Below are 461,373 nucleotides of genomic sequence, written 5' to 3'. Positions count from 1 at the left end.
GCTGAAACGCCTGTTAAAGCTTCAATTTTCGCTTTTCTGCTGGCATCTATTTTATCTTTATGTAAAACAGCTAATGTCGGAGCAATCACCAAGGAAACAATCGACATCAGTTTAATCAGGATATTCATTGAAGGTCCCGAAGTATCTTTGAACGGATCTCCTACCGTATCTCCCGTTACGGAAGCTTTATGTGGTTCAGAACCTTTATAGTAAGTCTGTCCGTTAATATCCACTCCTTTTTCAAAAGATTTCTTTGCATTGTCCCAAGCTCCGCCTGCATTATTCTGGAACATTCCCATTAAAACTCCGCTTACCGTTGCTCCGGCAAGAAAACCTCCCAAAACCTCCGGTCCGAAAATAAACCCGATCAGCAAAGGTGAAACAATAGCAATCGCTCCGGGAAGCATCATCTTTCTGATGGATGCATCAGTTGAAATGGCTACACATTTTTCATATTCCGGCTGTGCTTTTCCTTCTAAAATTCCCGGAATCTCGCGAAACTGCCTTCTAACTTCTTCTACCATTGCCATTGCAGCCTGTCCAACCGCAGTGATTGCCAATGATGAAAAGATAAAAGGTATCATTCCGCCGACAAATAATCCGGCAAGAACATCGGCTCTGTATATATCAATTCCGTCAATTCCTGCAATCCCAACAAAAGCCGCGAATAAAGCTAAAGCCGTTAAAGCAGCAGAAGCGATTGCAAAACCTTTTCCTGTGGCTGCCGTTGTATTGCCTACTGCATCAAGGATATCCGTTCTCTCACGAACTTCTTTGGGAAGCTCACTCATTTCGGCAATTCCTCCTGCGTTATCTGCAATCGGTCCGAAAGCGTCAATAGCCAGCTGCATGGCCGTTGTTGCCATCATCCCAGCTGCTGCGATGGCTACACCATATAATCCTGCGCAAAGATATGATCCGTAAATTCCGCCTGCCAAAACAATAATAGGAAGCAACGTAGATTCCATTCCCACAGAAAGGCCTCCGATAATATTGGTGGCATGACCTGTTGAAGATTGTCTAACGATGCTCGAAACCGGTCTCTTTCCCATTGCCGTGTAATATTCTGTAATGATACTCATTAAAGTACCTACAACCAATCCTACCATAATTGCCCCAAAAACACCCATTTTAGAGAATTCATGTCCTCGGAGAACCATTTTGTCGGGCAAGATATAATTTACCAAAAAATAAGCAGCTACCGCCGTAATCACAATACTTCCCCAGTTTCCCAGATTTAAAGCATTCTGCACACTTGAGGTGGAAGATCCTTCGTTATCATTAATTCGGACAAACAGGGTTCCTATTATTGAAAAAATAATTCCTGTTCCTGCTATAAGCATTGGAAGAAGTATCGGGGCAAAGCCACCGAAAGAATCCTGAGAAATGGTTTCTCTTCCCAAAACCATAGTTGCCAGTACCGTTGCTACATAAGAACCAAACAAGTCAGCTCCCATTCCTGCAACGTCACCTACGTTATCTCCTACATTATCTGCAATGGTTGCGGGATTTCGGGGATCGTCCTCCGGAATTCCGGCTTCAACTTTTCCTACTAAATCGGCTCCCACATCTGCTGCTTTTGTGTAGATTCCTCCTCCTACTCTTGCAAAAAGGGCTATAGATTCAGCTCCCAGAGAAAATCCTGTAAGAATTTCAATCGTTCTTTCCATTTCATGAGAATCCACAGTTGCATGAGGTGCAAAAATCTGTTTAATAATTAAAAACAATGCTCCCAATCCTAAAACCGCTAATCCAGCGACTCCCATTCCCATTACGGAACCTCCAGTAAAAGAAACTTTTAAAGCCTTTGAAAGAGATGTTTTCGCAGCCTGTGCAGTTCTTACATTGGATTTTGTGGCGATTTTCATTCCGATAAAACCTGCCGATGCGGAAAATATAGCTCCCACTACAAAGGCAATCCCGATACTCCAGTGGGAGTTGGCATTACTCATCCCCATCACCGCTAAAAGAATCGCTACCACAACTACGAAATAGGTTAAAATCCTGTACTCGGCTTTTAGAAAAGCCATCGCACCGTCAGCAATATGTCCGCTGATAATTTTCATTTTTTCATTTCCGGCATCCTGCTTACTTACCCAGTTACTTTGGATGAAAGTATACAGTAAGGCAATGACACCAAAAATTGGTACTAACACAAATAGATCCATAGTTTAATATTTTTTTGGTAATAGATTATTAAATATAACGAATAATTTCTATGGATTATGTTAAAATATATATAACTATTTCAAAATTAGCAGTTAAACGATTAAACAAATTGAATTTATTATGTTTAAATTTTGAATAAGCTGTTATGTAAATTGAGTTATTAATTTTTTAATGCAATCTGCGGAAAATTAAAGGCATTTCATTCAGTCAATGATGACAAATATATTTGATAGATAAAATTAAAAGGACTTTTGAGGGATTTTTATCATGCATAAATGTTACAGATGAAAACCTCATAGGTTTGGTTTGTATGATATTAAAAGTAATAATGATTAGCCCTGATTGAAACGACATCCTTTTTTGTTGCGGGCGGAGCGAAGCGGAGCCCGTAACAAAAAAGATACAGTGAAAAGCAGGAAACAGCTCCTAAAAAATTAAAAACTGATAATATTTTCTGTTTTTTATTGTTGTCGAAGGGTGTGATTTCTGAACTTTCAATAAAAATAGAAAACGATAAAGGAAAAGGATAAACAAAACCGTCTATCCTTTACTTTTACCTGAAATATGAGAACTTTATCCTCCGTATTTGTTTGAATAATCGTCCTGAGAAGCTTTGATTACCTTTTTGGCATGTTCTGCCCCGTAAACTTCCTGAATTCTGCATTTTGCAGGCTCATCCGGTAAGTTCTTGTAAGTAAGGAAGTAGTGCATTAATCGTTTCACTTCTGCTTCCGGTAATTCTGAAATATCTCTGAAATGTCCAAATGCGTGATCGCCGATCATTACGGCAACAATTTTATCATCTGCTTCTCCTCCGTCGATCATTTTGAAACCTCCGATTGGAATAGCTTCCATTAACAAACCTCCTGCGTGAATGTTATGAGAGCTTAAAACACAGATATCAAGTGGATCGTGATCTCCCATCGTAACGTCTGTAGCACCTCTTTCAACCGCTAAGTTCATTACTGCAGTGTCACAATATGTTCTTGGAACAAAACCATATAATGCCGGGATAATATTTGAGAATTTCTGAGGCCGGTCTACCTTTAAAAATCCTGTTTCTTTATCTACTTCGTATTTAATAGTGTCTGAAGGAACGATCTCCACGAAAACATTGACAACATTTGGCGCATCTTCTCCTGCAGAAATTCCGTGCCATGGATGTGCTTTAAAATTTGGAATCATTATTTAAAATTTATTTTTTTAGTTAAGCTATTATTAAAATTTCTTTTCTTAAATCTTCAATGGTCATAGAAATATAATCTTCTCCTTCCATATAATTCATCAGAAAAATGGTTTTGAACTCATCAAGGCTTGCATTACCGTTGATTCCTTCGTAAGTTCTGTGAAGAAGTTCTATAACTGCGTTTTTTGACTCGACAATATTTTTCCACGAATTTTTAGTGATGTATAATTGCTGGGAAGCGTTGTAATCGAATTCTTCATTGATCGCCTTTTCGGTAAGAAAAATAAATTCATGGACTGCAAGACCTTTATCAAACCTCTGGATAAGATTGGACGGTTTTAATCTTTCCATAAATAGCGTCATTCTTTCGTAAGACTGGGTTTTATTTTCGGAATTCGACTTTACAGAAAGTAATCTGATTTCCTGCTCTTTAAGTTTAATATAAGTAAATACAAACTGTCTCAGCAAAACCAGAAAAGGTATTGCAATAATCAATGCGAAAGCATAGGGTAAATATCCTGAAAAACTTGTCATAATTTGAGGTAGCAAAATTAGTAATTATTTGGCTATTTTTCTATAGTATCAGCTAATATTTGTTTTTTCGAATTTTGATACGCAATTAACGACAATATTATAATTAAATAAAACCCAACCATCATTCTGTTTACTAATGTTGGGAACATAATAAAACGCAATGAAACAGTAAGATAAACAGCAACATACAAACCTAAAAAAATTAAACTTTTTCTGTTTTTACTAATGATTAATCTATAATCTAAAATAATAATGATAAAAATTAGCAGTAACGGGAAGTAAGATGTATTCCATTCAAACAGTATTTTTCCTTTCACACAGTTTAAATATTCACGAAAATTAAATACATCGGGATTTGAAATCGGATAAAGCTGAACTTTTGTAAACTGGTTCATAAACAAAACAGACCACGGGATCTGGTTAAAATATTGTATGATTGCGAAAGTTAATGTAAAATAGCCAACTGAAAATAAAATTTCTTTTGATTGAAATTTAAAATCCTTTCTGAAAAAGTATACTAGTAAAGATAGAAATGTATAAAAAATAAAATATTCAGGCCTTGTAAGAATACATAAAATTCCAAATATTGAAGAAACAAAAAGGTTTCTTTTCATTAATGCAAAATAAAAACTAAGTAATAAAAGTAATGTAGAAAAGCCATCCGGAGTAGCATGTCTTGAGGTATCTAACAGAGGTTTGAATAATGAGATCAAAATGGTTAAAATAAAAGCCAGATAATTATTTCTAAGTATTTTTATTAAAAAAATAAAAATCAGGATTACGATTAAGACATAGGAAATAATAGTAATAAGAAAAGTAGATGTTGAAGCAGAAAATCCAAACTTAAAAAAGACTGAGTTTATTAAATTGTAAAACGGTTTTACTGTAAATAACTGAAGTTCTTCCTCATACATTTTAGGATTTTCAGATAAATTCTTATAATAACTGTTATCTCCGATCGCTTCCTCTTTCCTTTCCACATTTACCTTACCTACATCCGGATCTTTTTCTTTAAGTTCACTATAAACTTTTTTATGGATCTCTTCAATTTTCATATCCGGGAAATTAGCTTTATATACTAATCCCATGTAAGCTTCAATATCTGAATTGTAATATTGATGCGTATAGAGATAATATGTCATTAAACATAAATAAAGTGATAGTAGAAATTTAATGATTTTATTATTTTTAATTAACATTTTTAATTAACATTTTTAATATTGTTTGGTAATTTAATTTTTATAGATTTACAAAGCTATAACAAAATAAAAAATAATCTTTTAATCATGAAAAAAACAATTATCTTAATTGCCCTTGCAATTAATGCAATCTCTACAGCTCAATCTTGGAACTTAAATGGCAACTCTGGAACTGCACCCGCAACAAACTACATTGGAACTTCTGATAATCAGGATTTAGTATTAAAAACTAACAATATTGAAAGATTAAGAATTAATTCTACTGGTCAAATTGGTATTGGTACTGCTCCAAATTCTAATTTAGCAATTAATTTGCGTGGTAGTACAGAATATATCTCAGAATCTACTGGAGATGCTTTTCATTTTTTCAGTGAAGCTCAAAATATAGTAAAAGACGGTGATATTATGTGGCTATCACATAAGTATTTTCAAAATAATGATGTTGGACTTTTAACCCTTTCGTCTCCTTCAAGTCCTACCGATTGGTCTAAACCTAAATTTTCTGTAAGAGCAAATGGAAGAGTTTTGATTGGGGTTGATTGGAATAATATGGCACTTGCTTCCTGTACAGATTGCAATGATTACAAGTTATTTGTAAAAGGTGGAATTAGAACCGAAAAAGTAAAAGTGGATGTAGCCTCATCAAATGGTTGGGCAGATTATGTTTTTGAGAAAGAATATAAACTAATGCCATTAACAGAGCTTGAAAAATTTATTTCAGAAAACAAACATCTACCTGAAGTACCAACAACAAATGAAGCTATAGAAAAAGGTATTGAATTAAAAGAAATGAATATTCTTCTACTAAAGAAGGTTGAAGAACTTACACTTCATGTAATTGATCTAAATAAAAAAATTGAGGAAATTCAAAATTCAAAAAAATGAGAAGAACAAGCTTCGCTTTGGGATTTTTATTTTTAAATATACTATGCTTTTCTCAACAGAGTAAATCTTTGTATTATATTGAATTTAAAAATTCTTCTAATAAACCGCAGACTGTCAAGCAAAATGACAAGTCTAAAACATTATCATTCAATAATCAGAATATTGAAGTTATAAAGTACGAAGAAGCATTCTGGAATTTTTCTTCTCAAAAGCTGAAAAATACTTCATTGATTGAATTTAGAAATGAAAAAGAGTATAATGATTTTGCATTTTCAAACAAAAGCGATATTGTAAAATCTGAAAAAATAGATACTCGTGATGAAGATATTTTGTTACAAAATGTCAACAACAATTCTTTTCTTTTAAATAATATCAAGCCAGCTTCGGTACCTTATCTATTTACTTATACGCCAAATGATTATTATCTATTTCCTCAAGATATAGCACATACACATCTGGATTTAATAAATGCTAGAGAAGCATGGGATTATTCTAAAGGTGACGGAGTGACTGTAGGAATTTCAGATACCAGTTTTCGTTTGACTCATGCAGAGTTTGAAAATAAAATATCAACTTTGCCTGGACAAACTGTTTCTTCTACTGATTTACATGGAAATGTAGTTGCTGGATTGGCAGGATCTAAAACAGATAATAATTTCGGCAGTTCATCAATTGGCTTTAATAATAAACTATTAGTAACAGATCACTATAGTTGGGGTAGTTGGGGTTATCTGAAGCAAATGTCTGATAATGGTGCAAGAATAATAAATATGAGCTGGCTGTCAACCTGTAGTTTTACACAAACAGAACAGGATGCTGTGAATGAAATATATAATAATGGAACAGTTTTGGTCGCAGCAGCTGGAAATTCATCTTGTGGAAATACTTACGCACAGGTATTTCCTGCATCATATCAAAACGTAATTGCAGTAAGTGGAGTTGGTCATTATAATGATATTGGAGCTTCTGTAACTACAAATGTTAAGGATGTTCATTATAGTAATTATCCAATTTTGGAAAATAAATTACAGAATAATGAAGATGTGGATATTGTAGCTCCAGCTTATGATATAGAAGGGTTGCCATATAGTGGTTGTGATACTTGCCTTGGAAGAGTTTGGATAGGAACTTCTTTAGCCTCTCCAATTATTTCTGGGACACTTTCATTATTATTTTCTTCTAATAATTGTCTATCACCGATTGAAGCAGAAACTATTCTAAAACTTACTGCAGCCAATATAGATCAGATTCCTCAAAATCAAATATTTACAGGACTTTTAGGAGCCGGGAGAGTTGATGCCGGAAAAGCTAATAAAATGGCTTGGCAAATGAATTCGTCAAATGGTGGAGAAGTTTTGATTGAAAATAAAAAATTTAACAGATGGAACTTTGAACTTACAAATTCTCCCGAATCTATAAGAATTCAAAATGAAAGTTTTACACAAAATGCCAATGTTAAATTTAAAGCCAAGAAAAGCATTATTTTAGATACAAATACAGTTCTAGAGCCAGGAAATGGAAAAAGTCATTATTTTTACATAGAAAATCAAAATACTTGTTTTAATTTTAATCCTAACCAAAATAAATCTTTGGATACCGGAAAAATAGCTAAAAACAGCTCTTCAAAAATAGTTGAAATTAAGAATGAAGATATTACGCTCTATCCAATTCCCGCTATAGACAATCTATTTATTAAAACAACTAAAGAATTAAAAAATAGTACAATTAAAATATTTGATGTAAGTAACAGATTAGTGCTTGAAAACAAAATCTCTATCATAAACACTGCATCAGTAGATATTTCAAACTTATTAAAAGGTACTTATTTTATTGAGATTACTAATGAGAATTCTAAGTTAAAATATTTCAAAAAATTCGTTAAGGAATAAAAATATAATTTTATAAACAGAAAGATCGCTTCTTGAATTTGAAGCGATTTTTTTACTGCCTGAAAAAACTCTTTATAACTTGCTTTTTTGAGTTAAAGATAACAGGATAGCTCTTCAATTCCGGACGAAAACCTCTGAAAAACTCTTCAATAGCGGGAATATCACTTCCTTCAAAATCAAAGATTTTAGTCTGTATATTCTCACGAATTACATCGTCTATAATAAATGAAGAACCTGATAATTTAACATGATCTTTATCATTAAAAGTACCCAGCAAAGCAATCGTTTTATCGTCACTATAGACGGCTATAAGATTGATAATCGCAGTACCATAAAAAAAAGCTTTTAACTTTAAATAACCTGCTTTTTCAAGGTCTGTAAAAATCTGCAGAAAGCTATTTTTATCCTTTTCATCTTTCGCACCAATCAGATTTTTTGAAATAAATTCCCAAGCATTAAATATAGAAACCTCTCTTACTTCAGATTTTTGTAAAATATCATCATCAAGCCTTAATTTTCTCTTTCTCTTAGGAGAATATTTCTGTCTTACAATTTCATAATTATCCGGATAAATAAGGAAATTTTTTCTCCTTTTTAATAATTTACTAAAGGTATTTTTATCATTAAAACCATAATACCAGATATTATATTTTTTTTCTAAAAAACTTAAAAAAAGATCGTTAATTTTAACATCATCGATATTCGAAAAAATACCTAATTGCTGACAAAGTTTAGGATTAATTACAATTTTAAATCCTATTTTTTTTACAAAAGGAACAGGCATTACTGCTTCATAGTCATTATAAACAAGCAATTCCCACTGCTTTCCAGAAGTAATATCCAAAAAATCCTTGCTAGCGGAATATTTCCATTGTGCAGAATTCTCAAGACACTTAGAATATTTCTCAAAATCTATTTCATTATATTTCAATCTTTTAATCATAATAATCCTTCGTCTGAAAAACTGAAATACGAATTCTGGGTAATAATCAAATGATCCAGGAGCTGAATATTCAATGTTTTTCCCGCTTCTGTTATTTTTTTGGTAATATCAATATCTTCCCTGCTTGGCTTTAAGTTTCCCGAAGGATGATTGTGCGCAATGATAATCCCTGTTGAAAAATGGTCTAATGCCGTTTTAAACAACACGCGTATATCCACAATCGATTGATTAATTCCTCCTTGCGTAAGCTGGGCAAGATGAATGACTCTGTTGCTCTGATTCAGAAAAATTGCCCAAAATGCCTCTGTCCGAAGATCCGACAAATGATTTCTGAAAATCTGATATGCTCCATCACTTCCTGAAATCACAGGTTTTTCAGGAATTTCCTGACTCGCTCTTCTTCTCCCGATTTCCAAAGCAGTGATAATAGATATAGCTTTTACCTCTCCCACTCCTTTAAATTTCATTAGATCTTTTAAAGACAGAAGACTTAACTGATGCCAGTTGTTATTAACAGAGGCTAAAATTTTTCTCGCCAGTTCTATCGCTGTTTCGTCCCTGCTTCCGCTTCCCATGATGATGGCAAGCAGTTCAGAATCAGAAAGCGAACTTTTACCTTTCCGTAAAAATTTTTCTCTTGGTCTGTCGTCTTCAGCAAGGAGTTTAATGCGCATTTTTTTAGTTTAAAATAAAATTAGTAAAAAGCATATAAAATAATCGTTTCCTTTGAACCGTCAATAAACTTAGAAGTTTCGTTGAATGCATTTTTAGAAAGCATAGGACATCCAAAACTTAAACAGGCAGAATTTACAGATTCTTTGTCGGGAATACAGTAATAAGAGTGCAACACAATGGCTCTCGCTCTAGCATTGCTGTTCGTTTTATCCAGACCATCCAGTCGATAGGCTTTTCCGAATTTTCCGGAATAACTTTCCTTTATTTCGTATTTTCCCAACGACGACTGGTGCGAACCATCTGCATTACTGAACTTCAAAGCAGAGGAATTTTTAACAACAGATCCGTCGCCGTGAGCAACAATTGCTTTCTGCAGGATTTTATTGTTCTTCAGATCGTAAACGAAATAACGGTACTTTCCTGAATGAATTTTAAAATTGATAAAAACAGCAAGGTTCTGATTATAATTTTTTCCTTTAATAAAATTCTTTAGTTCTAAAATTCTGGATTTTGGCAATATTTCGGTATTACTTGAAGCCTGAGAATCAAATTTGGTACATGAAATAAGGAAAAGAAATAAAAAAATAAAGGGTTTCATCATTTGCGGAAGTTTTATTCGATAATCATTCCGTCTTTCATTACCAGTTTCCGGTCAGTAATTTCTGCCAGATTCGGATTATGGGTTACAATCACAAAAGTCTGGTTATATTTATCTCTCAGATCAAAAAACAACCTGTGAAGATCATCTGCATTTTTCGAATCTAAATTTCCCGTTGGTTCATCTGCAAAAATGATTTTCGGCGAGTTGATTAAAGCTCTTGCCACCGCTACTCTTTGCGCTTCACCACCTGAAAGCTGATTGGGCTTATGATGCAATCGCTGTTCAATCTTTAAGTCTTCAAACAGAGCATATGCTTTTTCAATTGCTTCTTTTTCACTGGCTCCTGCTATTTTTGTCGGTAATAAAACGTTTTCTAAAGCTGTAAACTCCGGCAATAATTGATGGAACTGAAATACAAAGCCAATATTCTGGTTTCTGAATTTAGAAAGCTGCTTATCATTCATATTGATGAAAGATTCTCCGGCAATTTCAATTTCCGTATCAAACTTATTGGAAGTCGTTGGCTGATCCAGTGTTCCCAGAATCTGCAAAAGTGTAGATTTTCCGGCTCCGGATTCTCCCACAATTGAAACCACCTCTCCTGTTTTGATGTGAATATCAACTCCTTTCAGTACTTCTAAATTCCCATAAAATTTATGGATATTCCTTGCTTTAATCATGATTCAAAAATAGTGAATTGATTTAAATCTGAAAAGCAATAAAAATATAATTTACAACGACTATCCATTTTCCAGTCGATATTTTTTCTCAATTTTATTGGCAAGCCAGCTCACATAAAATAGCTGAAAACTGTGATAGATCATTACCGGAAGCAAAAACAGCACTTTCTGATCTTCAGGAATCCCTAAAACCATTACAAAAAGGCTTCCGTGAACAAGAGATTTCTTTGATCCGCAGAAGGTAGCTGTGATGGTATCTTCTCTTTTAAAATGAAGCCTTCCAGAAATTAATTTTAAAATTCCGTATACCGAGAAAAATAAAGTGATAACACTGACAGCAATAATCAGGAATACAGAAGATGGAACTGAGGCAAATACATTTTGTGAAAACGCTTCCGAGAAACTTTCGTAGACGATGAGTAAAATGATCATTTTATCAAATTCCGCAATAATTTTTGCATACTTTGTCACCAAGTTTTTCAATAACGGGTTTAAAATCAGTCCTAAAATGATCGGCAGTAAAACTTTAAGCAACAATTGTTGGATAATTTCTGAGTTATTAATATTTTCCTGATCGGGTTGTATAAAAAAGCTCATCAGTAAAGGAGTCATGACAATTCCGATGATTCCTGAAATGGAGGCGTTGAAAATAGCCGAAGTTACATTTCCTTTTGCAATAGAAACCATTACAACCGAAGAAGAGACTGTTGAAGGCAGACTTGCCAGGAAAAATATGGAAAGCCACGTCACAAAAAATTCGGTATCTTTTACAAAGCCATAAAACAAAAATGCAAGCAGCGGAAAAATAATAAATGTTCCCGCCTGAACCAAAAGATGAAGTTTCCAGTTGGAAATATCTTTGATAATTTCTTTGATATTCAGCTTTAATCCATACAGAAGAAAGATTGCAGCAATTCCCCAATCGATAAACGCAGATAAATTAAAATACTGATTGTATTCACTTTTGAATGGAATCAGCTTGCCTGCTGCAACCATTACAATCAGCAATAAAAGAAAAATATTTTGTTTGTCTAATTTTAGTGTAATTAACTTCATTTTTAAAAACCAGCAAGGATCATTCTAAAATTTATTTAAACAGATTAAAATCACCTTAAAATTAAAAAAGGTTTACCGAATTTGTTCCGGTAAACCTTTTTAAGTTGTATATCTAAACAGAAAATTACAGTAACAATGTTAAAGGACTTTCCAGATATGTTTTTAAAGTCTGTAAGAACTGTGCTCCTGTAGCACCGTCTACGACTCTGTGATCGCAAGCCAATGAAAGCTTCATGATGTTTCCAACTACGATTTGTCCGTTTTTCACAACAGGTTTCTCGATGATGGCTCCTACTGAAAGGATCGCAGCATTTGGCTGATTGATGATGCTTGTAAATGTTTCGATTCCGAACATTCCCAGGTTTGAAATAGAGAAGGTAGAACCTTCCATTTCATTAGCTTTAAGACCTTTGTTTTTCGCTCTTGAAGCCATATCTTTTACCGCAGCAGAAATCTGCGTGTAATTCATCTGGTCTGTATTCTTAAGAACAGGAACTACCAATCCGTCCGGAATTGCAACTGCTACCCCAATGTTGATGTTTCCTCTGTGGATGATCTTATCTCCCGCCCAGCTTGAATTTACCTGTGGATGTTTTCTTAAAGCAACTGCAGTCGCCTTAATAATCATATCGTTGAAAGAAATTTTAGTATCTGGTAAAGAATTGATCTCTTTTCTTGCTTCGATCGCTTTATCCATGTTGATTTCAACCATCAGATAATAGTGAGGCGCAGAGAATTTACTTTCAGAAAGACGTTTTGCAATTACGTTTCTTACCTGTGAATTTGGAGTTTCAGTATCTTCACCCTGTACGAAACTTAATGCAACCTGAGCCGCCGCAGGACTTGCAGATGGAGCTGAAGCCGCTGGTTTAGCCGAAGGCTGATAATTTTCAATATCTTTTTTAACGATTCTTCCGTTTTCTCCGGAACCCTGAATACTGTTGATATCAACTCCTTTATCCTGAGCCATTTTCTTCGCTAAAGGAGAAATGGCAACTCTGTCTGTAGAGGAATGATCCGCAGCCGGAGCCGATTTTTCTTCTGCTTTAGCCTCAGTTTTTTGTTCAGCTGGTTTTTCTGATGATGAAGCAGCCGCTTTTGGAGCACCAACTCCTGAAACATCTGTTCCTTCAGGTCCGATAATTGCCAAAACGGAATCTACCGGAGCAGCACCTCCTTCTTCAACACCCTGCTTCAACAATACTCCGTTGAACTCAGATTCGAAATCCTGAACGGCTTTATCTGTCTCGATTTCAGCAAGAAGATCACCTTCTTTTACGGTATCGCCAACATTTTTGTGCCATTTCGCAACTTTACCTTCCGTCATTGTGTCCGAAAGTCTTGGCATGGTAATTACTTCCACACCTGCAGGAATTTCCGCAGAAGTTTGTTCCACACTGGTAGAACTGTTTTCAGTTTTAGATTCTTCTTCTGTTTTTTTCTCTTCAGAACCGCCCTGAGCCGGAGCAGCTGCACCGCCTGTAAGTCCTGAAATATCTTCTCCTTCATTACCGATAATTGCCAGAACAGAATCTACCGCTGCTGCATTACCTTCTTCCACTCCGATATATAAAAGAGTTCCTTCCATTTCAGATTCAAAATCCTGAACCGCTTTATCTGTTTCAATTTCAGCTAAGATATCGCCTTCCTTTACTTTATCACCTACTTTTTTATGCCATTTTGCCACTTTTCCTTCCGTCATTGTATCGGAAAGACGTGGCATTGTAATTACTTCTGCCATAATTTTTTATAATTTGAAAATTTGGGATTTTATGAATTTGAAAATTAAAAAAGATATGGTAATAAATCATTTTCAAATTTTCAAACTTTCAAACCGATTTATTATCTTTTAGTTTTCTAATTTGTCTAAGAACGGATAGTCTTCCTGAGCATATACATACTCGTAGATCTTCTCTGCATCAGGATAAGGAGAATTTTCCATAAATTCTATGCACTCTTCCACGAAATCTCTGGATTTGTTATCCATCGCTTCCAATTCCTCTTCTGTTGCCCAGCTGTTAGCCAAAATTCTCTGCTTAATCAACTCGATAGGATCATCATTTTTGTGAAGCGCAACTTCATCTTTAGATCTGTATGGTTCTGCATCAGACATAGAGTGTCCTCTGTAACGGTATGTTCTTGCTTCAATAAAAGTAGGTCCGTCTCCTCTTCTTGCTCTTTCAATTGCTTCATAAGCCGCTTCAGCCACTTTTTCAGGGTCCATTGCATCTACTGCAAGGCAAGGCATTTCGTAACCTAATCCTAATTTATAAATATCTTCGTGGTTTGCTGTTCTTTTAACAGAAGTTCCCATCGCATACTGATTATTTTCTACAACGAAAATTACCGGAAGCTTCCAGTTCATCGCCATGTTAAACGTTTCATGTAATGAACCCTGTCTAGCCGCTCCATCTCCGAAGAAACAGATATTCACCGCTTTTCTGTCGAAGTATTTGTCTGCAAAAGCAATACCTGCTCCCAAAGGAATCTGACCACCTACAATACCGTGACCACCGTAAAATCTGTGCTCTTTGCTGAAAATGTGCATAGATCCGCCCATTCCTCCGGAAGTACCTGTAGCTTTACCACAAAGTTCCGCCATGATTCTTTTAGGATCCACTCCCATAGCCATTGGATGGATATGGCATCTGTAAGCAGTGATCATACTATCTTTAGTTAAATCCATTGCATGCGTAAAACCTGCAGGGATTGCTTCCTGACCGTTATACAAATGTAAAAAACCTCTGATTTTTTGTTTTAGATAAAGAGAACGGCATTTGTCTTCAAACCTTCTCCACATTGTCATATCTTCATACCACTTCAGGTATACCTCTTTAGAAAATTCTTTCATGTGTTGAGCTCTTGCTTATTTATTATGAAATAGTTGAGCAAAATTATAAAAAAAACTTCATTTTTATTGTATACATACCAATTGTTTTTTTGCTTATAGTATTATATTTACATCATCAAACGTTAACATGGAAGAAAAACAGCCTTCATTATTACATAAAATATCAAGAGTTATTTCAGATTTTTTTAATCCTCTGTTGTCTTTATTTATATTTTTCGTCTACATGAGTTTTCTGAAATACACTCTTAAAGAATCCATTCTATCATTCCTTCCTATATTAATAATAGTTATTGCTCCCGTCATTATCTGGCTGATCTGGAATGTAAAAACGGGCAGATATACCAATATGGATGTTTCCAACAGAGTTCAGAGGAAAACCTTATACATTTTTATTGGAATTTGTGTGGTTTCCTATATAGCTTATCATTATTTCAGAAACGGGCAGATCGATTTTGTTATGCTTTTTATTCTGATATTGCTTTTCGCACTGCAGATCAGCAACTATTTCATAAAAAGCTCGATGCATACAGCATTTAATATATTTGTAGCCGCTTTATTTTTTGCACTGAATACCACAATGGGAATCATTTGGTTAGGCATTGCAACACTCGTAGGAATTACACGAATTATCCTGAAAAGACACACTCCAAAAGAGGTGTTTATGGGAGCCGGAATTGCTTTTATAGTATCTTTTCTTTACCTTTATTGCCATATTCAGTTTCAACAATAAGAATTTATATGAAAATCAATCATCTTACATCTGCGGAAGAAAATTTAATGAAGCTGTTCTGGAAGCTGGAATCATTTTATTTAAAGGATATTATGGAACAGCATCCTGAACCTAAACCCCATCAGAACACCGTTTCCACTTACCTTAAAATATTAGTTGAAAAAGGATACCTTTCTACAGAGAAAGAAGGAAGAATCTTTAAATATACCGCAATTGTACCATTGGAAGAATACCGCAAATTTTTATTGAGAGAACTTTCGCATAATTTTTTTGATAATTCGGGCAGGGAGATTTTAAATCTTTTGCTTCACGAAAATTTAATTTCTCAGGAAACTTTAAAAGAGTTCAATCCTTCGGCTGAGACCAAACCTTTAAAAGTAAAAGAAGAGTTTGAATATGCCAATGAAATTTTAAATCCTAAAAAGGACAAAAAGAAAGGCAAGGAAAAAGACAAAGAGAAGAAAAAGAAAAAAAAGAAGGAAAAAGAATAATTCCTTTAAAAAAGATCATAAAAAAAGCGGTTCCCTAAAGAACCGCTATATTTTTTACCAACGTTTTCCACCGCCGTTTCCGCCACGATCTCCTCCGCCGTAGCCACCGCCACCGCTTCTGTTACCGCCGCCGTAGCCACCGCCACCTCTGTTGTTACCTCCGTAACCTCCGCCTCTGTTACCTCCACCGTTGTTGCTGAAAGTTCTTCTTGGCTTCTCTTCTCTTGGCTTAGCTTCTGAAACATTAAGAGTTTTTCCGTTGAAATCCTTCTGATTAAGAGCGTCAATAGCTTGTTGTCCTTCTGCGTCCTCCATTTCGATAAATCCGAAACCTCTGGAACGACCAGTTTCTTTATCTGTAATAATTTTTACAGAAGAAACTTCTCCAAATTCTGAAAATAAATCCTGCAACTCATAATCTTTAGTTGCGTAGTTGATGTTTGAAACAAAAATGTTCATCTTGATTAATAAAATTAAAATAAGTTAAAAATGATTTGGTTTATAAAAGAAAAACAACATAAAGAATGAACAAATATTGATTCCAGATATAATACGGGTGCAAGATACGATTATTAATTTCATATCAAAGCTTTTTTTGAAATTATTTTAATAAAATTTTCAATCAAAATATTATTTCGTTAAAAAGTATTAATTCATCATGAAATATTTATGAATAATCATTAAAGAGAACAACATTAATAAAATTATTGTAAATTGTGATGTATCCATTATGGATAAAGTAAAATTCCTGTTGCCTGAAAACAGCCATTTTTAACCGACAAAATGAATATGAAACAGCATACAACCAATTACAAGAACACCTTCATTGAAGTTGCAGAAGACAGCCTGATTTCTGAAGCAAAAATCCCTCCTGAGAAAAAAGAAAAAACAATGGCTAATCTTCAGTACGAAATAATACTGAAGAATCCTTATAAATACACGTCGGATGATATTATTTTTGAATGCTATTCCATTAAAAATGACATTACAGAGCGTGAAAAACCCGCAGAAAGACAAAACTTTTTCACCAAAGGTCGGCCTTGTCTCAGATGTTCCCCGTTAGCCAAAACCTATGGTTTCGGTATCCATCACAATAACGAAGGAAAAGTCGCAGTCTATCCTTTAGAAAGTGAATATTATCAAAAATTTTTAAAAGATGATACTGTTACAAAAGTGAAAGCGATGCGTTCCAAAAGAAAATAATTGAGAATATAAATATCTTTCTTCGGAATCCTGAATGCAAATCTTTTGAAAAAGCCGGTTTTAAAAGCTAAATTTGTGCAGTAAAATTTCAGATATGAACTACCACACAAGAAAATGGGTAAAACCCGAAGACCTTAATCCCAATCAGTCTCTTTTCGGAGGAAGATTGTTGCAGTGGATCGATGAAGAAGCTGCATTATATGCTGTTATTCAGCTCGAAAACAAAAAAGTAGTTACCAAATTCATCTCAGAAATCAACTTTGTAAGTTCTGCCAAACAAGGCGACATTATCGAAATCGGCATCGAAGTTTCTGCGTTTGGTTCCACATCTCTTACTTTAAGATGCGATGTCCGAAATAAAATGACGCATCAGACGATTATCACGGTAGATAAAATCGTTATGGTAAATCTCGACGAAAACGGAAATCCTGCCCCGCACGGAAAAACAAAAGTGGAATTTGTGAAAGACAGATTGAACAACCAGAACTCCTTATGAAGATTTTCATAAAAAATATGGTCTGCGGAAGATGTATTTCTGCTGTAGAATCGATTTTTACAGAGATGAATATCTCTTTGAAATCCATTGCACTCGGAGAAGCGGAAACACAAAAGGATATTTCCGGCGATGATCTGGAGAAACTTGAGGAACTTCTTCAGAAAACAGGTTTTGAAAGAATTAAAGACTCTGCCCATCAGTTAATTGAGAAAATTAAAAATTTAATTATCGTAAAAATCAGCGAACTGGATATTGATGAAAATTTCCTTTTGTCTGAATTTTTGATCTCCAAACTGCATAAAGATTACAGCGTCCTTTCCAAAACTTTTTCTCACAACGAAAACATCACGCTAGAACAGTTTTTCATTCTTCAAAAAATCGAAAAAGTGAAGGAACTTCTTCTCTATAACGAATTTACGCTGACCGAAATTTCCGGAAAACTGGGGTATAAAAGTGTTCAGCATTTATCTTCCCAGTTCCGGAACAGTACAGGCTTCACTCCTACTGAGTTCAAAAAATTAAAAGTCCATAATAGAAAACCGTTAGACCAGATTTAAGTTGGAGGCTTTGAGAATTAGAGAGTTTTTTGGGGTTTAAAATCATGTGGATTCTCACTTCTACACTAGAACTCTAATACACTCTAACCCAAGCAACAGAATTCTGTAAACATTATCCTTAAATTTATAACAGGCTTCCGATTGCTTTTTGGAAATTTGTATCATAAATCAGAAGGATCATGCAAAAACAATATACAATTCTCGGAATGACCTGTTCCGGATGCCAGAAAAAAATTTCTGACAAGCTGAACAGTTTAGAAAAAATAAAAGCTGATATTAATCTCGAAAATAATACAGCAACCATTACTTCCGACAAAGAATTTGAAATCAATACTTTAAATAAAGCACTCGAAGAAATCGGCAACTACAAACTGGAAGATCCGGACAATCCTGAAAAAGCGTTCATTAAACCACAAGAAAGAGTTTCTCCGTCTTCGGTTTACTATTGCCCAATGGAATGTGAAGGTGATAAAGTTTATTTTCAGCAGGGTAAAAGATGTCCTGTCTGCAATATGTATCTGGTTCCTATTGAGGAAAAGCACGCAAAAGATCCGAATTTTAAACCTGCTTATTCCCAAACAAATCTACCTGAAAATTTCAAAGACAATATCGGAAAATACTACTGTCCGATGTTCTGCGAAAGCGATAAAATTTATCCTGAAAAGGGAGACTGCCCTGTCTGCAACATGCATCTCGAAGAAATTACAGAAGACTTGGTAAAGAATTCAGCCGCTCATTCGCACCATCATGTCCACGATCATTCCCATCATCACGAAGCACCGGAAGTAACCGATGCAATGGCAGGAAAATACTATTGTCCGATGTATTGTGAAGGCGATAAAGTCTACGACAGCAATGTTGGATGTCCCGTTTGCGGAATGGATCTCGTAAAATATCCTGAGAAAAAAGCGGCAAAATACACCTGTCCGATGCATCCTGAAATCATTCGTAACGAACCGGGAGACTGCCCGATCTGCGGAATGGATCTCGTAAGAATGCCCGACAAAAATGAGGAAGAAGATGAAACCTACAATATATTAAAAAAGAAATTCATCATTTCACTGGCTTTTACCATTCCTGTTTTCATTCTTTCGATGGGCGGAATGTTTTTTGATTTTCCTTTTTCTCATGAAGCTCAAGGGATTTTTGAGTTGATTTTAACGCTTCCCGTTTTGTTCTATTCAGGATGGTTTTTGATGAAACGAGGCTGGATTTCGTTTAAAACATGGAACTTAAATATGTTTAGTTTAATTGTTTTAGGCGTCTTTGCAGCATTTATTTTCAGCATTGTCGCCTTGGTTTTCCCTGATATCATTCCGCATGAAATTCGTGGCAGCCATCACGAAACTCCATTATATTTCGAAGCGGTCTGTGTTATTTTAACGCTGGTTATTTTAGGACAGTTGATGGAAGCTGCAGCGCACAAAAAAACAGGAAATGCCATCCGGGAACTGATGAACTTGTCTCCCGATGAAGCCAATCTTATCGTTAACGGAGAAGAGAAAAAAGTACTGCTTTCACAGGTTAAAATCGGAGATTTATTAAAAGTAAAACCCGGTGAGAAAATTCCGGTAGACGGAAAAATAACGGAAGGAAGTTCTGTAGTTGATGAAAGTATGATTACCGGAGAGCCGATTCCTGTTGAGAAAAATGTCCATGATAAAGTTTCTTCCGGAACCATCAACGGAAATCATGTTTTTATTATGAAGGCGGAAAAAGTCGGCGACGAAACCCTGCTTTCCCAAATTATCAAGATGGTTAACGAAGCGAGCCGAAGTAAAGCCCCGATTCAGAAACTCACGGATAAAGTTTCTAAGATATTTGTTCCGACGGTCATTTTCATTGCGGTTTTAACGTTTGTTTTATGGCAGTTTTTCGGTCCGGAAGGTCAGAAAACTCTGTTTGCTTTTGTGAATGCGGTTGCTGTTTTAATTGTAGCCTGTCCGTGCGCATTAGGCTTGGCAACACCAATGTCTCTGATGGTAGGAATTGGAAAAGGCGCAAAAAACGGTATTTTAATTAAAAATGCAGAGGCTCTTGAACAGATGAATAAGGTAAATGTGCTGATTACCGATAAAACAGGAACTTTAACTGAAGGAAAACCATCCGTAGAACATATTGAAACAATCAACAATGATCAAAATTCAATTCTGAAATTAGCCTATTCATTAAATCAGAATTCGGAACACCCGCTTTCAAATGCCGTGATTAAAAAGGCAAAAGCTGAAAGTATAACTCCTGAAAAAGTAGATAATTTCGAAAATATTTCAGGAAAAGGAATCAAAGGAAACATCAACGGAAAAACGGTTTTCCTTGGAAACGAAAGTCTTTTAATCTCACATCAGGTTTCTCTTCCTCAAAATATAAAACAAAAGGCGGAAGAAATTCAGTCAAAAGCGCACACCATTTCTTATGTTGCTCAGGAAAACGAAGTTTTAGGATTCATCAGTTTTACCGATAAAATTAAAGAAAGCTCTAAAAAAGCAGTTCAGCAGTTATTAAATGAAGGAATTGACATTATTATGATGACCGGAGACAATGAAAATACCGCAAAAGCCGTTGCGGAAGAATTGGGTATCCGACATTTTAAAGCAAACTGTCTTCCTGGAGATAAATTAAATGAAGTAAAAAAACTTCAGAAACAAGGAAAAATTGTCGCGATGACCGGCGACGGAATCAACGACTCTCCCGCTTTAGCTCAGGCAAACATCGGAATTGCGATGGGAACAGGAACTGATGTTGCCATAGAAAGTGCAGAAATTACTTTGCTTAAAGGTGATATTTTAGGCGTTGCAAAAGCAAAACTGTTAAGTGAAAAATTACTGAAAAATATTAAAGAGAATCTGTTTTTCGCTTTTATATACAATGTTTTGGGCGTTCCCGTTGCGGCAGGATTATTGTATCCGTTTTTTGGAATCCTGTTATCTCCGATGATTGCAGCCGCGGCGATGAGTTTTAGTTCTCTTTCAGTTATTCTGAACTCTCTGCGACTGAATTCGGTGGATTTGGATATTGAATAAATTTTTCCCGCAGATTTGGAGACTAAAATCACTGATTATCAACAAAAAAGATCACAATAACTTTTAAAAATCCTTGATTTTTATTCTTTTGAGAGTTTTAAAAATTTTGATAATCGCTGTATGAATGTCTTTTGCACCTTTTGCGGTTAATTCTGAATTTGTTTAAAACAGGCTTATTAATAAACGTAAATAATAACAGTAAAATTATCTCCCAAATCTGCGAAAGCAAAAAGTAACAATATGAAAAAAGAAAATTTATATATCGGCTGTTCCGGATTTTACAATAACGACTGGAAAGGATCATTGTATCCGGAAGATTCGAAAAGCAAAGACTTTCTAATCCTTTATTCAAAGGAGTTTAACTGTGTGGAAATTAATTCTACTTTTTACAGAAAACCTACTGCAAAAACGTTGTTGAAATGGTATGACGAAACGCCCGGTGATTTTAAGTTTTTTATTAAAATTCCGAAAACCATTTCCCATGAAAAGCGACTGAAAGACTGTAAAGAAGAAATTGCGGAATTCTGTCATCATATTGAATCTCATCTGAAGGAAAAACTGTCCGGATTTCTGTATCAGTTTCCTCCATCTTTTAAAAATACTCAGGAAAATATTGATTTAATTCTTAACAATCTTCATTTCAATTATCTGAATGTCATCGAATTTCGTCACGAATCTTGGTGGAATGAAGAAGTTTTTAAAATTTTGAAGCAAAACAAGGTCATTTTTTCAGGTGTCAGTTTCCCCGGAAATTTGCCGGAAGATGTTATCATCAATAATCCTGAAATTTTATATTATCGGCTTCACGGAAAACCTGTGCTTTACAAATCCGAATACAGCAATGAATTTATTGAAAATTTAGCTGAAAAAATTAGAAATTCACAACATAAACCTTTTATCTTTTTCAATAATACATGGGGAAATGCTGCTATTAAAAATTCACTGTATTTAAAGAAAATTCTGGACTAAAAGTATTTTATTAAAATAAACTTAAAAAGTCAAAAATAAGTGAAATTTGGCGTAATTTTTGTTAAGAATTATTTGGAAAAATTAACAATTTTTAACAACAAAATTCCATTAAATTTTATGACAAAAACTTTTGCGGAAAAGTCTAGAAACAAGACTTTTCTCGGGATGTTTGCATTGGTGAGTGCAACTTCAATCTTATTCAACAGCTGTAATCAAAAAAAAGACAAGAAAGAATCTGAAAAACTGATTCCGAAAAACCATCCCGTCGCAAAAATTGTCCCCAAACTTGATGATGAAAATGTTCCCACAGATAAAAGAGTAATTTATCTGACCTTTGATGACGGTCCCAATCACGGAACCGAAAATCTCCTTAAAATTTTACACAAAAGAAATATCTGCGCCACTGCATTTCTTGTAGGCAAACACGCTTACGGAAGCAAAAAGCAACAGGAAGATCTGGAACTGCTAAGAAAAGATCATTTAATAGAACTTGCGAATCACAGTTTCACGCACGCGCACAACAAATACACCGATTTTTATAAAAATCCGGCGGGTGTTGTTGAAGATTTTAATGCGGCAAAAGACAGTCTGAAACTGTATGATAAAATTGCGAGAACTCCGGGAAGAAACATCTGGAGACTGAATAACATTACCGTGACCGATCTGAAAAGTTCAACGAAAGCCGCAGATAAGCTAAAACAGGCAGGTTACAAAGTAATCGGTTGGGATCTTGAGTGGAAGCCGACCAATAAAATGGCATTAAAGGGAAAACATGAAGAAATGCTGAAAAAAGTAGACAGTATTTTCTTTAATGACCTTGAAAAAACTTCAAGACATCTGGTTTTTCTTACGCATGACCAATATTTAACCGATGCAGATTCCATAAATGAGCTCGATCTTTTTATTGAAAAGCTCCAGAAAAGCAACCGTTTTGTTTTCAGAAAAATCTCAGAATATCCGAAGATTAATGAGGTTTTGAATTAAATTTAATCATCCTGGTCCGATAAACATTGAAACACAATTATAAGGTCGCTCCTCCGGAGCTTCCATTCTAAGAATAACTATTTTCTATGAACAGGTTGCTCCTAATGGAGCTGCATTTAATCCCATCGGGATTTACTGTTAGTAGAAAAAAGACACCATCAAAAAAAAGCTCCAGAGGAGCGAACTGTCGATTTGTGCGATAAACATTGAGATCATAAATTTGTTTATACGTTTTATCGGACAATATTGAAATTTAATATATTGTATGTCTGTCATTCTGATCGAAACGAAGTGGAGTGAAGAATCTTTAACAATAAAACTTAGATTCTTCCTTCGTCAGAATGACAGACATTCTATTTTAGACTCAAAAAAATCTCAAGTCTAAAAATTTCAATATTCATTAGCTTTTCCTCTTTAAAATTCGGAAATTTGCCATTATGAGTATTCAGGAAAATTACAATCATATTAAAAGCCAGCTTCCTTCTGATGTACAGTTGGTTGCGGTTTCAAAAACACATCCTGTTTCGGCGATTCAGGAAGTTTATGATTTGGGACAGAGAGTTTTTGGTGAAAATAAAGTGCAGGAAGTCACAGAAAAGTACCCTCTCCTTCCCAAAGATATTCAGTGGCATCTGATCGGGCATCTTCAGACAAATAAAGTAAAATATATTGCTGAATTTGTAGATACGATTCAAAGTGTAGATTCTGAAAAGCTGATCCGTGAGATCAATAAAGAAGCGGTAAAACACAACCGGATTATTAAAGTATTGCTTCAGGTGAAAATTGCAGAGGAAGAAAGTAAATTTGGACTCGATATCAATGAGTCCAAAGATTTGTTTGAACAATACCTAAAAGGAGAATTTCAGAATGTTGAAATTACCGGATTGATGGGAATGGCAACTTTCACGGACGATAAAGATCAGGTAAAAAAGGAATTTTTAAACCTGAAAAGTCTTTTTGATGAATTAAATCAATTAAAAAAGCTCGAAACATTATCAATGGGAATGAGTGACGATTTTCCGATCGCCATTGAATGTGGTGCCAATTCCGTAAGAGTGGGATCTGCGATTTTCGGGAGAAGAGATTATTCTCAATAAATATTTTAAAGCCATATACTCTAGAGGAACTATTTTAAAATAATCCTAATTAAATAATAAACTAAACCATGACAGACAAACAAAAAGAAAAACTCGAGAGAATTTTTGAAATTATAAAAGACGAACTCGAACCAGAAACAGAATATTATAGTTATCAGACTTACAGATCCAGACAATCATTCTATAAAATTACAGACGGAAGAACAGATGATCAGGTTCCAAAGGTTATTCACTGGAAAAATGAAGAAGAAAATTTAGAGGGAACCGACCTGAATATTTTAGATGTACTTTATGACAGTGACGAAGATCCGCAATACAGCGAAATCAATTTCTTCACACTTTCCAAAGATAAGGGTTTTACAAAACAGCCTGTTGATGCCCAACTGATCGTTGAAATTATGCGACTTGAACTTTTCAGTCACATTAAGCCCGGTTCAGGAAGGCTTGAGGAAAGTTTTATCAAGATTATTCCTGACCCCCAATCTGATAGACTGAACTTGGACATTTTCACTAAAATATATGATTCAGATGGCGAAATCAGGGAATATGAATATGCTCAAGTTGATAAATTTGTTGACTGTCTGTATCACGAGGCTGATAAAAAGCTAAAAATGATCTATACCTCCGCTTCCGAAACGGCTGTCGATATACAAACAATTCCTGAAATTCAGGGATTGACAAAATTATATGCGCCAGTTGAAGATTTATCTCTAAATTCTTCAGATATTCAAAGAATTTACGAGTTTTTAGAATCTTGGAGTGATTCCAAAATAGCTAAAGCTCTTGAGGTAATCAATGAAAATCCTGATGTAAAAGCAGATATTGAAAAACGTTATCTCAATCTTATCAAATTACGTGCAGGAGATAATGCAGGTCTGGAATCTTTTGCAAAAGCAGGTCTTACGCGAAAAGAATTTAATCTGCTAAATGGAAAACAAATTGATAAAAATTTCATTTCGTTATCTTATTTCAGTAAAGAGGAATGTAAGCTTATCGTTGATTTTATTGGTAGTCTTGTGCTGAATTACCTTAACATTAATCAATTTAAAAATAAGGCAGAATCTGCCGAAACAGAATCAGATCTAGTAGAAATATATTCGACAGCAGCTGACATGGTGAAAAAAGGCATTCTTGAAGAAGCTAAAAAAAATCCAGACGGATGGTTCAGTAAGCTTAGTGTAAAATTCGCCAATCTTAAAGTGGAAGATGTAATGTTTGAAAAAACGGATTTTAGCATTCCTGATTCGGATCAGCTAAAAGCATTTATATTTTACCTTGGAATTAATAACCGAAGAGAAGTTTACTTTGACGTTTTTCAGTCTTACTGTAAAGAACTTAGCGAGTTTTTTTGGTTCCTTCCTTCTGTACCCAAATCTTCCTGGGGAGATACGGAACTTGCACTGCCCAAATACACCTTAAAATTTCAGCGCACTGTAATTTATAAACTTGGAGACGGTAAACGCTGGAGAAACAAAAGTTTTCCTGAAAAATCATCAAAATAAACTTTTATACAATAAAGATATGAGCAAAGCACAAAAATGGGCAGAATCTTATTTCCAACGTTTAGAAAAAATTATTGAAGAATTAAAAGAGCATTCATTAATCAATCACCTTAATTATTTTCAATTTACAGGTGTATCCGATGAGGAGCTTATAAAAATAGAATCGCAAATCACAGAACTTCTAAGATTAAATGCGGAAGATTATGGAAAAACCGCACCTTCATCCTTTGAATTTGATGAATATATGAAAGCCTTTTACAGAATCAGTAACGGACTACACATTTCCTGGGACTCTCATATTCTGGAATCATCATTAACCACTAATGAAATACTTGTATCTGCACCAAAAGAGAAATTGGCTGTTGCTAAAGATGAATTATTACAGGCAGAAGGCTTCTTATCTTTACTTTCTTTAAATTCTTTAGTCTCTTATAATGACGTAAATATTTATGGTGATCCGACAGATTCACGTTTCGGACAGGAAATAAGAAACAAAGGTGGTCATTTTACTTATCTGGACTTTTATTATTTTTATAATGATACTTGTATCATTCTTAATGATAAGGATGATTCGGGTTTATTATATCATGGAGATGATTACAGTGCCCATTATAATCCCAATAACGTATCCGATTTTGTGATTTATATGGAGTATCTTTTGGTAGCGCGCTTTTCAGTCTTTTTGCGTCATACGGCTTTTCTCGACATTAATATCATTAAAGAAATGCGTACTAATCATTATGAAAATCTTATTAACAAGATTCATTCTGAAAATAAATACACAAGCATTGATAACATTTTGAAATATCATATGCTTAATGAACAAATGCTTGAGAGCTATGGAGATCTAAATTATTTACAATCAAAACCAAATGAAATTTATGAGAAAATTGAAGATCTTTTGGGAATAGTATTGGAAGACGAATTGTAATTGCAAAATAATAAGTAACAAAAAATCAAAAATAAAATGTCTTTTAAATGATGGGTTTAAATAATTTTCTATCTTTCAAAGTCAAAAACATATTCTAGACGATTAGGTATAGTTTTTGCTAATAATTCAATCAAAAAAATCTAAATTTGCAACTATGCAAAAAATCCTTATTGTAGAAGACGAAAAAGCAATCTCAGGAGTACTCCACAGTATTCTTTCTGACGAACTAACCGACTATGAATTTGTAATCGCCGAAGACGGACTTGAAGGCTATAAACAGGTAGAAAAAGAAGATTTCGCACTGGTGATTTCCGATATCAAAATGCCTAAACTTTCAGGTACTGAACTTTTAAAGCAAAGTTTAGCGCTGAAACCGGAATCCACTTTTATTATGATTTCCGGACATGCGGATATCGATTCTGCGGTTTCATGCCTTAGAGACGGTGCTTACGATTTCATTTCTAAGCCAATCGACATCAACAGACTGATTACGAGCGTAAAAAATGCTTTAGTTAAAGAAACACTGAAAAAAGAAAATAAAAATCTTCAGACAGAAAATAAAACGCTAAAGAAAAAGGTAAATAAAAAATACCAGATGATCGGTGAATCGGCAGGCTTGAAGAAAATCCAGGATATGATCGAAAAGGTTGCTGTTTCTGATGCAAGGGTTTTAATTACAGGACCAAACGGAGCCGGAAAAGAGCTGGTTGCACATGCAATTCATAATCAAAGTGACAGAGCAAGAGGTCCGATGGTAGAAGTTAACTGTGCGGCGATTCCTTCTGAACTGATTGAATCTGAATTATTTGGTCACGTAAAAGGATCTTTTACAGGGGCTATTAAGGATAAGCAGGGGAAATTTGAGCAGGCAAACGGAGGAACAATATTCTTAGATGAGATCGGAGATATGAGCTTAATTGCTCAGGCAAAAGTGTTGAGAGCATTACAGGAAAGCAAAGTTTCGCCTGTAGGAAGCGATAAGGAGATTAAGGTGGATGTAAGAGTTCTTGCTGCAACCAATAAAAATATGCAGAAGGAAATCGAGGCGGGAAGATTTAGGGAAGATCTTTACCACAGACTTTCTGTGATTGAAATCTACGTTCCGCCATTGGATGAAAGAAAAGAAGACATCAGATTACTGGTTGAGCATTTCTCCGGAATGATTGCTGATGAACATGGTACTGCTGTAAAAAAATTCGATGATAATGCGATTGAAGCTTTAAAAGCGCTTTCATGGACCGGAAATATCAGAGAATTGAGAAACGTTGTGGAAAGATTGATTATTTTAGGAGGAAACACGGTTTCTGCCGAAGACGTTGCAAGTTTTGTAAGGAAATAATGTAATGATTATTTTAAATAAATTATGAAAATTGCAGTATCATTTGTTACTGCAATTTTTTTTGAATAAAAACTATATGAATTATAAACAATTATGAACTTTTTGAATAAAAACTATACGAAAGAATGCCTCACGCTGGCTCTTCCTGTGATGTTGACGCAGGTTGGACAGGTTTCGGTGAATCTTTTTGATAATATTATTGTAGGAAATCTTCTGGGAGCCGATGCTCTGGCTTCAGTTTCATTGGGAAATGCTGTGTTTTTCTCAATGTTTGTATTGGCTTTGGGATTTTCTTTTGCGATTCCGCCTTTGGTTTCGGAAGCGCATTCGAAGCATGACCACAAAACGATCAATTCCGTTTTCAGTCATGGTTTTGTCATAAATATGACGGTGGGAATTTTGCTAATGGGGATTTTACTTTTGGGAATGCCCTTGCTTTACAAATCCGGACAGCCTGAGAAGATCATTCCGGATACGGTTGATTTTTTAACGATTATGGCAATCAGCATTGTTCCTTTTATGGCTTTTCAGACGTTAAGAGAAGTTTCGGAAGGGCTTTCTTACACGATTGGAGTTACTAAAGCGACTATTATTGCCAATGTCATTAATATTGTTTTAAACTATGTCTTCATTAAAGGGCTTTGGATTTTTCCTGAAATGGGGGTAAAAGGTTCTGCCCTCGCAAGTTTAATTGCGAGAATTTTCATGGTGGTTTTCCTGTATTTTGTGCTCTCCAATGAGAATAAAACGAAACAGTACATCAAAGATTTTTCGTTAAAAGTTGAAGTTTTTTCAAAGAAAATGTTTGAAAAGATGATAAGACTCGGTTTTCCGACGGCTTTACAAATGTTTTTTGAAGTGACTGCTTTTGCGGGAGCCGCTTTTATCTGCGGTCTGATTTCGGCGCACGATATTGCTTCTCATCAGATTGCTTTAAGTATGGCTTCTTTTACTTTTAATTTATGTATTGGATTCAGTGTGGCTTCAACGGTTATGATCGGGAGAAAACTGGGAGAACAGAATTTCGTTGAATTAAGAAAGGTAGGAATCAACAATCTGAAAATTGCCTTTATCTTCATGTGCATCTGCGGAATTGTTTTTGTTCTCGGACGCAACATTCTTCCGACATTTTTCACCAAAAAAGAGGAAGTTGAAGTGATTGCTTTAGCATCTAAATTAATGATAATTGCCGCATTATTCCAGCTTTCGGATGGAATTCAGGTGACAGCTTTGGGAATGCTGAGAGGATTGCAGGATGTTAAAATTCCTTCTATCTATACATTTATTGCGTATTGGGTTATCACAATTCCTTTAGGATATTTCCTTTGTGTAACAATGAAAATGGGTGCTTTCGGAATGTGGATCGCTTTAGGTTTGGGATTAACGGTTTCCGCTGTAATGCTGGTCAAACGGTTTTTGAATATGTCTGCAAAAAGAATTAAGCAGAATTTGTAACAGGAAAGCGATCTTTTGGGATCGCTTTTTTATTTTTTTCTACGCCTTAATTTATCGCATAATTGGGGTCAAGATGTAAAGATTGCAAATCAAAATCGGCTTCAACGAAAGTTTAGTATAAGTTTTGGCTAAAGCCAATTTTCTTTCTTACGGATTAAAATGGTCTAAAGCCCATTCCTATTGATATTTTTGCGGTTCTTATATTAAAATCATTTTATTTTAAATCTCTTATAAGCTTAATCAACTCATTAAAGCGGTTAGTTTGTCATTCCGTAGGAATCTCAGTTTATTTTTTAGAAATTGTTTAAAAATTATTGTCTAGATTCCTACGGAATGACAAAGAGTGAAGTCATGTATTTAGTTGTATTCTGTAACGATTCTAGCCCCGATTGAACGATATGTTTGAGCTCTTTTGAGTTTTCGGCGGCAGCGAAGCTGCCGCCAAAACTCAAAAAGCGAGTAGTGAAAGCGGGAAACAGCTTCTAAAAAATTAAGCATTTTTGCTTCGAATGAAAGCTATCCTACTCTTTTTCCCAAAATCACCAAAGTTCTTTCAACGCCATCCAAAACTGCTACATCCGGAAAAACGCCCCAATCTTCAAAACCAAAGTGTCGGAATAATTTCAGGCTGGGTTCATTATGTAAAAAGATGAATCCCAATAGTGTTTTTACTTCAAATTTTGGTGCGTTATCAATGCAGTATTGCAGTACTTTTTTTCCGTAGCCTTTTCCGCGCGAGCTTTCATCCATGTAAATGCTGAGTTCCACCGTTCCGTTGTACGCAGGTCTTCCGTAGAATGATGAAAAACTAACCCAGCCTAAGACTTCGTTCTGTTCATTTTCAATGATCCAGAGTGGTCTTTTTTCAGGATTGTGGTCATGAAACCATTCGATTCTGCTCTCTACAGAAATATTTTCCGTATCGGCGGTCACCATTCTCGAAGGAATGGTTGAGTTGTAAATTTCTACAATTTTGGGCAAATCTTTCAGTTCAGCATTTCTGAATCTCAGTTCTTCCATTGATTTCAGCATATTTCTGCAAAGATAAAAGAAGCGTTTAAATCTGTTGAATTTATTCTTCAGAATTATTCTCCTGAAGCTCTTCCAAAGCTCGGTTCAGGCTTTCTACGGTAGTTCCGAGATAAGTTGCCATATCTTCTTTTGAAATTTCCATTTCTCTGGATTTTACTTCCAACAGTTGTGAAAGTGTATGTTCTGTCTTGTGAAGCTGCTGATAAGAAGCGCGGCTTGAAGTATTGAAAATGCGCTCTGCAAAAACATCCAACAATAAATTATTGAGGGTAAGGTCTTTTTTGATCAATGCCTGAAAATAAGGAATCGACATCGAATAAACGGTAACTTCCGTAATCGCTTCAATGCTGCAGATACAGGGAACGTTTTTGATGACTTCGATTTCACCGATGATCTCTCCTTTTCCCATAAATTCCACAATATATTCTTTCCCGTTTTCTTCCACAAAATAGCATTTGGTAATGCCGCTTTTAACGAGCATGATCTTTGTGGAGATCTGATTTTGAACTAATATTTTATCGCCTTTTTCAAAAGATTCTAAAACAATATTCCCTTTATGTTCTTCACTTCTGTACAATCCTTCAAGGTAGTCTAAAAATGTCTGATTGGTTCGTAACATATCTTTTTCGGAATCAATGTCCCTTGTTTTTTATTTTTTACTGAATTTTGCGGGCTGAAAATTACAAAAACTAAAGTAAACAGAATATGAATAATTTTTGAAAAAAGTATATTATTTAGAACAGAAATCAATATATCGTTTAATCATTTCGGAATGGTACTTTTCTTCAAAATACATCAATTTCTGATAGTAAGGACGCTTAATTTCTGAATAAAAATTATTTTCAGCCAACAGTTCAACCAAAGCTTCTGATGATGAAGGATTATTGAGAATCTCTTGTTCAAATCTTACCAATAAGGAAATCAATCTCCGTTTCTGTCCAAAGTGCTTTATTTTCCGGAAATACCATTTTATCAGGCTTTTCATCGGCTTTTATGACACTGTCGTTTCTTTCTTGCCTCCATCTGGTACGATCGATTTCAATTTTTTCTCTAAAAGTCAGTCTGTATAATTCATCTGCAAGAAAAGAATAGCTCCGAAGTACAAAGCTGGGATAAACAATAAACTAATTAATGTTTTCCTAGTTTGATAATTCTAATATTCTATCCGCTATTTAAGTCCGAATCTACAAAACCTGAGATACTTTTTGATATATTCTGAAGAATATTTTTTATCAAAATAGGCAATCTTTCCATAATAAGGAACTTTCTTATTTTCATGTAGATAACGAAAACAAATTAATTCAATCAACTTTTTAGAAGCATCATGATTATTTAAAGTGGTTTGTTCTAATCTATATGCTAATGAATCGACATCTTTTTTAGTCCAGATTGTTTTTGTATTTAACATATCAACTAAACCTAAATATTCAGGGCTATTTTGCTTTCCGCTAGTAATCATACTATCTTTCCATTTTTTCTCCCATTGCATTGCATCTATTGTTTGTTTTTCGGAAATTACATTTATATACAATTCATAATCTAATCTAGAAACACCACCTACGCAACCTTTCAAAGTTTGTACAGAATCCTTACTTTTAAGATAATATTCAAATATTTTTTCGATAGATTTAGATTTTCGGTTGAAAAGAATATTTGCGGCATAATATTTAGCTACAGGATTTCCATTGAAAGCAATATATTCCACTTCTTTATCGTTTGCAATTTCATCCAGTTTCTTATGAAGTTTATACAATTCACTTTCAGTTCCTTCCATTCCTGTATGAGAAGACTCGGCTTTTTCACCCTTTGATATTTGCTGATAAAGATTTTTTACTTCTGGCGATAATTGTGCAAAATGTAAAATCGGGAAAATTATTAATAAGATTATTAGCTTCATTTATTTATAGTTTTAAGTTTATGACTAGTCCTGAAAAAGGTTAACTAGTTTTATATCACAAATATACTTAAATCAGAGTAGGAATTTTCCTATTCTGATTTTGTTTTTTATAGGTTTTTAATTTCACATTATTTTTCATGTGTACTTGGTTTGGAATATTATAATGTAAAGAAAAATGCGGTCTTAAATTGTTATAGCAATAAATTGCTTGTTCAAGCTGTTGGGAAAGATTTTTAAAATTTTCAAAAGTATCAATCAATCCAAATTCATGTTTCAGAATACCATTCACTCTCTCTGCTATAGCATTTTCATAAGGATCCGAATTTTCGGTCATACTGATAAGCATATCACTTTTCTTGAGTGTTTCAGTATATTCTTTACTGCAATACTGCAACCCTCTGTCTGAATGATGAATGAGTGAATGCTTGTACAGTCGATTCTGTATGGCTTGCTTTAATGCTTTCAACGTAGAGTTGGTCTGTAAATTATCACTCAATTCGTATCCTACAATTTTCTTAGAATAGGCATCGGTAATCAGATGAAGATAATAATTCTTCTCTTTGGTCTTGAGATAAGTAATATCTGCAACCCAAACTTTCTCCGAACATTTCAATTCTTTTCCTTTGATAATATTGGGATATTTTTTCATCCAATGTCTGGAATTGGTTGTTTTAAAATAGCTGTGCCTTCTGGGAATTAAAAGATAATTTGATCTCAAAATGCTAAACAACTGATCCCTTCCTACATGAATTTCTTCCTTTTCAAAATCATTCTTAAGTAAAACATAAAGTTTTCTAGTACCTATTTTAGGCATCTTTTTACGAATTGATACAATAAATTCTATAACTCTTGTTTCATGATCTGTAGAAACAGGCTGTTTTTGTCTCTTGTAATAAGCTTGCTTACTGTAGCCAAACAATCGGCAGATATTCTCTGTTGAAAGAGTCGTATTTACCTTTATTTCCTGGATTGATTGGAACCAGACTTTTTTACAATCTCAACCTTAAGCTCACGCTCTGCAATTTCTATAAATTTCCTGAACACTTTGAGTTCTTCTTCCTTTTTGGCCAATGCTGCTTCAAGCTCTTTAATCTTCTGTTTCTGTGGATCTTTCATGGGTCTGCCTTTACTTAATTGTTTTTCATAAGTAAAGTTACCATATTTCATTAACCATCTGGGAATGCAGGAATTACCCCTGATATTATAGCGGGTTTGTAATTGTGATTTTGTATATAATCCCCGCTCATATTCGGAGACAACTTGTCTTTTAAATGCTTCACTGTATTCTTGAACAGGGGCGGATACTTTTTTTAATCTCATTAGGATGACTGGTTTTTTGGTATTTAGTAGTCAACCTTTTTCAGGACAAGACAGAAAAAGAAAAACCCGTCCAAAATTGAACGAGTTTTTATGTAAATTATTATTTTTTCAAACATTTCTCCAGAAACTGATCCTGTTCCCAAAGCAAATGAAGAATATTCTCTTTCGCTGCATATCCGTGAGCTTCTTTAGGCAGAAGAACCATTTTTACAGGGGCTCCGAGATTTTTAAGCGCCTGAAAATATCTTTCCGTCTGTAAAGTGAACGTTCCGGGATTGTTGTCTGCATCTCCATGAACCAATAAAAGCGGCGTTTTCATCTTATCTGCATTCATGAAAGGTGACATGGTGTTATAGATTTCCGGAACATCCCAGTAATTTCTCTGTTCGCTCTGAAAACCAAAAGGCGTCAAAGTTCTGTTATACGCTCCACTTCTTGCAATTCCGCATGCGAAAAGCTTGGAATGGGTTAAAAGATTTGCCGTCATAAAAGCGCCGTAAGAATGTCCTCCAACTGCTACTTTCGTTCTGTCGATATAGCCTAATTGATCTACCGCATTAATTGCTGCTTCTGCATTGGCTACCAATTGAGGAATAAATGTATCATTCGGTTCTGTTTTTCCTTCTCCGATGATCGGGAATGCAGCATCATCCAAAACAGCATATCCTTTCGTTGTCCAATACACGAAAGAACCATAGTAAGGGAAAGTGAAATCGTTTGGATTCTGCGTATTCTGTCCTGCCGTGTTTTTATCTTTATATTCTGTAGGATAAGCCCAGATCAACAATGGTAATTTTTCAGTTTTTGCCTTTCTGTCGTAATTGGCAGGAAGATAAAGTGTTCCGGTAAGTGTAACGCCGTCGTTTCTTTTATACGTAATTACTTCTTTGTATACATCTTTAATGCTTTCAAAAGGATTCGCGAAATTGGTTACCGCTTCTGTCTTACTGGATTTAATGCTCTTTTTAAAATAGTTCGGGTACTGACTGGAAGACTGCTGAATCGTAAGAACTTCTCCTTTGGCAGGATTTAAAATATCAATAATTTCTTCCTTGGAATTTTTAAGATTGGAAGTATACAGTCTTTTCTTTTTCATGGTTTTCACATCCATCTCATCAATGAAAGGATGCTGTCCGTCTTTTGTAAATCCGGCTCCGATGAGGTAAGACTTTCCTCCTTTCATGTCTACAACGTATCTTCCGTACTGGTTTTTTGTGGTATTGAAATTTCCGGGATCGCTGTACACATCCTGATAATTTCTGTCATCAATCACTTTAGATTCTCCGTTATTTAAATCAACCAGAAAAGATTTTGTATTTCTTGTATCGTACCACCCTTCGGAAACAATGGCGTAATGATCATTCGTCCAGCTTACATCAGAATATCTCTGCTTTGTTTTAAAGAAAGATTTCGGAGCATTGCTGAAAGGTGCTTCCCATGTAAAAATTTCATCTCTGAATTCGGCATTTTTATATTGATCTCCTCCGTCCAGAGCTTCTGCATATACCAAAGTTGCAGGCATATCGCTTCTCCATCCCATATCTCTTTTTCCGGTTCTTACGGAAGAGAATCCTTTTGGCATGATTTCGTTCAGAGGTGTCTCGTTTACAACTTTCACCACATTTCCGTTCATATCATACACCGTGGTTGTCATCGGAAATCTGCTTAGAGGGACAATGTAAGAAAACGGTTTTTTAATGGTAGTTGCCATCAGATAATTTCCGTCCGGCGAAAAGCTTAATCCGGAATACATATCCTGATCTTTTACTTTCTTTAAAGTTCCATTCAGATCAACATTATAAATTTCTGAAGCGGTTAAAACCTCAAAATTCTTTTCGTCCTGCGGATTTTTCAGAAGATCCTGATACGTTCTGTTCTGCGAAACTTTTCCGTCTGCCGTAGAAACAATGGGACCAGTCGGAAGATCTTTACTTGAATCGATTAAAGCAGGTCTGTTTTGCGGAAGGGTTTTAATTAATAAATTCTGAGAATCTTTGTACCAGATATAAGGACTTCCCAAATTTGCATTTAAATTGTCTGAAGTTATTTTTTTTGCGGTAGCGGTTTCAAGGTCTACAATCCAAAGTTCTACTCCTTTATTGGTAGTATTCGTAAAAGCCAGTTTTTTTTCGTCGGGAGAAAATGAAGTATTGGCGATTTTTGGATTGGAAGGTAAATTTTTAACCTGAACTTCCGTTTTATCGTTCATTTTTCTCACTTTCAGGTTATTCGCATACGTTGCCGAACTTGAAATATTGGTTACCGGATTTATTCTTAATCCTCCAAGTTTCATTTCCTGCTGACTTAAATCTTCCAGTGTTTTGTACGTAGGGCGATACGTGAAAACAATCCAGTCTTTTTTACTGTTCATTAAAACACTTGGCGGTCTTTCATAATCAGCCAGTTTCAGGATTTCCGGAGACGGCTTTTGGTAGGTAATATTTTCCTGCGCTTCATAGAAATTGAGGAACGCAAGAAGGCATATGGTCAGTTTTATCTTCATAATAATTTCAATTTCCACGAAATTAATGAAAATTAGAGAATATGCAAGGATATATTAAAACACCTTTACGTGATTTAACAAAATAATATTATCTTTAGTATTCATCAAATTCAGAATCATTATGAAAAATCTAAGAAAATTAAAGCGAAGAGAACTTCGCACCATGAATGGCGGAAATGCGCCGCAATGTCCTTCAGGATACAAACCCTGCATGAAAATCGATGAAACGAGTGAACTTCCGAAATGGAGCTGCATTCCGTCCAACCTTCCCTGCAACCCTTAGAAAAACAAAAAAGAGCGGTTGAAAACAACTGCTCTTTTTAATTTATATTGTAAAAATCATTACCAATCATTGGTTCTTTTCCTTTTCTCAATCATGTAATCGACTGAAAATTTTCCGACTCCGAAAACCATCAGTAAGAGATAGACGGAAAGATAAATGAGACTCATTTCCCGCTTTTCAAAAGGATCTGCTCCATGAACAACGAAACCCGCAATAATCATGGTAAACATCAGAAATCCTAATGAAATTCTTGAAAATAATCCTAAAATAAGGAGAATTGAACAGGCAAATTCTGCGAAAACCGTTAAACCTAAAGTGATCTGCGATCCTAATCCTAAAAAATCAAAAAAATCTGACTTACCTTCTAAAAGCATCTGAAGCTTCGGAAAACCGTGAGAGAGCATGGCAAAACCAATGAAAACCCGCACGATAAGCAATGCAACATCTTTTAAAACAGAATCTGAATTTGTTGTGTTCGAATAGTTCATTAAAAGCAATTTACATTTAAAGATAGTGAAAATTCTTCTAATAGAACGGCTTTTAGGTGGTTTTTAGTCTATCTGTACCCAAAATTTTTCAAATCTCTGTCGTTTTTTCTCCAGTCTTTTTTTACTTTAACAAAGAGATTAAGGTGAATTTTTTTATTGAAGAATTTTTCGAGATCCAGTCTGGATTCTGTTCCGACTTTTTTAATTGCTTCTCCTTTATGTCCGATGATAATTCCTTTCTGGGTATCTCTTTCCACATAAATTATAGAATCGATGAAAATAATTCCTTCCTTTTCTTTGAACTGTTCCGTAACCACTTCCACAGAATACGGAATTTCTTTTTCGTAATTCAAAAGGATTTTCTCACGGATTGCTTCATTTACAAAGAATCTTTCGGGCTTATCTGTATACTGATCTTTATCGTAATAAGGCGGATTTTCCGGTAGTAAAGATTTAAGCTTTGGTAAAATAATTTCTGTATTAAAAGCATTTAATGCAGAAATAGGCAGAATCTCCGCTTTCGGGATTCTCTCATGCCATGTTTCTACCAGTTTTTCCAGACCTTCCTGATTGGTCTGGTCTACTTTATTCAGCAAAAGCAAAACAGGCACAGGAATTTTGTTCAGCTTATCAATCAGAAATTCCGAAGGTTCAGCTTTGTCGGTAACATCTACAATGAAAAGGAAAACATCGGCATCCTGCAAAGAATCCTTTACAAAATCCATCATTTTTTCCTGTAAACCGTATTTCGGATCCAGAACTCCGGGAGTGTCTGAAAATACGATCTGTAAGTCTTCTTCATTATAAATTCCGAAAATTCTGTGGCGTGTTGTCTGAGCCTTCTGGGTTACAATCGCCAGTTTCTCCCCCATCAGTTGGTTCAACAAGGTAGATTTTCCGGCATTGGGCTTTCCAACTATATTTACAAATCCTGCTTTGTGCATAAAAATTATATTAGGATTTGCAAAGTTACTAAACTTAATCGGTCTTTGGAATTAATTGGAAACTTTTACCGACAAAAAAAGACTTTTCCGGTCTGAAAAAGTCTTTGGTTTTTATTAGAATTTTGATTCTTTAAATTTTTGAAATTCGAAGTAACTGTAATCCGGACACGCCCCTGATTTTGAAGTGATGAATGCTCCTAAAGCAATTCCTTCCTTAATAATTTCTTCAGGCTCCTGATTCTGAATTCTTTTGGAAATAAAACCGGCAAGAAAAGAATCGCCGCTTCCCACTGTATCTGCAATGGTGATGGGAACGGCAGAAAAACTATAATTTTGATCTCCCACAAAATAACCCGCGCCTTTGCTTCCTTTGGTTAAAATAATTTCATTGACTTTAAATTTTGTCTGAATAAATACAACACTTTCTTCTTCGCTTGTATATTCTTCACCCATAAATTCAAGGATCTGCTTCATTTCCGCTTTGTTCATCTTTACAATATCGGCTTTATTCAACAATATTTTAATGAATTCAAAATCGATGAAAGGCGGTCTGAAATTTACATCAAAAATTTTCAGCTTTGCCAATTCAAGCAGTTGAAGCAAGGTTTCTCTGGTCTTTTCATTTCTGGCAGATAGACTTCCGAAGACAAAAGCTTCCGCATTGGCAACCAAATCTTGGTGTTCCGGAAGAAAATCTATAAAATCCCATGCTACATTTTCAACGATTTCGTAGCTCGCTTCATTATGTTCATCAATTTTAGCGATCACCGTACTCGTAGGATGAACTTCATCTACCTGAATAAAATCTGTGGTAATTCCCCAACTTTTAATTTTATCGGTTAATTTTTCTCCCAGTTCATCCTTGCCAATTTTACTCAGCATTTTTACATCGATGCCCATTTTATGAACATTATATGCCACATTGAAAGGTGCGCCTCCTGCTCTTGAACCTTCAGGAAAAATATCCCACAAAACTTCACCGAAACATACAATATAAGGTCTTTTTTCTGTCATCATTACCTCTTCTGTCATTATTCTTTTTATCTATTTTACCGAACTTCTTTCCATAAATTTAGCATGGAAAGTTACTCTTTTTCCGTTAGTTGTATAATTATTAATCTGGTTATCAAGAAGCTCCACAGATTCTTTAGCCATATCGTATAAAGGCTGCTGCACAAACGAAACTTCCGTCGGGAAAAGATAATAGGCTTCTGTTTCGTCGAACGCTACCAATGAAACCTGTTCGGGAACATTAATGTTATGATCGATTAAATATCTGAGTCCTGCAGTTCCCAGTTTGTTACTTGAAAAATAGATGGCTGTTTTTTTGGAAAGATCCAGATTTTCCTGCATTTTCTGATGCACTTCTTCCGTAATATTGTGAATTCCGATTAAAATTCTTTTCGCAGAAATATCCGACTTTGCAATTCTCTGGTCAAAACCATCCTGTCTGTCCAGCAGATGCGGAAGTTCCGTATCGTAACCCACATAAATGATTTCGTCAAAGTCTTTTTTCACCAAATGATCGCAGATCTGTTCTGAAATTTCTGAATTATTAATCATTACGCCTGGAAGACTCACATTTTTAAGATAACGGTCGATGGTTACGATCGGGTATTCTTCAAGAATAAGTTTATTGATGGCTTCATCCGAATCTACAACCGGCGCGATGATCATTCCGTCCACCTGCTGTTCTGAGAAAAGTTCGGTCAGTTTTTTAAATTTTTCAGGATTTTCATCGCAGCTTCCGATCAGAAGTGTATACCCCAATTTCATGGCTTCATCTTCAATATTTCTTGCAATGTTGGAATAAAAGTCATTCGAAATATCCGCAACAATCAGTCCGATCAGCTTGGTCTTATTCATTTTCAGACTTTTTGCAATTTTGTTCGGTGTATAATTGATGCTTTTTGCGACATCCAGAATTCTGGTTTTGGTCGCTTCACTAATTCTGCTTCCTTCTTTTTTATTGAGGACATAGGAAACCGTAGCTACAGAAACTTCAGCAATTCTCGCAATGTCTTTAATAGAAGCTCTTTTCATAATCTCTGACTTTTGTGCAAAAATATTTCATAAAAAATATAAAAAACAATAGACAAATTTTTTGGTCGTTTTGAAAATAATTGTAGATTGGCAATTTTTCGAAACCGAAATAAAACAAAATTCAATACATTAAAAATCAATCAGTTAAAATTAATTTCAAATTTAAATTATTGGTATATTAATTCAATATTAATCAACAAAGACTTTCCGACTACTGTTTTGGTTAAACGTTTTACCTTCTAAATTTAATTAATTTTTAATTTAATTCAAAACAGAGGAGAATAATTTTCTTGTTTTCTGTTGCTAAAACCAATATTTTAGACAAATTATCCAAGACTTATGGAAATTGACCAGATTCTCGACCGCATTTACTTACTTCCCGAAATCTCAAAAATAAAACTGAAACAATACATTACTGAAGTTTCTTATCCTAAGAATTTCTGTCTGATGGAAGCTGAAAAGGTAATTCCTTACATCTATTTATTGAAAAAAGGAATTGTTCGTGCGTATGCATCTACAGAAGACAGAGACATCACATTCTGGTTCGGAATTGAAGGCGAACCTGTGGTTTCCATGAAAAGTTATGTGGAAAACAATCCCGGATACGAAAATATTGAACTGCTGGAAAACTGCGAATTCTACAAACTGGAAACAGAACATCTTAAAAAATTATTCAACGAGGATATTCATATAGCGAATTGGGGAAGAAAATTTGCGGAAAGAGAACTTGTAAAAACCGAGAAGCTCATTATCTCAAGACAGTATAAAACGGCTCTTGAAAGATATAAAGATTTGGTAAAAAACAAACCTGACCTAATCAGAAGGGTTCAGCTTGGGCATATTGCTTCTTACTTAGGGATTTCACAAGTGAGCTTAAGTAGAATAAGAGCGGAGATTAAGCTATAGTGTTTTAGGGTTGGAGTGTTTGAGAATTTTAGCGTTTGAGAGTGTGAGGGTTGTAGGGTTGTAGAGTTTGGATAGATGAGATCTAATCTTTACAGTAGATTTTTTAACAATTGTAAAATTTTATTCTTACCAAATTACGGAACTTTGCAATTGTAAATGACAAAAAAATGAATTGGATCATCTTGATTATTGCAGGACTATTTGAAGTTGCTTTCGCTTCATGTCTGGGAAAAGTAAAGGAAACAAGCGGAACTACAATGTATTTTTGGTTTGCAGGTTTTCTGATCTCTTTAACAATAAGCATGCTTTTACTGATTAAAGCCACCCAAACCTTACCTATCGGAACCGCTTATGCAGTCTGGACAGGAATTGGAGCAGTAGGAACTGTTTTAATGGGAATTTTTTTCTTTAAAGATCCTGTAAGTTTCTGGAGAATTTTCTTTATTGTTACTTTAATCGGATCTGTGGTTGGACTGAAAGCTGTTTCCGCACATTAAAGATAAAATCATACTTAATAATCTTGTTAAATGCTTTATAGCAAAGCCGTTTTCATAATTTGGAAGCGGCTTTTTAATAAAGAAATGCTATCTTTGAGAAAATTTAAACCATGAAAAAAACTTTACTTCTTTTGTGTTGCGGCGGTCTTTTATGGGCTCAAAATACATCTCAACTGTTCAATACAAACTGGTATATTTCCCAAATGATTATAGGAGGACAGACCATTGTTACTCCTACGATGGATCAGTCGCTTCAGCCTTCTACATTTTCAAATTCATCGGGAAGCAACGTTTTTACCTCCAAATATTTTAATGTTTCCGGAATACCGCTTACCTTTTCTACGATAGATGATTCATTTACAAAAAACGGTTCTTCGGGATGTACGTTGGCTGATTACTGGGGAAATAATATGACGGCTGTACAAGGATATGATCAAAAAAACTGCGATTTTTACGTTAATCCGGCAACTGGTCAGGTTTATAATTATCAGGTTGTTCCTAATGGTTCGGGAAAGACTCTCATCATTACGAATCCTTCTAATGGAAATAAAATTTATTATAACAGTTTCATTTTATCAACGAAAGAGAATAATCTTAAAACTACTATTTCTTTTCAAAATCCTGTAAAGGATAATTTAATTGTAATAAATCTGGAAAATGATCTTCCTGTAAAGGTTTTCAATATGCTGGGACAAATGATGTATGAAGGTAAAACGTCTGACAAAAAAGTTAAAATTGACACTCAAAATTTTGAAAAAGGACAATATATTTTAATGATTGAAGGGCAAAAGCCTTTGAAATTTATCAAAGAATAATTTACTTAAATTTAAGAAAAAACAAAAACGTCTTCGTAACGAAGACGTTTCTTATTTTTTGTATACTATAGGCAGAATTTCATTTTCTCTAAGCCCGTATTTTTTTATTTCCTCTTGGGTGAACTGTTTAGAATAGAAATTAATATCCGTTTCAAAGCCTGCTTTTTTCAGTCGGTCAAAATAATCCATTCCGTACCAGCGAACGTGATCATACTGCCCGAAATGTTTCTGACGTTCTTTCGGATCTTTTATCGTAAAATCTTCATACGTTTTTTCCAAAGAATTTTTCATCGGAACCTGAAGAATTCCCCAACCTCCCGGTCTTAAAACACGGTACAGTTCACTCATCGCTTTGGCATCATCTTCAATGTGTTCCAGAACGTGGTTGCAAAAAACAATATCAAAACTTTCATTCTCAAAAGGCAAATCGAGAATGTCTGCTTTTACATCTACAATCGGCGAAAAAAGATCGGCAGAAATGTAGTTTAAGTTTTTCATTCTCTTAAATTTTCTCAGGAATTCCTGTTCCGGAGCGATGTGCAGAACTTTGTAATTTTTAATGAAAAAATCGGTTTCATTTTGCAGATACAGCCACATCTGTCGGTGTCTTTCCAGACTTAAAGTTCCGGGAGATAATGCGTTTTCGCGCTGACTTCCGTATCCGTAAGGAAGAAATTTCCGGTAAGATCTTCCGTCAATAGGATCAAAAAACGTATCGCCTTTAAAGAACTGATAGATAAGAGGTCGTGCCCAAATGCTCATTTTAATAAGCATCGGACGCGGAATTTTATTCAGTAAAAGTTTAGTTACTTTTTTCATTAAAAATCCAATTGGAACGCTTTTTCTTCATCGCTTACGATTCCTAAAGCGTCATAAATATACTGGAATGTTGAAAGCAACACCGGTTTTCCGTTAATTACCGCAACATCGTGTTCGAAGTGCGCAGAAGGCTGATTGTCTAACGTTGTCACCGTCCATCCATCATTATGAAATTTCACTTTTTCAGTTCCCAGATTAATCATCGGTTCAATTGCAATCGTTAATCCGTCTTTAATTACTTTTCCGCTGCCTTGTCTTCCATAATTCGGAACCTGCGGATCTTCGTGCATTTGTCTTCCGACACCATGACCAACAAGTTCTCTTACAACACCATATCCTTCTTTTTCGCAGTGCGCCTGAATAGCGTGAGAAATGTCTCCGATTCTTTTTCCTCGTACACACTGCTCAATTCCTTTATAAAGAGATTCTTTAGCTATTTTCAAAAGTTTTTTGGTTTCAGGTTTTACTTCCCCAATTTCAAAAGTATAAGCATGATCGCCCACAAAACCGTTCAGAACAGCACCACAGTCTACAGAAAGTACGTCTCCTTCTTTAATTTCTTCTTTGCTTGGAAAACCGTGAACCACCTGTTCATTTGGAGAAATACATAAAGAGTACGGAAAACCTCCATAACCTAAAAATGCAGGTTCAGCACCGTGATCCTTTATGAAATCATGCGCTAACTTATCCAAATATAAAGTGGTAATCCCGGGTTTGATTTCTTTTGCCAACATTCCTAATGCTCTTGAAACCAGACGGGCACTTTCTTTCATAAGACGTAGTTCGTCTATTGTTTTTAATTGAATCATTGTTTTAATTTACCAATGTATTAGTATATCCAATGTAACAATATCAATAATTGGTAAATTGCTACACCGTTAAATCGTTACATTTTAATTATTCTACCAGAATAATCCTTTTTTCTTTTCTTTTTTTAATTTTGAATAGGCTAAAACCTCTTTTCCTTCTACACGGAATTCTATTCTTTCCTGAATAATATTATAAATTTCGCCCCATCCCGGAAATCCTCCCAGATTTCTGTCGTCTATGAACCAGTCTGCATCTAATTTTCTGGATTGTGTTTCGGGATCGAAAACTTCTCCTTCAAAACTTGAATTGACTGCATAAAACTCAACGCCGTTTTCTTTGCAGAATTCTACTGCCTCATCCAGTGTTTTTCCGTGTCTGTATGTCCACAGAATTAATCTGAAACCTTCCGCCTGAAGTCTTTTAAGTGTTTCGAAAGCAAAAATTTTCGCCTTGCCGATTCCCGGATATGCATCGTCCACAATGGTTCCATCGAAATCAACAGCAATTTTTTTATTATTCATCATTATATTTAAGATTTAGAATTGCAAAGATACAAAATAAAAAGAGTGCCAAAAATACTTAGCACTCTTACTTTATAATTTATCCAATTATAGAACTAACTTTTTACCCAATTGAACTGAAACTGAAGATCCGGCGTTGAAATTCTGTCTGTAATTTTCTGCAGCCTTGCAGGAAGTTTCATTAAATATTCCTGTGCTTTTTCAGCTTTTTCGTTTAGACCTTTTACGTGTTCAATCTTCCATTCATCCAGAAGGTCTTTCAGAATATTGATGTAATCCTGTCCTGTATATACCATGCATCTCTGTGCAGCATCCGAAAAATGTCCCCAAAGTTCTCCTGCTTTTTGTCCGGACTGTCTCATCATGTGAGCAGGCATTACGATTTTCTTACGCATCATATCTTCAAAAGCAAGAATCATTTCCGAAGGATCAATTTCTAAAATTTTTGCTACGAAATGTTTGTATGCTTTCGCGTGTCTCGCTTCATCTGCAGCAATTACACCGCACATTTTAGCCAATTTTCCGTTTCCGGACTGTTTTGCTAACGTTCCTACTCTTCTGTGGGAAATATTGGTTGCTGTTTCCTGAAAACTCGTGTATACGAAGTTTCTGTAAGGATCCATACTTGTTCCCAAATCGAAACCGTCATTAATAAGATATTGAGTGGTAACCTCAACTTCTCTCATGTTTACTCTTCCGCACAAATAAAGATATTTGCTTAAAAGATCTCCGTGTCTGTTTTCTTCTGCAGTCCAGGCTCTCACCCAGTTTGCCCATCCGATTTCATTCTGCTCCTGATCTACTCCTTCTACTCCCATTAACCAGGATTCGTAAGAAGGCAAAGCTTCTTCTGTGATGCAGTCACCAATCAGGGTTACGAAAAGATCATAAGGCATTTCACGTGCAAAAGTCTGAATTTCGTCTAAATCATGTTTAAAATCTTCGCTCGAGGGATCCGGAAGATAATCAGAGGGTTGCCAGATTTTTTCAATTGGCGTTAAAAATTTATTCAGAAAAGAACCTACTTCCTTTTCCAAAATTCCCATTACTTCTTTCCTTACAAGCTTTTGATACATTTTTAGAATTTAGATTAAATTACAAATTTAAAGTTTTATTTATTATTTAGGACATAATATTTTGTTAATTATTTCTGATATTAATCATAAAAAATGCCGCTATATAAATAATAACGGCAATTTATCTTTAATATTTTTAAAACTTAAATAATATTTAAGAAACAAATGTTTTCTGATATTTTAATGAAACCTCCAGTATTTATTCTAGTTCACTAAAATATCTCCAGTCATTACTTCAGGAATTTCTACTCCCATTACTTTCAGGATTGTAGGGGCAACATCGCCTAGTTTTCCCGGTTTAAGATTCCATGTATGGTCTTTATCCATCACAATAAAAGGAACCAGATTGGTAGAATGCTGCGTATTTGGCGTTCCGTCCGGATTAATCATCACATCAGAATTTCCGTGGTCTGCTAAAATGAATACCGCATAACCATGCTCGTAAGCTGTGGTTGCTACTTTTTCAATGCATTTATCTACCGTTTCAGCTGCTTTTACCGCTGCTGAAAAAACTCCGGTGTGTCCTACCATATCTGTATTTGCAAAATTCAGACAGATAAAATCTGCAGTTTCATTTTCCAGCTCGGGAACGATCGCATTGGTGATGTCGTATGCTGACATTTCAGGTTTTAAATCGTAGGTAGGAACATCTTTAGGGCTTGGACAAAGTAGTCTTTTTTCTCCTGTAAATTCGGCTTCTCTTCCTCCTGAAAAGAAAAATGTAACGTGAGGATATTTTTCTGTTTCTGCGATTCGGATCTGTGTTTTATGGTTTCTTTCTAAAATTTCACCCATCGTTTCGTGTAACACTTCTTCGTCGAAAACTACATGAACGTTCTGGAAAGTTTTGTCATAATTCGTTAAAGTCACATAATAAAGCGGCAGTTTTCTCATGAAAAACTCCGGGAAATCTTTCTGAGAAAGTACTTCCGTAATTTCGCGACCTCTGTCTGTACGGAAATTGAAGCAGATGACCACATCATTATCAACAATTTTAGCAACAGGAACCACATTTCCTGTCTGTGTGGAATCGATCATGATAATCGGCTTGATAAATTCATCCGTTACACTATTATCATAAGATTTCTGAATTGAAGCCAAAGCATCTGTAGATTGTTCTCCCACTCCTTCTACCATCGCATCATAAGCCAGTTTTACGCGCTCCCATCTTTTATCACGATCCATTGCGTAATATCTTCCGACCACGGTTGCCAGTTTTCCCACTGTTTTTTCCATGTGGCCCTGAAGTTCTTCGATAAATCCTTTTCCTGAAAGCGGATCGCAGTCGCGTCCGTCTGTAAAGGCATGAACGAAAACATTTTCATTCAGTCCGAATTCGTGGGCTGCCGTTAAAAGACCTTTTAAATGGTTGATATGTGAATGTACTCCCCCGTTGGAAACCAAACCGATGAAATGTACTTTTTTATTTTCTTTTTTAGCATAATCAAAAGCATCCTGAATCACTTTCTGCTGTCCTAAAGAACCGTTTTCAACTGCCATGTTCAGCTTTACCAGATTTTGGTAAACCACTCTTCCCGCTCCTAAATTCATGTGCCCAACTTCGGAATTTCCCATCTGTCCTGCAGGAAGTCCAACTGCCAAACCACTCGCTTCGAGTGTTGTATGCGGAAAATTTTTAAGGCAGTTATCAATAAAAGGTGTGTTTGCTTTATCTATGGCTGAAACATCAGGATTCATTCCCAGTCCCCATCCGTCAAGGATCGCTAATATTGCTTTTTTCGACATTTTGTATAAACTTTTGTATTACAAATTTATTTATTTTGAAATGAATGAAAGAATGGACGAACTTAAATTTTGTTTAAAATTTGTTTTTAGTATAAACGTATTTTAATTTTGGTTAATTGCAATGGCGCGAAGGATTTTTAAATAGACTGTTATGCTTTAAGATCCAGGGATTTTATCTTTGATAAAATTTTACACTGTAAAATCTGTTGAAAATCTTTGATTTTCCTGCGCTTTAGAGCACATATGAAAAATCCGTTTTGCTTTTGCGTTTAACTAACAAAAAAAGTAAATATTTTTTTAATTTTGCTGTATGGATTTAAGAGATCAACTGAAAAACCTTTTTCCTGATCATGAAGAACAGGATTTTGAGATGCCTGAAGAACAGTTCAAGCAAAAAGAACCTTTGGTGTGCAAATTTGAAAAAAAAGGAAGAAACGGAAAGCCTGTAACGATTGTAGAAGGTTGGGAAGGAAGTGAGGAAGACCTGAAAAAAATCTCAAAAAAGATAAAAACTACACTGGGAATCGGCGGTTCTGAAAAGGATGGAACGATCATCATTCAGGGAGATAATCGTGATAAAATTATGAATATCCTTAAAGAAATGGGTTATAAAACCAAGAGAGTTGGCGGATAGTTTTTAAATTCTTCAAACGCTATGAGCGCGAAAGTTTTTTAATCTTATCTGAAAATATTTTCGTTCGCAACGGCGTTTCACTCAGCAAATGATAGCAGAGGCATTGCAAATTTTGCATTAGAATAATTTTTATTTTTTAAAAATGAATCTGTGTTTGCGGCATCATTATTTTTAGCTTTTCAATGGTTGCTTTTTCCATTGGGTTTCCCGTTAATATTAATGTTTTAAGATTTTTCAGTTGAGGAATGTTAATTAAATAAATTTTATGTTAAGTCGGAACTTATAGTAACAAAAAAGCCATATAAAATATATGACTTTTGATTGTATTCAATTGGGTTAGGTTTTTAAGACAGGCTGTACCATTTTTTGAACAGGCTGTCGTAATCTTTCTGGTCAGATTTTGTCTTAATCAACGCAGCAAGCTGTGACATCTGTGTTTCCGCATCGGCTTTTCGCTTGTTGTAAATTAAAAAGTCGCAGTAGTTCCACATATTGGTATAGTATGGTTTTATACTGATGCTTTTCTGATAATTTGCTTCCGCTGCTGCAATATCCTTATTCATTAAATGACATGATGCTAACTGATCGTACAGAAAAGCTTCATCCTGCTGATCCCAACTTTGGGTGAGTGCCTCATTATAAACATCAATCGCGTTCTGATACTCTCCCTTCATTAAAAATTTCCCGCCGCGGTTGATAAATTCATTGGTTCTGTTACTGATATCCGGTCCGGAATTATCATCACTATAAACAACGCCAATTTCACCCGACATTGCCGCTTTTTTTAAAAACTCCGCCAGTTTTTCATCAGATTCTGTATTTTCGAAGAAATCATTGATTGGTTTCAGCAGATACTCCTCAATCTGAATCGTTCCCGTAGCTTCATTCAGTCGCTTGTACAATTTAGCGGTTAATTTATCGGCTTTAACGTTCATTCCGTTTAAAATTTCTGTTAAAAGATCTAAAACAGCTAACACATGGGTTCTGTATTCTAGGGTTACTTTATCTCCGAATGGAAGAACAAAAGCTTCTCTTAATTCTTTCAGAGCGGCATTGTAATCTCCATCAGCATACAGTTTTCTGGCATTGATTAATTTTCCGGGAGCGTTTTTTAAACTTTTTCGGCTGGAAATTACCGTGTAAATAAAAAGTACAGCAAGAATCGCTGCAAAAATGATAACGTACTTCATAAATTTAAGTTTTTAAGGTAAATAGTTTATTAATCGTATTATTTTTAGCCTGAATAATCTGCTCTGCTATACAGATATTGATAAGACTAATTTTTATACTTTTTTTATTAACGGCGCAATATAATCATTTTAATAAAACTTTATCTATAAATTTAATCAATGTGGTACTTAAACTGTTGGATATTTAATTTGTCATTATCTATTTTCTGCTTGTATCCGTAAGAGAATTAAAAATGCAATAATCTGTTTAATCTCTGTTTGGGTTAAATTCAGCCTATCCGAAGCCAGCGTCTGATTTTTCACTTGTAAGCCAAGACCTTCTCCTCCCCCTTCGTTGTAAAAATCCATAACTTCTTCCAGAGTATTGAAAGCACCGTTGTGAAAATAAGGTTTTGTTAGAACCGCATTTCTTACCGTTACTGTTTTGAAAGAATTTTCGTAGATCCATGAATTTTCCTTTTTTACAGGACTGTTGATTCTTCCCTGATCTTCTGTCGAATGTTTTAAAATCTGTATTTTTTGCGAGATAATTAATTCCTTCCTTTAAAATGGCATCGGCTTTCTGAATATTATAATTTTAAAGTAAGGATCATCATGAAGATATTTTTGCATCCCTGAAAAAGCATGAGCAGAAAAAGGATCGCAGCAAAGGGATAAAATCTCATGAAATTTTTTGCGCAAATCTATTAACAGCGCACAATTCGGACGTTACCACAATTTTAAATCTGAATTAAATAATGTTTACATGTCAGTTCGGGTATTTTTTATTAATTTTAAACCCCGAAATCAAATTCATTACTAAAAGTCAATTTCCAATATTGACATTCTAAAAATAATGATGAGGATCTTGGGAGAGAATTTTTAAAGATTGGCGAAAATCAATCACAATTTTCAATTATTAAAACTATAAAAAACAAATTATGCTGAATAAACTTGCTGCTTCAGAACTTGTTCTGAACGAAGACGGAAGTGTTTATCACCTGAACCTTTTACCGGAAGATATTGCCGAGAAAATTATTCTTGTAGGCGATCCGGATCGTGTTGCAAAGGTTTCAAAATATTTTGACAAAGTAGAAGTTAAAAAGAATAAAAGAGAATTTTATACGCATACAGGAACGCTGAGAGGCGAAAGAATCACCGTAATGTCTACCGGAATCGGAACAGAAAATATTGACATTGTGATGAATGAGCTTGATGCGTTGGTAAATATCGATCTTAAAAATAAAGAATTTAAAACGGAACATTCTGCTTTACAGTTATTCAGAATGGGAACCTGCGGAAGTGTAAATCCAGAGGTTCAGGTAGACAATATGCTGGTTACACAAAATGTTGTAGGATTGGACGGTCTGATGCATTTTTATCAGGATTATGCGTTTGAAAATGAATTTTCCAGAAACTTTACAGAAAAGTTTCCTTACCCGAAAATCAAACCAATGCTTTATTTTGCAGACTGGGCAGAAGAATTGGGTGAATTATACAAAGACGCAAAATATCATGGCAATACCGCTACATTCCCCGGCTTCTATGCTCCACAGGGAAGACAATTACGTCTGAAAGCTGTTGATGATAAATTTCTAGAAACTCTGAACGATCTGGGTGTAACAAATTTCGAAATGGAAACATCCGCGATTTACGCATTGTCTAAACTTTTAGGTCATAAAGCTATTACTGTAAATAACGTGATTGCCAACAGAAGACGTGGAGAATTCTCCGCAGATCATCATGCTTCTGAGAAAAATCTTATCGAATGGGTATTGGAAAGAATCATTAAATAACGAAGTAAATGGCTCTGCTATTATAAATTTCAAAATTGATAAAAGTAAAAGGATCTCGTTTAGGAGATCCTTTCTTTATAACCATTAAAGAAAACTTCTGAAGATTTTTTCAATCTGTACGAAGTGACGCATTTTATTATTTAATTCTGTTAAAATTCATTGATCGTGACGTAGAAATGTGAAGAATACAAGCTTTCTGCGTTTCCTGAAATATTGGTAAGATTAATTGTAATAGAAGAAGTTGATGTCATTCTCGGATTAGAAATAGAAAACGATGCGTTTCCTGCAAAATCAGAAGCCGGAGTTACTACAATTGTTGCTCTTGTTGAGCTTGGCAGCATCGCTGGCGGAATTGCAAAATCCATTGTAGTAGATTTTCCTGAAGGGAGATTATTAATTGAAACACTTGGCCAGACTTCAAAACTGATCTGGTTTTTGTTTACCGTTCCTTTACTTCCAAGCTTATATTGCCCGTTAACGTCTAATCTTGCTGTAGTATTCGGTGTACTTGTTCCTATTCCTACGTTTGCGCTGGTGTTTCCGATAGATATAGCGTTATACTGACTTGTTGTAGTGTTGTAACCAATGGCTGTGGAATTTTGTCCTGTTGCAGAGGCTCCGGAACCTATTGCGGTGGAATTCTGTCCGTTTGTTACGGTATTGTATCCAACTGCAGTTTCGCTGTTGGAATTTGTTTTCGCATTGTAACCTAATGCTACTGATTGAAATCCTGCCGCGAATGAATTGTTTCCCAATGCGGATGATTCGTTAGCTGTTGTTTTGGAATTATATCCAATTGCCGTAGACTGAAATCCGTCTGCTAAAGAATTATTCCCGATTGCGGTAGATTCGTTTTTATTGGTTTTGGCATTATAGCCGATTGCATTTGATTTGAATGCTGCTGCTGTTGCTTTGTTTCCTACTGCCAAACCGTCATTTGCCCCTACAGAAGCTTCATTTCCGATAGAAACTCCCTGATAAGCAGAACTTGAAGTTCCGATTGAAATACCATTCTGTCCGGCGTTTGCCATTGGTCCTAAACTTACGGAATTGTCTACACCCAGCCTTCCCATTTTTACAGAATTTACTTTAAAAACAAGGTCATCGTAGGTGTTGGTTCCTAAAGCAAGATTGGTATTTGATCCTCCATTGTTTCCGCTGTTGGTTGCGGTATCATTCCAGCCGTCTCCTCCTCCGGGAATAATTGGATTGATTTGGCTTCCTGCAATAGAAAGCATATTCCATTTTGCATTATTCCAATAGAAAAAGCCAGTCTCCACTAATCCGGCCTGTCCGTTATTCCATACAATAAGTCCATCAGCGGGAGAAACAATTGTGGTATTATCCGTATCGGAATTTAAGGCAACACTTGGAAAAAGTACACCTTTGTTATTAGAATTAATTTCCAACATGGCAGAAGGCTTTGGTGAAGGGGTTCCTATCCCAACCTGAGCCTGTGAAAAATTGAAGCTTAGAAAAAATAAGCCTGTAAATAAGATTTTAAATTTCGAATGTCTCTGCATTTCTAGTTTTTGTTAAATAGCTATCAGTTTGATACCACAAATATAATAATTTTTAATAAAAAGCAAATATTTTTGACAATTCAGCAACTTAACACTAAATAGTGAATAATCACTACAAAAAGTGTCTTTTAATCACAGTTTATTGAAGATTAATATAGAATTTATTCTATAGAAAAAACCCTTTAAATAGTAGACAAATGAGGAATTCGATTTTTTTTGAATAGTAATTTATTTAAATATTTATCAAAAAAAAACATGTAATAATGAATAAAACACAATTTATCACTACGCATTGAAGACAAGCTTACCTAAACTTCGATGAATAAAAGGATTTATAGTATTCTTCAATGATTTCAGTTTATTATAATAGAAAATATAAATACATTTTATTTATAAAGCTAATGATGATGATTTTAGTTAAATATTAAAAAATTAATCTACATAAAAAATTATGAATATATAATATGCATTAAGTATTGCTAAGTTTTTATTTATAGTATCATATTAATGACTTAAAGAACTTCATCTGAAAAATGATCATATCGTATTTTCTGCACAAATTAAAGGTTAACAACAATAGCTTTTATATCAATTAAAGTTTATGAAAATTTTAACAATCAGAAAAAATTTTAGGAATGGTTCTTGTTTAATCATAATCACACAAACAAAATATCACATTATGAACAATTCGGAATACAACAAAGCAGAAAACGCAGTAGATAATACAAAAAACTCTTTAAAAGATGCTGCAGATAATGCAAAATGGAAAGTAGAGGAATTGGCAGACAGAGCCAAAGATTATATTAATGAAAAAAGAAACAATGATGAAGAAGCGAGACATGAAGACTGGCTGGACAGAGTAAAAAAAAATTTTGCTGATGCATGGGATGATGTTAAAGATAAAGCCAATGATGCATGGGAAAAAACAAAAGATGCAGCAGAAGATGTAAAAGCAGAATGGAACAAGAAAACGAATTAAAAATTTCAGTCACATAAATATTTTCAAGAAAAACGGAGTCTTTTTACAGAAGGCTCCGTTTTTTATTATGTACTAAACACAAATATTGCTACATTTGTATAATAATAAACATTAAAAAATTATGTCATACGGTTTACTTAAAGGCAAAAAGGGAATTATTTTTGGAGCCCTTAATGAACAATCGATCGCATGGAAAGTTGCAGAAAGATGTCATGAAGAAGGTGCTGAATTTATTTTGTCTAACGCTCCTATTGCTTTGAGAATGGGAGAACTTAACGGTTTAGCAGAGAAAACAGGATCTGAAGTAATTGGTGCAGATGCTACTTCTATTGAGGATCTTGAAAAACTTTTTGATGCTGCTGTTGCCAAATTCGGTAAAATCGATTTCATCCTTCACTCTATCGGAATGTCCATCAACGTGAGAAAAGGAAAACATTATACAGAAATGAACTACGACTGGTTAGAGAAAGGCTGGGATATCTCTGCTGTTTCTTTCCACAAAGTAATGAGAGTGGCATGGGAAAAAGACTGTATGAATGAATGGGGAAGTATTTTGGCGCTTACTTATATTGCAGCTCAGAGAACATTCCCGGATTATAATGATATGTCTGACAACAAAGCTTATCTTGAAAGCATTGCAAGAACTTTCGGAAACTATTGGGGTGAAAGAAAAGTTCGTGTAAATACAGTTTCTCAGTCTCCTACAATGACAACTGCCGGAAGCGGTGTGAAAGGTTTCGGAGGTTTCCTTGGATATGCAGAAGATATGTCTCCGCTAGGAAACGCAACAGCTCTTGAGTGCGCAGATTACTGTGTAACTTTATTCTCTGATCTTACGAAAAAAGTAACGATGCAGAATCTTTTCCATGACGGAGGTTTCAGCAGTTCAGGGGTTACTCAGAGAGTGATCAGTAAATATGATGCTGAGTAATCTAAAATTATTTAATCAATATATCAAGCCGGAGCAAAATTGTTTCGGCTTTTTTATTGATTTTGTAAAAGAAAATTTCATAATTTCAAAACACATTGATTCAATTTAAAAATGAAAAAAACATTTTTATTATTTATAGCTTTTGCTTTATTTTCTTCATGCAAAAAGACTAATGAGAATAAACCTCAGACATTAAAAAAATTATTGAATGTAAAAGCCTTGGACAAAGACAAGGATTTTGTAATCTTTATTCATCCAACATCTCACTACTTAGATAGTTTAAAGAAAACGTATAAAAATGAGGATGATTTCTATACAATTGCTGATGATGCCAATTATTATACTGCAGAAGCCGGCGAATATATTTCAAAAAATAATATTGATAGAGTTGATGCAGAGATTGATAAGATAATTAAAATCGGAAAAATAAATATTAATCTATCTCAATACAAACCATGGTCTCTCTTATTATATGCTAAAGGAAAAGTTAAAAATGTTTATCCTATAGATATTGAAGATGAACTTCCTAAATTTTATGGAATTAAAAATAAAATCACCGAAGAAAAGTGTAATATTGAAAAAGCGTTAGATCTTATCAATAATTTACCAGAAGTTAAAAATCAGTCAAAATTCGTAGATTCTATTTCATCAAATAAGAAACATCTTTCTTTTATAACAGATAGTCTTGAGCTCAATAAACAACCATATTATATAATCAAAACAGGATTTAACGGGAAGCTTCATTGGGAAACTTATACTATTTTTTACATCAATAAAAATAACTGCAAGGAAATTTTAGTTGATGAAACAGTTTCCGGGGATATAATTTCATTAGAAAAATGGAGAAAAAGTAATCCTAATCAATTTTAATCGTATTAAACACCATATTATGGATGAAACAATTGAAAAATTAGATCAATATCTGCAAGTCTTAAGACCTGAATTTTATTCTCAATTGAATAATCCTCTCACGGATAAACAGATAGAATTACTATAAATTGGAAATTCCAACAGATTTGCGAATACTTTACAAATGGAAAAACGGACAAAATATGAATTGTTATGATTCTTTTGTAAACAATTCCATGTTTATTCCTTTAAATCAGGCTCTTTTTGATGCATCCGAATTAAATATGATGATTGGAACCGATTTCGAAATTGAAAACTGGTGGAATAAAAACTGGATTCCTATTTTTCAAAATGGCGGAGGAGACAGCATTTGTTATGATGTAAAAGGAATTTTTACCGGACAGAAAAATCAATTAATTGAATTCTGGCATGCCGATAATGACAGGAATATCATTTCCGGCAGTTTAGAATCTTTTCTCACTAAATTAATCGATTTTGATGAAACTAAAGATAACATTGATTTTGATGAATTTTTTAGAATCAGAAACATTGACGGATATCCAAAAAGATTTATTGTTGAATAATATATAAAACAAAATCGGCGGCATCGAAGATGCCGCCGATTCTAAATAATAAAAATATAATATGAAGTCTATAAAATTACAGTCTGTATAGAATGTGCAGGAGCAGATAATTTTGCAGCCATACCTTCGATCCAGAGATGTGTATCCATATCGTTATCCGTATCATTCATGATAACCGTTACCAACTGTCCATTTTCATTGATGAAAGTGGTTGAGGTTAATGCAGCTCTGTTTGACGAAGTTCCGATTCTGACCGCTTTTGGTTTAATGAATTTCGAAACGTGCCCTACATAATAATATTCATAGGTATAATGAAGCTCTCCGGTTTTGGTATCTGCAATGATCGGCGCAAAACAGAAATTTCCGACATGGTTTGGTCCGCCTGTTTCGTCAAGAAGAACATTCCAGTCTGTCCATAAAGCCGTTCCTTTATTGAAATCGTTGATCATGTTTCTTCCGTATAATTCGCCTAAACTCACTTCATAAATTTTAGACATATCAAACTGTTCTTTGCAGCCTTCTGTAAAAGCTAAAAACTTATCCGGAAAAGCTCTTTGAGTTTCAGATAAATTATCAAAAAGCTGGGTTTTGTTATTCCATGTTTCGTACCAGTGATAGCCGATTCCTGATGCGTATTTTGAAGTTTCAGGATCGCTTAACGTTGTTGTAGCTCTCTGGTAAATCAAATCACGGTTATGATCCCAAATCATCACTTTTTTATCCTTGAAACCATTTTTCCAAAGAGTCGGACCTAAATTATTTTTAAGAAACTCCCCTTCTTCTTCCGCAGAATAAATACACGATTCCCACGTCTGCGTTGCCATCGGTTCATTCTGAATTGTCAGTCCCCAGACATTGATTCCTCTTTTTTCGTATTCTTTAATGAATTTAATATAATAATCTGCCCATGTTTGGTAAAATGCATTTTCCAGCCTCCCTCCTTTCAGCATACTTTTGTTTGACTTCATCCAAGACGGCGGACTCCACGGTGAAAAATAAAAGGTAAAATCTTTTCCGATTGACTTTTGCGCTTCTTTAATCATCGGAATCTTATACTTTTCATCATGCGAAACAGTAAAGGATTTTAACGAATTATCGTTTTCCAGAACATAGGTGTAAGAATCGCTTGAGAAATCACAGGAATTCATATTGGTACGCACAACAGTGTATCCCAAACCATTTTTTCCGTAATAGGCTTCAATAATTTCTTTCTGCTTCTCTTTCGGAAGTTTATAAAAAGTCTCCGCGGAAGCATCCGTAATGGCGCCACCAATTCCTATTAATTTCTGATATTTAAAGTCCGGATCTACAAAAATACAGGCATCCGTTTCCTTAGGCTGACCAAATTTTTCGAATTTTACTGTGCCTTTATCCACCATTTTTTCGTTGGTTTTGGAATTGGTAAGGAAAACTTTTGCCGTTTTACCTGCATTTTTCTTCCAGTAGCTTTGCGCGTTGGCATTGAAAGTCAAACCGACAACCAAGCAACTTACAATTAATCTCTTCATTATTATCTTTTCTTATTTTTTATATTAAACCACCCCGTCTAAATTTTCTTTGAAAATTTATCCACCCTCCAAAGGAGGGAAATTTGGGGTCCTATATTTTATTTATTCTGATAAACTCTTACGTAATCAATCTCATATTTCTGAGGAAAAATGGTATCATCAATTCCTTCTTTTCCGCCCCAAAAACCTCCGACAGCAAGATTCAGTATGATGAAATATGGCTGATCAAAAGGCCATGCTTCATAGGTTTTTTCTTTGTTTTCATAGGTGAAAAATTTTTGATCATCAATATAAACATCAATTTTCTCCGGCGTCCAGTCTGCTTTGTATACATGAAACTTCTCACTCGCATCTTTCACAATCAAAGTATCCGTTTTTTGAGTTCCTATGATATGGTTATACTTTTTGGTATGAACTGAAGCATGAATGTATCCCTGATTAAATCCTACATGTTCCATGATATCCAATTCTCCGTCATCGGGCCACTTTTTCATGTTTTCGCTCATCATCCAGATAGCAGGCCATGTTCCGCGACCTTTAGGAAGTCTAGCACGAACTTCAACGGTTCCGTACTGAAAGGAAAATTTACCTCTTGTCAGTAATCTTGCAGAAGTGTATTTATTCTTTTCCCAGTTTTCTTTTTTAGCTTCAATTACTAAATTTCCGTTTTCCACTCTTGCATTTTCCGGACGGTTTTTTGTATAAAACTGAGCTTCATTATTGCCATAACCGTCGCCGCCGACATCATAATTCCATTTTGCAGAATCTGGCAACCCTTTATAATTAAATTCATCGCTCCAGATTAAATTTCTGTTGGAATCTGGTTTGTTTGAAGCACAATGTACTGTTGAAAAAACGAGAGTTCCTCCGATAATGAAATGGAAAATATGTTGAAGTTTTATTTTCAAAGTTTAATGTTTTAGGTTTATATTTTAACGCAAAGATTTATTAATTACAAAATGTTCAGTGAGCAAAGATTGCGACCAATCATTGATGAAGCATTATGATAAACGTTAGCTTCATCAAATCAGCTTTGCTGATTCTTCTTTGCCTCCTTAAAATCAATAATTCGTTTTCTTAATCTTTGCGTTAAAAATTCTAGATTAAGATTCAATTATTATTTAATTTATTCTCAACACTTGTCATTCTGAGGAACGAGGAATCTATTTTAAATGTTGGTCATTTAGATTCTTCACTCGGCTTCTGAACTGCATTCGTAGACTTTCTGTCTATGTTCCGAATAACAACAATATGTTTAAAAGTTAATTTAATTATTTTCAAAGTTTGTCATACTGGAAGCATCTCTAAAGTATTATGTAGATTCTTTCTGAATGACAAATGTTGTGTTTAACTGATACCCTTCTAAAAACTGTTCAGCCTTCACCGCCAAAAGCGGGTTTTATCCCGCTCTTAGTAAGTAAAAAAGTAATATTATTTTAACCAATTAATTCTTTTTGTCTGAACATTTTTAGAATCGGTTCCGATCATAATATCGAATTCTCCGCCTTCCCAGTCGTAATTAAGCTGTTCGTCGTAAAATTTCAGATTTTCAGGAGTTAAGCTGAAACTAATGGTTTTTGTTTCTCCTTTTTTAATGAATACTTTCTGGAAACCTTTCAGTTCCTTTACTGGTCTTACCACTTTTCCGAACAAATCTCTGATGTACAACTGCACCACTTCTTCCCCATCGTAATTTCCACTGTTGGTAACATTAACACTGATGTTTAATGTCTGATTTCCTTTAAGATTATTTGAGCTTAAATTCATATCAGAATATTTAAACTGAGTATAACTTAAACCATAGCCAAACGGAAATTTCGGATCATTATCCAGATCAATGTATGCGGAAACGTAGTTTCTGTCGGTATTGTTTTTTGCAGGTCTTCCGGTGTTGTAATGATTATAATAAACCGGAATTTGTCCCTCCGTTCTAGGGAACGTCATCGGAAGTTTTCCGCCCGGATTTACCGTTCCGAAAAGAACATCGGCAATAGAATTTCCGGCTTCCGTTCCCAGCCACCAAGTATACATGATTGCCGGAATATTGTCTGCTGCCCAATCAAAGACAAGAGGCCTTCCCGCGTTGATCATCAAAACAATCGGCTTTCCTGTTTTAGCAATTTCTTTCAGAAGATCTTCCTGAACGCCGGAAAAATGGATGTTGCTTCTGCTTTTTGCTTCACCGCTCATCGCATGACCTTCTCCTAAAGTCATGATTACGACATCTGCTTTTTTTGCTGTTTCCACCGCTTCAGCAAACATGGATCTATCCTGATCGTCAACATTTGCTCCTTTTGCATAAAGTAATGTTGAATTTTTATCTAATTGATTTTTAATTCCGTCAAACTGCGTTACAATTCTTTGGTTGTCATCTTTAAAAGCCACCGACCAAAATCCGTGATTGGCAGAAGTTTCTTTTCCGAAAGGTCCAATTAAAGCAACCGTTTTTACAGATCTTGAAAGAGGTAAAATGTTTTTCTCATTTTTAAGCAAAACAATGCTTTTCGAGCCAAATTCTCTTCCGAATTTTCTGTTTTCCTGATTGTTGGTCTGTTCCTGCTGTCTTTTTTCACTGCTGAAACGGTAAGGATCGTCAAACAATCCCATTTCGAATTTTTTAACCAAAATTCTTTTTGCGGCATCATCAATAAGCTTCGGATCTATTTTTCCTTCTTTAACCAGATTGGGAAGTTCTGCCATATAAGCGCGACTTTCCATATCCATGTCGCTTCCTGCATTTATTGCTTTTTCCGCAGCCTCTTTATTGTCTTTTGCGTAACCGTGAGGAACCATTTCGCCAATACTTCCCCAGTCTGAAACCACAAAACCTTTATAATTCCACTTCCCTTTTAATAAATCTCTTAAAATGTATTTGTTTGCCGTCGCCGGAATTCCGTTGATGTCATTAAAAGAGTTCATGAAAGTCGCCACTCCTGCTTCAGCCGCTGCTTTGAAAGGAGGAAGGTAGGTTTCGTTCAATTGTCTTAAACTCATATCAACAGAGTTGTAATCTCTTCCGCCTACCGCTGCTCCGTACGCTGCGAAATGTTTTGCACAAGCCATAATCGCATCCAGATTTCCAAGACCTTTTCCCTGAAAACCACGAATTCTGGCAAGACCGATCTGGGTTCCCAAATAAGTATCTTCTCCAGAACCTTCCATTACTCTTCCCCATCTCGGATCTCTCGCAATATCAACCATCGGTGCAAATGTCCAATGAATTCCGTAAGCTGAAGCTTCTGTTGCTGCGATTCTTTCGGACTTTTCGATTAACTTCAAATCCCAGCTCGCTGCCTGACCTAAATTCACGGGAAATGTTGTTCGGTATCCGTGAATGACATCCTGTCCGAATAATAAAGGAATTCTCAATCTCGATTTTAAAGCTAATTCCTGAAATTTTCTGGTTTCTTCTGCTCCTGCCACATTAAGCATTGAGCCTACTTTTCCCTGTTTTATTTCATTTAGAACACTTGCAGAATTGGAATTTTGCGGACCTGTTGCATATTCAAATCCTGAATACTGAACAAGCTGTCCTACTTTTTCTTCTAACGTCATTTTCGACAAAAGTTCTGAAACTTTCTGATCAATTGTCTTTTGTGCGAATACATTGATTCCAAATGCTGTAACTGTCAATAAGAAATAAACTCTCTTCATTTTAATCTAATTTTAATTATCTGTCCTTTTGTATGATTTTAACCTGAAGTTCATGATAAATTTTTACTTAACAAAGAACAAAAAGTTTTTAATGATTAGCAATTTTCGACAGAAATATTTGTCTTAAAAAATATAAGTTGCTGTTGAAATTCCCGGCATACTTACCGAAGCTGTTTTCTGATTATATTTTATGTTAAATGCCTTATCTGATGAATTGCTGTTCTGCACAATTAAGACTGTCTTTCCTGCCGGAGTTTTAAAAGCTACCGTGGAAAGGTTATCTGACTGTGTAGAAGCAATTCTCTGAGAGTTTGCCGGAACAAATTTTGAAGCGTGCGCAATAATGTAGTATGCTACATTTTTTTCGTAGCCTGCACTTCCGTTTATCGTAATTGCTCCTTTACATTGGGTACATCCTCCCGGAGTGTGAGGTCCGAATGAAGCATCATTGGCTACATTCCATTCCAAAGCATTTTTGCTCCAGTTTCTCATGGAACCTATGATAACGTTTTTCATGTGCCAGTCCAGATCTCCTGAAAAAGCACCGGTAGAACTCGTCCACTGTTCTGTAAAATAGACGTTTTTATTGGGGAATAGATTATGTACTGTTCCCAAAGCTGAAATATCTCCTGCATACAAATGGAAAGCCGATCCGTCTACATAAGGATTTGCCGCTGTATCATTTAAAACAGCTAAAGGATATGTCGGATTGTCGCAATTGTGATCATAAGCAATGATCTTTGTATTAATATTTGCAGTCTGAAAAGCAGGACCTAAATTATTTTTAATAAAAGCTGCCTGATCTCCTGCCGACATATACATGCTTGGATTATTTCCCGGATGTAAAGGTTCGTTTTGTGGTGTGATGGCATCAATTTTAATTCCTTGTGCCTGCATTGCCTGAATATATTTTACAAAATACTGAGCATAAACCCCATAATATTCTGGTTTCAGACTTCCTCCCATCGTATTTCCGTTGTCTTTCATCCAAACGGGTGGCGACCATGGTGTTGCTAAAATTTTGATATTCGGATTAATGATCAGAATATCTTTTAGCATCTGGATCAAAGCCTGATCTTTGGTTAAGCTGAATTGAGCCAATGTAGGATCAGTCTGTCCGGTCGGCATATCGTCATACGAAAAAACTTCGCTGTTGAGATCCGAAGCACCAATACTGATTCTTAAATAACTTACTCCAATTCCGGAAGCACTGAACAGATCATTTAACAATTCCTGCTTTTTTGTCGCACTCAGCTGATTGATTACCTGTACGCTTCCTCCTGTAAGTGTATATCCGAATCCATCTATTGTCTGAAACGTTTGTGAGCCATCTACTTCAATGGTAGTTCCGGCTGCTGAAGCTCCTGAAAAATAAGAGGTTCCCTGCTGTTGTAGTTTCACTGTCTGATCTCCTTTCGTTAACCACACCTGTACCGGATCTCCGGAAGTATTTCCTCCGTTACCGCTGTTTCCGGAATTATCTGTATTATTGGATAAATCCGAAGAGGTACTGCTGCAGTTTAAAAAAGAAAGAAGCGCTACACCGCAAAGTGCAGCACTTCTAAGTACGAAACTATATGAATATTGTGATTTCATATCAATTTAATTGTGTGAAGATTATTGAGTTCTACGGAATTCAACTTTATCAATACTAAGGCTATTTACAGTGCCTCCTCCACATTTAATTTCCAAATAAACGGTTCCTGTTGTTGTAGCTGTATAAATTCCGCCATTCTTCGATCCGTTGCATCCGACAGACGAAACTTTTCCTTTGAATTTGCTTGTTCCACAACCATCCCAAGTGTTGATGTTTCTGTAAACTGTTCCCCCTACATCCTGTCCCGTCACCGGAGCCGTATTTAGAACATAAACCTCGAACCATGTATTCACTAAAGGTGTATCAGAGGAAGCTACCATATCGATGGAATATTTCTGTCCTGCCACAACATTTACAGCCTGATAAATACCCTGCTGACTGCTTCCACTTGCAACAATGGTGGCTTTACCGTTAGCAAAAACCCATTGAGCCCCTGAAGCGCTGATTTTGTGAACAGACCATTTTGCAACTTCATCAGGTGTATCGAATCTTCCTCCCTGAATCATATTTCCGGAAATCGGATCTGAAGTAGGGACAACAATTGTTTCACTGGCAGTTCCTCCGACAACTCCACCAATACCTACCGCCTGATGCTGAATCACATAAGTTCCCGCATCCGGAAGGAAAAGATTCTGTTCACCTTTGCCATTATTATAGCCGTCATCATCTATATTCCAGCTTGAATTAATATAATTATTGTAATTTCTTTTCAGTAAATAGTGATTCTCCGATGTTTTGGTTACTTTAAAAGAAGCGTCTAAAGCTCCCTGAGAAATACCATTTCCATCACCATCAACACTATCTGGCGTACAGTTTGCCAAGAAAAAAACTGATGATGCCAATAAAATACTTTTATTTATATATTTAGTTATCATGTTTTTAATTGTATTTAATTAATATCCAGGATTTTGTTTCAAAATAGTTCCTGTAAGCTCTGTAAGAGGTATAGGCATGATTTCGTTTTTACCTGCAACAAAACCTTTGGAAGCCAATTTTGTAGAAGCTTCTCCCCATCTTACAAGATCAAAAAACCGATGTCCTTCTCCTGCTAATTCCCTTCTCCTTTCATCTTTAATAGCCTGTAAACTCACTGGTACCGGAGCTAACCCAACTCTTGCTCTTACAGCATCCAGTAAAGCCTGAGCTCTTGAACCTGTACCGTTAAGTGCTTCTGCTTCCATTAGATAGGTATCTGCAAGTCTTATTAGAATATAATTCTGTCTGTAATTTAATTCTGAAGCACCCGGTAGATTTGTAACTTTATCTTTTGTAGGCATAAACTTATTAAAGAAATATCCTGTATCCATATATGCAGGAGAATAATCAGCTTTACTCTGTTGCTTCAGCAAGTTCATATTCAGTATTGTAGCATCTCTTCTAGGATCTGTCTGCATAAAGTTGTAAAGATCTGTTGTTATGACATTGAATGCCCATCCAGAAACAATATCAGGAGCATCCGCCGACTTTTTGTTATAAGATCTCGGTGCTGTCATAATGCAAATAGAGTTTCCTTCATCTTTTCCCTGCCCCCAAAAACTCCAATCTGAATTTGCTTTATTGGTATGCATTACTTCGATGATGGATTCTGTACTGAATTTATAAGGATCATTAGCTTCAGTTATCGGCGCAGACTTAAATAGATCCGCATAATTCGCTACTAATTTATATCCGTACTGGCTGGTTCCGCCTGGTGTTCCGTTAACATCAGCAAACTGTGCTGCTGCTTCATTTTTTTTATTTTCGTAAAGATAAACCTTACCCAATAATGCTTTTGCAGCACCTTGAGTTAAACGTCCTTTCTGATCTCCTGAAACCGTCATTGGCAGATTTGGAATTGCTTCAAGCAAATCTGTTTCTATTTGAGCATAAACGGCAGACGGAGCTACCTGCGGAACATTGAAAAGATCATCTGATGCTGTAAATGGTTTTAGAATTAAAGGTATATTTCTGAAAATACGTACCAGATCAAAATAGTATAACGCACGAAGAGCTTTTGCTTCTGCAATAAATCTGCTCTTTGTAGTCTCATTCATTACTGCATTCGGAGCTCTCAGAATCAGTGTATTTGCTCTTGCAATTCCCTGATAGTAATCACTCCAATAACTTGCAGGCATTGTATTCGGATTAATCTGAAAATTTGATGCCCCCTGAATTCCGGCTCCGTCTGTTGCACTCCCTCCTCCTGCGTAAAAATCATCAGAAGCTGCGTTATAGAAAGTTACCAGATTTTCAAAACCTCCTGCATATTTGCGCAAAGGATCATACGTACCTACAAGGGCGAAAAAACATTCCTGCTCATTTCTGAAAAAGTTTTCAGATAAAAATGTACCCGGATTTGTCTTTTCTTCAAGATCAGCATCCGTACAAGATATATTCATTGCAGACAAACTTAAAAGTAAAGAAGCCGCAACAGTTATTTTTAAGAATTTATTTTTCATTATATTTTTTTTAGAAAGTTACATTAGCACCAAACATAAATGTTCTTGCCTGCGGATAAAATGCTCTGTCAATTCCGAAAGAATCTCCTGCTGCGATCTCTGGATCATACCCTGTATATTTTGTAAAAGTGAAAAGATTTTCACCTGTTACATAAAGTCTTAGTTTACTAACTCCAAATTTTTGAGTTAAATCTGTAGGCAAGGTATATCCCACCTGTACAAGCTTAATACGGAAGTAATCTCCTTTCTGTAGATACCAGTTAGACATTCTTGAATAGTTTTTGTTAGGATCATCTCTTGTAACTCTTGGATTTACGTTTGTAGATCCTTCACCTGTCCATCTGTCTAAAATTTTTGTCTGATAATTGGCATCCAGCATATCAAGTCTTCTTAGTCCCTGAAATATTTTATGTCCTGCAGCTCCCTGTCCAAATACCATTAAATCCCAATTTTTATAGCTAAGATTCAATGTAGCTCCAAAATTAAATTTAGGTATTGAGCTTCCTAAATACACCTTATCATTATCATCAATTACCCCGTCTCCATTAGCATCCTGCCAGATAAAATCTCCCGGTTTTGCATTCGCCTGAAGCATTTGTCCGTTTGAATTTACATAGGAGTTAATCTGCGCCTGATTTTGAAATACTCCCAAGGTTTGGAAACCGTAGAAAGATTTATAAGGTTTACCTACAATTGTTCTTTGTACAGGACCCATCGATTGGAAGCCGCTTTCGTCTAGATATTTAGTTCCTGCTTCTAATGTAAGAACTTCATTTTCATTATATGCAAAGTTTGTATTTAATGAAAATGTAAAATCATTCCAGTTTTTCTTATATCCTAGTTCTACTTCCACTCCTCTGTTTTCCATGTCACCAACATTTGCTATATATGATCCTGAAACACCTACGTAACCGGGTATATGAATTGGACGTAATATATCAACTGTCTTTTTCTTATAAAAATCTACGGATAAATTAAAGTTATTAAATATTTTAAAATCAGCAGCAACGTTTACTTGTCTTGTGGTTTCCCACTTCAAGTTTTCATTTGCTAATCCTCCAGGAGCATATCCTGTCAATACTGTATTATTTCCATTAGTATAATTAAATCCTGATACTAAGAAGCTTGAAAACATAAATGGCGGAATTCCATCATTTCCTAAAGTACCAAACCCTCCACGAAACTTCAAGCTGTTAATAACATTATTCTGAGGCCAAAAACTTTCATTATTAACATTCCATCCTAAAGAGAAAGACGGGAAAAGACCCCAATGATGATTACCACCAAAAAGTGAAGAGCCATCATAACGTAATGTCCCCGTTAACAAATATCTATTATCATAATCATAAATAAGACGTCCAAAATAAGAAGCTTTATTCCATTCTACATTGTCCCATGCATTTGAAGTTCTGTTTTCTGAAGGTAAAGCAAAGTTAAATGAAGCGTCCTGATAGCTGCTTATTGGAAGATTTGTATGGGTAATTGTCTGCCCGTTTCCAATATTATAATCATAATATCCCGTTCCCAATAAAACATTAATATTATGCTTTCCGAATTTATTTTGATAGTTTAATGTGTTTTCTAAACTCCATTCAAATTTATTCTGTGAAGTGCGACTTAAGCTGTTATTTACCAGATTACTGTAAGTAGGACTCAAATAGAATAACGGAGTAAAACTCTGGCTTCCCCAATAAGCTTTTTTACCGTTTAAAGATGATTTAAATGTGAAATGATCTAAAAATCTAACTTCAGCATAAACATTTGCAATAAAATCGTCTGACCAATTAAAGTTTCCAAGTTGAGTGTATCTGAAAGCTTTCGGGTTAGACATCTCCTGATTTACATAGGGTGAAATTCCGTAAGGATTACCGTTTTCATCTCTTACAATGTACGGATTTGTATACATCGCCGGATCTACCATAGAAAAATTATTAACAACAACAGGAGTAATAGGATCAAGATTTACTGCTGAACTTAAAGGCCCGCCGAACTCACCATTAGAGTTAATCCCCTGGCTTTTCTGATGTGTATATCCAAATGTCTGTCCTAAAGTAAGCCAGTCTGTAACTTTATGACTAGAATTAATTCTGGCTGTTAATCTTTTGTAGTAAGATATATCACTCATTACAATACCAGACTGATCATAATATCCAAAAGATCCGTAGAATAAAGACTTATCGTTTCCTCCCTGAACACTTACCTCATGATTTTGTCTCTCGCCTGTACTGAAAATCTGATCCTGCCAGTCTGTCCCTTTTCCAAATGCCGAAGGATTCTGAAATCTGACCTGTTTTCCGTCATTGGCAAAACCTTCATTAATAATTGTAGCATATTGTGTAGCGTCCAGAAGATCTAATTTTCTTGCAGCGTTACTTATACCGTAGAAACCATTATAAGTAAGATTCAGTCTTCCTCTTTTACCTTTTTTAGTAGAAACCAGAATTACCCCTCTTGCAGCAGAAACTCCGTAAATTGCAGAAGAAGCTCCATCTTTCAATACTTCAATACTTTCAATGTCGGACTGGTTTAGCCATCCGATTCCGTCGACAACAATCCCGTCGACAACCCAAAGCGGATCATTATTAGAGGAATAACTGGTAACCCCTCTTACTCTAATTGTTGCACTGGATCCCGGTTGACCGGAGTTAGAAATTACATTTACCCCTGCTGCTCTTCCTTGTAGAACCTGCTCCGGTTTTCCGGCTGGGATTGCCTCAATGTCGCTTGCTTTGATACTCGAGATGGCTCCCGTAACGTTACTCTTCTTCTGAGTACCATAACCAATCATGACTACTTCCTCAATTTTCTGTTCTTTTGGAAGGGTGTCGTTCTTTGTGTTTTGGGCACTGAAATTTGCAGTGAAATACAGCACCGCAACCATGCCTAAACTTCTAGATATTCTTACATTCATATACAGTTAGTTTTTTAATTCTCAAATTGAGACAATAAAAATATATTTTTTTTTAATTATTTAACATTTTATTAATAACTATTTTAATATTTCCTGTATTTTTGGGCATTTGAAGGCATAAATTTTTCTTCAGAAACAGTAAAAATTTCAAAAAAACAGATAAAATCAATCCCCAAAATGACGACCAAGCTCTCGAAAATATCGCTTCCGCTTAAACTGACTTTTCTAATTTTCTCTATGGTGCTAAACTGCATGGGCATTGTAATTCTTCAGCTTTCGGAGGCAAAAATTACTTATGATAAGCTTGGTTTTTTAGAGTCTTTTAAAGATCTTCCGATTGCCTTTATTTCACTTTTTGCCGTTAATTTCATCAGCAAAACCGGAACAAAAAAATCCCTGATTTCAGCTTTAACAATTGTTGGGATATGTTCTCTTATTTTGCCTTTCGTGGAAGTATTCTGGTTTTATAAATTATGGTTTGCCATTATCGGAGCTTGTTTTGCGATCGGGAAAATCTGTGTATTCGGAATTATCCGGAACAATATTTCAGACGAAAAATCTTTAGCAAAAACCATGAACAGCGTAGAAGCATCTTTCATGATCGGTGTTTTCGTGGTGAATATAGGTTTTGGATGGATTATTTCAAGCCGGTTTTCAGAATTCTGGAAATTCGGATTTCTATCAATCTCTGTATTATCGGCAATAACAATTTTTTTATTTTCAAAACTTCCTGTTTCGGAACCTGAAAAAATGAAGAGTGAAAATATTTTCAAAGAAGTTGCAGAAATCATCAACCCTTTAATTATTATATTTTTAGCGGTAATTTTTTCTATTGTTTTTTTAGAACAGAGTTTTAATTCCTGGCTGCCGTCTTTTTACAAAAATCATTTAAAAGTAAATTCTTTTTTTGCACTTCAGGCTTCATCGTTTTTAGCCCTTTTCTCTTATGCAGGAAGAACGATTACAGCAAATGTAATCCAGAGATTTTCACTTTCCAAATATTATATTTTGTGTATAGCATCTATTGCTACAGTTCTTTTAATCATCATCGGAATCCAGTTTTCCGGTTGGGACGATTCTAAAATTCTGCTGTTTCTTTTTCCTGTTATAGGATTGTTTTTATCTCCGCTTTACCCGGTAATCAATTCTAAAATGATCGCTACAATAGATAAGTCCAAGGCTAACCTATTCACCTCACTAATTGTTATTTTTTCTTCGTTGGGAAGCTCTGTAAGTTCGATCATCATGTCGGTTTTATTCGAAAATCAGCTCCTAAACTACTACTCCGTTTATATTTTATCTGCTGTTATTCTGCTGTTTACAATTAGTTTAATTTATTTTAGATTTGCAGATACAAAATTTAGAAAATAATTTTATTTTTACTCCCATGAAAATCAAGAACGAAAAGAGTAAGGAAACCCTTCAGGAACTTATTGATACAAAAGACTTTGTAGCACACGTGTCTGTAGACTGCACCATATTTGGTTTTCATAACAACATCCTGAAAGTTTTACTCTTAAAATACCACGATCTGGATTTGTGGTCTCTTCCCGGAGGTTTTGTTTTTAATGATGAAGATCTTCGCGAAGCGGCGGAACGTGTTCTGTATGAAAGAACGCATCTCCAGAATATCTTCCTGAAACAGTTTCATACTTTTGGAAGAATCGACAGGACAGAAAATAATGTTCACCAGATTTTACTTAAAAACAAAGGCGTTGAAGTGCCTAAAGATCACTGGATCTTCCAGCGTTTCATTACGGTAGGATACTGCAGTTTGATTGATTTTTCGATGGCAAATACCTTTCCGGATGCCTTCAACGAAAGCTGCGAATGGTTTGAGGTAGATAAACTGCCCAAAATGGCATTTGACCACGACAGAATTATCGAAACCGGACTGGAATATCTGAGAATGAACATCAATACCGAAGTAGCGGCGAGTAATCTTCTTCCCGAAAAATTCACCATGAAAGATCTGCAATGTCTGTATGAAACAATTTTGGGCGAAAAATTCAGAAGAAATAACTTTCAGCGTAAAATTTTAAGTCTTAATATTTTAGACCGACTGGAAAAACTGTATGACGGTTCTGCCAATAAAGCTCCGTATTTGTACAAGTTTAAAACCAGAATCTACAATCCGACAAATCAGTACCCTATTTCCAACGAAGAGGAAAATTAATTTTTGATGTTTTGTATTTAAAATTCATTTTAAATATCTAAAAATCAGCAGATAAAAGTCATTTAAAAAAAATTTCTCTGAAATAGTGAAAAGTCTTATTTTTAGGAAAATTAAAATATAATGTCATATTATTCCCTTACGAGCATTCCCGATTATTATGGGATCGATGCTTTACTTACTGAAGAACATAAACTTATCCGACAGTCTGTAAGAGACTGGGTAGAAAGTTTTGTGATGCCGCAGATTGATCATGCTGCCCAAAACCACACCGACATCCCGAATTTAATGAAGGAATTGGGACAAATCGGAGCTTTAGGACCTTATATTCCGGTTGAATACGGCGGTTCCGGACTGGATCAGATTTCTTACGGTCTGATTATGCAGGAGCTTGAAAGAGGTGATTCTGCAGTACGTTCTGCTGCCTCTGTGCAGAGTTCTCTGGTAATGTTCCCTATTAATGAATTTGGTTCGGAAGAACAGAAAAGAAAATACTTACCCAAACTAGCTGCCGGAGAAATGATCGGTTCTTTCGGTTTAACGGAGCCAAACCACGGTTCTGATCCGGGTTCTATGGAAACGCATTTTAAAGACATGGGAGATCATTATCTTCTGAATGGGGCTAAAATGTGGATCACCAACTCTCCTCTTTGCGATATTGCCGTAGTCTGGGCGAAAAATGAAGAAGGAAAAGTTCAGGGACTGATTGTTGAAAGAGGAATGGAAGGTTTTACAACACCTGAAACTCACAATAAATGGAGCTTAAGAGCTTCAAAAACAGGAGAACTGGTTTTTAATGATGTAAAAGTTCCGAAAGAAAATCTTCTTCCCGGAGTAACAGGACTAAAAGGACCTTTATCTTGTTTAAATTCAGCAAGATATGGTATTTCATGGGGTGTTATCGGAGCGGCTATTGATTGCTACTGTACTGCGGTTCAGTATTCTAAAGAAAGAAAACAGTTTGGAAAACCTATCGGATCTTATCAGTTGCAGCAGAAAAAATTAGCTGAATTTTTAACTGAAATCACTAAAGCTCAACTACTTTGCCTACAGCTAGGAAATCTTAAAAACGATCATAAAGCAACTCCTGCGCAAATTTCCATGGCTAAAAGAAATAATGTAAAAATGGCGATTGATATTGCCAGAGAATCCCGCCAGATTCTTGGAGGTATGGGAATTATGGGTGAATTCCCGATGATGCGCCACGCAGCCAACCTTGAATCTGTAATTACTTATGAAGGAACGCACGACGTTCATTTATTGATTACAGGTCTTGATATTACAGGAATTAACGCCTTCTAAGAGAGAAAATTTTGTAATAAATAATACACAGTCTGATCAGTTTCTGGTCAGACTTTTTTCTTTTTAAAAAAAATTGATATTCGCTGAATAATTATTGATATGATAAAATTACCGCTGTTTTATTTTAAAATTTTAATTTAAACATCAATAAAAATTGACAATAATGAAAAAATCAATTACTCTTTTTCTGGGACTTACAGCTTCCTTTTATTTTGCACAACAAGCCGGAGACGTTTTCAGTGTTGAACAAAAACTGGATCTTACGCCACAGGCGGTGGCAGGCTTTATTTCAAACAATCTTGGTGAACAGAATTCTCCTGATTTTATAAATTATCTCAACAGTTTTAATGTAGGTTTAAAAGCCTATAAAATAACGTATTATACAAAAAATGAGAAAAATAATCTTGTAAAAGCAACGGGACTTCTGATGTACCCGAAAGCGAATTACAAGCTTTCTACTGTAGTTTCGGATCACGGAACTACCGACAGCCGCCAAAATGTACCTTCTAATCTTAAAGGGGTTCTGTATGCAGGATTTGTAGTGGAGCTTTCTTATGTTCTCAACGGCTATATTTTAATGGCTCCCGATTATGTAGGGATGGGAAGCGGAGACGGAGTTCATCCGTATGTACACTATCCTACCGAAGCTTCTGCGACCATTGATTTTGTAACGGCAGCCAACAAAGTTCTTGCCCAGCAAAATGTGAAACGCTACGACGAGTATTTTTTAACAGGTTATTCGCAGGGCGCTCATGCAGCAATGTCCACATTAAAGAAATTGAGCATTTCGAATCCCAACAATCTGAATTTCAAATATGCTTATATGGGAGACGGACCGTATGATTTTTCGGGCGTTACTTTACAGAAAGGGGTTCTGGAAAAAGATGTTTACCCTTTTACTTCTTTTATCGCCAATGTTGTTAATACCTGTAATAAAACAGGTTACCAAATGTACAACAGCAGTATTTCGGAAGTAATCTCTTCAGAATATCTGGATCGCTACAATTATCATGTTGTTCAGGATAACGGAGGTTTGCTTTGGGGACCTTTGGTATGGAGAACACTTTTTACCAATAATTTTGTAAATGATGTCACGAATAATCAGAATAACAAATTGAGACAATGCCTGAAATCAAACGATGTGTACGACTGGTATAACAAAACACCTATGACTTTAGGACATTCTACGGTTGACCTTGCCATTCATCCGGAAAATACTTCTAAAACCATTGACGTTCAGAGAGGTTACTATTCGTGGTGGGATCTGAATAAATATAAACTTGAGGCATTTTACTGGGGACCTTTAGGACATATCGGAGGAATAGTACCTTTTATTCTGGCTTCCAATGCTAAATTTAATACTTTAAGAAGCGGCGGGCTTTTAAATGAATGGGCGATGCTGACTTCTAAACAGTCTCAAAATAGTCAATCCGGGATCAGTTCCATTTATAAATCACAGATAAAACCAGATCTTCAGAATATGGAACTTCTTGAAATCACAGATTTCAACAAAGAGAAAGCTGAACGAAAAGCTGTGAGCAACAATAATTTAGCATCCTTACAAGATGGAGTCTATTTATTAAAAGTCTCTGAAAACAATTCGGAAAAACTCATTCCGTACATTAAAAATAGTCCGGAAATGGTAGAAGAAAAGGATATTGTAAAATCTGAGATCAATAATATTCTGAATTTAAAAATCAATCAGGAAGAACTTTTAGCAGTCAATATTTTTGATGACAATAAAAATCTTATCAAGTCGGTTTCTCAGGAACAGTATATTAAAGATGGCGGGATCAATCTCAATACTATTGATTCTCAAAATCTTACTTTTGAAATTACCACCCGTTTCTATAATTTACAGTTTAAAAAACAAATCAGTGAACTGAAAACGGAGGATACTGTTTCGGTTATTGCTCAAAATAATCAGATTATTGTAAAAGCTAAAAGCGGTATTAAAAACATCAGTATTTACAGTATTTCAGGAGATTTGATCCAGAATCAGGAAGTAAACAGTTCTCAATTCGAATCAAATACCATCAAAACGGGAGTTTATGTGGTTCAGGTAATTCAGAATGACGGAAAAACCTTCAATAAAAAAGTGAAATTATAGTAATTTTCTTCATACAATCCTTCAAAGAGTGCATCCGTTTCAGATGCACTCTTTTTATACAGAATAAGGTTTTATGTTTTCGATGAATGCAAGATCCGGATTCAGAATTTCTTCAATCAGGCTTTTAATGGATTTCATGGCATCATCAATATCTCCTTTTTCAAATTGCAGAGAAACCACGCCTTTTTTAGCTTCCGCAAAACTCCAGATTCCCGTCTCAATCGGAAGTCCCCAAAACTCGGGAAGATTCTGCACAACATACTGATAAATACATAACTGCAAAGCCTGTTTTCGGTCGCTGTTACGGAAATATTCGTCTACATTGGATTCATCAATTTTTACGATAAGATTTTTAATTTTTGCCGTTTTATAATCGATAATTCTCAACGTTCCGTTCAGTCGGTCGATTCTGTCGATGAAACCGAAGAAGGAAACTTTGTCTTTTTCATCAAGATAAAAATCTACATTTTCAAAACGTTTTTCAATGTCTAAAATTTCCAGTACATTTCCGCTTTTTACCAGCTCAAGATCATGATTTAAAATATTTTCAATGACTTTTTTAGCAATGGCTTTATGAATGAAATTCATACCTTTTTCATAAAACTCAGGCTGATGTTTCAGCTTTTCAATAGCCACTTCGATGTATTGATCTATTGCTTTAACTGATTCTTTTAAATCGTTTTCTTTTAATATCTTACCTTTTAATACTTCATAAATTTCTTGAAGGGTATAATGCACCAGATTACCGTAATTTTTTACCGACAGTTCTTCTTCAATTTCATCACTTTCCGAGGTCTTTAAAATCTTGGAAAGGTAAAAATCAATCGGATTGTACAGATAACTTGTAAGGTGGGATGCAGAAACTTTTTCCTTCCATTTTTCAAGCCGCTGAAGAACAATTTCAGTTTTTGAAATTTCGATCGGCTGTGTAATAATCGGCTCAGAAGAATTTTCAATAATCAGATGTTCGATATTGTGAGAACTTTCCATTTCGATCTGGGTGATGAAACGGCTTTTTTCTCCCGTATTCACTCCCGAACTTAAAGCATTAAAGAGCAAATGAACATTTTTGGAATCCTGAATCAACCGGTAAAAATGATAGGCATAAATACTGTCATTTTCCAAAAAAGTATGAAGATCAAAAAATCTTCTGATATCAAAAGGAATATACGTATTCTGTGAATTTCCGAGCGGTAATTTCCCTTCGTTTACAGAAAGCATAATCACGTTTTCGAAATTCAGGAGACGGGTTTCCAGAAGTCCCATAATCTGCAAACCTCTCAAAGGTTCCCCTTGAAAATCAATACTTTCTGAATTAATATGCTGATTAATCAGAATTTCCAGCGTTTCCATTTTAATTTCAAACTGGTAAGGAGACAACTGGTTTTTGATAATTCTGAAAGCATTTTCGAAATGGGAAACGTTTTCATACTGAATATCATCAATTTCCAGCCATTTGATCTGCTTGCAGAATTCAATTAAAGAATCTAAATAAACAGTTGTAGAATCCGCTTTCTTCAGTAAATTATAGTACGAAAGTTCATGCAACAATTCATGAAAAAGCTTTTTGGAAATGTAAACGATATTGCGTTCTTCAATTTTCGCTTTAAAATTATTGATTACCAATTCATCTTCGGCAGATTTCGGCAGCTCTTCCAGAATCGGGAAAATATCGCGGTAATAATACGACGATTTGTTTTTCTCAAGTTGTTTCTGAAGATAGAAAAGCTGTTTTACGGCATTCGAAAAGGAAAGGTTTTTCAGAGGAAAACCCATCGTTATATTCAGATTGGGAACGCCGTGCATTACATCCAGACTTGCAGGAAGCAGGTTTTCATCCAGCAAAACGACCGCAGTATCGGAGTATGTCTTATTTTCTATTTCTTTGAAGATTTCCGGTAAAATTTTCGTCTGGGTAATATTTCCCGAAACTTCATAAACTTTTATGTTTTTAGGCTGATTAAAATCGTCTTCAATCCATTGAAAAAGGCGGTGATCATCAAATTCTTTCCACGTTTTATGGTTTCTTAAAAACTTTCCGGCTTCCTGTCTTTCATCATCAAAATAATAATGATCTGCTTGAAAAAAACACTGTCCTTTATCCCATTGCAGAAGACTTCTTACGAGCTTTTCTTCCGCCGGAGTAAAGGCATTGAAGCCGCAGAATACGAATTTTTCACTGGTATTTTCGGCAAATTCATCAATTTTTGCTTTTGCCGTTTCGTTGATCATCCCGGAAGTTGCCCAGTTTTTCTCCTTCAGTTTTTTCTTGAGAACGGGAAGAAAGACATTCATGTTTTTCCAGAAATTAAGGAATTTTTTTCGCGGTCCTTCATCGTCTTCTCCCAAATCCTGTGCCCATTCTTTAATCCGCTCTTCATCAAACATATACTGTAAAACGGCTTCATCGCTTTCTGAGAATTTCAGGATATCGTCCCAGTCTTTCTGCAACGTGGGAAACCATTTCAGAAATTCTGCAAAATCGTCATTGGGAATCAGGTTCAGACTTTTATAAACATCAAAAGCGAAAAGCCAGAGTGCAATTCCCTGAATCTGCTGTTTGTCGGCAATTTTATCAATCAGTTCCTCAATCGTAAAAAAATTCGGCAGAAATCCGGAGTAATTATTTTCCTCAAGAATTCGTCTGATGAAAACAATGGGACGTTTTCCGGGCAGAACGATGTTAAATTCAGATAAATCGGAATTCTGGGTTAATAATTCACTGATGATTTTATTGAGGAATTTCAAGAGGTTTTATAGTTTTTATAATTTTCCAGTTGTTCCGCAATAATACGGTTGTATTCTGCCTGTTTTTCCTCTACCATTCCGTTCCTTGTTTCGCCGTCATAAGTTTTCTGAAAATCCTGATATTCTTTAAGGATCGTATTGTAAATGGTTTTAAAATACCTGTCGAAATCGGCTCCGTTTTTAATCTTTTCCGAAACTTCTTTTCTGAGTTTTCGGGCAAAAACTTCAGCAACATCAAAATGTTTCTGCTCATGAAGCAGCACATAATCATTGATTCTTTTAACGTCTTTCCACGATTGGTATTCGTTAAAAATCGTCTGAATAGTGATTTTTACCGGAGCTTTCGGATTTGAAGATTTTACGTAGGAATACGTCCAACCACAGTTGGTATACGCCACGACATTGTCTCCACGCTGATTGTTAACTTGGCTTTTAAAATTGCTCCAATTCAATTTTTTTCCCTCTTCCCACTTAATTTTCTGACCGAATACAATATTGGAAATCAGAAAACAAGCTGTAAAAACTCCTTTCATTTATTTTTATTGAACTACTATCGTTTTGGTGATCCAGTTGTTTCCGCCATTCCAGAATTTAAAAGTATATTTCCCAATCTGTTGCGGACTGAAATTGATCTGATTGGCAGAAGTGTACGTTTTTTCCGTACACGGTCCGTTCGTAATATATTTGTATGCCGTAACAGTTCGGGTTAAATTATCATTATGAATATAATCATACCCATAAAAACCCTGACAATGAGACGGATAAGTAGAATAAGTTTTAATACTCTGAACCGAAAAAACATCCATCGTATCATTAACAATCCTTACACTGTCAATTTTAATTTTGTCAACAGATTCTATGGTATTATAGTCATCGTCATTGTTACAAGATGTAAAAAATAATCCTAAAACTAATGCAGAAAACCCAAAATGGAGAAACTTTTTCATAGTTACAAAATTTAGATTATTATTAAAAATATCAGAATTTATTCCTTAATAATGTAAAATTAAGAATTAAAATTACCTTTAGAAAGATACACTACTTTTTTTGTATCATAAAATTCTTCGTCAAAATAACTTTTCAGGCTGAAAATTTCACATTTCAGTCCGGCAAGCTCTTCAGCAAGATCCCCTCCTTTCAGATACAGAACGCCATTATGCTTTGTATTAAACTGTTCTTTCTCGAATTTACCTTTCAGCCATCTTAAAAATTCAGGCATCTGTGTTACGGCACGGCTTACTACAAAATGGAATTTTTCCTTTAATTTTTCAGCTCTTCCGTGGATTGCGGTTACGTTTTTTAATCCGACTCCTTCTGCAACAGCATTTACCACCGTTATTTTCTTTCCGATAGAATCAATTAAAGTAAACTGGGTTTCGGGAAACAAAATCGCCAGAGGAATTCCGGGAAAACCACCGCCAGTTCCGATGTCCAAAACTTTTGTTCCGGGAGCAAATTCCATCACTTTTGCAATTCCCAAAGAATGTAAAATATGCTTTTCGTACAGAGATTCCATATCTTTTCTTGAGATCACATTGATTTTTTCGTTCCATTCGTGGTATAAAACTTCCAGTTTATTGAACTGATCGATCTGTGTCTCTGTAAGATCCGGAAAGTATTTTAGTAGTAACGTTGTAGACATGTAAATTATTATAAAAAGCAAAAATAAGTTTTTTATCAGCTTTATTCAAATTATCAAAACCAAGATTTATCTTTCTCAAATTTCTTTACTCTTCTTTTTCGATATAATTGTTGGTTCTTTTCTGTAATTTTGAAATTTTCTCATCCGGTTTTCCGGGATTGATGGATGACTGATTGATTCTTATTTCTACACAGATTCTGTTCATGAAGGAGCAAAACTATTTTTACTTTAAACTTTAAACAATTAGTTGAATAAGTAATAAAACGCTAACGCAGACAAAAAAGCTGACTCCGGCTGTATTTTAATTTCTGAAGAAATACTTTTTATTATATTTGTTAAAATAGAAATAATTACATGGAGAAACTTTCAGATAGAGTACAGAGACTTGGTTACTCACAAACTTTTGTTATGTCGAATAAGGCTAGAGAAATGAAAGCCAGCGGAATAGATGTTATAAGCCTTACTTTAGGGGAACCCGATTTTGATGTTCCGGACAATATCAAACAGGCTGCTTTCGATGCCATTAACCAAAATTACAGTCACTACTCTCCTGTTCCCGGATTTTTAGAACTTCGTGAAGCGATTGCTCACAAATTAAAACGAGATAATAATTTAGCATATAAACCAACGCAGATCTGCGTTTCCAACGGTGCAAAACAGGCGATTTTAAACGTTCTGGCTGCTCTTCTTAACGATGGAGATGAAGTAATTCTTCCGAATCCGTATTGGGTAAGCTATGATGAAATGGTAAAAATGATGGGCGGAGTTTCCGTGATGCTTCCGACTTCGTATGTAACAGATTTTAAAATTACAGCAGAACAGCTTGAAGAAGCCATTACAGATAAAACGAAGGCTGTCCTGTTCAGCTCACCGTGCAACCCTTCAGGCGGATATTACACGTATGATGAACTGAAATCTCTGGCAAAAGTGATTGCCAAATATCCTCACGTAACGGTAATTTCAGACGAAATCTACGAATTCATCAACTACGAAACGAAAACAACTTCGATTGCTCAGTTTCCAGAGGTTTACGAACAGACTGCCGTTATTAACGGAATGTCTAAAGCGTTCGCGATGACAGGATGGAGAATCGGATATTCTGCGTGTCCGGAATGGCTGGCTAAAGCGTGTGAAAAAATCCAGGGACAAATGACGAGCGGAGCAAATACCATGGCTCAGAGAGCGTCTATCACCGCTTTACAGACCGATCCTTCGGAGTATAAATATATGATTGATGCTTTCAAAAAAAGAAGGGATCTTGTTTATGATTTAATTAAAGAAATCCCAGGTTTTAAAGTAGTTTTGCCTAAAGCTGCGTTTTATTTCTTCCCTGATGTATCGCATTACATCGGAAAAACGCTAGACGGAACAGAAATTAAAGATTCTGATGATTTTGCGATGTTCCTTCTTGAAAATGCTCATGTAGGATGCGTTGGCGGAGTTTCTTTCGGAAGTCCTGAATGCATCAGATTTTCTTATGCGGCTTCGGAGGAAGATCTAAAAGAAGCCATGAGAAGAATTAAAGATTTACTGGATAAATTTAACTAATAGTGATTTAAATATTTTTTAAATAATAATCAAACATATTCCAACATCAATTAACATGAATTTTTTAAAAAGAATCACCATTGTAACCAGTATTGCAGCAGCAAGTTACTGCGGATACGCTTACGGACAGGATTTCCAGTGGAAAGAAGCACAGTCGAATGGCTACACCTATAAATATGTAACCAACGACCCTACTTCAGCAAGATATTATACGCTGAAAAACGGATTAACCGTTATTCTGAGCCCAACGAAAAAAGACCCAAGAATCCAGACTTTTATTGCAACGAAAGCAGGAAGCAAAACGGATCCGGCAGATCATACCGGTTTAGCGCATTATCTGGAGCATATGCTTTTCAAAGGAACAGATCAATTCGGATCAAAAGACTGGGCAAAAGAAAAGCCGCTTCTTGACCAGATTGATGCTCTTTACGAGAAATATAATTCGACAACGGACGAAGCAAAGAGAAAGGAAATTTATAAAGAAATCGATAAAGTTTCGGGAGAAGCAGCAAAATATGCTATTGCGAACGAATACGACAAAATGATGTCGGGAATGGGCGCAGACGGAACCAACGCTTTTACTTCGTACGAACAGACAGTTTACACAGAAGATATTCCTGCGAATGTAACGGATAAATTTTTAGCATTACAGGCAGAACGTTTCAGACAGCCGATTTTAAGACTTTTCCATACAGAGTTAGAAGCGGTTTATGAAGAAAAAAACAGAGGTCTGGATAATGACGGAAGAAAGGTTCTGGAATCTATGTTTGCCGCAATGTTCCCGAATAACAATTACGGAAAGCAAACGACCATCGGAACGATTGAACACCTGAAAAATCCTTCTTTAAAGGCGATCAGGGAATATTACAACAATTATTACGTTCCGAATAATATGGGGATCATTATGTCGGGAGATTTTAATCCGGATGAAATGATTGCCAAGATCGACAAAGCTTTTTCTTACATGAAAAACAAACCGGTTCCGGCTTACAATCCGGGGCAGGAAAGTCCGATTATGGCTCCGATTACCCGGGAAGTTTACGGCCCAAATCCTGAAAACATCATGATTGGATTCCGTTTTCCGGGTGCTACGACAAAGGATGCTAGAATGCTGAATTTTATCGGAAGTATGCTTACCAACGGACAGGCGGGATTAATTGATCTTGATCTTGTTAAAAAGCAGAAATTACTGAGCGCTTATGCTTTTCCGTACGTTCTGAAAGATTATTCAGCGCTTTTGTTACAGGGTAATCCTACAGAAGGACAGTCTTTGGATGATGTGAAGAATTTACTGCTTCAGGAAATCGACAAGCTAAGAAAAGGAGAATTTTCCGATGACCTGATCCAGTCGATCGTGAATAATGAGAAGAAAAATGTGATCCAGAAGTATGAAAAATACACTTCCAGAGCGGAATCCTTGATGGATGAATTCACTTCCGAAGTCGACCATAAAACCCAGCTTCAGTATATTGAAGAAATTTCTAAACTGACGAAAAAAGATATTATGGATTTCGCATCTAAATATCTTAAAGACAACAATTACATTGCGGTTTACAAAAGAAAAGGAGAAGACAAAAATATCGTAAAAGTAGACAAACCTACAATTACTCCGGTTTCCGTAAACAGAGAAGACCAGTCGCCGTTCCTGAAAAAGATCGATGAAATGCCTGAAGCTCCGATTTCTCCGGTATGGCTGAATTTTGAAAAAGATATTGCCAAAAGCAAAGTAAAATCGGTGGATGTACTTTCTGTAAAAAATACAGATAATGATCTTTTCAGATTATACTATTATTTCGATGCCGGAAAATGGAATAACAAAATTCTTCCTTTGGCAGCGGAATATCTGCAATATTTAGGGACAAAAAATAAATCTTCGGAAGACATAAGTAAGGAATTTTACAAACTGGCTTCAAGCTTCAATGTAAGCGCAGGAAATGAAGAAACCTACGTTACACTGGAAGGTCTGAATGAAAATTTCGATAAAACTGCGGCTCTGTTCGAAGATTTAATTAAAAACTGTGTGGCAGATCAGAAAGCTTTGGATTCTTACAAAGTAAGACTGAAAAAATCAAGAGCCAATGCGAAACAGAATAAAGGTTCTATCATGAGCGGATTGAGAAGCTATGCACAGTATGGTCCGCAAAATCCATTCAATAATGTATTGAGCGATGCCGAACTGGATGCCTTAAAAGCAGAAGATTTAGTGAATGTATTGCATGATTTATTTAACTTTAAGCATAAAATCCTTCATTGCGGTCCGAAATCAGCCAACGAAGTTGCTTCTTCTTTAACGCAGATCCATAAAGTTCCGGTTTCGCTGAAAGAGATGCCGAAGTCTAAAACATTTACCCAGATTCCTACGGATAAAAATAAAGTATTGTTTGCCCATTACGATATGGTACAGGCAGAAATTTTCTGGGTAAGAAACAGTGATCCTTACAATGTAAGCATTACTCCGACTGTAAATTTGTTCAATAACTATTTCGGCGGCGGAATGGGTTCTGTGGTTTTCCAGACGATCAGGGAATCTAAAGCTTTGGCTTATTCTACCTACTCTTACTTCGCGCTTCCGGGCAAAAAAGAGGATAAAGATATGATTATGGCTTATGTGGGAACTCAGGCAGATAAATTCAATGAATCTACCACAGCCATGAATGAGCTTCTGACAACACTTCCGAAATCTGATCAGTTATTTGAAACTGCAAAAAGCGGACTGAAGAAAACCATTGCCTCCGAAAGAATTACACAGGACGGAATTATCTTTACGTATCTGAGAGCCCAAAAGCTTGGAAATAATACAGATATCAGAAAAAATACTTACGAGCAGGCTCCAAACCTGACATTTGCAGACATCAATAGTTTCCACGATAAGGAAATGAAAGGTAAAAGCTACACCTACTGTCTCGTTGCTTCGCAGGATAAAGTAAGTGAAGCTGATATGCAGAAACTTGGTGAAGTGAAGAAACTGAATTTGACTGAGATTTTTGGTTATTAATAATGAAAAAGCCCTGAAATTCAGGGCTTTTTTATTGATAATCAATCCTGCGATTCAGTTCTATGGGGTTATTATTTTCCTTTATTTGCTTTTTAAGCTGTTTTGTCATCTTATTAAGATCGGTTGGGATAAGATTTCCTTTTTCATCTCCGGACTGTATTTTTATGTTTCTGGCTTTCAGTTCTGCAAAAGGATCTGCATAATAATCGGATTGAATTTTCTGAAAATCTCCCCAACTTATCGTCGTTCCTTTCTTTGAGAAAAACAGATTATCCTTTTCCAGTTTTTTAATCTTTATTAAATTAAAACTATAGTTTTCCTGATCGTCCGAAATGTTGACAATAATTCCGGGAAGACCATTAAAAATATACGGACCTTCAGGAATAGGAATACTTTGCGTAAACCATGCGATCCAGCTTCTTCCGCCGTACTCTACCGTTGCTTTCTGGCATTCAAAATCCTCTATTTTCTTTTTGTCGGATAAGATTTTCCAGTTCAGATTTTCATCTATATTTATGAAATATTTGTCATTAAAAAAGCTCATGAAAATAACCTTTTGAACATTTGCTGTCTCAAGATTTTTTACAACATAAATCTGAGAATTAAAAACCGGACTTCTGCCTAAACCAAGTCCCTTTCTTTGGATCATGGAATCGGAAACTCTTTCGCGCTCACAACGAAAAGCAGATTCCTTTTCAAAAACATCCAAGTAATAAGTTTCGGTAGTAAGGTCGGGTTTATTGGGATTAGGCTTAAATTTAAGATCATAAACAAAGGTCATTTTTTGAGACAGCATCATTGCTGAAAGTATGCATCCCAAAATAAGGAATACTTTTTTCATGAATAATTTTAAAATCATGGTATTTAAATTTACAGCTAAATTAAGATTTATTAAAATTTCATCTATCAGGAAATATGGCTAAATCATAAAAAACATCCTATTCAAAGGCTTTTTTATTTCTATCAGATCAAAAATAATTATAGATTTTATTTATCGAAATCAAATTGTTCGATAGACGAAATATTTCTATATTTGCACCAGAAAATTTAAAATAAAAAACAGGAAAATTATGTCTTTAGTAGGAAAAAAATTCCCGAATGTAACAGTAGATGCAATGTCTGAAATGGGTGATGATCTTAGAATCAACATCTTCCAGGAAGCTACAGAAAACCAACAAAAAGTTCTTTTATTCTGGTACCCGAAAGATTTTACTTTTGTTTGCCCGACTGAACTTCATGCTTTTCAGGAAGCTTTACCAGAATTTGAAAAAAGAAACACTAAAGTAATCGGTGCTTCTTGCGATACCAACGAAGTACACTTCGCATGGTTAAATGTTTCAAAAGACAATGGTGGTATTGAAGGCGTTACTTACCCGCTTTTAGCTGATACTCACAGACAGTTGGCGAATATTCTAGGAATTGTAGATCAGGATTTCGAATACAATGACGAAGGTGAAGAAGTTTTCACAGGTTCTAATGTTACTTACAGAGCAACTTACCTTATCGACGAGACCGGAAAAATTTTCCACGAGTCTGTAAACGATATGCCTCTTGGCAGAAACGTAAAAGAATATTTAAGATTAATCGATGCTTATACGCACGTACAGAAGCACGGTGAAGTTTGCCCTGCAAACTGGGAAGAAGGAAAAGAAGCAATGAAAGCAGACAGAACTTCTACGGCAGAGTATTTAGCGAAAAACTAAGATAATGTGCTAATTTGAGAATGAGATAATTTGAAAATTGATCACATTGATTATTTAAGAATTATCTCATTTTCTATTTTAAACATTTTCAATTAATAAATTGTCAAATTAAAATTATGTATACAGAATTAACAGAAGATACGCTTCAGAATATTGTAAGCGAAAATGAAAAGGTTGTAGTACAATATGGTGCAACATGGTGCGGAAACTGCAGAATCATGAAGCCAAAATTCAAAAAACTGGCATCAGAGAACGAAAATATTCCTTTTCTTTATGTAGATGCAGAAAAATTACCGGAAAGCAGAAAATTGGCAACAGTGGATAATCTTCCGACTTTTGCAATCTTCAGAAATGGTGAGTTGGTGAATCAGGTACAGTCTAATCAGGCAGAAAGTTTAATTAATTTATTCAACGAATTGTAATCATGAAGTTACCGATCATCAGACAGTTTTATCAGAACCAGACTCCTGAAAATCTTGAAAAAACGTTAGAAGTTTTAGAAAGCTTTACAGAATTCAGAGGAACTACCGAAGAAGATATGAACGTTGCAGGAGAATTAATTACGAATATCTGTGGAGCTCTGGAAGTTCACGCCAACGTACAAAACGGAATGAGCGAGAAAGATGCTTTAAATTCTTTTGCTCAGAAGGTTTTAGGATCGATTGACAGATAGTTTTTTTTAAACACGAATTTCACAAATATTCTTTCACGAATAAGCACTAATATTTTTAAAAATTGTGTCATTTGCGATAAAATTAGTGCCATTTGCGTTTTTTATTTAAACACGAAATTCACAAATATTCTTTCACGAATAAACAAGAATGTTTTTAAAACTGTGTCATTAGTGCTCAAATTAGTGCCATTTGTGTTTTAGTTCAAACACGAATTTCACAAATATTCTTTCACGAATAAGCACGAATAAGCACAAATATTTTTAAAAACTGTGTCATTAGTGCTCAAATTAGTGCCATCTGTGTTTTAATTTAGACACGAATACCTTTTAAAAATTGTGTCATTTGTGTTTAGATCAAACCAAAAATAAAATCCCGATGAAAAGACATCAGGATTTTTTGGGTTTATAAAATTTCTCTTATTGAATTAGCTTCTTCTGCTCATTAAAATTCTCAAAATATACCAGAACAAAAGCATAATGGATGCAAAAAGCTGTAAAGAAGCTCCAACATACTGATCTGTCGTGTAAGAATATTTCAGTTTGCTTGTCTGGTACAAAATCGTTGCAGAAGCCAGAATTACCATTCCTACCGAAAACCAAAGACCTAGGTTGAATCCGAAAATCATTCCGCCAACAATTAATCCCAGAGAAATAAATCCTCCGATTACAATAATATTTCTAAGGAAAGAAAAATCTCTTTTTGAAGTAAATGCTACAAAAGAGATCCCTGCAAACATCGCGATGGTTAACATTGCTGCCTGATAAATGATCGATCCTCCAACATTCACTACTGCAATGTAGATCATCGGCATAAAAATTAATGCTTCAAGCAAAATATAAAATCCCAGTCCCATATACTGAACCGATCTGCTTTGCGAAAGAGACCATTTATTCGCTAATACAGAAGCCAGCCAAAATACTCCGATAATTAATAACCAGGTAAATTTTCCCTGAAACATTAATCCGATAACTTCCGGCGGAACGGTTTTTAACAATACGGTTTCCACTCCAATAAAAGCAAGAATCGCCAAAGCAACGTGCAAATACGTTTTTTTATAAAATTCTGCCTTTTCCACTTCTTTGGCATGCGCCACTAAAACATCTGTCATCATAGTTTTTATTTTTTAATATGTTATTCTAATCTTTTCATAGGCTTTATTCCTATAATTTTTCCGCTATCCTCAAAAAGAACGGTGATCATTTCTTTGGGTGAAGAAACTTCTTCTTTATATTTAAACTGAACCATCGGATATTGGCTTCCGTCATTTACCAACTGAAATCCCGTCATAAAAACATCAATCTGTTTATCTAAATGAATATTTTCAGCTAACTTTTTAAGCATATCATCCGTTGTGGAACTGGCAATTTTTTCTGAAAGCAAATCTTTTGCTCCGGCAAAATCAGAAGTTTTAAGCTTTTCAATAAATTTTAGAAATTCAATAGTATATAAACTTATCTTCTCTTTTGCTAACGCATTTCCATCATCTTCTTTTCGCTCATTTTTTACATACACTCTAATCTTACGAGTGGGAGAAGTGGTAACCATTCCGTTTTTTTCATAATATTCAGATAAAATGATATCGGAATTGATGTTTAGAGCACTATTAACATTCCATTCATCGCTTCTTTCAAGTCCGTCGTCAGAATTAATTAATTCCAGTTTCTTTAAATCGCCTTTCTGTGTACTTTTGCCATATTTTTCAGAAATTTCCTTCATAAGCTCTTCATATTTCTTTATCATGGCTTTATTAAAGCTCACAGGTTTCTTCACATTTTCGCCTTTATCAAAATTGTAAACATCCCATTCATAAAGAATTTCCGCGATAACAGAATCGGTTTTATAGGCTTTATAAAATACCCGAAGATTTGGGATTTCCTTTTCTTTCCTTTCAAAAATAACAGGCTGAAGAACGGGCTCGAAAGAAATGTACTCTTCATCTGTCTTAACAACTTTGCTTCCTAACTTATTTTCAAACTGAATAAAATCATTCAGTTTTTTCCCTTGAATATCAGTCTGAATTATATTTTGAGAATAACAAAACTGACTGATCAGGAGAATACCTAACATTTTAATTATCATCGTGTTTTATCAAAAAAATCCCTGAATTACTTCACAATCTTATACGGTTTAATTCCCATAATCTTTCCGTCTGTTTCAAAAACTGCCGTAATCACCTCTTTCGGTTCAACGGCTTTATCATCAGAATATTTATACTGAATCATTGGCAGGCTGCTTCCGTCAATTAAGGGTTTATAACTGGCTTTGATAATCTGAAAAGTTTTATCAGTTTTAATATCTGCGGCAAGCTTCTGGTAAACAACATCTGTTACCATCTTTTTAGCTTTTTCAGATAAAAGTTCATCCATGGCTTTGCGGTCAGCAATTTTCAGGGCTGCGATAAATTTCAGAAATTTTCCGTTGTAGAGTTCAATTTCCTCTTTGCTAAGGCTTAAAGAGGGTTTTACATCGGGAGTCACATTTGTGTTCGTGTTCTTTTTTGTTTCCGGTTTCACATTTTTCGTCTTTTGTGAAAGAAAAAACGGCGCCGACAAAACGGAAAGAACTAAAAGTATTTTTTTCATTATGCTTAAACTGTTTCAATAAACAATAAACGGAATACACGATTCCGTATTGCTTATCACTTATAAATTACCTACTGTAATCCGGCATTACTCCTAAGATTTTACCGTCATTTTCGAAAACCACAGTAACCAGATCTCTTGGAGGAGAAAGCGTATCATCTTTATATTTATACTGAATTGTCGGATAAGTTTCGTTATCCAATAGTTTCTGGTAGCCGGATTTATACACTTCAAATGTACGTTCAAAGCTGATTCCTCCCGATAATTTCTGAATGACATTATCTGAAACAATACTTTTCACTTTATCTGAAATCAGAGTATTGACGGCTTCTTTATCCGATCTTTTTAATGCATCCACAAATTTCAGAAAATACGGATGATAAAAGTCGATTTTATCTTTACTCAATTCCGAACTAAGTTCTATTTTCTTGCTTTCAACAACTTTAATTTTGCTTTCCTGCGAAAAACCCGCCTGAAAAGCCAAAGCCGCAACAATCAGAAGTATTTTTTTCATAATAAAATGATTTGCTGACAGCAAGATACAAAGAATTATATTACGGATAAAAATTTCATCGTATCTACATTATCCGCATACGTATTCAACCCCGGATTTTGGGCTTCTCCCAATTTAATGGAATCCAAACCAAGCTCCTCTTTCGCCACCACACACTGAATGTTTTCTTCGTTTTCCAAAATAAAACTTTTCACCTCATCCAAAGAAGAATATCTGCTGAAATTGATAACAGAAAGCGGACTGAATAATTTTTCATCTTCCTTCAGCATTACAAAATTATTATCCCAGAATTTATCCTGATTTAAAAGATAAACCGCCCTGTTGTAATCGTAATTATTGGCATATTTATTATGATTGATGATCTCCTGAAAATCCAGAAAACTTTCAAATAATCTGTCGAGAACAAAATCCTGAGGAATAAAAAGCCGGGTTACATTTCTACATCCCAAACCGAAATAACGGAAAATATCTTCCGCCAGAAGTTTAAGCTCCTCTTCCGTTTCATCCCCTTTTAAAACAGCAATGGAAGTTCTGTTTTTTCTGATGATATTCAGGTGGTTTTTAAAATAATACTCAAGATATCTTGCCGTATTGTTGCTTCCCGTTGCAATTACCGCATCAAAATTTTCCAGTCTTTCTACAAATTCAAACGATACATTTCCTTCCGAAAATTCATTCCATTTCTTTAATAAAAACGGAATCATGTATTTATCTTTTGAAGAAAGCTTGATCACCGGAATATGATTGCTCAGCACCACAGAAATTACATCGTGAAAACCGACCAGAGGAATATTTCCGGCAAGAATAAGCCCTACTCTTTTCGTGGTCTTTGAAATCTGATATTCTTTCAGCCAGTCGGCAATATTTCCTTCCGTAAGAAGATCCGTCCACTGTTTCAAAGCAAACTTCTGGTTTTCAATGGTAAACCACGGATTTTCAATTTCAGATCGTTTTAACAACAATTCAAAGTCAGAATCGTTGTCATTATAATCCTCCTGATTTTTATTTAAAAAGTCTTTTATATATTGGCTTAGTCTCGTAAGTCCTAAAACTTGATTTTCGGTATTCATAATTGCTTTAAAATTGGGGAATATTTTGTAATTTTGTGCAAATTTAAAAAAAATTAGCGATGGCTATTAAAATAACTGATGAATGCATTAACTGCGGAGCCTGTGAACCGGAATGTCCAAACAATGCAATTTATGAAGGAGCAGTAGACTGGAAAGCTTCAGAAGGTACAGAGTTAAAAGGTACCGTAACATTACCATCAGGTCTTACAGTGGATGCAGATGCACCGCAGGAACCTGTAAGTGATGATGTTTATTTCATTGTAACAGATAAATGTACGGAATGTAAAGGATTCCATGAGGAGCCACAGTGTGCAGCCGTTTGTCCGGTAGACTGCTGTGTTCCGGATGAAGATCATGTAGAATCTGAAGAAGCACTGCTTAATAAGAAAGCATTCTTACACGGAGAATAAAAAACTGCCGTCTCATCAATCATGAGGCGGTTTTTTATATACAAAAATTCAAAAGAACCCAATAAGAAACTATAAATGAATCTGTAAGAAGAAATTTTTACAGGAAATCCCAAAAAATAATAATATGAGCAAAAAGCACAACTTTAGCGCAGGACCATGTATTTTACCACAGGAAGTTTTCGAAAAATCTGCACAGGCAATTTTAGATTTCAACGGAATCGGACTTTCTCTTCTTGAAATTTCACACAGAAGCAAAGATTTTGTAGCGGTAATGGATGAAGCACGCGCTATCGTAAAAAGATTGATGAATTTAGGAGATGATTACGAAGTTTTATATTTAGGAGGCGGTGCAAGTCTGCAGTTTGCCATGGTTCCTTACAACCTGATGAAAGTAGGCGGAAAAGCAGCTTATCTGGATACCGGAACATGGGCGGCAGGAGCTATTAAAGAAGCTAAAAAAGTAGGAACAGTAGACGTTGTAGGCTCTTCAAAAGAAGAAAACTACTCTTTCATTCCGAAAGATTACACCGTAGGTTCAGAATATGATTATTTCCACTGCACTTCCAATAATACGATCTACGGAACTCAGATGAAGTCTTTCCCTGAAGTAGATACTTTAATGGTTTGCGACATGAGTTCTGATATTTTCTCAAGACAATTAGATTTTTCAAAATTTGATTTGATCTATGCCGGAGCTCAGAAAAATATGGGACCTGCAGGAGTAACTTTGGTGGTCATTAAAAAAGAAATTTTAGGAAAAACAGGAAGAGAAAATATGTTCTCTATTCTGGATTATGCTCAGCATATTTCTAAAGAATCCATGTACAACACACCGCCGGTTTTCCCTGTTTATGCTTCTCTGTTAACGTTACAGCATCTGGAAAACAATGGTGGAATTGCCGCAGCAGAAGCCAGAAACGAAGCAAAAGCTAAATTGTTATACGATGAGATCGACAGCAATCCTTTATTTGAAACATTCTGCGTAAAAGAAGACCGTTCTTTAATGAATGTATCTTTCAAAATTACAGACGAAAGCAAAAAAGAAGAATTTGATGCGGCATGGAAAGCTGCGGGAATCAGCGGACTGAACGGACACAGAAGTCTGGGAGGTTACAGAGCAAGTTTGTACAATGCTTTACCGATTGAAAGCGTACAGGTTTTAGTAGATGTTATGAAATCCATAAAATAATATAAATTATTAAATTTCAAACACTTAACAAATATTTAATGTTATTTTAAATTTTCTTAATTTGCGAGACTGTTTAAATTTTGAACCATTAAATATTTAAGTCAAAATAAAACCATGAAAGTTTTAGCCAACGACGGAATTTCGAAAGCAGGAGAACAGGCACTTAAAAATGCCGGAATAGAAGTTCTGGACAACAGAGTTGCACAGGATCACGTCATTAATTTCATCAACGAGAATAACGTGGATGTTCTTTTGGTAAGAAGCGCTACCAAAGTAAGACAGGATCTCATTGATGCCTGTCCTAGTCTTAAAATTATCGGAAGAGGCGGAATCGGGATGGATAATATCGACGTGGAATACGCTATTGATAAAGGAATCTACATCATCAATACGCCGACTGCATCCTCAAAATCGGTTGCAGAATTGGTGTTTGCACATTTCTTTTCTTTAGCAAGATTTCTCCATGAATCCAACAGGTTAATGCCTTTGGAAGGAGAAACCCACTTCAACGCCATGAAAAAATCCTTCTCGAAAGCATATGAACTTTCAGGAAAAACATTGGGAGTTATCGGCTTTGGAAGTATCGGGCAGGAAGTTGTAAAAATGGGAATCTCTCTGGGAATGAAAGTAAAAGTGCTTACCAGAAAACCTAAAACAAAAGTCCTTTCGCTGGAATTTTTCGACGGACAATCTGTTAATTTCGAAATTACTTCCACCAATGATATGGATGAATTCTTAAAAGATACAGACTTCATCAGTCTCAATACGCCGAAAACAAACGAATATATCATAGACACGCCACAATTTGAAAAAATGAAAGACGGAGTCTACATTGTAAATACTGCAAGAGGAGGTGTGATGAATGAAGTTTCCCTGATAGACTTCATCGAATCCGGAAAAGTTGCCGGAGCTGCACTGGATGTTTTTGAAAAAGAACCCACTCCGGAAGTGCTTTTGCTGATGAATCCTTCGCTTTCCCTTTCTCCGCATGTAGGCGGAAATACTGTGGATGCACAGGAAAAAATCGGGCTTGAGCTTGCAGAACAGATTATTAAGATTAAAGAAACTATAAACTAAAATATGCCTATTTTTAAACCTTTTCGTGGAATAAGACCTCATAAAGACTATGAGAGCACCTTCCCTACTCATCCTCTGGACAATTTTACGCAGGAAGAGATCGCGGAAAAAGCTCAGGTGGAAGACACTTACATTAACATGATAAAGCCTTATGTTGTAAGTAAATCCAAAGATATCGACAGGAATTTAAGGAAAATCCGGTCGACTTTTGAAGAATTGATGGAAGAGAAAAAACTCGTTCAGGACAATTCTGCCTACTATCTTTATGAACAGATTTATCCCAACAAACAGGTTTTCAGAGGGCTTCTCGGTTTAGCGAGCATCGAAGATTTCTGGAACGGAAAAATAAAGAGACACGAAAGCACCATTCCCCAGAAAAAGGAAAAACTGGCTCATTATCTTGAAAAAGTAAATCTTCAGGCAGAACCTGTACTCCTTACCTATCCGGCGAATTCGAAGATCGAACTGCTGATGAACCATGAGGAGAAAAACGTTCCGATCTTCAATCATGTGGATACCAAAGGAATCCGTCATAAAATCTGGAGAATCGATAACCGTTTAAAACTGCAGCAGTTTAAGGAAGTGATCGATCAGATCGATTCTTTTTACATAGCAGACGGACACCACAGAATCGGTTCTACTGCGCTGAACGCCAAACATCAGAAAGAAAAAAACAAAAGACATAACGGGACGGAACATTACAATTTCGTGTACAGCTTTATCGTTTCCAACCAGTCGATTAAAATCCACGATTACAACAGAATCTTAACCGATCTTAACGGTCTTTCGAACGAAGAATTTTTAAAGGAGCTGGAAAAATATTTCCTGATCCACGAAAAAGGAGAAACGGCATATTTTCCTTCACAGAAATTCCACATTTCGATGTATATGGACGGTAAATTTTATTCGCTTCACGTAAAGCACGACCTCCGTTCTCAGGAAATGTCTCTGGATAATCTGGATCATCATCTTTTAGACAAATACATCTTTAAAGATATTTTAAAAATTGAAGATCCGGACAGCTCGGAGAAAATTTCTTACGTAAAAGGAACATCAAGCATTGAAGGAATCAACCAGCTTAAAGAAAAAGTAGACAACGGAGAAGGAAAAGCAGGATTCGGGATCTACCCTGTAAGTTTCAATGATATGATTAAAATTTCAGACCTGAAACTCAGCATGCCTCCGAAATGCACTTTTATTGAACCTAAATTGGTTACCGCACTATTAATGTACGATATGAAACCTTAAAAATTACTATTTTTTCCCTACTTTTATCTGCGGAAAAGAAAAGGTAAATAAAAAATGAAAAAAATATTCATTATCATTCCACTCTTTTTGGGTGGATTTTTATTTTCTCAAAAAAAACCTCTTAAAAGACCGGTTAAGAAAACTGCTGTCGGCGAAAAATTCAATTATAATGATGAATTTAAAAAGATTTCCGACGAAATCATGACCAACGGAACGGCGTATGAAAATCTGGGACAGCTTACCAAAGGAATCGGACCGCGTTTCAGCGCAACGCCGGGTTACATGAGAGCCGTAGACTGGGCAGAAAAAAAGCTTAAAGAAATCGGGATCGATATGATCTGGAAAATGGAAGCCAAAGCTCCGGTCTGGATCAGAGGAAAAGAATCTTTACAGATAAAAACCGCTAACGGAGACTGGAAGAACATCAGAATGCTTTCTTTCGGAAATTCTGAAGGAACGGGCGGAAAAGATCTTACCGGTGAAATTGTACTCATCAATTCTACCTCAGAGCTTAACGCCATGTCTGTCGGACAGCTCAAAGATAAAATCGTTTTTGTGAATCTTCCGATGGATCCTAAGATCATCAATACCAGCGATTCTTATTTAATCACAGCAAAATCCAAACTTATTTCTGCTTCCGTCATTGCTAAAACCGGAGCGAAAGCATTAATTATAAGATCATTAACCACGGCTTCAGACGATACGCCACACGCAAAAATGGTGTATTACGAACCGGATGATAAAATAAGAATTCCCGCTTTATCCATCGGAGTAAAATCTGCCGATGAACTGGAAAAATTATTAAAAAGCCAGAAAGTTACCGCTAAACTGAATATGACTGCCCAATCCAAAGGCGACACCACGAATCCGAATATTATTGCTGAAATTCAGGGTAAAAAAGATTCTAAGGTAATTGTTTTGGGTGCGCAGCTCGACTCATGGGATTTCGGAGAAGGAGCAATTGATGACGGAACCGGAGTTGCACAGTGTATTGAAGTTTTAAGAACATTCAAAGCTTTAGGTCTTGAAAATAATCATACGATACGCGTTGTTTTCTATGCAAACAGTGAAAATGGCGGACAGGGGCGCGAAATGTATGCAGCGTACGTGAAGAAGAAAGATGAAAAGCACATTTTTGCACTGGGAACTGATGCAGGAGGCTATTCTCCGAGAGGATTTTCTCTGGATATGTCTCCGCAGAGAAGAAAACAGATTTTCGAATGGAAAAATTATTTCCTTCCTTACGGCGTTTACGATTTTGACCAGACAGAAGCCATTCAGGATATTTCTCCTTTAAAGAAAATGGATATTCCTTTGGCTGAGCTTGTGGTAGACACCCAAAGATATTTCGATTATCATCATTCCGAACAGGATACCTTTGATAAAGTGAACAAAAGAGAGCTTCTTCTCGGTGCGGTGGCAATGACGCAAATGATTTTTATGATTGATAAAAACTGGTAAATGAAAAAGATATTAGGAACAACTTTAACGCTTCTGGGCTTGGCGGTTTTTGGTCAGGCAAAAGAAGACTCCATACAGTTTGCAAAAATTTCTACGGAAATATTAAACAAAGGAAAAGCATACAACGAGCTGAGAGAATTAACCAAAAATATCGGTCATCGTCTCAGCGGTTCAGCATCCTACGAAAAGGCCGTAACATGGGCAGAACAAAAACTTCGTGATGCAGGAGCCGACAAAGTCTGGCTACAGGAAGTAATGGTTCCGGTGTGGGTTCGCGGAAAAGAATCTTTACACATTAAAACCTCCAACGGAAAATGGAAAAGCTTAAAAATGCTTTCTCTGGGAAATTCTGAAGGAACAGGCGGAAAAGATATTTCAGGAGAAATTATCATGGTAAGATCCATGGAAGAATATGATAAACTTTCGCCGGAGCAGGTGAAGGATAAAATTGTGTTCTTCAATTATCCTTTCAGCCAGACGTATATAGAAACTTTCAGAGGATATGGTGATGCCGCAAAATACAGATCTACCGCTGCATCATTAACAGCTAAAAAAGGTGGAAAATTTGCGATCATCCGTTCTCTTTCCTCTGCTTTTGATGATGTTCCGCATACAGGTTCCATGCGTTATCAGGATGATAAAAAAATTCCTGCTGTTGCGGTCGGAAGCACGACAGCAGATGAACTGGCAGAACTTTTAAAATCACAGAAAATTACCGCCAAACTCAACTCCAACTGCGGAATGAAAGGCGAAAAACTCTCCCACTCCGTGATCGGAGAAATTACCGGAAAGAAAGATAAAAGCGTAATCGTTGTCGGCGGACATCTGGATTCGTGGGACGTGGGTGAAGGCGCCCATGACGACGGTTCCGGAATTGTGCAGAGCATTGAAGTTCTGAGGACTTTTAAAAATTTAGGCATTCAGAATAATCACACCATCCGTGTGGTTTGTTTTGCCAATGAAGAAAACGGCGTAAAAGGTGGCGTTATGTACGGTAAAACCGTGAAAGAAAACAATGAAAAGCATCTTTTTGCCATAGAAACGGATGCCGGAGGATTTACCCCGAGAGGAATTTCCCTTGATATGGATAACGAAAAAAGAAAGCAGATCCAGAGTTGGGCAGACCTGTTTTTACCTTACGGAGTTTATGATTTTAAAAATACCTATTCCGGGACAGATCTTTATCCGCTTCACGATTTAGGAATTCCGACAGCGGAACTGGTTCCCGATTCTCAGCGGTATTTCGACATTCATCACACAGAAGAAGATACTTTTGAAAAAGTAAACCGAAGGGAACTTCTGCTCGGTGCGAGTACTCTGACGCAAATTATTTATATGATTGATAAGAACTGGTAAAATATCATACACAACCGCTCTTTAAAGGGCGGTTTTTTTGTTTCAAATTTTGAAGAAGAGACTCTTCGACAGGCTCAGAGTGACACCGCGAATGCTAACTGTGTTTTTTAAACAATGAAAGATTGTTTTTAGTAAAACCTTTAACGCTACATTGTCATCCTGAAAGAATTTCAACAATACATTAAAAACTTTGTTCAGATTCTTTCAGCATGACATACTGTAAACAAATCATCCTCCAATTGTTCTAAAAGTTATTTTATTTTTGGTTTCTCGCAGATTGTGAAGATTACGCAGATTTTTTTCAATTTAAAATTGTTTGTACTTTCTAAAATGTCTTTACAGCTTTTTGTCATCCTGTAAGGATCTAAACAATGATTTAAAATAACAGAGATCAATAAATAAAACATTCAGAAACGAGCTCTTCGACAGGCTCAGAGTGACAACGCGAATACTAACTGTGTTATTTAAACAATGAAAAATTGTTTTTAGTAAAACCTTTAACGCTACATTGTCATCCTGAAAGAATTTCAACGATACATTAAAAACTTTGTTTAGATGCTTTCAGCATAACATACTGTAAACAAATCATCCTCCAATTGTTCTAAAAGTTATTTTTTTTGGTTTCTCGCAGATTATGCAGATTACGCAGATTTTTTCAATGTAAAATTGTTTGTACTTTCTAAAATGTCTTTACAGCTTTTTGTCATCCTGTAAGGATCTAACCAAATTATAAAAATTATTCAGCGATGAACAAATCCTACGAAAAAGAGACTCTTCGACAAGCTCAGAGTGACACCGCGAATGTTTAATGCGATATTTAAAACAATGAAAAATTGCTTCGTTATTTTCTTTGGTAACATCATTAACACAATTATGTCATTCTGATTGAAATTTTGCGAAGCATTATGGAAAGAAGAATCTTTCTAAAAGGATCTCCCGCAGATTGTGCAGATTATGCAGATTTTTTTCAATTTAAAATTGTTTGTACTTTCTAAAATGCCTTTACATCACTTTGTCATCCTGAAAATGATTTAAAATAACAGAGATCAATAAATAAAACATTCAGAAACGAGCTCTTCGACAAGCTCAGAGTGACAACGCGAATACTAACTGTATTATTTAAACAATGAAAGATTGTTTTTAACAAAACCTTTAACGCTACATTGTCATCCTGAAAGAATTTCAACAATACATTAAAAACTTTGTTGAGATGCTTTCAGCATGACATACTGTAAATAAATCACCCTCCAATTGTTCTAAAAGTTATTTTATTGTTTGGTTTCTCGCTGATTGCGCAGATTTTTAACTTAATCATCTGCTAAATTTGCAAAATCTGCGGGAGATAATAATCATTCATGTAGCTTGTCATCCTGAAAAGATCTGACCAAATTATAACGATTGTTCAGCGATGAACAAAACCTTAGGAAAAAGAGACTCTTCGGCAGGCTCAGAGTGACATCTCCAATACTAACTGCAATACTTATACAATGAATAATTGTTAAATATTTTTCATCCATTGAAGCACTTTAAAATAAATTTTATTCGGTGTCTCAACTCTCAAAAAATTATCCTACTTTTAGCCCCTAAAATAATAAACATGAAGAAACTCATTTTTGCATTCTGCATGATCCTTGTATGCAGCAGCCAGATCGTAATGGCACAATCTAAAGCCAAAACAAAAGTACAGACTACGAATTCCAAGGAATCCATCTTAAAAGCAATGTATAAAGACATTTCTGAAAGCATGGTAAAAGAAGGAACTCCCAAAGAAAAGGCTGAGAAATTTGCAGACTGTCTTACTAAAGATCTTGGTGCAAAATTAACTACTGACGAGCTTAAAATGCTTGACAAGCTGAATACGATGAAAGACAAAAAAGAAAAGGAAGAACTTGCGAAAAAAGCAGAAAAAATGGGGATCAGAAAGAAAATGGAAACCGTGGGTGTTAACTGTGGATCGATCCTGAAATAGTGACAATTCCCAACAATCCATAAGATTCTTATTCACTAAAAAAACAGACGGTACATTCATTTTTACCGTCTGTTTTTATATTTCTTTAAGCTAATTTCTACACAACCTCATTCGTGTCAGCTTTATATTTTTTGTTGAACAATCCTGCCTGTTCCAGCTTTTTCAGATGGGCTTTCAGTCCGTTGATTCTTGTCGGATAGTGGGTATTTCCTATTGTACAAAGATTCTGGAATGCTTTTTCGTGACTGTCGGTATCCAGCGCATAACTGATCCTGTCATACGTTCCTCTTCCCTGATGCAGAATATCGCAGATCATAAAGCATACTTTTGCAGGATAACCGTTCAGATTAAGCCTTTTGCTGTACTTTTTCATGTTTTCTTTGTACAGACTGATCGACTGTTCCACCTGTACTCTTCTGTGATTCGGGTCGTTGGTCGCCCAATGGATAAATCTTGCCGAACAGATAAGTTCCTGCTGTTCCACTTCATTAGTGGTAGGATTCAGATATTCCATCAGCTTTTGGGAGCTGCTGTCATTCTCGAGTTGTGAGGTCGCTCCTGTATCATTTTTATAATAGATTCTGTCATCGATCAGGCGAAGTCTCGGGAAATAGTCTGAAGCGTTTTCCAAAGCCAGCAACTTCCTGAAAAATCTTACAAAATCTCCGTTCGGAACGTGTGCTGCAAACTGCATAAAACCGAACGTAAAGTAGGCTCTGTCATAGGTATTGAGACAGAGAAAAGAGCCCTGACTTTCCACTTTCGCGGTAGCCTCGATAAAGTATGCCCAAAAACCAAATTCGTTCACATAATCGGCGGCATTGTATACCAGATTATTAGAAACCGAAACATTGTAAAGTCCGAATCTTTCCTCATACTTCGTTTTGTATGCCACAAAAAACTCCGGTTCTGTAAGACCGGTCAGCTTTGCATAATATGCTGTTTTTCCTGTGGAAGTAACTGCGGAACGGATTTTAAAATCGTAAGCCATAGTTAAAAGTTTTAAATTTAGTGTACTGCTAAGGTAAGATTTCCCTTTTATTTACGGAATAGCTATTTTGGGTAGTTTAATGTTTTGTAAAATTCAGAAGGATTTCAGTTGGTATTCGCAGTGTCACTCTGAACCTTCCGAAGAGTCTTTTATTCTGAATGCTTTATTTATTGATCTCTGTTCTTTTAAGTCATTATTTAGATCCTTTCATGATGACAAGCTGGATGATTATTATCTCCCGCAGATTATGCAAATTTAGCAGATGATTAAGTAGAAAAAATCCGCAAGATCTACACAATCTGCGAGAAACCAAAAAATAAAATAACTTTCAGAACAATTGGAGGGTGATTTATTTACAGTATGTCATGCTGAAAGCATCTGAACAAAGTTTTTAATGTATCGTTGAGATTATTTCAGGATGACAAAAATACTCTAAAGACATTGAGAGAGTACAAACAATTTTACATTGAAAAAAAATCTGCGTAATCTGCACAATCTGCGGGAGATGATTCAAAAAGATTCTTCTTTCCATAATGCTTCGCAAAATTTCAATCAGAATGACAAGCGACCGTTAAAGATTTTGGCAGATAAAAAGAATTGTAAACAATTATTAATTGTTTTGTCTTTCGTTTAGTATTCGCGGTGTCACTCTGAGCCTGTCGAAGAGTCTTTTATAAAAAATCAGACTGTGTTTATCTGGAATTCTTCTTCAGAATGAAAGAAAACCATTCATTACTATTCTAAATCACCATTTATCTCCCTGATTAAATCTTCCATTTCACCTCTGAAATCATCCTCAAAAACCAACGGTCTGTTGTCTGACTGAATCATATTTTTTATTCTTTCGCAGATATCTATGAGTTTTCCGATTAAAGAATTCTCTTCGGGTGATGAGATTTTTCCCATTTTCAAAATGTTGGAGAAATAATACTGTACTCCGTCGAGAACAATACGACGCTCTTTAGGATATCTCGTCTGGTAAAGCGCGCTTTCAAACAATTGTTGCAGGATTTTATAGGAATTCGGTGACAGCTTTCTTTGATATTCTAAAATTCTTTCTTCTTCGTAACCTTCCGAAAGGCGGATCGCACGCTCTGCAATTTTATAAACGATGCGGTAGTTTTCGATTCCTTTTTTTCTTTCTACGAACAGAATTCTTTCGGTATCGAAAGAGGGAATTTCCAGAAAATACAGTTCTGCATACACCTCTCCCATGAGTGCATTCATGATTTTCACAAAACTGCCGAGACTTCTATGGCTCGAACTGCTTCCGCAAGGTTCGAGATGGTTTTTTTCTAACATGGTTTTTAGATTGAGCGGAAATTGGGGAGTGAGTTTTTCATGGACTTATTTTAACCGAAAATAAGGTTTTTTTGGGGAAATGAGAACTTACTTTCAAGGACGATTTATATAGTTAATATTAAAGCTTAACGACAAACCCGCATCTGAAGTCTCTTTGTATAATTCATTCATTTTCATTATAAATATTAAAGACCGAAAGTCAGAAACCTTATTTATATTAGTCACTCTCTCAATTAATCCCCAAATATTAATTGTTGTAACATTTAAATCTATTCCGTTATTTTGGATTTTAGATTCATTATTCTTTAGAAGTTTAATTATGTTTGTCGCTTGATCAATTGCATAATTTAATTCCTTCGGTCCACCCTTTTTCACAAAAAATAAAGTTTCATCTTTATACAAATCCATATTTTCAACAGTATACCTTCTAGCTATTGTAACCATTGATGTGTGTAAATTCAAATATCCATCACTAACTCTATCATCATTAAACGTATCCTCAATAATTCTAGTAGGATAATCAAAATTAGGAAAATGATTAAAGTGAATTTTATCAACTTTTTCATTTAGTAAATTAACATAGGATTGATTAAATTTATACCATTTACCATCAATTAAAGTTTCTCTATCATCAGTAACATATTGTAAGATTGATTTTAATGATTTAGTTAAATTTCTCCCTTCATCTCTAATAAATTTTACTTGAATACGATTTAGTTTATCAACTATATCTATGTTATTTAATTCTAGAAACTCTCTTAAATCTTCCATAAAAAGTTCCATAAAATTTTCACTTTCAATATTAGTTCCTTTTAATTTAAAAACAAAAACAGCATTACTTGTAAAAATAAAATCAACACCGGATAAATCAAATTCATCATTTCCGACATTTGAATCATGGTCTCTTATACCTTCAGCAATTAAAATATCTAACCTATCAATTTCACTTTGATCTTTTATAGGTTCTGCCTTTGGAAAATTTGCGATTGGATCTTCAGAAAGTTTAGATTCAATCCTTTCTATTAAAACTGGAAGTTGTTGAATTGGAATATCCATACTTAATTGTACTGAGTGTCCAAAGCTAGCTGTATTACCCCATAAGTTTTGATCTATTGTTTTAGCTTTTACAAAATGTAAAGATTCTCCACTATCATAATCTAAACTTGTATTTTCTGAAAAAGAGACTATAGATTTACTTCTTTTAGATTTGTAGAATTTTGAATTTTTTAGTTTCAAATTATTAATGTCAATTATTCTTTCAGCTAGATTTATTCCAAATTCCAAATCTGAAAATTCTTTCAAATAAAAGTGTGTTTTTCCTAAACTTACTACATAACATAATTCATCATTATAAATAATCAAACAACCAAAATATATTTTATTTTGAGGAATCTCATTTTCATCAAAAAAATCAGAATAGTATTCTGTCCACCAAATATCTATTAATTCAGGATCGCTTGATAAGAAAAAATCTAATTGGAAATTTCTTATATATCTAGAGCTAATTTGATGTAATCCAACTGAATTAAATTTCTGGATTAAATCTTCTTGGTTTACTTTTGGAATTTTATAAATATTAAATTTTGACATATTTCTATAATTATATTCTGTTAAATTATAAAGATATAATTTGAATCCCTTACGAAAAACCGTATTTTCCCTGAATTTTCAACAAAAAAACCACCCTTTCGGATGGTTTTCAATAAATAAAATCAAAAAGTTTAAATTTTATCCAAAATCTTCTTCGGCAGCACTTTTACCAACTGAGGTTTGTATTCATTTTCCAGGATCACAAACTTCCAGTATTTTTTGTCCTTGGAAACGGCACACGCTTTCATATTGGCGTTAATGACGTAAGAATTTTCCTTCGCAGCATACTGTACATTGTTTTTGCCGTATTTCTGAATCAGCATCGCATGAATCTTCTTCTTCATGTCTTCATTCAGGGAACCGACATTGCATTTCAGCTTGAGTAAATAATTGACGATGGAGAAATATTCTTTTTCAATCTGTTCCGGCTTTGCAATATTCCCAAACTTAAAATCCTGAATTTCAATCTTCATAAAAGGATTGTTGTAGGTAATGTTCAGAATCTGCGTCATCTGATCTTTCGGAATCACCATGAAAAATTTGGGATAAATACAATTCACCGACTGATCGATTTTCTTTGTTTTAATCGTATTCACAAAATACGACAACGATTGTTTAATGGCTGCATCTTCCGGATTTGCCTTCGTTTGAGCAAAAGATATCAACGACAGGAACATGAACAGAAACAGGAATGATTTGGTTTTCATAATTTTAAATAGACAGTTGTTACGATTTTTAAAGAAGACGATTACTTCTTCTTTCCTTAAATCTGTCGCAGAAGTCCGACGAATCGTTACAAACAAACGGCAACGAAAAAAGCCATCCTTTCGGACGGCTTTCAGAATATTGTAAGATTCAGATTATTTTACTTTTACAAGCTCAACATCGAAGATCAACCATGCGTTTGGCGGAATCACTCCTCCTGCTCCTCTTTCTCCGTAGCCCATTGCCGGCGGAATCAGTAAAGTAGCCGTTTCACCTTCTTTTAACAAAAGGATTCCTTCGTCCCAACCTTTGATTACTCTTCCCATCCCGATAGGAATTTCAATCGGCTCATTTCTCTTGAAAGAAGAATCGAATTCCGATCCGTCTACCAGTTTTCCTGCATAGTGTACAGAAACGTTGTCCCCTGCTTTCGGAGCTTTTCCTTCTGTTGTTTTCGTAATTTTATAGTAAAGACCGGATTCTGTTTTCTGCATTCCTGCTTTCAGATATTCAACCATTTTCTCCTGATTGGCTTTAAATTCAGCTTCTTTTTTAGCTTTTTCAGCCTCTTCTTTTGCTAAAAACGCTTTGTTGTTTTCTGCAATTTTAGCTTTTCCTTCCGTGAAGGTTTTTGCTGCATCGTAGTTCTTGTACTCGTCTCCTTTGCTGAAAACAGAAACTTTTTCCAAAACGATGTCAGTTTTAGGTTTATCCTGCGCTCCTTTTTCTACATTTGCAATCGCATCGATTACATCCTCACCTTTCACCACTTTCCCGAAAATCGTGTGTCTTCCGTCTAACCAAGGTGTAGCCACTTCCGTGATGAAGAACTGGGAACCATTGGTATTCGGTCCCGAATTTGCCATAGAAAGCACTCCTTTTCCGGTATGCTTAAGATCGTTTCTTTCGTCCTCGAATTTATATCCCGGATCTCCCATTCCTGTTCCCTGAGGATCTCCCCCCTGAATCATGAAATCTTTAATCACTCTGTGGAAAATCGTTCCGTCATAATAAGGAACGCCTTTCGCTTTCGCTTTGTTATCGATTTTTCCTTCTGCAAGACCAATAAAATTAGCCACAGTTACCGGTGCTTTTTTATCCTCGAATTTTACGATCAAATTACCTTTTGTCGTCTGAAGATTCGCATAAAGTCCGTCATTAAGACCTTCGTAAGTTTCTTTGTCTACGTTCATTTTTTTATAAATTGGTGTACAACTCATCAGCGAAACACTTGCCGCCGCCAGAATTATATTCTTGTTAAACAATTTCATGGATTATAATGCTTTTAATTTTATGATTAATGGGATGTCGTTATCTATTTTCTTCTCATCTCCGTACGTTCCATACGCCAGTGCAGACGGAACCAGAAGCGTAACTTCCTCACCGTCGTGTATTAAACGCAAAGCATCTTCTACCGCCTTCAGTTCATCAAAATGACCGAATTTGGCATCTCTTCTTGTGATTGGCTGATCGTAGATTTTCGTCTGATCAAAGTCGTACAGATCGTAAGAATAAGAAATCAGCGTATTGTCCTGCCTTCTCTGCCTTTGGTCAAAACCTTCCGTATTCGTCCAGTAATTAAGCTGTGTAGGATAAAACTTTACCGGCTGATTGCCAATCCATTCCTGAATATGGTATCTTTCCTGTGTATTCAGGTTTTTCATCCTGTTTTTGGAAACATCCAGATCGTTCTTGCTGAGAACGCCGCCAACGGGAGGATGAGTCTGCGCATTTTTGCTGCAGCTCAGTACACCCAGTATCGATATGAAGAGTATTTTTTTCATAAACTTTTGCGAAAATACACATTTCGGGAATCAATTACAAAACTTCAGGAACTTATTGAATTAAAAGTTGTGACAATTCCCCTGTCTTCCTGAGTGTGAAACAGTCGAAGGATTATGATGTAAATTTCCACTGCTTTTGAAAGTTTTTTTATTTTTCAGGAGCTTTATCGCGCTTTCCGCACTCGCTATTTTTTAGTTTACGGCGCGGCTTCGCCGCGCCGTAAACTAAAAAAATGAGCTCAGACAATTGCTCCAATCCCGGCTAGGATTGCAGACGTTTCTTACAATACCCGAAACAAGTACAGCTTGTTATTTTATTCAAATCTTTAACGAGTCATGTCATTCTGATTGAAATTTTGCAAAGCAATATGGAATGAAGAATCTTTTGAATAATCTCCCGCAGATTTTGCAGATTACGCAGATTTTTTCAATGTAAAATTGTTTATTCTTTTCTCCATGTAATTAAAGCATTTTTGTCCTCTTGAGAGGATTTCAACGATACATTGAGATCTTTCCTTAGATGCTTTCAGCATGACAAACATACTGTAAATAATTTACCAGATTGTGCTGATTTTTTTCAACGTAGAATTGTTTATACTTTCTCAATCCATTGACAGCACTTTTGTCATCCTGAAAAGGATTTCAACCATACATTGAAAACTTTCTTTAGATGCTTTCAGCATGACAAACATACTGTAAATAATTTAACAGATTGTGCTGATTTTTCTACTTAATCATCTGCGAAATTTGCAAAATCTGCGAGAGATAATAATCATACAGCTTGTCATCCTGAAAGGATCTAAACACAGGACTTTTAAAAACAAAAATCTATAAATAAATGGCTCGAAAAAAGCTCTTCGACAGGCTCAGAGTGACACTACGAATACTAAACGAAAGACAAAACAATGAATAATTGTTAACAATTCTTTTATCTCCCAAAATCTTTAACAATCCCATGTCATTCTGATTGAAATTTTGCGAAGCATTATAGAATGAAGAATCTTTTGCTTTATCTCTCGCAGATTATGCAGATTTTTTTTCAATGTAAAATTGTTTATTCTTTCTCAAATCCATTGACAGCATTTTTGTCATCCTGAAAATGATTTCAACAATACATTGTAAACTTTGTTTAGATGCTTTCAGCATGACAAACATGCTGTAAATAATTTAACAGATTACGCGGATTTTTCTGCTTAATCATCTGCTAAATTTGCAAAATCTGCGAGAGATAATAATCATCATGCAGCTTGTCATCCTGAAAGGATCTAAACACAGGACTTTTAAAGAACAAAAATCTATAAATAAATGGCTCGAAAAAAAGCTCTTCGACAGGCTCAGAGTGACACCGCGAATACTAAACGAAAAACAAAACAATGAATAATTGTCAACAATTCTTTTTATCTCCCAAAATCTTTAACAATCCCATGTCATTCTGATTGAAATTTTGCGAAGCAATATGGAATGAAGAATCTTTTGAATAATCTCCCGCAGATTTTGCAGATTAAGCAGATTTTTTCAATGTAAAATTGTTTATTCTTTCTCAAATCCATTGACAGCATTTTTGTCCTCTTGAGAGGATTTCAACGATACATTGAGATCTTTCCTTAGATGCTTTCAGCATGACAAACATACTGTAAATAATTTAGCAGATTACGCGGATTTTTTTCAACGTAGAATTGTTTATCCTTTCTCAAATCCATTGACAGCATTTTTGTCATCCAAGGCTTTCAACAATACATTGTAAACTTTGCTTAGATGCTTTCAGCATGACAAACATACTGTAAATAATTTAACAGATTGTGCTCATTTTTCTGCTTAATCATCTGCTAAATTTGCAAAATCTGCGAGAGATGATAATCATCATGCAGCTTGGCATCCTGAAAGGATCTAAGCAAAGAATAATATATGAATTTTAAAAACAGCGATAAATAATACATTCGGAATAAAAAACTCTGTGGAGTTTTATCTGTGTAGAAATCATATTTAGGCTTACGTTCGGCGTTCCGTAGGAACGCTATCTTTTAGAAAATAATTAATTGAGAATTATAGATATCAATCCTATGGATTGATAGACTTATTCTTACTTCTACACAGATTCTGCTCCTAAAGGAGCAACGATCTTCACTTCAAACTACTTAACTGATAAAAATTTAAAACAAAAAGCCGGAAAAAATTTCCGGCTTTTCAATATCTAACATTTAAAAAATTAAACTGTTTCCAATACGTGATCCACTAAAACTCTCCATCCGAAAGGATCATCTGAAAGGTTCGTCTGTAGATTAACAAGATCGTTTTTCAAAGTAACGGCGAAGCTTTCTTCGTCTGATAATCTTGGCAATTCAAGCTTTTCTCCTTTGTAACCTAAAGCCTGGAAAACGGTAGTAACCACTGCTGTTCCTACTCCCCAAACTTCTTTCAAAGTTCCGTTTTTCTGAGCTTCTATAACGTCCAGAACTTTAATAGGTTCTACTTTTACTTCAATTCCTCTCTTTTTAGCCAATTGGATGAAGCTGTCTCTCGTAACTCCGTCAAGGATTTTTTCAGAAGTCGGAGGTGTATAAATCGTATCATTGATTCTTACGAAAACGTTCATCGTTCCGCTTTCTTCGAAATATTCGTGAGTAGCGTCATCAGTCCAGATAATCTGCTCATATCCTTCTTCAATTGCCAACTGAGTCGGGTAGAAAGAAGCCGCATAGTTTCCGGCAGCTTTAGCAGAACCTACTCCACCGCTTGCCGCTCTTGAATAATGGTCTGAAATTTTTACAGAAACAGGTTCTGTATAATACATCTTTGCAGGAGTTGCAACGATGGCGAACATATATTTATTGGCAACTCTCGCCTTCAATGCTTCTTCTGTAGCGAAAATTAATGGTCTGATGTACAAAGACATCCCTTCTCCGGAAGGAATCCATTCTCTGTCGATATCTACCAATGCTTTAAGTCCGTCCAAAAACATTTCTTCCGTTATTTCCGGCATGGCAAGACGTTTTGCCGATTTATTGATACGTTCAAAATTCTTTTCGGGCCTGAAAAGGAAAACCTGTCCGTCTTTGTCTTTGTAGGCTTTCATACCTTCAAAACAAGCCTGTCCGTAATTTACACCCATCATAGCCGGTGTAAACGCTAAAGGACCATAAGGAACCAATTTTACATCACCCCATTTTCCGTTTTCGTACTCACAGATGATCATATGATCGATAAAAGTATTTCCGAATGAAAAATTGTTTGGGTCGAATGTAGAAATTCGGGAGTTTTCAGTTTTTTGAATTATCATTTCTAAAATTTTTTATGAGGTTCTACAAATTTAACATAATTTTCTAAATATAAAAATTTTAGAGTAAATTTGTAAAAAAATAGCTTGAAAAGAGAAATTAAGACCACAAACGACGGCAGCAAAACATTGTTTATCAATGATTTAAATGAAAACTATCATTCACACCATGGTGCATTACAGGAAGCCGAACACGTGTTTATCAAAAACGGATTAAATTTGATAAATGATTACGAAATTAATATTTTAGAACTCGGTTTTGGAACAGGTTTGAATGTTTTGGTAACAATTAATGAATATTTAAAAACTGACAAAAATCATATCATCAACTATTTTACCCTTGAGAAATACCCCATAAATGAATCGGAAATTAACGATTTAGCCTATTTTGAGCTTTTCGATAACCCCGAATTCAAAAATATTTATCAAAAAATTCATCTGGCAGAATGGGAAAAGTCAGAAGAAATCATTAATGGTTTCAACTTAAAAAAGATAGAATGTGATTTTTTTGATCTGAAGAATATCGATTTACCCGCAATAAATCTGGTATATTACGACTGTTTCGGCGCAAGAGTACAGCCCGATCTCTGGGAAAAGCCCCTTTTTGAAATGGTTTCGGATAAAATGGCTGTTAACGGATTATTAACAACCTACTCTTCGAAAGGAAGTGTAAGAAGAATTCTTCAGGAACTGAACTTTAATGTTGAGAAAAAACAGGGACCTCCGGGAAAAAGAGAGATGATTAATGCGGTGAAGTTGTAAGGAAGGGAGATGGGAGATGGAAGCTTGAGGCTGGAAGATGGAGGTTTTATTACTTGATGTTTTATAGTCTTTAAAGTTTTGAATGTATACCTTATTATATATTGAAGTTTTTTTAATTTCATTCTAAAAGTTTGTCATTCCAGAGGAATCTAAATATCTCATTCGACAAAAGACTGGAAAAATTTGCTTCCTAATAGTTTTGAGTATGTAAATCTAAGGTTAAAAAAAATTAAAATCAGTCGTAAACTTCCAGATCATGTCTTCGGGCGTCCGACAAATTTTCCCTAAATTAGCTTTAACAAATTATTATATATGATAGATAAGATCAACATTAGAGTTTACGCCTGTGCGGTAAAAGATAAAAAAGTCCTTACTTTATTTGAAGAATACGCAGGTGAACCTTTAATGAAATTTCCGGGTGGCGGACTGGAGTTTGGAGAAGGATTAATAGATTGTCTGCATCGAGAATTCGATGAAGAGCTGAATGTAAAAATAGAAGTTGTGGAACATTTTTATACGCAGGAAGATTTTCTGGTTTCGCGTTTCAGAGAAAATGAACAGCTTCTTACTATATATTATATTGTAAACATTATTGACGAAGGCGATTTCCTGATTCTTGATCCCTGCATTGAAAAAACAGAATGGATTGAGATCGACAGACCGGACAATCCGTTTCCGTTGCCCATCGACAAAATTGTTTTTGATAAATTAAAAGAAAAATTCCTGTAAGATCGTTACAGGAATTTTTTATGATTGATATTATTTGTAGACTTTAAAGCTGCTCGCTCCGGAATAAGGCTGAAGATAACCTGAATTCCAATTAGATTGAAGCAGGGATTCCAGATATTCGTCGGTTCTGTTTTTGTGCGGATCATAAGGATCTTTAAGATCAATATCTGCCATTTTTCCTTTTACATTCCACCAGAATGCGCTCCATCCTCCTCTTAGTTCTTTAATGATTTCATAGACATTTTTTCCGGTTGCTCTGTTCATCAGTTTGGCAAAAACCTGTCCTTCTGTTGTCGTAAGATCTCTGAGCTGTTTTTCATACTGATCGGCAAGAATGTTCTGTCGGTCTCTTATGTATTTTCGTTTTGCCTTACTGTCCATATTCGTCATTTCCCCCTGAATATCTCTGTATTGCTGTAAAGCAGTTAAAAATAACGGATATACTCTGTAAAGCTTTTTATTTAAGAAGTAATAATAGTTCCGATCCAGCTGATTATTGAATTTCGGCTTATTCAGCAAAACCAGCTCATCCATTACCACCACGGTTTCCCCGTTGATTTCATAGATCCTAGCTTTCTGCCTTTCGTCATAGAAATATTTATTGCCGAATTCGTCTGTTTTCAAAAGTTCTGCAGGGTACTGACTTAAAGGTTTCGCAATGATGGAATCCTTCTGAGCCGAAATACTGACTCCAAAAAAGAAGAGAAAAAGACAAATAATCTTACTAAAATTCATTATTTTTACGCGTATTAGAACAAAAATTGAACGCAAAAATCATTCCTTTTTATGAAATTTGAAAAGAAATCTTTAAAATTTTTAGAGAAATATTTAAACACTTCATCTCCAACAGGATACGAACATGAGGGACAGAAAGTATGGATGGACTACATTAAACCTTATGTAGACAAAATTGAAGTGGATCATTACGGAACCTGCTACGGAATCATTAATCCTGAAGCAGAATTTAAAGTAGTGATTGAAGCGCATGCAGATGAAATTTCTTGGTATGTAAATTATATTACAGACGACGGATTGATCTACGTGATCCGAAACGGAGGTTCTGATCAGACAATCGCTCCGTCCAAAGTGGTTCATATTCACGGTGAAAACGGAATTGTAAAAGGCGTTTTCGGATGGCCTGCAATCCACACCAGAGCCAACCAGAACGAACCGACTCCAAAAATTGAAAATATCTTCATCGATTGCGGGGCAACGTCCAAAAAGGAAGTGGAAGAAATGGGAATTTATGTAGGATGCATGATTACCTATCCCGATGAATTCTTCGAAATGAATGACCGCTATTTCGTTTGCAGAGCTTTAGACAACAGAATCGGTGGTTTTATGATTGCTGAAGTGGCAAGACTTTTAAAGGAAAATAAAAAAACAATTCCGTTCGGATTATACATTACCAATTCCGTTCAGGAAGAAGTAGGTTTGTATGGAGCGGATATGATTGCAGATACCATTAAACCCAACATTGCCATCGTTACAGATGTTACGCATGATACCACCACTCCGATGATCGAAAAGAAAAAAGAAGGTGACCAGAAATGCGGAGACGGACCGGTGGTTTTCTTCGCACCAAGCATTCATCACACCATCAGAGAACTGATTATCGACACCGCAAAAACAAAGAAAATTCCTTTCCAGAGAGCAGCAGCGAGCCGCGCGACGGGAACAGACACCGATGCTTTCGCGCATTCTAACGGCGGCGTTCCGAGTGCATTAATTTCTTTACCTTTGCGTTATATGCATACCACAGTGGAAATGGTTTCCAAAGAAGACGTAGGAAATGTGATCCAACTCATCTACGAAACACTTCTGAGAATTCAGCCGGAAATGAAACTGAAGTATCATTAACAGAAGTAAAAAGAGACAAGTTAAAAGTAAAAAGTAAAAATGAAAACGAAGCTTATTGCTCCATCCCTATTATCCGCAGACTTCGGGAATCTGCAAAGAGACATTGAAATGCTGAATAATTCTCAGGCAGACTGGTTTCACGTAGACGTAATGGACGGAAGATTTGTTCCGAATATTTCGTTCGGATTTCCGGTAATGAAAACCGTTCAGCAGCACGCTAAAAAATTTGTAGATGTGCATCTGATGATTGTAGAGCCTGAAAAATATGTAGAAGAATTCATCAATCACGGAGCAGATCTCGTATCGGTGCATTACGAAGCGTGTACTCACCTTCACAGAACGATTCATCATATTCAGAGTCTGGGTGCAAAAGCCGGTGTTGTTTTAAATCCTTCCACTCCGGTTCTTATGCTGGAAGATATTATTGCAGACGTAGATCTTGTTTTGCTGATGAGTGTAAATCCGGGATTCGGTGGACAGAAATTCATCGAAAATACGTACAAGAAGATTGCTGAAACAAAAGACCTGATCTTAAGCAACAATTCGACAGCATTAATTGAAATTGACGGTGGTGTAAATATCGACAACGCCTCTAAACTTTTCGAAGCCGGAGCCGATGTTCTGGTTGCAGGAAACGCAGTTTTCTCAGCAGAAAATCCGGAAAGAACCATCGAATTACTGAAAATTTAATTTCATTTCAATACAAACAAAAAGGCAACTCCGTTGAGTTGCCTTTCTTCTTAATGAAAATCTGAGCCTTTAATGGTTATTAGTTTTGAAGAGTTTAATGCTTAAATTTTCCTTCTCTAATGCTGATGTAAAGATGGCAATAAATGAGGATAAAAACATCCGTAAAAACACGGAATTTTAATCTCGGTATTTTTACTTAACCCCGAAGAACAGGAAGGTTTAAATCATTCAATAATAAATACTGGAGCTCTATAAAGTTCTTTTTAAGTATTTTTAGATCATAAAAAGAAAAAACGTGAAAGGGAAATTAATCGGCATATTGTCTTTAGGTCTGGTTTTATCTTCAGGAAAATACCCTGCACAGAATCAGCCACAGGAAAATCAAAAAATGGAATGGTTTCAGGATGCCAAACTCGGAATTTTTATTCACTGGGGAATTTACTCTGTGAATGGAATTCCGGAATCATGGGCTTTTTTCAATAATTACATCAGCCATGAAAATTACATGAAACAGCTCAATGGTTTTTCAGCTGCAAAATACAAACCCGATGAATGGGTAAAACTGATTAAAAATTCCGGAGCAAAATATGCCGTGATTACCACAAAACATCATGATGGTGTTGCGCTTTGGGATTCAAAAGCTGAAAAATCGACTACTATTTCTAAAAATTCCTTAGCCAAAAAAGACGTACTTTCTCCATTTATCTCTGCATTAAAAAATTCAGGCCTGAAAACCGGGCTTTACTATTCCCTTCCCGACTGGAGCCATCCTTATTACGACATCAATACCCGGACAAAAAAGCGTTACGAAATTAAAAATGATCCGAAACGCTGGGAAAATTTTGTCACCTATTATCAGAATCAATTAAATGAACTTTCTTCACAGTTTAAACCTGATCTTCTGTGGTTCGACGGAGATTGGGAACACTCATCAGAAGAATGGCGCGCTCCGAAAACTCTGGAAAATCTGAAAAAATTCAATCCGGACATTATCGTTAATTCCAGACTGAAAAATCATGGTGACTACGAAACTCCGGAACAGGGAATTCCTGTGGTAAAACCTCAAAGCAATTACTGGGAACTTTGCTACACCATGAATGATTCATGGGGATTTCAGCCTTTCGACAATCATTATAAAACTCCGAATATGATTGTAAGAACTTTGGCGGATGTGATTAATATGGGTGGAAATCTACTGTTGGATATTAGTCCGAAAGAAGACGGAACCATTCCGGAACAGCAGGTTGAAATTCTAAAGAACTTGGCAAGATGGACAACAAAAAATTCCGAAGCCATTTACGGAACAACACGAGGTTTGCCATTCGACAATTATAAAGGAAAATCTGCATTTTCTAAAGACCGGAAAAAAATATTTCTCTATCTTGAAGAAGCCAAAGACTTTGTAAAAATATATGGTTTAATGACCAATACTATTTCTGCCAGAATTCTTGGGGACGATAAAGCGAAGATTGATATTAAAAGTAACGGTAATGGAGATTTCACTTTCAATTTTTCCCATGTAAAATTTGATCAGGACGTCACCGTTGTTGAAATATCGATTGACGAACCTATGATCAGAGTACAAAATGATAAGCCCAATTTATCTCTTCCTGAATCTTTAGAAAATAAAAACACAAAAACGGCAGTCTATGAAATTGCAGAACAGCTTCATTCGGGAAACAACATCTTCAAAAATTCAGGTTTAACAGAGGACGGAATGGAAATGAAACTTCCCAAAATCGGCAAAACCAATCCCGAAATTCTAAATTGGATCAGCAAACACGCAGAAGCACTTTATGAAACCGAAAAAGGGCTTCCAGAAGGTCATTTTTCAGGAAATTCCGTACTTTCCAAAGACAGACAAACCCTTTATCTTTTTGTTGAAGGAATTCCGACCGGACCGATTGCTTTAAAAGGCATTAAAAACGAAATAGCACGAATCCGTATTGTGGGTGAAGGAACTTTATTAAGCCATGAAATATTCAATAAACTTTACTGGAGTGAGGTTCCGGGAATTATTTATATTGACGTACCCAAAGAAAAACTGGATAGAAATCTAACTGTTATTGCAGTTCTTCTTGATAAACCGCTCGAATTATACCGTGAAAAAGTTGGCGCAATTGAAAGTAATCTGTAAAAAACAAAATCCGAAGAAAGTTTCTCCGGATTTTTTATTTTGAAATGATTTTTCTTAGAAAATTTCTCTTCCTGAAAAATGGAATTTTGCTTCGATAAGAGCGTTTTCGTCAGAGTCAGAACCGTGAACAGCGTTTTCTCCGATGCTTCTTGCAAACATTTTTCTGATTGTTCCTTCTGCAGCTTCAGCAGGATTAGTAGAACCGATTAATGTTCTGAAATCTTCTACAGCATTATCTTTCTCAAGAACAGCAGCTACAATTGGTCCAGAGCTCATGAAATCTACCAATTCTCCGTAGAATGGTCTTTCAGCGTGAACTTCATAGAATTTTTTTGCATCTGCAACAGTAAGTTGAGTCAATTTCATTGCTTTAATTTTGAAACCACCTTCTGCGATCTTTCCTAATATAGCACCGATATGTCCGTCTGCAACTGCATCTGGCTTAATCATAGTGAATGTAATGTTAGACATAAATGTATATTTTTTTAATGGCGCAAAAATACAAAAAATTCTTTTGATTTTAATTTTAAAATATTTTTAACATAAAAATAACATTTGTTAAGGTTTTATGAACGAAACTTTGGCACAGTAATTGTTGATTCTATTATGATTCTCATGTTTAATTTGAGTTTTCATGGTTATTAGTTTTTACCCAGCTTCGGCTGGGTTTTTTATTGCCCGTGATTCCCCAAAAACTAAGCCTAACTTCCGGTTTCTAAAAGAATTAAACGTTTATTTAAATTTTAAATTCCAAATATTAAACTTTGTTCATCCAGAATTTGGAATTTAATGCAGGGTTAAAATAGTTGGAAACTTATTCTGTGAGTAAAAAATTTTTGCATACGAGAAATTGAAATTCATTATTAAAACTCCTGCTCATCCTTCATTAATCATAATGCTTAATTTTACGTATAGGTTCGCAAAGGTTCAGCAAAGATGACACGGCTGCTTTGTCATTCTGACACAGCCTGAAGGGATTCAAACGAAGTTCAAAGAATCTAAATTTTTTTTAATGATGATAAGCCACGGACAACCATTTTAAAACTAAGTTTGTTTAAACTAGTTTTAAATTTAACTGCAAAAGAGACAAAGGACTTTACTGGATTTATTTAAAGTATTTCAAAAGTCTGCAAAGAGAAAAAATCTTTGATTTTTTTAACTTATGTGCCCTTTCTTTCCATTTAAATAGTAAGCTTAAACAACTTAAGTGTTAAAATCTTTGCGGTAAAAAAGTTTAGACAAGTTACTTTAATAATGGAGAAATTTCCGGAAAATAGAAATTATTTTTGAGAAGCTTCTTCCGCCTCTTCCATTAATTTAATATAGGTAGAATATCTTGAATGCTGAATTTCTCCGGTTTTCAGCCCATCGATTACCGCACATTTCGGTTCGTTGATATGAAGACAGTTGTGGTATTTGCATTCTTCTCTTTTTTTGAAAATTTCAGGAAAATAATGCTGAACCTCTTCTTTTTCGATGTCGATCATGGCAAATTCACGAACTCCGGGAGTATCAATTACGTTTCCGCCAAAATCCCAGAAATGCATCTGCGCAAAGGTGGTCGTATGTTTTCCTTTTAAATGCGTATCGGAAATTTCAGAAGTTTTCAGGTTAAGTCCCGGTTGCAAAGCATTCACCAGAGTAGACTTTCCACAGCCTGAATGTCCGAAAAAAACTGACGTTTTGTCTTTCAGCAATTCCTGCAGCTTTTCCAGATTTAATTTTGAATAGGAAGAAATTTCCAGAGCATCGTAGCTGATTTCATTGTAAAGAAACTCAATATCCTTTACAATTTCGATTTCTTCTTCATGCAGAACATCAATTTTATTGAATAAAATCAGCGGAGTAATATTGTAGGCTTCGCAACACGCCAGAAAACGGTCTAGAAATCCAAGGGAAGTTTCAGGATGTTTTAAAGTGAAAATAAAGCAGGCAAGATCGATATTTGAAGCGATAATGTGTGCTTCTTTTGAAAGGTTTACAGATTTTCGGATGAGATAGTTCCTCCGGGGCTCGATCTTTGTAATCCATGCGATATCATCTTGTTCCAGTTGAAATTCTACAAAATCTCCAACAGCAAGCGGATTGGTAAGTCTTGTTTTAATCAATTTAAATTTTCCGCGAATTCTTGCTTCGAAGATTTTCCCGGTTTCCATTTCCAAAACCTGATACCAGCTTCCTGTAGATTTAATGATTTTTCCTTTCATACTGTAAGATGCTGCAAATATAGGAAATTTAGTTTGAGTGTTTTAAAGTTTTAGAGCCGGAGAGCTTTTATAAAAGTCATCCAATTACTTTTTCACTCTCCAACTCTAATACTCTCCAACTCTAATACTCTCCCACTCTAAAACTCTCTGACTCTAAAACCAAATTACCTGTTAATCATAATACTGTTCTGAACCTCGATAGACTCTTCGTGGATCGCTTTGAATACTTTTTCTATGAATTCTTTCGTCATTCCGGTCTCAACAGCCTTCTGAGTAGCGTATTCCGTAATTTCTTTCCAACGTTCCGGCTGGAAAATCGCGATATCGTTTTCTTTTTTAAGCTTTCCGATCTTTTCAGAAATTTTCATTCTCTGCGCAAGCATTTCAATCAGTTGAAAATCTATATCAGAAATTAACGTTCTGTGTCTTCCCATTTCTCCTTCAAATCCTGCCAATCCTGAATTTCTCACCTTTAAGTTTCCGATTAGTTCTGCAAGAACTTCCGGTGTAATCTGCTGAGCTGCATCACTCCAAGCTTCATCCGGATTGCTGTGTGTTTCTATAATGGCTCCCTGGTAACCTACGTTTAAAGCTTCCTGCGTAATATCTGCCAAACCTGTTCTGTTTCCGCAGATGTGTGAAGGATCGATCAGCATCGGAATATTGGGGAACTGACTTTTAAAATCCAGAGCAATCTGCCAGTTCGGATTGTTTCTGTATTTTGTTTTCTGGTACGTAGAAAATCCTCTGTGAATAACTCCTAAATTGGTGATTCCCTGACCTAAAAGTCTTTCCAAAGCTCCGATCCACAAAGCAAGATCCGGATTTACAGGGTTTTTTACCAACACGGTTTTGTCTGTTCCTCTCAATGCCTGTGCAATTTCCTGAACGGTAAAAGGATTTACCGTAGAACGCGCCCCGATCCAAAGAATGTCTACATCTGCTTCCAAAGCAGCAAAAACGTGGTGTGCATTGGCAACTTCTGTCGCTGTTTTGAAACCGTATTCTTCCTTCACTTTTTTCAGCCAGTTAAGACCAATTACTCCTACTCCTTCAAATCCGTTCGGTTTTGTACGCGGCTTCCAGATTCCTGCACGGAAAACAGGAACATTGGCATTGGTTTCCCTGATTCTTTTTGCAATTTCCAGCATCTGTGCTTCACTTTCCGCACTGCACGGTCCTGCAATCATCATTGGCTGCTGGAATTCATTAATCCACTCGTTTTTTAAGTCTTTTAAATTCATATTTTTAATTTTACTATTATCATTATTGTTCATATTCAAACACAAAAAAGTATCATAAAATTACTTTATAATTCTTTCTAAAAAAAGCCGTTAAATTTTGTTTAAGGAATCAGGAAATAAGAAGAAATCTATAATCCTGTAGATTTTTTTGAAAGAAATTTATACTAGCAGTACCAATAATAAAATCGATAATACGTTCTGAAATTTCTAAAATACGGAAAAGAAAAGCCAAACTGCCCGCTAAAGAATTCAGCAGGAGCAAATACAGATTGATATGACTTTATTAATTTTTCCAAAATAAACTATCTATTTCTAGATTTTCGGTTTATATTTTAACTGAAAAACTGATGTCCTGTTTTTCAATTGCCTGACAAATATATAAATTTTATTTAAAAAAGAGTTTTAAGTACCATATTTTTTTTCAGATAAACATTACGATACTTTTATTGAGCATTATTTTGCAGAAAGCAGGCATTGAAATATAATATTGATTATCCGTTATCAATCATAATGCTTGATTTTAACGCTAAGCACGCAAAGATTTTTTATAAACAAACTGTTTTTAAGGTTCGCAGAGGCGTTAAAACTTAACTGAGATTGCAGATGTTTTTATTCTGACAAATTACGGACAATCAGAAATATAATTATGTTAAATCAAATTTCATCAGATCATCCAGATCCTTCAAAAGTGGATTTAGTTTAACAAATTTCTCGAATTTTTTTCTTGGAGTCATCACTTCTACTTTCAGGTTTTCGGCATCTCTTTTATAGACAACCTGAATAGAATGGTTATGAACTTTCGTTTTAAAATGATTAAAAAATTCACGGCTTACTTTATCAAACTCAGCTTTTGCAGAATCGGAAGGAAATAAAACGGTAATTTCATTTTCTCCGGATTTTATCATTTTGAAAGATTTAATGGCATTGAAAATAATGGCATCTTTTTTCTGGAGCTGCTTGAGCTGTAAATTCCATTCTGCCTGAAGATCTGTTTCGGTAAAATGATTTTGGGGAAGCTGTTCTGTTTTGGTTACAACTTTTTCTTCTACAACAGTTGTTTCTTCTTTGTTTAAAAAAGAACTGATGCTGAACCCTGAAGAAATTCCGGGTCTGGATAAAGGTTTTGAGGTTTTTTTGATCTCCGCGGCAACGGGAACTTCCGGATTTTCAGAAGACTGCTCCTGTTTAGGTTTCTGTTCCTGAGTTTCCGTAGGTTTTACGGGCATTTTGACTTCCTGCTTCTCACTGAGAAACGGAGCCAGAATTATAAACTTTTTTTTTTAGCAACGTCTGAATTAGCCGTCAAAGAAGCCAATTGCATTAATGCAATTTCTACTGTAAGTCTTGGATTTTTAGAATTCTTATAATTGATGTCTGCATGATTGCAAATTTCAATAGCATCAATAAGCTGTTGCGGATTCCATTTCTGAGCCTGTTCTACAAACTTTATTTTGGTCTGTTCTCCTACTTCTATCAGATCAATGGTTGAAGCATTTTGAGCCATCATCAGGTCTCTGAAATGACTTCCCAAACCTGCAATGAAAATATGAGGATCAAATCCTTTTTTCACAATTTCGTTAAATGCGGAAAGAACTTCGGGAATTTTATTTTGTTTGGCTAAATCTACAATTTTTAAGTACTGATCGTAGTCCAGAATATTTAAAACTTCTGCAGCTTTTGCCAAAGTAATATTCTTCTGGGAAAAAGTAGAGAGCCTGTCGAAGATGGAAAGTGCATCTCTTAAAGCTCCGTCTGCTTTCTGGGCAATAAGATACAACGCATCATCTTCATATTGAATATTCTCTTTCTGAGCGATATTTCTAAGATGTCCCTGAATGTCTTCAATTACGATTCTTTTAAAATCATAGATCTGACAGCGGGATAAGATCGTAGGAATAATTTTATGCTTTTCGGTAGTTGCTAAGATGAAAATAGCATGAGCAGGCGGTTCCTCAAGTGTTTTAAGGAAAGCGTTGAAGGCTGCAGAAGACAGCATATGAACCTCATCGATAATATACACTTTGTATTTACCAACCTGAGGCGCAAAACGTACCTGATCGATCAATTCTCTGATATCATCCACAGAGTTGTTCGATGCGGCATCCAGCTCATAAATGTTATAGGCAAAACCGTCCTCCGAAACTGATCCGTCCTTTTCATTGATCTTCCTTGCCAGAATTCTGGCACAGGTTGTTTTCCCTACTCCTCTCGGACCACAGAACAGTAATGCCTGAGCCAATTGATTTTCTTCAATAGCGTGTTCTAAAGTATCCGTAATATGAGACTGCCCAACAACAGTATCAAACTGCTGCGGGCGATATTTTCGTGCAGATACGATAAAATTTTCCATTGGCCAAAAATAAGAAATATTGTTCTAATTTAAAAATGAAAATCTTTTAAATTGTTTATAAAATACCCATTTTAGGACAACAGTAAATTTTTCTCATATTTATCTTTCCTCGTAAGCAAAATCGATGATCTCCGTGATTGCTTTTTCGATTTCTTTTCTGCCTTCGTCACTTTTTAAGTCTATTCCGCAGAATACACTTGCATTGTGTGCCGTGTAAAGATTAAGATAATAGGCTCCGGAAACCAGAAGTGCTGCGATGGCACGATATCTTACCGCTTTATCCTTAAAATGCGGATCTACGATGTTCGTGAAAAGCATTTCTCCCATTTCTTCTCTTTCATCTGCTACTTTTTTCAGGATCGGCTTACTTTCAGATAATCCCCAAAGAATAATTTTCTGAAGTTCCTTATTTTTCTTGATATGCTCAAACTGATTAAGGATGGCAACTTTAGAAAGTTCTTTTCCTCCATCAGAAAAATCCACATGAATATTATCCTGGTTCATTTTGCTCCAGTAATCCTGAGATCTGATATATTCATCAATAAGTTTTTCGGTACTTCCGAAATATTCGTAAATCAATTTTTTATCAAATCCTGCCACTGCTGCTATTTTACTCACCTTCAAACCTGAATACCCTTTGGTTCTCAGAATTTTACCAACAGCAGCAAGCAATTTTTGCTTTGTTTTTTCTTTGTCCCTTATAGGACCTTGTACAACTTTTCTTGGCATTTGTTATCTATTTTTTTGCAATATGCAACTTTTTATTGATATCCTCAAAGGCATTGAGGGTTTTATCAAGATGTTCTTTATCATGTGTTGCCGTTACACTCATCCTGATACGGGCATCTTTTCTGGCTACAGCAGGGTAAATAATAGGATTTGTATACACTCCGTGTTCAAGAAGCATTCTTCCTACATCGCCTGTAATGTGCGGATCTCCTATTTTTACGGGAACAACCGCGGAACAGGTTGTCCCTGTATCCAATCCCAAATCATTAAGTCCTTTTTTGAAGTAATTGATATTTTCCCATAGTTTTTCTCTCCAGTGGGGCTCTTCATCAATAAGCTCTATGGCTTTTACAATTCCTGTAGCTGTGGAAGGAGGCGTTGTAGCCGAAAATATCTGCTGTCTGGACTGGAATCTTATGAAATTCGTAAGACTTTTGTTGGCAATAACATACCCTCCGAGATTACCAAATGTTTTACTGAAAGTTCCTGTTATAATATCTATTTTATCCAGCAGACCGGTATCTTCAATCGTACCTCTTCCTGTTTTTCCTAAAATACCTACCCCGTGAACATCATCAACCATAAGGTAAGCGTTATATTTTTTTACTAAGTTATAAATTTCTTCAATAGGTGCAGTGTCTCCATCCTGAGAATATACACCGTCTATTACCACAAGCTTTGTACGAAATTGTTTTTCCGATGTTTTTAAAATCTGTTCCAGAGCCTCCAGATTATTATGCGGAAATGTTTTTCTGTTGGTAAGAATACATCCTTCGTATACACTTGCATGAACTGCCATATCTACAATCGCAATGTCTTCTTTCTGCAACAGGATTTGTAAAGTTGCACTGTTTGTCGTGTATCCTGTTGTAAAAATTACGGCTTCGTCCTGAGAACGTCCAAAAAAGGAAGCAATTTTAGCCTCCAAATCGTTGTGGTAAGAGTAATACCCTCCGATAAGCGGTGTTGCAGCCGTACCGGTTCCGTATTTTTCCACTCCTTCTATAGCCGCCTGCTTTACTTTAGGGTGTTGTGTAAACCCTAAGTAATCACTTGTAACGAAGCTTACAAACTCTCTGGTTACGTTGTGAGTTCCTACATTCATTACAGAACTGCAACCTGTATTATTCTGCAATCTGTAGTGATGACGCCCGTTTGATTTCATGTATTCCAGAAAGTCATAGTAAATGTCTGCACGCTCCATCATATCGAAGCCCGGAATATTTTCGAAATCCTTAAAAGTCGCTGTTGAAAAGTTAATATCCATCCTTAATTTTGTTAGCTGTTTAATGTTAAAACAAATATAGTATTATTTTAAAAAAAAATAAATTAATTTCCTACAAAAATTTATTATGTATAAAATATTTTTATTAAATAATCTTAAAAAAATTTAATATTCATAAAATAAATTAAATATTAACAAAAAAATAATAAAATAAAAAATTATATAACCGCTTAGGAATTAAGCAATTAACATCTTGGGTGTTTAACGATGATTTGGTGTTGATGATTTACAATTTTTCCGGCTTAATATCATTGAAAATCAGAAATATAAAAAAGTACAAAATCCTTTATGCGGAATTCCACTCATGCCTTTCTTAACATTATCCTTTAGAATGTACTGTCCGTAATCATTAAGCTAAATCGTTATTCTATTTGGGTAAAAACTGTTACTAAAAAAATATCATTCATTAAAAGCAATTTCACCTCCAATGGAATTATAACAAATATAAATATTTTATTTAAGAAAATTTAAGATTTAAAAAATATTATTTTAACAGATAATACAAGAAATCAGCAACAATAATTCAGTTATCCTTTATTAATCGTAATATCCGAAGCTTTTAAGTCTTTATTGCTATGAATTTAATTGTGTATAAATACCTAATTAAGCACGAAGCTACATTTTTATTCAAATGTTTTTAAATGATAACAGTCAATAATAAACTCTGTTAAATATTACATCTGTCGAATATCTTATTACAAATTTTCAATACATTTAATCAGATTATAAAAATTGGTTGGATATTTGAAGTATAAGATTAACAGCCAAACATAATTTTTCACCAATTCACTTAAAGTAATTATTATGATTATTCAGTACTCTTTTCTTACAGACTACATCATACGGATGATGAGAAAATCATTTACAATACCCGTCAATTAATTTCCAGTTATCATTTTAACGTGTTATTAACTATTGTAAACTTAAGCTTTTACCATTATGATTTTTGAAGAGAACCATTCTGTATTACAGGATAATCATAACCTTTCGTATGTAAAAAATGTAATCAATTTTCACGGAGACAAATCTTTCATTCTTAACTCTTTACAGAAAATAAAGAATAATACAATCTGTAAAATTAAGAGAAAAACCATTAATAAACTGATTAAACAATATACTCGTCATCTTAATCAGTATATTGAGAATGAAGATATTAACTCCAAACCTGAGAATTATGAACTTTCGCCTGTTTATGCACGACAGTCGTATGAAAAAGTGATAAAAGAAGATGAATATCTTCAGAAAGTATTAACCTTTCTAATGAATCAGTGAAAGTCTTTCTTCCTCCAGATCGATCTTTACAAGATGTCTGCGGATAAGATCTTCGTCAAAATGCTGTTTTTTGTCATAGTTTTGCTCAATCAGCCACGCTCTTTGCGTATTCAGAATATCCAGATAAGCACCTTTAATTTCGGAAGATAGTTTGATATCAGATTCTTTTTCGACTTTACCTTTCCACTTTTCATGTATCTGTTGTAAAAACATACTTTTTTGCAACAGTTCACCATGATTTTGTCTAAGATGCTCTAAAGTCATTTTTGCCATTTCACGACGGATTAATTCTTCAGCCTCATCTTCAGGAAGATGATCGTTATATGAAGGAATTTCCATCTTTCTGATAAGGTAAGGAAGTGTAAGTCCCTGAACTAAAAGTGTCGTTAAAATTACAATAAAAGTGATGAATAAAATTAAGTTTCGCTGAGGAAAATCCGGTCCGTTATGATACAGTTTTACTGGAATTGAAAGCGCAGCAGCTAAAGACACTACTCCCCTCATTCCTGTCCAACCCAAGAGAATCGGAGCTTTAAATCCCGGACTTCGGTTATCGGCAACCGTGATGAAGTTTCTTGCAATTAAAGTGACCACTACCGCTCCGTAAGCCGACAGAATTCTTACCACGATCAAAACCGCAGTTACAAGCAATCCGTATCCTACCGCAGCGTAAATACTTACTTCTCCCAAACCTGAAGTAATTTCCGGAAGATCCAGACCAATGAGGATAAAAACCAAACCATTAAGTACAAAAGACAGACTTTCCCAGACATTCAGTCCGCGCAAACGTGATGAAGTACTGAGAAAATTATGACGGTTATTGGAAAGCAGCAATCCGCCGCTTACGACGGCCAAAACTCCTGAACTGTGCGCTTCTTCTGCGGCGATATACATTAAATAGGGCGCAACAATGGTGAGAATGGTATCCATATTGGCATCTGTAGGAAGAAGTTTATGCCCTTTCATGAAAAGCCATCCAATGATTAACCCGATTCCGATTCCGCCAATCAGCATCCATGAAAAGCTGAAAACTGCATCCTGCCAGATAAACTGTCCGGTTGCAACGGCAATCATCGCAAAACGGAAAATAATTAAGGAGGATGCGTCATTCAGCAGACTTTCTCCTTCCAGAATAGAAGACAGCCTTTTCTGAACTTTTACAAATTTAAGAATCGCTCCTGCGCTTACTGCATCGGGCGGCGAAACAATTCCCCCCAAAAGAAATCCTAAAGCAAGAGAAAATCCCGGAATAAAATGATTGGCAACAAAGGCTACTGTAGTTGCCGTAAGAAACACAACAACGAAGGCAAAACTTCCTATAATTCTACGCCATTTCCAGAGTTCCTTCCAGGAAATTGCCCATGCCGCTTCATAAAGCAACGGAGGAAGAAAGATAATAAAAATAAGCTCCGGATCTATTCTGATGATGGGAACATTGGGAATAAAACTGATTAAAAGTCCCGCTATAACCAGCAGAACAGGATAAGCAACCCTAATCTTATTAGCAATCATGATAATAAAGACAATGGCTAGAATCAGTGAGAGATAAAAAGGAAAGTTTTCAATCATTTTAAATTTTTTCAGAATTAAAGATACATATTATAGTGAAAAACTGCCGGAAAAATTTAACCGGAAAATGTTGAGTTAATTTAAAAATTCAATTAAAAATCAATTAAAAAAGACATTTTAAAGATTTAAAAAATTTCATCAAATTAGCAGATCAAAATAACTCCATAATTTTTTTGCTTGATTTTTTAAGCACATCATGAATATTCCAAGGAAAGCAGACAGGAAAAGCAGACGGTTCTACTACATCAAACTGTGTATATTTTTATCGGGACTTTCGGTATTTGCGCAGCTTTATCTTTTTCAGCCGTTATTGCCAATGGTCGCAGAGCATTTCCACACAACAGTTGGCGACAGTTCTTTGCTGGTTTCTTCTTCTACGATCGGAATGGCTTTAGGACTTTTCTTTTTTGCGTTCCGTGCAGACAGTTTTTCACGAAAGAAACTGATGGTTTTTTCTTTAATAGCATCGGCAGTTTTAACCATCATTTCAACATGGATTCCGAGTTTAATGCTGCTCATCATCATTGGAATGGTAAAAGGTTTTGTCATTTCAGGAGTTTCTTCTGTGGCTCTGGCTTATCTTACGGAGGAGGTTGAAATTTCTGTGGTGGCTTTGGCAATCAGTATGTATCTCAGCGGCAATACAATTGGAGGAATGAGCGGAAGGATTTTAGCAACTCTTCTTGCCGGAGAATTCGGTTGGAGAAATGCTGTTTTGGTGATCGGTCTTCAAAGTCTGGTGTTGGGACTTATTTTCTGGAAACTTTTTCCGGATTCAAAATTTTTCAAACCTCAGAAAACAGATTATCATCTGAAAATAAAGCAGATGAAAAGACTGATCCGTGATTCTTATATTCTCCGACTGTATTTTATCGCTGCTTTGCTGATGGGAACTTTTGTAAGCATTTATAATTATATGACATTCCGATTGGAATCTGATCCGTTTTCTTTGAGCCATGTTTTTATTGCTTTTATTTTTCTGATGTACACTTTCGGTGTTTTGGGAACTATGATAACCAGCAGATTATCCGTAAAATTTGAAAAGAAATACATTCTGAAAGGTGCAATTTTCTTTTTGTTAACCGGACTTATTCTTCTTCTTTCAGAAAATATCTATGTTGTAGTATTTGGACTAGGTTTATTTACGTTATGCTTTTTTGCTGCTCATACCATGGCAAGTCAGATGACAGCGTTGCATGCAAAAGAAGGAAAATCTTCAGCAACTTCCATTTACTGGCTTTTTTATTATTTCGGATCCAGTTTTTTAGGAAGCGGAACAGGATATCTGCTCCACTCTACTTCATGGAATGTTTTTATTGCTACATTAATTTTGGTGATTATCATCGCATTTGCATTAACTATTGAATATAAGTCATTGAAAACTGAATAATTACATTTTTTTGATTTAACATAAATACCACATAAGTACCACAAATTTAACTTTCACAAATATTGTTTAAATCTTTTTAAATAATATAAAGTATTATATATCAACAATTTAAACAAAAATCACCATTTATAATTAACAATAGTTTAATTTATATTCAAAACATAAGGCATAGTATTTGCAAAACTACTTATACAAGGGCATTCACTAACCTTGGAATAATAACATAAACACCCACAAAATATTATGAACGTTGCAGATTTAAAAATTAAAAATCTAGTGGAATATAAAAATCAGATTTATAAGATTACTGAAATATTCCAGAATGATGAAAAAGATTATTTTGTACAGATTGAAAATGATTTCCATAGCTTTTCTGCTCCGGCAAAATCAATCAAGCCTATTCAGATTACCGAAGAGTGGCTGGAAAAATTCGGGTTTTCTAGAACATACAGCTCAGAACAGCGCATTCGTTACGAGAGACCTGAAACTTTCATAAAATATGATTTTGATCTTGATTCCAGAAAGATTGTTGAAGGTCTGAAAATCTACGGAAATTCTATTAAATGCAAGTACATCCATGAATTTCAGAATATTTTTTCTTGTCTTTTCGGTAAAGAACCCACTTCCATAAGTTATGGACTGATGCACACCGAATCTTAATAATATATACTTTCATTAAAAAACCACAACTCTCGGGTTGTGGTTTTGTTTTTATTCCTCTTCCAGTACTTCTTCCAAAGCTACAGGATCTGCTTCTTCCTGATATTGCTCCCACTCTTTCTCAAGTTGTTTATTGGTCTTCATTTCCTCTTCAAGCTTCAGTGTTTCACGATATTGTTTTGCTTCTGCGGTAAGAGTCCATTTACAGATAATTCCGGTATCTTCCAGATAATTTTTAATATCGTTAATTCCAAGTCTGAAAAATTCTTTCCGCGGATTGATTTTATTAAGCTGATTTTTTAAAAACTTTTTGTGAAGCTGTCTTTCCAAAGCCGGAGCATCATCAGAATAAATCATGGCGTGAACATCAAATTCAAATGGCACACTTGCATCGCCAAGTTCACGAACACGATCCAGCGGTTCCAGACGTCTTGTCATCCCGATCTTATAAACATCCTCTCCAAATGATCCTACATTTGAAATAATATAAACATTTCCGGAACGCGTTTGCTGTGCCATCGAAATTGCTCTTTGATTTTTTTCTTCCGCAACCATTAATTTACCCTGAAGTTCTTCGAGTTTCTGCTGGAAAATAAGTCTCTGCTCTTCATTGGCTTTGGCAACCTGCGATTCGGCTTTTTCAATCAGTCTTTTCAACGTTAATTCTTCTTTTTCGGCATCTTTTATGGCTTTTTCGTACTCTCTTCTTGCTTTTTCTTCCTCCCGCATCTGTTCCCTGATCTGTCTTTGCTCTTCCTGTTCCTGCCATTTCAGCTCCTGAGCAATAACTGCCCATTTCAGTTCTTCAAGACGGGCTTCGTGGTATTCTACCGAAATTCTGGCTTTTCTGAACGCTTCTCCGTTAAAATTAACCAACTGAAAAGCATCATCAATTTTCTGTTTAAGAATTCCGTAATTGTCTTTTTTTACTGAATTTAAAATGGTTTCAACTTTTCCGTTGTAAGCATCGATTACAAAGTCTATGGCGATATTTCTTCTGAATTCATCCATATATTCGCAGATTCCGGCTTGTCGGCTTGTGATCATTAATTTGTTATTCTGTCGAAGCTTTTTAAGATTTTCTCCGGCTTCTTTGTGGCTGAATTCTTCAGCAAGATCATCCAGCAAAGTATAAGATGGCACAATGTATTCGTTTCCGTAACCTTGTATCACATTTTTCATTGCTTTTATTCTGTCGGCAATTTCATTGGCTTCGCGCAAACTTCTGTAAGCATCTCCTCCGATGGCAAGTGCTTTGTCTTCAGCAGTATCAATAATTCTTTTGGATTCTCTTACTGCATTTTCATACAATAATTCAACTTCTCTGGTTCTTTTTTCAACAAGTTCCTTCGCCATTCTTCTCGATTCTTTCGCCTGAAGCTGCGCGTTATCCAGCTCCGCCTGTGCTCTTTCTTTTAATTTTAAACTGTCTCTTTCCGCTCTTTTCAGAAGATATTCGCATTCTACCTGAACATTAATGATGTCCTGATATTTACTTAAAGCATCATTTTGAGTTTTCAATTGAATATTATTTTCGTCCACCGAACGTTTCTCGATTTGCAGATTAGAAAAATCGGCTCTTAATCTCTGGATTTTGTCCTGTAAAGATCTTTTGTCTGAATTGAGGTTTGAAATCTCGGCTCTGAGCTGATTGATTTCCTTGTTGAGATTTGCAATCTGAGCTTCTTTCTCCGAAACCTGTTTTTTATTTTTACCTGATTTACTGAATGCAACAATCAGCAGAACCGATAAAATAATAATGAGTAAAATTTCCATATAATTAAAGTTTTTATTTGATGATTAGATTGAACAATAATACGCTTTTCGAACATCTGTTGATTATGGTTTCCCACAAGTTCATAAAAAAATTCGGCTTCAAATCGAAGATTTGAAGCCGAACACACCATCTAAAAAAAATATTATGCCTCTGCATATTCCCATACTCCGGAAACGGAAAGCAATTCCAGCCCCGGTTGTTTTTCGCCATAACTGAAAATTACGATGTATTTTGCAGCGCAGGATTCGCAGTCTGTCCCAAAATACAACGTTGGTAAATTATGAACTGTAAATTCACCGGCATGAAGCATATTCTTTTGCGTCTCTTTTACCATTGAATTTTTAAGCAATTCGTCAACAGATAGAATTTTATTTTCATGATAAAGTTGAAAAATCGGAAAACCAGATTCGTAAGGAGTAATTTTTACCAGATTTTCATGACTGCATTTACAACAGATGAATTTCAGCTCCGCAGACGAACTGATTTCATCATTAATAAACGAATCTTTCAGAATAATTGCCTTATTTAAAACCTGTATTTTCTTTGTTATTGCGTACATTTTCAATTAAATTTATTGAATCACCATTCCAACCGCCGAAGGATAATTTCCGCTCGGACTTCTTTTTATCGTTACTTTAATATAACCTTCCTGCGCAAGTTTATTCCATGTTTTTGTATATCCGGTAGAAGGGTCCAGAGGAATTTTCCACATCGTCTGTTTCCCTTTTCCAACCTGCCCGAACCACGGAATAATGTCTGCCGTTTGTCCCTTGAAAGGTAGCAAATTATTCAAAACTTCTATTTCATAATAAAAATCATAGGCATTTTCCGGTTTGTTAAGGGCGCGTTGAGCAAAAGTATAAACGTAGCCATTGATGATCGGGCTTGTAAAATTTCCACCCAAAGTCGGCGCTCCGGTTCCGCTGTATGTTCCGATTGCCCCGCTGTAGCGGTCATATTTTTGTCCGGCGGTAAAATCTGTATTATCCACAATATTATAACCTCCGTTTGCAGGCGGCCATCCTCCGTTAAAGTTATTCGCTTTAAAAACAGATTCCAGTTCGCCCCATTTTCCCTGCTTGTATAAATCGTAAATCTGATTTCTTAAGGTTTGATTTACTGTATTCGAAGGATCATAAGTTGAAGCGAGCTCATCGGCATTTTTATAAAATACCGTGGTTACTTCACTGGGCGCATTTTCATCTTCTATGGTGGAAGAACTGCACGCTACAGAAAACAGTACAACCGACAGAAACGAAATGTAATTGAGTAGTTTTTTCATGTTGATGAATTTCAATAATTATTAATTTAAAAAATGTTAAAGCAAAAACAGCCTCACAGATCGTTATGAGGCCGCCATTACTAATTTAATTTCATATCCCAACCTCTTACATCCTTTTTTTCCAAAACACTGAATCGCTCCAGCGTTGTTCTTTCTGATAAAAAAATGTTTTCGTCGTGAGATAATTATGATATATTGTATTAATGTTCTCCTGATAGTTAATAAAAGTATTTTCGTGTCCTGAGTCTGCATCAATAATCGCTTTTGCAGCATGACAGGCGGAACTTATGGCAAAACCGATCCCCATGGATGAAATAGGATCAAATGAAGCGACTGCATCTCCCACCGCCAGAAAATTTTTGCTTGAACGGATGTCTGCAATCTGAGAAAATGCATTTTTCACCCAGGGTTTTCCTTCGGAAGCCGCTTTTGATATTTTATGCTGAATGTGTTTTGTTTTTGATAATAACCTAATCCAGTTTTCGGTATTTTCAAGCTTTTTTTCTTTAATAATCTGTGCGTCCGAAAAGAAAGTTAAAGTCATCTTATGATTCGGCAGAGAAGCACAATACCACCAGCCATCTTCAATAGATTCTATCATGATGTTCTGCTTAATGGTCTGAGATTCATCAAAATAAAAAAATCTTCCGATCGCGGCAAGTTCGTCATACCGTTTTGACTGAACTCCGATTTTCCGGCATACACTTCCCATTCTTCCGGTTGCATCAATCAGATAATCTGCTTTTATCGTGAAGTTTCCTTTGGTTTCATGTTTTACATTTACCGTCCAGTGATTGTTTTCATCCTGATCAAAAGACAGGCATTTCGTTCTCGGAAAAATAATCCCTCCTTTTTCTGATACATTTTCCAGAAGCAGATAATCGAATTCTTCCCGATTAAGCTGAAAGCTCTCGGTTTCTGTATTGAAAATAGAATCGCGAACCATCAGTCTTTCGCTTCCCCAAGCTGCGGTACTGCTGTGTCCCCTGATAAAATTATTCTGATCCAGAGCTGTTTTTTCAATTCCCATATAACTGAGAAGATCAAAAATACTTGAGTTCACCTGTTCACCGATTTTTACAGATTCCAGACCGGTTTCTTCTACGATAACTACTTTCAGGTCAGAATATTTAAGCAGACTTAAAGCGGCAGAAGTCCCTGCTGGACCTCCACCGACAATTAATACACTAGTTTCTAACAAGTTTTGCATTTTATCTTCTGTTTCGCGTTCCGGAACGAGGTAACGGCATACGGTCTGCTGCAACAGCAATCTCTTTAAATCCTACCTCTTCCAGATGTTCCATCATCATTCTTCCTTTTTCACTTCTTTCGGTAACCACCTGCGTTTTCTTTTCGATGTAGAAAACCGGAATTGTGGTTTCATCATCCTCTTCGTTTCCGCTGATCTCACTTACAGGAACATTTTCATATGTAAATATTTCGTTATTTCTTTCAGTTTCCACAAAGAATGGGAAACCTGCGCTGTGAGAATTTTTATCCCTGATAAATCCTAGCGCGTACCAGTACTGAACCATCTGCGTAAAACTGTTAATTCCGCGTGCGTAGTTCATCTGCTGTCCTGCCGGAACATTGGTAGCCGACTGACCTTCAGCGGTAAATTCACCTACCAAAACATCCCATGGGCTTTGAGGCGGCCACCAGTAAGAATAATACGTTGGAGGAAGCGGTGCAGGTGGAGAACCCGCTTTATTCACAGACGGATCTGTAAAGTTGATTAGCTGAATCGTACACTGGAAGAAATCCGCCTGCCAAGGACAAGCCATTCTTTTGGTAAGATCTCCCGGTTCGCAGCCTCCGCCTTCACATTCGTCACGAGACGGCGTTAAACCTTGTGCTGCATATTGCTGTTCGTTTCCGTACTGTAAAATTCTGTATGGATTTGCATAAATAATAGGATTCTGCAGATTCCAGGTTACTTCAATTCCCGGACACATCGGAAGTCCTACACAATTTCCTACACTTGCTGCATCCATAGCATTTACAGGATATTCTTCGTAATTCGGATCGCTTACAAAATTTCCGTCTGCCCACTGCTGCATCAGGAAAAGCTGTGTTTCATCCAGTGCCATGAATTTCATGATATTAATATTGCTCACCGAGTTGCTTCCTGAATTTAAAGGCATCATCGGGAAAATATCGGTTCCGTTTTCTTTCAGAAGCTGTTCCTGTGGTAAATAAGGCGGAACCGGCGGCTGAGCATCATTTTGTCTGAAGTATGAAAAATAATTCTGTCTGTTCTGGCGGTTGGCTTCAGAATTGTCTGTAAAATCAAAAATATTGCTGGTAAAAGCCATCATCGACTGTACATTCGCAACCCATTGGTATTTACTGATTCTGTTGATAATCGGTAAAATATCTCTCTGAAAATTTGCCTGAAAATCTGGATTATAATTTCCGTTGCTGTACATCTCAGGAACCAGATTGAAATTTCTTACCCCGACATCAAACATCGTGTCGCTTAAATTTGAAATATTCACAATTTCCGGAGCGAAATCCGGTGATCCGATAATCACCCACGCTGTAAGTGAAACCGAAGGCGTTCCGTCATTAAAATTTACCGTACAGTAAACCGGTCCGTCCGAAATATCGTCATGCCATGTACTGGAACCTCCATAACTTGTTAGGGGCAGATCTCCGCCCGCATGACCAAAACCTCCCAAAACAACCAGCCTTCCTGAATTATCTGTAAGAAGATCTCCCAACGTAACCACCGGAACTCCGTATGAAACTTCCTGTGGAGGATATTGTGCAGGATAGCCCGAAGGAACATTATCTTTATCAAATCCTATCGAACTCTGTTTTCCGGAAATGGTTCTTGGTCCCGGATCTACGATTAAAGTTTGTCTGTCATTCTGTGGCACATCGGGATTTCTGAAAGGAATTTTCTGATTCTGATAGCTGTTTTCCTGACCGTACAAAAGATTTCCCTGCAACTCACTGTACTGATACCACGCTGCTTTTTTGTTTGCTAAATGCACTGTCCATTCAATAGAAGCTACATTCGGAGTGTCTAAAGTGATTTCTTCTCCTGTGTCTGAAAGGATTTTAAACGGTTGTCCCTGTCTTTTAATAAGACCTGCAGCATCTTTAAAGGATGTAATAGGACCTAAGGAATTTCCGTTGTTGTCGGCATCAAAAGGCAGACCACCGATGGTGTCCGGAGACAGACAAATTGCAGTTGTGCTATTCCCTAATCGGGCAACACCTACTGATGGATGAATTGATAGATTCATGGTTTAATTATTTAGTTTTCCCTACTCTGTTATTGGCTTTTCGGTTCCGCCTTTTATAAATGGTTGTTCAGTTTTGTTTAAAATATCACTCCTAAAACGAGCAATTATTTCGATGATAAATTTAAAATATTTTTCTCATATATTGGTGAAATTATTATAAATAAATTGAAAACTTTAAATTAACAACAATCATAAACACTTTAATGTTATTAATTAAACGTTTAATAAACAAAAAAAACCTTCAGAGATAAAATATGAAGGCTTAAATTATTACAAATGAAAGTTTTAATTAATGTTTAAATAATCTTTAATTACTTTCAGAACTCCAAAATGATCATTAGAACCAGCTTCAAAGCTTGCCGCTTTTTTTACCAGAGGATGTGCATTCTGCATCGCATAAGAGTACTTTGAATTTTCAAGCATCTGAATATCATTCATATAATCTCCAAATGCCATGGTTTCCTGCGGAGTAATATTTAAAGTTTTCTGTAATTTTTCCAGCGCTACCCCTTTATTAATATTCCTGTTCATGATATCTAGCCAATACTGACCGGAAACCACCACTTCAAGATTATAATTTTCAAATTCTTTCAGCACAGGATAAACGTTTAATTCCGAACCGCCGGAATGATGCACCGCAACCTTAAAAATACTGTCGTCTATTTCCTGTGTAAGATCTTCCTTTCTTTCATTATCTGTATAAAACTGGGAAACATAATCTATAAAATCCTGATTATCGGTTTCAAAATATGCTTTTTTCTTGCCGGACAATACAGCTGTCGCGCCGGGAATCGTCCTGATTGCTGTGATAATTTCCTTAATATATTTTGGATCAAGCTGATCTGCAAAAAGCTCTTCATTTTTGTAAATGACATACCCTCCGTTTTCAGCGATGAAAGCCATTTCATTTTCTATCTCACCAAAATATTTGGTGATTCCAAACATCTGTCTTCCGCTTGCAGGAACAAATAAAATATTTCTCTTTTTCAGTTCTTCATATATTTTCGGAAATTCCGGACTTACTTCATGGGAAGAATTCAGGAACGTTCCGTCCATATCCGTTACAATCATTTTAATATCTTTCATAAAATATTTTATGTAATTCTAATTTATTTTACAAAGATATTGCTATTGTTTTAATTCGGAGGATCTCAATTTTAATAAATAGTTAAGAGAAAATGATATTAATAAAATATGACGGATAAAAACGACTATTTTAAAACAATTATCAAAACAAAACATTTACTTTTGAAAGATTCTAAATAAATAATATTTATTCTAATCAATGTGAAAAATATATAACTTTATAGACGGAAATTAGATAACCCAATTTACCCGATAAATAAAATTATCTAAGAATAAAAACTAAAACTTTAACCATAATTCAACGAGATGATTATCAACAAAATCCTCAACGTCGACGATTACTACTACGACGTGTTCATGGCGATTTCAGAATCCCTCACCGGATTTTCCGTGAACGAGCTGCAATCTACAGGTTCAGCCGAGATTTATTACAAGTACATTCTCAACCAGATTGAAACTGCTACTTTTATTGAATTTTTGAATATTTCTAAAAATGTTCTGGAAAATTCTGTAAGTCAGGATCAGCTGAAAAATGCGATCACCGCAGAAATTATTGCCAATCCTGCGACTCAGGAAATTGCTCAGAGCGTAATAACGCTTTGGTATATGGGAACCTGGGAAGGCGCATACGTGAATGACAGATCTTATAAAGAAGGTCTCGTATGGACGGTAATGCATGCGCATCCGCCGGGTGCAAAACAGCCGGGCTTTAAATCTTGGGAAACAAAACCTGTAAACAGCAACTCATGAATCAGACAGAAAAACCTCAGCAAAAAAAGGATGTAATCATCGTAGGAACAGGAATCGCCGGTTCTTTGATTGCCAAACTTTTAACAGATCATGTTTTTGATACCGATGCAAAAAAAATGATCCACCGTTCTGAAACGGACGACTCAAAAACGTATAAAGAGCTATCAATTTTAATGTATGAAGCGGGGCTTGAAGCCGGGATAGAACTCGATTCTGCCACTTCAATGGTTACTTACAACGATTATATCCGTAAGTTTTACATAGAAGAAGCCAAAGTTCCGAATTCACCGTATCCGAATCTGAAACAGGCTCCTTCTCCGAATGTTCTGGATATAGAGCCGATTGTTCCGCCGTTTCCCGATAAAAAAGGTTATCTGGTACAGTTTGGTCCGATGCCTTTTGCAAGTGATGCCATTCGTGTAGGAGGCGGAACCACACTTCACTGGCTCGGAACTACCCCAAGAATGCTTCCGAACGATTTCAGACTGAAGGAACAATATGGCAGAGCCATGGATTGGCCGATTGATTATGAGACGTTAAAGCCTTATTATGAAATGGCGGAATTTGAGATCGGTGTTTCCGGAAACGTTGCTGCGCAGGAATATCCTATTAAGGAAAGCATGGAAGAATATTACGGTAAAAATTATGTTTTTCCGATGGAAGAAATTCCGCAGAGTTATATGGATCATCAGATTATTAACGGATTGGCAGGAACTTCGGTTCAGCTTAACTTTGAAGAATATCCGATAATGCTTGTTCCGTCTCCGCAGGGAAGAAATTCTACCCCGAATATTGCTTACGGAACATCCAAAATAGTGAAAGCTGAAGCTTCTGAATCCGGATATACTTTAACTTTAAAGAATATTGAAAACGAAGAATACAAAGCTTTAGGAGCCGTATGGAATCCTTATATGGGAGAGCGTTGTGAAGGAAATGCATCCTGCGTTCCGATCTGTCCGGTTCAGGCCAAATACAACGCTCTGAAAACACTGAAAAAAGCTTTATATAAAGTTAATAAAAACCAGAATTTTCAGAGAAATCATAATATTCAGGTTCAGGCACAAAGTGTTGTGTACAAATTAAGTGTTGATGTAGCAGATCAGGAAAAAATCTCTAAAGTTCATATCAGAAGATATATTTCAAGAGAAAAAACAGAATTTGTAGAAGAGGTTATTGATACGAACGAAACAATCGTTATTCTTGCTGCCAATGCTTTTGAAAATCCGAAAATTCTTTTAAATTCTAAATACACTGTTTTCGAAAACGGACAAAATGTTGAAAAAACCGTTGCCAACAGAAGCGATCAGGTGGGAAGAAACCTGATGGATCACATGGTAATGCTTACTTGGGGATTATTTCCGGATCCTGTTTATTCTTACAGAGGTCCCGGTTCCACCACCAACATTTCGTCTTTCCGTGACGGAAATTTCAGGAGCGAGTTTTCTGCATGGATCTCACCTCTTGACAACTGGGGATGGAGCTGGCCGGCTTTTTCTCCGGGATCAGACCTTTCAGAATTTTTAAATGACGGACTTTTCGGAGAAGAACTGAAAGACGCATTAACCCACAGACTTTCCAGACAGGTACTTTTCCATTTTGAGATCGAGCAGCTTCCGAATCCTGATAACCGTGTAACTATTAACGACCAATATCTGGATGTATTGGGAATTCCGCGTCCTGTTATCAATTACGGGCTTACAGAATACGAAATGAGGGCAATGGAACAGGCAAAATTAGCTTCAGACCAAATGTTTGCAAGACTGGGGATTGAAGATTTCACTAAATACAATGCGACAGACAATAATACTTTTGTATATAATAATGTAAGATATTCTTATAACGGAGCCGGACATATTGTAGGAACCCACAGAATGGGCGACAATCCGGACGACTCTGTAACGAACAGCTATTGCAAATCGTGGGATCATCCGAATTTATACATTGTAGGAGCCGGAAATATGACGACTTTAGGAACTTCTAACCCTACCCTTACTTTATCCGCATTCACCATTCGTTCCGTAGAATCTATTCTGAAAGATCTGGAAAATATATTAAAATAGAAAACATGAGACAAAGACTAATCAATAAAACAGAACCTCAGGAAAACAGCAGCTTTCAAAGAAGTTCTTTAGATAAAAATACCATCGTAGACGAAGCCATTTCTTTGCAGTCGTTATTATTCGACAATACAAACAGCAAAGAAAACTGGATCGAAGGAATAAAATACCACAGTAAAAACGTAACCAATCTTTTACTTAATAACCAGATTGATGCGTTTAACGAATATCTGAGATCACAATTTGGCGGCGAAATTTCCGAAATTAATCCTATCGCAGATTTCTCCGGAGAAAAGGCTTTTCAGGTAAAAAAAGGATTGGAGAATCTGGATTACCGTCCGATTTTACAGGATTTGCTTCAGACTGCGATTTTAATTGAACATTCTACAATCCCTCCTTATTTAACAGCACTATATTCTATTAAAGACGGAACGAATATTCTTCCTTCACAGATCATCCGAAGTGTAGCGGTTGAAGAAATGCTTCATATGATTATGGTTTGCAACGTGATGAACGCAGTGAGTATTCAGCCTTCGGTAAACAGACCGCAGAATTATCCTAACTACCCGATGAAACTCCCAATGAATGTGGATTTCTACGTAGGTCTGGAAACGTTTTCATCCAACAGTATTGCAACCTTTATTGCCATCGAAAGCCCAAGTAATCCTTTGGTAAAAGCACCGAAGTACGATTACGATGCACAACCGGAAGCAATGTTTTCAAAAAGTGCTGTTCAGGAGGATAATTTCTGGACTCTGGAAAACATGAAAGATTTCATCATGAAAAATGTTCATACCATTGGAGAATATTATGATGTAGTGTTCTTTTATATTGTTGTTTTCCAAATCATTGCTTATTATAAAGCGAACGGAAGATTACCGCAGACTTTTGAAGAACTTAACAAAGGCGGAATTTTTACCGGAGATCCTGCAAAACAGATCCGTCCGGAACAATACTACGGAAGCGGCGGAAAACTCCATCCTGTTGATGCATTAGAAGGTGTTATACTTGTTTTTCAGGAAATTAAGGGACAAGGAGAAGGTGCGGATGATTCTATTTTTGATGTAGATCCTTCACAGTTTGAGGAAGGTGCAGAACTGGCTCATTATTTCAGATTTAAGGAAATTTTCCATGAACATTTTTATTTAGGCGGAGATTACAGACCGTTCACCGACGAAAACGGAATGATGCCTGTAACCACTCCACCGGTTGGAAAACCGCTTCCCGTGGACTGGAGTGCAGCTTATCCGATGAAACCGAATCCTAAAATGTCAGATTATCAGTCGAATCCTCAGTTATTCGAGCAGGGAAAACAATTTAATATTACGTATAAAAAGTTATTGGATGCAATTCAGGCTGCCGTAGAAGGACATTCTGAAGAACTGGCAAAATCCATCATGTATATGTATGCATTGAAAGAGCAGGCAATCGGATTGATGAGCCAGCCATTGACTTCCCAATACAATGCAGGACCAACTTTTGAGTATCCTTCTAACTAAAAAATAAAACTAAAGCCCGTTTTTTATAATGGGCTTTAGAATAAATTTAATAACCAATTTACCATGAGCAATCAATTACCGCCAATTCCCGAAGGATTCGGACTTCCCTTCTATTACGCAACACTTTATAATTTCGAAGTTGCTTTTCTTGTAGACCGGGAAAAAGTTTTAAAATATCTTGAAAACACAGGACTTAACGCTTCGGATTTTAACGGAAAAGCTATTGTAAGTTTTAATTTTCAGAACTACACAGGTCAGTTTCCAAACGGAGCAAGCACGACCCAGGAAATAGAATTGAATATTGTCTGCTATCCTGAATCTCAAAAAGACACCGTGGCTTTTGTTACTGCAGAAGAATATCTGAGAGGTGAAGAACAAACGAAATTAATGGGACACAAACGCGTTTATGTTCCCTGCGATGCCGACATGGCAATAAAGGCAGGAATAGAACTTTTCGGAGAGCCGAAATTCAAAACAACTTTCACTATTAATATTCCTTCCCTCAATGTTCCTGGACAAAATACATGGACAGTAACCTGCAATGACCCTGAAAACAGTGAAGAAACCATTTTCACCTGCAAGGCGGATGTCGCAGATCTCATTCCTGAAATGTCGGCTTTTTCGCCCATTACGGAATACGGGCAAAATGAAGGAAAACTGATTGGATGCCGATGGAATATTCTGCAGCCCACGAATTTATATTTCCTTAACGAAGATGAAAGCAGAAAAAGAGTAAGCATGGAATACGGAAACTCCGAACATCCGATGAAAAAAGATATGGAAATTCTTATTGGAGACACTCAGGCTTTCGCGGTAAGAACCAGCATGTCGGCTCCGGCAGCCATTCAGACAAGAGCATATTATATTTAATTGAACTAAAACTTAACCATAAAACCCATCATTATGAATTTAGAAAGTAAAGTAAGAGGCTTAACTTTGGGAGCACAGGTTCTCCCGTTACATAAAGTTGAATCATCAGATTTGGGAGCTCTGGCTCCTCTTGTCGGCGTTTGGGAAAACATCCAGATTCCTGGAAGCGAGGCTTCTTCGGGCTGGAACACGATTTCCGTACCGGGACAGGATACGGGCTTTGTTTTTGAGGTGATCCCTTACACAGAAACTTTAACCTTTAATCCGGTAGTCGTACAGGCAGGAAACAGAGGTCCTGTTGTAAAAGGACAGCAGGTAGAACAGCTAATTTTCGGATTATTGTATGAACAACAGATTGTAAGTGCATGCGAAACGAGTTTCTGTAACGACAGGGGTTTTCCTAAAGGTTCAACCATACACGTAGAAACAGGTTTGTTTTTAAACATTGGGCAGCCGAACGGAGGTTACACCATTGCAAGAATGTCGACGATTCCTCACGGTAATTCTTTATTAGCTTTAGGAAGTTCTTTTGATACAGAAAATCCGGGAACAAGCTTTTTTGACCCTGCTTCATCCATTCCTACGATGCTGAACGGAGGACCAATTACTCAGCTGGGATATTCGGATCCGATTATCGGAAATCCTCAGTTTGCAGAATTTAATCAGGTAAATCCAAACGCTTTTCTTCAGTCTACTCTGGAAAGTTTAGTAGGTTCTAAAGGAGGAGTAACCAATATGACAGTAATTGAGATGTCTACAAGCACTCCGGACGCGAATGGCGGAATTTTAAATATTCCTTTCATCCAGACGAATGTAAATGCGACCAAAATGGATGCAACTTTCTGGATTGAAGATATTACTGACAGTGACGGAAACGCGGATCAGATTCTTCAGTATTCGCAGACCATCAATCTTGTATTTCCGGCTACCGGTTCTGCACAGCCGATTAACTGGCCTCACGTAACAGTTAATACGATGAGAAAAAGACAGGAAACGCAGATGCAGTTCAAAAGTATGGACGAAAATGAAGCTTTTGATCCTACAGCAGGTCTTACTCCAAGCTAAATTTAAATTTTGCGATTTCATAAAAAACCTCCGGAGAAATCTGGAGGTTTATTTTACTTTATGACATTTTAGAGATTAAATCGTTAATCCATGGGTGTTCTTAACCTGAGCCATCACAAAAGTGCTGTGTGTGCTTCCGATAGACGGAACGGCACCGAGAATATTAAAAACAAAGTTCTGATATTGCTTCATATCTTTCACGTAGACTTTAAGCAGAAAATCAAAATCACCGGAAATACTGTAACATTCTGCCACTTCTTCGATTTCCATAATTTCTCTTTCAAATTCTACCGCCAGATAACTGTCGTTGCTTTTTAATTTCAACTGGCAATATACCGTAAATCCTAAATTGAGTTTTTCAGCATCCAGAATAGCTGCATATTTTTTTACATATCCTTCCTGTTCCAGTCGTTTTACACGTTCGAAAACCGGCGAAGGAGAAAGATTAACCTCTTTTGCCAGTTCTTTCACTGTTAATTTCGCATCACTTTGGAGTAATCTGAGCAGCTGCAAATCTTTATTATCGAGATGATCCATAGAATATTATTCTTTTATAGGTTATTATTATCCCAAATATAAAGAATTATATTCTACATTATTATAATTTTTAAGTTTATTTTACTTAATTATTTAATATTGATTATTGTTTTATTCTAAATACCTACTTTTACTAAAACCAAACACCAGTCATGCAGGTAATACTGTTTCAAGAAAAATCATACGACATACAAGTAAAAGGGAATATTTTATAGTGAGATCACTCTAATTGCGGGGTGGTCTCCTTTTTATATGCTTTTTTTTCCGATACATCCAATAAATATACATTTTATCTGGATATTATTATAAAAATATTTCAATTAAAAATATACGTTTTTAGTTAAAATAATCTTAGGGACTACAGTTGTACAATTCGTGCAACTGTTTTTGTTTTTAAAAAATCTGCACTGTAAATCTATCTCATATCCTGTTTTCGGAATTATTAAAATAATTACGATACACAATATATACTATCTTTTCTCTACTTAAAAGAATATTATTCTATGAATAATTAATTTTAATTAACATTAAAGTAATTTTCACTTTTTACTATTAAAATTAAAGATTAATTTACTTATTTATTCCAATATTATCAAAAACACATCTATAAGAGGTAAATTTATACGAAAATTATAATCTAATCACTATTTAATTATTTACAATAAATATTTTCATAATTAAATATAAAAAATCAATACACAAAAATGAAATGAAGTTATCTCTGTAATGATTATTCACAGATTATATAAACTTTTAGCGTATGAAAAAAAGCTATTCTTTTTTGTTATTTATTTTATTTTCATTTCCTAATCTATTTTTTTCCCAAACATATCAGCTAACAGGAAATCCCGTTAATACAACAGGATGGACAATGGTAGCGCCAACCTCTGTAAATACAGACTTTATCCAGCTGACTCCGGATGCTAATTACCAGTCAGGCTCAATCCGGCTGAATCAGCCCATTAATCTTAAGTATTGTGACAAATGGAGAATAGAATTTGATTTCAGAATGGATTCTAACCAAACGGCGAACGGAGACGGTATTGCTTTCTGGTATCTTGCCAATCCTCCGGTTGCCAGTGTATTAGGTTCAGGTCTTGGTGTTTCATTGAACGCAGTAGGATTTGTGGTAGGATTCGATACTTATAACAATACCACCACTGCTGTAATGAGTAAGGTTCACGTCGGTTACGGACAGATCGTTAACACAACAGACACCAACAATGTTGAGTTTTTTAATGTTCCCGGAAGTTCTTTTCACTCTCCGGATATGAATACCACGCTTCCGTTTCAGGGAACCACTTATAAACATGTAGAAGTAACAGCACAAGTAGATCCGGCTGCTCCGGCAAACTGGATCGTGAAAATAACCATCAACGGAAATTTAATCTGCAACCAGTCTTTTGCACCTTCCGGAACTGCTGCGGCAATGACGGTTGGATATTTTGGCTTTTCTGCTTCTACAGGCGGAAACAGATCCAGGCATTCCATTAAAAACGTAAAGGTTTTTGTAGACAAAATCCCTTTGCTGCAGGGAGCCATTACGAAAAATATATGTCCGGATCTTACCGGAATGGCAACCGTAGATTTAACTTCTTTAAATTCTCAGCTTACCATCAATCCGAATAACTATACTTTTGCCTATTATACCGGAGGTTCTCCCATCACCAATCCTGCCCAATTTCAATACAGTACAGACACCAATGTATCGGTAGTAATTAAAGATCCTTCACAGGTTCTTTGCGACAACAACGATGCTACAATTGCTTTAAAAGTTGCTCCTACCGTTACCACTACTGACGCTTCGCTTCGAACCTGCTTTCTGGAAAATAATCCGGCAACAGGATTATTCAACTTAACAACGGCTTCTGTCATCAGTACACCTGGGGTTATTAAAAATTATTATCCTTCTTTAACCGACGCTGAAAATCAGACCAATGAAATTTCAGATCCTGTAAATTATATTGCCCCTAATGGAGTTGTATTTATAAGAGTAACTAATTCTTTCGGCTGTTATGACATCGCAAAGGTGACTCTTGAAGTAATTCCACCAGTATTTTCTAATGTTCTGGAAGATAAAATCATCTGTATGGGAGATAAAACCACCCTGGATGCAGGGTCTGGATTCACCAGTTATTTATGGAGTACAGGTGCAACAACTCAGTCGATCAGTAATGTGGGCGTGGGAACATACTGGGTAAAACTTAAAACAGGACAATGCGTTGCTTTGCAGCAAGTAAAAGTATATGCATCGGAACAGCCTGTGATTTCCAGTATTGATATTAACAATAATGAAGTTACGGTTCATGCAATCGGCGGTACGATTCCTTATCAGTATTCATTGGACGGAATTAAATGGCAGGATTCTAATCAGTTTAAAAATATACCAAGAGGTGACATTAAAATTTTTGTAAAAGACGCCTACAACTGTGATCCTATTACCGTAAGTGTATTGGTCCCTAATCTAATCAATGTAATAACGCCGAATGGAGATGGTGTGAATGATTTTATTGATTATTCTGCACTCGCCGGAAAACAAAATCTTGTCTTTAATATATTCGACAGATATGGTGCACAGATTCATAAAGCGGACAAGTCTAATAAATATAAGTGGGACGGGACTATAAACGGAAGAAAAATATCTACCGGAAACTACTGGTATTCCGTATCATGGAATGAAAATGATAAGAAAAATACTCCTGTAAAATATTCGGGATGGATTCTTGTAAAAAACCGTGACTAAACAATTTCAAACAAATAATACCTTATAATTTTTTAGCATGAATTTAAAATTACTTTCAAGAGCGATGTATACGGGAGCTGTCTTGGCAGCTTCTACAGCAGCAGCTCAAAATTTTCAGCCAATGCTTATTTCATCGGGGCTTAATTCCGATGTTATTGCAAACGGAGTCGGATCTTCCGCAGTAACTACCTCAACCGATGTAGACGGCGTTTCATTCGCTTTTGTATCGAGAGATTTTCAGCTTACTTCTTCCAGTACTCCCCTTACTTACGGTTTACCAAATGACGGCATCGTTAACAGTGTAGTTTCCACAACTCCGGGATTATCTTATAAATTAGCCAGTTACAGTGCAAACAATTCTCTGAAATTGGCTAACCAGAACGATTCAGGAACAATAACTTTTTCAACACCGACAGCAGCATTTAAATTATATATGCTCGCAACCAGCGGAAGCGGTGCTTCTACCGTTACGGTAACCGTTAATTTTACAGACAATACTTCACAAACCTTTACAGGAGTTACCGTTTCAGACTGGTATAACGGAACCGGATTCGCAATACAGGGATTCGGAAGAATCAACAGAACAAACGACACTCTGGAATCAGGAAGCGGAACCAATCCGAGATTGTACCAGACATTGCTGACGTTAGATGCAGCCAATCAGACAAAACCCATCCAAAGCATTACGATTACCAAAACATCAACCGCACAGGGCTATACCAATGTTTTTGCATTTTCGGCAGATGCCTACTCCACTTGTGCGCCTCCGACACTGAATGCGACAGGAACACTTACAGCAAATTCCGCAGCAGTTTCATGGACACCTGCAACGGGAACTACCGCTACAACGTACGATATTTACTACAGTACAACCAATACAACACCGGCTTCGGGAGCAGCCGCCAATCTTACGGGAATTTCGGGAACCTCAACTACAATTCCGGGACTGAATCCCAATACCACCTATTATTATTGGGTAAGAGCAAACTGTAGCGGTGCGGCAAGTCAGAGCGCGTGGTCTTTTTCAGGCACATTCAAAACATTATGCGGAGCCATGACTTCCATGTTTGAAGATTTTGAATCCTATACAACAGGAAATATCGTACCGGATTGCTGGGCAAGAATTATTGATACCAGCGGAAGCCAGACGATCACCACTACAACGCCGGCTTCGGGCGTAAGAAATATTTATCAGTATAGCTCAACGACTCAAAATCCAACAACTGTTGTTCTTCCTCAGTTCAGCAATATCAATGCAGGAACACACTGGTTAAGATTAAAAGCAAGAGTAAGCACTGCGACAGGAACGCTGAATGTAGGATATGTAACTGATCCTGCAAACAGCTCAACATTTGTATTGTTACAGGCTTTAAGCATCAGCAATACCACTTATGGCTCAACAAGCGAATATTCTGTGATCGTTCCTTCCTCTGTTCCTTCCAATGCAAGATTGGCGATCAGAAATACGGCAGACGGAAAATCTTACTATTACGATGATGTATACTGGGAACCTCTTCCGTCATGTTTTGCTCCTTCTGCATTAACTTCGTCTAATGTTTTGGCAAACAGCACAGGGATTTCATGGACGGCTCCGGCTTCAGCTCCGGCAGCAGGATATGAATACTATTATTCTACAGGCAGCACGGCACCAACGGCAGCAACTACTGCATCGGGAACCAGTACAGCCACTTCAACAACCATCAACGGACTTTCTCCGGCTACAACTTACAACATCTGGATAAGATCTGCATGCAGCAGTTCAAATAAAAGTACCTGGTGGGGACCTATTTCGGTTACAACTGCATGTGCCACATTATCTGCGCCGTTTTCTCAGACTTTTGATAATGCAACAGTACCGAACTGCTGGACGAATACCAATCCGGGAAGTACAACAGCGAATCTTTTATGGAAATTTTCAGGAAGCGCCGATTATGGAGCCAACCTTGCCAATAATGGAAGAGCGGCAGGAACTTATGCGTGGGTAGACGCGAGTTCTCCGTACAGCGGAGCGGGAGCCAATACAGTACAACTGGTAACCCCTTCAATAAATTTAACAGGATTAACGTCTCCTTATATTTCTTTTGAATGGTTTAAAAATCACTCTACCTCTACAAGTACTACAGTAAGCCCTTCAACGTATGACAACAACAAACTTATCGTAGAAGTAAACAGCGGAAGCGGATGGGTTTCTTTGTGGAGCGACACTTCTAATTCCAACCAGTGGAGATCTGTAGGAATTCCTTTGCCATCCTCTTATAACGGCACCACTATTCAGGTGAGATTTACGGTAGATAAAAATGTAAATGGCAACGGTTATTTTTATGATGATGTATTGCTGGACAATGTTGAGGTAAAACAGAATCCTATTCTGGCAACAAGTGAAGTTTCAGCGGCTAAAAATGCAGTTCAAATATATCCGAATCCTTTCAAAGACACTGTAAGCATTTCAGATATTGAAAAAGTAAAATCTGTGAGCATCAGCGATGTTTCAGGAAGAATAATTAAAACTGTTGAAAATCCTTCAAAAGAAATTAATGTAAGCACATTAAATTCAGGATTATACCTGTTGATTATCCAATTGAAAGACGGTTCTAAGTATACCGTAAAAGCAATAAAAAATTAGGCAACTATACGCTGCTTCACACAAATAAGTTTAAACTCATTTTAAATTTAACCGCAAAAGAGACAGAAGACTCTATTAAAGTATTTCAAAAGTCTGTAAAGAAAAAAAATCTTTGACCTTAAACTTATGTGCTCTTTTTTCCATTTAAGTATTAAGCTTAAACAACTAAAGTGTTACCATCTTTTGCATCTTTTGCGGTAAAAAAAGTTTAGACAAGTTTAATATAAATACCAACGATGACAGTTGGTATTTATATTAATTTAAAATTTTACGAAATGAAAAATCAAAACAGAACTATTTTTAAAGAGAAGTTCGGTAAAGATGTTGAACAAATTATAAATATTTTAAAAGGAAGAGGATTTAAATTTAGGTTCAGAAGTCTCCTCGTCGGTTAACAATTTATGAAAGTCTTCAATTTTCATTTCAACGGATATTGTAGAACCATCTGTAAGTTTTACAGTAATATAGTTTGTTCTGCCACGAGATTCTTCGTGTACTGATGAAACACTGGCTGTATTAATGATGGCTTTTCCATTAAAGCCATCAAGCTCGATAAATTTAGTCATAATTTTATGTTTTTTTAATTATCAAATATACAAATAAACCATTTACATTTTGTATATCTAGAGAAATATTTATCGATCAAAAGGAAGCGTTAGTTTTAAATATGTTCGTATAAAGTAACTTATAATTAACAAAAATTAATTATTAATATTTACATTCGCAGAGGTATGTAAGAATGCATCTGCTTCCAGAACCTTCGGAATTTCCGGAGGTTTTATTTTGGTAATTCGGGTAAATCTATTTTTTCCGTTTTAGAGGATAACGTTTTTAAAAATGCTTCCAGCTGTGCAATTTCTTCATCCGATAGTTCAAGCATTCTCACCATACCCGATTTTTGAGAATGCAAAGTAATTCCTTCATACACGGTAGATCTTTTCTGTGAATATTCGGGATTTCCTTTGCTGTAAAATTCAATCACTTCTTTTAAACTTGTCATAGATCCGTTGTGCAAATAAGGCGAAGTTTTAGAAACCTCCCTTAAACCCGGAACCCGAAATTTTCCTGCATCATCTGCAATTTTTGTCACTGCATATCTGCCAAGATCCTCTCCTTTTTCGCCCAGTAAGGAGGTTCCCACGTTTTCAAAACGGTTATTTGAAAAATATCCGGAATTGTGGCAGTTGATACACTGCGCTTTTGTTCTGAAAAGATGAAGCCCCATCAATTCATCATTCGTATACACTTCCTGTTTTCCGTCGATAAATAAATCAAACTTACTCGAAGAACTTTTTACGGTTCTTTCAAACGTGGCAATAGCTTTGGAAATACGGTCTTTGGTAACGGTTTTATCGCCAAAAGCTTTTTCAAATAAAATCTCATAGCCTTTTATTTTTGCAATTTTTCCTGCTGCAATATCAATATGTTCACTCATTTCTCTCTGATCCTGAATCGGCATCTGCGACTGTTCTTCCAGAGATTTTGCTCTTCCGTCCCAAAATAGAGATTTTGCAAAAGCGGCATTCAGGATGGTCATTGCGTTTCGGGTTCCGAGCTGTCTGTCGTGTCCGAAAGAAAACGTTCTGCTGTCGCCCCATCCCAATTCCGGATCGTGGCATGAAGCACAGGCAATCTGGTTGGATTTTGAAAGTCTGGGATCGAAAAAAAGCGTTTTTCCCAACAGTTCTTTTTCGGAAGAATAGGGATTATCTTTTGGAAATTCCACGTCCGGTAAATGTCCGATTTCCACAAAAGTGGGCACAGATTCAGGATCAAGAACAGGTTTTGGCCATTGCGAAGAGTCCCCTGAAGAATACCGTTTTCTCAGGTTATCCAAATAAGCATTTTTCTGGTTGATTTCTTTTTGAACCTTACTGTTTAAGCAGTTGTTTAAAAGCGAAACCAAAAGAAATAAGATCAAAATCCAACTTAAACTATTCTTCACGATTATCCGGAGTTTTAGCAAAAATAGGATATTTAATTGTTTTTAGAGATGTTTAAGTAAAATGCCAGAAAACTCTGTGTAGAAATCATATTAGCAGGAAGTTCGGCGTTCCTTAGGAACGCTATCTTTATAAAATATATCCTATTACAGATATAAATCCTATGGATTGATTGATAGCCTTATTCTTATTTCTACACAGATTCTGCTTTTAAAGGAACAAAATATTTACTTTAACAACTTAAAAGTTTAAACCATTTTATTTAAATTTCGGAAAATTTCATGTTTTCTTACATGCTTTAAGCCAATAAAAATCTTTAAAAACCGTTTTCACTATGAACTTTTCACGAACATGATTAAAGTTCAGATTAAAGCCTTAATTTTATGCTCTCTTCACATATAGGAGATGTAATAATTTATATTTAGCGAATTATTCAAATAATAAACAAACTTACATGCAGACATTATCATTTAAAATTGCCACTACCGCAGCAGCAATTTGCTTCAGTACGGCAGTTTTTGCCCAGCAGAAATATTCTGTGAGCGGTACTGTAAAAGATAAGAAAAACGGAGAGCTTCTCATAGGCGTTACAGTGAAAGTTGCTGAAGATCCCACCATTGCTGTGGTTGCCAACGATTACGGCTTCTACTCTCTTTCTCTTCCCAAAGGAAATTATACTTTGATGATCTCTAATCCCGGTTTTAAGGATTTTACGAAAAGTATTACCGTAGAAGATAACATCAAGCAGGATCTCGAACTGAGTTCCGGAGAAGCGGAAGCTGAAGAAAGAACCGGGAAAATTGATGAAGTGGTAATTTCCGGAGTGAAAAAGGATAAGAACCTCACCTCTGCACAGATGGGAACCGAGACTCTTAGCATTAAAAATATTGAAAAGCTTCCGGTTCTGTTTGGAGAAAAAGATGTTCTGAAAACCATACAGCTCCTTCCGGGAATCAAAAGCAACGGCGAAGGAAACAGCGGATTCAGTGTAAGAGGCGGTGCAACAGATCAAAATCTGATCTTACTGGATGAAGCAGCCGTTTATAATGCGTCTCATTTGCTTGGATTTTTCAGTACTTTTAACAGTGATGCGCTGAAAGATGCAAGTATCATCAAAGGAAACAGTCCTGCCCAATACGGAGGAAGGCTTTCTTCGGTTCTGGATGTAAAAATGAAGGACGGAAACAACAAAGAATACAATGTAAACGGAGGATTGGGATTAATCAGCAGCCGACTGAGCGTGGAAGGTCCCATTCAGAAGGAAAAATCTTCTTTCATTGTGTCCGGAAGAAGAACGTATGCCGATCTTTTTCTAAAAGCAACAGACGATTTCAAAGACAGCAAACTGTATTTTTATGATCTGAATTTAAAGGCAAACTATCAGATCAATGAAAACAACAGATTGTATTTATCCGGTTATTTCGGGCGTGATGTTTTAGGCTTAGGCGATACGTTTTCAAGCGACTGGGGAAATACAACAGCTACCCTGCGCTGGAACAGCATTATCAGCAGCAAATTATTCTCCAATACTTCATTAATCTACAGCAACTACAATTATAATGTAAGCTTAAGCAGCAATAACAATACTTTCGGACTGAGCTCCAAGATTGAAGACTGGAACCTGAAACAGGATTTTTCATGGTTTGCGGGAAATAAACATTCGGTGAAGTTTGGGCTGCAGTCTATTTATCACACCATTACGCCAAGCAGTGCTTCCGGAACCAGTGTAAGCAGTTATCCGAGAAACCCGAGATATTCCTGGGACAATGCTCTGTATATTAATGATGATTTTAAAGCTGCCGAAAACCTGACGATCAACTACGGAGCCAGACTTTCTCTGTTCAGCGTTTTGGGAGGAGATGTATTTAACACGTATGATAACGGAGTTCTCACAGATTCTAAATTTGTGGAGAAAGGAAAATTCGGGAAAACATATGTGAATGTAGAACCGAGAATTACGGCAAACTACAGAATTAATGAAGTAAGCAGCATTAAAGGAGGATATTCCAGAAATACCCAGAATTTACACCTTTTAAGCAACAGTGGAAGCGGAAATCCTACCGATCAGTGGATTGGAAGCAGCTTTACGGTAAAACCTGAAATTGCAGATCAGGTAAGTTTAGGCTACAGCAGAAATTTCAGCAACAACAACTACGAAATCAATACTGAAATCTACTACAAGTCTCTTCAGAATCAGATTGATTATAAAAATGGAGCCCAGATTACTTTTGATACAGCGGCGGATGTAGAAAGCGAACTGCTGTTCGGGAAAGGAAGAGCTTACGGACTTGAAATTATCGCTAAAAAGAAGAGCGGAAGATTAACCGGATGGCTTTCCTACACCTTATCTAAAACGGAGAGAAAAATCGACGGAATCAATAATAACGAATGGTACAACGCAAGACAGGACAAAACGCACGATCTTTCAATTGTTGCCACTTATCAGCTGAATCCGAAATGGACTTTTTCAGGGCTTTTTGTGTACAGCACCGGAAATGCAGTCACGTTCCCAACCGGAAAGTATGAACTGAACGGACAGACGGTTTTCCAGTACAGCAGCAGAAATGCAGACAGAATGCCTGCTTACCACAGACTGGATTTTAATGCAACCTATGAACCTGTAAACAATAAACGCTTTAAAGGATCATGGTCTTTTGGAATTTATAATATTTACGGCAGAGAAAATGCTTACACCATCACTTTTGAAGACAATCCGGATAAGCCGGGAACAACACGTGCAATGCAGACTGCCCTGTTCAGATGGGTTCCAAACATTACGTATAATTTCAAATTTTAATTCATGAAAAATATATTTTTAATCATACTGTCTTTATTTTTAGTCACTTCCTGCGAAAAAGAAATAGATCTGGATCTCGAAGATCAGAGCGGACAGATTGTTATTGAGGGAAACATTACCGATCAGGCGGGACCTTACTTTGTAAAGATTACCAAATCCGTTGCCTTTACACAGGCGAACCAATATCCTGCCGTTACAAATGCGCAGGTCATTTTGAGTGACAATAGCGGACAGACGGAAACACTTCAGTACGCAGGAAACGGAAATTACAAAACGTCCACTTTTGCAGGACAGCCCGGAAGAATTTATACGTTAACCATCAACGCAGAAGGAAAACAGTATACCGCACAAAGTACAATGCCACAAGCTGTTTCTTTCGACGGTCTGGAGCAGGATTCTTTCCTTGTGGCAGGACAGACAAGTTATACGCTTCTGCCTCTTTTCGTTGATCCGGCAACTTTAGGAAACCGTTATCTGTTTGTGTATACCGTAAACAACAATCCGAAAAAATTCTTTTCCGAATTTTCCGATAATGTGAACAACGGTTTACCTAACCAAAGACCTCTTCTGCTTCCCAACGATGACAGCAACGCGAATGATATCAAAGTGGTTGCAGGAGATGTGATCCATGTAGAAATGCAGTGTATTGATGATAAAGTGTATACCTTTTATTCTGCACTTCTTCAGCTTTCAGGAAGCGGTCCCGGCGGAGGAATTACTCCCGCCAATCCACCAAGCAACATCAGCAACGGCGCTTTGGGCTATTTTTCAGCGCATACTGTAAGAACAAGAACCGCTGTTATTCAGTAAAATTTAAATAAAAGCTATCTGTACTTCCGGATAGCTTTTTTTGACTTCTGTAAACAACTGACCTTTCAGTTCTTAAAAATTTATTATAGAATTAATACGATGTGATGTAACAAATATTCTCTTTACGGTGTCTTATGTAGGAAACATTATTTTTTTACATGAAAAATATTTTGATACCCATTGCCTTTTTAGCAGGCATATTTACATTTGCACAGGCTGAAAAGGATACCATAAAATCTAAGGAAAAGGCTATTGAAGGAGTCACCGTAACGGTAAGAAAACCAACCATTGAATCCAAAGTAGACAGAACCGTTTTTAATGTTTCCAACAGCTCTATTCTTGCAGGAAACACCACTTGGGACGTCTTGAGAATGACTCCGCTGGTAAGTATCGATAACAATGATGCCATAAAAGCTGAAGGAGAAACCGTAACGGTTTACATCAACGACAGGAAGTCTGTTTTTACAGGAAAGGAACTGAAAGAATACCTGAAAACCATTCCTGCGGATAATCTGATGAAGATTGAAGTGATTACAAGTCCGTCTTCGCGCTATGAAGCCACAGGATCTGTCATCAACATTGTATTGAAAAAGCGTGATGATGAAGGAATTAAAGGGAGCGTCACCTTAAACAACAGGCAGAACACCAAAAACTCTCAGTATACCAACCTGAATTTAAATTACCACCGTAAAAGCTTTACACAGACCTTCATCGGAAGCTACAGCGATAATACCAATGTACAGAGCAATTCCAGTCTTTATAAAGTGGATGCCGAAAATTCTGAAACCTACAGAAATTCTAAAACCATAGGGAGATACAAAAGTCCTTCCCTTTCCTCTACTTCAGAATTTGAACTGAATAATAAAAATACTGTAGGTGTAATTCTTGAATATTACCAAAGCAACTCTTCTTCCAATACCGATGCAGACGGATTGAGAAATGTTAACGGACTCTTCGAAAATTCTTATCTTCAGAACCAAAATTCTACGGGACTTAACAGAAACTTTGGTTCCAATGTTTTTTATAAATGGTATGATAAGGAAAAGAATAAAATCCTTGATATTAATTTAGGTTCCAATTACTACGGGCAGTCGAGTGACGATTATTTCGTAAAAAATATGCTTTACAAATCTAAACCGGCTGAAAAACAGGAAATCGGAGTTCTTACAGATACCGAAAACAGAAATTATTACCTGAAAGTAGATTACACGCAGCCTATCGGAAAAGAAGGCGGAAATTTTGAAGTCGGCGGAAAGATCGATTTCAATAATAATGTGATCCCAAACAGCTTATATGGAAATATGCTTACGGGACTCAGTTCCGGAGATATTTTCCACTATGAAGACAACATCAGTTCCCTGTACGCCAACTACAGCAAAACATTCTTCAAAAAGCTGGAAACAAGGATCGGACTCCGTTATGAATACATCGATTATAAAATACGTCAGGATAATGCCGGAACTTCAAGAAGAGATTCTTACGGAAAACTGCTGCCCAATATTTTATTGAAATATTCTTTTTCAGACAATTATGATTTAAGTTTAACGTATAACAAAAATATCTGGAGACCGTGGTATGCGGAATTCAATCCGTTTATGATCCCGAACAGCGACGGATTCTACAGCCGTGGAAGCATCGATCTGGAACCCAACCCAAGCGACAGGGTTTATATGAAGTTAGGCATTCATAAAAAATACTTTATCTCTGCGAGATATATGTTTACCGATCAGGATTACTGGACTAATTACGTAACGGGAACCATTAATGATATCAACGGAAATCCTCAGAATATCACCATTACCCAACCCTCCAACTTTTTCGGGAAAGTGCATAAGTATTACGTCTTTGCCAATACGAACCAGACTTTCTTCAAAAATAAATTTACGGTGAATCTTGGTCTAGGATGGTATTATATTGACAACAGCGATTTTAACAAGAAAAACGGTTTGGAAAATGCGAATAACTACATCAGCTACCTGAGTGCTTCCACGAACCTTACGTATACGAATCTGTTTAATAAAAATATCAATCTGAGCGCATGGGTGGAAGTTTCTAATCAGAACAACGGAAATTCTACGACGAACAAAGCGAACGTCTTCCATAATATTTCAGCCACAAAGATATTCCCGAAAACTCAGATGGAAGTCAGTCTTCAGCTCATGAATATTTTTCAGCGGCCGAATTACGATGCCACCACTTTTGTGCAGGGAGGAACTTTCCGAAATGCTTCGAAATGGGACTGGTACGGAGCATCTATTTCATTTGTAAAACGTTTCGGAAACCAGAAAGTAAAAGAAAATACCAAAACCGATGTTGAGAAAAACGGCGGCGGCGGAAAATAATTTTAATGTTAAATTTTAGTACGGATGATGGATGAATTTCCATTGTCCGTTTTTTTTATACATTTTCAATTTATCTTAATTTTATGTTCTATGATAGCTTCTTTAAAAACGCTAAGTTCGCTGAGTTTTGCTTTGAAATTTATGTGAATATTTTTTCGAGCGCAAGGGCGTGAAACTCAGCTAATGATAATCATGACTTTTAAATCTCTGAATTTTTAATTTCACTTTAAGTTTTGGCTAAAGCCAATTTATTTTTTAGAAATATTAAAATGGACTAAAGCCCATTCCTACTGATAATTTGTATTGGTTTTGAATTGAACTCACGTTAATTTTAATCATCACACTTAACGTTCTTTTTTGAAAACGCTAAGTTCGCTGAGGCTGCTTTGAAATTTATGTGAATATTTTTCGAGCGCAACGGCGTAAACTCAGCTAATTATAATGATGGTTTTTAGATCTATGAAATTTTCTTTCGTTTTAAGTTTTGGCTAAAGCAAATTTATTTCATGGAAACATTAAAATGGACTAAAGCCCATTCCTACTGATAATTTGTTTTGGTTTTGAATTGAACTCACGTTAATTTTAATCATCATACTTAATGTCCTTTTTTAAAAACGCTAAGTTCGCTGAGTTTTGCTTTGAAATTTATGTGAATATTTTTCGGGCGCAAGGGCGTGAAACTCAGCTAATGATAATCATGGCTTTTAAGTCTGTGAAATTTTTATTTCACTTTAAGTTTTGGCTAAAGCCAATTTATTTTTTAGAAATATTAAAATGGGCTAAAGCCCATTCCTATTGATAATTTGTATTGGTTTTGAATTGAACTCACGTTAATTTTAGTCATCACACTTAACGTTTTTTTTTAAAAACGCTAAGTTCGCTGAGGCTGCTTTAAAATTTGTGTGAATATTTTTTCGAGCGCAACGGCGTAAACTCAGCTAATGATAATCATGGTTTATAAGTCTCTGAAATTTTAATTTCACTTTAAGTTTTGGCTAAAGCCAATTTATTTCTTAGAAAGATTAAAATGGGCTAAAGCCCATTCCTACTGATAATTTGTATTGTTCTTGAATTAAATTCATGTTAATTTTAATCATCGTATTTAAAAAGTTTTGGACAAGATCAGTTTGTTAAAGTCTTTTACATTATCTTTTTTTAGTCTGAAAATGTAGTCTTTAAAAAAAGCCGGAAAAAGATATTTCATCTTTTTCCGGCGCTGATTCTTAAAATCTTTGAAATTACTGTTTACGGATTCGATAGAGTCTGCCTCCGTCCGTCACCGCATATAAATTACTATCTGTTCCCTGTGTAATATCTCTGAAACGCTGGTTTTCGTTTGAAAGAAGCCTTTCTTCGCCTATTACTTTGTTGTTTTCCATAACCAGTCTCGCAATGTGCATTCCGCTTAAGGAAGCTACGAAAAGATTATTCTGCCATTCCGGAATGGTGTTTCCTTTATAAAAAGTGATTCCGCTTGGCGAAATTACAGGATCCCAGTAATAAACAGGCTGTTCCATTCCTGCCTGCTGCTGAATTCCGGCTCCGATGGTGGCTCCGCTGTATTCAATTCCATAAGTAATGGTTGGCCAGCCATAATTTTTACCAGCTAAAACCCTATTGATTTCATCTCCACCTCTCGGTCCATGTTCACTCTGCCATAATTCTCCCGTTACAGGATGGATGGCAATTCCCTGCGGATTTCTGTGCCCGATGCTGTATAATTCCGGCAAAGCTCCGGATTGCGAAAATGAAGGATTTCCGGGAGCGGGTTGTCCGCTGGTTGTAATTCTCAGGATCTTGCCTAAAGCTGCGGTTACAGACTGTGCAAGAGGTCTTGTAGAAAGATCGGAACGTTCTCCCGTACTCACAAAGAGATTTCCTGTGTTATCAAAAGCAATTCTTCCTCCGTAATGAAGATTTCCCACATTGGCAGAAGGATTTGCCCTATAGATCACCACAGGATTTTCAATCATAGTTTCTGAGCTGAAGAGTCTTCCTTTGGCTACTGAGGTTATATTTCCGCCTGAAACATTTTCAGAGAAAACCCAGTATACCATTCTGTTGGAAGTAAACTGCGGATCTACACAAACGCCAAGCAGACCACCCTGCCCTCCGGAATTCACGGAAGGAAGTCCTGTTATAGCACTGCTTACAGTTCCGCTACTGCTTATAATCCTCATGGTTCCTGCTTTCTCGGTTACGAGAAGTCTTCCATCCGGCAGAGATGTAATTCCCCACGGCGAAGCTAATGATGAGGTAACAACTTCACTTACATAAGGTGTGGAAGTTTTTGCGCCATTCGCTCTGGTCTGTCCTGCAAAAGCCGGCTGATAATTGGTATTTGCCGAATTGGTCTCAACAGGAGGAAGTGATAGTCCGTTATTTCCGCCGCTGTCATCGATAGTGTCTGAACAGTTTGCCAGTAATAAAGACACGGCAATTAATCCATAATAGCTTGTTATTTTCATATTTCGAGATTTTGGTGTACTGAAGAATTTTATTTTCAAAAACAAATTACCTGCCGTAAATCCTATCGTCGTGGAATTCCCGCAAAATATTCAATCGGTTACACTGATAATAGAATTTCTTTAAAATTTCAATAATTGATTAAGAAAATTTTAAGACTTAAAATGAAAGTATGGCATGAATATTATTATAATTAATATAAACACGTTGAAGATGGAAAACCTGTTAGCCAATAAAGATTTAATAAACAACTATTTAAAGTTAGTCATAAAACTGCAATTCAATACAGAAATTGATTTAAAAGGAGAATATACATTTACCGAAAATCTGGTTTCCAAAAAACCTATTATAGCAACTACTTTCTCTGAAAGAGTTTTGTCCAGCCCCGATATAAAAACGGTTTTGACATCTGTAATTACAGAAATTAATATCGGCGTCTGTACCACAGAACAGATGAGAAAAGCAGTTCAGGATTATCCGGAAGCAGATTCGCGGGAAATGCAGGAAATTGTTTAAATAAAACTCCCTGTACAGCTTTTTGTACAGGGAGTTTTATTTTTTAAGAGAATTACTTTAAACTTTCCGAAGATTACTGCAGGTACTTTGCTACTTTGTCTTCTAAATCTTCAAGATTAAAAGGTTTGGCAACATAATCATCCGCCTGAGCTTCCTGCGCCAGAGCCACAATGTCGTTATTTGCCGTTACATAGATCACGGGAATGCTTTTAAATTCCTGATGATTCTTCAGAAGCCTTGTTGCTTCCACTCCACCAATTTTGGGAATCCAGTTGTCCATAAGGATAACATCCGGCTGGAACTGTTCTACTTTCTCCAAAATATCATGTGAAGTTTCCGAAATTTCGACCTGATAACCATTTTCTTCAAAAATGATGGTGATGACTTCCAAAATAGTTTTATCATCATCAAAAATCAAAATTTTCTTCTTATTCATATATACTTAACTTTAGTTAGGGGTTACATTTTTTTATAACTGATTGATGTAATCTGCCAGATTATCGGGTTTAATAATGAGGTCAAAATCAATCTCTTCTACGGCGTGTTTCAGCATATAATCCACTTCTGCGGTTTCAGGATCCTGAATCCAGACTTTTCCGTTATTTTTTTTGATGTATGCTAAACCTTCCACTCCGTCTGCATTGGCTCCGGAAAGCAGTACACCAATCATTTTTTCACCATACACTTCCGCCGCAGATTTAAAGGTGACATCAATAGAAGGGCGGGAATAATTCATTTTTTCCGAGCTGTCCAGAGACATCAGATTTTTATTTTCAAACAATAAATGATAATCTGCGGGAGCAATGTAAATTTTATTGTTCTGAATTTCTGTTTTATCCTCAATCTCAATAACTTCTACAGGCGAAAACTGCTGCAACAAGGTCTGCAGAATGTTGTTGGAATGTGCCTTTCTGTGAACCACAAGCAGAATGACAAAATCCAGCTTTTCCTTTATTTTTTTAATCATTTCGAGAATGACCTGCAAGCTTCCTGCGGAACCTCCGATAGCAATCAGTTCAATATTTGTATTATTCGTTTTCATGATAAAACAGCTTACTGATGATCTACTTTTTTCCAGATCTTCTGATCATCCACCTGATTATAATTTTTATCTAATTTAGAAAATCTAAGCGTTTCTTTTGCACCTAAAGCTAAAAAACCTAAATTTTCCAGACTGTTGTCGAAAAGACGGAAGACTCTTTCCTGAAGTCCCCGATCGAAATAGATAAGAACGTTTCTGCAAATAATCAGCTGAAAACTGTTGAAAGAGCTGTCTGAAACGAGATTATGCGTAGAAAGAATCAGCTTTTCCTGAAGGCTTTTATCAAATTTTACACTGTCATAATTCGCGGTATAATAATCTGAAAAATCTTTTTTCCCGCCCGATAAAATGTAGTTTTCGGAATACAGTTTCATCTGCTGTAAAGGAAAAACTCCGGCTCTTGCTGTTTCCAGAACGGAAGGATTAAGATCTGTACCGTAAATTAAAGATTTATGGTAAAGATTTGCTTCCTTCAGCAAAATAGCCATGGAATAGGCTTCTTCACCTGTGGAACATCCCGCCACCCAGATTCTGATGAGCGGATAAGTTCCTAACTGCGGAAGAATTTTCTCCCGTAATGCTTTAAAAAACTGAGGATCGCGGAACATTTCCGTAACGTTCACGGTAATTTCTTCGATGAATCTTTTCAGGTATTCCGGATCATTAAGTATTGTATATCTCAACTCGGCAAAGCTTGTAAATCTGTCGATCAGGCATATACGGTTCACCCTGCGCTTGAAGGAAGCGCGGCTGTATTCTGAAAAATCGTAACCATACATATCGTAGACATCTTTTATGAGATACTCTACTTCTTCATCTTTTACAATACTTGGTTCCAGCATTTACGATAATTTTTCAATAGCGTTCATTAAAAGGTCTACATCTATCGGCTTGGAAACATAATCTGCAGCTCCCGCATCCAGACATTTCTGGCGGTCTTCCGGCATTGCCTGTGCAGTAACTGCGATTACGGGAATATTGCTGATAGAAGGGGTATTTTTTATCATCTTTATGGCTTCATACCCATCCATTTCCGGCATCATCATATCCATCAGAACCACATCAAAATGGTTGTCTTTATTTAAAACTTCAATGGCTTCCTGTGCCATTGTACTGCTTTCAATCTGGTAGCCTCTGGCTTTCAGGGTGAGCTTTAAAGCAAATATATTCCGCGGATCGTCGTCCACGATCAGAATTTTTTTATTCATCAGAATTTTAGCTGTTTAACTTTCATATAACCAAACACGGAGTAAGGATAGCAGCTGATCGATATCCACCGGTTTGGAGATATAATCTGAAGCCCCTGCGGTAATGCATTTTTCACGTTCTCCGATCATGGATTTTGCTGTAATGGCAATAATCGGCAGTCTTTTGAATTTAGGCATTTTTCTGATCTCTTTGATTGCCTCGTAACCATCAAGTTCAGGCATCATCATATCCATCAAAATAACATCCACATCAGGATTTTCTTTAATCTGCTGAATCGCATGGTTTCCATCCATGGCGACAACAACTTCCACTTTATATTTTTCCAGTGCTTTGGTAAGGGAGAAAATATTTCGGACATCATCATCGGTAATGAGTATTTTTTTACCGCTTAAAACTTCCGTAAGCGATCCCATTGTTTTGCTTCTTACGTTTTCAATGGAATTATTTTTCTCTTCCACCAGATGCAGGAACAATCCTACTTCATCCAGAATTCTCTGGTAAGAATGTGCTGTTTTTACAACAATAGAATCTGCATACTGCTTGATTTTCAGTTCTTCGGATTTGGATAAATTTCTTTCGGTAAAGATGATGATCGGAAGATTCTCCAGCCCTTCATAACTTTTTATGGATTCTATAATTTCGTATTCGTTTCCTCTTGAAGCTCCGATGTCCAGAATGACGCAGTCTACATGATTGGCTGTTAAAGCTTTTACGCTGTCTTCCACATTATTTTCTACCGACAACGAAATATTGAAATTGCTGAGGAAATAAGACAATGCGCTTGCGTGTTTTGCGTTTTCTTCTACAATTAATACTTTCTGCGGACCTTTTTTAAGGGCTTCTTCAATCTTTCTGAAAACATCCGTCATCTGATCGAGTGCAACAGGTTTGCTGATGAAATCAATTGCACCTTTCATCAGACTTTCATTCTTTACATGAAGCGCAGACATCATGTGTACCGGAATGTGTTTTGTTTCCTGATTGGATTTTAAATCATCCATTACCTGCCATCCGTCTTTTACAGGAAGCTGAACATCCAGCAGAATTGCCTGCGGACGATATTCCAGTGCAGCAGCCAGACCGCGGTCTCCTCTTACTTCAATCACAGCTTTATAGTTCTGCAAATGAGCATATTTCAGCAATGCTTTGGCAAAATTGGTATCATCTTCGATAATCAAAATGGTTTTATCTCCTTCCTGAATGGTATTTCTGTCATCGTCCACATTTTCAGGAATCTGAAGTGTATTCACCGCTTCTTTTTCTTCCGTCTGTTTTTCATCAAGAATATTCTGGATTTCTTCAACATCTTCACGGATGATTTCTACCAGATTCTGATCTTTTTCAACATGAGGAACTTCAGGAACTGCTTTTACAGGAATGCTTAAACTGAACTCACTTCCTTCATCCACTTTACTTTTTAAGGTAAGCTCTCCGCCTAATAATCTGGCAATTTCACGACTGATCGATAATCCGAGACCTGTGCCGCCGAATTTTCTTCTTGTAGAACCGTCTGCCTGCTGAAATGCTTCAAAAATGATTTTCTGTTTGTCTTCTGCGATCCCGATTCCCGTATCTTTTACGGAAAAGATGATAAAATCTGCTTTTTTAGGATCTTTTTTAATATTTAAATCGATGCTTCCTTTTGTAGTAAATTTTAGCGCATTCGATAATAGGTTTCTCAAAACCTGATCGACTCTTAAACGGTCGGTTTCAATGTTTTTCTGAACGGATTCGTCGATATTGATGTTAAACTCTAGCTTTTTCTCCTGAAATACCGGATTGAAAAGGTCTTTTAAATCTTTTACCACGTCATTGATCACCACATCCTGATATTCAAGAGTCATTTTTCCTGATTCTATTTTTGCAAGATCCAGTATTTCATCAATTAACGTTAATAAGCTGCTTCCTGAGCTTTGAATAACTTTAGCGGATTCGATCTGATCTTCATTAAGATTTTCATCCGGATTTTCTGCCATCAGTCTGGAAAGAAGGAGAATTGAATTCAGCGGTGTACGAAGCTCATGAGACATATTTGCAAGGAACTCCGATTTGTATTTCGTGCTTAGCGCAAGTTCTTCTACTTTTTTCTGAATTTCTGTGTTGCGTTCTGCAATCAGATGATTTTTTTCTTCCAATAATCTTGAACGTTCTTCCAGCTCTGCATTTGCCTGCATTAATTCTTCCTGCTGAACTTTCAGCTCTTCTTCCGAAGCCTGAAGTTTTTGGGTCTGTGCTTCGAGCTCGGTATTCAGATTTTCAAGCTCGGAATGCTGCACCTGCAGTTCTTCTGACTGCGCCTGTGTTTCTTCAAGTAACTGCTGTTCTTTTTCGCGGCCTCTTGCTGCGCTTAAAGCAATTCCTATATTTCTGCTGCACTCTACGAAATAATCGACTCTGTCTTTTTCAAAGTTGGTAGTTGAACCTAATTCCAGAACTCCGATGATGAAACCGTCTGCAAAAATCGGGATCAGCATAATACCGTAAATCTGAATGGTGCTGCTTGCAAAGGTTACCACAAAATCATCTTCATGAAGATTATTGTACACCTGAGTTTTTTCGCTGATGAAAGTCTGACCTACCATTCCTTCTCCGGGCTCGAAAACTTTTTTCATGTTGTTTTCCAGACCAAAAGCTACGTTCAGCTTAAGTAATCCTTCATCATAGAGGTAGATTGAACCATTGATGCAGTTGCCGTATTCGATAAGCTGATGAAGAGATGCTTTGGCAACGTCTTTCACCGATTTGTTTCCTACGAGAGATTCATTAAGAATGGCAAGACCTTTCTGTCTCCAGTCACTTTTATTAATGGTATCGAAAGACAATTTCAGGGACTCCGTCATATTATTTAAAGAATCTACCAATTCTCCGAGATCATCTTCTGCCGTATCTACGACTCTCTGGTCATAATCTCCGTTGGCAATTCTGTTGGCAATCTGCTTAATGGCACTTACTCTTCTGGACATTTCCTGATCTTTTGCTTTCAGCATTTTTTCAAGTTTGTCTCTTCTGATGAGATCTGCTCTTAATTTGATGTAGAAAAACGCAGTAACCACAACTGCTGCGATAGAAGAAAATATAATGAAGAAAACGGTAGTTCGGGAAGATTTATTAAGATCTTTGGTTTTTATGGCAAGCTGATTTTCTTCGTACTGAGAAAATTCTTTTACAATCTGTCTGCATCGGTCCATATGCTGCTTGCTTTCCTCGATCTGTTCCTGCGTCATCATGACTCCTCTTCTTCGGTTTTCTACAAAGAGCTTCATGTTGGCAAGGTTCATCTCTACATTTTTCTCCAGCAGATCCAGAAGTCTTTTCTGATGCGGATCTGTAATTCCGAGACTTCTTGCATATTCAAAGGTTTTGGAATATTCAGAAATACTTCTTTTAAAGGGTTCCAGAAAACTTTCCTGACCGGTAAGCTGATATCCCCTGTTTCCTGTTTCCGCATCCAGAACAGCCACCAAAACATCTTTTACTGCCGTTACGACACGTCTGCTTTTACCAACACTTTCGCGGTGATCCATCTGGTTCTGTATACTGAAGTATGAAGCCAGTGAACTTGCGATCAGGATCAGGATGGAAAATCCTACCCCGAACTGAAGATTTCTTATAAATTTTTTCGGCATGGAAAATTAATTTAAAGGTAAAGTGAAATAAAACGTAGATCCTTCATCTACTTTGCTGGAAACTCCAATATTTCCGTGGTGCTGTTTGATGATTTCGGAACAGATGAAAAGACCGATCCCCATTCCCTGAAACTGGAGTGAAGATTCTTCTACACGGTAAAATTTATTAAAAACAGCTTCCTGCTTAAAATCCGGAATCCCAATTCCGAAGTCTGTAACACTTACTCTTACTTCCTGTTCTTCTTCATCTACAAAAGTGGTTACAATAACCTGATTGTTCTGTGGTGAATATTTTATGGCGTTCGTTAAAAAGTTAATGAGAACCTGCTCGATACGAATTTCATCCAGCGGAATCAAAATATCCGGTTTTACTCCGTCTCGTTTGATCTTCACTCTGCTTTCGTGAGTCTGCACTATTGTATCTATTGCGTTGCTGATAACGCCTTCCAGATTTGTAGGTTTTTTGGTGATTTTCAGCTTTCCGTTTTCGATTTTGGAAACATCAAGAAGATCTGTAATTAAAGTATTCAGTTTTTCGATCTGATCCTGTACTTTGGTAAGAAAACCGGCTTCCGCACTTTCTTTATCAAGTTTTAATTTTCTTTCCAGCAGCTGTACATATGCTTTTATACTGGTTAAAGGCGTTTTTAGTTCGTGGCTCGCAATACTCAGGAATTCATCTTTTTCTTTTTCCACCTTCTTCTGATCGTCTATATCTGTGAAGGTTCCTACCCAGTTTTTGATTGCGTTTTCTTCGTACACGGGAGTTACGCGCAAAAGATGGTAGCGAAAATCGCCCGTTTCTCTATTTTTTATCCTGACTTCAAGATCTAAGGATTTTCCTCTTTTCCTGCATCGTTCAAATTCTTCTTTAATTTTATAATCATCCGGATGCGTTTCGGGAAAGTCTTTTTCAGAATCAGAATACTCATACCATTTACCGTTTACGAAATCTACTATTCCCTGCTCATTCAGGGTAAAAGCAATCTGAGGGAGAGATTCAAGCATTAAATGAAAATGATCGATCTGCGATTTCATGGTTACCTGAGATTCTCTTCTTCCTTTTACCTCAAGCTCAAGACTCTGCTGCGTTTTTTTCATCGCAAGATTCTGCTCCTGAAGGTTGTAGAAGGTTTTTACTTTCAGCATCAGAATTTCCGGATCTACGGGTTTCGTTACATAATCTTTTCCTCCGGAAGCATAGCCGCGTGTGATAAATCTTTTCTCGGTATTTACAGCCGAAAGGAAAATAATAGGTACTTCCTTTGTTTTGCTGTATCCTGCTAAAGTTTCCGCGACTTCAAAGCCATCCATATCCGGCATTTGAACATCCAAAATAATCAGTGCGTAATCATTTTTCAAAGCTTTTATTAGAGCTTCTTCACCGGAATCGGCTGTATCCACCTGAAAATCCTTGGATTCGAGTAATTTTTTGAGTGAATAGAGATTACTTTGGTTGTCATCAACAATTAAGATCATATAAACTTAAAATCAATAATTAATTATATTTACTTCAGCTTCAAAAATACTCACAATATTTCGAAAAACAGGAATTTTTTACCTATTATCAAAACACATACCACAATAGCTGAAAAAAAATTTATCATCTGTAAATTTTAAAAAAAAAATTCTGATTTTTTTTCTTTCTTCAATTCAGTGATTTAAGAGTAAAATTTTAACCACATACCACATTTTTAGTTAAAATTTTAATTTAATAAAATTATTCACGGCACAGTGTTTGAATACAGGATAACAACACTTTTTCACTTAAATATATTTTTCAAAATTAACCCACGTTTTATTGCGTGGGTTTGTTTTATTGTTCTTATATTTGCAGTGAATTTCTCATGTTTAATTTGAGTTTTCATGGTTATTAGTTTTTATCCCCGCCGAAAGTCGGGGATTTTTTTATGTATTTTATTCAACATATTTCACTTTTTTAAAGCACTTATTTTCTGAATATTATTCTTAAATCTCATCAATTTGTTTAAAAAAGTAAAGATGATGGCACAACTTGTGATATAAGTAAGACACACTTAAAATCATAGATATGCCGATACAGATACAAGTTGCCCAATGTACAGAATGCAAAGGCTACACTTCCGCTGCCCCACTCGATTCCAAACATACTTATCATCCGGAAATCGTCGACCATTTTTTATATCATGGCGAACCTGCGTTTACTCTGGATCAGAAAACTTTTGATAAATACAGAAACTTAGAAAATACAAAAGTCATCATCATGGATCTTACTGAACATGAAAAAAATGATCATCTGAATTGTAATTGCGCAAAGAAAGCCATTCAGAAAAGGGTATATTCTCAAAAGGAAATTTACAACATTCCCACCAATCATTTTGTTCCTGAAAAACAGGAAACTGATAATGAAATCTATTTTAAGGATCTTTACCACACCTACAATAATTTTCACGGACTAAGCTCTGCCAATCATTATGGAAGTTCGGGCAGAAAATTCCGTTAACTGAAATATTCGATTTTACCCTTTCCTATTCAAGTATTTAAGAATGTAAGCTTTACAACTTACCTTAAATACTTCTTTTTTTTGATAAAATTAATCTATCAGAAAATTAAATTCTTTTCTGTATTGAGAGGGACTTTTCTGTGTATATTCTTTGAAAGTCTTATTGAAATAACTGAAATTATTAAAGCCGGATTCAAAGCAAACCTCAGTAATGCTTAAAGGCTGCTCGGCAAGAAGCTTGAGTGAATGGGTAATTCTGTATTCGTTAACAAACTGAGTAAAGGTCTTATTGGTAATTTTTTTAAAGTAACGACAAAATGAAGGCACTCTCATATTGGCAAGATCCGCAACCTGCTCCAGGGTTATCTGTTCTTTAAAATGGTCTTTTACATAATTAAAAATAAGATTAATCCTTTCATTATCTTCCACCTGAGTCTGAAGATAATATTTTCCGGCATTGAGAATTCTGTAATCTGAAGTTGAAGCCAAAGTATCCAGAATCTGCAAAAATTTCACAAGTTTTTCCAAAGAGGAAGACTCGTGCATTTCCACGATTTTTTCTCCTATTTCTTTTTTAATATTTTCAGAAAAAACAATTCCTGCCTTTGATTTTTCCAAGAGAGCAGAAATTCTCTGCATTTCGGGAAGTCCGAAGAAATGTTCTCCTAAAAAATCGGGTTTAAACTGAATAACCATTTCGTAATCGTTATTGGTGTTTTCATTCGTCATTCCGCAATGCGGCAGATTACTTCCCATAAGCACAAGATCTCCGTCTGAAAAATAGGAAATATTACTTCCAATCTGCCTTTTTCCGGAACCTCCGCATACAAAAATCAGCTCTATTTCCGGATGATAATGCCAGACATGAGATTTTATATTTTCGTTACGAAGGAATTTAAGACTTGTAAAACTGCTTCCAATATTGGGTTTTACAGCTTCAAAAGCAGGATGCGAATGTTTCATAGCCAACGGTTAAATCATACACAAAATTAACAAATATTTATTAATTAATAAAAATAAAGGTTAAAATAAAACATAAATATGAAAATTGTATGGTAGCAGCTGTCTTAAAAGAAGTCTACATTTGCAATATAAATAACTGATAATAAAACCCTTATCATTATGAAAAAATTATTACAGTCCGTTTTCTTTGCAGGATTTCTTTTTGTTTCTACAGAAGCAATGGCTAAAGACAGAGATTTTTCTCTTTCTTTTGGAACGACAACATCCAAAACTTTAAGTTTTGAATTGAGCAATGCTAAAAATCTATCGCTGATTATATATAATGATTCTTACGGGGAGGTTTTTTCGGAGAGGCTTGAGAAAGAGGATTCCGTTATTAAAACCTACAATCTTGAAGATTTGACAGAGGGAACCTATTATCTTATAGCGGAATCTGAACAAAAGATCGAAAAATATAAGATTAAAATCAGTGATGATCATACGGTAACTATTGAAAAGACTCCTTTCGCGGTTATCAGTAAACCGGAATACAGCATTTCCGGAAATATTGTTAATCTGCATATTGCCAATCTGAAAAACAAGGTAAATATTTCCGTAACCGATTATTCGGGAAATACGTATTATTCTTCCGTGAAAGAAGGAAATGCCAACGAACTGAATATGACTTTTAATTTTGATCCTAAAACTGCAGACCAATACATCATCAGTATTGAAGAAAACGGCAATACATTCAACAGAACAATCACTTTAAAATAAGAGATTCTATACATTTCCGTACTTATATCGGAATTAAAATTTTACGTACAATTAGTTTATTAAGGCAGCTTTTCTTTTTTTAAATCACGGAGAAATGGCTGCCTTAATTTTTTTTAAAATTATCTTACTGATATTAAGTAGCTTTTAATATTTCTCAGCAAAACCTGAAAATTTATTTTGTGGGAATAAAAAAATCTTTCTATATTTGCACCACTGAAAACAACGATACAATCGGTGTTTCTGGAGAGTTGGCAGAGTGGTCGATTGCGGCAGTCTTGAAAACTGTTGACTGTAACAGGTCCGGGGGTTCGAATCCCTCACTCTCCGCAAAAAAAATCCTTCAAAGTAAATTTTGAAGGATTTTTTTATTATCCCATCTGAAAATTCAGGCGTTCTCATCATGCGCGGCATCTACGGGTTTAGATTCAGGGGAGCCTTTTTCACGGAGCCAGATGGAGAGAACGACCAGTGAAAATACCGCAAGAAATTCGCTTTGCCAGTTTTGAAAAGATTCAAACCAGAATCTGGAATCCACAATATACTGTAACGCTGTTGCTGTCTCTTTATTTTTCATAATCTGTTCTTCATTATAATCTTTCAGACTTCCATAAAAATGCATCAGGAAACTCGCCAAAAACAAAACCGCAAATGCCGTCGATAAGGAATGCTTATACAATTGAAGCCAGATTCCGCCTTTTTTTACTGCCCATGGAGCTTTCGGATGCACTTTAGGCTCTCTGTCAACCTCCTCTTTTTCATCTAAGGATTTAGATTCGCTGGATCCTTTCTGCCTTAAAGAGACGGTAAGAATTACATACAGCATCATTTGCAGAAATTCGCTTTCCCAATTTTCAAATGTTGCCTGAATAAAATGTCCGCTGTGGATGTACTCTGCTATTGACAAAAGAGATTTCCCATTTTCGGCGAGTTCCTTATTTTCTGTTTTCCAGCCTGTAAGAAACTGACCCAACAAACAGATTATCATAAAAATAAGCAGGACAATACTTAAACTGTTCCGGTAAAAAAAATTTCTTTTAGACATTTCAGAAAAATTTAAGAATTCTCATCAGAATCAACCCTTTGAAGTCCTTTTACGGCAGGTGCTGTTAATATTTTACCATTCACATTAAATCTGGAGCCATGACAAGGACAATCCCAACTCAACTCCGCACTGTTCCACCGTACATCGCAATGTGCATGAGTGCAGCTGCTTTTTAACAGATGTACTTTTCCATTCGATTCTTTGTAGAGCGCGTAAGAATTCCCCTCATACTTTACTACTTTAGCTTCACCTTCGGTAATTTCTCCCAAAGACTCAATCTTTTCCTTGAGAAGCTTATCTTTGATAAAATCGAATGCAGCGGCAGCAGTTTCTTTTATAAAATCTGCCATTCCCGCAACCGGTTTAATTCTTGAAGGGTTAAAAAGATCTGCATATTTATTTTCGCGTCTGAGGATGAGATCGGTTATAATTTGTGAGGACAGCGTTCCGAAAATCATACCGTTTCCTCTGAATCCCGTTGCAACGAAGACGCTCCCGTTACTTCCCGGACTTTTTCCGATGTAAGGAAAGCCATCTATCGGTTCATAATACTGACTTGACCAGCTAAAATAAACAAGATCAACTTCAAAATATTTACGAACGTAATTTTCAAGTTTTGAAAAACATTCTCCTGTATCTTCCGCATGTCCGGTTTTATGATCTTCTCCTCCAGCAATCAAAAGTGTCTCACCGCCAATTGTCTGAGTTCTGTAATAATGATAAGGATCTACAAGATCATACCCCAGTTCCGCCGGATAGTTTTTATTTTTTAAGCTGAACGCCATTGCATAGCTTCTGTAAGGTGCATTTACGAAACTCAGCACATTTTTACCGGGAGGAATGTGCGTTGCATAAACAAGATTTCTGGCTCTGATCTTTTCTTTTGAGGTCGTTACGATAATGAAATCTTCCTGTTCTTCATGATTTTCACAGAGACAGTCTTCTAAAATTTCACCTCCCAGATTTAAAAAAGCTTCACACAGCGCCTTTATATATTTTACCGGATGAAACTGAGCCTGATTTGGAATAAGTACCGCATTTACAAAAGGAATAGGAAAGGGAATTTCTCTGGTAAAATGCATCGTGTGATTTACTTTTAAAGCTCCTTCCACAATATCTTTCAACTGCTTATCCTGCTTTTCGTCGAGCGCAAAAAGGTAAGCCGATTTATGTTCAAAATCACAGTCTATATTAAACTGTTGAATATTATTTTTTATCAGTTGAATCGCATCCTGCCCTGCTTTTGCAAATATTTTTGCATTGTCGAGACCAAAATCCTTGACAGCCTGCGAAAAAGTGGTATCAAAAAAATCATTAAGATGTGCCGTTGTTCCTCCCGTTGTTCCGAAACCTATATTTGATGCCTCAAGAATGATGCATTTTTTTCCTTCCTGCTGAAGTTTCAGCGCTGTTGAAACTCCGGTAATACCGCCTCCGACAATTACTACATCATATACCGTTTCAAAATCCGGATCGGAAGAGAAACTTTTAATTTCTTCCTGCCAAATGCTTTTCCTAGCTCCGTCTCTGTTCATAATTTATTGTTTAATTAAAATCCGAAACAATTAACCCTTGTTTTCTCAGATTATTGCAGCATATAATATGTGATCATCAACTAAAAATTATCATTTTTGAATTGACAACGGACTACAAATTTGCATTTATAAATCAATCTGAGAGATCATCTATCTCAAATTTACAATTTCAACAAACTATTGATTTATGACCGCAGTCATGAAATTTCAAGAATAAATTGTTTTATCAGAAACGTCAATAAAAAAACCTTCAAATTAAGAATCTGAAGGTGGTATTTTTATAGCAAACTTTAAACTAATTTCAGAATTAACCGCAAAAGGGACAAAAGATAATGTTAAAGCGAATTTCCAGAATAATCAAAGCATTCAAAAGAATAAAAATCAAAGATTTTTAAAAACTATTGTGAGCTTTTTCATTTATAATAATCAGCTTTAAATAAACGTTTAGTTCATCTTTTGTACTCGTATGTTTGCATATCAAAACTTTACGTTTATATAGGATAACCAAAAAGCTAAGGGACAGAAGAAATATTTTGTGACAGGTAGTTGATTTGATTTTAATATACCGTGAAAAGAAAGATTCTCTGTCTCTAAGTTTCTTCAAAATCTGAACAGTACTTAGGGAATGAATAAATATCCCGGATAATTACGAGAAAAGATGATCGGGAACTGTGGCTTTATAAAAAATAATATGATGAAAAAACAGTGTGTTGGCATTGACATATCCAAGGATCATCTTGATTGCTGTATCGGATGTATAGATTCTGACCAGAATCATAAGCTGCAAAATAACAAAAGGTTTTCGAATAATGAAACCGGTTTTAAGGCACTGCAGCATTGGGTTTCAGATCTTCAGGTTACAGAAAATTTGATGTATGTAATGGAGGCTACAGGAGTTTATTATGAAAATCTGATTTATTATCTCACAGAAAACGACTGTAAAGCATCGGTTTTATTGCCCAATATGGTAAAACACTATGTCAAAAGTTTGAACATAAAGACGAAAACGGATAAGGTAGATGCTGAAGTTTTATGTAGGCTGGGCTTGGAAAGAAGACTTAGATTTTGGCAAAAACCATCCGGAATCATGCGGGAGCTTAAGTTCTTAAGCAGAGAGTATCGTGAGATAAAATATAAAATAAATCAGGTCAAAAACCAGCTTCATGCAAGGTTTTACAGTTATCAATGCCCTGAAAGTACAGAACAAAGATTAAAAAGACAGATTGTATTGCTCGAAACTCAGGCACTGGAGATAGAGGCAAAAATAAGAACTTTGGTGATGACAGACCGCTCTTTTATGATAAAATACAGCGGGTATGCACGATCCCGGGAGTGAGTTTTATAACAGTTGTTTGCGTTGTGGCTGAAACAAATGCATTTGCCTTAATCTCCAATTGCAAACAGCTTACCAGCTATGCGGGTCTTGATATACAGCAGAACCAGTCTGGCAGCAGAGAGGGAAAAACAAGAATTTCGAAAAAAGGAAATAGCTTTATTCGGTATGCGCTCTATATGCCGGCATTGTGTGCCAGTAGATTTAATCCCTCGATGAAATCTTTTTACAGAAATTTAACGGAACGGAAACCTGCAAAAAAGATAGCGGTAACAGCCGTAGCGAGAAAGTTATTGTGTTTAATCTACGTTCTCTGGAAAAAAGAGGAAGAATTCAATATCAATTATGAAGAAAATAAAAATACAGACAGGGTTTCGCCTGTCTGAACGGGATAAACAATAGCTTTCCCAAAAAATAGTTTATACAAATTTAAAAAATAATTTGCATATTAACACAGTACCTTTTGCGGTTAAATAAAAGTTTAAACAGACTTAGCATTGCATTTATTAAGCATTATCAGAAGAGCCGGATTTTATTTTCACAAACATATAAGCCAGCCCTAATCCCAATCCCGCTAAAAGTGCTATTTTTGTCTTTCTGGAAGGAACCGGAAGCATTGTTTCTCCGTAAATCCGGTGAGGTTCCGAAGATGGTTCTAAAATATTACCAGAATCTGAAGGAGCATTTTTCACCTTCATCATAAGCCTCATAACTGCTGAAGCACTGTTAATTACATGCTTTGGAAATAATCCGTACACATTTTTAAGGACCATAGACGTAAAATCCGGAAACAAATCTTTTTTAGGATTTTTAGCTAATTCTACCATTTTAGCAGCCGTATCTCTCGGATCTGCTGCAAAAGGAGGAATTTTAAAATCCAGCCCTGAATATTTTGCAGAATGCATATTTCCCGTTGAACGCTGGATCTGCGGATAAATATTACAGATATGGATCTGCGGAAAATCTGAAATTTCGCCGTGAAGACATTCCATCAGTCCACGAATGCCAAATTTTGTGGACGAATAAACCGCACTGTACGGAGCAGGCATAAAACCGCCGATAGAAACATTATTAATTAAAATTCCTTCTTCCTGCTTTTTAAAGACAGGCAAAGCACTGTACGCACCATGCATATAGCCAAAAAGATTAGTCTTAATCACCTGTTCGTTGATATCCATTGGGATTTCTTCGAATTTTCCGCTCGACATTACCCCTGCATTGTTTACCCAAATATCTATTCTGCCGTTGAACTGCAATGCTTTATTGGCTAAATTCTGAACATCGCCCGCAATAGAAACATCCGTTGGAACAGCCATCGCCGAAACGCCTAAATCCCTGCACAGAGCAACTGTTTCGTCCAGAGCTTCCTTACCTCTTGCCGCAACTACAATATTGCAGCCTTCCAAAGCAAATGCTTCCGCAGCCGCTCTTCCTACCCCACTGCTTCCTCCGGTAATTACTACGGTTTTTCCTCTGAGATTTTTTTGTTCATTATTAGAATTCATTTTGTGATGGTTTTTGGTTAATTATCCATAATCAACCTATTATTATGCCATAACGAGCATAATTTTCAAGTTAAATTTAAATCTTGTGAATAATTTTAACTGGAATTCCAATTTCCACTTTAAAGTCAATCTTGTTTTAAACTAATATTTAATAATATAAATTTTCGTTAATATTCTTAATTAATCTTAAATAATGTAGCCGCTCTATTTTCTTGGCACAATATTTTAATATTCTCTAATACTCATGTTTAATTTGAGTTTTCATGGTTATTAGTTTTTATCCTCAGATTCTCTCTGAGGATTTTTTATTTTTCATCAACCAGTTTTAAAACAAAAAACAGACCTTAAAAAGATCTGTTTTAATAAATTATATGTCGCTTTAAGTATGTTTATATTGCGTAAGCTCCTTTGTTCTGAAAAACATTAATGACTTCCGTTTTATTATTAACTGTATTGCAAATAACTTCGACCGTAAAATAAGAGACTTCATAAAGTACGTATTTTACAGAATTTACTGTTCTTTCGCTCATGACACGTCCTTCATTCATCACGAAACTGCACTGTGCCTGATTTGGCAAATTTTTAAAATCGTAGTAAGAAATCATAGCTTTGTTTTTTTTAAGAGTTTCAAATAGATATACACAATTTCTTTGCCAATTTTCTTTAATAAAGTTAAATTTTTAAAATTTAAATGAAAATACCCTAAAAACAGCGATTATATTCACAATATTTAATACGTATTACTACAACATTTTACCGGAAGCTTTTTAGTAGAATTTCTCCGATCAGCTCATCAAAAGAGTTTTGTCTATATCCAAAGTTGCTGCAGTTGTATTTTTTGTCATTTTAAATATTGCAGATCTCTCTGGGAAGAACTTTATCTTTTATTATTGATTTCAACACTATTTCAATTACTTCGAACTGAAAATGTAAAGTATTCTAACAATCTGAATTTCCACCCCGAAAATGTTATTATTACTTTACAAAAAAAAGAAACAACAATTTAAAAATCAACACTTTACGATATTAAACTTTTAAAAACATTGAATATTATAAACGTGTAAATATTTATATGTAAATTTATTCATCAAATAAAATTTCTGGCTTAACTAGACAAAAATCAATACAAAACCCATTAACAAAGGATTATAGTTCAGATATTGATTAAAATATTTCATTATGTAAATAAAAAATTTTACTTTTAATCAGAATTTTTAATAAATATCATAATGGTCAGAATTTTCCTTGTGGATGATGATCCATTCTTCGGAGAAATGCTAAAATATCATCTTGAGCTTAATCCTGATTATGAAGTTTTTCTTTATAGTTCGGGCAGAGAATGTCTTTCTGAACTTTACCGGAATCCTGATATCATTTGTATTGATTTTGGACTGCCGGACATACAGGGAGATGATCTTTTTAAGCAGATTAAAGGCATATATCCAAGCCTGCCGATCATCGTAATCAGCGGTCAGGAAAATATTTCCGTTGCTATAGATTTTCTAAAACAGGGAGCAAAAGATTATATTGTAAAAAATGAACATACAAAAGAACTTTTGTGGAACTCCATCATCCGTCTTAGAGAAAATATCTCTCTAAAACAGGAGGTTGAAGAACTGAAAGATGAACTTGAAAAAAAATACAGTTTCGAGAAAACGATCATCGGACAAAGCGAATCTATTAAAAATATTTTTTCAAAAATTAATAAGGCTCTGAAATCCAACATCAATGTCTCTGTAACCGGAGAAACGGGAACCGGTAAAGAAGTAGTAGCAAGGGCAATTCATTACCATTCCTCCCGAAAAAACAAACCTTTTGTTGCGGTAAATATGGCAGCAATCCCAAAAGATCTGGTAGAAAGTGAATTTTTCGGACATGAAAAAGGCGCATTTACAGGCGCTACAGATAAATCGGTCGGAAAATTTGAACAGGCAAACGGCGGAACTATTTTTCTGGACGAAATTGCAGAACTGGATCTCAATCTTCAGAGCAAGCTTCTCCGCGCTTTACAGGAAAGAGAAATTACAAGAGTTGGCGGAACTCAAAAAATAAAATTAGATGTAAGACTCATTATTGCCACTCATAAAAACCTTGCAAATGAAGTAAAAAAAGGGAACTTCAGAGAAGATCTTTATTATCGTGTTATTGGTCTTCCGATAGAATTACCGCCACTGCGGGAAAGAGATCAGGACACTTTAATTCTTGCAAAACATTTTATTGATCTTTTTGCCAAAGAAAACAAAATAAAACCACTGAGCCTGTCTTCGGATGCCAGAAAAAAACTCATGAAATACAGTTTTCCGGGGAATATAAGAGAACTGAAATCTGTAGTGGATCTTGCCTGTGTAATGGCAGAAGGTAATGAAATAACCGCGGACGATATCAGTTTTTACAGCCTGGAAAAAGAATCCGAAGTTTTTCTTTCTGAGCAAAAGACGCTGAAACAGTACACTACAGATATTATTCTTCATTTTCTGAAAGAAAATAATAATGATGTTATTAAGACGGCCAAAATATTAGACATAGGAAAATCCACTGTTTATAACCTCATCAACAGTGTAGATCTAAAAAAAACTAAAGAATAAATGAAAGTTGCTAAACTACTTTTTGCAGGCGGAAACTGGATATCTGAAAGAAACGATGATGAACTGGACGATCATAAAGTTCAATTGATACTGGGATACGGCTGCCGAAACATCCTTGAAAACCCAGATTTTTTTGATATCATAAAAACAAAGTTCCCAAACGCGGAAATTGCCTTATGTTCTTCTTCGGGAGAAATTTTCTGCAATGAAGTATTTGATGAAACTGTAACAGTTACCGCCATTGAATTTTTCTCTGCACAGATAAAAACCCAACAGATTGATATTAATGATTTCCAAAACAGTTATGAAGCCGGAAAGGCACTAATCGGAAATCTGCCTCATGAAAACCTCAGATGGGTTTTTGTTTTGTCGGACGGAAGCAAAGTGAACGGAAGCCAGCTGGTGAAAGGCCTTAATGAAGGACGGCCGGAAGGCGTATTAATATCCGGAGGATTGGCGGGTGACAGCGACCGTTTCGAAAAAACCGTTGTAGGTCTTAATGAAGCTCCGGTGAGCAATAAAATCGTTGCCATCGGTTTTTATGGCCATACGCTGAAACTTTCTCACGCATCATTTGGCGGCTGGGAAAGCTTCGGGCTGGAAAGAACTGTTACCAAATCCCAAAACAATATCCTTGTTGAGATCGATAATAAAAATGCTCTTGACCTCTATAAAAGCTATCTGGGAAAATATGCAGAAGAACTTCCAAGTTCTGCCCTGCTCTTTCCACTATCTTTAAAAATTGACGAAGATTCGGCTCCTGTGGTAAGAACCATACTTTCCATCAATGAAAAGAATAACATGATGATTTTCGCAGGAGATCTGCCGGAAGGAAGCCATGTAAGATTTATGAAAGCCAATCTGGACCGCCTCATTGATGCAGCGAATGATGCTGCCAATGCATGTCTTCAGATGAATCCGGATCCTAAACTGGGGATTATTGTAAGCTGCGTTGGAAGAAAAATGGTTCTCGGAGAGCGAGTTGCTGAAGAAGTAGAGATTGTGAGAGATGTTTTGGGTGAAAATACCTTTCTTAACGGCTTTTATTCTTATGGAGAAATTTCCCCGGTGAAGCCTTTCGGAGACTGTGCACTTCACAATCAGACAATTACCATTACCACTGTAAATGAAATACGATAGCTATGGAAATCGATTTGCACAATTTACTCAGAAGACAGATTAAAAGACATCTGCCCGAAGATTGCCACAGCGACCCGAAATTTAAGAACTTTATTAATGCAATCAACGATTCTTATAAATCTTTTGAGCGCGATAAAGAACTTACCGATCATGCATTCAGGCAAAGCGAAAAAGAATATAAAGAATTGTTTAATGATCTGAAGAAAGAAAATGAACTCAAGCAGGAATCCATTTCGAGCCTTTATGAATCATTAAGCTTACTGGATTATTCTTTTGATACGAAAAAAAATAAAGACCTTAAAGAACTTTCCTTATATCTGGCAGAACAGCTTAAAGAGCGAAAAAGAGCGCAGGATAACATCAAACGTCAGGAAGAAAAATACCGCAACATTATTGCGAATATGAATCTCGGACTTATTGAAGTGGATAATGATGAGATTGTACGCTATGCGAACCAGAGTTTCTGCAACGTTTCAGGTTTTGAGCTGGACGAAATTATCGGTAAAAATCCTTCGCAGCTTTTTGTACAGGGGGAAGCCAATCTGGAATTTATACAGGAACAGATTGACCTTAGAGAGAAAGGAATTTCCAGCGTTTATCAGCTTCCTATAAAAAATAAAAGAGGCGAACTGAGATGGTGGGCAATCAGCGGTGCTCCCAATTATGACGATCACGGAAATCTGTTAGGCTCCATAGGTATCCACCTTGATATTACAGACCAGAAAAAGCTGGAAGAAGATCTAAAGCAGGAAAAATCTAAAGCAATTGAAGCTTCCAAGGCGAAAGAGGTATTTTTAGGCAACATGAGCCATGAAATCAGAACTCCGCTTAATGCCATCATCGGTTTTCTCCGGGAACTTAAAAGGCTTGATCTTACAACAACCCAGAATCAGTTTGTAGAAAACAGCTTCAACGCCGCGCAGCATCTTTTATCCATCATTAACAACATTCTGGATATCTCCAAAATAGAATCCGGCGAAATGTCTCTGGATAATACTGTTTTTTCGCTGAAAGAATGCATTAGTAATATCATCAGTATTCTTCAGCCCAAAGCAAGACAGAAAAAAATAATGCTTAAAGCTAAATTTTCTGATGATCTTTTTTCAGAATTCAAAGCCGATGCCCTGAAAATAAAACAGATTTTGTACAATATTATCGGAAATTCCCTAAAATTTACAAACGTAGGAGAAATACGGGTAGAATGCAATGTCATAAAAGATTTCCCCAACCATCAATCTCTTCAGATCTGTATTATTGATACCGGAATAGGAATGAGCGAAGAATATGTAAAGCAGATCTTTAAGAAATTTAATCAGGAAGACAGCTCCATTTCCAGAAAATACGGAGGAACCGGTCTCGGAATGGCAATTACCCGGGAACTTATCTACCTGATGAAAGGAGAAATTAAAATTAAAAGTAAAAAAAATGTAGGAACTGAGATCAGTATTTTTCTGGATATGGATAAAAGTAAAGAAAAAACAACATTGAAAAACATTGAAGTAAAAGAACATGTTTCCATCGAAGGAACCCGTGTTTTGCTGGTGGAAGACAACGAACTTAATCAGCTTGTTGCCGAAAATTCTCTTACGCACTTCGGATGTGAAGTTACAAAAGCAGATAATGGCAGAAGAGCCATAGATATTCTTTCGAAAAAACAGTTTGATATTATTTTAATGGACATTCAGATGCCTGAGCTCGATGGTATTGAAGCCACAAAAATCATCCGTAAAGATTTCAGGCTTACCACACCCATTATTGCCCTTACAGCAAATGCCTTTAAAACAGAAATAGACAATTGTATTGCTGCCGGAATGAACAGCTACATCACCAAACCCTTTGATGAGGATGAGCTTCTGAAAGTAATTTATAAAAATATTAAAATGCAAAATGCCCCGGAAACCAATGATTCAGGAGCAGAAAAAGCACTTTATGACCTTAAAAATATTCAGGCTTTAAGCCGGGGAAATGAAGATTTCATTCAAAAAATGCTTTCCATATTCATTACTCAGACGCAGCAGACGATTCCTTTGGTAGAACAGGCATTCGAAGAAAAAAATTATGCAGAAATATCACGTCTTATTCACAGAATAAAACCAAGTATTGAAGGAGTCGGCATCTACTCCATCAAAGAAACCGTAAAAGAACTTGAGGTAAAATCTAAAGACCAACAGACAGATTTTACAGAGCTTTACACCATGTTCTTAGAAGTGAAAAACACACTTTCCACCGCTATAGAACAACTGGAAAAGGAAATAACATAGTTTTATTCCAAAATATGGAAAATGTCTTTATTTTGGAATTTAAACAATCAAACAAGCACTGATTATCAACAACTTAAATAAAGGCATGGTAATCGCGTTATCATTATCAAATAAAAGAGATGGAAACAAATAACAAAAAATTGAAATTTTTTATTGTAGATGATGACAGATTTTGTGCTACAGTTTATGAGCAGTATTTAAAGAATAACCATTACGAAGATATTACCTCATTCAGCAGCGGAGAAGAATGTCTGGACGAGCTTTACCAGAAACCCGATATTATTTTTCTGGATCACAACATGGAAGATCTTAACGGTTTTGAGGTTTTAAAAAAGATAAAAAGATATGATCCGAACATTTACGTGATCATGGTCTCTGCGCAGGAAAATATAGACACCGCAGTAAACGCCCTGAAGTACGGAGCATTCGATTACATCGTAAAAGATGCGGATGTATGCGATAAAATGACGGATACAATAGAGAAAATATTAAAAATTAAAGAAGAAATGTCTCAGAACCAACGGAAAGGTTTTAGAAAATTCTTTACAGTTTTATTTTAAATCTTATGTTAAAAAAACTCACACTATCATTCTTTTTCCTGATGCTTCTGGTATCCTGTAAAACGTACAATGTACTTGAAGAAGAGCAGGCTACCCGAAATATGCAGGATTTCAGCTATGATCCGAATTACGAATACAGAATCCGTAAGGACGATAAAATTACGCTTTCCGTTTGGGGTGAAGATGATTTAAGTGTGGGCTCCGTGTACGGAATTTACAATTCTAATGAAGTATACGGAAAATGGCTTCTGGTAGACATCAACGGAAATATAGAAATTCCAAAATTGGGAACAACTCCAGTTGTAGGAAAATCGGTTCCGGAGCTGAAGGAAGAAATAAAAACAAAGCTTAAAAAATGGCTGGTAAATCCTATCGTGGATGTAAAAGTTCTGAATAAAGAAATTGCAGTGATGGGTGAAGTGAGAAACCCGGCTGTAATTCAGGTAGATAAAGACCAGAATACTTTACTGGAGCTGGTTTCCAAAGCGGGAGGATTTGAAATGTACGCCAATTTAAAATCAATTAAAATTCTGCGGCAGGAAGGGGAAAACGTTCGCGTAACCAATATTGATCTTACCAAAATGAAAGATGTTCCCAACCAGAATATCCTTCTTCATCCGGGAGATTACATCATTGTTCCTTCCAAGAAAAGTAAAGATTTCGATAAAAGAATTTCAACCATTATTCCTTTCGCAACCGTTACTTCCGCAGCAGCCATCCTCATAGGATTATTATAAAACTTATTACCATGAACAACGAGAATGTAAGATTTCTGAAACCGCTGTTACGAGGATTTCCTATCGTGGTTCTCGCAATGATTATTGCGGTTTTGGCAGCAAAAAAGTACCTTAACTACGTAACACCTATGTACGAAAGTACTGCAAAACTGAAACTTGCAGATACACAGGAAGGTGTACCAAGTGCAAATCTATTCAAAGATTTCGACGTTTTTGCTACCCCAAATAAGATAAGCACAGAAATTGAAGTTCTTAAATCTACATCTTTAATTGAAAAAACACTTGAAAAACTACCCTTTTCCACCGAAATTTACAGAAAAGGAAAAGTGCGCTCCGTAGAACTTTTTAACGATTCTCCGATAAAAGTTGAGGGCTTTTTAACAGATGAAAAAAATTACGATAAAAAATTCAGCATCCACGTAACATCAACCCAGAATTTTACGATAGCTGCTTCAGACTCCACAAAAGAAATAAAGGGAACTTTCGGAACGCCCACAGATATTAAAGGAGGGAAAATTCTCGTCACTAAAAACGACAGCTTACTTAAGTTTAAACCTGCTGCTAAAATCATCGATCATTATGAAGTTGAATTCCTGAGCAGAGAAAAACTTTTGGACAAGATAAATAAGAATCTTGATATTGTTTCGGTAGATAAAGACGTTCCCGTTATCAGAATCAATTATAAAAGCAACGTTCCGGAAAAAGCAAGTCTTCTCGTGAATACACTTGCAGAAACATATATTGAAGATTATATTGAAAATAAATACCGCGCTGCCAATACAACCGTAGACTTTCTCAAAGGAGAAATCGGGCAGGCAAACAACAAACTTAGCGATGCAGAAAACCGCATCGAAAACTACAGAGACAGAAAAAATATCATTAATATACCGCAGGAAACAGAAACCGATCTCAGAAAGATCTCTCAGCTTAAAATCCAGAAGAGCAACCTGAAAATGAATCTGGATGCGATTAAAAATCTCAACAGCTATATTTCTGAAGGAAAAGACAATTATCTTGAACTTGCCCCAAATTTTGAAGCATTCAACGACCTTCTTTCTACGGAAATGATTAAAAATATGAAGCTGCTTCAGGCTGAAAAAAAAGAACTCCTGCTTACTTATACGCCCGAACATGAAAAGGTAAAAGTAATTGATGCTAAAATTAAAGATCTTACTGATTATCAAACAGAAAGCATAAGAAACACACAGAGAAACTTACAGATTAAGTATAACGATATCGACCGCGATATCCAGATTGCAGAACAGGCTTTTATAGGTCTGCCTGAAAAGGAAAAACTGCTGAACATCATGAACCGTGAGTTTAATCTTTACGAAAAGAATTATAATTTCCTGAACGAAAAAAGAATAGATGCAGAAATTGCAAAAGCGGCAAAAATTTCTTTTCATAAAATTATTACAAAAGGGGAACTTCCTAAACAGCCGGTTTCACCGATGCGCTCCATCATCATCATTGTTGCAGCCATTATGAGTATGATCGGGTCTATTGCGCTGATCTACGCTGTACATTTTGCAAAAGCCAAAGTAAATGATGTGTATACCATCGAAAAAAACAGCACCATTCCTGTTGCATTTACAACCCCTTTTATTAAAAACAGGGAAAACATAATGCATCACTTTCTCGAGAACGTATTGGAAATGGAACTGAAAGAAATTATTAAAGATAAAAATCTCATCTGCATCACTTCATATGATAAATCGAAACAGCATTTGTTTCATTCAAAAAATATCATAAAAGCTTTGCAGGCGCAATCCAGAAAAGTATTGGTAATTGATGTAGCGGGAAATTTAGAAAATATTGAAAATATCGATTATATCGACTTTTCAGAAGAAAAAAATTTAAGATTAACTTCCACGGATATTGAGAATCTGATCCGTGAAAGAATGACAGGAAACGAAATCTGCATCATCAATAACCAGTCAATAAAACAAGGAAAACTTCCTTTATTATTCCTGAAAATGGCAGATCAGAATCTTTTTGTTTTAGACAGCCGAAGAACAGCCGAAAAAACAATTATGAACGTAGAACTTCTGAAGGATGAATACAAACTGACGAATCTTTGGTTTGTTCTGAATAAAGAAGGCTATAACCCGAGTTTAATGACCTCTATTAAACGTTTTATAAACAGAAAAAGATCGTGAAAAAGCTTACAGAAATATTTCGCAGACCCACATCTCTGGTTTTCGCAGACCAGCTGATTTTCAGCGGAAGCAATTTTCTTCTGACGTTTTTACTTGCCCGAAAACTGAATATTTCAGATTTTGGTCTGTTTTCGTCTGTGCTTTTGGTTACGTATCTTTTGGTAGGCATCTGCAACGCCATTGTGGTACAGCCTTTCCAGATTCTGGCAGCAAAAGAATACAGTAAAAAGTCTCTGGGCTTCGTTTTTCAGGCAGCAGTACCTTTAATTCTTATTTTTGCTGCTCTTATTTCTGCTGTTAAATTTATACCGGTTTCGGCACTGTCATTTATTAAAGAGAATACAGTGGCAATCATTGTTTTTGCAGCAGCGTATGTTTTTCAGGACTTTATGAGAAAAGTTTTACTTACGATAGACCGCATACAACTTGTACTTTTTATCGACAGTATTTTTCTCCTTGTTTTTCCTTTAATATGGTTTGAAAACAGTCTCGATTTAGGAAAAAGCCTTCTGATTATAGGAATTGTTAATGTCATTGCTTCCATTCCCGGAGTTTGGTATGGTCTGAAAAATGCAGACTTCAGCTTCAGTAACGCTTCCCTGTTTCATTATCATTTTACAGAAGGAAAATGGCTTTTAAGCGCTTCTATAGTTCAGTGGTTTTCGGGTAATTTCTTCACTCTGGCTGCGGGAATCTATTTAGGAGTTAATGCTTTGGGAGCTTTGAGGCTGGTTCAGTCGTTTTTCGGGGTTATTAATGTTATTCTTCAGACTGTTGAAAATTATTACCTCCCGAAAACTGCGAAGCTTCATTATCAGGACAAAAAAGAAGAAAAAAAATCCCTGCTTTTCAGTATGTCGAAAGGAATGCTGGCTTTAGGAATTTTAATCATCAGTTTCTTCATCTTTTCAGAACCTCTCATTACGCTATTGGGCGGAGAACAATACAAACAGTATGGTTTTGTAATTAAACTGGTTTCGGTACTATATGTCGTGATTTTGTACAGCTACCCTACCCGGCTTTCCATAAGAGTTCTGGAGCAGAATAAAGCTTTTTTTACAGGATACTGCATTTCGTTTGTGTTTTCATTACTCAGTTTTCATTTTTTACTGAAATACGGAGCACTTTACGGCGCAGTTGCGGGACTTGTGATTAACCAGATTTTAATGATCGTGTACTGGAAAATTTTACTTAGCAGAAAACAGATTTCAGTATGGGCATAGTACATTTGATATTAGGAAAAGCAAATCCTGAAAAGGTGAACGGCGTAAATAAAGTCGTTTATAATATCGCGACAAAACAGGCTGAAAATAAACAGGATGTAGAAGTTTGGGGAATCTCCGAAAATACAGAGGTTAATTACCCCGAAAGAAACTTTAAAACGAAGATTTTTAAACGGAAAAAAAATCCTTTTTCCATTCCGGAAGATCTTCAGAAAGAAATAATTAACAGCAGCGAATCTACAGTCTTTCACCTTCATGGCGGATGGATTCCTGTATTTTCGTCCTTAAGCAGATTTTTGCGGAAACACAAATTCAATTATATTATTACGCCCCACGGAGCGTACAATGCTGTCGCAATGCAGAAAAGTATGATTACCAAAAAGCTTTACTTCGAGTTTTTTGAAAAAAGCGTCATCAAAAATGCTTCAAAAATTCACTGCATTGGCGAAAGCGAGATGGAGGGTTTACAGTCGATTTATACAACCCGAAAAGGTACTTTGATTCCCTATGGATTTGAAAGGATAAAGGATGAAGTCTGTTCTAATCCGTACAAAGAAACTTTAATTTTCGGTTTTATCGGAAGGCTGGATATTTACACAAAAGGTCTGGATCTGCTTGTGGAGAGTTTTGCTGAATTTTCTAAAGCGGATCCCTTTTCTGAATTGTGGATTGTGGGCGACAGCGATGAAAAAGATGAACTTCATCAAAAAATAAAAGCACTGGGAATTGAAGATAAAACAATTCTTTTCGGAAGTAAATTTGGAGAAGAAAAAAATGATCTCTTGAAAAAGATGGACATTTTTGTGCATCCTTCCAGAAACGAAGGATTGCCGGTTTCCGTAATCGAAGCTGCAAATTTCGGCAAACCCTGTATTGTAACAAAAAACACCAATATCGGCTATCTTGTTGAACAATACAATGCGGGAATCAATATCCCTTCACCTAAGACAACACTCCTTACCAAAGCATTTTTCGATATTTCCAAAATTTGGAAAGACCAGCAGAACTATGAAAAGATTTGCGCAAATGCAATACAAATGGTAGAAGAAGCTTTCGACTGGAATAGAATTCTTCATGAAATGAATACCAAACTCTACAACTGCTGAAAATGGAAACGCTACCTCTTCATCATCAGCAATTTCTTAAAAAGCTGAACAACCAGCTCTTCATCATTCTTCTGCTTATGGTGGGATGTTTTTTTACATGGAGCGAAAATGTAAACATTACACGAGCCATCAAAGTAGTCGGAAGAATGGGCGTTATGATTTCTTCTATTCTCATTTACTTTAAAATCATCCGATACGGAAGCATCAATTCTCTGGAATACAAAAACATATTTTCGCCGATTTTATACATCTGCTATTTAATCTTGGGATTCATTTCATTTTCGTGGAGTACCAATCCGGGATTCAGTGCGTTACAATGGTTTATGACCTTTCAGAGCTTTGTTTTTGCTTATTTTTTCGTAAAAAGTCTGAAGGTTTTAGACGTTTATTTTGAAGGACACAACATCAGATTATATCATCTTCTGGGAAACACCGTTTTCGTTCTTCAGCTTATTTTCGTGATCGGAATGTGGGTTGCTCCGGATATATTTTTCCGGTTAACCGACGGTGGCGAAGAAGCAAGGCTTGGAGGAACAATGATGAATCCCAATGAGCTTGGAATGCTTGCAGGAGTAGGTTCTGCATGTCTTATTTTTGATCTTTACCGTTTTAAAAAGAAAGTCTGGACCATTATAAAAATTATGGTGATTCTGTATGCCTTATTTATGACCGGATCGCGATCTTCCCTGATCGGCGTTTTGCTGATCGTATTTTTCCACATCAACCAGACCAAACAGAAAACCCTGAAGTTTGCCATTATTGCGCTTGTTGCGATGGTTGCACCTTTTGCGGTATACACCGTTATTCTGAAAGGCGGAGATCAGGAAAGGCTGGAAGAAATCATGAGTCTTACCGGAAGGCTTCCTTTCTGGCAGGCTTTAATTACAGAAGGTTTACCAAGAGAACCGCTTTTGGGCTTTGGCTTTATGAGGATCGATTACAAAGAGTTTTTCCAGAGCGCACATACCTATCCGGGAAAAATGACGCACAACACTTTTATGCAGGTTCTGATGAATCTTGGATTTATCGGGTTTACCATTGTACTTTTTCAGGTATTTTTTACTGTAAAATCGATCTTGTCTGAACAGAAAGAACAGAAACTGATGCTCATCGGGATTCTTATTCCTATCGTTATTAATTCCTTTACAGAATTCGGGATTTTTGGAGAAAGTAATTATGGGATCATGTTCTATCAGATCATTATATTTTCTATTGCATTCCGCAACAATAATCATCTTACAAGATGGCAGAAAATTATCCTGAAGAAGAAAAGACCGGATCTATTTGCTGATTAAAATTCCACAGGACAGTTCCATTTTCCAGATTCTGGAATGAAAATCAGATTAAAAATAATATAACTAACTGATTATAAGTAATTTGAATTTATGGCAGATATTTTTATACTATTTTGGTATATAAATAATCATCATGAAAACATTATTTAGAAATACAGGGTACAAACTATTTACAAAACAGGAAAAGAACAGTAAAAAGATTTCTTTTTCTTATATAAAAAATCCTGACGGAACAGTAAGATGGTTTTGGAACTCAGATTCCGCAAAACCGTTATTTCTAAAATTTTATAATGCGGCTACTCCGAAGGCAAAACTTTTTGAACTGTTGGTAAAAACTGTTTTTGCACTACATCTGCAGAGAATTGTTTTTAAGAAAGAAACGCTGTATTATGTAAAAAATGGTCAGCCGGTTTTTGATATCGAAAACGACTGGGCAATTTTTACGGGAACAGTAGGTCCGAATAACAAAGCGCTTCTGTACAGCGAAGGATACTTTTATAAAATTGCAGAAACAGAAACAGCAAAGAAGCTCATTGCTACGGAAAACAAAAACGTGAGAAAAATTATTTCGGGCAATATATTACAGGTTCCTGAAGCTTCAATGATCAGTGAAAATATTCTTCGGTTATCGGATGTTTCAAACAAAGGAATTCGTGAAAACGCTTTTACCGGAATTCATGCGGAAGCCGTAAAAAAGATTGCAGCACACCATGAAAGAAGCGTAAAAATATCGGAATGGAAGTATTTTCAAAGTGTAAAAGAACAGTTTTTAACAATTGAGGATGAAAGAATTCCGAAAAATATCATCCGAAAGATAAAAGCGATCTTAAGACATACCAATGAAGAAGAAAACATTAAAGTTGCATTTTCTCATGGAGATTTTACCTCGTGGAACTGTTACATAAAAAATGGAAAACTTGCTGTTTATGACTGGGAGCTGTCTTCTACAGAAAAGCCAAAAGCGTTTGATTTCTTTCATTTTATTATCCAGAACGGAATTCTAATCCAGAAAAAAAGCTGGAAAGAAATTTATGCAGAGATTAAAGAAAAAAATAAAATAACCTTCCGGTTCAGCGAAGCCGAACTTCAGAACTATCTGAAGTACTATCTTCTGACCAATACGCTGTCTTATCTTACCATTTATGCTGCACAGGAAGAATGGCATCTTCAGATTCACTGGCTGTTAAAAACATGGAATGAAGCTTTAAATATCATTCTAAAAAACTATTCTACCGAAAGAGAACTGGTCATTTTAGATACTTTCGATGCGCTTTATCACACAGATTATGCGGCTTTGAAATTCCACAGTGAAGAACCTGAAAAACTGAAGCTGAATTCTGATATTGATATGATTATTTCTTCTGAAAACGCCCAGAAATTAGTCAGTTATTTATCCGGACACAGCCTTGTAAAGAAAGTTTCAACAGTAAAGAAATCTTTCATGCAGACGGTAAGAATTGTTACTCTTCAAAACGAGATTCTTAATCTGGATCTTATCCATCAGGTAAAATGGAAGCATATGCAGATTATGGATATTTCTAAAATTATGGAAAACAGAAGGAAAAACAGATATGGCGTTTATAAAGTTTCAGAAAAAGACACTGCCCGATTTATTGATCTTTTTTACAGTCTGAACGGCGCAGAAATTCCTGAAACGTACGCTAAATTTGTTTCAGAACATTTAAAATCAAACAAAATAACCGACAGAGAACTCACGATTAAAACGCTGAAAATGAAGAATTATAATAAAGGATTCAGTTATTTTAAAAATACATTTCATTATTTAAGAGATTCCTTTGCGGAAAAAGGCTTCATCATCACATTCAGTGGCGTGGACGGAGCAGGAAAATCCACAGTGATCTCGGAAGTTTCTGAACTGATTGAAAAACGCTACAGAAGACCTGTAAAAGTACTGAGACACAGACCTTCCCTGCTTCCCATCCTGAGTGTATGGACCAAAGGAAAGGAAAAAGCACATGAGGACGCGGTAAATTCTTTACCCAGACAGGGAAACAACAAAAACTCCCTTTCTTCCTTATTAAGATTCGGATATTATTATACAGATTATATTTTAGGACAATTTGTTATATACACAAAATATGTTTTGCGGGGAAAAATAGTTTTATACGACAGGTATTATTTCGATTTTATTGCCGATGCAAGAAGAAGCAACATTCAGCTTCCGAAATCCGTAACGGAGACAGGATATCATTTCCTGATGAAGCCGGAATTCAACTTCTTCCTGTATGCTGCGCCTGAAAAAATACTTAGTAGAAAAAAAGAACTTTCGTATCATTCGATTTGTGACCTTACTTCAGAATACAGTTCCCTTTTCTCTAAACTGGAAAGAAAGAACCAGAGAGTGAAGTATTTAGCAATCGAAAACAATGATCTTGATGTGACATTAGGAACGATCATGAACACAATAATTGCACAGAGATGAAAAAGCTTGTCGTAAAAATTATAAAACTAAGAAGTCCCTACTTTACTATAGATGATGATTTGAACTCCGGAGCGGTTCTGCAGTTTATCTGGATCCAGCTCTGGAGCATCATCAGAGGTTTCAGGATGCTTCTCTCTTTCAGAAATCCCAAAGGAATGCTTCTAGGCAGAAGAGTAAGTTTCTTTAATGTTTCTAAAATAAAATGGGGAAAATTTCTGCGTCTGGGAAATGATGTCTACGTTTCTGCCCTTGCAAAACACGGAATTGAATTTGGAGACAATGTATCGATCGGAGCTTTCAGCAGAGTAATTGTTTCCACCTCTTTTAACAATATCGGAGAAAAAATTAAAATAGGAAACAACGTAGGGATCGGGGAATTTGCTTATCTTGGCGGTTCCGGAGGTCTAGAAATCGGTGATGAATGCATTGTAGGACAATATCTGAGCTGTCACCCCGAAAATCACAACTATGAAGATCCCGAAACTTCAATCCGGCTTCAGGGTGTCAACAGAAAAGGAATAAAGATCGGGAAAAACTGCTGGATCGGAAGTAAAGTCACCATTCTGGATGGTGTGGAAATCGGAGACGGATGTATTCTGGCTGCAGGAAGTGTAATTACCAAATCTTTTCCGGACAACAGCATTATCGGCGGAGTTCCCGCTAAACTTTTAAAAACAAGAACCCATGAAAACCAATCAGACGATACTCGCAACTTGCTACGCTATCAATCCGTATAAAGGATCGGAAGATGCGATGGGATGGAATTTTGTGTATCAGATCGCCAGATTTCGTAAAGTTTTTGTCGTAACAAGAGAAAACAATAAAACACATATTGAAAAATACATGAAGGAAAATCCAGATCCGTTATATCAGAACATGAATTTCCTTTATTTTGATCTTCCTTACTGGATGCGTTTCTGGAAAAAAGGAAGTCGTGGTGCGCTTCTGTACTATTATTTATGGCAACGGGGAATTGTTTCGTTTATAAAAAAACAGAAGGTGAATTTTGACATTGCCCACAATGTGAATTTTCATAACGACTGGACACCCAGTTTTTTATGGAAATTAAAAAAGCCGTTGGTTTGGGGTCCTGTAGGACACCATCCTCTCATTCCTAAACAATATCTGAACGATTATTCCCAAAAATACTTCCTTAAAGACCGTTTAACATGGATGGTGAAAAACTTTTTCTGGAAACTTTCGCCTTCCCTGAAAAAAACCTTGAAGCATTCCAATCACATCTGGTGCATGAACAGCGGAGTTCCGGATAAGCTTAAACTTAAAGAAAATCAGTATTCGCTCTATCCTTCTGTTGCTTCGGAAGATTTTTATCAAAAAGATGAAGTAGCGGTAAAATCAGATTTTGCCGTAATCAGTGTAGGAAGATTTGTTCCGTTGAAAGGTTTTGATCTTACGATTCGTTCATTCATTCAGTTTATCAGTCGGCTTTCGGAAGAAGAAAAAGCGAAATGCAAGTTAATTTTGGTGGGAACCGGCGAACAAAAGCAGTTTTACAAAGATTTAATTCAGCAAAATAACGCTGAAAATTATATTGAAATCATTGAATGGATCGACCGCAGAGAACTGATGAAAATGTATGAAAAAGCTTCGGTTTTTCTCTTTCCGTCTCATGAAGGAGCAGGAATGGTGGTTCCGGAAGCTCTTTCTTTCGGACTTCCGGTTGTCTGCCTCCAAAATGAAGGTCCCGGAGAATTTATTACCGAAAAATGCGGTTTTACTGTTCCACAGCAGGAATATGATCAAACGGTAACGGAATTAAGCAATGTTTTAACGAAATTATTTTCAGACAAAGATCTTCAGCAAAAAATGAGCATCGAAGCCAGAAAGCATTATCTTGACCGATTCTCCTGGGAAAAAAGAGGCGATCATCTCAATACAATCTATAACCAAATCTAGCCATGAAAAGAATTGTATCTGTTCATCTTCTGAATGATTATAGCGGAAGCCCGAAAGTTCTGATGCAGCTTCTGAAATCCTGGATAAAAAACGGGATGGATGCGCATCTTTTTACTTCAGGCGGAAGAAAGGGGTTTTTGTCTGATATTCCGAAGGTTAAAAATCATCTGTTCTGGTATCGCTTTTCGTCCAACGCACTGGTAAGAATTGTTAATTTCTTTCTCAGTCAGTTTTTTCTGATGATTAAATTGCTCTTTTTCCTAAAAAAAAGTGATGTTGTTTACATCAATACAGTGCTGCCTTTCGGGGCGGCAATTGCAGGAAAGCTGAGAGGCTGTAAGATTATTTATCATATCCATGAAACTTCGGTAAAGCCGAAAATATTTAAAAATTTTCTTTTCGGAACGGCAAAAATGACTGCCGCTAAAATTGTTTTTGTTTCGGAATATCTTCTGAAACAGGAATCTTTAATTAACAATCAGGAATTGCTGTACAATGTTCTGGAAAGTGATTTTGCCGAAAAAGCAGACCGTTTCCGAAATGTGGAAAAAGAAATCCCAGTAGTTTTAATGATCTGTTCTTTAAAAATTTACAAAGGAGTTGATGAATTTCTGGAATTAGCCAGAAAAAATCCTTCTTACATATTCAAACTTGTGGTAAATGCTACGGAAAAGGAAATTCAGGAATATTTTAAAGGAAAGGAAATTCCAAAACAGCTTATTATTTATCCTACCCAAACCGATACGCATCCTTTTTATCAGGAAGCCAGCGTAATTCTTAACCTGTCTCATCCCGATCTTTGGGTGGAAACATTCGGACTTACGATTCTGGAAGGAATGCGTTACGGCTTACCTGCGATCGTTGCGCCTATAGGAGGCGTTACAGAACTGGTTGAAGATAATAAAAACGGTTTTTTAATTGATTCTAAAAACACAAATGAACTTTCTGAAAAATTAAACTACATATTGAACAACCCATCTGTCTATCAATCTTTTAGTGAAGCATCTTACGAGAAAAGCCTTTTGTTTTCTGAAGCCTATTTCGAGAGAAAATCTCTCGAAATTATTTCCAATTTATAATCCATTTTCCAGATTGTGGAAATTCAAAACATTTTCTTTGAATTTTAACTATCTAATTATCAACTAATTAAAATATTTTTTATCATTTGGAATATTAATGGTCATTACATAATAAAATAAAACAATTATGAAAACCAAAGTGGCAATTATAGGAACTGTAGGTCTGCCTGCAAAATACGGAGGCTTCGAAACCTTAACTGCTCATCTTGTAGAAGAGCTTTCCGATATGTATGATTTTACTGTATACTGTTCTTCCAAAAAATACAGCAAAGAAGAGAGAATTAAAAGCTGGAAAGGAGCAAAACTGAAATACCTTCCGCTGGACGCAAACGGAATCCAGAGCATTCCTTACGATACATGGTCTATTTTTCATGCTTTATTCCGAAGTGATGTTCTTCTGATTTTAGGCGTTGCGGGAGCATGGCTTTTACCTTTAGTAAGATTATTCACCAATAAAAGAATTATTATTTCCATTGATGGTATCGAATGGAAAAGAGATAAATGGTCTGTTCCTGCAAAATTATATCTGTGGTGGGCAGAAAAACTGGCGGTAAAATTCTCTCATATTGATATTTCCGACAACGAATCGATTCAGGATTATACTTCTGTACGGTACAAAACGATAAGCCGCGTTATTGAATACGGAGCCGATCATACAAAAATAAATCATCTCCCATCTGCTGAAAATCTTGAAAAATATCCTTTTCTGAATGAAGAATATGCGGTAAAAGTATGCAGAATTGAACCTGAAAACCATGTGCATACAATTTTAAAAGTATTCAGCACGCTTCCGGACCGCAAGTTGGTATTGGTAGGAAACTGGAAAAACAGTGAATACGGTAAAAATCTGAAAGAACAATACTCCGGATTTGAAAATATTCTCCTGCTCGATCCAATTTATGAACAGGAAACCATCGATCTTATCCGCGGAAATGCTTCGCTTTACATTCACGGACATTCTGCGGGAGGAACCAATCCTTCGCTTGTGGAAGCCATGTTTTTAGGTCTGCCGATCATCAGCAACGGTGTTTCTTACAACAGAACGACAACCGAAAATCAGGCTTTTTATTTCTCCAATGAAAATGAGCTCAGAAATATTCTGGAACAGCTAACCGGAAAGGATCTTGAGATTTGTGCCGGAACGATGAAAAAAATAGCGGAAAGAAGATACACCTGGAAAAGAATTGCAAAAAAATACAGTCAGCTTATAGAAGAAACCTTTACTATCAATGAGAAAACAAATGTAATGCCTGCCATCTCCGAACTGGACAAAACTATTCTGGAAAAGTATAATGTAGAGCATCTTAAACACATTAAACTATTCAACAACTCTAAATAAATTGCTAAAAAACGAAGGCTATGAAAAACTTTGTAGAACTGTCTATATACGGAATTCTTGCATTTATACTTTCGATGTGTGTAATTCCGCTCATGAGAATGATTGCCCAGAAAATTAAGCTTGTGGATGTTCCCAATGCAAGAAAAGTGCACCAGACTGCTATTCCGCTGATCGGAGGACTTGTGATCGGGCTTGTTGTTTTTTTGCTTTTATGGATTTCTGATGATAAAAGCTGGAAAGATATTCTTCCGATCATCATTACGTCTTACATTATGCTTTTTGTGGGAACGCTGGATGATAAAACAGACATCAGAGCGATTTATAAACTGGGAATACAGATTTGTGTGAGTGTGATTATTGCAACGTCAGGAATCCGGATTACCACTCTTTACGGACTTTTCGGAATCCATGAAATGAATGTTTATTTTCAGTATATTCTTACAGTACTGATCATTACAACGGCTGTAAATGCTTTTAATTTAATTGACGGAATTGATGGTTTGGCAGGGAGTGTTGCGGGAGTAGGTTTTGCTTTGTTTTTCGTTATTGCTTTAATTGAAGGACATTTCGGACTGGCAAGAATCGGGTTGCTTTTCGTAGGGAGTATTGCCGCTTTTTTAAGGTATAATTTCTCTCTGAAAAATAAAATTTTCTTAGGAAATTCCGGATCTCTATTTTTAGGATATTTATTAATCTGCTTAGGAATTTATATTACGAAATTCGACAGAGGTTCGGAAGAGTTTCCTTACGGTATTTTCTTTATCCTATTTGTATTTACGATTCCTGTTATTGATTCCGTGAGAGTGTATGCAGACAGAATTTCGCGGGGAAAATCGCCATTCAAGGCAGATAAATCGCACATCCATCATCATCTTTTAGAATTGGGACTGTCTCACAAAAGAATCACTTTAACTTTTGTAGTTCTGAATATTGTGACATTTATTGTTCAGTATATGTTTTTCCCGAACTACTCTATTTATACAACGCTTATTTCATTCTTTGTCTTTATTTTCATCTTTAAAATTATTAAAGTGCTGAATCTTTTCCTCACATGGAAAAAGAATATCAAAGACATGGAAAATTCATAAAACCAAATTTTGATGTAAAAATTATTATTTCGCCCTTATTTGCCCTTAATAAAAATAATATTCCTGACAGTAATTGTCAGGAGTATTTTTTTATTGTCTGTTTAAACTGATTTAAAGTCTGTTGAACCATTTATTAATTCAGCTTGAAAAAGAAAAATGCAACGGCCGCCCATTCTTTTTTAATTCCGCTTGCATAACCGATGGTGGAATGACTACCGTTTTCTACCGTTCCGTTATCTTTTATATAACCAATGGTTGAATGGCTGCTGTTCTCTACGGTTCCGTCCTTTTTTACGTAGCCTACGGTAGAACTGTTTTTGTTCTGTATGGTACCGTCACTTTTAATATAACCGATTGTAGAATGACTGCTGTTTTCGATGGTTCCGTTGCTTGTAATATAACCTACTGTGGAATGGCTGCTGTTTTCAATGGTTCCGTTGCTTTTGATGTATCCTGCTGTACTGCGGCTTCCCGATTCTATGGTTTGTGCGCTTAATAGAGATAAGTTAAACAAAACAGCACAAACGAATAGTGTTTTTTTCATGGTTTTTAAAATTTTTAAATTCTTCGAAATATAGGAAGTTTTTATTGAACATGAAATACCACAGTAAAAAACGCACTGTAAATTAAAATACGAATTTTTACTTATGCCTTCTTTATCTTTCTGAAGGTTATTGATATCCTTCTCTTTCTTGGGATTGCTGTATTTTGCCATTGATCGTTTTTTACGGCTTTGATCCCATGTTTCCAAAGGTATCTTGCGTCTCCGCTGAGTAGAAGAATACTTCGGGGATTCAGTATTATTTCATGTTTTTCCGAATCTTTTGAAAACTGCATCACGCAGGAAGAAAGTAAGCTTACGGAAACTATTATGTCTTCAAAGCAAGGTACACAGTCTATATGGTTTGATATTCCCTGTCCCGGTTCGTATTCGTTGATGATGACCTGATCAAAAGACTGTTCTATATTAAAAGTTGCTTTAATCTTTTTTTCCAATTCAAAAAGCCAATCCGGAAGTTCACCTTTTCTTGAGTCCTGACTGATATTTTTCTTTTTGTAGTCGTAAATATAACCGTAATGCTGAACTCTTCGCTTCAGACTGCTATCCCACTCTTCTTTTTCAATCTGTGAAAGAATTGCTATTTCTTCGTCTGCACTTAAAAAATATTCCTTATAATAAAGACCTTTAATTATCTTATTCTCCATCTTCAATGGTTAAAATATATTGTAAAAAATCTGTAAAATCTTTATAAACCGGTTTGTATCCCGACTCCAATTCAATAGAAACCCAGATTGAATTTTCATTTTCCTGTGTGGCGTGATATCCGTAAAAAATTATCTCATCATGATGATCCTGATCTGCCAACAAATAAATATCCGCATCATTCAGTAACGGAGTGGTCAAAAGACTTGGATTCAGCCAGTCGTCAAAACCAAAAATCCCAATATCAAAACCGTCTCCATAAATATTGCAGCCTCCGTACTGACTTAAAAAATAAAAATAAGCATCGTCTTTTATAAATACTGCCTGCTTCATGATTCCCAGAGTTTCTTCTTCCCAGAGATTTTCTATTCTTTCTTTATTTAACGTTTCGAGCCTGTATTTTGAAGCGATTTGCTGCATGAGGTTGTCGACTTCAATAATTTTTTTAATCATAAATATTTTCAGAAATTAACCAATATGTATTAAATTTAAGTTCAAAGATTTTTCTGTTTTACTTTTATCAACATTTGCTTTTAAATACCTGTAAACTCATTAATTTTTTAATCACAAAGAAATACAATCTATTAATTTTCAATAATTTAATATATTTTCAAAATACAGGACAGATTCTTACCGCATATTTTTTCATTTAAACTCCTGAATAACAAAGGAATTTATTTTATTTTCCCTGTAACAGTCAGCAAGAAATTCATTATACCCTTCTAAATTTGTAAAAATTAATAGGTTTTGGAATTCCTTATCTTCAATAACGGACATTGCCCAATAAATTTCCTGTCCGATAAACCTGTCGACATCCTTCTGTTTTCCATCTGCAAATAAAGCATTAAGAGAACTTATTAAGCCTGCATTCAACGAATTGTATTCAAGAGGTTTCTTAAAAAAATCTGTAACAAGGCTGCAAATAAACTCATAGTATTTCTTTCTTAAAAATAAGCTTTTATCGCCGTCGTTGTTTGTAAATTCGTAAGTTTCTTCATTAATTCCTTCAATGATAAAGCTTACAATATCGTTCTCTTTTTTATAGCGAATATACCATTCCCGATATTGTTCGTTTGTTTTATTTTTTAAAAGATGCTTTATAGTCCAGTTATTCTCTATAATACAAATTGCCCAGTAGAAAGGCATTTCAGTAGTTATAATATACACGTCGTGATAATCTTCAAGTGTATTTAATAGATTTAAAAAATGTCTGTGAAACCCGTTTTCCGGCAACGGCTCTTCAAAAAAATCTGTAATTGTTGCACAGACGAGTTTGTAATATTTTCTTCTGAGAAAAACAGATTCATTACCAAATTCGTCGGTGTAAATGTATTGGTCTTCCATGGTTATTTTGATCAGAGACAGTTTTTTAAGTGTTTTACTCGAATATTTTTTATCTTATTCTATTATATCTTAATTTGTTAAAAATTCTATGAAATGTAAAAAAATAAACTATCAATAACGAGATAAGATCCTATTAAATCTGCTGTCGTTCTTATATTTTTCAATCATTGCATCATCAATCAGACTTTTATCCATTCCGAATTTTAAGGCAAGCTCAAGACTTTGGAAAAACCGCTCTTCTGATCCCATATCGAAAAGTATTTCCGCTTTTGTACCGTGATATAAACCAACTTCAGGTTCCAGATCTAATGCTTTATCGATATAATCCATACTTTTTTCTGTAAAACCTGCAGTCCGCAATTTATAAGCACGATTATTGTATGCGAGCGCTTTTTGTGTATTGGCTTCAATAGTGGTATCGTATAATGAAAAAGCATGATCTAAATTGCCTCTTTCCTGATATGAGAGTGCCAGATTCTCAATATCGTAACAGTAGTAGTTAACAACAGTATCAAGTCCTTCAATGGTATTTTCAATCAGGAAAGATAAAAATCCTTTGTTACCAACAATTTTGCTGGCTTCCTCAGTTTTCAAATAGTTTTTTATATAAACTGAATCTTCTATGTATTCGTCTTTTTCGTCAAAGATTAGCGAAATATCCAGTTCTTCAGGATTTTCGTATTCGTTAGTTTCATCATTAAAATAAAAATAATAGAATTCACTGTAAATATCTGAAATACTTTCTGAAGTAATCGCTGCATCGTGATAAAAGATCCGTATCTGTTTTCCGTTATCAGCAGTATCGAATGCAAAGTCATTCCCTGATCCGTCGGTCGCGAAATACATATATTTGTTTTTAACCTGCAGAGCGTAATATTCTTCGGAAATATTATCCAGCACATCGGATACAGATGATAATTGTATACCCAATCCAATGCTGTACTGACCGTATTTTTGGCACCACTCTATATAATCTTCAGGATAATTATGGCTTCTGAGGAGATCTATTTCGTCGGAATTAACACTTTTTTTCTCATTGATCCAGATTGGATTTTCGTAATCTGCATCATTTTTAAAAGCACTAATAAAATTGAAAAAATCATCAAAATTTTTAATTTTAGACAATTGATGTTTGTGCTTTTTTATCGCCTTTACCAAATTCTCAAGATTGGAGTTGAATTCTTCTTCGGTTTTTGCATTAAGCCCGTAATATCTTCCCATAAAACAAATATAATAAAAACAGGAAGATCGTTTAATCTTGTAGATTATTGTTTTTAAAAACTATAATATTCAGAATTTATACACTTCCGATTTTTCTGTTGTATTCAATTTTATTTCAAACATTATTACAATAAAAATTTACTCTCATTATTATTTTACCTCCAAGAATTCAAAACGTACTTTGTAAAATTCATTTCCATATCTTTTATTCGGTCTTCGAGAGCTGTAATTCCTTTTGTAAGATATTCCTTTTTTTCAGAATCAGTCAGCGTATGGATTGCATCAAAACCCGGTGCCGGAGTAGAAATCGGAACGGATAATTCAATGGTGTCGCCGTTTTTATAAATATAATAATACCAGTCTTTTTTTTCTAAAAGGTTTTTCATGATTATTTTTTATTGGTCTTAAAACATTAAAATATAATTTCCTTCATTCAGATCTAACCATCTATGATCTGATTTTTTCAGCCTCTTCAATATTGTATTCAATCCTCTTATCATCTTTTAATAAAGAACTGAAAACCTCAAAATATTCCTCAAACCTGTGTTTATCGTAATGAACGATAACCGGAAAAAGCTGACTTGCCTGATAGTATTTTTTATTTTTCAAAGCACTTTTCATCGCCTCTTCAATTTCTTTCAATAGCGGTTTGCAGTCTTTTTTCAACAGAAAATCTTTCAAACAGGATTCGAAAAACCTATCTCCGTAAATGCTTAAGAAATGTTTTACATAAGGATATAACTCCTGTTCTTCTTTTCCATTGAGTGTCGAAATGTATAATGCATCCACGATAACATCATACACATTATCTTCATTATAAATTCTGTGAGGTTCAAAGCTGTGCTTTTCATCCCATTTTTCAGAAATGAAACGGTCAAGCTGATGGAATCCTTCCGGAATTGCCCAAGCAACCAAAATAAGCATTACCTGATAAGAAATGTAGGCATTTTTATGATGAAGCAGAAGTTTCAGTTTTTCAACACGGTTTTCGTCTGTTTTACCGATCAGCTGCACTTCTGTAAGATCATAACCTTCTTCGCCATCTTCGCTGTAATAGTACAGCGTATCATATATTTCGTTTTCCAATTCTTATTAATTAAATAATTTATTTCAGTTAAAATATCCGTAATTTTAAGAGTTCCAGATCCGGATGTCTTCTAAAAAAAGCATATATCTTCCTGGTTGATATTCGCCGTAAGAAAATAAATAAATCAGATCATTTTTCTTCAGATAATATATTTCCAGTCGTTTTTCAGAAATATATTTTTCAATAATAATATTTATTCGTTTAAAGCTGTTTTCTTCCACCATCAGATCAAAACTTTCATGATCTATTTCTTTTTTCAGTTCTTTTAACGGATTGCCACAAAAATCGATCAACCTGATTTTCTGCCGATTAACTTCAAACACTTTGTTCACAGCTTCTCTTTCATCTCCATCAAAGAGAAGCTGTCTAAAACTTTCGGGTGATACATGATAATCAAATACTCCTCCGAAGATATCAATTAATAATTTTGCATATTCATCATTTTCGTAATCGAAATTTTTCACCGCCAAATGTCCTAAAGAATACCTTTTGTATAATTCGTTTTCAGAAAAAACAATAGTATTCTTTACTATTTTTTCATCAATATCCAGTAATTGATTATAGATGGAATGATACATTGGAATTTCAGGAAATAACTTAATTAGTTCCTCCGTTTTCTGTGTAGCCAGATTAAGGCTATCTCTATACACTTGTCTCATTTTTTCACTGTTCAGGCGGATGTACATTTCATTTGTTTTTTTAATTCTTCTACAGCAATAATATTTGTACAGTCATTTATCTTCACAGGATAAGCTTTGCTGAATTTCAGATCTTTAAAATCAAGATTCTGAAACTGACAGTCAGAAAAAATTAAGCCATCCACTTTTACCAACTGAAAATTTGAGCCAGAAATTATACAATTTCCAAAATAACTCCAGCCTAATTTTAAATTCTTAAAATGACAAAACTCCACGGAAGTATCATAAAACTCTGCTTTTGTTGTTTCACTTTCTAAAAAAATACAGTTTTGGAATCTACACTGGTGAAATTCACACTTTCTGAGATACGAATTTTCAAAATTGACCGAAGAAAAAACACAGTTAAAGAAAGAACTTCCGCCCAGATTTACATTTCGGAAAACTCCGTTTATAAATTTTGTATTACAAAACACAGCTGAATTTAAATTTTCATCAAATAATTCCATATTGCTCAACTCTTCATTTTCAACGTTCATCTGCTCTCCTCCTTTATCATGTATCCAATTTTTATGAAGCTGTATTTTAATTTTTATATTTTCCAAATCTTAAAATTGAAATTTTATTCTTTTTGAAAACTTAAGATATTCTAATTATCGCGTTATCTTTTATGATTTTTTAAAATATCTTTTTTACCGTTTTATCATTTGTAAACAAATCATTCCGAAATCATCACATTACTTCCTTTCGTATGCGCATTCATCTGCGGTGCGTAATAATTCTGGATCGTGGTAATTCCGTTCGAGAATCTTCCGGATGCATTGGCAACGTAATCATACTCAAAAACATATTTTCCTTTCGGCATCTGTTCAATATAGAAATTAGTGGAAGCATCTTTGGTCGACTGATAATAGCCCAAACCATTTTTCCACTGATACCCTGAAAGGACGTCCAAAGGCTCAAATCCTGCAGCTCTCATGTCTTTGATGTGAATGAATTCCATCGGTCGATCCGTGTTTAAAATCATTCGTACCGTCACTTTATCGCCTACTTTCAATGGAGTTTCAAAAGTGATTTCCTGCAATTCTTCCCCATTCACGGTTTTGATTTTTTTGTATAATTCTTTGGTAACCGAAATATGATTTTCGGAAGATTTAATTTTATCCAGATCTTCGTAATACTGCCAGAATAAACCTCCCTGAACAATTCCTGCTCCCGGTTTTGTGACGGTAACGGTGGCTAAATTCTTATCTAAAACATCCGATTTCACGGTAGATTTTACATAACCTGTCGCTTCAGTTTGCGGCTGAAGCTCTTTTCCGCCCCAAACAATCGTTGCTTTATCACTTTCCGCAGTCGTCCATGATTTTCCTGAATTTAAAATCGTAAAAATAACTTCCGAAGTTCCTCTTGAGTTTCCCCATGAATTCACTTCCTTCTGCGTGATCAGCCAGATTTTCATGTCTTCAATGAACTTCTGATCGTTGGTTTTTAATCTGTTAAATACTTCCAATGCTCCTGCATGATTCACCACTTTCGAGCTGAACCAGCCCCAGTCATCAAGATTCTGTTTCCAGTACACGCCCTGCGTTTTTGAATCTACGGAAGTTTCTTTTAAATAATTTAATAATTTATCTGAAACCTCTTTTAAACCATAATCATTCATCAGTAAAGCGGCACGATGCAGTCCGAAGAAGGTAAAATCTGTAATTTTCATCGTTTTTACTTTCTGTTTTACCAAAGATTTTAAAGTAGCTCCTTTTCCTTTTAACGGATATTGTTTTTCCCAGTAATTTCGCGTGTCGAGATAGTCTAAAGTCCAGTTATTGATTACATTTTCTTTTCCCGCACTGAGCGAAGTCGAAGTGTATTTTTCAATTTCATTGTCTACGTATTTGATCAGGTTGGAAACCATTTCATTCTGTTCTGAACTTTGGTAATCTTTTACGTTATCTTTCAGCCAGACATTGATTTTTCCTAAATTTTTAAGAATGTACAATGATGTGGAATATGAACTCGGATAACCTTTATACCACGAAAATCCTCCATCCGGATTCTGCAGTCTCTCTAAATCTTCCCAATCCTGATGAATTGAATTTTTCATTGAATTGACATCGAACAGCAAAGCCAGTTTCGACATCTGTTCTTCTTCATTTTTACTTTCCAGAACCCACGGTGTTTCTTCCAGTAACAACTGTTTCAGTTCCTGATTTTTTTCAAGACTGGAATTCAATAATCCTTTATTCTGATATTCTTCGAAAACGGTTTTCAGCTTCGGATTGGCTTTAAAGATTTCTGATGCCAAAACATCGGCAAACCATTTGTTAAAGATCACATCCGCTGAATTGTTCTGGTCATTTTTCAGGCTCGGAAGCGCAAACATGATTTCCCAGATTGGGTTGGTCGTGAGTTCCAGTGTATTGGAGACATTGGAAATCGTGCTTGAAGTCGCATTTTTAAGGTTTTCCAGTTCAAATGTTTTGGTTTCACCTTCTTTTACAAAAACCGGAACCGCATCGGTTACGAGCATTCTGTTGGGTAGAACCGCGATGGCTTTCTGTTCTCCATCGGAATATTGTCCTGCTTTTGCCACCACTTTTAAAATAATGGATGAAACATTCTCCGGAACTTTTATTTTCCATGTCAAGGCTGAGTTTCCGTTTTCATTCAGATCAAAGTTCTGAATGCCAGAATTTAACCCAAACTGAGACGAAATATCTTCATTGGTGAACGCATCCAGAATCTGCAATTGAGCCGAACCATTTAGTTTTTTGCTCGTTAGGTTAGATAGTTTGGACTGGAAATTCAGTTCATCCCCTTCTCTCAAAAATCTTGGGTAGTTTGGCGTTACCGAAAATTCTTTCTGCGTTACGACTTCTTTTTCCAGTGTTCCTGCTTTTGCGTCTTTCGTATGTGCCAAAAACATCAGCTTCCATTTTGTCAGTGCTTCAGGAGAAGTAAATTCGAAGCTTACATTGCCTTCGGAATCGGTTCTCAGATCCGGGTAGAAAAATGCGGTTTCGTTTAGGTTTTGGCGCACGGGAATATTTTCCAAAGGTTTATCATCTTTATCCATTATACCATCTCCATCGGTTCCATCATAATATTCTTTCTTTTCCTGCTCTGTAAGTTGTCTTCCTGAATTAAGAATATCAATTGCCGCATCATCCATTCTTACACTTGATAATTTCATTCTTGGAGACATTTCAGATTTAGGAGCTCTAGCTGGCTCTGAAAAAACTTTATTTTGCACAGATATTCCTGCAACCGCACCTTGTAAAGAATATATAAAGCTTCTATCGAACCAATTAAATTGAGGAACCTCTATATTATTTTCCTTGAAATATTGAATACTTTTCTGGTAATATTTTTGTCGCAGATAATCTCTTATATCGTATGATACTGTACTTATAAACGATGCATACAAAGTGTACCATTCATATCGATTAACAGTAAATTTATCCAAAGACATATCATACATATTCGCTAAAACTTCGGCGTTGATTTTCTCTTTCTCATTTCCTGAAATTTTTACAGACCATTTTTCTTTTGAATTCGGCTGAATTTTATCTCTGAAAGTAAGGGTTTCAATCGTTAAAGACTTATCGGTATCATCTATATCCAGATTTACAGATTCTGTCTGAACGTCATTAAAGGCAACTACCTGAAACTGTACATTCAAAATTCGTATATCTCTATCTTTTGGAATAGCTGCAGTATATTCCAGCATTCCGTTTTTGAAAGGCAGAACCTCAGAAACCGTTTTTCCTGAACCATTCTGTACAAAAATATTCAGAAGAGCGTTCGGAACCGAAGAATAAACCGTAAATGCAGCTTTTTCTCCTCTTTTCAGTTCTTTTTTGGACTGTACAACCGTCAGGAAAGTTTTTTGATCAGGTTTAAGCAATTTTTTATCCCAAACACTGAAATTCTGCAGCGTTTTTATCGTGTCTTTTCCTTCAATATTATACAGTTCCAACTGATAATCTCCGGCTTCCAGCTTTCCTAAGTCCAGATTGGTTGATGATTGTTGGTCGTTAGTTATTGGTTGCTGTGTTTTCTCAAGAATTACGGTTGATTTCCGGTTTTTAGGTTCATCATTTTTATCGTAAAAATCATGCGGAAATCTGCTGATGAATTCTTCTTTTGATAATTTTGGTAAATCCTGAACTTCCGATTTGAAATTCTGTCTGAAAATTGTGTCCGGAGAAACCAGTTTTGATAATTTTACCTGATACGATTTTTTAAGAAGCTGTTCGTTGTAATTTTTTGTTTCAACATTCAGTTTTACATTTTCATCAGAAAAAACATTCTTTATTTCATCAGCCTGAATATAATGAGAAACGGAAGCCACTTTCAACTGGGTATCTGCAGTCTGTGTCTCACCGTTAATATCAGTTACAGAGGCACTAATTTCATAATTATCAATCTGAATTCCTTCTACATTTTCGTCTTTTTCAGGATCAATTTTAATGATAAATTCTCCTTTTTCATTGGTTTTTGCTTCTCCTAAAACTGAGTTTTCATTATCATCATCATTTTGCGGATACCATGAAAAATATCTCCCGCGGATATTTCGTTTTTTAATTTCATAATTAACGGTTGTATTGCTTAAAGCAACTCCGGAAAACATCATGGCTTTTCCTTTCAGTTCTATCGTTTGTCCGTATTTGTATTCGTCTTTTACAGGATCGAGCGTCACTTCAAATTTCGGTCTTTTATATTCCTCCACTCTGAAATTTTTATACCCGTCATTTCCATCCGTTCTCATATAAAAAGTTCCGTTTAGTTTCCCTTTCGGAAGCACAAAACTTCCGTGATAAGAACCGAATTCATTGGTGGTAAATGTCTGCGAAGAAACTTCCTGTCCGTTGGTGTCGGTTAATGTAATTTTCTGTTTTAATCCGGCCACTACAGATTCTATATCTTTATCACGCTGTGTATTAATGACTTTAAAATAAACCGTCTGTCCCGGTCTGTAAATTGCCCTATCTGTGAAAATCTGCGCCTTACTGCGTATTGTTTCCGTATTCTGATCATTATTGTAGCCCCTTTCTCCATAGACTTCCATGATCTGAACATCATTGGTTTTTGGCTGTCGGATCAGGAATGTTCTGTAATAATCATTGTTTTTTGTTGCAGGAAATCTGAAAATACCATTATTATCAGTTTTACCATTTATTTTGGTTAAATTATTATTGGAAACAAATTCATAAAACGTAAGATTTTCGTTAATTACGGGTTGTCCGTTTTCACTGCTCACTAATTTTAATTGATTGGATAACTGATCTCTGTCTGTTTTTGACTGATAAATAATTCTGTTATCCGAAACCAGAAAATAAAAGTCTTTTTCCGCTTCGGCTTCATTGTCGCTGATTCCGGCAACGTTGTATTCGGCAAGATAAATTCCCGGCGGAAGAGATTGTATTTCTAAGGACGTTTTATGATTCTTAAAATCTTTCGGATCATCCAGTTTGTACGCTTCTTTCCTAACCAGATTTTTTTTAATCTTATTAAATTTAGTAGAATACGAGCTTTTGGCGTACTGCAAAAAAGTAGTGAGATCCTCTTTTACTTCATAAATATTAATTGAAAAGGTGGAAACATTTTTATATTCTGCTACAAAATGAATCGGCTTATTGCTTTGGGTCTGCTGTTCATATTTAATATTCAGAAACGGATTTAAGATCTGATTTTCTTTATTTTTAATATTATCAATAAAAGGAGATTTGGGATACTGCTTTTTTGCTTGATCCGCAATTGCAAGAGCTTCTTTTTCCTTTTTTTGGGAAAGCAACTGTTCCATTATATCTTCCATGATCAGAACTTTATAATCGCCTTCCGTTTCCGTTTTCAAAAGGTTTTGAAGCTGAGTCGGACGATCTTTACACAGTGTGAGATTACAGTTGGCCTGCAATTTTTTATGCATGAAATACAATTTGGGATTGCCCAAATTCTGCGCTATCAGATCATCATAGATCGTGTTAATCTTTATTTGATTTTCCGTAAGTTCATTTTTGGTAAAGAGACCATTATCAGAAAGAAATTCGATCTTTTTGGTCGAATACCAATCCCATAAAGTCGGGAAATAGGAAATATAATCGTTGTATGAAAAAGCTTTCTCATATTTTATAAGAGAAATTTTTCTCATTTTATCTTTTTGCAGATCAAGTTCCTGATATTTTTTATTCAGATAATTTTTAAAATCAAGCTTGCTCCATGTCTCGATCTGCGAGAGATCCTGAGAATTGATATTGGTACGCTGTTCGATCTCCCAAGAATGTTGGTTGTAATAATCGAGGAAAAAACCGTTCAGCAGAACTTCAAATAATATCCTGTCATCGTCTTTCAGTTGTTTTTTTACATCACTCAGTTTTTTGAAAAGCCTGCTTACGGAATCGTTCTTTTCATCGTCCTGTGTTTGGTTTACGATACTGAATTCTGCCTTTAAAGACTGGATAAGCTGTAAAGTATTGTTATCTTTCATCGCCTGTTTCTGTATTTCTGAAATGATGGGAAGATTAGATTTATACGCTCCTTTCTGGGAATTTGCTGATATTTTTTTCCATTGCTCTTCATAATATTTCTGGGCAAAAATCTCCGAAAAATTCAGCAGGAGAAGCAAAAGCATAAAAATCTTGGAAAATCTTTTCATATATGTTATTTTTGATAAATGAATTTCTTAAAAGTACTGAAAAAATCCGTTATAGATAGTCAGTTTTACGTATCCTTAACGGGAACTCTTTTTGCAGTATTTTTCATGCTGGAGCAAAATACGTTCCGCTATCCGACGGTTTTCCTTCTTTTCATAACGTATTTCAGCGGTTATCTGTATACCAAATACCAGAAAACAAAGCATTTCTTTAAAATTTTAATTGTCAATGCTTTTGCGGGAATTATCTGTGCTTTTTTAATTATTCATAACCATAATGAAGTACGGTTGATGAAATGGTTTGTCATCGTTGTTTTAGGTTTACTGTACAACAGCTTTTTTCTCGATGTTTATATCAGGAAAATTCCTCTGCTGAAGGTATTTTATGTAGGATTGGTCTGGGGACTGATGAATTGCTGGCTTAGCCTTCCGGAATTCAGTATTCCCATCTTTCTGATCAGTTTTTTCTTCATTACGGCTTTGGTTTTACCTTTCGACATTCGGGACATGAATGTAGATACCGTGAAAACGTTTCCCACGATGATCGGCATTCAGAATACGAAATATCTGGCTTATCTGCTTATTTTTATCAGCAATATTCTGTCTGTTTTTTATCTTGAATTCAATTATGCTCTTGCTTTTTTTCTTTCAAGCATCATTACGCATATTTTCATCTATTTCTCTGAAAATGAAAGAGATGATGTGTATTTTTCCTTCGGGGTAGAAACTTGTTCGGCACTTCCCTTTTTATTTTTAGGAATAATGAAGTATTTTTGACGAATGATTATCAAGAAGCTTTCCCTGTACAATTTTAAGAACCACACCGAGAAAAAATTCGAATTTTCTCCGCAAATCAACTGCTTTGTAGGGAATAACGGCGTGGGAAAAACCAATATTCTGGATGCGCTTCATTATCTTTCCGTAGGCAAAAGTTTTTTGGGAAATACAGATCTCAACAATATTAAAAATGACGAAGATTTCTTCACGATAGATGCTGAAATTCAGAATGATGACAGTGAGGATAACATCAAAGTACTTCAGCCTAAAGAAGCAAAAAAAGTCATTAAGAAAAACGATAAGAGCTACGACAGAATGGCGGATCACATCGGCTATTTACCCAGTGTGATGATTTCGCCGTACGATTCAAATTTAATTTCGGATTCGGGAGAAAGCAGAAGAAAATTTCTGGATTCGATGATCTCACAAACGGATTCTGAGTATCTTTTTGATTTAATTCAGTACCAGAAAACGATTCAGCAGAGAAATGCTTTGCTAAAATATTTCTCCAAAAATAGGGTTTGGGATAAAGATTCGCTGGAAATCTATGATGATCCGATCATTAAATTCGGAACCAAAATCTTTACTAAAAGAAAAACATTCGTTGAAAAGTTAAATCCGATTGTTCAGAATTTTTACAGGATTATTTCCGGAGGAAAGGAAACGGTTTCTGTGCTTTATGAGTCTCATTTGCTTGAAAATTCCTTTGAAAATCTGCTAAAGGAAAGTCTGGAAAGAGACCGAATGCTGACTTATACTTCGAAAGGAATTCACAAGGATGATCTTCTTTTTGAAATGGATTCCGTTTTAATTAAGAAAATAGGTTCTCAGGGACAGCAGAAATCCTTCTTAATCTCTTTGAAACTGGCACAAATGAGCCTGATAAAAGAGTTAACAAAGAAAACGCCTATTCTTTTGCTGGATGATATTTTTGATAAACTGGACGACAGCCGTGTTTCTCAATTGATAGAACTGGTGAATCAGGAGAATTTCGGACAGATTTTTATTACGGATACACATCGTGAACGCACGGAAAGTGTGGTGAAGAAGATTAATGAAGAAAGTATCATTTTTGAGATTTAAGCCATGAAAAATATACTGTTTTTATTCTTTGCTTTTTGTTCTTGTTTTCATTCAGGTCAAAAGAAGAAAAATGCGAAAGACTTGCCTGATGATTATGCTTTTTCAGAAGGTGAAATCAATAAAAATTATCAGCCGGTTTCATTCGGTCAGAGAATAAAAAACTATCCTTTTAATAAAGCAAGTAAAATCAAAATCGTTTCTTATAACTTAAATTTTAAAAAGAGTTCAGGCTATATACCACCTCCACCGCCGCCAAAAACAAAAGAAGATTCTGTAAAATTGAACGAATTTTATAATCTTCCCAAGTCCATAGATTTTAGAGAGATTATAGAAAATCAATCTGAAAAAGAAATTGAAGAATCTAAAACTCTGAATTTAGAAGAAATATCAAAACTCAGTCATATTATTTTTAATACCTGTAATAAACATGTTATCACCATGTTTTCTCAGTCAGGATGCTTTTTCCCAAGAAATGCCATTGTTTTTTATGATGAAAACGACAGAATATTCGAAATAATTGAAATTTGCTTTGAGTGCGGAAATGTAGAAAGCTATCCTTCAAAATTTTTCAACTGGAAAAAAGCCTGTGAATTTATATATCCTGAATTAGAAAAATTTTTCCAAAGCAAAGGTTTGCAAACACAATACATCAGTAAATAATGAAGAAGAAAAAACGTGAATTCCAGTCCTCAGAACTTGTAAAATCTTTTGCCAAAATTCATGGTTTTGAGCATAAACTTTTAGCTTTTGAGATTAAAGATTTTCTTTCGGATTATCTTGATGAAAGCCTTTTCAACGAAATACAGAGTGTAAATATTGAAAACAAATGCGTTTTTATAAAAATAAACTCGCCGCTTTTGAAGCATGATTTCCAGATGCGTAAAAGCTTTTTCCTGAGAAAATTTCAGGATAAATTCGGTGTGGAGAAGTTTGATGATCTTCAGATATTGTAAAATTTTACTCTTCTTCAGATTTTGCCGTTTTTGTACTACTCATCAGTTCGTCTGCTCTTTTATCAAGACCGGATCGTATCGGAAGGAAAAATTTCAGCGGGTGCTTTAAAAAATACCTGAAAATTCCTTTGTACAGTTCTCCTACCTGTCCGAAATTCAGTTTTCTGGATCTGAAAGCCAGAAACATAGACAGACTGAAACTTACCAGAAAATTGAAAAACCCGATCAGGAAAACCGTTATCAGAGAAATGAAAAAGGTATAAGAATCAATTGTGAAATCTTTGCCGTACAATCCCAAAGCTAAATTTCCTGCCGCAAAAGTAATGTGGCGAATATCAAGATCCAGTCCCAGGAATAATCCTACCGGAGCTGTTGCCCCAAGAAATACACCAAACCAGAAGTTGGATACAATTCCGGGCCAGTTTTTAGCGTAATATTTGGATAATCCTTTAGCGAAATTTTTACCGAACAATCGGCTGATGGAAATATTTTTAGCAATTCTTTCCGGAATCTGATAAAATACCGAGTTGTTTCCGATATTTCCTGAAATAATCCCTGAAATAAAAAGATAAAATCCGGCAATACACGCATGAAGAATGGCTTTGGATTTAAAGGGATCTAAATCTTTCAGCAATTTATCTGATCTTTCTATGGCTAAATTTTGTGAGAAAAATACATCAAGTCCGTAAATAATCAGCAAAGCAACAGGAAAGGAAAGCAAAACATTTCCGACAAAAGCAATAAACTGGCTTCTGAATAATTTGGAAACCAAATGGGCAAACTCTGTACTGCTGCTTTTGATATTTCCTTCTTCAGCAAGCACTTTCGTCATTGTTGCCGCCGTCATGGCTGGCTGTTTTGTTGCTAAAGTGAAACCCATGAGATAAATCATCACAAACCCCATCGCATAATTCATGGAATACAAAAAGGCATGGGAAAAATCGCTTCCGGGAATGTATCCGTACAGCATTTTCAGTACGCACAATGCACCTACAATAATTCCTCCTCCACTCGCTTTGTAGAACATCGTCATGTACTCTTTCCGACTTGAAGTAATGTAATGGGTTCCTGTTTCAGCAGTGTGATTCGTGATCAGATGCGAAATCAGCCTTGTACTGTCGTTGATGAGTTCAGAAATATTATTCCTGTGAGATTTATAGCTTAAAATATTAAAAACCAACTGTTTGGAATTCAATAAAACATCTTTCTCCTCATCAATAACCAAAAGCTGAATGATTTCAAAAATTCTTTGTACCTGTTGGCGGATTTTAAGCAGCGACTGATTGATTTTCCCCGAAATTCCGTATTTGGAAGAGTTTTTAAAGGCAATATTTACAAATTCCAGACATTGTTCAATGTAAATTTTAATCTGCTTGTAACGGCTGTTTCTAGAACTAAGCTGAAGCTGATTGTCTTTTTCGAAATCGGCAGCCAATTCTTCAAGCTCGTTCTGAAGGGCAAGGAAAGGATTATCAAACTTTCTGTATTCAGGAGCCATTCTTACCACCTCAACTTCCATCGCTGCCCCTGTAACGCGCCATGAAAGGATGTTCATAGAAAACAGCATTTCTTTTTTCACTTCCGGACTGACGATAAAATCTGAAATTTCCAGCAATCTGAAAAGTTCATCTATTTCATTTTCAGGAAGATTATGAAAGAAACTCAGATCTTTTTTCGGAGTAAGACTTACATTATCAATCATATACCAGATCGTATTTTCGTTAACGACCGGTGGAAGCACTTTATTCAGAATTCTTTTTTTAAGCTCCGGAATAAAGGCATTTTCCGATAAAATATTGGCTTCTGTAAGCGATAAGTTGAATGCTTTTCCTTTAAAAATATTTTGAAGGTAATATTTAAAATTCTCAAGAATTTCAGTATTTGCTCTGAAAAAGCTGAGAAGATCTGCAAAATCTGACTTTTTTACGCTTTCTAAAATTTCGGCAAACGGATCGAGCGAAAGTGTTTCATTCCTAAAAGAAAAATATTTTTTAAGAGCAGACTCAAAACTTGTGCTGGAATTAAAGAGTTTCATTGGTGCAAAGATACTATTTCAGACTCACATTCCTCATCTGTCTCATGATCCAGTTGTGCTTCTTTTTCAGATATGGGGATGGATTCTTGGGATCGTATTTTTTAGGGTTGGGTAAAACGGCTGCAATCCATGCTGCTTCAGAGGTGGTAAGATCTTTGGATGATTTTCCGAAATAATATTCTGAAGCCGCTTCTATCCCGAAAACACCCTGTCCCATTTCTATGGAATTCAGGTATCTTTCCAGAATGATGTCTTTATTCCAGACTTTTTCGATGATGAAGGTATACACTGCTTCCAGTCCTTTTCTGATCCAGCTTCTGCCCTGCCAAAGAAAGATATTTTTTGCCGTCTGCTGAGAAATCGTACTTCCTCCTTTTAATTTTTTTCCTTTTTCGTTGTTTTTCATGGCTTTTTCAATCGCCTGATAATCGAAACCATCATGATCGAAAAATTTCTGATCTTCGGAAGCAATTACTGCTTTTTTTACATTACTTCCCATTTCATCATAGGAAATATAGTCTCTCTGCAATCTTCCGTATTCGAAGAGTCCTCCAATCTGGGTAAGCGTAATGGGAGGATTGAAAAATCTTCCCCAGACAATAAAAACTACGTTAAGAATAAGAAGGACGAATATAATCTGTTTAATTTTTTTCCACATAATTTTAAAAAGAAAGTCAAAAATAAGGAAATACTCCGAGTTATTGCAATTCTTTCATGTAAGTAAGCTGATATCCGGGTAAAAGTTCAGGATGAAAAATTTTAATATAGTCTTTCAACACCAGATCTGCACGTACCACACCACTTTCGAAGAAATCGTTTGCCTGTGCTTTTTCTTTTCCTGTAATCACATAGATTTTTCCTTTATTGAAAACATTCAGTTTGCTGTAAAAAGGATTCATGCTAAGCATTTCTTTTTTGGAGATATGATTTCCTGCGTTGATCCAATACTGTACTTTACCGGATTTTGCAAAAACCTCTTCAAAACTCATGGTTACAGCCTTCTGATCTGTATTGTCTTTAAGAATATATTCTGCATTGGCATCGGAAATAAAATTAGCAGCAGAAGTTTTTCCTCCCGGAAGATACCATACATCTCCATACATTTCGTTTGCTAAAACAATTGGTTTTTCTTTTGCAGTAAGCGCCAGTTTTTTCAGATCACTGTAGTTTTTTTCAACTTCGGCGAATTTTGTTTCCGCTTCTTTTTCTTTTCCTAAAAGTTTTCCGAAAAGCTTAATGTAAGCTGTCTTTTCCAAAGGTTTCTGCTCCAGATATTCATCCAGAAAGACAACCTGAATGCCGTTGTTTTTCAGCAATTGGTAGGTATTGTCAAAACTTGCAATGTGATTGGTAAAAATGGCATCTGGTTTCAGGGAAATAATTTTTTCCACATTATATTTCTGTTCGCTTCCCAAATTCTGAATTTTTCCCTGCTTAATTAAATTCTGAATTTTTTCAGAATAAATATATTCGGGATTTGATACACCGATAATGAGATTTTCTGCATTCAGTTCCGAAATATAACCCGCCATACTTGCATTCAGCAGGATAATTTTTTTAAACGGAATCTGATTTTTCTTGAAATCATAGGTGAAATTTCCGGATTTGATGTGTATTCCTCCATTCTCTTCTTTGTACTGCACCAAATTTGAAACTGAAACAGCTTCCGAAGGTGAATTTTTTGTCTCTCTTTTACAAGAGGTTAGCGCGAAAAACGCGATTAATAGTAAAATTCTCGGTTTCATCTTTCAAAGAAAAGAAAAAAGTGCTATATTTGCAAACCTTTAAACGATAAGGAAACAACGGCCTCGTGGCGCAACTGAATAGCGCATCTGATTACGGCTCAGAAGGTTACAGGTTTGAATCCTGTCGAGGTCACAAACTGCAATATACTTTTATTAAAGAAAATTGCAAAAAACAGGAATAATAAGCATTTACGGTTAAAAAGGAGTAATCCCAAAACTATAGATTTTGCTTATTATTCCTTTTTTTGTCACTAAGCTTGGCACTAAATGTTTTTCCAGTGACAAAAATGACCGGTTAAAATTAATTTTTTAACTATGCTAGCAAACTCACTTTATTCATCGGCTTTTTTTGGCAGCGCTCCAATAATAAAAGCTATGAAACATTCATTTTTTTTAAAAACAGATTATAAAAATAAAGATGGAAAATATCCTCTTTATTTAAATCTTTATATACATGGTCAAAGAAAAAGAATTCCGGTTGACATTTTTTTGAAAAAGACGGAATGGGATCAAAAAAGGCAAGTTGTAAAACCTGCAGATATGAATGATCTTAATCTTTTACTCAATGAATTAAAAGCTCAGATAAATAAAATTGAAATACAATTCAGGCTTAACAATCAAGTTTTAACGGTTGAAAAGTGTGTGGAACTCATTAAAAGGCCGGATTTAAGTATTGATTTTATTCCGTTTATGGAATATGAAATGGACTTGAAGTCCATGACTGAAGGAGCTCGTAAAAATCAAAAAGTTATTTTGGCTAAACTTAAAGAATTCAGATCAAGTATTTTATTTGGAGAAATTAATGACAAGTTTATTTTAAAGTATCGTAGATTCTTAATATACAATAAAGGTAATGCTGAAGTAACCGTTGACAGCAATGTTAAAATTGTAAAGCATTATATTAAAATTGCAAAAAAAAGAGGATATCAAATAAATATTGATGTCGAGGATATCAAAATCAAACAGCACCGATCTCACAGAACTAATTTAAATCTTGAGGAAGTTGATAGAATGAAAGAATATCTTTTTTCGTCCTTTATAAGCGATGCACATAAGAAAAGTTTAGGATATTTTTTATTCAATTGTATGACAGGCTTAAGAATAGAAGATTTGCGTAAATTAAAAAGAGCGGATCTTAACGATGAATATTTTAACTTTTGGAATCAAAAGTCAAAAAAACAGCAAGTCCTAAAAACAAATGTAACTTGTAAAAAGATCCTGGAAAATGATGAGAATTTATTTATCAATCCGATTACAGCAAAAACAATAAATGAAACAATTCAAGATGTTGCTAAATTTCTGGGAATTCGCAAACATCTTTCAAATCATGTGGCCAGACATACCTTTGCAACAAATTACCTCAGAAAAGGAGGTAAAATTGAAGATTTACAGGTTTTATTAGGACATTCGAACATAAAAGTAACAATGATCTATGCTCATATTGTTGAGGATGAAGTTGTGGAAACCTTACACCTCTTGGATTAAATAAAATAACAGAGACTAAAAAGTCTCTGTTTCTATCTCAACTGAATAATATTTTTTCGAAACAGAGTTTTTCACCCAGGATTTAATCCAATGTTTCTTATTATATGCAAAGATTTCTGATCTGATATTATACTTCCTGATCTTTGATTTTGATATTAAAAACGTCCATTTGTACGTGAAATTAGTTAACCTGTTCAAAAACCAATCTTTCACGGATTCTGCAAAGTAAGTTCCATGCAGTCCGTCAGGATTTTTGGCGTGATTATCTCCATTTTGGTCAAGACCATCGTAATGAACCAGCATTAAAGAATTTCCTTCGTCATAAACTTTTGCAGTTGTTACAGCTCGGAAAACTTCTAAAGGAAGACAAAAGCCATTAATAACAATTTCAGTTGTATCTTTTGGCAAAATAGCTTTGTTTAGCTGATATCCATTTTCATCAAAAAAAACATCGTCGAGCTGAACACCTTCGACATCCGGAAATTTTATATTAAAATACTTTTTGTCATTTCTTTGACGAATTGGATCCTCAATTTCAAATTCTCTGAAATCTTCCGGTTCTTTTAATTTGTCAATTACGATCCTGTTCATCGTTGCTACATTATTTTCAAAAGTAAGATCATAATTTCTCCAGTTTTTTATAGTATTTACCAAATCCCCAAAAGTCATATCCGGAAGCGCTCTTCTGAGATCTACTCTATCAAAATTAAAAACAAACGGAATAGGATCTCCGGAAGTGGTGTTTTGTCTCATTGGATTTATTTTTATTTCTGCAACTCCAATATTTACAGCATCTGCAGTAAAACGATCGCTAAAAACTCTTCCGAAAAATTCAAAGCTAAACTCTGGAGCTGTTTCCGCTTCATCAACTTCGATTTCAATAATCTGATCGAAATTAATAAACTGGGATGTAGTTCCACTACCATATATATTTAGGGTAACACCGTTTTTTTTAATAGTAAGTGAACAGTTTGCATCATTATTTGTTAAACAGCTTCCTATTAAACGATACTTTCCTGGAGCATCAATTTTAAATTTCTTTGTCCAATGTCCAAAAATATTTCCGGCAACGATTTCATTATCAAAAAATTCAGCTGAAAACACATAAGTTTTTTGATACTTCTGTTCCCCAGTGGTATAATATTGCTCCGGAGAATAAATGCCTTTTTGCTTCAGCTGTGGATCTTCAAGGATATCGCCCTGAAGAACAAAACCTGCATCCTGAAAACCCGCTTTTAAAACGTGCAATAAATACGGAACCGGTTGAATGATATTTCTGTTTAAAACATCCCAACCATTAACATTTTCCTGAATTTCATTACGCGGAAATTCTTTAATATTAGTTCCTGCAGTTAAAATTCTATCATTTATAAATGAATTAAAATTTTTCCATCCGTCCTGTTCAGTGTCGTACTGAGTAGTATAAAGTTTCGGAAAATTATAATTTGTTTCCGGATACTTTTTCGTAACAATCTCGTTTGCGTGATCATAAATATCGTTGACAAGTTTAAATTCTACAGGAAGATCCTTTAGCTTTTTTTCGAAATTTGGAAGCTCTTCGAATCCTGAATCAATCTGAATACTGGCCCATTTTTTTCTAATCTCTAAAAACTCGAGAACCCCCTTTCTTATTTTACCTTCAAAAACGTGATATCCTTCATGCTTTTGCTTCAAATTATTATTGGTTAATGAAGAATATTGTCCATTTTCACTTAGAAAATTCCTCGTATAAAAATATTTGAATGGTAATGTATATTTTGTCCAGATTGAATCCTTAAAGCGCGGATTTTCTTCAGTGAAATTCGTTTCGATACCAGTCAGTCGAATGATAGACTTTTCTGTGATAAATTGATCAGTTCTAGTCCTCATTCTCCAAAATTTTAAATTCGATATCCATAGAAAAAGTATTCATCCCGGAATCCTTTAATTCATTTTTTGTACTGATAGGATAAACTTTATATCTAATCCCTTCAGCATACACAAAACATAGTCGTGATTTCAATAGATCTGTAATTAAATCAATCTCTTCTTTCAAAATCCAGCCTGTATTGACAGTTAATGTTTTTTTAGCAACACTGTCAAATTTTTCCTCCAGGTAATCATCAGATTCTCCCAAAACATGTTCAATTTCAACAGGGATTTTAACATCTCCGGAAGCAGAAAACCAGTCAAAAACTAGATTTTGATTTTCCCATTCAATATGGATGATCCTTTCCGGTTCCGGAAGAGGAATAAACTGCATCTCATTCGAAGCAATAATCTTTTTTTGCAGTTCCGGTTTAAAACTTGATCGTAAAAAAGTAAACTGATCAACATTAAATTTTGGTGTGTGAACAGGTTTTGGTAACGTATATTGAGCAAAAAGTTGATTTAATTCGTCCTTCTCTGAAAGCCTGTCTACATTAAGTTTAATAATACTTTGATTGTATGTACCTCTAATTGGATAATCTGAAAAAATTGGAAAACATTTTGGCTTTTTCCCTGGAGCAAAATATATGTTATCAATGATGAATGTTGACTGAACTTCATCAAGCTCGTTCATCTCCTCAAATTTCATTTCAACTAACGAAAGACTATATTGATACACCGGATCCAAAGAAGTGGTAATATCTGAAGCTCTAATAAAGAAATCCTGAACTTCATCACCTGGAAAAATTTCAACCGAACCTTTGAAATATGGAAATGTATATTCTTCTTCCTCCTGGTATTGTTCACCATATCCATTAAAGAACATTTTTAAAGTCATTTTAACATAGGTAGACGATGAAACAGTTTTATTTAAAATAACCTTATTTGGATCTTTTGCAAAGTAATAGTTTGATCCGAAAAAATCATGAGTGATAGCCTGAACAACACTTATATTTACAGTTACTTTTTTTACAACGCTTCCGGAACGAAGAAGGATTTCTCCGGAATAATTACCAACGGAAAGTGTTGAAGAATTTACAGTTGTAAAATTCAAAACGCCGTTGCTAATTACAGCTGTATCAATGAATGACGGCTTACTTTCAACGACAATTGTTAAACTATTCGGATTAGAAATATTTGAGGAAAACTGTTTTGTCTCAGATAAATTTTTCTGAAGTGAAGTATTTACAGATGACGGATTAACATAAAAAATTGTATTATCATTAATCACCTGTAAATTTACCGTCACTGTTTTTACTGCTGATCCAATTTGAATTGTTACTGTTCCGGAGTAATTTCCTACAGCTTTATTTTGAATAACCGTATTATTTTGAAACTTCAAATGTCTCTGAGAGTTTACAGAATCTTGTGTAAGATTAATGAATGGATCAGTTGCTGTAACAGTCACCGGATCCGTGACAAAAACTATAATTTTATCATCGCCGGATAAAAGTCCATCGGCTTTATTAAAGGTTAAATTATAGGTGTTTTTGTCGGTTGAAATTCCTGTTCCGGCCTGTACCGTAACTGAAATTTCCGTATAATAAGATTCTACAAAATGTTCCTGATTGCTACTGTCAATTCCATAAGCTTCAATAGTGATTGGCTGCACATGATTTCCAACTGATAAATTATCCAGGTTCTGAAAATCACAAAAAACCCTTTCTGTATTAAGATTGGATTGGTTAAAAGTATCTCCTACAAGCTTTACAGAAGTAAGATTTACAAAATCTACCGAACCTGAAGCAATATTTTTTTTAATTTTAAATCTATAATTTGAATATGTATAAACAAATTCCAATTCAGGAAATACAAAGTCCTGAAATAATTGTCCCGGAGCAGCGGTTCCCATCTGCCAAACTTTATTTAATTGCGGTGGATTAATTTTCCAGTCTCTGATCGGAACATCGACAATTGTAGATATCGTAGAACAAGCAGAACCGCCCGCGTGTCCTGGTGGGCAAACTAATACGTATTGAGTTTCTTGTTTTGTTCTAATTGGCATAAGTAAGGTATTTTATTTTTAAAAAATTTCTTTTGTTTATCAGTGTTTCGCTCTAGGTAATTCCATATTTCAATGGCAAAACTGTTCAGGTAAATGATTAAGCGCTCAGGTCTTTGCTCAATGGTCCTGGCTTCCGGAAAAAGGAGATCCTTATTCCGGATCAGTTTTTGAAATCCAGCCATTGAAACGATAAAATCAATGTCCTTTATTTTGTATTCTTCAGTAAAATCTCCATTCAAAATTTTGGAAACTGAACCTACGAGATAGATATCTTCTCCAGTAATTTCTTTGGCTCTCTGGCTTATCAAATCGCAGCATTCATTTAGAATTGCAGATTCGAAAATTTGAAGGTTTTGGAAGTTATTTTCTTGCATTTCGGTTTTCAATTGTTTCGATTTCTTTTATTGCCACTTTCATTAATTTCCCGTTTTTCGCATCAGCAACCATATAGGATTCGATACCTTCATCATCTATTTTCTGAAGAAGATTTTTCACTTCAGACATGACCTGCAGGTTTTGGCTCACAACATCAATTAAATTGGTTTGGGATTGAGTTGGATTGACTTTTGGAGAATCTGAACCCGGATCTGAGAATCCTCCTTCTGCAAAAGGTTTTGTTTTTCCCTGGCGAACACTTTCTAAATAATCAATCACCTGAGCGGTTTTTGGGTTCTGAAGCATCCAAGGAGGAGCGACCCATTCATTAGCATGAACAATTCCCGCCGGAACAAGACCTGTTTCATCAGGATCTCCAAATCCATTTTTCGAAGTGAAACCTCCTTTTGCAAATGTTGGCTTATCCGGAAGAGGCGTTGACATTACAGTTCCTAATTGTACGGCGCCCAGGGTTCCAATCAATACGGCTGCGATAGTACCCCCAATAGGACCTAATTGGCTATATGCCTGCATGATTGCTAAAGATGTATTTGCAATAATTTCAACAATCTTTAAAGCACGTTCTGTTTTCGCTTGTTTGTAAGCTATTTCAGCTTTTTTATTGGCCGTTTCAGCGTCTAATCCCTGAAGCTTTTTATTGTATTCTTCCTGAGTGATCAAACCGGAATTCAACTGCCCTAAAAGATCTTTTTTCTTTTTATCATTGTTCTTTTCAAACTTTGCCATTTCTCTTTCGGCAAGTGCATTCTGCAGCTGATAATATGCCTGAAAAGCATTACCTAAAGCACCGATAACCATTTTTAAAGCTTTCAGTTTCCCTTCAGTAGTATCCAAGTTCTTCCAGGCTTTTTTCCAGTCTTTTGCTGAAAAACCGAGAATATCAATTTCCTCTTTTTTAGTATCGCCTTCTTCCTGTACTTTTTTATCATCAGCTTCAGTACCTCCTTTCATTGCTGATTGTACCTCTGTGATCTTACTTTTAAGATCGTCAAGATCTTTTTTAAGTTTTTCGGTAGCTTCAGAAGAAAGTGAAGGATCCTGAAGTAATCTCTCAAGTAATTTTTGTTGTTCCTTCAGAAAATCTTCTTGAGATTTCAGATAAGCACGGTCTGCATTTTCTCTAAGAGCTTTTTTGGCATCTTCTAAAGTCTCTATAGCCTTTAATTCAGTTTCAGTAAGTTTCAGATATCCCATTTCAGAAAGAGCAGCCTTAGCCTCTTCCATCGTGGTAATATTGTTGATTGAATCTTCAGCATTTTTTCTAGTAAGATCAGCTGAACTCTGGAGAAATTCAACATCCTTTTCATATTTTTTCGTTTGGTATTTCTCTTCAATTCTCAATAAATTGAATCCATGAGTTTGGAAGATCTGATCCTCAATTTTAGTATTAGCGGCGATCAGTTCCTGTCTTTTTTTATTTGCATCCTGAAGGCCGGCAATAGCATTTCCAAATTCAGCAGCTGCAGCAGGGTTTTTTGTTTCCTTTTTATCGCGTTCAAGCTTCTTTATTTCATCATCAGTTTTTTTGATCTGATTATTAAATTCGTTGGTTTGTTGCTGAAGTTCAGTTTTTCGATTTTCATAGTCTTGCAGCTCAACATCCCATTCCTTTTGCTTACTTTCTTCCCAAATTTTGAACTGCTCGTCAATCCTGTTTTTTTCAAGTTCATTCGCTTTTTTATCAGCTTCAGCTTTTGCTTCGTTGGCTTTATTTACAGCGTCTCTCGCTTTTTCAAGATCATCAGCCTTTTTCTTTTCCAGGTTTTTATCTTTATCCGGAAGAGGAATATTAGGAGGAACAACAGGACCAGGATCTTCAGTTTTTTTAGGCTTTCCGGCTTCAAAAATATCCAGCAAAAATTTATCTTTTTCCTCGTCTTCTTTTCGTTTGGCCGCTTTGATATTTAATAATACCTGTTTTCTATATGCAGCAGCTGCAGCAACTTCTTCTTTTGAAATAGTTCTGGGACCGCCTCCGGAAAGTTCATTTGCTCCGGAGAAGCTTGTACCCTGTGAAGTTCTTGATTGTGGATTTTTAATTATTTTGTCCTGTTCGGCAATATCATCATCAAGTTTCTGATCTCTTTCTAGTCTTTCAGCCGCCCTTTCTTCTAGTTTTTTTTGAGCTGCACTGGCTCTGGCCGATGCAATAATTGAATCTCTTAATTTATTGTAGCTGTCTTCAGCTTTGCCATTCATTATAATTTCATCAGAAATATTTTTGAAATAATCCGGATATTGAGCTTTTAATTCCTGGATAGCTGCTACTTTATCTTTTGTCGATTTATTAACATCTGTAGCCTTTTTATAAAGCTGATCCAGGGCGCTGATTTCTTTAGCTGAATTTTGAGAAGCATCTTTACTTAATTCATCGAGAGTTTTTTTGTTTTTGGCAGTTTCATCCAACTGATCTGAAAAAACTTTATAAGCAGCAACAGCTGCAGCGATCAAACCAATTAAAACCCCAAGACCATTTCCATTCGTAGTTGCATTAAAAACAGCCATCGCCTGCCGAACCCTTCTGAGACTACCAGTAAGAATACCTAAAGCGACATTATAAGCTAAAATTGCGACCTGGCTTAACCAAATGGCTGCAGCTTTTGCCTTATCTGCAATGATGCTTAACCATGTTGCACGCGTTGCATTGTTTGTAATTAAGATTGATAAAAGAACTCCAGCATTATAACCTAGATAACCGGCAATAACAATTTTTATAATATTGATAAGAAACTTCAGCCTTTCTTTAAAAACATTAATTCCATCACTACCTTCTGAAGTTACTCCTGTAAGCCAACCTGTAACCTGAATAAGTTTTTCAAACTGATTAATGACATTAGTAGATGTAAAAATATCATTGTAACCATTTTTAATTTTTTCCAGGATTGCCGGAGCATTATTATTTTTTTTATTGAATTCGTCCTGAAGAGAAGTTGCTTTAGACATCTCGACACCTGCAGTTTTAATCGCTTTTTTAAATTCTTCAGTTTTATTAGCAGCTGCACCAACTGCCTTTTGAACCTCAAGAGAGTTTAACTTTAAGCTTTCGTAAACTTTAGCAGTTCCAGGAGCGTCAAGACCTTTCATACCAGCAGCGAAACGAAGGAAAAATTCTTCAGGCTTGGTATTCATTAAGCTTGTAGCTTCTGCTACGCTCATGTGCATTGATGTTGCAAAACCTTCAATATTTCCTGCAGCTGTACTTATGAAATTAGAGAATCCGGAAGAAGCAATCTGAGCATCAATACCAGCTTCTTCAAAGGCGGCTCCAAGTCCCAGAACTTTATCAACACCCGGCTTTAATGCATCTGGAAGGGATCCTACTCTTAAAGCAAACTGCGAGATATTTCCTTCCGAGGATGTTCCGGAAGCCGCCAAAGTATTAAGGGCTGAACCGATCCTATTAATCGCGTCAGCATATTCAAGATCTTTTGTGTCTTTGAAAAGCCCTTTTATTTTTCCGAGCTGATCAACAACACCTTCCAAGCCGCCTTCAAAACTATCTCCTAAAGCAACATAGGCTTTATCAACTTCCTGAACGAAATCTTTCATTTCCTGGATGGGAACCCCAAGACGTCCTCCTACTTCAGCAATTTTAAGACGGTCAAGTTTGCTGGTTCTTGTGTCCATAGCATCAAACTCAGTCCAAAGATCTTTTACCTGCTCCGTTGACATTCCGCTAGTTTTTTCAACATCTGTCATTGCATCTGCAACCTTCAGAAGTTGATCAATAGTTTCTTTGCCTTTATCTATAATAACATCGAAAAATTTTTCAGCGACATTTGCAGAAAAAACCTCCTTAAAAGTATCTCCAAACTTTAAAAGTCCGCCTCCAAATAAATCTAAGAAGCCAGAAGCTTTGTTAATAGAATCGTTGACTCCGTTAACTTCATCTCTAACTTCAGCTAATCTTTGTCTTGCCCGTTTTAATTCTTCTGCTTTTCTTACAAACTCAGCAGAACCAACAGGAAGCCTTTTTAATTCAGCTTCTAATCTTTTGGTTACACTGGATATGTTTTTAAATGTGTTTTCAACCTGATTCCCGTTGATATAAAGAATACCGGTTGTGGTAATTGTTGTACCTGCCATTTTCGTTAAGAATTTGTGGCAATGTCGATTTGCAGGTAATTTTGTGAAAGGACATAAAAAAAGCACCCGGAGGTGCTACAAATTTTCTAGAATTTTTTTGACATTTACCATAATAGCTTCAGATCTGATTCTGGCAATTTCAACCATTACAAAATCCTTTACACCAGATGAATCCACAGCATCATTAATAAATGGCTTTGCTGCCATCTTCATCGTATGTGATTTAAAACTATACGTTGTATTGCCTTCGCTTCGTTTTCTGGACCCTCCGGATCTTGTAGTATCAACACCGGCATTTTGAATAAAGCCGTGTTTTGGCATTTTGATAGATAAACTTCTCATATAAAAGCTTGGACCGTATTTCTGAACTTTAGAAACTGCAGTAGCATCTTTAATTGATTTCTGTTTACTATTTCTATTGACGTGATCTGCGAACGATGAAGTTTTTGCTCTTAAAGATGTTTCAAGCATTTGCTCCGCTTTTCGGGCAACCTGCTCTTCATTTCTATACATGTAGTTAATTTCCGGAAAAATAAAAAATCCCGATTCCTGGTTAAAGGACATCGGGATTTGATTATTCTATTCTTTCGTATAAATTCCAGACTAAAATTCTCGCTACTTCTACATCTTCGTATTCAGCTTGAATACCTTCTTTCTTATTAGCTTTAACCGTCTGAATTCGTTCCGTTAATATTTTCTGTGATTTTTTATATCCAAGTTCTGTTAAAACATCAAAAACATCATGCTCAGTGATCGGCTGATCGGGAATAACCCCTTTAAACCATCTTAAAATTGCACTTGTTTGCATTTCAATTTTATTACCTTCAGGAGTAGTAGAATAATATTCCTGAATAATATCTTTCATAATTTGGATATAGTCATTCATTGATTTTAAGTAGTATATTTTTGATGAAAATTTCTTAACGTATTTCGATATGCTTTTTGAATATTAATTCCCCAGGCTTGAGCCATTTTATCAGATGAAATGAATTTGCAGTAACCGATACCATTTTTAAAATTCATTTCGAAACTACCATTGAAAAGCTTTGCGAAAGCTGCTGGAGTAATTAGTTTTCTGGATCTTCTTTTTTTTGCAATTACTTTACTATTTCTTCCGGTAATTGCTAATTGAGTTGTGTTTGACATTTTTTATATTTTTTAAATTAGCTTACAAAAGAAACCCCGTTAATGTGGGGTCGTCAAACACATACTAATCACGAGGATTAAGTAAACCACATCTCCGGGGCAAATTTATATAGATTCCGTAAAAGATAATCTGCATTGCTGATTAGTATATGTTTGACATGGCAAATATAGGAAAAAAAGTAAAAATCCAACATCTTAAAATCTATTTTTTAAATTTTGCCAAATAGATCGCCGAAATTACAGCTTGCATCTTTAAGGTAACACCTTCAGTCTTTGTTTCTATAATATGCTTTAAGATATCCATTTCCGGAACGCCGTGCTTTTTTTTAAGCACAATGATAAAACTTCCAATGATATCTAAATTTTCCTCCGTTTCCTGTAGTTTATAAAGAGTCAAAAGCATTCTAAATCTTGCAACAATTTCATTTCTCGGAGGCATTCCGACAAATTCAGTTTCCATAATGGAGTAAGAATCTAAGTTCAAATTAACTTTTACAGGGATATTTTTTTTCATAAAATTATTTATTTACAAATATGATCCAAATCTTTCCAATCTGCAGAATCAACTTTAAGAATTTGCTTGTTTTTTAAACTGAATAAAACATCAACGCCAAAATCACTTGTAGAAAGTTCTACTGGTTTAATTTCAACTGTTTCTTTCAAAAATGAGTTGTATAGAAAGTGATCCTGATTGCTACTATCAATTCTAATCCTGGAAAGAACTTTAATCGCCAACTTTTCAGCCTCATAAATAGCATTATATTGAGCTTCAAAATCACCTGCAGGAATTTTATTAAACATGATCGCAAACCCAATTTTCCGAACAGCAATTGTATTTTGATCATTTCCTTCAAAACCCAACTCATAACGGAACAGTGCTAGAACCGGCGCTTTTATTCCTCCTACTTTTGCCTTTTTTGAAGTCCATTCTCTCTCAAAAAAAGCCACGAACTCATTTAGAAAATTTGATTGTTCAACCAAATTTTCAAAATAATCTTTCATTTCAATATAACTATTTTCCTTCATATGCTGCAGCTTTTGCTTTGTGGTATAATATACTTTCTGACAAAACGCTCAAGAATTCATAAATACGAACATCATTAATGTCTTGTTTTTTTCCAAGTGGCTGAAGTTCATCCATAGATAAACCGATAATAATTTTATCAAAAGGAATGTATTGTTGATCTTTTTTCTTGAATACCGGTTGCAATTTTTTTTCCTCTTCAGACTCTTCTTTTTGCTCCGGAAAAACTACTTTGTATTGATCAGAGATTGATATCCTTGTAAACAAATAAGCCAATGCAATGGCTTCCATTTTCTTTACAGGAATATTTCTGGTGATTGCGTCAACTGCAGGAAGATCTAAATCATCATATTTTTCATTTATCCTATAAAGTGATGCTACAAGTCTTTTTAATTTTAGCAGGGATCTGTCTTCATTCCATTGATAAAAAAAAGTATCAATGGAAGAAAATTGTCTGATTGAAATATTTCCTAATCGATCTGCTGGTTTAATAAGTCCAGGAATTTTAGGAAATCTGTAATAATTGTTTTTTTCTAAAAGAAAAGTAGTGTATTTACCAAGTTCAGATATAGGAACGTCTCTGATCAATTTGAACAGTTCAAATCTATGAATTGCTGTATCTTCTTTTTGGTAAACTATAGAAATCATTCGAGGATAAACCTCATGAAAATTCTCCGGAGGTGTATTTATGTACAAATGAGCAATTTCCTGAATTTGCCATTCGTTTAATTCGCTCCAGGAACTCGCGATCCAAATATTTTGTGACATTGCATTATTTTTGCTGCAATCTCAAAAAATGAAGTAATTATGAAAAGGACAATAAAATTAGTCTACGAACCTCAGGAAGAACGCTGGTTAATTATATACGCAACGGATTCTCTTTGCTATTGCTATAAGGTAGATAACGTAAATCCCCCGATGTTATCGAGGGTATTTGAAGTAGGATATAATCCTTATAAAAGAGAAGAAGTCGTTGACGAAATGAGTGAGTTTGTTCAGGAAGAATTTAAAAAAATAGAAGGGAATTAAAGAACGTGTTTTTTCAGAAGTTCACCCCAAAGAAGATATCCTGCTGCATTTAGGTGAATTCCGTCTATTGTATATTTCTTATTCATTTCTGATCCAGACAAAAAGTGAGAATTGAGATCTATAAATGTTAGTTTATTATTTTTACAATAAGAATTTAGCAAGTCATTATATTGCTGAATCTTTGGATTTAATAATTTATTTTCAAGAGTAGTCGGAAGTACGGATTGAATATAAAGCTTCGTTGTGGGAGTTTCCTTTTTTATCCTTTCACAAATATTTTTAAAATTTTCAAAAGTCTTTACTACAGGAATATCCTGGCTGATATCATTTACACCTATTTCAAGAAATATTTCTTTAGGTTTTCCGTCGGTAACGAATTTTAATCTGGATAAAACATCAGAAGTAGTGTTTCCAGCAATACCTCTATTTTTGATATTTAAATTATTAAAAGTTTCCTGAAGTGGAAATCCCTCTGTTTTACTATCACCTAAAAAAATGATATCTTTTTTACTTTTTTTAAATGAATTCTGAAGGTCCAATTTAGCTTTGTCAAGAACTTTTTTATTAAAAGTATAGGTAACTAAAGAATCATTTTTTTTAATTTCGGTGTGTCTCTCATCCTTTTTAGCACCACAAGAAAACAATAAAAGTAAAAGGAATAAGTATTTCATGATTGTTTGTTTTTACAAATTTATAAAAAAATTATTTGTGAAAAAAAACCACCTGTTGGGTCAGGTGGTTAGCTTCAACTCAAAATTTTTGAAAAATGATTCCAACTAATATCGGAATGTTTTATGAAATTATTGAATTCTTACAACAGAAGAAATTCTAACTTGATTTTCAGAAATTTCAACTTTTAAAAATTCTTTTAATTTTTCTAATGCTTTAGTAAATCCTCCTGCGCGAACGTTGAAAACGTCACCATTGTACTTTAATCTATATAAAAAGTCCATATCTTTTAATTGTAATTATTAGTATGTTTTGTTTGACTTTGTAAAGATATGTAGACTATTTTTTATAGCCTTACGGTTTTCCGTAATTATAAAAAAAATAAAATCCCCACATTACGCGGGGATTTTTATTTAAATACTTCTTTATAGACTTTCAATTTTTTTTCTCTATCCTGAAAGCCATTAGAATCTCCATACGCTTCTGTGAGACGACCCTTATTAATTATGTCAGAAATTGCATCCAGTTTGTCGCGATCTGCATAAATATTCAGCTTATTATCTTTCCAAAATACTAAAGCTGCTATTAATGAATCAGCTTCATTATTTAACAATTCCGGATCCTTTACATAATCTACTCCAGTAACTATTGATAGTCTTTCAAAATTAGCTTTTCCAGTAGTTCCGATCATGCCCCCGGCTCTATATTTCCACCCGTCACCGGTTCCTTCGTTTCCATTTCCGTTACGATTAGCATAGACATAATTTGCCATCTTCTCCGGATTACGTAAATAAAGTGATATAAAAGCATTTGACTTACCTTTAAAAGGGGTATAAAACGCTTTTTTAGCGGCGGCTATTGTAGAATAATTTAAATTCTCTCTAATTGCTTTCATCCCGCTTTCGTGATCAATTTGCGCAAAAAAATGCGCCTTTCTTAATGGAGAAGTAATATCAAACTTATCCAACTGAGATCTATATTTTTTTGATAATTCTAAAGCCTTCATCTTTTCTTACTTATTCTTTCTATTAAATTCATATACCAATTACTTTTTTTAGCCCAGTTCCAGAGCAATCGTAACAACTCCCGGAGCATAAACCCAGCAATAAAAATATAATACCATGGATATGCTTCTTTATACTTATCTAAATATTTGACAACGGTCTTATAGGTGATTTGTGATTTATAAGTAACATTAGACCAGTATGTGATTTTTGTAACAGTTTTTTTTGTGATAAAGACTTCCTTTTTCTCTGCTTTTTTTTCAAAACTTATTTCTGCATTGGTTGTTCCCTGGAACAGCTGACCATCTGGAGAAGTAAAATTGAAAAAAGAATTTTGTCCATTCAACGGCTTAACAGAAATATTAAACCCATTATTCTCAATTTTGATCGAAGCATTTTCAAAAGATTGAATATTGCTTTTATTTCCGGTGGATTCCTTAAAATCTATATTTTCATTTCCTTCAGATGTAGAGGAATATTTACTTTTCTTTACTGATCCACACGAGATCATAACAAAACTAACTATCAGTAGTAGAATCTTTTTCATTAGATTGAGATTTTATAAGTTTATTGATCAGATCTTCTTTCTTTAAAACTTCAATAAGTTCCCTGAAGCTCGCATCTGTTTTTCTTCGAAGTTTCGCATCTCCTTTTTCTCGTACTGATTTTGCTTCAGTAAAAACTAAAGCTACAGAACATAACAATGTGATAACCGGAAGTGCTGAAAGCGGAAAAGCTAAATAATATGAAACAGGAATTAAAGCATCAAAAATTAATGCAAAAACCATCATAGCATAGTAATAACAAAATTTCTGAATACTTCGACGAAAGCCTTCAGAAGTTGTATGTTCTCCCAAAGCCTTTGATTTCCGTACCCCGAAATAAAGGTCAATCAAAATTGCCAGAAGCACACAAAACCATGCTCCGGATACAACAAATAATTTAAGCCATAAGGCGTGATAATCGTGTTTTATAAGTTCTAAAATCATTATTAAAGTTTATAGCATTTGTCTGTAAAACGCGTACATCTGAAGCGTGTCATCAGCGAAATTTTTAAAGTAGTTATAGTGTGGACTGTTAATTGTATAATTTCCAATCGCTGAATGACCAGGATTATTTGGGTGAACGTGATCACCAGAATCATACAAGGGATTTAAAATTGTGCTTCCTTGAGCTTTAGTGACTGAATAAAAGTCAAAGTAAATAGAGAAGTTACCGACTATATATTGCTGAAAAGCTTCCATTGATTTTACTCCATTAGCATAAGGACAAATTGGGATAAACGTAATTCTACCAGCATTTAAAACTTGCTTAAATTGCTGAACAGCATTTTTCCAAACATCTATGTTAGGATCATTTGTTCCCATTGCATAAACAATCCTGTCAGGCTTAACGTAATTTAGAATTTCTTCCAGTAATAAAATAGCGTCAGCACTTCGATCTCCAGGACCGCAAAGCCTATTCCATCCAGTAAGACCAACCCAAGACAATTCAGGTGTAGTAGCTGCACTTCCATTTGTTATGGAATCTCCTACAACATAAGTTCCACCAACAGGCTGTGAGCTTTCAAATTTATAACTTGAAATTTCCGTTACCTCAGATGTAATAAGTTTTAATTTGTGAATAGCAAAAACAACATTACTTGCATCTAAGGTTACTGTCTGATTTGTTGAAAGATTTTTAACCGCAAAAAAGGTACTCCAAGCATTTTTTAATATTGAAAATTCAAGAAGATCTCCCGCATTATAACTTATGGCATCTGTACTTACTCGTAGAGAACTATCATAAGAAAAACTGCTACATAATTTATTTTGAGTATTTATGTAAAATTCTCCTGTATAATTACCAGCTGTATTATTTATAAAAAGCTTTAAACTTTTCTTATTCGAAACAATAGTTCGCTTCCATTGCCAAAGACCAGAAACATACTTAAACTGCAAGGGCTTTGTTATATCAGCTGGACTTACTAATTTATTATTAATAATACTCCAACCCGCTGAAATGTCAGTTTCAGACAAATTACTGAAGCTGGAATAATTCTTTATAATCCCTATTTCCATTATTTTAAATTTGGATAAGTGTATAGTCCGATGTATTTGCCTGTACTAAGGAAGTAGGCTTTGAGTTACCCATTGTAATTCTTACACCAGCAATGTTGGTTCCGTCCGGATCAAAAATTTTCCCCGCTTCCCATTGGCTTTCCGGAATAGAAAAGTTTGCCCATCTTCCATTTGCGCCGGCTCCTACAGTAGTAAAATTTCCGGTTAAATAGTTCACCCCTTGATAATTGAAAATACCAATATTATATACACAATCATTAGCTGTAACAGTGTGATTTGGGAATTCGAAGGATACAAACCAAGTATTGATCAAAGCAGAAGAAGCACCGACAGCATTAACCTTGAATTTAGGCAGTGGAATTGTGTTGTCGACTTCTGAAGTGTTAAGAACTAAAGCTAAAGGTTTTAAAGACGCTGTAATCGGTCTATGAAACATAATTGTTATCGGTTTTGAATAATCAATATCCGATTGAATTTTAGTTGTAAATGCTGCATTAAAAGTAATTGGATATCCATTTGGAATTATCTCTTTTACTTCAATCGCATTAGGCTTTGCGTTTGTAGAAACGTAGCTAAAATTTGCAGGCCCGGAAAGAGTTGTTTTAGAAACTGATTTATTATTCTCAAACTTAATAAAAGTTGAAAATGGAATTTCAATCATTCCTTGATCCGTTGGCATATCGACTTCGAACTTCTGCCAGTTGGCTCCGTCGTACGAAAGAATATTCAATTTTCCTGCTGCGAATACTAAGCCCCCTGCGTTTGCATAAGTTCCCGGATTAGCAAAAAACCATTTTTGTTGTCCAGGTGTAACTACAATATTACTCGCTGGCGTTACGATACCTCCAAAAGAAGAAGTGAGCATTGTATCATCAGGAATAATCGTGGCAATTGAAGTCAAGATCAAATTCAAAATTTGTCCTGTAATTTCTTGAATCCCGTTCGTAGTAACGAACTCTTCAATTGCATCCAAAATTTCTTGTTTAGTCATATTTTTTAAAAAAATCGTTATTAAAATCATTATTGAAATCGCCCGGTTTGGAAAAATGATCAAGAGGCTTTTGATAAAGGAAAACTGAGGAATTGCAATTCAAAGCAACTGCAGCTCCGGAATTGTCTTCATATTTTTTACCAGAAGAAATATCTGCAGTTTCCATAAAAGCCCTATTGACTGAATGACCAATTTGCCAGTTGTTTCCGTTGGCATCCTGAATAAAAAATATTAGAGGAACATTTTTACATCGCTGTACAAAGCCCAGAACCGAAGGAGTGAATCCCAAAATAAAAACAGTTAAGTTTGTAATAGTTCGTTTTTTCTGTTTTGAACCGTTAAGAGAAATTTTCAGTTCATTTTCATCAACCAGGATATCGATATATCTAAGCAGTTTATTTTTCCTCATTAGGATGTCGTCACTGATCACAATTTCGCTTTCAAATGATCCTGCAGGTTTAGGCAAAGGAGTAAAGAAAAAATACGATGCAGGAGCAAAATATAATCTCGTTTTCAGTCCGGAAATAAAATCTATTTCCGGACAATGATTAATGTTCTCTATGTCTATGTTTTCGAAGCTCATTACAGGTACAAAAAAACCGATATCACTATCGGTTTAAAAGGACATTAAATCATGTAAATTCCTGAAGTTCTGGATTGCGGTTTGCTTTCAGGAACCGGCTCTGAGTAGCAAGGAAATTCTGAAAGATTTTTCTTTATAAAATCAGTGATCACTTTCATACTTGCATCTCCAAGCTTCACGAAATTTTTTCCTGAATTTATTTTTGCATCAGGCGTTAAAACCTGCGATTTTTGCCACGGAAGTTCTTCGTATTGAATAACGATCGCATTCTGAAGAAAAACAAAATTCGGCATCAAAGAAGCATAATATAAAGCATAACAGATATTAGCCTGTTTCAAAAATTTATATAGTTCGGGCTTCAATTTAATTTGTTCAATACAATCCGGTTTAATTTTATCCAGAACATCCAATGAATAAGCCTGAACCAAATATGTCTGAAGCATTTTAAAAACCTTTGGAGAATTCTTGATAGAATAAATTTCTTCAAATTCAGCCGGCGTTTTTATATTCTCAGAAACATTTTCAAAAAATGGTATAGAATTTTTCAGCGCCTCAATTCCTGCAATTTTTGTTAGAGCTTCAGAAAATAATTTGTCAGCAAATTTCAAAAGTGATAGTCCCAGATCTCTAACATCCCACCAGGGAGCCGACTTGGATTTTTCCTGTATAAACTCCTGAACACCATAATTTGTGATATGGACTTTAATTTTTGGTATTGCCAGGATAAATGAATAAAGAACCGATGCTTTTGTAAGAAGCCTGAATATTTCTTTCTTGTTATCCTCAGTTTCTTCTTTTAACTGCAGATAAATTTCTTTTGGAATTATCTCAAATATTTCTGAGAATCCTAATTCCTGATCAATTAATTTCCAGTCAAATTCTCCAGGTAAAATAAAATACTCCGGGAGTGTGATTTCATCAATATAATATTCCATTTTTTTGTCGCATTTTTACACATAATTAATTGACAACTTTTTCTTGACCGTTTTTGTTTTTGTCTAAAGTTGTAAGATTTATATTTGGGAATTTTCCGAAAACAGTTAGATCCCAGGAATTCCAGATTTTTATAATTTCAAAAATCTGAAGCGTTCGAATTTGTTTTATTGGAAGTTTCGCACAAAGAATTGTCCAGGCTTCTCTTTTGTCGGATCCGGAACCGCTTAAGGTTTTTCCTCCGAATGCTCCTCCACTGATTAAACAAGGATCAATTCCCATTGCTGTCAGTATCTCATAATTAGCTGCAGAACCATCCAGAAGGAAATCTCCATTTGATTGAGTTTGCGGAACTTCATCGATCTGGATTCCTTTTATTTCTTTTCCGGTAGAACGGTCAATAAAGAATGGTGAAATAATGGATTTTCCTCCAGCTTGATTTCCCTGCAAATTATCATGAATGAGATCTACGAGCTCCGTTCTTTTTTTCTGTCTTTCTTCCGGAGAAAAAAGACTCCAGTCCTGGCCGTAAATGTGAGAAAAATATTCGTCCGATACATGGATCAGATATTTAATATTCAGCTGCTGTTCAAACATTGCTTTTTTGAAAGCCGGTATTGACAGAACTACATCAACCCATCCATTTTTGAATGAAGCATGCCATCCAACGGACGGATAAGACTTCTCAACAAGTAACGTATCAATAACCGGAATGGTAAACTTCCGGATCCCCTTTTGTTTACAATATGCTTTAATTTCTTCTACAGGAATATTAGCATTGAAACACGGAATAACAGTTGTCTTTTTTTCATCGTATTTTTCCCAATCGGTATTCACTCCTATATTGTTGATGATCCCGTTCGGATCCGGAGTCTGAAAACGGCAATCAGCCGCTTTAATCCTTCTTACAGAAATAATTTGATCACCATTAGGAGAAAGTAAATATTCGGGGAATGCAACGCGGAAAACCTCATAATCCGTAATAATTTCTGCAAGAGTAATATTAAAGTTTGTACGATAATAAAATGCTGCGATATCCGGAAATGAATCAACCAGTCTTTCCTTAAAAATTATAGCTTCTTCAGTTTCGGTTCCCTGGTAAAGACGGAAGCCTGTTCCAAAGTGAGCAGCCGTCAAAACTTCCAAACCGCCGATTGCAATATTTGTTTTTTTAAGCTTCTCAGCGAACTCTTGAGGATAAAGATTAGATTCACCCCACGGAAGCCATTTTCCACCAATTAAAGAGTCGGTAATATTAGGCTTAAATGTAGAGTGAACCGGATCAGTCGTTTTGTTAAAAAATACTGCAGTTTTATTATTTAATCCTCCAACTGCATAAATTCCTTTTGAGATTTCCATCAGTTTTAGACGACATCACAGCCGTTAAATTTTATAATGAATAGAATGTTAATTTTCTTAATCCCTTGATCCGTTTTTAAATTTCGGGTTCGGTTATCAAAGTGATTAGGATTTTTAAAAGCTCTGTCTTGAGATAATCGAATCTTTCCAGGAGTTTTTGGAGCCTGCATTAAAACTGCATTCTCGTACGTTATTAATTTTCCTCCGGATTTATTTTGATTGTTATAGGTTCTTACAGTTATCGAAAAGGGAATTGGGTTTTTATTTGCATCCAATTTTTTCATTTCCGTGAGAACTTGACTCAAAAAGATTGCTTTTTGCATGAGCCAAATATCAAACTGAATGATTGCCAGGGAAAGGACATCAATTTATTTTCTCTTTTTACATGTTTCATTCTCATGATGAAAAAATATAAGTGCAAGGATTTAAATAAATTAAACTTTGGATCAGCCCGCCAAAAACGCGTTTTTTATCATTATTTGCATGTGCTGCACAGGGCCGCCTTATCTTTCTCTACAATTGCAGGTGCTGAAAAACACGAAATATGCCTAAAAAAGCCCAATAATTCACTTTTTTAGGGTGCATTTTTGGGCTGTTTTTAGGTCGATTTTGAGCCATTTTAGGGCTCTATTTTGCTCTATTTTATAGGTATAAGTTCGTAACTGGAAAGGAAGACAGGGACCTCGGATCAACCAAGTGCCAGAATTGCCAGTATAGATTATAGTCAAGCGTATCACTGAAGTGAGTCGCATGTTCCTGCAGTATGGTCTTACTTCTTTCAGACGACTTGTCTTTCTCGAAAGCGTCATCTCCCTTCAGTGGTGCATTTTCCATTGAGATAATCAAGTTAGGACAATTATCAGCGTTGATCCTTACTGAAGGAAGACGGTAATCTGTTTCTGCAAGTATAGTATTGATCAGCTGATACTTTTCAGCATGAGGCGGGTTGTTAGTGTTTGGTGTCTTATTGATCACCACCCATCCGGCTTTTCTTAGCTTAATGATCACATCTTCTGCAAGTGTAGTTTTACTGTTTGCTTCTTTATTATTTCCATATCTATCGTAGTATAAGTGAATCACATTACTACTCGCTTTGTGTGGCTCATAGTAATCGATAAAGTCTTGCACAAGATCATCCAGGATATCCGGATTCTTCCTGAAGAATTCCTTTACAAAGTTGATAGAGTTTTGCATTGCCGAATACTGAGAGACAGTCATACAGTTGATCTTTCCACCAAAGTCTAGGTTAAGCTGTAATGGCACGTTCCTGATCAGATCTGTATCATACTTACAGCTGGGTGTAAACTTCTCAGTAACGCCACCCATTAGATCTATGTTGTACTTATGCTGATAGTAATGTTTAGGTTTTAACTGAGCATAGAACCCATCTTTAACCCCGCGCGGCCTTATGTTCATTATCTCAGCGTTGAATTGGGTCTTTGACAGCGCTTCCTTCTGCATGTCCTGGATCCAACCTCCCTTCAGGTTATGAGCATTAACGAATGAATTAAACTGAAGGAAACAGTATTTCTTAGGATCTTCTTTGGCAAGCTTCTCTCTATTAGTGAACCATTCACCTTTTTTAGTCATTGCCACCGATGAAACAAACACCTGAGCGTGTAACATAGATGCCTTACTAAAGATCGCCTTCTTTGCCCTGTTTGTTGTCAGTACGTTATCATATAGGCGCTCATAGGTCAATAGCGCCGCTTCGTCACCAATAACCCAATAAGAATTTAATCCCCTTCCGGAGTTTGGATTGTCAAGCGATACCAGAACCGCAATCGCTCCGTTCCTGAAATGGATCACATTGGACCAACTGGAAGGAGCCTGAAAAGGCATCTCAAAACCTTCTTCTTTACCACATCGACCTACAACGTAATCAAAGCCTTCAAAAAGCCCAAACATCTCCATTCCTTCTTTTGTAGACGGAAGAGTTCTGGACTTAATCTGTACAAATGTTTCACCGACAATAATACCGGTAGAACGGGGCATTTGTTTTACAGCTTCTTTTATAAACCATCCGAGCACAGTAGATTTTCCCGTTCCCCTGGCTGCTTCGATATTGATATTTGGAATTTTGAACTTTTTATTTGCCAAAACCGCGGATGCCTGCATTAGATTCAGCTCAATATTCCGGACCGGCATATTGTGATATAATACAGCACTACTCATATTCTTCCTCGTTTTGTTCGTCCTCGTCTTCAGTAATTTCTTTCCAGTCTACATCTTCAGCTCCAATATTGTTAAAGTTTACCACACCTCCATCAAACATTCCTTTCAGCATTTTTTCAACGCCTCTAGGAATTTTCAGATTATAAACAGAAGCTTCGAGCTTTTTCGGATCAACTTTCTGAGTAGTATCTTCAAAATTGTAAAGTGATTCATATTTCTCCAGGGCTCTTAGAGCCACTTCTTCTTTACCTTTCTTCTTTGCCGATAAATAAAGATCCCAATAACCTTCTGCGATGATCATTTTTTCAGCGGCTATATTAACCTGATCCATATTGCCAAAGAGTTCCATTGACAAATTATAATCCCGGTAGGCAGTCGCCTGGGAAACTTTATAATCGCGCTCAATAATTTTAACGGTATCTTTTGGAGAATATCGGTTGTTACATCGTAAAGCCCAAATGTGCTTTAATCTATCTTTTTTCTTTTCTTCAGCCGGAGTTAACTGTACCGACGTTTCGTCGATATACCAGGCTTTAATCCGTTGAAAAGTGTTGTCTTTCGTGTACTTTACAATATCCATACAACGAAAATATTTGTCTGAAAAAGTGTCTGAAAGGACAGTAATAGGAACTAAAGTGTAATTTTGTAATCCTATTATTTATTAGGTAATTACAAAATTTTACAGAAGTGTAATTGAAAAAATTGATGAAATTTTTAATGTGTAATTATAAAATTCTCCAGCCTAAACTGGAGAATACATATATGATAACAACAATGTGATTGTTGGAGATTGCTAGTATAGTGACAATTTTTTTAATTGCAAAAACTATTTTTAAATAATTTGATTTCTATGTATCATAATATCTCTATAAGACGAGTTGTGATTCACATGGTTTGTAACGGACGTTATTGTTGCTCCAGATATTGGATCCAAATAATTATTATTTTTTAACCATTCACAAAGTTCAACCAATTGACTTTTTTCACTTGTAAAATAAATGAATGGAAAATCTTTCGTGAAACTTAGAATGTCTAAATATTCTGAAAGTTTCCAAAAACTTACATCTTTATAGGATTTTACATCTGTAGACAAATAAGGCGGATCAAAAATAAAAACTACATTTTTACTATTTTGATACTTTTTAATTAATACTTTGTAATCGACCGAAACTCTATCTACTCCTTCCAAATAACCATCAGCTGCATAAATTGTCTTTTGAACTTTATTGTAAAAAGTTTGTTTTCTTAATCCTTCTAAAGTTGTCTCATATTTTCCAGAAAATAATAGTGAGGATGATAGAGTAATAAAATCAATAAATCCGGATTCTTTGGCTATTCTATCCAGGATCAAATTTTTATACTTTACAGATAGCTTTTCATCTTTATCCAATGTTTCTACTATTTTTCTGATATCAGAAAGTAAATGATTTGTTTTGGTTATATTTTCGAGCCTTTCCTTATAATTATCAAAGTCGTTATAGATAACTTTTGATTTAGGATAAAATTGCTTAATAGTATGGCTTAGAAGGCCACTTCCCCCAAATAGATCTATATAAATAGAATCTTCATGATAATGCTTTAAAACTTCTTTAAATTTCTTTAAAAAATTTCTCTTTTGCCCCTGAAATGGCAGCGGCGCCTTTGTGTATTCTCTTTGCATATAAAATAAAAAATTTTTAAATTTTAGTACATGAAAGATTGATTTTAGCTACTTTTGTATTTCTCACCTTTCAATGCGTAATTAACTTCACACAGAAGACTAAAGTCCTCCGCGTGGAGTTATACGCTCTAAATTTGAAAGGTGAGATATTCAGGTTTGCGGAGGATATTTATTGCCTCCTTTGAGAATTACAGCAATATTCATTTTATTTTCACACAACATAAAGGACATGAAAGCTCCAAGCAATAAGGCTTGGAGCTTTGTTTATTATAGTCTGAAAAAATATTTTAAAAAAAATTAAAAATTTATTAGTTTTTATTTGGTGAATGGTAGGAATTTTCCTACCTTTACAGAGTTGAATTAATAAAGAAAAGCGTTCTATGAAATCAAGCGAATTACACCGAAAGGTCAAAAAGAATGGATGGGTTCACATTCGAACAGATGGAAGCCATTACATTTACGAGAAAAACGGCCGAACTTATCCAGTTCCTTATCACGGAGCGAAAGAAGTCGGTAAAGGTCTCGAGAAAAAGATCATTAAAGAAATGGGGCTTTAAGCCCCTATCTTTAATATCGTTTGATATCAGAACGAATAAGTTCAAAAATTTAAATTATATGAAAACAGTTAAAATTATTATTGAAAGATCGGCTGATATGTTCTCTTCATACGCCGAAAATGTTGAGGGTGTTTATGGTGGAGGAACCACGCCCCAGGAAGCAAAACAATCCGCTTTAAAAGCCATAAGAATTCTAAAAGAAAATAATACTGAAGAAAATATCCCTAAAATTTTATTGGGAGAATATGATATTAAATATCAGTTCGATGTTGAAAGTTTATTGCAATATTATAAAGGAATTTTTTCAGCTGCAGTAATTGAAAGATTAACCGGAATTAATCCGGATTTGACGTCTCAATACTCTAAAGGTGTAAAGAAGCCTAGAGCTGCACAAAAGAAGAAAATTGAAGAGGCTTTGCACTCTTTAGGTAAAGAATTATTGGAAATAGAACTCTAGTATTAATTCAACACTTTTACTACAATTTCCAAAAAGAAGCACCTGATTATTCAGGTGCTTTGTTATTTTCTTTAAAGTTTATTGTAAAGTCCCATGCCATTTTATGATGGTTAAACAATTTGACTGATCCAATCTTCTTTCCTTTATACTTTTGGCCACATTTAATATTCCTAAGTTTGATTATTGAACCATTACCCATTATTAAATATCCGATAATATATTTTCTTTTTTGAAGTATTTTAATCCGTTTGCTTATACGCTTTTTATTAGTCATTAAATGAAAATTTTGAAATGTGATTTTGTAGAAGGTAGTTAAGTTCAGTATTTTCAATTAGGTTCTCCAGGGATTTTTTACCAGGAATTAAAGCATCATAAAGTCTTTTTTCTAATGGTAAAAATTGAACATCAATTATTAAATTAGTATCAGTCAAAACAAAATAAACGTCAATATCTCTCATTCCTTTAAAATGAATGATCTCGGGGATTTTTCCTTCTTGAGTAATGAAGCCACCTGCAGCGATCAACATTCTTTTTAAATGATGTCGTTTGTGATTAAATCTAAATGGAAAACTAAAAGTGTACTCATTTAAGTAACCATATCTATATTGGACTGTAGCCTTATATAGTCCTGAATCATCAAAAAGACCATATTCCAAAGCGCATAAATCATACTTTTGAAGAGAATCTAAAATTTGGCCTATCTCATTATCAACTATAATTTCTGTCCTAAATTCTTTAAAATTAACCGCTTTTTTTTCTACAGGACATTCTATTTTGTAATTATTTGTACACATATTAATTCTAAATTATTAACGTCTTGAACTTCTGAAACTGCTTGATGACCTGAAAGAGCTACTACTCCTGAAGCTTGAGGAACTATTTCTGAATGATGAACGGTTAGCAGAACTTGGAGAACTTCTCCTGAAGCTCGCAAAAAAACTTTTTTTACTTGAAGTAATTTTACCAGGTGTAGAATTTTTAAAAGACCGGACTGCAGCCTTTTTATAATTTTTATTAATAATAGGATTAACCCTATTTTTCGGACTTTTTGAATAAGAATATTGACGGCTATAATTCTGATAAGATCTATCGAAAGCAGGTCTGTTATGATAATAATAATTATTTACAGCTCCATACCCTCCAGTACTATAAAGACGATTAAATAAAGTATAAGCCATAAAATACTCAATAAGGTTTCCATTATTATCGTAGGATTGAACTTTTACCATATTGTTTCCGGAAGAATTCCAGGCAGTGTTGTGAGTCGGTTGCTTTTTATTACATGAGAATGCAAAAAGTAAAAATGAGAATGTTAAAAATAATTTAAAGATCTGTTTCATAATATTTTTTGCCAAATAAAAACGTTGTCTGCTAATTGTGCAATAGTTTATTAATTTTTTCCTGATCTAAAATATATTCCTGCAGCTGCTCTTTTTTATGATTAAGTGAGCTCAATCTTCTATTAAAAACCGGATCCGATTCTTCCGGAAGGTCTTCTTCCATTTTCTTAATAGTTTGCCTTCTCCTGCAGATCAGTGATTCCATATTTCTTCTTTCCTGGTCCAGCTGCAATGGAGTAAAATTTTCAAAATCTCTTTTACTTTCGGTCGGTAGTATATGTTTGTGTACCAAATAATGATCTAAAATTTTCTTACAGATATCAAATCTTTTAAATAGATCCATAATTTTATTCTGAATCTCCAACGCCTTTTTTTCTTCTGCAGGCGGAACCTGGTTCAGATCCAGTTTCAAACTGCAGTACTTAAACCAAAGATTTTCTGTTTCGTTATAAGTTGAGTGGAGCTCTACAGGATATTGCATGATTTCCCCTATAAATTTAGGCCTTTCAGGATTTGGCTTTATATGAACTTCTGGATCCGGAGTAATTATTTTCTCTTCAGGAATTTTTACTTCAGAAGTGTTTTCCAACTTTTGAATTTTGGAAAGTAGATAAACAATTCTGGATCTATTTTGTAAAGTAGATGTTTTATGAAGTTTGGCCAGTCTCGGATCTCCTCCGGAAGAAAGGTACAATTCTATATTTTCAGCGTGTGTTCTCATAATAAAAAACCTCCCATTACAGGAGGAAAAATAATAAATAATAAAAACATTTATAATTAAAACAGTCGGAATAAGTAGTTAATTTTTCTTTGCTTCAGCTGGAGCTTGAACCTTTGCAGATTTTTTAAGTAAAGAATTCAATGTATCAAGTTCACCTTTGTAACCGATCGGAGTTCTGATCTCGATCAGTTTCTGGATCTGCTCTTTTGAATAATCTTTGAATAATTCAGCTGCAGTATCTTTTTTTAAGCAAAAAGCATAATTTCCGGATTCCCAATATTCCAGAGCATTTTTAGGAACATCGTTCAAAGTCGTTTTGGAACCATCGGCTCCGATCATCTCGGAGCCTTTAGTTACAGTTAATATGAAAAATTGATTTGTATCAGCCATAATTACGGAGTTGCAGGTTCGTCAGCTAAAATAGTCAGAGTACCTTCATAAGAATATAAAGGACCGTTTGAAATTACATTAAAAGCAGTTCCGGCGCTTTCTTCGTATTTTTTTGCTGTTGTGGAATCCGCCTTTGTCATGTAAGCATCAAGTAAAACCCATTTTTTACCGGTACTATCAGTAATTACATAACACATTGGAGTGTTTTTGTGTCTCTTAATAAATCCTTGAGTTTTCGCAATGAAATTAGGAAGCATCCCATCAAATTGAGCCTGGTCTTTCAAGTTTCCTTTGTTACCAACTAAATTACTTTTCAGCTCGTTTTCATCGATCGTCAAAGTCATTTTTTTAAAACCTTTTCCGGTAACCGGGACAAGTCCGGTGTTAGGAATTTTGATACTATCTTCATAAGTAGTATCTTCAGTAATAGTCGGTTTAGTAATAGTTTGAAGTTGAGCCATTGGAATGTGAGCAACTTCTGCTTTTACACCTCCTACAACTTCTTCGTTTGGGCAAAAACCTAAATTCTCGGTTCTTACCGTTTCAAATGAACAATTATCTGGCATTGAATTAAATTTTTGTGATTAAACCAAGTCCACCTCCGATGATCTGAAGGAGAACATTTTTGTCGTCAATAATTTCCTGGTGTGTCCAGCCTTTCCCATCGAACAGGATCAGTTCCGGAGCATCCGGGTGAAATTGATACTCTTCGTTATCGTAGGTACATTTCAAAGGCTCTACAGCCTTTTCTTCTTTCTCCGGAGTTTCAGAAAGTTGAGCGACCTTTTCGTCGAACTCTTTTTGCTTTTCCTCCAGATCTGCAAAACCTTCAGATAATTTTTTATTTTCAGAATCAATATGATTTTTGAATTCTTCCTTCTCAGTTTCGAAATCCTTTTTTTCTTGAGCTAAAGTTTCAGCCAGGGAATTCAGTTCAACTTCTTTTGCTGAAAGCTGCTCCTCAGTAAGAGGAGTAGCTTTTTTTTCTGTGACCTTCTTTTCCATTATACAGTCAATGTTAACTCGTTAGGATAGTACAGTTTATTCTGAACAGCATTGTTAAGACCTCTTTTCTTTGCAGCATCAGAAGTTTCAACAAATACATATTGGTTGATCGCGAAATCATAACCTAAATGGAACTGGATGAAGATCTTCATCACGTAATCCTGGATCTGAACATCATCGATCTGAGCCGGATTATCTTTTCTGTCATAGAGTCTGAAAAGGTTTCCATCAACCCAAGCCATCATTTTCGTTAATCCGGGAACTCCAATTAAGTTTCTTCCGTATTTCGTTTTTTTCCTGTAAGCTGCGTTGTAATCGATAACCTGATCAGAAGGAGTTTCACGAGCTTCAACATAATCGAAGAAGAAATCCAAAGGAACCAGGATATTTGAAACCGGAACATTTTGAGGAAGACTTCTTTCAAAAGCGTTTACTTTTGCTACAGGATCGTTCGCCAGAGCTGCATCAATTGGAATTAAGAAAGCCGGGTTTGTTGTATCAGCAACAATTCCAGTAACAACTTCATTAATACCGTCCATAATCTTTGTAGGATCTGGGTTCGGAGATCCAACCTGAGCCTGATCAAATTTTGCAACAATTGAAGCTGTAGCTAATTCAGAAATCATTTTGCCCGCGATCATATCCACGATATATTTTGAGATTGGCATCTCGTTAGGCTTTTTATCTTCCTGGTAAAGATCTTCAACCCATGAACCGTAAACATCGTAAGGATTGATTGGAAGATTGACTTTTAATTGGAAGTTCTTTGCTGTTTTATTTGCAAATTGAACAGCACCGTAAGGTGTCCATGTATCTGAGAAAGCCTGAAGTAAGTTTGTCATTAATACAGAAGGAAAAGACCATTTTCCTTTTACCTTTGACAAAGGTTTTGCAAGCTGATTTAAAAGAATATTTTGAGATAAAACCGCCGGAGTTAATGCCATTGGATTGGCTGTACCGTAACGAATTACCTCATTTTTGATTGCATTAACATTAATTTCTGCCATGTCGTAAAAATTTAGATTTGATTATGAGGTGCTTTTGGATCGTAGAAACCGTTTTGCAATCCATCTGCAGCAGGTTTTTCTTTGCCGTCGGTTTGAATGATTGAGTGAGTTTCTTTGGAATCACCGTACTCTTTACACTTTGTTCCCAGAGCTTCAATAGCCTGAGCTACCGTTTGCCCTTCAGCCGCTTCAATACCATTCAGGTTTAAAGCTGCAGTGACAGCTTCCTGGATAGAAATTTCGTTTGCCTCAAAACCTGAGACTTTAGCTTGTAGATCTGCTAAAGATTCAGCGCCTTCAGCCGGAGTATTTTCAGCTTCGTTTTTCTCTAAAGCGTCTTCGATTAATTGAAGCTGCTTATTATCAAGTTTTACATGAGCTTCACCAGCACCCCAAAAATTATTGTGGAATGTGAAGGCTTGTAATCCTAAAACAGCTAGTACTTTCTTCATTTATTTTGATTTTAAAATTTTGCTAAAGCATCGTCCAGAGTTCCGATTTCGTTGATTAAGCCTACAGAAAGCGCTTGTTTTGGAGTGTAGGTTTTACCCTTCATCACCAATTCATCATCTTTCAATGTTTCCTTCAGATTTTCCTGCATTCTGGAAATGAAGTCAGCCGTCATTTCTTTCAGCCTTTGCTCGTAAGCTTTTGAATCTCCAGCCTGGAGATCTCGGAATTCTTTATTTTTTTCTGTGGATTGTGGAGCGTAGATTTCGTAAATAGTAGCGCCCCATTTTTCGAACATTTTTGAGAAATCTTGATAAGAAAGCATGGTTCCAATCGAACCAATTAAATCAGCAAAAGGATTTGCCATTCTGAATTGAGCTCCGGAAGCGATATCCATAGCGGCGGAGCACATATAACCTCCGGTGTACGCAATAGTTGGTTTGCTTAAATTTTTGATTGTGTGGGTTAGTTCCGCGGTTCCGGATACCATTCCGCCTCCAGAGTCAATATTCAGTACAATTCCAGAAACAGAAGAATTTCTGTCAAGTCTTCGTAAAATCGCAATGATGTCCTGAGTTCCTAAATAGTACCAGGACGAATATTTTATAATCGGACCATTGATATCTAAAACAACCGGGAAAACGTCAGCTCCTGAAGTCACTGCAGAATTCGCCTGCATTTCGATCTTACTCTGAGCTTTCTGAAGAATACTTTCAGCTGAAGAGAAATTCTTTTGCTGATATCCAGAAATAATATTCGCGATAGTTGACAGTAGATAATTTTTATCTATTGCCAGAGGTTGGTTTAAAAAAATATTTTGTCCGTGCATCTTGTAGATTTCACGGACAAAAGTGTGTTTACATTAAAAGCTTGGAAAGGACATTATTTTTTACGAAAAGGAAAATATTTCTTTCTTAGTGCTGCACTTCTTCTTCTTATAAGTTTACGATTAAACCATGCACTATACTTGAAAAATGGTGTGTCAAGACAATGACATATATACATCAGTATACTTTCTGTTTCATTTCCAAAAATTACGTGCTCTTCTGCAGTTTTATCATCGAAAATATTGTGTTGATATATTCGATATGGTTCAAATTCATAACCTTTAGGAACAATACTGAATCGGGTTCTGATCTTTTTTAAAAGTTTTACTTTCATAGACTTTGCAATTTTGGTTTTAAAATAGTTTCTCCAGATATCGCAATGGTATATTCATCGTTACCGGAGCCGTCTTCATTCTTATTATCGATAAAATCGACTCTTAACGATTCAGAAGCATTACCCAGCAAAGTTTTAACGGTATTAGCCACAAAGACAACAGCAAAACATTTTTTATTAAAATATTCCTCGCATTTACTAATGTTTTCGAGTGACATATCCAACAAAGGAAAGCTCACATCTATATCGGTGAAAGGGTTTCCGTTCCTTGTTTTGGAAGATATCTTCCTGGAGAAAGTTTCCGGAACCAACTCATCAAAAATGTATAAAGCTTTTGATTTTGGCGGAAAAATTCCGTTGTAAGCATTGATGTAAAAAACATCATCTGCATTATAGATTTCCACGGATCTTATTTCCCGGAAAAAGTTTTCAAGATTGTTAAAAAATACTTCCATTTTTTTGTCGCAATTTTACACAAATATTTTACTTAAATTTTTTGATGTTTTGATGTTTCCACCGGTTAAAATCTTTCCGGATTGTCTCATACGAAAGTTCATCTTCAGCGATATCATACAGATCTAAGAAATTTTGAATAGTAGTTTTAAAATCTATTCCGTAATTAATTTCATTGGTAACAGCTTCTGTGTACAGCTTTTCTCTGATATCGCGTTCAATTGCCTTGGAAATTTGATACGCTTTGCTCTGATTATGTTGAAAACCTTTTCGGCTGGCTTTATCAATTCCTACTTTCAAACTGAAATATGTGATATCAGAATTTGTTCTTTTGTAAGTATAATTTCGCTCAGATTTTTTTTGTAGAGTGTTCAGGACAACCATTCCGAGCAAAGTATCTTCCCGCGCCTTGTAATCGTCACCATATTTAAACTGAAGGATTTTTTTTACATATCTGGGAACAGATAGATGTAAGGTGATTTGTTGCATATAATAAAATTGGTTTTAGCCGCAAATAAAAAACAAATCTGCTCATGTGAAAGCATAAAAAACACTTAAAAATGCACTTGTAAAAGTGTAATTCTGTAAACCTCCCAACACTAAAGTTTTTACAGCATTTTTTGAAAGTGTAAACAAAATTCGATCGAATTTTCAATTGTGTAACTCTCTATTTTATTACAGATAATTCTGTAACTCTTTAAACAGTTACAGTCTTAAAAAAAAAGTGTAATTAATAGAGTTTCAAAACCTTGCCTACTCCATTACAGAATTACATTTTCAAGCTTAAAAATTTTTAGAGGTGGAGAGGAGAGGGAGATGCAAAGCGCGTTCCCGGGTGTTTAGAAAAAAGGAATCCCCGGCTTTCGCCAGGGATGGGTTTTTTATTGATTTTCTGTAAGGATGTAAGGGCTTGGAGTCACTTAAAAGCCCTTAATTTTTTTGTTCTGATCTTTTCTATTGTTTTTATTTCGATCGTCGTTGTTCGGTTTACTTTGACGCGATCATCTTTTTGTTCCCAGGAATGCTTTGGCTTTTCCAGTTCAAGATCTTTATGCTGTAAAACTGTACTTCCGATAATTTCCCGGATGAGAATTTCAAAGTCAACGATACAACCATGATAGAGAGTTATAATCTTGTTTCCTTCCGGAGAATCTTCTATTTTATAATAACCGTTGTCTTTCATATAATACAATTAGTTTTAAGTAAAATATTTTAAAGCATTCTCAGTGAATGTAAAGAGATTTTTATTTGGAGAATATAAAGTGATATCTTCTATCTTGAAAATATTTACATAACCCCAACGGAATTCAGGCGTAACTTGAGCAAGACTCCACTCATAATCTTTATGATATAATCCGAGCTCATATTTTTTTGAAGGCCAATCATGTTGTCTTATTTCGAATCCTTCAAACATTACACGATCTTGAGCTTCTGTATATTGTTTTAGTAAGGTTTTATATTCTGAGAACTTTCCTTCAAAATTAACTGGAGGTTTTAAATATTTCCCATTTATATCACATGGCACAAATAAGCCTAAAGATATAGGACGCTCAAGAATACCAATATAACTGCTAATCTGAGTGAGCATTTTAGTAGGATTGTAAGGAGGATTAGAGTTTAAAATAGTATTTAAACAGAAATCTTTTAAATTTTTAAGTTTATTATCTTTCATTAGATTTATTCTGTAGGTTCAAATAAGATGATATTATGCTCAGAAAGATAATCATAAAGCCTTTTCATGTCATTTATATGAAGGAAATGGTCTTCTTCAATAAATATATTTTTTCGAAAAAATGTATATAATTTTTTTTCCCTTGCTGCCAAATCCATATCATTAATAAAGTGGTCTATATCAAACTTTTCTTTCAGGTATTTCGTTCTGGTATATTCTGAATGTTCGCAAATAGTAAACAGTAAATAATCATCCAAAATTTCACCCCTATAGATCACAATAAACCAAGTTGGCCAACCAGCTATTCCTTTCTTAAAAAAGCATTTGTAAGATACCTCAAAATCCTTACTATAAGGAAGCATCTTTTTTACGAGCTCCTCAATATTTAAATTTTTAATTTTTTCTAAAAATTCTGTTTTCATTTTATTAATTTTTACTTGTTATACGGATGTGTTCAGTCGTTTTTCCTGATACCAGTTTCATTATCCGATCTTCAAAAGAAAAACCGTTATATTGAGACCAGGCTTTCATATTTCTTTTAAATCCGTTAGAACTCATATTAGCAAAGGTTGTAGGCCCGAAATTTCTCATAGCTTCAAAAGCTTCGCGTTTATTTATATCCTGGTTTAAAAGTGCCTTAAAATAGTTATCAGCCCATTCTTTAAACAGCTCTGACAAATAGAGTTCTTTTTCTTCTTCCTGCAGAACATTCTGGTTCATCAGTTCTCGCTTAACTTCAGAATAAGCTGCTATAAATTCGTCTTTATCAATCTCAACAATGTTTCCTGCTAATATTTCCTTAAGTAATATTGAGAGTACAGAAATACCAATACAATGTTTCTCTTTTGTTACCTGTAATATTTCACTTTGATTAAGTGCTTTGTAGAATACAGGTGATGTTTTGTTTTTAAAATATGCTATCATTTTTTTTATTTTTTATTAGAAAATTGGGGGTTTTGGGATTTTTATAGGTTGGTAGTGAGTTGCTTTAACACCAAAGTATTTCTTATTATCAAAAAAATCTTTCATATTAGATATTCTATTATCACTTTGCATTATCCAATAATTCCAATTTTCTTCTGGCAAATCCTTTTCACTTTCGATTTTAATCCAACCATTATTTTTTTCTAGATCGGATAAGCATATTGGCCGCCATTTTTCCGAAGTAGATTCGGTTTGAAACCTATTTTTAAAAGTGAAAGTTCTACACCATCCATCTTCATCCACATGTTTTGAAACATATTCCCATAAACTTCCGTATGCCTCTTTAATTTTATCCTGTTTTGTCATAATTTAATTTTCTTCGTTCCAAAATTCTAAGGCTTCTATGGCCGCTTCAAGATCACATTCAATTTCTTCGAGCTCAGCAGTTTTACTTTGAAATGTTTCTCCGGCTTCGCTTTCCTGCCATCTTTCAGATCTATTTTCAAATTGTTTTTCTCTTTTCTCAACTGCAGCTCTTACTTTTTCCAGCTCCTGGCTTAATTTTGATGTACTAATTTTCATTATATTGTTTTTTGAATTACTTTTTTATCTTCTAAAAATCCTATCAGGGTAAAAGCTTCAGAGTAACTGAAATAATACCCAACCCGATCTTTATATACTTTTTTGAAATAGTTTAAAGAATCAAGATCCTTTGGAATCAAGCGTCTCGAATATAGATCCTGATCCTCTATGCTCATTGTTTCGCCTTCATAGAGATAACCTAGCATTTTATTTTCCCGGTAAACTCCATAAAGCCATTCATCACTCTTTTTTAGATGAACCCCTAACACATCAAGACCCAAAAAAGAAAGGTTGATTGGAAGCGGTTCCTCATGCTTACATGTAACGATCCTCGCCGGAACTGTCACCGGATCCAGTTGGGAATCTGAAGGCTGATTGGAGTGCTTCAAGGTCTGCATCAATCTTAACGATTCTAATATGTTCGGTTGTTTTCTTTTTGGCTTTTCCATTTTCCTGGATAATGTTTCCGTTTGCATCTTTTACATCTAAATTGTCCATGATTCTATCGTGGAACTCGTACCCGTTAACTTTACACCAAATCCCTGTTTTTTTCTTAAAGGCATTAGATGTCATATTTCCGAGATACTTCAGATTTTTAGCTTTAGCAGCTTCCAGAACGTCATCTTTAATAAGTTTTCGCCCAATTACTTCAGGATAGTATTCATCAGCCCATTCTTTGAAGTGTTGTCCCATGTCGCTCATATAAGCTCTCATTTTAATATTTCCGTCCGGAGCTTCTATTTTTGCATCTTGCTGCAGATAAAATTGACATGAATGGAAAACAAAATTTAAGAACTTGAACCACTGATCAGACTTCCAGTCCAGGAAAAGAGAATTTCCAAAATCGTCTTTTGGATCTCGTTTTTCTCTTTCATCGTTTGAAGCATGATAATAATCTGAGAAACCCATAATAAGGCGTCTACGTGTTGAAGATCCTCTCTGATCTTTTATTGCGTAATTTGTAGAAACTCCAAACTTTGGTGAATTCCTGTAAGCCAGGTTTACTTTTGCTTCAAATTTTTCGTTAACTGTAAGTTTTGAAGTGATCACTGAGAAGAAACTTTCAAGACTGAAATTTTTACGAACGTCATCAAATAGAATAAAATCAGTGTGCTGGTTAACTCCTTCAAATAAGAATTTATCATTTTCAATATCTCCTTTACCATCGATATCATGTCTGTTCATGAAAAATCTCATGGCTTCAAAAAATAAAGATTTCCCAGCTCCTCCTTCTGCAACATCGTCTTCAATTACGGCGTTATCTGCAGCGAAGATCACCCACGGTCTTGTAGGATCCTTAAATCTATGAGCTGCATATCCAAATGAAAATATTTTATTAATTAAATGCTGTTTTTGCTCAGTATTTTCTTCCTCAGAAAGATATTTTCCGGTAATTTTAAATAAAGATTCCTGATAAAAATCCTCTTCTTTTTGACCATTCTCAATATATCCGGCTCTATCTTTTTCCCAATGGATCCTTGATACTTGAATCAGGTAATTCAGGAAATCACAATTTTCCTCCAGGATCTCGATATCATAAAGATTATCTCCTTTTCTTGTAATTTTAAAATAAGGATTTTCAATCTTAAAATCCTTTATTTCCTTTGGTGTTATATAGTGGTCAGTTTCTTCTTTGATAAGGTTATCAATAAGCTGTGACTGCAGCACATAATTTTTGAAACTTTTTTCTTCAGTAATTCCTTCTGCAGAAATATTTATTATTCTATCTCCTAAGAAAAAATATTGATTGGTTGGACTAAAATCCGTAAAATCCAGGGAACGGTTGTGCATGTTGGCCAAATGCCCGTCAGTGATCTTCTGCGAAGTAATCATCATATTTAGAAGAGCGTGAGGAATTTCACGAACTCCAAGCTCGTCTTGTTTTGCCAAAAGAAAGTTCCGGAAGAAATCTTTGATAAGTTGAGTTGTTTTTAATTCCTCAACTACATGCCCGGTTACACGAGCAAAATAGTAACCGTCTTTCCTGGAAAGATCATCAATTCTACAAAAGCCGTTTAATCGCAAAAAGTTAAAAGCGTAAATGTGGTGAAAATTATAAGTAGCTCTACCTTTTTCACTAACTGAGACCTCCCAGAACTGAGCCGGCATTGAAAGACTGAGCATTTTTTTAACTTCATAAGTCATCTGAGATTTTGTTTTACTCTGATTGTATCTCATGAAATCTTTAAAGTCCTTTTGTCCGGAGAATTTAAAATATTTATCCAACCAAAGCGTTTTCATTGGAAGGTTTTGCAAAGCAAGTTCCCCGCCTTCTCTTTTCCCTGTCTGATCCGTATCCGGAATATTTACAACTTCATGAGCCATTTCATGCAGTTGTTTTAAAAGGAAACGGTCTACATTTTCTGTTTCGGAGTTAAACCAAATTACATATTCACCAAGACTTAAAAGATTAATTCCATCACTCCCACCGGTAGCGATACAGATCCTTTCTAGCTTGAAATGAATTTCTGAAGTACTGATATTTCCCGGAAGAACTTCTTTACCTGTATCATCAGACTTCTTTTTGGCTACTTTTTTTCTCTCAGTCTCGAATTCCTTTTGATAAATTTTCTTTATCCTGTCTAAACCAAAAATAAACCCTTTGGGTCGGCCTCCAACATGTCTAAAACGTCTGTCCTTACCATCATCGGAATATTTTTTACTTCCTTTTGGCATATAAATTTTAAGCCATTGGCCAATTGTTTCATCTTTATTTACAAATGCCAGGATCGGAAATTTATCAGTTGCTATAAAACGGAATACCTTGCCTTTTTCTTCATTGAAGTAACTATATTCCACCAATGAATAAAGATTGATTTCTGCGCAGTTTTCTGCTGTCACATGAGGTCCTAAAAGTTGAAGTTCATATTCATTAAAATCTTTGGTTTCAAAATGGAATTTTTTCTCATTCAGTTCCACCGGACAATCGTCCAGATCATACTCTCTAAACTCATATTTGTAGAAAGTCCGTGAATCTTCGAAAATTTCTATTCCTGTTTCATTCTGGAGCGCTCTTCCAATTTCTAAAATAGCTTCGTAGTAAGCAACATTGTTTTCCAAAGCATAAATACCGAAACAGTCCTGAGCGTTAACCGTTCCACCCCAATCTGTCAGCCTCCAGCGATCTTCCAAAAATTTCATAGAAGCAGAAGCCGTTTTATCATCGTTCCGGATTCTGAAGTTTTTACGGGTATCAGCTTCAGGATATATCTTTAAAATTTCATCAAGTCCACCGTTTGTTGCACGCAGAATTTTTTCAGCTGCAGTCTTTAATGAATCACTCATTTTTTATAGTTTTTAATCAGTTTCTGATTCTTCAGAAATTGTTTCATTTTTCTTTTTTCTTACTAATCGGTTGGCCACAACGATCAATCCAAGTTTTTCCATACGATCTCTATAATAGCTTGTAGAACTGTTGAACCTGTCTTTAATGAGCCTGTTGAACTCTTTTACAGCTATAAAATCTCTATGCTCGAACATTTCATTGACAAACTTTGTATAGATTTTATTCTGATCTACAGGCCGTCTGTTTTTTTGTTCTTTCAAATAATTATTACTCTTACTTAAAGACTGTTCATTAATAAGTCTTTGCTTTTCCTGAAGGGTTTGTTTGCCATCATTCAGGACTCTGGTGTAAGAGTTAATTTTGAAATATTTCATGTGTTTTATTCGTCTGGATGAAACTTATCTAAGGCTAATAAAAAGATTCCCATTGCTATTACTTCATTGTTATTAGTTGAATTTAAATTGATTTCTTCATTTCTTTTTTTCCAAAATGCAAAATCTTTATCCGGATTAAGAGCCTTGAATTCGCGATAGTTCCGGCGGTGTTTCTCAATTCCTTTTTCTATTTGAGTTTCCAAAAACTCTACGGAATCAACGTCTGTATAGGCTTGTTTAACCCTATCTTTTATCTGTTCTATATTCATTACCAATGTCTTTTTAGAATGTCTTTTTTAGTGAAGAGAAGCAATATTTGAAAAAATTTAGATTTCATCCCCTGGAATATTATTTTTACACCATTCTAAAGCTGAATCTTTAGAAAAATCTTTAATAAATCCCTGAGCAGATCCAACATAATCGAATATGATTATTTCTTCCTCCAGTCTTGGATCTCCATCTTTATCTATCCAATAGGCATAAACTTTAACTATAGGACAGCTGGAGTCATTAACATCTCTAAATATTAGAACTTCTATGTTATTGCTTATTGGGAATGATTTGTGGTTCATAATTTAAATTTTTAGGTTTGCAAAAAGTTGAAAGAAAAACACTTGTTGTTTTATTGCCATTTTCATCGACAATAATTGAAAGGCCGCTGCAGCATGGTGTAAGATATCGCCAGTTGTTGTATCTCACGCCGCATTTACTGCATTCCGTAATTACTTGTTTACTCATAATTTATAGTATATGTTTGACATTTTTAGAAGGTTCAAATAAGACAGCTCCACATTCAGAACATATCCAGGTCTTCCGGAGATCTTCTTCATTTCCGCAATCGCATTTCCTCCAAATCTCATGATTTGGATCTACAGAAGAATAAATATTCAGTTCCTGAATAATTTTTATAGTGTAAGTATGTTGAAGCTGTGGCATTTCTAATTTTTAAAATAAAACCCGACCGGAATATTCCAGCCGGGCTAAAAACTAATAATCCATTAAAAACTCAATTATGTTGAGAATTGAGGCAAATAGAAGATTCGAACTCCTGTCATCCGGGTTACAACCGGCTCCCTTAACCACTCGGGCAATTTGCCAAAAAAACCCGGCCGAAACCGGGCTAAAAACTAATAACCATGAAAACTCAAATTAAACATGAGAATCATTAACCCGCCCACAATTTCCAGTAGTTTAACGGCAGATTGTGGAAAGGGGCGGAATCGAACCGCCGACGGCATGGATTTTCAGTCCATCGCTCTACCAACTGAGCTACCTTTCCGGAAAGCACTTTAAAAGAACGCTGCTCTGATTGGGATAATAATGCTTTAAAAAAAATTTAATCTAACTGAGTGATAATCAAATTTTACTGTCCCTTTCTGAAAGTGCTTTATTATTCATTTTCGTAGTAAATCTGCTAATCCAGATAATCCACCAAGTCCAGAAAGTAAATCAAAAGGATCTTTATTTGACATTGAATCCATCATTTTGTGAACACTAACGGATCTATATCCTATTTCTTTAATCCTGGGATCATGCCTAAATGCACTCGTTAATCCGTAAACTATATGCTTAGTCTTTCCCTGAATAGAAAAAATTGCAGTTCCTGTCTCTTTTCCGTCTTCCGGGTCTTCTGTAGCAGAAACAAAAAGAACAACATTGTCAGGAGCTTTTTTTAATAAATCATTTAATTCTTTGAAAAAATCTTCAGAAGATATTTTTTCTGATTGCTTTTTTTCATTTACATTCTCGTGAGTTTGATTTTCCATTTTAAAAAATTTTTAATTAGTATGTTTTACGACGTTGTATCTTATGATTTCCCCGGCTTTATTTTTTACCGGAATTTTTTGAATAAAATGCCTCCACTTTATTTTATCAATAATTAAGAGCATTTTTTGGCCTTCTTTGGGTTTATGAAGAGTTCGTTTATTCACACCGGAATCGATTCTTCTTTGACGTCTATTTGGAGAATTCCCGGCCTTAAATATTGGGTATTTTATTCTAGTTGGTTCTAATACCTCTGAGGTCTGATTTTCGTTATTCATAACTTGATTAAATTTAAAAAAAGGCATTGCACTCCTGGAGCTGGCTTTCACCCTTCATGCCTTTTTGGAATAATAAAATTTAGCGGTTAAAACACCGGTATTTCTTGAGTTAAAACTTGATCTTCTTCATAACCTTCAGTTCTAAAATATTCAAGAGCTGCTTTCTTCGTTAGATTTGAATTCGCAAAAGGCTTTTCTTTATATTTTAAAATGAAATTATATATTGCTCTATCTACGACACCTAGTGAAAAAGCGAGTCCTCCTCTGAATCTCACATCAGTTTCCAAATGTTCAATTATTTCTTTTTGTATATAAAATGTCATAAGTTATTTTTTATTCGATTTGAACAAATATTCGTACATTTGTTTGAACCTTTATACAAAAGTAACAAAAGTTTATGAACTTTTTGTAACTATTTAAACTTTTTTTGTAAAATTTTTAGGATGAATATTAAAGAAACTGATAATCAAGACATTAGAAACAACTTATTAACTTTCATTTTAGAGAAAGTTAAAGAACATAAACTATCTAGTTATCAATTATCTAAATTTTCAGGCCTATCTCATGTCGGTATTGACAAGATTTTAGACGGTAGAAGCAAAAAACCGAGTATCAATAATCTCGAAAAACTAAAGGAAGCTATTCTCAGTCTCGAAAGCCAACAGAATACTCCTATTACATTAATTACATTAAATGATAAGCTTGATAAACTTACTGATATGGTTGAAGGCTTAAATAATATAATTGGAGTTATGGAACTTGATAAGGAAATTATGATGGAGATAATAAAAAACTCTTCCAGTCCGGAAGAGTTAAAATCTATTGAAAGTAAGTTAAGTAAGAAGTCTTAATTCATCGATAAAACAAAATTTACTGTTTCTTTTACATTTATTTCTAAAATTGGCTTATTAAAGGTTTTACAAGGAAATTCGATTTTGTCAAACCCTTTTTTCAGATCATCTAATTTACTTCTTATTAAGACTAAAGTTTCAAGATATTCTTGTCTTGTTATAACACCTGTCTCAAACTGTTTTTTCGCTATTGCATACAACTCATTACAAATTTTAAGCTTTTCCTTGGTCATCATTTAATTCTGTTAGTTTTTTAATTTCATAGTCAACTCTGTCCTCTGCAATATGTGTTTTAAAATATCCGTCTAAATAAAGCTTCCATGTAGCAAAAAGTAGAAGACTAATACTTAATGTAACACCTCTGAAAAGCCAAACAGAATCAATATTTATATTTAAATCTAAAAATAAAAATCCACATAACATCGTAATGTTAACGTAAATTGGGAAAATATATGCGGGCCACCAAGGATTAAATTTTTTAGCAATATATAAGACAAGTAAATTACTGATAGGCATCGAGTAACTCCATATAGCAGCAGCTAAGTTAGGAAAACGATTCATTTTAATTTTCTGAGTATCTATAAAAAAATCTAGAAAAACATCCGTATAAGGAAGTAATGAAGCAATTATAAAAAAAGTAGTAGAAGCAATAATTTTAATGCTCCTACTATACTTTGAAAGAAAGATCTTCATCCTTTTATATAAATCTGATAACCTTTGTTTGAAATTATTACCTTCTTGGAGGAGTGATGTCTTTAGGGTCGACATCATCAATTGGGTCTGTGATTTCAAATCCAGCATCTGGTGAGATATTCTTGACAAATATGGTGTCAGAAGCAGTTTTGCTAGAAGTTTTTTCATTTTCTATGGTCTTGTTAATTATTTTTGATGTTTTTTCAGGAATATTTTCCCCTACTTTCTCATCATCCCTTTCACAAGATACAGCAGTTAATACAACCGCTAATAAAATTAATTTTTTCATTGTTTATAATTAAAATTTAAAAGTGGTTCCAAATATATAAACCTTAAAAAAAAAGTAAAAGGACATGAAAAGTTGTTGAACAAATATAGAACTTATTGAACTTTTGTACAAATATTTGTTCAAATAGATGTGAAATATTAACTTTGAGACTGTAGGTTAAAATTCAGTGCTAAAATGACTGTCCTAATTTTGTCACTACACGAATTCCGCTAAATTGAAACATCCGATGAATAAAGCGTTTAGACATTGTTTTTCAAAAACGTTCAAATCCTGTCGAGGTCACTACACCGACATTAGAAGTTTTAACTCTCTTATGTCGGTTTTTTTATTTCCTAATCCTTTGTTATATTGATAGATACACTGAGCGACAATGTTCATTCTAGGTGTTTGAAAACTTTTTCCGTCAAATTCGACTTTTTGGGGAAATATCAAACATCCAATCGTTCTCTTTGTTTGTAAATCGCCCTGCTGATAAAGGTTTTCCAGGTTTTCCATTGAATCAAGCGCATTTTCTATTTTGGTCTTTATATCTAATTCTTTACTTTCTGAATCTATCAGCTATAGCTCCTGCTCAAGTTGTTCTATTTACAATTTTGTTACTTTTTTGATTTCTTTATATAGTCTTCCTCATCTAATTTATCTGCAACATACTTATCACGTGCACTTGATACCTTTTCGTTAAGCAAATTAATTTCTTTTGAAACTGATTTTCTTTTGTCTTCAATATCGCTAGTAAATTGTTTGTAGTTATCTAAAAGCACTTCCTTTATTAATTCTTTATAACCGGATTATATTCCAGCTTAAACATTTTAAAGCTTAAAGAGTTCATTAAATTTATCCAAGTCAAATCTGAGAAATTTGTATTAATTAATTGATTGTTTAAATTAATCTTTCAGAAAAGTACTCGATTTAGTTCCTTAACAGAAATTTTGTATACAATAATTTTCCGCAACTTAGTTGAAGTTCATGAAATTACAAGATAAGAGATTCAATTAAATACCACACGAAAATTTACTAACCATTCCATAATAAATTAATTCAAAATTCAGTAATAATACTGAATTATTTTTACAGAAATTATATTAATATTGTTTTATTAATAAAGTATCAACTAAACCTATTAGCACAGGTTGGGGATTTATGTTTTTCCCTATGCTTTCATCTGTTGGTCATAATTTAGTCATGATGTTAGTAACTATTATTATGCTAACTGAGCATATGGGAACATCCTTGAGTTCCTAAGTGGGAAATTAATTTCAGACTAAAATTTTACAATTTATATTGTATAAAATGGGATTTGTAAAACAGTGTAATAATTTTTTAATAATCACCCTGGTTATAACTAAAGAATGTTATTGCAATTTTAAAAATATAATCAACTAAAACTAATAATTTAAATAACCATGAAATTAAAATTTAAAAAACTGATGCTTTTGAGCATTACAGCGGCAATTTTACAGGGGCTTACATCTTGTAAAAAAGAAACTTACTCTAATACTAAAACAAGTTTAGCAAGTATTTTTGAAGATTACAATAAGAATAACGAAATTAAAAATACAGTCGATACCATAGTTCTTAACAATGATCAAATGTTTGTTGACTGGTCTTGGCAAAAATTTTTATGGTTAACGTCAAATACCAAAGATAATGTTCCTGTATTTATGAAAGAATTAAAACAGGTTAATGATTTTGGTGAAGAAATAAAAATAGATTCTTTAAAAAAGAAAGGATTACCATCTTCATACATAAAAGATGGTAAATTACCATTAATTTTAGATTTGTATCAACAAGCAGACGGAACAAAATTGAGCAGCAAGAGCAATTCTCTCGTAAGATATTCGATACATGCTAATGACGGAATATTAGAGATGTTTCATTCAGCCGATGCATCATTAATTATTAGCCAAGCAGCTGAAATACTAAAAAATGACAGCTTAAAGCGTTCTATTCGTGAGAGTAAAAATCAATATCCAGTTGGTGCTACCGAAATTAAAATAGCTTGGATAGAAACATCTCAAGTAGTAGATTCTACTAAAACGTTTAATATAACTGCAATTGTTAATAAACCTGATAAAAATTTGCACGAAAATTATAATAACGCTGAGCTAAAAAGAATGTCTATGATTGGCTTTCATATATTTACAGTTACAGCAGAGCACCCTGAAGGCGTGTGGTCAACTTTTGATCAACGAGATTTAGCCCCAGATAGAACAAGTTTTCATGGAGACCCTGTAAATTCTAAATCAGATAAATACACATTATTCGATGGAAACGCTGTTGGAAATACAGAAGATGGAATTATTCAAGATAAAACCACCCTTACTCCAAAAGTTAAAAATAAAGTATTTCAATCCTACCCTGAAGGAGTTAGATACAATCAGGCATCTCAAGGAATGGAGGTTATTAAAGAAGATAAAGAGTTTGCTACAATGATTAAATCTAGTAACGAATTAGCTAAAAAAGCCCTTACGAATGATAAAGTTAAAATATGGGCGAACTATAAATTTGTAGGCTCTATATGGTCAAAAACGAATGCTCCAATTAATGAGTTGCTAGATGGAGATTTATCAAAACCATATGGTACCGGTAATGGGCAAAGTTTTGGTAGTTTAGATTTAGCAAATGTCACTATGGAAACCACATTCCAAGCAGAAGGAATGAATTGTTTTACTTGTCACTCTATGAATAATAATTTATATAGGACAAATACATCAAAAAAAATAAATGTTAAGTCTCCTTTGATTAACTCGCACTTATTTGAAAAATATGCAGAATTAAAAGCAGCATTATTAGCAAGTCAAGGAGCAGCCAAAACTGAAATGAATAAAGGATTGAATACTAATACAATGAAATCTTCTAATAATATAGATGTAATTAATAAGTTAAAAAATAACATAAGGGAATCATCTCGTGAAGAAGCTAGAGAATTACTTAAAAAGTAGTTATAATATCCTTAAAATACTGGATCGATATTTAATTTTAGGTAATTGTATAATTAAATGTACCACGTTTCATCTTTACTTATATCCTATTAACAACGTACAATTAAAATATTCTTCGTAAAATTTCCATGAAAAGGAGGAAGCCAATCTAAGTAAAATAAAGTAAAACTATTTCAATTTAGATTGTTTCAACTATTTAAAATTATATTGCAAAAAATCTTCTTAATTACGAGAAATTTAATGCTAGATTTGGAATAGCCAATTCCTGTTTAATTTAGCTCAAACGAACCAGATCATCGACAAAAGTGTTTGAAGATACGCTCGTTAAGGTCACAAAAACCCAAAAGCGCCAACTAAAAACAGTTGGCGCTTTTTTATTTAACATTCCTCGTAATTAGTTCTTCCTCAGGAAACCTATATCACATACCCGCCTAAACAGTAAAATTTCAGTATGAAGCATTTGATTGAACGGGTAAAATAAGCAGGAACACTAAAATATAAATGTAATTTTGGTTTTTATTATTTCATTAATGTTTTTATTATATGCAATCCGGCTGATATTTCCTGAATTATTTCGTCGTGTAATATTGAAAAATCTACATTTTGGTCAGTCTTATTTTCCCAGTATATTACCTTTTCCGAAAGTTTTATCAATCCGGCTGTTCCGGCTGTTCCCTTCAGTTTATGAAGACTTTTTTTCAGATCATCCATATTTCTTTCTGCAACAGACCGCTTTATATTATTTTCTGCCTGAGTAAGCTCGGTAACCACCAGATTTAAAAATATCCCTTTGAAATCTTCATCATCACCTGTTTGCTGCTGTAAAAAGTCCATATCTAGGTTGCTTTCAGCAGTTACATCATGCTCCACATCCGTTTCTTTTTCCGAAATATATTTGCTCAACATTTCCAAAAGTTCAGCTTGACGTAAAGGCTTCGGAAGGAAATCATTCATCCCGGATTGCAGGCATTTTTCTTTTTCTCCAAATGTTGTTCCGGCTGTTACTCCGAGGATAGGAATTGTTTGATATTCCGGAAGTTTTCTAATTTCCCTTGTTGCTTCAATACCGTCCATTACCGGCATCTGGACATCCATCAGGATAAGAGAAAAGTTCTGTTTTCTGCATTCTTCAAGTGCTTCCAGTCCATTTACAGCTTCCGTAAGCTCTACATCAGGAATAAGGGATTGCATTATTCTGCTGTTAAGCAGCATATTCACAGGATTGTCGTCCACTAATAAAACATGAAGACCAGGCGCATATAAAGAAGGTTCTGTTTTTGTTTCCGTAGCTGTCGGCAATTGTTTTTCATTATTTTCTGTTGCCCTCCTTAAAGTTTTATATAGATCTTCGGATTTAATCGGCTTTAATAAAAAATACGAGTTTTCTTCCTGTCGGAAGGAGTTGATAACATCATGTTCTTCTGAAGATGTATGAAGGATCACCAACGGAGAAGTTTCTTTCTGTTTACTAAATAACCCCTTAATTTTTTCAATCGTTTCCAGCCCGGAAATAACAGGCATATGATAATCCATGAGAATAATATCAAAACGTTCTCCCGCTAACAAAATCTGTAAAGCTTCCATCCCATTCGCAGCCAGCCTGGATTCTATATTTTTATAAGCCAGCATATGCTGCAGAATGATTCTGTTTGCTTCGTTATCGTCAACAACAAGTACTTTGCTGATCTTCAGTTCTTCATCTTTATTTGCCGCAGACATTTCATACGGCACTTCGATATCGAAGAAAAATACAGATCCTTTGTGAAGTGTACTGTTTAACCTGAGTTCACTTCCCATATAGCCCAGAATATTATTTGAAATGGTAAGCCCGAGTCCGGTTCCTCCGTAACGTTTGCTGATGGAGCTGTTTTCCTGTGTGAAAGCATTAAAAATAGACTGCTGTTTTTCAACGGGTATTCCAATTCCGGTATCCCGCACTGCGAAACGGAGCCGTATTTTCTCATGATCCATCCATTGTTTTTCTACTTTCAGCTCTATTTCTCCCTGTTCTGTAAATTTTACAGCATTTCCTAAGAGGTTGATAAGGATCTGCTTCATTCGGGATTCATCAATCAGGATCGTTTCCGGTAAACCGGGTTCAATATTCAGCAATAATTCTATATCTTTTTTTTGGGACTGATATAGAATCACGTTGATGACCTGGCTTACCATATCATAAACATTACTTTTATCAATCAAAAGATCCATTTTTCCGGATTCAATTTTAGAGAAATCTAAAATGTCATTAATGATCGTAAGTAAGTTTTCCCCCGATTCGTTAATATAGTTGAGATACTGCATTTGTATCTCGTTAAGCGGAGTTTTTAATAAAAGATCTGAAAAGCCGATCACGCCATTTAACGGCGTACGGATCTCATGGCTCATGTTGGCAAGAAATTCTGATTTTGCTTTGCTTGCAATGTCGGCCATTTTTTTGGCATCCTTCAGTTCATTGTTTGTTTTTACCGTATCGCTTATATTCTGTACAGAAATAATGATCCCACCAGTAACTCCGTCTGAAAGATACCATGGTCTTACTTCTAGGTTATAATACTGAAGACCGTCTTCCTGCTCCAGCACAAAGTTTTCGTTTTTATAGGTCTTTCCTCTTAATGCATTAAGATAAATCTCTTTCCTTTCTTTCGGGACATTGGGTGAAACTGTAAAAATATTCTGATCGATGAGATCAAGATGATTCATATGAAATTCATCCTTCCAGCTGCTGCTTACGGATATATAATTAAGGTCTTTATCAAACATGGCAACCGCAGTGGGTACGTAAGTTATAAAAGACTGCAGCATTGCTTCTTTTCTTGCCAGTTCCAGATATATATTTTTAAAAGCATTGATATCCTGAATAATTCCGAAAATCTTTGTACATACACCATCTTCGAATTCCGGAATTCCTTTTACCCTAACCCAAATCATAACGCCATCATTACGTATAAGCTGAAACTCTTCATCATAGGCTATTCCTTCTGATACAGCTCTTTCGAATAAAAATCTCATTCTGGACCGGTCTTCTTCTTTATAAAACTGCAAGGCACTTTCAAAATCAGGCTGCAGCCCCGGATCTATTCTATGAATTTCTTTTGTCGTCTGCGACCAGAATACAGAATTATTTTTCAGATTCACTTCCCATCCTCCTACCTGAGCAACAGCACTTGTTTGCTCAAGTATTTTTTTCGTGTACAAAAGGTCACTTTCCAACATCATCCTTTCCGTTATATTAAGTGCCGTACTTAATACATAAGGCTGTCCTTCCCTATTGATCTCCACTCTATTATGATACATCCAGACAAGCTCCTTTCCCTCCTTTGTTTTCAGGATCATTGTTCCAATGTCTTCCTTATTCTGATTAATCTTCTGTAAATAATCTTCCAGCAGCTTCCAGTTTTTTTCGGGGACAAGATCTTTTAAATTCAATCCGGCAACTTCATTTTCAGAATAATGCAAAATTTCTCTGCCCTTTCTGTTGACCTCAAGAATATTACCTTCCATATCATGCATACTCATCAGTCCGATAGCATTTTCAAAAAAGCTTCTGAAACGGCGTTCCGATCTTTCCAGCTGCAGTTTCTCCTCAATATGCTGAGTAATATTGGTTCCGAAGCAAAAAATCTCAGAATGACTATGATTCCGTTTCATATACCATTCGATGATTACCTGTTGGCTTTCATTCATCTTTGTAGAAGTGGTTATCATCAATTCTTCACCATTCTGAAGAAAATTTCTGACTTTCAGCTTAATATCTTCACTCTGATCTCCCAGAAGTTTTAAAAAATCAAGATGATATGGCTTGCTGTTGTTTTCAAGATGGAATGCCTTTTCAAAAGCCGGATTTATATCTTTGATAATCAGATTATCATCCAGTACACAAATAGGATTATTCGAAATAGTAAAGATCTGCTGAAAATATTCTGCGTGAACATTTTTTCTTTTAGCCATTAAAAGTCTGGTAACTGCTTCTCCTAATTTCTTAAGAGTAGAAATCTGCTCTTTAGATAATGATTTCGGCTCGTAATCGAAAACGCAGAGTGTCCCTAAAGCAAAACCTTCGTCATCCAAAAGCGGAACTCCCGCGTAAAAACGAATACCCGCTTCAATAATCAGCGGATTGCCAGATGATCTTTCGTCTGATAAAGTGTCGTTAATAACGATCGTTTGTCCTGTAGCAACAGAATATTGACAGACTGTATTTTTACGGTCTACTTTATCCAGAGATATCCCGATACAGCTTTGTATCATTTGGGTTTCGCTTTCCATAATGGCAATGAGCGCATTTTGGCAGCCGGAAATAAGACATGCTGTTTCTGTAAAAACGTCCAGCTGAGAATCTTTAGATAAGTTCAACAAATCAAAAAGTTCCAGCTTTTTCATCCTTTCTTTTTCGTTATCAGGAACCATATAATCACTCATATTATTAACCATAAATCATTATAAATCTAAATATAATAAGAAAATTTATATAAAAAGTTTTTTTTGGCAAATATGAGCATTATATCTCACAACAACGAGACAAGCAATTACTTTTTAAAAGGCTTCTGGCATTTTATTCGTAAATGTTATTTTTATATGCAAATCTCAGATGCAGAACAAAGTTTCAATCCTGTTTCGCTGTTTTTTTAATGAGCTTAATTAACGAACAGATCATCGAAGATGTTTTTATATTAAGTATTCGTAATTTTCTGAAGCAGGTTATCTTATTATCTCTACAAAAATCATCTAAAAAGACAGAAGCATCTTAAGATTTTAAAGCTTAAATTTTATAAAGAGCTTAAAGCCAGTGGAGAAAGTTTTATTACGCAAGATGGCAAATTACAAGATTAATCAAAAGAGTAATTATGCGAATCTGATGACATTTATATTTAACATAAAAATCTTGGTTATCTCATATAATGTTCTTAAATTTAATGTAGATTAAGTTTGTTAGTATAGTTCATTTTAAATGAATATTATTTAATACACCTTCAAATTCACCCAATCATGAAAAAACAAATCTTTATCTCCGCTCTGGTTCTGGGAGCAGTTGCTTTAGGAACCAATCTTGTTTTGGCGCAAAATTCTGATCACGCCAGTTCAACAGTAAATATTATTTTAGCAGATGTTATTTCAATGGATATGGGAACTGCTGCTTCAGGCAACGCTGTAGATTTTAACTATGCGAATACAGCAGATTATAATTCTTCAAAAAATGTGACGGTTCCCAATAGCTTAGTCATCATTTCCTCTAAAAATTTTGATATAAAAGTAAAATCTGAGGGCGCAAACTTTGTAAGCGGCACCAACGTAATTCCAGTAGATGTATTACAGGTAAAAGCAATACCCGGCGGAAGTTTATCCGGAACTCTCAATGAGGTCACCTTATCTACAGCCGATCAGGTGCTGGTAAGTAACGCCGCTTCAGGCGCAAAACAATCTCTAAATATTACTTATTCTATTTCAGCACAAAAAGCATCGAATGTCCTTCTGGGAAAACCTAAAGGTACCTATACACAAACGGTAACTTATACAGCCACTGCACTGTAAGTAAACGTCAGTTTTTCTTAAATAAGCCCTCAACACTTTTTGTATTGAGGGCTTTTCTATTTGACACAAATAATTGATCGTGTAGTTATTTTACTACATGAACTTCCGTTTTCCACTACAAAGAAAATTTTTTCGCCGACATAAATTTGCAGTGTTCAAAGGGAACAAATAAACAAGAATAAAAATTAAAAATAAATATCATGACAAAACAAATTGCAATCGCAGCATTAACTATCGGAGCATTCATCTTAGGAACTAACAAAGCTCAGGCGCAGAACACCACTGCAACAACAACGGTAAACATTACCCTAAATGATGTAATCTCTATTGATGCAGGAAGTACTGCAATTGGAAACACTGTAGATTTCAACTATGTTACTGCAGCGGATTATAATTCAGATCAAACAGTAACAAAAGCCAACTCATTAAAAGTGACTTCAACAAAGAATTTTAATGTAAAAGTAAAAGCAGGAGGTGCTAATTTTATGAATGGAACCAACCTAATCCCTGTTAGCGTATTAACAATTAAAGCAGCTACCGCTTCAGGAACTATGGGAGGAACAAAAAGTGCTGTTGTTTTATCTTCAACAGATCAGACATTAGTATCAAACGCTCCGCTTGGAAGTGCCTTAACACTGAATTTGGACTATACAATTCCTGCAGCGAAGTCTTCGTCTTCTGACATCTTAGGTAAACCGGCGGGAACGTACACTCAGACCGTAACTTATACTGCAACGGCTTTATAATAAAAACACAGAAATTCATACGCGCCCTAAACACCTAGAAAAGTATTAAGGGCGCATATCATTAAATACTAAAATATCATGATAAAACAAATTGCAATCGGAGCCTTAACAATCGGAGCAAGTATATTAGGAACCAACAATGTTCAGGCTCAGAATACAACTGCAACAACAACCGTAAACATTACTCTGAACGATGTAATCTCTATTGATGCAGGAAGTACTGCAATCGGCAATACCGTTAACTTCAACTACGCTACTTCAACAGACTACAATTCTGACCAAACCGTTACCAAAGCCAACTCTTTGAAGGTTACTTCAACAAAGAATTTTAATGTGAAAGTAAAAGCAGGAGGTACGAATTTCGTGAATGGAACCAACCTAATCCCTGTTAGCGTATTGACAATTAAAGCAGCTACCGCTCCCGGAACTATGGGAGGAACAAAAAATGCTGTTGTTTTATCTTCAACAGATCAGACATTAGTATCAAATGCTCCGCTTGGAAGCGCATTAACGCTGAATTTGGACTACACCATTCCGGCAGCAAAGTCGTCGTCTTCTGACATCTTAGGTAAGCCGGCAGGAACGTACACGCAGACCGTAACCTATACTGCAACAGCTTTATAATAAAAACACAAATTTATATACGCCCTCAACACTTTTAGTATTGAGGGCTTTTCTATTTGACACAAATAATTGATCCTGTAGTTATTTTACTACATCAACTTCCAGCTTCCATTACAGAGAAAATTTTTTCGCCGACATACATTTGTAGTGTTCAAAAGGGAACAAATTAACAAGAATAAAAATTAAATATTACATTATCATGACAAAACAAATTGCAATCGCAGCATTAACTATCGGAGCATTTATTTTAGGAACTAACAATGCTCAGGCGCAGAACACCACCGCAACAACAACGGTAAACATTACCCTAAGCGATGTAATCTCTATCGATGCGGGAAGTACTGCAATCGGGAACACTGTAGATTTCAACTACGTTACCGCAGCAGACTATAATTCAGATCAAACAGTAACAAAAGCCAACTCATTAAAAGTTACTTCAACAAAGAATTTTAATGTGAAAGTAAAAGCAGGAGGTGCGAATTTCATGAATGGAACCAACCTAATCCCTGTCAGCGTATTAACAATTAAAGCAGCTACCGCTTCCGGAACTATGGGAGGAACAAAAAGTGCTGTTGTTCTATCTGCAACGGATCAGACATTAGTATCAAACGCTCCGCTTGGAAGCGCATTAACACTGAACTTGGACTACACCATTCCGGCAGCGAAGTCTTCTTCTTCTGACATCTTAGGTAAACCGGCAGGAACGTACACACAGACTGTAACTTATACTGCAACGGCTTTATAATAAAAACACAAATTTATATACGCCCTCAATACCTTTCTAAGTGTTGAGGGTTTTCTATTCAAGAAAAGAATAATCCTGTAGTTATTTTACTACATCAACTTCCAGCTTACATTACAGAGAAAATTTTTTCGCCGACATAAATTTGTAGTGTTCAAAAGAGAACAAATTAACAAGAATAAAAATTAAAAATAAATATCATGATAAAACAAATTGCAATCACAGCCTTAACAATCGGAGCAAGTATATTAGGAACCAACAATGTTCAGGCTCAGAATACAACTGCAACAACAACCGTAAACATTACTCTGAACGATGTAATCTCTATTGATGCCGGAAGTACTGCAATTGGTAACACTGTTAACTTCAACTACGCTACTTCAACAGACTACAATTCTGACCAAACCGTTACCAAAGCCAACTCATTGAAAGTTACCTCAACAAAGAATTTTAATGTGAAAGTAAAAGCAGGAGGTACGAATTTCGTGAATGGAACCAACCTAATTCCTGTCAGCGTATTGACAATTAAAGCAGCTGCAGCTCCCGGAACTATGGGAGGAACAAAAAGTGCTGTTGTTTTATCTTCAACAGATCAGACATTAGTATCAAATGCTCCGCTTGGAAGCGCATTAACACTGAATTTGGACTACACCATTCCGGCAGCAAAGTCTTCTTCTTCCGACATTTTAGGTAAGCCGGCAGGAACGTACACACAGACAGTAACTTATACTGCAACAGCTTTATAATAATTTTTTTTTAGTTTGTAAGGGGCATTTTGTTACGTTTTCAGTAGTTTTGGGAATCTTTATTTTAAACAATTTTCACCATGAACAAGTTTATCTATCTTTTCATTTTCTTGATAATCACAGGATCTTCTTCAATTCTGGCACAAAGCATCTCTATGTCTCCTACACGCTTGTTTTTCACCGGTAATCCGGGAGAAAAAGTGACAAGAACAGTCACACTTCAAAACAGCTCGGAGAAAGATTATGTTTTTAATCTAAACTATAAAGACTGGGTTAGAGAAGAAGACGGAAATAAGGTTTATCTTGATCCGGGCAGTTCAAAAACGTCCAATGCATCCTGGATTTCAACTCTGGAAAACACAGTAACCGTTCCTGCAAGAAGTACAAAGGAGATTGTAGTAACCATGCAGATTCCTGCAAACGCATCCAAGTCTGATGTTACCAACAGTATGTTGTTTTTCACGCAGCTTCCTCAGCAGGCAGATAAAACACGTATTCAGAATGGTATTGGTATCATCACCCTATTTGAAGTGGGACTTCACATCTTTTACACTCCACCGGGGAATCATGTAAAAAGTCTGGATATTACCAACATCTCAGAGGTGAATAGTGAAAATGGAGCGAAAAGAAAAGTCGCAGTAAACATCCATAATGACGGGAATACCATCAATGATGCAACCGTTGAGTTTGAACTAACCGACAAAGACAGTGGTAAGGAAATAAAATTGACTCCAATTTCCATCTCCATGCTTCCCGATACCAATCAGACCGTTCAGTTTTCTTTACCCGAAAACATTTCCGGCAACTTCCTTGGTGTAGCAATTATCAAAATGGCAGAATCTAACGATTTACGCGTAGGCGAAAAAAACTTTAATTTTAAATAGTAAGTCTTGAAATCACAAAATGGAATATCACAATTAATCCTAAGAAGAACCTTCTTATCTTTTTTATTGGTTCTTCTGCACTTTTCTTTGGCATTTGCTCAGGAAAAGAAGGATATTCAGATCCATTTTGAGACTGACAGTATAGCTGTTGAGAAGGGTTCAACTTTTACTGATTTCTTAGTGATCGAGAATAAAAGCTCTGAAGCAATTACCATTCAGAATATCACACCTGAGGAAACATATCCGGGATTGCTTTTCTATCCCAAAAACGACTTTACCTTAAGCGCAGGACAGTCTAAAAATCTTCCTGTGAAACTGATCGCCAATCTGGATTTTATGAAAATGAGATCCAATGAGATCAGATTCAATATTTCTTACGCCACTCCGGCGGTTACCAAAACTGAAAGCGCCTCATTTTTTGTTAAAAAAGAAGAGAACAAAAACATCGCAATCTACACAGCCAGCTACGAAAATTTTATTAATCCGGCTTTGCCCGAATCGTCAATTCTGCTGATTGCGGAAAATCAGGGCTACAGTAAGCGAACCGTAAAGATCGATTTACAATCCATTCCGGATGGTCTGGAAATGATGCCCAAACAGCAAATCGTAACTCTGGAAGGATTAGAGAAACAAACCATTGAAATCAAAATCAGAGTCAGACAACAGAATACGCTTTATCCGGAATTCAATATTAATGCAATCGCCACAGATCTGCTTGATAATAAAATTGTGGGAAGCAACACGCTCTATCTGGTGATTTTATCGCACAACAGACAAATTGCCCGCGGAAATGAAGCCGTGAACGGAAGTAATTTTGCCGAACTCAGCTATAATGAAAACAGTTCAGGCTTCAATTATCTTCAATTAAGAGGAAACACCGCATTCAGGATCAGTGAGAATTTAAAATCGCGCTTCAATATGGGAGCAGATTACTATCTTGAAGACGGGCGTTATAATCTGTATGATACTTGGCTGGAACTGGAGAGAAAAAATACCGTATTACGGGTGGGAAATGTTAACGGCAACGATTACGATTACCCTGTTTTCGGAAGAGGCGGAAAAGTTTCGACCAGATTTGGTAAAGATAATCAGCTTGAAGTTCTTGCACTGGAAAATAATTATAATCTGTATGGTACTTATTTCAAACAAACTGAAGGATCTACAATAGCCGGAGCAAAATATGGTTTTGGGAATGCTAAATCTTTCACCGGGAAAGTATCTTATATATTCGATCACGATCCGCGCTTTAACGTAGATACACAGGTAACAAACGCGACAACATCATTTTTAATTAATGATAAACATGTCATCCGTACAGAAGCTGGTCTTAGCCACGAAAAAGGACTTTCTAACAAAGATGAGAACACAGGAGCTTTAATTGCTGCCAATTACGAGGGAAAAATAGGAAAATGGGATGTACAATCTATTAATTCCTTTGCCTCCAAAAGTTATGCGGGGATTAAAAGAGGTTCTTTTATCACAAATCAGCGAATCAGCCGTCAGTTTTCAGATTCGCAGCGCGCTTTCATACAATATCAGAATTCGCAGGTAAACCCGGAGTTCCTGAGTTTCCAGAGTGCGCCGATCCAGCCCGGAAATACTTCTAATGTGCGTTATTATTTCAACAGTACAGAAGTTTTGGGATCAGGTTATCAGTTTTCTTTAAAAAAATGGAATTTTCTACTGGCTCCAAAGGTTGAAAGGCAAAAAACAGCGAATTTTTATACATCGCAGGAGCTTTTTTCTTACCGGCTTGAAACCAACATCAATGCTACATTTGGTTCTCACGGATTGAATTTAACAGCGGAATATTCTTATTCAAAAGACAACAATAAGGACGATTGGTTCAACAGTCTGAAAACAACTCTGTCCTACAGATATAAATCTTTTTCCCTAAACGGAACCGCCCAATGGAACGCAACGAGTGTTTTTGATTTAAATTCTTATTACAATGCAGACCGTAATTTTGCGAACTACAATTTTTATGCTTCGTATAATTTCCAGATGATGAATAACAATTTGTCGGGATCTTTTTCTGCCGGAACTTCTTATTCGGAGCTCTACACAAACCTGAACAGCAATGTAAGCGGTAATCTGGAATATAAGATCTCGCCTTCGTGGTCCAGCACAGGTTATTTTAATTTTTCCGGTTATAAATCTACGGCCGCTTATGGAAGCTCCGGCAATTACTACCAGTTCAGAATAGGAATTAAAAAATATTTTGCCGCAGCTACAGCGCCCGGAAATCATAAAGTGACGTTCCAGTTATTTGAAGATAAAAATTTCAATGGACTTCTGGAAGCCGGAGAATCTGTACTTGCCAGTGAAATTGTGAAACTGAACAATTATGTAGCGATTACGGATAAGAACGGAAAAGTAATTTTCCAGAATGTTCCTGAAGGCATTTATACCCTGAAAGTGAATGAAAATGCAGGTGCAAGATTAATGATGGATCCTGTAATTATGGTAGACAGCAACATCAACCGCAAAGTGGGTCTGGTAAAAAACATCAGGGTAAGCGGAAAATTAAAAGAAATTAAACAGGCCTATGATGTTCTGGAAACAGATGTAACCGGAATTGTGGTTTATGCAAAAGGTGAAGACGGAGAAATTCATACTGCTGTAGTTAACCAAAAAAATGAGTTTGAATTCTTCCTGAAAGACGGAAAATACGACCTCTATATTGAAAATGACAAATATACCTATACTCTGCCTACCCAGACTATTCAGGTGACAAAAGAAGGGTATTCACAAACCGTAGTTTTTGAATATAAGAAGAAAGACACCACCATTAAGGTGAAAAAGTTTTAAATTTAGAAGGTATGAAAACGATGAGAGCTTTTTTAACAGGAATTTTTACCGTATGCTGCGGATTTACAGCCATAAAAGCTCAGGACGTGTATCTGTCGATTCCTGAGAATAATATTTTAAACAGGGTTGAATTTACCTCAGTTCCTACAAGGGTAATGACGAACGCCAACAGAACAAACTGGGATTATGCCTTTTTGGGATTACTTCCGATAGCTCCTACATTTACCTCTGTTTCCGGAGCAGCTTTTACCCACTCTTCTTCCTCATCTACTTTATCAGGCTCCACTCTTCTCTGGCAGTTGGAAAGTATGGGAGGACAGCTTCCGTCTGCCGGATATTCAGGATCTTTGCCCGGTTTTCAGTCGTTTAGTACAAGCCCTGTAAAATGGTATGAACCGCCTTCATCCATATTCTTCGGAGGAGGATTCAATCGGGGGAACATCAATTTTACATTTAAAATACCGGCTGCCCAGTTTACCGCCAATGCGTTTCGGGCAGGAAATTACTCCATGGATATCACTCAGAATTATAATGATTTTACACCGATTAATTTTAAAACAATTTTAGTTATTCCGCAAACCATCAGATGGCTCACTTCATCTTTAACAAAATATGTTGAAGTATCTTCTTTAAATGACTACCGTACTACAAACACGAAGGTATGGGATTTGGGAAATACGGAAATCGCGAATACGGTTGATTTTAATTTTTGGGCGAAAGCTGCTGCCACAAATATTCAGTTTACTTCTTCCAAAGGAGTTCCGGGAACCCGAAATATTGCAGCCGTTAAATTGGGAAGCAACGGACCCGCCCTTACAACCAAAGCCTTATCGGCAGATTTTCAGAATTTTTCTGCTGCTAACTTTACTGTTGCCGCAGGAAACAGAAACAGCTTCATTCCGCAGCTTTATGTGTCTGCAGACGATTTTAAAAACCTTTTTTTTGAAGCCGGAACTTACACGTTTGATTTGAACTTCAATGCCAAAAGTACAGACAACTCAATTAACAATTTACAAAATACAGCCGTTCAGTTAAAGGTTCTTCCTTTATCCGAGATCACTATTCCGAGTTCCGGACGAAATGTAAATTTCAATTTCAATACAGCAGAGCATTATACCAACGGACAGTCACAAACGATTCCCAACCAAATTATACTGTCTAATAACGAAAGTTTTGAGCTGTATGTAAAATCAGACGAAAATTATTTCAAGAAAGCAGGTCTGCAGACCGACATCAATTCCAACATCCTGCAAATAGGTATAAACGGAAGTCCTGTAACGGTTCCGTTATCCAAAACTCCCCAAAAAATCCTCTTAAACGGTACACCTGTTTTGGATCGGGGACTGAATGTAACATACACGATACCTCCCGCTCGTGCGCAAAGTCTAGTAGGTAAAGAAAACACCACCTACTCTATCAATATTTATTACAGCTTTACGGCGATTTAAGAATACTTTCTGAAATAACGCTTCACGTTAGAGCACTTTTAACAGCAGTCATCAATTGCCGGCTCAGCATATCATTATATCTGCCGGATTACACTGCTTTTCCGGTTTTCCCTTCATAATTTTTGAAACAAATGGATGCCTATTCGGCGTGCAGCGTTCTATTCTGCATCATTCAGATGCCTGATATCAATAATCTGTTGATATTTTTCACTTTACATTTTTACCACTTTCCGTTAATCCAATCCATAGTTCATCAGGAAGAAAACCCTTATGGAAAGGGATTTTGCGTAAAATTTATACGTTTTTTATGAATCAGGACATTTAATTTATGATTTAAATCAAATCCTTTTGAATTTTCCTTTTACTAATTATGATATTTTTTATAACTTGCCAAATATTGGCAGAAAGGACTGAACTATATATTTTTATGCTTATATAATAGAATATTTTTGTGCCTTTTTACAACAAATAATTCAAACAGCTTTTAAAATATTTGATATTGAATTTATGAATGACCTTGTCAACGAACTGCAATTAAAAATCCAGAGACTGGAAAATGAACTCAATTTCAAGAACGGACTGATCTCCATATTATCTCATGATTCAAAAGAACTGTTTGGAAATTTTCTCTGGCTTATAAAATCGCTGGAACAGCAAACCATAAGCGAGGCAGATTTTTTTAAGCTGCTGCCACAGATAAAAAACGACACCCAGAAAAATCTGCAAACCATACAGGACAGCACCACCTGGCTAAAAACACAATACGGAGATTTTAAGATTAATCCCGTTAAGATTGCAGTAACAGATCTTTATCACTATTTAGAAGAAAAATACGCTGCCAGATTAAAAGAGAAAAAAATCAGTTTTCATTTTAAAGGAGATCACAACGCGTTTATTACAACCGATGTGCTGCTGCTGAAATATGTTTTAGATAAAATTTTCAACAATGCGGTAAAATATTCCCTTCCGGAACAGGATATTTATTTACAGGCAAGTACAGAAGACGATCAGGTTTTACTTTCGGTAACAGATTTCGGAACAGGGATGAATGAAAAGTATTTATCTGCAATTTACACCTATGATAATCCCATATTTCTGGGGACTGCAGGCGAGAAAGGAGTTGGATTAAGTTTGAAAATTGTTAAAAATTTTATATCCTTGCTGCAGGGAAATATCAAAATCATTTCTGCTGAAAATAAAGGAACTACAGTCACCCTTTTTTTTGTAAATTTATAAAATGATGAGTTCAAAAATTAACGTTCGTATTATTGTTGCAGACGATCACGGTATTGTAAGAATGGGGCTGATCCAGACGATTAAAAGATTCAGGCCCGATGCCGTAATTTTAGAAGTAGAAGATTATAAATCTATGTACAAAACGATCCAGAAAGAAGAACTGGATCTGGCAATTATGGATGTTAATATGCCTAATGGTACAGTTCAGGAAGCAATAGATTACATAAAAATTCATCAGCCTTCACTTAAAATTCTAATATTTTCTTCGCAGGACGAAGTGCTGTACGGGATGCGTTATCTAAAGATGGGCGCCGGCGGATATCTGAGCAAACAAAGCTCCACCGAAGAAATTGAGACTGCTTTATCGGCGATGCTGAGTAAAGGCAGATATGTAAGCGATAATATAAAAGAAGAAATCTTTTTTGAAACCTTAAGCGGCTCGCCAAAAAACTCTTCCTTTGAAATGCTGTCTGACCGCGAACTGCAAATTGCCAATAAGCTTGCAGAAGGCATTCCTCTTAAAGAAATTTCTAACCAGCTGAATCTTCATTCATCCACCATCAGTACTTACAAAAACAGATTGTTTGATAAGCTGAAAATACGATCCATCCCCGAACTTGTGGAAATTCTTAGGTTATACAATAAGTAAAACAGTGTATTATTTTCCTATTGATTGTAATGGGCTGTATTACGGTAACTGAAGTTCAGCGGTCTGCTGCTGCTCATACGGAAAGTTCTTTTTGTTATTTTCCCGTTCCAGAATCAGCCATGCTGCATCCAGCATTTTGATGAGGTGCAAATACGGATCTACGATATTGCGCTCCGGTACATTATTGAAAGTTCCGAGCGAGAAATACACGACTTCCGACAGAAACTCTTCGAATTCCTCGAGACGGTATTTTTTAAAGGCTTTCCGGAAAACTTTTGCCGGATCGCAATATTCTTTTTCCGACAGCGATCCCTGTAACATCGGATTTTTATGTTCCGAAAGTTCAGGAACCAGCCATTTTCCGCGCTTGTTTCTAAGGGAATATCCTGCCCGAATAAACGACCGGAGCGACTGGTGAAAATAAAAGATAACGGAAGCATCTTCCGGAATTCGTGTTTTGCGCTGTGCGGCGTATTGCATGATGAGATTCAGATGTTTTTTGGCGGTTAACAAATCATGAAACTGGAAAAATACTTCCATCAGCGAAAGTGCGGAATGTTTCTTCCGACCGCACCAAAAGCGGGATTCAAAGTCTATGTTATTCTTTTTCATATGAAGAAGGTTTTGTGTTTTTATTTTTTGCTTATGTAACTTATTTTACAAATGTAATAATATTTCATCATTGCGCACAGAAAACCGCACTGTTTTTTTTCTCTTTCTTTTAATTTGTTAATATGGACGATGAAAAAGACGTAATCATTTCTATTTGCAAATACATTTACACTAATTGGATTTCAAAAGCGGAATCGCAAAGAGATTTTGCGTCAAAATGTGGTGTAGAAGAAAGTACCATAAGAAGAATTAAAAATATTGCGTTAGGAACATCAAAGACTGATTATAATATGTCCTTAAAAACTTTAATCAGAATTTGTCGAAAAAAGGAGATTACCTTAGAAGAATTTTTTGGAAATATAAAGTATTTTAATAACAAAGATTAATCTAAGACTAAAAATACCATAGAGATTTAGATTAAAACTAATACAACTAAATGGATAAAAAGGTTGGATTGCAATTTGTAATGCAATTAAAAAAAATATTTGAAGAAAAAAATTGGTCTAATTATGAAAGTAATGATTACGTATTTGAAAGTCTTTGCAACTTGTCTGAATTGTTAATCGAATCAGAAGATGAATATGAATTATTTTTAGATTTAATCAAAAGATATAGTTGGCTATCACTTAATGATTATGGTGTTAAGGTTAAAAAACTTTTAGAACTTATTTTAACTAAGCCTGATATACCTATAAATAAATTTTATACTTTCCCAATAATTAAACCAGAAGATCAAAAAAAGAACAAAAGTGGAAATACCGTTTCTTATATGTTTAAAGGCATTAAACCTTTTATAAAAGAAGCCAAACATATAAAGTTTGATGAATTAACATTATTTGAAGAACTTATTGATCTAAATTTAAAACAAAATGACTATTTAGTATTAGTTGATGATTATATAGGATCTGGACAAACATTATTTGCATGTATTGCCGAAATTATTAAAATTAATCCAGAATTAGAAGAAAAAATCATAATTTCTACAATAGCTATTCAATATGATACAATACCTAAAATCAATTCTCCATTATTCTATATTGATCAGGTACAAAGAGGAATATCTGATTGTTATACTAGTCCTGACAAAGAGAAACATATTAAAACTATGATAAATTTGGAAACAAAGTTGATTTCGGGAAGAAACTTTTCACTAGGATATGAACAATCTGAAGGACTTATTACAATGTTTAGAACTCCTGATAATACATTTCCAATATTTTGGCATGAATATAAGAAAAGTACTAATTTATATCCACCTTTTCCACGAGAATAACTTATGACTTATGAAAAATAAACACATTTATCTTTTGCTAGAAATCATTAAAAACAATGGCAATGTAAAAAGATTAACTCATGAAGGACTGAGATTTTCTGAAATTGCAGACTTGACATGTAAAGTGATAGCAGATAATTATGCAGAATACATAGAGGACAATATTGTACTAACCGAAATTGGTACACAACTTCTCTCAACACTAACTGAAGATTTTAAAGAAAGAGATAAAAATAATTGGATTATCAAAGAAAATAAATCTAAAATAAAAAAAATAGATAAAGATTTTATATATTTGCCTAATTTAAAAGAATTATCTTTTTAAAAATATTGGGATGAGATGTCTTCTACCCCTTATTGGGAACTTATTTTCAAGCTCAATGAGCTTATAACGTAACAAAATCCAGTAGGTATTTGTTCCGTTAAAGCTCATTTTTCCGCTATGGGAGTATTGGTAATTTCTAATACTCCCAGCTAAAGGAAATCTAAATATGGAAAAAACTAATAGCTATAAAAAAAAATTTACTGAGTTAGCCATTTCAAGTGGTTATTCTGAAGAATATATTGAAAAATGTCTTAAGTATTCAGAACCTTTACTTAATAAAAATCTTCCTGTGATTTATAGTATAAATCACTTGTCCGCATTAGTTGGATATAGTCAAAGTTATCTTACAAGGTCAATGATTTCAACAAGTTTTTTTTATCGACATTTTAAGATAAAAAAAAGAAATGGAAACTTAAGATCTATATCTGAGCCACTACCAAGCTTAAAAGAGATACAAAATTTTATTTTAAAAGAGATATTATATACTCAAAAAGTGAGTAAATATTGTAAAAGTTATATCCCAAAAAAGAGTATAATAGAGTATTTGAAATATCATGTTAATGAAAAAGAAATATTGACACTTGACTTACAGGATTTTTTTCCTTCAATCAAATTTGAATTGATTAAAAATTTCTTTTTACAATTAGGATATTCTGACGAAGTAAGCTACTATCTGTCAACTCTAACGACATATTGTGATAAACAAGAAAAATTTGATGACAGTCAAAGATATCTTCCACAAGGCGCATCAACAAGTCCTTATTTATCTAACCTCATTTTAAAAGATTTTGATAATAATATAGGTAAATTCTGCAACAATAAAATTAAATATACTCGCTATGCTGATGATTTAGCATTTTCAGGTGACAAAATTCCTTCAGAAGATATTATTGATTTTGTAAACAAAGAATTAGAAAAATTAGGTTTAAAACTAAATCCTAAGAAAGTAAATTTTATGAAACAAAATATACCACAGATAATTTCCGGTGTAGTTGTTAATAATAAAATGCAATTACCTAAGCAACAAAGAAATGAAATTAGACAAAAAATGTATTTTATAAATAGATTTGGAATAGAATCTCATTTAGAAAGAATTCAAGAAAAAAGAGAAAATTACATTCCTCATTTATTAGGTAGAATACAATACGGTCTAAATCTTAATCCTGATGATTTAGAATTAAAAAAATATAAAAAAGATTTGCAAGAGATTTATAACAAAGTTAAATAATTAAACAAAAAAATCCCAGACAACCGAGATTTCAAACTTCATATTCAAACTTACTTAATCTCCACAGGAACCGAGATTTTATCCCAATCCATCGAGAGTCCGTTCTTATTTATTTTGGAAACCAGAGCTTCCTGTTTTGCAGGCAGTGCTTTTTTTTATATCTATACACAAAGCATTTTTTACCTGTTCGTATTTGTGAGCGCCCCATTGTTTTGGCTCTTTGTTAAAGATAGCAGCCCAAGTTCCGCTTTCTCTAGGAATCAAGAAAAAGCTGTACTTTCCGGCAGGAAGTTGTTTACCCTGAACGCTAATTTCTTTATCCAGCGTATTTTTCACGAAATACAGGAAAATATAATGAAAGGCTGAAGATTTCTTCCTACTTTTATCAAGCAAATCTTCCCTTAAATCGACTTTCCTTCTGCCATCCCGCTTCACCATAAGAGTCTACAAAGCATATTTTCACATCCGCCATTCCCTGAGAAGTAAAGAATATCAAAAAATCAGCATCTTGTTTATTACGAGTTATAAACCAAAGTGCATCCCCTTTAGCCGACCCCCAGGAAGAAACTCTATGAACTAATAAATCTGCATCTCCCCTGCTTACAATCGCAACTCTTATATGCGCTTCTCCCATAGATGCGGTCTGATATATTCTTGCCATTTTTAAATGATTTTTATGCTTTTATTAAACAGATAAAATTATGATTGAAAATAAATTACAAATATACTATGTGAGTAAACAAAATAAAAAAAATAATTTCAGAAAATTTTTTATCGGTTACAGCTAAAAAGACCAATTTAAACTCATCTAACATAAATCTCACAGTCTTTCACCCATTAAATTTTAAATAAATTTCGTATATTTATATAGCCACTAAAACTAAAAACTATGACTTCTTTTCAACTGAAAAAAGGTTTGTAAACGGTTCATTATCTTTAATTCAAACTCATGTTTTTAAATTCCATGGGCTTCATTCCTGTCTGTTTTTTAAACAGTCTCGTGAAGTAGGATGCATTTTCAAACCAAGCTGAAAAGCAATTTCTGTAATGCGTTTTTCTTTAAGTCTTAAAAGATTTTTGGCTTCGGAAATCAGAAAAATATGAATGAGTTCCATTGCTGTTTTTCCTGTTTCCTGTTTCAATAAATCGCTGAGATAACGTGGAGAAACAAAAAGCTGCTCTGCTAATTGTGCAACAGTGGGAAGTCCGTTATGCTCCAATTTACCTTCATTGATGTAATTCTTTAAGGCGGCGTTAAATTTCGAAATCATTTTTCCTTTTATCTGGGAATGATCGACGAATTGTCTTTTGTAAAACCGCTGTGCATATTTCAGAATAGATGAAATATGGCTGAGAATAATCTCACGGCTGTATTCGTCCGGATTATTGAAATATTCTTTGTGAATTTTATCCTTCAGTTCAAGAATAATCTGCTCTTCTTTTGGGGAAAGATGGAGCGCTTCCGTCACTTCATAATCAAAAAAGCTATATTGCTCTATTGTACTGAAAAGCTCGTGACCCTTAAGATAATCTTCATGAATCAGCAGCATATAGCCATTTTCTTCAAAATGCAAATCTTTCATTTCGATCATTTGTCGCGGCTTTGCGAAAAACAGACTGCCATTGTTGTGATCATAGGGCGTTCTTCCATACATAAAAACGCCCGATTTTATTTTCTTAAAAGCAATAATATAGCCATCTGTCGTGAATTCCCGATTCCCTAAAGTGCATTCGGACAGACAGCCGACTACACTGAAAAGCGGACTTTCCGGAGCGCTCCATCCGTTATCTGAATGAAGATCTGTCAGGGTTTTATAGTGTTTCATCGGCTGAATTTTAACTGTAAAAAATAATTATTTACTCAGGAAAAGATTGATGTAACCCGCCGTAATTTCAGGATACTGATGTTGCGGTCCGTGTCCGGCATCATTTAAAATGATATGCTGCATTGTAGGTGCATTTTTCATTAAGGGAAACCAATTTTCAGTGGCAAAACTAATGTCATGGTCTCCCGAAATCACCAGAACCGGCGTTTTCAAAGTTTTGTATCCTTCGCGGAAATTCAGTTGGTCTTCTTTAAAAGATCCGGAACCTGCAAAGTACCTTTGGAAAACTTCCGGTGTAGAAGGAATCAATGCTCTGTTAAGTCGCTGTGCAATTCTGTCGTGTGATTCTTTGGCTGCCTTTCTGCTTCTTTCCGAAGCCGGTTCGAAGAAAAGATAGTATTCGTCTTCCAGATTGTTTTCAGGTTTCAAAGCATGCTCGAAAAAAACGGGTTCTATTACGATTTCATTTTCTCCGGGAGGATTAGTTCCTATTAAAACAGTTTTCAATACCCGTTCCGGATTCTGAAACATTACCGTTTGGGTTACCAATCCGCCATAAGACCAGCCTAATATATTGAATTTGTCGATTCCCAGATAATCGGCAAGTGCGGGAACGGTTTCTGCAACTTCAAAAATATTCAGAGGCAGATCGCCTTCGGAATTTCCAATTCCCGGATAATCAAAAAGAATTACGGTATTTTTTTCCGCCAGAGCATCCACAAAAAGAGGATCCCACGTGTCCAGAATTCCTCGGAACCGGTTGATGAAAAATAATGGCGTTCCTTCTCCGAATCTTCGATAGGCAATTTTATTATGGTTAATCTCTGCAAATTGGGTTTCTGCTGTTAATGCTATTTTCATTGTGATAGAATTTTATGGTTGTATATTAAATTAATGTCCGTGTGCTGCAATGCTTACTTCTTTCCAGTTTTCAATATCTTCCAGACGTTTTTTATACACTTCGCTTACAACATGATAGGCAATTTTACCGAATAATACTCTTTTTGGTGGATTCCCATTGTCGATAATATCCAAAATTGGCTGAACGGTAGCTTCCGGTTTTCCCCAGGTTTCAGGATTGTCGCCGGACTCCGCAAACGCAGCACGCACCGGATTATAATCTGTAATTTCCGAAGAAGTCTGAACCGCCGAAGATCCTGCCCAATCTGTTGCAAAACCATTTGGCTCAATTAAAGTTGTTTTAATTCCCAGATGTGCCGTTTCGCTTCCTATGGTTTCTATAAGCCCCTCCACAGCAAACTTTGAAGCATTGTACAAGCCTAACAATGGTAAAGTCGTCAATCCTAAAAAGCTGGAAACCTGAATAATATGCCCGCTTTTTTGTTTTCTCATCACCGGTAAAACAGCCTGCGCCACCCAAAGAGAGCCGAAGAAATTGGTTTCCATCTGTTCTCTTGCCTGTTGTTCCGAAGTTTCTTCAGTGGTTCCGAATAATCCGAAGCCTGCATTGTTAATTAAAACATCAATTTTTCCGAAATGTTCCTCTATTTTTGCGACAACTTCAAAGACTTCTGTTCTATTATTGACATCCAGCTGCAATGGTAAAATCTGATCGCCGTATTGTGTTTTCAAATCATCTAAAGCAGAAATATTTCTTGCTGAAGCTGCCACTCTGTCTCCTCTTTTTAAGAGTGCTTCTGCCCATAGTTTTCCGAATCCTTTTGATGCTCCTGTAATAAAAATTGTTTTTTGCATTTTGTTAAAATTTTAAATGTTTATTTGTTTAATTTTGATAGGACAAAGTTAGGCGGATGAACTCCCGAAGCTCTAACACAAATGAGCGGAAGTATAGCACAGAAATACGAAACGAGACATTTAATATGGTAAAACGTCAATAAAAAGTAAACTATGGAAAAAATCAACCATTATAAAAGCATCACTGAACTTCACGAGAAAAGTGGCTTTGAGATGCCGAAACATCCGCTGATAAGTCTTATGACGTGTAAAGAATTAATGACGTATTCTGTAGGAGAAGACCGTTTTACCGGTGATTTTTATATGGTTGCGCTGAAAAAGATAAAATCAGGACACGTTTTGTACGGGAAGACCAAATATGACCACAGCAACGGTTCGGCAGTTTTTATGAAGCCGCGTCAAATCATTGAAGTAAGCAATGTACAGTTTGCAGAAAAAGGTTTTGTGATGTTTTTCCACGAAGATTATCTTTCCGGACATCATCTTTACGAACAGATAAAAAAATACGGTTATTTCGAATATGAAATCAATGAAGCGTTGCACATTTCTCCCGGTGAAGAACTGATATTGTGGGAATTATATTATAAAATCCGGAAAGAATATGATGAAAATCCGGATGAATTCAGCCGTGAGATCATTCTGTCGCACATAGATTCTATTCTTAAATATTCTGACCGGTTTTATAAGAGACAGTTTATCGACAGAAGTATCAATGTATCAGGAACGATGGTCAAAAAATTCCAGAAAGTGGTAGATAATTATTTTGAAAAAGACCTGCACTTAAAAGATGGGCTGCCAACCGTTAATTACCTTGCGGATAAACTTTCTGTTTCCACGCGTTATCTGAGTGATGTACTAAAGCAGGAAACCGGAAAAACAGCTTTGGAGCATATTCATATTTATTTGATTAAAGAAGCTAAAAATCTACTGTTAAGTTCAGAAAACAATGTTTCCGGAATAGCTTATGATCTGGGATTTGAAAGTCCTTCTTACTTTACAAGATTATTCAAAAAAATTGTTGGATTAACTCCTGTTCAGTATCGGGAAAATGTTAATATATGATGGGTATATTTTATTTTTAAGGAAGATTCTTTAATATCTCTGCACTTTGCTCCGGTGTGATATCACGCTGAGCTTCGGCAAGCATTTCATAACCGACCATAAATTTTTTCACTGCTGCACTTCTCAGCAAAGGCGGATAAAAATGCATATGAAAATGCCACTCCGGATGAGATTCTCCGTCGGTTGGCGATTGATGAATCCCTGCTGAATAGGGAAATGAAGTATTAAAAAGGTTGTCGTATTTCGTGGTTAAATCTTTTATTATTGATGCCAAAGAAAGCTTTTGTTTTTCGGAAAACTCAAGTAAATTTTCAGTTTTTCTTTTGCTTACAATCATCGTTTCGTAAGGCCATATTGCCCAGAAAGGAACTAATGCAGCAAAATCCTCATTTTCTAAAATGACTCTTTCATCGGCTTCCAACTCTTTTTTTACATAATCTTCTAAAAGAGAAGTGCCGTTTTTTTCAAAATATCTTTTAAGATTTTCCTGCGTTTTTAATACCATAGAAGGAATTGAAGACTGTGCCCAGATCTGCCCATGCGGATGCGGATTGCTGCAACCCATCACCTGACCTTTATTTTCAAAAATCTGAACGTGATTGATGTAATCGAGATTTCCCAGTTCCTCATACTGTTTCTGCCACACATCAACGACTGCTTTAATGTCATTAACTTCCATATCGGGCAACGTAAGACTATGATTTTCCGAAAAGCAGATAACCCGATTAATCCCGCGTTCAGGTTTTAATAAAAAGAAATTTGAAGTTTCACCAGAAAATTCGACATTGTCTTTCATCAAAGAGCCAAAATCATTATCAAAAACAAAAACGCCTTTATAATCCGGATTTTTTTCTCCGTTAATCCGAACGTTTCCAGAGCATAAATAACAATTCGGGTCGTGAGCCGGAAGCTGTTCGTGTGATGTTTTTTCGGTCTGCCCCTGCCAAGGTCGGTTCGCTCGTTGCGGAGAAACCAGAATCCACTCGTCCAAAAGCGGATTGTATCTTCTGTGAGGATGGTTTTTCTGATTAAATGACGATTTCATTTCTCTGGTATTCATTAATTCCGTCCGATATTTTTACTTTGTAGACTTTCATGTCTATATTGTAAGCCTGTTTATACAGATGCGTGATATTTTCAATAACGCGATTTACCTTTTCATCTTTGATAAGATTGATGCTGCAGCCGCCAAAACCGCCACCCATAATTCTCGCTCCTAAGACGCCTTCTTCTTTTAACGTTTGTTCAACCATAAAGTCGAGCTCATCACAGCTTACTTCAAACTCTGTCGAAAGTCCGGTATGGGTTTCATTCAAAAGTTGACCAAGGTATTCTATATTGCCTTCTGACAAAGCTTTTGCAGCCTTTTCCACTCTTTTAATCTCTTTGAGAAGGTAAAAGCATCTTTTATAAGGAACTTCTCCCATTTCTGCTCTTGCTTCATCCAGCATTTCAAAACTGAAATCCCTAAATTTATTCACTTCAGGAAATTTTTCGCCCAATATTTTTTTACCATTGTCAACATCCCTTCTTCTGTCATTGTAACCGGAAGTAAGATGGGTATGTTTTACACAGCTGTCGAAAAGAACCAGACTGTAACCATCGATATTAGCCTCAAAATACTGATGCTCCAGAGAGTTACAATCCAGCATAATCACCCGATGCTCTTTTCCGAAGACTGACGAAAACTGATCCATAATGCCGCATTTTACCCCTACAAAAGTATGTTCGGATTTCTGACCGATAACCGCTATTTCTTTTTTATTTAAATGCAAATCGAAAATTTCGTTGAGAAGATAAGCAAAACCACATTCTAAAGCTGCTGAAGAAGACAAACCGGAACCCATCGGAATCGTACTGCTGAAAGCAATCTGTAATCCTTCGACTTCTTTCCCAAATTCCTGAATGGCATTAAAAACACCTAACAGATAATTTGCCCAGGTCTTCGAAACCGGAATCTGATTTTCATGAACATCAAAACTGAAAGAATCGTTAAAATCTTTGGCAAAAAAAGAGATTGCAGCATCATCTGTTTTTTTTACAGCAAAACAAATATATTTATCAATGGCCGCCGGAAGCACAAATCCGTCACTGTAATCGACGTGTTCTCCAATGATATTGATTCTTCCCGGAGCGAGAAAAATTCTTTCAGGTTCCGATTGGAAAAATGCCCGAAACGCATCTTTTGTGTGGTTGATTAAATTATCCTGCATATATAACTGCAATTTATGATTTTAAATCTTTTTGCCAAGAATTCACGAATAAAATTTATCTTTTTCTCTGAAAAAATCGTGAGTTTGTGCCAAAAATTTAAATCAGGCAATTGTTTATTTTCTCTTCATTACTTTTTTCACCGCTTCTACAATATCATGGGCTGTTAATCCGTATTTTTCCATCAGCTGATCCGGTGTTCCGCTTTCCCCGAAGCTATCGTTTACGGCAACATATTCCTGAGGTGCAAGGTATTCTGTAATCAAGAGCTGAGCAACACTGTCTCCCAATCCGCCTGATCTGTTGTGCTCTTCCGCAGTTACTACACAACCCGTTTTTTTAACGGAAGTAAGAATGGCTTCAGAATCTAAAGGCTTAATGGTGTGAATGTTAATAATTTCAGCATCGATTCCCTGTTCTTCAAGAATTTCTCCTGCTTTGATGGCTTCCCAAACCAAATGCCCTGTTGCAATGATGGTTACATCTTTCCCTTCATTCACCATCCATGCTTTTCCGATTTCAAATTTTTGATTTTCATCTGTAAAAACAGGAATCACAGGGCGCCCAAAACGCAGATAAACAGGTCCTTCGTACTCTGCAATAGCAATGGTTGCCGCTTTCGTCTGATTATAATCGCAGGTATTGATCACCGTCATTCCCGGAAGCATTTTCATTAATCCTATATCTTCCAGAATCTGGTGGGTTGCACCGTCTTCACCTAACGTTAAACCGGCATGGGAAGCACAAATTTTCACATTTTTCCCTGAGTAAGCCACCGATTGGCGAATCTGATCGTACACTCTTCCTGTAGAAAAGTTAGCAAAAGTTCCCGTGAAAGGTATTTTTCCTTCCGTTGCCAGACCTGCTGCCATTCCAATCATATTGGCTTCTGCAATTCCGATCTGGAAGAAACGCTCCGGTGCTTTTTCGATGAATTTTTCAAACTTTAAGGAGCCAATAAGATCCGCGCAGAGTCCGACAACATTCGGATTTTTATCTGCCAGTTCTGCCATTCCTGCTCCGAAACCGCTTCGGGTGTCTTTTTTTTCTGTGTAGGTATATTTTTTCATTTGATTAATCTGTTGATTTTGTTTTAGACGCAAAAAGCGCAAAGATTTTTTTATCTTATTGAGGATATTTTCGTTCGTAAAGGCACTTTGCTCAGCTAAAAATGGATTTCTCAAGTAAATTTTATCCGATGTTTTTACAAAATATTTTTTTTGTGAATATTAAAAGCTTTACAGGTCACCTACGAGGTTTTGTGATGCCAAATTATTTTGATCTATTATCAGTTCGCTCCTACAGAGCATTTATTATTCTAAAGCGTATTTAGATGGAGCCACAGCGTGACGAACTGTTAATAGAAAAATTAATTCTAGAGAATCCAGCTCCGTAGGAGCGACCTGTAATTTAACATCACAATAAATTCTATTGTTATTTCCGAAAACTTTTTCTATTTAATGCTTTGTTCGTTGATTGATTTGGAACGGCAAATCTATCTCCACTTTATTATTTTTATTTTGAATCGATGAATCTCGTTCCTCGATTTCTCGCAGCCCGGCTTGAGTGGAGCTCTTTTTGCAAATTTCCGCGGTGGAAAAGCCTTGGAAATTTGCAAAAAAGCGGGAGCGGAAGACGGAAAAAGCTGCCCAAATAATTTTTAATTTAATAATCGCCTAAAGTTTCTTTGAGTTGATCTAAAGCTTTTTCTAATTGTTCATCATTCGGTGCTTTTCCATGCCAAGCGTGAGTTCCCATCATATAATCGACACCATAACCCATTTCTGTTTTCAGGAGAATACAAATCGGCTGTCCTTTTCCTGTCAAAGATTTTGCTTCATCCAGAACTTTCAAAATCTCTTCCATATCGTTTCCGTTTTCCACTTCAAGAACTTTCCAGTCAAAAGCTTCAAACTTGGTTTTAAGATTTCCCAGAGAAAGTACTTTGGATGTGGGGCCGTCAATCTGCTGTCCGTTATAATCTACGGTGGCGATGAGATTATCAACTCTGTTGTGAGAAGCATACATAATCGCTTCCCAGTTCTGCCCTTCCTGCAATTCTCCGTCGCCGTGAAGACTGAAAACCAAATTCGTATCTTTATCTAATTTCTTTCCGACCGCATGACCAACTGCCACAGACAATCCCTGTCCAAGCGAACCCGAAGCAATGCGAACTCCGGGAAGATGTTCATGCGTAGTCGGATGTCCCTGCAATCTGGAATTCAGCTTTCTGAAAGTAGCCAGTTCAGACTTATCGAAATATCCCGCATGTGCCAGAACACTGTAAAAAACAGGAGAAATATGGCCGTTGGAAAGATAAAATACATCTTCGCCTTTTCCCGTCATATCAAATCCTTCTTTTCTTTTCATTGCATCAAAGTAAAGCGCTACAAGAAAATCTGTACATCCCAATGAACCTCCCGGATGTCCCGACTGGCAGGCGTGGACCATTCTTACAATATCTCTGCGAACCTGTGAAGCAATATTTTTTAATTTTTGAATATCGTGCATATTTTTATTGCATTTTTTGTGAATCTTTGATAAACTGTTCCAGACCGGAATCCGTTAAAGGATGCTTTAGCAATGATAAAATCGGAGGCAAAGGACAAGTTACCACATCAGCACCAATTTTCGCACAGTTAATGATATGCATCGCGTGACGGACAGATGCCGCCAAAATTTCAGTTTCGAAACCATAATTATCAAAAATGGTTCTGATTTCCTGAATTAAATGAATACCATCGGTAGAAACATCATCCAGTCTTCCTAAGAATGGCGAAACATAAGCTGCTCCTGCTTTTGCCGCTAAAAGAGCCTGTCCTGCTGAGAAAATTAAGGTACAATTAGTTCTGATTCCTTTTTGGGAAAAATATTTAATCGCCTTGATTCCGTCTTTGATGATAGGAACTTTTACCACAATATTAGGATGAATGGCTGCCAATTCCTCGCCTTCTTTGATCATTTCTTCGTAGGTTGTGGAAAGAACCTCTGCCGAAATATCACCATCTGCAATTTCGCAAATGTTTTTGTAGTGCTCTAAAATAGCTTCTTTCCCGCTGATTCCTTCTTTTGCCATCAGGGACGGATTGGTGGTGACACCATCAAGAATTCCCAAATCCTGCGCTTCTCTGATCTGCTCTAAATTGGCAGTATCGATAAAAAATTTCATATGTAGATTTTTATTGATTATTTTTTGACTAACTGTTTGATTTTTAGTTTTGATTGCTGCTCCACCATCAACAGTCAGTTTGTCATTCTGCATGAATCCAGGTATTTATTTACCTTTTGAGTTTTCTGCTGAATGACAAACGAGATTTTAAACATCTGATTATTATTAAATAAGACATTATTAAAGTTTTAATTAAGTGTTAAATTTACACTTAAATTATAAAACAAACAACTTCCTGTCTTAAAAAGATTTAGAAAGTTATTTGTTTAAATTAAAGAGATTGATTAATTGTGATGTCCCATGTTGAGCTTAATTTTCTTGAGATCTTCAAGCTGGTGGACAGGTTTTTCAATATCAGCAGGAATTGGTCTTTTGGAAAAAGTCTGAAAATATAACAGGCACGCATCTTTCCACCAAACGGAATCATCTGCCTGAATTTTCAGTTTGTCCTGAATCTCTGAGAATCTTTCTGCATCAACGTAAGGTTTCACAGTTTCCCAAGTTTTCTGATACACTCTCACGCCTTTCACTCCTGATTCATATTTGTAACAAAGTTCCTCCCAAAGTGTTTTTCCGTCTTTCATTTTATAATCCCAGGAAACGTGGTGGAACCAAAGAATGAGGTTCTCAGGTGTCGTTTTAATATTCCCGTAGATTTCATTTAATGGCGGAAAATACTGTGAAACTGCATTACTTCCTGTTTTTGTTCTGTCGAAACCGAGTCCGGCTGCATCTGCCTGATGATAGTATACGGGTGACCAGTCGGGTCTTCCTCCTTTGTAATCGCCCCACGGTTCGGGACCGTAATGATGATTTCCGGCAAAAATATGATGAAGACCAAGCGGCATCATATAATCTACTGCAGTTTCACGGGAAGTAAGCATGATTTCTTTGACCGGATTTACAAAGTTTTTCTGATCTGTAAAGGTCATTTTAATCCATTCATCAGCAATCTGTTCCGAAGTTAAATTGTGATTCCACGCCAAACGTCCGAACGCATACCAATTGGCTTGAGCAAAATGATGTCCCGTCCAGTTTTTATCTTCTCCGATATTCGCCACTGCAGCAATGGCAGTAAGTTTTGCAGGTCTCAATGTTCCGTCTGTAATTTTAGCAATTGTGGAACCTTTTCCATCTGAAAAAGTATCGCTGTCTAAAGTTTCTTTGAATAACGGTGCCAGAAAAACCAGATGATTTGCCTGTCCTAAATATTCCTGAGTAATCTGAAATTCAACCATTTCAGAAGTTTTTCTCAATGCTCCAAAAAGCGGGTTAAATGCTTCTCTAGGCTGAAAATCAATCGGTCCGTTTTTAATCTGAATAATCACGTTATCTCTGAATTTTCCATCTAAAGGAACAAACTCCAGATGAGCTTGTTTTGCACGGTCATCTTTGCTTGGACTGTACACAAATGCTCTCCACATGACGATTCCGCCGTAAGGTTTCAGAACATCCGCCATCATATTGGCTCCGTCGGCATGTGTTCTTCCGTAATCCTGCGGTCCGGGCTGCCCTTCGGAATTGGCTTTCACTAAAAATCCTCCGAAATCAGGAATCAATTTGTAAATTTCTGCGGCTTTATCTTTCCACCATTTCTGTACCTCCTGATTCAGCGGATCGGAATTCTGCAGTCCTCCCAAAACTTTCGGTGAAGAAAAATTAACAGACAAATACACTTTAATTCCGTAAGGTCTGAAGATATCAGCCAAAATCTTAACTTTCTTTAAATAATCTTCTCGAAGCATATTTGGTGAAGCATTGACGTTGTTCAAAACCGTTGCATTGATTCCGATGGACGCATTGGCTCTTGCATATTCTTCATATCGCGGGGAAATTTTACCTGGTAAATCTTCCCATTTCCAAAGTGAATGACCGGCATAACCGCGTTCAATAGTTCCGTCCAGATTGTCCCAATGATTCAGAATCCTTACATCATAGGAAGGTTTTTCCTCAAGTTTCAAATGAGAAAAATCTGCTTTTTGCTGCTGCAGATTCAACAGATAATAACTTCCGTACAACAGTCCCAAATCTGTTTTTGCCGAGACGGTAATTTTTTTCGGTGTTGAAATGATTCTGTAACCGTCTTTAAAACTTTCCGGAAACCGATCAATCTTCAAGTCGACTGCTTGTCCGATCCAATGTTGATTGAGTTCCTTTTTGGCGATTTCAATAGTTGGACTTTTACTGTTTGAATTCACAATATTTCTTGATTTTGGGTTTACCGGATATCTTAGCCATAACTGGCTTCCGTCTTCAGCCCAAGCCATGAACGGAATGATGAGAAACAGTAATATATAGTGTCGGAAATGTTGCATTATTTTAAATTTTTGCTTTAAATTTCATAGGTTTTAACTACGGCTGTTGAGATTGAACCCTTCGGGTTCGGCTTATCTTCGGTAATATTCCATAGGTTTCACCTACGGCTACTTTTGTTGAACTCTTCGAGTTCTTTAAGAAACAAACTTTGTCAAAGTTTTAGAAGTTACTGCTGGGCTTCCAGTCCTTCAATAGTTTTTATTTTTCCATTTTCATCGTATTCCAATTCAACGAATTTCATGCTTCTCAGCCATGTTTTTCCACCGCTCGGAACAGAATCATGGAAGAACAGATACCATTTATTTTTAAATTCTACAATGCTGTGATGGGTGGTCCAACCTACGACCGGAGTTAAAATTTCACCCTGAAAAGTGAACGGACCGTAAGGATTATCACCCACTGCATAGCAAATTAAGTGCGTATCTCCTGTGGAATAAGAAAAATAATATTTCCCGTTGTATTTATGCATCCATGATGCTTCGAAAAAACGATGTTTATCACCGTGAAGCAATGGGTTTCCGTTTTCGTCAAGAATCACAACATCTTTTGGCTCTTCACCGAACTCAAGCATATCATCGCTGAGCATTACTACTTTTGATGAAATGGCAGGTTCATCTTCGTCAGGAAGAATGGCAGATTCCAGTGCTTTATTGTTTCTGTACCGTTGTAACTGTCCGCCCCAGATTCCTCCAAAATACATATAATGTTTTCCTTCATCCTCAAAAAGACAGGGATCTATGCTGTAACTTCCCATCATCGGATGTTTTTCCGGAACGAATGGTCCGTAAGGTTTATTGCTTACCGCAACGCCGATTCTGAAAATATCATTTTTATCCTTTAAAGGAAAATACATATAATATTTACCGTCTTTAAAAGCCACATCGCAATCCCACAACTGTCTTCCTGCCCAGGGAATATCTTGTACCGAAAGAACAACACCATGATCTGTAACTTCGCTATTTTCCACATCATCAAGGGAAAAAACATGATAATCATTCATATCGAAATGGTCGCCATTGTCATTTTCTTCGATCCCGCTTTCGCGGTCATGAGAGGGATAAATGTATAATTTGCCTTCAAAAACGTGTACAGAAGGATCTGCCATAAAGTCTTTCGGGAAAAGGTATTTTGCTTTGTTCATTTTTTATTTTAGATATTTAGATAATAGATTCATAGAATGATAGATTTTTTTATTCAAACCTTATAGGTTTTAAAAACCTATAAGGTTTAATGGCTCTATAATTATTTTTGTTTTGTTAACCCAATGATTTTCTCCACGACAGGTTTTGCCTGATAATTTCTGTCGAATGGCAGCGGATAATCGGTTCTGCCTTTTACCGGGAAATCGTTTTTCCAGGATTGACTGTCAGTAACGCCCCACAAAGTCACTCTTCTGATTTTATCCTGATGTTTGATAAATAATCTGAAGAAATCCAGATAACGGTCTTCCCATTCTTTCGTCACATTTTCCGGTAATCCTTTGGTGTAAGGATTCATTTTTGCTTCATATTCCACCTTATCGGAAACGTTGGCAGAAGTTCCCCAAGGAGAAGGCAGTGCGCTGATTTCCATTTCGGTAACATTCACTTTTATTCCTGTTGCTGCATAATCAGTGATTGCTTTTTCGTATTCTTCCAGTTTTGGGGTGTCAAGTCCTACGTGCGTCTGCATTCCTACGCCGTCAATTCTGATACCTCTGGATTTCAAATCTTTGACGATTTTGGTAACGGTTTTTACTTTTTCAGGAAACCACTCGTTGTAATCATTGTAGTATAATTCGGCATTTGGATCTGCCTCCTGCGCATACTGAAAAGCTAACGGAATGAATTCTTCGCCCAGAATTTCATAAAATTTGCTTTTGCGGTACGTTCCGTCTTCCATAATCGCTTCATTCACGACATCCCAGCCTTTTACACGACCTTTGTATCTACCGACCAAAGTTGAAATATGGCTTTTCATTCTTTGTTTCAAAACTTCCGGAGCAACATCTTTTCCGTTCTTGTCCACGAAAAACCATTTTGGCAGTTGTGAATGCCAGATCAAGGTATGACCAATGATGAACATTTTATTTTTCTCCCCGAATTCTACGAATTTATCTGCATCACCAAAGAAAAACTGCCCTTCTTGCGGCTGGATAAACATCGATTTCATACAGTTTTCTGCAACGATGGAACTGAATTGCTTTTTGATAATTTCATCAGATTTTACATCGGTACCGTTAATTTGAGGAAGGCTCATTGCTGTTCCGATGTAGAATTTATTTTTGAAAGCATCTTTCAGGGAATCTTTTGATGATGCCGAACTTGCGGTTTTGCAGGAAACGGTCAGGGTTAAAATTCCAAGTAATGCGGCTATTTTTTTCATTTTTAATTTTATTATTTATTCCGAAACTTAACAGGTCGCCTCTACGAGGCTCAATGGCTTGAATATATTGGCTATTAACAGTTCGCTCCTACGGAGCTTTTGTTATTTTGTTTTTCTCTATTAAAATTCTTAAACTAAAGAATGTCCAATATTGTCTTTAATTCTAAAATTTGTTTTATCCTGAATCTCGCAGCCCGGCTTGAACGGAGCTCTTTTTATGAAGCAAAGCGGAACAAAAAAGCGGGAGTGGAAGATGGATTAAGCTGCCCAAATCATTAAACCTATATTAATCTTCTTTTTTCCTTCTCTCTTTCAGATCCTGCTCGATTTGGGTTTCCATTTTTTTGTTGATTTCGTAGAACATTAGTAATCCACACGCCGCAAAGAATGGAATGGCCGGAAAAATACTGACCAGCATCTGAGCTCCATTCGCTACGGATTCCGGCTGGATAATATTTTCCGTACCTTCCGAAGAAATGTAGCCGTAATGTCCGATAATAGAGGAAACCAGTGAACTTCCGATGCTCAAACCCACTTTTAACCCCACCATCATGGCGGAAAAAATAATGGCTGTGGCGCGTCTGTTGTTTTTCCACTCGGAATAGTCGGCAACATCGGCAATCATTGCCCAAAGCAAAGGTGTGCTGATTCCGTAGAAAAAACCATGAAGAATCTGCGAAAGAAACATTAATCCCACCGATTTTGGCGGGTAAAAAATGAATGCCACAATGAACAAAGTTGAAATGAACAGTGATGCAATGAACGCGTCCCTTTTTCCATATTTGTCGGCAAATCTTTTTGAAAAGGTAATTCCGATGATCATCATAATAATTCCGCCTGCATTAAAGAGTCCGAAACCTGCTGAACGAGGATCTTCTCCGAAGAAATTCATCCCGACAGAACTGAAAAATGCGGTAATCGGTGATATGAAATTTTTCAAAGAAGTTTCATCCACATAATTGTTGAAATAATAGACATAGGAACCTCCTTTCATTGCCAGAGTAATGAAAATCAACGCTGTAACCATCAACATAATAATCCACGGTTTGTTTTTCTTTAAATCTTTTAAATCTGCTCCCAAAGTGGACTCCTGTTCCGGTTTTGGAATCACTCTTTCTTTGGTGGTGAAAAATGTAATGAGCAACATAATGGTTCCAATGATTGCCAACCACGTCATTACGATCTCAATTCCGACTGCTTTATCGCCGTTTCCTGCTGATAAAATGATCGGCAACATAAATACCTGTACAAAAAACTGAGCAAACATCACTGCTACGAAACGGTATGATGAAATACTGTTTCTTTCTTTCATATCGCCTGTAATCACGCCACTTAAAGCAGCATAAGGCAAATTATTAGCAGCATATAACAACAGTAAAATCGTATATGTTGCCGCTGCATAGATCATTTTTCCCTGATAAGAAAAATCGTGAGTGCTGAATGCAAAAAGTGCGGCTGCGCCCAACGGAACGGCAGAAAATAAAATCCACGGACGGAATTTTCCCCATTTGGTTCGTGTTCTGTCTGCCAAAGCACCGACCATCGGATTGAATCCGAAACCTGCAATCAATCCGACAATCAAAGTGATAATGGAGGCGTCTTCCGGTTTTAATCCGTAGATATCGGTGTAAAAGTAAGCTAAATACGTAACCAAAGTCTGGAAAACCAGATTGGCTGCTAAATCTCCCAAACTGTAGCCGATTTTTTCAACGACAGATATTTTTTGAGATGAGTTATTCATATGATTGTTGATATTTTTATAATTAATTTTTAAACGCAAAGTCCGCAAAGATTTTTTGACTACTAATCGTTTTTAAGGCTCGCAAAGGCGTAAACTCAGCAAAGGCTTAAAGATTATTCCGTAGTGAAAGGCGATGCGGGAAGTCTGGTTTTGTTTTTGAGGTTTCCATCGGGATTATCTGCCCAATCGTAACGGACAGCAACAGGATTTGTGACCGAATCATTCCAAACTGTAATTGTTTTGCCTTGGATTTTTGCTTTTGCCCAAGACCAGTTTCCGCCGGTATTTTTGATGGCAAACCCTTTTAGTTCAGCAACGGGAGCAAAATCATCGGTTCCGTTTTTAAAAGAAAGTACAATTTTATTTCCATCGATTTTCATTGACTGATAAACCGGTCCTTCTGCAACGATGTTTTTTCCGTAAGCCAATTTCATTGCCTGCAACGCAAGCCTGTCTCCTACTGTTTTTTTGTTCAGCGGATGGATGTCATTCCATTCCCCAACATCGATGATTACGGCAAGTCCGGCATTTGGAACCTGTAATGAAACTTTACGCTGCTGGTCTCTTAGCTCCGCCCAGTTGCTTTCGATAGGCTGTGCTTTTGATTCCATAAAATTAGCCAATTGAACTGTGATGAACGGCATTTCTTTGTTATTGAATTTATTTCTCCAGTCTGTAATCATCGTAGTTAATAAATCGCCGTACTCTTTCGGTTTTCCGGTATTGCTTTCTCCTTGGTACCAGATTGCTCCTGTGATATTATAATTGATTAAAGGATTGATCATGGCATTATACAATCCTGTCGGTTTCCAGCGGATAAAGGTTGTTCCGGGTGCCATTTTTGCCATTTTTGCCCCGATTTTATATTTCCATTCGGATTTTAAATCTATTTTTTGTCCGTCGATTTCAAGGTAATAGGGTTTATCTGCGATGAACTGCCCTTTTCCGCTTCCGTTGGAAACTCTTACGGCAATTACATTTTTACCTTCCTTAAGAATTCCTGCCGGAACATCGTACCAACGCGGAGGATATTCATAAGTTACATTTCCGACTTTTGTTCCGTTAATGTACGTTACATCGGCATCTTTAATTCTTCCAAGGTTTAAAAAAGCGGCTTTTCCTGCCTGATTTTTAGTTAAAATAATTTCTTTTCTGAACCAGACCGAACCTTCAAAAGAGCCTTCCGTATCTTCCCAAGAACCCGGAATTTTCATGGTTTTCCAGTCAGAATCATTCAGATCAAATTTTTCCCAATGTTGGTTTAACCCTAAATCACTCTGATCTAGTTCTGTATACCAGGCTTTGCTTAATGCCTGTTCCGAAGATTCTGTTGATTTTATCAACTCATCATTCTGCCATTTTTTAGCCTCATCCAAATATTCAGGATATTTTTTCAGTGAATTTTCATCCATCCAAGCCTGAATTGGAGAACCTCCCAAACTCGCGTGAATAATTCCTACCGGAACTTTATTTTTTTCACTTACATCTTTAGCAAAAAAATATGCAACCCCAGAAAAATTCAGAATGGTTTGAGAATTTGTTGCTTCCCATTTCCCTCCGTCCAATTCAGTCTGAGGTAATTTGAAGTTATATTTTTGAGGAACCGTAAAAAAACGGATGTTCTGATTGTTGGCATTTTTGATTTCGTTTGAATACAACGGCGTCAGTCTGCGCATGGGCAGTTCCATATTAGACTGTCCGGAAGCGAGCCATACATCGCCAATCAAAATATCTTTTAAAGTGATTTCGTTGATGGTCATGGTGTACGGACCGCCTGCTTTTTGTTCTGGAAGTAGAATTTTCCAGTTTCCGTTTTGATCTGCGGTGGTTTTGTAGTTTTTATTGAGAAATTTAACGTCTACCTTTTCATTGGCATCGGCTTTCCCCCAAATATTCAGCTTTTGATTTCTCTGCAACACCATTCCGTCTGAAACTAAGTTGGGAAGCGTAACCTTTGCCTGAAAAAGCATATTGCAGAATATGCAAAGCATTAAGGTAATCGTTCTGGTAATATTTTTATGGTTCATAATTTTTTATACTTTAAACGCTAATTGCAAATTTGTTCTTTCTTAGATTGAACTCCTACGGAGTTCTGTTTCTTCGGTCAATTGTATTTCTACACAGATATTGCTCCTATGGAGCAGATTTAATTCTGCAGTTGTTTTTAGTTTTTATCTGGCGTTTGATTCAGTAATCTTACTTCGATGATTTTCGGCGTTAATGATTTTTCACCCGAATTAAACTTGATGTTCAAAATTTCTTTACGGATTTCAGATTCAGGAATCGGAATGAGTAAAGTTTGTGGAGAACCGCCCATTTTTCCTTCAAAATCTTGGGAAAACACTTTAATTCCATTGATTTCGGCATTCAGGGTACGGTAGCTGTTGGCATCGAAATAGAGAAGATAGAGGTATTTTGCATTCCTGTCCTTGTTTTTCATCTGATAGCTAAACCAGCCTTTAGCGTCGCGGAAATGCCGGTCTTCCATATAGCCTTCGTAAGCATCTTTGCTCTCAAAAAAGTGGTCAGATTCCGGCTGTTGCTCGCCGAGTTGGATTTTATCGGTCGTAATATTATCCTGTTTTCGAATTTCCGCTTCTTCTTTAGCTTTCTGTTTCTGAATCATTTCGATTTTATCCTGAGTTGCCTGAGGGAAATAGATAATGTAACGTTCTTCCTGAATCTGGTAAAACGGAACAAGCTCCAATCCGTTACTGAATTTATTCTGAGGATAAAGTCCGCTAATTTTAAATTTTAAATCTTTCTCATTAACAGGCTGAAGATGATTCAAAACCGTTGCTGAAAATCCTAAAATTGCAGGAATGTCGTTCAGAGGAATCTGCGGTCCGTGTGCAATATGTCCACCGCGGCTGTCGTCGGCAAAGAGCCCTGTCTGATTTTCTTTGCCATATTTTGCTGCCAGAACAATGGGTCCGTATCTGAATGCATAATAATCCGATTTGTCCGGAAGCTGTTCTGCAGACAAATGCATTGGCATTTTCATCTCAATGACATCACCTTTTTTCCATTTTCTGCTGATGTTGATGTAACCTTCGGAATCTACAGAAGTATTGACCTTTTTAGAATTCACGGAAAGTGTTATCTGTGAGATATCCGTCCATTCCGGTGCTCTTAATTTTAAATTGATTTCAGTTTTTGGAGCAAGATCAAAGATCAATTTTGTGGAAGGTTCCTGCGGAAAATTATTTTCCTGTCTTATGACCAATTTTTTCTCCGACCATTTTAAAACAGACGGAATAAAAAGATTTACGTACAAATCGTTATCAGAATGCGCATAAATCATTTCGCCGTATTTGGCGTGATTTTCCATTCCTGAACCAACGCAGCACCAGAAACTGGTTTCCGGCTGGGAATATACTCTGTAATGGCCGGGACGCATGGGTGTAAAATAAACAAAACCGCCTTTTTCCTGATTTTGGGTGGAAAGAATATGATTGTATAAAGCTCTTTCGTAATAATCCAAATAAGAAGATTTTGGATTGGTCGCAAAAAGTTGTTTGGTCAATTTCAACATATTATAGGTATTGCAGGTTTCGGGACCTTCAATACTTTTAATCATTCCGCTGAAATCTCCGGTAGGATTGAAATGTTCGCTTACACTGTTTCCGCCGATAATAGCTGAACGTTTTTGGGTGACATTAGTCCAGAAAAAATCTGCCGCACCACTCCACTCTTTATTATGCTCCAGATCTGCGATTCTCTTGAAACCGATTACTTTCGGGATCTGCGTATTGGCGTGAATTCCCGTCAGTTTATCTTCGTGAATCAATAATGGATTTAAAATCGCCTGATGTGAGAATCGGTGTGCTAACTTAAGATATTTTTCATTTTTGGTAATGTCATAAACATCGGCAAAAACTTCGTTCAGTCCGCCGTGCTCACTTTTCAGCATCTCCTGAATCTGCTCATCGGAAAGTTTGGAAACTTCATCTGCCATCCAGTCGGTAAGCTTAATGAGCATTTTTTTTGCTTTTTCGCTGTCTGCATACCAATAGGCATCACGCAAACCGGAATATATTTTGTGAATATTATATAAAGGAACCCAACGGTCGTTCAGTCCGAAAGCGGATGCACGAATATTGCCGTCCGAGATTTCTTTCCATATCTTTTTGCCATACGGAACGCCGGAAATATAATCGTTTCCTGAAAGATTCTGACAGCGTTCCAACTCATCGATCATATAATCCAGCCTCTGTTTTACTTTCGCATCGCCTGTAGAAGCGTACATTAAAGCCAAAGCAGAAATATAATGTCCGCCAATATGACCATCCAATCCTGTATTTTCCCAGTTCGGATAATTCGGTTTTTTAGGATTAAGTCCTACTTCTTTTAAATAGGGAGCCAACAAACGGTCGGCATCCATAGACATTATGTAATTTTTATCTGTCTGCATTGCCCTGCTGAATATGCTTTCAGACAAAGCGACTTTGTTCAGTGGAAAATAACTGACTGTTTTGCTCACCTGTCCAAAAGCAAGTGTGCCAAAACCTAAAAATACTATCAGTGATTTTTTATTCATGAATAAATGTCTGTTCAACATTTCTAAAAATAAAAGAAAGAATCAATATGACAAAGAATTTTGCAGAATGTGCCGCTGAAATCAAAAAAAAGTCTATTTTAAAGTCTTAGAAAAAAACTAAAAACAACAGGAGCTTATCATAAAAATTAAGATTATGAAAAAACGCGATAATCAGAACCATACAGTCAAATTACCTGCATGAAAAATGAATACGGAATATACAGTATGAACGCTGATATTTTATATTAATAGCTTATCGTATTTTTAAGACTAAGCCCTACTGACTGTTTCAGGGTAAATTTAAAATGAAAGAAAAATTAATTTTAACATATTTTTAACATTAAGTTCATCTGTTTTTAATGTCTTAGATGAATAAAGTGTAAGTTTCGAAGGTAGAAACTGCTCCCAAAATGACAAGGAAGATGATGGAATCCTGAGAAATTCAAAATAAAAAGTAAAATAAAGTGTGTAAAATACATTTATATTGATCCGACAGTAAAATCAAAGGCTAAAAGCATTAACTTTGCATAAAAATATAATCGATGACACAAGACTATTCTCATTTTCCGCGACATCTGGTAGCTGTAGACTGCATTATTTTCGGGTTCGACGGCGAAAATCTTAAAATTCTTCTGGTACAAAGGAATTTTGAGCCTAAAATGGGAGAATGGTCGTTAATGGGTGGATTTATAGGAGACGAAGAAACATCCGATGAAGCAGCGCAACGTGTTCTGAATACTCTCACAGGACTGGAAAATATCTATCTGGAACAGCTGAATTCTTATACACGCATTGACCGTGAACCTACAGCAAGAATTATTTCAATTTCATATTATGCGCTGATTAATATTGAAAAGAATATCCAGATCAATGAAAAATACAGCGCAAAATGGTTTGATCTTCAGGATTTTCCAAGTCTGATTTTTGACCATAACGAAATGGTAAAGGATGCCGTTCTGAGACTGCGCAGAAGAGCTTCCACAAGACCTATCGGTTTCGAGCTTCTGCCAGAAAAATTTACGATGAAAGATCTGCAGAATCTATACGAAGCGATTTTAAATGAACAGTTCGACAAGCGGAACTTCATCAGCAAAATTAATGCGCTGGATATTCTTGTGAAAACGGAGGGTAAAGATATGACTTCTTCTAAAAAAGGGTCTTTTCTGTATCGTTTTGATGAAGAAAAATATCAGAAAAAGCTTGCGGAAGGGTTTATGTTTAAGATTTAAACGGTTTATTTCTTTCCTATTGAACCCAGATGGGTATGTTTGAAATCGTCTTCAAATTTCAATCCGTATCCGAAAATTCTGTCCATTGCAGAATGGGCAAATAAAATAATTCCGGCAAATTCTACGATAGAAATTTTAAGCCAAAATCCTAGAATCAAAACAAGGATTGCAAGCATTTTATGATGAAAAAAATTGTAGATCCGGGCTCCGGTTTTTGGATTGATTAAGTAGCCGACCATGGAAACATCCGGAAGCAAAAGGCAAATCGGAAAAAGCCACCACTGAAATTCTAACTGTGTAAACAGGAAAACGGCTAAACCAAATTGTCCTAATTCTTCGAGCTGCAAGAGATTTTTCATTGTCTGAGATTTATCTTACAAATGTCTGACAACAGAAAATAGATTCTCTTGATAAAAATCAAGAATTTTCTGCCTGCCGTTTCCTGATTCTGCTGAATGTTTCGGGCGTCATTCCCAAAACCGAAGCAATATATTGCAGCGGAACCTGATGAAATAATTCTCTGTTCTGCTCAAAATACCGGTTGTACCTTTCTTCCGCGGTCATGGATAGATAAGAAAATATCCGGTCTTCCATCATTCCAAAACATTTAATCATAAATCTTTTCTCAATTTCAGCCCATTTGGGGAATTCCCTGCACAGTTTTAAATAATCTGTTTTAGAAATGGTGAGTAATTCAGCTTCGGTAAAGGCTTGTATCGTCCATCGGTTGTGTTGATTAAAGAAAAATCCCATCACATCGGTAACGAAAAAACCTTTTACGGAAAGCCACTGTGTAATCTCTTTTCCGTCTTCTGATAAAGCGAAAACACGCAAAATACCGGATTTCACCATGCTTAATCTGTTACAAATTTCGCCTGAACCTGTAAATATTTCATTTTTCGCTAATTGTTCTTTTCTGAAATAAGACTAAATAACAGAGTGTTCGTGAGCATTCAGCGGTCCGAAATATGTTTGTATTAATTCATTTAAATCTTCCATTGTTTTTTTATATGCTGAATTAAAATTAAACAAAAACAGGACTCCAAAACGGAATCCTGCCTTTATTTTATCATAATTACATTTTACCAGAATTTCACATAAAGTGCAGTAAGCAGTAATAACGTTATAACGATTAAAACCAATGTTCTGTTGTCTACGCGGAACATTGTTGCATCGATTGCGAATGCTTTCGGATTCACTTTCGGTCCTGCAAGACTGATGAGAACCATGGTTGCAATGGTGATCACGAAAGACCATCCCATATTAATTAAAAATGGGATTTCTGTAATGGTGTGCACAACTCCGTTTTCCAGTTTTTCATACGTAAAAGCGGTATATAACCAGGTTTCTTTTCCAAAAATATCGACTGCAAAACTGTTGAAGAAAATTGCCAGAACGAATCCTAAAATTACACCGACCAAAGCTGCTGTTCCGGTGGTTCTTTTCCAGAACATTCCCAAAAGAAACATGGCAAAAACTCCCGGACTTATAAATCCTGTATATTTCTGAATGAAGGTAAATCCTCCTTCACCGCCGATTCCTAAAACATCGGTCCATGTAAATGCCAAAGCCACAAACATCGCGATGATAATCGCCCATCTTCCGGTTCTCACCATCTGGATTTCCGTTGCATCAGCTTTTAAATATTTCTTGTAAATGTCTAATGTAAAGATCGTTGAAATACTGTTCACTTTTCCTGCCAAAGAAGCAACGATTGCCGCCGTTAAAGCCGCTACAGCAAGACCTTTCAGACCAACCGGCAGAAATCCTAAGATTGCAGAATAAGCACCATCTTTTACGCCACTAAAGCCAGTTAAATGCCCTTTTGAATACAAAACGTACGCTGCAATTCCCGGAAGCATTACGATAATCGGCATAAATAATTTTAAGAATCCTGCGAATAAAATTCCGGTTCTTGCCGTTTTCAGATCAGCTCCCAACGCTCTTTGGGTGATGTATTGATTACAGCCCCAATAATTCAGGTTTACAATCCATTGTCCTGCGAAATACATCGCCAATCCCGGTAAAACAACATATTTCTGAACATCAAGATTTTCAGGCATTGCCAAAGTTGTGGTGGTCTTCACCGGCTTTTCCAGCATCAGTTTAAAGTGTTGCGGAGCTTCGTTCATCAAAGTCTGAAAACCTGTTAAAGCATTCCCGACTGCCGCCCCGTTGATTCTCTGATCAACAATCTGAAGCGCCATGTAAACCGTGGCAAAACCTCCGATAATTAAAACCGCCACCTGAATTACATCTGTGTAACCGATTACCTTCATTCCGCCAAGACCAATTAATAATGCCATTAAAAGCAATCCGATCATAATAATATGAAGGTTATCGCCTCCCAGCAATGTATCTATTGCCAAAGCACCTAAATAAAGGATGGAAGTTAAATTAACAATAACATATAAAAAGAGCCAGAACACAGCCATAATCAGGGAAACCGATTTGTTGTAACGGGTTTCCAGAAATTGTGGCATCGTGTAAATCTTGTTTTTAAGATAAATCGGAATGAACCATACTGCAATAATAATCAATGCAATTGCCGCAATCCATTCATAAGCAGCTACAGCAATTCCCACAAAAAATCCTTCACCGGACATCCCGATAAATTGTTCGGCAGAAATATTGGAAGCAATTAAACTCGCGCCGATTGCCCACCAAGTCAGTGAACCTTCTGCCAGAAAATAATCTTTACTGCCTGTCGCTGCAGATTTCTTTCTATTATAAATCCAGATTCCGTAGCCTGCAACTACCACAAAATAGATAAGAAATATGATGATATCAAGAGTAGCTAAATTTCCCATATTTTATTTTTTAACTGAGAATTTATAAATTGTTTTCGACTGGTATTTCTGTCCCGGCTTCAGTTCTGTAGAAGGGAAAGAAGATTGGTTCGGTGAATCCGGAAAATGTTGAGTTTCTAAACAGAATCCCGTTCTGAATTCATTTTTCCCGCCAGTTTTGGTATCGAATTTTCCATCAAGAAAGTTTCCGGAATAAAACTGTACTCCCGGTTCGTCAGTTAAAACTTCCATTACTCTGCCCGATTCGGGATGGTACACTTTCGCAATACTTCTCAGTCCGTTTCCGTTCAGAATCCAGTTATGATCGTAGCCTTTTCCTTTTTTCAGTTGATCGTCATCAGCACTGATGTCTTTTCCAATTGCTTTTGAAGCTGTGAAATCGAATGCACTTCCTTTTACAGGTTTTTGCTCACCTGTAGGAATCAGCGTTTCATTGACCGGTAAAAATTTATCTGCATTGATCTGCATTTCGTGGCCAAGAATTGTTTTTGAGAAACTTCCTGAAAGGTTAAAATACGAATGCTGGGTAAGATTTACCACAGTCGGTTTGTCGGTTTTCGCTTCGTAAGAAATTTCCAGAGCGTTATCATCCGTTAAAGTATAAAATACCGTAGTCGTCAGTTTTCCCGGATATCCTTCTTCCCCATCTGCGCTGGTATAAGTCAGTTTCAACGTTGGGAATTTGGCATCTTTTACAGGTTCAATATTCCAGATTTTAGTATGAAACCCTTCTTTTCCGCCATGAAGACTGTTGGGTCCGTCATTTTTATCAATGTCATAGGATTTGCCTTCCAAAGTGAATTTGGCATTGGCAATTCTGTTTCCGTAACGACCAATTAACGCTCCAAAATAATAAGGATTTCCATTAAAATAATCTTCCGGTTTTGTAAAACCCAAGACCACATCTTCATATTTTCCGTTTTTATCGGGAGCGGTAAGTGAAGTGATGATTCCGCCAAAGTTGATGACTTCCACTTTCATCCCGTTTTTATTAGTCAAAGTATATTTTTTAACAGAATCACCTTTTGACGTCACTCCATACTCTGAAATCTGTATATTTTCCATTGCCTGCTTTTGATTTTTTGATTGATTTTCTTTTTTATTGCACCCGAAAATACATAAAACGGCAAAAAGAATTATCAGGTTGATACTTATTTTTCTCATTTTTTATAATTTTTGCAAGTTTAGCGATAATATATTTCATTCCAGCGAAGTGTATTCTTAAAATCACGGATTTTTGTATTTTCATCAATCACTAACGATTCGATTCCGGCGATTTCTGCAAAATCCTCCAATTGTTCTGCACTAATGTTTTCGCTGTAGCAGGTATGATGGGCTCCACCCGCCAAAATCCACGCTTCCGCGGCTGTGTACAAATCAGGAAGTGGTTTCCAGAGTACTCTCGCTACAGGAAGCTTCGGAAGTTCTTCGGTAATTTCCAAAGCTTTTGTTTTGTTGATTAACAATCTGAAATGATTTCCGAAATCCATTAATGCTGCATTTAAAGAATCAATATTTCCTCTTGAATTGAAAACCAGACGAACCGGATCTGCTTTTCCGCCAATTCCAAGCGGATGAATTTCACAAGAAGGTTTGTCAACCGCCAAAACAGGATCCACTTCCAGCATATGAGAACCCAGAACCGATGGACTGGAAGGATTTAAATGGTAGGTATAATCTTCCATAAAAGCATTTCCGCCTTCTAAACCCTGCCCCATTGTTTTCATCGCACGAACCAAAGCGGCAGTTTTCCAGTCGCCTTCTCCGGCGAATCCGTAACCTTTTTCCATTAATCTCTGAACGGCAATTCCCGGAAGCTGTTCCAATCCGTGAAGATCTTCGAAAGTATCCGAGAATCCTTTGAAATTTCCGTCTTTCAGGAATTTTTCCAAACCTAGCTCAATTCTGGCAGCAGCTTCGAGGGATTTTCTGTTCGCTCCTCCTGAGAGAAGGGATTCTGCCATTTTATATGAAGATTCATATTCTTCCATCAACGATTTGATTTCGCCTTCGCCAATTGAATTGACAACGCTTACCAAATCTCCGATTCCCCAAGTGTTTACGGAAAATCCAAACTTGGTTTCCGCTTCCACTTTATCACCGTCTGTCACGGCAACATATCTCATATTGTCTCCAAAACGGGCAAATTTTGCGCCCTGCCAATCGTCCCAGCCAGCAGCAACTCTACTCCATTCTCCGATTTGTTTCTGAACTCTTTCCTCTGCCCAATGTCCAACCACCACTTTCCTGTTTTTGCGGAGACGGCTTACCATGAATCCAAATTCCCTGTCGCCATGTGCTGCCTGATTAAGATTCATAAAATCCATATCCATCGTAGACCACGGAATATCCTGATTGAATTGCGTATGAAGATGCAGCATCGGCTTTTGCAAGGCAGTAAGACCACGAATCCACATTTTTGCAGGGGAAAATGTATGCATCCACGTTACGATTCCGATGCAGTTTTTTGAAAAATTGGCAGCAGTTAATGTCTCGAAAATTTCTTCCGTGGTTTTTACGGTTGGCTTTAAAACCACTTTCACAGGAATTTGTGACGAAGCATTGAAGGCTTCCACAATCTTCGCCGAATGTTCCGCTACCTGTGCTAATGTTTCAGAGCCGTATAGATGCTGGCTTCCGGTGATGAACCAGATTTCTTTGGTATTGAGAGGTGTTAACATATTTGATGATTGATAAATGATGATTTATAATTGATATTGATTTTATTTATTTCATAGGTTTTACCTAAGGCTATTAATATTGAATCCTCCGGATTTTGATGTTTTTCATCAAACCTTATAGGTTTTAAAAACCTATAAGGTTTATGGCAGATATTACACAAACCTCCAGTTATTGCCCGTAGTAAGCATTTTTACCATGTTTACGTTCGTAATGTTTTTTGATGAGTGAATCTTTTAAACAGGCTGCATTCGGATTGATTTGTCTGGTGAGATAAGCCATTTCGGCGATGGTTTCCAAAATTTTGCTGTTGTAAACAGCCTTTTCAGCATTTTTACCCCAGGTAAACGGTCCATGATTTCCGATGAGCACCATTTCTACTTCTTCATAAGACAGTTTTTTTTCTCTAAAACAATCCAGAATCTGGATTCCGGTATTGTATTCGTAGTTGCCTTCTATTAAATCGTCATGCATTGGTGGCGCACAAGGAACATCCGTTGTAAGATGGTCTGCGTGCGTTGTCCCGAAAATCGGGATGTCCAACTGAGCCTGTGCCCAAGCTACAGAATAGATGGCGTGCGTATGCGAGATTCCACCAATGTTTTCCCAGTTTTTGTAGAGATAAGCGTGGGTTTTGGTATCAGAAGATGGTCTTAAATTTCCTTCAACGACATTGGCATCATAATCTAAAATCACCATATCTTTAGGTTTTAAAAGTTCGTAAGGAACGCCGCTTGGTTTGATTGCAAAAATTCCTTTTTCGCGGTCAACGGCGCTTACGTTTCCGAATGTGTAGACAACCAGTTTTAAGGCATCGAGCTGCATATTGGCTTCGTAACATTCTCGTTTTAATTCTTTATAGATGCTCATTTTTATTTATATATTTTTTTCAAATGCATAGGTTTCACCTACGGCTATCGATATTTAACCCCTCGGGTTTTATCATACGAATCAATCGCAGCCCGACCTGAGTGGAGCTCTTTTTGTGCAGCGAAGCGGAACAAAAAAGCGGGAACGGAGGGCGGATAAAGCTGCCATAATTATTTTAGTTGATGGTTTTTGGTTGATTGTGGATCGTTCTTTAATTAATGTAAATATTTAACAGATCGCCTCTACGAGGCTCTTTTTGTGATGATAATATTTACATTATTTGCTATTAACAGGACGCTCCTAACGGAGCTGTTTTAACCTAATTAATCACTATAAACTGTCAACCGTCAACTTTTTCTTAGATTTGATATTATTTTCGGTGAAATCTGCTAAAATCTGATAGTGCTGCATCAATTCTTCGTATTGTTCTACATGTTCTTTCTGTGGGAAGTATTCAGCTTCGAAATCAGAGCCCATTTTTTGGCTTGCTTCCTGAACGTTAGGATAAATTCCTGCGGCAACAGCGGCATAAATGGCTGCCCCTAAAGCCGGAGCCTGATCTGATGCTGCCACAACGATGGGCATATTCAGGACATTTGCCAAGGTCTGCATGATGAATGGTGATTTTCTGGCAACGCCGCCAATTCCTATGACTTTATGGATTTTAATGCCTTCATCTTCAAAGCGGTCAACGATTTTTCTTGCTCCGAAACAGATCGCATTAACCAGTGCTTTGAAAATATGTGGTGCTTTTGTTCCCAACGAAAGACTACTGATTGCCATTTTCAGTTCCTGATTGGCATCGGGCGTTCTTCGTCCGTTAATCCAATCCAATGCTATTGGAACGGTTTCCGACAGTGGAATTTTTTCCGCTTCGAGAGTGAGATGTCGGATCATACTGTTTTCTATTTCTTCTTTCAGCAACTGTTTTTGGTCATCGTCAATTGCATCGGAGTTCATCAGAATATTGATTGTGGGTTCTGTAAGAAGATTTTTATACCACGCCAAAACATCTCCGAATGCAGATTGTCCCGCTTCCAGCCCCATTAGTCCCGGAATGACGGAACCATCGACCTGTCCGCAGATTCCTTTAACCGTTCTATCGCCGATAATTTCGTTTGGAGCCACCATAATATCGCAGGTGGATGTTCCCATAATCCTGATTAATGTGTTCTCCTCAACTTTTGCACCGATTGCACCGGAATGCGCGTCGAAAGTGCCGACAGCAATTACAGTTTTAGTCGTTAATCCCAATTTTGCCGCCCATTCTTCGTTCAGATTTCCGGCAACTTCATCGGAAGTATAGGTTTTATCATATAATCTGTCGCGAAGTTCTGCTAAAGATGAATCCAATTGATTAAGAAATTCTTTGGAAGGAAGTCCGTTCCACGACTCGTGCCACATTGCTTTGTGTCCGGCCGCACAGCGGCTTCTTTTGAATGTCGCCAGATCCTTATGGTCAGAAAGTAAAAATGTGAGGTAATCACAATGTTCCATCCAGCTGTATGCTGCATTTTTTACGGCTTCATCTTCTCTGCTGATGTGGAGGATTTTTGCCCAAAACCATTCTGAGGAATAAATTCCGCCTTCAAATTTTGTATAATCTTCACCACCCCAGTTTTTTGCCAGATCATTGATTTCTTCTGCTTCCCGGATGGAAGTATGGTCTTTCCAAAGCACCATCATTGCATTCGGATTTTCTGAAAATTCGGGTAAAAGGGATAAAGCAATTCCATCTTTATTTACAGGAAGGGGTGAAGAACCCGTAGTATCAATACAAATACTAACGATATTTTCGGGCGCAACTCCACTTTCTTTCACGACATCGGAAACGGTTTTTTCCATTCCTTCGATGTGATCCAGCGGATGCTGACGGAACTGATTTTCTTCCGGTCTGCAGAACTGTCCTTTTTTCCATCTTTGGTAATAGCTTACGGAGGTTGCCAGTTCGGCACCATTTTCCGTATCAATCAAAACGGCACGAACGGAATCTGTTCCATAATCTAAACCGATAACATACTTTTTCATTAACGAAAGTGATTTATTTGATTATTGTTTTGGCTCCTTTTTAAAATAACAGTTGTAATGGATTACATTATGCAAAGATTTTCCGTTAGGATTTCATTTACCTTAAAGAATTCTCCGGTTTTCTGTTGAAGAGATAAAACAAATATAAGATTCTATTTTAAATAAATGTAATATTTACACTTAATTTTAAGTTTTCTTTTATTAATGAGGCTTTAGAGCTATTTAAGCTTTAAAATAACGACAGAATTTGCCGGAATTTCCGCAGAAATTTTTCCCTTTTTAATGGTCTGCGTTTCTTCTTTGGGTGTGATGATCTCCGATTGGAAGTTATTTTCATCGGAAAGTCCTGATGAAGTCAGTAAGATTTTGGTGAGTTTACTGGCATGTTTAATGTTTTTGGGATTGATTTCAACTGACATTTTTTCATCATCCGTATTAACAATTTTAATGATTGTTTCATTTTTTTCAATGTCATGTACGGCGGATGCATAAAGATTGTTTTCGCCTTTTAACGACTTTCCGTTTTCAGTGATCTTAATTAAATCTGTTCCTTTGTTGTTCGAAAATAATTTCTGAACATAATAATTGGGAGTTGCATAAGATTTTAAATTATTAAACCAAATCAAATCCGGTGTCCATTGCCAACCGTCTGCATGGGCGAAAAGCGGTGCGTAAGAAGTCATGGTTACAACATCTGCATTGCGTTCCAGCCCTGTCATAAAAGCGGCTTCCGAAAGTGCGGTCAGCCAGTTGTTTTTATTGTCGGGCTTTACAACACCCACCGATTGTGCGGCGTATTCCCCCGCAAAAACTTTAGGTCCTGAACGACCGTATTTATCATATCTTCCAGCGTTTTTCATAAACCATTCCGGAGAATTATAATAATGTTCATCCACAACCTGCGCATTCAGTTTTTTAAGTTCTTTCCAGCCGTAATCGAAAAATTCGCCATCGGGAGAAGGGCCGCTTCCCGAAATAATTTTAATATCAGGATATTTGGTGTGAATTGCTTTTTCAAAAACTTTGTAACGCTCGATATAATCTGCTCCCCACTGTTCGTTTCCAACGCCGATGAATTTCATGTTAAAAGGTTTCGGATGTCCCACTTCAGTTCTGATTTTTCCCCATTTTGTAGAGGAATCTCCGTTGGCGAATTCAATTAAATCCAAGGCATCCTGAACATAAGGATCTAAATCTTCCACTTTTACGAGTTCGGCTGTGTTGAACTGGCATGCCATTCCGCAACTCAGAATCGGAAGCGGTTCTGCACCCAAATCTTCCGCCAGCTGGAAATATTCAAAAAAGCCAAGACCGAAAGACTGCCAGTAATCCGGAGTAAGACGGTGCGGAAATCCATTATTCCATTTATTGATAAGGTTTTCCCTGTCTTCTACCCTGCCAATCGTCTTTTTCCACTGGTACCTTTCTGCCAAGGTTCTTCCTTCAACAATACATCCGCCGGGAAACCGTAAAAAACCGGGTTGTAAATCATATAATTTCTGAACTAAATCCTTTCGTAAACCGCCTTTTCTTCCTTTCCATGTTTCTTGCGGAAAAAGTGAAATCATATCCATATTCACCACCCCTTTTCCTGTGAAAGTGATTTGAAGCTTAGCCTTTTCAATGGTTTTAGAAGGTATAAAAACGGTGCTGTATTTTTGCCATCCTCCTCCTTTGATTATCGAAGAGGCAGAAGAAATCACCATTCCGTTTTCATCAATAATTTTTGTATTGACGGCAGAAATATTTCCTGACACATTTTCCAGATTGAAACTAAAATCATATTTTTCACCCTGATGAAGTCCGATTCCCCGGAAACCTTCGTTTTCCAGTGAATAGTTTTTATCATTCAAAACCGTTATTCTTGCGTAGTTTTTATTGGTTTTAGACTTATCAGTTATAATCGTCAGAAAGCCGGAATCTAAATTGGGAGACAATGTTTTTGTATTGGGTTGTTTCCAGCCGGTTAAAGGTTCATCAAATTCGAAACTGCGGTTTTTGATGAGTTCTGCGTACAATCCGCCGTCTGCTGCAAAGTTAATGTCTTCGAAGAAAATTCCGTACATCGTGGGCTGGATTTTGATGTTGGTGGACGTTCCGTCTAAATCGAGGAAGTGCTTTTTGATATTTCCGTTCTGTGCTGAAAAAAACGCTGTACTTAGTGAAATAGCCGCTGTGAATATTTTGATTTTCGCTTTCATTTTTTGACTTGAAAAATTGAATTTTTTACTGATAAACCTTATAGATTTTAAAAACCTATAAGGTTTCGCGGTTCTTATAGCTGATTAATTAACTTTCATTTGAATACTTTTTAACCCGGATTCCTCAGAAGTTCCGCCATAGAAAATGGTGTAATCTCCAGCTTTTGGAGCTAAATCATCTGCTTTTTCATCATAAAATTTGAAAGAATCATTAGAAATCATAAGCTGAACATTTTTGGTTTCACCTGCTTTGATGAACACTCTTTCGAACGCTCTCAAAGTCTTTACAGGAGCTAAAACATCGTTATTTCTTTTTACATATACCTCAACAACCTCTTCACCGTCACGTTTTGAAGTATTTTTAACAGGAATGGTAATCATCAGATTTTCAGTTGCAGTAATCGTATTCTTACTCAATATAGCATCACCATAATTAAATTTTGAATAACTCAACCCATGTCCAAAAGCATACAAGGGTTTTTCGGTCATATAACGGTAGGTTCTTCCCTGCATATCGTAGTTTTCAAAACCTTGATGTTTAGCTGTTTTAGAAAGATTATTATCGAGCTGTTCCAGATTTTTGTAGAATGTAACCGGCAATCTTCCGGACGGATTGTAATCTCCCGCAAGAACATCCGCAACCGCCGTTCCTCCCGATTGTCCGCCATACCATGCGTTCATTAAAGCATCATAATTTTTTTCATCCTGCTCCAAGCCGAGTGAGCTCCCCGTACAAAGGACAAAAACAACAGGTTTGCCCGTCTTGTGCAATTCAGCTAATAAATCACGCTGAACTTTCGGTAAATCAATGGACGTTTTATCACCACCTTTGAAGCCTTCTGCATTCACCATCATTTCTTCACCTTCCAGACTTGGCGAAAGTCCGCCTGCAAAAATAATGACCTCAGCTTCTTTCACCTTTTCTCTAACGGCAGCAAAATTGACCGGATCTTTTCTGTATACATCGAAAGTGATGCTTACATATTTTCCTTTTTGAGTGTGTCTTAATTCAATGTTATATTCTTTTCCTTTTTCCATTTTCACAGGAAATTCTGAAGGATGTCTTGCATCAGGACCTTTTCTTGTGGCGATTTCTTTTCCGTCAACAAAAAGTGTATAAACATCGGATGTTGAAGGTGAAAGAATGACATCGCCGGTGTAAGAACTTTTGAAAATGCCGGAAATAATCGCCGATGTATTTTCCCTTCCCACATTGGGAGCAAGCTGGGTTCCGCCGAAACTGTTATAATTGATTCCGCTTTTATTGACTGAAATATTAGCCGGAGTTCCTTTGAATTCATTGTTGTTGAAAAACGCTACTTTCATTCCTTTTTCGCCATTTTTCTGGCTTAAAAAGTTTTGGTAAAGCGAAGTTCTGGAAGATGGATCGGCAACTTCGGTTCCTTTTTCATAAATAATTTCAGCATTAGGAAATTTGGTTTTAATTCCATCTAAAATTGTTACAATGGATGAAGGTGTTCCGTTGTAATTTCCCAACTGCATCAGTTCGTCATCTGCATTGGGACCAATGACTGCGATTTTTTTGATGTTTTTATTCAAGGGCAAAACATTCTTCTCATTTTTCATCAATACAATTGATTTCTGAGCCATTTTTAAAGCCTGTTTTTTATGCTCTTCAGAATCCACAACGGAATATGGAATGGAGTTCCAGTGAACCGAAGATTTTGGATCAAGCATTCCCAATTCAAACCAGCCTTTCAGAATTCTGCGCATAGAAACATCCAGATCTTTTTCTGTGATTAAACCACTTGCTAAAGATTTGTTTAAATTATTGTAGGTATCACCACATTCTAAATCTGTGGAGTGTTTCAGCGCATCTGCAGCGGTACTTTTCTCATCGGGATGTGTTCCGTGGTATTGTTTCTGGTAAAAATCTGCCAAAGCCCAACAATCGGAAACGACCATTCCGTCGTAGTTCCATTTTCCGCGGAGAATTTCTGTCAATAAAGTATTGTTCGCACAGCAAGGCTGTCCATCAAACGCATTGTAAGCACACATCACTTCCCTTACATTTCCTTCTAAAACCAAAGCTTTGAAAGCCGGAAGATAAGTTTCATACAAATCTCTTTTAAAAACTTCTGCGTTGTAAGAGTGCCTGTTCCATTCGGGACCGCTGTGAACGGCGAAGTGTTTTGCGCAGGCATGCGTTTTAAAATATTTCGGATCATTTCCCTGCAAACCTTTCACAGCCGCAACGCCCAAAACAGAAGTTAAATAAGGATCTTCACCATAGGTTTCCTGACCTCTTCCCCATCTCGGATCGCGGAAAATATTAATATTCGGGGTCCAGAACGTCAAACCTTCATAACGTCCGGTTTTTTGAGACTCATCAAAAGATCTGTTGTATTTTGCCCTTGCTTCGTCTGAAATCATTTCAAAAGTTTTAAAATGTTCCGGAACATCCCACGCTGCAGCCATTCCGATTGCCTGAGGAAAAACCGTTGCAGTTCCTGCTCTTGCAACACCGTGAAGCGCCTCATTCCACCATCCGTAACCGGGAATATCCAATCTGGGAACGGCTTTTGAATTATCCATCATCATTCCGATTTTTTCATCAACTGTTAATAATCCGAGAAGGTTTTCGATCCTCTGTTCTACGGGAAGACCGGGATTCTGGAAAGGATATTTAAAATTCTGTGCGGAGGATACTGCACAAATAAAGATTGATATATTTAACAGAATTTTTTTCATTTTTATTACAACAAAATATTTTATGGTTAAAAATCTTTAATTATTACAGGGTACATTCAGCTAATTCTGTAACAAAAACAAATATAAGATTCTATATTATATAAATGTATAAATAACACTTATTATTTTCGAGTAATGATTTTTATTGAATAAAACAAAGCCATCAAAATATCAGACTGATGATGGCTTTGATGAATTAACTGATATACAGATTATTGTTTAATAAATTTCTGTGATGATATTTTTTTGTTTGGTGATGAAATTTCAATAAAGTAGGTTCCTGCAGAAAGGTCGCTGATTCCGATACGGTTTTTCCCTGCTGTCATTTTCAATCCCGATTTCACCAAGCCTCCTCTTGCATCATAAATTTTAGCCGTTGCATCCTGAGTTTTTAATTCAACAAAAATTTCCGTTTTTGCAGGATTAGGATAAAGCTTTATAGCATCTTTCTGCAGACTGTTTTCCTGTGCAGCCAATACAGAAAAATTGAGAGGGATCATATTTGCGGAATATACATTTTCTTCCGTGAGGTATGCTCTGAAAGGATTAATCATCGGTTCGTTTCCTGCAACAACTTTATAAAAGCCTGTTACTCCGCTTTCTGTTTTCAGAACATAACTGTTAGCCGGAACTTTTATGGTGTGATAGACTCCGTTCATCTGATTTACCGTAATGGCTTTCGGCGTAGAAACGTTCCCTGTACCTGTAAAAGTATAGTTTCCTGTCGCATTCACAAGTACCGGAGTATTAGCAGGAATTGTTCCACCAGAAATCTGGGTTCCCGAAACTGCTGTTGCGCCCGGTGACATAAGATATACCGATACTCCTGAAGGAATATTGGCTTCAAAAGGTAACAATAAAGTCTCATACCCGTTAAAAGTTCTGCTGTAAGAAGCTGATGTCGTGCTGAAATTAAACGGAACCTGAAAATCTTTGTCCAAATCTGAAAGGACAAGATTGGAACATGCCATTCCGGAAATAACATTGTTTGACGTTGAATTTACACCGGAATTCACATAAAATATGTTGTTTGAATTTACACTTACAGGCTGCCAGTTATTTGAAGGGGTAATTCCCGCAGTCGTCCTGAAATCCAGCGAGGTAAAGTAGCCATTTTCGAGTGCATCCATAAGGTTACTGTCACTGTCTGAATAGGTTCCGCCAAATTTTGAAGCAATTTCGTTGCCTACATTAAAATAAACATCTCCTAAATTTAAGGTAAGAACGGAACTGTAGTTAGAATTTCTAAGTCCTAAAATTCCTTTGCATCCGTCGGTAAGCACCTGTCTCGAAATATCAAGGGTAATATCAAAATTTCCTCCTGCCGGAAAATTGATCCTTCCGTAGTTGAAAGATTTTGCAATACCCTGACTGTTGATATAATACAGAGCCGTATTATCTGAATAGCTTTGTCCGGCTGTGGTGTAGCTGTTAACGTGTAAAATTAGTTTGTTAAATCTGTCATTCAACTGAAGATAACCGTTTGAAGCAGTCATATTATTACTGATCAAAGGACTTGGATTGGAAAATGTTACCGTTGTATTACTGATGTTAAAAGCAGTTCCGAAAGCGGAATTGGTGGTTGTTTGTGTTTCAATTTTATTGTAATGAACATTTCCGCCTGTCATCAGAGAAACCGGTCTGTCGCCACTTTTATTGAATACGAAAGTCATGACGCTGGATGGAGCGATATCCGCTCCGGGACGGAAAGTGGGTGTACTGAATGAAATCGGCGTGGTCACCATATTGGAAGAAGCATTTGTGAGTACTTTTGTTCCCGATGTGGTATAGAATGGCAGATCAACCTTCAGATTATAAGTATTGGCAGAAGAATTAATCACCATTAAAACAATCTGGTTACCATCTGCGGAAATATAGGAAGATCCTTGTAAAGTTCCGGTTTTATCGTCCCATTTGGCATCAATTCTTGTTTTTCCCGTTACATATTTTGCATAATGGGACAGAATATAGCCTCTTTTAGACATTACTCCTGTTGGTGTTCCGTAAGTTCCGTCGCCCATTAACCCGTAATATCTTTTTGAAGCATAATGAATCCACGCATTGATATTACCGAGCATGGAATTATTGATGCTTGAAGCAAAGTTAAAAGCATCAAGATTCCAGCTAAAATCACGCGGAGTCTGGCTGCCGGAGTTCCAATTAATCAGATACTCTGTCTGCCAGATTTCTTTATTATAATTCTGGAACTGTTTGTAAGCCGACTGCATTAATCCGTACTGGTGTCCTCCATAAACTTCGAAATTAGCCATAGTAGCAGTATTCAGCATGGCATTGGCAAAGTTATCGGTAAAACCTACACTTTCCGGTGCAATCACTTTGCAGTTGATAAGATGTCCGTAATCTTTTACAAAAGTCGCTATCTGAGTCGGAGTCCAGATACATCCCTGATATTGAGCCATTTCGTCCGGTTCATTCTGAATGGAGATATAATCCAGATCCACTCCATTTGTTTGTAAATAGGTAACGAAACTGTTGAGATACAATGCATAATCCTGATAATTTTCAGGTTTCAAATATCCGATCTGCTGGACTCCGTTGGCATCTGTATAAACAGCATTCACATGGTTATTGGTTTTCCAGGCTGCGGGCATTGTCCACGGACTTGCGAAAATAGTAAGCCCCATTGATTTTGCTAATTGTGCCGTTGGTAATACAGCACTCCAGTTGCTGCTGTCTTCCGGAATATACAGCCTCATGATATTATAGCCTCCTTCACTTCCTGTTCCCCAAAGCGTCTGAATTTCGGAAGTCGTCATATGATTATAAGCGAATTGCGGACTGCAGACAAATCCTCCGAATCCTTTTATTTTCTGGTACGAGGTATTTTTATCGATTTTAACGGTGGTAAGCTGTCCGTAAAAAAAACAGCTAACAAGCAGAAAAATAGATTGAATTGCTAAAAAGTTTAAACGTTTTTTCATAATGTTTTAGTTTTAATTTTGATCATTTTTCAGTAAAGTATGGAATATACAATCCCCTTCAAGACGGTTTATTATTGAAAAACCATCAAGAAAATTCCCTGAACTGTATCAGGCAGCGGGTTTAAATAAAGTTTTGTTACAAAGCCTCTGCTGTTTTCCTTGTCCTGTATTTGCTGAAAACAATATTTAAAAAAAGAGAATGACAAATTGGATTAATGTTTCATAAGCAAAGCATTGATTGTTGTTACTATTTGCTGATTTTCAGTGAAGAATTTCACTTTCGGGTGCACCCAGATAAGAAGGCTGTAAACCTCCCGTATTGATCAGTATTTTTTCCAGAACGATCCCAGGCTCCAAAACACGGAATCGCAGCGTATATTTTCCGGGTTGGGAAATCTGGTGTTTCGTTGCGGACTTTATGATATGTTCGGATTGCCATCTTCCCAATTCGCCTCTGTAATGACCATTGAAATTAACTATCTGCGGCGTTTGATTATCAAAAGAAATTTCATAACGCAGTCCTTTGTTGTGATTAAAATTCAAAGTCGGCGCCAATAACAACTGGACTTCGAATTCGCCTTTGGATTCAAAATTCATATCATATTCCAGATAAATATTTTCATCCGCTTTTGGATAGGCATTCTGTGGAAAGGTAGTCACGCCGGATTTAGTTTTACCAAAATCCGGAATCACTTCCCAATGAATTCGGTCTGAATGGCTGGTTCTCGCAAAATTTTCCGCTTCTATCGAAATATAGCTGTTTTTCTCCTGAAATATTTTTTCTTTGGAAGCGTTATCATCATATACATAGGTTACTTCAGGCATTATATTTTCTTTTCCGTCTGCCCAGGTTTTGTATCCTATTCTCATCTGATCCATCATGTGTTTCCATTTCCCGCCGGCAATTTCATTGTTGTATTTATGATCCAGATATGCATTTCTCTCAAAGCATTCTTTTACCTTGTCCGCAAAATAATTTGCTTTTAAATCGTATCTGGCAGCCAATTCCTTGTTTTTTGCAACGGCATAATACATTTCATACAAATTGCTGCATGCATCGATAGGATAAAGAACTAACTGATAATAGGCATCATGATATTCTGCAGGGATCTGCTCTTTCAGGCGCAATGCATCAACAGCCAATGCTCTGTAATCATTTAAAACAGTTTCGAATTCATGGTAGTTTTCCAGACTGTATGTTTTGCTGTCCAGTGTTTCCGGTGTAACGCGACGGTTGTATTTTGCATACAGATTAATCATTCCCGCAATTTCTCCGGCGTGTTTTTCACCAAACTGCTGTGCTGCCCATTTTTCGGTATATTTTAAAAGATTTTTTGAATTGAACTGCTTCGGATTCCATGCCATTTCAAGGAAAAAACTGATAGGAAATTCCATTGGCTTCAAATCTCCGACATTTACCACCCAAACTTTATCCACTTTATGTTCGTAGGAAAGATTCATCTGTTCCCAAATCCTCTGAATTGGATTGATATTGATCCATTTTGAATTTCTCGGTCCGCCCACATAATCGAAGTGGTAGTACATTCCGTAACCGCCTTTGTGCAAAGGTTTTGAAAGATCCGGAAGTTTTCTCACATTTCCCCAGTTATCATCACAGAATAATAAAATTACATCATCCGGAACTCGCATTCCTTTGTCGTAATACTCCTGAACTTCTTTGTACAAAGCCCAAACCTGAGGTGTTTTTTCTGCTTTTTTACCGGTCACCTCAGCAATGATTCTTCGCTGGTCTTTCACTACTTTTTCCAGAAGGGAGATGTTCGTTCCCTCTCCCATCGCTTCATCACCGTCGCCGCGCATTCCCACTGTGACTAATTTTTCCCAGTTTTTGCTTCTTTCAAGCCCCAATTTCCAGAATTCCTGCAAAACTTTTTCATTTTTGGAATAATCCCAGACATTCGGTAAATTATTCTTCTTAATGTACCGATGCCAATCGGTCTGAGCCTGAGCCATCGGTTCGTGGTGTGAAGTTCCCATAATAATTCCCATTTCATCGGCTAAAGGTCCGTTCAAAGGATCATCGTCATAGAAAGCTTTTCCCCACATGGCTGGCCAGATGTAATTGCCTTTCAGCCTTAAAATCAGCTCAAAAACTTTCTCGTAAAATTTAGAATTGATTCCTCCAAAAGTTGTTCTCGCCCATCCTCCCAACGAAGGTTCTTCGTCATTCAGAAAAATTCCTCGGTATTCTACTGCAGGTTCTCCGTCTGTATACATTCCTTTTTTAAAATATAAGTTTTCCTTTTTCTCAACCGGAACATCTGCCCAGTAATACCATGGCGAAACCCCGATTTGCTGAGACATTTCATAAATGCCGTAAATGGTTCCTCTTTTGTCGCTTCCGGCAATGACGATTGCTTCAGAAAGGCCGGGAAATGGATGGCTTACATTCTGAATGATGTATTTTTCATTTTTTCCGGTTAAAGATTTTCCGTCGATTTTTTTCTGTTTAATGAGATCATCAACTACCGATTTTGTTCCTACTGTTCCGATGATGATTAAAGGAGAATTCATTTCCGAAACCTGATTCAATATATTGGGTTCACTTCCCGTTACCTTAAGAAAATCGGACTGCAGATTTTTAACTGCTCTTAAAATTCCATTATCCATTCCGGAGGTGAAAAGAATCGAAAGAGGGACTGATCTTTCTTTTAATACAATTGTTTCCGAATTTTTTTCTTTGCTGATGAACGGTTCTGTTGCATTGAGTTGTAAACAGCATCCGAATACCATGACGAGAAAAAACATTTTTATCTGATTCATAATCTTTTATTTTCTATTTAAATAAAATTTGAATGGCTTATCAAATTGAACCCTTTCAGGGTTCGGATTTATCCATATCTCTTTCCATAGATTTGTACCTATGGTTATTGATATTGAATCCTTCGGATTCTTTGAGTGCAGCGAATCTTCCGCAGCCCGACTTGAACGGAGCTCTTTTTGCCGCAGCAAAGCGGAGGCAAAAAAGCGGGAGTGGAAGGCGGAAAAAGCTGCCCAAAACCAATTAATTTCTCAAAACAAATCCTCCGTTTGGCAGAATTTCTACAGTGAAATCACCTTTTTTACTCACTTTTATTTCTTTTTCTGATGAATTTCCCTGAGCATTGTCATTAATGAATTTTACCGTTTTTCCGGCGAACATCGGAAGACTGATTTTCAATTTTTTTACCGTTTTTTCTGCATTAATTCCGGCAACATACCATTGATTCTGATGTCTTCTTGCGATCACGGAATATTTTCCGGGATAACCGTCTATAAAAACGGTTTCATCCCAAAGTGTCGGGATCTTCTTCATAAAATCAAGCTGAAATTTTGGGGCATCGTTCAGATTGTTCGGTGTTATCCCAAACATCTGAACCGGATTCTGAAACAGAACCGCCGTTGCCAACTGAAAACTGTCTGTTGTGTATCTTTTATTCTTGTCTTTGTTGGATTTCGTTAAATATTTATTGAGAAAAGTCCCGCCAAACTCCATACTTCCGACGGTATTTCTGATGAAGGGATGCAGCGAGGCGAAAAAAGCTTCCTGTTTGCGGATATCTTCGGAAAAATAGAGCATTTCGGACGCTAAAACTGCCTCACTTCCTGCATAATTCGGATACATTACTTCCCAGCCTCTCGGTAATGTTGCTCCGTGAAAAATAATTTTTAACCCAAAATCATTGGCATCGGAAAGGATGTCTTCATACAGACGTATTGTTTCCTGTTTATCACCACCGAAAAAATCGACTTTCAGCCCTTGTACTCCTGCTTCTTTCAGCCATTTCATTTCTTTTTTGCGTTCTATGGAGGAACTCATTTTGTTTCTCGGTCCCATCGGCGCATCATTGGAAGCACCGTTGGAATTGTACCAAAGCAATACACCTACATTTTTGGATCTGGCATATTGAATGAGGTCTTTCATTCTTTCTCTGCCAATGTTTTTGTCCCAAAGTGCATCAATCAGAATGTATTCATACCCCATTTCTGATGCTAAATTGATAAAAAGGCTTTGATCTTCGTAATTCATACTGTTGTCCTGCCATAAAATCCAGCTCCAGGTTGATTTTCCGAAGGTATATTTCTGTGAGGGTTCATACATTGGCTCCACAACGTCAAAAGGAATCGTGGTTTCTACAATCGGTTTTAAAGAATCGCCAATGGTGATGGTTCTCCATGGCGTTTTTCCCGGAAGTGAAATGGATGCTCCTGTACTTCCAAATCCATTGTTTTCAGCTTTATTCGGGTAAGCAACCTGATAAAGATTTTTTTCCGGGTTTGTATCCAAATGAGAAGCGCAGTAGAGACTGTTTACACCAGTTTCAGACAATAAAATCCATCCATCGTTTCCGACATGAAACAATCCCGGAAAAACATAACCATAATCGGCTTTTGTTCCTAATTCTGCATCAGCTTTATATCCACTTTCGTAGCTTGGTGCCGTTCTGGCAAAACCTGTCATCGGCTTCATCATCGGAGAAAGGAAAGTTGTGGTTTGAGCCGGGAATCTGTAGCCTGTAGTTTCTGACTGTACGACCGCACTTAAATGGTCTTTCATCGACTGAATTTCATATCTGAAAGCCAGATTGTTATTGCTCACCTGAAATTCGATTCCCATCGTGAAATTGTCTGCATTGGTAAAATTGACTGTCAAAGTATTTGCTGTATAACTGACTTGTGATTTCTTGATTTTCTCGTTGGTATATTTTTTAGAAACCTTATCTTTTTTACTATCAACGAATTTCAAATTTTCAGAAAAATCAGATTCATTGGTAATCAGACCTAAAGGAGATTTTTCCAACATTATTTTTCCCTCAAAACTAAGATTGTAAAGAGCTTTTCCGTTTTCAGCAAAGACATTTAATTTTAATTTTCCGTCGGGGCTTGAGATTTCTGCGACCTGTGCAAAACCTGAAATTCCGGTGAGGAACAACAACAATATGGAGAGGTAGGATATTTTAATCATAATCAGTTATTTTCAAGAAAAGTCCAATAATCGAAAAACATAATATCTTTAGGTGCTTTTCCATTAAATACAAAATACACATCGTGAACGCCGGTAATTTTTTCCTTCAGTTCTGTTTTCACGGTTTCCCAACGGTCGTCTCCGCCGGTTAAAGGGACTTTTACCGTGGCAACCAATAGTCCGTTAATACCGTCCAGACGAACATCCATTATCACGTCACTGCTGTGTGTTGTTCCCACTCTTGCTGAAAATGTAGCGGCTCCTTTTCTGCCAAAATCCACATTTTTCACACTGGTGTAAGCGCCGCTTTTTTTTGCTTTGATAAAAACGCCTGCTGCTTTGTTCTGATAAGATTTCACATTTTCTGACCATGCAATTGTTTCCGCCTGATTAAATGAGTAAGGATTAATGGCTGCAATGGCTTTGGTTATTCCACTCGTCATTTTGATGGGTACAACCGAGCCGTCTTTATTAAAACTGAGTTCTTCCACACTTACGGATCTTGTAAATCCGCTTCCTCCCGGCAAAGCGCCGTTGTGATAAAAAAAATAGGTTTTTCCTCTGAAATCAACAATTCCGGGATGATTGGTAAACGATTTCCCTTCGGTTGGCATTACAATTCCGCCGTATTTCCATGGACCTTTTGGGCTTTTGCTTGTGGAGTAGCCTATGAATTCAGGAAGCGGACCGCCCGGCCAGAAGAGATAATACAGATCTTTTCTTTTATATAACCAAGGTCCTTCCTCATATTTTGTCGGTCTTTCAGGATTTTCTTTTCCGTCTCTTTTCCCGAAAGATTCTTCTGTCATGGGAACTTCAACAATCTCGCCGGAGTAAGAAATCATGTCCTGATTCAGTTTTACATATTTGAGTTTCGGATTTCCCCAGTACATATGCGCCCGTCCGTCGTCATCAATAAAAACCGTCGGATCGATGTCGCCCCATTCGCTTTGCACAAGAGGTTTTCCAAGCGGATCATGAAACGGCCCGAACGGACTGTCTCCCACCGCAACACCAATCGCTCCTTTATTATTGGTTTTAGACCACATCGGAACGTATATAAAAAATTTACCGTTTCTTTCCACGCACTGTGCCGCCCACGCATCACGTTTTGCCCAGTCGAAGTCGCTGTAGGAAAGGATTGTTCCGTGGTCGGTCCAGTTCACCATATCGTTGGTGGAATAAACTCTCCAGTCGTTCATCGTGAACCATGTAGAATCATCTTCATCATGGGTAGTGTAAACATAAAGCCTGTCATTGTACACCATCGGAGCCGGATCGGCGGTATAGTTGGTCTGAATAATAGGATTCTGCGAATATAATATTCCTGAAAAGCCTATCAGACAGATATTTAACATTATTTTTTTCATTTTTAATTGACTTTGGATACGATTTTACTCTTTAAAAAGCCCTTGCGCAAACTCACAGAGACTGTTTCTCCAAACCGGCCATGTATGACCTCCAGGATAATCTGTATAAGAATATTTAATTCCGATTTTATCCAGTTCTTTCAGCATTTTCTGACCGTTTTCATAGGCGATATCGTCTTTTCCACCCATTGAAATCCAAAAATTTCTGATATTGGATGAAAAGGCAGATTTATTTTCCGTTAAAAATTTATACTGCTTGTCGGCAACGTCCTGAAGCGCAGGCAGCATATATCCTGAACTGAAAACGCCTAAACCTGAGAACATCTCGGAATTCTGAATTCCTGTATATAATGTATAGATTCCACCCATAGAAAGTCCTGCCAAAGCTCGATTTTCCTTGCCTTTTTTAATTCCGTAATTGGTTTCTGCAAACGGAATGACAGATTCTTTCAGTTCTCTTTCAAAAAGCTGAAGATTGCGTTCGCCGAAATTTCGGATTCCTGCCTGTCCGATATTGGCATCGGGCATAATGATAATCATTTTTTTTGCTTTTCCTTCTGCAATCAGATTATCCAGAATAAGATTGGCTTTGCCCTGTTTTGCCCAGCCGCTTTCATCTTCGCCTCCGCCATGTAAAATATACAGTGCGGGATAAGATTCGGAGGAATTCTGGTCGTAACCCGGCGGTGTGTAAATGAAGACTCTTCTCCATGAATTGGTGACTTTGGAATAAAAATTTTTAATGCGGATGTCCCCGTGAGGAATGTCTTTTAAAGCATAAAAATCATCTCCTTCAAAAGGAATATCGATTCCACTGGCGTATCTTCCCATTCCGTAAAATGTTTCGCTGGAGGGATCTGCAACCGCAACACCGTCAATCAGCAGGGAATAGTAATGAAAACTTCCGCTTTGAGGATCTGTTGTGCCTGTCCAGAATCCATCGAGATCTTTTTTCAGGTCATATTTTTTTCCCAAATCGATCTGTACTTTTTGTGCTTCCGGAGCTTTGATTTTAAACATCACTCTTCCGTCGGGAAGAATTTGAGGATACTGTGCATTCCTAATATTGGTTGCTGCGGGTGTTCCTAAAACCGTAAAATTACTAAACTGAGATTTGTCGACAGGCTTGAATAAAAGCTGTGAAAAAATATATAAATCGTTTTTCCAGACCTTAAAATCGTGACCGCCCGGTTCGATGTAAAAAATATGGGGGATTTTGTTTTTTTTGAGATAGTCGCTGGTTCTTTTACTGAAAGGCATCAGTCCGTCCGCATCGCCACAGGAAATAAAAATAAGTTTCAGCTTCAGGGCATCCTGCGGATTGGGTAAAAGCTGACCAGGCTCTTTTGTATTGGGAGCTGAAGAAAATGCACCCAACCATGCAAATTTATCCATATTTCCGAAGGCGAAATTCTGGGTTTGTCCGCCTCCCATTGAAAGCCCTGCCAAAGCGCGGTTTTCTCTGTCTTTTTTAACCGGATATTTTTTTTCTACAAAGGGAATGAGGTCATTCAGCAGATCTTTTTCGAAGGTTGCAAATGCTTCTACTTTATCCGGAGCCATAATATTTCCTGTTGCTCTGTCATTCTTCATTGCTCTTCCGTTCGGTAAAACAACAATCATCGGCTGCAGTTTTCCCTGTGCGTAGAGATTGTCGAGAATAACATTTGGTTTTCCCTGATTAAACCATTCTTTTTCGTCCCCGCCGATGCCGTGAAGAAGATAAAGAACAGGGTATTTATTTCCTTTTTTGAATCCGGGTGGAGTGTAAATCAGGGCTTTTCTGGTCGTTCCTACCGTTTTTGAGAGATATTGAACCGTATCTATTTTTCCGTGAGAAATTGTAGGATTTTCTACATCAAAACCCTGTGGTGCCTGTTTATCGGAAGTCTGTGCAGAAAAAAGAACTCCGGATAACATGAAAGTGACTGTTAATATAATGGATCTGTTCATGATTTTTATTTGTAATTTTTACACTTATTGATTTTGATAAAAAAATTATTCATTCAAATGGATTTGATTTGTTTTTTAAATTTTATCGTCTGTTTTTATTAACAGTTCGCCTCTACGAGGCTTTGTTTTGGTGACGCAACTTTTTTCTATTAACAGAATGCTCCTACGGAGCTCATATGTCTTTTTAAACAGCGAATCTCTCGTAGCCCGGCTTGAACGGAGCTCTTTTTGTGAGGAGAAACGACGAATAAAAAAGCGGGAGTGGAAGACGGATAAGCTACCCCAAAAATAATCCCACATCATTACTCTGAAATAGTATTGACTCTGAAAAAATCAACATCTACAAAACCACCCAGATTCCTGGTTGCATAATTGAAGATTGCCAACCTGGAACCCATAAAAAATCTTCGGTAATCGAAAATCATTTTGTATCCTTTTTCCATTTCGGTCCAGTTTTTCTGATCGGTACTGTAATAGAAATCTGCGAGATCTTTTCCGAGGTTGAAATCGGCATCAATTCTAAAATAAACGGTATCGGAATTCAGAGGAATACGCTTTTTCTCCTCTTTTTTAACGCTTATAACTGCCTTGGTCTTGTTATCTAAACTGACTGCATCGGATGAAAAAACAATAAATTTTTTACCACCTTCCATTATGACAGACAGAATGCCGGAGTCACCGTTAAAAGCACTGAAACCTGCAACATCGCCGTCTTTCATTCCTTTCACATTTAAAGAAACGATGCCAGTGGATTTAGGACCTTCCATTCTCTGCGTTAAGGTGTTTGGAGCGAGGTATAAATTATCCACTACTCTGCTTGTTTTCAACCGTAGGAAGCCTTTTCTTTCGGATAGAGACCATGCTGAATTGACAGGATTATGATTCCACTGCCATTGTATTTTCATTTTTTTACCTGAAAATTCGTCACTTTCTACCAGATGATTTTTTGGTTTAAATGTCGGAAGCGGAACTTCACCCGTGAAAGGTACTTTTCCGTTATTACCCAAAATTGGCCAGTTGTTTTCCCATTTCACTGGAAGCAAAACCGGAACTCTTCCTACTCCATTCCTGTCCTGAAAGATCAGGGAATACCAGTTGCCATTCTTATCGTCAATCAAAGCGCCTTGTCCGGCATAAGAAAATCCAAGAAAGTTGTCTTCCAGAACGATCTTTTTTTCGTACGGTCCGGTAACTTTATCGGCTCTGTACACTTCCTGACGGCGTTTTCCGCCTCTTGGCCAGGAAATCATCATCATATAATATTTTCCGTCTTTTTTAATGATCTGGTTGCCTTCCAAAAGTCCGGTTTCTGATTCATCTTTCTGAAAGACTTCTGTTCCGTCCTGATTTCCGATAATGGTTTTAAAATCGGGACTCAGCTCAAAAACTTTATTTGAGGTAAAGACATATACCCGATCATCATCATCGAAAAGCAAAGACGCATCGTGAAAATGTCTGGTTCTCGTAATGAGTTTCCAGTTTCCTTTTTCAGGATTGTCGGTAACATAAAAATAGGATTTAAAAGGCTCATCATTAGGAGAAAACAAAACGTAATATTTTCCTTTGTGAAAACGAATTGACGATGCCCACTGTCCACGTCCGTAAACGGTTCCGTTAAGCAAGTCATATTTAGAATTATCATTCAGTGTATCAAAAACATAGCTCAACATTTCCCAGTGTACCAAATCTCTGGAATGCATTACAGGAGCTCCCGGCATCAGATGCATAGTGGTGCTTATCAGATAAAAATCGTCACCATTTCGGGTAATTGATAAATCCGGAGCATCCGCCCAAATGATGGGGTTGGTAAAATGAGTTGTCGTCTTTTCAGAATGATTTATCTGGGCCGAAAGTGGATTCAGCCCGATAAATCCCAAAAAAGAAACTATATAAAATGGTATATTAATTTTCACGTTTTTGCAATTTTGGTTTGGTTTTAATCAATCTAAAAAACTCTTTGACAAGCTCAGTTTGACATTATTGATAATCAATCTGTTGTAAATTCGAATTAGCCTTTTAAAAGCCTGTATGATCTTTTATTTTGGCTAAAGCCGAATTGGCTGTTCTTTTTTTGAAAAACGGGCTAAAGCCCGTTCCAATTCATATTCCGAGTGATTGCTTTTACTATTGATTCGGCACAATGTCATTGGAAGAAGTACTGTATAATCCAATCAGACTTCCTGTAAATCCGCCTGCCACATCGGTAGAAAGGATGTCTCCAGAAACCGGACCGCCGAGATTTTTAAAGTTTCTGCCATCCAAAGAATAGCTGAAGCTGATTTCATCTTTTTCTCCTATTACCTGAAATTTAATATTTTTTGAAAGTGAAATTTTTTCGCTTGCTAACAGTCTGGATTCCCCTTTTTCTGTTCTTTCCAAAACAATGTAGAAATCTTTGTCTTTTTTCGTAATCCCGAAAACGTAGTTGAATCTTTCACTTTGGTAGCAAGTAATTCCTGCCAGTTCTTTTTCGGATTTAGGTTTAAAATCAAGCGTTACAGAGGTTTCAAAATCTTCATGCTGCAATCGGCGGAATAATGCAGAAACAGGAGCTAAAGCTTTGATATTTTTCTCCATAGGATTCACTTTTACCCCCGCTTTTGTAGTGGTGATAAAATTTTCGCGCGGTCCACGCATTGCAATCCAACGGAAATCCAGATTTTTATCGGTTAATTTATCATTATAGGTAAAATTTCCATTCGGGAAAAATCCGTTTTGTCCGGTTTCATTTTTCATTCCTTCCGGCATTTTCAATTTCGGTTTCATCGGAACCAAACCGTTTTGGAATACAGGATATGTTCCGCTCCAGTCAACCGGAAGAATGAAAGTTTCTCTACCTTTATTTACTCGGTTATTGATATTCGGGCGGATTGCTAAAAATACGCCGTACCATTGTCCGTTCGGGCCTTCCACCAAATCTGCATGACCTGCCCAGTCTACTTTTTCTTTTCTGTCTCTTGGAAAGTATCTTTGGGTAAGAATCGGATTGTTTTTAGCCGGAACAAAAGGCCCTTTTGGAGAATCTGCCATAAAAATCACTTCGCTGTGGTTACCTCCGGTTCCGCCTTCTGCACACATCAGGTAATATTTCCCTTTGTATTTGTATAAATGAGGACCTTCGATCCAGATTGGTTTTTGCGAAAGGTCTACTCCTCCGTTCACAATAATTTTGTCTGAACCTGCGACAACCTGGTCTTTTTCCAGATCGTAATCCCACATTTTTATAACGCGATGACCCTGATACTGCTCGGTTCCTTTTGGCGGTGCATCGTTATGAACGATGTAAGCTTTTCCGTCATCATCAAAGAAAATGGCAGGATCAATCCCATCAAAATTCAGCTTTTGTACTTCGCTCCATCCTTTTGCAGGATCTTTGGTTTTCACGACCATATTCCCGACTCCACCCGCAATCTGGGTAGTGATCATATAAAAAGTGTCGTTGTATTTGTTGTATTTGATATCCGGTGCATAAATTCCCTGTGAAACGCCTCCTTTTTCAACTTTAAGCTGGGAAGGTCTGTCGAGAACATGACCGATCTGCTTCCAATTTACCAAATCTTTAGAAGTGAAAATCGGAATTCCCGGAAACATTGAGAAAGAAGAATTTACCAAATAATAGTCATCTCCTTTTTTTGTAATGCTTGGATCGGGATAACAGCCCTGAAGAATCGGGGAGTAAAATTCGTCCGGTTTCAGGGGATTGTCGTTGTATATTTTGTCGTTTCCACGATAGGTAAAATCTGAGAAAGTCTGTGCAGAAAAATGACTTACGGAAAGTAAAGAGGCTGTAGCCAACAAAGTAAGTTTATTTCTTAAAAAAATCGAATGCATTATTCTCTGTCTCATTATTATATTTTTAGATTATTGTTTAATATGGTATTTATGTTTTTTAATCTTGTCAGAAAAATATTGAATCTGACCTTTTTAAATCTTTCAAAGCTGCATTTTATTCCTCACTAAAAGCCGATGTAATTTTAATTCTTGTTTAATTCTTCAGTTACAGATTTCCTATTAATCAGTTTAATGATCAGCCATGCGGCAACATAAGAGATTCCTGCAATAAAGAAAATGATGTTGTATCCTCCATTAATATTTCCTGATTTTTTAAATGTATCCAGAACAACACCAATAAACAGAGGGAAAATAATTCCTGCCGCCGAACCAAGCATTCCGCCAAATCCGATCACGGAACTTACATGGCTATTGGGTAATCTGTCGCCAACCGTTGTCATGAGATTTGCTCCCCAGCCTTGGTGCGCAGCAGTTGCAAACGCAATAACAATGGTTATTATCCACATATTTTCTACATATTTTGAAAACATTACCGGTACTACCATTAATGCAAACAACAGCATCACGATGCTTCTCGCTCTTCCGATCGCCCAGCCTTTTTTAATTAAAAATGATGACAGATAACCGCCGCCAATGCTTCCAATAGTGGTTCCGCTGTAAATAACGATTAATGGAATAGAAGGTTTGGTTAAATCCATTTTGAAAACATCGGAAAAATAAGCGGGCAGCCAAAACATGAAGAAATACCAGATGGGGTCTGTCATTATTTTTCCGATGGCAAATGACCATGTTACTTTGTATTTCAATAATTCTGACAGCGGAATTTTTTCATGAGATTCTGACGGTGTCTGCTGGTCACTTTTAATATATTGAAGTTCTTCCCGGCTTACAAGCTTCGATTTTTCCGGTGTGTAATAGAATTTCCACCAGAGAATAATCCATAATAATCCCAATGCACCAATCCAGACAAAAGTCTGCTGCCATCCGTAATGCCCCAGAATAAAAGGAACCAAAACAGGAGCAAGAATTGCCCCGACCGTTGCTCCCGAATTAAAAATTCCTGTTGCCAAAGCCCTCTCTTTTTTCGGGAACCATTCTGCAACAGATTTTATAGCCGCAGGAAAATTTCCGGCTTCGCTAAGCCCCAAAGACATTCTTGCAACAATAAATCCTATTGTACTCTTCACAAAACCATGTCCTATAGATGCAAGACTCCACACGACCAAAGAAACCGCATAACCAATTTTGGTTCCCACTCTGTCAATAAAACGTCCCATTGCCAGATAACCGAATGCATATGTTGCGGTAAAAGCCATCACAATATAGCTGTAATCTTTTTCGTTCCAATGAAATTCGGTTTCTAATGTTGGTTTCAGCAATCCCATCACCTGACGATCAAGATAATTAATGGTTGTAGCAAGGAAAACCAAAGACAGCATCCACCATCTGAGATTCGTTTTAGGTATCTGCATTTTATTTTGACTTTAACTGAATTAATAATTTTTTAATCTTATCTTTTAATTCTTCGGAAGAAAGATTGGGATTAATCAGAGAGCTTCCGAGTCCTACCGCAATTGTTCCGCCTTCCAGCCAGCTCATAATATCTTCCGGATCAGAGCTGATTCCACCGGTCAGCATAAATTCCATTTCAGGGAAAACAGGAAGGATTGATCTGATGTATTTTTTCCCTACGACATCCGCAGGAAATATTTTTACCATTCTAAGCCCGTTCTGATAAGCAAGATTTATTTCTGAAGGCGTAAAACATCCCGGAATCAGTAAAACATTTCTTTCCGAGGCATTTTTCACGATGGAGTCATCGATCACCGGTGTAATGATAAAGTCTGCACCCGCATTTACGTATTCATTCATCTCTGCTGCATTTTTTACGGTTCCTATTCCTAAGAAAAGTTCCGGAAATTCTGTCGCTGACAGTTCTTTCAGTTTTCTGAAATTTTGTAAAGCAGATGCTCCACGATTGGTATATTCTACAACGCGGATTCCTGCTTTATAAAGCGATTCTACAATGGATTTTGAAACGTCGAAAGATTCATTGTAAAACAATGGAACGATCTTCTGGTCTTTTATTTTCTGTATGATTGTTGAACTCATAAATTTTCGATATTAATCGTTTCGTTGATGGTGTCTCCCTGTACAAAAAGTTTTTTAAAGGCTACTTTTACAGCGTCATTCAGAATTCTCTGGTTCGTATTTCCTTTGATGATTCCGTGAATAAGAGCCGCCATGAAAGAATCTCCGCTTCCTACTCTTTCCAGAATTTTATCAGAATAGTAATGTTCGGAAATGAATAATTTTCCTTCGGAATACAGGGTTGCAAAATAATGAACTTCGTCCCCTTTTGTGAATCTGAAAGTATTGGCAATGCCTTCTACATTGGGATAAGATTTCTGAATTTCCAAAGCCGATTTTTCAGCCTGTTTTAAAAGGTTTTCATCATCAAAATTTCCTTTTAACTCGTATTGGATTGAAATGTCCAGAAATGCCTGAATTGACCATATATTTCCCATTAAAACATTCACAAACGGCATCAGCCTTGAGATTTTATCAAAAGGATTCTGATTCTGCCAAAGAGAAGCCCGGTAATTCAGATCGAGAGAAACTTTGATATTTCTGGCATTGGCTTTCTTCATCAAATCAAAACATTTTTGAAAAGCATTATCGCTCAAAGCCGGTGTAATTGTGCTTATATGAAGCCAGGCTACATCCTGAAAAAGTTCATCATCGGAAAATCCTGAAAAGTCTGATTCTGAAAAAACCGAAGGAAAACGGTCGTAGATCACTTTGGCATTCTGCATATCGCCATCAAAAGGTAGATAAAAGGTTCCCAGTCTGCCAGTTGATTTTTCTGCGAGGATTTCTATTTTTTCCAGATTTAATTTTAATTCCAGCAGATTGCCCAGATAATTTTCCGGTAATGCAGAATACAGAGAAACTTTATTTCCCCATTTGGAAAGAGCGGAAGCCACATTATATTCAGCTCCGCCTATATAAATTTTGACGGACTGATTTTCCAGCCAATTTCCATGAGAATCCGGAGCAAAGTGCAAAAGCATTTCTCCAAAGCATAAAATTTTATTTGAATTTCCCTTATTCATTTTTAAAAGTTGAAGTAATTTTTGGCATTGTAGTAACAGATATCCTGAATTATCGCTCCAACCCATTTTTCGTCATCGGGAAGAAGCCCTTCTTCCATTTCTCTTCCGAACATATTACAAAGCAATCTCCTGAAATATTCGTGTCTGGAAAACGAAAGGAAGCTTCTGGAATCGGTGAGCATTCCGACAAATGTGCTTATTAATCCAATATTCGAAAGTGTGTTCATCTGCTTCTGCATTCCATCCAACTGATCCAGAAACCACCATGCAGCACCGAACTGTATTTTTGAGCGGATTCCGGATTGGTTGAAATTGCCTGCAAGAGAAGCCAGAACTTCATTATAAGCTGGATTTAAATTGTAAATAATTGTTTTTGCAAGTTTGTCTTCGGAATTGAGTTCATCAAAAAGAACACTCATCCTTTGAGCAAAATACCGCTCTCCGATTGCATCAAAACCTGTATTTGCGCCAATACTTTTCAGCATGAGGGAATTGTTATTTCTTGTTGCCCCTACGTGGAACTGCTGAACCCAGCCTTTATCAGAATACATTTTGCAAAGTTCTTTCAAAAGAAATCCGCAAAGCGCATCCGGATTGGAAAATGCAGGTTTGTTGCCTTTCAGAAATTCTGAAAACTCTTTTTCCAGATCTGAGCTCCACTTCGTTGTGTCCGGAAAATATTCAAACCCATGGTCTGAAACTTTAGCTCCAACCTCATCAAAATAATTGATTCTTGACTGAAGTGCATTCAACAAATCGGAAACCGAACTGATATTGATTCCGGAAGCTTTTTCGAGTTTTTTAAGGTTGAGAATATACGATTCGGGATCAATAATATTAATGTAAATATCCGGCCGGAAACTCGGCAGAACGGCTGTACTGAAACCTCCTGCTCTTAATTTTTTATGATGATCCAGCTCATCCGAAGGATCATCTGTTGTACAAAGTGCTTCCACTTTATAATTTCTGAGCAAATTCTGTGGTGTAAAATCAGGTTTCTGTAAGGAATCCTGCATTGAGCTGTAAACATCTGCCGCATTTTTACCTGATAAATATTCTTTAATCCCAAAAGTATTTTTTAACTCAAGATGAGTCCAGTGAAATAGCGGATTCCGAAGCGTATAAGGAACGGTTTCTGCCCACTTAAGAAATTTTTCCTCATCGGCTGCTTTTCCGGAAATGAAGTGTTCATCAATCCCAAAATTGCGCATCGCACGCCATTTGTAATGGTCGCCATCCAGCCATATTGCAGTAGGAGAACGGAAATTCCGGTTATGTGAAATGACATCAGGTTCCAGATGATTATGATAATCGATGATGGGCATTCCTTCCGCATAGCCAAAATAGAGGTTCTCTGCTTTTGCTGATCCCAACAAAAACGAATCTCCGAAAATATCTTTATTTTTAATGAAATGACTCATTATTCAATTTAAAAAAATTAAACTCCGCTGAAAGCACTAAAACCTCCATCAACGGGAATTAAAGCTCCGGTAATGAAGCTTGCGGCATCTGAACAGAGAAACTGTACAGTTCCGTTTAACTCTTCCACTTCCCCGAATCTCTGCATGGGTGTTTTGGCAATTACTTTTTTGCTTCTGTCCGTTAAAGATCCATCAGGATTGAGTAAAATAGCACGGTTCTGATCTCCGATGAAAAATCCCGGTGCTACTGCATTTACACGGATTTTATCTCCGAATTTTAAAGCCAGATCGGAAGCCAGCCATTGGGTAAAATTGGTAATTGCGGATTTTGCCGCCGAATATCCGGCGACTCTTGTAATTGCAGAATACGCTGCCATTGATGAAATATTAACAATGCTGCCGCTTTTCTGTTCCGCCATTATTTTTCCGAAAACATAGCTAGGATAAACGGTTCCGTTGATATTAAGAGCAGTAACCTCATCCCATCCGCTGATATTCATGTCGAAAAATGACTGGTCGGGAGATAAGGTTGCTGAAGGAATATTTCCTCCGGCGATGTTCAGTAAAATATCTATTTTACCATATTTTTCGATGATTTTTTCTGATGCCTTTTCCAGACTTTCAATGTTCATTACATTGGCTTCCACGGCAAATGCATTATCTTCTGAACCTGCAAGTTCCTTTACACGGGACTGCAGTGTTTCGTGGTTTCTTCCTAACATCACCACTTTTGCACCGGCTTCGATAAAACTTTTGGCAAGGCTTCCTCCCAAAACGCCGGAAGCTCCTGTAATGACTGCGACTTTATCTTTTATACTGAATATTTCGTTCATTTTTTATTTTTGATGAATGATGGTTGATATTGAACCCTTCGGGTTCGCTGTTCATTGTATTCTGTTTTACATAGGTTTCACCTACGGTATTTGTATTGAACCCTTCGGGTTCTGTCTTACTAAAGTTTTTTGTTCATTTCATTCTGTACGGCTGCCATTACTCCTTCTATCTGTCCTAAAGCCAGCATCCTTCCCAAGAAAGAATATCCCGGATTATAGCCTTTATCTGTATCTTCCGACAATAATCTTCCGTGATCAATTCTCATGGGCAGATCGGGATTTTCTTTTTCAAATACTCTTATTACATCGATTAACTTTCCTCTTCCGCTTAAATGATGTGCTTCAATAAAGTCTCCGTTTTCAAAAACATTGGTGCTTCTGAGATGAACAAATTTTGTTCTGTGAGCAAATTTCTGAGCCAGTTTCGGAACATCGTTTTGTAGATTGGCACTCAAAGAACCTGCACAGAAAGTCAGTCCGTTATAGGAATTGTCTACTGCATTCAGAAACCAGTCGATATCTTCTTCGTTGGTGACAATTCTTGGTAAACCGAGTAATGCGAAGGGCGGATCATCGGGATGAACACACATCTGGATATTCCATTCTTCACAAACCGGCATTATTTTTTCGAGGAAATATTTCAGGTTTTCGCGAAGCTGATTTTTATCAATCCCATCATATAATGCCAGTAAATTGTTAAATTTTTCTACGGGATTTAATTCGCCTTCTTTAATGTTTCCGTTAACGAATCCCTGTGTTTTCACAATAACTGAATCGATCAGATCATGGTTATCTTTTTCTGTGAGTGTATTTTTCAGTTCTTCAACTTTTTGAAGAATTTCCTGAGTGTAATCTTTTTCTGCTCCTTTTCTTTTAAGAATATGAATTTCAAAATAAGCAAATCTTGCTTTGTTAAAGTACAATGATGATGAACCGTCTTCCCACTCATGGAAAAGATCTGTTCTTGCCCAGTCTAAAACCGGCATAAAATTGTAGCAAACCGTAGTTATCCCTGCTTTTCCTAAGTTTTCGAGACTTTTAATATAATTTTCTATTAAAAAATCACGGTCTTCTCCTCCGTATTTGATCGCTTCGCTTACGGGAAGACTCTCTACAACAGACCAGCGAAGACCGTGACTTTCTATATAATTTTTATAATCGTTAACAGCCTCTAAGCTCCAGATTTCTCCGTTAGGAATGTCGTGTAATGCCGAAACAATACCTTCTACACCAATTTGTAAAAGGGTTTGTAATTTAATTTTATCGTTTTTCCCAAACCAACGCCATGTTTTTTCCATACCATTAAAATTTTTAATTAAAAAACAAGGCAGATATTTTAGGATCTGCCCTGTAAACTATATATGAATGTGAAACTAACTCACTTTTAATAACCAGGATTCTGGTATTTTGCTTTTTCTTCAGCAGTTGCACCACTCATGGCATCGATTTGTCCCTGCGGAATCGGTCTCAGATAATGGAACGGCTGAATATTACGTGTTACGGTCTGCGGTGTATGGTTTCCATAAGCAGTACCTCCGATTTTATAAGAAGCTGCGTATTCGCCCCATTTCTGTGTACGTACTAAATCGTACCATCTGTAGAATTCTCCGTAGTATTCACGGGATCTTTCTGCCAGAATATAATCAATAGTAATTACAGAAGGCGTTGCAGCAGTCATTGCGGCACTATTATCTGCAATGTACGTTGTATTTTGAGCGTTATTAAATTTCCATTTTCCTGCTCTTGCACGGATTACATTAATTAAATCTCTCGCCGTCATAGAACCTGAAGCTCCTTTTACAGCTGCTTCTGCTGCGATAAAGTAGAATTCTGAGAATTTTGCTACGTTGAAAGGGCGAGTAAGCCCCGCGTTCGGATATCCCAGTCCGTTTGGATCATCCGTACGGTACGTTCCGATTTTCCACAATCCCGGATAAACAATTCTGCTGATTCCGTTTGGTGCAACTACCCAATCTGCTCTTCCCGGTAATGTACCTGCGCCCACACCGTTTTGCCCTGCTCCTGAAGGATAAGTTGGCGTTTGGGAATCATCGTTAAGGAAGCTCAGAATCGCTCCTCCCGGCTGTACAGGTAAGTTATTGGCATTATACAGAACAGGGTTTGTAACACCTGCTTTGTCCCAATTACCTCTGTAAGTCGTAACAAAAGTACCGTCATATCTTGAATCGGTAGTTTTATCAGCAAATGTATTCTGAATAACTCCAATCGGAGGAGCCATACGAACCCATGGACGACCTAAAGATTGTGTTGCAGCACGCTGTACAGAACTTACAGCAGTAAAGGTTGTTGCAGAACTGCTGCTCTTCAGGTTGGTGTAGTTCCATGTCTGCATCCACGCAGCGAAGTTATCAGGAGCCCATCCGGAACCGAAACCTACAGGATCTGATTCGTTATAAAATGCACTAGCCTGAGTATGATCCGCATATAGCATACATTCGTTGTTTCTGTCGTTTGATCCTACATTGACATCATAAAATGTAGGTTGTAAAGCATATGGACCGGGAGTAGTTATTCCCTGCATAGCTGTGTCATACGCCTGCTGGAAGTACCATTGTGCATTATGACCATCCGGATCGGTTCTTGGAGCGTCCGGATACGTTGGAATGCTGTTCGGATTCTGCAGCCACCATCCGTATGTAAGGTAGGCTTTTGCTAAAAATAATCTTGCAACATTTTTCGTTACTCCTCCCGTTACTCTTGGTGAAGCAGGTAAATTATCTATTGCTTTTCTGAGATCAGGAAAAATTCCTCTGGTGTAAACTTCCGGAACGGTATTTCTTTTAGAAGTTGTTATCGCATTTGTATTGAGTGCAAGTTCTCCTGCTCCCAAATCTAACGGAACTCCTCCATACGTCTGAACCAGCATAAAGTAATCAAATGCTCTGAAGAATCTTGCTTCGGAAATTAATGATTCTGCCACACCAAACTGCGGACCTCTTTCTACAATTCCGTTTGCGGTATTAATAGAAGGGAATACAGATCCCCAAATCATACTCGGAGGGAAAGAAGCGGGCGTAACATTACCATTTCCTGAAAAGTCCAATTCTTTAAAGTTTCCGTCTGCACTCTGTGCAAAAGTAGATTCGTCGGTTCCGTTCTGGCAGTTACTCATGAAGTAGCCGTTACCATACAATAAACGCAAACTTCTGTATAAAGATGTAACCCCTGCTGTTACCCCATCCGGCGTATTAAAATAATCCACCGTATAGTTAGATCTTGGCTGTTCGTCCAGAATTTCATTACAACTGGATAAGCAAAGCGAGAAGAAAAACGCTCCTAAAACTATTTTTTTATTAAACTTGATCATGATTTTGTAATTTAAAAAGATAAATTGATTCCCATTAGATAATTACGTGTAGACGGATTATTGGTTCCTATAATCAGCTGACGCGCATTATAAGGAAGACTGCTGTTTACCGCCTGATTCTGGTTACCGTAAGAGTTCGGTTCAGGATCCATCCCTGATTCTTTATGATAAGGAGAGAAAAGAACCAGAGGATTAGTTACCGTTACATAAATTCTTAAACTATTTAATTTCAGATCATCTAAAAATTCTTTCTTCAAATTATAACCTAGTGTTATTGTTCTCAGTTTAAGATAAGATCCATCGAAGTAAGCAAGAGTAGAACCGTATTTCGGATTATCTCCACTCATTATACCTCCCGGCTTAGGATATCTTACATTCGGATTTTCTGCCGTCCAGTAATCTACATCTACGTTATTCCCTCTTCCCGTTAATCTGTTAAGATAACCCGAAGAACCATAAATAGAACTGATTAAAACACCACCATGCTGAAATGCACCTACAGTACTCAATTCAAAATTTTTGTAAGCAAATCTCATATTGAAACCACCCTGCCAATCCGGAGCTGTATCGATAATTTGTCTGTCGTCCGGACCGATTGCTCTTACCGGAGTACCATCTGCATTGTAACCGCCGGTGTAAAGAACTTTAATCATCCCTATATTACCACCCGGCTCCAATATATTCAGATAAGGATCTCCCTGCTGCCACAAGCCAATGTTCTGATAGTCATAGATCGCATTGATATTATGTCCTACAAACCAATTGTTCGCCACATCACGGGTAGTCCCTGAATTCAAAGCTAAAATCTGATTTCTGTTGGCATACCAGTTAACTCCTGCATCCCAGCTGAAGCCATCAGGATTGTTTATGATCGTACCATTAAGTGAAACTTCCCAACCTTTGTTTTCTATCTGTCCTATATTGTTCGTTACACTTGCAATACCTCCGGATATAGGAAGATTTGTCGGAGATAAAACCTGCTCTGTTTTAGTTCTGTAATACTCTACAGTACCTGTCAATCTATTATTAAATAATCCGAAATCCAAACCGAAGTTATTGGTTTTAGAGTATTCCCAGCCCAACTCTGGATTTGGTGCAGTAGTAATATATACCCCTGTCGTATTTGTATTTCCGAAATTATACGGAACAACCCCTAAAGTACCTTTGGTAGTGTACGGACCAACCGCCTGATTGGAAGTCTGCCCCCATCCGTATCTTAATTTGAACTGATTGATGGCTTTGAGACTCTGCATGAAAGATTCATTCGCCAAATTCCAGCCTAAAGATATTGCGGGATAGGTATGCCATTTGTTACCCGGTGCCAAAACAGATGCACCATCTGCACGAAGCGTTGCTGTAATCATGTATTTATTATCATAGGTGTACATAGCACGTCCCATATACGATATAAGCCCTCTCTGTACATATACCTGATCTTCAGGCTTCACAGAAATATCTGCTTGCGGAGACTGTCCCAAATTGTAATACTGGAAGAAGTCTGACGGTACATTTTTGGCACTCATATAGCTGCTGATATACCGATTTCCTTCTGCAGAGTATAAAGCTACAGCATTAATCTTATGTTTTCCAAAAGTTTTGTCATAGGTTAATAAATTTTCTAATGTCCAGTGATAAGTCTGGCTGTTTCCTTTTCCTGCACTGGAAGGAGCGGCTGAATTCACATTGAAAACCCCTACTCCTGTATAGTTTCCGCTGTTAGAAGTGGTATAATCCAATCCGACATTTAATCTGTATTTCAAACCGCTAATCGGCAAGCTTACTTCTCCATATAAATTATTGTATGAAGAAAGACCTTTGCTTTCATCTACATATTTATCCCCCAGATTTTCGAGGGTTTTTCTGATGTATACCCAGGACTGATCAATATTCGATGCCGTACTAATGGTTCTTTTAATACTTCCATCTGCATTATAAGGGTTTGCTAGCGGAGAGTTGCCCAGAACCGGCGCTCCTGCCACGCCATTCCCTTCTGACACTGTATAGTTGGTATTGGATGTAAATCCGAATTTGAAGCTTTTACCAACCTGTTGATCCAAAGCAATCCTTAGTGAGAATCTTTCATAATTCTGGATCGGAATTAAAGCGTCCTGCTTAAAATAGGATAAACCTACGTTGTAATTACCTCCTTCCGTTCCCCCCGAAACCCCTACATCATGACTGGTCATCATGGCCGGTTTGTAATACAGCTTTTGCCAATCTGTATTGGTGTCTAATGTTTCATCTTTTCCTAATCCGTAAATATTTCCTGCATCAGCTCTTAATTTAGCCAATTTAGGACCGTCCATCATCGGAAACCTTGAAAACAAGGTCTGAACTCCTGTGAAAGAATTGTAAGTAAATCTCGGCTTCTGACCTTTGGAACCTCTGTTTGTTGTTACCAAAATAACTCCGTTCGCTCCTCTGGAACCATAAATCGCAGTTGCAGAAGCATCTTTCAGGATATCTATACTTTTAATGTCACTGGAACTGATGTCACCAAGTGATCCCACAAACGGAATTCCATCAAGAACAATTAACGGATCATTCGCATTGGGTGTTAAAGATCGTGTTCCTCTGATGCGAATCTGCATGCTGGCTCCGGGTTTTGTAGATGTCTGGCTAATATCTACCCCTGCGGTTCTTCCCTGCAATGCCTGAGTAATGTTAGCAGTAGGTACTTCTCTTAAAACATCTCCTTTTACAGATGCTACGGAGCCTGTTACGGCTTCCTTTCTTTGGGTTCCGTACCCGATTACCACTACTTCTTCTATTTTTTTCTCCTTAGCAACAGTATCTTTTTTACTCTGAGAATAGGCTAAACCGGAAGGTAATAAAGCCATTGCAAAAAAGAGCGCGGCTTTATTGGTTTTAGCTAAATAAGATCGATTCATAATTATTACGTTTAATATTAGGGTTGAATAAAAAGGCTATTAATAATTATCGTTTTGAGAAATCCTTAGTGTTTAGCAGCCTTTTTACGTTTATTTAGATATACATATTCACAATCGCTTCAAACAATTCCTGCTTTCCGCTTTTTGGCTGTGGTTCCCCAATTTCATGAGCTATCCTCTGAAGATCTTCCAAAGTAAGCGTTCCTGCTTCAAAAGCCTTTCCGTTTCCGTTATCGAAAGATGCGTAACGGTCTGTTCTCAGTTTTTTATAATCTGAATTTTCAAGAATATCTGCTGCGGCTAAGAGACCTTTCGCGAAAACATCCATTCCCGAAATATGAGAAATAAATAAATCTTCAGGATCAATAGAGTTTCTTCTGATTTTAGCATCGAAATTAACTCCTCCGTTTCCTAAACCTCCTGCAGGAAGTAATACCAGCCATGCCTGAACCATATCTAAATAATCTACAGGAAACTGATCTGTATCCCATCCGTTCTGATAGTCTCCTCTGTTTGCATCGATGCTTCCTAAAAGTCCTGCATCTACTGCCACCTGAAGCTCATGCTCGAAAGTATGACCTGCCAGTGTTGCGTGGTTCACTTCAATATTTAATTTAAAATCTTTATCTAATCCGTAATGTCTCAAAAAGCCGATCACTGTTTCAGAATCGTAATCATACTGGTGTTTTGTAGGCTCCATCGGTTTTGGCTCAATCAGGAAAGTTCCTGTGAAGCCCTGCTGACGGGCATAGTCTCTGGACATGGTAAGGAAACGTGCCAAATGCTCTTTTTCACGCTTCATATCGGTATTTAAAAGACTCATGTAGCCTTCTCTTCCTCCCCAGAACACATAGTTTTCACCACCAAGAGCAATTGTAGCATCAATAGAATTTTTAACCTGAGTTCCTGCGCACGCAACCACATCAAAATTCGGGTTCGTGGAAGCTCCGTTCATGTATCTTTCATGAGTGAAAACGTTTGCTGTTCCCCATAAAAGTTTAATTCCGGTTTCCTGCTGTTTTTGTTTTGCATATTCCACGACAGCCTGAAGATTCTTCTCGTAGTCTTTCCAGTTATCGGCAGGATCTACAAGATCTATATCATGGAAACAATAGTAATTGAAACCCATTTTAGACATGAATTCAAACCCTGCGTCCATTTTATGCATTGCTCTGGTTACGGCATCGTTTCCGATGTCCCATGGATGATGAATTGTTGGTCCTCCAAACGGATCGCTTCCGTTTGCACATAATGTATGCCACCAAGCCATTGCAAAACGTGTCCAGTCTTTCATAGGTTTTCCCATCACAATTCTTTCTGCATCATAATATCTGAAAGCCATCGGATTCCTGCTTTCTTTTCCTTCAAATTTGATTTTGTCGATACCTGTAAAAAACTCTTTTGTACCTGTTAAAGTGTTCATATATTTGTTTTAATTTTTAGTTTAATTTTAAAATTCAACATAAAGTTTCCCTGCTCACTGATCCTTGAGGGTCAATAAGTACAATAAAAAATCTTTTTGTATTGGTGATTATACTATTTCGTTAAGATGCTGTTTCCATCTTGAATAGGCTTCTAAGTATTGTTCTCTTTTTTCCAGCTGCGGTTCTATTACGGCTATTCTTTCCAGAGAGGCAAAGGCTTCTTTAGAATCTGCATAAAATCCGATTCCCATTCCTGCGGCTCTTGCAGCACCTACCGCTCCGTCGGTATCATAAAGTTCAATAACAGCGTTGCTTACTCCCGCTAATGATTTTCTGAAAATTGAACTCAGGAACATATTGGCATTTCCTGCACGGATCACCTGAATATCCATCCCGATATTTCTCATGATGTCCATTCCGTATTCATAGGAAAATACAATTCCCTCCTGTGCGGCACGCAGGATATCTCCTTTGGTATGGATATTAAAATTAATCCCGTGAATGGAGCAATTGGTTTCTTTATTTTCGAGTACTCTTTCTGCTCCGTTTCCGAAAGGGATGATGCTTAATCCTTTGGCTCCTACCGGCGAAAGCGACGCCATGTCGTTCATGTCTCCGTAAGAAGACAGGGAGGTTGCCAGATTATGTTTTAACCATGAATTTAAAATTCCTGTTCCGTTAATGCAAAGTAAAACTCCTAATCTCGTCAATTCTTCGGTATGATTAACGTGCGCGAAAGTATTTACTCTTGATAGTTTATCGTAGTCTAATTTATCTAAAACGCCGTAAACAACGCCTGAAGTTCCTGCTGTGGAAGCAATTTCTCCGGGATTAAAAACATTGAGTGATAATGCATTATTCGGCTGATCTCCTGCTCTGTATGAAATGGGAGTTCCTTCTTTTAAGCCTAATTCCTCTGCCGCTACGGCAGAAACTGCTGACTGAATTCCGAATGTAGGTACGATTTCAGGAAAAAAACTTTTCGGAATCCCGTAATAATTAATGACATCTTCTGAGATGCAATTGTTTTTAAAGTCCCAGAAAATCCCTTCTGACAAGCCTTCAACCGTTATTCCGATCTCTCCGGAAAGTCTCATGGCAATATAATCTCCGGGAAGCATTATCTTGTCTATTTTTTCGAAAATTTCCGGCTCATTCTCTTTTACCCATGCTAATTTTGAAGCGGTGAAATTCCCGGGAGAATTTAAGAGGTGAGATAAACATTTTTCTTCTCCGATTTCTTTAAAGGCTTTTTCTCCATAAGGAACAGCACGGCTATCGCACCAGATGATGGAGGGTCTTAACAGGTTCTGATCTTTGTCTACTAAAATTAAACCATGCATTTGCCAGGTAATACCAATTCCTTTAATGTCTTCTGCATTTATGCCGGCTTCATGCATTACCGCTTCATGAGCCAGCTTCAGATTTGTCCACCAGTCGACAGGATTCTGTTCTGCCCAACCGGGATGAATCGCAGTGATTTTCATCTCTTTTTTAGGTGAAAATTCGGATGCGATTACTTTTCCGCTGGATGCTTCAACGAGACAAACTTTCACAGAAGAACTGCCGATATCATAACCTAGTAAGTACATATAGTTTTAAAAAGGTATTATTTTATTAGTTTAGTATTGTTTTTCTTGTAAATTTTGGCATCGAATTTATAATATCTGGCTGCACGATGCGATACGTTCTTTTCGATCTCATCCAATGGTATGATATAATTGAACGAGGAGATTTTTTTATGAAAGTTTTTAATATCAATTTGTTTTTCACTTAATGCACTGTACAACTGATAGAGCTGTCTAATGGTAAACTTTTTTGGAAGAAGCTCAAATATAATAGAGAAATCAACTTCTATCCATTTTCTTACCTCCCCTAAAGATTCATTAATAATTTTATTATGATCAAACGGCAGAGAAGGAACCTCATCAATGGGAAACCAATCTACTGTGCTGTATTTCGTACTGTTAATCTTATGATCAATCTTACACAGAGAAAGATAGGCAACGGTAATAATTCTGTCGATATGCTGTTTGTACTCTGTTCCCATCCATTGGATATCGTTTTCATTATTGGCTCTCATAGGATCTGCAAAACACTTAAACTGTTTCAGAACCATTTTTTTAATTCCTGTAAGCTCGTGCAGTACTCTTTCTGCAGCATCGTCCACATCTTCATCACTAAAAATGAGACTTCCCGGAAGTTTTATCTGTCTTTCTTCATCAAGATGTCTTTCAACTAATAAGATATTTAATCTGTTTTCATGGTCGAAACCAAAAACAACACAGTCAACCGAAACATAGGTATGTATAAAATTGGGGCTCATGCAAGTGTTAACATTTATGTAACATGACAAATATAAAAATTCAAATGAATAAAAAAAATAATTTTCACACTAAGACCTAAATATCAGCAATTTACATATCGATTTTTTATGAAAACATTCACATACAAATTATGATAAGGTTATCATTAAAATTACACTTATCAATATTGTAATGCATCAATTAACAAGTATTTATGATGGAGATTACAGTAAAAAAATAAGTGATTTTTTTAGATAAATATTATGATAAGAATTGTAAAAAAATAACTTAAAAAAAAATACAAACAAGTGTAAAAAAAACACTTTTAAAGCTAAAAAACGTTAAAAATTGACATTTTTTTTTACCGTTTTTGCATGTAAGCGATTAGAAAATTACAAATAACAGAATTTAGCATAAATTAAAATAAATTATTTCAGGTAAAATAAAGTTTAAATATGATCTGTAGAAAATTATTTAATCGTATGCTTTTAGCAGCTTTCAAAATCAATAAATACAAAAAACAGAAATACATCCGGAACCCTTTTTAATACCATAAGAAATTCAATTTGTAAATTCTTTTTTGCCAATGATTACCGCTTTTAAACGTCAGTTTTAGAATGTCATGCTTTCTACTTCTGGGAATATTAATTTACTTTAAACTACAACTTATAATTGAGTTGAAAGTATATTGCAACTTATAAAATCTTTTAATTTGCAGATTAATTATGAACCAAATGATAATTTAACAGAAAATAAACGGATGGTACTACAGAAAATGAAGAGCTTAATCAGATAAATAACAGAACGTTTTTCTTATTCAGATCAGCTAAACTTTTTGTACAGTCCTCAGATTTTGATACTGATCCCTAAAAACGCCTGAAATTACAGATGCAGTAATAAAAAAATCCTTCAAAATTTACTTTGAAGGATTTTTTGCGGAGAGTGAGGGATTTTGTGCCCATTCCTCATCGCTTTATGAATAAGATTTTCGCTGTAGCATCTCTGTGAATGGCCTCAAATAGGACATTTGCAAAAAAATGGTAAATCCTAATTTAAATTTTACGTAGTAAAACTAAAAATTTCTGCTCGAATCTGCAAGTAAAAAGTTCAAATTTTGAATAGATTTTTTAGAGTTCAAAACCAAGAATTTATCCTTCTCTTTGGCCTGAAATTTCTCAGTTGAAATATTTCTAAAAGAAAACGAAGAAAAAACCGAAAAAAAAAGAAAAAAAGAAAGCCTTTTGAAAATGAGCGTGGCATTCTGTTAAGGTTTTTTGGAAAAAGTTTTTGCGTAGATTTTTATACGTAAAAACTTTTTCTGAAAATCCGGAGGGCTTGACCTTGACAGAATTTAGCTATTGGACTTGGTAGCGAATTACCTTTGGCTTCTGTTTTTCTATTTTAATTTGTAGTTGTAATTAGTTCATTCTTTCTTTTACAAAACTAGAAACGGTTAATCTATGCACACCTAAAATCCTACCTATTGCAGAATATGAAACTTTCTTTTCAATCAACTCTTGAATCTTCTTTTCCTGACCAGATAATTTTGTCTTAGAAGATTTACTACCCACAGGACGGCCTAAAATTACACCTTCTGCTCTTTTTCGAGCTAATGCTTCTTTAGTTCTCTGGGATATAAGGTTTCTTTCAATTTCAGCTGATAATCCAAATGCAAATGCTAATACTTTAGAATTAATATCACTTCCTAAGCGATAATTGTCTTTAATGGTCCAAACTTGAATATCACGATTCATACATTCATTAAGTACTCCCATAATCATCAGAAGATTTCTTCCAAGCCTGGATAATTCTGAGCAAATTAAAACATCTCCTTTTTTCATTTTTTTTAAAAGTTTTCCTAATTTTCTGTCATCAACATTCTTTGCTCCTGAAATAGTTTCTTCGATCCATTTGTTAACAACAATTTGTTGCTTGTCACAAAAATGATTGATTTCAAATCTTTGATTTTCTACTGTTTGTTTGTCTGTGCTTACTCTGATGTATCCGTAAATCATTTCTTTTGTTTAAAATTTTATACAATAATGGTATAAAATATACAAAAACTGTCTAAAATAAATATAGACTATAAAAACAGCATCTAAACGAGCGATTATTTTAGACAGAATTCTTCATTGTCGTCATTTTCAAATTTTGAAAGTTGGGTAATTCTCTCTCCAATTGAACAGCAGATAAAGAACAAAATTGAGAAAATTGGCACACCATTAAAAGATTGGGATATAAGAATAAACTACGGAATCAAAACAGGATTTAACGAGGCCTTTATAATAGACGGAGTTAAACGAAAAGAATTGATTGATCAGGATCCTAAAAGTGAAGAAATTATACGACCTATTTTACGCGGCAGAGATATAAAAAGATATGGCTATGAGTCTGCAGATCTATGGATTTTATTTATTCCTTGGCACTTTCCTTTACATAATGATCCATCCATAAAAGGAGCATCTGAAGAAGCTGAATATCAATTCAGAAACAATTATCCCGCTGTCTATAAACATTTATCTCTATATAAAGAACCTCTTTCTAATAGAAATAAGGCAGAAACAGGTATCCGTTATGAATGGTATGCCCTTCAACGCTGGGGTGCTAATTATTGGGAGGATTTTTTTGTACAAAAAATTATGTATCCTAATATGACTAAATTTTTACCTTTTTATCTGGATGATAAAGGATTTATGCAAAATGATAAATCGTTTATGATTACAGGAAAACATCTTGCATATTTAACAGCATTTTTAAACTCTTCACTTTTCAAATATTGTTTTATTGATAATTTTCCTGAATTACAGGGAGGAACACGTGAATTAAGGAAAATATTTTTAGATAAAATTCCTGTAATGGAAGTTGATGATGATTTAAACTTTGAATTTGAGATAATTATTAGCAAAATTCAGACAAGTTTAAATCCTTCAAGTATTAAGAAACTGTTATTACAATTAGATCAAATGATTTTTGATTTATACACTCTATCTGAATATGAAAGAAATCAAATAGGATTTATTGAGATTAATTAGCATTATCAACAATTTTAAAAACCGAATTTTCTATTTCACAAATTTCTTCAGAATTTAATCCAATTAAATTATAAACCCAACTGTTTACTACGCTTATTTCAGGTTCACTGCTCAGAAGTTTTTCAACTTCATCTAATTTGTTTTTATCAGGTAATGGGAGTGGTATGTTTTGAAAATAGTCAGTGAAAATTTTAAAACCTGTTTCATCGAATGAATATATATAATATCTATAAAGATATCCTAGTAGAGTCGAATTTAGTAAAAGCCATAGATATTCTAAATTTTGCCCAACAATAAAATAACAGTCATTTCCAAAAAAGAAATTATTTGATTTGTCAAACGCAAATCTTGGAAAGTTAGTTAAATTACTTTTCGCTATTCTCATTATACCAGGATAAATAATTTTCTGTCTATAAAAATCCTCCCAATAACTTATCGAATCTTGTGTTTCAAACCATTGATTATTAGTCTTTTTACGAGATCCCTTATCTCCAGTCTGTTTTAACCGGTCATAGCCAAAGGACAGAAGATGTTGTTTTACAGCCGGATACAATTCAATATCTATTTTCAAGCTTGGAAATGTCGTAATTAGATATAAATCAGCAAATTCAAATGAGTATCGCTTAATATCACGCCCTCTTAATAACGGTCGTATGATTTCGGCAGATTTTGGATCTTCTGCAATGAGTTCATCTTTCTTTTTTTTATCAATTATAAAGGCTTCATTGTATCCCGTCAAAATCCCTCTATAGATATTAATATCCCATTCTTTAAGAGGGGTTCCTATAGCTTCAATTTTAGCTTTTATCCGTTGTTCGATATTACTTAATATAACCCAAGAGTCACTACTGGAAAAATTTGCTTTTACTAAATTCTGTCTAAAATAATCGCTCAAATTAATTAACAGCTTTTCTTTAACAATGCAGGCTTCTGTTTGTTGTCTATTTTTATCCCTGGTAAATGTCAAAATATTAGTATCTACTGTTGCTGTATCAAATATCTGATTGCCTGAGAAGTCAATTAAAATTTCAGGATTTGTTTTCTCTGCAAAAAAGTTACGCAGACTCTCGCCATAGGCAGCTCTCATCCATTTATTGGAAGTAATAAAGGTTAATATTCCTTTTGGTTTAAGAATATCATATCCTAACTCATAAAATAAACTATAAATATCTCCAGTTTTAGCAAAAGTTTCATATTCCATTTGCTGAAGGGCATCACTTTCAGCTCCCATTTTTTGTAATTGAATGTATGGAGGATTTCCTATGATAGCATCAAAACCAATAAAATTTCCTTCGTTATCCAATACTTCCGGAAATTCAAAACGCCACTCAAAAGCATTTTCGTAGATTTTATTGTTCTTAATCTCTTCAATAAAATCTTCAATTTTTTTGATTTTTGCCTCCAGAGTTTTCTTATCTTTTTGTTGAGCTTTTGTTAAAGCAGTTTCAAAAAGTTGCTCACTTTGATACTTCGTATAATATTCTCCTCTCAATAGATTAAGAGATTTGATTTCTTTGCTGTTCTTGCTAATTTCTGTCCTGAATCCTGTTTTAATGTTGTTAATAAGTTGTTCTAATTCCCATTTTTGAGCTTTACTTTCTGCATTGCGGTAAAGATCAACAGCTTCCTTATACTTTTCTATGGAAATTCCTGTTTTTTTCAGAGCGGATGACAAGTTACTATCCAATCCAAAACGGTTAATCAATGAATTACCATTCTTAATATTAATATCAATATTAGGAAGTGTCTCCAATTCGTTCTCTGATTTATAATAAGCATTCTTCAGCAATTCAATCCAAAGACGAAGACGACATATTTTTACAGAATTGGGATTTATGTCTACGCCAAACAAACAGTTTTCTATAATGGTTTGTTTTTCGTGAAATAAAGTCTCCTGAATTCTGTGGCTTTCTTTAATTTTAGGATTATACTCGAAAAGTTCTCCATTTTCGTCTGTAATTATTAATTCGTCATTCTGTACTTCGATATTATAATCTTTTAATTTCTTCCCAAATTTATCTACCAGAATTCCAAGATCATTTTTAATCGCTATAAATTCATTAAGAGCAGATACCAAAAAGTGACCTGAACCAACCGCGGGATCGCAAACACGTAAAGAATTCACAATCTCATTTGCCTCTTTTATATCGTTTATTCTATTATGTAAATCGACAATTGATTTACAATCCCAATTCTTGATCTCATTGAATTTTTGTAAAACTGCTTTGCGTAACGTTTCTTTACACATATACATTGTGATAAAGCCCGGAGTATAAAAACTACCATCTTTATATCCGTTAATCTTCTCAAAAATTAACCCTAGGACAGAAGCATTAATCAAGGTCTTATTTTCATCTAAAATATCTGCTGTCCCTTCACTTGCAAAATCATAAGCATCTAAAAATTCAAATAGATATTCTAAAGTATTAAGTTCTCCACTTCTTTTTTTACCTGTTGTATCTTTCAGAACTGTTGTAGGAAGTATGGGTATTTTCTTTTCGTCCTTTAAATTACTAATAATTAGAGTCGAATGCTCTAATTCGGTAGGTTCAAAAAGCGAACTATTCAAGTAAGGAACCTTTTCATATGCTTTCTTAACATCTTCATTTCTGTCCTCATACTTTCTCGCTAGAACCTGAAAGAATAAAGTATTAAGGTCATCGTACTGTCTTATCTTATTAAAATTTAAGAAAAGAAATGCTTTGTCGCCTCTGTGATAATTGACAAGCTGTCCCTCCATTAACTTTAGGAATAAAACCCGGTTAATCCAGGTAATATTGAGTTCTAGTGCAATGTTGAAAAGTCTTTCTTCATATGAATCTCCATACAAGAATGGCTTGTTGATACGATTTACCTTATCCAAAGAATCCAATTGTATAATGGTATCTTCTAATAAAGAACCTAAATTTCTTTGTCCAGACTTATTGCGCTCAATTAATCGTTTTCCAGCTTCCTTTGTCTCTGTTAATCCAATAATATGTAATAATTCATTATAAAAACTCTTATCTAAAGTATTACTGTCATTGATGAATGGAAGTTTTAGGAGATGAGCCGGACTAAATATTTTAAAAATAGCAATCAGCTTGTTGTCATCCCTTTGAGAATGGTTCTTTACAATAGATGCGTAATCTTTTAAATTGAAATAAGTAAACTCTAATTGACTAGCTACCTCATCTAAAAATGGCTTTGCAATTTCTTTATAGAATACATCTGTTGATATTCCTGAAAGTCTTTTCGTTTCAAAATCCTCAAATTGCTTAACTAATTTTTTGTTCTTAGCAAAAAAATATTCGAATTGATACGCATCAAAAATGAACCACTCATATAGATTGGTTACAATAAGATGTTTAACCTCCAAATTTTTATGTGTAATTCTCTCCCTAAGAAAATATAATAACAATTCCTGAAGTGCTTTAGTGTTTAGTTTTTTAGCACTTACCATTTCCGCAGAATTGCTAATGCTCTTGGTTTCAACAATGACCCCTACAGGACTAGCAGCTGTTTTATCAATATGTATAACTAAATCATTTTTTCCTTTTGTATTTATATAGAAATCAGCATCAAAACCATTTTTTTTTAGGAAATCTATAATGAGATTTTTTTGAAATTCTTCAGATTCTTTTTCATTGATCCTTTCAAAAAGTGTTACAAAATTGTGCTTGAAATTTTCAATATCTTTTCTGTTTGGTTTAAGTTTCAGAAAGGATTTATTTAGAGATTTATGAGGAGTTAATATTTTTTGTGACACGGGCTTAGTTTTTATTATGGTTATCCAATTTGTTTTTTTAATTCTTCTTTACTTGGAAGAATAGCTTTGTATTCTTTCGCAAAAATGGTCTTATTGTTTTCCGGAAGTGTAAATTCTATAACTGTTTTGTTCTCCTCTTTACAGAGAATAATTCCTATTGTAGGATTTTCATCCTTCGTCTTTATCTTTCTATCATAATAATTTACATACATCTGCATCTGTCCAATATCTTGGTGGGTTAGTTTTCCAATTTTTAAATCTAATAGAACAAAACATTTGAGCAACCGATTATAGAAAACCAAATCCACAAAAAAGCTGTCACCGTCAAAAGTAAATCGCCGTTGCCTACCTTCAAAAAGGAAACCTTTACCCAATTCTAACATAAAATGCTCCAGCTTATTGATAATTTCTGTCTCCAAATCACTTTCGGAATAGCGACTATCTTCTTTCAAATCAAGGAATTCCAAAACATAATGACTTTTTAGAACATCTGTGGGCTTTTCTATAATTTGTCCTTTTTGAGCTAATTGTTTCACACCTTCTTTATCCCTGCTAAGAGCTAATCTTTCATAAATTGCAGAATTATATTGTCTGGTCAATTCTCTTACGCTCCAATTGTTTTGAGAAGCTTCTATTTCATAAAAGTTTCTTTCGTCTTCATTCTCAATTTTAAGTAATTGTATATAGTGAGTCCACGATAGTGTAAATGGTAAATTACGAGATGGTATTTCATCATTTAAATTTTCTGAAGAAATCCCAATCACTGATTGGGATTTTCTAAATTCCCCAGTCATCGATTGGGGAATTCTGTCTTGAAATGTTAAATAAAATTTTCTGAAATATTCCAGATTTGAAATAGAATATCCTCTTCCAAATTCTTTCGTTAATTGTTTACTGAGTTTTTTAAGTATCTCCTTAGCGTATTCGGCTCTATCTCTGCCATTTTGTTCGTCCTCAACAATTATTCTACCTATTTCAAAATAAGTTAACAACATAGTAGTGTTAATATTGCGGACGATACTATTCTTAGCATTTTCAATCAAATGCTTAATGGATGTGAAAAGAGTGGATGATAATTGATGCATATTTACAAATTTAACATTATTTCCATTATCCTTCATCAATATCATATACTAAGAAGATGATTCTTTCCTTACGTAAGTTTATTTATTTAGGAATTGATTAAAAATACTTATTCAATTTGTTCGTTGGGGATTTTAAGAAAAAATTACTTTTTCCTATTTTGCTGTTTAACACCAACCTTCAGCTCCCTAGCAAAATCTAACATCACCACCTGACTTCCCTGAAACGGATTATACGACGGCTGATAATCAATATAGCCCGAAGAATGAAGATTCTTCAGGCATTTATGATATGTGGCTTTTGAGCGGATTTTACTAATACGCATCACTTCATCGCGGGAAATACTGACCGGATTTCGGAAACGGCTGAAATTCCAGAACTGGAATAAGGCTAAATAGAGGCTGATGTGTGATGGATTAAGCGTATTATCCTGAGCCACCTTTTCATAGAAAGCTGTGAGGTGTTTGATATAATTCATAATTTGGTTCGCTGTTGTTAAATATCATTACTTCTTTTTCAGCATTTCTTCAATGTCTTTGTAATTGTAATATAATGTCCCGCCGACACGGGTGTACGATAAGCTTCCATTGGTACGGAGGTTTTGCAGTGTTCCGGAGGAGATTTTTAGAAGTGCTTTTACCTCAGACGAACGAAGCCATAATTTCTGCTGGAAAATCTTGATTTGAAAAAGGTTTTGTATGTCTTCCAGCAATTCGGTTCTAAATTCCTGAAGGTCTTCTTTGGTGATTAGGTTTACGATCATAACTACTTCATTTTTATTTTCAATTTAGTTTTCTTTTACAAATTTGTAGCATTAAAACATTGAAAACAATAGTGTTAGAGGAGCGTGGGCTAAATAAGAACAATCTGGATGATACAGGAATCTTTTGGAGATTAAAAAAGAATAAATTGGAATCTACTAGATGGTTTACAAAGAAAAAAAGACGAGTTCCGAAGTCTTTTCCCCTTTTTGCAAAAAAGGCAAGATAGTCTTGGATATAAAACTTGAAAAGTTTGTATATACAAAGACACATCTTGCAAAGTAATGCTGCTCATTTTTTCAGAGCTCTGAAAAAGATCTTATTTAATTGATTATTAATCAGTTGAATTAATTGCTTCTGAAAAGAAAAAAAACGGGAAGGCAATGAATTCAAGGTTGCTCAATTTTTGAGCCGCATTTACAGTAACCGGCTCAAATCCTGCGCTGGGTTAGGGATGACCGGCTTACTTTTTGAGCCAGGTAAACGTGTTGTGGTAACAATTTTGAGCCGGTTTTCAAAAAGGGTGCTCAATTTTTGCGCAGGGATATGAGTTGCTATAGTTTCTTGGATACAGTTTAGCAATATGGCGGTTTAATTTTTGAGCCGCATTGACTGTATCCGGCTCAAATTCTGCGCCGGGTTAGTGATGAACAGCTCACTTTTTGAGCCAAGTAAACGTTTTGTGGTAATATTTTTGAGCCAGTTTTCAAAAAAGTGACCCAATTTTTAAGCAGGAATATGAGCTACTTTACTTTCCTGGATACAATTTAGAGATATGGAGGTTTAATTCTTGAGCCGCATCAACAGTATACGGCTCAAATTTTGCGCAAGATTAGTGATGACCGGCTCAATTTTTACGCAGGATCAGTGTTGAGTTGCTTAATTTTCGAGCCAGTTTTAATCTGACCTGTGCACATTTTGCGCAGGTTTCCAGCTAACCTGTATTTAAATTACGCAGGTTTATGATAGATTATCCATCAATCTCTTGTGCGAAGATTGATTATATTTGAATTGCTTAAAAAACTCTTATCAAAAAAGCCAGATGAATTACCAGACATTTGAACCGGATCAGGACTTGACAGCATTTATCAAATGTTATTGGACATTGGAAAGCCCAAAAGAAGAAATGCCTGAAAAACAAACCATCGTTCCTGACGGATGTATGGAGATGATCTTTCATTATGGCGATCTATACAAACAATACCTGGATAATGGGAACAGCATTATCCAGCCCAGATGTTTTGTTATCGGACAGTTGACTCGACCACTTGAGATCAAGCCGACTGGAGTGACAGGAATTTTCTCCGTTCGTTTTCATCCGGAAGGATTTTTGCCTTTTATCGCCATTCCGATAAAAGAGATAGAAAATACCGCCGTTTCATTGGAAAAGCTTTTTGGAAAGGATGGACAGGAAATAGGGCAGCAGATCATAAATGCCAATTCTACTTCGGAGAGAATAAAGCTTATTGAAATATTTTTACTTAATCGTCTGACTGATACAGAAACCATTGACCGCATTGTCAAATCAACGGTTGAAACGATTATAACAGCCAACGGGCAACTCTCGGTTGACGAATTGTCCACGCTTACCCAAGTCAATCGAAGACAATTGTTACGCAAATTTTCTTCAGCCATCGGTCTAAGTCCCAAACAACTATCCAGGACGATTCGATTGCAGGCTGCGCTCAAAATGCTGCTGAACGATCAGTTCTCAAACCTCGCAGAACTGGCTTACGAAAACGAGTACTATGACCAGGCGCACTTTATCAAAGAGTTTAAAGAATTTACCGGGTCTACGCCCAAAGAATTTTACGGTAGTCACCTTACGATGTCCTCTCTTTTTTACGGAACGGATTAGAATTGTCCCATTTTTACAATTTTAGTTTTCAAAAACATTGCAACTTTGCCAAATGACAATTATTCAATGAGCTAAAATTATGAAAACAGGCGCAAAATTTTTTATTACAGTCGTTAGTTTGGCTATTCTTTATGCCTGGACAATAAAACAGGCAAATGACATTCAAAAAGCGGAATGGCTGATCGGTACCTGGGAAAGCAAAACCCAAAAAGGCAGCATCTATGAAACCTGGACCAAATTAGGAGACAACGAATTGTCGGGGAAAAGTTATAGTGTCAGAGGCAAAGACACGATCGTTTTTGAAAATATCCGGCTCGTGCAGGAAAATAAAAAGTTGTTTTACATTTCGACTGTTAAAAATCAAAATGATGCCCGGCCTGTTCGTTTTGCCGCCAAAACCATTTCTAAAAATCAATTGGTCTTTGAAAATCCGGAGCACGACTTTCCCCAAATCATCGCTTACACAAAAATCACTTCCGATTCATTGATCGCCGAAATTTCAGGAACAAGAAACGGACAGAAACGCAAACAAACCTTTCCAATGAAAAGAGTGAAAAGTTTAAAGAGTAGATAAGCTTTGGATAATTCAATAAATTAAATATAACTGCAAAAATCTACTGATCGCCCTCTCCCTAACTTTCAGGGATATCAAGATCCTCTAAAGAACTTTTACCGCCTGGAGTATTCGATTTTTTGATAACACTGATCTCTCCATTGAGCTCAATGACAACTGCCAGAACATCATCTAACTTTTCAATTCCTTCCTGACGCACTACAGCGTTGATCTCATCAACCGTTATGGCCTCGGTGCTCATATTGTTTTTGAGGTATTTGCCTTTATAGAACAATAAGCGTGGAGAGGAGTTGATCAGGTGTTCCATCTTATCGGATGTACTGGCCAGTTTTGCGAACAGGTATTGTAATGCTATTATAAGAAATAACACCATTACACCTTCTGCCAATGGAACCATCGCAAGCATCATATAGGCCAATGTGGAACCCAGAGCGACCGTGACCACAAAATCAAAAGCGTTGAACTTAGCCAGGGTTCTTTTTCCTGAGATCCTGATGAAAAGGAATAGAATGACAAAAGAGGCAATCGTCATCAATGCGACCTGTCCAAGCTTTTCCCAATTTTCAAATAAAAAATCTTCCATTTCCCATTTTTATCATTAGTGTTGATAAAATAATGCCAGAAATGATCTTGAATGAGAACGATTTTCACATAAATGTCTACGGTGCAATCACTTCGTCGAAGTTGTTTTTCCGACTCTATGAGAACCTGTAAAGCTATTGTAATGTTTTTCTAACTTTTCGGTTTAACTTACTAACCCAAAAGTCTCAGACTTTTAATTTTAAAAAATGCAAATCATTAATTTTGTCCCACTTAAAAGTATAATCTTGTTTTAGTGCTATATCTGGACCAAAAGGTTTTGCTGTTTTATATTGCAAAATCTTTCCTGCTTTATACTCCTTATTGTTACGAAAATCAAAATCTGCTGTATCAAATGAATAATTGTCTTGATCGCAATAATGGGAATGGTCAGTTGCTAGAATAAAATAACAAAGATCTATATCGTGACTTTTGTAAAGTTCAAGATTTGAAATATCTTTAAATACATCATAACGATTATTTGGTTCTCTGTGGTTTTCTTTTTTGAAAAATTTCAATTCAATAGCTGCTTTTGTCGCGTTGTCATTATCTTGATATTTTAATAATAGGTCAACTCTTGCTCTATTTGTTTTACTTTTAATACTGGCTCCATTCAATGAAATGTAAGTCTCAAACTCGAGGTGAAATTTATCAACAAGGCGAAACTCATATAGTTGCCCAATTGTCTTGAGAATATGTCCAAATTCCATTTGAAAAGCACTTTCATTTCTAGCTGTTAGACCGCCAAAGGCAAGTTTGTGAGTCAACAATTTATACGCTGTCTCAACAATTTCTTCAGTTAGTTTAATTTGATTTTCTTTTAACATTTATAGAGATGTTAGCATATTGTTAAAACTAAATTTATTTAGAACACAGTACTCAAATTTACATATTATAAATTACGCCAATAATCTTCGCATTGTAAAAGAAGTATCGGTATAAGATTACAAAGCATTTATTTCAAATAATCAATTCTCTTCAATCTCCTTCAGCCTCTTATTTATAAATTCTATGGGTCTCATCCCATTGATTTCGAGAAAATGGGATGAGAACAATTGTCGGCTGGACATTCCACATTCTTTGGCTAAATCTTCAACTTTGTACAGCAGAAACTTTTTATTTTCCATAAGAAGATTGGTAATGTAACCGATTCTTAAAGTCTTCAGATACTGCGTGAAAGACATTTTCAGATGCTCGTTCAGTACGTAAGACAATTGGGAATGGTTTCTGCCAAACATTTTGGCAACCTTTGGTAAAGTGAGATTTTTGGTAAGAAATTGTTTCTGCTCTTCAAAATTTTTAAGTTTAACTTTGATATCTTCTATAACTTCCGGACTGAAAGGCTCTTTTTTACTGGAAGGAATGGGAATTGTCTCAACAAAACCATCCTGACTTCTCATTCTCTCCAGCAATTCATAATACTTAATATCAATCCTTTTCTTTTTCATCCGCCGCCGGTAAGCCAGTAGAATAAAGAACAAAATAGTGATCGTTACAGCCGCAGTAATATTCAATAGGTTAATATTATGATTTTTCTTTTTCAACAATTGTTTGTCCTGTAATAATGGAATCCTGTCATAGTCATGATAGATTTTTGATGCCATCATTGGAAAATCAGCAATGAGAATTGAATCCATTTTCAACAGCTGGTCAATATAATATAATTGCCCGTCAACATTACCATTCTGTTTTGCATCATCAAGAAGATACTGATAATTCGAGCGGATCTCCGGACTTATGAAATGGAATTTATGAATCATAGAATCTACTTTATTCAGGTAACGCAAAGATTCCGTCCTGTTTTCTTGGAGCCAATATGCTTTTCCTAGATAATAGTAAACCATTGTCAACGAACCGTAATCCTGATTATTAAGCAAAATATCACGGGATAGTTTTAAATGTTTTAAGGCTTCATTTTTATCTCCTTTTCTCAAAAGCTGTAGGCCTTTTCCTGTTTGCAAATAACCGTATTCCAATAGATGGTCGTTGATATTTTCCAGTTTTCGCAAACCCATATCAACCAACGAATCTTCCTGATTGTACAACCCTAAATTTCTATAACAGGTACTAAGCCGATAAATGCTGTTAAAATATCCCGTCTCATTATTCAGCCTGGTGTTGGGATTAAGATTTTCTTTGAGGCTTTTCTCAAAATAACTCGCTGTATTTATAAAATGTCCGGACGCTTCCTTGTAATCACCCAGATAACTTTTTACCATTCCGAGGTGATAGACAACCTTGTTTTTCTGATAATCGTTGTCTGAATTTTGAGACCATTGATAAGCTTTAAGGTATTGCTCCAAAGCCTGTTTATACTGTCTTTTGTTGTAATAGTAAATGATTCCTTTTCCGAGGTAGGATCTTGAGATGACATCTGGGACTTTTGCTTGCAACGCCACAGAAATGGCACTATCAGCATAAGATAATTTGCGGTCTATATTTTTAGTATAAAAGATGGCTTCTTCATAACCTATGATCTGTTTGTTAAGACAATGCTCTTTTTTTGCTTTTTCGATATAGCGGTTTACAAAGACCATTGCTCTTTCATCATTTTCAGGATAACCCGCATACAAGTCTGAAATCGTCTTGTATGTCAGTTTTTCAGAATCCTGTGCCATCATAAAGAAGGACAATAGACTGAAAATCAGCAGTAAAATCTTATGATGACAATTCATAGCGATAAGATATACTCAAATTTACCGGAAAAATCTTTTTAAAATCACTTGTAGGAGCCAATGCGTTGACAGAAGCCGCAAAAACGACACAAGTATTTTATTTTCAGTTATTTAAAAATAAAAACAGTGGTAAAAATGTATCATTTGTGACTTATAAAAAGATACATCTTTCCCACAAATGCTTTCCACAGCCTTCCTATCAATGTAATTTAGTCTTCAGAATTCAAGGCGAATAACCGGAAGAAAAAAATAAAAAAACTAATAATGATTATGAAAAAGTCGAACACAAGAATCGTAGAATTCGTCAGCTACTTTTTTATCCTGCTTTTTTGTTATGCAGGTATAAGTAAGGTACTGGACTTTGAAAATTTTCGGACTCAAATATTAGAATCATCTTTATTGAATGGATTTTCACAATTCCTGCCTTTTATGATAATCATTGCTGAATTTCTTATTGCAGGATTGTTGTGCTACCGGAAAACAAGAACAATTGGACTGATAGGAAGCTTTATTTTGATGCTCATCTTTACGGGATATATTGCATTACTCCTAAGTACAAGTAAAAATCTCCCTTGTTCCTGCGGCGGAATTTTGGAGAAAATGAGCTGGAACCAGCATCTGTATTTCAATGTTGGCTGTGTCGTCCTTACTATTATTGCTTTAGGTTTAGATCTAAAATACAGCAGGTCTGCTGACTAAGTATGTTACCGTAATTGCTTACGGATGATTATGACTGAATTTGCAATTAATGTTCAACCTTAAAATCAGACAGCCGAAAGCTGTTTAACGATCCGACATTCTAAAATGATTTTATTAACAACAATTTGTTTGAGAATATATAGAATAAGATATTTTGGTACGATAAGATTTGTAAATCTATCGGTATAATTAAATGACTTAACCTACTCAGTCTTACTTCTCACGCAAGTTTCTAAAGTTTTTATGGTAATCTTTTTTGATGTATAAAAAGACCGGAATTATGAAACTTAATCAAATTTTGAAAGCCAATGCGGTAGCTATAGCTGCCGTGATATTCTCAGGGGCTGTGATGTCCTTCAAAGTGATGGAGAAAAAAGCGGCTACGACGTACTTCTATAACAGCACAGATATTGCCTCCGGAGCATTTGCCAATACCTCACACTGGCAGACCACCAACGCTTCAGGATGTGAAGTTGAAGGAGAAAGACCTTGTAGTATTGTGGTTCCCGACGGACAGACCCTGAATGATGTTTTGGATGGAAAAAGCAATGCGCAAGTTCTATCTATGAGTTCCAATCGTAAGCCCTGATTACTTTTGGCAATAAATGATGAAAATCGAAGGCTGGCATTTGCCAGCCTTCTTTCATAGTTTTTATTCTACTGCTTTAGAATTTATCTCGGATTCTGCGGCATTCCGCTAAGGCTGATAATATCTTCCGGTATGGCTATTGCGTACCGAAGGTCATTCGGAGGCAGCGTGTAAGTTTGGCCGTGAATCGTTCTGGTGAGTGTGATATTCGCTCCATCCCGGTTATACCGTTTAAGATCTGCCCAGCGAATTCCCCTGAACAAGAGTTCCTTGCATCTTTCTTTTTTGATAATTGCTAAGGCTTCCTGCTTTGAGCCGGCTGTAAAAGGAATATAGGTTCCGGTTTTCCATCTCTTAATAAGCAGATTGTTTAGCATCATCATAGCATTGGTGATGTCGTTCGTTTGAGCATAGGATTCTGCTGCTATCAAATACAATTCGTCCACTGCAACACTGGTTATTTTCCCTGAGGATCCTCCGGTATAATTGCCCTTAAAGGAAATATCGCCGTTAGCATTGATTCTGAAATAGGCCGATTTCCTGAGATCATTAGCGTTATAACTCTGATACAGCGTATCGGTCACTTTAGCTGCTGCAAAACGTACGGGTGCTGAGATCCTCATAGTTGTCCGCAGCAAAACTTCAGGATTCATATCCTTTATGGGGTATGATTCTGTTACGTTCAGTGTATTGAAATCCACCAGTGTGTTTTGGTAGCTCAATGCCTGTAACGCATAGGGCAGGGATTTCTGATAATCGCCCATAAAGAGATAAGTCCTTGCCAGGTATCCTAATGCCGTGACCTTGGATGGCCTGCTGGCAGCGACTTGTTTGACCGGCAAAAGATCCACCGCTTGCTGAAGATCTTTCAGGATCTGATCATATGTCTGTTTTACAGTAGATCGCTGGGAGGTAATATTCATATCCGGATCCAAACGAAGCGGTAGTCCCAGATCTGTTGAAGCCTTATCACTGCTATAGGCAGGACACCAGATCTGCGCCGCATCCAGGTAGCGTATCGCTCTCATTGCCAATGCCTGTCCTCTTACGTTTTCGGCTCCCAGAATGGCGTAGCTGTCCAGATTATTGAGGACAACATTAGAAATATAAATAGCTTTGTACGTATAATACCAATCATTCCCTGCACCCTGACTGGCGGATACATGATCTTTCTGCCAGGTGTACAATCTTTTATCCTCCTGATATTCCATAGCATCAAAATCGGCATCCGACAAATAGAGTTCATCACAGGAAGCCAGTCCGCTAGATGCAAAATTGATCATCACATCAGAAAGGCGATCCATCAATGCCTGATTATCTTCAAGGCTCACAGGCACGGCGAGTGTCGAATCAGACTTTTCATCCAGAAAGCGGTTACAGCCTGTCAGTATCATCACTACAGATAATAATCCTAATGTTATTTTAAATGACTTTTTCATATGTAGATATTTATTGTTTTTCAAAGGTCATATGTTATCGCCCATCTTCATTGGTGTTGGTTAGCAAGCTTTTTAATGGCGATTTCATAATATAATAAGTAATGTTAAATCAGAAGTTTAGAAGTTTGCACGTAATCCGATGGTATAGACAGAAGGTGGTTTCAATCCGTTGCCACCCAGGTTAAAATCCGGATCGATTCCACTTTTATTGGCTTTCCACAAAAAACCAAGATCACTAAGGTTTACAAATAAACTGAGATCTTTGAACATTGTCGATCGTAAAAAATTTTCACTGAAACGATAGTTGAGATTGATGTATTGCAAACGGATGTGGTCTGCCTTTTCTACCAGCACGCTCGAACCACTGTAAAAAGCATCCCTGTTGGCGTTGCTTTGCAATGTATTGGACGGAACATCCGTGAATGCTTCATCACCCTCTTTCTGCCAGCGGTTTTCAAAATCGCTATGTCCCGTCCAGCTCCTGTATAAGTTGGTATAGTTAATGGAACTTCTTCTGAAGTAGTATCCCAATTTAAATACAATACCGATATCGAGACTAAAATTCTGATAGCCCACCGAGTTGATAAACGAGCCGTATGCCGTAGGTAACGCTGAACCAAAAAACACCAGGTCATTAACCGATTTTCCTGCACCGGTAAGAGCTGCATAGTCGTTGCTCACTTCGCCATTAAGATAACCTCTGGGATCTCCCGTTTTGGGGTCCAGTCCTGCCCATTGGTAAGCGAATATCGAATACACCGGTCTTCCTTCAATTCCTGAAATCGGTACAGAAGACCCATTACCTATAAATTGATTGGCCATTGGGTTCAGCAGATAATATTTTGAGATCTTATCGTGGTAAATGCTGAAGTTGAGAATAGTGTTCCATTGAATGACCTTATCAATATTGAGCGTTTTGAGTACTATATCCATCCCTTTTCCTTTGATCTCTGCCACATTGGAGCGCATATAATCAATACCTGTGGTATAGTCCATCTGCGCAGGGCCAAAGAGATTGGTTCCTTTCTTGGTAAAATATTCCACGGAGCCGCTGATCCTGTTGTTCCGGGAAGAAAAATCGAGTCCTATGTTAACCATACTTGAGGTTTCCCATCGAAGATTTGGATTGTAATAATTGTCGATACGGGCCATTGGCGTTCCGGTGTAAACTGAGTTGTCCAGGTCGTAGGCAATTGTACTTACTGCCACCATTGCAGGATCAATATTCCCATTATAGCCGAAAGAACCTCTTAGCTTTAGGGTCGGAAGCCAGGCTATCCTATAGAAATTTTCTTTGGAAATATCCCATAAAGTACCGACCGACCAGAAAGGATTCCACTGGTCATTCGTTTTAAGCCCGAACAGGTTGCTGGCATCCCTTCGCAAACTTGCGGAAATCGTATATCTGTTATCGTAAGTATAGGCTGCATTGGCATAAAGGGAAACAAAACGGGTGGTGCGTTTTCCCAGAGACTGGTTTCGCTGTATGAAATCAGTGCTGCCTGTGGGAAGCAGCGGGTATTGATGGGCGTAATCTACAGCGCCGGAGGTCATCCGGTCCTGGTCATATCCATAATAGCGGTTGTAATGGTAGGTCCTGACGGCATCACGGCTTTCACCTCCTGCTATGGCGGAGATGTTATGCCTGTTCCATTGCCCTGTGTAACTGACCTGTCCTCTGATGTTGTTGATGGTGGTCAGAGAAGCGGATTGGTCTAAAATACCACCTTTGGGAACAATGAACGTTACATTGCCGTTATTGATCTGGGCAAAACTATTGACGTAGTTCCTCGCGTAGTAACTCCGGGCATTATGCAGGTTATCAGAATTGTCATTCAAACGTTGATGCTGGTATTTTACATCTGCTTCCAGCCCTTTCCATATTTTATAATTGATGCCGGCGTTGACCATCACTTCCGAGGCTTTGGTTTTTATCCCATCATTCTGCCAGTCCGTCAGAGGATAATAATTCCAGTCATTCAGCTTGCCCTTTTCAAAGCTGTCCTTGTAGTTTTGGTTATAATCTTTGTTCACGGCAAGAGGACGGCTGTTCTCATCTGCCAGCTTCATATAGGGAACGAATGAGTTTCTTCCCATAATAATCCCGCCGTAAGCAGTACGCCCGCTTTTCGTAGTAGTTTCCGTGTAATATAGGCTGCTGGTGAGCGATAATTTATTTACTGGTTTCCATACATTCTGGAAACGCAGGTTCATCCTGTTATAGTCTTCCCCGAGATTTCCGGTGTTATCATCATACCCCAGTGCAGTGCTCCATAAAAATGCAGGAGCTCCACCTGTGATGCCTACGTAGTATTGTCTTTTTTCCGAAGGCGTGTACATATAGCGGCGGAATTGTTCTTTAGCGTCAATGCCCTTTAGTTGCTGAATCTGACGATCAGCTTCATCGGAAGAGATCAATCCGTTTTTTGCTTTATTCAACAGATCGACCACTGGTGACAGAACAGGATGAGAGGAAGAGTTGATATCACTGTTATAGAAACCTTTTTGAAATAATCCTTTTTCAACCTCTATAAAATCGGAAGATGACATTGTTTTCAGATAGCCAAAATCCGGCTTGGGGCTATAGCTTGTATTGAAATTGAATTCCACTTTGACAGGCTGATTGAATTTCCCGGTTTTTGTAGTAATGACAATGACCCCATTGGCGGCTCTTGCACCCCATATACTGGCTGCTGAGGCATCCTTCAGTACCGTAATGCTTTCCACCATATTGGGATTGATGTTACTGATGTCACCTTCATAGGGAAAATTATCGACCACGATCAAGGGGGATTTGGGGCCGTTAATGGTACTAAGTCCTCTGACCATCAGCTGGGGACTTCCGGAACGTCCCCGTTCCAGGAAAACACCTCCCGCAACACTGGCAAGCCTGTCGAGTATATTGGTACTGACCTGTTGGTTGAGCAGTTTATTACCGGTAAATGTAAAGGAGCCGGTAGCTCTTTCTTTCGGGATCTTCTGGTAACCGGTGGAGATATTCACTTCCTGAATGTCATTCACTTTGTGCGAAATAACAATTCTCAGGGGTTTATCAAGCGGTAATGTAACATCAAGCGATGCTGATCTGTAGCCGCTGTGCGAAATATTCAGGGTGACCTTTTCCCCATTTGCAGGAAGTTTGAAAAAGCCGTTCTTATCGGTGATCACAACGGTTTTTGAGTTCGTAATATTGATCGTTGCTCCCGAAAGTGGAAGCGAATTCTCTTCAGTGATCACATAACCTGAAACAGTATGCTGTGCCGTGAGTGACAACGTACAGCATAGCAATAGCGGGATGTATAGTTTCTTCATAGTTAAAAATTACAGTTTGAATAATTGTTTAGTTTTTGAAATGAGATAGGAGAATACTTTTATTTAATACTATTCTCCTCAATATATCGGAGCTAATTTTTCAATTTATCCCTTATGATGAGCATATCAATTTCAAGCTCTTCTTCCTGAAGGTCCAGGTCATATTTTGAAAGTGCCCTTTGGATAGAAGGTACATCCGAGATCGCTCCCATTGTCAGGTCTATATTGCCCGTGACTCCTGTATCATCAACTATGGGCAAGGAAACTGCGGGAATGGCATTTAGGTTATTGACCAATTTATAGAGTGAAGCATTTTTTAAGGTCGTCTCTGTCATTGAGAATGAAAAACGCGTTGGGCCTCCTTTGGTCGTTAGCTTATCGATGGATGATGTCCTCTTTAGTACCAGACATCTAACCTTCCTTTTTTCGATCGTAGCGCTATAATCTGCATACTCGCTGATATTTTTCAGCATTAACGGATAGAGGGAATCTGCTTTGGATAGAGGAACAATGTACTCATAGCTGTAGAGATTGCCGTCTTCTACGGATTCGTCACCTTTTTTGATATAGTCCAATACGGTAGGGTTTTGAACTTCTACGATTCTTCGCTTCTCACTAAAAGATTCTTTACGCATCTGAAATATCTCATCGGCAAGCGTGGAAAAGATCTCAAGCAGGGAAAGATTGGTAAACTGTCTTCCGTATATCTGTTTACCCGATCTTCGAAAACCTGAGCCAAAGCCCATTCCCCGTATTCTTCCTTTCGCGAAAAGGGAATAATTGATCATTGACAAGCCCTTTTCACGGTCAAAATCCTCGGAAAGCATCAGGGGTCTTTCCCTGCTCATCTGGATGACGGTCTGAAGACCGGAACTTTCTCCGCCTAAGACCTTACTGATGGTATTTTCATTGACCTGGGAACCGTCTGTTGTGATGAGTAGCTTTCCATCTTTGATCCATACAACATAGGGAACGCCCTGATGCGGAAACAAGTGATGAAAGAGCTGGTCTCCTGCTACGGAGACAACATTGTTGAAACGCTGTCCGTTTTTAGAAGCAAAGAACTTTTCAAGAATCTGACGATCCTGATTGCTTACGGCCAGAATTTTTACTTTATCTCCGAACTGCTCCTTAAGCTGTTCCATTTTGGGAAATGCTTTCAGGCAGGCACTGCACCAGGTGTTCCAGAAGTCAATGAGAATGAGTTTATTCTTATCGTCAGAAAGATTTAAAGTTTTTTGTTGATGGTTGACCACGTGAAAAGAAGTTGTCCAGAAGCTTTCAGGAAGAGATTCTCCAACTTTAACAGACTTGTTCTGGGCAAAGGATATGTTAGCTGCCACAAGGGTAAAAACAAGGGACAGGATTCCCCTGCAAAAGATATTTTTCATACTTTTGAATAGGTTTTTAATAATTATTAATCACTGATTATGCTCTTTCCTGTGGTCTGCAAACTGTATGGAAAGGGCTTTTTTATTGGTCTTTGTGGTTGTTAATTTTTACTGTCTGTTTCGTGCTGTACTATGGTTTTTAAGACCGTATGGAGGAAGCTTTACCAGTGCAGAAAACTCCCTGCCCATACAGGTCACAATTTAATATGAATGAAAATTTACCTCTGGTGTGAGCTTAAAGCCCCAATGGATGCGCTGCCATTGTATCGTGCCTAATCTATACTTAATAGTAAAAGCGGCTTAGAGAAATGTAGAGATAGCAGACAGCATTGGAAATAAAAACGGCGTGGAACTCTACTTACCGTATCAGAGGTACTGGCATACCCTTTACCACGAATAAGAGAGCCCACGCCTAAGGACGTGAGCGATCTGCTTATTGTCTTGTGGTAAAATGAAAAGTGCCAGTTTTCTGATACAAGATTCTAAGCGAATAGCTTCTAGTATTTTTTGAAGTATCGCAAAATTACGTTTTCTAACGTACGAGAGCAAATATATAAATAATCTTTAATATATCCAAATATGGATGTGTGTATATTGTAAATAATCTGGTAATTGCTATAAATTCTAAAAAATGGAAGAAGGAAGAATTGTAGAAGTTATCATCGCTGAATTAGATTTATTTCTAATTGATAAAATTAGAGAACTTAGAGGAAGAGCAAAACCTTATATCTCGCAGGTAGAGTTATCACAGAGAATGGGTTTTGCTGATGGCTATGTAGGTAAAGTTGAAAATTTTAATTCAAATTCACGTTATAATATAAGAAAAATTCACCTTGCTGCTGTGGCTTTGAAACAAGAATCATACAACGATTTATTACCCGATAAGATTTTAAAAAATGACTTATTATATTTAAAACTTCGTGTTAATAGAAAAAGAAATGATACAGTCGACTTTGACGAGAATGGTAATGTTATAAAGAACTATGCAATTCTCGAAAAAAGAGTTTTGACTGATGAAGAGGTTAAATTTTTCATTAATAGAAGAAATACTGGTGGTAAAAAATAAAGATTTTATAATTTCGTGGAAATTAGTTTTCTGTGTGAGATTCTAAGCGATAGCTTCGCAAGCATTACATCCAAGGTGTAATGTTTTTTTCATATTTTTAAACAGACTCCTGTTTTGTGTATTATAGAAAGACCGTGATGAAGCGATAAAAACATTACGTAACTTTGAAGCAAATTCCTAATAACTCAAAAAATGTATTATTCAAATATTCTCCCAATAAAATTTTCAAGGCTAAACTGCTCAAATATATTTTCTTCTAACGGTTTAGACTTTAAGAATCTAAAAAAGTTTTTGGAAAAAGATTTTCAAAATGAAATGGTATCCTTTATAAACCAATATTATTCTTCTTCCGATCGTGGAACAGTCAATTATGTTAATGTCAGTGAGGATTATGTTCTTATAGCAGATAATCAGTTAGAAATAGAGGTTAAATGTGACCTTATTTACGATGTTCAATATTACAATGGATGTAAAGACCTTGATACCACTGATGAAGACCAATCTATGACAGTTACTATTAAAATAAAAAAAGAAAACTGTTCTGCAGATATAATTGGTGATAAAATTTATGAAAGAGATTCAGATGAAATTTAAATATAAGTAAAAAGACATATTTGAGAATAATTTTAGTAACTAAATTAAGCGTAATTTCTAAATTACGGAGGTTAACCTAAGAAGTAAAAGGTCAATCATTAAATCTGTATAAAGACTAAATTATGGAAAATTTTGAAAAATTTGATGTTCTAAAATATCGAAAATGTATCTACCTGATTGAGGGCGTGGTTCACAATAATGATTCAAACATTAAAAAGTCTCAAGTCAATTATTTTTTTAGAATAACGTTTAAAGAAGAGTCTAAATTATATAAGAATGGTTCAGAGAATCACTATGCACAAGATCTAAAATACTACAGAAAGGCAAATCCTGAACAAAGAAAATTTTTGTTCGATGAAATTAAAAGAAGATTTCCAGACTTTGATCTAAAATATCAGCGTTCAGAAAAGTTAAATAGTGAAGATATATCTAAGTTGGAACTCTTAACTGAGGAAAATTGCATTGAATTTTTAAAAGGGAAAGGTTATTTAATTTATAAGCAGATATAAAACTAATACATAAAAGATGAAGAGAACGGATTTTTCTCCGCAGATTTGGTGGAGTGCTATGGATAGAGGAATTGAGTTTACAAATCATTTAGCAAAAGATTTTATTAAAGATTTTAATTTTAAAAACTGGCTAAGAACAGGTAGTATTGAACATAGCTCTTTAGAAATCCATCAAATTGCGCAACTAGAAGACACTTTAGGCGACAAGTATGAATATTTACAAAATAACGAATACTATCATCGAGTATTTTTCAAAAATAACTTCGGTATAAATATATATGCTAATACAATCGAAGACTTAAGGCAGAAGGCATTTGATAATAAAAATACTCAAATTCAATATGAATTTAGAATAGATAATCTAAACCATTTTATAACCTTTCATTTCAACAACTGGTTAAATTTCGAAACATATGAGGATTGGTTTCGCTGGAGATTATATTATTATTTTTTAGTAAATAAACTTGATGGCCAATTAAGTAGAATTTATAACTACTACTGGAGCATTGTTTTAGGTGAATTAAATCTATATACCAATTTTTTTAATTCGGTAGAACAATATAAAAAATTTCGGGATGAATATGAAGAAATCAATAAAGAATCTGAAATCATTTTTCGAGAATATCAAGAAAAACTGAATGAATCAAAATAAATCCTAATATAGCGAGGATTTTTATTCCTTATTAAGAAAAATCTATTTATCGAAAGAATTTTATTTCTGAATTTGTGAGATAACAAAAAAGAAAATTATAGATAAATATCAAGTTTAAATACATATAAATTATTGCGTTAAGCAAATCATTTTCTTCGTTCAAATACTGGAAATATAAATACTAAAGAAATATGATTGTGAGATGCGCCCTTACGGGGCGTGTTTGAAAATGATGGAAGTTTTCCAATAAAATGTGCAGAAAGAGTTATTCAAATTCATCCATACTTAGCTAATGCTTTATTACTACAAGCAGAAACACGTACAAAACAGTTCAAAACCTAATGAAAAAATATAGTACAAAAGATATTCATGCTACATTGGCTGATCCAAAAGCTAAAGAATTATTTGATCTTATGAATAGAGAATATGCTCATATTCATAAAATTGGTTACCGTAGTATGCCTGAAGATATGTATTTGGATGGCTGGTATCTCTCAAAACAGAAAGGGAGAAGTATGAAGATACGAGGTTGAAACAATAAGTGTCAATTCTAAATTGTAAGAGGCCCTTAATTATTTCTCCAGTATTTTAAATCCAGATTTACTCTTGCTGTTTTCTCATTCTCAGCTATCTTCTGTGCTGCCTTTTGATAGAGATCACTACCGTCTTGGGCCAAAGTTTTTATAGACCTCCATTTGGGTAAAATCATGTCGGTTTCATAATATATACCTAAAGCGACATCTCTGTCGAGAGGTACTTCCAAAAATTTGAATTTCTTATTAAATTCGAAAAGATCTTTAGGAAATCCGTACCGGTCAGAAAAGAATTTATTATAAATAATTTCTCGGAAGAATAAATTCAATCCTTTTCTTGCAGCTCCCCAAGATTTACCATTTTCTGGAAAATTAGAAATTAAATTTTCAGTATGTTCATTGAGAAAAAGTTTATAATAGCTTTCGGTTTCCAATGCATTTACAAACTCATTAATATTTATTTGATAAAAATAATCTCTAGCAATTTTTATAATACCAGATGCACCCTGATTTCTAAGTGCTGAAGCCCCAACTGAAATAATAGAAATCCTTTTGTGAATTTGAAGAAGAAATTCAGATTCTTTCATAAATTAAAAAATATTCAGTAAACTAGGAAATCTAGTCCACTATTACTTCTTTAAACATTTGCACAAAATCTTCTGTTGGAATTCTAAAAGGTATTTTTCTAGAAGAAATTGAGCCGAGTTGTTCCATCAAATTTTTATTTGTTCGATAAAATGCCTCTTGTTCTGTAGAAGCATTGATCTTTTTATGAGTTTCCATTCTTTTTAAATGATCAATTAAAATCTCTTTAAAATGTCTATCCTTTTGTTTTAAATATGGTGCCCAAAAAATTAAAGTGTCGATATCAATGACAGTTAATCCTTTGATATAATTTTTATCGTAATTGGTACCCAGCTTTTCTTTGGCCATTGATCTATACCAATCATTTAGTCTATAATTGACTCCAGGACTCTGAAATATTCTATCCTGAATTAGTAGTATAGGATATATTGTGAATTTTTTATCTGAATTAACACCTTCATCAAATCGGAATTTTTTATCCTGTATTTCCTGAATAGAGTTAATAATCTGTCCTATTCCAACACTTTTTTTACCATCCTTAACAAATTTAGATTCGAGCAAACTGTGAATATCATCGATGTTTCCAGAAGATTTTAGTGATTTAGAGACTAAAACATCTTTGTTCTCAAAAAGAAATATATTTTTGTCATAACGTATATAATAATCAGGTTCTCCGTCTAACTCTTTTTCAGTATCTGGTTTTTTAACAAAATACTTTTTGTGAAAAATATCGTCTAACAAATTCTTCATTAGAAAATCTTCTGAAAAATTCTTATTAAAAAAACCGAAAAAATTTCCGTACTTCTTTTTTAGTGACTCTTTACTTTCATAAATCTCTTTCAGTTTAAATTTCGTGCTTCTATAAAATTTATCTACAGCGAAGAAATAGTTTACTATTGAAAATAGATTATCTTCTAAGAAATATATCGGGTTATTTTTAAGAATTGTGAAGTCCTCATCAATTTTAATATTTTCAGAGCTCATCGACTTTAGGAAATTCAAAGCACTGCCATCGTCCACTTCAAAGGTGTAATTCTTAGTAATTTTTGATTCTAACAGTTTACCAAATAAGAATTTCATATGCTTAATGAATTCTTCTTCGCTATCAGTGTTGAAACTTTTTAAGAATTCTACTTTAAGCTCGACAAAATCATCATTGCTATTAAGAAATTTAAAAAGTTCATCAACCTTATAAATCGTTGTATAAATCAATTTTAAAAATTCTAAATCATCATTGCTAAATAACGCCAGATCGGATTCAGGAAATTTGAATGTTAAAGTCAAATCAACAAGTTTTTCAAAATTGTCAGAATTTAAATTGTCAAATTTTTGGTTATTATTGAGCTCTGTATTTATTACTAAAAATGCTTTAAAAAGATTCAGTTCATCTTCATCTATAGAAATTGGCTCCTCTAATAAATCTTTCTGTGCTAATATATGCTCAGACAATTTTAAACTTGCATACTTGGAAATAAGAATAGGTTTTTCCTTAATATTATTCTTTTTAGAATATCTTATAACTTTTTCAAAAATATTATCCTGCAAAGTGGGATTAGTAAAAAAATTATCAAAATTAGTGGTTGGATTTGTGTTACAAAATCCAATAGTTCTTAACAATGTTTCTTTTGAAACTTTTTTAATGTAATAAACTACATCTTCTTTTTTTTCATCAGGAAAGACATCCTCAAATTGAAGTCGTTGAGCAATAGTTATCATTTAGTTTTATTTTTTGGGTTAATCGTTTTGAACAAATTCCAAATTATTGCATAAAAATTTTAGAATTGTGATATTCTAAAAATTCAGCTAATGGATGAAATTTTTGCGGTAGTCTAATCTTTTTATTTTGATAAGGAGAAAAAAAATTCTCAAAGTCGGTTTTATCAGTCTCCTTAAGTAGCTTTTCAGAATATTTAATTTCATAATCAGGTGTTATAGTCATTAAACCTTTATCAAATGCTTTATCATGAAGAGCATTAAGACATAATCCATTCGCTGGGTTTGTTCTATGCTCACTTTCTACTGACCAAGGAATAATATGTCCTGCAATAAGTAGATCAGGAATTGCAATATTTGTAATACAACACCTGAAATTGTATGAAGCAATTACAGATTTTCTGAAAAAAGCTTGATTAACCCGTATCTTAACAAGAGCTTCGCGTTCTTTACCTGGAGGAGGAAGATCGCTTGTAATAATATCGGACGAATACTCAAGAGAATTATTTTTATATCGGGCAAGTATCTGTTCACTTTTATACACTAGCTCCTCCCAATTGTTATTAAATTCATTCCAGACTATCTCTTCACCCTTCGCTCCTTGAGATAATCCAGAGACATTTCTTACCTTTTGAAAAGGATCAAGTCTAGCGAAATTTGCTAGTTTCATAGCAACAGAGCCGTTCGTTCTACCAATTATGAAAGCAAGCTCTTTAATAGGTGGATAATTACTGTTAATTTTAGGAAATGGTATTTTGCAATATAAATTAAAAGCAAGAATATGTTCTTCGTATGTCCAATTATTTTTTTGCATTTGTACCTATTATCTCTTCAGAAAGTTCATCTGTATTCCACGGTGTTATGCCAGATCTAAAAAAATGGGCTCCAAATTTCCCTAAAACTTCATTTGTTAATTCATCACTTAAAGTTATTACTAGTGAGTAATTGGCTAATATTTCTGTTTTTTCTAACATAAAATACTTTGATAGGGATAATTTTCCACCTTCAAAAATGGGAGAAGGAGGCAAATATCTATCATATCCAGATACAGTAGGATCAGCTTGGAGCATTTTAGAAATCTTATCCTTTTTAGATATAATATCTTTCCAAATGAAAGGACAAACTAAAATAGAGTTATTTCGGATAACATTACATCTAGGGGTCAAAATAAAAATAAATTCATCACTATCATTTTTCCTGAAAATATCGCCTGTCCAAACTGGAATTAACCCAATACGCCTTATATAGTGTTCAGAGCTGCTTACAGTTTCTTCAATTATGTGCCCTTCTTCATTAACTTCAGGAAGTAATAACTCAAATAGCAATGTCCTTACAGCTATTCTTTTAAAAATTTTTTTTATTCTTTCAGAAGATTCTTTTAAGTTTTTATTTCCATTGATACTTTTAATAATTTTTTCAATTTCATCATTTTGAATAAATTGCTTAGTAAATGCATTATGTAAATCAATGTGTATTTGCTTCTCTAGTAAACCTCCCGGACAAAAAACATCAATAAAACCGGATTCATAAAATAAAATTATTTTGTCTATAATCTTTTCTTTAAAATCCTCATCTTTATCTACTTTAAAAACTGTCCCACAATTATCGAACTGATCTGATAAAGCTTCAAGATATCCACTGTATATAAAAATTGGAATATTAAGGGCCGCAAATCCGTCTCTAACATTTTCAAGAAATTCAGCATCTTTTTGATTTAATTCTCCAGCCGTAGGTTCTTCACTTAAAAGATCAAAAACTAATGCTTTTACAAAATCTTTATGCTCTGAGATAGAACTTTCAAATTCTTCTTTTGTCGAGCAAATAATATAATCTATCTCGATACCAATTTGATCAAATAAATCCTTAGAGGGTTGGAGAATCCCTTTTAGATCATTATCTAAATGAATTATTACACCTTTTCTATCCATTGATTTCTTTTTTTATAATAAACGCTGGTCCATTTTCTCTGTTTTCTGCTGAAATATTCCAATTATTTCGGCTAAGAATACTTTGTGTAAATGCAAGCCCCAATCCCGTAGCATTTTTTTCAGACCTAGTAGTGACGCCATAATCAAAAATATAATTAATTAAATCTTCATTAATAAATGGCCCTGAGTTACTTACTATAAATGCATCCTTCTCCATACTAAATCGTATTTCACCTGGTCTTTCCGTCTTTTTTATCCAGTACACTGCATTATTAACTATATTTAGAAATGCAATCCAGAAAGCATATTCCAAATCATTAATTTCATATTTTTCAAGTCTGGAATCAGTAATGATAGATATTTTATATTCTTCAATATCTGATTTATAAAGATTACATACCCTAAGAAAGGTATTAGAAGGGATAAATTTCTTATTTCTAGCCCTTCCTATTGCAGGCTGCAAAGATTTCCTTAGCTCAGTTAATACATCAGTAGCATAAGTGAGATTATTTATATCTTTCACAAAATTATCCATAACATCAGAATTGACTTTTGTTTTCTTTAAGTCCAGTGACGCTTTCGTAGTTCTTAATCCAGCAATAGGTTGTGCCATTTCATGATAAACCAATTCAATTCCACTTCCTAAGGAAGCCAATCTTTCTGAAAATGAAAGAGACTCTTCAATGTTATCCAATGATGTAGTCACATCATTCATAAATTTTTGTGAATATTTTATAACTTCCGGTCCGGCATTAAGATTATGCAATGTACTAAAATACTCTTCAAAATCAGGTCGTTGATGTTTACTTGTAGGTGTTCTTCCTAACCCTTGTAATAGTCTATAATTATATCTTTTCTTGCCAAGTAAAGAAAAAATCCCTTGCATCGTCACTTTAACTTGTTGAAACGCTTTATTCTCTAGAAAACCCTCTCTGTTAGTTTTTTCTTCAAGTTTATCATTTTCAGGAGAATAGAAAAAGACATATCCTAAAATCTGATTAGTATTGACATTTTTACCAGGATCTTGCACTCTGGCTTTTGAAAGTCCTATCCAATCCTCAACTTCATCCCCATAAGGCTTTACACCAAATCCATTTTTAGAAATTCTCATTCCTTGAAAATTTTTAAATACAGATCTGAATTGTGCGGCACTCTTAAGTTTTGCTTCGTTTGCAAGATTTTCTAAGTTATCTTTTTCTCCTATATCGTAAATTCGGATATCAAAATAATATTCTCCCGTTTCATTTTCTTCTGTATCATCGAACAAACCAGGTTGAATATCTTTTTTATCTATAATTTCGCTTTTTGACAATTCAAAAGTTTCTTCTCTACTATCATTTTTTAATCTTTTATAGGACATATAACCGTAGACATCTCCTTCTGCCGAGACCTTACCATATACTCTATAGTTATAAACAGACTGTATTGGAATAGGAGATATAGGAAGCCATTCAATTTCATCTGTATCCTGGTCTGGTAAAAGATTAGTTCCGTAATATATAGAAAACTCGGTTTTCGAAGGAGAAACTGCCTTTTTATTATCAATTAATCCTTTTTCTTGTAACTCTTTTTGAATTTCATTATTCAAACTCAGTGGAGTAATAAGAGTCGCAAGAGCTTTATAAAAACTTGTAGTTTCATAAGACGTTGTTTGATTCGGTAATTCAGGCTGATTATGATCTTCTTTTAATATTTTTAAAACAGAATCATCTAATGACTCAATTATAATTAGTGTTCCTTTTTTAAAAGATTCCAGTTTGGCTTTCTTTAAGAAACTGATAAGAGAAAGATTTACATTGGCATTTCTCTCTTTTATAATATTTCCATTACGAAATAAGACAGAATAATCTGATATTGTGTCCCCGGGAAAGTTAATTTCAGACAACAATTTTTCTTCTTTAAAAGCTTCTCTATTAACTGTTATCCAATTATAATCTATCGTTTCCTTTTCTCTAGTTATAACTGTAACTCTTTCACCAAGTGCCATAGATGCCAATCTACCAATTCCTTTACTTCCGAGCTGATTTCTATTATACTTATCACTCTTACTATTCACTCTTCTTTTCGAGCTGACAGACGGCTTTAACCAATCTCCAAAAAGCGTTTCATAATCCATTCCTGAACCATCATCGAAAATGACAGCAAAAGATTCATTTAGAATATTTGAATATGAGAAATAAACTTTACATGAAAGTGCATCTGCATCATAACCATTCTTTACCAATTCATTAATAGCTGTACTTGGATGCCCAATAAGCTGTTCACCCATCTGAATTATGGACATCGAACCTGGCTGAAAAGAATGCCTTTTTATATTATTATCTTCAGTCATTATCAAGTATATTTTTTATCTGCTCTGCAATTCTTTCTGCCATTAAAGGTGGTACTGCATTTCCTATTTGTTTGAAAGCAGATGTCCGAGGTTGATTCTCTTTAATTCCTTCAAAATAAAAATTATCCGGAAAAGATTGAATTCTTGCTGCTTCTCGCACAGATATAGAGCGAAGTTGGTTTTTATCAGGATGAATAAAATGATGTCCGTCCTTTGCAATATGTGCTATCATTGTGTGCGGCTCATTATCAACCACTTTAAATCTATCAAGAAAGTCTGAAATATTCTTTTGAGTCCTCATTTCATTTGGGATTTGGTCATTTTTTAGTCTTTGTCCTTGCTCTAAATAATCAATTGCGAGTCTATATATCATCAAATCTTTCTCATTGTGTGGACGAGCAATGTGTTGAGTTACAAAATCGATCCCATTTCTAATCGCATTCGATTGAAGATAATCATTTGTTTTAGTTCGGTATTCATGAATTCTTTTATTTTCTCCTGGTTTTATTAAAGGCAAATCAGAAAAAATGCTATCTCTATAGTTTTTACTAACAGTAGGAATAGTTGGATAAGAGAAATCTAGTTCTTTCTTCCATCCAATAATAATCACTCTTTGTCTATGTTGTACTACGCCGTAGTCAAATGAATTAAGTAATTTAGCTTCTACTTTATAACCCAATCTTTTGTAATAGCTTTGAAGGTTTCTAAAATATTGTCCATTTGCTGCAGACAATATGCCTGGAACATTTTCAAAAAGAAACATCTTAGGACTGTACTTTTTTAAGAATCTTCCATATTGAATGTACAATCTGGTTCGTTCATCATCTTTCTTATGCTTTAATGGAGCCCTTCCTACAACAGAATATGCCTGACACGGAGGCCCACCAATAATAAGATCTACAGTTTCATTTTGCAATAAATCATCAATTGAATCGAAAATCCTTTTATTTTCAGCGCCTATTTCAGCATTTATAACACTTTTTAATACATTTTCTGGAATATATGAATATAGCTGTTTACGGTCTATTTCTCCTTTGAGATATTTATAGTATAATTCTACTTTTCCATTTTCTTTAAGAAAATGAAATGCCGAACGTGTTTTTAAGGTATAACACGCTGCTTTATCATACTCAACATGAGCTACGGGAGTAAATCCCTGTGAATAGAAGCCTTCAGAAAGACCACCTGCGCCGGCAAATAAATCAATATATTTTATTGTAGCTTTCATTTATTTTCTAACTCTTCAATTAACTTCTTCAAAGTTTCTTCCCTTTTTTTTATTTTTAATTGGCACTCCCAAATAATGATTACTTTCCAGCCATCATTTTTTAATTTATTAATGCTATCTTCATCTTTTAACTTATTTCGTCCTATCTTTTCGAGCCACCAATCTGTTTTTGTTTTAGGAACTACATAATATTTACAATTATCATGACCATGCCAGAAACAACCATGTATAAATATTACCGTTCTATATTTATTTAAAACGATATCTGGCGTACCGGGTAAACTTTTTTTATGTAATCTATAGCGAAATCCTTTAGAAAAAAGAAACTTTCTCACCAAAATTTCAGGTTTTGTATTTTTACCCTTTATTTTGCTCATATTATAACTTCTTATTTCTTTGGAATGTACATCCGCCATAATAAAAAAAATTAATTGCAATATAAGTAAAAACGGTCATTTGACGACATGTGTTTTTACAAATTTTAACCAATGCTTATTATTAACGATTTATTTATATTCTTTGTAAAATCAAACAAAGACCCCAAAAGTTTGTTCCAACAAATAATAGAATAGACAACAATAATAATACTGGGCTGTGTTAAATGATTCGTATAGGAAATATTTGACGATCTGAATGATAAAATGTATACATACAACTTTACAACATATTTAGTATTGACTAATCATCAATCTTTACTTATTTAGTTTTAAGCCTATTTCTTAATAGCGCCATATCATCACTCACTTTCTTATCCAAAATCTTCGCATAATGCTGAGTAGTCTTAATATTGGTATGTCCAAGCATTTTACTTACACTTTCAATAGGAACACCATTGGACAAGGTAACAGTTGTAGCGAAAGTATGCCTTGCAATATGGAAGGTTAAATCCTTATTGATTCCACAGACACTCGCAATTTCTTTGAGGTAAGAATTCATCTTCTGATTGCTCAGAACAGGAAACAGAACATCTGAATTGACACATTGCGGATGATTCTCATACTTTAAAACCAGTTCCTGAGCCAAAGGCAATAGCGGAACTCTGGTTGAGGTATTGGTCTTTTGACGATGGGTAAAAATCCATTGGTCGCCATCAACGCCGATATTGATGTTAGATTTTGACAGTTGTTTAACATCCACGTAGGCCAGGCCTGTATAGCAGCTGAATAGAAAAATATCCCGAACTTGGTTTAATCGGTCTGATGTAAATTCCTTTTCGTAGATCGTCTGAATTTCCTCTTTGGTAAGATATGGGCGTTCCACTGCCTTTATTTTTGCTTTATAGCCTAGAAAAGGGTCTTTTGTGATCCAGCCGTGCGCCATACACAGACGAATGATCTTTTTGAAATTTTTGAGGTATTTCACAGCCGTATTGTTTCCGCATTTTCTTACACTGCGCAGCCAGAAGTCATAATCGCTGACAAAACCGTGATCGATCTGCGTGATATCAATATCAGAGATTTTGTATTTCCAATTAATGAATTCTCGAGTATGCTTTAGAGATGTTTTATAACGCTCCAATGTTCCAGGGGCAAAATCCTGACCGACCAAAGCTTCCACTTTGTCATTATGCTCCTGGAATATCGGAATAAGCATTCTTTGCTCAATATCTGTTCCAAGCAGTTTAGATTTTAAACTCTCTGCAGTTACAAAGTTTTCTTCTTTCAGCATCAGGTAGTGGAAATCATAAACTTTCTGTTCCAAAGTTTTTAGATAGAGATTCAGTGTTTTGGCTTCTTGCGAATTACCCAATGCTTTGTGTGCTTTAACATCCCATTTCTTCGGATCGATATACCTTTTAGCAGCAATGTCTGCTGCCTTGCAGTCTATCGTAATTCGTAGGTAGATGGGAGCGGTTCCGTTGGTTCTGATCTTGTTCTTTTTGATAAAGAATAACAGGTTGAATGTTTTGTTCATTGTGTGATAACTTTAATGGGTTAATAATTTACTTTTTGTTACCACTTTTTGCAAGATGTACAATCATTAGACCGCCTATTGGTCGGGTTTTCCCTGATTTTTCGTGACCCATTTTTGTAATTTTTTGAATGGGACACGAAATAGGACATATAAATCGTGACCCATTTTGGTTTTTTTTGATACTGCGCTAAAACAAAAAACGCTGTAAACATTGATGTTTACAGCGTTTTAGCTTATTTTGGTTTCTAACCTGGCGGAGAGTGAGGGATTCGAACCCCCGGACCTGTTACAGTCAACAGTTTTCAAGACTGCCGCAATCGACCACTCTGCCAACTCTCCAGAAACTCCGATTATATCGTTGTTTTCAGTGGTGCAAATATAGAACGTTTTTCAATTCTGACAAAATATTTTCCTGACAAATTTTAACAAAAATTAATAATGAACTAAAAATCAGGTGAATTATTTCGGTTAAAAACTCTAATTATACCCTTTTAAAAATAATTTTTGTGCGAATTGTAAACAAAAAACGCATCCCGAAAGATGCGTTTTTATATTTAATTTCTTAAGATTAATGCAATTCTGCAAGATACTTCTCTGCATCCATGGCTGCCATACAACCGCTTCCCGCAGCTGTAATCGCCTGTCTGTAGATGTGATCCTGAACATCTCCTGCTGCAAAAACTCCCGGAAGATTTGTTCTTGAAGAACCTTTTTCCGTTACAATATATCCGTTTTCATCCAGATCAATCTGTCCCACGAAAATATCTGTATTCGGCTTGTGACCAATGGCAATGAAAATTCCGTGGACATCAATGGTAGATTTTTCCTGAGTCTGATTATTAATGACTACCGCTCTTTCCACAAGGTTATTTTCTCCTTCAATACCGATTAACTCGTGGTGGAACTTCACTTCAATATTGGGCGTATTATTCACTCTGTGAACCATTGCTTTAGAAGCTCTGAATTCATTTTTTCTGACCAACATGGTTACTTTGTTCACCAGCTTTGCAAGATAAGTTGCTTCTTCTGCTGCTGTATCTCCTGCTCCTACCACCACAACATCTTTTCCTCTATAGAAAAATCCGTCACACGTCGCACAGGCAGAAACTCCTCCTCCGTTGTATTTTTTTTCGTCATCAAGACCTAAATATTTTGCAGTAGCTCCGGTAGAAATAATTACTGTTTTTGCATAAATTTCTTTATTTCCTGCGTACAGCTTATGAACTCCTCCCACTTCTTTTGAAAATTCAACTTTAGTAATCATTTCATAATGTACTTTTGTTTCGAATCTTTCAGCCTGCTTCTGCAAATCCATCATCATTTCAGGACCTGTAATTCCGTTGGGATATCCCGGAAAGTTGTCGACTTCAGTAGTTGTAGTCAATTGTCCGCCCGGCTCCAGACCTGTGTACAGTTCAGGTTTTAAGTCTGCTCTTGCTGCATAAATTGCCGCTGTGAAACCAGAAGGTCCAGATCCAACGATCACACAATCTAAAATGTTTTGCTCCATATTCTGCTTTTCAAAAAAATTTAAAATTTCCGAGTGCTAATTTCGGAATTTTTACTGTTTATTTAAAGTTATTTTAATGATAGTTGTCAATATCTAATATGTTGAATTTCGATAGTAGTTTTTAAATGCCGATTATTAGTTGATGATACAATTGAGGTCAATCAGTCAGCAACAGTTATCAAAATCATACTTTCATTTTAATTTTATCGACATTTATAATTTTGTAAACCAATTCTTTAATCAGTTCTGCTTCGCTCATATTTACTGCGCCCAATCCTTTTCCTTTCATGTCGAATTCTCTTAAAATTGAAATGACTCTGGTTGCATGTTTTAATGGATACAATCTCGCCGATTCTGCATAATCTTTTATAAAATAAGGATTTACGCCCATTTGTGCAGCAATTGTCTGAGGTGGCTGACCCATCATCGTGTTATAAATAATGACATTGGAAAAGTAATTGTATAAACTTGCCAACATCATCACAAAAGGATTGTTTTTAGGGTTTTTGCCCATAAAATGTGCAATTTTAAATGCTGCGTTGGCATTTTTTGTTCCTAAAGCTTTCTGTAATTCAAAAACATTGTATTCTTTGCTGATTCCGATATGGTTTTCGATGATGGTTCCGTCTAAAATTTCACCTTCTTTCAGGATAATTTTCAGTTTATTCAGCTCATTGGCAATTCTTGAAAGGTCGTTTCCTAAATATTCTGCTAAAAGATGTGAGATATTGGGAGCTGTTTTTATTTTTAGTGCGGCACATTCGTCTGCAATCCATTTGGGAAGGTTGTTTTCGCGGATTGATTCGCTTAAAAATAATGCTTTCGCTTTTTCTAAAGATTTGGTGACTTTCTTCCTACTGTCTAATTTTTTATGTTTGTGTGCAAAAACCAGAACGGTGGACGGAACAGGATTCTGAACGTATATTTCCAGAGCATTGCTTTCGCTTTCGGCGAGTCTTAAATCCTGCGCTTCTTTTACAATGATAACCTGTTTGTCGCCCATCATGGGAAACTGTCTCGCCAAAGAAAGAACTTCCTGATAAGTGGTATCTTTCCCATAGACTACGGTTTGGTTGAATGCTTTTTCATCTTCCGTCAGAAAGTCGTGTTCGAGAGCTTTTACAGCAAGATCTATAAAGTAGGGTTCTTCTCCGTGAAAAAAATAAATCGGTAAAACTTCTTTATTTTTAATATTTTTGAGGATTAAATCTAATTCTTTCATCTTATAAATGGAACTTCCAAAACTGAATTTTCAGGAAACTTTTGATTTTAAATTCAAGAAAGACAAAGATAAGTTTTTTATTTATGATTTGGTTCGTAAAACTTACCTTTTGCTGACTCCTGAAGAGTGGGTACGGCAACACTGGATCCATTATTATCTTACGGTACAGTCCTACTCTGCTTCTGCATTAATTACGGAAAAAAAGATTGTTTTAAATGGTTTAACGAAGAGGGTTGATCTTTTAATTACTGAAAAAGCACAGCCTAAAATTTTAATTGAATGCAAAGCTCCGCAAATTAAATTAACCGAAAAGACTTTTGAGCAGACTGCAAGATATAATTCTGTGATCGGAGCGAAAGAGATTGTTCTGACGAATGGTTTGCAGCATATTCATGCGTATTATGAGAATGAGCAGTATCTGTTTTATAAGCCGGAGTGAGGTTGAGATTGAGGTTAAGGTTAAGATTGATTGAGGTTGAGGCTAAGTTTTAGGTTGATTGAGTTAAATTGATGATGAAAATTTAAATGATAAACTTTACAACTAATTCAGAATTAACCACAAAAGCGCTCAAAAGAATAAAAATCAAAAATTTTTAAAAACTATTGTGAGCTTTTTCATTTATAATAATCAACTTTAAATAAAAAATTTAGTAGATATTTTGCAGCTTTTGCGGTTAAATAAAAAGTTTAAACAGACTCTATATCTTATTTTTATTGATTTTGAGTTATTTTTAGTAATTTAAATTCCTGATTATTTTTCAATAATTTAGAAATGCATTGTTTGTTGTTTTATGAAAAACTTGTTTAAACTTTTTTACCGCAAAATATTGTAACACTTTAGTTGTTTAAGTTTAATAATTAAATGGAAAAAAGAGCACATAAGTTAAAAAAATCAAAGATTTTTTCTCTTTGCAGACTTTTGAAATACTTTAAGTAAATTCAATAAAGTCTTTTGTCTCTTTTGCTGTTAAATTTAAAATTAGTTTAAACAAACTTGAAAATATGGGGTTTGATTAAATGAAAAATCTTGAATTTTGAGAGAACAAAAGATGTTCATAATTTTTATTGATTAAATCTTAACAGGCAATGGCTGAATTTGGCAGAACTATTGATGGTATTGTTACAACATTGATTAACAGACAGATATTTAGCCCTGATTGAGCGGCATGTCTGAGCTCTTTTCTGAATTTCGGCGGTGGCTTCGCCACCGCCGAAATTCAGAAAAAGCGAGTAGCGAAAGCGGGAAACAGCTCCTAAAAAAAAATTAAATTACAAAATATGATACGTTCACTTTTATTGTCTTCATTTTTAATGACTTCGGTGACTTTTTTTGGTCAGAATCTGAAACCTGTGGCTTACCAGGACGGCGCGCAGAAACTTAACGGACTGGTTACTTCCAATGCGGGAAAGAAACTTCCGGGAGTTCTGATTCTTCCTGCGTGGAAAGGAATTGATGATGAAGCGAAAACAGCCGCTGCCGAACTTGAAAAACAAGGCTACGTTGCTTTTATTGCGGATATTTACGGTGAGGGAAATATTCCGACCAATATGGATACGGCTGCGAAAAATTCGGGATATTACAAGAAAAATTACGAAGCGTACCAGAAGAGAATTTCACTTGCACTGGAACAATTGAAAAAAAACGGGGCAATTCCTGAAAAAATTGCGGTAATCGGCTATTGTTTCGGAGGAACGGGAGCTTTGGAATCAGCGAGGGGAAATCTTCCTGTGGTGGGAGTTGTTTCTATCCACGGAAGCATCGGAAAAGATCAGGCGAGAAAAAACGGACCGATCTTGACAAAAATTCTGGTGGAAAATCCTGCCGATGACAGAGGGGTAAGTCCGGAAGATTACAATAATCTGGTGAAGGAAATGAATGATGGAAACGCAGACTGGCAGATTATTACGTATGCACACTCCAAACATACTTTTACTGATCCTAAATCGCCGGATTACAATGAAGTGATGGCGAAAAGAGCGTGGAACCACACGCTGATGTTTTTAAAAGAACTTCTGAAATAATTATAATCTTCATAAAAAAACGACCTCCAAAATTAGAGGTCGTTTTCTTTATAGTTCGCTTGTCGTGTTGCAGTCAGAACACCAGAAATATTCGGTTTCTTTGTCTTTAAGCTTTGTTTTTGTTTTGTTTCCACAGTTTTCGCAGATGTATTTCTCACTTTCGCTTTTCTTTGCTTCGTAATCACAATTGAAACAGCTCCAAACGGTTAGATGAGACTTTCCGTTGATAAACCATGTAAAGGAATTTTCTTTACATTTCGGACAAATTTGTAGTGCCATACTTTTATTCTTTATTCTTCCCTGTTTACAAGATCCATAGAAAAAGCCGGAAGACAGATGGCAACATATTCACATTCTTCTGAAAACGGATTGCTGTATCGCACTCTTGCTCCTTTTTCTATTAAAATACTTTGTCCTTTTTCTAAAACAACTGTTTCTCCGTCAATTTCAAATTGTTTTTTTCCTGAAATAATTAAGGTGAATTCATCAAATTCGGGAGTCTGATGCGGTTCGCTCCAGTTGGGCGGTGTAACCATGTGTGCAATGGAAATATTGGAATTTCCTGTTGAATTTCCCCAGTGTTCTTCGATGAGTTTTCCGTCTGTGGTAGGAACAACGAATGGGGATTGCTGAATTTTATATTTCTTCATATTATTTATTTTTTATTTTTTGAACACTAAGTAAACAAAGTTTTTTACTAGTGATCGCTTTTTAGTTTCACAAAGCCGTTTCACTTATAAAAACTCACGCAGATCAATAAGATCTGAATTGTTAAACCATAGGATGTTAAAACTTAATAGTTATAACCATCGCAAAGGCGCAAAATATTCATTAAATATTGTCTTATCTTAAGGCGCAAAGATTTTATCTGCGATAAAATTAAGTATCAATCCTGATTGAAAATCTTTGATTTTCTTGCGCCTTAAAGGTTTGAGATTGATAAAAATCTTGCGCCTTTGCGTTTTCCAATAAGACTATTTTTATTTTAAAAAATTTTAAACAAACTCCATATGTGAAATCTGCAAAAAAAATTAAACCCAATGATTTTCTTTTCTGATTTCATACACAAAGTTAGTTCTCGTCGGTTCTCCGAAATACGCGACTTCCTGCTCCGCAATTTTCTTTCCGCCTAATCTTTCCAAAGCAATCTGGGAACGGTAATTTTCTTTCCCGATATGAAAATGAACCACGTCTACAAACTGAAAAATATAATCGAGCATTAATTTCTTGATCTGTGGATTGATTCCTTTTCCCCAAGATTTTGTTCCGTAAAATGTGTAGCCGATAAAAATACTGTTCTCTGCTTCATCATAATCATAAAAACGGCTGCTTCCTAAAACGGCTCCTGTTTCTTTTTCAATAATTTTAAAGGCACCTTTGCTTTCTATTGCTCCTCTGAAAAAATTTTCGAAAACTTCTCTTTGGAAGCGGTCTTTATTAGGATGCTGTTCCCATACTTTAGGATCGGAAGCCACTTCGTATAAAGACTCAAAATCCCCTTGTTGTAAGGGGATTAACTGATATTTTTCATTTTCTAAAACAGTCTGAATAGAAAAGTTCATTTCTTAGCCTTTTGTTTTTGCTGCGTCTGACTCGATTTTTTTGATTTCCTTCAGCTTATCTGCAATTTTACTTACTGCTTCAGGACTTGACGGTTTTAAAGCAACTTCCGCCTGAGAAAGATCCCACTTTAACACAAGGTTGGCTGAGTTTTCGCCTGTCGGATTCAGAGTAATTTCGAACCATTCCTGCTTGTCTGCTAATTTATTAACCGGAACTGTAACATCTACAACGTCCTGTTTTGCATCATATGTATAAGCTCCCCACTGCTGGAAATCTTTGTTTAAGATTACTTTCCATTCTTTTTCTGTCGGAACGATGAATAATCCATAAGTTCCTGCCGGAACAATTTTTCCGCCGAAGTTTACAGATTGTCCGAAAGTAATTTTGGTGGATGAATTCGCTCCTGCTCTCCAAACCTGTCCGTAAGGAACCAGTTCTCCGAAGATTTTACGTCCTTTCACCCCCGGTCTTCCGTAATCGATCGTGATTTTAGACATTGAAAACTGCTGCTCTACTTTCTGGCGCGGACTTGCTACCGGTACAGAATAATCCTGAGCAAAACTGAAAACTGAAGCTGATATACAAATTGCAAATAGTAACTTTTTCACTTTTTTAAATTTTGCCTAAAATTACAAAATTGAATATAAAAACCATTTTCTGACATGATAAAATTTGTTAAAATGCCATTTTTAATTTCTTGTTTAAGTAAGCTTTTTTATTGTTTCAACCTGTTTTAAGTTTAACTACAAAAGATATTTTAGAAAGCTATTTTCAAAATAATCAAAAGTTTAGATAAGTTTCAATCGTTAATGAAAATTAATTCGGCATTGCTTTCCATTTATGCAGAACAGAAGTATACAGATACATAAAGACAAATCCGCAGCATAAAATTATATAACTGAGATTGAATTCTAATGTTTTAATAATTGTAGGACAGTTATAAGACATAATATTGATCTGGTCACAGCTTCTTTCCTGATGGATATTAATGATAAAAAAGATCAGCAAAACAAAAAGAGCAAAGCCATTCATCGAGATGTTAATGAGAATTGAGGCAATAATTTTTTTAAGACTTTTCATCATTACAATTGGAAGCAGTAAAATCACCAGTCCTATAAAAAAAACAAAATAGGAAACAAAAAATTCAATTTCACTTCTACCGCCTGAAGCTGAAAATAATACTGTTACCAGAACAACTGCCAAGAATAAAACGCCTGCACTAATCACGCTGAAAAGAAGAGATTTAAGCCCTGTTATTCTGAAGCTGAAAATAATGGTAGAGAGGAAAAATGCGATCCAGATGTAAATATGAATATTTTCTGAAAAGAAATCCGTAGATTTTATAATATCTACATTATTCAGAAGATTCTGAAGATTGTCTGAATAATAGTAGTAATCTGTCGTGTTATTCTTAAAATATTCCGCCGGAGAAAGCTGGTTATCAATATCCGGATTAAAGTCTCTGATCTGAACGGAATCATTCACCACTTCACCGTCAACAACAGCAACAGCAGAATCTGCAACAGTTTCGGTGTACACATAATTTCCGTCTTCGTCCGTTGGCGGATTATTTACATCATATTCTTCACCAGGAACCGGTTTATATTTTTTAATAAAATATCTGACGTTGAAATCATTGGGATAATAGATCATTTTCACCCAGCTTTTTGAATCAAGGTTATTGTTGATTCCGAATTTTTTTGAAATATCAAGAAAACTTTTCAGCAGCTTTTCAATTTCAGCAGGATTTTTTTTATTCAGCAGATCCGTTGTAAATCTGTTGATTTCGAATCTCTTCTTTTTATAAGAGTCTTTAACCATCTGATTATATCCATCATAAGGTTCTTCAACAGAATATTGCATCCTCAAATAATCTTTTCCTGAATCATCATCACTATAAAATACATCAGAAAAATTATAATACGTTAAATCCGTGGTATTGATGTAGGATGACATATCCACGACATCTTTTTTGAAATAGTAGGTTGCAGAACCTTTTTTATTTTCTTCATACGCCAGATTCTTTTTGGTTTCACCTGACGGGAAAAGGAAATCTCCGTATTTATCTTTTTTATAAACGGTTTTTGAATATAAGTTATAGAACTGATAAACCCTGTTATAGTACACAAAATATTTCTGATTCCGGTCTATTTTATTAATATCCGTTTCGCAATACAAATCGTAAAACTTTGGAAAAGTTCTGTTATCCAAAGTATAATGCTCAAGATCCTGAGAAAGAAAAGCATTGGCTTTATTAATAACGTTGATATTTTCAGTCATTTCCTGATCGGGATATTTGTTTTTAATAAACAATTTAAAACCCGTCATATAAGAAAAATAAAAAGTAGTACCTGCAAAAAGAATAATGAAGTACTGAACAAACTGCAGGAACAATTTTCCTTTTGAAGAAGGATAAAAGTTTTTGAATGCGTTATTTTTAAACATCATAATCAGCCATCCTACCATCATGAGAACCGAAATAATGAGGTGGATAAAAATCATTCCTTCGCGGAAATAGTCATCTTTTACATTCATTTTCTGTAAAGAGACCGGATCAGCGTGAGAAATATAGCCTACTATAAAAAAGAAAATATGAAGAACTGCACTCGCCAAAAGCATCCATACAATTCTGGTATTCCATACCGTTGGATATTTTTCGAGCAGAAATTGATTAATTTTATTTATTTTTTGCATTTTTTGTTGAATTTGAGAAAATTAGCTTACGAAAAACCTTCTGGTTGAAGAAGAAATATTACGGATGTACACCACATTCATTCTGGCATTTCCAAGCGCGGACATCACCGTATGAAACTCTGTATCTGCTGAAAAATGAGCAACATAAACCCCTCCGTTGAAATTCAGTTTTTCAAGAGGGAAACCTTCAAATGCTTTTAATAAATCTTCTCTGGAGTTTGTAGTATCAATTTCGATAATCAGTCCGTCATTTTCTTCATTTACCAGTTCGGAATTGTCTTTGTACTGCCCGTTTTTCAGGAAAATAACTTTGTCTGATATTTTCTCTACCTCGTAAAGCTGCTGTGAACTCAAAATCAACGCAATAGGATTATTAACCGAATTTGCAATAGATTTTAAATCTTCCAGAATAACCTGCTGTGCCAAAACATCCAGATTGGCAAGAGGTTCATCCAGTAATAAAATTTCCGGTTTTCTCAGCAGTGTTCTGGCTAATTCAAAACGCATTTTGTAGCCGGAAGAAAGTTCGCTCCACTTCAGATGTTTGTAATTCCAAAGTCCGAGACGGGCAATCATCATTAAAGTTCGTGTTTCATTTTCTTCAGGTTTCACACCGTAATTTGACAGTACAAATTTCAGGTTGTCCTTTAAACTTCCGTACCATTTTGCCGTTCTCTGCGGAATGTAAACCAGCTTTGTACGGAGATCGTATTCATTTTTTGGTTCTTCGTTGAAAGAATAATTCAGTTCTCCTTCGTTGTGGGAAATTTCTTTTGCCAGAATTCTGAGTAAAGTTGTTTTTCCGTTTCCGTTTTCGCCTACCAAGCCGTAAACCTGTCCTTTATTCATTTCCACAGAAACAGGACCCAGCGAAAAGCGGTTGCTTCCGTAGGATTTTAAAATATTTCTGGCTCTCAGTACAGATTTTTCCAGCGATTGTTCTTTTACCGGAATTTTTTCTATTTTCTGAAGAAGATTTTTTGATTTTTCGATGAGTTCCTCCGTGTACGAAGGAAACTGTTCTTTCCAGTCAGTTAATGCGACAGCTTCTTTGTAGATCTCCATATTCTGAGTATCCATTGCACAGTCCAGTAATTTTCTAAATCCTAAAACAGTGTCTTTATTGTCGAAAAAATGATAGACTTCGGCTACTCTTTGCTGATGTTTCGTCATTTGGTTTCAGAGTTATTAATTTTCAGGTTTTAAAGATATAAAATTTCTTTTCCCCACAATTCTTTTGACTCGAATAAAAACTAATTTATTTTCCTATCACCTTTACCATAGGAAATCTTTCATAAAAAGAAAAATTTACCGGCATTCCTTTAACTTTCTCTCTACAAGCCCATGCTTTTTCTCGCTCCAGCGATAGCAGTGTTGCCCCAGTATAATCATGTTGTTATCCACCACTTTATATTCCGCGGTTGTCACCACTGTACCGGCACAGCATTGATTCCTTTCGTAAATTCTTTTTTTAGCCTGATCAAATTCCAAAGAAATTCCGCTAAAGCCACTTTCAAAATACTGCTGGGATTTTTTATCATATAAGAAGTAAATGCTGGAAGTGTTGGGACCGGCATAACTGCTTTCAAAAACGGAAAAATCCATAATTCCATCAAAATTATAATCATTTACAGCAATACTATTCAATCCCCAAGGTTGGCATTCTACATTAAGAATCTGCAACACTTTATCAGTTTTTTTCTCAATAATCTTCACTGCGGAAACTTTCGGGTAATATTCATCTTTCTTTTTGGTAAGTACAATTTTAAAATAATTATTTCCCAGAGAAACAGGCTGCAGCAGTTCTCTTCCAGACCATTCGATATTTTCACCGACATCAAAAGCATATTGTTTGGTAAGGCTGACTTTGAGTTCGGTATTGCTTTTTGTATTTTTCCATGTTCCTTCGAGGTTATCTTTGGATTTAGAAAAATTATTGATCGTTAAAACAGCTGTCGTAATATCTTTTTTTGAATTTTCCTTTTCCTGAAATATAAGATGTCCATTGTTTATTTTGCCATTGTCCAGACTTATCGGTTCATCGAAATTAGTGTAAGAGTATGTAGCATCAGCCAATTTCCCATAAGGATAAATCACCATTTCAACAGGATAATTGCCGATAAAGCCGGTGTATACAGTTTGTGCTTTTATGGTGAAAATCAAAAAGAAAAATAGAATGGAAAAGATTTTTTTGTGCATTTTTAAATTTACAGGTTTTGTTCTAAATGTACAGAATTTTTATAATTCTGAAAGATACTCCGGAAAAAATTCCGGAAAGGGTTCCAGGTTACATTTAAAGGATTTTAGACGATGAAAGAAATGGATTTAAATTTTCCGAAGAGCAAAAGGAAAGTATTAGGAAAACAAGACATAGACCTTATGAATAAAGCTCTGAAATTGAGACTTTTATTTATAAAATAAGCTCTAAATATTATAATTATAGTGAATAGATATTTTTTTTCAAAATCTTAAAATTCTATTGATTCAAATCTTTCTCCAACTTTTCCAGATATTGCGACCATGCACCGGAACAGCCGCCAAAACATTCAAATTGCGGGCTCAAGCCTTCGTGCGTGAAAACAACTTTTGTTTTATCGGCTTCTTTGAAAATCTCAAAACAAATTTTTGTTCCGGTCCATTCGTCCATTTTGTTTACGAATTTGAGTTTGCTTTCGATCACTTCCCAAACAATTTTCTCGTAAGGACTTACTTCTATAAGTCGTTGAACGGTGTGATGAACTCCATTTCCGGCATCAAAAATAAATTCATCATTCAGATTTTCAGATTTTCCGGTAATGATTTCATGATGCAGACCAATCCACCAGTTTCGGGGATTAATTAAAGTACTGAAGATTTCTTCAGGGGATTTTGAAGTAGTGAAGCTGTAAGAGAAATTTTGTACTGACATCGTTTTGTGTTTTTATGAATTTTCAAAATCATATATTTTTCTCAAAGTAGTTTTATCTGCAATCACATTAAAAGCTATATCTCCATTAAATTCATGATAACCAAAAATATAGCTTTTTGATTTATCAATAGCTTTTTGATTTATCAATAACTTTAATTCCGTTAAATTTTTCTATTTTTTCAGGATTTTGCAATTCGGAAAAACCAAATATAGTGATAAAATCACTCAATTTTTCGGCTTTTATGGAGACTGATTTTGCAAAGGGATCTGAAAGATATTTCTTATTAAAATCCACATCAACAGATAAAGTCTGAGGAAAATGACCGCCAGTTTCAGTATAAAAGAATTTGAGCTTTCCACATTTTTTACATTTCCACAAATCGGCTCCGTTCATCGGATAAGAGCCTAAAAAAATTTCTGAATCATCTGAAGATTTAAATTCCAGATAGCTTAAATATCCAAATTTACCGTCGTAAATCTCAAAAATCTTTTCATAATCCATTAAAATATTGTGATTGCAGTCAATATCTTTAATCGGATAATCAGCAAAAAATTCATTAATATTTTCCAGAGTTAACATATATGCAATTTAATATTGATATTCCTAAACTTAGAAAGATTAATTACAATAAGTTTCCATATAGGTATTTTTCTCGCCCAGTTTTTTCATTCTTAAATAATCTTTACAGGCACCTTCAGTGTCGTGTAATTCTAATTCTAAAGACATTCTATTGGAAATTGCCTGTATATGTTTCGGATCCTTATTAATTACAATCGTAAAATCGTCAATAGCATCTTTGTATTTTTTCAATAAAGCTTTTGCCTGTCCTCTTATATTGTAACCTCTTATATCCTGTGGATTTAATACTACAGATTTGTCAGCATCTTCCATTGCTTCTATATTATTGCCAACATTTATGTTAACGATAGCTCTGTTGATATATCCATCCGCATTGTTTGGATCAAGTGTAAGCGCCTTGTCAAAATCACGTAATGCTTCTTCATATTTCTTTAAATCACCATTACAATATCCTCTGAATAAATAAGACTGCGCAAAATCGGCATTCATTTCTATACTTTTATTGAAATCATTCCATGCATTTTGGATATCTTTTGAATAATATTCTGCAACACCACGATTATAAAATACTTCAAAATCATTCGGATTCAACTTAATTGATGTTGAGTAATCGGCTATCGCTCCCTTATAGTCCTTGAGATTGGCTTTAGAAGCACCACGATGATGAAAAACTACACTGCTGTTCGGATTAATGCTTATTGCTTTATCATAATTCTTTATAGCTTCTGCATACTGTTTCTGCTTTACAAGATCTCTTCCTTTTTCCGCATAATAAGTAGCTGTTTTGCTTTGAGAAAATATAAAATGACAGAATGATGCAAGGAATATTATAAGGCTTTTTTTAATCATGGTTTACTTTATAGGACCGTGTTATGGTTTTTAAAAAATCTAATGTACGGAATTATTAAATTATTATTGATTTAATTTTGCTTCAAAAAATTCTGAAAAATCTCTATAAAAAAAGCGGAAGAAAAAATCTCCCGCTTTTACTTTATTTAATTCGAAAAACAATATGAAAAACAAAACCTCACAGGTTTTAAAAACCTGTGAGGTTTGATTTATGGTAAATCATTAAAATTTCCGAAAACTACATTGTCTCCATTTTGAAACTCATGCTTTCGATAACTTTCAGGATGGCTTCTACTGTATCCATGGATGTTAAACAAGGTACGCCGTTTTCTACGCTCATTCTTCTGATCTGGAAACCGTCTCTTTCCGACTGTTTTCCTTTCGTCATCGTGTTCACAACATACTGTACTTTTCCTTTCTGAATCAAGTCGATCAGGTTGACACTCTCCTCCCCGATTTTATATCCTATTTTGCATGGAATTCCTTTTTCTTCGAAGAATTTTGCCGTTCCTTCCGTTGCCCAGATTCTGAAACCAACTTCGTGGAATCTTGCTGCCAGATCAGCCGCTTCCTGCTTGTGTTTATCTGCAACGGTAAACAAAATCGAACCGTGCATCGGAACTTTTCTTCCTGCCGCAACCAATCCTTTGTATAATGCTTTTTCCAGAGTGGTGTCTTTCCCCATTACTTCTCCCGTAGACTTCATTTCAGGTCCTAAAGAGATATCTACTTTTGTTAATTTTGAGAAAGAGAACACCGGAACTTTTACGAAAACCCCTTCTTTGTTTGGAACCAGTCCGCTTTCGTAGCCTAAATCTTTCAGTTTCTGTCCTAAAATTGCTTTTGTAGCCAGATTTGCCATCGGAACATCGGTGATTTTAGACAAGAAAGGTACGGTTCTCGATGATCTTGGATTTACTTCGATCACATATACATTTCCTTCGAAAAGAACGTACTGGATGTTCATTAATCCGATCACATTTAATCCTTTCGCCAATCTTTTCGTGTAATCAACCAAAGTTTCGATCTCGCTTTGTGAAATATTCTGTGGAGGATACACTGCAATTGAGTCTCCGGAGTGAACTCCCGCTCTTTCGATGTGTTCCATAATTCCCGGAATGATTACTGTTTCTCCGTCGCAGATGGCATCGATTTCCACTTCTTTTCCCACCATGTATTTGTCGACCAAAACAGGATGTTCAGGGCTTGCTTCCACTGCATTTTCCATGTAGTGCGCCAGTTCTGTTTCCGTGTACACGATTTCCATCGCTCTTCCTCCTAAAACATAGCTCGGGCGAACCAACACCGGATAACCGATCTCGTTGGCAATTTTTATCGCTTCTTCTTTTGAAACCGAAGTTTTTCCTAAAGGCTGCGGAATCTGCATTTCCTGAAGCGCTTTTTCGAATTTATCTCTATTTTCCGCTCTGTCCAGATCTTCCAGGGAAGTTCCCAAAATCTCAACTCCGTGAGCGGCTAATTTATCTGCTAAATTGATAGCTGTCTGTCCTCCGAACTGTACCACAACGCCTTTTGGTTTTTCCAGCTCGATGATGTTCATTACATCTTCTTCCGTTAAAGGCTCGAAGTAAAGTTTATCTGAAATCGAGAAATCCGTGGAAACGGTTTCAGGATTATTGTTGATGATAATCGCTTCGTAGCCCATTTCTTTGATTGCCCAAACCGAGTGTACTGTTGCATAATCAAACTCAACTCCCTGCCCGATTCTGATCGGTCCTGAACCTAATACGATGATTTTTTCTTTATCCGAAACCACAGATTCGTTTTCTTCTTCGTAAGTTCCGTAGAAATAAGGGGTTTCAGATTCGAATTCCGCAGCGCAGGTGTCTACCATTTTGTACACCGGCATTACTCCGTTTTCTTTTCTGAAATTGAACACTTCACGCTCCGTCACGTTCCACAGAACTGCAATATTTATATCTGCAAAACCTAGTTTTTTAGCTTCCAGTAAAATTTCTTTGCTGAATTTATTTTCTGCGATTGTCTTTTCGAAATCAATCAGTTTTTTGATTTTCCAAATGAAGAATTTATCAATTTTGCTCCATTCTACGATCTGTTCCCAGTCGTACCCTCTTCTTAAAGCATCTCCGATGATAAATAATCTTTCGTCATCACAAACTCTGATTCTTCTTTCGATTTCTTCAGCCGTTAAAGCTGCTGCCTGTTTTGTTTTTAAACCGATATGTTTAATTCCTGTTTCCAGAGAACGGATAGCTTTCTGTAAAGATTCTTCGAAATTTCTTCCGATTGCCATTACTTCACCCGTAGCCTTCATCTGGGTTGATAATCTTCTGTCCGCTGTTTCGAATTTATCGAAAGGGAATCTTGGGAATTTTGTTACCACATAGTCTAAAGCCGGTTCGAAACAAGCATAAGTCTTTCCTGTTACCGGATTCATGATTTCATCCAGTGTTAAACCTACCGCGATTTTTGCAGCGATTTTTGCGATCGGATATCCTGTTGCTTTTGATGCTAAAGCGGATGATCTCGAAACTCTAGGGTTTACTTCGATGATATAATAATTGAATGAATGCGGATCTAAAGCCAACTGCACGTTACATCCTCCTTCAATTCCTAATGCTCTGATGATTTTCAGTGAAGCGTTTCTCAACAACTGATATTCTCTGTCTGAAAGTGTCTGAGAAGGCGCCACAACGATTGAATCTCCTGTGTGAACTCCAACCGGATCAATATTTTCCATGTTACAAACCACAATGGCGTTGTCGTTTGCATCACGCATTACTTCGTATTCTATTTCTTTGAAACCTGCGATTGATTTTTCAATCAGACACTGTGTTACGGGACTGTGTTTTAATCCCAGTTCAGCAATTTCTTTCAGTTCCGTTTCGTTGGAAGCGATACCTCCTCCTGTTCCACCCATTGTGAAAGCCGGACGAACAATGACAGGATACCCGATTCTGTCTGCAAAATTTAATGCTCCTTCCACCGTGTTTACAATATCAGATTCCGGAACGGGTTCGTTTAATTCTCTCATCAGTTCACGGAAAAGATCTCTGTCTTCCGCTCTGTTGATGGCTGAAAGTTTTGTTCCCAACACCTCAACTTTGCATTCTTCCAAAATTCCTGATTTTTCCAGTTCTACCGCCATATTCAGTCCGGTTTGTCCTCCAAGCGTTGGTAAAAGTGCATCGGGACGTTCTTTTCTGATGATATGACTTACAAACTGAAGTGAAATCGGCTCGATGTAGACTTTGTCTGCGATTTCAACATCCGTCATAATGGTTGCAGGGTTTGAGTTAATCAAAATTACCTTGTAGCCTTCTTCTTTTAAAGACAGGCAAGCCTGCGTTCCTGCGTAATCAAATTCCGCCGCCTGACCGATAATGATGGGACCTGAACCGATTACTAAAATTGTTTTTATGTCGTTTCTTTTCATTTTACTTTTTAAATTTTATTTTACCAAATTGCTTTTTACGATTGTATTTCTAATTTCTTGTTCAAAATAATAAGCAATATCAAAATTATCTGTTGCCTGATTTTCCAATACTGTAACCGAAATTTTCTTCTTTGGATAATATAGGTTAACAGCTGTAAATCCTGCTGGCGGAGAAAATCCCGTATGTCCGATTTCAAAAACATCCGCTTTGTCGTTAATTCTTAATCCGTAGCCATAACCTATTTCTTTCTCACTGAAAAGTGTATGAATATCAGTAATAGAATAATGAATCATTTTCTGATAGCTTTCGTCTTTCAGAATTTTACCATTGTGAAGGAGATTGTTCCATTTTGCCAGATCTCCGGCTGTAACAATCAAATGACTTCCAGGATAAAGTTCTGCTGAATATGGAAATTCTTTGACCAGATTTGTCCCATCTTTTGTAATCGCATAACTATTAACAAGACTTTTCTGATTTATAGTATTAGGATAAAAGCTACTTTTCATTCCACATCTTCCGAAAAGTTCTGTAACAAGTTGTTCATAAGATTTTCCGGTTGCACTTTCCAGAATTTTGCCCAGCATAGCATAACCAATATTCGAATACTTGAACTGAGTTCCCGGCTCAAAAAGTAATTCTTCTTTTAATTGCCAGGCATCAATCCCTGAAGAATTGTTCAATAGATGATGAACGGTTACCTTGTTTGCCCAATCATATTTTAAATCCTTCAGATAAATATTGATTGGCTGATTAAGACTGATGGTTCCTTTTTCTACTTCCAGCATTACCAAAGTCGCTGTAATCTGCTTTGCAATAGACATTGATGAAAATCTATCGTCAGGACTAAGCTTAGTCTGATTTTTAGCATTTGAAAACCCGTAAGCTTTTTCGTAAATATTTTTTCCTTCTTTTGAAATCACAACCACTCCATTGAATGTTCTTGGATTTTTGGTTTGAACCAAACTGTCAATCTTTTGAAACAATTGTTTTTGCTCAACAACTTTTGTTGTATTACAGCTTAGTAAAATACTTGTAGCGAAGGTTAGAAAAAGGGACTTCAAAATAATTTTACTTTTTAAAGTTTTCCATTAATTCAATAAACTCATCAAATAAGTAGTTTGCATCTTCCGGACCCGGGCTTGCTTCAGGATGATACTGAACGGAGAAACAAGGGTGAATTTTGTGTTTCAGACCTTCGTTTGTTCTGTCGTTCAGGGCGATGTGTGTTTCTATTAAGTCGGTATCTTTCAAACTTTCCTGATCTACGGCGTAACCGTGGTTTTGGGAAGTGATCGCCACTTTGTTTTTCTCTACATCTAAAACCGGATGGTTTCCACCTCTGTGTCCGAATTTCAACTTGAACGTTTTTGCGCCACAAGCCAAACCAATTAACTGGTGTCCTAAACAGATTCCGAAGATCGGAACTTTTCCTAAAATTCCTCTGATCATTTCTAAAGCCTGTTGGTTATCTTCAGGATCACCGGGACCGTTGGATAACATTACTCCGTCAGGATTCATCAGTAAGATTTCTTCTGCGGTTACATCCTGAGAAACGACTGTGATATCGCAGTTTCTTTGAGATAATTCTCTGATAATTCCTAATTTGGAACCAAAATCTACAAGCACCACTTTAAGTCCTCTTCCCGGATTTGCATAAGGTGTTTTTGTGGAAACCTGCTCAACCTGATTGGTTGGGAAGTTGGTTGATTTTAATTCTGAAACCACTGTGCTTTCATCGGCATCAGCGTTTACGATTTTTCCTTTCACCACTCCGTGGTTACGAAGAATTCTTGTCAGCCTTCTGGTATCGATTCCTGAAATTCCGGAAAGGTTTTTCTTTTTAAATAGTTCATCTAAAGTAATCTGAGTACGGAAATTGGATGGCAGATCACAAAGCTCTTTTACGATAAGTCCTTTAATCGCCGGTTCAATACTCTCATAGTCATCTCTATTAATTCCATAGTTTCCGATAAGCGGATAGGTCATACAAACAATCTGACCGCAGTAAGACGGATCAGAGATCAATTCCTGATACCCTGTCATTCCGGTATTGAAAACCACCTCTCCTGCAGTTTCCAATTCTGCTCCGAAACCTTCTCCGTGAAACACTTCACCGGACTCCAGTATTAATTTTTTCTTCATTTTCTTTATTTAGATTTTCTTTTTTATTAACAGGTCGCCTCTACGAGGCTTTGATAATCTTTATCTTTTTGTTTCCAAGGTTTTACCCATGGCTATTAACAGATCGCCCTTTCAGGGCTTTGGTTATCATCTTTTTATCTTTTCCATGGGTTTGACCCACGGCTATTGTGGTTTGACCCTTTCGGGTCGGCTTACTACTTGATTCTTTTTACTGTTACTTTGGCTCTTTTACCTTGGTTCTTATTTAAAAGTATATCCTTGGTTTTCCAAGGCTTCTTTTAAGATTGCCATTCTTGCGAAAACACCGTTCTGCATTTGTTTGAAAACTCTTGAGCGTTCGCATTCTACCAAATCATCATCAATTTCCACTCCTCTGTTGATGGGTGCAGGATGCATAATGATGGCTTCTTTTTTCATGGCCTTTTCTCTTTCTTTGGTTAAGCCATATTTTTTGTGGTATTCTGAAGCAGAGAAACTCATTTTAGCATCGTGCCTTTCGTGCTGGATTCTTAGTAACATCAGAACATCTACGTCATGGATCATTTCATCAATATTCAGATAGGTTCCGTTGATTAAGGCTCCTTCATCAAACCACTGTTCAGGTCCTGAGAAATATACTTTTGCGCCTAGTCTTCTTAAAGCTTCAGCGTTGGAGTTTGCCACTCTGCTGTGTTTTACGTCTCCAACGATTCCTACTTTTAATCCTTCAAATTTTCCAAACTCCTGATAGATCGTCATTAAATCAAGCATACATTGTGAAGGATGATTTCCGGTTCCGTCACCTCCGTTAATTACAGGGATTTTTATGTTTTTCAGTTCTTCGAAATATCTGTCTTTCTTATCTCTTATTACAACAAGGTTTACCCCCAGACTTTCGATCGTTTTTATTGTATCGTAAAGACTTTCTCCTTTGTTTACGGAACTGTGGGAAGCATCGAAAGGAATAACCTGTAGTCCAAGTTTTCTTTCAGCAATATCAAAACTTGTTTTTGTTCTTGTACTGTCTTCGAAGAAAAGATTGGAACAAAAAACTTCTCCATCAATTTTGGCAGTTTTTCCGTTCGCAAAAGCCAGAGCTTCTGTTACTATACTGTTAATTCTTTCGTTGCTTAGTTCTGTGATCGTAAACATATTGTCTTTAAATTTTTTACAAAAAAAAGCGAAGAAAATATCTTCGCTTAAAATAAATAAATATCGTAAAGGGCGTCTACGCCCGGTAATTCTAATGATATAAATACTGTGTTATTCATTAGGTGCAAAGATATAACAATTCTGTAAACTGACAAAATGAAAATTAAATTTGTAGAGAAATCCGTTACTTGTTAGCATCTAAATACAATAAATAGTAATGTTAAAATACCTTTACAAAGCGGATTGGCATGGTTTCCACCGTTCAATGTCAAGCATTTATTTTCGGAAGCAATTGTTTATTTTTTTTGGGTTGATTTTCGATATACTGTAATCATCCGAAGAAATTATTTAGCCAGCCTTATGCCTGTAAACTGCCACTGCAGTGATGTGGGAAAGAAATTTCTGTATGTTTTCCGGCTGTGTCCTTTTGGTGTTGCCAATGAAGCACCTCGCAAAACCATCTGATTGACCATAAATTTTCCGTTATACTCTCCCACTGCTCCTTCTTCTTTTGCAAAGCCGGGATACGGAAGATAAGCACTTCCTGTCCATTCCCATCGTTTTCCCCATCTTAAAAAATCGGAAGCGATTTCCCATTCTGCTTCGGTAGGCAAGCGCATTCCTTTCCATGAGGCAAAAGCAGAAGCTTCAAAAAAGTTGATGTGACAAACGGCCACATCCGGATTTGTTTCTTTTAAACCGTTTAAAGTATAATGCATCCATTGACCTTCTATGAAATGCCAGTATAAAGGAGATTTAGCATTATTTTGTTTTACCCAGTCCCAGCCTTCCGCATGCCAGTGCCTGAAATCTTCATATCCTCCGTCATTCATAAATTCAATATATTCTGAGTTGGTTACTAAGCGGTTTGAGATCTGGAAATCATTGAGGTATACTTTATGTCTGTTAAGTTCATTATCAAAACAGAATCCTTCTCCTTCAAAACCTATTTCATAAATACCTTCACCGAAAGAAAGCATTTCAGAATTTTCCGGTTCTGATTTTTCTAACGGAAAATTTTCGTTGTAAGCGGGAAATAACGGATTGTGACCCAGAATATATTTGATATCAGTTAATAACAATTCCTGATGCTGCTGTTCGTGGTTTAGACCTAATTCAAAGAGTTTTTGAAGATCATCGGATAAGCCGTTGTTTAAAAGAAAAGTTTCCATTTGTTCATCGACATATTTCCGATACTGAAAAATATCGGCAACAGAAGGCCGGCTCAAATTTCCTCTGTCAGTCCTAATAACTCTCGCACCAATGGTTTCGTAATAACTGTTGAAAACGAAATTGTATTGTGCATTAAAAACCTGATAACCATCAAGATTCGGGATCAAAATAAAAGTTTCGAAAAACCATGTTGTATGTCCTAAATGCCATTTCGGAGGACTTACATCTACAACAGGCTGAACTACAAAATCTTCCGTTTCAAGCGGTTCGCATATTTCAACGGATCGCGCTCTGATTCTACAGTAATTCTCAAACAACTGTTTTTCTTTGACTAGTGTATTCTGTTCGATCATCGTTTTAGGTTTTAATTTAAATTAGATTTTCCAGATCGCATCCACAAACCAGCCTTTGTTATCAGAAATCTGTTTCAACGGCTTAAATCCGGTCTTTCTTGCCATTATATCTATTTCCTTTTCTGAGTATTTTTGGGAAATTTCCATATACACCGCTTCATTTGCTTTAAAACTGATTTCCTGATCATCAATATGTACCTTCTGATCTTCAAGACTAATCAGATAACTTCTGCATGCTCCCGAAAGCGGATCATAGGTCTGATAATGACTAAAATGATCTATATTAAAGTCTGCTTCCAATTCTTCATTAATTCTGGTTAAAAGATTGAGATTAAAAGATGAAGTAATTCCTTCTTTATCGTTATAGGCAGCAAGAATGGTGTGGGGATTTTTCTTCAGATCAAAACCAATAAGAAGAATATCATTTGGATTGAGTTTCGATTTTAATGCATTACAGAATTCATAGGCTTCTTCAATTTCCATATTTCCAATATTTCCACCTAAGAAAAGAATGACTTTTCTGCGAGAAGAAATTTCGTTGGCCTTATCGAGCATTTCAAAGTATTCTCCATTAAGACCTGTCATTTGAAGCTCCGGAACTTTTGAAGTAAGATTTTCCTCCAAAATTGAAATAATATTTGCGGAAATATCAATCGGCATGTAGGTAAAATCAGCGTTTTGCGCTACAAGATATTCAAGCAGATACAAGGATTTTGTAGCATCTCCGGCTCCGAGTTCAACCAGATCAAAAGGCTCATCGAATGCTCGGATTGCTTTTGCAATTTCATTCTTTTTTCTTGTAAAAATTTCGAGTTCGCAATCAGTGAGATAATATTCCGGCATATTCATGATCTGTTGAAAAAGCTCATCTCCTTTTTTATCGTAGAAATATTTGGATAATAAATGTTTGGGCTCCTCACTCAGTCCGTTTAAAATTTCATTTTTAAATTTGTGATGGGTATCGTAATCAGCCAATGAAGATGTTGCCGTAGTCGTATTTCGGTTCATATTAATCTGGATTTCGTATGCAGATTACAGCAATTAGTCTGCCATTGAACAAAACAGATGTTAATATTCCGGCTGTATATCAAAAGGTTTTGGGTTTATAAAACAAAATTTTAGTTTTAATTTTTATAAAATTGTATATTTACGATTCAAAATCGACTATATGGATTTAAAAGACAGGATGATTCTCAGTATTATTCAGGAAGATTCTACGCTTTCTGTGAAAGAAATTTCAGAAAAAATTGGTCTTACCTTTACTCCAACGTATGAACGCATTAAGCAACTGGAGAAAAACGGAATTATTGAGAAATACGTAGGTCTTTTAAACCGTGAAAAACTAGGCTTGAATATTGTCGTTTACTGCAATGTCCGTTTAAAAGAACAGTCTAAAAAAGTTCTGGAAACTTTTGAAAAAAATATCATGCAACATGATGAAGTTCAGGAAATCATCAGTCTTTCCGGTGAATACGACTATATGCTGAAGATTATCGCAAAAGACATTAATTCTTATAATGATTTTACGGTGAATGTGATCTCAAACATCCCGAATATCGGTCAATATCACAGTTCTATTGTATTGCACGAGGTGAAAAAGTCTACGAAGTTTAAGATTGATCTGGGTTAAATTGAACCATTAAGATTTTAATTAAGAAATTAAGCTAATTTAAGATTTTGAAGCGAATTATATCAAAAATCCTATATCTCTTAATTTTTTTAACTCCTTAAATGAATCTTAATGGTTTAAAATAATTCAACCCAATAATTTATTTTTCAGTTTATTAAACTGATATTCTATCTTATCTAAACACAAATTTCCAATACTTCCCTGATGCGTATGGTTTAAACTTCCAGTTTCAAAATCGAATGCATTATTTTCAATCTCCTGCCCTACTTTTACGTAAGCATCCCGGAAGGAACTTCCGTTTTTTACTTCTTCATTGATTTTCTCTACGCTGAAAAGATATTTGTATTTTTCATCCTCCAAAATCCCGTCTTTCACCTGAATATTGGGTAATGTATAATTTAAAATTTCCAGACATTCTTTTAAGGAATCAATCGCAGGGAAAAGGATTTCTTTTGTAAGCTGCATATCTCTGTGATAGCCTGAAGGAAGGTTATTCGTGAGCAAAATAAATTCATTCGGTAATGACTGTATTCTGTTGCAGCGCGCCCGAACCAGCTCAAAAATATCCGGATTTTTCTTGTGTGGCATAATGCTGCTTCCTGTGGTAAATTCCTTCGGAAAACTTATGAAATCGAAATTCTGGCTTAAATACAGACAAACATCGTAAGAGAATTTTCCTAATGTTCCCGCTAAAGTCGCCATTGCCATCGACAGCATTTTTTCAGACTTCCCACGCGTCATCTGGGCATACACGGAATTGTAATTCATCGACTGAAAGCCTAAATTGTATGTTGTACTCTCACGATCAATCGGGAACGATGAACCATAACCTGCCGCAGAACCCAATGGATTTTTATTGATAATATTTTTAACTGAAAACAGCATTTCAATATCATCCAACAATGCTTCTGCATAGGCTCCAAACCACAATCCGAATGAGGAAGGCATTGCAATCTGCAAATGGGTATATCCCGGAAGCAAAACATTTTTATGCTGTTCCGCCAGTTTGATTAATATCTGAAAGAATTCGTCTGTTAATGTGGTAATTTCACGGATTTCGTCTAATAAATACAATTTAATATCCAGTAAAACCTGATCGTTTCTGGAACGCGCCGTGTGAATTTTCTTTCCGGTATCGCCTAATTTTTCAATTAAAATCGATTCAATCTGAGAATGAATATCTTCCGCATTTTTATCAATTTTAAATGTACTGTTTTCAATATCTTCTAAGATTTCCTTTAAAACAATCAACATTTGCTCTGATTCTTCAACAGAAATAATTCCCACTTCTGCCAACATTTTGCAGTGCGCCATTGAACCTTTGACATCGTATTTTGCCAAACGTTCATCAAAATCAAGATCTTTCCCGACTGTGAATGTATTGACTAATATATTGGTGGCGTTATTGTCTTTCTGCCATATTTTTTTCATAAAATTTCTTTTTTGTTTTTAAAATTTTCTTTTGTCTTAAAACAAAAGAAACAAAAATTCAAGACTGGAAACTCCGGCTAAAAATTTAAATTGAACCCTAAAATCCCCAAAACTTGCGCGAATTGAATATTTGTTCTTCGATTTGATATTCCCGTCGCACTCAAACAGTGGGATTTTCTTAACGTTCATAAAATTATTTTTCTTAACGCTCCATTTTCCTAGGTCGATATTTTTATGCTTCATAAACTTCCATCATCCCTCTTCCTACTTCCAGCCTATAAAACTTTCTCTAAAATTTGAATATAAATCTCAATCCCTTCTTCTATTTCCTTTATGTAAATGTATTCATCCACGGTGTGAGAACGGGTACTGTCGCCGGGACCGAGCTTTACGGAGGTACACGGAATGATTGCCTGATCAGATGATGTTGGGGAACCGTACGTTGTCCTCCCAATTTCCAAACCTGCTTTTACAAAAGGATGATCCATTTCAATTTTAGAAGAATTTAATCTGAACGATCTTGCGGTTAAAGTGGATTTCATCTGAGACTGTATGATTTCAAATGCTTCTTTATTAGAATATTCATCCGTAACTCTTACATCTAAAGTGAAAGTACAGGATTCCGGAACAACATTATGCTGAACTCCCGCGTGGATTCCTGACAAAGTAATTTTAACTTCACCCAAATAATCCGAAACTTTTGGAAATTTGAAATTTAAAATACGCTGCAAATCTTCCATACATTTTACAATCGAATTATCATTGTTCGGATGAGCGGCGTGAGAAGGAGTGCCTTTCATTTCACCGTCAATTACCAAAAGTCCTTTTTCTGCAATCGCCAGATTCATCTGCGTGGGTTCTCCTACAATGGCGAGTTCAATGTTCGGTAATTGGGGGAAAAGCGCTTCAATACCATCAAAACCTGAAATCTCCTCCTCTGCCGTTAAGGCTATAATTAAGTTATATTGTAAATTTTCTTTTTCATAAAAATGTAAAAAAACCTGCGCCATCGAAACCAATGAAGCTCCCGCATCATTACTTCCCAATCCGAATAATTTTCCGTCTTTTTCAATCGGAACAAATGGATCCAAAGTATAAGCTTTGTTAGGTTTTACGGTATCGTGATGCGTATTCAGCAAAATAGATGGCTTGAAAACATCAAAATTTTTATTTACCGCCCAAATATTATTTTTAAAACGTTTTGTCGGAATCTGATGTTTTTTGAAAAAATTTTCAATTTCCACCGACGTGTTAAATTCATCCTTGCTGAAGGACGGAATTTCAATCAGCTTTTTTAAAAATTCAATGGCATTATCCCGCAATTCTTCTTTGCTATAAACAGATTTCAGTTCCTGCATGATGGTTTTCTATATGGTTTTTCAGTTCGGTTTCTTTAATTAAGAATACCTTATTGACATTATTTTTTACTGCTCCCAAAGCGTTTTCTAACTTTGGAAGAATTCCTTTGTGAAGTTTTCCATCTTCTTTTAAGATTGAAAATTCTTCTTCGGAGATATTTTTAATAACCGATTCCGGATTGTTTACATCTTCCAGAACACCTTCTTTATCAAAACAGTATAACAACTCCACATCATATTTTACGGATAAAGCCTGTGCAATTACCGAAGCGATCGTATCTGCATTGGTATTGAAAAGATGCCCTTTTTTATCATGGGTAATTGCCGAAAATACAGGAACAAGTTCCAGTTTCAGCAATTTTGAAATTAATTTTCTGTTCACGCTTTTTTCGGTGATATCTCCCACAAATCCGAAATCTATTTCAGCGTGTTCTCTTTTTTTGGCTTTAATTAAGTTCGCATCCGCTCCCGAAAAACCAATGGCTTTACACTTTTTCTGCTGAAGTTTTGCGACAATGTTTTTATTGATTCCTCCTGCATAAACCATTGCGACAATGTCCAACGTCTCTTTATCGGTTATTCTCCTTCCGTTTACAAGTTTTTGCTCAATTCCGAGTTTATCGGCTAAAGTTGTTGCCAGTTTTCCTCCTCCATGTATCAGGATTTTCTTTTCCTGAATTTCTGCAAATTGCTCTAAAAATTGTTCTAACAACTCCTCGTCATCAATTAATGCTCCGCCAATTTTTATGATGTATAACTTTTCTTTCATTACAAATCTTTTTTGGAAACCTCATAGGTTTTTGAAACCTATGAGGTTTGTTTTATTAAGAATTCAATTCATCTAAAATTTCAGAAAAAACAGCCTGTGCAGAGAAAATCCGGTTTTTTGCCTGCTGATAAATGATTGAATTTTCACCATCCATCACCTCATCGCTCAGTTCCACATTTCGACGAACCGGAAGGCAATGCATTACTTTTGCATGATTGGTATTTTTCAGTTTTTCGTTCGTCAGCATCCAATTTTCTTTTACTTCATGCATTTTAGCATAATCATCAAAAGACGACCAGTTTTTAACATAGATAAAATTGGCATCTTTTAATGCTTCTTCCTGATTATGAATAACTTTCACATTTTTTGTAAAATTTTTATCTAAATCATACCCTTCCGGATTGGCAATGACAAAATCTACATCCATTTCCTGCATCCATTCTGCAAAGGAATTTCCCACCGCATGAGCAATCGGTTTAATGTGAGGCGCCCAGGTTAAAACCACTTTCGGTTTACGATTTACACTGAGCTTGTCGAAGTGCAAGTTTTCGGTAATGGTGATGCAATCTGCCAGACTTTGCAAAGGATGACGTGTCGCAGATTCAAGAGAAATAACCGGAACTTTTGCATGTTGCTCAAACTGGCTTAAAATGCTTTCGTTTACATCATCTTCCTTACTTTTCATTCCTGCAAAACAACGAACGGCGATAATATCGCAATATTGATTTAATACTTCAATAGCATCTTTGATATGTTCTACTGTATCTCCGTTCATCACTGCACCATCCGCAAATTCTAGGTTCCATGCTTCCTGAGCAGCGTTTAAGGTTAAAATATTTAAGCCTAAATTCTGAGCCGCAATCTGACTGCTTAAACGGGTTCTCAAACTTGAATTTAAAAAGACAAGTCCTATTGTTTTTCCTTTTCCTTTTTCGGGTTCTGAAAGAGGATTTTCTTTAATTTGTAGAGCTTTTTTTATGATTTGCTGTAAGTTTTCAACATCGCTTACAGAGGTGAATTTTTTCATTTGGTAATTTTTATTTTTTCAATGGACAAATGGAATATCCATTTCATTTTTAAATAAATTTTAAAGATTTTTTATCTTACCTACTTGATTGAGTTTTTAACGCTGTGGTCGCGAAGTTTTTTTTATTTAACTTGAAAATATTTTCGTTCGCAAGGGCGTTCTAATCAGCTAATGATAGTTGTGTTTGTCATTCTGAACGAAACAAAGTGTAGTGAAGAATCTCTTTTTGATAATTAATAGATTCTTCCTTCGTCAGAATGACATTCCGCATAATTTTCAAATTCTAAATATTTTCTAAAACTTCTTTCAAAGCATTAATGAATAGATCCGTTTCTTCTTTTTTAATATTAAGCGCCGGAAGAATCCTTAAGACCGCTTTATCATTAGAGTTTCCTGTGAAAATATGATGATGGTACAACAGGCTGTTCCTCACTTCCGAGCAGTCTCTGTCGAGTTCAATACCAATCATCAAGCCTTTCCTTCGGATGGTTTTTATGTGTGGAAAATCTTTAATTTCATTTTCAATATATTCGCCCATTTTCTGAGCATTTTCGATAAGATTTTCATCTTTCATGACATCTAAAACAGCAATTGCCGCAACACAAGCCAAGTGATTTCCGCCAAAAGTCGTCCCCAATAAACCATTACTTGCCTGAAACTTCGGATGAATTAAAACGCCGCCAATCGGGAAGCCATTTCCCATTCCTTTTGCGGTGGTGATGATATCGGCTTCAATCTCAAATTCCTGATGGGCAAAGAAATAACCACTTCTTCCGTATCCCGACTGAACTTCATCTAAAATCAAAACAACATTGTATTTTTCGCATAATTCTTTGATTTTAGTTAAAAATTCAACTGTTGGAATCATAATTCCACCCACTCCCTGAATTCCTTCAATGATGACGGATGAAATTTTATTTCCCTGTTTTTCAAAAACTTCTTCAAGCTGTTCGATATTATTCCATTCAGATTTAATGAATCTTTCATCATAATTCACAGGAGCTACAATTTTAGGATTGTCCGTGACCGAAACTGCTGCCGAAGTTCTTCCATGAAATGAACCTGAAAAATACAGTACCTTATTTTTTCCATTATGAAACGAAGCCAGTTTTAAAGCATTTTCGTTCGCTTCTGCTCCTGAATTACACAGAAACAAATTATAATCTTCTAAACCTGAAAGTTTTCCCAATTTTTCAGCCAGTTCAGTCTGCAATTCATTCTGAACCGAGTTTGAATAGAAAGATATTTTATCTAATTGATTCTTTAACTGAGTTTTATAATGCGGATGGTTATGCCCGATAGAAATCACCGCATGACCTCCGTAAAAATCAAGATATTTTTCTCCTTTATCATCCCAAAGAAATGATCCCTGTGCTTTTACGGGATTGATGTTGAATAATGGATATACGTTGAATAAATTCATGTCTATTTATAAATGATAATTGATGTTTGATGAATAATTCATCTTTATTATATTTTTCTTTTGTCTTGAAACAAAAGAAACAAAAGTTCAAGACTTGGAAACTTCCGCTAAAAAATATTTTTGTTCTCTAAAAATTCTAAAACTTGCGCGAAATCAGCATTTGCTCTTCGGTTCTGTATTTGTTTCGCGCTTCAAACAGTAGAATTTTCTTAACGTTCACAAAACTATTTTTCTTAACGCTACATTTTCCTAAGTCGGTTTTGATTGAGTTGTAAAAATTCACGATTGACCTATTGACTATTCACGTTTAAAACGCTGTCGCTTTCAAGTTTAATCCTAAATTTTCTTCCCAGCCCATGGCGATATTCATGTTTTGAACTGCCTGCCCGGAAGCACCTTTTAACAAATTGTCAATCGCTGAGTGAATGACCGCAACATTCCCACATTTTTCAATCTGTATCACACAGCGATTGGTATTGACAACTTGCTTTAAATCAATTGCTTTTCCGCTTACCTGTACAAAAGGTTCCTCTGCATAAAAATCTTCAAACAACTGATAGATCTGTGAAAGTTCTAAATCTGTCTTTATTGTAGAACTTGTAAAAATTCCTCTCGCAAAGTCTCCTCTCCATGGAACAAAATTCAGACTGATTTCATTGGTATTAAAAGAAACTAATTGTTGTAAAATCTCATCCACATGTTGGTGTGTTAAAGTTTTATAAGCCGAAACATTATCGTTCCTCCATGTAAAATGCGTGGTTGCCTGTAAAGACTGACCTGCACCTGTTGAACCTGTGATTCCTGTTGTATACACTTCATTCAACAACCCTTTTTGAGCTAAAGGAAGCAGAGCGAGTTGAATTGCTGTTGCAAAACATCCCGGATTGGCAATGCTTCTGGCTCCGGAAAGTTGTTTTTTATTGATTTCGGGCAATCCGTAGATAAAATTTCTGTTTCCAAAGTTTCCATCGAGGCGAAAATCGTTCCCTAAATCAATCACCAATGTTTCATCTTTTATGGGATTCTGAATCAGCCAATTCTGACTTTCTTTGTGAGGAAGGCATAGAAAGAGAATATCGACTTCTTCAGACTGATCCGTTAAAATCATTTCACAAACCGTCGTTAAATCCGAGTACAAGTCTGAAATTTTTGTTCCCGAATTTGAACGGCTATATAAAAAACTCAATGACACATTGGGATGAAAAACCAACAGACGAACCAGTTCGCTTCCTGTGTAACCGTTGGCTCCGATGATTCCAATTTTCTTTTTCATTTTATTATTTTCCATAGGTTTTCACCTAAGGTTATTTATATTGAACCCTTCGGGTTCTTTGTTTGTATTGATCTTTTAATCCATAGGTTTTACCTACGGCTATTCGTATTGAACCCTTCGGGTTCATTGGTCTTTGACTCTCTTGCAGCCCGACCTGAACGGAAATCCTTTTGTGAGGAGGAGCGACGAATAAAAGATTGAGACCCTTCGACAAGCTCAGGATAAACTACAGGCGGATAAAGCAGTCCAATTTTATTTATTAATCTGATGATATATATTTAAAGAATTGCTTACAATCTTTGTGTAACCTTTTACATCTTCGCCTGTCCATGCCCTGTTTGCTTCTCCGTAGCTTCCGAATTTGTCCGACATCAAATCGTTTTCAGATTCAATTCCATTCAAAATAAATCGGTAAGGATGAAGAGTTACAAATACTTTTCCGCTGACTGTTTTTTGAGAATCAACAAGGAAAGACTCGATATTTCTCATCACAGGATCTAAGAAAAGTGCTTCGTGAAGCCAGTTTCCGTACCAGTCGGATAATTGGGACTTCATCATCTGCTGATATTTTGAAAGCGTATGTTTTTCTAATAAATGATGTGCTTTGATAATCACAGAAGCCGCTGCTGCCTCGAAACCTACCCTTCCTTTGATTCCGACAATGGTATCTCCTACGTGAATATCACGACCGATTCCGTAAGCCGAAGCCAATTCTTCAATTTTCTGAATGGCGTAAACCGGATGTTCGAAATTCGCTCCATTTACAGAGATAATTTCACCATTTTTAAATTCAAATTCCAGTTCAGAGGGTTGATTTTCTTTAATTTGTGACGGAAAAGCTTCTTCAGGAAGATAATTTCGTGAAGTCAGCGTTTCCTTACCGCCAACTGAAGTTCCCCAAAGTCCTTTATTGACAGAATATTGTGCTTTCTGAAATTCCATTTCGTAACCGTGACTTTTTAAGAATTCAATTTCTTCTTCACGGGAAAGAGCCATATCACGAATGGGCGTAATGATCTCTACATTCGGACACATTACCTGAAAAATGAGATCAAAACGAACCTGATCGTTACCCGCTCCCGTACTTCCGTGCGCAATTGCATCCGCTCCGATTTCAATCGCATATTTTGCAATTTCCTGCGCCTGAATGGTACGCTCCGCACTTACAGACAGAGGATAGGTATTGTTTTTCAGAACATTTCCGAAAATCAGATATTTTACACAAGAATTGTAATAATCTTCCTGAGCATCAACGCACCTGTATTCTTTTACCCCAAGATTCAGGGCTTTTTTCTCCAGTTCTTTTTCTTCATCTTTGGAAAAACCTCCGGTGTTTACAGTAACTGCATACACATCATATCCCAGTGTTTCGCTGAGATATTTGGCGCAGTAAGAGGTATCAAGACCTCCGCTAAATGCTAAAACTACTTTCTTGCTCATTATTGTATCTGTTTTCAGACTGATTATTTTCAGTGCTGTTTTTTGTATTATCGGGAACGAAAAGCATTGCTGTGCAAAGACAGTTTTTCCGTTCTTTTTTCATTAAAATATCATAATTCACGCAGCTTTTGCAGCCGTTCCAGAATTCTTCATCCTGAGTAAGTTCAGAATAAATAACGGGTTTATATCCTAAATCGCTGTTGATCTTCATTACTGCTAAACCGGTAGTTAATCCGAAAATTTTAGCGTTTGGGTATTTTTTTCGGGATAAAGCGAATACTTTGTCCTTGATTAAGGTTGCCACTCCCAAATGTCTGAATTCGGGAGAGACAATAAGCCCGGAATTGGCAACAAACTGACCGTGAGACCATGTTTCTATATAACAGAAACCTACCCACTTTCCTTTATCGGTGGCGACTACAGCATTTCCATCAGTAATTTTTTTACTGAGGTATTCTATGGAACGTTTGGCAATCCCCGTTCCTCTTCGCTGTGCAGAATCGTACATTTCCTGCTGTATTTCACTCACATACATCAGATGTATGGATGAGGAAATTTCTATTTCCATTTATTTATCTAAATTTTTTGGCAAATTTAAAATATAATTTCTTTTAAAACCAAATAAAAAAGATAATTTTATTGAATTAAATTAATATACAGGTAATTTTATCTTTAAACAAAATTAATATTTTGCTAAATTATTATATATTTGCTAAAAAGATATAGTTATGGAAAATCGCTGCCCGAAATGCAACACAGACAAAGTGGTTAAAAGCGGAATTGTAAACAACAAACAACGCTTTCTATGCAAAGACTGCAACTATTATTTTACGGTAAAAAAACTGGGAAAGCAAATAGATGATTACTACGTAACCAAAGCTTTACAGCTCTATCTCGAGGGATTGAGTTTTCGTGAAATTGAAAGAATTATAGGCGTTTCTCATGTGACGATCAGTTCATGGATCAAAAAATACAATATTACACGACCTCCTCATTCTGAGTTTCATCCGGTATATAAAATCCTAAAACAAAATGAGCTGATTGAATATATGAGTAAAGAAGAAAATCTGAAAAATTCAGGATTAATTATCACTCAGTTTGCAGACAAATATATGCTCATTAAGTGGGAAAGATTTAAAAAATAATTTCAAAATCAATTGAAAATAAATGAATTGAGAATTTAAAATTCAGCTCAACAACAATAAATTTTAAACTCAAAACTTAGAATTTTAAGATCTATCTATATACTTACCATTAATATATATTAAATTTCTTTAAATAAATTTTTAATTACAATTTGGCTTTCACAAAAAACAACGCCAAAAATTGATAATTTATGAAGAAATTAATCACTTTTATTGGATTGGCTCTAATCAGCAATTCTTTATACGCTCAAGGTTCGCCGGATTACGGAAGCGGATTAAAAATTAATCTTAATCAGCAGGGCGATAAATATGTCAGGTTCATTTTATGGGATCAGTTCTGGTTGAGGAACACGCAAATGAATCCGGGAAGTATGGTTGGCGGAGAACCGACAGACAATTCTTGGAGTCTGGGAAACAGGAGATTACGTACTTTGGCGTACGCTCAGATTTCCAAAAGATATATGATCTTAGCGCATTTTGGGATTAACAATCAGACATTTATCAATGGAGGCGGTTCGGGAACTTCAGGAACAGGAGGTTATGGAAACGGTAAAAAACCGCAGCTCTTTTTTCATGATGCATGGAATGAATACGCTGTATTTCTACCCGGAGAAGCAGGAAAATTTACCTTGTCTTTAGGGGCGGGACTGCATTATTACATGGGACTTTCCCGAATGACGATGGCTTCAACTTTAAACTTCCTTACGGTTGACTCCCCTATTTTTACGTGGCCATTAATCGATAATTCCGATCAGTTTGCAAGGCAACTGGGAATGTTTGCTAAAGGTAAATACGGAAAACTGGAATACCGTTTCAGCTTAAATAAGCCTTTTGCAACGGATTTAACTCAGGTAAATGTTACCGATCCGGCTAAAGCGGTTGCCGTAGACAATAACGGAAATCCTAATTTTTCAAAAGCGGGATATGTAGAGTATCAGTTTTTGGATGAAGAATCCAACGTATTGCCTTTCAAAGTAGGTTCTTATCTGGGAACCAAAAAAGTTTTTAATCTTGGCGCAGGATTTTACCATCAAAAAGACGGAACCCGAACTTCTATAAATTCCACTGTTGAAAAGCACGACATCACCCTTGTTGCAGTAGATGCTTTTGCAGATATTCCTTTGGGAAATGCTAAAAATAAAATGGCAGTTTCCGCGTATGCAGGTTATTACAACTATCAGTTTGGTCCGAATTACGTGAGAAATTTAGGAATTATGAATATCGCTGCTTCTGATCCGAATTTTACGGGAAGCAAAGCCATTGCAGGAGTAGGAAATCTGCAGCCAACCATCGGAACAGGGAATATTATCTACGCACAAGCCGGATTGCTATTGCCAAGTCAGGCTGAAAAACCGAAAATCAGAATCCAGCCTTTCGCGGCGTATACTCACAAGAATTTTGAAGCGTTTGACAAATCTTCGTCACAGTTTGATGTGGGCGCAAACTGGTTCATAGACGGTCATCATGCGAAAATTACCACGCAGTATTCAACAAGACCGGTTTATACAAGTCCTACGGAAAGTCCTTCTTCAAAAGGGGAATTCATTGTACAGTTCCAGATTTATTTATAAAAATATTAATCATTATTTTTTTTACAATCGCAAAGACGCAAAGCTTTTTTAAACCAGAACGTTTTTAAGACGCAAGAAAATCAAAGATTTTCAGCAAGTCCCTTTTAAATTTTATCGAAGATAAATTCTTTGCGCCTTACAACATAAAGCATATAAAATTTTCCTTGCACCCTTGCGATAAAAAACAAAAACTATCAAAATCCAATCAATTTAAACTAACATCAAAAATTAAAGCATATGAGCGATAACAATGAAATAAGCTACGAGAATATGACTGATAAGCAAAAGAATCGTACGATCTGGAGCGTCATTACAGCATCATCTCTCGGAACACTGATCGAATGGTATGATTTCTATATTTTCGGAAGTCTTGCCGTTGTACTGGCTACTAAATTTTTTCCGGCAGATAATCCTACCGCAGCATTTTTATCCACGCTTGCTACTTTTGCCGCAGGATTTGTCGTGAGACCTTTCGGAGCATTATTTTTCGGGAGATTAGGAGATCTTATCGGGAGAAAATACACCTTTTTGGTTACTTTACTGATTATGGGATTTTCTACATTTCTTATCGGATGTATTCCCAGTTATGAAACCATAGGATTTATGGCTCCTGTTTTGGTATTAATTTTAAGATTATTACAGGGATTGGCTTTAGGAGGTGAATATGGAGGCGCTGCAACTTATGTCGCAGAATACGCACAGCCCGGAAGAAGAGGCTACTGGACTTCATGGATCCAGACTACTGCAACAGCCGGACTTTTCATTTCACTTATTGTAATTATGGTGACAAAAACCACTCTTTCCACTGAGGAATTTGACGGTTGGGGATGGAGAGTTCCGTTCTGGATTTCGATATTAATGGTAGGAGTTTCTTACATCATCAGAAAAAACATGAAAGAATCTCCGCTTTTTGCCAAAGCTAAAAGTGAAGGAAAAACTTCTAAAAATCCATTAAAAGAAAGTTTCGGAAATAAACTGAACTTCAAATTTGTCCTTCTTGCCTTATTCGGAGCAGCGATGGGACAAGGAGTAATCTGGTACACAGGACAGTTTTATGCGATGAGCTTCCTTCAGAAAGTGATGAATATTGAATCGATTCAGGTGGATTATTTAATGGCAACTGCTTTGTTTTTGGGAACTCCGTTCTTCGTTTTCTTTGGATGGCTTTCTGATAAAGTTGGAAGAAAAGCAATCATGATGACCGGAATGCTGATCGCCATTTTAGCGTACAGACCGATTTATGACAGGATGTTTAAAAGCGTTGATTTAAAATCCAAAACCTTTGCAGAAAGCGGCTTGGTTGAAAAAAGAACGGCAAAAATTCATGATAAAATTGCAACGGACAGTTTAATCACCTTTCACAAAGAAACGCTTTTCACAGACGGAACTTTAGCTAAAAAAGACAGTATTGTACACTGGTCTCCGACCGGACCTGTGATGAAAGACGGAAAAGCTGAAGAAGCAAAGGTAACTCAGTCGATAAAGATCAACGACAGCACAAAATGGTATCTTGTATTTTTAGTTTTCATTCAGGTGATTTTTGTAACGATGGTTTATGGTCCTATTGCGGCATTTTTAGTTGAAATGTTCCCGGTAAGAATCCGCTACACTTCGATGTCGCTCCCTTATCATATCGGAAACGGCGTTTTCGGAGGACTGCTTCCTGCTGTTGCCACTTATCTCGTAACCACAGGAAAAGACGGAGGACATCCTGAATGGTATCTGGAAGGACTTTGGTATCCGATAGGCGTTGCCGGAGTCTGTCTTTTAGTCGGATTAATTTATCTTAAAAATAAGAACAATAATATTCACGATTAATCCCGGAATCACTTAAAAATTTATTAATTTTAAAACTACTAAAATGAACAAAATACTCAACACAATAAAAAAAATATTTGGCATACTCTGGATCGCCATTGCATTAGTTGTAGGATATTTCGGAATTACAGTAATGGGAATTCCCAAAATCACCTCAGGAAAACAGGAAGATCTGGTTTTCGGGATCATTATCCTTTGTGTACTGATGCCGATTATTTCCGGCGGAATGGCAATTTTTGGCTACTATGCGCTAATCGGGGAATATTCTGACGATAAAGTTTAATCTATTGATGATGAATGATAATTGATGCATGATACAAAAATGTCAGACCATCAATTATCATTCATTTAATTATCATATATGAAAAAAAGACACGAACAAAAACTGATCATTCTGAGCATCGGACTTCTGATTGCCTTCAGTATTCCGGTTTCACTGCTTTTCAACAATGACCGGGAAGTTTTCGGTTACCCGATGATTCTGGTTTATATTTTCGCTGTCTGGATGGTTTCCATCATTATTTCTTTTGTAATCGTAAAAAAGTATGATGAGTAGTTTCGCTTTATTCACTGTAGTTTTGTTTTATCTGGCACTTTTATTCTTAGTTGCTCATCTGGCGGAGAAAAAAAAGAGCAAGCTCTGGATCAACAATCCTTACATCTACGCGCTTTCCCTTGCTGTGTACTGTACCGCATGGACATACTACGGAAGCATTGGTGTGGCGGCAACAAGCGGGCTTAATTATCTTCCGATTTATGTGGGACCGATAATGGTGATTCCTGCATGGATTTACATCAACACGAGAATTGTACGTATTTCCAGAGTGAATAAGATCAGCAGTTTAGCCGATTTTATTTCTTTGCGATATGGGAACAGCAGAAGTTTCAGCGCGATTATTACAGTGGTTTGTCTTTTGGCAATTGTTCCGTACATCGGTTTGCAGATCAAGGCTATTTCTGAAACTTTTCATCTGGTAACCAAAACAGCAATTTCTAAAAACATTTTAACGGATAACGCAACTTTCGTTGTTGTTTTAATTGCTTTATTTTCATCCTATTACGGAACACGTTACGTTGATGCTTCCGAAAAACGTTTGGGAATAATTTCCGCTATTGCACTGGAAAGTTTTCTTAAGCTATTCTTTATTATTATTTTAGGATTATTTGTTATTTACTTTGCATTTGACGGATTCTCGGATATTTACCAAAAGGCAAGTCTTTTTAAGGATTTTAAAGAAAAAAATACGTTCAACGGTATTGAAGGTGCGATGAACTGGATGGTGCTCTGCATGATTTCGGGAACAGCGATCTGTATTCTTCCAAGACAGTTTCATACCGCGATCGTAGAAAACCGACAGGAAAAACACATCAAAACAGCCATCTGGTTTTTTCCGCTTTATTTATTGATTTTCACGATCTTCATTTTTCCTATTGCATGGGGAGGAAGACTGATTTTTAATGGACAGAACGTCAATCCGGAATTCTACTCTATCCTGATTCCGCAATATTTTGACAATACTTTAATTACAGTTTTGGTTTTTCTGGGAGGTCTGAGCTCATGCATTTCGATGATTATTATTTCCGCGATCACCTTATCCATCATGCTTTCCAATAACCTGATTATTCCTTACGGATTATTAGGAAAATTTAAATCTGAAAACGAAATTCAGAATACAAGAAATATCACCAACATCAGGAAATTCAGTATTTTCGCACTGATTATCATGGCTTTTGGTTTTTACAAATATTTTATTTTAAAAACTTCGCTGGATTCTGTCGGATTAATTTCTTTCGTTGTCATTGCTCAATTGGCACCTGCTTTTTTCGGAGCTATTTTCTGGCGTAGAGGAAGTTACAAAGGTGCTGTTATCGGTTTATTGGCAGGATTGGCAATCTGTTATTTCGGATTGATTATTCCACAATATTACTTCTCTTACAATCAAGAATTTAAAGGTGTTTTAAGAGAGCTTTACAATGCTTTTGACTTTTTCAAGATTTCCTTTTTAGGAAGAATTCCACAGATTTTCTTCTGGTCTCTTTTAGTGAATACTGCTTTATTTTCAATTATTTCTGTCAGCACTAAAGGAAATTACCGTGAAAGAAATTTTGCTGAATTGTATGTAGACATTGACAAGTACATTCAAAACCACGAAAATGCTTTTATCTGGCGCGGAACAGCCTACGTTTCGGACATTAAAAATATTCTGGAACGATTTTTAGGTAAAAACAAAACCGAACAGGCGTTAAGAATTTTTAATTTAAAATACAATATTGATTCGCAGACGGAAACCGCCGATTCAAGATTTATTAAATTTTCCGAAAATCTTCTTGCGGGTAGAATCGGAACGGCTTCTGCTAAAATTTTAATTGAAGGCGTTACCAAAGAAGATAAAATCTCATTAAAAGAAGTTTTAAACATTCTTGAAGAATCAAAAGAAACCATCACGCTTAATAAAAAGCTTACCGAACAATCGGAAGAGCTGCAAAAGTTATCCGATGATCTGAGAAATGCCAATGAAAACCTCATCATTAAAGACCGTCAGAAAGATGATTTTCTGGATTCTGTTGCCCATGAACTAAGAACTCCGATTACCGCCATCCGTTCCGCCGGAGAAATTTTAGCTGATGATGACGATATTCCTCTGGAAATTAAAAAGGAATTTTTAAACAACATCATTACAGAATCCGACAGGCTGAGTGAAATCATCAACGATATTCTGTATCTGGACAAATTGCAGCATGGCGAAATCGTACTGCACATTCAGGAAAATAATATTCTTGAAACGTACAAAAAAGCAGTAAACCCTCTTATGCATCTTATTCAGCAGAAGAATATTCATCTGAGTGAGGTCAATCTTCTCAATCAGTTTGTATTTAAATATGATGAAGCAAGAATGATTCAGCTTTTTCAGAATATTTTAGGAAATGCTTTGAAATTTACGGATGAACAGGGAACTATTCAGACCAAATTATCAGAAACGGAAGATTGGTTAATCATTAAAATCTTCAATACCGGAAAGCATATTCCCGAAGAGGATCTGGAAATGATTTTCGATAAATTTTATCAGTCGAAAAATCAAAACATTTTGAAACCAACGGGAAGCGGACTAGGACTTGCCATTTCAAAAAAAATCACAGAAGCTCAGGGCGGAACCATAAAAGCAGAAAACAGCGGATTGGGCGTGACTTTTACGATTGCTCTGCCAAAAGAACAAGAAGGAGAACCCGAAGGGTTCAATTTAAATAGCCGTAGGTAAAACCTATGGAAATAAATAAACACAAATGAGAAAATGGGAACATATCGACAAATATTTTATCATATTGTTTTCGGAACCAAACATCGGGAACAAACAATTAATGAAGAAAATGAATCAGAGCTATACAAATATATTTGGGGAATTTTAAAAAATAAAAAGTGTAAATTATATAGAATTAACGGAATGCCAGATCACATTCATATTTTTTGTGACGTTCATCCGAATATCACTCTCAGCAACCTTGTAAAAGATATAAAAGTTGCATCCAATTTATGGATGAAAGAATCGGGATTATTTCCTGAATTCTCAGGGTGGCAGGAAGGATATGGAGCATTTACCTATTCATTAAAGGATAAAGAAACAATAATAAATTATATAAAAAATCAAAAACATCACCATAGAACAGAGACTTTTGATGACGAATTTAAAAAGCTTTTAGCAGAACATGGAATCGAGCCGGAATTCAATTAATAAAATTCAACCCTTACGGGTTGATTTGATGCGAATCTTTATTCCATAGGTTTCACCTACGGCTATTTAAATTGAACCCTTCGGGTTCCCCAAAAGAAACAAAAAAAATAATGCAGTTGAACAAAAAGACAATCACAATATGAAGAAGATAATCATTGCCGATGACGAGCACAAAATATTAATGTCGCTGGAATACAGCTTCAAGAAAAACGGATACGATGTATTTATTGCAAGAGATGGAACAGAAGTTCTGGAATTTCTGAAAACAATGACGCCCGATGTCATTTTATTGGATATTATGATGCCGAATCTCGATGGATACAGTACCCTGGAACTAATAAAACAGGATGAAAAACTGAAAGATACAAAAGTAATTTTTCTGAGTGCCAAAAACAATCCGAAAGACATTGAAAAAGGTCTGGAAATGGGAGCCAATGCTTACGTTACAAAGCCTTATTCAATCAAAAAACTCATGCAGCAGATTGAGGAAATGTTTTAATACATTTTACAAACCGTCATTGCGAACGAAGTGAAGCAATCTCAACAAAATATTAAAAGATTGCTTCGTCACTACGCTCCTCGCAATGACAAAAACACAAAAACTAATATGAGTACAGATATTTTATTTAAGCAAAGTATAGAAGACAAGGAGAACTTCTGGAAAGAACAGGCTCAGGAAATAAGTTGGTTTGAATTCCCGAAAACTATCACTTCTAATGACGAAAACCAATACAATCAGTGGTTTCCGGACGGAAAACTCAATATGTGCTATTTATGCATTGATAAACATATTGAAGATGGTTTTGGAGATCAGGTTGCGGTTATTTACGATTCTCCGGTAACGAACCAAAAGCAAACCTACACCTTCAATCAAGCCAAAGAAGAAATTTCGAGATTGGCAGGAGGATTAATTTCTTTAGGTCTAAAAAAAGGCGATACTGCTGTCATTTATATGCCGATGATTCCGCAGACTTTGTTTTCCATGCTTGCGTGCGCGAGAATCGGAGTCATTCATAATGTGGTTTTCGGCGGTTTTGCACCACATGAACTCGTAGTGAGAATTGACGACTGCAAACCAAAAGCATTAATTACGGCAACCGCTGGAGTTGAAATTGCAAAAAGAATCCCTTATCTGCCTTTGGTAGAAAAAGCGATCGAACTGGCACAAGATAAGGTAGATCACATCATTGTGTACAACAGAAAACTGGTTGATAATCAACATGAAATGTTTGATGGATTAATTGATTACGAAGAATTGATACAGGATTCAGAACCTGCGGACTGTGTTTCGGTGCAATCCACTCATCCACTCTATTTGCTGTATACTTCCGGAACGACAGGAAAGCCAAAAGGCGTTGCAAGAGATACAGGAGGCTATGCAACTGCGTTGAAGTTTTCGATGAAATATATTTATGGAATCGAGCCGGGAGAAACTTTTTGGGCAGCTTCCGATTTCGGATGGGCAGTTGGTCACAGTTATACCGTCTACGGTCCTTTAATCAACAGAAATTCGACGATTATTTTTGAAGGTAAACCTATTATGACGCCCGATGCCGGAACATTCTGGAGAATTATTTCCGAATATAAAGTAGCAGCCATGTTTACTGCTCCTACCGCAATCAGAGCCATCAAAAAAGAAGATCCGAACGGAGAATTGGTGAAAAATTACGATTTAAGCCACTTCAAAAAGCAGTTTTTAGCAGGAGAAAGATGTGATGTTGCCACTTTAGACTGGTTTGCAGAACATATCGGCGTTCCGGCAATCGATCACTGGTGGCAGACAGAATCAGGTTCGCCAATGCTTGGTTTAATGACTTTTAATGAAGACTACAAAATCAAAAGAGCTTCCGCAGGAAAACCAATTCCCGGCTATGATATTAAAATTTTCGATGAAAACGGTTATGAACTGGATGCGCATCATGAAGGTTATTTAGTTATAAAATTACCGCTTCCTCCCGGAGCTTTACTGGGAATATGGAAAGATTATGACCGTTTTGAGAAAAGCTATCTCTCGCAGTACAAAGGCTATTATTTTTCCGGAGACGGAGCCATAAAAGATGAGGACGGCTATATTTTCATCACAGGAAGAGTGGATGATGTAATTAATGTTGCAGGACACCGCCTTTCCACTTCCGAAATGGAAGAAATTGTTTCTTCTCATCCCGATGTTGCAGAATGCGCTGTTGTAGGAATTGATGATGAACTGAAAGGACAGATTCCTTTTGCAACGGTTGTTTTAAAAAACGGATCCGCTGTTTCCGAAGATCAGGTAGAAAAGGATATCGTAAAAACAGTCCGTGAAAAAATAGGCGCCGTTGCCTGTCTTAAAAATGTGATGGTTGTAAAACGCTTACCTAAAACCCGTTCAGGAAAAATTTTAAGAAAGCTGATCCGAACTCTACTGGACGGAAAAGAATTCCAGATTCCTTCAACGATTGATGACGAAAAAATCATTGAAGAGATTCAGGAGAAAATTGGAGATTACAGAAGATAAAATATAAAATTGTTTAAACTATTTCAGGATTAACCACAAAAGTCGCAAAAGACAGTATTAAAGTGAATTTCTATAATAATTAAAGCGCTCAAAAGAATAAAAATCAACTTTAAATAAAAATTTAAACAGACTTTAAAAGAGACTAAAAATTTAAATAATAAAATTTCAAAAAAGAAAGGATATGAGAAACTATCAGATAGAAAACCTACCGCAATATTTTGAAGAGTATAAAAAATCTATCAAAAATCCTAAAAAATTCTGGGACAAAATTGCAGATGAAAATTTCGTGTGGTATCAAAGATGGAGCAAGGTCGTAAAATACGATATGAATGAAGCAAAAATTTCGTGGTTTAAAAATGCTAAATTAAATATTACCAAGAATTGCATCGACAGACATTTAGCGGTAAGAGGCGATAAAACGGCAATCATTTGGGAACCCAACGATCCGAAAGAAGAAGCACAGCATATTTCTTACAACGAACTCTACAAAAGAGTCAACAAAACCGCCAATGTTCTTCGTGAAATGGGCATCGAAAAGGGCGACAGAGTCTGCATTTATCTTCCTATGATTCCGGAATTGGCAATCACAATGCTGGCTTGTGCAAAACTGGGAGCCGTTCATTCCGTTATTTTTGCAGGATTTTCGGCTTCAGCCGTTTCTTCAAGAGTAAATGACTGCGGCGCAAAAATGGTCATCACCTCAGACGGAAGCTACAGAGGAAACAAAGTTCTGGATCTTAAAAGCATTGTAGACGAAGCACTGGAAAAAACGCCAAGTGTAGAAAAAGTTTTGGTGGTAAAAAGAACCAACAATGAAGTGAAAATGAAGGAGCACAGGGATTTTTGGATGGAAGATCTTTATGAAAATGCCTCTCCGGATTTCGTTACCGTAATTATGGATGCGGAAGATCCGCTGTTCATTCTTTATACTTCCGGTTCTACGGGAAAACCTAAAGGAATGCTTCACACCTGCGCCGGATACATGGTGTATACTGCGTATACTTTTAAAAATGTATTCAATTATAAAGAAAATGATATTTATTGGTGTACTGCCGATATTGGCTGGATTACAGGACATTCCTACATCCTTTATGGTCCGCTTTTAAACGGTGCAACCACTGTCATTTTCGAAGGGGTTCCTACTTATCCTGAACCTGACAGATTCTGGGAAGTGATTGAAAAACACAAAATTACACAGTTTTATACGGCTCCTACTGCGATCCGTTCTCTGGCTAAAGAAAGTTCAGAATGGGTAGACAAACACGATTTAAGCTCGTTAAAAGTGATCGGTTCTGTTGGAGAACCTATTAACGATGAAGCTTGGCATTGGTTCAACGATCATGTAGGTAACAAGAAATGTCCTATTGTAGATACTTGGTGGCAGACAGAAACCGGAGGAATTATGATCTCTCCTCTTCCTTTCGTTACCCCTACAAAACCAACGTACGCAACACTTCCTTTACCGGGAATTCAGCCTGTTCTGATGGATGATAAACGCAACGAAATTACCGGAAATCAGGTAACAGGAAATCTGTGCATCCGTTTTCCATGGCCGGGAATTGCCAGAACGATCTGGGGAGACCATCAAAGATACAAGGAAACCTATTTTACCGCTTTTCCGGGGAAATATTTCACAGGAGACGGTGCTTTGCGTGATGAGGTTGGCTATTACAGAATTACAGGCCGTGTAGATGATGTGATTATTGTTTCCGGACACAATTTAGGAACTGCCCCAATTGAAGACAGCATCAACGAACATCCAGCTGTAGCGGAATCTGCAATCGTAGGGTATCCTCACGACATCAAAGGAAATGCTTTGTACGGTTTCGTGATCCTGAAAGAATCCGGAGAAAGCAGAGATAAGGACAATCTTAAAAAAGAAATTAATCAGTTAATTTCAGACCAGATCGGTCCGATTGCCAAGCTTGATAAAATCCAGTTTGTTTCGGGACTTCCGAAAACGCGTTCCGGAAAAATTATGCGTAGAATCCTCAGAAAAATTGCGGAAGGAGATTTCAGCAACTTCGGAGACATCACTACCCTTTTAAATCCTGAAATTGTGGAAGAGATCAAAAACGAAAGGATTAACTAAATTATATAAACTGATGTATCAGGGAGCGGGCTTTTAGTCCGCTTTTTCTTATTTGCACTCTGACATACTTACTAAATATTGATTCAATAGACAGTTTCAAAGAAACATACAAATTTTATAGATTTTACATTAAAATAATAATTTATTTGAATTTTCACTAAAATATTTCACCTATAATAGCTAACTTTATATACTCATTAAAACCAATGCTTATGTCAAATATATTAGCTGGATTATTTGGACATCACAGCGATTATAAAAAAATAGAAGCAGACCTTGAAAACTCAGGTTTCAAAGATTCAGAATACATTGTATATCTTCATGATGATGAATTACACTCCCAATATCTGGTAAGTGTTGTCGTGAAAGATGAGCATCAGACCGATAGTGCTTCCGGTATTTTCAGTGAGAATGATGTTTTAAAGACCTATCTTTTTGAAAATATGGAAATTGAACAGGCAAATTACATGAACATCAAGAGATTTATTGATGCCAGAAACAAAGCAGAAATCCACAACAGTCCCGATGTAAAGATTAAAATCTCTACCGCCGGAATAGATTCTGAAGTAAAATTTTAACCATTAAAGATAAAAATTAATAACCACCGATCCGCAGAGCGTTCTGCGGATTTTTAATGCTGAAAACTGCAAAAAAATTCGTATTTTCGTGTAAATATAGGCTTTTACACAAATGAGTTACGACTTAGAACAGGAAAACAAGGAGATCCTTGCAAGGTATAAGGATCTGATTTCGAATACATACAGAACTTTGGATGAGGAAAATAACAAGCTCATCCGTAAGGCATTCGATATAGCGCTCGATGCGCACAAAGATCAGCGAAGAAAATCTGGTGAACCCTACATTTACCATCCTATTGCTGTTGCCAAAATTGTAGCAACGGAAATCGGTTTGGGAGCCACTTCCATTGCCTGCGCCTTACTGCATGATGTAATTGAAGATTCCGACTATACCTACGAAGATCTGAAGAAAATTTTTGGGGAGAAAATTGCCAATATCGTGAATGGACTAACTAAAATTTCCATCATGAATCATCAGAATATTTCGGTGCAGTCTGAGAATTACAGAAAGCTTCTGTTGACACTGTCTGAAGATTTCAGGGTGATTCTTATTAAGATTGCAGACCGTCTTCACAATATGCGTACTCTGGAAAGCATGGCTCCGGACAAGCAGAAGAAAATTGCTTCCGAAACCGTTTACATTTACGCTCCGATGGCGCACCGTCTCGGATTATACAACATCAAATCTGAACTTGAAGATTTATCTTTAAAATATAACAATCCGGATGTTTACAAAGAGATCACCGAGAAATTGGAACTCGCCAAAGAAAGCCGCGAAAAATATATTGAGGAATTTAAAAAAGAAGTTTCTGAAAAATTAAATGAAGAGGGATTAAATTTCAAAATTAAAGGACGCGCAAAAGCCATTTCTTCAATTTACAGGAAAATGCTGAAACAGGGAGTTTCTTTTGAAGAAGTTTTCGACAATTACGCCATCAGAATCATTTATAAATCGGATGCCAAAAACGAAAAATTCCTGGCTTGGAAAATTTACTCCATTGTAACGGATGTTTATCACAGTAATCCATCCAGAATGCGGGACTGGATCACGCAGCCGCGTTCCACAGGATACGAAAGTTTGCATTTAACGGTTCTTGGTCCCGATAAAAAGTGGATTGAAGTACAGATCCGTTCCGAAAGGATGGATGAAATTGCGGAAAAAGGAGTTGCAGCGCATTACAAATACAAAGAAGGCTATAAACAAAGCTCTGAAGACCGGAATTTTGAAAACTGGGTAACTGAAATCCGGGAAGTTCTGGAACAGCAGCAAAACCTTTCTACATCTGAACTTTTGGATAATATTAAGCTGAATTTATATTCAAAGGAAGTCTTTGTATTTACGCCAAAAGGTGAGATTAAAATTTTGCCGACCAATGCAACCGCTCTGGATTTTGCATTTTCCGTTCACTCCGATCTGGGAATGAAATGTTTAGGCGCAAAAATAAACGGAAAGCTGGTTCCGATTTCATATGTTTTGCAAAATGGGGATCAGATTGATATTTTATCTTCCCAAAACCAGAAACCCAAATCCGACTGGCTGGAATTCGTTGTTACTTCAAAAGCCAAATCAAAGATAAAGAGTTACTTAAACTCACAAAAAAATCAGTTGGTAGAAGAAGGAAAAGAAATTTTGCAGCGAAAACTGCGTCATGCCAAAATTAACTTTAACGATGAAGAAGTAAACAAACTTCAGAAGTTCTTTAACCTTAAAACTTCTCAGGAGCTTTTTCTTAAATTTCAATCCAACGATCTGGATGCAAGCAGTTTAAGGAAATACATTGAAAGTAAAAACGTATTCAACAACCTGCTTTCAAGATTCAGAAAATCACCTGCGAAAAATACAACTTTTGTAGAGCCGAAAGAACAGAATCTTGACATGATTGTCTTTGGAAAAGATGAAGAAAAACTGAACTACAGCTATGCAAAATGCTGTACGGTAATTCCGGGAGACAAAATTTTCGGATTTATCACGATTTCAGACGGGATCAAAGTACACAGCGACAATTGTCCGAACGCGATCAACCTTCGTGCGCAATACGATTACAGGGTAATTCCTGCAAAATGGGTGAATGCGGAAAGCTTTAAGAACAGAGTGAAAATAGAAATTGAAGGACTCGACAGAATGGGAATGATTAATGATATTACCACCGTCATCAGTGGAGCGATGGGAATGGATATGAAAAGTATGTCCATCGAATCCAATGACGGAATTTTTACGGGAACGATCATTCTTGAGGTAAAAAATAAAAGCCAGCTTGAGCAGACCTTCACCAAACTGAATGATATTAACGGCGTTTCCAGAGTGAGACGACTACAATCTTAGATATGAATTTAACGGTATATTTTAAAAAATTTTTCGAAAGCAGTCAGGCTTCAGGAATTATCCTGATTTTCTGTGTTTTAGTTTCCTTACTTATTGCCAATTCCTCTTTTGCGGAAAGCTTTCAGCACTTTCTGGACAGAGAAGCAGGAACAGAAATTTTTCATTTAAAATATCCTGTTAGTATCTGGATTAATGACGGTTTAATGGCTATTTTCTTCCTTTTGGTGGGGTTGGAAATCAAAAGAGAAATGGTAGAAGGCGAACTTTCTTCATTTAAGAATGCTTCTCTGCCCATATTTGCAGCAATCGGCGGAATGCTGGTTCCGGCAGCTATTTACAGCTTTTTCAATTTCGGAACCTCATACGGAAACGGATGGGGAATTCCGATGGCAACAGATATTGCTTTTTCATTGGCTATTATTTCCATGTTGGGAAAGGGAATTCCAAACTCGATTAAAATTTTCCTTGCCGCTTTAGCTATCGTAGACGATTTGGGAGCAATTCTGGTCATTGCAGTATTTTATACAGAGCAGATTCACTGGATCTATTTACTCCTGTCTTTAGGAATTACCGCTTTATTATTTTTATTGAATTTCCTGAAAGTTACCCGAATTATCTTCTATTTGATTCCGGGATTATTTTTATGGTATTTTCTTCATCATTCAGGAATTCACGCTACCATTGCAGGAGTTTTACTGGCATTTACCATTCCTACCAATGTTTCCAATGTTGAGATTTCTCCTTTAGAAAAACTGGAGCATCAGCTTCATTTCCCGGTAAGTTTTATCATTATGCCTGTTTTTGCTTTAACAAATACCAACATTACATTCAACAATGAAATGATGGGAGGTCTTACAAACACTTTAGGTTTAGGAATCATCATCGGATTAGTTGCAGGAAAATTAGTCGGGATCAATCTTTTTTCTCTGATTGCTATAAAGCTGAAACTAAGTTCACTTCCTCAAAACAGTACATGGATGCACATGATAGGCGTAGGATTGCTTGCAGGAATTGGTTTTACTATGTCTATTTTTATCGCACTCTTATCCTTCAAGGATGAAATTCCGATTCAGGATGAGGCTAAATTTGCTATTTTAATTGCTTCCTTTATTGCTGCCGTTTCAGGTTTTTTAATTCTGAAAATCAGCTCTAAAAATGATATTATTGAAGACGGAGAAAACTAATTTTCTTTGTCTTTTTTATCGGTCAATTTCCACTTATGATTTTCATCGCCTTCCAAATCCGGCTCAGAATTTTTTGCATGATAGCCTTTTGTTTCTTTCTTCAGCTCGTCGGAAAGCAGTTTTTCGATTCTCACTTTTCTTATTGCCATATTGAGTTCATTTCCGAAAAGTAAGAGATAAACATTTACATTTACCCAAACCATTAAAAGAATCATACTTCCAATAGAGCCGTAGAGAACGTTGTATCGCGCAATATTTTTAACATAAAGAGCGAAACCGTAAGTAGTGAGTACAAATAAAACCGTTGTTAAAATAGCTCCCGGAACTGCCTGTCTGAATCTGGCAATTCTTACCGTTCCCAGCCAGTAAAATAAAGCCAGTAAGATAAAATAAAAGATAGGGAATGATACAAATCCGATGATTTTGGAAAGATTATCCACCAGCCATGAAATATCCTGAACCGGCGTAAACAGTTTAAGAACAAATTCTGAATAGTAGACTCCGAAAAGGGCTAGAAATACAATCGTAATAAACCCGATGGTGATGAAAAAAGACAGGATAAATTCTTTTACGTCCGACATTTTTTCATCTGTATTTTCATTAAATCCGTTGATGAGTGAAAAGGTTCCATTCGTTGCAAAAATCAAAGCAAAAACAATAGTTAAATTACTGATTCCCTTCATATTGGGAACAATACTGGTTTCTATATAATTTCGGACATCACCTTCTATATTGGACGGGAAAACATTATGCAGCAACACTTCGAAAATATAAAACTGAAGCTTATCATAATGAGGCATATACGGCAAAACCGAAAGCAGGAACAGAATAAACGGAAAAAGACTGATGGTAAAACTCCACGAAATTGCTGCAGCTTTACGTCCGATTTTATCTTTAAAAATACCGCTGATATAGATCTGAAACATCTGCCAAAGCGATATTCCCAAAAAAGGAATATGTATATCGTCGAAAAATTCTTGAATTTTCAAGATGAATTTAGGAAGTTTTATGCCCATATTTATTTACTTCATCATAAAGGTGCCATACAAAAATAATGATTTTTTTAAACTTGAAAATCTGATGCCAATTTTTCAGATAAGAGATTAATCACCTGAATTCGGGATAAGTCTTTTTAAACGCAATGTTAAACGAGGAGATTTAATTATTAAAAATTCAGCTTTTAAGATATACAAAGGCGTAAAACTTATCAAAGTAATACCATTTTTGTGTTTTTTAAATAAACGAAGTGTCTTTGTTTAGCTTACAAACTTTCAATAAGTAAAAAAATCTTTTGTTTTTCTTTGCGATAAAACAATACAACACTATAAATCAATTATTTAAATTTATTTCTTATCCCGAACTGAGGTTAGTTAATTATGAATATCTTTGCTGTCTAAACTTAAAATAAAAAATGCAGATTAATTTGCTTTGCATCGGCAAAACTGACGATAAGGAAATTTCTTCTTTAATCAATTACTATCTGAAACGTCTTCCCAAACACTGGAATTTTGAAATCATTGAAATTCCCGACGTAAAAAACGCAAGAAATCTTTCTCCAGATCTTCTTAAAAAGGAGGAAGCTAAACTTTTTATGAACCATATCGACAGAACAGATTCTGTAATTATTCTTGATGAAAAAGGGAAACAGTTTACCAGCAGAGAATTTGCCCAGAAAATTGACAACTGGATGAATTCTTCCGTGAAAAAAATTCATATCCTGATTGGCGGAGCTTATGGTTTTTCAGAAGAAATCTACAGCAGAGCGAATGAAAAAATGTCATTATCCAAAATGACTTTTACGCACCAGATGATCCGATTATTCATTGTGGAACAACTGTATCGTGCAGACCAGATTTTACAGGGAAAACCTTATCATAATGATTAAATTCTTATTTGGTATTTTTTTTGCCAAATAATATTCCTAAAACAGGAACAGAAGAAACTAATAACATAAATAGTCTTTCTAATATTTTTTCCACTGTCAAATCCTTTAAAATAAAAATATCCCTATCATTTATTAATAATTCAGAACTATTTTTATTTTTCTGAACATAATCACCCAAACTTATTTTTTCTCTATCTTCATAATTTTCGGTTATAAATGGATAAGATTTGTTATCATTTAAAACTATTTGCAAATATTTTGAATTCCAATTACCTGGTCTATAATGCAGATAGTTTATCGTATCTATTTTAATATTTTTAATTTCAGCTGCTCGAAATTTATTTAAATCATTTTCAATTTTATAGAAATCATATGTTGGAACTAATTGACATAAGAAAATTATTACACAGGATACAATAATTTCAGTTCTTTTTCTAATCAAAAAATTTTTTCGATCCTCCATAAGAATATATCGACTCTAATTTTATAAAATATTAGACATTTTTTAAACCAATCTGCCTTTTTGCTTCCCCCACCACAAAAGCAACGGAGTTGGCAATATTAAAACTTCGGATCAATTTAGACATCGGAATGGTAAGATGATTTTCAAAACGATCAAGCACATCTTTGCTTAAACCTACACTTTCTTTTCCGAAAACCAGCCAGTCTCCATCCTGAAATTTTGTTTCCAGATACGATTTTTCTGCATGTGAACTCATCAGGAAAACACGCGACAAATCCGGAATATTCATTATCCATTCGTCTACATTCTGGTATTCCGTAACATCAAGATGAACCCAGTAATCTAATCCTGAACGTTTCAGATTTTTATCATTAATGACAAATCCAAAAGGATGAATTAAGTGTAATCTGCTTTCGGTTCCTACACACAATCTCCCAATATTGCCTGTGTTATTGGGTATTTCCGGTTCTACGAGAACAATGTTTAACATGACTTATTTTTAAGGGTTCAAAAATAATTAAGTTTTACTAAACTCTGCTATTGATATAAAAACTTGTTAAACTAATTTTAGAATAAACCGCAAAAGCTGCAAAAGACCGTTATACTGCAATAATCAGAATTTAAAAGAATAAAAATCGAAGATTTTTTAAAACTGTACCTTTTTCATTTGCAGCCACTAGCTTTAAATAAAGTTTCACGATTAAATAAAAGTTTAAAGATTTAAAAATAAAAACGGATCATCTGATCCGTTTCAATTGCATTTCTATCTATTTTGTTGTTAGAGCCTTTTCAAATATTGCTAATAAAAGTTGTATAGCTTTTTCTTAATTTAACATTAAGAAATTAAGCTGGTTAGAGTGATTTTGATTAAGGAATTAAGAAATCAATAAATTGATTTTATTAAGTTTTTTAAGCTAAAGAGGCATAATCTATTAATGATTAAAATTTATTTTTTAACCTCACATTTAGAATAATAATCCATCAATAAAGGCTTTTCATATCCTAAGCTTACTGCTTTATCTAAACTTGCACATGCTTCTTTAGGCTTTGCTGTTTCAAATAAAATCAGAGCTTTGTTCACATGAGCTTGAGCAAATTTCGGATCTATAGAAATCGCTTTATTAACGTCCGCAAGAGCTTCTTTGTTTTTTTTCAGCCTAAAATAAACGTCTCCTCTTCCACTGTACAGTAAAGATTCAGGTTTTTCGGAGATAAGCTGGTTGTAATCTTTTAAAGCACCTTCAAGATCTCCGCTGTTCTTTTTCAGATTTGCGAGTCCGGTTCTTGCATAAATATTATCGGGTGCAAACGTAAGAATCTGGTTCAGATCTTTCATGGCAAGATCTTTTTTGCCTAAACTTTCGTAGACTTTGGAACGGGTAAGGTAAATATCTGCGTTTTCAGGCTCAATCTGAAGCCCTTTGTTAAGATAATAGATTGCTGCCTGTTTATTTCCTTTCTGTCCGTGAATTGAGCCTAAATTGGCGTATACAGCAGCAGACATAGGATTTGCTTTTAAGGCGGATTCGTAAGATTTAAAAGCCAATGAAGTTTTGCCAAGTCTTCTCTGGGCAGTTCCTAAATTGTTGTAATATTCCGACTGTAATTTCTGGATTCTTTCACTCTGAGCCAGTTTAGAATATTGTTCTTCCGCACATTTATAGTCCGCTTTCTGAAAGCAGTCTTCAGCTATTTTTTTGTCCTGTGCGTTAAGATTGAATGAAGTAAATACTGTTGCTAAAAGGAATAAAGATTTTTTCATGAAGTTATTTTTTGTTTGTTGATTACTTTTTTTGCGAGCGCACTGAAAACCACTCCCAATAAAGATCCAACAAACGCCCCCACCAAAATATCTATCGGGAAATGCACTCCTAAATAAATGCGGCTGTATGCAACTACTGCCGCCCATACAAATATAACATAAGGAAACCATTTAAGATTCTTTTTTAATAAAATACTTAAATAAGTTGCCAGAAAAAATGTATTGGAAGCATGAGCAGAGTAAAAACCGTACTGTCCGCCACATTTCACAATTCTCATGTGATGTTCTAATGTGGGGTCATGACAAGGTCTTAATCTGGCAACGCCATATTTGAAAACACCGGCAAGCTGATCCGAAACCGCTACACCAATACCTACAAAGATCAATATAAAAACCAATGATCTTAGTTTGTAATTTTTGAATAAAAAATAACAGAAAATAATATAAAGAGGAATCCAGATCCATGTACTGGAAATGAGCTGCCAAAACTGGTCAAAAGATTGGTCTCCCAGATTATTGAGAAACAAAAAGACTTTTTTATCTTCCTGAATGATCTCCTCCATTCTATCTGCTTACAGGACCTTCGTAGGTTTCGTCTTCAGAAGGTTTTGGTTTTGGAGGTTCATTGGATGCCTGAGATGTCTGAGGTTCGTTCAGGATATCTTTCTGAATATCATTCATCGGATTGAAATCTTTTGCAGCATCTTTTACTTTCTCAATTTCGCGCTTGATCTCAGAAACAGGATTGTCTGTTTCTTTCATGATCTCGGTTTTGATGTCTTCCACTGCGCCACGCATTTTTCTTACACCCGAACCCAAGTCGCGTGCAATCTGAGGAAGTTTATCCGGTCCGAATAATACAACGATTGCTATGGCAATCAGTGCCATTTCTCCAATGCTTAATTCCATACTGTAAAATTACGAAAGATATACGAAATTGGATGTTAAATATTAACTTTTAATAAAATATTAAGCTGTATTAAAAATTATTCAAATAATCAAATCTATGTAAATATAAGATAATTAAACAATTACATCACAAAAACATTGTTTTATATTATTGAAACTATGTAATAATTCTTTCTTTAAATGTAGGCTACAGTTCTTCTTTTTTGATATTTTTTTTCCTGAAATTAATATAAGTAATAATCACACTGATCGTCATTAAAATGAAAGCTAAGAAAAAAGGCGCACCCGAAAATTTGAAAGGAGCTTCGTCGTGGGTGAAAAAGTAAAATAAATTCGTCATCATCGGAGGACCGATAATTGAAGTGGCACTCATCAGACTTGTTAGTGCACCCTGCAATTCTCCTTGCTCATTAGCAGGAACACTTTTCGTAATTACCGACTGCAAAGCCGGTCCGCAGATTCCTCCTAAACAATAAGGAACTAAAAATGCAAACATCATCCAGCCTTGTGTGGCAAATGCAAAGAGAAGCATCCCGAATGCATACAAAGCAAGACCGTAATAAATACTTTTTTCTTCTCCCAGTCTGGGCGTTGTCCATCGGATCAAACCTCCCTGAACCAAACCGACAAGCAAACCAACCACTCCTAAAGAAATTCCTACCATTCTTTCATTCCAGTTGAATTTATACATGGTGAAGAAGCTCCAGTTGCTTTGTACGGCGTGTCCTGCGATATAAATTAAGATCAAAGAAACTATTAAACCTGAGATTTCGGGATGTTTTCCTAAAAATTTAAAAGAACCGACTGGGTTTGCTCTTTTCCAGTTGAAATCTCTTCTTTTATCTCTATCTAAACTTTCGGGAAGGATAAAATATCCGTAAAGGAAATTTAGCAGACATAATCCTGCAGCCGCATAAAAAGGAACTCTGGAACCATATTCTCCCAAAAGACCGCCTAAAACGGGACCTATGATGAATCCCAGTCCGAAAGCAGCTCCAATGAGTCCGAAGTTTTTTGCACGGTCTTCATCTGTAGAAATATCCGCGATATAAGCACTCGCCGTAGTTACACTTGCGCCTGTAATTCCCGCAATAACGCGGCCTAAAAACAGCCAGACAATGGAAGGAGCCAAAGCCAAAAAGATGTAGTCTATTGAAAAACCGAAAAGCGAGATCAGAATAATGGGTCTGCGCCCGAATTTATCACTGAGATTTCCTACAATCGGAGAGAAAATAAATTGCGTAAACGCATACGCAAAACCAAGCCAGCCTCCATATTTTGCTGCCTCACTTATGTTACTATGAATAAGTTCTTCAATAAGCTTCGGAACCACCGGAATGATGATTCCCCACCCCGTAATATCAATCAGCAATGTAATAAAAATGAAGCCGATTGCTGCTTTTTTTCTAGAGTTTTCCATACACCTGCAAAATTAGAAAAATAATGATTTCAAATGATATTAATTATTTATTGAATACTATTTGTTGTTGTAATTGGAGATTTCATGTTTTTGTGTGACAGGAATTTTTCCGACTGCAACCCTAGTCCTGATTGCAGCATTTGTGTGAGCTCATTTTTTAGTTTTGGCTTTGGGGGCGCGGCTTCGCCGCGCCCCCAAAGCCAAAACTATAAAATAGCGAGTGCGGAAAGCAGGAAATAACTCCTGATTAAATAAAGAATTTAAAAGAATAAAAATTCTAAGGAGAAGTTTTCAATATCCACAAAAAAAGCCTCCCGAAATCGGAAGACTTTTATTCTTATTTATTGTAGTATAAGTTATTTTGAAGCAAGTACTTCTTTGTTGGTTGTTGATTTACCATGTACTTCATCTTCTTTTCCTGTTTTCAGGAAGTCGTAGGCAATTGCGGATGCCACGAAGATGGATGAATACGTACCGAAACCAATACCGATTAACATGGCAAACATAAATCCTCTAAGATTATCTCCACCGAAAATGAAGATTGCCAGAATTACAAGAATTGTTGTAAATGAGGTGTTGAATGTTCTACCCAAAGTACTTGAAATAGAATCATCAAATAATCCTGCTAATGTTAATGATTTCTTCTCTCTTAAATATTCTCTGATTCTGTCGAAAATAATTACGGTATCGTTAATTGAATAACCCAGTACAGTAAGAATCGCAGCAATGAAGTCCTGATTGATCTCCATATTGAAAGGCATATACTTGTGAAGCAATGAATATGATCCCAAAATAATGATCGCATCGTGGAATAATGCAGCAACCGCACCCAAAGAGAACTGCCATTTTCTGAATCTTAGTAAAATGTAGATAAAGATAATTCCTAAAGCTCCTAAAACAGCGTAGATACCGTGAGTCTGAATATCATCAGCTACAGAAGGTCCAACTTTCTCAGAAGAAATAATTCCTGCATGCTCTTTATCTGCAGATTTGAAATCTTTCAACGTTGTTCCTGCAGGTAAGTTTGATTTTAAACCTTCATATAATTTTTGCTCAATTACCTGATCTGCTTTTAAAGATTCGTCTTCGATAAGGTAATCTGTAGAGATCTTTACCTGGTTGTTGCTTCCGAAAGTTTTAGCTTCAACAGAAGAGTTTTTACCGTCTTCCGTTTTGAATAAAGCGACTAATTTGTCTTCAACATCTTCCGCTTTTACATCTTTATCAAATCTTACCACATAGTTTCTACCACCTGTAAAGTCGATACCGTATTTGAAACCGTGTGTTGCAATTGAAATGATACAAGCAATCGTTAAAACAGCTGAGAAAATGTATGCATATTTTCTTTTCCCGATAAAATCGATCCATGTGTTTCTGAATAGATTTTTCGTTGCCGGAGTCCATACAGAAAGTCCTTTTCCTTTAGACAGCCTTGAGAAGATCATTACTCTTGAAAGCAATACGGACGTGAATAAGGTCATTGCAACCCCGATCATCAAGGTCAATGCAAAACCTTTGATAGGTCCTGTTCCGAAGAAGAACAATACAACAGCCGTTAAGAATGTAGTTGTGTGACCATCGATAATCGCATTCAATGCGTGTTTGAAACCATCTTTATATGCTTCAAGAATACTTTTTCCTGCGAATAATTCTTCTTTTGTTCTTTCGTAAATGATAACGTTTGTATCAACAGCAACTGCCATTGTTAAAACGATACCCGCGATACCCGGAAGCGTAAGCGTAAAGTCGCCCGAATCCATAATACCGAAAATATAGAATAAGTTGATGATCATGGCAATTACTGCATAAACACCTGCTCCACCGTAGTAGAAAATGATGTAAACGATAATAATCGCAAAGGCAATCATGAACGACATTAACCCTGCATCAATCGATTCCTGACCTAAAGACGGACCAACAACCGTAGCCTGAACTACTTTTGCTCCTGCCGGTAATTTACCCGCTCCTAAAACGTCAACCAGTTCTTTTGCTTCCTCCTGAGAGAAGTTCCCAGAAATCTGAGTTCTACCATTTGGAATAGCACCTACAACGTTCGGCGCAGTGTAAACTCTGCCATCAAGTGTTACAGCAACAGGTTTTCCAACGTTTTTCTCTGTTAATGTTTTCCATTCTTTAGCTCCTTTAGAATCCATCTGCATATCTACCACTACTCTGCTCAACTCATCATAGCCGATGTTTGCACTTTCTACAGCACCATCTACCGGAGCTTTCTGGTTGATATTTCCTCTGATGGCATATAATACTAAGCTTTCAGCATCGGAAGCTTCCGGCTTATATCCCCACATAAACTGGGTATATTTAATGTTTGCAGGACGTAAAGACTGTGCAACTTTGCTGTTTAAAATTTTGTTTACAACAGCGGTATCAGACAATTTTACGCTTCCTACAGCACTTTGGCTCATAGATTTTCCACCCTGCAAGATATTCATCAAGTTTACATTTTTTGCAACTCCCATAGAATCTCCTTTTGCAGCGATCATGGTAGCTAATGTCTGGAAATAAGGATAAACCTCAGGAGATTGCTGTACTTCCCAGAACTGAAGTTTTGCAGAAGTCTGAAGCATTTTCTTTACTTTATCGATATCCTTCATCCCCGGCATTTCAACAGAAATCCTTGCAGTTCCCGGAACTCTCTGAACGTTCGGCTGGATGGCTCCAAGCTTATCAATTCTGGTTCTGATTACCTCAAAAGCGGTTCCTACAGATGCATCGATCTTTCTTTTAACAATTGCTTTTACCTGATCATCAGGCGTGTTGTACTTCACTTCAGTAAGCGTTGTATTTCCGAAAAGTTCCGGATCTGCCAACTTCAGGTTTGTACCCTTGTTTTTGTTAATTGCATCGAACTGATCGAAGAAATTGTCGATGTAAGCTTTTGTAGAATTCTTCTGAACTTCATCTGTTTTGTTTAAAGCCTCAATAAGGATCGGATTTGTAGAATACCCTGTAAGATCATTCACAAGATCTCTCTGGTTGATTTCCAAAAGAACGTTGATCCCCCCTTTAAGGTCAAGACCAAGTTTCATTTCCTTGTCTTTGGCTTTTGTGTAATAAAGTTTAGTGAATCCCAGATTCAGAGTATCCTTAGAAAGTTTTGCAATTTCTTTCTGATACTTCTCCGGATTGTCTCCTGCAATAGCAGTCGCCTGCTTTTCAATTTTGCTGGCGTACCATGTTGGTAATAGCTCATTTAAGCAAATTAACCCTAGTACAATAGCAACAATTGTAATAAGTCCTTTTCCTTGCATTTTGTTATAACTACGTTAAATTAAGTCGGCAAATATAATCATTTTCTTGTATTTTATGAATTTTTAACAACAGAAATCGTTTATTTTCAGATATATCGGCATTCTTATTTTCATTTAAGATTTAATAATTATTTCGTGGTATTTTAATGAATTTTTCAATGGTTCATTGGTATGGAATTTTCATTCAGATTTAATACACTAAATATCAAAATATTATGAAAAAACTACTTTTTTACGCAGGTATTTTTTCTTCTCTCATCCTGAATGCCCAAAGCATTACTCTGGAAGAATTTGCGACCGGGTTTACGGCACCCGTAGAAATTGCCCACGCGAACGACAGCCGGATGTTTGTTGTTCAGCAAAACGGAATCATTAAAATCTTACAATCGGACGGAACAGTAAATTCTGCTAATTTTTTAAACATCAGCTCAAAAATCACTTACGGAGGCGAAAGAGGACTTCTCGGACTGGCCTTTCACCCGCAATACCCTTCAAACGGGTATTTTTTTGTGTATTACAATGATACCAGCGGAAATATTACCGTAGCCAGATATACCAGAAGTTCCACCGATCCTGATGTTGCCGATCCTGCAAGTGAAAAAATTATTCTGAATCTACCTAAACCTTTTGATAACCATAATGGCGGAAGTATTCATTTTGCACCGGACGGATATTTGTGGATCGTTACAGGCGATGGCGGAAGCGGCGGCGATCCAAATAATAATGCCCAGAATAAAAATTCTCTCTTGGGTAAATTACTGAGGTTGGATATTAATTCCACAGGAGCCTACAATATCCCTACCGGAAATCCTTTTGTAGGAATTGACGGAGCCGATGAAGTCTGGGCTTACGGATTAAGAAATGCATGGAAGTTTAATTTTGATACCGTTTCAGGTAATGTAATGATTGCGGATGTGGGACAGGGACAAATTGAAGAAATCAACAGAATGCCTTTAACACAGGCAGGAATTAATTACGGATGGCGGTGTTACGAAGGCAACAATACCTACAATACGACAGGATGCGCCGCACAATCAACAATGACTTTTCCAGTTGCAGCTTATGATCATTCGGGAGGAAAATGTTCGATAACGGGAGGTTATGTTTACAGAGGGACACAGTTTCCGGCGCTACAGGGAAGATATTTTTTTGCAGATTACTGCTCCACGCAGATCGGCAGTCTGAATTCCGATGATTCGATCACGTGGACTTCTGCTTTTTCAGGCAATAATTTTTCAACATTCGGCGTGAATAATCAGAATGAGCTTTTTGTAGCTGCTGTTACTAGCGGTAAGATTTTCAGAATTACGACTACCACTTTGGGAGTTCAGGAAAATGACCTTTCAAACCAAATCAAGGTTTACCCTAATCCTGCTTCGAAAAAGGTTTTCATCGAGGGTGTAAAAGATAAAAACACAACAGTTGAAATCATCAGTTTTGAAGGAAGAAAGGTTTTAGAACAGGGAAAAATTGAAAGTGACAACAGCGTCAATATTTCGGGGATTCCTGCAGGAGTTTATTTTATCAACTTAAATTCAGGAAATGAAAAATCTTACAGCAAAAAAATAATAATTAAATAAATTTCAGACAGCTAAAAAGCCTCACTTCAAAAATGGACTGAGGCTTTTTGATTTATTTAAAAAATATTATATCGTCATCGAGAAAATTCTCGTTTCCGGTTTGTTTCTCATCATTCTGAGATCAAAAACCATTGCTACATTTCTCGTAAAGGCTCTTCCTTTTTCTGTAATCTGGATATGATGACCGTTAATTTCCACCAACTCATCATTTTCCATTTCTTTCAGCATCTCAAATGCATTTTCAAGCTCCGGAAAAGAATTATTGATGTCAAAAGTGGTTTCCAACTGACACATCAGGTTCAGAATATGTCTTCTTACCGTAAGATCTTCATCATTCAGAATATGACCTTTCACGACAGGAATTTCTCCTTCTTCCACCATTTTCTGGTATTCTTCCACGGTTTTTATATTCTGGGCAAAAGCATACCATGAATCTGAAATAGCAGACATTCCCAAACCAACCATTAACTGAGTTTTACTTGAAGTATAACCCATGAAATTCCTGTGTAATTTCTTCTGAATCAGAGATTGGTACAAATCGTCATGTTCCAGAGAAAAATGATCCATTCCGACTTCGATATAGCCTAATTCTTCCAGTAATTTTTTACCGTCTTCGTACAAACGGCGTTTTTCTTCACCACTTGGCAAATCGTTTTCATCAAAACCTCTTTGTCCGACACCTTTCACCCACGGAACGTGCGCGTAAGAATAAAATGCCAATCGATCCGGTTTTAATTCCATCGTTTTGCGGATGGTGCTTTCCATAGCTTCCCAAGTCTGATGAGGAAGTCCAAAAACCAAATCATGACTGATTCCTCTGTAACCGATTTCTTTCGCCCACTCCGTTACTTCTCTTACTTTTTCGAAAGATTGAATTCTGTTGATCGCTTTCTGCACTTTCGGATCGTAATCCTGAACGCCAAAACTTACCCTTCTGAAGCCTAAATCGTATAAAGTCTGAAGATGTTCTTTCGTGGTATTATTCGGATGCCCTTCAAAAGAAAATTCCTGATGTTCGGCAATTTCTACGGTTTCAAAAATTCCTTCCAGTAAGGTTTTTAAGTTTTTCGGAGAGAAAAAAGTGGGAGTTCCGCCTCCCAAATGCAATTCCTTCAGTTTTGGTTTTTCATTAAACAGTTTAAGATAAAGCTGCCATTCTTTTAAAACACTTTCAAGATAAGGAATTTCAACGCTGTGTTGTTTTGTGATCCTTTTGTGACACGCGCAAAACGTACATAAAGCCTCGCAAAAAGGAAGGTGAATGTATATGGAAATCCCCTCTTCTGCATTACTTTCCTTGAATGTTCGGATGACACTCTGCTTCCACAATTCCGGAGTGAAAGAATTTTCATCCCAATAAGGAACGGTAGGATAAGAAGTGTAACGAGGTCCGGGAATATTATATTTATCGATTAAAGAATTCATTTTCTGTTTACAATTTTAAGGTGAACCAATATCTGGTCTCACAATGCAAAATTAACTATATCTGATGAATTTTGTATCATGAAATATATTAGTCGTTTTTATGAAATTTATAATGAGTCTAAATATTCAGAATTTAAATATGTTTAATCTAATTTCGGAATTAACCACAAAAGTGGCAAAAGACATCATACTGCATAATCAGAATATTCAAAGTGCTCAAAAGAATAAAAATCAAAGATTTTAAAAACTATTGTGAACTTTTTCATTTATAATTGTCAGCTTTAAATAAAAGTTTAGTTATCTTTTATATCTTTTGCGGTTAAATAAAAAGTTTAAACAGACTCCATATAAAAACATCAAAGATAAGTTCAAAAAAATAATCGTTTTTGGAATTTCTGAAGTTAAATTCTATTCTTTAGATTCAGAATTTCAATTTCATGACAGAAATTTTACCATTTCCTGCAAAAACAACAGTACTTTCATTGATCCACTGACAAACAAAAAAACCTTTCTCCTCCGAAATTTTCTTCCACGTTTTTCCGAAATCAGAAGAATAACTGATATGTTGATCTCCCACAGAAATAATCTCTTTTCCTTTGGAATTTGGTTTTATCTTCACACAGGTTGTGTATCCTGCATTTTGTCCGGAAGCCTGAATTTGCCATGTTTCGCCGCCGTCATTGGTTGTGGCGATATTGTTGATATTGGCTTCCTGTTTTTTGTAATCTCCGCCAACCGCGATCCCGAATGTATCGTCTAAGAAATCGATGGAGTAGATTCCCTGAGAAGATTCTCCCTGAATAATGGGAGTATTAAAAATTTTAAACTGATTATTCTTAAAATTAAATTTTAAAATTCTTGAAGCTTTTCCTCCTGTCGCAATCCATAAATAATTTTTGGTGGATGAAATATTGGTATTGCTCGCCGCAAAAGCTGCTTCTCCTTCATTTAATACAACATCATTTTTAAGCATAGCCCACTTTCCGTTATCAAATTTGGCAAGTTTTAATTTACTGTCCTTATCTGCATCACTGAAGGTATAAGCCAGTTTATCATTCACAAAATGAAGCGCATCATAAAAAGCCGTTTTCACAGTATCTCTAAAAACCACTTCATATTTCAAGCTTTTTTTATCAATCTTAAAAAATTCAGCAGGACTTTCAATATTAATGGCATAAAACGATTTTTTATCCTGTCCCAATGTTCTAAACTGTAATTTCTTTTCAGACAGCCTGATCTGTTTTTGATTTTTTGAATTCTTTAAATCAACAAAACCAAATTTGGAGTCCGTTCCGCTATACCAGACTTTGTTATCGTAGATTTCAATAGCTCTGATGCTGATTTTATCGTTTAAAATAATCTTTGAACTTTCGATCTGTTGAGAAAATGTAAAAATCCCGGAGAATGACAGTAAAAATGGTAAAAGCTTTTTCATATTCACAAAAATAAAAAATCCACAGAATTCTGTGGATTTTATTTGATCTATTTATAAAATTTTAATCTAAATCAGGTTTTTCTAACGGCTCCTGCTCTGCTTTGAACGTTTCGCCATAACCCACTTTGTGAAGTTTACTGTTTCTTAAACTATAGGTAAAGTAAATGACTACACCAAGCGCTAACCAACCCATAGAAAGGTATTTTGCTTCGTGGCTTAAGTTCCAGATCAGATAAAGGTTGATGCAGATTCCTAATGTTGCGATTATAGGAAGTGCAGGAACTTTAAATGTTCTTGGCATATTCGGTTCTTTTTTTCTTAAGATCCAAACCGCTACGCAAACCATTGTAAATGCGAATAAAGTACCGAAACTCGTCATATCTGCCAGTTTACTAATTGGTGTAAATGCTGCTACGGTAGCAATGATGATTCCTAAAAGCATTAAACTTTTAGCCGGTGTTTTTCTTACCGGATGAACATCGCTGAACATTTTAGGGATAAGACCATCTTTAGACATTCCTAAGAAAATTCTGGATTGTCCCATAATCATTACCATCAATACGGAAATTAAACCTACAGTTGCTGCAATCGTGATGATGTATCCAGCCCAACCCTGTCCTGCGATTTCAAATGCATACGCTACAGGTGCTTTAATTGCATCCGGATAATTTCCATGAGGATCAAAGTCTGAATAGTGCATCATTCCTGTTAAAACAAGAGATACCAAAATATATAATCCTGTACAAACCAAAAGTGAAACAATGATCGCAAACGGAACATCTTTTTTCGGATTGATCGCTTCTCCCGCCTGTGTAGAAACGGCATCGAAACCTACATACGCAAAGAAAATTGCCGCCGCTCCGGAAATAACTCCCTGAATACCATACGCTTCCTTTACATTTTCACCTTCGTGAACCATTTTAGCAGCAGGAATGAAAGGATCCCAGTTATCTGCATTAATGAAGAATGCTCCTGCAATAATGACAAAAAGAACCGCAGAAACCTTCATGATTACGATAAGATTGTTCGCTTTTGCAGCTTCTTTAGTTCCTTTGATAAGAATAGAAATTACAAAAATTACGATAAGAAAAGCCGGTAAATTCATCGAAAAACCTTCTCCAGTATAACTTGCAGGATCTGAAGTAAGATAATCCGGAAGATGAAGACCGAACATTTTTAACAACTTATTAAAATATCCCGACCAGGAAACGGCTACTGTCATAGATCCCATCGCATACTCAAGGATGAGCCCCCAACCGATGATCCATGCAAATATTTCTCCCACAGTTCCGTACGCATAGGCATACGCTGAACCTTCAACAGGCAGGATAGATGCAAATTCTGAGTAACACAATGCTGCAAATACACAAGCAATTCCGGCAATAATGAAGGAAAGAGCCAATGCAGGTCCGGCATGATAATACGCTCCGGTTCCTGTAAGTACGAAAATTCCTCCACCAATAATAGCCCCGATTCCGATAGCTGTAAGACTCCATTTACCGAGTACTCTTTTGAGCTGACTGCTTTTCATATCATTTTCGAAAGCACTCATCGGTTTTTTGGTCCAAATTTTAGACATATTTTATTATTTATTAAAGATTTACGAAAATATAAAAAATTTAGAAACATTAACGTTTATTAATAATTTTTCCGTGTTAATTTTATATTCTGAAACTTAAAATTCTGATTTTCATAATATTTAAATCATTGCAAAGTAAGTGTTTTTTTACTTATTTTTGACCGCATGAATGTATACGATCTTTTCTTAAAACCCTATGAAACCTACTCTGCCACGCAGATTCTGCTGGAAGCATCCGCTACGGTATTCGGAATTTTAAGTGTTTATTTTTCCATAAAAAAAAATATCTGGGTTTATCCTACAGGAATTGTTTCAACTTTAATTTATGTGTATATTCTTTTCAATTTCGGGTTGCTCGGAGACTGTATGATTAATGTTTATTACACCATAATGAGCATTTACGGATGGATTCTTTGGGGAAAAAGTTCGCAGGATCATGTTCATGTGGAAGTAAGCTGGGCATCCAAAAAAGAATGGCTGTACGGAATTTTACTTTTTGTATTAAGCTTGGTTCTGGTAACTGTAGTATACTATTTCAAACCTTATATTGATAATCATTTTTCTATGAAAGGTGTAGATTTAGGTTTGTATCATTTAGACTGGGGAAACTGGCTGGATGTCATTACAACTTCTATTTTTCTTGTGGGGATGTGGTTTATGGCGAAAAGACGCATAGAGAACTGGATTTTCTGGATCATCGGAGACTTTATCTGCATTCCGATGATGATTTATAAGGAACTCGGAATCACTTCGGTTCAATATTTGGTATTTACTATTATGGCGATCCAGGGATACGCCAGTTGGAAAAAAAGTTATAAAGAAAAAAAGTACAATTAAAAACATGAAAAATTTATTTAAAATAGCGTTCAGCTTAATTACAATGGCAAGTTTAACCTCTTGTGCGATATATTCGGATCCATATGCCAACAATTATGGAGATCCTTATTATGATAACGGATATTACTATGCGCCTCAGGGATATTACGGAAACGGCGGATATTGGGGAAATGACGGATATTATTACAGAAACGACTACACATATTATTATGATAACGGGATGCCGTATTATTACCAGAACTATAATAATTCCAGAAGAAAAGTTTATGTTGAAAGAAGATCAGGATCAAACGGAACGACTTCCGCAAGACCAAACAATGGCTTCAGAGGCGGTGTAAATGACGGAACTTCAAACGGAAGCTTCAGACCGAACAACGGACAAAACACGAACCAGAGACCGAATAACGGATTCAGAAATCAACAACAGAATACGGTATCGCCACAGCCTCAGAATAACGGCGGATTCAGAAACAATTCCGGTAACGGTAATTCAAACAGCGGGTTCAGAAATAATTCCGGAAGCAATATGAATTCAAACAGCGGAGGATTCAGAAACAGTTCGGGAACTTCGACTCCTCAACCGCAGCAAACTTCTCCTCAGCCAACGAGAAGCGGAGGCGGATTCAGATAAAACCATTATAAATAAGGAAACGGACAGCTAACACTGTTCGTTTTCGTTTTAATTATAGTAATTTTGCAGTTTCAATTTTTAAAACAAACATTCTATTAAGAAATAAATATGGAATTTTATAAATATCAGGGTACAGGAAACGATTTTGTAATGATAGACAATCGTTCCGGAGAATGGGATGATCTTTCCATTGAAAATATTCAGAAGCTTTGTGACCGCCGTTTCGGGATCGGTGCAGACGGACTTATCAAAATAAACACAGCGAAAGGATATGATTTTGAAGTTGATTATTACAACTCAGACGGTTCTAAGAGCTTTTGCGGAAACGGAGCGAGATGTTCTGTAGCTTTTGCTTTTTTCCTTGATATTTTTGAAGGCAGTTGTAAATTCACGGCTATTGACGGAGAACATATTGCCGAAATCCACAACGGAATCGTAAAATTAAAAATGAGCGATGTTACTACCATTTCCAATGACGGAGAGGATACGGTGATGGATACTGGTTCGCCACACTATGTGAAATATGTAGAAGATATCGTTAATTACAACGTTTTTGCAGAAGGAAACGGCATCAGAAATTCTGAAAATTATAAGGAAAAAGGCATCAACGTGAATTTTATGGAAAAAATTTCTGATGATGAGATTTTTGTAAGAACCTATGAACGAGGGGTTGAGGATGAAACCTACAGTTGCGGAACGGGAGTTACGGCTTCGGCTTTAACTTTTCTTCAAAATAACCATCTAATCTCTGTAAAAGTTAAAACTTTGGGCGGAAATCTGAAAGTATATGCTGAAAAAAACGGAGACACTTTTCAGAACATCTGGCTCGAAGGTCCTGCAAAGCAGGTTTTTAGAGGTAAAATAGACCTTATTTAAAAAAATAAAACTTTTAATCACCATTTAAATGAAGAAAGCTATTCTTATCATCATCCTGCTTGTTTTTGTAGCAGGAGGATTTTTTGGATTTAAATTTTATAGAAAATATTACGGTAATAACATAGAAAAAGACGGATATGTTTTGATTCCTCATCAGGCAAATTTTAAACAAATCCTTGATTCTGCGGCGAAATATGTCGATAATAAAGAAGCTTTTGAAGCCGTTGCGAAAGAAAAGGATCTCGACAAGTATTTCAAACCGGGACGTTATCATTTTCAGAAAGGTCTGGGAAATGCGAATCTGGTTAATATGATTAAAGCAGGAAATCAGAGTGAAAACAGTTTCAGAATTGGTGATTTTGGGGATGTTTATCAGATGATTGGAAAAGTAACCAAAAAAACAGAACTTGATTCTTTACAATTTGTGAATGAATTCAATTCAATTGCTGCCGAAAAAGGATATAACAATGCGGAAGATTTAAAAAAGTATTTCTTTATAGATACGTACAATTTTTTCTGGACTGTAACTCCGAAAGAATTTTTCAAAAAATTTGATGATCAGTACAATGAATTCTGGAACAGCGAAAGAAAGTCTAAAGAACAGCAATCCGGTTTAACGAGAGACCAGATTTATGCTTTGGCTTCTATTGTATACAAGGAATCGGGAGGAAAAAAGGACGAACAGAAAACGATTGCAGGATTATATCTTAACCGCTATAAAAAAGGGATGAAGCTTCAGTCTGATCCCACAGTAATTTATGCAATCAATAAACAGACAAATTTTAAGGAGCAGATCAAAAGGGTTTTTTATAAGCATCTTTCTACTCCATCGCCATACAACACGTATGCTAATAAAGGAATTCCTCCGGGACCTATTTGTGTAGTAGATAAAAATTCTGTGGATGCCGTGCTGAATGCAGAAAAGAACGATTATATTTTTATGTGTGCTGATCCTACGAGATTCGGATACCACAAATTTACAGCAAATGCAGAAGAACACGCAGTTAATGCTAAAGCTTATCAGGACTGGCTGAATTCAAAAAATATAAAATAATAATCATATTAACTTTTTTTTAACAATTCTATAACTAACATTTGGCTTTTTAGTCCGACATATACCTTACAAATAATAAATTAAACTTAATATTCTGAAATTTAAACAGATTAACAATTTCATAATATTAGGCAAAATCTTTTACGATTTTACACAAAAAATACCTTATGAATCAGACGGAAATCATTAACATTTTTACAAAGAAAACCTTAGGGCTTACTTTTGTACTTTCGGCAGCAGCATTGGCTTTTGCACAGGAGAAGGTCGGTATTTCCGGGTCGGTTGTCAGCAAGAATAACCAGCCCGTTCCTTACGCTTCTGTTACCTTCAGTAACAAGGCAAACAAACAGTTCAGTGATGCTACGCTTACCGACGAAAAAGGTCAGTACAAGCTTGATCTTGCACCGGGAGCTTATGATATTACTATTGAAGCAATCGATTACCAGAAAAGTGTAGTTAACAAACAAATTACTGCGGCAGGAAACATTGGTGCTTTATCAATCGACCCTGAAAAGAGTGCTACGAATCTGAAAACAGGAGACATTCAGGGAGTTGTTATCACAGCTCAGGCTACGAAGCCTTACAAGGTGGAACTGGATAAAAGAACGTATGATCCGTCTCAGGATATTGTAAGTAAAGGGGGAAATCTTCAGGACGTCCTTTCCAACGTTCCTTCGGTTTCTGTAGACACAGACGGAACGGTTTCTATGAGGGGAAGCTCTAATGTAAAATTTTTAATCAACGGAAAACCTTCTGCTCTTCTGGGGATTGATGACGGAGCGAATGCTTTGCAGAGTATTCCGGCAGATCAGATCGAAAAAATTGAAGTAATTACGAACCCTTCATCAAAATTTGAGGCAAGCGGAACAGCAGGTATTCTGAATATTATCCTTAAGAAAAATAAGAAAACAGGCTTCAACGGAAGTGTTACCGGAACCGTTGGATATTTGCCGCAAACAAACCTTAATACCAATTTAAGCTGGAGAAAAGGAAACTTCTCATGGTTTCTTAATGGAGGCGGCGGTTATAGAGAATCTAAAAACACAAACAGAAGCGACGATTATTTCTCTAATGCTATTGCAGCAAGCGATTTTACGGAAAGACATCAAAATTCTGTAACAAACAGTAAGAATAACAACTACAATGCTTCGGCAGGAGTTGTATACGATATTTCTCCAAAAACTTCAATTAACGCCTCCGGTACGGTGAGAACTTTTGACAGCGAAAATGACGGAAATATTGACTACAGTTATTTTTATTTAAGTAATCCAAGTTCATCTTCTAACAGAAGAACTTTAGGCACAAATAACAATCTTGCTTTTCAGGGAGATTTTGGATTAGATCATAAATTTGATGATAAAGGTCAGAATTTATCCGTATCACTAAGTTTACAGAGCAACAGATCTTTTAATGATACCAATATTGATGAAACCAGAGATGGAATATTCAGTCTTAAGGATATTGTAAATCAGAACACTAAAAATAAAACGTTAATCGGTAAAGCAGATTACGAATTGCCGATTGGAGAATATTCTAAATTAGAGGCAGGATACAGAATAGACATCAACTCTAATGACTACAGCAATGATGTTCAGGAAAGCACAGCTTTAAATCCTACCTTATCATTTTTAAGGCCTTACACCTATGACGCAACCTATAAGGAAACATTTAATGCTTTTTATTTGCAGTTTAAAAGTAAGATCGGAAAACTCAGCTATCAGTTAGGATTAAGAGACGAACTCTCTAACATCGATATTAATTATGCCAATTTATCTCCTAAGGATAAGGATATAATTACTACAAAGAATTATAATAATCTGTTTCCAAGTGTTTACTTGAGCTATGAATTTGCTAAAGACAATCAGTTTTTACTAAATTATGCGAGAAGAATTGACCGTCCGAGATCATTCTTTATGATTCCTAATCCAAATTATAGCGATAATCAAAATATTTTTGACGGAAATATTGATCTGAATCCTTCCTACGTAGATTCTTACGAGTTCGGTTATAGCATTTCTAAAAAGAAATTCACTATTAACCCGACTTTGTATTTCAGACATCAGACCGATGATACAAAAATGTTAGTTTATAATAAACTTGCAGAAGATGAAAATGGAAATCTTATTACACCAAGACGTATTGAATCTCATACCAAGCCAATTAATTTGGGATCTGATGACCGTTATGGTCTAGATCTGAATTTTAACTGGGACGCAACGAGCTGGCTTAAATTTTTAGGTAATGTAGATTTATTCGGATATAATACCAAAGGCAGCACCTTGTATGACACATTCGACAAAAACGGAAATCCTATTCAGGCAGTTGCAGATTTTAACGGTAGTGGTTTTTCTACAAGAGCAAGACTTACCACAACTTTTAAAGTAGACAAAACTTTCAATTTCCAGATTCAAGGCTTCTACAGAGGAGGGCAGAAAACGGCTTATCAGGACAGAAAAGACATGTATGCCATTAACTTCGGAGCATCGAAAACGATTTGGGATGGTAATGGAACAATATCTTTCAATATTCAGGATATTTTCAATACGAGAGCAATGCAGGCTACAACATACACTGCAAACAGTATAAGAGACTCTTATATGCAGTGGCAGCCAAGACAATTTGCTTTATCTTTGACCTACAGATTCAAGCAAGGAAACGAAAAAGTAGAACAGCCGAAACGTAAAAAAGACATCAACTCCAATGCAACCGGAGACGATCAGCAAGGAGGACCAATGTAATCCGCCTTTCATACAAACAGAAAATCCCGAAATTGAATTCGGGATTTTTTTATTTTGCAGCTTCTGCTTTTTCCAGTTTCTGGAGTTCGGCTTCGTAGATTCTTTTTCTTAAATCGCTGGAAGAAAACCTGTGATCTCTTTTGTTATAAAAAATCTCAATTCCTTTTTCTTCACAGTATTTTTTTCCGGTGAAATCTCTGTCTAAATAATCGTCCCCGATAATTCTCACATCAATTACAAAAGATTTTAAAATATCCAGAAGATCTTCCTCTGTGTAATATGGAATAATCTCATCAACAGCGTTTACTGCTTTTAACTGAATATATCTTTCTACGATGGTCTGGGTCGGTTTATTTTTGGTTGGGCGATCGTGAGAGGGATCAATCTGCAAACCTACAATAAGGTAGTCACATACGGTTTTTGCTTCTTCAAGCATTTTAATATGCCCTGCGTGAAGCAGGTCGAATGACGAAAACGTGATGCCTATTCTTTGTGTTTTCATATAAATATCTTCTTTTTTGTACAAATTGTTAAGTGTTTCTTGTTTCTAAATATTTCTGCCACTGCCAAACTGTCCGTAATGCTTCTTCTAAAGATGTTTCAGACTTCCAGTTAAGCTCTTTTTGGGCTTTATCTACGTTTGCATAAGCAATTGTAATATCTCCTTCTCTTCTGTCGCAGATCTGGTAAGGAACTTTCACGTCATTTGCTGTTTCGAAAGCTTTTACTACTTCCAGAACCGATGAACCTTTTCCTGTTCCTAAATTAAAAATATCAACAACCGCATGATCAGAATCGTCTGCCATTAATTTTTTCAATGCTGCAACATGGGCTTTAGCCAAATCTACAATATAAATATAATCACGGACAGCCGTTCCGTCTTCGGTAGGGTAATCATTTCCCCAAACATTTAGTTTTTCACGGATTCCTGCCGCAGTTTGCATCACGAAAGGTACTAAATTATTCGGAACTCCAATAGGTAACTCCCCTATTTTTGCTGAAGGATGTGCTCCGATCGGATTGAAATATCTTAATAAAGAAATTTTGCGGTGATATGCTTTTGCAAAGTCAATCAGGATCTCCTCTCCCATCTGCTTTGTCTTTCCGTAAACGCTTTCAGGCATTTTTAACGGAGTATTTTCGTGGATCGGCATTTCATCCGCCTGTCCGTAAACCGTGCAGGAAGAGCTGAAAATAAAGTTTGAAATTCCTCTTTCTTTAAATTCCTGTAAGATATTGATTAATGAAAACAAATTGTTCTCATAGTAATCAACAGGTTTTACCTGGCTTTCGCCCACTGCTTTAAATGCCGCAAAGTTGATACATCCGTCAATTTCATGAGCATCAAAAACCTGCGTTAAAAGTTCTTTTCTTTTTAGATCGAAAGGATAAAAAACAGGTTTCTTTCCTGCAATTTCCTCAATATTTTTTAATATAAATCTCTCGGAATGCGATAAATCATCCACAATAACAACCTCAAAATTGTTATTTAAAAGCTCAACAACTGTATGCGAGCCGATATATCCTAAACCTCCTGTTACGAGTATTGCCATTTTTTATTTTTAAATACTTTGTCAAAGTTAAAAATCTTTGACAAAGTTTAAGTTAATTTCTTTTAAGTGACACTGTATAAAATTTTCACGGTCACCAAATAGCTCCAAAACATCCTTACGCATAATGTTAGTTTCTGCATTGGAAATTATTGCGGGATAAGATGAAAACTTATAAGTATGAAAATTTTCTGGATTTTGATGAATATATACAATTAAATTTCTAAGATAATCATCAGAATCTATATGTATTCTTTTGAAAGGTGACTCAAAAATGGGTTCGCTTCTTTGATATACTTTATTAAAAGACTGAGTATAGCTGCTAATCAATTTGCCAATGGCTTTACTAAAAAAGCCATCTTCGGAATGGAGTCCACTCTTTTTTTCAGAAAAAGCTATTTCTTTGACAGACTTTACTTTGAGGAGAAAATGAAAATGATTTGGCATTAAACAATAAGCATAAATATCAAAATAAGGAACTAAATATACTTTAACTTTCTGAAGAAAATAATTATAATTTTCATTACTTAAGAAAGTGAGTTTAGAATTAATTCCTCTATTAAAAATATGATAAAACTTATCTATTTCCAAATGAGTTACCCTTATCTCCATGGTTATATTTTAACTTTGTCAAAGATTTAAACTTTGACAAAGTTCTCTTTTAATTACTGTGTTCCTATTTCTTCTATTTCGGAAAATTTCATTTTAAATTTATATTTATTATTAAAATAAATAAACGACATGAAAATTATTATAAATATTAAAATCATAATAACATAAATCTGTTTTGTGCTGTTATGATTTGATTTTGAATAATATTTTAGAAATTCATAAAAATTAATAGTCAAAGTAACCAAATAGGTTAGATTAAGATAAAATATCGCTCTTTTAGGCTTTAAGAAAAGTACTGCAATAGCAATCGTATATACAATTACGTATGCAGAATAAAGAGCTAATTGTTCAAATTTACTTTCCTGTACTAATTTATTATCATCATCTATAAATACTAATGCCAATAAACTTAAAAGTGTGAGAACTAAGAATCCGGAATTAAATATAAGATTTAATAAATATAAGATTTTGCTGCTAAAAATTTTCCTTTCCATTTTATCCCATAAACTCCAACACCGCATCCGTAATATACTTCAGCTGCTCATCATCCAGTTCCGTATGCATGGGAAGAGAAATTACCTGATCTAATAATTTATCCGTATTCACAAAATCGGCGTCGTTACTTTCCTGAAAATATGCTTTTTGCTTTCTTAAAGCCACCGGATAATAGATCATTGCCGGAATTTCCTTTTCAGCTAAGAATTTTTGCAAATCATTACGCTTTCCGTTCAGAATTCTTAAAGTATACTGGTGGAAAACGTGAGTAGAATATTCCGCTCTTTTTGGTGTTAAAATATGTTCATGTCCGGCAAAAGCTTCATCATAATAATCTGCCGCTCTTCCTCTCGCTTCATTATAATTATCCAGATGCGGAAGCTTCTTTCTTAAAATAGCAGCCTGAACACTGTCTAATCTTGAATTTACACCTACCTCATCATGATAATATCTTTGATACATTCCGTGGTTTACAATTCCTCTTAAACGGTGCGCCAGATCATCATTATTCGTGAAAATTGCTCCACCGTCTCCGTAACATCCTAAATTTTTAGATGGAAAGAAAGAAGTCGTTCCAACCGTAGACATGGTTCCTGCTTTTTTTACAGTTCCGTCCGAAAATGTGAATTCAGAACCGATTGCCTGTGCATTGTCTTCAATTACATATAAATTATGTTCTTCAGCAATTTTTAAAATTTCTTCCATATTCGCGCACTGTCCGAAAATATGTACGGGAATAATCGCTTTTGTTTTCGGAGTAATGGCTTTTTTAATCGCCTCCGTTGAAATAGTGAAAGTATCATAATCCACATCTACCAAAACCGATTTAAGTTTAAGCAAATGAATTACTTCCACAGTTGCCGCAAAAGTAAAATCTGCCGTGATGATCTCATCACCTTCCTTCAGATCAAGCCCCATTAAAGCAATCTGAAGTGCATCAGTTCCGTTTGCACAGGGAATAACATGTTTTACGTCCAGATAGGACTCTAATTCATTCTGGAATGACTTTACTTCAGGACCATTGATAAAAGCCGCTGAATCCATTACATTTAAAACGGCATTATCCACATCATTTTTTATCTTGTAATACTGACTTTGTAAGTCAACCATTTGAATCTTTTTCATAAATAAATATTTCTGTAAAAATAAGGAATTTAAAATCCCTTCAAAAATTTTATTGATTTTGTTTTATCTTTATACAAAATAAATACATGAAAAAAACTTTACTTTTTTGTCTTTTAGCGGGTTACTCTGCCGGTTTTGCGCAGACATCGCTTGTTTTTGTATTTTTTAAAGACAAACCGAACAAGGCTGCATTCTATGCAAATCCGTTATCAGAATTATCTCAAAAATCCCTTAACAGACGTACTTCGTTAGGAATTACGCTGAATGATCAGGATGCTCCCATAGAACCGACTTACATTACCAATATTCAGAATTTAGGATTCACCGTAACCGATTATTCAAAATGGCTGAATGGTGTCGCCGTGAATGCAACACCGGCTCAGATCACCATGCTTCAGGCGCAGAATTATGTACTGTCTGTAGAAAGTTTTGCAAGAAATTCGTCAGGAGGAACAAAAATGAGTCATCAGAATAAATGGGACAATCCAATCAACGAGGCGAATAAAAATTTAACCACTTTTGATTATGGTTCTGGTTCTGCACAGATCGACCAGATCAATCTCCGTCCGCTTCATTTGGCAGGTTATACAGGAACAGGAGTTACCATTGCGGTTATTGATTCCGGATTTCCTTACGTAAATACAGGTTCTGCCTATTCAAGATTGTGGACCAACGGACACATTAAAGGCGGATATGATTTTGTGGCCAAAGGCTCAGACATTTACAATACTTCGCTTAACAACCACGGTTCTGCTGTTCTGGGTGCAATCGGAGGATATATTCAGGATACTTTTGTCGGCTCAGCTCCGGATGCGGATTTTTATCTGTACCGAAGCGAAAATGCAGCAATAGAAATTCCCGAAGAAGAACTGTACTGGATTGAAGCAGCAGAAGAAGCCGACCGAAAAGGAGTTGATATGATTACAACATCTCTGGGCTATGCTACTTTTGATGACCCGAAATACAACTATACTTACGCCAATATGAACGGAACCACTTCCTTTATCGCAAGAGGTGCAGAAATAGCCGTAAACAAAGGAATTTTAACTCTATTCGCGGCAGGAAATTCAGGAGCTCAGACGTGGCATTATATTTTAACTCCGGCAGATAACGCAAAAGTCTTTACCATCGGAGCTGTAGATTCTTCCGGAGCTTCTTCCACATTTTCATCTTTCGGTCCGAATTCTGCGGGTGTTATAAAACCCGATGCGAGCGCAAGAGGAACCACCGCAACAAGTGTTATCAATAATAATTCAACCATTTCAGTTAACGGAACATCCATTGCCACTCCCATTGCTGCGGGAGGAGTTGCCTGTCTTATTCAGGCTTTTCCTACCATGAACAGAGATTTAATGAGGGATAAATTAAGGCAGAACGCTTCTCTTTACCCCAATCATACCGATCAGATGGGATTCGGAATTTTAAATTTCGGAGGTCTTTACAATAGCGTTTTAAGCACTTCGGAACTGGTAAAGAAAAACAACATTGCCATTTTTCCGAATCCTGTTAAAAATATTCTGAATGTGGCTTCAGAAAGTGATGTTTTATCTTTGGAAGTTTACGATAACTTAGGAAGATTCATTACAAAAACCAATAATCAAAAATCTGTAAAAGTCGAAGATTTTGCAAAAGGTGTTTATTACCTGAAAATTCAGACGAAGGATAAAATCTACTACGAAAAATTCATAAAAGAATAAACACAGAAAAACCTCTCGCATTGAGAGGTTTTCTTATTATTCCCGAAGGCTGAGCGAAGCCGAAGCCTGATGTCTAATTGCAAATCATCATTCAGTAAAAATCTAAGCAAAATGTTTAGATTCTTCATTCCGTTTCACTACAATCAGAATGACACACAGATTATTTATTATTAAGCCGAATTCCTGCTTGCATTAATATTTCCGAATAAAGAACGCGTCACCAGTTTTCCGTAAGCTTCCAGATCACCTTCACCTTTCTGAATTTTCATTAATGCATATTGCTGAATGCTCAACAGAGGCAAAACAATTCTTTCGCGGATTTTCACCGATTTTCTGGAGAGCGGATCTTCTTCCTGTAGCATTTTAAAGCCAGTTAATTCCAGCATAATATTTTTGGAAAGATTGTATTCATCAAACAGAACATTCCAGAAAGCACCGAATTTCGGGTTGTTTTTAATATAATATGTCAAAGGAAAATAGGTCTTGTTCATGCTCATCATCGAGTTTAAAACCAACGTTTTAAAGAAATCTGAACCTCTGTACAATTCTCTTACCTCATCAAATCGTCCCTGTTCTTTCAACTGCTGCATTGCAAAACCGAATCCGAAGAATCCCGGAACATTCTGCTTCAACTGCGACCATGATCCTACAAACGGAATCGCTCTCAAATCTTCAAATTTAAGCTCACTTCCGCCACCTCTTTTAGACGGACGGCTTCCGATATTTGTTTTCCCGTAATATTCGAGCGTACTCATTTCCTGCAAATAAGGAACAAACATAGGATGCGCTTTCAGATCTGAATATTTTTGATAACTGATTTCAGCCAGTTCGATAATTAACGCCCTTTCTTTTTCCGTTAGTTCTTTTTTGGAATTTTTGAAAACATCGTTCTCTACTCCGGCTGTTAAAAGCTGTTCAAAATTATATTTTGCCTGTTCTTTATTTCCGAAAATACTCGTAATCGTCTGTCCCTGAATCGTTAATTCAATTTTATTATTTGCAATAGTTTTCCCCTGTGAGGCATAAAAATCGTGGGTTTTCCCGCCTCCTCTTGCGGGAGGACCGCCTCGACCGTCGAAGAACACGACTTTAATTCCGTTTTGCTCGGAAAGTTTTGTTAACACTTCTTTGGCTTTATAAATTTCCCAGTTCGCTTTCAGGTAACCGCCATCTTTCGTTCCGTCCGAGAAACCTAACATAATGGTTTGCTGATTTCCTCTTTTTTCCAGATGCTTTTTATAAACAGGATTTTGGTACAGTTCGTTCATTACATTTTCTGCATTGGCAAGACCTTCCATTGTTTCGAAAAGCGGAACGATATCCATATTGATTTCTTCTTCCTGATAACCGCAGACTTTGAAAAACGCATACACATTCATCACATCTTTTACCGCATCGGAATTGGAAATAATATAGCGGTTCATTCCTCTCAATCCGTTCAGTTGCTGAATTTCTGAAATCTGGGAAACGGTGAGCAAAGTATCTTTTACAATATCCTCAAAATCATCCGGATTTACTTTTTCACTAACCTGAATTAACTTATTGAATTTTTCTTCGTGCGTTGCATCACTGACTCCAAATACTTTAGCAAAAACCTCATCAATCACTTTCTGATGGATTCTGCTGTCCTGTCGAACGTCAAGAGTCGCAAAATGTGTCCCGAAAATCTTCACGCGGTCTTTGAAATTCACCAACTGATCAAGGAACAATGAATTGTGCTGCTCCACAAGGATTTTTTCGGCTTCTTCCAGTCTTTTGATAATATCATCTGCCGTAATTTTCTCATTTCTGAAAATCGCGGAATACAGTTCGTTGCTCAGTTTTGTTAAAACCTCCGAAACACCTCTGAAACTCAATCTTCTTCGAACCGATTTAAGATTGTTGTAATAAGCTTTTAAAATTGCAGTATGCAGTTCTTCCGCCACTCTTTTCGTGACTTCTGCTGTTACAAAAGGATTTCCGTCGCGGTCTCCTCCCGGCCAGAAACCAAGCTGGATCAGATCTTCATGGAGGTGAAAATGATCGTTTTCAAATGTTGTTTTTATTTTCGTGAAAAGTTCTCCGATGGTATCGTAATACACATATCTCAGATAATAAATGATGCTCAACGCTTCATCAATAGGAGTCGGTTTTTCTTTATTAACGAACGGTGTTTTTCCCAACTGCTGCAAAAGCATATCGATATTCGTGATAGAATCGGTTGTAATGGCATTTCTGAGATCGTGAAGGATTCTCTGCACGGAATTCGGGTAAAACTGTGTCGGATGCGCCGTAAATACGATTTTAATGGCAAAATCTTTCAGTTTTTCACGCACTTTTTCCAATTTATGATCCTGAAGCGAACGTTCGTACATATTGGTTACCGTTCCGTTATCACTTTCGGAATGCAGGTTCGGAAATGCAGCATCTTCAATACTATCAAACAAAACCACCTGTCTTTCAATATATTGGATTATTTTGAAAAGAAGTTCTGTTTTCTGTTCTTCAGTCTGCAGATCGGTATGATTTTTAAAGAATTCTTCAACGATTTCTTCAGGCGTTTTTCCGGCTTCGTAGCCGATTTTGCTTTCTTCACAAAGAAACGGAAGCAGCATCCCGATATTCGTCATTTTATCATAAGGCAGGCTCATAAACAATGAATTGTAGATCTGGAACTTATTTTCCACGATCTGCCTGAATTTTTCTGCGCGTTGGTCGTGTATCATATAACAAATGTAGGGGATTTTGGGTGGAATTCAAATGGTGTTTATCTTAAAATCGATAATTATAACAATATTTTATTCATCCTATAAACAAAAGATATAATTTTGTATCACCATGAAAAAAAGTTCAGTATTTATTTTATTTTTCCTATTTCAATATTTTTTCACTCAACAATGCGGTTGTGCCCAAAATTCAGAATTGAAAGAAGTCATTTCATGTAAGCCGCAAATCTTTAAAAATAATGCAAAAATATACTGGCAATACAATTGTAATTCTTCATGGCTGACTTTTCAAAATAAAAATATTAAGAAGAAGATTTTTAGTCTTGATAAAGATTTAATAGGTTTAACGACAAGATTAGGGTACAGTAATATTAAGGAATATAAAAATTCTTTTTTGGCAGAATACCTTGTTATTTCAGGATGTTGTGAACCTCCTGAATATATTTTACATAATAAAACCAATGCAGAAATAATAGGAAAACTTGGATCATTTTTGTATCAGGGTAAAACTAAAGATCATATTCCGTTTATACTAACTTTAAAAAGTTATACTTCTATTTTGTTTACCGACTTAAATACCAATAAAATTAGCACATATCATATAAAAGAAGGATTATTGGAAAAAATAATGGTGCAAAATAATTTTCTTACAACTGATGACATTTTTGAAGAAATACAAATGAAAAATAATATTATACTATTGAAATATAAAATTTTGAACAATAAAACCCGCGGATTTGAAAAGAAATCGATTAAAATCAATATACAAAATTTTTACAATCATTCTATTTAAAATTAAAAATTTAGAAATTAAATGAAATTCGGAATCATTTTTTACTCAATACTAGGAGTTTTAGCATTGATAATTGGAGTATATCTTCTTCAATACCTTTTTATCCTTTCCATTATATTTTTTATTGGTGCATTTATTAATGGTGTTTTTATTTACAAAGAATATAATATCCACAAAAGCGACAAAATTGAATACAATGAAAATACACTTCCTGATGAAATTATTGTTAAATATTCCCGTTCAGGAAGAATAATTGCAATTGCTACTTACAGTATTTTTATGATGCTGGGAATTCTTTTTATTTCATCAATAAAATTTAAAATGAATTTCATCACCATATTTGTACTAGCCTTGCTGATTGCATTCACCGGATATTTTATTTCAAAAATAATTGTAGAAATTAAGAAAATATCAAAAGTTATGATTTCTGTTAATGGAAAAGGTATTCAAATTGAAAACAATCCTACTTGTTTATGGAATGAAATTCAGCTTGAAAAAATTATCGTAAAACGTTTGGTAAGCCGAGAATCCAAACATGATTATAAACCCGAAATTAATTATCTGTACTTTTTTCATGGTGACGAAAAGATAGAGATTAATATTGATGATTTTGATATTACAGATTATCAGCTTTCTCAGGTTTTAAAAATATTCAGATCGCGATATAACAACTCAGGTTTATTATAAATTTGTAATTTTACATTCTACACCAATCTGAATCCCATGAAAAAAATACTCCTATTCTTACTTCCTCTTCTTCTTTTCTCCGCCTGCGGCGAAGACTGCTACAATGCGCCACAGCCGATTGTTTTTAAATTTGTGGATTCCAACGATGTAAATCTGATTACAGACGGAACGCTTACCAACTATTCGGTGAAAGAGGAAAACCAGACCAATATTCAGCTTACGAAAACCAATGATGATATGGTTATTCTGGAAAATGTGGGTGCTTACAACGGAACAAAAAATTATACCTTTACTTCCAATATAAAAAATTTCACTTTTACGATCCAGTCATCGGAGTTTAAAGGAGGCTGCGATGGTTTTCAGATCAACAAACTCACGTTTACTGGCATTGGAATTGATGTGAAAGATGAGAACGGCTACTACAAAATTATTTTCCAGTAAATTTCTGTTCGCTACATTTGCAAAAACAAAAGAATGAAAGTATTATTTCCGGTTTTACTGCTTTGCTCAGGTTGGATATTCAGCCAGAAAACCGTTCCTGCAGACTTCAAAAAAATTCCGGAAATCCTCGACAATACAGAACTGCTCTACCCCTTTATCGTTCCGGATAAAAAATACGAATACTGGAGCGTTCTCAGAAATAATCCCGATCCCGATAAAGCCATTGTTTACGAAAGCCAGATGCCCGATTTGATGACGTTGAATGATCCTGCTCCCAAAAAAGGATTTTTTCAGAAATGTCTCGGCGAAAATTGCTATTCCTATATTTTAGCCTGTGAAAAAAGCCGGTCGAAATATTTTTCAAACGAACAGCAGCTAAGAGAGTTTATCGGTTTTGTAAACAATCTTCCCGAAGCTATTTTAATTGCCAATACTTTCGGATATTCGGTTGACAGTTCCAATCCATTGGGAAGTTCATATAAAACTGAAAATCAGTACATTTCGCTGTATCTTTCAAAATCTAAAAACAATTCTGGAACTAAGGAATCTTTTTTCATTAAAATCAATAGAAAAACAGGAAAATTGGAGGTAAAAAGTAATGGAGCTTATTAAAGTTTTTTTGTTTTTTTGTCATTCTGAATGGAATTTTGCGCAGCATTATGCAATGAATAATCTCTTGAAAATGAAAGCTTTAAAAATTAAATACACATACTTTTTTGACCACAAAAGCCACAAAAGATTTTTAGGCTTAATTAAAGTTAACAATCATAATAGAAAAAGGATACAATAGTTTTTAAAAATCTCTGATTTTTATTCTTTTGAGACCTTTTATTATTCTGAAATTTGGCTTTATCATAATCTTTTGTGACTTGTGTAGTTAACTTCCTCTGTCATTCTGAATGAAATTTTGCGAAGCATTATGCAATGAAGAATCTATCTTAATATGAGATTTTTCGACTCCACTTCGTTGCGCTCAAAATGACAGTATCGCACATTAAATACAAGAATTTTATTCGACACATAGTCACATAAGATTTTAAAATGCTTCTAAGCTTTATGTCAGAACACATTAGTTTTTGAAAATCTTTGATTTTTTTCTTATGTGAGCTTTAAATGGTTATTCAACAAAATTCAATAGTTTTAATAAAAGAGAATCATTAAAATTTTAAAACTTTATTAACTTAGTTTTTGTGTGGTATTGCGTAATTTTGAATTCAAATAAATTTAAGAACAATGCTTAATTTCGAACTAAAAAATCCAACCAAAATACTTTTCGGAAAAGGTGAAATTGCTAAAATTTCAAAAGAAATTCCCGCAGATGCCAAAATTTTAATGATTTACGGAGGCGGAAGCATCAAAAACAACGGTGTTTACGATCAGGTAAAAGAAGCTTTAAAAGATCATGAAGTGCATGAATTCGGCGGAGTTCCAGCCAATCCGGAATATGAAGTATTAATTAATGCTTTAAGCTTTATCAAAGAAAATAATATTACTTTTCTCTTGGCTGTCGGAGGCGGATCTGTAATCGACGGAACGAAATTTCTTTCCGCTGCTGCAAATTACGATGGAGAACCGTGGGAAATCCTTACGAAACCTGTAAGAACTTTTGAAGGCGAAGGAATGCCTTTCGGAACTGTTCTTACGCTTCCTGCAACCGGTTCTGAGATGAATTCGGGGTACGTGATTTCGAGAAGAGAAACCAACGAAAAATTGTCTTCGGGAGGTCCCGGATTATTCCCGCAATTCTCGGTTCTGGATCCGGAAGTGGTGAGATCTATTCCGCAAAGACAGATCGTTAACGGTTTAACGGATGCTTATACTCACGTTCTGGAACAATATATGACGGCTCCTTCTTCTGCGGATCTTCAGGAAAGAATTGCAGAAAGTATTCTGATCAGTATACAGGAAACCGCTCCGAAAGTTCTGGCGGAGGAATTTGATTATGACGCAGCCGGAAATTTCATGTGGTGCTGTACAATGGCTCTTAACGGACTGATTCAGAAAGGTGTGATTACAGACTGGGCGGTTCACGCGATGGGACACGAACTGACGGCTTATTTCGGGATCGATCACGCAAGAACTTTAGCCATTATTGCGCCATCGCATTACCGTTATAATTTTGAAACCAAAAAAGGTAAACTGGCTCAGTACGCAGAAAGAGTCTGGGGAATTAAAGACGGAACACTGGAAGAAAAGGCAGAACTGGGAATCAAAAAGCTGGAAGAATTCTTCCACAGCCTTCATATTGATACGAAACTTTCTGATTACACAGAAGATTATAAAGGAACTGCTGAAAGAGTGGAAAAAACTTTTACAGAGAGAAACTGGCTTGGTTTGGGAGAATACAGAAAACTGACTCCTCAAGATGCTTCTAAAATTGTGGAAATGAGCTATTAAAAGCCGAAAGTTTCAGATCCGAAGAGGGAAGTTTATTGCTATGCTGTAAAAAATAAAACAGACAGGAATAAATTTTCACCTTACAATTTTTGTTCCAATTTGCTTTTTCTGTAATCAATCGTTTAAAAAACCTTAATTTCATTAGAGATATTTCAAATTTATTTATATTTTAGCATATTCTTAAATTTGTAAAAATGAAAAAACAATTACTTTTATTTGCCTTTTCAGCGTTAGCGCTTACTTCATGTAACGATGATGATATCCAGGGTTATGAAATGGATATGATGAAAGGTGATTGGAAGATCAGTAAAAAAGAAACGATATCAGGAAAAGACGATAAATTTGTAATCGGTACTTCAACGCCAACAGGATGTTCTGTGAATGACAAACTGGAGTTCAGAACAGATTATTATACCTCTTTTACAACGTATGGAGGAACTGGTACAAACTGTAATGTTGTGGCGAAAGTAGAAGGGAAATATGAGTACAATTCTGAAACAAAAGATTTAACGGTTACTTATACCAACACGAGCCCGGTGAAATACAGAATTGTAATTCTTACGAGCTCTGAGATGAGAATAAAGCAAATGTCCGGCAACATAGACCAAAACGGTGATACGATACCGGATGCGGAATATATTACCTACAAAAGATAAAAAAGAAAACTCTCGAAAATTTCGGGAGTTTTTTCTTGAAAAGAAATTTTAATATTCAACTAAAACTATTAAAACAATGAAGAAGATTTTTTCGGCATTTCTGATGCTGACTTTTGCCCTGTTTTTTGCACAGGAAAAACCGATGTTCTGGCAGGACATTCAAAATTTTAAGAAACTGAATCTGGAAAATCCTCCGGCTAAAAATGCAATTCTTTTAGTAGGAAGTTCGTCTTTCACAAAATGGACGGATATCGCGAATTACTTTCCGGATAAAACCATTATCAACAGAGGTTTCGGAGGTTCAAGATTAACGGATCTGAATGATTATGCAGATGATCTTTTAAATCCTTATCAGCCCAAACAGATCATCATTTACTGTGGTGAGAATGATTTTGCTGACAACGACAAATTGAAAGCTGATGTTGTAGTGGAAAGATTTAAAGCATTCTATAAAAAAATCCGCACAAAATTCCCGAAAATTGAAGTGGATTATATTTCCATCAAATATTCTCCGAGCCGCGAAAAACTTTGGCCACAAATGAAGGAAGCCAATAAAAAGATTGCCAATTTCATGAAAAAACAACCGAATTCAGCGTTTATTGACATCACAAAGGTAATGCAGGATGAAAACGGAAATGTAAGAAAAGACCTTTTTGTGGAAGATATGCTTCACATGACACCGGAAGGCTACAGATTATGGACTTCTGTGATGAATCCTTATATGAAATAAAATGAG

407 protein-coding genes and 5 tRNA genes (2 of these 412 running past the window's edge) are annotated in these 461,373 nt (G+C 35.8%); 149 read left to right on the top strand and 263 right to left on the bottom strand.

Going from position 1 to position 461,373, the window contains the following annotated elements; translation table 11 throughout:
* The 4 genes from KKI44_RS02305 to KKI44_RS02290 form a co-directional block, all read right to left on the bottom strand.
* Nucleotides 1-2,168 carry the 5' portion of a sodium-translocating pyrophosphatase gene (locus tag KKI44_RS02305; RefSeq protein WP_214589667.1) on the bottom strand. It extends 559 nt beyond the left edge of the window, so only the first 2,168 of its 2,727 coding nucleotides appear in the window; its start codon is at nucleotides 2,166-2,168; its stop codon lies beyond the left edge, outside the window.
* 574 nt (nucleotides 2,169-2,742) lie between these two features.
* Nucleotides 2,743-3,354, bottom strand: a complete 612-nt coding sequence (locus KKI44_RS02300) for an inorganic pyrophosphatase (RefSeq protein WP_214589666.1) — start codon at nucleotides 3,352-3,354, stop codon at nucleotides 2,743-2,745.
* Between the two features lie 22 nt (nucleotides 3,355-3,376).
* Entirely contained in the window at nucleotides 3,377-3,889 is a 513-nt protein-coding gene (locus KKI44_RS02295) for a hypothetical protein (protein WP_214589665.1), read from the bottom strand.
* A gap of 32 nt (nucleotides 3,890-3,921) precedes the next feature.
* Nucleotides 3,922-5,031 carry a hypothetical protein gene (locus KKI44_RS02290; protein WP_214589664.1) on the bottom strand — a complete coding sequence of 370 codons (1,110 nt, stop codon included), beginning with the start codon at nucleotides 5,029-5,031 and terminating at the stop codon, nucleotides 3,922-3,924.
* Nucleotides 5,032-5,175: 144 nt separating this feature from the next.
* Between KKI44_RS02290 and KKI44_RS02285 the strand changes: the two genes are divergently transcribed.
* Nucleotides 5,176-5,973 (top strand): hypothetical protein, encoded by a 798-nt coding sequence (locus KKI44_RS02285; RefSeq protein ID WP_214589663.1) that lies wholly within the window; start codon nucleotides 5,176-5,178, stop codon nucleotides 5,971-5,973.
* Nucleotides 5,970-7,862: a S8 family peptidase gene (locus KKI44_RS02280; protein WP_214589662.1), complete on the top strand. Its 1,893-nt coding sequence runs from the start codon at nucleotides 5,970-5,972 to the stop codon at nucleotides 7,860-7,862. The genes KKI44_RS02285 and KKI44_RS02280 overlap by 4 nt, the downstream gene beginning before the upstream one ends.
* A 52-nt stretch (nucleotides 7,863-7,914) precedes the next feature.
* On the opposite strand, the gene KKI44_RS02275 is transcribed toward KKI44_RS02280, so the two are convergent.
* The 7 genes from KKI44_RS02275 to pdhA form a co-directional block, all read right to left on the bottom strand.
* Nucleotides 7,915-8,793, bottom strand: coding sequence for a hypothetical protein (locus KKI44_RS02275; protein WP_250902143.1), 879 nt, complete (start codon nucleotides 8,791-8,793; stop codon nucleotides 7,915-7,917).
* 8 nt (nucleotides 8,794-8,801) lie between these two features.
* Complete coding sequence (radC, locus tag KKI44_RS02270) at nucleotides 8,802-9,479, bottom strand: RadC family protein (RefSeq protein ID WP_214589660.1); 678 nt, start codon at nucleotides 9,477-9,479, stop codon at nucleotides 8,802-8,804.
* Nucleotides 9,480-9,499: 20 nt separating this feature from the next.
* On the bottom strand, nucleotides 9,500-10,081 hold the full coding sequence (locus KKI44_RS02265) for a murein L,D-transpeptidase catalytic domain-containing protein (protein ID WP_214589659.1): 582 nt from the start codon (nucleotides 10,079-10,081) through the stop codon (nucleotides 9,500-9,502).
* Nucleotides 10,082-10,092: 11 nt separating this feature from the next.
* A complete protein-coding gene (locus tag KKI44_RS02260) occupies nucleotides 10,093-10,761 on the bottom strand; it encodes an ABC transporter ATP-binding protein (RefSeq protein ID WP_214589658.1) in 669 nt (222 codons plus the stop codon).
* 60 nt (nucleotides 10,762-10,821) lie between these two features.
* Nucleotides 10,822-11,817: a bile acid:sodium symporter gene (locus KKI44_RS02255; protein WP_214589657.1), complete on the bottom strand. Its 996-nt coding sequence runs from the start codon at nucleotides 11,815-11,817 to the stop codon at nucleotides 10,822-10,824.
* A gap of 124 nt (nucleotides 11,818-11,941) precedes the next feature.
* The gene (locus KKI44_RS02250; RefSeq protein WP_214589656.1) at nucleotides 11,942-13,558 is read right to left on the bottom strand and encodes a pyruvate dehydrogenase complex dihydrolipoamide acetyltransferase; all 1,617 of its coding nucleotides are present in this window, start codon (nucleotides 13,556-13,558) and stop codon (nucleotides 11,942-11,944) included.
* Nucleotides 13,559-13,666: 108 nt separating this feature from the next.
* Complete coding sequence (gene pdhA, locus KKI44_RS02245) at nucleotides 13,667-14,668, bottom strand: pyruvate dehydrogenase (acetyl-transferring) E1 component subunit alpha (protein WP_076390342.1); 1,002 nt, start codon at nucleotides 14,666-14,668, stop codon at nucleotides 13,667-13,669.
* Between the two features lie 127 nt (nucleotides 14,669-14,795).
* Here pdhA and KKI44_RS02240 point away from each other — a divergent pair, with 127 nt between their 5' ends.
* The gene (locus KKI44_RS02240; RefSeq protein WP_214589655.1) at nucleotides 14,796-15,398 is read left to right on the top strand and encodes a phosphatase PAP2 family protein; all 603 of its coding nucleotides are present in this window, start codon (nucleotides 14,796-14,798) and stop codon (nucleotides 15,396-15,398) included.
* Between the two features lie 8 nt (nucleotides 15,399-15,406).
* Nucleotides 15,407-15,889, top strand: a complete 483-nt coding sequence (locus tag KKI44_RS02235; protein WP_214589654.1) for a BlaI/MecI/CopY family transcriptional regulator — start codon at nucleotides 15,407-15,409, stop codon at nucleotides 15,887-15,889.
* A gap of 54 nt (nucleotides 15,890-15,943) precedes the next feature.
* On the opposite strand, the gene KKI44_RS02230 is transcribed toward KKI44_RS02235, so the two are convergent.
* The gene (locus tag KKI44_RS02230; protein WP_214589653.1) at nucleotides 15,944-16,348 is read right to left on the bottom strand and encodes an RNA recognition motif domain-containing protein; all 405 of its coding nucleotides are present in this window, start codon (nucleotides 16,346-16,348) and stop codon (nucleotides 15,944-15,946) included.
* Nucleotides 16,349-16,678: 330 nt separating this feature from the next.
* On the opposite strand from KKI44_RS02230, the gene KKI44_RS02225 reads away from it, so the two are divergent.
* The 11 genes from KKI44_RS02225 to KKI44_RS02175 all read left to right on the top strand — a co-directional run bounded on the left by KKI44_RS02225 (nucleotide 16,679) and on the right by KKI44_RS02175 (nucleotide 29,442).
* On the top strand, nucleotides 16,679-17,092 hold the full coding sequence (locus KKI44_RS02225; protein ID WP_214589652.1) for a DUF6157 family protein: 414 nt from the start codon (nucleotides 16,679-16,681) through the stop codon (nucleotides 17,090-17,092).
* A gap of 94 nt (nucleotides 17,093-17,186) precedes the next feature.
* Nucleotides 17,187-17,588, top strand: coding sequence for an acyl-CoA thioesterase (locus KKI44_RS02220; RefSeq protein WP_214589651.1), 402 nt, complete (start codon nucleotides 17,187-17,189; stop codon nucleotides 17,586-17,588).
* Nucleotides 17,585-18,145, top strand: a complete 561-nt coding sequence (locus KKI44_RS02215) for a helix-turn-helix domain-containing protein (RefSeq protein WP_214589650.1) — start codon at nucleotides 17,585-17,587, stop codon at nucleotides 18,143-18,145. The genes KKI44_RS02220 and KKI44_RS02215 overlap by 4 nt, the downstream gene beginning before the upstream one ends.
* Before the next feature lie 179 nt (nucleotides 18,146-18,324).
* A complete protein-coding gene (locus tag KKI44_RS02210) occupies nucleotides 18,325-21,165 on the top strand; it encodes a heavy metal translocating P-type ATPase (protein ID WP_214589649.1) in 2,841 nt (946 codons plus the stop codon).
* Nucleotides 21,166-21,405: 240 nt separating this feature from the next.
* Nucleotides 21,406-22,134, top strand: coding sequence for a DUF72 domain-containing protein (locus KKI44_RS02205; RefSeq protein ID WP_214589648.1), 729 nt, complete (start codon nucleotides 21,406-21,408; stop codon nucleotides 22,132-22,134).
* 117 nt (nucleotides 22,135-22,251) lie between these two features.
* The gene (locus tag KKI44_RS02200) at nucleotides 22,252-23,118 is read left to right on the top strand and encodes a polysaccharide deacetylase family protein (protein WP_214589647.1); all 867 of its coding nucleotides are present in this window, start codon (nucleotides 22,252-22,254) and stop codon (nucleotides 23,116-23,118) included.
* Between the two features lie 437 nt (nucleotides 23,119-23,555).
* The gene (locus KKI44_RS02195; RefSeq protein ID WP_214589646.1) at nucleotides 23,556-24,215 is read left to right on the top strand and encodes a YggS family pyridoxal phosphate-dependent enzyme; all 660 of its coding nucleotides are present in this window, start codon (nucleotides 23,556-23,558) and stop codon (nucleotides 24,213-24,215) included.
* A gap of 68 nt (nucleotides 24,216-24,283) precedes the next feature.
* Complete coding sequence (locus tag KKI44_RS02190) at nucleotides 24,284-25,717, top strand: hypothetical protein (protein ID WP_214589645.1); 1,434 nt, start codon at nucleotides 24,284-24,286, stop codon at nucleotides 25,715-25,717.
* 19 nt (nucleotides 25,718-25,736) lie between these two features.
* Nucleotides 25,737-26,648: a hypothetical protein gene (locus KKI44_RS02185; protein ID WP_214589644.1), complete on the top strand. Its 912-nt coding sequence runs from the start codon at nucleotides 25,737-25,739 to the stop codon at nucleotides 26,646-26,648.
* Nucleotides 26,649-26,802: 154 nt separating this feature from the next.
* A complete protein-coding gene (locus KKI44_RS02180; protein ID WP_214589643.1) occupies nucleotides 26,803-27,987 on the top strand; it encodes a sigma-54-dependent transcriptional regulator in 1,185 nt (394 codons plus the stop codon).
* A 93-nt stretch (nucleotides 27,988-28,080) separates the two neighbouring features.
* Nucleotides 28,081-29,442, top strand: a complete 1,362-nt coding sequence (locus KKI44_RS02175; protein ID WP_214589642.1) for an MATE family efflux transporter — start codon at nucleotides 28,081-28,083, stop codon at nucleotides 29,440-29,442.
* 516 nt (nucleotides 29,443-29,958) lie between these two features.
* Here the strand turns inward: KKI44_RS02175 and KKI44_RS02170 are convergent.
* The 6 genes from KKI44_RS02170 to KKI44_RS02145 all read right to left on the bottom strand — a co-directional run bounded on the left by KKI44_RS02170 (nucleotide 29,959) and on the right by KKI44_RS02145 (nucleotide 36,194).
* Entirely contained in the window at nucleotides 29,959-30,462 is a 504-nt protein-coding gene (locus KKI44_RS02170; protein WP_214589641.1) for a GNAT family N-acetyltransferase, read from the bottom strand.
* 52 nt (nucleotides 30,463-30,514) lie between these two features.
* Nucleotides 30,515-31,093, bottom strand: coding sequence for a Crp/Fnr family transcriptional regulator (locus KKI44_RS02165; RefSeq protein WP_214589640.1), 579 nt, complete (start codon nucleotides 31,091-31,093; stop codon nucleotides 30,515-30,517).
* A gap of 111 nt (nucleotides 31,094-31,204) precedes the next feature.
* Nucleotides 31,205-31,459: a hypothetical protein gene (locus KKI44_RS02160; protein WP_214589639.1), complete on the bottom strand. Its 255-nt coding sequence runs from the start codon at nucleotides 31,457-31,459 to the stop codon at nucleotides 31,205-31,207.
* Between the two features lie 183 nt (nucleotides 31,460-31,642).
* The gene (locus KKI44_RS02155; RefSeq protein ID WP_214589638.1) at nucleotides 31,643-32,371 is read right to left on the bottom strand and encodes a hypothetical protein; all 729 of its coding nucleotides are present in this window, start codon (nucleotides 32,369-32,371) and stop codon (nucleotides 31,643-31,645) included.
* Between the two features lie 67 nt (nucleotides 32,372-32,438).
* A protein-coding gene (locus tag KKI44_RS02150; RefSeq protein WP_214589637.1) for an IS3 family transposase occupies nucleotides 32,439-33,691 on the bottom strand; the annotation gives its coding sequence in 2 pieces (ribosomal slippage) (nucleotides 32,439-33,364 and nucleotides 33,364-33,691; 1,254 coding nt in all).
* 100 nt (nucleotides 33,692-33,791) lie between these two features.
* Nucleotides 33,792-36,194: an alpha/beta hydrolase family protein gene (locus KKI44_RS02145; RefSeq protein WP_214589636.1), complete on the bottom strand. Its 2,403-nt coding sequence runs from the start codon at nucleotides 36,192-36,194 to the stop codon at nucleotides 33,792-33,794.
* Between the two features lie 121 nt (nucleotides 36,195-36,315).
* Here KKI44_RS02145 and KKI44_RS02140 point away from each other — a divergent pair, with 121 nt between their 5' ends.
* On the top strand, nucleotides 36,316-36,477 hold the full coding sequence (locus tag KKI44_RS02140; protein ID WP_214589635.1) for a hypothetical protein: 162 nt from the start codon (nucleotides 36,316-36,318) through the stop codon (nucleotides 36,475-36,477).
* A gap of 59 nt (nucleotides 36,478-36,536) precedes the next feature.
* Here the strand turns inward: KKI44_RS02140 and KKI44_RS02135 are convergent, their stop codons facing one another.
* The 4 genes from KKI44_RS02135 to KKI44_RS02120 form a co-directional block, all read right to left on the bottom strand.
* On the bottom strand, nucleotides 36,537-36,965 hold the full coding sequence (locus KKI44_RS02135; RefSeq protein WP_214589634.1) for a DoxX family protein: 429 nt from the start codon (nucleotides 36,963-36,965) through the stop codon (nucleotides 36,537-36,539).
* 68 nt (nucleotides 36,966-37,033) lie between these two features.
* Nucleotides 37,034-37,909, bottom strand: a complete 876-nt coding sequence (era, locus tag KKI44_RS02130) for a GTPase Era (RefSeq protein ID WP_087709940.1) — start codon at nucleotides 37,907-37,909, stop codon at nucleotides 37,034-37,036.
* Nucleotides 37,910-38,023: 114 nt separating this feature from the next.
* Complete coding sequence (locus KKI44_RS02125; protein ID WP_250902142.1) at nucleotides 38,024-38,941, bottom strand: carbohydrate kinase family protein; 918 nt, start codon at nucleotides 38,939-38,941, stop codon at nucleotides 38,024-38,026.
* 12 nt (nucleotides 38,942-38,953) lie between these two features.
* Entirely contained in the window at nucleotides 38,954-39,952 is a 999-nt protein-coding gene (locus KKI44_RS02120) for a LacI family DNA-binding transcriptional regulator (protein ID WP_214589633.1), read from the bottom strand.
* A 339-nt stretch (nucleotides 39,953-40,291) separates the two neighbouring features.
* Between KKI44_RS02120 and KKI44_RS02115 the strand changes: the two genes are divergently transcribed.
* The 3 genes from KKI44_RS02115 (at nucleotide 40,292) to KKI44_RS02105 (ending at nucleotide 42,170) form a co-directional block, all read left to right on the top strand.
* Nucleotides 40,292-40,858 (top strand): Crp/Fnr family transcriptional regulator, encoded by a 567-nt coding sequence (locus KKI44_RS02115; RefSeq protein WP_214589632.1) that lies wholly within the window; start codon nucleotides 40,292-40,294, stop codon nucleotides 40,856-40,858.
* A gap of 167 nt (nucleotides 40,859-41,025) precedes the next feature.
* Entirely contained in the window at nucleotides 41,026-41,355 is a 330-nt protein-coding gene (locus KKI44_RS02110; protein WP_214589631.1) for a DMT family transporter, read from the top strand.
* Between the two features lie 110 nt (nucleotides 41,356-41,465).
* Nucleotides 41,466-42,170 (top strand): T9SS type A sorting domain-containing protein, encoded by a 705-nt coding sequence (locus KKI44_RS02105; RefSeq protein WP_214589630.1) that lies wholly within the window; start codon nucleotides 41,466-41,468, stop codon nucleotides 42,168-42,170.
* Nucleotides 42,171-42,221: 51 nt separating this feature from the next.
* Here KKI44_RS02105 and KKI44_RS02100 read toward each other — a convergent pair whose 3' ends face one another.
* The 5 genes from KKI44_RS02100 to gpmI all read right to left on the bottom strand — a co-directional run bounded on the left by KKI44_RS02100 (nucleotide 42,222) and on the right by gpmI (nucleotide 47,142).
* The gene (locus tag KKI44_RS02100; RefSeq protein WP_214589629.1) at nucleotides 42,222-42,989 is read right to left on the bottom strand and encodes a class I SAM-dependent methyltransferase; all 768 of its coding nucleotides are present in this window, start codon (nucleotides 42,987-42,989) and stop codon (nucleotides 42,222-42,224) included.
* Nucleotides 42,989-43,798 (bottom strand): type I methionyl aminopeptidase, encoded by an 810-nt coding sequence (gene map / locus KKI44_RS02095; RefSeq protein ID WP_214589628.1) that lies wholly within the window; start codon nucleotides 43,796-43,798, stop codon nucleotides 42,989-42,991. The genes KKI44_RS02100 and map overlap by 1 nt, the downstream gene beginning before the upstream one ends.
* Before the next feature lie 93 nt (nucleotides 43,799-43,891).
* Nucleotides 43,892-44,323, bottom strand: coding sequence for a BT0820 family HAD-type phosphatase (locus KKI44_RS02090; protein WP_214589627.1), 432 nt, complete (start codon nucleotides 44,321-44,323; stop codon nucleotides 43,892-43,894).
* A gap of 92 nt (nucleotides 44,324-44,415) precedes the next feature.
* Nucleotides 44,416-45,396: an acyl-ACP desaturase gene (locus KKI44_RS02085; protein ID WP_214589626.1), complete on the bottom strand. Its 981-nt coding sequence runs from the start codon at nucleotides 45,394-45,396 to the stop codon at nucleotides 44,416-44,418.
* A gap of 204 nt (nucleotides 45,397-45,600) precedes the next feature.
* Complete coding sequence (gene gpmI, locus KKI44_RS02080) at nucleotides 45,601-47,142, bottom strand: 2,3-bisphosphoglycerate-independent phosphoglycerate mutase (RefSeq protein ID WP_214589625.1); 1,542 nt, start codon at nucleotides 47,140-47,142, stop codon at nucleotides 45,601-45,603.
* A gap of 310 nt (nucleotides 47,143-47,452) precedes the next feature.
* On the opposite strand from gpmI, the gene KKI44_RS02075 reads away from it, so the two are divergent.
* Nucleotides 47,453-47,776 carry a translation initiation factor gene (locus tag KKI44_RS02075; RefSeq protein WP_034696743.1) on the top strand — a complete coding sequence of 108 codons (324 nt, stop codon included), beginning with the start codon at nucleotides 47,453-47,455 and terminating at the stop codon, nucleotides 47,774-47,776.
* A 344-nt stretch (nucleotides 47,777-48,120) separates the two neighbouring features.
* Here the strand turns inward: KKI44_RS02075 and KKI44_RS02070 are convergent, their stop codons facing one another.
* Complete coding sequence (locus tag KKI44_RS02070) at nucleotides 48,121-48,966, bottom strand: hypothetical protein (protein ID WP_214589624.1); 846 nt, start codon at nucleotides 48,964-48,966, stop codon at nucleotides 48,121-48,123.
* A 920-nt stretch (nucleotides 48,967-49,886) separates the two neighbouring features.
* Here KKI44_RS02070 and KKI44_RS02065 point away from each other — a divergent pair.
* Complete coding sequence (locus tag KKI44_RS02065; protein WP_214589623.1) at nucleotides 49,887-50,741, top strand: nucleoside phosphorylase; 855 nt, start codon at nucleotides 49,887-49,889, stop codon at nucleotides 50,739-50,741.
* Between the two features lie 149 nt (nucleotides 50,742-50,890).
* On the opposite strand, the gene KKI44_RS02060 is transcribed toward KKI44_RS02065, so the two are convergent.
* On the bottom strand, nucleotides 50,891-52,264 hold the full coding sequence (locus KKI44_RS02060; protein WP_214589622.1) for a hypothetical protein: 1,374 nt from the start codon (nucleotides 52,262-52,264) through the stop codon (nucleotides 50,891-50,893).
* A gap of 679 nt (nucleotides 52,265-52,943) precedes the next feature.
* On the opposite strand from KKI44_RS02060, the gene KKI44_RS02055 reads away from it, so the two are divergent.
* The 4 genes from KKI44_RS02055 (at nucleotide 52,944) to KKI44_RS02040 (ending at nucleotide 55,607) form a co-directional block, all read left to right on the top strand.
* Nucleotides 52,944-53,243, top strand: a complete 300-nt coding sequence (locus tag KKI44_RS02055) for a hypothetical protein (RefSeq protein ID WP_214589621.1) — start codon at nucleotides 52,944-52,946, stop codon at nucleotides 53,241-53,243.
* 121 nt (nucleotides 53,244-53,364) lie between these two features.
* Nucleotides 53,365-54,174: an enoyl-ACP reductase gene (locus tag KKI44_RS02050; RefSeq protein WP_062670284.1), complete on the top strand. Its 810-nt coding sequence runs from the start codon at nucleotides 53,365-53,367 to the stop codon at nucleotides 54,172-54,174.
* 111 nt (nucleotides 54,175-54,285) lie between these two features.
* A complete protein-coding gene (locus KKI44_RS02045; RefSeq protein WP_214589620.1) occupies nucleotides 54,286-55,044 on the top strand; it encodes a hypothetical protein in 759 nt (252 codons plus the stop codon).
* A 182-nt stretch (nucleotides 55,045-55,226) separates the two neighbouring features.
* Complete coding sequence (locus tag KKI44_RS02040; protein ID WP_250902141.1) at nucleotides 55,227-55,607, top strand: SMI1/KNR4 family protein; 381 nt, start codon at nucleotides 55,227-55,229, stop codon at nucleotides 55,605-55,607.
* Nucleotides 55,608-55,675: 68 nt separating this feature from the next.
* Here KKI44_RS02040 and KKI44_RS02035 read toward each other — a convergent pair whose 3' ends face one another.
* From KKI44_RS02035 to KKI44_RS02005, 7 genes are all read right to left on the bottom strand, one after another.
* On the bottom strand, nucleotides 55,676-57,115 hold the full coding sequence (locus KKI44_RS02035; RefSeq protein WP_214589618.1) for a glycoside hydrolase family 30 protein: 1,440 nt from the start codon (nucleotides 57,113-57,115) through the stop codon (nucleotides 55,676-55,678).
* A gap of 98 nt (nucleotides 57,116-57,213) precedes the next feature.
* Nucleotides 57,214-58,023: a family 16 glycosylhydrolase gene (locus tag KKI44_RS02030; protein WP_214589617.1), complete on the bottom strand. Its 810-nt coding sequence runs from the start codon at nucleotides 58,021-58,023 to the stop codon at nucleotides 57,214-57,216.
* Nucleotides 58,024-58,546: 523 nt separating this feature from the next.
* On the bottom strand, nucleotides 58,547-60,769 hold the full coding sequence (bglX, locus tag KKI44_RS02025; protein ID WP_214589616.1) for a beta-glucosidase BglX: 2,223 nt from the start codon (nucleotides 60,767-60,769) through the stop codon (nucleotides 58,547-58,549).
* Nucleotides 60,770-60,892: 123 nt separating this feature from the next.
* Nucleotides 60,893-62,365, bottom strand: a complete 1,473-nt coding sequence (locus KKI44_RS02020) for a glycoside hydrolase family 30 protein (RefSeq protein ID WP_214589615.1) — start codon at nucleotides 62,363-62,365, stop codon at nucleotides 60,893-60,895.
* A gap of 21 nt (nucleotides 62,366-62,386) precedes the next feature.
* Nucleotides 62,387-63,241 (bottom strand): hypothetical protein, encoded by an 855-nt coding sequence (locus KKI44_RS02015; RefSeq protein WP_214589614.1) that lies wholly within the window; start codon nucleotides 63,239-63,241, stop codon nucleotides 62,387-62,389.
* A gap of 18 nt (nucleotides 63,242-63,259) precedes the next feature.
* Nucleotides 63,260-64,804, bottom strand: coding sequence for a RagB/SusD family nutrient uptake outer membrane protein (locus KKI44_RS02010; RefSeq protein WP_214589613.1), 1,545 nt, complete (start codon nucleotides 64,802-64,804; stop codon nucleotides 63,260-63,262).
* A gap of 10 nt (nucleotides 64,805-64,814) precedes the next feature.
* Complete coding sequence (locus tag KKI44_RS02005; RefSeq protein WP_214589612.1) at nucleotides 64,815-67,715, bottom strand: SusC/RagA family TonB-linked outer membrane protein; 2,901 nt, start codon at nucleotides 67,713-67,715, stop codon at nucleotides 64,815-64,817.
* Between the two features lie 177 nt (nucleotides 67,716-67,892).
* Between KKI44_RS02005 and KKI44_RS02000 the strand changes: the two genes are divergently transcribed.
* The 4 genes from KKI44_RS02000 (at nucleotide 67,893) to KKI44_RS01985 (ending at nucleotide 73,300) form a co-directional block, all read left to right on the top strand.
* Nucleotides 67,893-69,086, top strand: coding sequence for an MFS transporter (locus tag KKI44_RS02000; RefSeq protein WP_250902140.1), 1,194 nt, complete (start codon nucleotides 67,893-67,895; stop codon nucleotides 69,084-69,086).
* Between the two features lie 16 nt (nucleotides 69,087-69,102).
* The gene (locus KKI44_RS01995; protein ID WP_185204411.1) at nucleotides 69,103-69,891 is read left to right on the top strand and encodes an NUDIX hydrolase; all 789 of its coding nucleotides are present in this window, start codon (nucleotides 69,103-69,105) and stop codon (nucleotides 69,889-69,891) included.
* A 120-nt stretch (nucleotides 69,892-70,011) separates the two neighbouring features.
* Complete coding sequence (locus KKI44_RS01990; protein WP_087709898.1) at nucleotides 70,012-71,190, top strand: acyl-CoA dehydrogenase family protein; 1,179 nt, start codon at nucleotides 70,012-70,014, stop codon at nucleotides 71,188-71,190.
* Nucleotides 71,191-71,353: 163 nt separating this feature from the next.
* Nucleotides 71,354-73,300, top strand: a complete 1,947-nt coding sequence (locus tag KKI44_RS01985) for a T9SS type A sorting domain-containing protein (protein ID WP_214589611.1) — start codon at nucleotides 71,354-71,356, stop codon at nucleotides 73,298-73,300.
* Nucleotides 73,301-73,354: 54 nt separating this feature from the next.
* Here KKI44_RS01985 and KKI44_RS01980 read toward each other — a convergent pair whose 3' ends face one another.
* From KKI44_RS01980 to rsmG, 4 genes are read right to left on the bottom strand one after another with little or no spacing between them, the layout of a single operon-like run.
* A complete protein-coding gene (locus KKI44_RS01980; RefSeq protein WP_214589610.1) occupies nucleotides 73,355-76,048 on the bottom strand; it encodes a PD-(D/E)XK nuclease family protein in 2,694 nt (897 codons plus the stop codon).
* Complete coding sequence (locus tag KKI44_RS01975) at nucleotides 76,045-76,581, bottom strand: DUF922 domain-containing protein (RefSeq protein ID WP_214589609.1); 537 nt, start codon at nucleotides 76,579-76,581, stop codon at nucleotides 76,045-76,047. The genes KKI44_RS01980 and KKI44_RS01975 overlap by 4 nt, the downstream gene beginning before the upstream one ends.
* 6 nt (nucleotides 76,582-76,587) lie before the next feature.
* Nucleotides 76,588-76,995: a hypothetical protein gene (locus tag KKI44_RS01970; protein WP_214589608.1), complete on the bottom strand. Its 408-nt coding sequence runs from the start codon at nucleotides 76,993-76,995 to the stop codon at nucleotides 76,588-76,590.
* 59 nt (nucleotides 76,996-77,054) lie between these two features.
* The gene (rsmG, locus tag KKI44_RS01965; RefSeq protein ID WP_214589607.1) at nucleotides 77,055-77,690 is read right to left on the bottom strand and encodes a 16S rRNA (guanine(527)-N(7))-methyltransferase RsmG; all 636 of its coding nucleotides are present in this window, start codon (nucleotides 77,688-77,690) and stop codon (nucleotides 77,055-77,057) included.
* Between the two features lie 354 nt (nucleotides 77,691-78,044).
* Here rsmG and KKI44_RS01960 point away from each other — a divergent pair, with 354 nt between their 5' ends.
* Nucleotides 78,045-79,238, top strand: a complete 1,194-nt coding sequence (locus tag KKI44_RS01960; RefSeq protein ID WP_214589606.1) for a pyridoxal phosphate-dependent aminotransferase — start codon at nucleotides 78,045-78,047, stop codon at nucleotides 79,236-79,238.
* A 55-nt stretch (nucleotides 79,239-79,293) separates the two neighbouring features.
* On the top strand, nucleotides 79,294-82,233 hold the full coding sequence (locus KKI44_RS01955) for a M16 family metallopeptidase (protein ID WP_214589605.1): 2,940 nt from the start codon (nucleotides 79,294-79,296) through the stop codon (nucleotides 82,231-82,233).
* A 31-nt stretch (nucleotides 82,234-82,264) separates the two neighbouring features.
* Here the strand turns inward: KKI44_RS01955 and KKI44_RS01950 are convergent, their stop codons facing one another.
* Nucleotides 82,265-83,074: a GLPGLI family protein gene (locus KKI44_RS01950; protein ID WP_214589604.1), complete on the bottom strand. Its 810-nt coding sequence runs from the start codon at nucleotides 83,072-83,074 to the stop codon at nucleotides 82,265-82,267.
* A gap of 229 nt (nucleotides 83,075-83,303) precedes the next feature.
* Between KKI44_RS01950 and KKI44_RS01945 the strand changes: the two genes are divergently transcribed.
* The 3 genes from KKI44_RS01945 (at nucleotide 83,304) to KKI44_RS01935 (ending at nucleotide 84,609) form a co-directional block, all read left to right on the top strand.
* Nucleotides 83,304-83,936: a peroxiredoxin gene (locus KKI44_RS01945; protein WP_076390398.1), complete on the top strand. Its 633-nt coding sequence runs from the start codon at nucleotides 83,304-83,306 to the stop codon at nucleotides 83,934-83,936.
* Between the two features lie 116 nt (nucleotides 83,937-84,052).
* A complete protein-coding gene (locus KKI44_RS01940) occupies nucleotides 84,053-84,358 on the top strand; it encodes a thioredoxin family protein (RefSeq protein ID WP_087709873.1) in 306 nt (101 codons plus the stop codon).
* Between the two features lie 2 nt (nucleotides 84,359-84,360).
* A complete protein-coding gene (locus KKI44_RS01935) occupies nucleotides 84,361-84,609 on the top strand; it encodes a DUF6952 family protein (protein ID WP_087709871.1) in 249 nt (82 codons plus the stop codon).
* A gap of 425 nt (nucleotides 84,610-85,034) precedes the next feature.
* Here KKI44_RS01935 and KKI44_RS01930 read toward each other — a convergent pair whose 3' ends face one another.
* From KKI44_RS01930 to KKI44_RS01910, 5 genes are all read right to left on the bottom strand, one after another.
* Nucleotides 85,035-85,721 carry a Bax inhibitor-1 family protein gene (locus tag KKI44_RS01930; protein ID WP_214589603.1) on the bottom strand — a complete coding sequence of 229 codons (687 nt, stop codon included), beginning with the start codon at nucleotides 85,719-85,721 and terminating at the stop codon, nucleotides 85,035-85,037.
* Nucleotides 85,722-85,741: 20 nt separating this feature from the next.
* Nucleotides 85,742-86,677, bottom strand: coding sequence for a hypothetical protein (locus KKI44_RS01925; protein ID WP_214589602.1), 936 nt, complete (start codon nucleotides 86,675-86,677; stop codon nucleotides 85,742-85,744).
* A 38-nt stretch (nucleotides 86,678-86,715) separates the two neighbouring features.
* Nucleotides 86,716-87,192 carry a peptidylprolyl isomerase gene (locus KKI44_RS01920; RefSeq protein ID WP_214589601.1) on the bottom strand — a complete coding sequence of 159 codons (477 nt, stop codon included), beginning with the start codon at nucleotides 87,190-87,192 and terminating at the stop codon, nucleotides 86,716-86,718.
* Nucleotides 87,193-87,259: 67 nt separating this feature from the next.
* Nucleotides 87,260-87,706, bottom strand: coding sequence for a peptidylprolyl isomerase (locus KKI44_RS01915; RefSeq protein WP_214589600.1), 447 nt, complete (start codon nucleotides 87,704-87,706; stop codon nucleotides 87,260-87,262).
* 35 nt (nucleotides 87,707-87,741) lie between these two features.
* Nucleotides 87,742-88,776, bottom strand: a complete 1,035-nt coding sequence (locus tag KKI44_RS01910; protein ID WP_214589599.1) for an acyl-CoA reductase — start codon at nucleotides 88,774-88,776, stop codon at nucleotides 87,742-87,744.
* A 59-nt stretch (nucleotides 88,777-88,835) separates the two neighbouring features.
* On the opposite strand from KKI44_RS01910, the gene KKI44_RS01905 reads away from it, so the two are divergent.
* The 7 genes from KKI44_RS01905 (at nucleotide 88,836) to KKI44_RS01875 (ending at nucleotide 97,486) form a co-directional block, all read left to right on the top strand.
* A complete protein-coding gene (locus KKI44_RS01905) occupies nucleotides 88,836-89,186 on the top strand; it encodes a 4Fe-4S binding protein (protein ID WP_034682968.1) in 351 nt (116 codons plus the stop codon).
* A gap of 124 nt (nucleotides 89,187-89,310) precedes the next feature.
* A complete protein-coding gene (gene serC / locus KKI44_RS01900; protein WP_214589598.1) occupies nucleotides 89,311-90,375 on the top strand; it encodes a 3-phosphoserine/phosphohydroxythreonine transaminase in 1,065 nt (354 codons plus the stop codon).
* Nucleotides 90,376-90,489: 114 nt separating this feature from the next.
* Entirely contained in the window at nucleotides 90,490-91,452 is a 963-nt protein-coding gene (locus KKI44_RS01895) for a D-2-hydroxyacid dehydrogenase (protein ID WP_214589597.1), read from the top strand.
* Between the two features lie 3 nt (nucleotides 91,453-91,455).
* Complete coding sequence (locus KKI44_RS01890) at nucleotides 91,456-92,700, top strand: DUF1015 domain-containing protein (protein WP_108410250.1); 1,245 nt, start codon at nucleotides 91,456-91,458, stop codon at nucleotides 92,698-92,700.
* A gap of 54 nt (nucleotides 92,701-92,754) precedes the next feature.
* Entirely contained in the window at nucleotides 92,755-94,161 is a 1,407-nt protein-coding gene (locus KKI44_RS01885) for a M20/M25/M40 family metallo-hydrolase (RefSeq protein WP_214589596.1), read from the top strand.
* The gene (locus tag KKI44_RS01880; RefSeq protein ID WP_214589595.1) at nucleotides 94,162-95,517 is read left to right on the top strand and encodes a M28 family peptidase; all 1,356 of its coding nucleotides are present in this window, start codon (nucleotides 94,162-94,164) and stop codon (nucleotides 95,515-95,517) included.
* Nucleotides 95,518-97,114: 1,597 nt separating this feature from the next.
* On the top strand, nucleotides 97,115-97,486 hold the full coding sequence (locus KKI44_RS01875) for a hypothetical protein (protein WP_214589594.1): 372 nt from the start codon (nucleotides 97,115-97,117) through the stop codon (nucleotides 97,484-97,486).
* Nucleotides 97,487-97,583: 97 nt separating this feature from the next.
* Here KKI44_RS01875 and KKI44_RS01870 read toward each other — a convergent pair whose 3' ends face one another.
* From KKI44_RS01870 to KKI44_RS01840, 7 genes are all read right to left on the bottom strand, one after another.
* Entirely contained in the window at nucleotides 97,584-98,477 is an 894-nt protein-coding gene (locus KKI44_RS01870; RefSeq protein ID WP_214589593.1) for a hypothetical protein, read from the bottom strand.
* A 735-nt stretch (nucleotides 98,478-99,212) separates the two neighbouring features.
* On the bottom strand, nucleotides 99,213-99,779 hold the full coding sequence (locus tag KKI44_RS01865) for a hypothetical protein (RefSeq protein WP_214589592.1): 567 nt from the start codon (nucleotides 99,777-99,779) through the stop codon (nucleotides 99,213-99,215).
* Between the two features lie 93 nt (nucleotides 99,780-99,872).
* The gene (locus KKI44_RS01860) at nucleotides 99,873-101,369 is read right to left on the bottom strand and encodes a DUF6119 family protein (protein ID WP_214589591.1); all 1,497 of its coding nucleotides are present in this window, start codon (nucleotides 101,367-101,369) and stop codon (nucleotides 99,873-99,875) included.
* 131 nt (nucleotides 101,370-101,500) lie between these two features.
* Complete coding sequence (locus KKI44_RS01855; RefSeq protein ID WP_214589590.1) at nucleotides 101,501-102,076, bottom strand: hypothetical protein; 576 nt, start codon at nucleotides 102,074-102,076, stop codon at nucleotides 101,501-101,503.
* A gap of 153 nt (nucleotides 102,077-102,229) precedes the next feature.
* A complete protein-coding gene (locus KKI44_RS01850) occupies nucleotides 102,230-103,267 on the bottom strand; it encodes a peptidylprolyl isomerase (RefSeq protein WP_250902211.1) in 1,038 nt (345 codons plus the stop codon).
* 81 nt (nucleotides 103,268-103,348) lie between these two features.
* The gene (locus KKI44_RS01845) at nucleotides 103,349-103,858 is read right to left on the bottom strand and encodes an FKBP-type peptidyl-prolyl cis-trans isomerase (protein WP_214589589.1); all 510 of its coding nucleotides are present in this window, start codon (nucleotides 103,856-103,858) and stop codon (nucleotides 103,349-103,351) included.
* A 2,206-nt stretch (nucleotides 103,859-106,064) separates the two neighbouring features.
* A complete protein-coding gene (locus KKI44_RS01840; protein ID WP_214589588.1) occupies nucleotides 106,065-107,135 on the bottom strand; it encodes a branched-chain amino acid aminotransferase in 1,071 nt (356 codons plus the stop codon).
* 84 nt (nucleotides 107,136-107,219) lie between these two features.
* On the opposite strand from KKI44_RS01840, the gene mnmD reads away from it, so the two are divergent.
* The gene (mnmD, locus tag KKI44_RS01835) at nucleotides 107,220-107,894 is read left to right on the top strand and encodes a tRNA (5-methylaminomethyl-2-thiouridine)(34)-methyltransferase MnmD (protein ID WP_214589587.1); all 675 of its coding nucleotides are present in this window, start codon (nucleotides 107,220-107,222) and stop codon (nucleotides 107,892-107,894) included.
* A 312-nt stretch (nucleotides 107,895-108,206) separates the two neighbouring features.
* The gene (locus KKI44_RS01830; RefSeq protein WP_087709834.1) at nucleotides 108,207-108,623 is read left to right on the top strand and encodes an NUDIX domain-containing protein; all 417 of its coding nucleotides are present in this window, start codon (nucleotides 108,207-108,209) and stop codon (nucleotides 108,621-108,623) included.
* Between the two features lie 30 nt (nucleotides 108,624-108,653).
* On the opposite strand, the gene KKI44_RS01825 is transcribed toward KKI44_RS01830, so the two are convergent.
* Nucleotides 108,654-109,358, bottom strand: a complete 705-nt coding sequence (locus KKI44_RS01825) for a DUF4294 domain-containing protein (protein WP_214589586.1) — start codon at nucleotides 109,356-109,358, stop codon at nucleotides 108,654-108,656.
* Between the two features lie 51 nt (nucleotides 109,359-109,409).
* Between KKI44_RS01825 and KKI44_RS01820 the strand changes: the two genes are divergently transcribed.
* The 3 genes from KKI44_RS01820 (at nucleotide 109,410) to KKI44_RS01810 (ending at nucleotide 113,310) form a co-directional block, all read left to right on the top strand.
* Nucleotides 109,410-110,483, top strand: coding sequence for a M42 family peptidase (locus KKI44_RS01820; protein ID WP_116099899.1), 1,074 nt, complete (start codon nucleotides 109,410-109,412; stop codon nucleotides 110,481-110,483).
* 39 nt (nucleotides 110,484-110,522) lie between these two features.
* A complete protein-coding gene (gene rpe, locus KKI44_RS01815; protein ID WP_076390423.1) occupies nucleotides 110,523-111,173 on the top strand; it encodes a ribulose-phosphate 3-epimerase in 651 nt (216 codons plus the stop codon).
* Between the two features lie 295 nt (nucleotides 111,174-111,468).
* Nucleotides 111,469-113,310, top strand: a complete 1,842-nt coding sequence (locus KKI44_RS01810) for an alpha-L-fucosidase (RefSeq protein ID WP_250902139.1) — start codon at nucleotides 111,469-111,471, stop codon at nucleotides 113,308-113,310.
* 54 nt (nucleotides 113,311-113,364) lie between these two features.
* Here KKI44_RS01810 and KKI44_RS01805 read toward each other — a convergent pair whose 3' ends face one another.
* The 7 genes from KKI44_RS01805 to KKI44_RS01775 all read right to left on the bottom strand — a co-directional run bounded on the left by KKI44_RS01805 (nucleotide 113,365) and on the right by KKI44_RS01775 (nucleotide 121,107).
* Nucleotides 113,365-113,781 carry a nucleoside-diphosphate kinase gene (locus KKI44_RS01805; protein ID WP_076390425.1) on the bottom strand — a complete coding sequence of 139 codons (417 nt, stop codon included), beginning with the start codon at nucleotides 113,779-113,781 and terminating at the stop codon, nucleotides 113,365-113,367.
* A gap of 809 nt (nucleotides 113,782-114,590) precedes the next feature.
* Nucleotides 114,591-115,517 (bottom strand): ribosome small subunit-dependent GTPase A, encoded by a 927-nt coding sequence (gene rsgA, locus KKI44_RS01800; RefSeq protein ID WP_214589585.1) that lies wholly within the window; start codon nucleotides 115,515-115,517, stop codon nucleotides 114,591-114,593.
* Nucleotides 115,518-115,681: 164 nt separating this feature from the next.
* Nucleotides 115,682-116,761 (bottom strand): chorismate mutase, encoded by a 1,080-nt coding sequence (locus KKI44_RS01795; RefSeq protein WP_076390562.1) that lies wholly within the window; start codon nucleotides 116,759-116,761, stop codon nucleotides 115,682-115,684.
* A 644-nt stretch (nucleotides 116,762-117,405) separates the two neighbouring features.
* Entirely contained in the window at nucleotides 117,406-117,987 is a 582-nt protein-coding gene (locus KKI44_RS01790) for a hypothetical protein (protein WP_214589584.1), read from the bottom strand.
* A gap of 38 nt (nucleotides 117,988-118,025) precedes the next feature.
* Entirely contained in the window at nucleotides 118,026-119,111 is a 1,086-nt protein-coding gene (gene dnaX / locus KKI44_RS01785; RefSeq protein ID WP_214589583.1) for a DNA polymerase III subunit gamma/tau, read from the bottom strand.
* Between the two features lie 99 nt (nucleotides 119,112-119,210).
* Nucleotides 119,211-119,840: a TetR/AcrR family transcriptional regulator gene (locus KKI44_RS01780; protein ID WP_214589582.1), complete on the bottom strand. Its 630-nt coding sequence runs from the start codon at nucleotides 119,838-119,840 to the stop codon at nucleotides 119,211-119,213.
* 7 nt (nucleotides 119,841-119,847) lie between these two features.
* Nucleotides 119,848-121,107 carry an aminotransferase class I/II-fold pyridoxal phosphate-dependent enzyme gene (locus KKI44_RS01775; protein WP_214589581.1) on the bottom strand — a complete coding sequence of 420 codons (1,260 nt, stop codon included), beginning with the start codon at nucleotides 121,105-121,107 and terminating at the stop codon, nucleotides 119,848-119,850.
* A gap of 957 nt (nucleotides 121,108-122,064) precedes the next feature.
* Here KKI44_RS01775 and KKI44_RS01770 point away from each other — a divergent pair.
* Entirely contained in the window at nucleotides 122,065-122,397 is a 333-nt protein-coding gene (locus tag KKI44_RS01770) for a hypothetical protein (protein WP_214589580.1), read from the top strand.
* Here KKI44_RS01770 and KKI44_RS01765 read toward each other — a convergent pair.
* Entirely contained in the window at nucleotides 122,383-123,966 is a 1,584-nt protein-coding gene (locus tag KKI44_RS01765; protein WP_214589579.1) for a Na+/H+ antiporter, read from the bottom strand. The two genes, KKI44_RS01770 and KKI44_RS01765, sit on opposite strands and share 15 nt — an antisense overlap.
* Before the next feature lie 196 nt (nucleotides 123,967-124,162).
* On the opposite strand from KKI44_RS01765, the gene KKI44_RS01760 reads away from it, so the two are divergent.
* Both KKI44_RS01760 and KKI44_RS01755 read left to right on the top strand, forming a co-directional pair.
* Nucleotides 124,163-125,356 (top strand): MFS transporter, encoded by a 1,194-nt coding sequence (locus tag KKI44_RS01760; RefSeq protein ID WP_214589578.1) that lies wholly within the window; start codon nucleotides 124,163-124,165, stop codon nucleotides 125,354-125,356.
* Nucleotides 125,357-125,599: 243 nt separating this feature from the next.
* The gene (locus tag KKI44_RS01755) at nucleotides 125,600-126,016 is read left to right on the top strand and encodes a hypothetical protein (RefSeq protein WP_214589577.1); all 417 of its coding nucleotides are present in this window, start codon (nucleotides 125,600-125,602) and stop codon (nucleotides 126,014-126,016) included.
* Nucleotides 126,017-126,067: 51 nt separating this feature from the next.
* Here KKI44_RS01755 and KKI44_RS01750 read toward each other — a convergent pair whose 3' ends face one another.
* The 6 genes from KKI44_RS01750 to KKI44_RS01725 all read right to left on the bottom strand — a co-directional run bounded on the left by KKI44_RS01750 (nucleotide 126,068) and on the right by KKI44_RS01725 (nucleotide 133,415).
* Nucleotides 126,068-127,792: a DUF4041 domain-containing protein gene (locus tag KKI44_RS01750; protein WP_214589576.1), complete on the bottom strand. Its 1,725-nt coding sequence runs from the start codon at nucleotides 127,790-127,792 to the stop codon at nucleotides 126,068-126,070.
* 143 nt (nucleotides 127,793-127,935) lie between these two features.
* Nucleotides 127,936-128,352: a hypothetical protein gene (locus KKI44_RS01745; protein WP_214589575.1), complete on the bottom strand. Its 417-nt coding sequence runs from the start codon at nucleotides 128,350-128,352 to the stop codon at nucleotides 127,936-127,938.
* A 12-nt stretch (nucleotides 128,353-128,364) separates the two neighbouring features.
* Nucleotides 128,365-129,075 (bottom strand): glycohydrolase toxin TNT-related protein, encoded by a 711-nt coding sequence (locus tag KKI44_RS01740; protein WP_214589574.1) that lies wholly within the window; start codon nucleotides 129,073-129,075, stop codon nucleotides 128,365-128,367.
* A 106-nt stretch (nucleotides 129,076-129,181) separates the two neighbouring features.
* Nucleotides 129,182-130,285, bottom strand: coding sequence for a lysine-epsilon-oxidase maturase LodB (gene lodB, locus KKI44_RS01735; RefSeq protein ID WP_214589573.1), 1,104 nt, complete (start codon nucleotides 130,283-130,285; stop codon nucleotides 129,182-129,184).
* Between the two features lies 1 nt (nucleotide 130,286).
* A complete protein-coding gene (lodA, locus tag KKI44_RS01730) occupies nucleotides 130,287-132,329 on the bottom strand; it encodes a CTQ-dependent lysine 6-oxidase LodA (protein ID WP_214589572.1) in 2,043 nt (680 codons plus the stop codon).
* Between the two features lie 285 nt (nucleotides 132,330-132,614).
* Complete coding sequence (locus tag KKI44_RS01725; protein WP_214589571.1) at nucleotides 132,615-133,415, bottom strand: Cof-type HAD-IIB family hydrolase; 801 nt, start codon at nucleotides 133,413-133,415, stop codon at nucleotides 132,615-132,617.
* Between the two features lie 306 nt (nucleotides 133,416-133,721).
* Between KKI44_RS01725 and KKI44_RS01720 the strand changes: the two genes are divergently transcribed.
* The 5 genes from KKI44_RS01720 to KKI44_RS01700 all read left to right on the top strand — a co-directional run bounded on the left by KKI44_RS01720 (nucleotide 133,722) and on the right by KKI44_RS01700 (nucleotide 139,656).
* The gene (locus KKI44_RS01720) at nucleotides 133,722-134,165 is read left to right on the top strand and encodes a sugar dehydrogenase complex small subunit (RefSeq protein ID WP_214589570.1); all 444 of its coding nucleotides are present in this window, start codon (nucleotides 133,722-133,724) and stop codon (nucleotides 134,163-134,165) included.
* Nucleotides 134,162-136,225, top strand: coding sequence for a GMC oxidoreductase (locus KKI44_RS01715; RefSeq protein ID WP_214589569.1), 2,064 nt, complete (start codon nucleotides 134,162-134,164; stop codon nucleotides 136,223-136,225). Before KKI44_RS01720 ends, KKI44_RS01715 begins: the two co-directional genes overlap by 4 nt.
* Nucleotides 136,226-136,230: 5 nt before the next feature.
* Nucleotides 136,231-137,721 carry a ferritin-like domain-containing protein gene (locus KKI44_RS01710; protein ID WP_214589568.1) on the top strand — a complete coding sequence of 497 codons (1,491 nt, stop codon included), beginning with the start codon at nucleotides 136,231-136,233 and terminating at the stop codon, nucleotides 137,719-137,721.
* 63 nt (nucleotides 137,722-137,784) lie between these two features.
* Nucleotides 137,785-138,591 carry a hypothetical protein gene (locus KKI44_RS01705; protein ID WP_214589567.1) on the top strand — a complete coding sequence of 269 codons (807 nt, stop codon included), beginning with the start codon at nucleotides 137,785-137,787 and terminating at the stop codon, nucleotides 138,589-138,591.
* Nucleotides 138,592-138,624: 33 nt separating this feature from the next.
* A complete protein-coding gene (locus KKI44_RS01700; protein ID WP_214589566.1) occupies nucleotides 138,625-139,656 on the top strand; it encodes a heme-binding protein in 1,032 nt (343 codons plus the stop codon).
* A 75-nt stretch (nucleotides 139,657-139,731) separates the two neighbouring features.
* Here KKI44_RS01700 and KKI44_RS01695 read toward each other — a convergent pair whose 3' ends face one another.
* Nucleotides 139,732-140,193: an Lrp/AsnC family transcriptional regulator gene (locus KKI44_RS01695; protein ID WP_214589565.1), complete on the bottom strand. Its 462-nt coding sequence runs from the start codon at nucleotides 140,191-140,193 to the stop codon at nucleotides 139,732-139,734.
* 760 nt (nucleotides 140,194-140,953) lie between these two features.
* On the opposite strand from KKI44_RS01695, the gene KKI44_RS01690 reads away from it, so the two are divergent.
* Nucleotides 140,954-142,936: a T9SS type B sorting domain-containing protein gene (locus tag KKI44_RS01690; protein ID WP_214589564.1), complete on the top strand. Its 1,983-nt coding sequence runs from the start codon at nucleotides 140,954-140,956 to the stop codon at nucleotides 142,934-142,936.
* 37 nt (nucleotides 142,937-142,973) lie between these two features.
* Nucleotides 142,974-145,559: a fibronectin type III domain-containing protein gene (locus tag KKI44_RS01685; protein ID WP_214589563.1), complete on the top strand. Its 2,586-nt coding sequence runs from the start codon at nucleotides 142,974-142,976 to the stop codon at nucleotides 145,557-145,559.
* A gap of 344 nt (nucleotides 145,560-145,903) precedes the next feature.
* Here KKI44_RS01685 and KKI44_RS01680 read toward each other — a convergent pair whose 3' ends face one another.
* Nucleotides 145,904-146,125, bottom strand: coding sequence for a hypothetical protein (locus KKI44_RS01680; protein WP_214589562.1), 222 nt, complete (start codon nucleotides 146,123-146,125; stop codon nucleotides 145,904-145,906).
* A gap of 212 nt (nucleotides 146,126-146,337) precedes the next feature.
* Nucleotides 146,338-147,504, bottom strand: coding sequence for a cytochrome-c peroxidase (locus KKI44_RS01675; RefSeq protein WP_317195186.1), 1,167 nt, complete (start codon nucleotides 147,502-147,504; stop codon nucleotides 146,338-146,340).
* A 452-nt stretch (nucleotides 147,505-147,956) separates the two neighbouring features.
* On the opposite strand from KKI44_RS01675, the gene KKI44_RS01670 reads away from it, so the two are divergent.
* From KKI44_RS01670 to KKI44_RS01660, 3 genes are all read left to right on the top strand, one after another.
* On the top strand, nucleotides 147,957-150,299 hold the full coding sequence (locus KKI44_RS01670; RefSeq protein WP_214589561.1) for a TonB-dependent receptor: 2,343 nt from the start codon (nucleotides 147,957-147,959) through the stop codon (nucleotides 150,297-150,299).
* A 3-nt stretch (nucleotides 150,300-150,302) separates the two neighbouring features.
* A complete protein-coding gene (locus KKI44_RS01665; protein ID WP_214589560.1) occupies nucleotides 150,303-151,109 on the top strand; it encodes a DUF4249 domain-containing protein in 807 nt (268 codons plus the stop codon).
* Between the two features lie 158 nt (nucleotides 151,110-151,267).
* Nucleotides 151,268-153,451, top strand: coding sequence for an outer membrane beta-barrel protein (locus KKI44_RS01660; protein WP_214589559.1), 2,184 nt, complete (start codon nucleotides 151,268-151,270; stop codon nucleotides 153,449-153,451).
* Nucleotides 153,452-154,689: 1,238 nt separating this feature from the next.
* Here the strand turns inward: KKI44_RS01660 and KKI44_RS01655 are convergent.
* Nucleotides 154,690-155,919 carry a PQQ-dependent sugar dehydrogenase gene (locus KKI44_RS01655; protein WP_214589558.1) on the bottom strand — a complete coding sequence of 410 codons (1,230 nt, stop codon included), beginning with the start codon at nucleotides 155,917-155,919 and terminating at the stop codon, nucleotides 154,690-154,692.
* A 211-nt stretch (nucleotides 155,920-156,130) separates the two neighbouring features.
* Between KKI44_RS01655 and KKI44_RS01650 the strand changes: the two genes are divergently transcribed.
* A complete protein-coding gene (locus KKI44_RS01650; protein ID WP_214589557.1) occupies nucleotides 156,131-156,433 on the top strand; it encodes a hypothetical protein in 303 nt (100 codons plus the stop codon).
* Between the two features lie 73 nt (nucleotides 156,434-156,506).
* On the opposite strand, the gene KKI44_RS01645 is transcribed toward KKI44_RS01650, so the two are convergent.
* The 6 genes from KKI44_RS01645 to KKI44_RS01620 are packed head-to-tail and all read right to left on the bottom strand — an operon-like array spanning nucleotide 156,507 to nucleotide 163,789.
* The gene (locus KKI44_RS01645; RefSeq protein WP_214589556.1) at nucleotides 156,507-156,869 is read right to left on the bottom strand and encodes a response regulator; all 363 of its coding nucleotides are present in this window, start codon (nucleotides 156,867-156,869) and stop codon (nucleotides 156,507-156,509) included.
* Nucleotides 156,870-156,902: 33 nt separating this feature from the next.
* Nucleotides 156,903-157,475 carry a chemotaxis protein CheB gene (locus tag KKI44_RS01640; protein WP_214589555.1) on the bottom strand — a complete coding sequence of 191 codons (573 nt, stop codon included), beginning with the start codon at nucleotides 157,473-157,475 and terminating at the stop codon, nucleotides 156,903-156,905.
* An 11-nt stretch (nucleotides 157,476-157,486) separates the two neighbouring features.
* Nucleotides 157,487-158,317, bottom strand: a complete 831-nt coding sequence (locus KKI44_RS01635; protein ID WP_214589554.1) for a CheR family methyltransferase — start codon at nucleotides 158,315-158,317, stop codon at nucleotides 157,487-157,489.
* Entirely contained in the window at nucleotides 158,318-158,683 is a 366-nt protein-coding gene (locus KKI44_RS01630; protein WP_214589553.1) for a response regulator, read from the bottom strand. It lies immediately after the preceding gene.
* A gap of 15 nt (nucleotides 158,684-158,698) precedes the next feature.
* Nucleotides 158,699-162,310 carry a response regulator gene (locus tag KKI44_RS01625; RefSeq protein ID WP_214589552.1) on the bottom strand — a complete coding sequence of 1,204 codons (3,612 nt, stop codon included), beginning with the start codon at nucleotides 162,308-162,310 and terminating at the stop codon, nucleotides 158,699-158,701.
* A gap of 6 nt (nucleotides 162,311-162,316) precedes the next feature.
* On the bottom strand, nucleotides 162,317-163,789 hold the full coding sequence (locus KKI44_RS01620) for an ATP-binding protein (RefSeq protein WP_214589551.1): 1,473 nt from the start codon (nucleotides 163,787-163,789) through the stop codon (nucleotides 162,317-162,319).
* A 571-nt stretch (nucleotides 163,790-164,360) separates the two neighbouring features.
* Here KKI44_RS01620 and KKI44_RS01615 point away from each other — a divergent pair.
* Nucleotides 164,361-164,792 carry a hypothetical protein gene (locus tag KKI44_RS01615; RefSeq protein ID WP_214589550.1) on the top strand — a complete coding sequence of 144 codons (432 nt, stop codon included), beginning with the start codon at nucleotides 164,361-164,363 and terminating at the stop codon, nucleotides 164,790-164,792.
* Nucleotides 164,793-164,882: 90 nt separating this feature from the next.
* Here KKI44_RS01615 and KKI44_RS01610 read toward each other — a convergent pair whose 3' ends face one another.
* Nucleotides 164,883-165,755 carry an AraC family transcriptional regulator gene (locus KKI44_RS01610; protein ID WP_214589549.1) on the bottom strand — a complete coding sequence of 291 codons (873 nt, stop codon included), beginning with the start codon at nucleotides 165,753-165,755 and terminating at the stop codon, nucleotides 164,883-164,885.
* Nucleotides 165,756-165,914: 159 nt separating this feature from the next.
* Between KKI44_RS01610 and KKI44_RS01605 the strand changes: the two genes are divergently transcribed.
* Both KKI44_RS01605 and KKI44_RS01600 read left to right on the top strand, forming a co-directional pair.
* Nucleotides 165,915-166,511, top strand: coding sequence for a hypothetical protein (locus tag KKI44_RS01605; RefSeq protein WP_214589548.1), 597 nt, complete (start codon nucleotides 165,915-165,917; stop codon nucleotides 166,509-166,511).
* Between the two features lie 242 nt (nucleotides 166,512-166,753).
* Nucleotides 166,754-166,838, top strand: a tRNA-Ser gene (locus tag KKI44_RS01600).
* Between the two features lie 58 nt (nucleotides 166,839-166,896).
* Here KKI44_RS01600 and KKI44_RS01595 read toward each other — a convergent pair.
* Both KKI44_RS01595 and KKI44_RS01590 read right to left on the bottom strand, forming a co-directional pair.
* The gene (locus KKI44_RS01595; protein WP_214589547.1) at nucleotides 166,897-167,553 is read right to left on the bottom strand and encodes a DUF6766 family protein; all 657 of its coding nucleotides are present in this window, start codon (nucleotides 167,551-167,553) and stop codon (nucleotides 166,897-166,899) included.
* A gap of 11 nt (nucleotides 167,554-167,564) precedes the next feature.
* Nucleotides 167,565-169,088, bottom strand: a complete 1,524-nt coding sequence (locus tag KKI44_RS01590) for an FAD-dependent oxidoreductase (RefSeq protein ID WP_214589546.1) — start codon at nucleotides 169,086-169,088, stop codon at nucleotides 167,565-167,567.
* 691 nt (nucleotides 169,089-169,779) lie between these two features.
* Here KKI44_RS01590 and KKI44_RS01585 point away from each other — a divergent pair.
* Nucleotides 169,780-170,424, top strand: coding sequence for an IS110 family transposase (locus tag KKI44_RS01585; protein WP_214589545.1), 645 nt, complete (start codon nucleotides 169,780-169,782; stop codon nucleotides 170,422-170,424).
* 23 nt (nucleotides 170,425-170,447) lie between these two features.
* Nucleotides 170,448-170,807: a transposase gene (locus KKI44_RS01580; RefSeq protein ID WP_250902138.1), complete on the top strand. Its 360-nt coding sequence runs from the start codon at nucleotides 170,448-170,450 to the stop codon at nucleotides 170,805-170,807.
* A gap of 120 nt (nucleotides 170,808-170,927) precedes the next feature.
* On the opposite strand, the gene KKI44_RS01575 is transcribed toward KKI44_RS01580, so the two are convergent.
* Together KKI44_RS01575 and KKI44_RS01570 are read right to left on the bottom strand one after the other, a co-directional pair.
* Complete coding sequence (locus KKI44_RS01575) at nucleotides 170,928-171,926, bottom strand: SDR family oxidoreductase (protein ID WP_214589543.1); 999 nt, start codon at nucleotides 171,924-171,926, stop codon at nucleotides 170,928-170,930.
* A gap of 389 nt (nucleotides 171,927-172,315) precedes the next feature.
* Nucleotides 172,316-172,531 carry a hypothetical protein gene (locus KKI44_RS01570; RefSeq protein ID WP_214589542.1) on the bottom strand — a complete coding sequence of 72 codons (216 nt, stop codon included), beginning with the start codon at nucleotides 172,529-172,531 and terminating at the stop codon, nucleotides 172,316-172,318.
* Nucleotides 172,532-173,155: 624 nt separating this feature from the next.
* Between KKI44_RS01570 and KKI44_RS01565 the strand changes: the two genes are divergently transcribed.
* The 15 genes from KKI44_RS01565 to KKI44_RS01495 all read left to right on the top strand — a co-directional run bounded on the left by KKI44_RS01565 (nucleotide 173,156) and on the right by KKI44_RS01495 (nucleotide 192,858).
* Nucleotides 173,156-174,511 (top strand): sigma-54-dependent transcriptional regulator, encoded by a 1,356-nt coding sequence (locus KKI44_RS01565; RefSeq protein WP_214589541.1) that lies wholly within the window; start codon nucleotides 173,156-173,158, stop codon nucleotides 174,509-174,511.
* On the top strand, nucleotides 174,512-175,651 hold the full coding sequence (locus tag KKI44_RS01560; RefSeq protein WP_214589540.1) for an FIST signal transduction protein: 1,140 nt from the start codon (nucleotides 174,512-174,514) through the stop codon (nucleotides 175,649-175,651).
* Nucleotides 175,652-175,653: 2 nt separating this feature from the next.
* On the top strand, nucleotides 175,654-177,912 hold the full coding sequence (locus KKI44_RS01555) for a PAS domain-containing hybrid sensor histidine kinase/response regulator (RefSeq protein WP_214589539.1): 2,259 nt from the start codon (nucleotides 175,654-175,656) through the stop codon (nucleotides 177,910-177,912).
* Nucleotides 177,913-178,031: 119 nt separating this feature from the next.
* A complete protein-coding gene (locus KKI44_RS01550) occupies nucleotides 178,032-178,472 on the top strand; it encodes a response regulator (RefSeq protein ID WP_214589538.1) in 441 nt (146 codons plus the stop codon).
* A gap of 5 nt (nucleotides 178,473-178,477) precedes the next feature.
* Nucleotides 178,478-179,209: a polysaccharide biosynthesis/export family protein gene (locus KKI44_RS01545; protein ID WP_214589537.1), complete on the top strand. Its 732-nt coding sequence runs from the start codon at nucleotides 178,478-178,480 to the stop codon at nucleotides 179,207-179,209.
* An 11-nt stretch (nucleotides 179,210-179,220) separates the two neighbouring features.
* Complete coding sequence (locus KKI44_RS01540) at nucleotides 179,221-181,368, top strand: GumC family protein (protein ID WP_214589536.1); 2,148 nt, start codon at nucleotides 179,221-179,223, stop codon at nucleotides 181,366-181,368.
* Nucleotides 181,365-182,591, top strand: a complete 1,227-nt coding sequence (locus KKI44_RS01535; protein ID WP_214589535.1) for a lipopolysaccharide biosynthesis protein — start codon at nucleotides 181,365-181,367, stop codon at nucleotides 182,589-182,591. The genes KKI44_RS01540 and KKI44_RS01535 overlap by 4 nt, the downstream gene beginning before the upstream one ends.
* Nucleotides 182,582-183,697 (top strand): glycosyltransferase family 4 protein, encoded by a 1,116-nt coding sequence (locus KKI44_RS01530; RefSeq protein WP_214589534.1) that lies wholly within the window; start codon nucleotides 182,582-182,584, stop codon nucleotides 183,695-183,697. Before KKI44_RS01535 ends, KKI44_RS01530 begins: the two co-directional genes overlap by 10 nt.
* A gap of 2 nt (nucleotides 183,698-183,699) precedes the next feature.
* On the top strand, nucleotides 183,700-184,992 hold the full coding sequence (locus KKI44_RS01525) for an O-antigen ligase family protein (protein ID WP_214589533.1): 1,293 nt from the start codon (nucleotides 183,700-183,702) through the stop codon (nucleotides 184,990-184,992).
* Nucleotides 184,993-185,125: 133 nt separating this feature from the next.
* Nucleotides 185,126-187,435, top strand: a complete 2,310-nt coding sequence (locus KKI44_RS01520) for a hypothetical protein (protein WP_214589532.1) — start codon at nucleotides 185,126-185,128, stop codon at nucleotides 187,433-187,435.
* Nucleotides 187,432-188,172: an acyltransferase gene (locus KKI44_RS01515; RefSeq protein WP_214589531.1), complete on the top strand. Its 741-nt coding sequence runs from the start codon at nucleotides 187,432-187,434 to the stop codon at nucleotides 188,170-188,172. The genes KKI44_RS01520 and KKI44_RS01515 overlap by 4 nt, the downstream gene beginning before the upstream one ends.
* Nucleotides 188,120-189,352 carry a glycosyltransferase family 4 protein gene (locus KKI44_RS01510; RefSeq protein ID WP_214589530.1) on the top strand — a complete coding sequence of 411 codons (1,233 nt, stop codon included), beginning with the start codon at nucleotides 188,120-188,122 and terminating at the stop codon, nucleotides 189,350-189,352. Before KKI44_RS01515 ends, KKI44_RS01510 begins: the two co-directional genes overlap by 53 nt.
* Before the next feature lie 2 nt (nucleotides 189,353-189,354).
* Nucleotides 189,355-190,431, top strand: a complete 1,077-nt coding sequence (locus KKI44_RS01505; protein ID WP_214589529.1) for a glycosyltransferase family 4 protein — start codon at nucleotides 189,355-189,357, stop codon at nucleotides 190,429-190,431.
* Between the two features lie 127 nt (nucleotides 190,432-190,558).
* Complete coding sequence (locus tag KKI44_RS01500; protein WP_250902137.1) at nucleotides 190,559-191,770, top strand: DUF1972 domain-containing protein; 1,212 nt, start codon at nucleotides 190,559-190,561, stop codon at nucleotides 191,768-191,770.
* Between the two features lie 20 nt (nucleotides 191,771-191,790).
* On the top strand, nucleotides 191,791-192,858 hold the full coding sequence (locus tag KKI44_RS01495) for a glycosyltransferase family 4 protein (RefSeq protein ID WP_214589528.1): 1,068 nt from the start codon (nucleotides 191,791-191,793) through the stop codon (nucleotides 192,856-192,858).
* Nucleotides 192,859-192,991: 133 nt separating this feature from the next.
* On the opposite strand, the gene KKI44_RS01490 is transcribed toward KKI44_RS01495, so the two are convergent.
* The 10 genes from KKI44_RS01490 to KKI44_RS01445 form a co-directional block, all read right to left on the bottom strand.
* Entirely contained in the window at nucleotides 192,992-193,402 is a 411-nt protein-coding gene (locus KKI44_RS01490) for a 5-fold beta-flower protein (RefSeq protein WP_214589527.1), read from the bottom strand.
* A 101-nt stretch (nucleotides 193,403-193,503) separates the two neighbouring features.
* Nucleotides 193,504-194,064 (bottom strand): alpha-ketoglutarate-dependent dioxygenase AlkB, encoded by a 561-nt coding sequence (locus KKI44_RS01485; RefSeq protein WP_214589526.1) that lies wholly within the window; start codon nucleotides 194,062-194,064, stop codon nucleotides 193,504-193,506.
* Nucleotides 194,054-194,515: a hypothetical protein gene (locus KKI44_RS01480; RefSeq protein ID WP_214589525.1), complete on the bottom strand. Its 462-nt coding sequence runs from the start codon at nucleotides 194,513-194,515 to the stop codon at nucleotides 194,054-194,056. Before KKI44_RS01480 ends, KKI44_RS01485 begins: the two co-directional genes overlap by 11 nt.
* Before the next feature lie 192 nt (nucleotides 194,516-194,707).
* On the bottom strand, nucleotides 194,708-195,406 hold the full coding sequence (locus KKI44_RS01475; RefSeq protein WP_214589524.1) for a hypothetical protein: 699 nt from the start codon (nucleotides 195,404-195,406) through the stop codon (nucleotides 194,708-194,710).
* A 111-nt stretch (nucleotides 195,407-195,517) separates the two neighbouring features.
* Entirely contained in the window at nucleotides 195,518-196,627 is a 1,110-nt protein-coding gene (locus tag KKI44_RS01470) for a hypothetical protein (protein ID WP_214589523.1), read from the bottom strand.
* 155 nt (nucleotides 196,628-196,782) lie between these two features.
* On the bottom strand, nucleotides 196,783-197,013 hold the full coding sequence (locus KKI44_RS01465) for a hypothetical protein (RefSeq protein WP_214589522.1): 231 nt from the start codon (nucleotides 197,011-197,013) through the stop codon (nucleotides 196,783-196,785).
* Between the two features lie 61 nt (nucleotides 197,014-197,074).
* A complete protein-coding gene (locus KKI44_RS01460; protein ID WP_214589521.1) occupies nucleotides 197,075-197,713 on the bottom strand; it encodes a hypothetical protein in 639 nt (212 codons plus the stop codon).
* 45 nt (nucleotides 197,714-197,758) lie between these two features.
* Nucleotides 197,759-198,373, bottom strand: coding sequence for an immunity protein Tsi6 family protein (locus tag KKI44_RS01455; RefSeq protein ID WP_214589520.1), 615 nt, complete (start codon nucleotides 198,371-198,373; stop codon nucleotides 197,759-197,761).
* An 11-nt stretch (nucleotides 198,374-198,384) separates the two neighbouring features.
* Entirely contained in the window at nucleotides 198,385-198,954 is a 570-nt protein-coding gene (locus KKI44_RS01450; protein ID WP_214589519.1) for a pentapeptide repeat-containing protein, read from the bottom strand.
* Nucleotides 198,955-199,067: 113 nt separating this feature from the next.
* A complete protein-coding gene (locus tag KKI44_RS01445; protein ID WP_214589518.1) occupies nucleotides 199,068-205,004 on the bottom strand; it encodes an alpha-2-macroglobulin family protein in 5,937 nt (1,978 codons plus the stop codon).
* 18 nt (nucleotides 205,005-205,022) lie between these two features.
* On the opposite strand from KKI44_RS01445, the gene KKI44_RS01440 reads away from it, so the two are divergent.
* From KKI44_RS01440 to KKI44_RS01425, 4 genes are read left to right on the top strand one after another with little or no spacing between them, the layout of a single operon-like run.
* A complete protein-coding gene (locus KKI44_RS01440; RefSeq protein ID WP_214589517.1) occupies nucleotides 205,023-205,778 on the top strand; it encodes a hypothetical protein in 756 nt (251 codons plus the stop codon).
* Between the two features lie 3 nt (nucleotides 205,779-205,781).
* On the top strand, nucleotides 205,782-206,861 hold the full coding sequence (gene recF, locus KKI44_RS01435; protein WP_214589516.1) for a DNA replication/repair protein RecF: 1,080 nt from the start codon (nucleotides 205,782-205,784) through the stop codon (nucleotides 206,859-206,861).
* A gap of 3 nt (nucleotides 206,862-206,864) precedes the next feature.
* Complete coding sequence (locus KKI44_RS01430; RefSeq protein ID WP_214589515.1) at nucleotides 206,865-207,521, top strand: hypothetical protein; 657 nt, start codon at nucleotides 206,865-206,867, stop codon at nucleotides 207,519-207,521.
* The gene (locus KKI44_RS01425) at nucleotides 207,521-207,814 is read left to right on the top strand and encodes a hypothetical protein (RefSeq protein WP_108411556.1); all 294 of its coding nucleotides are present in this window, start codon (nucleotides 207,521-207,523) and stop codon (nucleotides 207,812-207,814) included. The genes KKI44_RS01430 and KKI44_RS01425 overlap by 1 nt, the downstream gene beginning before the upstream one ends.
* Before the next feature lie 4 nt (nucleotides 207,815-207,818).
* Here the strand turns inward: KKI44_RS01425 and KKI44_RS01420 are convergent, their stop codons facing one another.
* Genes KKI44_RS01420 through KKI44_RS01410 form a run of 3 tightly spaced genes read right to left on the bottom strand, consistent with a single transcriptional unit; the run spans nucleotide 207,819 to nucleotide 211,594 of the window.
* Complete coding sequence (locus tag KKI44_RS01420) at nucleotides 207,819-209,849, bottom strand: site-specific recombinase (RefSeq protein WP_214589514.1); 2,031 nt, start codon at nucleotides 209,847-209,849, stop codon at nucleotides 207,819-207,821.
* Between the two features lie 13 nt (nucleotides 209,850-209,862).
* Complete coding sequence (gene mtgA, locus KKI44_RS01415) at nucleotides 209,863-210,507, bottom strand: monofunctional biosynthetic peptidoglycan transglycosylase (RefSeq protein ID WP_214589513.1); 645 nt, start codon at nucleotides 210,505-210,507, stop codon at nucleotides 209,863-209,865.
* 40 nt (nucleotides 210,508-210,547) lie between these two features.
* Complete coding sequence (locus KKI44_RS01410) at nucleotides 210,548-211,594, bottom strand: ABC transporter substrate-binding protein (RefSeq protein WP_214589512.1); 1,047 nt, start codon at nucleotides 211,592-211,594, stop codon at nucleotides 210,548-210,550.
* 59 nt (nucleotides 211,595-211,653) lie between these two features.
* Between KKI44_RS01410 and KKI44_RS01405 the strand changes: the two genes are divergently transcribed.
* Both KKI44_RS01405 and KKI44_RS01400 read left to right on the top strand, forming a co-directional pair.
* Nucleotides 211,654-211,727 (top strand) — tRNA-Arg (locus tag KKI44_RS01405).
* A gap of 182 nt (nucleotides 211,728-211,909) precedes the next feature.
* Entirely contained in the window at nucleotides 211,910-213,079 is a 1,170-nt protein-coding gene (locus tag KKI44_RS01400) for a site-specific integrase (protein ID WP_250902136.1), read from the top strand.
* 15 nt (nucleotides 213,080-213,094) lie between these two features.
* On the opposite strand, the gene KKI44_RS01395 is transcribed toward KKI44_RS01400, so the two are convergent.
* The 10 genes from KKI44_RS01395 to KKI44_RS01350 form a co-directional block, all read right to left on the bottom strand.
* Nucleotides 213,095-214,948, bottom strand: coding sequence for a hypothetical protein (locus KKI44_RS01395; protein WP_250902135.1), 1,854 nt, complete (start codon nucleotides 214,946-214,948; stop codon nucleotides 213,095-213,097).
* Nucleotides 214,938-216,992, bottom strand: coding sequence for a hypothetical protein (locus KKI44_RS01390; RefSeq protein ID WP_214589511.1), 2,055 nt, complete (start codon nucleotides 216,990-216,992; stop codon nucleotides 214,938-214,940). The genes KKI44_RS01395 and KKI44_RS01390 overlap by 11 nt, the downstream gene beginning before the upstream one ends.
* The gene (locus KKI44_RS01385) at nucleotides 216,953-217,366 is read right to left on the bottom strand and encodes a hypothetical protein (RefSeq protein WP_214589510.1); all 414 of its coding nucleotides are present in this window, start codon (nucleotides 217,364-217,366) and stop codon (nucleotides 216,953-216,955) included. Before KKI44_RS01385 ends, KKI44_RS01390 begins: the two co-directional genes overlap by 40 nt.
* Nucleotides 217,353-221,474 carry a phage tail tape measure protein gene (locus KKI44_RS01380; protein ID WP_214589509.1) on the bottom strand — a complete coding sequence of 1,374 codons (4,122 nt, stop codon included), beginning with the start codon at nucleotides 221,472-221,474 and terminating at the stop codon, nucleotides 217,353-217,355. The genes KKI44_RS01385 and KKI44_RS01380 overlap by 14 nt, the downstream gene beginning before the upstream one ends.
* A gap of 75 nt (nucleotides 221,475-221,549) precedes the next feature.
* On the bottom strand, nucleotides 221,550-221,987 hold the full coding sequence (locus KKI44_RS01375; protein WP_214589508.1) for a hypothetical protein: 438 nt from the start codon (nucleotides 221,985-221,987) through the stop codon (nucleotides 221,550-221,552).
* Nucleotides 221,988-222,048: 61 nt separating this feature from the next.
* A complete protein-coding gene (locus tag KKI44_RS01370; protein WP_214589507.1) occupies nucleotides 222,049-222,360 on the bottom strand; it encodes a hypothetical protein in 312 nt (103 codons plus the stop codon).
* A gap of 5 nt (nucleotides 222,361-222,365) precedes the next feature.
* Entirely contained in the window at nucleotides 222,366-222,620 is a 255-nt protein-coding gene (locus tag KKI44_RS01365; protein ID WP_214589506.1) for a hypothetical protein, read from the bottom strand.
* 202 nt (nucleotides 222,621-222,822) lie between these two features.
* Complete coding sequence (locus KKI44_RS01360) at nucleotides 222,823-223,134, bottom strand: hypothetical protein (RefSeq protein ID WP_214589505.1); 312 nt, start codon at nucleotides 223,132-223,134, stop codon at nucleotides 222,823-222,825.
* An 8-nt stretch (nucleotides 223,135-223,142) separates the two neighbouring features.
* Complete coding sequence (locus tag KKI44_RS01355) at nucleotides 223,143-223,646, bottom strand: hypothetical protein (RefSeq protein WP_214589504.1); 504 nt, start codon at nucleotides 223,644-223,646, stop codon at nucleotides 223,143-223,145.
* Entirely contained in the window at nucleotides 223,633-224,412 is a 780-nt protein-coding gene (locus tag KKI44_RS01350) for a hypothetical protein (protein ID WP_214589503.1), read from the bottom strand. The genes KKI44_RS01355 and KKI44_RS01350 overlap by 14 nt, the downstream gene beginning before the upstream one ends.
* Before the next feature lie 39 nt (nucleotides 224,413-224,451).
* Between KKI44_RS01350 and KKI44_RS01345 the strand changes: the two genes are divergently transcribed.
* Nucleotides 224,452-224,673, top strand: a complete 222-nt coding sequence (locus KKI44_RS01345) for a hypothetical protein (protein ID WP_214589502.1) — start codon at nucleotides 224,452-224,454, stop codon at nucleotides 224,671-224,673.
* On the opposite strand, the gene KKI44_RS01340 is transcribed toward KKI44_RS01345, so the two are convergent.
* The 14 genes from KKI44_RS01340 to KKI44_RS01275 form a co-directional block, all read right to left on the bottom strand.
* Nucleotides 224,670-225,344, bottom strand: coding sequence for a GDSL-type esterase/lipase family protein (locus tag KKI44_RS01340; RefSeq protein ID WP_214589501.1), 675 nt, complete (start codon nucleotides 225,342-225,344; stop codon nucleotides 224,670-224,672). The genes KKI44_RS01345 and KKI44_RS01340 overlap by 4 nt on opposite strands.
* Before the next feature lie 129 nt (nucleotides 225,345-225,473).
* Entirely contained in the window at nucleotides 225,474-225,626 is a 153-nt protein-coding gene (locus KKI44_RS01335) for a hypothetical protein (protein WP_214589500.1), read from the bottom strand.
* Between the two features lie 125 nt (nucleotides 225,627-225,751).
* Nucleotides 225,752-226,348: a glycoside hydrolase family 19 protein gene (locus tag KKI44_RS01330; protein ID WP_214589499.1), complete on the bottom strand. Its 597-nt coding sequence runs from the start codon at nucleotides 226,346-226,348 to the stop codon at nucleotides 225,752-225,754.
* Nucleotides 226,345-226,893: a hypothetical protein gene (locus KKI44_RS01325; protein WP_214589498.1), complete on the bottom strand. Its 549-nt coding sequence runs from the start codon at nucleotides 226,891-226,893 to the stop codon at nucleotides 226,345-226,347. Before KKI44_RS01325 ends, KKI44_RS01330 begins: the two co-directional genes overlap by 4 nt.
* Entirely contained in the window at nucleotides 226,865-227,335 is a 471-nt protein-coding gene (locus KKI44_RS01320) for a phage holin family protein (RefSeq protein ID WP_214589497.1), read from the bottom strand. Before KKI44_RS01320 ends, KKI44_RS01325 begins: the two co-directional genes overlap by 29 nt.
* Before the next feature lie 9 nt (nucleotides 227,336-227,344).
* Complete coding sequence (locus KKI44_RS01315) at nucleotides 227,345-228,406, bottom strand: SGNH/GDSL hydrolase family protein (RefSeq protein WP_214589496.1); 1,062 nt, start codon at nucleotides 228,404-228,406, stop codon at nucleotides 227,345-227,347.
* Nucleotides 228,407-228,410: 4 nt separating this feature from the next.
* Nucleotides 228,411-229,397 carry a hypothetical protein gene (locus KKI44_RS01310; protein WP_214589495.1) on the bottom strand — a complete coding sequence of 329 codons (987 nt, stop codon included), beginning with the start codon at nucleotides 229,395-229,397 and terminating at the stop codon, nucleotides 228,411-228,413.
* Nucleotides 229,390-229,980: a hypothetical protein gene (locus KKI44_RS01305; RefSeq protein WP_214589494.1), complete on the bottom strand. Its 591-nt coding sequence runs from the start codon at nucleotides 229,978-229,980 to the stop codon at nucleotides 229,390-229,392. The genes KKI44_RS01310 and KKI44_RS01305 overlap by 8 nt, the downstream gene beginning before the upstream one ends.
* 44 nt (nucleotides 229,981-230,024) lie before the next feature.
* Nucleotides 230,025-230,915 carry a DUF6712 family protein gene (locus KKI44_RS01300; RefSeq protein WP_214589493.1) on the bottom strand — a complete coding sequence of 297 codons (891 nt, stop codon included), beginning with the start codon at nucleotides 230,913-230,915 and terminating at the stop codon, nucleotides 230,025-230,027.
* Between the two features lie 25 nt (nucleotides 230,916-230,940).
* A complete protein-coding gene (locus KKI44_RS01295) occupies nucleotides 230,941-232,272 on the bottom strand; it encodes a hypothetical protein (protein WP_250902134.1) in 1,332 nt (443 codons plus the stop codon).
* A 5-nt stretch (nucleotides 232,273-232,277) separates the two neighbouring features.
* Entirely contained in the window at nucleotides 232,278-232,595 is a 318-nt protein-coding gene (locus tag KKI44_RS01290) for a hypothetical protein (protein ID WP_250902133.1), read from the bottom strand.
* Nucleotides 232,596-232,914: 319 nt separating this feature from the next.
* Nucleotides 232,915-234,447, bottom strand: a complete 1,533-nt coding sequence (locus KKI44_RS01285) for a hypothetical protein (protein ID WP_250902132.1) — start codon at nucleotides 234,445-234,447, stop codon at nucleotides 232,915-232,917.
* Nucleotides 234,440-235,027, bottom strand: a complete 588-nt coding sequence (locus KKI44_RS01280) for a hypothetical protein (protein ID WP_214589492.1) — start codon at nucleotides 235,025-235,027, stop codon at nucleotides 234,440-234,442. Before KKI44_RS01280 ends, KKI44_RS01285 begins: the two co-directional genes overlap by 8 nt.
* 252 nt (nucleotides 235,028-235,279) lie before the next feature.
* Nucleotides 235,280-236,107 (bottom strand): DNA adenine methylase, encoded by an 828-nt coding sequence (locus tag KKI44_RS01275; protein WP_214589491.1) that lies wholly within the window; start codon nucleotides 236,105-236,107, stop codon nucleotides 235,280-235,282.
* A 380-nt stretch (nucleotides 236,108-236,487) separates the two neighbouring features.
* Here KKI44_RS01275 and KKI44_RS01270 point away from each other — a divergent pair, with 380 nt between their 5' ends.
* Together KKI44_RS01270 and KKI44_RS01265 are read left to right on the top strand one after the other, a co-directional pair.
* Nucleotides 236,488-236,664, top strand: a complete 177-nt coding sequence (locus KKI44_RS01270) for a type II toxin-antitoxin system HicA family toxin (protein ID WP_214589490.1) — start codon at nucleotides 236,488-236,490, stop codon at nucleotides 236,662-236,664.
* Nucleotides 236,665-236,722: 58 nt separating this feature from the next.
* A complete protein-coding gene (locus KKI44_RS01265) occupies nucleotides 236,723-237,121 on the top strand; it encodes a type II toxin-antitoxin system HicB family antitoxin (protein ID WP_214589489.1) in 399 nt (132 codons plus the stop codon).
* A 46-nt stretch (nucleotides 237,122-237,167) separates the two neighbouring features.
* On the opposite strand, the gene KKI44_RS01260 is transcribed toward KKI44_RS01265, so the two are convergent.
* From KKI44_RS01260 to KKI44_RS01120, 29 genes are all read right to left on the bottom strand, one after another.
* Nucleotides 237,168-237,395: a hypothetical protein gene (locus KKI44_RS01260; RefSeq protein WP_214589488.1), complete on the bottom strand. Its 228-nt coding sequence runs from the start codon at nucleotides 237,393-237,395 to the stop codon at nucleotides 237,168-237,170.
* Entirely contained in the window at nucleotides 237,388-237,915 is a 528-nt protein-coding gene (locus KKI44_RS01255; RefSeq protein WP_214589487.1) for a hypothetical protein, read from the bottom strand. Before KKI44_RS01255 ends, KKI44_RS01260 begins: the two co-directional genes overlap by 8 nt.
* Nucleotides 237,916-237,930: 15 nt before the next feature.
* A complete protein-coding gene (locus KKI44_RS01250; RefSeq protein ID WP_214589486.1) occupies nucleotides 237,931-238,461 on the bottom strand; it encodes a hypothetical protein in 531 nt (176 codons plus the stop codon).
* Between the two features lie 31 nt (nucleotides 238,462-238,492).
* Nucleotides 238,493-239,182: a hypothetical protein gene (locus KKI44_RS01245; protein WP_214589485.1), complete on the bottom strand. Its 690-nt coding sequence runs from the start codon at nucleotides 239,180-239,182 to the stop codon at nucleotides 238,493-238,495.
* A 78-nt stretch (nucleotides 239,183-239,260) separates the two neighbouring features.
* Entirely contained in the window at nucleotides 239,261-239,572 is a 312-nt protein-coding gene (locus KKI44_RS01240; protein WP_214589484.1) for a hypothetical protein, read from the bottom strand.
* Nucleotides 239,573-239,574: 2 nt separating this feature from the next.
* A complete protein-coding gene (locus tag KKI44_RS01235) occupies nucleotides 239,575-240,138 on the bottom strand; it encodes a hypothetical protein (RefSeq protein WP_214589483.1) in 564 nt (187 codons plus the stop codon).
* Between the two features lie 4 nt (nucleotides 240,139-240,142).
* Nucleotides 240,143-240,577, bottom strand: coding sequence for a hypothetical protein (locus KKI44_RS01230; RefSeq protein ID WP_214589482.1), 435 nt, complete (start codon nucleotides 240,575-240,577; stop codon nucleotides 240,143-240,145).
* Complete coding sequence (locus KKI44_RS01225) at nucleotides 240,577-241,584, bottom strand: hypothetical protein (RefSeq protein ID WP_214589481.1); 1,008 nt, start codon at nucleotides 241,582-241,584, stop codon at nucleotides 240,577-240,579. The genes KKI44_RS01230 and KKI44_RS01225 overlap by 1 nt, the downstream gene beginning before the upstream one ends.
* 11 nt (nucleotides 241,585-241,595) lie before the next feature.
* A complete protein-coding gene (locus tag KKI44_RS01220; RefSeq protein WP_214589480.1) occupies nucleotides 241,596-242,036 on the bottom strand; it encodes a hypothetical protein in 441 nt (146 codons plus the stop codon).
* 11 nt (nucleotides 242,037-242,047) lie between these two features.
* Entirely contained in the window at nucleotides 242,048-242,863 is an 816-nt protein-coding gene (locus tag KKI44_RS01215) for a S49 family peptidase (protein WP_214589479.1), read from the bottom strand.
* Between the two features lie 53 nt (nucleotides 242,864-242,916).
* A complete protein-coding gene (locus tag KKI44_RS01210; RefSeq protein ID WP_214589478.1) occupies nucleotides 242,917-243,195 on the bottom strand; it encodes a hypothetical protein in 279 nt (92 codons plus the stop codon).
* Nucleotides 243,192-243,650, bottom strand: coding sequence for a hypothetical protein (locus KKI44_RS01205; RefSeq protein WP_214589477.1), 459 nt, complete (start codon nucleotides 243,648-243,650; stop codon nucleotides 243,192-243,194). Before KKI44_RS01205 ends, KKI44_RS01210 begins: the two co-directional genes overlap by 4 nt.
* A gap of 28 nt (nucleotides 243,651-243,678) precedes the next feature.
* Nucleotides 243,679-244,137 carry a hypothetical protein gene (locus KKI44_RS01200; RefSeq protein ID WP_214589476.1) on the bottom strand — a complete coding sequence of 153 codons (459 nt, stop codon included), beginning with the start codon at nucleotides 244,135-244,137 and terminating at the stop codon, nucleotides 243,679-243,681.
* A gap of 427 nt (nucleotides 244,138-244,564) precedes the next feature.
* Nucleotides 244,565-244,831 (bottom strand): hypothetical protein, encoded by a 267-nt coding sequence (locus KKI44_RS01195; protein ID WP_214589475.1) that lies wholly within the window; start codon nucleotides 244,829-244,831, stop codon nucleotides 244,565-244,567.
* 15 nt (nucleotides 244,832-244,846) lie between these two features.
* Nucleotides 244,847-245,320, bottom strand: coding sequence for a hypothetical protein (locus KKI44_RS01190; protein ID WP_214589474.1), 474 nt, complete (start codon nucleotides 245,318-245,320; stop codon nucleotides 244,847-244,849).
* A 5-nt stretch (nucleotides 245,321-245,325) separates the two neighbouring features.
* Complete coding sequence (locus KKI44_RS01185; RefSeq protein ID WP_214589473.1) at nucleotides 245,326-245,742, bottom strand: hypothetical protein; 417 nt, start codon at nucleotides 245,740-245,742, stop codon at nucleotides 245,326-245,328.
* 4 nt (nucleotides 245,743-245,746) lie between these two features.
* Entirely contained in the window at nucleotides 245,747-246,244 is a 498-nt protein-coding gene (locus KKI44_RS01180; RefSeq protein WP_214589472.1) for a hypothetical protein, read from the bottom strand.
* Between the two features lie 15 nt (nucleotides 246,245-246,259).
* Nucleotides 246,260-246,610 (bottom strand): hypothetical protein, encoded by a 351-nt coding sequence (locus tag KKI44_RS01175; RefSeq protein WP_214589471.1) that lies wholly within the window; start codon nucleotides 246,608-246,610, stop codon nucleotides 246,260-246,262.
* A gap of 3 nt (nucleotides 246,611-246,613) precedes the next feature.
* Nucleotides 246,614-246,826 (bottom strand): hypothetical protein, encoded by a 213-nt coding sequence (locus KKI44_RS01170; RefSeq protein WP_214589470.1) that lies wholly within the window; start codon nucleotides 246,824-246,826, stop codon nucleotides 246,614-246,616.
* Nucleotides 246,826-247,107 carry a hypothetical protein gene (locus KKI44_RS01165; RefSeq protein ID WP_214589469.1) on the bottom strand — a complete coding sequence of 94 codons (282 nt, stop codon included), beginning with the start codon at nucleotides 247,105-247,107 and terminating at the stop codon, nucleotides 246,826-246,828. Before KKI44_RS01165 ends, KKI44_RS01170 begins: the two co-directional genes overlap by 1 nt.
* A 34-nt stretch (nucleotides 247,108-247,141) precedes the next feature.
* A complete protein-coding gene (locus KKI44_RS01160; protein ID WP_214589468.1) occupies nucleotides 247,142-250,111 on the bottom strand; it encodes a primase-helicase family protein in 2,970 nt (989 codons plus the stop codon).
* Nucleotides 250,112-250,123: 12 nt separating this feature from the next.
* Nucleotides 250,124-250,486 carry a hypothetical protein gene (locus KKI44_RS01155; protein ID WP_214589467.1) on the bottom strand — a complete coding sequence of 121 codons (363 nt, stop codon included), beginning with the start codon at nucleotides 250,484-250,486 and terminating at the stop codon, nucleotides 250,124-250,126.
* 5 nt (nucleotides 250,487-250,491) lie between these two features.
* Nucleotides 250,492-250,755: a hypothetical protein gene (locus KKI44_RS01150; RefSeq protein WP_214589466.1), complete on the bottom strand. Its 264-nt coding sequence runs from the start codon at nucleotides 250,753-250,755 to the stop codon at nucleotides 250,492-250,494.
* Nucleotides 250,756-250,812: 57 nt separating this feature from the next.
* Nucleotides 250,813-251,058: a hypothetical protein gene (locus tag KKI44_RS01145; RefSeq protein WP_214589465.1), complete on the bottom strand. Its 246-nt coding sequence runs from the start codon at nucleotides 251,056-251,058 to the stop codon at nucleotides 250,813-250,815.
* Between the two features lie 453 nt (nucleotides 251,059-251,511).
* A tRNA-Tyr gene (locus tag KKI44_RS01140) sits at nucleotides 251,512-251,583 on the bottom strand.
* 108 nt (nucleotides 251,584-251,691) lie between these two features.
* A tRNA-Phe gene (locus KKI44_RS01135) sits at nucleotides 251,692-251,765 on the bottom strand.
* Nucleotides 251,766-251,880: 115 nt separating this feature from the next.
* The gene (locus KKI44_RS01130) at nucleotides 251,881-252,252 is read right to left on the bottom strand and encodes a hypothetical protein (RefSeq protein ID WP_214589464.1); all 372 of its coding nucleotides are present in this window, start codon (nucleotides 252,250-252,252) and stop codon (nucleotides 251,881-251,883) included.
* A 12-nt stretch (nucleotides 252,253-252,264) separates the two neighbouring features.
* Nucleotides 252,265-252,528, bottom strand: coding sequence for a hypothetical protein (locus tag KKI44_RS01125; protein ID WP_214589463.1), 264 nt, complete (start codon nucleotides 252,526-252,528; stop codon nucleotides 252,265-252,267).
* An 86-nt stretch (nucleotides 252,529-252,614) separates the two neighbouring features.
* Complete coding sequence (locus KKI44_RS01120) at nucleotides 252,615-252,851, bottom strand: hypothetical protein (RefSeq protein ID WP_214589462.1); 237 nt, start codon at nucleotides 252,849-252,851, stop codon at nucleotides 252,615-252,617.
* Nucleotides 252,852-252,971: 120 nt separating this feature from the next.
* On the opposite strand from KKI44_RS01120, the gene KKI44_RS01115 reads away from it, so the two are divergent.
* On the top strand, nucleotides 252,972-253,379 hold the full coding sequence (locus KKI44_RS01115) for a hypothetical protein (protein WP_214589461.1): 408 nt from the start codon (nucleotides 252,972-252,974) through the stop codon (nucleotides 253,377-253,379).
* On the opposite strand, the gene KKI44_RS01110 is transcribed toward KKI44_RS01115, so the two are convergent.
* The 5 genes from KKI44_RS01110 to KKI44_RS01090 all read right to left on the bottom strand — a co-directional run bounded on the left by KKI44_RS01110 (nucleotide 253,376) and on the right by KKI44_RS01090 (nucleotide 255,122).
* Nucleotides 253,376-253,615, bottom strand: coding sequence for a hypothetical protein (locus KKI44_RS01110; protein WP_214589460.1), 240 nt, complete (start codon nucleotides 253,613-253,615; stop codon nucleotides 253,376-253,378). The two genes, KKI44_RS01115 and KKI44_RS01110, sit on opposite strands and share 4 nt — an antisense overlap.
* Nucleotides 253,593-254,072 carry a hypothetical protein gene (locus KKI44_RS01105; protein ID WP_214589459.1) on the bottom strand — a complete coding sequence of 160 codons (480 nt, stop codon included), beginning with the start codon at nucleotides 254,070-254,072 and terminating at the stop codon, nucleotides 253,593-253,595. Before KKI44_RS01105 ends, KKI44_RS01110 begins: the two co-directional genes overlap by 23 nt.
* Before the next feature lie 37 nt (nucleotides 254,073-254,109).
* Nucleotides 254,110-254,361: a hypothetical protein gene (locus tag KKI44_RS01100; protein WP_214589458.1), complete on the bottom strand. Its 252-nt coding sequence runs from the start codon at nucleotides 254,359-254,361 to the stop codon at nucleotides 254,110-254,112.
* 282 nt (nucleotides 254,362-254,643) lie between these two features.
* Nucleotides 254,644-254,856 (bottom strand): hypothetical protein, encoded by a 213-nt coding sequence (locus KKI44_RS01095; protein ID WP_214589457.1) that lies wholly within the window; start codon nucleotides 254,854-254,856, stop codon nucleotides 254,644-254,646.
* Between the two features lie 101 nt (nucleotides 254,857-254,957).
* The gene (locus tag KKI44_RS01090; RefSeq protein ID WP_214589456.1) at nucleotides 254,958-255,122 is read right to left on the bottom strand and encodes a hypothetical protein; all 165 of its coding nucleotides are present in this window, start codon (nucleotides 255,120-255,122) and stop codon (nucleotides 254,958-254,960) included.
* Nucleotides 255,123-255,764: 642 nt separating this feature from the next.
* Between KKI44_RS01090 and KKI44_RS01085 the strand changes: the two genes are divergently transcribed.
* Entirely contained in the window at nucleotides 255,765-257,303 is a 1,539-nt protein-coding gene (locus KKI44_RS01085) for a hypothetical protein (protein WP_214589455.1), read from the top strand.
* 519 nt (nucleotides 257,304-257,822) lie between these two features.
* Here KKI44_RS01085 and KKI44_RS01080 read toward each other — a convergent pair.
* A complete protein-coding gene (locus KKI44_RS01080) occupies nucleotides 257,823-261,722 on the bottom strand; it encodes a response regulator (protein WP_214589454.1) in 3,900 nt (1,299 codons plus the stop codon).
* Nucleotides 261,723-262,289: 567 nt separating this feature from the next.
* On the opposite strand from KKI44_RS01080, the gene KKI44_RS01075 reads away from it, so the two are divergent.
* From KKI44_RS01075 to KKI44_RS01030, 10 genes are all read left to right on the top strand, one after another.
* Nucleotides 262,290-262,832, top strand: coding sequence for a peptidoglycan-binding protein LysM (locus tag KKI44_RS01075; protein WP_214589453.1), 543 nt, complete (start codon nucleotides 262,290-262,292; stop codon nucleotides 262,830-262,832).
* A gap of 200 nt (nucleotides 262,833-263,032) precedes the next feature.
* Nucleotides 263,033-263,578, top strand: coding sequence for a peptidoglycan-binding protein LysM (locus KKI44_RS01070; RefSeq protein ID WP_214589452.1), 546 nt, complete (start codon nucleotides 263,033-263,035; stop codon nucleotides 263,576-263,578).
* A gap of 78 nt (nucleotides 263,579-263,656) precedes the next feature.
* Complete coding sequence (locus KKI44_RS01065; protein WP_214589451.1) at nucleotides 263,657-264,202, top strand: peptidoglycan-binding protein LysM; 546 nt, start codon at nucleotides 263,657-263,659, stop codon at nucleotides 264,200-264,202.
* Nucleotides 264,203-264,401: 199 nt separating this feature from the next.
* Nucleotides 264,402-264,947: a peptidoglycan-binding protein LysM gene (locus KKI44_RS01060; RefSeq protein WP_214589450.1), complete on the top strand. Its 546-nt coding sequence runs from the start codon at nucleotides 264,402-264,404 to the stop codon at nucleotides 264,945-264,947.
* 197 nt (nucleotides 264,948-265,144) lie between these two features.
* Nucleotides 265,145-265,690: a peptidoglycan-binding protein LysM gene (locus KKI44_RS01055; protein ID WP_214589449.1), complete on the top strand. Its 546-nt coding sequence runs from the start codon at nucleotides 265,145-265,147 to the stop codon at nucleotides 265,688-265,690.
* Nucleotides 265,691-265,770: 80 nt separating this feature from the next.
* Nucleotides 265,771-266,574: an Fn3-like domain-containing protein gene (locus tag KKI44_RS01050; protein ID WP_250902131.1), complete on the top strand. Its 804-nt coding sequence runs from the start codon at nucleotides 265,771-265,773 to the stop codon at nucleotides 266,572-266,574.
* A 6-nt stretch (nucleotides 266,575-266,580) separates the two neighbouring features.
* Nucleotides 266,581-269,385 (top strand): hypothetical protein, encoded by a 2,805-nt coding sequence (locus tag KKI44_RS01045; protein WP_250902130.1) that lies wholly within the window; start codon nucleotides 266,581-266,583, stop codon nucleotides 269,383-269,385.
* Between the two features lie 11 nt (nucleotides 269,386-269,396).
* Complete coding sequence (locus KKI44_RS01040; protein WP_214589448.1) at nucleotides 269,397-270,833, top strand: hypothetical protein; 1,437 nt, start codon at nucleotides 269,397-269,399, stop codon at nucleotides 270,831-270,833.
* A gap of 507 nt (nucleotides 270,834-271,340) precedes the next feature.
* Nucleotides 271,341-272,069 carry a sensor histidine kinase gene (locus KKI44_RS01035; RefSeq protein WP_214589447.1) on the top strand — a complete coding sequence of 243 codons (729 nt, stop codon included), beginning with the start codon at nucleotides 271,341-271,343 and terminating at the stop codon, nucleotides 272,067-272,069.
* Between the two features lies 1 nt (nucleotide 272,070).
* The gene (locus tag KKI44_RS01030) at nucleotides 272,071-272,718 is read left to right on the top strand and encodes a response regulator transcription factor (RefSeq protein ID WP_250902129.1); all 648 of its coding nucleotides are present in this window, start codon (nucleotides 272,071-272,073) and stop codon (nucleotides 272,716-272,718) included.
* A 39-nt stretch (nucleotides 272,719-272,757) separates the two neighbouring features.
* Here KKI44_RS01030 and KKI44_RS01025 read toward each other — a convergent pair whose 3' ends face one another.
* Nucleotides 272,758-273,330, bottom strand: coding sequence for a hypothetical protein (locus KKI44_RS01025; RefSeq protein ID WP_214589446.1), 573 nt, complete (start codon nucleotides 273,328-273,330; stop codon nucleotides 272,758-272,760).
* Between the two features lie 122 nt (nucleotides 273,331-273,452).
* Here KKI44_RS01025 and KKI44_RS01020 point away from each other — a divergent pair, with 122 nt between their 5' ends.
* The 4 genes from KKI44_RS01020 to KKI44_RS01005 all read left to right on the top strand — a co-directional run bounded on the left by KKI44_RS01020 (nucleotide 273,453) and on the right by KKI44_RS01005 (nucleotide 276,156).
* On the top strand, nucleotides 273,453-273,716 hold the full coding sequence (locus tag KKI44_RS01020) for a helix-turn-helix transcriptional regulator (RefSeq protein ID WP_214589445.1): 264 nt from the start codon (nucleotides 273,453-273,455) through the stop codon (nucleotides 273,714-273,716).
* A gap of 50 nt (nucleotides 273,717-273,766) precedes the next feature.
* Nucleotides 273,767-274,603 (top strand): hypothetical protein, encoded by an 837-nt coding sequence (locus tag KKI44_RS01015; RefSeq protein WP_214589444.1) that lies wholly within the window; start codon nucleotides 273,767-273,769, stop codon nucleotides 274,601-274,603.
* Between the two features lie 10 nt (nucleotides 274,604-274,613).
* Nucleotides 274,614-274,928, top strand: coding sequence for a hypothetical protein (locus KKI44_RS01010; protein WP_214589443.1), 315 nt, complete (start codon nucleotides 274,614-274,616; stop codon nucleotides 274,926-274,928).
* Between the two features lie 166 nt (nucleotides 274,929-275,094).
* Nucleotides 275,095-276,156 (top strand): reverse transcriptase family protein, encoded by a 1,062-nt coding sequence (locus tag KKI44_RS01005; RefSeq protein WP_214589442.1) that lies wholly within the window; start codon nucleotides 275,095-275,097, stop codon nucleotides 276,154-276,156.
* Nucleotides 276,157-276,261: 105 nt separating this feature from the next.
* On the opposite strand, the gene KKI44_RS01000 is transcribed toward KKI44_RS01005, so the two are convergent.
* The 6 genes from KKI44_RS01000 to KKI44_RS00980 form a co-directional block, all read right to left on the bottom strand.
* On the bottom strand, nucleotides 276,262-276,549 hold the full coding sequence (locus tag KKI44_RS01000) for a DUF2911 domain-containing protein (protein WP_250902128.1): 288 nt from the start codon (nucleotides 276,547-276,549) through the stop codon (nucleotides 276,262-276,264).
* Entirely contained in the window at nucleotides 276,542-276,817 is a 276-nt protein-coding gene (locus tag KKI44_RS00995) for a DUF6150 family protein (protein ID WP_214589441.1), read from the bottom strand. The genes KKI44_RS01000 and KKI44_RS00995 overlap by 8 nt, the downstream gene beginning before the upstream one ends.
* Nucleotides 276,818-277,092: 275 nt before the next feature.
* Nucleotides 277,093-277,152, bottom strand: coding sequence for a hypothetical protein (locus KKI44_RS22680; RefSeq protein WP_250902210.1), 60 nt, complete (start codon nucleotides 277,150-277,152; stop codon nucleotides 277,093-277,095).
* Nucleotides 277,128-277,982 (bottom strand): helix-turn-helix domain-containing protein, encoded by an 855-nt coding sequence (locus KKI44_RS00990; RefSeq protein ID WP_250902127.1) that lies wholly within the window; start codon nucleotides 277,980-277,982, stop codon nucleotides 277,128-277,130. Before KKI44_RS00990 ends, KKI44_RS22680 begins: the two co-directional genes overlap by 25 nt.
* Nucleotides 277,983-278,009: 27 nt before the next feature.
* On the bottom strand, nucleotides 278,010-278,843 hold the full coding sequence (locus tag KKI44_RS00985) for an alpha/beta fold hydrolase (RefSeq protein ID WP_214589440.1): 834 nt from the start codon (nucleotides 278,841-278,843) through the stop codon (nucleotides 278,010-278,012).
* A gap of 30 nt (nucleotides 278,844-278,873) precedes the next feature.
* A complete protein-coding gene (locus tag KKI44_RS00980) occupies nucleotides 278,874-279,698 on the bottom strand; it encodes an SDR family NAD(P)-dependent oxidoreductase (protein WP_214589439.1) in 825 nt (274 codons plus the stop codon).
* Nucleotides 279,699-279,851: 153 nt separating this feature from the next.
* On the opposite strand from KKI44_RS00980, the gene KKI44_RS00975 reads away from it, so the two are divergent.
* On the top strand, nucleotides 279,852-280,760 hold the full coding sequence (locus KKI44_RS00975; RefSeq protein WP_250902126.1) for a helix-turn-helix domain-containing protein: 909 nt from the start codon (nucleotides 279,852-279,854) through the stop codon (nucleotides 280,758-280,760).
* A 16-nt stretch (nucleotides 280,761-280,776) separates the two neighbouring features.
* Here KKI44_RS00975 and KKI44_RS00970 read toward each other — a convergent pair whose 3' ends face one another.
* The 11 genes from KKI44_RS00970 to KKI44_RS00920 all read right to left on the bottom strand — a co-directional run bounded on the left by KKI44_RS00970 (nucleotide 280,777) and on the right by KKI44_RS00920 (nucleotide 297,101).
* On the bottom strand, nucleotides 280,777-281,820 hold the full coding sequence (locus tag KKI44_RS00970) for a UDP-glucose--hexose-1-phosphate uridylyltransferase (RefSeq protein ID WP_250902125.1): 1,044 nt from the start codon (nucleotides 281,818-281,820) through the stop codon (nucleotides 280,777-280,779).
* On the bottom strand, nucleotides 281,789-282,973 hold the full coding sequence (gene galK / locus KKI44_RS00965) for a galactokinase (RefSeq protein WP_214589438.1): 1,185 nt from the start codon (nucleotides 282,971-282,973) through the stop codon (nucleotides 281,789-281,791). Before galK ends, KKI44_RS00970 begins: the two co-directional genes overlap by 32 nt.
* A gap of 114 nt (nucleotides 282,974-283,087) precedes the next feature.
* Nucleotides 283,088-284,041, bottom strand: coding sequence for a transketolase family protein (locus tag KKI44_RS00960; RefSeq protein ID WP_214589437.1), 954 nt, complete (start codon nucleotides 284,039-284,041; stop codon nucleotides 283,088-283,090).
* A 595-nt stretch (nucleotides 284,042-284,636) separates the two neighbouring features.
* Nucleotides 284,637-285,482, bottom strand: coding sequence for a transketolase (locus tag KKI44_RS00955; protein WP_214589436.1), 846 nt, complete (start codon nucleotides 285,480-285,482; stop codon nucleotides 284,637-284,639).
* A gap of 4 nt (nucleotides 285,483-285,486) precedes the next feature.
* Nucleotides 285,487-286,140 carry a fructose-6-phosphate aldolase gene (gene fsa, locus KKI44_RS00950; protein WP_214589435.1) on the bottom strand — a complete coding sequence of 218 codons (654 nt, stop codon included), beginning with the start codon at nucleotides 286,138-286,140 and terminating at the stop codon, nucleotides 285,487-285,489.
* Nucleotides 286,141-286,424: 284 nt separating this feature from the next.
* The gene (locus tag KKI44_RS00945) at nucleotides 286,425-288,455 is read right to left on the bottom strand and encodes an alpha-glucuronidase (RefSeq protein WP_214589434.1); all 2,031 of its coding nucleotides are present in this window, start codon (nucleotides 288,453-288,455) and stop codon (nucleotides 286,425-286,427) included.
* Nucleotides 288,456-288,622: 167 nt separating this feature from the next.
* The gene (locus KKI44_RS00940; RefSeq protein ID WP_214589433.1) at nucleotides 288,623-289,597 is read right to left on the bottom strand and encodes a glycoside hydrolase family 43 protein; all 975 of its coding nucleotides are present in this window, start codon (nucleotides 289,595-289,597) and stop codon (nucleotides 288,623-288,625) included.
* Nucleotides 289,598-289,698: 101 nt separating this feature from the next.
* On the bottom strand, nucleotides 289,699-290,820 hold the full coding sequence (locus tag KKI44_RS00935; protein ID WP_214589432.1) for an endo-1,4-beta-xylanase: 1,122 nt from the start codon (nucleotides 290,818-290,820) through the stop codon (nucleotides 289,699-289,701).
* A 286-nt stretch (nucleotides 290,821-291,106) separates the two neighbouring features.
* Nucleotides 291,107-292,561, bottom strand: a complete 1,455-nt coding sequence (locus tag KKI44_RS00930) for an MFS transporter (protein WP_214589431.1) — start codon at nucleotides 292,559-292,561, stop codon at nucleotides 291,107-291,109.
* Nucleotides 292,562-292,674: 113 nt separating this feature from the next.
* Complete coding sequence (locus KKI44_RS00925; RefSeq protein ID WP_214589430.1) at nucleotides 292,675-294,588, bottom strand: sialate O-acetylesterase; 1,914 nt, start codon at nucleotides 294,586-294,588, stop codon at nucleotides 292,675-292,677.
* Between the two features lie 137 nt (nucleotides 294,589-294,725).
* Nucleotides 294,726-297,101, bottom strand: a complete 2,376-nt coding sequence (locus KKI44_RS00920; RefSeq protein ID WP_214589429.1) for a glycoside hydrolase family 127 protein — start codon at nucleotides 297,099-297,101, stop codon at nucleotides 294,726-294,728.
* A 542-nt stretch (nucleotides 297,102-297,643) separates the two neighbouring features.
* On the opposite strand from KKI44_RS00920, the gene KKI44_RS00915 reads away from it, so the two are divergent.
* Entirely contained in the window at nucleotides 297,644-298,330 is a 687-nt protein-coding gene (locus KKI44_RS00915; RefSeq protein WP_214589428.1) for an NUDIX hydrolase, read from the top strand.
* 5 nt (nucleotides 298,331-298,335) lie between these two features.
* Here KKI44_RS00915 and KKI44_RS00910 read toward each other — a convergent pair whose 3' ends face one another.
* The 28 genes from KKI44_RS00910 to KKI44_RS00775 form a co-directional block, all read right to left on the bottom strand.
* Nucleotides 298,336-298,689, bottom strand: coding sequence for a DUF4260 domain-containing protein (locus tag KKI44_RS00910; RefSeq protein ID WP_214589427.1), 354 nt, complete (start codon nucleotides 298,687-298,689; stop codon nucleotides 298,336-298,338).
* A 58-nt stretch (nucleotides 298,690-298,747) separates the two neighbouring features.
* A complete protein-coding gene (locus tag KKI44_RS00905) occupies nucleotides 298,748-299,182 on the bottom strand; it encodes a Crp/Fnr family transcriptional regulator (RefSeq protein WP_250902124.1) in 435 nt (144 codons plus the stop codon).
* A 230-nt stretch (nucleotides 299,183-299,412) separates the two neighbouring features.
* Nucleotides 299,413-301,140 (bottom strand): sodium:solute symporter family transporter, encoded by a 1,728-nt coding sequence (locus KKI44_RS00900; protein ID WP_214589426.1) that lies wholly within the window; start codon nucleotides 301,138-301,140, stop codon nucleotides 299,413-299,415.
* 3 nt (nucleotides 301,141-301,143) lie between these two features.
* The gene (locus KKI44_RS00895) at nucleotides 301,144-302,304 is read right to left on the bottom strand and encodes an aldose epimerase family protein (protein WP_214589425.1); all 1,161 of its coding nucleotides are present in this window, start codon (nucleotides 302,302-302,304) and stop codon (nucleotides 301,144-301,146) included.
* A gap of 20 nt (nucleotides 302,305-302,324) precedes the next feature.
* Complete coding sequence (gene araA, locus KKI44_RS00890; protein WP_214589424.1) at nucleotides 302,325-303,821, bottom strand: L-arabinose isomerase; 1,497 nt, start codon at nucleotides 303,819-303,821, stop codon at nucleotides 302,325-302,327.
* 169 nt (nucleotides 303,822-303,990) lie between these two features.
* The gene (locus KKI44_RS00885) at nucleotides 303,991-304,689 is read right to left on the bottom strand and encodes an L-ribulose-5-phosphate 4-epimerase (RefSeq protein WP_214589423.1); all 699 of its coding nucleotides are present in this window, start codon (nucleotides 304,687-304,689) and stop codon (nucleotides 303,991-303,993) included.
* A 330-nt stretch (nucleotides 304,690-305,019) separates the two neighbouring features.
* On the bottom strand, nucleotides 305,020-306,717 hold the full coding sequence (locus KKI44_RS00880; RefSeq protein WP_214589422.1) for a ribulokinase: 1,698 nt from the start codon (nucleotides 306,715-306,717) through the stop codon (nucleotides 305,020-305,022).
* 218 nt (nucleotides 306,718-306,935) lie between these two features.
* Nucleotides 306,936-308,918, bottom strand: a complete 1,983-nt coding sequence (locus KKI44_RS00875; RefSeq protein WP_214589421.1) for an alpha-L-arabinofuranosidase C-terminal domain-containing protein — start codon at nucleotides 308,916-308,918, stop codon at nucleotides 306,936-306,938.
* Nucleotides 308,919-309,002: 84 nt separating this feature from the next.
* Nucleotides 309,003-311,630 (bottom strand): glycoside hydrolase family 3 C-terminal domain-containing protein, encoded by a 2,628-nt coding sequence (locus tag KKI44_RS00870; RefSeq protein ID WP_214589420.1) that lies wholly within the window; start codon nucleotides 311,628-311,630, stop codon nucleotides 309,003-309,005.
* A 212-nt stretch (nucleotides 311,631-311,842) separates the two neighbouring features.
* Nucleotides 311,843-314,572, bottom strand: coding sequence for a T9SS type A sorting domain-containing protein (locus tag KKI44_RS00865; RefSeq protein ID WP_214589419.1), 2,730 nt, complete (start codon nucleotides 314,570-314,572; stop codon nucleotides 311,843-311,845).
* A gap of 261 nt (nucleotides 314,573-314,833) precedes the next feature.
* Nucleotides 314,834-317,356 (bottom strand): glycosyl hydrolase 115 family protein, encoded by a 2,523-nt coding sequence (locus KKI44_RS00860; RefSeq protein ID WP_214589418.1) that lies wholly within the window; start codon nucleotides 317,354-317,356, stop codon nucleotides 314,834-314,836.
* Between the two features lie 241 nt (nucleotides 317,357-317,597).
* The gene (locus KKI44_RS00855; protein ID WP_214589417.1) at nucleotides 317,598-319,538 is read right to left on the bottom strand and encodes a glycoside hydrolase family 97 protein; all 1,941 of its coding nucleotides are present in this window, start codon (nucleotides 319,536-319,538) and stop codon (nucleotides 317,598-317,600) included.
* 2 nt (nucleotides 319,539-319,540) lie between these two features.
* Nucleotides 319,541-320,908, bottom strand: coding sequence for a glycoside hydrolase family 43 protein (locus KKI44_RS00850; protein WP_214589416.1), 1,368 nt, complete (start codon nucleotides 320,906-320,908; stop codon nucleotides 319,541-319,543).
* Nucleotides 320,909-320,932: 24 nt separating this feature from the next.
* On the bottom strand, nucleotides 320,933-322,861 hold the full coding sequence (locus KKI44_RS00845) for an alpha/beta hydrolase-fold protein (protein ID WP_214589415.1): 1,929 nt from the start codon (nucleotides 322,859-322,861) through the stop codon (nucleotides 320,933-320,935).
* Nucleotides 322,862-323,163: 302 nt separating this feature from the next.
* Nucleotides 323,164-324,774, bottom strand: coding sequence for a glycoside hydrolase 43 family protein (locus KKI44_RS00840; protein ID WP_214589414.1), 1,611 nt, complete (start codon nucleotides 324,772-324,774; stop codon nucleotides 323,164-323,166).
* A gap of 211 nt (nucleotides 324,775-324,985) precedes the next feature.
* On the bottom strand, nucleotides 324,986-326,707 hold the full coding sequence (locus KKI44_RS00835; RefSeq protein WP_214589413.1) for a glycoside hydrolase family 43 protein: 1,722 nt from the start codon (nucleotides 326,705-326,707) through the stop codon (nucleotides 324,986-324,988).
* Nucleotides 326,708-326,835: 128 nt separating this feature from the next.
* Nucleotides 326,836-328,125 carry an MFS transporter gene (locus KKI44_RS00830; protein WP_214589412.1) on the bottom strand — a complete coding sequence of 430 codons (1,290 nt, stop codon included), beginning with the start codon at nucleotides 328,123-328,125 and terminating at the stop codon, nucleotides 326,836-326,838.
* A gap of 1 nt (nucleotide 328,126) precedes the next feature.
* Nucleotides 328,127-328,765, bottom strand: a complete 639-nt coding sequence (locus tag KKI44_RS00825) for a bifunctional 4-hydroxy-2-oxoglutarate aldolase/2-dehydro-3-deoxy-phosphogluconate aldolase (RefSeq protein WP_214589411.1) — start codon at nucleotides 328,763-328,765, stop codon at nucleotides 328,127-328,129.
* The gene (locus KKI44_RS00820; RefSeq protein WP_214589410.1) at nucleotides 328,762-329,769 is read right to left on the bottom strand and encodes a PfkB family carbohydrate kinase; all 1,008 of its coding nucleotides are present in this window, start codon (nucleotides 329,767-329,769) and stop codon (nucleotides 328,762-328,764) included. The genes KKI44_RS00825 and KKI44_RS00820 overlap by 4 nt, the downstream gene beginning before the upstream one ends.
* Nucleotides 329,770-329,771: 2 nt before the next feature.
* Nucleotides 329,772-331,190: a glucuronate isomerase gene (gene uxaC / locus KKI44_RS00815; protein ID WP_214589409.1), complete on the bottom strand. Its 1,419-nt coding sequence runs from the start codon at nucleotides 331,188-331,190 to the stop codon at nucleotides 329,772-329,774.
* Between the two features lie 17 nt (nucleotides 331,191-331,207).
* Nucleotides 331,208-332,023 carry an SDR family oxidoreductase gene (locus tag KKI44_RS00810; RefSeq protein WP_214589408.1) on the bottom strand — a complete coding sequence of 272 codons (816 nt, stop codon included), beginning with the start codon at nucleotides 332,021-332,023 and terminating at the stop codon, nucleotides 331,208-331,210.
* A gap of 119 nt (nucleotides 332,024-332,142) precedes the next feature.
* Complete coding sequence (gene uxuA / locus KKI44_RS00805; RefSeq protein ID WP_214589407.1) at nucleotides 332,143-333,321, bottom strand: mannonate dehydratase; 1,179 nt, start codon at nucleotides 333,319-333,321, stop codon at nucleotides 332,143-332,145.
* A gap of 86 nt (nucleotides 333,322-333,407) precedes the next feature.
* The gene (locus KKI44_RS00800) at nucleotides 333,408-335,351 is read right to left on the bottom strand and encodes a RagB/SusD family nutrient uptake outer membrane protein (RefSeq protein WP_214589406.1); all 1,944 of its coding nucleotides are present in this window, start codon (nucleotides 335,349-335,351) and stop codon (nucleotides 333,408-333,410) included.
* An 11-nt stretch (nucleotides 335,352-335,362) separates the two neighbouring features.
* Complete coding sequence (locus KKI44_RS00795; RefSeq protein WP_214589405.1) at nucleotides 335,363-338,242, bottom strand: SusC/RagA family TonB-linked outer membrane protein; 2,880 nt, start codon at nucleotides 338,240-338,242, stop codon at nucleotides 335,363-335,365.
* Between the two features lie 94 nt (nucleotides 338,243-338,336).
* Nucleotides 338,337-339,665: a xylose isomerase gene (gene xylA, locus KKI44_RS00790; protein ID WP_214589404.1), complete on the bottom strand. Its 1,329-nt coding sequence runs from the start codon at nucleotides 339,663-339,665 to the stop codon at nucleotides 338,337-338,339.
* A 108-nt stretch (nucleotides 339,666-339,773) separates the two neighbouring features.
* Entirely contained in the window at nucleotides 339,774-341,258 is a 1,485-nt protein-coding gene (locus KKI44_RS00785) for a xylulokinase (RefSeq protein ID WP_214589403.1), read from the bottom strand.
* Between the two features lie 17 nt (nucleotides 341,259-341,275).
* The gene (locus KKI44_RS00780) at nucleotides 341,276-341,992 is read right to left on the bottom strand and encodes an NUDIX hydrolase (protein ID WP_214589402.1); all 717 of its coding nucleotides are present in this window, start codon (nucleotides 341,990-341,992) and stop codon (nucleotides 341,276-341,278) included.
* Nucleotides 341,993-343,390: 1,398 nt separating this feature from the next.
* A complete protein-coding gene (locus tag KKI44_RS00775; RefSeq protein ID WP_214589401.1) occupies nucleotides 343,391-343,987 on the bottom strand; it encodes a master DNA invertase Mpi family serine-type recombinase in 597 nt (198 codons plus the stop codon).
* A gap of 117 nt (nucleotides 343,988-344,104) precedes the next feature.
* Here KKI44_RS00775 and KKI44_RS00770 point away from each other — a divergent pair, with 117 nt between their 5' ends.
* Nucleotides 344,105-345,004, top strand: coding sequence for a TaqI-like C-terminal specificity domain-containing protein (locus KKI44_RS00770; RefSeq protein ID WP_214589400.1), 900 nt, complete (start codon nucleotides 344,105-344,107; stop codon nucleotides 345,002-345,004).
* Here KKI44_RS00770 and KKI44_RS00765 read toward each other — a convergent pair.
* The 4 genes from KKI44_RS00765 to KKI44_RS00750 all read right to left on the bottom strand — a co-directional run bounded on the left by KKI44_RS00765 (nucleotide 344,997) and on the right by KKI44_RS00750 (nucleotide 350,598).
* Nucleotides 344,997-348,752, bottom strand: coding sequence for an Eco57I restriction-modification methylase domain-containing protein (locus tag KKI44_RS00765; RefSeq protein WP_250902123.1), 3,756 nt, complete (start codon nucleotides 348,750-348,752; stop codon nucleotides 344,997-344,999). The genes KKI44_RS00770 and KKI44_RS00765 overlap by 8 nt on opposite strands.
* A 20-nt stretch (nucleotides 348,753-348,772) precedes the next feature.
* Entirely contained in the window at nucleotides 348,773-349,837 is a 1,065-nt protein-coding gene (locus tag KKI44_RS00760) for a YhcG family protein (RefSeq protein WP_214589399.1), read from the bottom strand.
* A 143-nt stretch (nucleotides 349,838-349,980) separates the two neighbouring features.
* Nucleotides 349,981-350,313 carry a hypothetical protein gene (locus KKI44_RS00755; RefSeq protein WP_214589398.1) on the bottom strand — a complete coding sequence of 111 codons (333 nt, stop codon included), beginning with the start codon at nucleotides 350,311-350,313 and terminating at the stop codon, nucleotides 349,981-349,983.
* 27 nt (nucleotides 350,314-350,340) lie between these two features.
* Complete coding sequence (locus KKI44_RS00750; RefSeq protein WP_214589397.1) at nucleotides 350,341-350,598, bottom strand: helix-turn-helix domain-containing protein; 258 nt, start codon at nucleotides 350,596-350,598, stop codon at nucleotides 350,341-350,343.
* A gap of 1,040 nt (nucleotides 350,599-351,638) precedes the next feature.
* Between KKI44_RS00750 and KKI44_RS00745 the strand changes: the two genes are divergently transcribed.
* Nucleotides 351,639-352,454: a DUF6597 domain-containing transcriptional factor gene (locus tag KKI44_RS00745; protein WP_214589396.1), complete on the top strand. Its 816-nt coding sequence runs from the start codon at nucleotides 351,639-351,641 to the stop codon at nucleotides 352,452-352,454.
* 79 nt (nucleotides 352,455-352,533) lie between these two features.
* A complete protein-coding gene (locus KKI44_RS00740) occupies nucleotides 352,534-353,028 on the top strand; it encodes a DUF6265 family protein (RefSeq protein ID WP_214589395.1) in 495 nt (164 codons plus the stop codon).
* A gap of 58 nt (nucleotides 353,029-353,086) precedes the next feature.
* On the opposite strand, the gene KKI44_RS00735 is transcribed toward KKI44_RS00740, so the two are convergent.
* The 3 genes from KKI44_RS00735 to KKI44_RS00725 form a co-directional block, all read right to left on the bottom strand.
* Entirely contained in the window at nucleotides 353,087-353,611 is a 525-nt protein-coding gene (locus tag KKI44_RS00735; protein WP_214589394.1) for a DUF421 domain-containing protein, read from the bottom strand.
* A gap of 184 nt (nucleotides 353,612-353,795) precedes the next feature.
* Complete coding sequence (locus tag KKI44_RS00730; RefSeq protein WP_214589393.1) at nucleotides 353,796-354,434, bottom strand: hypothetical protein; 639 nt, start codon at nucleotides 354,432-354,434, stop codon at nucleotides 353,796-353,798.
* Between the two features lie 141 nt (nucleotides 354,435-354,575).
* A complete protein-coding gene (locus KKI44_RS00725) occupies nucleotides 354,576-356,282 on the bottom strand; it encodes a helix-turn-helix domain-containing protein (RefSeq protein ID WP_214589392.1) in 1,707 nt (568 codons plus the stop codon).
* Nucleotides 356,283-356,552: 270 nt separating this feature from the next.
* On the opposite strand from KKI44_RS00725, the gene KKI44_RS00720 reads away from it, so the two are divergent.
* Both KKI44_RS00720 and KKI44_RS00715 read left to right on the top strand, forming a co-directional pair.
* Nucleotides 356,553-356,981 (top strand): MauE/DoxX family redox-associated membrane protein, encoded by a 429-nt coding sequence (locus KKI44_RS00720; RefSeq protein ID WP_214589391.1) that lies wholly within the window; start codon nucleotides 356,553-356,555, stop codon nucleotides 356,979-356,981.
* A 280-nt stretch (nucleotides 356,982-357,261) separates the two neighbouring features.
* Nucleotides 357,262-357,570 (top strand): hypothetical protein, encoded by a 309-nt coding sequence (locus KKI44_RS00715; protein ID WP_214589390.1) that lies wholly within the window; start codon nucleotides 357,262-357,264, stop codon nucleotides 357,568-357,570.
* 83 nt (nucleotides 357,571-357,653) lie between these two features.
* Here the strand turns inward: KKI44_RS00715 and KKI44_RS00710 are convergent, their stop codons facing one another.
* From KKI44_RS00710 to KKI44_RS00700, 3 genes are all read right to left on the bottom strand, one after another.
* Entirely contained in the window at nucleotides 357,654-359,009 is a 1,356-nt protein-coding gene (locus tag KKI44_RS00710; protein ID WP_214589389.1) for a RagB/SusD family nutrient uptake outer membrane protein, read from the bottom strand.
* A gap of 117 nt (nucleotides 359,010-359,126) precedes the next feature.
* Entirely contained in the window at nucleotides 359,127-362,321 is a 3,195-nt protein-coding gene (locus KKI44_RS00705; RefSeq protein ID WP_214589388.1) for a SusC/RagA family TonB-linked outer membrane protein, read from the bottom strand.
* Between the two features lie 92 nt (nucleotides 362,322-362,413).
* Complete coding sequence (locus KKI44_RS00700; protein ID WP_214589387.1) at nucleotides 362,414-363,712, bottom strand: TlpA family protein disulfide reductase; 1,299 nt, start codon at nucleotides 363,710-363,712, stop codon at nucleotides 362,414-362,416.
* 631 nt (nucleotides 363,713-364,343) lie between these two features.
* Between KKI44_RS00700 and KKI44_RS00695 the strand changes: the two genes are divergently transcribed.
* The 5 genes from KKI44_RS00695 to KKI44_RS00675 all read left to right on the top strand — a co-directional run bounded on the left by KKI44_RS00695 (nucleotide 364,344) and on the right by KKI44_RS00675 (nucleotide 367,066).
* Complete coding sequence (locus KKI44_RS00695; protein WP_214589386.1) at nucleotides 364,344-364,778, top strand: transcriptional regulator; 435 nt, start codon at nucleotides 364,344-364,346, stop codon at nucleotides 364,776-364,778.
* A 192-nt stretch (nucleotides 364,779-364,970) separates the two neighbouring features.
* Entirely contained in the window at nucleotides 364,971-365,372 is a 402-nt protein-coding gene (locus KKI44_RS00690; RefSeq protein WP_214589385.1) for a hypothetical protein, read from the top strand.
* A gap of 122 nt (nucleotides 365,373-365,494) precedes the next feature.
* Nucleotides 365,495-365,881, top strand: coding sequence for a hypothetical protein (locus tag KKI44_RS00685; RefSeq protein WP_214589384.1), 387 nt, complete (start codon nucleotides 365,495-365,497; stop codon nucleotides 365,879-365,881).
* Nucleotides 365,882-365,897: 16 nt separating this feature from the next.
* Nucleotides 365,898-366,533, top strand: coding sequence for a hypothetical protein (locus tag KKI44_RS00680; protein WP_214589383.1), 636 nt, complete (start codon nucleotides 365,898-365,900; stop codon nucleotides 366,531-366,533).
* A gap of 341 nt (nucleotides 366,534-366,874) precedes the next feature.
* Nucleotides 366,875-367,066 (top strand): hypothetical protein, encoded by a 192-nt coding sequence (locus KKI44_RS00675; RefSeq protein WP_214589382.1) that lies wholly within the window; start codon nucleotides 366,875-366,877, stop codon nucleotides 367,064-367,066.
* A 35-nt stretch (nucleotides 367,067-367,101) separates the two neighbouring features.
* Here KKI44_RS00675 and KKI44_RS00670 read toward each other — a convergent pair whose 3' ends face one another.
* The 11 genes from KKI44_RS00670 to holA form a co-directional block, all read right to left on the bottom strand.
* Nucleotides 367,102-367,653: a hypothetical protein gene (locus tag KKI44_RS00670; RefSeq protein WP_214589381.1), complete on the bottom strand. Its 552-nt coding sequence runs from the start codon at nucleotides 367,651-367,653 to the stop codon at nucleotides 367,102-367,104.
* 31 nt (nucleotides 367,654-367,684) lie between these two features.
* Nucleotides 367,685-369,367, bottom strand: a complete 1,683-nt coding sequence (locus KKI44_RS00665) for a hypothetical protein (protein WP_214589380.1) — start codon at nucleotides 369,365-369,367, stop codon at nucleotides 367,685-367,687.
* 43 nt (nucleotides 369,368-369,410) lie between these two features.
* Nucleotides 369,411-370,178, bottom strand: coding sequence for an HNH endonuclease (locus KKI44_RS00660; protein ID WP_214589379.1), 768 nt, complete (start codon nucleotides 370,176-370,178; stop codon nucleotides 369,411-369,413).
* Nucleotides 370,165-371,292, bottom strand: coding sequence for a hypothetical protein (locus tag KKI44_RS00655; protein ID WP_214589378.1), 1,128 nt, complete (start codon nucleotides 371,290-371,292; stop codon nucleotides 370,165-370,167). The genes KKI44_RS00660 and KKI44_RS00655 overlap by 14 nt, the downstream gene beginning before the upstream one ends.
* On the bottom strand, nucleotides 371,285-373,624 hold the full coding sequence (locus KKI44_RS00650) for a sensor histidine kinase (RefSeq protein ID WP_214589377.1): 2,340 nt from the start codon (nucleotides 373,622-373,624) through the stop codon (nucleotides 371,285-371,287). Before KKI44_RS00650 ends, KKI44_RS00655 begins: the two co-directional genes overlap by 8 nt.
* Nucleotides 373,617-374,852 carry a DNA cytosine methyltransferase gene (locus tag KKI44_RS00645; protein WP_214589376.1) on the bottom strand — a complete coding sequence of 412 codons (1,236 nt, stop codon included), beginning with the start codon at nucleotides 374,850-374,852 and terminating at the stop codon, nucleotides 373,617-373,619. The genes KKI44_RS00650 and KKI44_RS00645 overlap by 8 nt, the downstream gene beginning before the upstream one ends.
* Nucleotides 374,849-375,268 carry a very short patch repair endonuclease gene (locus KKI44_RS00640; RefSeq protein WP_214589375.1) on the bottom strand — a complete coding sequence of 140 codons (420 nt, stop codon included), beginning with the start codon at nucleotides 375,266-375,268 and terminating at the stop codon, nucleotides 374,849-374,851. Before KKI44_RS00640 ends, KKI44_RS00645 begins: the two co-directional genes overlap by 4 nt.
* Before the next feature lie 280 nt (nucleotides 375,269-375,548).
* Complete coding sequence (locus tag KKI44_RS00635; RefSeq protein ID WP_214589374.1) at nucleotides 375,549-376,766, bottom strand: site-specific integrase; 1,218 nt, start codon at nucleotides 376,764-376,766, stop codon at nucleotides 375,549-375,551.
* A gap of 251 nt (nucleotides 376,767-377,017) precedes the next feature.
* Nucleotides 377,018-377,105 (bottom strand) — tRNA-Ser (locus tag KKI44_RS00630).
* Between the two features lie 229 nt (nucleotides 377,106-377,334).
* Nucleotides 377,335-378,276 (bottom strand): thioredoxin-disulfide reductase, encoded by a 942-nt coding sequence (gene trxB / locus KKI44_RS00625; RefSeq protein ID WP_214589373.1) that lies wholly within the window; start codon nucleotides 378,274-378,276, stop codon nucleotides 377,335-377,337.
* 184 nt (nucleotides 378,277-378,460) lie between these two features.
* The gene (gene holA, locus KKI44_RS00620) at nucleotides 378,461-379,498 is read right to left on the bottom strand and encodes a DNA polymerase III subunit delta (RefSeq protein WP_214589372.1); all 1,038 of its coding nucleotides are present in this window, start codon (nucleotides 379,496-379,498) and stop codon (nucleotides 378,461-378,463) included.
* A gap of 7 nt (nucleotides 379,499-379,505) precedes the next feature.
* Here holA and KKI44_RS00615 point away from each other — a divergent pair, with 7 nt between their 5' ends.
* Nucleotides 379,506-379,937, top strand: coding sequence for a type I restriction enzyme HsdR N-terminal domain-containing protein (locus tag KKI44_RS00615; protein ID WP_214589371.1), 432 nt, complete (start codon nucleotides 379,506-379,508; stop codon nucleotides 379,935-379,937).
* An 839-nt stretch (nucleotides 379,938-380,776) separates the two neighbouring features.
* Nucleotides 380,777-381,520: a dienelactone hydrolase family protein gene (locus KKI44_RS00610; protein ID WP_214589370.1), complete on the top strand. Its 744-nt coding sequence runs from the start codon at nucleotides 380,777-380,779 to the stop codon at nucleotides 381,518-381,520.
* A 48-nt stretch (nucleotides 381,521-381,568) separates the two neighbouring features.
* Here KKI44_RS00610 and KKI44_RS00605 read toward each other — a convergent pair whose 3' ends face one another.
* The 16 genes from KKI44_RS00605 to KKI44_RS00530 form a co-directional block, all read right to left on the bottom strand.
* On the bottom strand, nucleotides 381,569-381,799 hold the full coding sequence (locus tag KKI44_RS00605; protein ID WP_214589369.1) for a hypothetical protein: 231 nt from the start codon (nucleotides 381,797-381,799) through the stop codon (nucleotides 381,569-381,571).
* Nucleotides 381,800-381,810: 11 nt separating this feature from the next.
* Nucleotides 381,811-382,170 carry a cupin domain-containing protein gene (locus KKI44_RS00600; protein ID WP_214589368.1) on the bottom strand — a complete coding sequence of 120 codons (360 nt, stop codon included), beginning with the start codon at nucleotides 382,168-382,170 and terminating at the stop codon, nucleotides 381,811-381,813.
* A 381-nt stretch (nucleotides 382,171-382,551) separates the two neighbouring features.
* Nucleotides 382,552-383,082, bottom strand: coding sequence for a GNAT family N-acetyltransferase (locus tag KKI44_RS00595; protein WP_214589367.1), 531 nt, complete (start codon nucleotides 383,080-383,082; stop codon nucleotides 382,552-382,554).
* Between the two features lie 3 nt (nucleotides 383,083-383,085).
* Complete coding sequence (locus KKI44_RS00590) at nucleotides 383,086-383,691, bottom strand: DUF2911 domain-containing protein (RefSeq protein ID WP_214589366.1); 606 nt, start codon at nucleotides 383,689-383,691, stop codon at nucleotides 383,086-383,088.
* Nucleotides 383,692-383,899: 208 nt separating this feature from the next.
* Entirely contained in the window at nucleotides 383,900-385,777 is a 1,878-nt protein-coding gene (locus tag KKI44_RS00585) for a hypothetical protein (RefSeq protein WP_214589365.1), read from the bottom strand.
* 21 nt (nucleotides 385,778-385,798) lie between these two features.
* Complete coding sequence (locus KKI44_RS00580) at nucleotides 385,799-386,950, bottom strand: ATP-binding cassette domain-containing protein (RefSeq protein WP_214589364.1); 1,152 nt, start codon at nucleotides 386,948-386,950, stop codon at nucleotides 385,799-385,801.
* 135 nt (nucleotides 386,951-387,085) lie between these two features.
* Nucleotides 387,086-387,976, bottom strand: coding sequence for an XAC2610-related protein (locus KKI44_RS00575; protein ID WP_214589363.1), 891 nt, complete (start codon nucleotides 387,974-387,976; stop codon nucleotides 387,086-387,088).
* Between the two features lie 277 nt (nucleotides 387,977-388,253).
* Nucleotides 388,254-388,685 (bottom strand): SRPBCC family protein, encoded by a 432-nt coding sequence (locus KKI44_RS00570; RefSeq protein WP_214589362.1) that lies wholly within the window; start codon nucleotides 388,683-388,685, stop codon nucleotides 388,254-388,256.
* A 124-nt stretch (nucleotides 388,686-388,809) separates the two neighbouring features.
* A complete protein-coding gene (locus KKI44_RS00565; protein ID WP_214589361.1) occupies nucleotides 388,810-389,265 on the bottom strand; it encodes a hypothetical protein in 456 nt (151 codons plus the stop codon).
* Between the two features lie 39 nt (nucleotides 389,266-389,304).
* Entirely contained in the window at nucleotides 389,305-390,114 is an 810-nt protein-coding gene (locus KKI44_RS00560; RefSeq protein WP_214589360.1) for a tetratricopeptide repeat protein, read from the bottom strand.
* A 238-nt stretch (nucleotides 390,115-390,352) separates the two neighbouring features.
* A complete protein-coding gene (gene carB / locus KKI44_RS00555) occupies nucleotides 390,353-393,532 on the bottom strand; it encodes a carbamoyl-phosphate synthase large subunit (protein ID WP_214589359.1) in 3,180 nt (1,059 codons plus the stop codon).
* A 15-nt stretch (nucleotides 393,533-393,547) separates the two neighbouring features.
* Nucleotides 393,548-394,594: a serine hydrolase domain-containing protein gene (locus KKI44_RS00550; protein ID WP_214589358.1), complete on the bottom strand. Its 1,047-nt coding sequence runs from the start codon at nucleotides 394,592-394,594 to the stop codon at nucleotides 393,548-393,550.
* A 7-nt stretch (nucleotides 394,595-394,601) separates the two neighbouring features.
* Nucleotides 394,602-395,675 (bottom strand): carbamoyl phosphate synthase small subunit, encoded by a 1,074-nt coding sequence (locus KKI44_RS00545; RefSeq protein ID WP_214589357.1) that lies wholly within the window; start codon nucleotides 395,673-395,675, stop codon nucleotides 394,602-394,604.
* Nucleotides 395,676-395,915: 240 nt separating this feature from the next.
* Nucleotides 395,916-396,806, bottom strand: a complete 891-nt coding sequence (locus KKI44_RS00540; protein WP_214589356.1) for an aspartate carbamoyltransferase catalytic subunit — start codon at nucleotides 396,804-396,806, stop codon at nucleotides 395,916-395,918.
* A gap of 344 nt (nucleotides 396,807-397,150) precedes the next feature.
* The gene (egtB, locus tag KKI44_RS00535; protein ID WP_214589355.1) at nucleotides 397,151-398,332 is read right to left on the bottom strand and encodes an ergothioneine biosynthesis protein EgtB; all 1,182 of its coding nucleotides are present in this window, start codon (nucleotides 398,330-398,332) and stop codon (nucleotides 397,151-397,153) included.
* A 21-nt stretch (nucleotides 398,333-398,353) separates the two neighbouring features.
* Nucleotides 398,354-399,340: an L-histidine N(alpha)-methyltransferase gene (locus KKI44_RS00530; RefSeq protein ID WP_214589354.1), complete on the bottom strand. Its 987-nt coding sequence runs from the start codon at nucleotides 399,338-399,340 to the stop codon at nucleotides 398,354-398,356.
* 160 nt (nucleotides 399,341-399,500) lie between these two features.
* On the opposite strand from KKI44_RS00530, the gene KKI44_RS00525 reads away from it, so the two are divergent.
* A complete protein-coding gene (locus tag KKI44_RS00525; RefSeq protein ID WP_214589353.1) occupies nucleotides 399,501-399,962 on the top strand; it encodes an Lrp/AsnC family transcriptional regulator in 462 nt (153 codons plus the stop codon).
* Nucleotides 399,963-400,088: 126 nt separating this feature from the next.
* Here the strand turns inward: KKI44_RS00525 and argH are convergent, their stop codons facing one another.
* The 8 genes from argH to KKI44_RS00485 all read right to left on the bottom strand — a co-directional run bounded on the left by argH (nucleotide 400,089) and on the right by KKI44_RS00485 (nucleotide 409,251).
* Nucleotides 400,089-401,393, bottom strand: a complete 1,305-nt coding sequence (argH, locus tag KKI44_RS00520) for an argininosuccinate lyase (RefSeq protein ID WP_214589352.1) — start codon at nucleotides 401,391-401,393, stop codon at nucleotides 400,089-400,091.
* A 275-nt stretch (nucleotides 401,394-401,668) separates the two neighbouring features.
* Complete coding sequence (locus KKI44_RS00515) at nucleotides 401,669-402,751, bottom strand: M20 family metallo-hydrolase (RefSeq protein ID WP_214589351.1); 1,083 nt, start codon at nucleotides 402,749-402,751, stop codon at nucleotides 401,669-401,671.
* The gene (argB, locus tag KKI44_RS00510; protein ID WP_214589350.1) at nucleotides 402,726-403,520 is read right to left on the bottom strand and encodes an acetylglutamate kinase; all 795 of its coding nucleotides are present in this window, start codon (nucleotides 403,518-403,520) and stop codon (nucleotides 402,726-402,728) included. The genes KKI44_RS00515 and argB overlap by 26 nt, the downstream gene beginning before the upstream one ends.
* A 55-nt stretch (nucleotides 403,521-403,575) precedes the next feature.
* A complete protein-coding gene (locus KKI44_RS00505) occupies nucleotides 403,576-404,547 on the bottom strand; it encodes an acetylornithine carbamoyltransferase (protein ID WP_214589349.1) in 972 nt (323 codons plus the stop codon).
* 283 nt (nucleotides 404,548-404,830) lie between these two features.
* Nucleotides 404,831-405,970 (bottom strand): aspartate aminotransferase family protein, encoded by a 1,140-nt coding sequence (locus KKI44_RS00500; RefSeq protein ID WP_214589348.1) that lies wholly within the window; start codon nucleotides 405,968-405,970, stop codon nucleotides 404,831-404,833.
* Between the two features lie 307 nt (nucleotides 405,971-406,277).
* Nucleotides 406,278-407,243 (bottom strand): N-acetyl-gamma-glutamyl-phosphate reductase, encoded by a 966-nt coding sequence (gene argC, locus KKI44_RS00495; RefSeq protein ID WP_214589347.1) that lies wholly within the window; start codon nucleotides 407,241-407,243, stop codon nucleotides 406,278-406,280.
* A gap of 252 nt (nucleotides 407,244-407,495) precedes the next feature.
* The gene (argG, locus tag KKI44_RS00490; protein ID WP_214589346.1) at nucleotides 407,496-408,683 is read right to left on the bottom strand and encodes an argininosuccinate synthase; all 1,188 of its coding nucleotides are present in this window, start codon (nucleotides 408,681-408,683) and stop codon (nucleotides 407,496-407,498) included.
* Complete coding sequence (locus tag KKI44_RS00485) at nucleotides 408,655-409,251, bottom strand: GNAT family N-acetyltransferase (RefSeq protein WP_185205749.1); 597 nt, start codon at nucleotides 409,249-409,251, stop codon at nucleotides 408,655-408,657. Before KKI44_RS00485 ends, argG begins: the two co-directional genes overlap by 29 nt.
* 160 nt (nucleotides 409,252-409,411) lie before the next feature.
* Between KKI44_RS00485 and KKI44_RS00480 the strand changes: the two genes are divergently transcribed.
* The 13 genes from KKI44_RS00480 (at nucleotide 409,412) to nhaA (ending at nucleotide 425,616) form a co-directional block, all read left to right on the top strand.
* Nucleotides 409,412-409,828 carry a terminase gpP N-terminus-related DNA-binding protein gene (locus tag KKI44_RS00480; RefSeq protein WP_050379900.1) on the top strand — a complete coding sequence of 139 codons (417 nt, stop codon included), beginning with the start codon at nucleotides 409,412-409,414 and terminating at the stop codon, nucleotides 409,826-409,828.
* 191 nt (nucleotides 409,829-410,019) lie between these two features.
* A complete protein-coding gene (locus KKI44_RS00475; RefSeq protein WP_214589345.1) occupies nucleotides 410,020-411,399 on the top strand; it encodes a porin in 1,380 nt (459 codons plus the stop codon).
* Nucleotides 411,400-411,636: 237 nt separating this feature from the next.
* Entirely contained in the window at nucleotides 411,637-413,217 is a 1,581-nt protein-coding gene (locus tag KKI44_RS00470; protein ID WP_214589344.1) for an MFS transporter, read from the top strand.
* A 43-nt stretch (nucleotides 413,218-413,260) separates the two neighbouring features.
* Nucleotides 413,261-413,500: a DUF6814 family protein gene (locus tag KKI44_RS00465; protein WP_214589343.1), complete on the top strand. Its 240-nt coding sequence runs from the start codon at nucleotides 413,261-413,263 to the stop codon at nucleotides 413,498-413,500.
* 78 nt (nucleotides 413,501-413,578) lie between these two features.
* Nucleotides 413,579-413,773 carry a hypothetical protein gene (locus KKI44_RS00460; protein ID WP_214589342.1) on the top strand — a complete coding sequence of 65 codons (195 nt, stop codon included), beginning with the start codon at nucleotides 413,579-413,581 and terminating at the stop codon, nucleotides 413,771-413,773.
* Complete coding sequence (locus KKI44_RS00455) at nucleotides 413,766-416,474, top strand: ATP-binding protein (RefSeq protein ID WP_214591062.1); 2,709 nt, start codon at nucleotides 413,766-413,768, stop codon at nucleotides 416,472-416,474. Before KKI44_RS00460 ends, KKI44_RS00455 begins: the two co-directional genes overlap by 8 nt.
* A gap of 33 nt (nucleotides 416,475-416,507) precedes the next feature.
* Nucleotides 416,508-416,945 carry an IS200/IS605 family transposase gene (gene tnpA / locus KKI44_RS00450; RefSeq protein WP_214589341.1) on the top strand — a complete coding sequence of 146 codons (438 nt, stop codon included), beginning with the start codon at nucleotides 416,508-416,510 and terminating at the stop codon, nucleotides 416,943-416,945.
* Nucleotides 416,946-417,084: 139 nt separating this feature from the next.
* Complete coding sequence (locus KKI44_RS00445; protein WP_214589340.1) at nucleotides 417,085-417,444, top strand: response regulator transcription factor; 360 nt, start codon at nucleotides 417,085-417,087, stop codon at nucleotides 417,442-417,444.
* A gap of 108 nt (nucleotides 417,445-417,552) precedes the next feature.
* Nucleotides 417,553-419,439: an AMP-binding protein gene (locus tag KKI44_RS00440; RefSeq protein WP_214589339.1), complete on the top strand. Its 1,887-nt coding sequence runs from the start codon at nucleotides 417,553-417,555 to the stop codon at nucleotides 419,437-419,439.
* 181 nt (nucleotides 419,440-419,620) lie between these two features.
* Nucleotides 419,621-421,531 carry an acetate--CoA ligase gene (gene acs, locus KKI44_RS00435; RefSeq protein ID WP_214589338.1) on the top strand — a complete coding sequence of 637 codons (1,911 nt, stop codon included), beginning with the start codon at nucleotides 419,621-419,623 and terminating at the stop codon, nucleotides 421,529-421,531.
* A 212-nt stretch (nucleotides 421,532-421,743) separates the two neighbouring features.
* A complete protein-coding gene (locus tag KKI44_RS00430; RefSeq protein WP_214589337.1) occupies nucleotides 421,744-422,109 on the top strand; it encodes a hypothetical protein in 366 nt (121 codons plus the stop codon).
* Nucleotides 422,110-422,221: 112 nt separating this feature from the next.
* Nucleotides 422,222-424,432, top strand: coding sequence for a RelA/SpoT family protein (locus KKI44_RS00425; RefSeq protein ID WP_214589336.1), 2,211 nt, complete (start codon nucleotides 422,222-422,224; stop codon nucleotides 424,430-424,432).
* Nucleotides 424,433-424,434: 2 nt separating this feature from the next.
* Nucleotides 424,435-425,616: a Na+/H+ antiporter NhaA gene (gene nhaA / locus KKI44_RS00420; protein WP_214589335.1), complete on the top strand. Its 1,182-nt coding sequence runs from the start codon at nucleotides 424,435-424,437 to the stop codon at nucleotides 425,614-425,616.
* Here the strand turns inward: nhaA and KKI44_RS00415 are convergent.
* Nucleotides 425,613-426,632 carry a YihY/virulence factor BrkB family protein gene (locus KKI44_RS00415; protein WP_214589334.1) on the bottom strand — a complete coding sequence of 340 codons (1,020 nt, stop codon included), beginning with the start codon at nucleotides 426,630-426,632 and terminating at the stop codon, nucleotides 425,613-425,615. The genes nhaA and KKI44_RS00415 overlap by 4 nt on opposite strands.
* Nucleotides 426,633-427,027: 395 nt before the next feature.
* On the opposite strand from KKI44_RS00415, the gene KKI44_RS00410 reads away from it, so the two are divergent.
* The gene (locus KKI44_RS00410) at nucleotides 427,028-427,501 is read left to right on the top strand and encodes a 23S rRNA (pseudouridine(1915)-N(3))-methyltransferase RlmH (protein WP_108411135.1); all 474 of its coding nucleotides are present in this window, start codon (nucleotides 427,028-427,030) and stop codon (nucleotides 427,499-427,501) included.
* A gap of 4 nt (nucleotides 427,502-427,505) precedes the next feature.
* On the opposite strand, the gene KKI44_RS00405 is transcribed toward KKI44_RS00410, so the two are convergent.
* The 7 genes from KKI44_RS00405 to secD all read right to left on the bottom strand — a co-directional run bounded on the left by KKI44_RS00405 (nucleotide 427,506) and on the right by secD (nucleotide 435,324).
* On the bottom strand, nucleotides 427,506-427,943 hold the full coding sequence (locus tag KKI44_RS00405) for a hypothetical protein (protein WP_214589333.1): 438 nt from the start codon (nucleotides 427,941-427,943) through the stop codon (nucleotides 427,506-427,508).
* Between the two features lie 52 nt (nucleotides 427,944-427,995).
* A complete protein-coding gene (locus tag KKI44_RS00400; RefSeq protein ID WP_214589332.1) occupies nucleotides 427,996-428,454 on the bottom strand; it encodes a tRNA (cytidine(34)-2'-O)-methyltransferase in 459 nt (152 codons plus the stop codon).
* Nucleotides 428,455-428,910: 456 nt separating this feature from the next.
* On the bottom strand, nucleotides 428,911-429,726 hold the full coding sequence (locus tag KKI44_RS00395; RefSeq protein WP_214589331.1) for a tetratricopeptide repeat protein: 816 nt from the start codon (nucleotides 429,724-429,726) through the stop codon (nucleotides 428,911-428,913).
* Nucleotides 429,723-430,289, bottom strand: a complete 567-nt coding sequence (locus tag KKI44_RS00390; protein ID WP_214589330.1) for a phosphatase PAP2 family protein — start codon at nucleotides 430,287-430,289, stop codon at nucleotides 429,723-429,725. The genes KKI44_RS00395 and KKI44_RS00390 overlap by 4 nt, the downstream gene beginning before the upstream one ends.
* Nucleotide 430,290: 1 nt before the next feature.
* Nucleotides 430,291-430,635, bottom strand: coding sequence for a twin-arginine translocase TatA/TatE family subunit (locus tag KKI44_RS00385; RefSeq protein ID WP_214589329.1), 345 nt, complete (start codon nucleotides 430,633-430,635; stop codon nucleotides 430,291-430,293).
* Between the two features lie 187 nt (nucleotides 430,636-430,822).
* A complete protein-coding gene (locus tag KKI44_RS00380; protein WP_214589328.1) occupies nucleotides 430,823-432,055 on the bottom strand; it encodes a TCR/Tet family MFS transporter in 1,233 nt (410 codons plus the stop codon).
* Between the two features lie 356 nt (nucleotides 432,056-432,411).
* Complete coding sequence (gene secD, locus KKI44_RS00375; RefSeq protein WP_214589327.1) at nucleotides 432,412-435,324, bottom strand: protein translocase subunit SecD; 2,913 nt, start codon at nucleotides 435,322-435,324, stop codon at nucleotides 432,412-432,414.
* 215 nt (nucleotides 435,325-435,539) lie between these two features.
* On the opposite strand from secD, the gene KKI44_RS00370 reads away from it, so the two are divergent.
* Entirely contained in the window at nucleotides 435,540-436,904 is a 1,365-nt protein-coding gene (locus tag KKI44_RS00370) for a PQQ-dependent sugar dehydrogenase (protein WP_214589326.1), read from the top strand.
* A gap of 66 nt (nucleotides 436,905-436,970) precedes the next feature.
* On the opposite strand, the gene hemN is transcribed toward KKI44_RS00370, so the two are convergent.
* From hemN to KKI44_RS00355, 3 genes are all read right to left on the bottom strand, one after another.
* Nucleotides 436,971-438,329, bottom strand: a complete 1,359-nt coding sequence (hemN, locus tag KKI44_RS00365) for an oxygen-independent coproporphyrinogen III oxidase (RefSeq protein ID WP_076393548.1) — start codon at nucleotides 438,327-438,329, stop codon at nucleotides 436,971-436,973.
* A gap of 421 nt (nucleotides 438,330-438,750) precedes the next feature.
* Nucleotides 438,751-439,764 carry a WD40/YVTN/BNR-like repeat-containing protein gene (locus KKI44_RS00360; RefSeq protein ID WP_214589325.1) on the bottom strand — a complete coding sequence of 338 codons (1,014 nt, stop codon included), beginning with the start codon at nucleotides 439,762-439,764 and terminating at the stop codon, nucleotides 438,751-438,753.
* 61 nt (nucleotides 439,765-439,825) lie between these two features.
* Nucleotides 439,826-441,343 carry an APC family permease gene (locus KKI44_RS00355; RefSeq protein WP_214589324.1) on the bottom strand — a complete coding sequence of 506 codons (1,518 nt, stop codon included), beginning with the start codon at nucleotides 441,341-441,343 and terminating at the stop codon, nucleotides 439,826-439,828.
* Nucleotides 441,344-441,508: 165 nt separating this feature from the next.
* On the opposite strand from KKI44_RS00355, the gene pnuC reads away from it, so the two are divergent.
* The 5 genes from pnuC (at nucleotide 441,509) to KKI44_RS00330 (ending at nucleotide 447,479) form a co-directional block, all read left to right on the top strand.
* Complete coding sequence (pnuC, locus tag KKI44_RS00350) at nucleotides 441,509-442,180, top strand: nicotinamide riboside transporter PnuC (protein ID WP_214589323.1); 672 nt, start codon at nucleotides 441,509-441,511, stop codon at nucleotides 442,178-442,180.
* A 4-nt stretch (nucleotides 442,181-442,184) separates the two neighbouring features.
* Nucleotides 442,185-442,811 (top strand): hypothetical protein, encoded by a 627-nt coding sequence (locus tag KKI44_RS00345; protein ID WP_250902122.1) that lies wholly within the window; start codon nucleotides 442,185-442,187, stop codon nucleotides 442,809-442,811.
* Nucleotides 442,812-442,919: 108 nt separating this feature from the next.
* On the top strand, nucleotides 442,920-443,687 hold the full coding sequence (gene dapF / locus KKI44_RS00340) for a diaminopimelate epimerase (RefSeq protein WP_214589322.1): 768 nt from the start codon (nucleotides 442,920-442,922) through the stop codon (nucleotides 443,685-443,687).
* A 28-nt stretch (nucleotides 443,688-443,715) separates the two neighbouring features.
* Nucleotides 443,716-444,741 (top strand): endolytic transglycosylase MltG, encoded by a 1,026-nt coding sequence (gene mltG / locus KKI44_RS00335; RefSeq protein WP_214589321.1) that lies wholly within the window; start codon nucleotides 443,716-443,718, stop codon nucleotides 444,739-444,741.
* Between the two features lie 167 nt (nucleotides 444,742-444,908).
* The gene (locus KKI44_RS00330; RefSeq protein WP_214589320.1) at nucleotides 444,909-447,479 is read left to right on the top strand and encodes a TonB-dependent receptor; all 2,571 of its coding nucleotides are present in this window, start codon (nucleotides 444,909-444,911) and stop codon (nucleotides 447,477-447,479) included.
* Nucleotides 447,480-447,528: 49 nt separating this feature from the next.
* Here KKI44_RS00330 and KKI44_RS00325 read toward each other — a convergent pair whose 3' ends face one another.
* The 5 genes from KKI44_RS00325 to KKI44_RS00305 are packed head-to-tail and all read right to left on the bottom strand — an operon-like array spanning nucleotide 447,529 to nucleotide 451,261.
* Nucleotides 447,529-447,981 (bottom strand): adenylyltransferase/cytidyltransferase family protein, encoded by a 453-nt coding sequence (locus tag KKI44_RS00325; RefSeq protein WP_076393532.1) that lies wholly within the window; start codon nucleotides 447,979-447,981, stop codon nucleotides 447,529-447,531.
* Between the two features lie 28 nt (nucleotides 447,982-448,009).
* Nucleotides 448,010-449,032: a UDP-glucose 4-epimerase GalE gene (gene galE, locus KKI44_RS00320; protein WP_214589319.1), complete on the bottom strand. Its 1,023-nt coding sequence runs from the start codon at nucleotides 449,030-449,032 to the stop codon at nucleotides 448,010-448,012.
* A 27-nt stretch (nucleotides 449,033-449,059) separates the two neighbouring features.
* Nucleotides 449,060-449,641 carry a hypothetical protein gene (locus tag KKI44_RS00315; protein ID WP_214589318.1) on the bottom strand — a complete coding sequence of 194 codons (582 nt, stop codon included), beginning with the start codon at nucleotides 449,639-449,641 and terminating at the stop codon, nucleotides 449,060-449,062.
* 53 nt (nucleotides 449,642-449,694) lie between these two features.
* Nucleotides 449,695-450,135, bottom strand: a complete 441-nt coding sequence (locus KKI44_RS00310; protein WP_214589317.1) for a hypothetical protein — start codon at nucleotides 450,133-450,135, stop codon at nucleotides 449,695-449,697.
* A 1-nt stretch (nucleotide 450,136) separates the two neighbouring features.
* The gene (locus KKI44_RS00305) at nucleotides 450,137-451,261 is read right to left on the bottom strand and encodes a DegT/DnrJ/EryC1/StrS family aminotransferase (RefSeq protein ID WP_214589316.1); all 1,125 of its coding nucleotides are present in this window, start codon (nucleotides 451,259-451,261) and stop codon (nucleotides 450,137-450,139) included.
* A gap of 86 nt (nucleotides 451,262-451,347) precedes the next feature.
* On the opposite strand from KKI44_RS00305, the gene KKI44_RS00300 reads away from it, so the two are divergent.
* Entirely contained in the window at nucleotides 451,348-452,958 is a 1,611-nt protein-coding gene (locus KKI44_RS00300; RefSeq protein WP_214589315.1) for a S8 family peptidase, read from the top strand.
* A 170-nt stretch (nucleotides 452,959-453,128) separates the two neighbouring features.
* On the opposite strand, the gene KKI44_RS00295 is transcribed toward KKI44_RS00300, so the two are convergent.
* Entirely contained in the window at nucleotides 453,129-455,663 is a 2,535-nt protein-coding gene (locus tag KKI44_RS00295; RefSeq protein ID WP_214589314.1) for a phosphoenolpyruvate carboxylase, read from the bottom strand.
* Nucleotides 455,664-455,775: 112 nt separating this feature from the next.
* On the opposite strand from KKI44_RS00295, the gene KKI44_RS00290 reads away from it, so the two are divergent.
* From KKI44_RS00290 to KKI44_RS00255, 8 genes are all read left to right on the top strand, one after another.
* Complete coding sequence (locus tag KKI44_RS00290) at nucleotides 455,776-456,456, top strand: hypothetical protein (RefSeq protein ID WP_214589313.1); 681 nt, start codon at nucleotides 455,776-455,778, stop codon at nucleotides 456,454-456,456.
* Nucleotides 456,457-456,477: 21 nt separating this feature from the next.
* Nucleotides 456,478-457,143, top strand: coding sequence for a hypothetical protein (locus tag KKI44_RS00285; RefSeq protein WP_214589312.1), 666 nt, complete (start codon nucleotides 456,478-456,480; stop codon nucleotides 457,141-457,143).
* A 36-nt stretch (nucleotides 457,144-457,179) separates the two neighbouring features.
* Nucleotides 457,180-457,584, top strand: coding sequence for a hypothetical protein (locus tag KKI44_RS00280; RefSeq protein WP_214589311.1), 405 nt, complete (start codon nucleotides 457,180-457,182; stop codon nucleotides 457,582-457,584).
* A 33-nt stretch (nucleotides 457,585-457,617) separates the two neighbouring features.
* On the top strand, nucleotides 457,618-458,196 hold the full coding sequence (locus tag KKI44_RS00275; protein ID WP_214589310.1) for a hypothetical protein: 579 nt from the start codon (nucleotides 457,618-457,620) through the stop codon (nucleotides 458,194-458,196).
* Nucleotides 458,197-458,817: 621 nt separating this feature from the next.
* Nucleotides 458,818-459,981 carry an iron-containing alcohol dehydrogenase gene (locus tag KKI44_RS00270; RefSeq protein WP_214589309.1) on the top strand — a complete coding sequence of 388 codons (1,164 nt, stop codon included), beginning with the start codon at nucleotides 458,818-458,820 and terminating at the stop codon, nucleotides 459,979-459,981.
* Between the two features lie 194 nt (nucleotides 459,982-460,175).
* Nucleotides 460,176-460,637 (top strand): lipocalin family protein, encoded by a 462-nt coding sequence (locus KKI44_RS00265; RefSeq protein WP_214589308.1) that lies wholly within the window; start codon nucleotides 460,176-460,178, stop codon nucleotides 460,635-460,637.
* Between the two features lie 76 nt (nucleotides 460,638-460,713).
* Nucleotides 460,714-461,367: a GDSL-type esterase/lipase family protein gene (locus KKI44_RS00260; protein WP_214589307.1), complete on the top strand. Its 654-nt coding sequence runs from the start codon at nucleotides 460,714-460,716 to the stop codon at nucleotides 461,365-461,367.
* Nucleotide 461,368: 1 nt separating this feature from the next.
* Nucleotides 461,369-461,373, top strand: the beginning of a protein-coding gene (locus KKI44_RS00255; protein ID WP_076393506.1) for a hypothetical protein. It continues 463 nt past the right edge of the window; only the first 5 of its 468 coding nucleotides appear in the window; it begins with the start codon at nucleotides 461,369-461,371; the stop codon falls past the right edge of the window.

The organism is Chryseobacterium sp. ZHDP1, assembly GCF_018603435.1.
GTDB classification, from domain to species: Bacteria; Bacteroidota; Bacteroidia; order Flavobacteriales; family Weeksellaceae; genus Chryseobacterium; species Chryseobacterium indicum.
This window is presented reverse-complemented; position numbering and strand designations above follow the sequence as displayed.

What these genes read in the sequence shown, in the direction of transcription:
- rsgA (WP_214589585.1), bottom strand. Translation starts at nt 115,517, where the DNA reads ATGAAAGGAAAAATCATTAAATCTACAGGAAGCTGGTATCAGGTTTTG.
- KKI44_RS01510 (WP_214589530.1), top strand. Translation starts at nt 188,120, where the DNA reads ATGAAAACCAATCAGACGATACTCGCAACTTGCTACGCTATCAATCCG.
- bglX (WP_214589616.1), bottom strand. Translation starts at nt 60,769, where the DNA reads ATGAAGAGAGTTTATTTCTTATTGACAGTTACAGCATTTGGAATCAAT.
- KKI44_RS01725 (WP_214589571.1), bottom strand. Translation starts at nt 133,415, where the DNA reads ATGAAAGATATTAAAATGATTGTAACGGATATGGACGGAACGTTCCTG.
- nhaA (WP_214589335.1), top strand. Translation starts at nt 424,435, where the DNA reads ATGAATTTAACGGTATATTTTAAAAAATTTTTCGAAAGCAGTCAGGCT.
- KKI44_RS01370 (WP_214589507.1), bottom strand. Translation starts at nt 222,360, where the DNA reads ATGAATGACTATATCCAAATTATGAAAGATATTATTCAGGAATATTAT.
- KKI44_RS02075 (WP_034696743.1), top strand. Translation starts at nt 47,453, where the DNA reads ATGGATTTAAGAGATCAACTGAAAAACCTTTTTCCTGATCATGAAGAA.
- KKI44_RS00895 (WP_214589425.1), bottom strand. Translation starts at nt 302,304, where the DNA reads ATGAGAAAAATAAGTATCAACCTGATAATTCTTTTTGCCGTTTTATGT.
- KKI44_RS00835 (WP_214589413.1), bottom strand. Translation starts at nt 326,707, where the DNA reads ATGAGACAGAGAATAATGCATTCGATTTTTTTAAGAAATAAACTTACT.
- KKI44_RS00355 (WP_214589324.1), bottom strand. Translation starts at nt 441,343, where the DNA reads ATGTCTAAAATTTGGACCAAAAAACCGATGAGTGCTTTCGAAAATGAT.
- KKI44_RS01470 (WP_214589523.1), bottom strand. Translation starts at nt 196,627, where the DNA reads ATGGGAAGATATTACGGGCTTAATGCAAAAACCGAAGAAGAATTCAAC.
- KKI44_RS00705 (WP_214589388.1), bottom strand. Translation starts at nt 362,321, where the DNA reads ATGAAGAAACTATACATCCCGCTATTGCTATGCTGTACGTTGTCACTC.
- KKI44_RS00565 (WP_214589361.1), bottom strand. Translation starts at nt 389,265, where the DNA reads ATGTTAACTCTGGAAAATATTAATGAATTTTTTGCTGATTATCCGATT.
- KKI44_RS01930 (WP_214589603.1), bottom strand. Translation starts at nt 85,721, where the DNA reads ATGATGACAGATGTTTTAGTGGCGCATGCCAAAGAAGTGGAAAAGGCA.
- KKI44_RS01185 (WP_214589473.1), bottom strand. Translation starts at nt 245,742, where the DNA reads ATGAAAACAGAATTTTTAGAAAAAATTAAAAATTTAAATATTGAGGAG.
- KKI44_RS02285 (WP_214589663.1), top strand. Translation starts at nt 5,176, where the DNA reads ATGAAAAAAACAATTATCTTAATTGCCCTTGCAATTAATGCAATCTCT.
- KKI44_RS02170 (WP_214589641.1), bottom strand. Translation starts at nt 30,462, where the DNA reads ATGGAAGAACTGAGATTCAGAAATGCTGAACTGAAAGATTTGCCCAAA.
- KKI44_RS01585 (WP_214589545.1), top strand. Translation starts at nt 169,780, where the DNA reads ATGATGAAAAAACAGTGTGTTGGCATTGACATATCCAAGGATCATCTT.
- KKI44_RS00855 (WP_214589417.1), bottom strand. Translation starts at nt 319,538, where the DNA reads ATGATTAAAATATCCTACCTCTCCATATTGTTGTTGTTCCTCACCGGA.
- KKI44_RS00720 (WP_214589391.1), top strand. Translation starts at nt 356,553, where the DNA reads ATGAAAAAGTCGAACACAAGAATCGTAGAATTCGTCAGCTACTTTTTT.
- trxB (WP_214589373.1), bottom strand. Translation starts at nt 378,276, where the DNA reads ATGGAGCAAAACATTTTAGATTGTGTGATCGTTGGATCTGGACCTTCT.
- galK (WP_214589438.1), bottom strand. Translation starts at nt 282,973, where the DNA reads ATGCAGGATAATTTAATCAACCACACAAAAGATGCGTTTCGGGCATTT.
- KKI44_RS01925 (WP_214589602.1), bottom strand. Translation starts at nt 86,677, where the DNA reads ATGTTAGGTATTCTCCTGATCAGTCAGTTTTGTTATTCTCAAAATATA.
- KKI44_RS01150 (WP_214589466.1), bottom strand. Translation starts at nt 250,755, where the DNA reads ATGAATATAGAACAGATAAAAGATAGGGTTAAACAAGCCTATACAGAC.
- KKI44_RS01880 (WP_214589595.1), top strand. Translation starts at nt 94,162, where the DNA reads ATGAAAAAGATATTAGGAACAACTTTAACGCTTCTGGGCTTGGCGGTT.
- KKI44_RS00885 (WP_214589423.1), bottom strand. Translation starts at nt 304,689, where the DNA reads ATGAGCATCTATAAAGAATTAAAACGAGAATGTTACGAAGCCAATATG.
- KKI44_RS01440 (WP_214589517.1), top strand. Translation starts at nt 205,023, where the DNA reads ATGAATTTCTTAAAAGTACTGAAAAAATCCGTTATAGATAGTCAGTTT.
- KKI44_RS00275 (WP_214589310.1), top strand. Translation starts at nt 457,618, where the DNA reads ATGAAAGTATTATTTCCGGTTTTACTGCTTTGCTCAGGTTGGATATTC.
- KKI44_RS01545 (WP_214589537.1), top strand. Translation starts at nt 178,478, where the DNA reads ATGTTAAAAAAACTCACACTATCATTCTTTTTCCTGATGCTTCTGGTA.
- tnpA (WP_214589341.1), top strand. Translation starts at nt 416,508, where the DNA reads ATGGGAACATATCGACAAATATTTTATCATATTGTTTTCGGAACCAAA.
- KKI44_RS00945 (WP_214589434.1), bottom strand. Translation starts at nt 288,455, where the DNA reads ATGCAACATTTCCGACACTATATATTACTGTTTCTCATCATTCCGTTC.
- KKI44_RS00635 (WP_214589374.1), bottom strand. Translation starts at nt 376,766, where the DNA reads ATGAACAAAACATTCAACCTGTTATTCTTTATCAAAAAGAACAAGATC.
- KKI44_RS01645 (WP_214589556.1), bottom strand. Translation starts at nt 156,869, where the DNA reads ATGAATAAGAAGAAAATTTTGATTTTTGATGATGATAAAACTATTTTG.
- KKI44_RS01905 (WP_034682968.1), top strand. Translation starts at nt 88,836, where the DNA reads ATGGCTATTAAAATAACTGATGAATGCATTAACTGCGGAGCCTGTGAA.
- KKI44_RS01625 (WP_214589552.1), bottom strand. Translation starts at nt 162,310, where the DNA reads ATGCCGAAAAAATTTATAAGAAATCTTCAGTTCGGGGTAGGATTTTCC.
- KKI44_RS01215 (WP_214589479.1), bottom strand. Translation starts at nt 242,863, where the DNA reads ATGCACGGACAAAATATTTTTTTAAACCAACCTCTGGCAATAGATAAA.
- KKI44_RS02280 (WP_214589662.1), top strand. Translation starts at nt 5,970, where the DNA reads ATGAGAAGAACAAGCTTCGCTTTGGGATTTTTATTTTTAAATATACTA.
- KKI44_RS02295 (WP_214589665.1), bottom strand. Translation starts at nt 3,889, where the DNA reads ATGACAAGTTTTTCAGGATATTTACCCTATGCTTTCGCATTGATTATT.
- KKI44_RS01985 (WP_214589611.1), top strand. Translation starts at nt 71,354, where the DNA reads ATGAAAAAATCAATTACTCTTTTTCTGGGACTTACAGCTTCCTTTTAT.
- KKI44_RS00780 (WP_214589402.1), bottom strand. Translation starts at nt 341,992, where the DNA reads ATGAGCCCCAATTTTATACATACCTATGTTTCGGTTGACTGTGTTGTT.
- KKI44_RS01950 (WP_214589604.1), bottom strand. Translation starts at nt 83,074, where the DNA reads ATGAAAAAAGTATTCCTTATTTTGGGATGCATACTTTCAGCAATGATG.
- KKI44_RS02085 (WP_214589626.1), bottom strand. Translation starts at nt 45,396, where the DNA reads ATGTATCAAAAGCTTGTAAGGAAAGAAGTAATGGGAATTTTGGAAAAG.
- KKI44_RS01710 (WP_214589568.1), top strand. Translation starts at nt 136,231, where the DNA reads ATGAGACAAAGACTAATCAATAAAACAGAACCTCAGGAAAACAGCAGC.
- KKI44_RS02195 (WP_214589646.1), top strand. Translation starts at nt 23,556, where the DNA reads ATGAGTATTCAGGAAAATTACAATCATATTAAAAGCCAGCTTCCTTCT.
- KKI44_RS01385 (WP_214589510.1), bottom strand. Translation starts at nt 217,366, where the DNA reads ATGCAAGAAAATAACTTCCAAAACCTTCAAATTTTCGAATCTGCAATT.
- KKI44_RS01650 (WP_214589557.1), top strand. Translation starts at nt 156,131, where the DNA reads ATGGAAAACCTGTTAGCCAATAAAGATTTAATAAACAACTATTTAAAG.
- KKI44_RS01890 (WP_108410250.1), top strand. Translation starts at nt 91,456, where the DNA reads ATGCCTATTTTTAAACCTTTTCGTGGAATAAGACCTCATAAAGACTAT.
- KKI44_RS00325 (WP_076393532.1), bottom strand. Translation starts at nt 447,981, where the DNA reads ATGAAAACACAAAGAATAGGCATCACGTTTTCGTCATTCGACCTGCTT.
- KKI44_RS01100 (WP_214589458.1), bottom strand. Translation starts at nt 254,361, where the DNA reads ATGAAAAAATTAATTTTATTAGCGGTTGTATTAACTGCTGTATCTTGT.
- KKI44_RS01420 (WP_214589514.1), bottom strand. Translation starts at nt 209,849, where the DNA reads ATGAAACTCTTTAATTCCAGCACAAGTTTTGAGTCTGCTCTTAAAAAA.
- KKI44_RS01790 (WP_214589584.1), bottom strand. Translation starts at nt 117,987, where the DNA reads ATGCCCGTAAAACCTACGGAAACTCAGGAACAGAAACCTAAACAGGAG.
- KKI44_RS00345 (WP_250902122.1), top strand. Translation starts at nt 442,185, where the DNA reads ATGAAAAATTTATTTAAAATAGCGTTCAGCTTAATTACAATGGCAAGT.
- KKI44_RS01530 (WP_214589534.1), top strand. Translation starts at nt 182,582, where the DNA reads ATGGGCATAGTACATTTGATATTAGGAAAAGCAAATCCTGAAAAGGTG.
- KKI44_RS00425 (WP_214589336.1), top strand. Translation starts at nt 422,222, where the DNA reads ATGAGTTACGACTTAGAACAGGAAAACAAGGAGATCCTTGCAAGGTAT.
- KKI44_RS02180 (WP_214589643.1), top strand. Translation starts at nt 26,803, where the DNA reads ATGCAAAAAATCCTTATTGTAGAAGACGAAAAAGCAATCTCAGGAGTA.
- KKI44_RS01230 (WP_214589482.1), bottom strand. Translation starts at nt 240,577, where the DNA reads ATGGAAAAGAAGGTCACAGAAAAAAAAGCTACTCCTCTTACTGAGGAG.
- KKI44_RS02070 (WP_214589624.1), bottom strand. Translation starts at nt 48,966, where the DNA reads ATGAAGTACGTTATCATTTTTGCAGCGATTCTTGCTGTACTTTTTATT.
- KKI44_RS01265 (WP_214589489.1), top strand. Translation starts at nt 236,723, where the DNA reads ATGAAAACAGTTAAAATTATTATTGAAAGATCGGCTGATATGTTCTCT.
- KKI44_RS01690 (WP_214589564.1), top strand. Translation starts at nt 140,954, where the DNA reads ATGAAAAAAAGCTATTCTTTTTTGTTATTTATTTTATTTTCATTTCCT.
- KKI44_RS00690 (WP_214589385.1), top strand. Translation starts at nt 364,971, where the DNA reads ATGTATTATTCAAATATTCTCCCAATAAAATTTTCAAGGCTAAACTGC.
- KKI44_RS01120 (WP_214589462.1), bottom strand. Translation starts at nt 252,851, where the DNA reads ATGACATTTTATATACAAAAAGAAATAATTGAACATTTGGAAACTGAT.
- KKI44_RS01080 (WP_214589454.1), bottom strand. Translation starts at nt 261,722, where the DNA reads ATGAGTGATTATATGGTTCCTGATAACGAAAAAGAAAGGATGAAAAAG.
- KKI44_RS01360 (WP_214589505.1), bottom strand. Translation starts at nt 223,134, where the DNA reads ATGAAAAAAAATATCCCTGTAAAAGTTAATTTGAACTTAGATTCTTAC.
- KKI44_RS00905 (WP_250902124.1), bottom strand. Translation starts at nt 299,182, where the DNA reads ATGGTGAAATCCGGTATTTTGCGTGTTTTCGCTTTATCAGAAGACGGA.
- KKI44_RS01485 (WP_214589526.1), bottom strand. Translation starts at nt 194,064, where the DNA reads ATGGAGAATAAGATAATTAAAGGTCTTTATTATAAGGAATATTTTTTA.
- KKI44_RS01765 (WP_214589579.1), bottom strand. Translation starts at nt 123,966, where the DNA reads ATGATTGAAAACTTTCCTTTTTATCTCTCACTGATTCTAGCCATTGTC.
- KKI44_RS02175 (WP_214589642.1), top strand. Translation starts at nt 28,081, where the DNA reads ATGAACTTTTTGAATAAAAACTATACGAAAGAATGCCTCACGCTGGCT.
- KKI44_RS02255 (WP_214589657.1), bottom strand. Translation starts at nt 11,817, where the DNA reads ATGAAGTTAATTACACTAAAATTAGACAAACAAAATATTTTTCTTTTA.
- rpe (WP_076390423.1), top strand. Translation starts at nt 110,523, where the DNA reads ATGAAAACGAAGCTTATTGCTCCATCCCTATTATCCGCAGACTTCGGG.
- KKI44_RS00390 (WP_214589330.1), bottom strand. Translation starts at nt 430,289, where the DNA reads ATGGAGGAGATCATTCAGGAAGATAAAAAAGTCTTTTTGTTTCTCAAT.
- KKI44_RS01270 (WP_214589490.1), top strand. Translation starts at nt 236,488, where the DNA reads ATGAAATCAAGCGAATTACACCGAAAGGTCAAAAAGAATGGATGGGTT.
- KKI44_RS00585 (WP_214589365.1), bottom strand. Translation starts at nt 385,777, where the DNA reads ATGCAAAAAATAAATAAAATTAATCAATTTCTGCTCGAAAAATATCCA.
- KKI44_RS01740 (WP_214589574.1), bottom strand. Translation starts at nt 129,075, where the DNA reads ATGAAAAAACTACTCAATTACATTTCGTTTCTGTCGGTTGTACTGTTT.
- KKI44_RS00665 (WP_214589380.1), bottom strand. Translation starts at nt 369,367, where the DNA reads ATGATAACTATTGCTCAACGACTTCAATTTGAGGATGTCTTTCCTGAT.
- KKI44_RS01720 (WP_214589570.1), top strand. Translation starts at nt 133,722, where the DNA reads ATGATTATCAACAAAATCCTCAACGTCGACGATTACTACTACGACGTG.
- KKI44_RS01695 (WP_214589565.1), bottom strand. Translation starts at nt 140,193, where the DNA reads ATGGATCATCTCGATAATAAAGATTTGCAGCTGCTCAGATTACTCCAA.
- KKI44_RS00360 (WP_214589325.1), bottom strand. Translation starts at nt 439,764, where the DNA reads ATGAAAAAGCTTTTACCATTTTTACTGTCATTCTCCGGGATTTTTACA.
- KKI44_RS01225 (WP_214589481.1), bottom strand. Translation starts at nt 241,584, where the DNA reads ATGGCAGAAATTAATGTTAATGCAATCAAAAATGAGGTAATTCGTTAC.
- KKI44_RS02010 (WP_214589613.1), bottom strand. Translation starts at nt 64,804, where the DNA reads ATGAAAAATAAATTCTTAAAAATAACTGTTGCGGCTTCTTTACTTTTA.
- KKI44_RS01255 (WP_214589487.1), bottom strand. Translation starts at nt 237,915, where the DNA reads ATGTGTACAAATAATTACAAAATAGAATGTCCTGTAGAAAAAAAAGCG.
- KKI44_RS01130 (WP_214589464.1), bottom strand. Translation starts at nt 252,252, where the DNA reads ATGGAAAATCAAACTCACGAGAATGTAAATGAAAAAAAGCAATCAGAA.
- KKI44_RS01605 (WP_214589548.1), top strand. Translation starts at nt 165,915, where the DNA reads ATGAAAAAATTATTACAGTCCGTTTTCTTTGCAGGATTTCTTTTTGTT.
- KKI44_RS02050 (WP_062670284.1), top strand. Translation starts at nt 53,365, where the DNA reads ATGTCATACGGTTTACTTAAAGGCAAAAAGGGAATTATTTTTGGAGCC.
- KKI44_RS01180 (WP_214589472.1), bottom strand. Translation starts at nt 246,244, where the DNA reads ATGATAGCATATTTTAAAAACAAAACATCACCTGTATTCTACAAAGCA.
- KKI44_RS01865 (WP_214589592.1), bottom strand. Translation starts at nt 99,779, where the DNA reads ATGTTAGAAAAAAACCATCTCGAACCTTGCGGAAGCAGTTCGAGCCAT.
- KKI44_RS01525 (WP_214589533.1), top strand. Translation starts at nt 183,700, where the DNA reads ATGGAAACGCTACCTCTTCATCATCAGCAATTTCTTAAAAAGCTGAAC.
- KKI44_RS02145 (WP_214589636.1), bottom strand. Translation starts at nt 36,194, where the DNA reads ATGAAGATAAAACTGACCATATGCCTTCTTGCGTTCCTCAATTTCTAT.
- KKI44_RS00820 (WP_214589410.1), bottom strand. Translation starts at nt 329,769, where the DNA reads ATGAATAAGGGAAATTCAAATAAAATTTTATGCTTTGGAGAAATGCTT.
- KKI44_RS01590 (WP_214589546.1), bottom strand. Translation starts at nt 169,088, where the DNA reads ATGAACAGAGACGGAGCTAGGAAAAGCATTTGGCAGGAAGAAATTAAA.
- pdhA (WP_076390342.1), bottom strand. Translation starts at nt 14,668, where the DNA reads ATGAAAGAATTTTCTAAAGAGGTATACCTGAAGTGGTATGAAGATATG.
- KKI44_RS01840 (WP_214589588.1), bottom strand. Translation starts at nt 107,135, where the DNA reads ATGATAATTCAAAAAACTGAAAACTCCCGAATTTCTACATTCGACCCA.
- KKI44_RS01160 (WP_214589468.1), bottom strand. Translation starts at nt 250,111, where the DNA reads ATGAGTGATTCATTAAAGACTGCAGCTGAAAAAATTCTGCGTGCAACA.
- KKI44_RS00480 (WP_050379900.1), top strand. Translation starts at nt 409,412, where the DNA reads ATGGAAAATCGCTGCCCGAAATGCAACACAGACAAAGTGGTTAAAAGC.
- fsa (WP_214589435.1), bottom strand. Translation starts at nt 286,140, where the DNA reads ATGAAATTTTTTATCGATACTGCCAATTTAGAGCAGATCAGAGAAGCG.
- KKI44_RS00675 (WP_214589382.1), top strand. Translation starts at nt 366,875, where the DNA reads ATGAAAAAATATAGTACAAAAGATATTCATGCTACATTGGCTGATCCA.
- dnaX (WP_214589583.1), bottom strand. Translation starts at nt 119,111, where the DNA reads ATGGAAAATTTTATCGTATCTGCACGAAAATATCGCCCGCAGCAGTTT.
- KKI44_RS02100 (WP_214589629.1), bottom strand. Translation starts at nt 42,989, where the DNA reads ATGAAAAAAGTAACTAAACTTTTACTGAATAAAATTCCGCGTCCGATG.
- KKI44_RS01685 (WP_214589563.1), top strand. Translation starts at nt 142,974, where the DNA reads ATGAATTTAAAATTACTTTCAAGAGCGATGTATACGGGAGCTGTCTTG.
- KKI44_RS02165 (WP_214589640.1), bottom strand. Translation starts at nt 31,093, where the DNA reads ATGTTACGAACCAATCAGACATTTTTAGACTACCTTGAAGGATTGTAC.
- KKI44_RS02215 (WP_214589650.1), top strand. Translation starts at nt 17,585, where the DNA reads ATGAAGATTTTCATAAAAAATATGGTCTGCGGAAGATGTATTTCTGCT.
- KKI44_RS01915 (WP_214589600.1), bottom strand. Translation starts at nt 87,706, where the DNA reads ATGAAAAAAATACTTCTGATTGTTGCGGCTTTGGCTTTTCAGGCGGGT.
- KKI44_RS02220 (WP_214589651.1), top strand. Translation starts at nt 17,187, where the DNA reads ATGAACTACCACACAAGAAAATGGGTAAAACCCGAAGACCTTAATCCC.
- KKI44_RS00460 (WP_214589342.1), top strand. Translation starts at nt 413,579, where the DNA reads ATGAAAAAAAGACACGAACAAAAACTGATCATTCTGAGCATCGGACTT.
- KKI44_RS00745 (WP_214589396.1), top strand. Translation starts at nt 351,639, where the DNA reads ATGAATTACCAGACATTTGAACCGGATCAGGACTTGACAGCATTTATC.
- KKI44_RS01610 (WP_214589549.1), bottom strand. Translation starts at nt 165,755, where the DNA reads ATGAAACATTCGCATCCTGCTTTTGAAGCTGTAAAACCCAATATTGGA.
- KKI44_RS02200 (WP_214589647.1), top strand. Translation starts at nt 22,252, where the DNA reads ATGACAAAAACTTTTGCGGAAAAGTCTAGAAACAAGACTTTTCTCGGG.
- KKI44_RS01540 (WP_214589536.1), top strand. Translation starts at nt 179,221, where the DNA reads ATGAACAACGAGAATGTAAGATTTCTGAAACCGCTGTTACGAGGATTT.
- KKI44_RS01105 (WP_214589459.1), bottom strand. Translation starts at nt 254,072, where the DNA reads ATGAAGATCTTTCTTTCAAAGTATAGTAGGAGCATTAAAATTATTGCT.
- KKI44_RS01995 (WP_185204411.1), top strand. Translation starts at nt 69,103, where the DNA reads ATGAAAATCAAGAACGAAAAGAGTAAGGAAACCCTTCAGGAACTTATT.
- KKI44_RS02265 (WP_214589659.1), bottom strand. Translation starts at nt 10,081, where the DNA reads ATGATGAAACCCTTTATTTTTTTATTTCTTTTCCTTATTTCATGTACC.
- KKI44_RS01655 (WP_214589558.1), bottom strand. Translation starts at nt 155,919, where the DNA reads ATGAAAATAACAAGCTATTATGGATTAATTGCCGTGTCTTTATTACTG.
- argC (WP_214589347.1), bottom strand. Translation starts at nt 407,243, where the DNA reads ATGAAAAAGAAAATTGGAATCATCGGAGCCAACGGTTACACAGGAAGC.
- acs (WP_214589338.1), top strand. Translation starts at nt 419,621, where the DNA reads ATGAGAAACTATCAGATAGAAAACCTACCGCAATATTTTGAAGAGTAT.
- KKI44_RS01515 (WP_214589531.1), top strand. Translation starts at nt 187,432, where the DNA reads ATGAAAAAGCTTGTCGTAAAAATTATAAAACTAAGAAGTCCCTACTTT.
- KKI44_RS02225 (WP_214589652.1), top strand. Translation starts at nt 16,679, where the DNA reads ATGAAACAGCATACAACCAATTACAAGAACACCTTCATTGAAGTTGCA.
- KKI44_RS00865 (WP_214589419.1), bottom strand. Translation starts at nt 314,572, where the DNA reads ATGAAAAAACGTTTAAACTTTTTAGCAATTCAATCTATTTTTCTGCTT.
- KKI44_RS01085 (WP_214589455.1), top strand. Translation starts at nt 255,765, where the DNA reads ATGAAATTAAAATTTAAAAAACTGATGCTTTTGAGCATTACAGCGGCA.
- KKI44_RS02115 (WP_214589632.1), top strand. Translation starts at nt 40,292, where the DNA reads ATGGAAATTGACCAGATTCTCGACCGCATTTACTTACTTCCCGAAATC.
- KKI44_RS01670 (WP_214589561.1), top strand. Translation starts at nt 147,957, where the DNA reads ATGCAGACATTATCATTTAAAATTGCCACTACCGCAGCAGCAATTTGC.
- galE (WP_214589319.1), bottom strand. Translation starts at nt 449,032, where the DNA reads ATGGCAATACTCGTAACAGGAGGTTTAGGATATATCGGCTCGCATACA.
- KKI44_RS01770 (WP_214589580.1), top strand. Translation starts at nt 122,065, where the DNA reads ATGATTTTTGAAGAGAACCATTCTGTATTACAGGATAATCATAACCTT.
- KKI44_RS00810 (WP_214589408.1), bottom strand. Translation starts at nt 332,023, where the DNA reads ATGAACGAAATATTCAGTATAAAAGATAAAGTCGCAGTCATTACAGGA.
- pnuC (WP_214589323.1), top strand. Translation starts at nt 441,509, where the DNA reads ATGAATGTATACGATCTTTTCTTAAAACCCTATGAAACCTACTCTGCC.
- KKI44_RS01805 (WP_076390425.1), bottom strand. Translation starts at nt 113,781, where the DNA reads ATGTCTAACATTACATTCACTATGATTAAGCCAGATGCAGTTGCAGAC.
- KKI44_RS00750 (WP_214589397.1), bottom strand. Translation starts at nt 350,598, where the DNA reads ATGATCGTAAACCTAATCACCAAAGAAGACCTTCAGGAATTTAGAACC.
- KKI44_RS00775 (WP_214589401.1), bottom strand. Translation starts at nt 343,987, where the DNA reads ATGATTTACGGATACATCAGAGTAAGCACAGACAAACAAACAGTAGAA.
- KKI44_RS01715 (WP_214589569.1), top strand. Translation starts at nt 134,162, where the DNA reads ATGAATCAGACAGAAAAACCTCAGCAAAAAAAGGATGTAATCATCGTA.
- holA (WP_214589372.1), bottom strand. Translation starts at nt 379,498, where the DNA reads ATGAAAGAATTAGATTTAATCCTCAAAAATATTAAAAATAAAGAAGTT.
- KKI44_RS00595 (WP_214589367.1), bottom strand. Translation starts at nt 383,082, where the DNA reads ATGAACTTTTCTATTCAGACTGTTTTAGAAAATGAAAAATATCAGTTA.
- KKI44_RS01315 (WP_214589496.1), bottom strand. Translation starts at nt 228,406, where the DNA reads ATGGAAATAGGGATTATAAAGAATTATTCCAGCTTCAGTAATTTGTCT.
- KKI44_RS01620 (WP_214589551.1), bottom strand. Translation starts at nt 163,789, where the DNA reads ATGATCTTAATTGTTGATGACAACCAAAGTAATCTCTATTCACTCAAA.
- KKI44_RS01595 (WP_214589547.1), bottom strand. Translation starts at nt 167,553, where the DNA reads ATGTCTAAAAGAAATTTTTTTTACCGGAACAGTTTAAGTATTGTCCTG.
- hemN (WP_076393548.1), bottom strand. Translation starts at nt 438,329, where the DNA reads ATGAATTCTTTAATCGATAAATATAATATTCCCGGACCTCGTTACACT.
- KKI44_RS01445 (WP_214589518.1), bottom strand. Translation starts at nt 205,004, where the DNA reads ATGAAAAGATTTTCCAAGATTTTTATGCTTTTGCTTCTCCTGCTGAAT.
- KKI44_RS02160 (WP_214589639.1), bottom strand. Translation starts at nt 31,459, where the DNA reads ATGAAAAGCCTGATAAAATGGTATTTCCGGAAAATAAAGCACTTTGGA.
- KKI44_RS00900 (WP_214589426.1), bottom strand. Translation starts at nt 301,140, where the DNA reads ATGGGAAATTTAGCTACTCTTGATATCATCATATTTCTTATCTATTTT.
- KKI44_RS00870 (WP_214589420.1), bottom strand. Translation starts at nt 311,630, where the DNA reads ATGAAAAAAATTCTGTTAAATATATCAATCTTTATTTGTGCAGTATCC.
- KKI44_RS00400 (WP_214589332.1), bottom strand. Translation starts at nt 428,454, where the DNA reads ATGTTAAACATTGTTCTCGTAGAACCGGAAATACCCAATAACACAGGC.
- KKI44_RS01760 (WP_214589578.1), top strand. Translation starts at nt 124,163, where the DNA reads ATGAATATTCCAAGGAAAGCAGACAGGAAAAGCAGACGGTTCTACTAC.
- KKI44_RS00955 (WP_214589436.1), bottom strand. Translation starts at nt 285,482, where the DNA reads ATGCACGATATTCAAAAATTAAAAAATATTGCTTCACAGGTTCGCAGA.
- KKI44_RS01010 (WP_214589443.1), top strand. Translation starts at nt 274,614, where the DNA reads ATGAAAAATAAACACATTTATCTTTTGCTAGAAATCATTAAAAACAAT.
- KKI44_RS01095 (WP_214589457.1), bottom strand. Translation starts at nt 254,856, where the DNA reads ATGGAAAACCTGGAAAACCTTTATCAGCAGGGCGATTTACAAACAAAG.
- KKI44_RS01575 (WP_214589543.1), bottom strand. Translation starts at nt 171,926, where the DNA reads ATGAATTCTAATAATGAACAAAAAAATCTCAGAGGAAAAACCGTAGTA.
- KKI44_RS00315 (WP_214589318.1), bottom strand. Translation starts at nt 449,641, where the DNA reads ATGGAGATAAGGGTAACTCATTTGGAAATAGATAAGTTTTATCATATT.
- KKI44_RS02135 (WP_214589634.1), bottom strand. Translation starts at nt 36,965, where the DNA reads ATGAACTATTCGAACACAACAAATTCAGATTCTGTTTTAAAAGATGTT.
- KKI44_RS00670 (WP_214589381.1), bottom strand. Translation starts at nt 367,653, where the DNA reads ATGAAAGAATCTGAATTTCTTCTTCAAATTCACAAAAGGATTTCTATT.
- KKI44_RS00380 (WP_214589328.1), bottom strand. Translation starts at nt 432,055, where the DNA reads ATGGAAAACTCTAGAAAAAAAGCAGCAATCGGCTTCATTTTTATTACA.
- KKI44_RS00580 (WP_214589364.1), bottom strand. Translation starts at nt 386,950, where the DNA reads ATGACGAAACATCAGCAAAGAGTAGCCGAAGTCTATCATTTTTTCGAC.
- KKI44_RS00825 (WP_214589411.1), bottom strand. Translation starts at nt 328,765, where the DNA reads ATGAGTTCAACAATCATACAGAAAATAAAAGACCAGAAGATCGTTCCA.
- KKI44_RS00685 (WP_214589384.1), top strand. Translation starts at nt 365,495, where the DNA reads ATGGAAAATTTTGAAAAATTTGATGTTCTAAAATATCGAAAATGTATC.
- KKI44_RS02000 (WP_250902140.1), top strand. Translation starts at nt 67,893, where the DNA reads ATGACGACCAAGCTCTCGAAAATATCGCTTCCGCTTAAACTGACTTTT.
- KKI44_RS01635 (WP_214589554.1), bottom strand. Translation starts at nt 158,317, where the DNA reads ATGCTGGAACCAAGTATTGTAAAAGATGAAGAAGTAGAGTATCTCATA.
- KKI44_RS01205 (WP_214589477.1), bottom strand. Translation starts at nt 243,650, where the DNA reads ATGGAAGTATTTTTTAACAATCTTGAAAACTTTTTCCGGGAAATAAGA.
- KKI44_RS00270 (WP_214589309.1), top strand. Translation starts at nt 458,818, where the DNA reads ATGCTTAATTTCGAACTAAAAAATCCAACCAAAATACTTTTCGGAAAA.
- KKI44_RS00935 (WP_214589432.1), bottom strand. Translation starts at nt 290,820, where the DNA reads ATGAAAAAAATAGCCGCATTACTTGGAATTTTAACCCTGACCGTTTCC.
- KKI44_RS01260 (WP_214589488.1), bottom strand. Translation starts at nt 237,395, where the DNA reads ATGACTAATAAAAAGCGTATAAGCAAACGGATTAAAATACTTCAAAAA.
- KKI44_RS01240 (WP_214589484.1), bottom strand. Translation starts at nt 239,572, where the DNA reads ATGGCTGATACAAATCAATTTTTCATATTAACTGTAACTAAAGGCTCC.
- KKI44_RS01895 (WP_214589597.1), top strand. Translation starts at nt 90,490, where the DNA reads ATGAAAGTTTTAGCCAACGACGGAATTTCGAAAGCAGGAGAACAGGCA.
- KKI44_RS01425 (WP_108411556.1), top strand. Translation starts at nt 207,521, where the DNA reads ATGAAGAAGAAAAAACGTGAATTCCAGTCCTCAGAACTTGTAAAATCT.
- argG (WP_214589346.1), bottom strand. Translation starts at nt 408,683, where the DNA reads ATGAGCAAGAAAGTAGTTTTAGCATTTAGCGGAGGTCTTGATACCTCT.
- KKI44_RS01020 (WP_214589445.1), top strand. Translation starts at nt 273,453, where the DNA reads ATGGACGATGAAAAAGACGTAATCATTTCTATTTGCAAATACATTTAC.
- KKI44_RS00330 (WP_214589320.1), top strand. Translation starts at nt 444,909, where the DNA reads ATGAATCAGACGGAAATCATTAACATTTTTACAAAGAAAACCTTAGGG.
- KKI44_RS01825 (WP_214589586.1), bottom strand. Translation starts at nt 109,358, where the DNA reads ATGAATTTTAGTAAGATTATTTGTCTTTTTCTCTTCTTTTTTGGAGTC.
- KKI44_RS01550 (WP_214589538.1), top strand. Translation starts at nt 178,032, where the DNA reads ATGGAAACAAATAACAAAAAATTGAAATTTTTTATTGTAGATGATGAC.
- KKI44_RS00800 (WP_214589406.1), bottom strand. Translation starts at nt 335,351, where the DNA reads ATGATCAAGTTTAATAAAAAAATAGTTTTAGGAGCGTTTTTCTTCTCG.
- KKI44_RS00290 (WP_214589313.1), top strand. Translation starts at nt 455,776, where the DNA reads ATGAAAAAAAGTTCAGTATTTATTTTATTTTTCCTATTTCAATATTTT.
- KKI44_RS00540 (WP_214589356.1), bottom strand. Translation starts at nt 396,806, where the DNA reads ATGTTTACGATCACAGAACTAAGCAACGAAAGAATTAACAGTATAGTA.
- lodB (WP_214589573.1), bottom strand. Translation starts at nt 130,285, where the DNA reads ATGCAAAACTTGTTAGAAACTAGTGTATTAATTGTCGGTGGAGGTCCA.
- KKI44_RS01505 (WP_214589529.1), top strand. Translation starts at nt 189,355, where the DNA reads ATGAAAAGAATTGTATCTGTTCATCTTCTGAATGATTATAGCGGAAGC.
- KKI44_RS00525 (WP_214589353.1), top strand. Translation starts at nt 399,501, where the DNA reads ATGGATTTAAAAGACAGGATGATTCTCAGTATTATTCAGGAAGATTCT.
- KKI44_RS01285 (WP_250902132.1), bottom strand. Translation starts at nt 234,447, where the DNA reads ATGAGTAGTGCTGTATTATATCACAATATGCCGGTCCGGAATATTGAG.
- argH (WP_214589352.1), bottom strand. Translation starts at nt 401,393, where the DNA reads ATGAAAAAAATATGGCAGAAAGACAATAACGCCACCAATATATTAGTC.
- KKI44_RS00430 (WP_214589337.1), top strand. Translation starts at nt 421,744, where the DNA reads ATGTCAAATATATTAGCTGGATTATTTGGACATCACAGCGATTATAAA.
- KKI44_RS01910 (WP_214589599.1), bottom strand. Translation starts at nt 88,776, where the DNA reads ATGAATACCGAAAATCAAGTTTTAGGACTTACGAGACTAAGCCAATAT.
- KKI44_RS01400 (WP_250902136.1), top strand. Translation starts at nt 211,910, where the DNA reads ATGCTAGCAAACTCACTTTATTCATCGGCTTTTTTTGGCAGCGCTCCA.
- KKI44_RS02235 (WP_214589654.1), top strand. Translation starts at nt 15,407, where the DNA reads ATGAAAATCAATCATCTTACATCTGCGGAAGAAAATTTAATGAAGCTG.
- KKI44_RS00505 (WP_214589349.1), bottom strand. Translation starts at nt 404,547, where the DNA reads ATGAAAAAATTCACCTCTGTAAGCGATGTTGAAAACTTACAGCAAATC.
- KKI44_RS00600 (WP_214589368.1), bottom strand. Translation starts at nt 382,170, where the DNA reads ATGAAGAAATATAAAATTCAGCAATCCCCATTCGTTGTTCCTACCACA.
- KKI44_RS00925 (WP_214589430.1), bottom strand. Translation starts at nt 294,588, where the DNA reads ATGAACCATAAAAATATTACCAGAACGATTACCTTAATGCTTTGCATA.
- KKI44_RS02040 (WP_250902141.1), top strand. Translation starts at nt 55,227, where the DNA reads ATGAATTGTTATGATTCTTTTGTAAACAATTCCATGTTTATTCCTTTA.
- KKI44_RS02240 (WP_214589655.1), top strand. Translation starts at nt 14,796, where the DNA reads ATGGAAGAAAAACAGCCTTCATTATTACATAAAATATCAAGAGTTATT.
- KKI44_RS01035 (WP_214589447.1), top strand. Translation starts at nt 271,341, where the DNA reads ATGAATGACCTTGTCAACGAACTGCAATTAAAAATCCAGAGACTGGAA.
- mltG (WP_214589321.1), top strand. Translation starts at nt 443,716, where the DNA reads ATGAAGAAAGCTATTCTTATCATCATCCTGCTTGTTTTTGTAGCAGGA.
- araA (WP_214589424.1), bottom strand. Translation starts at nt 303,821, where the DNA reads ATGTTAACACCTCTCAATACCAAAGAAATCTGGTTCATCACCGGAAGC.
- KKI44_RS01015 (WP_214589444.1), top strand. Translation starts at nt 273,767, where the DNA reads ATGGATAAAAAGGTTGGATTGCAATTTGTAATGCAATTAAAAAAAATA.
- KKI44_RS01155 (WP_214589467.1), bottom strand. Translation starts at nt 250,486, where the DNA reads ATGAAATATTTCAAAATTAACTCTTACACCAGAGTCCTGAATGATGGC.
- recF (WP_214589516.1), top strand. Translation starts at nt 205,782, where the DNA reads ATGATTATCAAGAAGCTTTCCCTGTACAATTTTAAGAACCACACCGAG.
- KKI44_RS00485 (WP_185205749.1), bottom strand. Translation starts at nt 409,251, where the DNA reads ATGGAAATAGAAATTTCCTCATCCATACATCTGATGTATGTGAGTGAA.
- KKI44_RS00395 (WP_214589331.1), bottom strand. Translation starts at nt 429,726, where the DNA reads ATGAAAAAATCTTTATTCCTTTTAGCAACAGTATTTACTTCATTCAAT.
- KKI44_RS00655 (WP_214589378.1), bottom strand. Translation starts at nt 371,292, where the DNA reads ATGGATAGAAAAGGTGTAATAATTCATTTAGATAATGATCTAAAAGGG.
- radC (WP_214589660.1), bottom strand. Translation starts at nt 9,479, where the DNA reads ATGCGCATTAAACTCCTTGCTGAAGACGACAGACCAAGAGAAAAATTT.
- KKI44_RS01490 (WP_214589527.1), bottom strand. Translation starts at nt 193,402, where the DNA reads ATGAAAAAAACACTATTCGTTTGTGCTGTTTTGTTTAACTTATCTCTA.
- era (WP_087709940.1), bottom strand. Translation starts at nt 37,909, where the DNA reads ATGCACAAAGCAGGATTTGTAAATATAGTTGGAAAGCCCAATGCCGGA.
- KKI44_RS02110 (WP_214589631.1), top strand. Translation starts at nt 41,026, where the DNA reads ATGAATTGGATCATCTTGATTATTGCAGGACTATTTGAAGTTGCTTTC.
- KKI44_RS00560 (WP_214589360.1), bottom strand. Translation starts at nt 390,114, where the DNA reads ATGATTAAAAAAAGCCTTATAATATTCCTTGCATCATTCTGTCATTTT.
- uxuA (WP_214589407.1), bottom strand. Translation starts at nt 333,321, where the DNA reads ATGGAAAAAACATGGCGTTGGTTTGGGAAAAACGATAAAATTAAATTA.
- mtgA (WP_214589513.1), bottom strand. Translation starts at nt 210,507, where the DNA reads ATGTGGAAAAAAATTAAACAGATTATATTCGTCCTTCTTATTCTTAAC.
- KKI44_RS00545 (WP_214589357.1), bottom strand. Translation starts at nt 395,675, where the DNA reads ATGAAGAAAAAATTAATACTGGAGTCCGGTGAAGTGTTTCACGGAGAA.
- KKI44_RS01885 (WP_214589596.1), top strand. Translation starts at nt 92,755, where the DNA reads ATGAAAAAAATATTCATTATCATTCCACTCTTTTTGGGTGGATTTTTA.
- egtB (WP_214589355.1), bottom strand. Translation starts at nt 398,332, where the DNA reads ATGATCGAACAGAATACACTAGTCAAAGAAAAACAGTTGTTTGAGAAT.
- secD (WP_214589327.1), bottom strand. Translation starts at nt 435,324, where the DNA reads ATGCAAGGAAAAGGACTTATTACAATTGTTGCTATTGTACTAGGGTTA.
- KKI44_RS02035 (WP_214589618.1), bottom strand. Translation starts at nt 57,115, where the DNA reads ATGAAGAGATTAATTGTAAGTTGCTTGGTTGTCGGTTTGACTTTCAAT.
- KKI44_RS02015 (WP_214589614.1), bottom strand. Translation starts at nt 63,241, where the DNA reads ATGATAACTAAATATATAAATAAAAGTATTTTATTGGCATCATCAGTT.
- KKI44_RS00300 (WP_214589315.1), top strand. Translation starts at nt 451,348, where the DNA reads ATGAAAAAAACTTTACTTTTTTGTCTTTTAGCGGGTTACTCTGCCGGT.
- KKI44_RS00575 (WP_214589363.1), bottom strand. Translation starts at nt 387,976, where the DNA reads ATGCACAAAAAAATCTTTTCCATTCTATTTTTCTTTTTGATTTTCACC.
- KKI44_RS01325 (WP_214589498.1), bottom strand. Translation starts at nt 226,893, where the DNA reads ATGAAAAAGATTCTACTACTGATAGTTAGTTTTGTTATGATCTCGTGT.
- KKI44_RS01475 (WP_214589524.1), bottom strand. Translation starts at nt 195,406, where the DNA reads ATGGAAGACCAATACATTTACACCGACGAATTTGGTAATGAATCTGTT.
- KKI44_RS01300 (WP_214589493.1), bottom strand. Translation starts at nt 230,915, where the DNA reads ATGGAATATTATATTGATGAAATCACACTCCCGGAGTATTTTATTTTA.
- KKI44_RS00735 (WP_214589394.1), bottom strand. Translation starts at nt 353,611, where the DNA reads ATGGAAGATTTTTTATTTGAAAATTGGGAAAAGCTTGGACAGGTCGCA.
- KKI44_RS01380 (WP_214589509.1), bottom strand. Translation starts at nt 221,474, where the DNA reads ATGGCAGGTACAACAATTACCACAACCGGTATTCTTTATATCAACGGG.
- KKI44_RS01775 (WP_214589581.1), bottom strand. Translation starts at nt 121,107, where the DNA reads ATGGATATTAACTTTTCAACAGCGACTTTTAAGGATTTCGAAAATATT.
- KKI44_RS00700 (WP_214589387.1), bottom strand. Translation starts at nt 363,712, where the DNA reads ATGAAAAATATCTTTTGCAGGGGAATCCTGTCCCTTGTTTTTACCCTT.
- KKI44_RS02090 (WP_214589627.1), bottom strand. Translation starts at nt 44,323, where the DNA reads ATGATGAATAATAAAAAAATTGCTGTTGATTTCGATGGAACCATTGTG.
- KKI44_RS01845 (WP_214589589.1), bottom strand. Translation starts at nt 103,858, where the DNA reads ATGAAAAAAATACTCTTCATATCGATACTGGGTGTACTGAGCTGCAGC.
- KKI44_RS01795 (WP_076390562.1), bottom strand. Translation starts at nt 116,761, where the DNA reads ATGAATTTAAAAGACTTAAAAAACGAGTGGATTAATGAATTCCAGCAG.
- KKI44_RS00660 (WP_214589379.1), bottom strand. Translation starts at nt 370,178, where the DNA reads ATGCAAAAAAATAATTGGACATACGAAGAACATATTCTTGCTTTTAAT.
- KKI44_RS01555 (WP_214589539.1), top strand. Translation starts at nt 175,654, where the DNA reads ATGGAAATCGATTTGCACAATTTACTCAGAAGACAGATTAAAAGACAT.
- KKI44_RS02125 (WP_250902142.1), bottom strand. Translation starts at nt 38,941, where the DNA reads ATGACAGAAGAGGTAATGATGACAGAAAAAAGACCTTATATTGTATGT.
- carB (WP_214589359.1), bottom strand. Translation starts at nt 393,532, where the DNA reads ATGAAAAGAAACGACATAAAAACAATTTTAGTAATCGGTTCAGGTCCC.
- KKI44_RS01115 (WP_214589461.1), top strand. Translation starts at nt 252,972, where the DNA reads ATGAATATTAAAGAAACTGATAATCAAGACATTAGAAACAACTTATTA.
- KKI44_RS02140 (WP_214589635.1), top strand. Translation starts at nt 36,316, where the DNA reads ATGAAAAATCTAAGAAAATTAAAGCGAAGAGAACTTCGCACCATGAAT.
- KKI44_RS01175 (WP_214589471.1), bottom strand. Translation starts at nt 246,610, where the DNA reads ATGACAAAACAGGATAAAATTAAAGAGGCATACGGAAGTTTATGGGAA.
- KKI44_RS00960 (WP_214589437.1), bottom strand. Translation starts at nt 284,041, where the DNA reads ATGAAAAAATATACCTACACAGAAAAAAAAGACACCCGAAGCGGTTTC.
- KKI44_RS00880 (WP_214589422.1), bottom strand. Translation starts at nt 306,717, where the DNA reads ATGAAAAAGTATGTTATCGGTTTAGATTATGGAACAGATTCCGTTCGT.
- KKI44_RS01500 (WP_250902137.1), top strand. Translation starts at nt 190,559, where the DNA reads ATGAAAACCAAAGTGGCAATTATAGGAACTGTAGGTCTGCCTGCAAAA.
- KKI44_RS00570 (WP_214589362.1), bottom strand. Translation starts at nt 388,685, where the DNA reads ATGTCAGTACAAAATTTCTCTTACAGCTTCACTACTTCAAAATCCCCT.
- KKI44_RS02020 (WP_214589615.1), bottom strand. Translation starts at nt 62,365, where the DNA reads ATGAAATCACAATATTCATATAGTTTCGTACTTAGAAGTGCTGCACTT.
- KKI44_RS01860 (WP_214589591.1), bottom strand. Translation starts at nt 101,369, where the DNA reads ATGTCAAAATTTAATATTTATAAAATTCCAAAAGTAAACCAAGAAGAT.
- KKI44_RS00465 (WP_214589343.1), top strand. Translation starts at nt 413,261, where the DNA reads ATGAACAAAATACTCAACACAATAAAAAAAATATTTGGCATACTCTGG.
- KKI44_RS00940 (WP_214589433.1), bottom strand. Translation starts at nt 289,597, where the DNA reads ATGAACAAAGCAAAATACCTTTTCCCGAAAGACTTTATGGCAGATCCT.
- KKI44_RS01990 (WP_087709898.1), top strand. Translation starts at nt 70,012, where the DNA reads ATGTCATATTATTCCCTTACGAGCATTCCCGATTATTATGGGATCGAT.
- lodA (WP_214589572.1), bottom strand. Translation starts at nt 132,329, where the DNA reads ATGAATCTATCAATTCATCCATCAGTAGGTGTTGCCCGATTAGGGAAT.
- KKI44_RS01560 (WP_214589540.1), top strand. Translation starts at nt 174,512, where the DNA reads ATGAAAGTTGCTAAACTACTTTTTGCAGGCGGAAACTGGATATCTGAA.
- KKI44_RS00410 (WP_108411135.1), top strand. Translation starts at nt 427,028, where the DNA reads ATGCAGATTAATTTGCTTTGCATCGGCAAAACTGACGATAAGGAAATT.
- gpmI (WP_214589625.1), bottom strand. Translation starts at nt 47,142, where the DNA reads ATGTCGAAAAAAGCAATATTAGCGATCCTTGACGGATGGGGACTGGGA.
- KKI44_RS00680 (WP_214589383.1), top strand. Translation starts at nt 365,898, where the DNA reads ATGAAGAGAACGGATTTTTCTCCGCAGATTTGGTGGAGTGCTATGGAT.
- KKI44_RS00975 (WP_250902126.1), top strand. Translation starts at nt 279,852, where the DNA reads ATGGAAAAAATCAACCATTATAAAAGCATCACTGAACTTCACGAGAAA.
- KKI44_RS02300 (WP_214589666.1), bottom strand. Translation starts at nt 3,354, where the DNA reads ATGATTCCAAATTTTAAAGCACATCCATGGCACGGAATTTCTGCAGGA.
- KKI44_RS01430 (WP_214589515.1), top strand. Translation starts at nt 206,865, where the DNA reads ATGAAAAATATACTGTTTTTATTCTTTGCTTTTTGTTCTTGTTTTCAT.
- dapF (WP_214589322.1), top strand. Translation starts at nt 442,920, where the DNA reads ATGGAATTTTATAAATATCAGGGTACAGGAAACGATTTTGTAATGATA.
- KKI44_RS01050 (WP_250902131.1), top strand. Translation starts at nt 265,771, where the DNA reads ATGAACAAGTTTATCTATCTTTTCATTTTCTTGATAATCACAGGATCT.
- KKI44_RS01465 (WP_214589522.1), bottom strand. Translation starts at nt 197,013, where the DNA reads ATGAAAAACCTTTTAGAAAAAAAAGACTGGTATTATTATATTTATAAA.
- KKI44_RS00970 (WP_250902125.1), bottom strand. Translation starts at nt 281,820, where the DNA reads ATGAATACCAGAGAAATGAAATCGTCATTTAATCAGAAAAACCATCCT.
- KKI44_RS01975 (WP_214589609.1), bottom strand. Translation starts at nt 76,581, where the DNA reads ATGAAAGGAGTTTTTACAGCTTGTTTTCTGATTTCCAATATTGTATTC.
- KKI44_RS00740 (WP_214589395.1), top strand. Translation starts at nt 352,534, where the DNA reads ATGAAAACAGGCGCAAAATTTTTTATTACAGTCGTTAGTTTGGCTATT.
- KKI44_RS00500 (WP_214589348.1), bottom strand. Translation starts at nt 405,970, where the DNA reads ATGAATTTATTCAACGTATATCCATTATTCAACATCAATCCCGTAAAA.
- KKI44_RS01850 (WP_250902211.1), bottom strand. Translation starts at nt 103,267, where the DNA reads ATGAACGTAGACAAAGAAACTTACGAAGGTCTTAATGACGGACTTTAT.
- KKI44_RS01110 (WP_214589460.1), bottom strand. Translation starts at nt 253,615, where the DNA reads ATGATGACCAAGGAAAAGCTTAAAATTTGTAATGAGTTGTATGCAATA.
- KKI44_RS01480 (WP_214589525.1), bottom strand. Translation starts at nt 194,515, where the DNA reads ATGATTAAAAAAATTATTGAAGTCGACAACCTCATGCAGCAAATCGCT.
- KKI44_RS01345 (WP_214589502.1), top strand. Translation starts at nt 224,452, where the DNA reads ATGAAAAGGACAATAAAATTAGTCTACGAACCTCAGGAAGAACGCTGG.
- KKI44_RS00995 (WP_214589441.1), bottom strand. Translation starts at nt 276,817, where the DNA reads ATGGCAAGAATATATCAGACCGCATCTATGGGAGAAGCGCATATAAGA.
- uxaC (WP_214589409.1), bottom strand. Translation starts at nt 331,190, where the DNA reads ATGAGTCATTTCATTAAAAATAAAGATATTTTCGGAGATTCGTTTTTG.
- KKI44_RS00980 (WP_214589439.1), bottom strand. Translation starts at nt 279,698, where the DNA reads ATGCAAAAAACAATTTTTATTACAGGAGCATCAAAAGGATTCGGAAAA.
- KKI44_RS01395 (WP_250902135.1), bottom strand. Translation starts at nt 214,948, where the DNA reads ATGAGGACTAGAACTGATCAATTTATCACAGAAAAGTCTATCATTCGA.
- KKI44_RS00710 (WP_214589389.1), bottom strand. Translation starts at nt 359,009, where the DNA reads ATGAAAAAGTCATTTAAAATAACATTAGGATTATTATCTGTAGTGATG.
- KKI44_RS01355 (WP_214589504.1), bottom strand. Translation starts at nt 223,646, where the DNA reads ATGAAGGAAAATAGTTATATTGAAATGAAAGATTATTTTGAAAATTTG.
- KKI44_RS00875 (WP_214589421.1), bottom strand. Translation starts at nt 308,918, where the DNA reads ATGAAAGCGAAAATCAAAATATTCACAGCGGCTATTTCACTAAGTACA.
- KKI44_RS01960 (WP_214589606.1), top strand. Translation starts at nt 78,045, where the DNA reads ATGGAGAAACTTTCAGATAGAGTACAGAGACTTGGTTACTCACAAACT.
- KKI44_RS00910 (WP_214589427.1), bottom strand. Translation starts at nt 298,689, where the DNA reads ATGAAAAATCTCTTGCAGCTCGAAGAATTAGGACAATTTGGTTTAGCC.
- KKI44_RS01055 (WP_214589449.1), top strand. Translation starts at nt 265,145, where the DNA reads ATGATAAAACAAATTGCAATCACAGCCTTAACAATCGGAGCAAGTATA.
- KKI44_RS01330 (WP_214589499.1), bottom strand. Translation starts at nt 226,348, where the DNA reads ATGAAGGCTTTAGAATTATCAAAAAAATATAGATCTCAGTTGGATAAG.
- map (WP_214589628.1), bottom strand. Translation starts at nt 43,798, where the DNA reads ATGATTCAATTAAAAACAATAGACGAACTACGTCTTATGAAAGAAAGT.
- KKI44_RS00530 (WP_214589354.1), bottom strand. Translation starts at nt 399,340, where the DNA reads ATGAACCGAAATACGACTACGGCAACATCTTCATTGGCTGATTACGAT.
- KKI44_RS02060 (WP_214589622.1), bottom strand. Translation starts at nt 52,264, where the DNA reads ATGCAGAGACATTCGAAATTTAAAATCTTATTTACAGGCTTATTTTTT.
- KKI44_RS01520 (WP_214589532.1), top strand. Translation starts at nt 185,126, where the DNA reads ATGAAAACATTATTTAGAAATACAGGGTACAAACTATTTACAAAACAG.
- KKI44_RS00850 (WP_214589416.1), bottom strand. Translation starts at nt 320,908, where the DNA reads ATGAAAAAAATAATGTTAAATATCTGTCTGATAGGCTTTTCAGGAATA.
- KKI44_RS00830 (WP_214589412.1), bottom strand. Translation starts at nt 328,125, where the DNA reads ATGCAGATACCTAAAACGAATCTCAGATGGTGGATGCTGTCTTTGGTT.
- KKI44_RS01920 (WP_214589601.1), bottom strand. Translation starts at nt 87,192, where the DNA reads ATGAAAAAAATACTTTTAGTTCTTTCCGTTTTGTCGGCGCCGTTTTTT.
- KKI44_RS02205 (WP_214589648.1), top strand. Translation starts at nt 21,406, where the DNA reads ATGAAAAAAGAAAATTTATATATCGGCTGTTCCGGATTTTACAATAAC.
- KKI44_RS01040 (WP_214589448.1), top strand. Translation starts at nt 269,397, where the DNA reads ATGAAAACGATGAGAGCTTTTTTAACAGGAATTTTTACCGTATGCTGC.
- KKI44_RS00860 (WP_214589418.1), bottom strand. Translation starts at nt 317,356, where the DNA reads ATGAATCAGATAAAAATGTTTTTTCTCGTCATGGTATTCGGATGCTGT.
- KKI44_RS01170 (WP_214589470.1), bottom strand. Translation starts at nt 246,826, where the DNA reads ATGAAAATTAGTACATCAAAATTAAGCCAGGAGCTGGAAAAAGTAAGA.
- KKI44_RS00760 (WP_214589399.1), bottom strand. Translation starts at nt 349,837, where the DNA reads ATGCATCAATTATCATCCACTCTTTTCACATCCATTAAGCATTTGATT.
- KKI44_RS00930 (WP_214589431.1), bottom strand. Translation starts at nt 292,561, where the DNA reads ATGAATAACTCATCTCAAAAAATATCTGTCGTTGAAAAAATCGGCTAC.
- KKI44_RS00515 (WP_214589351.1), bottom strand. Translation starts at nt 402,751, where the DNA reads ATGCAGGAACTGAAATCTGTTTATAGCAAAGAAGAATTGCGGGATAAT.
- KKI44_RS00415 (WP_214589334.1), bottom strand. Translation starts at nt 426,632, where the DNA reads ATGGGCATAAAACTTCCTAAATTCATCTTGAAAATTCAAGAATTTTTC.
- KKI44_RS01875 (WP_214589594.1), top strand. Translation starts at nt 97,115, where the DNA reads ATGAAGAAACTCATTTTTGCATTCTGCATGATCCTTGTATGCAGCAGC.
- KKI44_RS01940 (WP_087709873.1), top strand. Translation starts at nt 84,053, where the DNA reads ATGTATACAGAATTAACAGAAGATACGCTTCAGAATATTGTAAGCGAA.
- KKI44_RS01455 (WP_214589520.1), bottom strand. Translation starts at nt 198,373, where the DNA reads ATGAGACAAGTGTATAGAGATAGCCTTAATCTGGCTACACAGAAAACG.
- KKI44_RS01745 (WP_214589575.1), bottom strand. Translation starts at nt 128,352, where the DNA reads ATGTACGCAATAACAAAGAAAATACAGGTTTTAAATAAGGCAATTATT.
- KKI44_RS00695 (WP_214589386.1), top strand. Translation starts at nt 364,344, where the DNA reads ATGGAAGAAGGAAGAATTGTAGAAGTTATCATCGCTGAATTAGATTTA.
- KKI44_RS00785 (WP_214589403.1), bottom strand. Translation starts at nt 341,258, where the DNA reads ATGTACTTACTAGGTTATGATATCGGCAGTTCTTCTGTGAAAGTTTGT.
- KKI44_RS02250 (WP_214589656.1), bottom strand. Translation starts at nt 13,558, where the DNA reads ATGGCAGAAGTAATTACAATGCCACGTCTTTCCGATACAATGACGGAA.
- KKI44_RS01565 (WP_214589541.1), top strand. Translation starts at nt 173,156, where the DNA reads ATGGTCAGAATTTTCCTTGTGGATGATGATCCATTCTTCGGAGAAATG.
- KKI44_RS00605 (WP_214589369.1), bottom strand. Translation starts at nt 381,799, where the DNA reads ATGGCACTACAAATTTGTCCGAAATGTAAAGAAAATTCCTTTACATGG.
- KKI44_RS02290 (WP_214589664.1), bottom strand. Translation starts at nt 5,031, where the DNA reads ATGACATATTATCTCTATACGCATCAATATTACAATTCAGATATTGAA.
- KKI44_RS01210 (WP_214589478.1), bottom strand. Translation starts at nt 243,195, where the DNA reads ATGAAAGTAAAACTTTTAAAAAAGATCAGAACCCGATTCAGTATTGTT.
- KKI44_RS02120 (WP_214589633.1), bottom strand. Translation starts at nt 39,952, where the DNA reads ATGAAAAGAGCTTCTATTAAAGACATTGCGAGAATTGCTGAAGTTTCT.
- KKI44_RS00795 (WP_214589405.1), bottom strand. Translation starts at nt 338,242, where the DNA reads ATGAATCGATCTTATTTAGCTAAAACCAATAAAGCCGCGCTCTTTTTT.
- KKI44_RS01220 (WP_214589480.1), bottom strand. Translation starts at nt 242,036, where the DNA reads ATGAAGAAAGTACTAGCTGTTTTAGGATTACAAGCCTTCACATTCCAC.
- KKI44_RS01195 (WP_214589475.1), bottom strand. Translation starts at nt 244,831, where the DNA reads ATGAAAGACAACGGTTATTATAAAATAGAAGATTCTCCGGAAGGAAAC.
- KKI44_RS00445 (WP_214589340.1), top strand. Translation starts at nt 417,085, where the DNA reads ATGAAGAAGATAATCATTGCCGATGACGAGCACAAAATATTAATGTCG.
- KKI44_RS00385 (WP_214589329.1), bottom strand. Translation starts at nt 430,635, where the DNA reads ATGGAATTAAGCATTGGAGAAATGGCACTGATTGCCATAGCAATCGTT.
- KKI44_RS01870 (WP_214589593.1), bottom strand. Translation starts at nt 98,477, where the DNA reads ATGGCTTACGATTTTAAAATCCGTTCCGCAGTTACTTCCACAGGAAAA.
- KKI44_RS00990 (WP_250902127.1), bottom strand. Translation starts at nt 277,982, where the DNA reads ATGAAACACTATAAAACCCTGACAGATCTTCATTCAGATAACGGATGG.
- KKI44_RS01855 (WP_214589590.1), bottom strand. Translation starts at nt 102,076, where the DNA reads ATGAAAACCAAATCATTCCTGTTTCTGTTCATGTTCCTGTCGTTGATA.
- KKI44_RS02055 (WP_214589621.1), top strand. Translation starts at nt 52,944, where the DNA reads ATGAACAATTCGGAATACAACAAAGCAGAAAACGCAGTAGATAATACA.
- KKI44_RS01495 (WP_214589528.1), top strand. Translation starts at nt 191,791, where the DNA reads ATGAAAAACTTTGTAGAACTGTCTATATACGGAATTCTTGCATTTATA.
- KKI44_RS01970 (WP_214589608.1), bottom strand. Translation starts at nt 76,995, where the DNA reads ATGAAAAAGTTTCTCCATTTTGGGTTTTCTGCATTAGTTTTAGGATTA.
- KKI44_RS01065 (WP_214589451.1), top strand. Translation starts at nt 263,657, where the DNA reads ATGATAAAACAAATTGCAATCGGAGCCTTAACAATCGGAGCAAGTATA.
- KKI44_RS00295 (WP_214589314.1), bottom strand. Translation starts at nt 455,663, where the DNA reads ATGATACACGACCAACGCGCAGAAAAATTCAGGCAGATCGTGGAAAAT.
- KKI44_RS01410 (WP_214589512.1), bottom strand. Translation starts at nt 211,594, where the DNA reads ATGAAACCGAGAATTTTACTATTAATCGCGTTTTTCGCGCTAACCTCT.
- KKI44_RS01700 (WP_214589566.1), top strand. Translation starts at nt 138,625, where the DNA reads ATGAATTTAGAAAGTAAAGTAAGAGGCTTAACTTTGGGAGCACAGGTT.
- KKI44_RS01025 (WP_214589446.1), bottom strand. Translation starts at nt 273,330, where the DNA reads ATGAAAAAGAATAACATAGACTTTGAATCCCGCTTTTGGTGCGGTCGG.
- KKI44_RS00755 (WP_214589398.1), bottom strand. Translation starts at nt 350,313, where the DNA reads ATGAATTATATCAAACACCTCACAGCTTTCTATGAAAAGGTGGCTCAG.
- KKI44_RS02185 (WP_214589644.1), top strand. Translation starts at nt 25,737, where the DNA reads ATGAGCAAAGCACAAAAATGGGCAGAATCTTATTTCCAACGTTTAGAA.
- KKI44_RS00305 (WP_214589316.1), bottom strand. Translation starts at nt 451,261, where the DNA reads ATGAAAAAGATTCAAATGGTTGACTTACAAAGTCAGTATTACAAGATA.
- KKI44_RS02045 (WP_214589620.1), top strand. Translation starts at nt 54,286, where the DNA reads ATGAAAAAAACATTTTTATTATTTATAGCTTTTGCTTTATTTTCTTCA.
- KKI44_RS01320 (WP_214589497.1), bottom strand. Translation starts at nt 227,335, where the DNA reads ATGATTTTAGAACTTATAAAACACGATTATCACGCCTTATGGCTTAAA.
- KKI44_RS02230 (WP_214589653.1), bottom strand. Translation starts at nt 16,348, where the DNA reads ATGAACATTTTTGTTTCAAACATCAACTACGCAACTAAAGATTATGAG.
- KKI44_RS00310 (WP_214589317.1), bottom strand. Translation starts at nt 450,135, where the DNA reads ATGGAAAGGAAAATTTTTAGCAGCAAAATCTTATATTTATTAAATCTT.
- KKI44_RS00475 (WP_214589345.1), top strand. Translation starts at nt 410,020, where the DNA reads ATGAAGAAATTAATCACTTTTATTGGATTGGCTCTAATCAGCAATTCT.
- KKI44_RS01245 (WP_214589485.1), bottom strand. Translation starts at nt 239,182, where the DNA reads ATGAGAACACACGCTGAAAATATAGAATTGTACCTTTCTTCCGGAGGA.
- KKI44_RS00915 (WP_214589428.1), top strand. Translation starts at nt 297,644, where the DNA reads ATGACACAAGACTATTCTCATTTTCCGCGACATCTGGTAGCTGTAGAC.
- KKI44_RS01030 (WP_250902129.1), top strand. Translation starts at nt 272,071, where the DNA reads ATGATGAGTTCAAAAATTAACGTTCGTATTATTGTTGCAGACGATCAC.
- KKI44_RS01350 (WP_214589503.1), bottom strand. Translation starts at nt 224,412, where the DNA reads ATGTCACAAAATATTTGGATCGCGAGTTCCTGGAGCGAATTAAACGAA.
- KKI44_RS01955 (WP_214589605.1), top strand. Translation starts at nt 79,294, where the DNA reads ATGAATTTTTTAAAAAGAATCACCATTGTAACCAGTATTGCAGCAGCA.
- KKI44_RS01705 (WP_214589567.1), top strand. Translation starts at nt 137,785, where the DNA reads ATGAGCAATCAATTACCGCCAATTCCCGAAGGATTCGGACTTCCCTTC.
- KKI44_RS00280 (WP_214589311.1), top strand. Translation starts at nt 457,180, where the DNA reads ATGAAAAAAATACTCCTATTCTTACTTCCTCTTCTTCTTTTCTCCGCC.
- KKI44_RS00265 (WP_214589308.1), top strand. Translation starts at nt 460,176, where the DNA reads ATGAAAAAACAATTACTTTTATTTGCCTTTTCAGCGTTAGCGCTTACT.
- KKI44_RS01640 (WP_214589555.1), bottom strand. Translation starts at nt 157,475, where the DNA reads ATGAAAACGAATAATACAAATATTGAACTGATTGCTATCGGAGGTTCC.
- xylA (WP_214589404.1), bottom strand. Translation starts at nt 339,665, where the DNA reads ATGAACACTTTAACAGGTACAAAAGAGTTTTTTACAGGTATCGACAAA.
- KKI44_RS00470 (WP_214589344.1), top strand. Translation starts at nt 411,637, where the DNA reads ATGAGCGATAACAATGAAATAAGCTACGAGAATATGACTGATAAGCAA.
- KKI44_RS02065 (WP_214589623.1), top strand. Translation starts at nt 49,887, where the DNA reads ATGCTGAATAAACTTGCTGCTTCAGAACTTGTTCTGAACGAAGACGGA.
- KKI44_RS01275 (WP_214589491.1), bottom strand. Translation starts at nt 236,107, where the DNA reads ATGCAAAGAGAATACACAAAGGCGCCGCTGCCATTTCAGGGGCAAAAG.
- KKI44_RS01750 (WP_214589576.1), bottom strand. Translation starts at nt 127,792, where the DNA reads ATGGAAATTTTACTCATTATTATTTTATCGGTTCTGCTGATTGTTGCA.
- KKI44_RS01060 (WP_214589450.1), top strand. Translation starts at nt 264,402, where the DNA reads ATGACAAAACAAATTGCAATCGCAGCATTAACTATCGGAGCATTTATT.
- KKI44_RS01235 (WP_214589483.1), bottom strand. Translation starts at nt 240,138, where the DNA reads ATGCCAGATAATTGTTCATTTGAAACGGTAAGAACCGAGAATTTAGGT.
- argB (WP_214589350.1), bottom strand. Translation starts at nt 403,520, where the DNA reads ATGAAAGAAAAGTTATACATCATAAAAATTGGCGGAGCATTAATTGAT.
- KKI44_RS00610 (WP_214589370.1), top strand. Translation starts at nt 380,777, where the DNA reads ATGATACGTTCACTTTTATTGTCTTCATTTTTAATGACTTCGGTGACT.
- KKI44_RS00645 (WP_214589376.1), bottom strand. Translation starts at nt 374,852, where the DNA reads ATGAAAGCTACAATAAAATATATTGATTTATTTGCCGGCGCAGGTGGT.
- KKI44_RS01390 (WP_214589511.1), bottom strand. Translation starts at nt 216,992, where the DNA reads ATGCCAATTAGAACAAAACAAGAAACTCAATACGTATTAGTTTGCCCA.
- serC (WP_214589598.1), top strand. Translation starts at nt 89,311, where the DNA reads ATGAGCAAAAAGCACAACTTTAGCGCAGGACCATGTATTTTACCACAG.
- KKI44_RS01570 (WP_214589542.1), bottom strand. Translation starts at nt 172,531, where the DNA reads ATGATTTCTTACTACGATTTTAAAAATTTGCCAAATCAGGCACAGTGC.
- KKI44_RS01680 (WP_214589562.1), bottom strand. Translation starts at nt 146,125, where the DNA reads ATGACTAAATTTATCGAGCTTGATGGCTTTAATGGAAAAGCCATCATT.
- KKI44_RS01145 (WP_214589465.1), bottom strand. Translation starts at nt 251,058, where the DNA reads ATGAACCACAAATCATTCCCAATAAGCAATAACATAGAAGTTCTAATA.
- KKI44_RS00260 (WP_214589307.1), top strand. Translation starts at nt 460,714, where the DNA reads ATGAAGAAGATTTTTTCGGCATTTCTGATGCTGACTTTTGCCCTGTTT.
- KKI44_RS01780 (WP_214589582.1), bottom strand. Translation starts at nt 119,840, where the DNA reads ATGCCAAGAAAAGTTGTACAAGGTCCTATAAGGGACAAAGAAAAAACA.
- KKI44_RS01200 (WP_214589476.1), bottom strand. Translation starts at nt 244,137, where the DNA reads ATGCAACAAATCACCTTACATCTATCTGTTCCCAGATATGTAAAAAAA.
- KKI44_RS00715 (WP_214589390.1), top strand. Translation starts at nt 357,262, where the DNA reads ATGAAACTTAATCAAATTTTGAAAGCCAATGCGGTAGCTATAGCTGCC.
- KKI44_RS00650 (WP_214589377.1), bottom strand. Translation starts at nt 373,624, where the DNA reads ATGACTGAAGATAATAATATAAAAAGGCATTCTTTTCAGCCAGGTTCG.
- rsmG (WP_214589607.1), bottom strand. Translation starts at nt 77,690, where the DNA reads ATGTCTACAACGTTACTACTAAAATACTTTCCGGATCTTACAGAGACA.
- KKI44_RS01375 (WP_214589508.1), bottom strand. Translation starts at nt 221,987, where the DNA reads ATGTATAGAAATGAAGAGCAGGTTGCCCGAAAAGCGGAGCAAATGCTT.
- KKI44_RS00615 (WP_214589371.1), top strand. Translation starts at nt 379,506, where the DNA reads ATGGAACTTCCAAAACTGAATTTTCAGGAAACTTTTGATTTTAAATTC.
- KKI44_RS00920 (WP_214589429.1), bottom strand. Translation starts at nt 297,101, where the DNA reads ATGAATAAAAAATCACTGATAGTATTTTTAGGTTTTGGCACACTTGCT.
- KKI44_RS02210 (WP_214589649.1), top strand. Translation starts at nt 18,325, where the DNA reads ATGCAAAAACAATATACAATTCTCGGAATGACCTGTTCCGGATGCCAG.
- KKI44_RS01935 (WP_087709871.1), top strand. Translation starts at nt 84,361, where the DNA reads ATGAAGTTACCGATCATCAGACAGTTTTATCAGAACCAGACTCCTGAA.
- KKI44_RS01280 (WP_214589492.1), bottom strand. Translation starts at nt 235,027, where the DNA reads ATGGATATTGTAAAGTACACGAAAGACAACACTTTTCAACGGATTAAA.
- KKI44_RS00455 (WP_214591062.1), top strand. Translation starts at nt 413,766, where the DNA reads ATGAGTAGTTTCGCTTTATTCACTGTAGTTTTGTTTTATCTGGCACTT.
- KKI44_RS00285 (WP_214589312.1), top strand. Translation starts at nt 456,478, where the DNA reads ATGAAATTCGGAATCATTTTTTACTCAATACTAGGAGTTTTAGCATTG.
- KKI44_RS02005 (WP_214589612.1), bottom strand. Translation starts at nt 67,715, where the DNA reads ATGAATGTAAGAATATCTAGAAGTTTAGGCATGGTTGCGGTGCTGTAT.
- KKI44_RS01945 (WP_076390398.1), top strand. Translation starts at nt 83,304, where the DNA reads ATGTCTTTAGTAGGAAAAAAATTCCCGAATGTAACAGTAGATGCAATG.
- KKI44_RS01660 (WP_214589559.1), top strand. Translation starts at nt 151,268, where the DNA reads ATGAAAAATATTTTGATACCCATTGCCTTTTTAGCAGGCATATTTACA.
- KKI44_RS00725 (WP_214589392.1), bottom strand. Translation starts at nt 356,282, where the DNA reads ATGAATTGTCATCATAAGATTTTACTGCTGATTTTCAGTCTATTGTCC.
- KKI44_RS01830 (WP_087709834.1), top strand. Translation starts at nt 108,207, where the DNA reads ATGATAGATAAGATCAACATTAGAGTTTACGCCTGTGCGGTAAAAGAT.
- KKI44_RS01335 (WP_214589500.1), bottom strand. Translation starts at nt 225,626, where the DNA reads ATGGACTTTTTATATAGATTAAAGTACAATGGTGACGTTTTCAACGTT.
- KKI44_RS00440 (WP_214589339.1), top strand. Translation starts at nt 417,553, where the DNA reads ATGAGTACAGATATTTTATTTAAGCAAAGTATAGAAGACAAGGAGAAC.
- KKI44_RS00370 (WP_214589326.1), top strand. Translation starts at nt 435,540, where the DNA reads ATGAAAAAACTACTTTTTTACGCAGGTATTTTTTCTTCTCTCATCCTG.
- KKI44_RS01755 (WP_214589577.1), top strand. Translation starts at nt 125,600, where the DNA reads ATGAACGTTGCAGATTTAAAAATTAAAAATCTAGTGGAATATAAAAAT.
- KKI44_RS02260 (WP_214589658.1), bottom strand. Translation starts at nt 10,761, where the DNA reads ATGATTAAAGCAAGGAATATCCATAAATTTTATGGGAATTTAGAAGTA.
- KKI44_RS00845 (WP_214589415.1), bottom strand. Translation starts at nt 322,861, where the DNA reads ATGAACAGATCCATTATATTAACAGTCACTTTCATGTTATCCGGAGTT.
- KKI44_RS01305 (WP_214589494.1), bottom strand. Translation starts at nt 229,980, where the DNA reads ATGAGCTTCGAAAACATAGACATAGAGAACATTAATCATTGTCCGGAA.
- KKI44_RS01820 (WP_116099899.1), top strand. Translation starts at nt 109,410, where the DNA reads ATGAAATTTGAAAAGAAATCTTTAAAATTTTTAGAGAAATATTTAAAC.
- KKI44_RS01005 (WP_214589442.1), top strand. Translation starts at nt 275,095, where the DNA reads ATGGAAAAAACTAATAGCTATAAAAAAAAATTTACTGAGTTAGCCATT.
- KKI44_RS01365 (WP_214589506.1), bottom strand. Translation starts at nt 222,620, where the DNA reads ATGTCAAACACAACTCAATTAGCAATTACCGGAAGAAATAGTAAAGTA.
- KKI44_RS01630 (WP_214589553.1), bottom strand. Translation starts at nt 158,683, where the DNA reads ATGAATAAAAAAATTCTGATCGTGGACGACGATCCGCGGAATATATTT.
- KKI44_RS01295 (WP_250902134.1), bottom strand. Translation starts at nt 232,272, where the DNA reads ATGGAAATCTCAAAAGGAATTTATGCAGTTGGAGGATTAAATAATAAA.
- KKI44_RS01665 (WP_214589560.1), top strand. Translation starts at nt 150,303, where the DNA reads ATGAAAAATATATTTTTAATCATACTGTCTTTATTTTTAGTCACTTCC.
- KKI44_RS01615 (WP_214589550.1), top strand. Translation starts at nt 164,361, where the DNA reads ATGCCGATACAGATACAAGTTGCCCAATGTACAGAATGCAAAGGCTAC.
- KKI44_RS01310 (WP_214589495.1), bottom strand. Translation starts at nt 229,397, where the DNA reads ATGACTAAACAAGAAATTTTGGATGCAATTGAAGAGTTCGTTACTACG.
- KKI44_RS02155 (WP_214589638.1), bottom strand. Translation starts at nt 32,371, where the DNA reads ATGAAGCTAATAATCTTATTAATAATTTTCCCGATTTTACATTTTGCA.
- KKI44_RS00640 (WP_214589375.1), bottom strand. Translation starts at nt 375,268, where the DNA reads ATGGCGGATGTACATTCCAAAGAAATAAGAAGTTATAATATGAGCAAA.
- KKI44_RS02105 (WP_214589630.1), top strand. Translation starts at nt 41,466, where the DNA reads ATGAAAAAAACTTTACTTCTTTTGTGTTGCGGCGGTCTTTTATGGGCT.
- KKI44_RS00730 (WP_214589393.1), bottom strand. Translation starts at nt 354,434, where the DNA reads ATGTTAAAAGAAAATCAAATTAAACTAACTGAAGAAATTGTTGAGACA.
- KKI44_RS01340 (WP_214589501.1), bottom strand. Translation starts at nt 225,344, where the DNA reads ATGAAATACTTATTCCTTTTACTTTTATTGTTTTCTTGTGGTGCTAAA.
- KKI44_RS00985 (WP_214589440.1), bottom strand. Translation starts at nt 278,843, where the DNA reads ATGAAAATAGCATTAACAGCAGAAACCCAATTTGCAGAGATTAACCAT.
- KKI44_RS01070 (WP_214589452.1), top strand. Translation starts at nt 263,033, where the DNA reads ATGACAAAACAAATTGCAATCGCAGCATTAACTATCGGAGCATTCATC.
- KKI44_RS01290 (WP_250902133.1), bottom strand. Translation starts at nt 232,595, where the DNA reads ATGCAAAAAGCAATCTTTTTGAGTCAAGTTCTCACGGAAATGAAAAAA.
- KKI44_RS01075 (WP_214589453.1), top strand. Translation starts at nt 262,290, where the DNA reads ATGAAAAAACAAATCTTTATCTCCGCTCTGGTTCTGGGAGCAGTTGCT.
- KKI44_RS01125 (WP_214589463.1), bottom strand. Translation starts at nt 252,528, where the DNA reads ATGAATAACGAAAATCAGACCTCAGAGGTATTAGAACCAACTAGAATA.
- KKI44_RS02190 (WP_214589645.1), top strand. Translation starts at nt 24,284, where the DNA reads ATGACAGACAAACAAAAAGAAAAACTCGAGAGAATTTTTGAAATTATA.
- KKI44_RS01190 (WP_214589474.1), bottom strand. Translation starts at nt 245,320, where the DNA reads ATGAAAGATAATAAACTTAAAAATTTAAAAGATTTCTGTTTAAATACT.
- KKI44_RS01250 (WP_214589486.1), bottom strand. Translation starts at nt 238,461, where the DNA reads ATGAAACAGATCTTTAAATTATTTTTAACATTCTCATTTTTACTTTTT.